Annotated in this window: 393 protein-coding genes, 6 tRNA genes, 10 pseudogenes and 1 riboswitch (2 of these 410 running past the window's edge); of the genes and pseudogenes, 213 read left to right on the top strand and 196 right to left on the bottom strand. The window is 59.0% G+C overall.

Annotated elements, in window-relative coordinates; genetic code table 11:
- The 6 genes from LOY68_RS26090 to LOY68_RS26065 all read right to left on the bottom strand — a co-directional run.
- Positions 1-2,185, bottom strand: partial view of a S8 family peptidase gene (locus tag LOY68_RS26090; protein ID WP_265040766.1) — the 5' portion only. It extends 365 nt beyond the left edge of the window; the window shows 2,185 of its 2,550 coding nt (coding positions 1-2,185); its start codon is at positions 2,183-2,185; its stop codon lies beyond the left edge, outside the window.
- Entirely contained in the window at positions 2,109-3,197 is a 1,089-nt protein-coding gene (locus LOY68_RS26085) for an AAA family ATPase (protein ID WP_265040764.1), read from the bottom strand. The genes LOY68_RS26090 and LOY68_RS26085 overlap by 77 nt, the downstream gene beginning before the upstream one ends.
- Before the next feature lies 1 nt (position 3,198).
- Entirely contained in the window at positions 3,199-3,459 is a 261-nt protein-coding gene (locus LOY68_RS26080; protein WP_265040763.1) for a carboxypeptidase-like regulatory domain-containing protein, read from the bottom strand.
- Positions 3,460-3,472: 13 nt separating this feature from the next.
- On the bottom strand, positions 3,473-4,345 hold the full coding sequence (locus LOY68_RS26075) for a trypsin-like serine peptidase (RefSeq protein ID WP_265040762.1): 873 nt from the start codon (positions 4,343-4,345) through the stop codon (positions 3,473-3,475).
- A 343-nt stretch (positions 4,346-4,688) separates the two neighbouring features.
- Entirely contained in the window at positions 4,689-5,018 is a 330-nt protein-coding gene (locus LOY68_RS26070; protein WP_265040761.1) for a hypothetical protein, read from the bottom strand.
- 164 nt (positions 5,019-5,182) lie between these two features.
- Positions 5,183-5,267: transfer RNA gene (locus LOY68_RS26065), tRNA-Leu, on the bottom strand.
- Between the two features lie 107 nt (positions 5,268-5,374).
- Here LOY68_RS26065 and queA point away from each other — a divergent pair.
- The 6 genes from queA to LOY68_RS26035 all read left to right on the top strand — a co-directional run bounded on the left by queA (position 5,375) and on the right by LOY68_RS26035 (position 11,468).
- Positions 5,375-6,439, top strand: coding sequence for a tRNA preQ1(34) S-adenosylmethionine ribosyltransferase-isomerase QueA (queA, locus tag LOY68_RS26060; protein ID WP_054045401.1), 1,065 nt, complete (start codon positions 5,375-5,377; stop codon positions 6,437-6,439).
- Positions 6,440-6,444: 5 nt separating this feature from the next.
- On the top strand, positions 6,445-7,560 hold the full coding sequence (gene tgt, locus LOY68_RS26055) for a tRNA guanosine(34) transglycosylase Tgt (RefSeq protein WP_161807656.1): 1,116 nt from the start codon (positions 6,445-6,447) through the stop codon (positions 7,558-7,560).
- A 43-nt stretch (positions 7,561-7,603) separates the two neighbouring features.
- A complete protein-coding gene (yajC, locus tag LOY68_RS26050) occupies positions 7,604-7,942 on the top strand; it encodes a preprotein translocase subunit YajC (protein ID WP_003185175.1) in 339 nt (112 codons plus the stop codon).
- A gap of 63 nt (positions 7,943-8,005) precedes the next feature.
- Positions 8,006-9,874 (top strand): protein translocase subunit SecD, encoded by a 1,869-nt coding sequence (gene secD, locus LOY68_RS26045; protein WP_054045397.1) that lies wholly within the window; start codon positions 8,006-8,008, stop codon positions 9,872-9,874.
- 9 nt (positions 9,875-9,883) lie between these two features.
- Positions 9,884-10,798, top strand: a complete 915-nt coding sequence (gene secF / locus LOY68_RS26040; RefSeq protein ID WP_265040759.1) for a protein translocase subunit SecF — start codon at positions 9,884-9,886, stop codon at positions 10,796-10,798.
- 121 nt (positions 10,799-10,919) lie between these two features.
- A complete protein-coding gene (locus LOY68_RS26035; protein WP_265040758.1) occupies positions 10,920-11,468 on the top strand; it encodes a glycine zipper 2TM domain-containing protein in 549 nt (182 codons plus the stop codon).
- A gap of 252 nt (positions 11,469-11,720) precedes the next feature.
- On the opposite strand, the gene suhB is transcribed toward LOY68_RS26035, so the two are convergent.
- Positions 11,721-12,536, bottom strand: coding sequence for an inositol-phosphate phosphatase (gene suhB / locus LOY68_RS26030; protein WP_033061458.1), 816 nt, complete (start codon positions 12,534-12,536; stop codon positions 11,721-11,723).
- Between the two features lie 146 nt (positions 12,537-12,682).
- On the opposite strand from suhB, the gene trmJ reads away from it, so the two are divergent.
- From trmJ to LOY68_RS25925, 21 genes are all read left to right on the top strand, one after another.
- On the top strand, positions 12,683-13,453 hold the full coding sequence (gene trmJ, locus LOY68_RS26025; protein WP_054613614.1) for a tRNA (cytosine(32)/uridine(32)-2'-O)-methyltransferase TrmJ: 771 nt from the start codon (positions 12,683-12,685) through the stop codon (positions 13,451-13,453).
- 2 nt (positions 13,454-13,455) lie between these two features.
- On the top strand, positions 13,456-14,232 hold the full coding sequence (gene cysE / locus LOY68_RS26020) for a serine O-acetyltransferase (RefSeq protein WP_007903579.1): 777 nt from the start codon (positions 13,456-13,458) through the stop codon (positions 14,230-14,232).
- Positions 14,233-14,471: 239 nt separating this feature from the next.
- Positions 14,472-14,963, top strand: a complete 492-nt coding sequence (gene iscR, locus LOY68_RS26015) for a Fe-S cluster assembly transcriptional regulator IscR (protein WP_054045389.1) — start codon at positions 14,472-14,474, stop codon at positions 14,961-14,963.
- 50 nt (positions 14,964-15,013) lie between these two features.
- Positions 15,014-16,228: an IscS subfamily cysteine desulfurase gene (locus LOY68_RS26010; protein WP_054045387.1), complete on the top strand. Its 1,215-nt coding sequence runs from the start codon at positions 15,014-15,016 to the stop codon at positions 16,226-16,228.
- Between the two features lie 84 nt (positions 16,229-16,312).
- The gene (gene iscU / locus LOY68_RS26005) at positions 16,313-16,699 is read left to right on the top strand and encodes a Fe-S cluster assembly scaffold IscU (RefSeq protein WP_003443374.1); all 387 of its coding nucleotides are present in this window, start codon (positions 16,313-16,315) and stop codon (positions 16,697-16,699) included.
- Positions 16,700-16,733: 34 nt separating this feature from the next.
- Complete coding sequence (gene iscA / locus LOY68_RS26000; protein ID WP_054045385.1) at positions 16,734-17,057, top strand: iron-sulfur cluster assembly protein IscA; 324 nt, start codon at positions 16,734-16,736, stop codon at positions 17,055-17,057.
- 8 nt (positions 17,058-17,065) lie between these two features.
- Positions 17,066-17,587, top strand: coding sequence for a co-chaperone HscB (gene hscB / locus LOY68_RS25995; RefSeq protein ID WP_054045383.1), 522 nt, complete (start codon positions 17,066-17,068; stop codon positions 17,585-17,587).
- Between the two features lie 51 nt (positions 17,588-17,638).
- On the top strand, positions 17,639-19,504 hold the full coding sequence (gene hscA, locus LOY68_RS25990) for a Fe-S protein assembly chaperone HscA (RefSeq protein ID WP_265040742.1): 1,866 nt from the start codon (positions 17,639-17,641) through the stop codon (positions 19,502-19,504).
- Positions 19,504-19,845 carry an ISC system 2Fe-2S type ferredoxin gene (gene fdx / locus LOY68_RS25985; RefSeq protein ID WP_054045379.1) on the top strand — a complete coding sequence of 114 codons (342 nt, stop codon included), beginning with the start codon at positions 19,504-19,506 and terminating at the stop codon, positions 19,843-19,845. Before hscA ends, fdx begins: the two co-directional genes overlap by 1 nt.
- 16 nt (positions 19,846-19,861) lie before the next feature.
- Positions 19,862-20,062: a Fe-S cluster assembly protein IscX gene (iscX, locus tag LOY68_RS25980; RefSeq protein ID WP_059403384.1), complete on the top strand. Its 201-nt coding sequence runs from the start codon at positions 19,862-19,864 to the stop codon at positions 20,060-20,062.
- A 196-nt stretch (positions 20,063-20,258) separates the two neighbouring features.
- Positions 20,259-20,684, top strand: coding sequence for a nucleoside-diphosphate kinase (gene ndk, locus LOY68_RS25975; protein WP_007916882.1), 426 nt, complete (start codon positions 20,259-20,261; stop codon positions 20,682-20,684).
- A gap of 28 nt (positions 20,685-20,712) precedes the next feature.
- On the top strand, positions 20,713-21,855 hold the full coding sequence (rlmN, locus tag LOY68_RS25970) for a 23S rRNA (adenine(2503)-C(2))-methyltransferase RlmN (protein ID WP_054045377.1): 1,143 nt from the start codon (positions 20,713-20,715) through the stop codon (positions 21,853-21,855).
- Between the two features lie 17 nt (positions 21,856-21,872).
- Complete coding sequence (gene pilW / locus LOY68_RS25965; RefSeq protein WP_054045376.1) at positions 21,873-22,631, top strand: type IV pilus biogenesis/stability protein PilW; 759 nt, start codon at positions 21,873-21,875, stop codon at positions 22,629-22,631.
- Positions 22,631-23,656 carry a helix-turn-helix domain-containing protein gene (locus LOY68_RS25960; protein ID WP_265040729.1) on the top strand — a complete coding sequence of 342 codons (1,026 nt, stop codon included), beginning with the start codon at positions 22,631-22,633 and terminating at the stop codon, positions 23,654-23,656. The genes pilW and LOY68_RS25960 overlap by 1 nt, the downstream gene beginning before the upstream one ends.
- Before the next feature lie 3 nt (positions 23,657-23,659).
- On the top strand, positions 23,660-24,769 hold the full coding sequence (ispG, locus tag LOY68_RS25955; protein ID WP_054045372.1) for a flavodoxin-dependent (E)-4-hydroxy-3-methylbut-2-enyl-diphosphate synthase: 1,110 nt from the start codon (positions 23,660-23,662) through the stop codon (positions 24,767-24,769).
- Positions 24,770-24,792: 23 nt separating this feature from the next.
- Positions 24,793-26,082, top strand: coding sequence for a histidine--tRNA ligase (hisS, locus tag LOY68_RS25950; RefSeq protein WP_163912252.1), 1,290 nt, complete (start codon positions 24,793-24,795; stop codon positions 26,080-26,082).
- Positions 26,083-26,122: 40 nt separating this feature from the next.
- Positions 26,123-26,764, top strand: coding sequence for a tetratricopeptide repeat protein (locus LOY68_RS25945; protein WP_163912255.1), 642 nt, complete (start codon positions 26,123-26,125; stop codon positions 26,762-26,764).
- A complete protein-coding gene (bamB, locus tag LOY68_RS25940; RefSeq protein ID WP_054045367.1) occupies positions 26,757-27,908 on the top strand; it encodes an outer membrane protein assembly factor BamB in 1,152 nt (383 codons plus the stop codon). Before LOY68_RS25945 ends, bamB begins: the two co-directional genes overlap by 8 nt.
- A gap of 232 nt (positions 27,909-28,140) precedes the next feature.
- The gene (der, locus tag LOY68_RS25935; protein ID WP_054045364.1) at positions 28,141-29,610 is read left to right on the top strand and encodes a ribosome biogenesis GTPase Der; all 1,470 of its coding nucleotides are present in this window, start codon (positions 28,141-28,143) and stop codon (positions 29,608-29,610) included.
- A 231-nt stretch (positions 29,611-29,841) separates the two neighbouring features.
- Positions 29,842-30,990, top strand: a complete 1,149-nt coding sequence (locus LOY68_RS25930) for a pyridoxal phosphate-dependent aminotransferase (protein ID WP_265040724.1) — start codon at positions 29,842-29,844, stop codon at positions 30,988-30,990.
- Entirely contained in the window at positions 30,978-31,769 is a 792-nt protein-coding gene (locus LOY68_RS25925; RefSeq protein ID WP_265040723.1) for an amidohydrolase, read from the top strand. Before LOY68_RS25930 ends, LOY68_RS25925 begins: the two co-directional genes overlap by 13 nt.
- A 153-nt stretch (positions 31,770-31,922) precedes the next feature.
- Here the strand turns inward: LOY68_RS25925 and leuA are convergent, their stop codons facing one another.
- The 4 genes from leuA to LOY68_RS25905 all read right to left on the bottom strand — a co-directional run bounded on the left by leuA (position 31,923) and on the right by LOY68_RS25905 (position 37,305).
- Positions 31,923-33,605, bottom strand: a complete 1,683-nt coding sequence (gene leuA / locus LOY68_RS25920) for a 2-isopropylmalate synthase (protein ID WP_054045357.1) — start codon at positions 33,603-33,605, stop codon at positions 31,923-31,925.
- 480 nt (positions 33,606-34,085) lie between these two features.
- Positions 34,086-34,907 (bottom strand): peptidoglycan DD-metalloendopeptidase family protein, encoded by an 822-nt coding sequence (locus LOY68_RS25915; RefSeq protein ID WP_054613622.1) that lies wholly within the window; start codon positions 34,905-34,907, stop codon positions 34,086-34,088.
- A 3-nt stretch (positions 34,908-34,910) separates the two neighbouring features.
- A complete protein-coding gene (gene xseA / locus LOY68_RS25910; RefSeq protein ID WP_054613623.1) occupies positions 34,911-36,290 on the bottom strand; it encodes an exodeoxyribonuclease VII large subunit in 1,380 nt (459 codons plus the stop codon).
- A 118-nt stretch (positions 36,291-36,408) separates the two neighbouring features.
- Entirely contained in the window at positions 36,409-37,305 is an 897-nt protein-coding gene (locus tag LOY68_RS25905) for a LysR family transcriptional regulator (protein WP_265040720.1), read from the bottom strand.
- 101 nt (positions 37,306-37,406) lie between these two features.
- Here LOY68_RS25905 and LOY68_RS25900 point away from each other — a divergent pair, with 101 nt between their 5' ends.
- From LOY68_RS25900 to guaA, 4 genes are all read left to right on the top strand, one after another.
- A complete protein-coding gene (locus LOY68_RS25900; protein WP_163912268.1) occupies positions 37,407-38,174 on the top strand; it encodes a sulfite exporter TauE/SafE family protein in 768 nt (255 codons plus the stop codon).
- Positions 38,175-38,360: 186 nt separating this feature from the next.
- Positions 38,361-38,909 carry a hypothetical protein gene (locus LOY68_RS25895; protein WP_054613626.1) on the top strand — a complete coding sequence of 183 codons (549 nt, stop codon included), beginning with the start codon at positions 38,361-38,363 and terminating at the stop codon, positions 38,907-38,909.
- A 221-nt stretch (positions 38,910-39,130) separates the two neighbouring features.
- Positions 39,131-40,600 carry an IMP dehydrogenase gene (gene guaB / locus LOY68_RS25890; RefSeq protein WP_054045343.1) on the top strand — a complete coding sequence of 490 codons (1,470 nt, stop codon included), beginning with the start codon at positions 39,131-39,133 and terminating at the stop codon, positions 40,598-40,600.
- Positions 40,601-40,683: 83 nt separating this feature from the next.
- Positions 40,684-42,261: a glutamine-hydrolyzing GMP synthase gene (gene guaA / locus LOY68_RS25885; RefSeq protein WP_027922773.1), complete on the top strand. Its 1,578-nt coding sequence runs from the start codon at positions 40,684-40,686 to the stop codon at positions 42,259-42,261.
- Positions 42,262-42,335: 74 nt separating this feature from the next.
- Here guaA and LOY68_RS25880 read toward each other — a convergent pair whose 3' ends face one another.
- Positions 42,336-46,616, bottom strand: a complete 4,281-nt coding sequence (locus tag LOY68_RS25880) for a membrane-targeted effector domain-containing toxin (RefSeq protein ID WP_265040718.1) — start codon at positions 46,614-46,616, stop codon at positions 42,336-42,338.
- A 133-nt stretch (positions 46,617-46,749) separates the two neighbouring features.
- Positions 46,750-47,454, bottom strand: coding sequence for a trehalose operon repressor (gene treR / locus LOY68_RS25875; protein WP_163912275.1), 705 nt, complete (start codon positions 47,452-47,454; stop codon positions 46,750-46,752).
- A gap of 237 nt (positions 47,455-47,691) precedes the next feature.
- Between treR and treP the strand changes: the two genes are divergently transcribed.
- The 7 genes from treP (at position 47,692) to tadA (ending at position 57,279) form a co-directional block, all read left to right on the top strand.
- A complete protein-coding gene (gene treP, locus LOY68_RS25870) occupies positions 47,692-49,134 on the top strand; it encodes a PTS system trehalose-specific EIIBC component (protein WP_163912278.1) in 1,443 nt (480 codons plus the stop codon).
- A gap of 119 nt (positions 49,135-49,253) precedes the next feature.
- Positions 49,254-50,903, top strand: coding sequence for an alpha,alpha-phosphotrehalase (gene treC, locus LOY68_RS25865; RefSeq protein WP_265040716.1), 1,650 nt, complete (start codon positions 49,254-49,256; stop codon positions 50,901-50,903).
- Between the two features lie 95 nt (positions 50,904-50,998).
- The gene (locus tag LOY68_RS25860) at positions 50,999-52,222 is read left to right on the top strand and encodes a maltoporin (protein WP_265040714.1); all 1,224 of its coding nucleotides are present in this window, start codon (positions 50,999-51,001) and stop codon (positions 52,220-52,222) included.
- A gap of 150 nt (positions 52,223-52,372) precedes the next feature.
- Positions 52,373-54,901 carry a phosphoenolpyruvate--protein phosphotransferase gene (ptsP, locus tag LOY68_RS25855; protein ID WP_265040712.1) on the top strand — a complete coding sequence of 843 codons (2,529 nt, stop codon included), beginning with the start codon at positions 52,373-52,375 and terminating at the stop codon, positions 54,899-54,901.
- 2 nt (positions 54,902-54,903) lie between these two features.
- Positions 54,904-55,194 (top strand): PTS transporter subunit EIIB, encoded by a 291-nt coding sequence (locus LOY68_RS25850; protein WP_265040711.1) that lies wholly within the window; start codon positions 54,904-54,906, stop codon positions 55,192-55,194.
- Between the two features lie 211 nt (positions 55,195-55,405).
- Entirely contained in the window at positions 55,406-56,782 is a 1,377-nt protein-coding gene (locus LOY68_RS25845) for a multicopper oxidase family protein (protein WP_163912293.1), read from the top strand.
- Positions 56,782-57,279 (top strand): tRNA adenosine(34) deaminase TadA, encoded by a 498-nt coding sequence (gene tadA, locus LOY68_RS25840; RefSeq protein ID WP_163912296.1) that lies wholly within the window; start codon positions 56,782-56,784, stop codon positions 57,277-57,279. The genes LOY68_RS25845 and tadA overlap by 1 nt, the downstream gene beginning before the upstream one ends.
- Before the next feature lie 137 nt (positions 57,280-57,416).
- Here the strand turns inward: tadA and cmoB are convergent, their stop codons facing one another.
- The 11 genes from cmoB to LOY68_RS25785 all read right to left on the bottom strand — a co-directional run bounded on the left by cmoB (position 57,417) and on the right by LOY68_RS25785 (position 72,232).
- Positions 57,417-58,373 carry a tRNA 5-methoxyuridine(34)/uridine 5-oxyacetic acid(34) synthase CmoB gene (cmoB, locus tag LOY68_RS25835; protein WP_054045324.1) on the bottom strand — a complete coding sequence of 319 codons (957 nt, stop codon included), beginning with the start codon at positions 58,371-58,373 and terminating at the stop codon, positions 57,417-57,419.
- Positions 58,370-59,149, bottom strand: coding sequence for a carboxy-S-adenosyl-L-methionine synthase CmoA (gene cmoA, locus LOY68_RS25830; RefSeq protein ID WP_204280833.1), 780 nt, complete (start codon positions 59,147-59,149; stop codon positions 58,370-58,372). Before cmoA ends, cmoB begins: the two co-directional genes overlap by 4 nt.
- Positions 59,150-59,279: 130 nt before the next feature.
- Positions 59,280-59,921 carry a lysoplasmalogenase gene (locus tag LOY68_RS25825; protein WP_265040709.1) on the bottom strand — a complete coding sequence of 214 codons (642 nt, stop codon included), beginning with the start codon at positions 59,919-59,921 and terminating at the stop codon, positions 59,280-59,282.
- Between the two features lie 2 nt (positions 59,922-59,923).
- A complete protein-coding gene (locus LOY68_RS25820) occupies positions 59,924-60,316 on the bottom strand; it encodes a protease inhibitor I42 family protein (RefSeq protein ID WP_265040707.1) in 393 nt (130 codons plus the stop codon).
- A gap of 221 nt (positions 60,317-60,537) precedes the next feature.
- Positions 60,538-62,955, bottom strand: coding sequence for an endopeptidase La (gene lon, locus LOY68_RS25815; protein ID WP_163912308.1), 2,418 nt, complete (start codon positions 62,953-62,955; stop codon positions 60,538-60,540).
- A 137-nt stretch (positions 62,956-63,092) separates the two neighbouring features.
- Positions 63,093-64,094, bottom strand: coding sequence for a diphosphomevalonate decarboxylase (mvaD, locus tag LOY68_RS25810; protein ID WP_265040706.1), 1,002 nt, complete (start codon positions 64,092-64,094; stop codon positions 63,093-63,095).
- Complete coding sequence (locus LOY68_RS25805; protein WP_265040705.1) at positions 64,091-65,158, bottom strand: mevalonate kinase; 1,068 nt, start codon at positions 65,156-65,158, stop codon at positions 64,091-64,093. Before LOY68_RS25805 ends, mvaD begins: the two co-directional genes overlap by 4 nt.
- 3 nt (positions 65,159-65,161) lie before the next feature.
- Entirely contained in the window at positions 65,162-66,388 is a 1,227-nt protein-coding gene (locus tag LOY68_RS25800) for a hydroxymethylglutaryl-CoA reductase (protein ID WP_265040703.1), read from the bottom strand.
- A gap of 323 nt (positions 66,389-66,711) precedes the next feature.
- Positions 66,712-69,123: a glucose/quinate/shikimate family membrane-bound PQQ-dependent dehydrogenase gene (locus LOY68_RS25795; protein WP_054045315.1), complete on the bottom strand. Its 2,412-nt coding sequence runs from the start codon at positions 69,121-69,123 to the stop codon at positions 66,712-66,714.
- 207 nt (positions 69,124-69,330) lie between these two features.
- Positions 69,331-70,713: a carbohydrate porin gene (locus LOY68_RS25790; RefSeq protein ID WP_265040702.1), complete on the bottom strand. Its 1,383-nt coding sequence runs from the start codon at positions 70,711-70,713 to the stop codon at positions 69,331-69,333.
- Between the two features lie 319 nt (positions 70,714-71,032).
- The gene (locus LOY68_RS25785) at positions 71,033-72,232 is read right to left on the bottom strand and encodes a benzoate/H(+) symporter BenE family transporter (protein WP_163912317.1); all 1,200 of its coding nucleotides are present in this window, start codon (positions 72,230-72,232) and stop codon (positions 71,033-71,035) included.
- Between the two features lie 310 nt (positions 72,233-72,542).
- On the opposite strand from LOY68_RS25785, the gene LOY68_RS25780 reads away from it, so the two are divergent.
- From LOY68_RS25780 to LOY68_RS25770, 3 genes are all read left to right on the top strand, one after another.
- Entirely contained in the window at positions 72,543-73,931 is a 1,389-nt protein-coding gene (locus tag LOY68_RS25780; protein ID WP_163912320.1) for a PLP-dependent aminotransferase family protein, read from the top strand.
- Between the two features lie 165 nt (positions 73,932-74,096).
- On the top strand, positions 74,097-74,327 hold the full coding sequence (locus tag LOY68_RS25775; RefSeq protein ID WP_007944895.1) for a VF530 family DNA-binding protein: 231 nt from the start codon (positions 74,097-74,099) through the stop codon (positions 74,325-74,327).
- A 2-nt stretch (positions 74,328-74,329) separates the two neighbouring features.
- A complete protein-coding gene (locus LOY68_RS25770) occupies positions 74,330-74,974 on the top strand; it encodes a Pr6Pr family membrane protein (protein ID WP_265040696.1) in 645 nt (214 codons plus the stop codon).
- A 121-nt stretch (positions 74,975-75,095) separates the two neighbouring features.
- On the opposite strand, the gene LOY68_RS25765 is transcribed toward LOY68_RS25770, so the two are convergent.
- Both LOY68_RS25765 and LOY68_RS25760 read right to left on the bottom strand, forming a co-directional pair.
- A complete protein-coding gene (locus LOY68_RS25765; protein WP_265040695.1) occupies positions 75,096-75,881 on the bottom strand; it encodes a siderophore-interacting protein in 786 nt (261 codons plus the stop codon).
- Entirely contained in the window at positions 75,878-76,450 is a 573-nt protein-coding gene (locus LOY68_RS25760; RefSeq protein WP_163912329.1) for a PadR family transcriptional regulator, read from the bottom strand. The genes LOY68_RS25765 and LOY68_RS25760 overlap by 4 nt, the downstream gene beginning before the upstream one ends.
- A gap of 511 nt (positions 76,451-76,961) precedes the next feature.
- Here LOY68_RS25760 and LOY68_RS25755 point away from each other — a divergent pair.
- From LOY68_RS25755 to LOY68_RS25735, 5 genes are all read left to right on the top strand, one after another.
- Positions 76,962-77,447 (top strand): CS1 type fimbrial major subunit, encoded by a 486-nt coding sequence (locus LOY68_RS25755; protein ID WP_163912332.1) that lies wholly within the window; start codon positions 76,962-76,964, stop codon positions 77,445-77,447.
- Between the two features lie 84 nt (positions 77,448-77,531).
- Positions 77,532-80,054: a CS1-pili formation C-terminal domain-containing protein gene (locus tag LOY68_RS25750; protein WP_265040693.1), complete on the top strand. Its 2,523-nt coding sequence runs from the start codon at positions 77,532-77,534 to the stop codon at positions 80,052-80,054.
- 5 nt (positions 80,055-80,059) lie between these two features.
- Positions 80,060-81,277 (top strand): hypothetical protein, encoded by a 1,218-nt coding sequence (locus LOY68_RS25745; RefSeq protein ID WP_265040691.1) that lies wholly within the window; start codon positions 80,060-80,062, stop codon positions 81,275-81,277.
- 36 nt (positions 81,278-81,313) lie between these two features.
- Positions 81,314-82,057 carry a molecular chaperone gene (locus LOY68_RS25740; RefSeq protein WP_265040689.1) on the top strand — a complete coding sequence of 248 codons (744 nt, stop codon included), beginning with the start codon at positions 81,314-81,316 and terminating at the stop codon, positions 82,055-82,057.
- 34 nt (positions 82,058-82,091) lie between these two features.
- Positions 82,092-82,592: a CS1 type fimbrial major subunit gene (locus LOY68_RS25735; protein WP_163912342.1), complete on the top strand. Its 501-nt coding sequence runs from the start codon at positions 82,092-82,094 to the stop codon at positions 82,590-82,592.
- A gap of 133 nt (positions 82,593-82,725) precedes the next feature.
- On the opposite strand, the gene LOY68_RS25730 is transcribed toward LOY68_RS25735, so the two are convergent.
- Together LOY68_RS25730 and LOY68_RS25725 are read right to left on the bottom strand one after the other, a co-directional pair.
- Positions 82,726-87,390, bottom strand: a complete 4,665-nt coding sequence (locus tag LOY68_RS25730; protein ID WP_265040688.1) for an NEL-type E3 ubiquitin ligase domain-containing protein — start codon at positions 87,388-87,390, stop codon at positions 82,726-82,728.
- Positions 87,391-87,586: 196 nt separating this feature from the next.
- Entirely contained in the window at positions 87,587-90,697 is a 3,111-nt protein-coding gene (locus LOY68_RS25725; protein ID WP_265045833.1) for a transglycosylase domain-containing protein, read from the bottom strand.
- A 642-nt stretch (positions 90,698-91,339) separates the two neighbouring features.
- Here LOY68_RS25725 and LOY68_RS25720 point away from each other — a divergent pair.
- On the top strand, positions 91,340-92,761 hold the full coding sequence (locus LOY68_RS25720; protein ID WP_054045290.1) for an amino acid permease: 1,422 nt from the start codon (positions 91,340-91,342) through the stop codon (positions 92,759-92,761).
- 72 nt (positions 92,762-92,833) lie between these two features.
- Here LOY68_RS25720 and LOY68_RS25715 read toward each other — a convergent pair whose 3' ends face one another.
- Positions 92,834-93,958, bottom strand: coding sequence for an OpgC family protein (locus LOY68_RS25715; protein ID WP_265040686.1), 1,125 nt, complete (start codon positions 93,956-93,958; stop codon positions 92,834-92,836).
- A gap of 222 nt (positions 93,959-94,180) precedes the next feature.
- On the opposite strand from LOY68_RS25715, the gene LOY68_RS25710 reads away from it, so the two are divergent.
- Together LOY68_RS25710 and LOY68_RS25705 are read left to right on the top strand one after the other, a co-directional pair.
- Complete coding sequence (locus LOY68_RS25710) at positions 94,181-95,686, top strand: glucosyltransferase domain-containing protein (RefSeq protein ID WP_413787164.1); 1,506 nt, start codon at positions 94,181-94,183, stop codon at positions 95,684-95,686.
- Positions 95,687-95,793: 107 nt separating this feature from the next.
- Complete coding sequence (locus tag LOY68_RS25705; protein WP_163912350.1) at positions 95,794-96,168, top strand: GtrA family protein; 375 nt, start codon at positions 95,794-95,796, stop codon at positions 96,166-96,168.
- 53 nt (positions 96,169-96,221) lie between these two features.
- Here LOY68_RS25705 and LOY68_RS25700 read toward each other — a convergent pair whose 3' ends face one another.
- Both LOY68_RS25700 and LOY68_RS25695 read right to left on the bottom strand, forming a co-directional pair.
- A complete protein-coding gene (locus LOY68_RS25700; RefSeq protein WP_054613647.1) occupies positions 96,222-97,841 on the bottom strand; it encodes an FMN-binding glutamate synthase family protein in 1,620 nt (539 codons plus the stop codon).
- A gap of 152 nt (positions 97,842-97,993) precedes the next feature.
- Positions 97,994-98,794 carry a helix-turn-helix transcriptional regulator gene (locus tag LOY68_RS25695; protein WP_054045282.1) on the bottom strand — a complete coding sequence of 267 codons (801 nt, stop codon included), beginning with the start codon at positions 98,792-98,794 and terminating at the stop codon, positions 97,994-97,996.
- 127 nt (positions 98,795-98,921) lie between these two features.
- Here LOY68_RS25695 and LOY68_RS25690 point away from each other — a divergent pair, with 127 nt between their 5' ends.
- Both LOY68_RS25690 and LOY68_RS25685 read left to right on the top strand, forming a co-directional pair.
- On the top strand, positions 98,922-99,743 hold the full coding sequence (locus LOY68_RS25690) for a carbon-nitrogen hydrolase family protein (protein ID WP_265040684.1): 822 nt from the start codon (positions 98,922-98,924) through the stop codon (positions 99,741-99,743).
- Positions 99,744-99,933: 190 nt separating this feature from the next.
- Positions 99,934-101,259, top strand: a complete 1,326-nt coding sequence (locus tag LOY68_RS25685; RefSeq protein ID WP_265040683.1) for an APC family permease — start codon at positions 99,934-99,936, stop codon at positions 101,257-101,259.
- 142 nt (positions 101,260-101,401) lie between these two features.
- Here LOY68_RS25685 and LOY68_RS25680 read toward each other — a convergent pair whose 3' ends face one another.
- Genes LOY68_RS25680 through LOY68_RS25660 form a run of 5 tightly spaced genes read right to left on the bottom strand, consistent with a single transcriptional unit; the run spans position 101,402 to position 109,794 of the window.
- The gene (locus LOY68_RS25680; protein WP_265040682.1) at positions 101,402-102,808 is read right to left on the bottom strand and encodes an ATP-binding protein; all 1,407 of its coding nucleotides are present in this window, start codon (positions 102,806-102,808) and stop codon (positions 101,402-101,404) included.
- Entirely contained in the window at positions 102,805-104,616 is a 1,812-nt protein-coding gene (locus tag LOY68_RS25675; protein WP_265040680.1) for a DAHL domain-containing protein, read from the bottom strand. Before LOY68_RS25675 ends, LOY68_RS25680 begins: the two co-directional genes overlap by 4 nt.
- The gene (locus LOY68_RS25670; protein WP_265040679.1) at positions 104,613-105,572 is read right to left on the bottom strand and encodes a cytochrome-c peroxidase; all 960 of its coding nucleotides are present in this window, start codon (positions 105,570-105,572) and stop codon (positions 104,613-104,615) included. The genes LOY68_RS25675 and LOY68_RS25670 overlap by 4 nt, the downstream gene beginning before the upstream one ends.
- A 44-nt stretch (positions 105,573-105,616) precedes the next feature.
- Complete coding sequence (locus LOY68_RS25665) at positions 105,617-107,491, bottom strand: putative bifunctional diguanylate cyclase/phosphodiesterase (RefSeq protein ID WP_265040677.1); 1,875 nt, start codon at positions 107,489-107,491, stop codon at positions 105,617-105,619.
- Entirely contained in the window at positions 107,488-109,794 is a 2,307-nt protein-coding gene (locus LOY68_RS25660) for an EAL domain-containing protein (RefSeq protein WP_163912366.1), read from the bottom strand. Before LOY68_RS25660 ends, LOY68_RS25665 begins: the two co-directional genes overlap by 4 nt.
- A 258-nt stretch (positions 109,795-110,052) precedes the next feature.
- Between LOY68_RS25660 and LOY68_RS25655 the strand changes: the two genes are divergently transcribed.
- The 4 genes from LOY68_RS25655 (at position 110,053) to LOY68_RS25640 (ending at position 113,176) form a co-directional block, all read left to right on the top strand.
- Complete coding sequence (locus LOY68_RS25655; protein ID WP_265040675.1) at positions 110,053-111,414, top strand: HD domain-containing phosphohydrolase; 1,362 nt, start codon at positions 110,053-110,055, stop codon at positions 111,412-111,414.
- Positions 111,415-111,589: 175 nt separating this feature from the next.
- Positions 111,590-112,012: an NUDIX hydrolase gene (locus LOY68_RS25650; RefSeq protein WP_265040673.1), complete on the top strand. Its 423-nt coding sequence runs from the start codon at positions 111,590-111,592 to the stop codon at positions 112,010-112,012.
- 25 nt (positions 112,013-112,037) lie between these two features.
- On the top strand, positions 112,038-112,676 hold the full coding sequence (locus LOY68_RS25645) for a LysE family translocator (protein ID WP_054045262.1): 639 nt from the start codon (positions 112,038-112,040) through the stop codon (positions 112,674-112,676).
- 2 nt (positions 112,677-112,678) lie between these two features.
- On the top strand, positions 112,679-113,176 hold the full coding sequence (locus LOY68_RS25640) for a GNAT family N-acetyltransferase (protein ID WP_265040672.1): 498 nt from the start codon (positions 112,679-112,681) through the stop codon (positions 113,174-113,176).
- 104 nt (positions 113,177-113,280) lie between these two features.
- On the opposite strand, the gene metR is transcribed toward LOY68_RS25640, so the two are convergent.
- Positions 113,281-114,198, bottom strand: coding sequence for a transcriptional regulator MetR (gene metR / locus LOY68_RS25635; protein ID WP_265040671.1), 918 nt, complete (start codon positions 114,196-114,198; stop codon positions 113,281-113,283).
- Positions 114,199-114,317: 119 nt separating this feature from the next.
- Between metR and metE the strand changes: the two genes are divergently transcribed.
- Positions 114,318-116,630 carry a 5-methyltetrahydropteroyltriglutamate--homocysteine S-methyltransferase gene (gene metE, locus LOY68_RS25630; RefSeq protein WP_265040669.1) on the top strand — a complete coding sequence of 771 codons (2,313 nt, stop codon included), beginning with the start codon at positions 114,318-114,320 and terminating at the stop codon, positions 116,628-116,630.
- 117 nt (positions 116,631-116,747) lie between these two features.
- Here metE and LOY68_RS25625 read toward each other — a convergent pair whose 3' ends face one another.
- Positions 116,748-119,435: a hypothetical protein gene (locus tag LOY68_RS25625; protein ID WP_265040668.1), complete on the bottom strand. Its 2,688-nt coding sequence runs from the start codon at positions 119,433-119,435 to the stop codon at positions 116,748-116,750.
- A gap of 247 nt (positions 119,436-119,682) precedes the next feature.
- Between LOY68_RS25625 and LOY68_RS25620 the strand changes: the two genes are divergently transcribed.
- Positions 119,683-120,702 (top strand): alpha/beta fold hydrolase, encoded by a 1,020-nt coding sequence (locus LOY68_RS25620; RefSeq protein ID WP_265040667.1) that lies wholly within the window; start codon positions 119,683-119,685, stop codon positions 120,700-120,702.
- Positions 120,703-120,797: 95 nt separating this feature from the next.
- Here LOY68_RS25620 and LOY68_RS25615 read toward each other — a convergent pair whose 3' ends face one another.
- Positions 120,798-124,079 carry a hypothetical protein gene (locus LOY68_RS25615; protein WP_265040665.1) on the bottom strand — a complete coding sequence of 1,094 codons (3,282 nt, stop codon included), beginning with the start codon at positions 124,077-124,079 and terminating at the stop codon, positions 120,798-120,800.
- 422 nt (positions 124,080-124,501) lie between these two features.
- On the opposite strand from LOY68_RS25615, the gene LOY68_RS25610 reads away from it, so the two are divergent.
- The gene (locus LOY68_RS25610; RefSeq protein ID WP_265040663.1) at positions 124,502-125,170 is read left to right on the top strand and encodes a DsbA family oxidoreductase; all 669 of its coding nucleotides are present in this window, start codon (positions 124,502-124,504) and stop codon (positions 125,168-125,170) included.
- A gap of 129 nt (positions 125,171-125,299) precedes the next feature.
- Here the strand turns inward: LOY68_RS25610 and LOY68_RS25605 are convergent, their stop codons facing one another.
- The 5 genes from LOY68_RS25605 to LOY68_RS25585 all read right to left on the bottom strand — a co-directional run bounded on the left by LOY68_RS25605 (position 125,300) and on the right by LOY68_RS25585 (position 131,524).
- Entirely contained in the window at positions 125,300-126,688 is a 1,389-nt protein-coding gene (locus LOY68_RS25605) for a sigma-54-dependent transcriptional regulator (protein ID WP_265040661.1), read from the bottom strand.
- Positions 126,678-128,450, bottom strand: a complete 1,773-nt coding sequence (locus LOY68_RS25600) for a sensor histidine kinase (protein ID WP_265040659.1) — start codon at positions 128,448-128,450, stop codon at positions 126,678-126,680. Before LOY68_RS25600 ends, LOY68_RS25605 begins: the two co-directional genes overlap by 11 nt.
- Before the next feature lie 113 nt (positions 128,451-128,563).
- On the bottom strand, positions 128,564-129,442 hold the full coding sequence (locus LOY68_RS25595) for an alpha/beta hydrolase (protein WP_163912390.1): 879 nt from the start codon (positions 129,440-129,442) through the stop codon (positions 128,564-128,566).
- Positions 129,439-130,833 carry an aspartate aminotransferase family protein gene (locus LOY68_RS25590; protein ID WP_265040657.1) on the bottom strand — a complete coding sequence of 465 codons (1,395 nt, stop codon included), beginning with the start codon at positions 130,831-130,833 and terminating at the stop codon, positions 129,439-129,441. The genes LOY68_RS25595 and LOY68_RS25590 overlap by 4 nt, the downstream gene beginning before the upstream one ends.
- A complete protein-coding gene (locus LOY68_RS25585; RefSeq protein WP_054045242.1) occupies positions 130,826-131,524 on the bottom strand; it encodes an MtnX-like HAD-IB family phosphatase in 699 nt (232 codons plus the stop codon). Before LOY68_RS25585 ends, LOY68_RS25590 begins: the two co-directional genes overlap by 8 nt.
- Before the next feature lie 219 nt (positions 131,525-131,743).
- On the opposite strand from LOY68_RS25585, the gene LOY68_RS25580 reads away from it, so the two are divergent.
- Positions 131,744-132,496 carry a MipA/OmpV family protein gene (locus tag LOY68_RS25580; RefSeq protein WP_265040656.1) on the top strand — a complete coding sequence of 251 codons (753 nt, stop codon included), beginning with the start codon at positions 131,744-131,746 and terminating at the stop codon, positions 132,494-132,496.
- 114 nt (positions 132,497-132,610) lie between these two features.
- On the opposite strand, the gene LOY68_RS25575 is transcribed toward LOY68_RS25580, so the two are convergent.
- The 13 genes from LOY68_RS25575 to LOY68_RS25515 all read right to left on the bottom strand — a co-directional run bounded on the left by LOY68_RS25575 (position 132,611) and on the right by LOY68_RS25515 (position 146,234).
- Entirely contained in the window at positions 132,611-133,012 is a 402-nt protein-coding gene (locus tag LOY68_RS25575; protein WP_265040655.1) for an EamA family transporter, read from the bottom strand.
- Entirely contained in the window at positions 133,005-133,379 is a 375-nt protein-coding gene (locus LOY68_RS25570) for a transporter (protein ID WP_265040654.1), read from the bottom strand. Before LOY68_RS25570 ends, LOY68_RS25575 begins: the two co-directional genes overlap by 8 nt.
- A 249-nt stretch (positions 133,380-133,628) precedes the next feature.
- Positions 133,629-133,958, bottom strand: a complete 330-nt coding sequence (locus tag LOY68_RS25565) for a GlpM family protein (RefSeq protein WP_265045831.1) — start codon at positions 133,956-133,958, stop codon at positions 133,629-133,631.
- 8 nt (positions 133,959-133,966) lie between these two features.
- On the bottom strand, positions 133,967-135,295 hold the full coding sequence (locus LOY68_RS25560) for a sigma-54-dependent transcriptional regulator (RefSeq protein WP_054045232.1): 1,329 nt from the start codon (positions 135,293-135,295) through the stop codon (positions 133,967-133,969).
- Positions 135,292-137,193: a sensor histidine kinase gene (locus LOY68_RS25555; RefSeq protein ID WP_265040651.1), complete on the bottom strand. Its 1,902-nt coding sequence runs from the start codon at positions 137,191-137,193 to the stop codon at positions 135,292-135,294. The genes LOY68_RS25560 and LOY68_RS25555 overlap by 4 nt, the downstream gene beginning before the upstream one ends.
- 143 nt (positions 137,194-137,336) lie before the next feature.
- Positions 137,337-138,071, bottom strand: a complete 735-nt coding sequence (locus LOY68_RS25550; protein WP_054045228.1) for an amino acid ABC transporter ATP-binding protein — start codon at positions 138,069-138,071, stop codon at positions 137,337-137,339.
- A complete protein-coding gene (locus tag LOY68_RS25545; protein WP_265040650.1) occupies positions 138,068-138,739 on the bottom strand; it encodes an amino acid ABC transporter permease in 672 nt (223 codons plus the stop codon). Before LOY68_RS25545 ends, LOY68_RS25550 begins: the two co-directional genes overlap by 4 nt.
- Positions 138,739-139,485 carry an amino acid ABC transporter permease gene (locus LOY68_RS25540; RefSeq protein WP_265040648.1) on the bottom strand — a complete coding sequence of 249 codons (747 nt, stop codon included), beginning with the start codon at positions 139,483-139,485 and terminating at the stop codon, positions 138,739-138,741. The genes LOY68_RS25545 and LOY68_RS25540 overlap by 1 nt, the downstream gene beginning before the upstream one ends.
- Positions 139,486-139,678: 193 nt before the next feature.
- Entirely contained in the window at positions 139,679-140,593 is a 915-nt protein-coding gene (locus LOY68_RS25535; RefSeq protein WP_265040646.1) for a glutamate/aspartate ABC transporter substrate-binding protein, read from the bottom strand.
- 430 nt (positions 140,594-141,023) lie between these two features.
- A complete protein-coding gene (gene glpD / locus LOY68_RS25530) occupies positions 141,024-142,562 on the bottom strand; it encodes a glycerol-3-phosphate dehydrogenase (RefSeq protein WP_054613664.1) in 1,539 nt (512 codons plus the stop codon).
- A gap of 245 nt (positions 142,563-142,807) precedes the next feature.
- Entirely contained in the window at positions 142,808-143,563 is a 756-nt protein-coding gene (locus LOY68_RS25525; protein WP_007916700.1) for a DeoR/GlpR family transcriptional regulator, read from the bottom strand.
- Positions 143,564-143,803: 240 nt separating this feature from the next.
- Positions 143,804-145,309 carry a glycerol kinase GlpK gene (gene glpK, locus LOY68_RS25520; RefSeq protein ID WP_054045219.1) on the bottom strand — a complete coding sequence of 502 codons (1,506 nt, stop codon included), beginning with the start codon at positions 145,307-145,309 and terminating at the stop codon, positions 143,804-143,806.
- A 73-nt stretch (positions 145,310-145,382) separates the two neighbouring features.
- Positions 145,383-146,234, bottom strand: a complete 852-nt coding sequence (locus LOY68_RS25515) for an MIP/aquaporin family protein (protein ID WP_054045218.1) — start codon at positions 146,232-146,234, stop codon at positions 145,383-145,385.
- A 370-nt stretch (positions 146,235-146,604) separates the two neighbouring features.
- On the opposite strand from LOY68_RS25515, the gene ybaK reads away from it, so the two are divergent.
- Entirely contained in the window at positions 146,605-147,075 is a 471-nt protein-coding gene (gene ybaK / locus LOY68_RS25510; protein WP_054045216.1) for a Cys-tRNA(Pro) deacylase, read from the top strand.
- A 105-nt stretch (positions 147,076-147,180) separates the two neighbouring features.
- On the top strand, positions 147,181-147,963 hold the full coding sequence (locus LOY68_RS25505; RefSeq protein WP_265040639.1) for a PhzF family phenazine biosynthesis protein: 783 nt from the start codon (positions 147,181-147,183) through the stop codon (positions 147,961-147,963).
- 108 nt (positions 147,964-148,071) lie between these two features.
- Here the strand turns inward: LOY68_RS25505 and LOY68_RS25500 are convergent, their stop codons facing one another.
- Both LOY68_RS25500 and argF read right to left on the bottom strand, forming a co-directional pair.
- Positions 148,072-149,181 carry an ABC transporter ATP-binding protein gene (locus LOY68_RS25500; RefSeq protein WP_265040638.1) on the bottom strand — a complete coding sequence of 370 codons (1,110 nt, stop codon included), beginning with the start codon at positions 149,179-149,181 and terminating at the stop codon, positions 148,072-148,074.
- Positions 149,178-150,098, bottom strand: coding sequence for an ornithine carbamoyltransferase (argF, locus tag LOY68_RS25495; protein ID WP_265040636.1), 921 nt, complete (start codon positions 150,096-150,098; stop codon positions 149,178-149,180). The genes LOY68_RS25500 and argF overlap by 4 nt, the downstream gene beginning before the upstream one ends.
- 406 nt (positions 150,099-150,504) lie before the next feature.
- On the opposite strand from argF, the gene LOY68_RS25490 reads away from it, so the two are divergent.
- From LOY68_RS25490 to grxD, 3 genes are all read left to right on the top strand, one after another.
- Complete coding sequence (locus tag LOY68_RS25490; RefSeq protein WP_054045204.1) at positions 150,505-150,795, top strand: hypothetical protein; 291 nt, start codon at positions 150,505-150,507, stop codon at positions 150,793-150,795.
- Between the two features lie 134 nt (positions 150,796-150,929).
- Entirely contained in the window at positions 150,930-153,035 is a 2,106-nt protein-coding gene (locus LOY68_RS25485) for a molybdopterin oxidoreductase family protein (RefSeq protein ID WP_265040634.1), read from the top strand.
- Positions 153,036-153,132: 97 nt separating this feature from the next.
- Positions 153,133-153,474: a Grx4 family monothiol glutaredoxin gene (gene grxD / locus LOY68_RS25480; RefSeq protein ID WP_054045200.1), complete on the top strand. Its 342-nt coding sequence runs from the start codon at positions 153,133-153,135 to the stop codon at positions 153,472-153,474.
- Between the two features lie 201 nt (positions 153,475-153,675).
- Here the strand turns inward: grxD and bfr are convergent, their stop codons facing one another.
- A complete protein-coding gene (gene bfr / locus LOY68_RS25475) occupies positions 153,676-154,149 on the bottom strand; it encodes a bacterioferritin (protein WP_150709830.1) in 474 nt (157 codons plus the stop codon).
- A 198-nt stretch (positions 154,150-154,347) separates the two neighbouring features.
- Positions 154,348-154,566, bottom strand: a complete 219-nt coding sequence (locus LOY68_RS25470; protein ID WP_008057530.1) for a bacterioferritin-associated ferredoxin — start codon at positions 154,564-154,566, stop codon at positions 154,348-154,350.
- A 313-nt stretch (positions 154,567-154,879) separates the two neighbouring features.
- Here LOY68_RS25470 and LOY68_RS25465 point away from each other — a divergent pair, with 313 nt between their 5' ends.
- Positions 154,880-155,482: a peroxiredoxin gene (locus LOY68_RS25465; protein WP_054045198.1), complete on the top strand. Its 603-nt coding sequence runs from the start codon at positions 154,880-154,882 to the stop codon at positions 155,480-155,482.
- A gap of 75 nt (positions 155,483-155,557) precedes the next feature.
- Here the strand turns inward: LOY68_RS25465 and rnt are convergent, their stop codons facing one another.
- Positions 155,558-156,235 carry a ribonuclease T gene (gene rnt / locus LOY68_RS25460; protein WP_054045196.1) on the bottom strand — a complete coding sequence of 226 codons (678 nt, stop codon included), beginning with the start codon at positions 156,233-156,235 and terminating at the stop codon, positions 155,558-155,560.
- Positions 156,232-157,278, bottom strand: coding sequence for a dihydroorotase (gene pyrC / locus LOY68_RS25455; protein WP_054045193.1), 1,047 nt, complete (start codon positions 157,276-157,278; stop codon positions 156,232-156,234). The genes rnt and pyrC overlap by 4 nt, the downstream gene beginning before the upstream one ends.
- 157 nt (positions 157,279-157,435) lie before the next feature.
- Here pyrC and LOY68_RS25450 point away from each other — a divergent pair, with 157 nt between their 5' ends.
- Both LOY68_RS25450 and LOY68_RS25445 read left to right on the top strand, forming a co-directional pair.
- Positions 157,436-158,344 carry a flagellar protein MotY gene (locus tag LOY68_RS25450; RefSeq protein ID WP_054045192.1) on the top strand — a complete coding sequence of 303 codons (909 nt, stop codon included), beginning with the start codon at positions 157,436-157,438 and terminating at the stop codon, positions 158,342-158,344.
- A gap of 128 nt (positions 158,345-158,472) precedes the next feature.
- The gene (locus tag LOY68_RS25445) at positions 158,473-159,690 is read left to right on the top strand and encodes an argininosuccinate synthase (protein WP_007898502.1); all 1,218 of its coding nucleotides are present in this window, start codon (positions 158,473-158,475) and stop codon (positions 159,688-159,690) included.
- Positions 159,691-159,775: 85 nt separating this feature from the next.
- On the opposite strand, the gene LOY68_RS25440 is transcribed toward LOY68_RS25445, so the two are convergent.
- Complete coding sequence (locus LOY68_RS25440; protein ID WP_265040623.1) at positions 159,776-160,435, bottom strand: hypothetical protein; 660 nt, start codon at positions 160,433-160,435, stop codon at positions 159,776-159,778.
- 559 nt (positions 160,436-160,994) lie between these two features.
- Between LOY68_RS25440 and LOY68_RS25435 the strand changes: the two genes are divergently transcribed.
- Positions 160,995-161,621 (top strand): response regulator transcription factor, encoded by a 627-nt coding sequence (locus tag LOY68_RS25435; RefSeq protein ID WP_054045186.1) that lies wholly within the window; start codon positions 160,995-160,997, stop codon positions 161,619-161,621.
- Between the two features lie 43 nt (positions 161,622-161,664).
- On the opposite strand, the gene LOY68_RS25430 is transcribed toward LOY68_RS25435, so the two are convergent.
- The 8 genes and pseudogenes from LOY68_RS25430 to metG all read right to left on the bottom strand — a co-directional run bounded on the left by LOY68_RS25430 (position 161,665) and on the right by metG (position 168,801).
- Positions 161,665-161,844 (bottom strand): PA3496 family putative envelope integrity protein, encoded by a 180-nt coding sequence (locus tag LOY68_RS25430; RefSeq protein ID WP_007898493.1) that lies wholly within the window; start codon positions 161,842-161,844, stop codon positions 161,665-161,667.
- A 106-nt stretch (positions 161,845-161,950) separates the two neighbouring features.
- Positions 161,951-162,589 carry an endonuclease III gene (gene nth, locus LOY68_RS25425; protein WP_054613670.1) on the bottom strand — a complete coding sequence of 213 codons (639 nt, stop codon included), beginning with the start codon at positions 162,587-162,589 and terminating at the stop codon, positions 161,951-161,953.
- 25 nt (positions 162,590-162,614) lie between these two features.
- Positions 162,615-163,187 (bottom strand): Rnf-Nqr domain containing protein, encoded by a 573-nt coding sequence (locus LOY68_RS25420; RefSeq protein ID WP_265040613.1) that lies wholly within the window; start codon positions 163,185-163,187, stop codon positions 162,615-162,617.
- The gene (locus tag LOY68_RS25415) at positions 163,180-163,791 is read right to left on the bottom strand and encodes an RnfABCDGE type electron transport complex subunit G (protein ID WP_265040611.1); all 612 of its coding nucleotides are present in this window, start codon (positions 163,789-163,791) and stop codon (positions 163,180-163,182) included. The genes LOY68_RS25420 and LOY68_RS25415 overlap by 8 nt, the downstream gene beginning before the upstream one ends.
- Positions 163,788-164,779, bottom strand: a pseudogene (locus LOY68_RS25410) (RnfABCDGE type electron transport complex subunit D). The gene LOY68_RS25415 and the pseudogene LOY68_RS25410 overlap by 4 nt, the downstream one beginning before the upstream one ends.
- Positions 164,766-165,977, bottom strand: a complete 1,212-nt coding sequence (rsxB, locus tag LOY68_RS25405) for an electron transport complex subunit RsxB (RefSeq protein WP_265040609.1) — start codon at positions 165,975-165,977, stop codon at positions 164,766-164,768. Before rsxB ends, LOY68_RS25410 begins: the two are co-directional and overlap by 14 nt.
- Positions 165,974-166,543 (bottom strand): Rnf-Nqr domain containing protein, encoded by a 570-nt coding sequence (locus LOY68_RS25400; RefSeq protein ID WP_265040608.1) that lies wholly within the window; start codon positions 166,541-166,543, stop codon positions 165,974-165,976. The genes rsxB and LOY68_RS25400 overlap by 4 nt, the downstream gene beginning before the upstream one ends.
- A gap of 206 nt (positions 166,544-166,749) precedes the next feature.
- The gene (metG, locus tag LOY68_RS25395) at positions 166,750-168,801 is read right to left on the bottom strand and encodes a methionine--tRNA ligase (RefSeq protein WP_163912425.1); all 2,052 of its coding nucleotides are present in this window, start codon (positions 168,799-168,801) and stop codon (positions 166,750-166,752) included.
- A 331-nt stretch (positions 168,802-169,132) separates the two neighbouring features.
- On the opposite strand from metG, the gene apbC reads away from it, so the two are divergent.
- Complete coding sequence (gene apbC / locus LOY68_RS25390; RefSeq protein WP_265040606.1) at positions 169,133-170,227, top strand: iron-sulfur cluster carrier protein ApbC; 1,095 nt, start codon at positions 169,133-169,135, stop codon at positions 170,225-170,227.
- Between the two features lie 117 nt (positions 170,228-170,344).
- Here apbC and LOY68_RS25385 read toward each other — a convergent pair whose 3' ends face one another.
- Complete coding sequence (locus LOY68_RS25385; protein ID WP_054045171.1) at positions 170,345-171,103, bottom strand: SDR family oxidoreductase; 759 nt, start codon at positions 171,101-171,103, stop codon at positions 170,345-170,347.
- 166 nt (positions 171,104-171,269) lie between these two features.
- Here LOY68_RS25385 and LOY68_RS25380 point away from each other — a divergent pair, with 166 nt between their 5' ends.
- The 4 genes from LOY68_RS25380 to groL all read left to right on the top strand — a co-directional run bounded on the left by LOY68_RS25380 (position 171,270) and on the right by groL (position 174,782).
- A complete protein-coding gene (locus tag LOY68_RS25380; RefSeq protein WP_163912431.1) occupies positions 171,270-172,001 on the top strand; it encodes a HugZ family protein in 732 nt (243 codons plus the stop codon).
- A gap of 66 nt (positions 172,002-172,067) precedes the next feature.
- On the top strand, positions 172,068-172,547 hold the full coding sequence (locus tag LOY68_RS25375; protein ID WP_054045168.1) for an FxsA family protein: 480 nt from the start codon (positions 172,068-172,070) through the stop codon (positions 172,545-172,547).
- 247 nt (positions 172,548-172,794) lie between these two features.
- Positions 172,795-173,088: a co-chaperone GroES gene (locus tag LOY68_RS25370; protein ID WP_054045166.1), complete on the top strand. Its 294-nt coding sequence runs from the start codon at positions 172,795-172,797 to the stop codon at positions 173,086-173,088.
- 50 nt (positions 173,089-173,138) lie between these two features.
- A complete protein-coding gene (gene groL / locus LOY68_RS25365; protein ID WP_133838179.1) occupies positions 173,139-174,782 on the top strand; it encodes a chaperonin GroEL in 1,644 nt (547 codons plus the stop codon).
- A gap of 164 nt (positions 174,783-174,946) precedes the next feature.
- Here groL and LOY68_RS25360 read toward each other — a convergent pair whose 3' ends face one another.
- On the bottom strand, positions 174,947-175,690 hold the full coding sequence (locus tag LOY68_RS25360; RefSeq protein WP_265040601.1) for a phosphatase PAP2 family protein: 744 nt from the start codon (positions 175,688-175,690) through the stop codon (positions 174,947-174,949).
- Between the two features lie 359 nt (positions 175,691-176,049).
- Here LOY68_RS25360 and colR point away from each other — a divergent pair, with 359 nt between their 5' ends.
- The 5 genes from colR (at position 176,050) to LOY68_RS25335 (ending at position 179,809) form a co-directional block, all read left to right on the top strand.
- The gene (colR, locus tag LOY68_RS25355) at positions 176,050-176,733 is read left to right on the top strand and encodes a two-component system response regulator ColR (protein WP_054045155.1); all 684 of its coding nucleotides are present in this window, start codon (positions 176,050-176,052) and stop codon (positions 176,731-176,733) included.
- Complete coding sequence (locus LOY68_RS25350) at positions 176,723-178,003, top strand: sensor histidine kinase (RefSeq protein ID WP_265040599.1); 1,281 nt, start codon at positions 176,723-176,725, stop codon at positions 178,001-178,003. Before colR ends, LOY68_RS25350 begins: the two co-directional genes overlap by 11 nt.
- A gap of 189 nt (positions 178,004-178,192) precedes the next feature.
- Entirely contained in the window at positions 178,193-178,861 is a 669-nt protein-coding gene (locus LOY68_RS25345) for a class I SAM-dependent methyltransferase (protein WP_163914817.1), read from the top strand.
- Positions 178,862-178,865: 4 nt separating this feature from the next.
- Positions 178,866-179,579, top strand: a complete 714-nt coding sequence (locus LOY68_RS25340) for a lipopolysaccharide kinase InaA family protein (protein ID WP_054613682.1) — start codon at positions 178,866-178,868, stop codon at positions 179,577-179,579.
- Positions 179,580-179,581: 2 nt separating this feature from the next.
- Positions 179,582-179,809 (top strand): hypothetical protein, encoded by a 228-nt coding sequence (locus LOY68_RS25335; RefSeq protein ID WP_265040598.1) that lies wholly within the window; start codon positions 179,582-179,584, stop codon positions 179,807-179,809.
- Between the two features lie 139 nt (positions 179,810-179,948).
- Here the strand turns inward: LOY68_RS25335 and LOY68_RS25330 are convergent, their stop codons facing one another.
- The 7 genes from LOY68_RS25330 to LOY68_RS25300 form a co-directional block, all read right to left on the bottom strand.
- Positions 179,949-182,975: a multidrug efflux RND transporter permease subunit gene (locus tag LOY68_RS25330; RefSeq protein ID WP_163912440.1), complete on the bottom strand. Its 3,027-nt coding sequence runs from the start codon at positions 182,973-182,975 to the stop codon at positions 179,949-179,951.
- A 13-nt stretch (positions 182,976-182,988) separates the two neighbouring features.
- A complete protein-coding gene (locus LOY68_RS25325; RefSeq protein WP_265040595.1) occupies positions 182,989-184,137 on the bottom strand; it encodes an efflux RND transporter periplasmic adaptor subunit in 1,149 nt (382 codons plus the stop codon).
- Between the two features lie 215 nt (positions 184,138-184,352).
- Positions 184,353-185,450 carry a DUF1513 domain-containing protein gene (locus tag LOY68_RS25320; RefSeq protein ID WP_265040594.1) on the bottom strand — a complete coding sequence of 366 codons (1,098 nt, stop codon included), beginning with the start codon at positions 185,448-185,450 and terminating at the stop codon, positions 184,353-184,355.
- A 14-nt stretch (positions 185,451-185,464) separates the two neighbouring features.
- Positions 185,465-186,529, bottom strand: coding sequence for an imelysin family protein (locus tag LOY68_RS25315; protein WP_054045144.1), 1,065 nt, complete (start codon positions 186,527-186,529; stop codon positions 185,465-185,467).
- Between the two features lie 26 nt (positions 186,530-186,555).
- Positions 186,556-187,983, bottom strand: a complete 1,428-nt coding sequence (locus LOY68_RS25310; protein ID WP_265040592.1) for a di-heme oxidoredictase family protein — start codon at positions 187,981-187,983, stop codon at positions 186,556-186,558.
- Between the two features lie 428 nt (positions 187,984-188,411).
- Positions 188,412-189,764, bottom strand: a complete 1,353-nt coding sequence (locus LOY68_RS25305) for an imelysin family protein (protein ID WP_163912449.1) — start codon at positions 189,762-189,764, stop codon at positions 188,412-188,414.
- Between the two features lie 206 nt (positions 189,765-189,970).
- Positions 189,971-192,022: a putative bifunctional diguanylate cyclase/phosphodiesterase gene (locus LOY68_RS25300; protein WP_054045139.1), complete on the bottom strand. Its 2,052-nt coding sequence runs from the start codon at positions 192,020-192,022 to the stop codon at positions 189,971-189,973.
- 1,420 nt (positions 192,023-193,442) lie between these two features.
- On the opposite strand from LOY68_RS25300, the gene LOY68_RS25295 reads away from it, so the two are divergent.
- Complete coding sequence (locus tag LOY68_RS25295; RefSeq protein ID WP_163912451.1) at positions 193,443-193,691, top strand: DUF6124 family protein; 249 nt, start codon at positions 193,443-193,445, stop codon at positions 193,689-193,691.
- A gap of 201 nt (positions 193,692-193,892) precedes the next feature.
- Here LOY68_RS25295 and LOY68_RS25290 read toward each other — a convergent pair whose 3' ends face one another.
- The 3 genes from LOY68_RS25290 to LOY68_RS25280 form a co-directional block, all read right to left on the bottom strand.
- Positions 193,893-194,489 carry a superoxide dismutase gene (locus tag LOY68_RS25290; protein WP_008034365.1) on the bottom strand — a complete coding sequence of 199 codons (597 nt, stop codon included), beginning with the start codon at positions 194,487-194,489 and terminating at the stop codon, positions 193,893-193,895.
- 177 nt (positions 194,490-194,666) lie between these two features.
- Positions 194,667-195,269, bottom strand: a complete 603-nt coding sequence (locus LOY68_RS25285) for a LysE/ArgO family amino acid transporter (RefSeq protein ID WP_163912453.1) — start codon at positions 195,267-195,269, stop codon at positions 194,667-194,669.
- Positions 195,270-195,275: 6 nt separating this feature from the next.
- Complete coding sequence (locus LOY68_RS25280; protein ID WP_265040587.1) at positions 195,276-195,677, bottom strand: ACT domain-containing protein; 402 nt, start codon at positions 195,675-195,677, stop codon at positions 195,276-195,278.
- 96 nt (positions 195,678-195,773) lie between these two features.
- Here LOY68_RS25280 and LOY68_RS25275 point away from each other — a divergent pair, with 96 nt between their 5' ends.
- The 4 genes from LOY68_RS25275 to LOY68_RS25260 all read left to right on the top strand — a co-directional run bounded on the left by LOY68_RS25275 (position 195,774) and on the right by LOY68_RS25260 (position 199,740).
- A complete protein-coding gene (locus LOY68_RS25275; RefSeq protein ID WP_265040586.1) occupies positions 195,774-196,667 on the top strand; it encodes a LysR family transcriptional regulator ArgP in 894 nt (297 codons plus the stop codon).
- A 54-nt stretch (positions 196,668-196,721) separates the two neighbouring features.
- A complete protein-coding gene (locus LOY68_RS25270) occupies positions 196,722-197,714 on the top strand; it encodes an NAD-dependent epimerase/dehydratase family protein (protein ID WP_054045126.1) in 993 nt (330 codons plus the stop codon).
- A 119-nt stretch (positions 197,715-197,833) separates the two neighbouring features.
- Positions 197,834-198,670: an ATPase gene (locus tag LOY68_RS25265; RefSeq protein ID WP_265040584.1), complete on the top strand. Its 837-nt coding sequence runs from the start codon at positions 197,834-197,836 to the stop codon at positions 198,668-198,670.
- Between the two features lie 221 nt (positions 198,671-198,891).
- Entirely contained in the window at positions 198,892-199,740 is an 849-nt protein-coding gene (locus LOY68_RS25260) for a cache domain-containing protein (protein ID WP_265040582.1), read from the top strand.
- An 85-nt stretch (positions 199,741-199,825) separates the two neighbouring features.
- Here LOY68_RS25260 and LOY68_RS25255 read toward each other — a convergent pair whose 3' ends face one another.
- The gene (locus LOY68_RS25255; RefSeq protein ID WP_163912465.1) at positions 199,826-201,343 is read right to left on the bottom strand and encodes an MDR family MFS transporter; all 1,518 of its coding nucleotides are present in this window, start codon (positions 201,341-201,343) and stop codon (positions 199,826-199,828) included.
- 80 nt (positions 201,344-201,423) lie between these two features.
- On the bottom strand, positions 201,424-202,608 hold the full coding sequence (gene pobA, locus LOY68_RS25250; protein ID WP_413787208.1) for a 4-hydroxybenzoate 3-monooxygenase: 1,185 nt from the start codon (positions 202,606-202,608) through the stop codon (positions 201,424-201,426).
- 188 nt (positions 202,609-202,796) lie between these two features.
- Between pobA and LOY68_RS25245 the strand changes: the two genes are divergently transcribed.
- The gene (locus LOY68_RS25245) at positions 202,797-203,693 is read left to right on the top strand and encodes a helix-turn-helix domain-containing protein (RefSeq protein ID WP_054045115.1); all 897 of its coding nucleotides are present in this window, start codon (positions 202,797-202,799) and stop codon (positions 203,691-203,693) included.
- 9 nt (positions 203,694-203,702) lie between these two features.
- Here LOY68_RS25245 and LOY68_RS25240 read toward each other — a convergent pair whose 3' ends face one another.
- Both LOY68_RS25240 and LOY68_RS25235 read right to left on the bottom strand, forming a co-directional pair.
- Positions 203,703-203,879: a hypothetical protein gene (locus LOY68_RS25240; RefSeq protein WP_166656028.1), complete on the bottom strand. Its 177-nt coding sequence runs from the start codon at positions 203,877-203,879 to the stop codon at positions 203,703-203,705.
- Between the two features lie 212 nt (positions 203,880-204,091).
- A complete protein-coding gene (locus LOY68_RS25235) occupies positions 204,092-204,997 on the bottom strand; it encodes a LysR family transcriptional regulator (RefSeq protein ID WP_163912469.1) in 906 nt (301 codons plus the stop codon).
- A gap of 256 nt (positions 204,998-205,253) precedes the next feature.
- On the opposite strand from LOY68_RS25235, the gene LOY68_RS25230 reads away from it, so the two are divergent.
- A complete protein-coding gene (locus LOY68_RS25230; protein WP_265040577.1) occupies positions 205,254-206,135 on the top strand; it encodes an MBL fold metallo-hydrolase in 882 nt (293 codons plus the stop codon).
- A 179-nt stretch (positions 206,136-206,314) separates the two neighbouring features.
- Entirely contained in the window at positions 206,315-206,929 is a 615-nt protein-coding gene (locus LOY68_RS25225) for an NAD(P)-dependent oxidoreductase (protein ID WP_265040575.1), read from the top strand.
- Positions 206,930-207,047: 118 nt separating this feature from the next.
- Here LOY68_RS25225 and LOY68_RS25220 read toward each other — a convergent pair whose 3' ends face one another.
- Positions 207,048-207,929, bottom strand: a complete 882-nt coding sequence (locus LOY68_RS25220; protein WP_054045108.1) for a LysR substrate-binding domain-containing protein — start codon at positions 207,927-207,929, stop codon at positions 207,048-207,050.
- 159 nt (positions 207,930-208,088) lie between these two features.
- On the opposite strand from LOY68_RS25220, the gene LOY68_RS25215 reads away from it, so the two are divergent.
- From LOY68_RS25215 to LOY68_RS25190, 6 genes are all read left to right on the top strand, one after another.
- Positions 208,089-209,726: a 5-guanidino-2-oxopentanoate decarboxylase gene (locus LOY68_RS25215; RefSeq protein ID WP_265040574.1), complete on the top strand. Its 1,638-nt coding sequence runs from the start codon at positions 208,089-208,091 to the stop codon at positions 209,724-209,726.
- Positions 209,723-211,171 carry an aldehyde dehydrogenase family protein gene (locus LOY68_RS25210; protein WP_265040573.1) on the top strand — a complete coding sequence of 483 codons (1,449 nt, stop codon included), beginning with the start codon at positions 209,723-209,725 and terminating at the stop codon, positions 211,169-211,171. Before LOY68_RS25215 ends, LOY68_RS25210 begins: the two co-directional genes overlap by 4 nt.
- A gap of 295 nt (positions 211,172-211,466) precedes the next feature.
- Entirely contained in the window at positions 211,467-212,570 is a 1,104-nt protein-coding gene (locus tag LOY68_RS25205; protein WP_163912481.1) for an ABC transporter substrate-binding protein, read from the top strand.
- Positions 212,571-212,758: 188 nt separating this feature from the next.
- Positions 212,759-213,670, top strand: a complete 912-nt coding sequence (locus tag LOY68_RS25200; RefSeq protein WP_163912483.1) for an ABC transporter permease — start codon at positions 212,759-212,761, stop codon at positions 213,668-213,670.
- Positions 213,667-214,515 (top strand): ABC transporter permease, encoded by an 849-nt coding sequence (locus tag LOY68_RS25195; protein WP_054045098.1) that lies wholly within the window; start codon positions 213,667-213,669, stop codon positions 214,513-214,515. Before LOY68_RS25200 ends, LOY68_RS25195 begins: the two co-directional genes overlap by 4 nt.
- Positions 214,516-214,530: 15 nt before the next feature.
- Entirely contained in the window at positions 214,531-215,586 is a 1,056-nt protein-coding gene (locus LOY68_RS25190) for an ABC transporter ATP-binding protein (protein WP_054045096.1), read from the top strand.
- Between the two features lie 136 nt (positions 215,587-215,722).
- Here LOY68_RS25190 and LOY68_RS25185 read toward each other — a convergent pair whose 3' ends face one another.
- On the bottom strand, positions 215,723-216,652 hold the full coding sequence (locus tag LOY68_RS25185) for an AraC family transcriptional regulator (protein ID WP_054045094.1): 930 nt from the start codon (positions 216,650-216,652) through the stop codon (positions 215,723-215,725).
- A 336-nt stretch (positions 216,653-216,988) separates the two neighbouring features.
- On the opposite strand from LOY68_RS25185, the gene LOY68_RS25180 reads away from it, so the two are divergent.
- Together LOY68_RS25180 and LOY68_RS25175 are read left to right on the top strand one after the other, a co-directional pair.
- Complete coding sequence (locus LOY68_RS25180) at positions 216,989-217,342, top strand: putative quinol monooxygenase (RefSeq protein WP_054045091.1); 354 nt, start codon at positions 216,989-216,991, stop codon at positions 217,340-217,342.
- A gap of 41 nt (positions 217,343-217,383) precedes the next feature.
- Positions 217,384-217,614 (top strand): hypothetical protein, encoded by a 231-nt coding sequence (locus LOY68_RS25175; RefSeq protein WP_163912488.1) that lies wholly within the window; start codon positions 217,384-217,386, stop codon positions 217,612-217,614.
- Here the strand turns inward: LOY68_RS25175 and LOY68_RS25170 are convergent, their stop codons facing one another.
- The 10 genes from LOY68_RS25170 to LOY68_RS25125 form a co-directional block, all read right to left on the bottom strand.
- Complete coding sequence (locus LOY68_RS25170; RefSeq protein WP_265040570.1) at positions 217,615-218,244, bottom strand: flavin reductase family protein; 630 nt, start codon at positions 218,242-218,244, stop codon at positions 217,615-217,617.
- 254 nt (positions 218,245-218,498) lie between these two features.
- Positions 218,499-218,732: a hypothetical protein gene (locus LOY68_RS25165; RefSeq protein WP_265040569.1), complete on the bottom strand. Its 234-nt coding sequence runs from the start codon at positions 218,730-218,732 to the stop codon at positions 218,499-218,501.
- Between the two features lie 440 nt (positions 218,733-219,172).
- On the bottom strand, positions 219,173-220,495 hold the full coding sequence (locus LOY68_RS25160) for an MFS transporter (protein WP_123508574.1): 1,323 nt from the start codon (positions 220,493-220,495) through the stop codon (positions 219,173-219,175).
- A 255-nt stretch (positions 220,496-220,750) separates the two neighbouring features.
- The gene (locus LOY68_RS25155; RefSeq protein WP_265040567.1) at positions 220,751-222,082 is read right to left on the bottom strand and encodes a sigma-54-dependent transcriptional regulator; all 1,332 of its coding nucleotides are present in this window, start codon (positions 222,080-222,082) and stop codon (positions 220,751-220,753) included.
- Positions 222,076-223,842, bottom strand: coding sequence for a sensor histidine kinase (locus LOY68_RS25150; RefSeq protein ID WP_265040565.1), 1,767 nt, complete (start codon positions 223,840-223,842; stop codon positions 222,076-222,078). Before LOY68_RS25150 ends, LOY68_RS25155 begins: the two co-directional genes overlap by 7 nt.
- A gap of 75 nt (positions 223,843-223,917) precedes the next feature.
- Positions 223,918-226,782, bottom strand: a complete 2,865-nt coding sequence (locus tag LOY68_RS25145; RefSeq protein ID WP_265040564.1) for an RHS repeat-associated core domain-containing protein — start codon at positions 226,780-226,782, stop codon at positions 223,918-223,920.
- Positions 226,779-231,416, bottom strand: a complete 4,638-nt coding sequence (locus tag LOY68_RS25140; RefSeq protein ID WP_265040563.1) for a SpvB/TcaC N-terminal domain-containing protein — start codon at positions 231,414-231,416, stop codon at positions 226,779-226,781. Before LOY68_RS25140 ends, LOY68_RS25145 begins: the two co-directional genes overlap by 4 nt.
- Positions 231,413-236,263, bottom strand: a complete 4,851-nt coding sequence (locus tag LOY68_RS25135; RefSeq protein ID WP_320110082.1) for a neuraminidase-like domain-containing protein — start codon at positions 236,261-236,263, stop codon at positions 231,413-231,415. Before LOY68_RS25135 ends, LOY68_RS25140 begins: the two co-directional genes overlap by 4 nt.
- 13 nt (positions 236,264-236,276) lie before the next feature.
- Positions 236,277-239,855: a Tc toxin subunit A gene (locus LOY68_RS25130; protein ID WP_265040560.1), complete on the bottom strand. Its 3,579-nt coding sequence runs from the start codon at positions 239,853-239,855 to the stop codon at positions 236,277-236,279.
- Between the two features lie 229 nt (positions 239,856-240,084).
- Positions 240,085-241,608, bottom strand: coding sequence for a fumarate hydratase (locus tag LOY68_RS25125; RefSeq protein WP_054045073.1), 1,524 nt, complete (start codon positions 241,606-241,608; stop codon positions 240,085-240,087).
- A gap of 454 nt (positions 241,609-242,062) precedes the next feature.
- Between LOY68_RS25125 and LOY68_RS25120 the strand changes: the two genes are divergently transcribed.
- The 3 genes from LOY68_RS25120 to LOY68_RS25110 are packed head-to-tail and all read left to right on the top strand — an operon-like array spanning position 242,063 to position 244,878.
- A complete protein-coding gene (locus tag LOY68_RS25120; RefSeq protein ID WP_054613705.1) occupies positions 242,063-243,169 on the top strand; it encodes a sensor domain-containing diguanylate cyclase in 1,107 nt (368 codons plus the stop codon).
- A complete protein-coding gene (locus LOY68_RS25115; protein ID WP_265040558.1) occupies positions 243,162-244,097 on the top strand; it encodes an iron-sulfur-binding ferredoxin reductase in 936 nt (311 codons plus the stop codon). The genes LOY68_RS25120 and LOY68_RS25115 overlap by 8 nt, the downstream gene beginning before the upstream one ends.
- A gap of 31 nt (positions 244,098-244,128) precedes the next feature.
- Positions 244,129-244,878: an enoyl-CoA hydratase-related protein gene (locus LOY68_RS25110; protein WP_265040556.1), complete on the top strand. Its 750-nt coding sequence runs from the start codon at positions 244,129-244,131 to the stop codon at positions 244,876-244,878.
- Positions 244,879-245,048: 170 nt separating this feature from the next.
- On the opposite strand, the gene pyk is transcribed toward LOY68_RS25110, so the two are convergent.
- On the bottom strand, positions 245,049-246,500 hold the full coding sequence (gene pyk / locus LOY68_RS25105; RefSeq protein WP_054045066.1) for a pyruvate kinase: 1,452 nt from the start codon (positions 246,498-246,500) through the stop codon (positions 245,049-245,051).
- Between the two features lie 157 nt (positions 246,501-246,657).
- Here pyk and LOY68_RS25100 point away from each other — a divergent pair, with 157 nt between their 5' ends.
- Positions 246,658-247,044, top strand: coding sequence for a tetratricopeptide repeat protein (locus tag LOY68_RS25100; protein ID WP_265040554.1), 387 nt, complete (start codon positions 246,658-246,660; stop codon positions 247,042-247,044).
- A gap of 248 nt (positions 247,045-247,292) precedes the next feature.
- Positions 247,293-247,652, top strand: coding sequence for a PilZ domain-containing protein (locus LOY68_RS25095; protein ID WP_163912508.1), 360 nt, complete (start codon positions 247,293-247,295; stop codon positions 247,650-247,652).
- A 114-nt stretch (positions 247,653-247,766) separates the two neighbouring features.
- Here LOY68_RS25095 and LOY68_RS25090 read toward each other — a convergent pair whose 3' ends face one another.
- Complete coding sequence (locus LOY68_RS25090; RefSeq protein ID WP_163912510.1) at positions 247,767-248,132, bottom strand: DUF6124 family protein; 366 nt, start codon at positions 248,130-248,132, stop codon at positions 247,767-247,769.
- 493 nt (positions 248,133-248,625) lie between these two features.
- Between LOY68_RS25090 and LOY68_RS25085 the strand changes: the two genes are divergently transcribed.
- Together LOY68_RS25085 and LOY68_RS25080 are read left to right on the top strand one after the other, a co-directional pair.
- Positions 248,626-249,762, top strand: coding sequence for a hypothetical protein (locus LOY68_RS25085; protein WP_265040553.1), 1,137 nt, complete (start codon positions 248,626-248,628; stop codon positions 249,760-249,762).
- A gap of 75 nt (positions 249,763-249,837) precedes the next feature.
- Positions 249,838-253,584 carry a hypothetical protein gene (locus LOY68_RS25080; protein ID WP_265040551.1) on the top strand — a complete coding sequence of 1,249 codons (3,747 nt, stop codon included), beginning with the start codon at positions 249,838-249,840 and terminating at the stop codon, positions 253,582-253,584.
- A 52-nt stretch (positions 253,585-253,636) separates the two neighbouring features.
- On the opposite strand, the gene LOY68_RS25075 is transcribed toward LOY68_RS25080, so the two are convergent.
- From LOY68_RS25075 to LOY68_RS25050, 6 genes are all read right to left on the bottom strand, one after another.
- Entirely contained in the window at positions 253,637-254,968 is a 1,332-nt protein-coding gene (locus LOY68_RS25075) for a DUF58 domain-containing protein (RefSeq protein WP_265040549.1), read from the bottom strand.
- 139 nt (positions 254,969-255,107) lie between these two features.
- Positions 255,108-256,106 carry an AAA family ATPase gene (locus LOY68_RS25070; RefSeq protein ID WP_163912516.1) on the bottom strand — a complete coding sequence of 333 codons (999 nt, stop codon included), beginning with the start codon at positions 256,104-256,106 and terminating at the stop codon, positions 255,108-255,110.
- The gene (locus LOY68_RS25065; RefSeq protein WP_265040547.1) at positions 256,103-257,266 is read right to left on the bottom strand and encodes a DUF4350 domain-containing protein; all 1,164 of its coding nucleotides are present in this window, start codon (positions 257,264-257,266) and stop codon (positions 256,103-256,105) included. The genes LOY68_RS25070 and LOY68_RS25065 overlap by 4 nt, the downstream gene beginning before the upstream one ends.
- Positions 257,263-258,810 carry a DUF4129 domain-containing protein gene (locus LOY68_RS25060; protein WP_265040545.1) on the bottom strand — a complete coding sequence of 516 codons (1,548 nt, stop codon included), beginning with the start codon at positions 258,808-258,810 and terminating at the stop codon, positions 257,263-257,265. Before LOY68_RS25060 ends, LOY68_RS25065 begins: the two co-directional genes overlap by 4 nt.
- On the bottom strand, positions 258,797-259,774 hold the full coding sequence (locus LOY68_RS25055; RefSeq protein ID WP_265040543.1) for a stage II sporulation protein M: 978 nt from the start codon (positions 259,772-259,774) through the stop codon (positions 258,797-258,799). Before LOY68_RS25055 ends, LOY68_RS25060 begins: the two co-directional genes overlap by 14 nt.
- On the bottom strand, positions 259,771-260,496 hold the full coding sequence (locus LOY68_RS25050) for an RDD family protein (RefSeq protein ID WP_265040541.1): 726 nt from the start codon (positions 260,494-260,496) through the stop codon (positions 259,771-259,773). The genes LOY68_RS25055 and LOY68_RS25050 overlap by 4 nt, the downstream gene beginning before the upstream one ends.
- A 186-nt stretch (positions 260,497-260,682) precedes the next feature.
- On the opposite strand from LOY68_RS25050, the gene sbcB reads away from it, so the two are divergent.
- The gene (gene sbcB / locus LOY68_RS25045; protein WP_265040539.1) at positions 260,683-262,113 is read left to right on the top strand and encodes an exodeoxyribonuclease I; all 1,431 of its coding nucleotides are present in this window, start codon (positions 260,683-260,685) and stop codon (positions 262,111-262,113) included.
- Positions 262,114-262,210: 97 nt separating this feature from the next.
- Here the strand turns inward: sbcB and mvaT are convergent, their stop codons facing one another.
- Entirely contained in the window at positions 262,211-262,588 is a 378-nt protein-coding gene (mvaT, locus tag LOY68_RS25040) for a histone-like nucleoid-structuring protein MvaT (RefSeq protein ID WP_007933316.1), read from the bottom strand.
- A 340-nt stretch (positions 262,589-262,928) separates the two neighbouring features.
- Here mvaT and purU point away from each other — a divergent pair, with 340 nt between their 5' ends.
- Together purU and LOY68_RS25030 are read left to right on the top strand one after the other, a co-directional pair.
- Positions 262,929-263,777: a formyltetrahydrofolate deformylase gene (gene purU / locus LOY68_RS25035; RefSeq protein ID WP_054045042.1), complete on the top strand. Its 849-nt coding sequence runs from the start codon at positions 262,929-262,931 to the stop codon at positions 263,775-263,777.
- A gap of 82 nt (positions 263,778-263,859) precedes the next feature.
- Positions 263,860-264,036: a hypothetical protein gene (locus LOY68_RS25030; protein ID WP_265040532.1), complete on the top strand. Its 177-nt coding sequence runs from the start codon at positions 263,860-263,862 to the stop codon at positions 264,034-264,036.
- A 130-nt stretch (positions 264,037-264,166) separates the two neighbouring features.
- Here LOY68_RS25030 and LOY68_RS25025 read toward each other — a convergent pair whose 3' ends face one another.
- From LOY68_RS25025 to LOY68_RS32410, 5 genes and pseudogenes are all read right to left on the bottom strand, one after another.
- Positions 264,167-265,162, bottom strand: coding sequence for a lysylphosphatidylglycerol synthase transmembrane domain-containing protein (locus LOY68_RS25025; RefSeq protein ID WP_265040531.1), 996 nt, complete (start codon positions 265,160-265,162; stop codon positions 264,167-264,169).
- Complete coding sequence (locus LOY68_RS25020; protein WP_265040530.1) at positions 265,159-265,908, bottom strand: polysaccharide deacetylase family protein; 750 nt, start codon at positions 265,906-265,908, stop codon at positions 265,159-265,161. Before LOY68_RS25020 ends, LOY68_RS25025 begins: the two co-directional genes overlap by 4 nt.
- Positions 265,909-265,926: 18 nt before the next feature.
- Positions 265,927-267,048, bottom strand: coding sequence for a glycosyltransferase family 4 protein (locus LOY68_RS25015; RefSeq protein WP_265040529.1), 1,122 nt, complete (start codon positions 267,046-267,048; stop codon positions 265,927-265,929).
- A 192-nt stretch (positions 267,049-267,240) separates the two neighbouring features.
- Complete coding sequence (locus tag LOY68_RS32415; protein WP_375538741.1) at positions 267,241-268,005, bottom strand: methyl-accepting chemotaxis protein; 765 nt, start codon at positions 268,003-268,005, stop codon at positions 267,241-267,243.
- Positions 268,006-268,098: 93 nt separating this feature from the next.
- Positions 268,099-269,130 (bottom strand): annotated as a pseudogene (locus LOY68_RS32410) (cache domain-containing protein); the annotation flags it as partial.
- 188 nt (positions 269,131-269,318) lie between these two features.
- Here LOY68_RS32410 and LOY68_RS25005 point away from each other — a divergent pair.
- On the top strand, positions 269,319-270,806 hold the full coding sequence (locus tag LOY68_RS25005) for a DUF853 domain-containing protein (RefSeq protein WP_265040527.1): 1,488 nt from the start codon (positions 269,319-269,321) through the stop codon (positions 270,804-270,806).
- Positions 270,807-270,925: 119 nt separating this feature from the next.
- Here the strand turns inward: LOY68_RS25005 and LOY68_RS25000 are convergent, their stop codons facing one another.
- Positions 270,926-271,381, bottom strand: coding sequence for a DUF721 domain-containing protein (locus tag LOY68_RS25000; protein ID WP_054613720.1), 456 nt, complete (start codon positions 271,379-271,381; stop codon positions 270,926-270,928).
- Between the two features lie 307 nt (positions 271,382-271,688).
- Here LOY68_RS25000 and secA point away from each other — a divergent pair, with 307 nt between their 5' ends.
- From secA to LOY68_RS24980, 4 genes are all read left to right on the top strand, one after another.
- Positions 271,689-274,424 (top strand): preprotein translocase subunit SecA, encoded by a 2,736-nt coding sequence (gene secA / locus LOY68_RS24995; RefSeq protein ID WP_265040526.1) that lies wholly within the window; start codon positions 271,689-271,691, stop codon positions 274,422-274,424.
- Between the two features lie 123 nt (positions 274,425-274,547).
- Positions 274,548-275,765 (top strand): bifunctional glutamate N-acetyltransferase/amino-acid acetyltransferase ArgJ, encoded by a 1,218-nt coding sequence (gene argJ / locus LOY68_RS24990; protein ID WP_054613721.1) that lies wholly within the window; start codon positions 274,548-274,550, stop codon positions 275,763-275,765.
- A 138-nt stretch (positions 275,766-275,903) separates the two neighbouring features.
- Positions 275,904-276,536 (top strand): glutathione S-transferase family protein, encoded by a 633-nt coding sequence (locus LOY68_RS24985; RefSeq protein ID WP_163912545.1) that lies wholly within the window; start codon positions 275,904-275,906, stop codon positions 276,534-276,536.
- A complete protein-coding gene (locus tag LOY68_RS24980) occupies positions 276,533-277,477 on the top strand; it encodes a Nudix family hydrolase (protein ID WP_265040525.1) in 945 nt (314 codons plus the stop codon). The genes LOY68_RS24985 and LOY68_RS24980 overlap by 4 nt, the downstream gene beginning before the upstream one ends.
- A 109-nt stretch (positions 277,478-277,586) precedes the next feature.
- Here the strand turns inward: LOY68_RS24980 and LOY68_RS24975 are convergent, their stop codons facing one another.
- From LOY68_RS24975 to LOY68_RS24965, 3 genes are read right to left on the bottom strand one after another with little or no spacing between them, the layout of a single operon-like run.
- On the bottom strand, positions 277,587-278,168 hold the full coding sequence (locus LOY68_RS24975) for a cob(I)yrinic acid a,c-diamide adenosyltransferase (RefSeq protein WP_265040524.1): 582 nt from the start codon (positions 278,166-278,168) through the stop codon (positions 277,587-277,589).
- A gap of 2 nt (positions 278,169-278,170) precedes the next feature.
- Positions 278,171-280,207 (bottom strand): HAMP domain-containing sensor histidine kinase, encoded by a 2,037-nt coding sequence (locus LOY68_RS24970; protein WP_054045019.1) that lies wholly within the window; start codon positions 280,205-280,207, stop codon positions 278,171-278,173.
- 45 nt (positions 280,208-280,252) lie between these two features.
- Positions 280,253-281,170: a putative 2-dehydropantoate 2-reductase gene (locus LOY68_RS24965; RefSeq protein ID WP_054045017.1), complete on the bottom strand. Its 918-nt coding sequence runs from the start codon at positions 281,168-281,170 to the stop codon at positions 280,253-280,255.
- 140 nt (positions 281,171-281,310) lie between these two features.
- Between LOY68_RS24965 and LOY68_RS24960 the strand changes: the two genes are divergently transcribed.
- Together LOY68_RS24960 and LOY68_RS24950 are read left to right on the top strand one after the other, a co-directional pair.
- A complete protein-coding gene (locus LOY68_RS24960) occupies positions 281,311-281,796 on the top strand; it encodes a YajQ family cyclic di-GMP-binding protein (RefSeq protein ID WP_054045015.1) in 486 nt (161 codons plus the stop codon).
- Positions 281,797-281,984: 188 nt separating this feature from the next.
- On the top strand, positions 281,985-282,827 hold the full coding sequence (locus LOY68_RS24950) for a mechanosensitive ion channel family protein (protein WP_054045013.1): 843 nt from the start codon (positions 281,985-281,987) through the stop codon (positions 282,825-282,827).
- Between the two features lie 139 nt (positions 282,828-282,966).
- Here the strand turns inward: LOY68_RS24950 and LOY68_RS24945 are convergent, their stop codons facing one another.
- Positions 282,967-284,313, bottom strand: coding sequence for an OprD family porin (locus tag LOY68_RS24945; protein WP_163912555.1), 1,347 nt, complete (start codon positions 284,311-284,313; stop codon positions 282,967-282,969).
- Between the two features lie 915 nt (positions 284,314-285,228).
- Here LOY68_RS24945 and LOY68_RS24940 point away from each other — a divergent pair.
- Together LOY68_RS24940 and LOY68_RS24935 are read left to right on the top strand one after the other, a co-directional pair.
- Complete coding sequence (locus LOY68_RS24940) at positions 285,229-285,654, top strand: HIT domain-containing protein (RefSeq protein ID WP_054045765.1); 426 nt, start codon at positions 285,229-285,231, stop codon at positions 285,652-285,654.
- Between the two features lie 3 nt (positions 285,655-285,657).
- Positions 285,658-285,864: a SlyX family protein gene (locus tag LOY68_RS24935; RefSeq protein ID WP_054045009.1), complete on the top strand. Its 207-nt coding sequence runs from the start codon at positions 285,658-285,660 to the stop codon at positions 285,862-285,864.
- Positions 285,865-285,945: 81 nt separating this feature from the next.
- Here the strand turns inward: LOY68_RS24935 and LOY68_RS32140 are convergent, their stop codons facing one another.
- Positions 285,946-286,548: a cold-shock protein gene (locus LOY68_RS32140; RefSeq protein ID WP_054045007.1), complete on the bottom strand. Its 603-nt coding sequence runs from the start codon at positions 286,546-286,548 to the stop codon at positions 285,946-285,948.
- Positions 286,549-286,859: 311 nt separating this feature from the next.
- Between LOY68_RS32140 and LOY68_RS24925 the strand changes: the two genes are divergently transcribed.
- The 19 genes from LOY68_RS24925 (at position 286,860) to nadA (ending at position 302,008) form a co-directional block, all read left to right on the top strand.
- Complete coding sequence (locus tag LOY68_RS24925) at positions 286,860-287,330, top strand: Dps family protein (RefSeq protein ID WP_054045005.1); 471 nt, start codon at positions 286,860-286,862, stop codon at positions 287,328-287,330.
- Positions 287,331-287,597: 267 nt separating this feature from the next.
- Positions 287,598-287,912 carry a ribbon-helix-helix domain-containing protein gene (locus LOY68_RS24920; protein ID WP_163912559.1) on the top strand — a complete coding sequence of 105 codons (315 nt, stop codon included), beginning with the start codon at positions 287,598-287,600 and terminating at the stop codon, positions 287,910-287,912.
- 151 nt (positions 287,913-288,063) lie between these two features.
- On the top strand, positions 288,064-288,285 hold the full coding sequence (locus LOY68_RS24915; RefSeq protein ID WP_010457489.1) for an FmdB family zinc ribbon protein: 222 nt from the start codon (positions 288,064-288,066) through the stop codon (positions 288,283-288,285).
- Between the two features lie 94 nt (positions 288,286-288,379).
- The gene (gene aspS, locus LOY68_RS24910) at positions 288,380-290,155 is read left to right on the top strand and encodes an aspartate--tRNA ligase (RefSeq protein ID WP_265040523.1); all 1,776 of its coding nucleotides are present in this window, start codon (positions 288,380-288,382) and stop codon (positions 290,153-290,155) included.
- Between the two features lie 119 nt (positions 290,156-290,274).
- Entirely contained in the window at positions 290,275-291,021 is a 747-nt protein-coding gene (locus LOY68_RS24905; RefSeq protein ID WP_008072427.1) for a YebC/PmpR family DNA-binding transcriptional regulator, read from the top strand.
- Between the two features lie 149 nt (positions 291,022-291,170).
- Positions 291,171-291,695: a crossover junction endodeoxyribonuclease RuvC gene (gene ruvC / locus LOY68_RS24900; RefSeq protein ID WP_054044997.1), complete on the top strand. Its 525-nt coding sequence runs from the start codon at positions 291,171-291,173 to the stop codon at positions 291,693-291,695.
- A 114-nt stretch (positions 291,696-291,809) separates the two neighbouring features.
- Positions 291,810-292,427 (top strand): Holliday junction branch migration protein RuvA, encoded by a 618-nt coding sequence (ruvA, locus tag LOY68_RS24895; protein WP_163912561.1) that lies wholly within the window; start codon positions 291,810-291,812, stop codon positions 292,425-292,427.
- The gene (gene ruvB, locus LOY68_RS24890; protein WP_054044994.1) at positions 292,428-293,489 is read left to right on the top strand and encodes a Holliday junction branch migration DNA helicase RuvB; all 1,062 of its coding nucleotides are present in this window, start codon (positions 292,428-292,430) and stop codon (positions 293,487-293,489) included.
- 138 nt (positions 293,490-293,627) lie between these two features.
- The gene (gene ybgC, locus LOY68_RS24885) at positions 293,628-294,095 is read left to right on the top strand and encodes a tol-pal system-associated acyl-CoA thioesterase (RefSeq protein ID WP_265040522.1); all 468 of its coding nucleotides are present in this window, start codon (positions 293,628-293,630) and stop codon (positions 294,093-294,095) included.
- Positions 294,085-294,780 (top strand): protein TolQ, encoded by a 696-nt coding sequence (gene tolQ / locus LOY68_RS24880; protein WP_054044990.1) that lies wholly within the window; start codon positions 294,085-294,087, stop codon positions 294,778-294,780. The genes ybgC and tolQ overlap by 11 nt, the downstream gene beginning before the upstream one ends.
- Before the next feature lie 23 nt (positions 294,781-294,803).
- On the top strand, positions 294,804-295,256 hold the full coding sequence (gene tolR / locus LOY68_RS24875) for a protein TolR (protein ID WP_163914819.1): 453 nt from the start codon (positions 294,804-294,806) through the stop codon (positions 295,254-295,256).
- Complete coding sequence (gene tolA, locus LOY68_RS24870) at positions 295,256-296,335, top strand: cell envelope integrity protein TolA (RefSeq protein ID WP_163912563.1); 1,080 nt, start codon at positions 295,256-295,258, stop codon at positions 296,333-296,335. The genes tolR and tolA overlap by 1 nt, the downstream gene beginning before the upstream one ends.
- A gap of 47 nt (positions 296,336-296,382) precedes the next feature.
- Positions 296,383-297,633, top strand: coding sequence for a Tol-Pal system beta propeller repeat protein TolB (tolB, locus tag LOY68_RS24865; protein WP_054044985.1), 1,251 nt, complete (start codon positions 296,383-296,385; stop codon positions 297,631-297,633).
- 52 nt (positions 297,634-297,685) lie between these two features.
- Complete coding sequence (gene pal / locus LOY68_RS24860) at positions 297,686-298,183, top strand: peptidoglycan-associated lipoprotein Pal (protein WP_003178634.1); 498 nt, start codon at positions 297,686-297,688, stop codon at positions 298,181-298,183.
- A gap of 6 nt (positions 298,184-298,189) precedes the next feature.
- Positions 298,190-299,032: a tol-pal system protein YbgF gene (ybgF, locus tag LOY68_RS24855; RefSeq protein WP_163912564.1), complete on the top strand. Its 843-nt coding sequence runs from the start codon at positions 298,190-298,192 to the stop codon at positions 299,030-299,032.
- 166 nt (positions 299,033-299,198) lie between these two features.
- Positions 299,199-299,846, top strand: coding sequence for a 7-carboxy-7-deazaguanine synthase QueE (queE, locus tag LOY68_RS24850; RefSeq protein WP_265040521.1), 648 nt, complete (start codon positions 299,199-299,201; stop codon positions 299,844-299,846).
- Position 299,847: 1 nt separating this feature from the next.
- A complete protein-coding gene (queC, locus tag LOY68_RS24845) occupies positions 299,848-300,540 on the top strand; it encodes a 7-cyano-7-deazaguanine synthase QueC (protein ID WP_054044981.1) in 693 nt (230 codons plus the stop codon).
- A 63-nt stretch (positions 300,541-300,603) separates the two neighbouring features.
- Positions 300,604-300,679 (top strand) — tRNA-Lys (locus LOY68_RS24840).
- 270 nt (positions 300,680-300,949) lie between these two features.
- On the top strand, positions 300,950-302,008 hold the full coding sequence (nadA, locus tag LOY68_RS24835; protein WP_054044979.1) for a quinolinate synthase NadA: 1,059 nt from the start codon (positions 300,950-300,952) through the stop codon (positions 302,006-302,008).
- 111 nt (positions 302,009-302,119) lie between these two features.
- Here the strand turns inward: nadA and LOY68_RS24830 are convergent, their stop codons facing one another.
- The 12 genes from LOY68_RS24830 to arcD all read right to left on the bottom strand — a co-directional run bounded on the left by LOY68_RS24830 (position 302,120) and on the right by arcD (position 316,694).
- Positions 302,120-302,608, bottom strand: coding sequence for an RDD family protein (locus tag LOY68_RS24830; protein WP_265040520.1), 489 nt, complete (start codon positions 302,606-302,608; stop codon positions 302,120-302,122).
- A 94-nt stretch (positions 302,609-302,702) separates the two neighbouring features.
- Complete coding sequence (locus tag LOY68_RS24825) at positions 302,703-302,915, bottom strand: cold-shock protein (RefSeq protein WP_003175786.1); 213 nt, start codon at positions 302,913-302,915, stop codon at positions 302,703-302,705.
- Positions 302,916-303,307: 392 nt separating this feature from the next.
- On the bottom strand, positions 303,308-304,432 hold the full coding sequence (gcvT, locus tag LOY68_RS24820; RefSeq protein WP_265040519.1) for a glycine cleavage system aminomethyltransferase GcvT: 1,125 nt from the start codon (positions 304,430-304,432) through the stop codon (positions 303,308-303,310).
- 33 nt (positions 304,433-304,465) lie between these two features.
- Positions 304,466-305,842: an L-serine ammonia-lyase gene (locus LOY68_RS24815; RefSeq protein WP_265040518.1), complete on the bottom strand. Its 1,377-nt coding sequence runs from the start codon at positions 305,840-305,842 to the stop codon at positions 304,466-304,468.
- A 191-nt stretch (positions 305,843-306,033) separates the two neighbouring features.
- The gene (gene gcvP / locus LOY68_RS24810) at positions 306,034-308,901 is read right to left on the bottom strand and encodes an aminomethyl-transferring glycine dehydrogenase (RefSeq protein WP_265040517.1); all 2,868 of its coding nucleotides are present in this window, start codon (positions 308,899-308,901) and stop codon (positions 306,034-306,036) included.
- Between the two features lie 11 nt (positions 308,902-308,912).
- Positions 308,913-309,296 (bottom strand): glycine cleavage system protein GcvH, encoded by a 384-nt coding sequence (gene gcvH, locus LOY68_RS24805; protein WP_008027813.1) that lies wholly within the window; start codon positions 309,294-309,296, stop codon positions 308,913-308,915.
- A 432-nt stretch (positions 309,297-309,728) separates the two neighbouring features.
- Positions 309,729-311,237 (bottom strand): sigma-54-dependent transcriptional regulator, encoded by a 1,509-nt coding sequence (locus LOY68_RS24800; protein ID WP_163912575.1) that lies wholly within the window; start codon positions 311,235-311,237, stop codon positions 309,729-309,731.
- Between the two features lie 201 nt (positions 311,238-311,438).
- Positions 311,439-311,801, bottom strand: coding sequence for a DUF5064 family protein (locus tag LOY68_RS24795; protein ID WP_054613732.1), 363 nt, complete (start codon positions 311,799-311,801; stop codon positions 311,439-311,441).
- Positions 311,802-311,813: 12 nt separating this feature from the next.
- Complete coding sequence (gene arcC / locus LOY68_RS24790; protein ID WP_054044966.1) at positions 311,814-312,743, bottom strand: carbamate kinase; 930 nt, start codon at positions 312,741-312,743, stop codon at positions 311,814-311,816.
- A 161-nt stretch (positions 312,744-312,904) separates the two neighbouring features.
- Complete coding sequence (locus tag LOY68_RS24785) at positions 312,905-313,915, bottom strand: ornithine carbamoyltransferase (RefSeq protein WP_265040516.1); 1,011 nt, start codon at positions 313,913-313,915, stop codon at positions 312,905-312,907.
- A 69-nt stretch (positions 313,916-313,984) separates the two neighbouring features.
- The gene (gene arcA / locus LOY68_RS24780) at positions 313,985-315,241 is read right to left on the bottom strand and encodes an arginine deiminase (protein ID WP_054613735.1); all 1,257 of its coding nucleotides are present in this window, start codon (positions 315,239-315,241) and stop codon (positions 313,985-313,987) included.
- Between the two features lie 25 nt (positions 315,242-315,266).
- On the bottom strand, positions 315,267-316,694 hold the full coding sequence (gene arcD / locus LOY68_RS24775) for an arginine-ornithine antiporter (protein WP_265040515.1): 1,428 nt from the start codon (positions 316,692-316,694) through the stop codon (positions 315,267-315,269).
- 406 nt (positions 316,695-317,100) lie between these two features.
- Here arcD and LOY68_RS24770 point away from each other — a divergent pair, with 406 nt between their 5' ends.
- Positions 317,101-317,964, top strand: coding sequence for a DNA-3-methyladenine glycosylase family protein (locus LOY68_RS24770; protein WP_265040514.1), 864 nt, complete (start codon positions 317,101-317,103; stop codon positions 317,962-317,964).
- Positions 317,965-318,094: 130 nt separating this feature from the next.
- Here LOY68_RS24770 and LOY68_RS24765 read toward each other — a convergent pair whose 3' ends face one another.
- From LOY68_RS24765 to gap, 10 genes and pseudogenes are all read right to left on the bottom strand, one after another.
- Positions 318,095-319,426: a CoA transferase gene (locus LOY68_RS24765; protein ID WP_265040513.1), complete on the bottom strand. Its 1,332-nt coding sequence runs from the start codon at positions 319,424-319,426 to the stop codon at positions 318,095-318,097.
- A 156-nt stretch (positions 319,427-319,582) separates the two neighbouring features.
- Positions 319,583-320,107: pseudogene (locus tag LOY68_RS32405) on the bottom strand (methyl-accepting chemotaxis protein); the annotation flags it as partial.
- 381 nt (positions 320,108-320,488) lie between these two features.
- Positions 320,489-321,448 (bottom strand): annotated as a pseudogene (locus LOY68_RS32400) (chemotaxis protein); the annotation flags it as partial.
- A gap of 505 nt (positions 321,449-321,953) precedes the next feature.
- Positions 321,954-322,355, bottom strand: coding sequence for a YbaN family protein (locus tag LOY68_RS24755; RefSeq protein ID WP_054044951.1), 402 nt, complete (start codon positions 322,353-322,355; stop codon positions 321,954-321,956).
- A gap of 123 nt (positions 322,356-322,478) precedes the next feature.
- The gene (locus LOY68_RS24750; RefSeq protein ID WP_265040511.1) at positions 322,479-323,081 is read right to left on the bottom strand and encodes a biliverdin-producing heme oxygenase; all 603 of its coding nucleotides are present in this window, start codon (positions 323,079-323,081) and stop codon (positions 322,479-322,481) included.
- Between the two features lie 116 nt (positions 323,082-323,197).
- On the bottom strand, positions 323,198-325,762 hold the full coding sequence (locus LOY68_RS24745; RefSeq protein ID WP_265040510.1) for a TonB-dependent receptor: 2,565 nt from the start codon (positions 325,760-325,762) through the stop codon (positions 323,198-323,200).
- Positions 325,763-325,884: 122 nt separating this feature from the next.
- Positions 325,885-326,835, bottom strand: coding sequence for a FecR family protein (locus LOY68_RS24740; RefSeq protein WP_054613742.1), 951 nt, complete (start codon positions 326,833-326,835; stop codon positions 325,885-325,887).
- Between the two features lie 124 nt (positions 326,836-326,959).
- Positions 326,960-327,478 (bottom strand): RNA polymerase sigma factor, encoded by a 519-nt coding sequence (locus LOY68_RS24735; RefSeq protein ID WP_054044943.1) that lies wholly within the window; start codon positions 327,476-327,478, stop codon positions 326,960-326,962.
- Between the two features lie 89 nt (positions 327,479-327,567).
- Complete coding sequence (locus tag LOY68_RS24730) at positions 327,568-328,032, bottom strand: methylglyoxal synthase (RefSeq protein WP_163912590.1); 465 nt, start codon at positions 328,030-328,032, stop codon at positions 327,568-327,570.
- A 361-nt stretch (positions 328,033-328,393) separates the two neighbouring features.
- A complete protein-coding gene (gene gap / locus LOY68_RS24725) occupies positions 328,394-329,395 on the bottom strand; it encodes a type I glyceraldehyde-3-phosphate dehydrogenase (protein ID WP_265040509.1) in 1,002 nt (333 codons plus the stop codon).
- Positions 329,396-329,615: 220 nt separating this feature from the next.
- Here gap and edd point away from each other — a divergent pair, with 220 nt between their 5' ends.
- The 11 genes from edd (at position 329,616) to LOY68_RS24670 (ending at position 343,185) form a co-directional block, all read left to right on the top strand.
- On the top strand, positions 329,616-331,442 hold the full coding sequence (edd, locus tag LOY68_RS24720) for a phosphogluconate dehydratase (protein WP_265040508.1): 1,827 nt from the start codon (positions 329,616-329,618) through the stop codon (positions 331,440-331,442).
- Complete coding sequence (locus tag LOY68_RS24715; RefSeq protein WP_265040507.1) at positions 331,439-332,389, top strand: glucokinase; 951 nt, start codon at positions 331,439-331,441, stop codon at positions 332,387-332,389. The genes edd and LOY68_RS24715 overlap by 4 nt, the downstream gene beginning before the upstream one ends.
- Before the next feature lie 178 nt (positions 332,390-332,567).
- Positions 332,568-333,299, top strand: coding sequence for a response regulator (locus tag LOY68_RS24710; protein WP_008155851.1), 732 nt, complete (start codon positions 332,568-332,570; stop codon positions 333,297-333,299).
- Positions 333,289-334,758 (top strand): ATP-binding protein, encoded by a 1,470-nt coding sequence (locus LOY68_RS24705; protein WP_265040506.1) that lies wholly within the window; start codon positions 333,289-333,291, stop codon positions 334,756-334,758. The genes LOY68_RS24710 and LOY68_RS24705 overlap by 11 nt, the downstream gene beginning before the upstream one ends.
- A gap of 190 nt (positions 334,759-334,948) precedes the next feature.
- The gene (locus LOY68_RS24700) at positions 334,949-336,208 is read left to right on the top strand and encodes an AGE family epimerase/isomerase (protein WP_265040505.1); all 1,260 of its coding nucleotides are present in this window, start codon (positions 334,949-334,951) and stop codon (positions 336,206-336,208) included.
- 117 nt (positions 336,209-336,325) lie between these two features.
- Positions 336,326-337,627 (top strand): ABC transporter substrate-binding protein, encoded by a 1,302-nt coding sequence (locus LOY68_RS24695; RefSeq protein ID WP_163912600.1) that lies wholly within the window; start codon positions 336,326-336,328, stop codon positions 337,625-337,627.
- 156 nt (positions 337,628-337,783) lie between these two features.
- Positions 337,784-338,692, top strand: coding sequence for a carbohydrate ABC transporter permease (locus tag LOY68_RS24690; RefSeq protein WP_046056150.1), 909 nt, complete (start codon positions 337,784-337,786; stop codon positions 338,690-338,692).
- Entirely contained in the window at positions 338,685-339,530 is an 846-nt protein-coding gene (locus LOY68_RS24685; RefSeq protein WP_054613749.1) for a carbohydrate ABC transporter permease, read from the top strand. The genes LOY68_RS24690 and LOY68_RS24685 overlap by 8 nt, the downstream gene beginning before the upstream one ends.
- Positions 339,531-339,532: 2 nt before the next feature.
- The gene (locus tag LOY68_RS24680; protein ID WP_265040504.1) at positions 339,533-340,693 is read left to right on the top strand and encodes an ABC transporter ATP-binding protein; all 1,161 of its coding nucleotides are present in this window, start codon (positions 339,533-339,535) and stop codon (positions 340,691-340,693) included.
- Positions 340,694-340,865: 172 nt separating this feature from the next.
- A complete protein-coding gene (locus LOY68_RS24675; protein WP_265040503.1) occupies positions 340,866-342,215 on the top strand; it encodes a carbohydrate porin in 1,350 nt (449 codons plus the stop codon).
- Between the two features lie 115 nt (positions 342,216-342,330).
- Complete coding sequence (locus LOY68_RS24670) at positions 342,331-343,185, top strand: D-hexose-6-phosphate mutarotase (RefSeq protein ID WP_163912606.1); 855 nt, start codon at positions 342,331-342,333, stop codon at positions 343,183-343,185.
- A 113-nt stretch (positions 343,186-343,298) separates the two neighbouring features.
- On the opposite strand, the gene LOY68_RS24665 is transcribed toward LOY68_RS24670, so the two are convergent.
- On the bottom strand, positions 343,299-344,159 hold the full coding sequence (locus LOY68_RS24665; protein WP_177331417.1) for a MurR/RpiR family transcriptional regulator: 861 nt from the start codon (positions 344,157-344,159) through the stop codon (positions 343,299-343,301).
- 226 nt (positions 344,160-344,385) lie between these two features.
- Here LOY68_RS24665 and zwf point away from each other — a divergent pair, with 226 nt between their 5' ends.
- From zwf to LOY68_RS24645, 4 genes are all read left to right on the top strand, one after another.
- On the top strand, positions 344,386-345,855 hold the full coding sequence (gene zwf, locus LOY68_RS24660; protein WP_163912608.1) for a glucose-6-phosphate dehydrogenase: 1,470 nt from the start codon (positions 344,386-344,388) through the stop codon (positions 345,853-345,855).
- Positions 345,842-346,555, top strand: coding sequence for a 6-phosphogluconolactonase (gene pgl, locus LOY68_RS24655; protein ID WP_054613754.1), 714 nt, complete (start codon positions 345,842-345,844; stop codon positions 346,553-346,555). Before zwf ends, pgl begins: the two co-directional genes overlap by 14 nt.
- 17 nt (positions 346,556-346,572) lie before the next feature.
- Positions 346,573-347,238, top strand: coding sequence for a bifunctional 4-hydroxy-2-oxoglutarate aldolase/2-dehydro-3-deoxy-phosphogluconate aldolase (locus tag LOY68_RS24650; protein WP_054044913.1), 666 nt, complete (start codon positions 346,573-346,575; stop codon positions 347,236-347,238).
- A gap of 295 nt (positions 347,239-347,533) precedes the next feature.
- A complete protein-coding gene (locus LOY68_RS24645) occupies positions 347,534-348,256 on the top strand; it encodes an intradiol ring-cleavage dioxygenase (protein WP_163912612.1) in 723 nt (240 codons plus the stop codon).
- 9 nt (positions 348,257-348,265) lie between these two features.
- On the opposite strand, the gene LOY68_RS24640 is transcribed toward LOY68_RS24645, so the two are convergent.
- Both LOY68_RS24640 and LOY68_RS24635 read right to left on the bottom strand, forming a co-directional pair.
- On the bottom strand, positions 348,266-349,447 hold the full coding sequence (locus LOY68_RS24640) for an aminotransferase class V-fold PLP-dependent enzyme (RefSeq protein ID WP_265040500.1): 1,182 nt from the start codon (positions 349,445-349,447) through the stop codon (positions 348,266-348,268).
- A 16-nt stretch (positions 349,448-349,463) separates the two neighbouring features.
- Complete coding sequence (locus LOY68_RS24635; protein WP_007949456.1) at positions 349,464-349,700, bottom strand: DUF3820 family protein; 237 nt, start codon at positions 349,698-349,700, stop codon at positions 349,464-349,466.
- Between the two features lie 203 nt (positions 349,701-349,903).
- On the opposite strand from LOY68_RS24635, the gene LOY68_RS24630 reads away from it, so the two are divergent.
- Positions 349,904-350,371, top strand: coding sequence for a ferritin-like domain-containing protein (locus LOY68_RS24630; protein ID WP_265040498.1), 468 nt, complete (start codon positions 349,904-349,906; stop codon positions 350,369-350,371).
- Between the two features lie 143 nt (positions 350,372-350,514).
- Here LOY68_RS24630 and LOY68_RS24625 read toward each other — a convergent pair whose 3' ends face one another.
- Together LOY68_RS24625 and LOY68_RS24620 are read right to left on the bottom strand one after the other, a co-directional pair.
- Positions 350,515-350,985, bottom strand: coding sequence for a MaoC family dehydratase (locus tag LOY68_RS24625; protein WP_054044906.1), 471 nt, complete (start codon positions 350,983-350,985; stop codon positions 350,515-350,517).
- 54 nt (positions 350,986-351,039) lie between these two features.
- Positions 351,040-351,984, bottom strand: coding sequence for an alpha/beta hydrolase (locus LOY68_RS24620; protein ID WP_054044904.1), 945 nt, complete (start codon positions 351,982-351,984; stop codon positions 351,040-351,042).
- Between the two features lie 226 nt (positions 351,985-352,210).
- Here LOY68_RS24620 and fadD2 point away from each other — a divergent pair, with 226 nt between their 5' ends.
- On the top strand, positions 352,211-353,899 hold the full coding sequence (gene fadD2, locus LOY68_RS24615) for a long-chain-fatty-acid--CoA ligase FadD2 (RefSeq protein ID WP_265040496.1): 1,689 nt from the start codon (positions 352,211-352,213) through the stop codon (positions 353,897-353,899).
- 360 nt (positions 353,900-354,259) lie between these two features.
- The gene (gene fadD1 / locus LOY68_RS24610) at positions 354,260-355,951 is read left to right on the top strand and encodes a long-chain-fatty-acid--CoA ligase FadD1 (RefSeq protein WP_163912617.1); all 1,692 of its coding nucleotides are present in this window, start codon (positions 354,260-354,262) and stop codon (positions 355,949-355,951) included.
- 147 nt (positions 355,952-356,098) lie between these two features.
- On the opposite strand, the gene LOY68_RS24605 is transcribed toward fadD1, so the two are convergent.
- On the bottom strand, positions 356,099-356,476 hold the full coding sequence (locus tag LOY68_RS24605) for a hypothetical protein (protein WP_046032015.1): 378 nt from the start codon (positions 356,474-356,476) through the stop codon (positions 356,099-356,101).
- Between the two features lie 200 nt (positions 356,477-356,676).
- Here LOY68_RS24605 and LOY68_RS24600 point away from each other — a divergent pair, with 200 nt between their 5' ends.
- From LOY68_RS24600 to def, 3 genes are all read left to right on the top strand, one after another.
- Complete coding sequence (locus tag LOY68_RS24600) at positions 356,677-356,868, top strand: CsbD family protein (protein ID WP_054044898.1); 192 nt, start codon at positions 356,677-356,679, stop codon at positions 356,866-356,868.
- Positions 356,869-357,043: 175 nt separating this feature from the next.
- Entirely contained in the window at positions 357,044-357,994 is a 951-nt protein-coding gene (locus tag LOY68_RS24595; protein ID WP_163912619.1) for a YihY/virulence factor BrkB family protein, read from the top strand.
- 2 nt (positions 357,995-357,996) lie between these two features.
- Complete coding sequence (gene def / locus LOY68_RS24590) at positions 357,997-358,536, top strand: peptide deformylase (protein ID WP_265040492.1); 540 nt, start codon at positions 357,997-357,999, stop codon at positions 358,534-358,536.
- 92 nt (positions 358,537-358,628) lie between these two features.
- Here the strand turns inward: def and LOY68_RS24585 are convergent, their stop codons facing one another.
- Complete coding sequence (locus LOY68_RS24585; RefSeq protein ID WP_265040490.1) at positions 358,629-359,450, bottom strand: class I SAM-dependent methyltransferase; 822 nt, start codon at positions 359,448-359,450, stop codon at positions 358,629-358,631.
- 60 nt (positions 359,451-359,510) lie between these two features.
- Complete coding sequence (locus tag LOY68_RS24580; protein WP_265040489.1) at positions 359,511-359,948, bottom strand: GNAT family N-acetyltransferase; 438 nt, start codon at positions 359,946-359,948, stop codon at positions 359,511-359,513.
- 409 nt (positions 359,949-360,357) lie between these two features.
- Between LOY68_RS24580 and LOY68_RS24575 the strand changes: the two genes are divergently transcribed.
- The 6 genes and pseudogenes from LOY68_RS24575 (at position 360,358) to LOY68_RS32390 (ending at position 365,960) form a co-directional block, all read left to right on the top strand.
- The gene (locus LOY68_RS24575) at positions 360,358-361,299 is read left to right on the top strand and encodes a fatty acid desaturase (RefSeq protein WP_265040488.1); all 942 of its coding nucleotides are present in this window, start codon (positions 360,358-360,360) and stop codon (positions 361,297-361,299) included.
- A gap of 135 nt (positions 361,300-361,434) precedes the next feature.
- Positions 361,435-362,226: a phosphate/phosphite/phosphonate ABC transporter substrate-binding protein gene (locus tag LOY68_RS24570; RefSeq protein WP_265040486.1), complete on the top strand. Its 792-nt coding sequence runs from the start codon at positions 361,435-361,437 to the stop codon at positions 362,224-362,226.
- A 220-nt stretch (positions 362,227-362,446) separates the two neighbouring features.
- Positions 362,447-362,989 (top strand): sigma-70 family RNA polymerase sigma factor, encoded by a 543-nt coding sequence (locus LOY68_RS24565; protein ID WP_265040484.1) that lies wholly within the window; start codon positions 362,447-362,449, stop codon positions 362,987-362,989.
- Positions 362,986-363,999 carry an ABC transporter substrate-binding protein gene (locus LOY68_RS24560; protein WP_265040482.1) on the top strand — a complete coding sequence of 338 codons (1,014 nt, stop codon included), beginning with the start codon at positions 362,986-362,988 and terminating at the stop codon, positions 363,997-363,999. The genes LOY68_RS24565 and LOY68_RS24560 overlap by 4 nt, the downstream gene beginning before the upstream one ends.
- Positions 364,000-364,640: 641 nt before the next feature.
- Positions 364,641-365,417, top strand: a pseudogene (locus tag LOY68_RS32395) (PAS domain-containing protein); the annotation flags it as partial.
- 84 nt (positions 365,418-365,501) lie between these two features.
- Positions 365,502-365,960 (top strand): methyl-accepting chemotaxis protein, encoded by a 459-nt coding sequence (locus LOY68_RS32390; protein WP_401327027.1) that lies wholly within the window; start codon positions 365,502-365,504, stop codon positions 365,958-365,960.
- Positions 365,961-366,134: 174 nt separating this feature from the next.
- Here the strand turns inward: LOY68_RS32390 and LOY68_RS24545 are convergent, their stop codons facing one another.
- The 5 genes from LOY68_RS24545 to LOY68_RS24525 form a co-directional block, all read right to left on the bottom strand.
- Entirely contained in the window at positions 366,135-366,686 is a 552-nt protein-coding gene (locus LOY68_RS24545) for a hypothetical protein (protein WP_265040480.1), read from the bottom strand.
- Positions 366,687-366,823: 137 nt separating this feature from the next.
- On the bottom strand, positions 366,824-368,248 hold the full coding sequence (locus LOY68_RS24540; RefSeq protein WP_265040478.1) for an MFS transporter: 1,425 nt from the start codon (positions 368,246-368,248) through the stop codon (positions 366,824-366,826).
- A 125-nt stretch (positions 368,249-368,373) separates the two neighbouring features.
- Positions 368,374-369,114, bottom strand: coding sequence for an NAD-dependent epimerase/dehydratase family protein (locus tag LOY68_RS24535; RefSeq protein WP_265040477.1), 741 nt, complete (start codon positions 369,112-369,114; stop codon positions 368,374-368,376).
- 239 nt (positions 369,115-369,353) lie between these two features.
- Positions 369,354-369,986, bottom strand: a complete 633-nt coding sequence (locus tag LOY68_RS24530) for a glutathione S-transferase family protein (protein ID WP_265040475.1) — start codon at positions 369,984-369,986, stop codon at positions 369,354-369,356.
- A gap of 42 nt (positions 369,987-370,028) precedes the next feature.
- Entirely contained in the window at positions 370,029-370,463 is a 435-nt protein-coding gene (locus LOY68_RS24525; protein ID WP_265040473.1) for a PACE efflux transporter, read from the bottom strand.
- 120 nt (positions 370,464-370,583) lie between these two features.
- Here LOY68_RS24525 and LOY68_RS24520 point away from each other — a divergent pair, with 120 nt between their 5' ends.
- On the top strand, positions 370,584-371,459 hold the full coding sequence (locus LOY68_RS24520; RefSeq protein WP_265040472.1) for a LysR family transcriptional regulator: 876 nt from the start codon (positions 370,584-370,586) through the stop codon (positions 371,457-371,459).
- A 502-nt stretch (positions 371,460-371,961) separates the two neighbouring features.
- A complete protein-coding gene (locus tag LOY68_RS24515) occupies positions 371,962-372,210 on the top strand; it encodes a DUF6124 family protein (protein ID WP_054613768.1) in 249 nt (82 codons plus the stop codon).
- A gap of 121 nt (positions 372,211-372,331) precedes the next feature.
- On the opposite strand, the gene LOY68_RS24510 is transcribed toward LOY68_RS24515, so the two are convergent.
- The gene (locus tag LOY68_RS24510) at positions 372,332-373,363 is read right to left on the bottom strand and encodes a LacI family DNA-binding transcriptional regulator (protein ID WP_265040470.1); all 1,032 of its coding nucleotides are present in this window, start codon (positions 373,361-373,363) and stop codon (positions 372,332-372,334) included.
- Positions 373,364-373,579: 216 nt separating this feature from the next.
- On the opposite strand from LOY68_RS24510, the gene LOY68_RS24505 reads away from it, so the two are divergent.
- Both LOY68_RS24505 and LOY68_RS24500 read left to right on the top strand, forming a co-directional pair.
- On the top strand, positions 373,580-374,113 hold the full coding sequence (locus LOY68_RS24505) for a gluconokinase (protein ID WP_054044864.1): 534 nt from the start codon (positions 373,580-373,582) through the stop codon (positions 374,111-374,113).
- 82 nt (positions 374,114-374,195) lie between these two features.
- Positions 374,196-375,548, top strand: coding sequence for a GntP family permease (locus tag LOY68_RS24500; protein ID WP_163912652.1), 1,353 nt, complete (start codon positions 374,196-374,198; stop codon positions 375,546-375,548).
- A gap of 296 nt (positions 375,549-375,844) precedes the next feature.
- Here LOY68_RS24500 and alaC read toward each other — a convergent pair whose 3' ends face one another.
- Positions 375,845-377,062 (bottom strand): alanine transaminase, encoded by a 1,218-nt coding sequence (alaC, locus tag LOY68_RS24495; RefSeq protein WP_265040468.1) that lies wholly within the window; start codon positions 377,060-377,062, stop codon positions 375,845-375,847.
- 139 nt (positions 377,063-377,201) lie between these two features.
- Here alaC and LOY68_RS24490 point away from each other — a divergent pair, with 139 nt between their 5' ends.
- A complete protein-coding gene (locus tag LOY68_RS24490) occupies positions 377,202-377,864 on the top strand; it encodes a LysE family translocator (RefSeq protein ID WP_265040467.1) in 663 nt (220 codons plus the stop codon).
- 68 nt (positions 377,865-377,932) lie between these two features.
- Positions 377,933-378,418, top strand: a complete 486-nt coding sequence (locus LOY68_RS24485; protein WP_054044854.1) for a GyrI-like domain-containing protein — start codon at positions 377,933-377,935, stop codon at positions 378,416-378,418.
- 344 nt (positions 378,419-378,762) lie between these two features.
- Here the strand turns inward: LOY68_RS24485 and LOY68_RS24480 are convergent, their stop codons facing one another.
- A complete protein-coding gene (locus LOY68_RS24480; RefSeq protein ID WP_265040466.1) occupies positions 378,763-379,989 on the bottom strand; it encodes a hypothetical protein in 1,227 nt (408 codons plus the stop codon).
- A 271-nt stretch (positions 379,990-380,260) separates the two neighbouring features.
- Here LOY68_RS24480 and LOY68_RS24475 point away from each other — a divergent pair, with 271 nt between their 5' ends.
- Entirely contained in the window at positions 380,261-380,758 is a 498-nt protein-coding gene (locus LOY68_RS24475; protein ID WP_265040464.1) for a GNAT family N-acetyltransferase, read from the top strand.
- A gap of 284 nt (positions 380,759-381,042) precedes the next feature.
- Here LOY68_RS24475 and LOY68_RS24470 read toward each other — a convergent pair whose 3' ends face one another.
- On the bottom strand, positions 381,043-381,648 hold the full coding sequence (locus LOY68_RS24470; RefSeq protein ID WP_265040462.1) for a pyridoxamine 5'-phosphate oxidase family protein: 606 nt from the start codon (positions 381,646-381,648) through the stop codon (positions 381,043-381,045).
- 24 nt (positions 381,649-381,672) lie between these two features.
- Complete coding sequence (locus LOY68_RS24465) at positions 381,673-382,158, bottom strand: GNAT family N-acetyltransferase (RefSeq protein WP_265040461.1); 486 nt, start codon at positions 382,156-382,158, stop codon at positions 381,673-381,675.
- Between the two features lie 141 nt (positions 382,159-382,299).
- Here LOY68_RS24465 and LOY68_RS24460 point away from each other — a divergent pair, with 141 nt between their 5' ends.
- The 4 genes from LOY68_RS24460 (at position 382,300) to LOY68_RS24445 (ending at position 384,918) form a co-directional block, all read left to right on the top strand.
- Complete coding sequence (locus tag LOY68_RS24460) at positions 382,300-382,725, top strand: YybH family protein (protein WP_265040459.1); 426 nt, start codon at positions 382,300-382,302, stop codon at positions 382,723-382,725.
- A 94-nt stretch (positions 382,726-382,819) separates the two neighbouring features.
- A complete protein-coding gene (locus tag LOY68_RS24455; protein WP_054044847.1) occupies positions 382,820-383,164 on the top strand; it encodes a YciI family protein in 345 nt (114 codons plus the stop codon).
- A 27-nt stretch (positions 383,165-383,191) separates the two neighbouring features.
- The gene (locus LOY68_RS24450; protein ID WP_163912667.1) at positions 383,192-383,683 is read left to right on the top strand and encodes an SRPBCC family protein; all 492 of its coding nucleotides are present in this window, start codon (positions 383,192-383,194) and stop codon (positions 383,681-383,683) included.
- Entirely contained in the window at positions 383,683-384,918 is a 1,236-nt protein-coding gene (locus LOY68_RS24445; protein ID WP_265040457.1) for an RNA polymerase sigma factor, read from the top strand. Before LOY68_RS24450 ends, LOY68_RS24445 begins: the two co-directional genes overlap by 1 nt.
- 409 nt (positions 384,919-385,327) lie before the next feature.
- Here LOY68_RS24445 and LOY68_RS24440 read toward each other — a convergent pair whose 3' ends face one another.
- Entirely contained in the window at positions 385,328-386,182 is an 855-nt protein-coding gene (locus tag LOY68_RS24440) for a LysR family transcriptional regulator (RefSeq protein ID WP_265040455.1), read from the bottom strand.
- 89 nt (positions 386,183-386,271) lie between these two features.
- Here LOY68_RS24440 and LOY68_RS24435 point away from each other — a divergent pair, with 89 nt between their 5' ends.
- On the top strand, positions 386,272-386,706 hold the full coding sequence (locus LOY68_RS24435; protein ID WP_265040454.1) for a multidrug/biocide efflux PACE transporter: 435 nt from the start codon (positions 386,272-386,274) through the stop codon (positions 386,704-386,706).
- A gap of 117 nt (positions 386,707-386,823) precedes the next feature.
- Here LOY68_RS24435 and LOY68_RS24425 read toward each other — a convergent pair whose 3' ends face one another.
- On the bottom strand, positions 386,824-387,735 hold the full coding sequence (locus LOY68_RS24425; protein WP_265040453.1) for a LysR family transcriptional regulator: 912 nt from the start codon (positions 387,733-387,735) through the stop codon (positions 386,824-386,826).
- A 113-nt stretch (positions 387,736-387,848) separates the two neighbouring features.
- Here LOY68_RS24425 and LOY68_RS24420 point away from each other — a divergent pair, with 113 nt between their 5' ends.
- Positions 387,849-388,700 carry an NmrA family NAD(P)-binding protein gene (locus LOY68_RS24420; protein ID WP_265040451.1) on the top strand — a complete coding sequence of 284 codons (852 nt, stop codon included), beginning with the start codon at positions 387,849-387,851 and terminating at the stop codon, positions 388,698-388,700.
- Between the two features lie 120 nt (positions 388,701-388,820).
- Here LOY68_RS24420 and LOY68_RS24415 read toward each other — a convergent pair whose 3' ends face one another.
- Positions 388,821-389,579 carry an SDR family NAD(P)-dependent oxidoreductase gene (locus tag LOY68_RS24415; RefSeq protein WP_265040449.1) on the bottom strand — a complete coding sequence of 253 codons (759 nt, stop codon included), beginning with the start codon at positions 389,577-389,579 and terminating at the stop codon, positions 388,821-388,823.
- Positions 389,580-389,697: 118 nt separating this feature from the next.
- On the opposite strand from LOY68_RS24415, the gene LOY68_RS24410 reads away from it, so the two are divergent.
- Positions 389,698-390,594: a LysR family transcriptional regulator gene (locus LOY68_RS24410; protein ID WP_265040448.1), complete on the top strand. Its 897-nt coding sequence runs from the start codon at positions 389,698-389,700 to the stop codon at positions 390,592-390,594.
- 376 nt (positions 390,595-390,970) lie between these two features.
- On the opposite strand, the gene LOY68_RS24405 is transcribed toward LOY68_RS24410, so the two are convergent.
- The 4 genes from LOY68_RS24405 to LOY68_RS24390 form a co-directional block, all read right to left on the bottom strand.
- Positions 390,971-391,693, bottom strand: a complete 723-nt coding sequence (locus LOY68_RS24405; protein ID WP_054044827.1) for a TylF/MycF/NovP-related O-methyltransferase — start codon at positions 391,691-391,693, stop codon at positions 390,971-390,973.
- The gene (locus LOY68_RS24400) at positions 391,690-392,556 is read right to left on the bottom strand and encodes a 2OG-Fe(II) oxygenase family protein (protein ID WP_265040445.1); all 867 of its coding nucleotides are present in this window, start codon (positions 392,554-392,556) and stop codon (positions 391,690-391,692) included. The genes LOY68_RS24405 and LOY68_RS24400 overlap by 4 nt, the downstream gene beginning before the upstream one ends.
- 283 nt (positions 392,557-392,839) lie before the next feature.
- Entirely contained in the window at positions 392,840-394,453 is a 1,614-nt protein-coding gene (locus LOY68_RS24395; protein WP_163912686.1) for an inorganic phosphate transporter, read from the bottom strand.
- Between the two features lie 230 nt (positions 394,454-394,683).
- Positions 394,684-395,706: a transporter gene (locus LOY68_RS24390; protein ID WP_054044822.1), complete on the bottom strand. Its 1,023-nt coding sequence runs from the start codon at positions 395,704-395,706 to the stop codon at positions 394,684-394,686.
- 322 nt (positions 395,707-396,028) lie between these two features.
- On the opposite strand from LOY68_RS24390, the pseudogene LOY68_RS32385 reads away from it, so the two are divergent.
- From LOY68_RS32385 to LOY68_RS24380, 3 genes and pseudogenes are all read left to right on the top strand, one after another.
- Positions 396,029-396,835, top strand: a pseudogene (locus LOY68_RS32385) (hypothetical protein); the annotation flags it as partial.
- 54 nt (positions 396,836-396,889) lie between these two features.
- Positions 396,890-397,768 (top strand): methyl-accepting chemotaxis protein, encoded by an 879-nt coding sequence (locus LOY68_RS32380; protein WP_413787207.1) that lies wholly within the window; start codon positions 396,890-396,892, stop codon positions 397,766-397,768.
- Positions 397,769-397,879: 111 nt separating this feature from the next.
- On the top strand, positions 397,880-398,320 hold the full coding sequence (locus LOY68_RS24380; RefSeq protein WP_265040441.1) for a hypothetical protein: 441 nt from the start codon (positions 397,880-397,882) through the stop codon (positions 398,318-398,320).
- 247 nt (positions 398,321-398,567) lie between these two features.
- Here the strand turns inward: LOY68_RS24380 and LOY68_RS24375 are convergent, their stop codons facing one another.
- Together LOY68_RS24375 and LOY68_RS24370 are read right to left on the bottom strand one after the other, a co-directional pair.
- The gene (locus LOY68_RS24375; RefSeq protein WP_265040440.1) at positions 398,568-398,873 is read right to left on the bottom strand and encodes a PepSY domain-containing protein; all 306 of its coding nucleotides are present in this window, start codon (positions 398,871-398,873) and stop codon (positions 398,568-398,570) included.
- Between the two features lie 218 nt (positions 398,874-399,091).
- The gene (locus LOY68_RS24370; RefSeq protein ID WP_265040438.1) at positions 399,092-400,219 is read right to left on the bottom strand and encodes a glycerophosphodiester phosphodiesterase; all 1,128 of its coding nucleotides are present in this window, start codon (positions 400,217-400,219) and stop codon (positions 399,092-399,094) included.
- A gap of 235 nt (positions 400,220-400,454) precedes the next feature.
- Between LOY68_RS24370 and LOY68_RS24365 the strand changes: the two genes are divergently transcribed.
- Positions 400,455-400,781, top strand: a complete 327-nt coding sequence (locus LOY68_RS24365) for a DUF2025 family protein (protein WP_265040437.1) — start codon at positions 400,455-400,457, stop codon at positions 400,779-400,781.
- 125 nt (positions 400,782-400,906) lie between these two features.
- Here the strand turns inward: LOY68_RS24365 and LOY68_RS24360 are convergent, their stop codons facing one another.
- A complete protein-coding gene (locus LOY68_RS24360; protein ID WP_265040435.1) occupies positions 400,907-401,230 on the bottom strand; it encodes an antibiotic biosynthesis monooxygenase family protein in 324 nt (107 codons plus the stop codon).
- Positions 401,227-401,934: a CTP synthase gene (locus LOY68_RS24355; RefSeq protein ID WP_265040433.1), complete on the bottom strand. Its 708-nt coding sequence runs from the start codon at positions 401,932-401,934 to the stop codon at positions 401,227-401,229. The genes LOY68_RS24360 and LOY68_RS24355 overlap by 4 nt, the downstream gene beginning before the upstream one ends.
- A gap of 15 nt (positions 401,935-401,949) precedes the next feature.
- Between LOY68_RS24355 and LOY68_RS24350 the strand changes: the two genes are divergently transcribed.
- Positions 401,950-402,891 carry a LysR family transcriptional regulator gene (locus LOY68_RS24350; RefSeq protein WP_265040431.1) on the top strand — a complete coding sequence of 314 codons (942 nt, stop codon included), beginning with the start codon at positions 401,950-401,952 and terminating at the stop codon, positions 402,889-402,891.
- On the opposite strand, the gene LOY68_RS24345 is transcribed toward LOY68_RS24350, so the two are convergent.
- The 5 genes and pseudogenes from LOY68_RS24345 to LOY68_RS24330 all read right to left on the bottom strand — a co-directional run bounded on the left by LOY68_RS24345 (position 402,888) and on the right by LOY68_RS24330 (position 407,011).
- Positions 402,888-403,436, bottom strand: coding sequence for a DUF1003 domain-containing protein (locus LOY68_RS24345; RefSeq protein WP_265040430.1), 549 nt, complete (start codon positions 403,434-403,436; stop codon positions 402,888-402,890). The genes LOY68_RS24350 and LOY68_RS24345 overlap by 4 nt on opposite strands.
- Positions 403,437-403,653: 217 nt before the next feature.
- Positions 403,654-404,091, bottom strand: a pseudogene (locus LOY68_RS32375) (methyl-accepting chemotaxis protein); the annotation flags it as partial.
- A gap of 114 nt (positions 404,092-404,205) precedes the next feature.
- Positions 404,206-404,883: pseudogene (locus tag LOY68_RS32370) on the bottom strand (PAS domain-containing protein); the annotation flags it as partial.
- 283 nt (positions 404,884-405,166) lie between these two features.
- A complete protein-coding gene (locus LOY68_RS24335; protein ID WP_265045829.1) occupies positions 405,167-406,243 on the bottom strand; it encodes a diguanylate cyclase in 1,077 nt (358 codons plus the stop codon).
- 159 nt (positions 406,244-406,402) lie between these two features.
- Complete coding sequence (locus tag LOY68_RS24330) at positions 406,403-407,011, bottom strand: TetR/AcrR family transcriptional regulator (RefSeq protein WP_265040428.1); 609 nt, start codon at positions 407,009-407,011, stop codon at positions 406,403-406,405.
- Positions 407,012-407,227: 216 nt separating this feature from the next.
- Between LOY68_RS24330 and LOY68_RS24325 the strand changes: the two genes are divergently transcribed.
- Positions 407,228-408,304, top strand: a complete 1,077-nt coding sequence (locus tag LOY68_RS24325; protein WP_265040426.1) for an MBL fold metallo-hydrolase — start codon at positions 407,228-407,230, stop codon at positions 408,302-408,304.
- Positions 408,305-408,416: 112 nt separating this feature from the next.
- The gene (locus LOY68_RS24320; RefSeq protein ID WP_265040424.1) at positions 408,417-409,952 is read left to right on the top strand and encodes an amidase family protein; all 1,536 of its coding nucleotides are present in this window, start codon (positions 408,417-408,419) and stop codon (positions 409,950-409,952) included.
- Between the two features lie 65 nt (positions 409,953-410,017).
- On the opposite strand, the gene LOY68_RS24315 is transcribed toward LOY68_RS24320, so the two are convergent.
- Both LOY68_RS24315 and LOY68_RS24310 read right to left on the bottom strand, forming a co-directional pair.
- Positions 410,018-410,335: a helix-turn-helix domain-containing protein gene (locus tag LOY68_RS24315; protein ID WP_054613790.1), complete on the bottom strand. Its 318-nt coding sequence runs from the start codon at positions 410,333-410,335 to the stop codon at positions 410,018-410,020.
- Positions 410,336-410,428: 93 nt separating this feature from the next.
- Positions 410,429-411,196, bottom strand: coding sequence for an AraC family transcriptional regulator (locus LOY68_RS24310; RefSeq protein ID WP_265040423.1), 768 nt, complete (start codon positions 411,194-411,196; stop codon positions 410,429-410,431).
- A 111-nt stretch (positions 411,197-411,307) separates the two neighbouring features.
- Between LOY68_RS24310 and LOY68_RS24305 the strand changes: the two genes are divergently transcribed.
- From LOY68_RS24305 to LOY68_RS24280, 6 genes and pseudogenes are all read left to right on the top strand, one after another.
- Positions 411,308-412,117 carry a sulfite exporter TauE/SafE family protein gene (locus tag LOY68_RS24305; protein WP_265040421.1) on the top strand — a complete coding sequence of 270 codons (810 nt, stop codon included), beginning with the start codon at positions 411,308-411,310 and terminating at the stop codon, positions 412,115-412,117.
- A gap of 26 nt (positions 412,118-412,143) precedes the next feature.
- Positions 412,144-412,824, top strand: coding sequence for a DUF6933 domain-containing protein (locus LOY68_RS24300; protein WP_163912714.1), 681 nt, complete (start codon positions 412,144-412,146; stop codon positions 412,822-412,824).
- A gap of 94 nt (positions 412,825-412,918) precedes the next feature.
- Positions 412,919-414,076 (top strand): hypothetical protein, encoded by a 1,158-nt coding sequence (locus tag LOY68_RS24295; protein WP_265040419.1) that lies wholly within the window; start codon positions 412,919-412,921, stop codon positions 414,074-414,076.
- Positions 414,077-414,112: 36 nt separating this feature from the next.
- The gene (locus tag LOY68_RS24290) at positions 414,113-415,285 is read left to right on the top strand and encodes a hypothetical protein (protein ID WP_265040417.1); all 1,173 of its coding nucleotides are present in this window, start codon (positions 414,113-414,115) and stop codon (positions 415,283-415,285) included.
- A 34-nt stretch (positions 415,286-415,319) separates the two neighbouring features.
- A complete protein-coding gene (locus tag LOY68_RS24285; RefSeq protein ID WP_265040415.1) occupies positions 415,320-416,426 on the top strand; it encodes a hypothetical protein in 1,107 nt (368 codons plus the stop codon).
- 44 nt (positions 416,427-416,470) lie between these two features.
- A pseudogene (locus LOY68_RS24280) lies at positions 416,471-417,654 on the top strand (hypothetical protein).
- Between the two features lie 3 nt (positions 417,655-417,657).
- On the opposite strand, the gene LOY68_RS24275 reads toward LOY68_RS24280, so the two are convergent.
- From LOY68_RS24275 to LOY68_RS24245, 7 genes and pseudogenes are all read right to left on the bottom strand, one after another.
- Positions 417,658-418,641, bottom strand: coding sequence for a hypothetical protein (locus LOY68_RS24275; RefSeq protein ID WP_265040414.1), 984 nt, complete (start codon positions 418,639-418,641; stop codon positions 417,658-417,660).
- A 55-nt stretch (positions 418,642-418,696) separates the two neighbouring features.
- Positions 418,697-419,035 (bottom strand): hypothetical protein, encoded by a 339-nt coding sequence (locus tag LOY68_RS24270; RefSeq protein ID WP_239512062.1) that lies wholly within the window; start codon positions 419,033-419,035, stop codon positions 418,697-418,699.
- A 95-nt stretch (positions 419,036-419,130) separates the two neighbouring features.
- Positions 419,131-419,826, bottom strand: a complete 696-nt coding sequence (locus LOY68_RS24265) for an HNH endonuclease (RefSeq protein ID WP_265040412.1) — start codon at positions 419,824-419,826, stop codon at positions 419,131-419,133.
- A 120-nt stretch (positions 419,827-419,946) separates the two neighbouring features.
- Complete coding sequence (locus LOY68_RS24260) at positions 419,947-420,480, bottom strand: Bro-N domain-containing protein (protein ID WP_054613800.1); 534 nt, start codon at positions 420,478-420,480, stop codon at positions 419,947-419,949.
- A gap of 379 nt (positions 420,481-420,859) precedes the next feature.
- Positions 420,860-422,110 carry a ribonucleotide-diphosphate reductase subunit beta gene (locus LOY68_RS24255; RefSeq protein ID WP_054044782.1) on the bottom strand — a complete coding sequence of 417 codons (1,251 nt, stop codon included), beginning with the start codon at positions 422,108-422,110 and terminating at the stop codon, positions 420,860-420,862.
- Positions 422,111-422,620: 510 nt separating this feature from the next.
- Positions 422,621-422,815: pseudogene (locus tag LOY68_RS24250) on the bottom strand (hypothetical protein); the annotation flags it as partial.
- A 26-nt stretch (positions 422,816-422,841) separates the two neighbouring features.
- Positions 422,842-423,105, bottom strand: coding sequence for a DUF2790 domain-containing protein (locus LOY68_RS24245; protein WP_163912730.1), 264 nt, complete (start codon positions 423,103-423,105; stop codon positions 422,842-422,844).
- A gap of 416 nt (positions 423,106-423,521) precedes the next feature.
- Here LOY68_RS24245 and acs point away from each other — a divergent pair, with 416 nt between their 5' ends.
- The 7 genes from acs to argR all read left to right on the top strand — a co-directional run bounded on the left by acs (position 423,522) and on the right by argR (position 431,493).
- Positions 423,522-425,477 (top strand): acetate--CoA ligase, encoded by a 1,956-nt coding sequence (gene acs, locus LOY68_RS24240; protein ID WP_163912732.1) that lies wholly within the window; start codon positions 423,522-423,524, stop codon positions 425,475-425,477.
- A 642-nt stretch (positions 425,478-426,119) separates the two neighbouring features.
- Positions 426,120-426,893, top strand: coding sequence for an ABC transporter substrate-binding protein (locus LOY68_RS24235; protein WP_054044774.1), 774 nt, complete (start codon positions 426,120-426,122; stop codon positions 426,891-426,893).
- A gap of 91 nt (positions 426,894-426,984) precedes the next feature.
- Positions 426,985-427,674: an ABC transporter permease gene (locus tag LOY68_RS24230; protein WP_054044772.1), complete on the top strand. Its 690-nt coding sequence runs from the start codon at positions 426,985-426,987 to the stop codon at positions 427,672-427,674.
- Complete coding sequence (locus tag LOY68_RS24225; protein ID WP_054044770.1) at positions 427,671-428,369, top strand: ABC transporter permease; 699 nt, start codon at positions 427,671-427,673, stop codon at positions 428,367-428,369. The genes LOY68_RS24230 and LOY68_RS24225 overlap by 4 nt, the downstream gene beginning before the upstream one ends.
- A gap of 1 nt (position 428,370) precedes the next feature.
- The gene (locus tag LOY68_RS24220) at positions 428,371-429,483 is read left to right on the top strand and encodes a M14 family metallopeptidase (RefSeq protein WP_265040407.1); all 1,113 of its coding nucleotides are present in this window, start codon (positions 428,371-428,373) and stop codon (positions 429,481-429,483) included.
- 27 nt (positions 429,484-429,510) lie between these two features.
- Positions 429,511-430,275, top strand: a complete 765-nt coding sequence (locus tag LOY68_RS24215) for an ABC transporter ATP-binding protein (RefSeq protein ID WP_054044765.1) — start codon at positions 429,511-429,513, stop codon at positions 430,273-430,275.
- Between the two features lie 237 nt (positions 430,276-430,512).
- On the top strand, positions 430,513-431,493 hold the full coding sequence (gene argR, locus LOY68_RS24210; RefSeq protein ID WP_054044763.1) for a transcriptional regulator ArgR: 981 nt from the start codon (positions 430,513-430,515) through the stop codon (positions 431,491-431,493).
- Positions 431,494-431,515: 22 nt separating this feature from the next.
- Here argR and LOY68_RS24205 read toward each other — a convergent pair whose 3' ends face one another.
- Entirely contained in the window at positions 431,516-436,549 is a 5,034-nt protein-coding gene (locus tag LOY68_RS24205; RefSeq protein WP_265040404.1) for a dermonecrotic toxin domain-containing protein, read from the bottom strand.
- A 307-nt stretch (positions 436,550-436,856) separates the two neighbouring features.
- Here LOY68_RS24205 and LOY68_RS24200 point away from each other — a divergent pair, with 307 nt between their 5' ends.
- The 7 genes from LOY68_RS24200 to astE all read left to right on the top strand — a co-directional run bounded on the left by LOY68_RS24200 (position 436,857) and on the right by astE (position 444,713).
- Complete coding sequence (locus LOY68_RS24200) at positions 436,857-438,077, top strand: aspartate aminotransferase family protein (RefSeq protein WP_163912738.1); 1,221 nt, start codon at positions 436,857-436,859, stop codon at positions 438,075-438,077.
- Between the two features lie 223 nt (positions 438,078-438,300).
- On the top strand, positions 438,301-439,320 hold the full coding sequence (aruF, locus tag LOY68_RS24195; protein WP_054044757.1) for an arginine/ornithine succinyltransferase subunit alpha: 1,020 nt from the start codon (positions 438,301-438,303) through the stop codon (positions 439,318-439,320).
- 53 nt (positions 439,321-439,373) lie between these two features.
- Positions 439,374-440,399, top strand: a complete 1,026-nt coding sequence (astA, locus tag LOY68_RS24190; protein WP_054044755.1) for an arginine N-succinyltransferase — start codon at positions 439,374-439,376, stop codon at positions 440,397-440,399.
- Positions 440,396-441,865, top strand: coding sequence for a succinylglutamate-semialdehyde dehydrogenase (astD, locus tag LOY68_RS24185; RefSeq protein ID WP_265045828.1), 1,470 nt, complete (start codon positions 440,396-440,398; stop codon positions 441,863-441,865). The genes astA and astD overlap by 4 nt, the downstream gene beginning before the upstream one ends.
- A 139-nt stretch (positions 441,866-442,004) precedes the next feature.
- Complete coding sequence (gene astB / locus LOY68_RS24180; RefSeq protein WP_163912742.1) at positions 442,005-443,351, top strand: N-succinylarginine dihydrolase; 1,347 nt, start codon at positions 442,005-442,007, stop codon at positions 443,349-443,351.
- Positions 443,352-443,402: 51 nt separating this feature from the next.
- Complete coding sequence (locus tag LOY68_RS24175; protein WP_010457234.1) at positions 443,403-443,690, top strand: hypothetical protein; 288 nt, start codon at positions 443,403-443,405, stop codon at positions 443,688-443,690.
- 12 nt (positions 443,691-443,702) lie between these two features.
- A complete protein-coding gene (astE, locus tag LOY68_RS24170; protein WP_163912744.1) occupies positions 443,703-444,713 on the top strand; it encodes a succinylglutamate desuccinylase in 1,011 nt (336 codons plus the stop codon).
- 157 nt (positions 444,714-444,870) lie between these two features.
- Here astE and LOY68_RS24165 read toward each other — a convergent pair whose 3' ends face one another.
- Positions 444,871-445,380, bottom strand: a complete 510-nt coding sequence (locus LOY68_RS24165) for a 6,7-dimethyl-8-ribityllumazine synthase (protein ID WP_054044746.1) — start codon at positions 445,378-445,380, stop codon at positions 444,871-444,873.
- A gap of 102 nt (positions 445,381-445,482) precedes the next feature.
- A riboswitch (FMN riboswitch) is annotated at positions 445,483-445,653 on the bottom strand.
- A gap of 197 nt (positions 445,654-445,850) precedes the next feature.
- On the opposite strand from LOY68_RS24165, the gene ltaE reads away from it, so the two are divergent.
- The 7 genes from ltaE to LOY68_RS24130 all read left to right on the top strand — a co-directional run bounded on the left by ltaE (position 445,851) and on the right by LOY68_RS24130 (position 451,813).
- The gene (gene ltaE / locus LOY68_RS24160) at positions 445,851-446,855 is read left to right on the top strand and encodes a low-specificity L-threonine aldolase (RefSeq protein WP_265040399.1); all 1,005 of its coding nucleotides are present in this window, start codon (positions 445,851-445,853) and stop codon (positions 446,853-446,855) included.
- A 146-nt stretch (positions 446,856-447,001) separates the two neighbouring features.
- The gene (gene alaS, locus LOY68_RS24155; protein WP_054044742.1) at positions 447,002-449,620 is read left to right on the top strand and encodes an alanine--tRNA ligase; all 2,619 of its coding nucleotides are present in this window, start codon (positions 447,002-447,004) and stop codon (positions 449,618-449,620) included.
- A gap of 90 nt (positions 449,621-449,710) precedes the next feature.
- Positions 449,711-450,952, top strand: a complete 1,242-nt coding sequence (locus tag LOY68_RS24150; protein WP_054044740.1) for an aspartate kinase — start codon at positions 449,711-449,713, stop codon at positions 450,950-450,952.
- Positions 450,953-451,138: 186 nt separating this feature from the next.
- Positions 451,139-451,327 (top strand): carbon storage regulator CsrA, encoded by a 189-nt coding sequence (gene csrA, locus LOY68_RS24145; protein ID WP_003178872.1) that lies wholly within the window; start codon positions 451,139-451,141, stop codon positions 451,325-451,327.
- Between the two features lie 62 nt (positions 451,328-451,389).
- Positions 451,390-451,480, top strand: a tRNA-Ser gene (locus LOY68_RS24140).
- A 107-nt stretch (positions 451,481-451,587) separates the two neighbouring features.
- Positions 451,588-451,664: transfer RNA gene (locus LOY68_RS24135), tRNA-Arg, on the top strand.
- 72 nt (positions 451,665-451,736) lie between these two features.
- Positions 451,737-451,813, top strand: a tRNA-Arg gene (locus tag LOY68_RS24130).
- Positions 451,814-451,832: 19 nt separating this feature from the next.
- Here LOY68_RS24130 and LOY68_RS24125 read toward each other — a convergent pair.
- Entirely contained in the window at positions 451,833-452,351 is a 519-nt protein-coding gene (locus tag LOY68_RS24125; protein ID WP_265040395.1) for a cell envelope protein SmpA, read from the bottom strand.
- Positions 452,352-452,671: 320 nt separating this feature from the next.
- Here LOY68_RS24125 and mgtE point away from each other — a divergent pair, with 320 nt between their 5' ends.
- Positions 452,672-454,114, top strand: coding sequence for a magnesium transporter (mgtE, locus tag LOY68_RS24120; RefSeq protein WP_054044736.1), 1,443 nt, complete (start codon positions 452,672-452,674; stop codon positions 454,112-454,114).
- A 101-nt stretch (positions 454,115-454,215) separates the two neighbouring features.
- Here mgtE and LOY68_RS24115 read toward each other — a convergent pair whose 3' ends face one another.
- Positions 454,216-454,542 carry an Arc family DNA-binding protein gene (locus tag LOY68_RS24115; RefSeq protein ID WP_003178899.1) on the bottom strand — a complete coding sequence of 109 codons (327 nt, stop codon included), beginning with the start codon at positions 454,540-454,542 and terminating at the stop codon, positions 454,216-454,218.
- A gap of 386 nt (positions 454,543-454,928) precedes the next feature.
- Here LOY68_RS24115 and phnN point away from each other — a divergent pair, with 386 nt between their 5' ends.
- A complete protein-coding gene (gene phnN / locus LOY68_RS24110) occupies positions 454,929-455,501 on the top strand; it encodes a phosphonate metabolism protein/1,5-bisphosphokinase (PRPP-forming) PhnN (protein ID WP_265040390.1) in 573 nt (190 codons plus the stop codon).
- Here the strand turns inward: phnN and LOY68_RS24105 are convergent.
- The gene (locus LOY68_RS24105) at positions 455,476-455,655 is read right to left on the bottom strand and encodes a PA3371 family protein (RefSeq protein WP_163912756.1); all 180 of its coding nucleotides are present in this window, start codon (positions 455,653-455,655) and stop codon (positions 455,476-455,478) included. The genes phnN and LOY68_RS24105 overlap by 26 nt on opposite strands.
- A gap of 22 nt (positions 455,656-455,677) precedes the next feature.
- Positions 455,678-455,911 carry a hypothetical protein gene (locus LOY68_RS24100; RefSeq protein WP_265040389.1) on the bottom strand — a complete coding sequence of 78 codons (234 nt, stop codon included), beginning with the start codon at positions 455,909-455,911 and terminating at the stop codon, positions 455,678-455,680.
- 290 nt (positions 455,912-456,201) lie between these two features.
- Here LOY68_RS24100 and LOY68_RS24095 point away from each other — a divergent pair.
- Positions 456,202-456,278: transfer RNA gene (locus tag LOY68_RS24095), tRNA-Arg, on the top strand.
- 164 nt (positions 456,279-456,442) lie between these two features.
- On the opposite strand, the gene LOY68_RS24090 is transcribed toward LOY68_RS24095, so the two are convergent.
- Both LOY68_RS24090 and LOY68_RS24085 read right to left on the bottom strand, forming a co-directional pair.
- A complete protein-coding gene (locus LOY68_RS24090; RefSeq protein ID WP_265040388.1) occupies positions 456,443-457,108 on the bottom strand; it encodes a DUF6680 family protein in 666 nt (221 codons plus the stop codon).
- A 130-nt stretch (positions 457,109-457,238) separates the two neighbouring features.
- Entirely contained in the window at positions 457,239-457,859 is a 621-nt protein-coding gene (locus tag LOY68_RS24085) for a recombinase family protein (protein WP_265040387.1), read from the bottom strand.
- 197 nt (positions 457,860-458,056) lie between these two features.
- Here LOY68_RS24085 and LOY68_RS24080 point away from each other — a divergent pair, with 197 nt between their 5' ends.
- The gene (locus LOY68_RS24080; protein WP_265040386.1) at positions 458,057-458,443 is read left to right on the top strand and encodes a hypothetical protein; all 387 of its coding nucleotides are present in this window, start codon (positions 458,057-458,059) and stop codon (positions 458,441-458,443) included.
- Positions 458,431-459,612, top strand: a complete 1,182-nt coding sequence (locus LOY68_RS24075; RefSeq protein ID WP_265040385.1) for a hypothetical protein — start codon at positions 458,431-458,433, stop codon at positions 459,610-459,612. Before LOY68_RS24080 ends, LOY68_RS24075 begins: the two co-directional genes overlap by 13 nt.
- A gap of 268 nt (positions 459,613-459,880) precedes the next feature.
- On the opposite strand, the gene LOY68_RS24070 is transcribed toward LOY68_RS24075, so the two are convergent.
- The 3 genes in view from LOY68_RS24070 to LOY68_RS24060 are tightly spaced (at most 40 nt apart) and all read right to left on the bottom strand, a layout consistent with a single transcriptional unit that may run on beyond the window.
- Positions 459,881-460,234, bottom strand: a complete 354-nt coding sequence (locus LOY68_RS24070; protein WP_265040384.1) for a hypothetical protein — start codon at positions 460,232-460,234, stop codon at positions 459,881-459,883.
- Positions 460,235-460,274: 40 nt separating this feature from the next.
- Positions 460,275-460,883: a tail assembly protein gene (locus tag LOY68_RS24065; RefSeq protein WP_265040383.1), complete on the bottom strand. Its 609-nt coding sequence runs from the start codon at positions 460,881-460,883 to the stop codon at positions 460,275-460,277.
- Positions 460,880-461,373 carry the 3' portion of a tail assembly protein gene (locus LOY68_RS24060; protein ID WP_265040382.1) on the bottom strand. Its footprint extends 127 nt past the window's final position, so 494 of the gene's 621 nt are visible here — the last part of the coding sequence; its start codon lies off the right edge, out of view; it ends in the stop codon at positions 460,880-460,882. The genes LOY68_RS24065 and LOY68_RS24060 overlap by 4 nt, the downstream gene beginning before the upstream one ends.

Genomic DNA, 461,373 nt, shown 5'->3' with positions numbered 1-461,373 from the left:
ACCAAGATAAAGTTATGGTCAGTCGCCTTACATCTTTTCGGCTTGATATAGAGGTGGGTATTGGGAAGCTAAATACCTGCGCATCTTCTTTTTGAAGGGCCCCAGTGCCCAGCATAGTTACGCGACGCTCTGTGCATCCTAGGACTTTGTCAAAATCAACAGCGCCATAACCTAAGAATCGAGTGATGTTTGAACGGCGATTCTTCCAGTGGTGAGAGCTTTGTGGTTCTAAAGTTGACTCTAGAAATTCACCAGCCACTCCCCAGTCCGCTGTGTGAGTCAGCAGTCCTTTGATTAATGAAGGCATATGAGTCTTGAGCGCTGAAAATTGGACGGTGGACAATTGAGATTCTAAACTGTCATAAATTCTAATCGCGGCTCTAGTGGCTAGTGCTGCAGAGTTACTGGTTCCAATTATTTTTGTAGTTGCACTCTGAGAAGCAGAGCCTGCAACCTGCTGTCCAAAGTATTTTCCTGCTGTACCTGGATATAATGATAAACCCGCGGTAGATGCCGAGTAGGAGAGAAGTGCGCGCCCTCCACAGTGGAGAATGTCAGGTTTTACCGAACTTTTGTAACCCAAACCTAAACCTGATATCAGACTAGGAAATGGACTGATTTTGTATGGGTCTATGAGGTAGGCGTTAGGGATATGCTTGCTTCCATCGGAGTGACTAGCACCAATGGTCAACGAGTTTATAGATTCTGCAGGTGAGTAAATACTTCTAGTTGCGATTTTTTGTTCTATTGCTTTGGTGAAGGCTATATGTTTTTCGTCATCGGTAAAAGAATTTATTTGTGCCGGTTTGGAAATCGCATCTAAAGTGATCGGTGTTGAAATGTTTCCAGTGCTTATTATGAAAAGTAGGTTGTATTTCCAAGCTAGAAAATCAATAAGGCGGGCCCAGGCGCTCATTTGCCCAGAGAATGGGCGATTGATATCTCCTAACGAAATATTAATAATAAATACGTTGCCGCCCAATTCGGAAGGGAGCTCTTTGATTCTCTTTACAGCTTGATAAATGATATCTAGGAGTAATCGGTTCTTTGGTGTGGTTTCAGTAGGGTTTTCTATTGATGCTGAAAGCAAAAATTGTACATATAACTTTCTGTTAATGGTTTCTTCTTCTAGGGCCAGGTCTCCATGTAGAATTAGAGACGCCATAGCAGTGCCATGACTCCTTGTGTTGACAGGTGAATTTGATTCTAGATTTTCTGAATCATCAATTATCAACCTGTCTTTTAGGAGATTATGGTTTTGAATTACTACGCCATCAAATAAAGCCGCAATAGGTGGTCTCGTGCTTTGTGCTCGCGACTCAATACTAGAAGTATCATCTTGCTCAGAGTCTTGGTTTGGCAAGCTCATGGCTTGCGGTCTAATAAAAGCGATCTCATCTAGGTTTAAAATCGGATTGCTTAAATCAAGAAGTTTTTTTGCGTTGTCATAGCTGATTGAAATTAGCAACGCGTGATAACGAATTTCAGGAATTATTGTGCTATCAAGTATAGTGGCCGAAAGAGAGGTTAAAGCTTGGACTAGATTCTTTTTGGTTGAAATATCCTTGATATTGTTATTGTGGAAAACGGCTTCGAGCTCTAGATGAACCTCGCTGGAAGATTTTTCATCTAGTGCGGAAATAAAATTTATTGCTTCGTTTGTAAGTCTATCTTTTGCACCCCATGGTCTTATATCTTTTAATTGGCTGAATAATTCTTTCCACTCCTTCTGGCCTGGAGGGAGTTCTTTGTTTTTGGAGTAAATGTCCCAAAGTCTTAGTAATTGATTAAGTGCTTGCTGGCTTGGAATGGTGAGATAAAGCCTACCATCAAGTTTTTTCTCCGGCTTTGCTCTGTCTCTAAAGTCCCCGTCTCCTTCGAAAGAAAAGTCGCTTTCGTCAATCCATGTTAGGCCTAGCTTTTCTATTGCTCGTTTAAAATCTTGTTTAGGCTGCGCGAGTTCAAATACGATTGCCTTATTCGGGTACACCCCGTCACTGCTATCAGTTACTTTGACAGTGACGTCTTTAGATAAATTAAGGTTCCGTATCTGTTCGAATTTCGGGCCTAGCCTTGCAGACTGCCTATCAGGAGATGGAGTTACAATGCTAAAAAATTTCGGACTGCCTTTCACTCTTGACCGTTTTGTTGGTGGGTTTAGAACGATCAGAGGTAGTTTTTCCATGATTGCTAGTGTCGTCCTTGTTGTTTTTAGTAGGTGAAAATTGGTTTAATAGTTTTGAAATTATATCTTTTGTTTTCGAGTTGCCAGTGCTTAGAATTAATTTCCTTTTTACATCAAGAAAGAAATTTTCGATTGTGGAGTAGCTATTTCCGATCAGTTTTTTAGCTAGCTCAGAGTGGTTGTGGTCTAACGGTTCGCCAAGATTTTTTTCAAACGAATTAATATATAATTGAATTTGTTTTAACGTGGGTGGGTTTAATTCGATTTTAATTTGGAATCTTCTCCACGCAGCACGATCAATCAGTTCAGGGTGGTTTGTAGCCGCAATAACTATATTGTACGATGGCAGATCATCAATTTGCAGGAGGAGAGAGCTGACGACGCGCTTAATTTCTCCGGTTTCATGAGTGTCTCCTCTCTCTTTGCCAATGGCGTCGAACTCATCAAAGAAAACTACGCAAGGTCTTGTTTTAAGGAAGTCAAATACCTGTTTTAATCTTAGCGCTGTTTCACCTAGATAGCTTCCGATTACGGATTCGTATTTAACAACGTATAGAGGTAGCCCCATACTATATGCAATCGCTTCCGCTAAGCTAGTTTTCCCGTTTCCAGGTGGACCAACAAGAAGAAGTCTATTTCTAGGCTCTACTGCAAAAGACCTCAAAAGGTCTGCGCGTAAATGCTCGTCAATTAACTCATTGCATAGCTCTAATGACGGCTCGTCTAGAAAAATTTGCGAGAGACTTCGTTTGGGTTTTATTTCAATAAAAAGCTCTTCGGAATTAATTTTGTTGGAAGAGTTTAATTCAATATTGTTAGGGTTGTGCGATTCAGGGGCAGCTTGCTTCGTCCATCGTTCACTTCGAAGAGCATCACTAAGCTTCTGTGCATATATATGATGTTGTCTTGAGTGTTCCTCGGTAATTATGGCTTCGATGGTGCGGCGGACAAGCTGCTTGTCATTATCTAAGCTAGCTTGTGCAAGTTTGATGACTAAGTCGCTTCTTGCCATTTTAGTTGTGCACGCAAATTGTGGGTGAGGACTTGTTATGGTTGTATTTTGATATTTTTTTTGTACCAGTTTTTCCGGTTTTGGTGGATGCGATAATGCTAAAGTCTCCGGGGGGGAGAATTAGTTTAAATAATCCATTTTTACCTGTGATACTTGCAATATCAATGGTCGGATAAGTGCTAGCCTCCACTGAAACAAATGCACCTGTTACAGGGTTTCCGAATTCATCAATGACGTAACCTTCTATAAATTTGCTTTTCATTGGTTGCACCTCATTAAATAGTGCGCCATTCAGCGATCTGCTTGGCTAAGGAGTTAGTTATTCTCACTCCTGAGTTCGCGCTGATAGCGTAGCCGGCGCCATTTGAGTGGATTCCAATAACCACTGGTTTGTCATCCTCATTGTAGAACCACACAGGGGAACCGCTCTGGCCGCCTTCTGTGTCTATATCGTAATATAGCTTGTATTTTGTGGTGTTGCTGATTCTGTTGGCGTGATGCATTTGTTCTTCGCCATACACACTTCCAGGGTAACCTGAAATATTGATTAGCTGACTTTCTAAATCTGAATTTGGATATGCTCCAAAAGCAAAGAAACCTATGTCTGCCCCTATATCGCTTTCTAGAATTATTGCGCCAATATCGTTATTTTCATCGCCCGAATCTACCCATTCTTTTACCGAATGCAGTTTGTTCGATTTGAAACTTCCGAAAGGTTCGTTAGAGCCGTCGCGACCAGGAATAATGGTGATTTCATCTGCCCAGCCACCATCATAGGACTCATTGTAGACGCAGTGTCCAGCTGTGATGATTAGTCTTGGTCCTGCAATCCATCCTGTTCCAACATATTCCGAGCCATCTTTGCAGCTGATTTTCAAGGAGCAGATTAAACGCCAAGGGGTGAATGTTGTATCAAGAACTCTAGATCTACGATCTTGACCAGAGATAAGTAAGCTTTGCCCATATGCAGTTTTTTGAACGAGTGGAGAGGTTGCCTTTCCTCTAACAATTAATTTGTCAGATGAGCAACTTTTCTCGTTTGCTTCAACCGGAGTTTCAAAGCCCGCAAAGGTTTCCGCTCGCTGGATGGATGCGATTTCCAGCTTTGGAGATCGGTTATTTACATCTCTGTCGAAATTCGTTTTCATTATTTCTCCATTGTCTTGAGTTATTGATTATTGTGTTTTAATAGGTTTATTCTATTTCTGCGCGGTAATCATCTGCTCGCTAAGGTCATCGTCGCCTACTTTTGGCGGTTTAGTCAGTACCTTTTTCTTCTCGCCGCCATAACCTTAGCTTTGAGGTTTGGGATGTCGTCGCTTTATTCCGAGGATAGGGCATTGCCTTGGCAAAACGAGAGCAGATCATATGCCAGCTAAATTTTTGCCGGCAGCAACAAAGGAGGGCTGATTTATTTTTTGGCAGGCAAGGCAAGGCAACCAGTAATCGGTCGTCGCACGAAAGTTGCTGGGGTTGGACGCGGCACCCTCCCTACTGAATGTCTTTCAGATAATCTTTGAGTGCAATGACCGGCGCTTCAAGCTGCTCCATCGTGCGCGCGGCGTTGAAATCAGCGAACAACTTATTCAGCTCGCGTCCGAGTGGAGTCTCAACCCCACCCAAAGCCTCCAACGCCAACCCAACACAATGCCCCACCCGAAACTGAATCCCCTCAACATCACCCCGCCGTACCAGCAACCCAAAAACCTCCCGCTCATAATCACTCATGATCGGATCATCCCGCAGAATCGGACTTTCCCCCTCCCGCTCATAAGCCAGCTTGAGGGCGAACAGGGCAACGGTTTCCAGGTGCAATTCCATTGTGTGAATCCTTGATTCGTTGGCTGTGCGGGCTTGGGTTGTGGCGCCTTAAAGGCAAGATCAAAAGATCGCAGCCTTCGGCAGCTCCTACGGGGTGGTGGGGTGTCAGGCACTTTATCGTGGGCGAAAAAAAAGGCCTTGCTAAGCAAGACCTTTCTTAATTTTGGTGCCCCGAGGGAGACTCGAACTCCCACTCCTTTCGAAAACGGATTTTGAATCCGCCGCGTCTACCAATTCCGCCATCAGGGCTCAATGGCGGCGAAGTATAGAGATGAGATTACCGTCGGTCAATCAGGTACATAGAGAATTTTCACTATTTCGGCTAGACTTCCGGCCCCTGCTAGACGAACCCCATCATGCGCGTTGCTGACTTTACTTTCGAACTCCCTGATTCGCTGATTGCTCGCCACCCTTTGGCCGAGCGTCGCAACAGTCGCCTGTTGACCCTGGATGGGGTCAGCGGCGCCCTGGCGCACCGTCAATTCACTGATTTGCTCGAGCATTTGCGCCCGGGCGATTTGATGGTGTTCAACAATACCCGGGTGATTCCGGCGCGGCTGTTTGGCCAGAAGGCTTCCGGCGGCAAGCTGGAAATTCTGGTGGAGCGGGTGCTCGACAGTCATCGCGTGTTGGCGCATGTGCGTTCCAGCAAATCGCCGAAGCCCGGTTCGAAGATCCTGATCGACGGCGGCGGCGAGGCAGAAATGCTGGCGCGGCACGACACGTTGTTCGAGTTGGGTTTCACCGAAGAGGTGTTGCCGCTGCTCGATCGCGTCGGGCACATGCCGCTGCCTCCTTATATAGATCGCCCGGATGAAGGCTCGGACCGCGAGCGTTATCAGACCGTGTACGCCGAGCGCCTGGGCGCGGTGGCGGCGCCGACGGCGGGGTTGCATTTCGATCAGCCGCTGATGGAGGCGATTGCCGCCAAGGGCGTCGAGACCGCTTTCGTGACCTTGCACGTCGGTGCGGGCACGTTCCAGCCGGTGCGCGTCGAGAAGATCGAAGACCACCACATGCACACCGAATGGCTGGAAGTCGGCCAGGACGTGGTGGATGCGGTGGCCGCGTGCCGTGCGCGCGGCGGTCGGGTGGTGGCGGTGGGGACCACCAGCGTGCGTTCCCTCGAAAGCGCCGCCCGCGATGGCGTGCTCAAGCCGTTCAGTGGCGACACGGACATCTTTATCTACCCGGGTCGGCCGTTTCATGTGGTCGATGCCCTGGTCACCAACTTCCATTTGCCCGAATCCACGCTGTTGATGCTGGTTTCGGCGTTCGCCGGTTATCCCGAAGCCATGGCTGCCTACAAAGCAGCGGTGGAGCATGGTTACCGCTTTTTCAGCTACGGTGATGCGATGTTTATCACCCGTAATCCTGCGCCGACTGCCCCTAAAGAATCGGGCCCTGAGGAAACTGTATGAGTCGTATGTCGTTTGAACTGCTGGCCACTGACGGCAAGGCGCGTCGCGGTCGTTTGACCTTCCCGCGTGGTACCGTCGAGACCCCGGCCTTCATGCCGGTGGGCACGTACGGTACGGTCAAGGGCATGTTGCCGCGGGATATCACCGCCACCGGCGCGGAAATCATTCTGGGTAACACCTTCCACTTGTGGCTGCGTCCTGGCACCGAAGTGATCAAGAAGCACGGCGACCTGCACGATTTCATGCAGTGGAAAGGCCCGATTCTTACAGACTCCGGCGGCTTTCAGGTGTTCAGCCTGGGCGCGATGCGCAAGATCAAGGAGGAGGGCGTGACCTTCGCTTCCCCGGTCGATGGCGCCAAAGTGTTCATGGGCCCGGAAGAGTCGATGCAGGTCCAGCGTGACCTGGGCTCCGACATCGTGATGATTTTCGACGAATGCACCCCGTACCCGGCCGACGAAGACGTCGCTCGCGTGTCCATGGAGCTGTCGTTGCGTTGGGCCCAGCGTTCGAAAAACGCCCATGGCGATAACACGGCGGCGCTGTTCGGCATCGTTCAGGGCGGCATGCACCAGGACCTGCGCATGCGCTCCCTCGAAGGCCTCGACAAGATCGGCTTCGATGGCCTGGCCATTGGCGGTCTGTCGGTGGGCGAGCCCAAGCACGAGATGATCAAGGTGCTGGATTATCTGCCAGGCCTGATGCCGGCTGACAAACCTCGTTACCTTATGGGCGTTGGCAAACCGGAAGATCTGGTTGAGGGTGTGCGCCGCGGTGTGGACATGTTCGATTGCGTGATGCCAACCCGTAATGCCCGCAATGGGCATCTGTTCATTGATACAGGCGTGCTGAAGATCCGTAACGCGTTCCATCGCCATGATGATTCGCCGCTGGATCCGACCTGCGATTGCTACACCTGCCAGAACTTCTCCCGTGCTTATCTGCACCATCTGGACAAGTGCGGCGAAATGCTGGGTAGCATGTTGAATACCATCCACAATTTGCGCCATTACCAGGTGCTTATGGCTGGTTTGCGCGAGGCTATTCAACAGGGTACATTGGCCGCCTTTGTCGATGCCTTCTACGCCAAACGCGGGCTACCTGTTCCGCCTTTGGACTGAGTTTTCTGACCCCAAGATTCAACATTTGCAACTGGAGTGCTAAATGAGCTTTTTTATCTCTAATGCCATGGCCGACGCTGCTGCACCGGCAGCTGCAGGCCCAATGGGCGGCGGTTTTGAGTGGATTTTCCTGGTCGGTTTCCTGGTCATCTTCTACCTGATGATCTGGCGTCCACAGGCCAAGCGCGCCAAAGAACAGAAGAACCTGCTCGGCAGCCTGCAAAAAGGCGACGAAGTTGTGACCACCGGTGGTATCGCCGGCAAGATCACTAAAGTGGCAGACGATTTCGTGGTTCTGGAAGTTTCCGACACCGTGGAAATGAAGTTCCAGAAAGGCGCCATCGCCGCCACGCTGCCAAAAGGCACGCTAAAAGCGATCTAAGTTTCAACTTCTACTCAATCGACGGGGCGCGCAAGGCGCCCCGCGTCATAAGCGGGCGGCGTGATGCTGAACAAATACCCTCTGTGGAAATACATTCTGATCCTGGCGGTGCTGGCGGTCGGTCTGATTTATTCCGCTCCCAATCTTTACCCTGATGACCCGGCCATTCAGGTCAGCGGTGCAAGTACTGCACTGTTGGTCAATCAGGCTGATCTGGATCGTGTGAGCACTGCGCTCAAGGAATCCGGGATCAACGTCAAGGCAGCCACGCTGTCGGCCAACGGCAAGGGCGGCCTGATTCGCCTGACCAAGGCTGAAGACCAATTGCCTGCCAAGGATGTTGTGCGCAAGGCATTGGGTGATGACTACGTCGTTGCACTGAACCTGGCACAAACCACCCCGCAATGGCTGCGCAGCCTCGGCGCGCACCCGATGAAGCTGGGTCTGGACTTGTCCGGTGGTGTGCACTTCCTGCTGGAAGTGGACATGGACAAAGCCCTCGACGCACGCCTGAAAGTCTACGAAGGCGACGTCAAGAGCCTGTTGCGTAAAGAAAAACTGCGCTATCGCAGCCTGCCGCAACTCAATGGCGCCATTCAGCTGGGCTTCACTGATGAAGCAACCCGCGAACAAGCCCGCGCGCTGGTCCGCAAGAACTTCAACGATTTCGACATTGTTCCGGCCGACCTGAATGGTCAACCGGTGCTGCGTCTGGCGATGACCCCAGCCAAGCTGGCGGAAATCCGTGAATACTCCATCAAGCAGAACTTGACCACGGTACGTAACCGCGTCAACGAACTGGGTGTTGCTGAGCCGATCGTCCAGCGTCAGGGCGCCAACCGCATCGTGGTTGAGTTGCCGGGCGTGCAGGACACCGCAGAAGCCAAGCGTATCCTCGGCAAGACGGCCAACCTTGAGTTCCGTTTGGCTGCAGAGCCAGGCGCTTCGAAAGCCACTTCCGAAAGCTTCGAGTTCCGTGAAGGCAAGCGTCCGCCAGCACAGATCGAGCGTGGCCTGATCATCACCGGTGACCAGGTAACTGACGCCAAGGCTGGCTTCGGCGAGCACGGCACGCCAGAAGTGAACATCCGTCTGGATGGCCACGGTGGCGAGCTGATGAGTCGTGCGACTCGCAGCAACGTTGGTCGCAGCATGGCGGTAATCTTCATCGAGCAACGTCCGGTTACCACTTACACCAAGCAAGTGGTTGATGGCGTCGAGAAAGACGTAGCCGTTCAAACGTTTAAAGAGGAGAAGAAGATCATCAGCCTGGCGACCATCCAGTCGCCGCTGGGTGCTCAGTTCCGCATCACTGGCCTGAACGGTCAGGGCGAGTCGTCCGAACTGGCGCTGTTGCTGCGTGCCGGTGGTCTGGCCGCACCGATGTACTTCGCTGAAGAGCGCACCATTGGCCCGAGCCTGGGTGCCGACAACATCACCAAAGGTATCGATGCATCGCTGTGGGGCATGCTGTTTGTCTCGCTGTTCATCATCGCCATCTACCGCTTCTTCGGCATCATCGCCACTGTCGCTCTGGCCGTGAACATGGTGTTGCTGCTGGCCTTGATGTCGCTGCTGGGTGCAACGCTGACCCTGCCGGGTATCGCCGGTATCGTATTGACCATGGGTATGGCGGTCGACGCCAACGTTCTGATCTTCTCGCGGATTCGTGAAGAGATTGCGGCGGGCATGACCGTACAACGGGCAATCAACGAAGGCTTCGGCCGGGCATTCACCGCGATTCTCGACGCCAACCTGACAACATTGCTGGTCGGCGGGATTCTCTTTGCGATGGGCACCGGCCCGGTCAAAGGCTTCGCAGTGACCATGTCCCTCGGGATCTTTACCTCGATGTTCACGGCCATCATGGTGACCCGCGCGATGGTCAACCTGATCTTCGGCGGTCGGGACTTCAAGAAGTTGTGGATTTAAGGGGCTGCCATGTTACGTACAATCAACTTCATGGGCGTTCGCAACTTCGCGTTCGGCGTCACATTGTTCCTTACCGCACTGGCGTTGTTCAGCTGCTGGCACAAGGGCATGAACTGGGGCCTGGACTTCACCGGCGGTACGCTCATCGAGCTGACCTACGAGCGTCCGGCCGATGTATCCAAGGTGCGTACCCAACTCACTGAGTCGGGTTACCACGAAGCCATCGTGCAGAGCTTCGGTGCAACTACCGACCTGCTGGTGCGTATGCCTGGCGAAGACCCGCAACTGGGTCACCAGGTCGCTGAAGCACTGCTGAAGGTCGGCGGCGATAACCCGGCGACGGTCAAGCGCGTCGAGTTCGTCGGCCCGCAGGTCGGTGAAGAACTGCGCGACCAGGGCGGCCTCGGCATGCTGATGGCGCTGGGCGGCATCCTGATCTACCTGGCTTTCCGCTTTCAGTGGAAGTTCGCGGTCGGCGCCATTGTTTCGCTGATCCACGACGTGATCGTGACCATCGGTATCCTGTCGTTCTTCCAGATCACTTTCGATCTGACGGTGCTGGCGGCGGTATTGGCGATCATCGGTTACTCGCTCAACGACACCATCGTGGTATTCGACCGGGTTCGTGAGAACTTCCGTGTACTGCGCAAGGCGACCTTGATCGAGAACATCAACATCTCGACCACGCAAACCCTGCTGCGGACCATGGCGACGTCGATCTCCACCTTGCTGGCGATCGCGGCACTGCTGTTCTTCGGCGGCGACAACCTGTTCGGCTTCTCCATCGCCCTGTTTATCGGTGTTCTGGCGGGTACCTACTCGTCGATCTACATCGCGAACGTGGTGCTGATCTGGCTGAACCTGAGCAGCGAGGATCTGATTCCTCCTGCGGCGGCCGAGAAGGAAATCGACGACCGTCCATAACGGCCATCGTTTTTCCAGCTGTCTGCCAAAAAAGGCGCGAGTTGAACTCGCGCCTTTTTTTATGCTCCAAGGCTGGGAGAAGCGCGGACAACGATCCGCATGTGATGGTCAGGAGGTTCATGTGAACAAGTCGTTGCTGGTTGGTGCGGTACTGGGTGCTGTCGGTGTGACTGCCGGGGGCGCTGTTGCCACCTACAGCCTGGTTAAAAGCGGCCCTGAGTATGCGCAAGTATTGGCCGTTGAACCGGTTAAGACACAGATCAAGACTCCACGTGAAGTATGCAAGGATGTTGCAGTAACCCGTCAGGCGCCGGTCAAGGATCAACACCAGATCCTCGGTACGGTCCTGGGTGCGGTAGGCGGTGGTTTGCTCGGCAACCAGATCGGCGGCGGTAATGGCAAGAAGCTTGCTACCGTGGCGGGTGCTGTTGGCGGTGGCTACGCGGGGAACAAGGTCCAGGAAGGTATGCAGAATCGCGATACCTACACCACGACCCAGACTCGCTGTAACACCGTGAATGACATCAGCGACAAGGTTGTCGGCTACGACGTCCGTTACTCGCTGGATGGTAAGGAAGGCAAAGTGCTGATGGACCGCGATCCGGGCAACCAGATTCCGGTAGACAAGGAAGGTAAATTGATCCTGTCGCAGAATGAGCCGGCTCAGTAATGAGCTGATTGCCAGGCACAAAAAGAAGCACCCGAAAGGGTGCTTTTTTATGCCCTCAATTCCTCCATCCACCAAAAATCCCCTGTGGGAGCGGGCTTGCTCGCGAAAGCGGTGTATCAGTCGATATCTATGTTGAATGTAAGGCTGCATTCGCGAGCAAGCCCGCTCCCACATGGGTTTGGTGGTGTTTTGAGGGCAAATCCCGGTCATAAAAAAAGCACCCCGAAGGGTGCTTTTTTTGTGGGCGTTCGCTTAGCGTTTCAGCGAAGCCGGCAGGTGCGGCTGGATGGCCGTCAGGACTGCTTTGAAGCATTTGGTGTTACCGGCAACGACGTGGCCTTTTTCAAGGAAGTCGTGACCGCCGGTGAAGTCGCTCACCAAGCCGCCGGCTTCCTGGATCAGCAGGGCGCCTGCAGCCATGTCCCACTCGGACAGGCCCGACTCCCAGAACGCGTCGAAACGGCCGGCAGCCACGTAGGCCAGGTCCAGGCTTGCCGAACCTGCGCGACGGATGCCGGCGGTCTGGCCAACCAGGGCGCGGAACATGCCCAGGTAGTTGTCGAGGTTGTCCATTTGGTCGTCACGGAACGGGAAGCCGGTACCCAGCAGGGCGCCGTCCAGGCTGGTGCGACCGCTGACGCGCAGACGACGGCCGTTCAGTTGAGCGCCGCGACCACGGCTGGCGGTGAATTCTTCCTGGCGAACCGGGTCCAGAACAACAGCGTGTTCCAGGCGACCGCGGTATTTGCAGGCGATGCTGACAGCGAAGTGTGGAATGCCGCGCAGGAAGTTGGTGGTGCCGTCCAGTGGGTCGATGATCCACAGGTAGTCTTCGCCTTCGCCGCTGCCCGGGTGCATGCCGGTTTCTTCACCGAGAATGCCGTGGGTAGGGTAGGCCTTGCGCAGCGCGTCGATGATTTTCTGTTCGGCGGCGCGATCCACCTCGGATACGTAATCCTTGGCGTCTTTTTCGTCGACCTTGATGGTATCCAGGCGCTCGATGGAGCGGAAGATCAATTCACTGGCGCTGCGGGCGGCGCGCAGCGCGATATTCAGCATGGGCTGCATGGATGTGTCACCTAAGGTTGTTAAAGAAAGCCGGGCATTCTATCAGAACTTTTCTACAGGTGAAGGTCGGTGTTCGCTTTCATAGCTTAACGGTAGCGTGAGCTGTAAGATTCGGCTCCCCAATTCTGTGTTCGAGATCGCCTCCCGTGCTGCATAACATTCGTGTCGTCCTGGTCAATACCAGCCATCCCGGCAACATCGGCGGGGCTGCGCGTGCCATGAAGAACATGGGCCTGTCGCGGCTGGTGCTGGTCGAACCGCGGTTGTTCCCGCATCACGAGGCCGATGCCCGTGCCTCTGGTGCCGGGGACATCCTTGAAAACGCGCAAGTCGTCGCCACTTTGGAAGATGCCTTGGTCGGCTGCAATCTGGTCCTCGGCACCAGTGCCCGTGACCGTCGTATCCCTTGGCCGCTGCTCGATCCCCGCGAATGCGGTACGAAAGTCGTCGAGGAAGCCGCTCAAGGTGCAGAAATCGCCTTGGTCTTTGGTCGTGAAGATTCCGGCCTGACCAATGAAGAGCTGCAGCGATGTCATTATCACGTGCACATCCCATCAGACCCTGAGTTCAGCTCGCTGAACCTTGGGGCAGCGGTGCAGGTGTTGAGTTATGAAGTGCGCATGTCCTGGCTCGCGGCCCAAGGCCAGCCGAGCAAGGTCGAGAAGGATGAAGTGGCGTCCACCAAGAGCGGTGAACTGGCGACCATGGATGAGCTTGAGCGATTCTATGAACACCTGGAACAAACCCTGGTGGCCATCGAATTCCTCGACCCGGAAAAGCCAAGGCACTTGATGGCGCGCCTGCGTCGGTTGTACGGACGAAGCTCGGTCAGCCGGGCGGAAATGAATATATTGCGTGGCATCCTCACGGAAACCCAGAAAGCGGCCCGTGGCGAGCTTCTTAAGCGGAAGGATTAAAAATGTTCGAGCGTTTGCGTGAAGATATCCAGAGTGTTTTCCACCGTGATCCGGCTGCGCGTAACGCTTTTGAAGTCCTGACCTGCTACCCCGGCATGCACGCGATCTGGATCCATCGCCTGTCGTCGGCCCTGTGGGGCATGGGCTGGAAGTGGCTGGCGCGGTTGGTGTCGAACTTCGGCCGTTGGTTGACCGGGATCGAGATTCACCCGGGCGCCAAAGTCGGTCGTCGCTTCTTTATTGACCACGGCATGGGCATTGTCATCGGCGAAACTGCTGAAATCGGCAATGACGTCACCCTTTATCAAGGCGTGACCCTGGGCGGCACCAGTTGGAACAAGGGCAAGCGTCACCCGACCCTGGAAGACGGCGTTGTGGTGGGGGCGGGCGCCAAGGTGCTCGGTCCGTTCACAGTCGGCGCCGGGGCCAAGGTTGGTTCCAATGCGGTGGTGACCAAGGCTGTTCCGCCGGGTGCGACGGTGGTCGGGATTCCAGGGCGGATCATCGTCAAGTCCGATGAAGAGCAGGACGCCAAGCGCAAGGCCATGGCTGAGAAGATCGGTTTCGACGCCTACGGCGTTGGCGAAGACATGCCGGACCCGGTGGCGCGTGCCATCAATCAGTTGCTCGATCATTTGCAGGCGGTTGATGGCCGTCTGGAGGGGATGTGCGGGGCGCTGAAGGATCTGGGCAGCAATTACTGTGCGAAAGATCTGCCTGAGCTGCGCGAAGAAGACTTCGCCTGCGTGAAAGACAAAGACCAGAGTCAGGCCAGCTAAACCGTTTCAAATGCTTCGCGGGCAAGCCTCGCTCCTACGGGGTGGCGTAATCCATGTAGGAGCGAGGCTTGCCTGCGAAGAACGATAACGCGCATTTGCTGGTGGTACGCAGCTAGCATTTGCTATGATGCGCGCGCTCTTTTGCGGGTAAACCTGACTAAAGTACTAGGTCTTATAGTTGACTTAAATACTCGGGAATAGCATACTCGCCCCCATTCCGAACTCCGTGGTAATTGTCCATGAGACTGACTACAAAAGGCCGATACGCCGTGACCGCCATGCTTGACCTGGCGTTGCATGCGCAGCACGGGCCGGTGTCCCTGGCCGATATCTCCGAGCGCCAAGGCATCTCCCTGTCCTACCTCGAACAGCTTTTCGCCAAATTGCGTCGTAGCAATCTGGTTTCCAGCGTTCGCGGCCCGGGCGGCGGTTACCAACTGTCCCGCGACATGCAGGGCATCCAGGTCGCCCAAGTGATCGATGCGGTAAACGAATCGGTCGATGCAACCAAATGCCAGGGCCAGGGCGATTGCCATCAAGGTGACACCTGTCTGACCCACCACTTGTGGTGCGATCTGAGCCTGCAGATTCACGAATTTTTGAGTGGTATCAGCTTGGCTGACCTTGTGACTCGCCGTGAGGTGCAAGAAGTAGCCCAGCGTCAGGACCAGCGCCGTTGCAATGGCAAGGCGCCACGCCTGGACAAGATTGAAGCGTCCGCCGTCGAATGACAGCCAAAGAGCTAGCGGCACGCCAGCCAGCCTGATTTAGGAGATAGTCCATGAAATTGCCGATTTACCTTGATTACTCTGCGACCACCCCGGTTGATCCGCGTGTCGCGCAAAAGATGAGTGAATGCCTGCTGGTCGACGGAAACTTCGGTAACCCGGCGTCCCGTTCCCACGTGTTCGGCTGGAAAGCTGAAGAGTCCGTCGAAAACGCTCGTCGTCAGGTCGCAGACCTGGTCAACGCCGACCCGCGTGAAATCGTCTGGACCTCCGGTGCCACCGAATCCGACAACCTGGCAATCAAGGGTGCGGCGCATTTCTATGCGACCAAGGGCAAACACCTGATCACCACCAAGATTGAGCACAAGGCTGTCCTCGACACCATGCGCCAACTGGAGCGTGAAGGCTTCGAAGTGACTTACATCGAGCCGCGCACCGATGGTCTGGTGACGCCTGAGATGGTTGAAGCTGCCCTGCGTGACGACACCATCCTGGTTTCGATCATGCACGTGAACAACGAAATCGGCACCGTCAACGACATCGCGGCCATCGGCGAACTGACCCGTTCCAAGGGCATTCTGTTCCACGTTGACGCGGCTCAGTCCACCGGCAAGGTCGACATCGACCTGTCGAAGCTGAAAGTCGACATGATGTCGTTCTCTGCCCACAAGACCTACGGTCCTAAAGGCATCGGCGCACTGTACGTCAGCCGCAAGCCGCGTGTTCGCATCGAAGCGACCATGCACGGCGGCGGTCACGAACGTGGCATGCGTTCCGGCACCCTGGCGACCCACCAGATCGTCGGCATGGGTGAAGCCTTCCGCGTAGCCAAGGAAGACATGGCTGCCGAGAACGTGCGCATCAAAGCCTTGAGCGACCGCTTCTTCAAACAGGTCGAAGGCCTGGAAGAGCTGTACATCAACGGCAGCATGACCGCTCGCGTACCGCACAACCTGAACCTGAGCTTCAACTATGTTGAAGGCGAGTCGCTGATCATGGCCCTTAAAGACCTGGCGGTTTCGTCCGGTTCGGCCTGCACCTCGGCTTCCCTTGAGCCTTCGTACGTACTGCGCGCCCTGGGCCGCAACGACGAACTGGCACACAGCTCGATTCGCTTCACCTTCGGCCGTTTCACTACCGAAGAAGAAATCGACTACGCCGCGCAGAAAGTCTGCGAGGCCGTTACCAAGCTGCGCACTCTGTCGCCGCTGTGGGACATGTACAAAGACGGTGTCGACATTTCGAAAATCGAGTGGGCGGCACACTGATTTCAAGTCGCCGCAAATCGGCCCTGTAAACCGCGGTTTGCGGGGCTTCAAGAGCGACTCTCTGATGAGTGAGGATTAAGAATCATGGCTTACAGCGAAAAGGTCATCGACCACTACGAGAACCCGCGCAACGTCGGCAAGATGGACGCGGAAGATCCGGATGTCGGCACTGGCATGGTCGGCGCCCCGGCGTGCGGCGACGTGATGCGTCTGCAGATCAAGGTTAACGAGCAAGGCATCATCGAAGACGCCAAGTTCAAGACCTATGGTTGCGGTTCGGCTATCGCCTCCAGCTCCCTGGCGACCGAGTGGATGAAAGGCAAGACTCTGGATGAAGCAGAGACCATCAAGAACACTCAGCTGGCCGAAGAACTGGCCTTGCCGCCAGTGAAAATTCACTGCTCCGTACTCGCTGAAGACGCTATCAAAGCGGCCGTTCGCGATTACAAGCAGAAGAAAGGCTTGATCTGACTTTCAAGATTTGGCGACGAGTAAGGAGTCACCGATGGCTATCAGCATGACAGAAGCGGCAGCTCAACACGTGCGACGCTCCCTCAACGGGCGCGGCAAAGGTGAAGGGATTCGTCTGGGTGTTCGCACCACAGGCTGTTCCGGCCTTGCCTACGTGCTGGAGTTCGTCGACGAGGTGGTTGCAGAGGATCAGGTGTTCGAAAGTCACGGCGAGAAAGTGATTATCGACCCGAAAAGCCTGTCTTACCTGGACGGCACCGAGCTCGATTTCGTCAAGGAGGGGTTGAACGAAGGCTTCAAGTTCAACAATCCCAACGTACGCGGTGAATGTGGCTGCGGCGAAAGCTTCAACATCTGAGGCTGCGCGTGGGTACTCCTTGTCATTTCGCTTTATTTGAACTGCAGCCGAGCTTCCGTCTGGATCTCGAGCAGTTGGCCACGCGCTATCGTGAGTTGGCGCGCGGTGTTCATCCAGACCGCTTTGCCGACGCTCCCGAGCGCGAGCAGCGGCTGGCGCTCGAGCAATCCGCGAACCTCAACGAGGCTTACCAGACGCTCAAAAACCCCCCGAAACGCGCGCGTTATTTGCTCGCCATGGGTGGTCGCGAGTTGCCACTGGAAGTCACGGTGCATGATCCGGAGTTTCTTCTGCAGCAGATGCAATGGCGCGAAGAGCTCGAAGACCTGCAAGACAGCGCCGACCTGGCCGGCATTGCCGTGTTCAAGCGTCGCTTGAAAGTTGCGCAGGATGAACTGAACGAAAGCTTCGCAGCCTGTTGGGATGATGCTGCGCAACGTGAGCAGGCCGAACGCCTGATGCGGCGCATGCAGTTCCTCGACAAGCTCACCTACGAAGTGCGCCAGTTAGAAGAGCGCCTCGACGATTAACCCAGTGCCGCTCCGGTCGCACGCCTGATATACAGATAAGTCCTGATTACGATGGCCCTACTGCAGATCGCCGAACCCGGCCAAAGTCCTCAACCGCACCAGCGTCGTCTGGCTGTGGGGATTGACTTGGGCACTACCAATTCGCTGGTCGCTGCATTGCGCAGTGGTCTTTCCGAGCCTCTGGCTGACGACAACGGCCAGGTCATCCTGCCGTCTGCCGTGCGCTATCACGCCGATCGCGTGGAAGTGGGCGAGTCCGCCAAGCTTTCAGCCGCTACCGATCCCTTGAACACCGTGCTGTCGGTCAAGCGCTTGATGGGTCGTGGTCTGTCCGACGTCAAGCAATTGGGCGATCAACTGCCATACCGCTTTGTCGGTGGCGAGTCGCACATGCCGTTCATCGACACCGTGCAAGGCCCGAAAAGCCCGGTTGAAGTCTCCGCCGAAATCCTCAAGGTGCTGCGTCAGCGTGCCGAAGCGACGTTGGGTGGTGAATTGGTCGGCGCGGTGATCACCGTTCCCGCCTATTTCGACGATGCTCAGCGTCAAGCCACCAAGGACGCGGCCAAACTGGCCGGCCTGAACGTGCTGCGTCTGCTCAATGAGCCGACCGCCGCTGCGGTGGCTTACGGTCTGGATCAGCACGCTGAAGGCCTGGTCGCGATTTATGACCTGGGCGGCGGTACTTTCGATATTTCGATTCTGCGCCTGACTGGCGGTGTGTTTGAGGTGTTGGCTACCGGTGGCGACAGCGCCCTGGGCGGCGATGACTTCGATCACGCGATCGCTGGCTGGATCATCGAGAGCGCCGGTTTGTCCGCCGACCTCGATCCGGGTGCGCAACGCAATCTGCTGCAAACCGCGTGTGCGGCCAAAGAAGCGCTGACCACTGTGGCGAGCGTTGAAGTCGCTTACGGTGACTGGAAAGCCCAACTGACCCGCGAAGCCTTCGATGCGCTGATCGAGCCGATGGTCGCCCGCAGCTTGAAAGCCTGCCGTCGCGCCGTGCGTGATTCCGGCGTGGAGCTGGAAGAAGTGCACGCCGTGGTCATGGTCGGTGGTTCGACGCGTGTTCCTCGGGTTCGCGATGCGGTTGCCGAAGCCTTCGGTCGCCAACCGCTGACCGAAATCGATCCGGATCAAGTGGTAGCCATCGGTGCTGCGATCCAGGCCGATACCTTGGCTGGCAACAAGCGCGATGGCGGCGAATTGCTGCTGCTCGACGTGATTCCGTTGTCCCTGGGGCTGGAAACCATGGGCGGCCTGATGGAGAAGGTGATTCCGCGTAACACCACCATCCCCGTCGCCCGCGCCCAGGATTTCACCACGTATAAAGACGGCCAGTCGGCCATGGCGATTCACGTCTTGCAGGGTGAGCGCGAGCTGATCAGCGACTGCCGCTCCCTGGCCCGTTTCGAACTGCGCGGCATTCCGGCAATGGTGGCCGGTGCGGCGAAGATTCGCGTGACCTTCCAGGTCGATGCCGACGGTCTGCTCAGCGTCGCGGCCCGCGAACTGGGTTCAGGCGTGGAAGCCAGCATTCAGGTCAAGCCGTCCTACGGCCTGACCGACGGCGAAATCGCCAAGATGCTCAAAGATTCGTTCCAGCACGCCAACGACGACAAGGTCGCCCGTGTGTTGCGTGAGCAACAAGTCGATGCCCAGCGCCTGATCGAAGCGGTGCAGGGCGCCCTCGAAGTCGATGGCGAGCGCCTGCTCGACGCCGAAGAGCGCATGGTCATCGAGATGCAAGTGCAGGAACTGACCGAATTGATGAAAGGCACCGATGGTTATGCCATCGAGCAGCAGACCAAGCGTCTGTCGCAAGTGACCGATGCCTTTGCTGCCCGCCGCCTGGACTCGACGGTGAAAGCCGCGCTGGCGGGGCGCAACCTGAATGAAATCGAGGATAACTGATGCCGCAGGTCATTTTTCTGCCACACGATAAGTTTTGCCCGGAAGGCATGGTTGTCGAGGCTGAGCCGGGGACTTCCATCCTCGAGCTCGCCCATGAGCACCATATCGAGATGGAAAGCGCCTGTGGCGGCGTCTGTGCGTGCACCACGTGTCATTGCATCATTCGTGAAGGCTTTGACTCGCTGGAAGAAGCGGACGAACTGGAAGAAGATTTTCTTGATCGGGCCTGGGGTCTGGAAGCGCAATCGCGTCTAGCCTGTCAGGCACTCGTCGGAAATGAAGACCTGACCGTCGAGATTCCGAAATACTCGCTCAACCATGCAGCTGAAGCGCCGCACTGATTCAAGGAAGTGTTTTATGAGTCTGAAATGGGTTGATGTGCTGGAAATCGCGATCCAACTGGCTGAATCCAAGCCAGAAGTGGACCCGCGCTACGTGAACTTCGTCGATCTGCACAAATGGGTGCTGGCATTGCCGGAGTTCAGTGATGATCCGACCCGCGGTGGCGAGAAGGTGCTTGAAGCCATTCAGGCCGCCTGGATCGAAGAAGCAGAGTAGGAGCTGACGAGCGAAGCGAGGCTGCGATCTTTTCCCGATGCCACTTGAATCTCAAGCGCAAAATCAGGATCAAAGGATCGCAGCCTTCGGCAGCTCCTACAGAGGCCGCGACCTTACTCAGTTAGGCAATACCAAAGAACCCGCGTATAATTCGCGGGTTTAATTTTTCACAAATTACCGTTTCTGGAGTTACACCATGGCTGTTCAACGTACTTTCTCCATCATCAAGCCTGACGCTGTTGCAAAAAACGTTATCGGCGAGATCACCACTCGTTTCGAAAAAGCTGGCCTGCGCGTTGTAGCTTCGAAACTGAAGCAACTGTCCAAAGCCGAAGCTGAAGGCTTCTACGCTGAGCACAGCGCTCGCGGTTTCTTCGGCGACCTGGTTGCTTTCATGATCTCCGGCCCGGTTGTTGTTCAGGTTCTGGAAGGCGAAAACGCTATCGCTCTGAACCGTGAACTGATGGGCGCTACCAACCCTAAAGAAGCTGCTGCCGGCACCATCCGCGCTGACTTCGCTGATTCCATCGACGCCAACGCTGTACACGGTTCGGACTCCGAAGCCGCTGCTGCTCGCGAAATCTCGTACTTCTTCGCAGCTACTGAAGTAACCACTCGCTAAGCATTGGCTTATGAGTGAAGGTGAATCCATGACTACATCGACTGTAAAAACTAACCTGCTGGGTCTGACTCAGCTGGAAATGGAAAAATTCTTCGACTCAATCGGGGAGAAGCGTTTCCGTGCCGGTCAGGTAATGAAATGGATTCACCACCTAGGCGTCGATGATTTCGACGCCATGACGAACGTCAGCAAAGCCTTGCGCGACAAGCTCAAGGTGATTGCTGAAGTTCGCGGTCCTGAAGTGGTCAGCGAGGACATTTCCACCGACGGCACCCGTAAGTGGGTGGTGCGCGTGGCGTCCGGCAGCTGCGTCGAGACCGTCTACATTCCCCAGGGCAAACGCGGCACTCTGTGCGTTTCGTCCCAGGCAGGCTGTGCCCTGGATTGCAGTTTCTGCTCCACCGGCAAGCAAGGTTTCAATAGCAACCTCACCGCCGCCGAAGTCATCGGCCAGGTGTGGATTGCCAATAAATCGTTCGGCAGCATCCCGGCGACCGCCGACCGTGCCATCACCAACGTGGTGATGATGGGCATGGGTGAGCCGCTGCTGAACTTCGACAACGTCGTGGCCGCCATGCATCTGATGATGGATGACCTGGGCTACGGGATCTCCAAGCGCCGCGTAACCCTGTCCACTTCGGGCGTGGTGCCGATGATCGATGAGCTGTCCAAGCACATCGACGTGTCCCTGGCGTTGTCGCTGCACGCACCAAATGACGCATTGCGTAACCAATTGGTGCCGATCAACAAGAAGTATCCGCTTAAGATGCTGCTCGAGTCGTGCCAGCGCTACATGTCGTCCCTGGGCGAAAAGCGCGTGCTGACCATCGAGTACACCTTGCTCAAGGACATCAACGACAAGGTTGAACACGCGGTCGAGATGATCGAGTTGCTCAAGAACATCCCGTGCAAGATCAACCTGATCCCGTTCAACCCGTTCCCGCATTCCGGGTATGAGCGTCCGAGCAACAACGCGATTCGTCGTTTCCAGGATCAGCTTCACCATGCCGGCTTCAATGTCACTGTACGTACCACCCGTGGTGAAGACATCGATGCCGCGTGTGGCCAATTGGTAGGGCAGGTGCTGGATCGCACCCGTCGCAGCGAACGTTATATCGCCGTGCGCGAGTTGAGCGCCGAGAACGATATGGCGCAGAACGCCGCGAAATAAATTAAGAGAGGATCTCTATGTCCCTGCGCTTTGCGCTGCTTGTGCTGTTGGCCAGTCTTTGTGCTGGTTGTGTCCTGTCGGGCGATTTCAACCCGATGAAGACCAGCAAGGGCCGCGATGAAGCGCGTGTTGCCTACGTGCAATTGGGGCTGGGGTACTTGCAGCAAGGGATGACCGAGCGGGCGAAAGTGCCGTTGAAAAAGGCGCTGGACCTGGATGATTCCGACCCTGACGCCAACGCGGCGCTGGGGCTGGTATTCCAGGCCGAGATGGAGCCGGAGCTGGCCGACCAGCATTTTCGCAAGGCGCTGTCCTCCCGTCCCGGCGATGCTCGCATCCTGAACAACTACGGCAGTTTTCTGTACGAAGAGAAACGTTACAAGGAAGCCTACGAACGCTTTGAGCAGGCCGCCGCCGATACCCTGTATCCTGAGCGTTCGCGGGTGTTCGAGAACCTCGGCATGACCGCCTCGAAGCTTGGCCAGCGTGATCTGGCCCAGCAGCAACTGGAAAAATCCCTGCGTTTGAACCGCCAACAACCGCGTGCATTGCTGGAAATGGCTGAGTTGTCTTACGAAGACAGGCATTATGTGCCCGCGCGTGACTATTACGACCGTTTTAGCCTGCTCACCGAACAAAATGCACGTAGTCTATTGCTCGGCGTTCGGCTGGCGAAAGTGTTTGAAGATCGCGACAAGGCCGCCAGTTTTGGCCTGCAATTAAAACGACTCTATCCCGGTACGCCGGAATATCAGCAATACCTGTCGGAGCAATGATGAAAGCGGCGCATCCCGAAGTTGTAGCAGCGAATCGCGTTAACCCCGGTGACACTTTGCGCCAGGCCCGCGAAAGCAATGGCTGGTCGCTGGCCGAAGTGGCCCTCAAGCTCAACCTCACCGTCAATTCTTTGGGCAATCTGGAAGCCGGCGCGTTCGACAAGCTGCCAGGGCACACCTTTGCTCGCGGTTATATTCGCGCGTACGCCAAATTGCTCGGCATGGACCAGACCGTTCTGGTCCAGCAATTCGACCAGTCCACCGGCACCGACTCCCAGGGCAGCAACGTGCATAGCCTGGGTCGTATCGAAGAGCCGGTTCGGGTTTCCCACACTATTTTGCGCATTGTCAGCCTGTTGTTGCTGATGGCGGTGATTGGCGGCGGTTTTGTCTGGTGGCAGGATCAAACCTCACTGCGCACCAAGGACCTGGCCACTTTGGCCCCGGAACACGTTGAAGTCGAAGGTGCCGACGGCACTACCCAGATCCATCCGCTGGACGAGCCGGAAGACCAGGCTGTCGCGGAAGGTCAGACTGAAGCGGGGACCGCCCTCCCGTTGACACAATCCGAGACATCGACTGAAGCACCGGCCGAAGCCGAAGCCACCGCGCCTGCTCCAGCACCTGTAGCCCCGGCTCCAACGCCTGCGGCACCAGTTCACAACGCCGCACCTGTGGTCGCCGCGCCAGCCGCACCTGCACCGGCCGTTCCGGCTCCGACTGCGACTACGACTACTCCGGTTGCCCCGAGCGCTACGGCTCCAGCCGCCGCTCCAGTGGCCGGCCAAGGCTCGGTGCAACTGCTGTTTACCGCTGATTGCTGGACGCAAGTGACCGATGGCAGCGGTAAAGTGCTGTTGAGCGGTCTCAAGCGCAAAGGCGAAAACGTTTCCGTTAGCGGCAAGCCACCGTTTGCCGTGCGTCTGGGCTTCGCCCGTGGTGCGCAGGTCAGCTACAACGGTCAGGTGGTTGATGTCGCTCCGTTCACCAGTGGCGAGACTGCTCGCCTGAAGTTGGGTCAATAAGTCATGCACGGCGAATCTCCAATCAAACGTCGCGAATCCCGCAAGATCTGGGTCGGTAACGTGCCTGTTGGCGGCGATGCGCCTATCGCTGTGCAGAGCATGACCAACAGCGACACCAATGACGTGGCCGCCACCGTGGCCCAGATCAATCGCCTGGAAGCTGCTGGCGTCGATATCGTGCGCATCTCGGTGCCGGACATGGACGCCGCCGAGGCTTTCGGCAAGATCAAGCAACTGGTCAAGGTGCCCTTGGTTGCCGACATCCACTTCGACTACAAGATCGCGTTGCGTGTAGCCGAGCTGGGCGTTGACTGCCTGCGCATCAACCCGGGCAACATCGGTCGTGAAGATCGCGTGCGTGCGGTAGTGGATGCCGCCCGTGACCGCGGGATCCCGATCCGTATCGGCGTGAACGCCGGTTCCCTGGAAAAAGACCTGCAAAAGAAATACGGCGAGCCGACCCCGGCTGCACTGGTCGAGTCGGCTTTGCGTCACGTCGAGCACCTGGAACGCCTGAATTTCAAGGACTTCAAGGTCAGCGTGAAGGCTTCCGACGTGTTTATGGCCGTCGCCGCCTACCGCTTGCTGGCCAAGGAAATCGTCCAGCCGCTGCACCTGGGTATCACCGAAGCGGGTGGTTTGCGTTCAGGCACGGTGAAATCCGCCGTGGGCCTCGGTATGCTGCTCGCCGAAGGGATTGGCGATACTATTCGCATCTCGTTGGCGGCTGACCCGGTCGAGGAAGTGAAAGTCGGCTACGACATTCTCAAATCCCTGCACTTGCGTTCCCGTGGCATCAACTTCATCGCCTGCCCGAGCTGCTCGCGGCAGAACTTCGATGTGGTCAAGACCATGAACGAGCTGGAAGGGCGCCTTGAAGATCTGCTGGTGCCGCTGGATGTCGCGGTCATCGGTTGCGTGGTCAACGGGCCGGGCGAAGCCAAGGAAGCCCATATCGGCTTGACCGGCGGTACGCCAAACCTGATTTACATCGACGGCAAGCCGTCGCAGAAACTGACGAATGAAAATCTGGTGGATGAGCTTGAACGCTTGATTCGCCAGAAAGCGGCCGAAAAGGTCGAAGCCGACGCAGCGGTTATCGCGCGCGGCTGATCGAACGAATTTAAGGATTGATAGTGAGCAAGTCTCTGCAAGCCATACGTGGCATGAACGACATCCTGCCCGAGCAGACGCCCCTGTGGCGTCATTTCGAGGGCACCGTCTCGCGTTTGCTGGATAACTACGGTTACAAGCAGATCCGCATGCCGATCGTCGAGTTCACCGAGCTGTTCAAGCGCTCCATCGGTGAAGTGACCGACATCGTCGAAAAAGAGATGTACACCTTCGACGATCGCAACGGCGACTCCCTGACCCTGCGCCCTGAAGGCACGGCGGCCTGCGTGCGTGCGGTGCTCGAGCACGGCATCACCGGCGGCGGCCAGGTGCAGAAACTCTGGTACATCGGCCCGATGTTCCGTCACGAGCGTCCACAGAAAGGTCGTTATCGCCAGTTCCACCAGATCGGCGTGGAAGTGTTCAACCTCGACGGTCCGGATATCGACGCCGAGCTGATCGTGCTGACCTGGCGCCTGTGGGGCGAGCTGGGCATCCGTGATGCGGTCAAGCTTGAGCTCAACAGCCTGGGCACCAGCGAGTCTCGTGGCCGTTATCGCGAAGCCCTGGTCGAGTTCCTCTCGGCACACCTGGACAAGCTCGACGAAGACAGCCAGCGTCGTCTGAAGACTAACCCTTTGCGGGTTCTGGATACCAAGAACGCCGAGACTCAAGCGGTATTGGTCAACGCGCCGAAAATGGCCGATTACCTCGACGAAGAATCCCGAGTGCACTTCGAGGGCCTCAAGGCTCGCCTCGACGCTGCCGGCATTCCTTATGTGATCAACCCGAAGCTGGTTCGCGGGCTGGATTACTACAGCAAGACCGTTTTCGAATGGGTCACCGACAAGTTGGGCGCCCAGGGCACCGTGTGTGCCGGTGGTCGTTACGACGGTCTGGTGGAGCAGATGGGCGGCAAGCCGACCTCGGGCGTTGGTTTCGCCATGGGTATCGAGCGTCTGGTGCTGCTGCTGGAAACCCTGGAGCAGATCCCGCAAGAGATCTCCCGTCAGGTCGACGTCTACCTCTGCGCCTTCGGTGAAGCTGCCGAGCTGGCCGGTCTGACCCTGAGTGAACGTGTGCGTGACCAGTTGCCCAACCTGCGCCTGCAAGTCAATGCCGGCGCCGGCAGTTTCAAAAGTCAGTTCAAGAAAGCCGACAAGAGCGGTGCGTTGTATGCGCTGATCCTCGGTGACGACGAGATGGCCCAGCAAGTGGTAGGTTTCAAACCCCTGCGTGGCCAGGGCGAACAACAAAGCATTGCCTGGGATGCGCTCGCTGCACACCTGGCCACCTGCGTCGTGCAGGGTTGAAGCTGTCAAACAGCCGATTTAGCGATTAAGGAGTATTGGGGTGTCGAGTACCGAAGACGAACAACTGGCGGATTTGAAGGACTGGTGGACACGTAACGGCAAGCCCCTGGTCACTGGCGGCCTGTTGGCGCTGGTCATCGTGTTCGGCTGGCAGGCCTTTCACAAGTATCAGAGCAATCAGTCGCAAGGCGCCTCGATTCTCTATCAGCAACTGCTGGAAACCACGCTGACGCCTGACGGCAAGCCAGACGCAGCCCGGGTTTCGGACCTGGCCGGCAAGCTCAACAGCGAGTTCGGCGGTTCTGCTTACGCGCAATACGGCAGCCTGTTCGTGGCGAAAGTCGCGGTCGACAGCGGCAAGCTGGACGACGCAGCCACCGAGCTGAAAGCCATCGCCGACAAACCGGCCAACCCGGCGCTGGGCGAAATCGCCCGTCAGCGTCTGGCGCAGGTCCTGGCGGCGCAGAACAAGGTCGAAGAAGCCCTGAAACTGCTTGAAGGCGATGCCGACAAGTCGTTCCTGGCCACTCGCGAAGAACTCAAGGGCGACCTGCTGGTGCAGTTGGGTCGTACTGACGAAGCGAACACGGCGTATCAAAAAGCCAAGGCAGCACTGTCGGATGAAGCGGCAGTCGGCGGCCTCCAAATCAAGCTGGACGACCTGGCCAAAGGGGATGCGTGACGTGATCCGTTGGAAACATGCAGCATTGCTGGCTCTGGCCATTTTGGCCGCGGGTTGCAGCAGCAACAGCAAAAAAGAATTGCCGCCGGCCGAGCTGGTCGATTTCAAAGAAGAAGTCGTCCTGCAGAAGCAATGGAGTCGTTCGATCGGTGACGGTCAGGGCGAAACCTACAACATGCTGGTACCGGCGATCGATGGCAGCACCATCTTTGCGGCCGACGTCACTGGCGTGATCGTGGCGATGGACCGCAACAATGGCGACGTCAAATGGAAGAAAGATCTTGAACTGCCTGTCTCCGGCGCCGTTGGCGTAGGTTACGGTCTGGTCACGATCGGTACGCTCAAGGGCGAAATCGTTGCCCTGGACGCCACCAACGGTGAAGAGAAATGGCGCGCTCGCGTGTCCAGCGAAGTCCTCGCACCGCCAGCCAACAACGGCGACGTTGTGGTGGTTCAGACCCAGGACGATCGTCTGATCGGCCTGGACGCTGCGACCGGTACCCAGCGCTGGTTGTATGACAGCACTCCGGCCGTCCTGACCCTGCGTGGCACCAGTGCGCCAGTCGTCACCAACCGCCTTGCGGTGGCTGGCCTGTCGACCGGTAAAGTGGTCGCTCTCGATATTTCCAACGGCGTGCCGGTGTGGGAACAACGGGTTGCGATTCCACAGGGTCGTTCGGAACTGGAACGCGTGGTCGATATCGACGGCGGTCTGCTGTTGTCCGGCGAAACCCTGTACGTCGCCAGCTACCAGGGTCGCGTCGCGGCACTGGACCTGCAAAGCGGTCGTCAGCTCTGGCAGCGTGATGCTTCCAGCTATGCCGGTGTCGCCCAGGGTTTTGGTAGCGTCTACGTGAGCCTGTCTTCGGGCACCGTTGAAGGCGTCGACGAGCGTTCCACCACAGCCTTGTGGAGCAACGATTCGCTGGCTCGCCGTCAACTGTCGGCTCCGGAAGTGTTCTCCAGCTACGTTGCAGTCGGCGACATGGAAGGCTACCTGCACCTGCTGAGCCAGGTGGACGGTCGCTTCGTCGGCCGCGAACGCATCGACAGCGATGGCCTGCGTGCCCGTCCGCTGGTGGTGGGTGACACGATTTATGTTTATGGCAACAGCGGCAAACTGGAAGCCCTGACCATTAAGTAAGAACTATGCTTGGGTTGATCCCAAGCGGCTTCACCTGTGGGAATGAATGTGGGAGCGAGCCTGCTCGCGAAGGCCGTCAACGATTACGTTTGCGGCCTGGATGAACGCGGTGTCCAAGCGTTTTTCGCGAGCAGGCTCGCTCCCACAACAAGCCCGCAGTGATTGCCCCGAGCACCAGCCGCTGCCTCGCAGCGGCTTTTGTATTTTCTGAAATAACGAAGTGGAGAGCCGCATGGTTCCCGTAATCGCCCTGGTGGGCCGACCGAACGTCGGCAAGTCCACCTTGTTCAACCGCCTGACCAGGACTCGCGACGCCATCGTCGGCGACTTGTCCGGTCTGACCCGTGATCGCCAATACGGTGAGGCCAAGTGGCAAGGGCGTTCCTACATTCTGGTCGACACCGGCGGTATCTCCGGTGACGAGCACGGTATGGACGAAAAAATGGCCGAGCAGTCGCTGCTGGCCATTGAAGAAGCCGATGTCGTTCTGTTCCTGGTAGATGCCAAGGCCGGTTTCACCGCCGCCGACCAGATGATCGCCGAGCATTTGCGCAAACGTAACAAGCGTTCCTACGTGGTTGCCAACAAGGTCGACAACATCGACCCTGAAATGGCCCGCGCCGAGTTCGCCCCGTTGGGCATGGGCCACGCGATTCCGATCGCCGGCGCCCACGGTCGTGGCATCACCCAGATGCTCGAAATCGCTCTGAGCACCTTCCCGAAAGACGAAGAAGAGCCAGAAGAAGGCGATGAAGAGATCGTTGCCGAAGGCGAGGAAGCCAAGCGCATTCCTGGCCCAAGCGAAAAAGACGGGATCAAGATCGCGATCATCGGTCGCCCGAACGTCGGCAAGTCGACCCTGGTCAACCGCATGCTCGGTGAAGACCGGGTCATCGTGTACGACGAACCTGGCACCACTCGCGACAGTATCTACATCCCGTTCGAGCGTAACGACGAGAAGTACACGCTGATCGACACCGCTGGTGTGCGCAAGCGCGGCAAGATCCACGAAGAAGTTGAAAAATTCTCCGTGGTCAAAACCCTGCAAGCGATCAAAGACGCCAACGTGGTGATCTTCGTGATGGACGCCCGTGAAGGCGTTGTGGACCACGACCTCAACCTGCTGGGCTTTGCCCTGGAAGCGGGTCGTGCACTGGTTATCGCGATCAACAAGTGGGACGGCATGACGCCGAGCGAGCGCGACTTCGTAAAAGTCGAGCTGCAACGCCGGCTGTTCTTCGTCGACTTCGCCGACATCCACTTCATCTCGGCCCTGCACGGCACTGGCGTGGGTAACCTCTACGCTTCCGTACAGAACTCGTTCAAGTCCGCGGTCACCCGCTGGCCGACCAACCGCCTCACCCAGATCCTGGAAGATGCGGTCGGCGAGCACGCGCCACCGATGGTCAACAACCGCCGGATCAAGCTGCGTTATGCCCACTTGGGTGGCGCGAACCCGCCGATCATCGTGATTCACGGTAACCAGATCGAGAAGGTGCCGAAGTCTTATGTGCGGTATCTGGAAAACACTTACCGTCGTGTCTTGAAGCTGGTCGGTACGCCGATCCGCATCGAGTTCAAGGGCGGCGAGAACCCGTACGAAGGCAAAAAGACCACGCTCACCGACCGTCAGGTCAACAAGAAGCGCCGCATGATGTCGCACCACAAGAAAGCCGACAAAAAGCGCCGCGATAAGAAATAGAAGTAGTTTTTGATCGTTCCCACGCTCCTGCGTGGGAATGCATCCCGTGACGCTCTGCGTCACATTCGCGGTGGACGCAGAGCGTCCATGGCGGCATTCCCACGCAGAGCGTGGGAACGATCAATATAGAGAGGGCGCCAGCAGGCGCCCTTTTTTTATGGGCGCCGTTTGGGCTATCCTCGGGCTCTCCCGCGCCGCCGTTAGAGCCGGGTGTAGAGCAGGGAACCACCGATGATCACCAGTAAGCTGCCGAATGTCGGCATCACTATCTTCACTCAGATGTCTCAGCTCGCGGCGCAAACCGGGGCGATCAACCTGTCCCAGGGGTTTCCCGATTTCGATGCCCCGAAGGCGCTGTGCGATGCCGTCGGCCGGCACATTGCCAGTGGCCATAACCAGTACTCGCCAATGACCGGCCTGCCGGCGTTGCGTCAGCAGATTGTGGCGAAGATCGCGCGCAGCTACGGCGTCAACGTGGATGCCGATCAAGAAGTGACCGTCACCCCCGGCGCCACTCAGGCGATCTTCTGTGCGATTCAGGCGGTTATCCACAGCGGCGACGAAGTGATCGTCTTCGACCCGTGCTACGACAGTTACGAGCCGTCGGTGGAACTGGCCGGTGGCCGCTGCGTGCATGTGCAACTCGGGCTGGATGATTTCTCCATCGACTTCCAGAAGCTGTCCGAGGCAATCACGCCGCGCACGCGGATGATCGTGCTGAATTCGCCGCACAACCCAAGCGGCGCACTGATCAGCCGTGCGGAACTGGATCAACTGGCGGATCTGATTCGTGATCGCGACATCTACATCGTCAGCGACGAAGTCTACGAACACTTGGTGTTCGATGGCGTCCCCCACGTCAGCGTACTGAATCACGAAGAACTGTATCAGCGTGCCTTCGTGGTCAGCTCCTTCGGCAAGACTTATCACGTCACCGGTTGGAAAACCGGCTACGTCGTCGCTTCGCCGGCCCTCACCGCGGAATTGCGCAAGGTTCACCAGTACGTCAGTTTTTGCGGCGTGACCCCGCTGCAATTTGCCTTGGCCGACTTCATGGCCGAGCACCCGGAACATGTCGAAGAGCTGCCGGGTTTCTACCAGGCCAAGCGCGATCTGTTCTGCGATCTGCTGGCGCCGTCGCGCTTCAGCTTGACCCGTGTCACGGGCACCTATTTCCAATTGGTCGATTATTCGCAGATCCGCCCGGACCTCAACGACGTCGAGATGGCGCTGTGGATGACCCGCGAACACGGCGTGGCGAGCATCCCGATCTCGGTGTTCTACCAGAACCCGCCCGAAGGCCAGCGCCTGGTGCGCTTGTGCTTCGCCAAACGCGAGGAGACCCTGCGTGAAGCAGCGGCAAAACTATGCGTGATCTGAGTACGCTGCCCAACCTGAACATCGCGCTGATCCAGACCACCCTGGCCTGGCATGACCGCCAGGCCAACCTGGAGCATTTCGAGCAGTTGCTGGAACAGGCGCGCGGCGCGGATCTGATTATCCTGCCGGAGATGTTCACCACGGGCTTCTCCATGCAATCCGAAACCCTGGCTGAGTCGGAAAACGGCCCCACCAGTAAGTGGCTGCGGGTCCAGGCGGCGAAGCTGGATGCGGTGATCACCGGCAGTGTGATCGTCCAGGCCGCCGACGGCAGCCACCGCAATCGCCTGCTCTGGGCGCGGCCGGACGGCGAGGTGCTGCATTACGACAAGCGCCACCTGTTCCGCATGGCCGGCGAGCACAACCACTACACCCCCGGCGAACGCCAGGTGCAGTTCGAGCTCAAGGGCTGGCGTATCCGGCCGCTGATTTGCTACGACCTGCGTTTCCCGGTCTGGAGCCGTGATGCCCAGGACACTGATCTGCTGCTGTACACCGCCAATTGGCCGGGTGCACGGCGTCAGCACTGGAACCGCTTGCTGCCGGCGCGGGCGATTGAAAACCTGTGCTATGTGGCGGCGGTGAACCGGATCGGTACTGACGGTAAAGGCTTTGCGTATACCGGTGATAGCCAGGTGTTGGATTTCCAGGGTGAGACCTTGCTCAGCGCAGGCGAGGCGGATGGGGTGTTTCAGGTGGTGCTGGACGCGGCGGAACTGGCGGCTTATCGCACACGGTTTCCGGCGAATCTGGATGCCGATACCTTCGAGTTCACCTGACACCCAAAAAGATCGCAGCCTTCGGCAGCTCCTACAGGGGATCGCATTCCAATGTAGGAGCTGCCGAAGGCTGCGATCTTTTGATCTTCAGGCGGCACAAACAAAAAGACCCCAAGGTTCGCACCTTGGGGCCTTTTGCATTTCAGCGAACGCTTACGCCGCTTCTTTCGCTTCCGGCTGGCTCAGCGAGCGGTTCAGCGCGCTGAACAGGGCCTTGAAGCTCGCCGTGGTGATGTTTTCATCGATGCCCACGCCGTGCACCGCACGCTGGCCTTCAACCCGCAGTTCGATGTAGGCCGCAGCCTTGGCATTGGTGCCCGCGCCGATGGCGTGTTCGTTGTAGTCCATGATTTCCACCGGAATCGGCAGACCGGCCACCAGTGCTTCCAGGGCACCGTTGCCCTTGCCGCGCCAGTGCAGGTTGGTTTCGCCCTGGCCTTTGCCGGAGACTTCCACTTCCACCGAACTGTTGCCGTTTTCTTCCTGCAAGCGATGGCTGACCAGCGCGTAAGGCGTGTTGGCCTGCAAGTACTCGCTGTGCAGCAGCGCGTGGATTTGCTGGGCAGTCATCTCCAGGCCGAGGCGATCGGTTTCACGCTGCACGACTTGGCTGAATTCGATCTGCATGCGACGCGGCAAGCTGATGCCGTATTCCTGTTCCAGCAGGTAAGCGATGCCGCCTTTGCCCGACTGGCTGTTGACGCGGATCACCGCCTCGTAGCTGCGGCCAATATCGGCCGGGTCGATCGGCAAGTACGGCACTTCCCACAGGGTGTCCGGTTTCTGCTGGGCGAAGCCCTTGCGGATCGCGTCCTGGTGGGAGCCGGAGAACGCGGTGTGAACCAGGTCGCCGACGTACGGGTGACGCGGGTGCACCTGGATCTGGTTGCACTCTTCGACGACTTTGCGCACGCCGTCGATGTCGGAGAAGTCCAGCTCAGGGTGAATGCCCTGGGTGTAGAGGTTCAACGCCACAGTCACCAGATCGACGTTACCGGTGCGCTCGCCGTTGCCAAACAGGCAGCCTTCGACACGGTCGGCGCCGGCCATCAGGCCCAATTCGGTGGCGGCAACACCAGTGCCACGGTCGTTGTGGGTGTGCAGGCTGATGATCACGCTGTCACGACGGTTGATGTGACGGCCGAACCATTCGATCTGGTCGGCATAGATGTTCGGGGTCGCGCATTCGACGGTGGCTGGCAGGTTGAGGATCACCTTGTGCTCAGGCGTCGGGTTCCAGACTTCGATCACCGCATCGCAGACTTCTTTGGCGAACTCGAGTTCGGTGGCGCTGAAGGTTTCCGGCGAGTATTCGAAGGTCCACTCGGTGTCCGGCTGCTGGGCTGCGTATTTGACGAACAGCTTGGCGGCGTTCACGGCGATGGCCTTGATCCCGTCCTTGTCCTGGTTGAAGACAATGCGACGGAAAGAAGGGGAGGTCGCGTTGTACAAGTGAACGATGGCTTTTTTCGCGCCGCGCAGGGATTCGAAAGTGCGCTCGATCAAGTCTTCACGGCCCTGGGTCAGCACCTGAATGGTGGTGTCGTCCGGGATGTGGCCGTCTTCGATCAAGGTGCGTACGAAGTCGAAGTCAGTTTGCGAAGCGGCCGGGAACGACGCTTCGATTTCTTTCACACCGACCTGTACCAGGGTTTTCCAGAAACGCAGCTTTTTCACCGCGTCCATCGGCTCGATCAGCGACTGGTTGCCGTCACGCAAGTCCGAGCTGCACCAGATCGGCGCGGCGGTGATGGTCTTCGACGGCCAGGTACGGTCCGGAATGTCGATAGTCGGGAACGCGCGGTATTTCGAAGACGGGTCTTTGAGCATGCTCATCGGGAAATCCTTATTGTGTGGGCCGAAAAGAGGCGGCCTGCCGGTGGATCAAAAGTTGTGGGGGAAACGTGTCAGGCGAGGCACCGCAATTCAGCCCGGCAGTCGTGCGCTGACGAGGCACAGGCTGCGGTGCTGGCGAAGCTGGATGAGGGTGTGAGAGGTTTTCATGGCTTTAACCCTAACCGCCGGGGTTGAGGATGGCAAGCAGTCGAAAAAAATTGAGAGGAATACTCGAAAAGGCAAGATTGGCGAGATTTTATTGCTGCGATGTGGGGTGATCGTTTGGATGTTTGCGTGGGGTTTGATCGATGCGCAATTGATAATTTTGAGTCAGTGGGGTTTTTAGGTGTATTTGATGCCGCCTTCGCGAGCAAGCCCGCTCCCACATTTTTGGCCGGGGTGAACACAGAATGTGCGTACACCAAAATCCCATGTGGGAGCGGGCTTGCTCGCGAAGAGGCCATCAGCCCCGACAACTATCTAAGGCTGAAACGCCCCAATAAAAATCGCCGGATCCACCCGCGCATCATTCAGGCTGATATTCCAGTGCATATGCGGCCCAGTCGCACGGCCAGTCGAGCCCACTTTGCCGACCACACCACCCCGCGCCAATTGCTGCCCAACCTTCACGTCAATCTTCGACATGTGGCAGAACATGCTGATAAAGCCCTGGCCATGGTCGACAAACACCGTGTTGCCGTTGAAGAAGTAGTTACCGATCAAAATCACCTTGCCCGCCGCCGGTGTCTTGATCGGCGTGCCCGCCGGCACCGCGAAGTCCAGGCCAGCGTGAGGATTGCGTTCTTCACCGTTAAAGAACCGACGTACACCGAACTTGCTCGACAGTGGCCCGTTGACCGGTTTATCCAGCAGCAGGTTGCTCGGGGTGCCGGGGCTGAAGCTGCGGTAAGCCTGGATCTGTTCGGCCAGTTCGCCTTCGATGCGCTTGAGGTTTTCCGGGTTCGGATTGACCTGCTGGGTGTTCTTCAACGTGATGTGCTGTTCCGGATATTTCTTGTTGCCCACCGTGAAGTTCAGATTGCGGCCGCCGCTGCTGACTTGCTGGGTGCCCGGTTTGACGGTGAGCGGCACGCCGACAATCGCCAGCCAATTGCTTTGCTCCTTGACCACCAGCACCGGTTTGCCCTGATACGTGGCTTTCGGCGCCTGGGCTGCGGCGCCCAGATCAACCACGGCCACGCCGCCCGGCACCGGTTTGTTCAGCAGACGGGTGATGTAACTGTCGGCGTGGGCGTTGAAGGTCAGGCACAGCAACAGCAGTGGAGCGAGGAAACGCGGCATGGGTCAATCCAGTAGAGAAAGGGTGACAGGCGTCAGGTGATTGTCTTCGACGCGCACTTGCAACTCGCCCTCGCCGAGCCGGGCATTCAGGCGTTGGCCGGGATGAGTCTGGGCGGCATTGCGAATCGCATTGCCGCGCTCGTCCAGCAGAATGCTGTAGCCACGGGCAAGGGTCGCCAACGGACTGACCACTTGCAGCGTCTGCACTTGGCTTTGCAGCTGCAAGCGACGGCTTTTAAGGCTTTCGCGCATTGCTCGGGGCAGGCGTTCGGCGAAACTGTCGAGTCGCTGGCGCAACATCGCCAGTTGCCGACCCGGATGTTGCCCGGCGAGGCGGGTTTCCAGGCGAATCAGGCGTTCACGGCGAGTATTGAGGCTGCGTTCGAAGGCGCGGCGCATGCGCATGTCCAGATCGTCCAGACGTTGCGCTTGTTGGCGCAGGCGTTCACCGGGATGCCGCAGGCGCCGGGACATGCCTTCCAGGCGCAGGCGATCACGCATCAAGCGGTCGCGGATGCGCATCACCAGTCGGCGATGCAGACTTTCGACCCGGCGCACCAGGTCGCTGGAGTCCGGTGCCAGCAATTCAGCGGCGGCAGAAGGCGTCGGCGCACGAACGTCGGCCACGAAGTCACTGATCGAGACGTCGGTTTCATGCCCGACAGCGCTGACAATCGGCGTCACGCAAGCATCCACGGCACGGGCCACGGCTTCTTCGTTGAAGCACCAGAGGTCCTCCAGCGAGCCGCCGCCACGGGCCAGGATCAACGCATCGAAGCCACGGGCGTCCGCCAGTTTCAATGCACGGACAATCTGCGCGGTGGCTTCGCGACCTTGTACGGCGGTGGGGATCAGCGTCAGTTGCACCTGCGGCGCGCGGCGGCGGAACACACTGATGATGTCGCGGATCACGGCGCCGGTCGGCGAACTGATAATGCCGATGCGTTGTGGATGCGCCGGCAGCGGCACTTTGCGTTCGGCACTGAACAGGCCTTCGGCGCTGAGTTTTTCTTTCAGCGCATCGAAGGCGAGGCGCAGGGCACCGTCGCCAGCCGGTTCCACAGTGTCGAGGATCAACTGATAGTCGCCACGGCCCTCGAACAGCGAGACCTTGCCGCGCACCTTGACCGCCAGGCCATCCTTCAGCGCCTGACGCACCCGCGCGGCGTTCTGCCGGAACAGCGCGCAACGGACTTGGGCGCCGCTGTCCTTGAGTGTGAAATACACATGGCCGGACGCCGGGCGAGCGAGGTTGGAGATTTCGCCTTCGACCCAGATATTGCTGAACACGTCTTCCAGCAACACCCGCGCGCGGCCGTTGAGCTGGCTGACAGTCAGGACTTCACGGTCCAGGCCGAGTCTTGCAAAGGGATCTTTAATCATGGGGCGCATGATAAAGGCATTCCTCAAGGGATTGCACGATCCCCCGTAGGAGCTGCCGAAGGCTGCGATCTTTTGATTTGGTTTTTTAAGATCAAAAGATCGCAGCCTTCGGCAGCTCCTACATGGGTTGGGTGAAGTGTTGAGTGAAGTGTTGGACCAGCGCCGTCGGATTCTGCCGATAGGCCAGGGCGACGGTGCTGTGGCAGTCCGGATCGGCCAGCGGCAGGAAATGGATATCCGGCGGGGCGATGTCCTGCATCGACTCCGGCAGCAAGGCAATGCCGAACCCGGCCTGGATCAGTTGCAATTGCGTGGTTTTACGCGACACCACCCGCGCCGCTTTCGGGAAAAACCCCTGGCGCATGCACAGCTCGGCTGACAGATAACTCAGCCCGCCGCGTTGCGGATGAGGAATGGAGATAAACGCTTCATCCTTCAATTGCGCCAGATCGATGCCTTGCCCCGAGTTATCCACAGCCAGTCGATGATTCGGCGGAACGGCCAGCAGCAAGCGTTCGCTATATAAAGGAATAATCTGCACTCCTTCACGCTGACGCAGCACCGGCAAGCGCAACAGGCCGACATCCAGACGACCTTCCGCCAACTCCTCCAACTGCGCTTCCGAGGACAGTTTGACGATGTCCATGGACACACCGGCATGTTGATCCAGATAAGCGCTGATGCCTCGTAACAACCGGCCACTCATCGGCACCGTGCTGGAATGGCTCAGGCGCAACGTGCCGAGTTGGCCAGTGCCGACCTGAGTGGCCATCTCGCTGGCCTTGGTCAGTTCGTGCAACAGGTTTCTGGCTCGGGGCAAAAAGGCTTCGCCAGCGGCGGTGAGTCGCGGTTGGCGCGCGGTACGTTCGAACAACGGCGTTTGCAGGCGGGTTTCCATGTCCTTGATCTGCCGGCTCAGGGCCGACTGTGCGATAAACAGGCGTTCGGCCGCAGCGCTGAAACTGCCGCACTCGGCGATTTCCACGAAGTAACGTAATTGACGGGTTGAAAGCACGAGGCATGCCTTTTCGAGATGGGTGGGCGGCCTGGAAGATATTAGTCGCAACCCTCGGCGCTGGCTAAAGTCATCTCAGGTATTCAAGGAAAACCCTGCAAATGAATGTGCTTGAGTTGTTGAGCCAATGGCCGTTCGGTGCGACGGATTGGCTGGTGATCGGGTTGGGCATCGCCCTGGCCTACATCGTGTTTGGCATCGCCGGGTTTGGCACCGCGCTGGTGGCGGGGCCGATCCTGATCCTGTTTATGCCGCTGTCGAAGATCGTGCCGCTTTTAGTACTGCTGGATTTCGTTGCGGCCTTCGGCAATCTGCTGCCATCGCGGCGGGATGTGGCCAAACCCGAACTGTTGCGACTGCTGCCGTGCATGGCGGTGGGTTGCACGTTGGGAGTGATCTTCCTGCTGAATCTCAAATCCGACTTGTTGCTGCTGTTGATGGGGCTGTTTATCAGCGCCTATGCGGTTTACAGCCTGTGGGTCAAAACCCGTCCGACGCAACTGTCCGCCGCGTGGGCGCTGCCGATGGGCACGGTGGGCGGGATGTTTGGCGCGTTGTTTGGCAGTGGCGGCTTTTTATATGCGATCTATTTGAACAGTCGCCTGCCCAAGGAGGCGGCCCGGGCGACGCAAAGTGCGCTGATCAGTTGCAGCACCGTGGTGCGTTTGAGCCTGTTTGCCGTCGCGGGTGTGTATGCCGAGCTACCCTTGTTGGTATTGGCCGTGTGTTTGTTGCCGGCCATGGCGCTCGGGTTATGGATTGGCCGGCGGTTGACCATGAGATTGTCCCGGGAGGCGTTCGTACGGCTGGTGACGTGGTTGGTGCTGGCCAGCGGGATTGCCTTGATCGGGCGGTATTTGAGTACTTGACCTGCGTGTGTCAGGGATTAAGCTGCCGGCCGTCCTGACGCCTTCGCGGGCAAGCCTCGCTCCTACAAGTTGGGTGTCGTTCGATAAATTTGCGACGACACAAACCCTGTAGGAGCGAGGCTTGCCCGCGAAGGCGTAACCCGGCACGCCGCAGAATTCCCCATTTGACGCAGTAGGCTTGGCACCATGAATTCCCAAAGCATCATCGTCCCGAAAATCTCCACGCTGCCCGTACACGAACCCCGGGCCCGGGCGGTCGTGCGTTGGCTGGTGCGCAAGAACATCATCAAGGAAGAGCTGACCACCTGCGGCCGCACCGGCAACCGCATGGCTCACGCCCTTGCCGACGGCGCTCGCGCTGTGGTCCTGCACCCGCAAGCGCTGCCGTTTGGTGAAGCGGTGAATGGCCTGGAGATCATCACCAAGCGCTGCATCTACACCCCGGCCAAGGGCTTTCTGGGCGAGGCGGGCTGTGCCGAATGCCGCAAGGAAGTCGGCGAAGCGCTGTTCGAAAGCCTGGAAGAGTGGATGCCGGGGCGCACCGACAACTTCACCTGCCCGGAATGCGGGCATGAAGATGACATCAACGGGTTTCTGTTTTTGCAGGAATGCGGCTTTTCGAACCTGGGCTTCATTTTCAACAACTGGGGCGAGGCGGGGTTCAAGCAGAGCTTTATCGATGAGTTTGCCGATTGGCTGGATCAGCCCGTCAGTTGGGTAAAAGTCGAGCTCTGAATTCCTGTAGGAGCTGCCGAAGGCTGCGATCTTTTGATCTTGATTTTTGGCATTGCTGAAATGGCTGAAGATCAAAAGATCGCAGCCTTCGGCAGCTCCTACGCAGAGGCTCAATCTCCGTATATCAGTAATGCCAATAATAGACAGAGTTTTACATTGAACCCGAGGGGGTGTCTGACTATAATGGCGCGCTTCCATTTTCCCGCTCGGGAGCCCCCGCGATGCTGCGTATCAGCCAAGAAGCTCTGACATTCGACGACATTCTCCTAGTGCCCGGTTATTCCGAGGTGCTTCCTAACGAAGTCAGTCTCAAGACCCGCCTAACCCGTGGCATCGAGCTGAATATTCCTCTGGTTTCTGCCGCCATGGACACCGTCACTGAAGCCCGTCTGGCAATCGCCATGGCTCAGGAAGGTGGCATCGGCATCATCCACAAGAACATGACCATCGAGCAGCAAGCTGCCGAAGTGCGCAAGGTCAAGCGTTACGAAGCCGGCGTGGTCAAGGACCCGATCACCATCGAGGCTGACGCCACGGTTCGTGAACTGTTCGAACTGACCCGCATGCACAACATCTCCGGCGTTCCGGTACTGCACGATGGCGACCTGGTCGGCATCGTCACTTCCCGCGACGTACGTTTCGAAAATCGTCTGGACGCCACCGTCCGTGAAGTGATGACGCCTAAAGAGCGTCTGGTCACGGTCAAGGAAGGCGCCGACAAGAACGACGTTCGCGAGTTGCTGCACAAAAACCGCATCGAACGCGTACTGATCGTCGACGACAAATTTGCCCTCAAAGGCATGATGACCGTCAACGACATCGAAAAAGCCAAGGCTTACCCGCTGGCCAGCAAGGACGATCAAGGTCGTCTGCGTGTTGGCGCTGCAGTCGGCACTGGTAAAGACACCGGCGACCGCGTTGCAGCCCTGGTCAATGCCGGCGTGGACGTAGTGGTGGTCGACACCGCACACGGTCACTCCAAAGGCGTGATCGACCGCGTTCGCTGGGTCAAACAGAATTTCCCTGACGTGCAGGTCATCGGCGGCAACATCGCCACCGGCGCTGCCGCCAAGGCCCTGGTTGAAGCAGGCGCCGACGCAGTCAAGGTCGGTATCGGCCCTGGCTCGATCTGCACCACCCGTATCGTCGCCGGTGTCGGCGTCCCGCAAATCAGCGCCATTGCCAACGTCGCCGCTGCCCTTGAAGGCTCTGGCGTGCCGTTGATCGCCGACGGCGGCATCCGTTTCTCCGGTGACCTGTCCAAGGCCATCGTAGCTGGTGCTTCCTGCGTGATGATGGGCTCGATGTTCGCCGGTACTGAAGAAGCGCCAGGCGAGATCGAACTGTTCCAGGGTCGTTCGTACAAGGCTTACCGCGGCATGGGTTCGCTGGGCGCCATGTCCCAGGCTCAAGGCTCCTCCGATCGTTACTTCCAGGATTCCTCGGCAGGCGCCGAGAAGCTCGTACCGGAAGGCATCGAAGGGCGTGTTCCTTACAAAGGCACCCTGAGCGCCATCATCCATCAACTGATGGGCGGCCTGCGTTCCTCGATGGGCTACACCGGCAGTGCCGACATCGAAGAAATGCGCACCAAGCCTGAGTTCGTGCGGATCACCGGCGCTGGCATGGCCGAGTCCCACGTGCACGACGTACAAATCACCAAAGAAGCGCCAAACTACCGCGTAGGTTGAGGCTTCCAGCAAAAAGTTAAGTAACCGGGGCTGTTTTATTCAGCCCCGAGTTGTTTCTGAATTCCATAGACGAGACTGACTCCATGGCCCTCGACATTCACGCCCACCGTATCCTGATCCTCGATTTCGGTTCCCAGTACACCCAGCTGATTGCCCGCCGCGTGCGTGAAATCGGCGTGTACTGCGAACTGCATCCGTTCGACATGGATGACGAAGCGATTCGCGAATTCGCTCCAAAAGGCGTCATTCTTGCTGGCGGCCCAGAGTCCGTGCACGTAGCCGACAGCCCTCGCTGCCCGCAAGCAGTGTTCGATCTGGGCGTACCGGTTTTCGGTATCTGCTACGGCATGCAAACCATGGCTGAACAGCTGGGTGGCAAGGTCGAAGGTTCCGAGCTGCGCGAATTCGGTTATGCCCGCGTAGACGTGGTCGGCAAGAGCCGCCTGCTCGACGGCATCGAAGATCACATCGACGCCGATGGCCTGTTCGGCCTCGACGTATGGATGAGCCACGGTGACAAAGTCACCAAGATGCCGCAGGACTTCCACATCCTGGCCAGCACCCCGAGCTGCCCGATTGCCGGCATGTTCAACGACGCTCGCGGCTACTACGGCGTGCAGTTCCACCCGGAAGTGACCCACACCAAGCAGGGCGGTCGCATCCTTTCGCGTTTCATCCTCGACATCTGCGGCTGCGAAGCCCTGTGGACGCCTTCGAAAATTGCCGAAGACGCCATCGCCAACATTCGCGCCCAGGTCGGCACCGACAACGTACTGCTCGGCCTGTCCGGCGGTGTGGACTCCTCGGTAGTTGCCGCGCTGCTGCACAAAGCCATTGGCGACCAGTTGACCTGTGTCTTCGTCGACAACGGCCTGCTGCGTCTGCACGAAGGCGAGCAAGTGATGGCCATGTTCGCCGAGAACATGGGCGTCAAAGTAATCCGCGCCAACGCTGAAGATCAGTTCCTGAACAACCTGGCCGGCGAGTCCGACCCAGAGAAGAAACGCAAGATCATCGGTCGCACCTTCATCGACGTCTTCGATGCCCAGTCCAACAAACTGGACAACATCAAGTACCTCGCTCAGGGCACTATCTACCCGGACGTGATCGAGTCGGCTGGCGCCAAAAGCGGCAAGGCCCACGTGATCAAGTCGCACCACAACGTGGGTGGCTTGCCGGAAGAGATGAACCTGAAGCTGGTCGAGCCGCTGCGTGAGCTGTTCAAGGACGAAGTCCGCCGTCTGGGCCTGGAACTCGGCCTGCCGTACGACATGGTCTACCGTCACCCGTTCCCGGGCCCGGGCCTGGGCGTGCGCATCCTTGGTGAAGTGAAGAAGGAATACGCCGACCTGCTGCGTCGCGCCGACCACATCTTCATCGAAGAACTGCGCAAGGCCGACTGGTACCACAAAGTCAGCCAAGCGTTCGTGGTGTTCCAACCGGTGAAATCGGTTGGCGTCGTTGGTGATGGCCGTCGTTACGCTTGGGTCGTGGCCCTGCGTGCCGTAGAAACCATCGACTTCATGACCGCGCGTTGGGCTCACCTGCCTTACGAACTGCTGGAAACCGTCAGCGGCCGCATCATCAATGAAATCGAAGGCATCTCCCGCGTTACGTATGACGTATCGAGCAAGCCGCCTGCGACCATCGAGTGGGAATAATCCCCCACGCTGACCGCTGCTGAATAAACAAAACCCCGGCCTGGTGCCGGGGTTTTGCGTTTTCGGCTCAGGGGTTATCCGGGGATACGACCCACGCCGCGCAAGCCATGGTTGCTCAGGGCTGCGAACAGGTCGAACAGGTTCGCGTAAGGGATTTGACTGATCGTCGGCCAATTAGGGCGACTGATGGAATAACGCCCATCCGCCAGCCGTTCTATCGGGGTCGAGACGATGCCATCGGTTCGGCTGCGATGCCAAAGTGTGTTGGTTTCACCGGAACGCTCAATGCAGAAAAAACCGGGGTTGTACAACAGCCGTTCCCTTTGCGCGGCCGTTCTGACCAGCATGGGCGTTTCCATGGGCAGGTACATGTCGACGTAAAGGGTATCGAATTGGCCACGGAACATTGGCTCCGCGGCTGCGATGCGATGTACTTCGACCCCAGGGTCCAATCGTACCTCCACCCCTTCACCCGGCCCCGTTTCCTCGATTCTCAAGCCGATACCGCCGTTACGCTCACTGAGCCCGGCGACGTTTCTGAATGTGTTGGTATTTTCAGGTGCGGTGAGCGCAAGCCATTTTCCCGGGCGAGACACCTGGTCAGCCTGAATGATCTGAGTCGCGAAGTAGTTGCTCAAGCGTTGTTCCTCGACACTTGGAAACCGGGGCGTCGAGAGGGTATAGCTGGCCGCGCAATCAATCGCCTGAATACGGATGCCATTCTGTTTGGCGCGCATCACCACCTCAAGATAGGTGAACGGCGTTTCCTGGTCTGCACTGATGATCTTCAGGTAGCTTTCCAGGTCGTGGGGCATGGCGCCTGCTCTGGACGCGAAATAGAAATCCAGATCAGCCTGGTTGAAATCGCTCAGCAGACGCGGCATGTACAGGGCTTCGACACCCTCGCGAGCGAACTGGGGCATGTTCTCGATCAGAAAGCGATTGCTGGCAATGCGTTCGGGGCTTTCGCCGATAACCAATCCTTTGGCTTCACTGAAAACCTTTGTGATGAAGTCGATCGCCGTCGCGTTTTGAGTGGGCACTTGTGGGCGTTCTGGCGAGCGTTTCAATTGCAAATCATCCGGGAGATGTTGCGAATCAATGCGCAGCTTGCCTCGCAGTTCGGTCAATTTGCTGGTGTTGATGGTGGTGTCCGGGTCGCTTTCACCCGCAAGGGCTTGTCCGCGTTGCTCCTCGGTCTTGAGCACCCAGTTTTTCATTTCGGGCCTGCGGCTCGGCGAGATTTCGTAAGGGAAGCCAAGCTCCGGCTGAATTTTATTGGGCGTCTGGGGCGGACGAATGGAAGGTCCTGGTTTTGCAGGGGCGGGCGCGGCCAATTCGGTGCTGTCCTCGGCCGGTATCCTGACCAGGCGCATGCCTCGGGCGATGAGTGCGTCGCGTAAACCTTCCAGTGTTCTGAAGTGGCGCCCGTTTACCGTTCCCCAGTTGGCGTTGTCGACCCGATAGCCACCGTTTTCCTTGTAGATGGGGGTTCGCATCAGTACGCCGTTACGGTTGCGGTTCACCAATACCGGTACTTGTTCGTTCAGCAGGGTGAACATGCCATTTTCGGTCAGGAAGGTGTCCGCCCTGCGCATGCTGCTGACGACCGAAGGCGTGTCCATTTGCAAACGCAGATCGCTCCGGAGCGCCAATGCCGTGCCCTCATGCTCAATCGTCTTGCCGGGATCCGCTTCAATGCCACGCGCTTTTCCCGCGGGCACTTCTTCGATGCGCATCCCGACAGCACCTTCCAGTTCGCTGAGCCCGGCGACACCGTCCAGGCTGCTGGCGTTGCTCTCCCTTACCAGCGCCACCCATTGGTGGGCACCTCGTGCGGCTTGATCGGCATCGATCACCGTACGTGCGAAGTAATTTTTCATCTGTACATCAAAGTGATCTTTGATCACCGATGGGCCTGCCTCTCGATAACTGGCGAAGCAATCAATGGCCTGGATCCGAATATGATTTTTCTGAGCGGTCTTCGCCAACTCCAGAAAGGTGAACTGGCCGCTGGGGTCTTCCCTTTCTACTTGATCAATTTCGTTGAGATAGTGCTCAAGGCTTTCCGACATATTGCCAGTCCGGGTGAACGTATTCAGATCGGCCTGTTGAAAGTCAGTGAGCACCTGTTGCAGGTACAAGGTCCGGACTTTCAATTTGCTCAGCAGCGGCATGTTTTCGATCAGGAACTGTTTGCTCGCCATACTGCCCCGGCCTTCGCCGATCACCAGGCCTCGTGCGTCCTTGAGCAATCCCTTGAGGATCTCCTTGGGCGTCGCCAGGGTGCTGAACGTCGGGATTTTCGGACGTGCAGGCAACTGAATATCGGCAAAGAATGTGCTCGCGTCGGCTTGCAACTGGCGGTAGCGGCTAAATGCTTCGAGGCTGTTATCGATATTGTCGAACGTCGATGAGCCATTGCCTGCCGTTCTGATTCCGGGCCTCAGGTTTTCAGGCATGTCGTAGGGCGTGGGCGGGGTCTCGACCTGCGGCAGCGGTTCGGGCGTCTGGCCCCAGAGTTTCAAGCCGAAAATCTTCCCGCCCACGCCACCTTTCAGGCCCAGCGGCTTCACGGGTTCCCATTGCAAGTATTCGTCAAGACGCACGGGAATGTTGCGATAGAACGACCACGGGTTGGCCGGGTCGATGATGACCCAGCACTTCATCTGCCCGACATAACGGACCTGGTAGTAATACTTCTGGGTGCCGACCTGCATGAAGATGTACTTCTTGCCGGAGAGGGTTTCGATAATACCTTGGGCCGCCCCGATGCCCTCCTGTGTGGGTTCGGTGATCTCGTCCCTGAACGAGGTGAGATAGTCTTCCTGGTCCATCGATGGAAAGCGTTCGGGGACCAGTTCTTCGAGAGGCGACGCGGCGATCGGCTCAAGTGGCGCTTTGCTGATCTTTCCTTCGGAGGCCAGCAGGTCGTCGGCTTCGGCGATTTCCGGCACGCCGCCACCTTTGAGGAACATCGCGTTGAACAGGGTATCGATGGCCGCGAAAATCGCACCGGTGACCCCGGCCTTGCGCTCCGTAGAGGTTTTGCCGTTCACCGCTTGATCGATGTTCAGGCCGACATTCGCCAGGCCTGCGCCGACGACGGCCAATGCCACCGGCCAGCCCACTGCCGCCAAAGGCCCGAACATGCGGCCAAAGGCATTCAGGTAACCCATCCAGAGTTTTTTTCGCAGCTCGCCGTTGGAGGTCATCATGAACGTGGCGTCACTGAGCATGCGCGCGTGGGTGGCATCACGCAGGTACGTGAATGGGTCTTGTTCGATGAACGCCCCCTGATCCGCGAGCAACTGATGATCGTTGTGTTTCCAGGCGTTGAACAACAGGTCCAGCACGCTGTTGAGGCCGACGTTCTCGATCTTCGGCTCCCTGAACAAATGAGCCAGCAGGTCGATGGCCGGGAAGGGCGCCAAAACCCACTCGGTTGTTTTATCGTACTGCGCCGTGTCTTCCATGATGTCGTGATCGGCCGCCTGGAAGTGCGACAGGAACCGCTGGCGGCCTGAAGGACTTTCGATGGCCGACAGAATCCACCAGTGCAGATCTTCGACGCTGTCGAACACGTGAAACCCCCACAGTTCGCCGGGCACATAAACGATCTGCCGATTATCACCATCGACGATGCAGAGGATGTCGGTGGATACGAAGCTGCCGACACACAGTCGGCGGATTCGCAGGTTTTTCGAGGGCTGGAATTCTGCTTCAAGCATGTGCTGGGTGGCAGGCCAATTGACCGTGCCCGCGCAGGCCTTGATGACTATGCGCAAATGGTCGGCGGTCAAGCGTCCGGCTTCATAATCTTCAGTGGCTTTGGCCAGGAAGGTGCACTTGGCCAGGGTGCGAAAGGTCTGTCTTTGGGTGTTCCAGAACGTCTCGACCTTGGCTTTGTATTGGTCGATGAAGTTGTAGGCCCAGAACGCCTTGAGCACTTCGCTGCCGAACAACCGGACCTCGTTGGTCTCGTTGTAGGTCCCGACTTCCGGACCTGCGGTGTAGAACCCGCAGTCGTTGTCGAGCATGTCGGCATTGTCCTGGTCATGCACGGAGAAGCGCTGGATCACCAGTTGCGTCAGGGTCATCGAGTCGTGGGGGTGTTCGATGTGTTCCCAGCCGGTGAAGGTCTTGTCGTTGCTCTGGGAGCCGTGGAAGCGATGCCAGTAAACCTGATCCGGCTCCAGCGTGAGAATGCCGTGGTCAGTAAGGATGCGTTTGGCGAAGGTCGTCGCCATGTCGTACAGGTCGGGGCAGGCCTCGACCAAGGCCGGGACCAAGGCTTTGAGCGCTTGTGCATCGGCGGCATTGGGTAAGTCTGAAGGGGTTTCGTTTACGGTCATTTCGTACGTCTTGGATAGAAGGTTGATCCTCACTATCCCAAGGCGACGACAACAAATATGTCAGGCCCGCACGCCGCTTGTTGCAGGTTTTGGCCACCCTGAAGCACGGAACGGAGCCATGCCCTTGTGCGAATCAGCGCCGCGCCACGTCGGAGAAGTAGAACTTATCCAGCGTATGCCGCGATTCGGTGTATTCGAACTGGCGGCCATCCTGCAGGAACGTCTGGTTACTCACCACGATCACGTGGCTTTGGCCGTCGAGGTCCAGCAGCAGTTGATCGTCCTTGCTGCGTGGCACCGCTTCGATGGTGCGCTGGGCGTAGGCGATTTGCAGTTGCAGGGTTTGTTCGATGAAGGCGTAGATCGATTGCTCGGCGATGTCGCGGGACAGGCCGGGAATCACATCGCTGACGAAATGGTTGATGTCGAGGATCACCCGTTTGCCGTCGATGCGCCGCACCCGTTTGATCCGCGTGATCAGGCTGCCGGCTTCGGCCTGGATGTGTTCCAGCAGCGCGCCTTCAAGCGGTATCTGATCGAACTCGACCACTTCGGTGCTGACGTCGTTGCCCAGCCGTGGATAGGTTTCCTGGAAACTGACGATGCCGCCGAGCTGGAATTCGATCGGGTTGGTCGACAGCACGAAGGTGCCTTTACCGTGGACTTTCTGGGCGAAGCCGCGCTCTTGCAACTGCTCGATGGCCTTGCGCACGGTGCCGCGACTGGCCTGGTAGCTGTCCATCAACTCGGTTTCAGAAGGCAAGCGGGCGCCGCGTTCCAGACGTTCGGTGGTGATGCTGGCAAGCAGATCGGTGTAGATCTGGTTGTATTTACTCATGGGGATAGCTCTATGCCGCGCTGTACTCAAGGTTTCGAACCTTAAGGGCAGGGTAGGGCTTTGTCCATGCAGCAATGGGTTTCTTCGATTTTGCAGGTAGGAAATGTCGCCGCCGGTCGGCGCCGAGACAAACAAAATCAAACTCGTCTGTACGAGTTGTTGCTTTAACTCGTACAGACGAGTACTTTTCGTTTCGGCGTGCTGCCAATAACAAAAAACTACAGCGGAAGAACAAGCATGAGCCACGACTACCCGAATATCGCCAGCGAGCTGCTTGTCAGCCTCGGAGGCAGAGACAACCTTGAGCAGGCCGCGCACTGCGTCACACGTTTGCGCCTGGCCCTCAAGGACCCAAGCCTGGTCAACAGCGCCACGCTGAACCAGATCGATCTGGTCAAAGGCTCATTCTTTACCGGCGGGCTGTTCCAGGTGGTCATCGGCCCCGGCGAAGTGGAAAAGGTCTACGCCGAACTGCGTCGGCAAACCGGTCTGGCGGCGGCGACCATCGCCGACGTTAAACAAAAGAGCGCGGACAAGATCAACGCCATGCAACGGCTGGTGCGGGTGTTCTCCGATGTGTTCATGCCGATCCTGCCGGCGCTGGTGGTTGCCGGCCTGCTGATGGGCGTCAACAACCTGATCGGCGCCAAGGGCATGTTCATCGAGGGCCAGACCCTGCTGGACGCGTATCCGGGCCTGGATGGCATCTGGAGCCTGATCAACCTGATGGCCAACACCGCGTTCGTGTTCCTGCCTGCCTTGGTGGGCTGGTCAGCGGCCAAGCGGTTTGGTGGCAGCGAAATCCTCGGCATCGTGCTCGGCCTGATGCTGGTGCACCCGGACCTGCTCAACGCCTGGAACTATGGCAAAGCGGTGGCCGGGCTCGACGGCCAGAGCCTGCCGTATTTCGATATTTTTGGCTGGTTCAAGATCGAGAAGGTGGGCTATCAGGGGCAGATCCTGCCGATCCTGCTGGCGGCCTACGTGATGAGTGTCATCGAAAAATGGCTGCGGGCGCGGGTGCCGAATGCCGTGCAATTGCTGGTGGTGCCGATCACCACCATCGTCGTGACCGGCGTGCTGGCGCTGGCGGTGATCGGTCCGGTGACCCGGCATCTGGGGATTCTGATCACCGAAGGCGTGGTCACCTTGTTCGATCTGGCGCCAATGGTCGGCGGGGCGATTTTCGGCATGCTCTACGCACCGCTGGTGATCACCGGCATGCACCACATGTTCCTCGCCGTGGACCTGCAACTGATCTCCACTCAGGGCGGCACTTTTATCTGGCCGATGATCGTCATGTCCAACCTCGCCCAAGGCAGTGCAGCGCTGGCGGTGTTCTACATGACCCGCAACGCGCGGGACAAAAGCATGGCCTCGACCTCGGCGATTTCCGCGTACTTCGGCATCACCGAGCCGGCGATGTTCGGCGTCAACCTGCGCTACAAATTCCCGTTCTATTCGGCGCTGATCGGCTCGGCGCTGGGCTGCATCTTCCTGTCACTGAACAAGGTCCAGGCCTCGGCGATTGGCGTCGGTGGTCTGCCCGGTTTTATCTCGGTCATCCCGCAGTTCATCCCGATGTTTGTGATCGGAATGATCATCGCCATGGTCGTGCCTTTTGTTTTGACCTGTGGGTTGAGCATGAAGATTGTTCGGCCGGGATTTCGGGTCGCCTGATAGATCGCCTTCGCGAGCAGGCTCGCTCCCACATTGGAACGCGTACCCCTGTAGGAGCGAGGCTTGCCCGCGAAGAGGCCATTACGGTCACCGCATTAATTTATTGAAGGAACCCAGCCATGCAAGACTGGCAACGCTCGGTGATCTACCAGATCTACCCGAAAAGCTTCCACAGCCACGCCGGCAACCCCACGGGTGATTTGCTCGGTGTCGTGGCCAAGCTCGATTACCTGCACTGGCTGGGCGTCGATTGCCTGTGGATCACGCCGTTCCTGCGTTCGCCGCAACGCGATAACGGGTATGACATCAGCGATTACTACGCCATCGACCCGAGCTACGGGACCATGGCCGACTGCGAATTGCTGATTGCCGAGGCCGGCAAGCGCGGGATCAAGTTGATGCTCGACATCGTGGTCAACCACACCTCCATCGAGCACACCTGGTTCCAGCAGGCTCGCAGCAGCCTCGACAACCCGTACCGCGATTTCTACATCTGGCGCGACCAGCCGAACAACTGGGAATCCAAGTTCGGCGGTTCGGCCTGGGAGTACGAAGCCCAGACCGGCCAGTACTTCCTGCATCTGTTCGACCACACCCAGGCCGACCTGAATTGGGATAACCCGCAGGTGCGCGCCGAAGTCTTCAAAATGATGCGCTTCTGGCGCGACAAAGGCGTCGGTGGTTTCCGTCTGGACGTGATCAACCTGATCTCCAAACCGGCGGATTTCCCCGAGGACAACAGCGACGGTCGGCGCTTCTACACCGACGGCCCGAATGTCCACGACTACTTGCAGCAAATGCACCGCGAAGTGTTTGAAGGCCATGACCTGATCAACGTCGGCGAGATGTCTTCCACCAGTCTCGAACATTGCATTCGCTACTCGCGGCCGGAGTCGAAAGAACTGTCGATGACCTTTAACTTTCATCACTTGAAAGTGGATTACCCGAACCTGCAAAAGTGGATTCGCGCCGACTTCGACTTCCTGCAACTCAAGCGCATCCTCTCCGACTGGCAGACCGGCATGCAGTCCGGCGGTGGCTGGAATGCGTTGTTCTGGTGTAACCACGATCAGCCGCGAGTGGTGTCGCGTTTTGGTCACGACGGTGAGCATCGCGTGGTGTCGGCGAAGATGCTCGGCACGGCGCTGCACTTCCTCCAGGGCACGCCGTTTGTTTACCAGGGCGAAGAACTGGGGATGACCAATCCGGGCTTCGGTCATATCGACCAATACCGCGATGTCGAGACGCTGAACATCCATCGCCTCAAGCGCGACGCCGGTGTCAGCGATACCGACAACATGGCGGCAATCATGCAGAAGTCCCGGGACAACGGCCGCACGCCGATGCACTGGAATGCCGAGCCGAACGCCGGTTTCAGTGTGGCCGAACCGTGGATCAGCGTGCCGGCCAACGCCGCGCAGATCAACGTCGCCAGCCAGCTCGACGACCCGGATTCGGTGCTGCATCACTATCGCCGGTTGATCGCGTTGCGCCGCGACGAAGCCTTGGTGTCCGACGGAGTGTACCGGCAAATTCTGCCGGAACATCCGCAAATATGGGCATACACAAGGGAAGGCCAGGGTGAACGATTGCTGGTGCTGAACAACTTCTACGGCACAGCCTGCGAAGTTGAATTGCCGGTTGAGGTGATCAGCGAAGCGATGTCGCAACGCTTGGTGATCAGCAACTACCCGGACTGTCCGCCGCGTAATCGGCAGGTGTTTCTGCGGCCCTTTGAGTCGTTCGTGCTGCACCTGACCAACTACTAAAAAAACAACGTTTTCAAAAACACGCAGAACGCTGCGCGGGGGAGTTTTGCGCGCCGTTTTTGCTGCAACACACAATAAAAATAATGAGGTAGCTCTTGAAAACAACAATAAATCGCAGCCTTGTCGCAGCGGGCGTGTGCCTGGCTTTGCCGCTTTCGACCCAGGCGCTGGAGTTCGGCGGTTACTTGCGCAGCGGCGTCGGGACTTCGGTCAACAGTGGCAAACAACAGTGTTTTCAGTTGCCGGGGGCGCAGACCAAATACCGTTTGGGCAACGAATGCGAACAGTACGCCGAACTGGAATTGCGCCAGGATTTGCACACCCTGGACGACGGCTCGGTGTTGAGCGTCGACGGCATGGCTTCGTTGTATAACCAATACGACAAGGACCTGACCTTCAACGGTGACAACGGCTCGGTGCGGATGCCGCAGATGTATGCGCAGTGGTCGAATATGCCGAGCCTGAATGGCGGTTCGTTGTGGGCCGGTCGGCGTTACTACAAGCGGAACGACATCCACATTTCCGACTTCTACTATTGGAACCAGAGCGCCACCGGCGGCGGTATCGAAGACGTGTTGATCGGTGATCTGAAATACAGCTACGCCTACTCGCGCAAGGACAACCTGTACCAGAAGGACTACATCAACCGGCACGACTTCAACGTCGCCGGGTTCGACACCAACCCTGGCGGTGAACTGGAACTGGGCCTGAGCTACATCGATAAACCCGACAGCCGCGATGCGCACCGTGGCTGGGCCGTTACCGCCCAGCATGTGCAGAAGGGTTTTCTCGGCGGCAAGAACAAACTGGCCTTCCAGTACGGCGAAGGCCCCGGCACCGGGTTGGGGTATACCGGTAACGTGAAGCTCGACGACAGCAACAAAAGTTATCGAGTGGTGGAGTTCTTTGACTGGCAGGTAACACCGCGTTTTGGCGGGCAGATCGAGGCGGTCTATCAGAAAGACATTCGCCCGGACGGTGCCGACCAGAACTGGATGTCCATCGGCGTGCGTCCGGCTTATGCGATCACCGAGCAGTTCAAACTGGTGACCGAACTGGGCCACGATCAGGTGGACGCGCCGGGCGGGACGCGCAAGTTGAGCAAGTTCACCTTCGCCCCGACCTGGTCGCCCAAGGGCCCGGAATTCTGGGCGCGCCCCGAGGTGCGTCTGTATTACACCTATGCAAGCTGGAACGAGGCGGCCAAACGGGCGGCCAATGAACTGGCGGCGGGCTCGGCGTTGTCCGACACCGGCGCCTTCGGCACGGCGCGCCACGGTGCGAATGTCGGATTGCAGGTCGAGTACTGGTGGAAATAAACGCATAACTTTGTAAGAGCTGCCGAAGGCTGCGATCTTTTGATCTTTCGCTTTTGACTCAAGCGAGTCCAAAAGAAAAGATCGCAGCCTTCGGCAGCTCCTACAGGTATCGCAAGCGTCTTTCAAAAGAACAAAACAGCAGGTGACGTCATGGCCACATCCCAACAATTGCAGCTGCATGCGCCACTGTCCGGCGTATTGATGCCTTTGGACCTTGTCCCCGACCCGGTGTTTTCCACTCGGGTGATCGGCGATGGCCTGTGCATCGATCCGACTTCGAGCACCTTGTGCGCGCCGCTGGCCGGGGTGGTCAGCAATGTGCAGGCCAGTGGGCATGCGATCAGCATCACCGGGGAAAATGGCGTGCAAGTGTTGCTGCACATCGGCCTAGACACGGTAAATCTGACGGGCAAGGGCTTCACCCGGTTGGTGGAGGAGGGCGAGCAAGTTAACGTCGGCCAGTCGCTGATCGAGTTTGATGCCGATTTTGTCGCGCTGAACGCCCGCAGCCTGCTGACGTTGATGCTGGTGGTCAGCGGTGAGCCGTTCACCTGGCTGGTGCCTGAATCTAGCGTGGTGGACAGCGGCCAGCCGTTGTTGGATGTGAACACTACAGGGCAAGCGGCGGATGACGTGAGCGCGGAGGAAGGCGAGGCGCTGTTCTCCAAACCGGTGACCCTGGCCAACCCGAACGGCTTGCATGCGCGCCCGGCCGCCGTGTTTGCCCAGGCCGCCAAAAGATTTTCAGCGAGTATTTTCCTGCATAAAAAGCAGGACAGCGTGAACGCGAAATCCTTGGTGGCGATCATGACGTTGCAGACCGCTCACGGTGACGTGGTGCAAGTCAGCGCGGCGGGCCCGGATGCTGAAGAGGCGATCAAGACCCTGGCTGAGTTGTTGGCGTCGGGCTGCGGTGAAGCGGTGACGCCGCCGGTTGAGGTGAACGAGATCGAGGCTTCATCGCTGAAGGTGCTGCGCGGGGTGTGCGCATCGGCTGGGTCGGCGTTTGGCCAAGTGGTGCAGATCACCGAACAGAAACTGGAGGTCGTTGAACTCGGCACCACACCGCAGGCTGAGCGCGATCATCTGGCCCGGGGCTTGGCCAAGGCCTTGGCGGCGTTGCAACAGTTGCGCGACAACGCCGTTGGCGACGCGCAGGCGGACATCTTCAAGGCGCATCAGGAACTGCTCGAAGATCCGAGTTTGCTGGACGTGGCTCAGGTGCTGATCAACGAAGGCAAAAGCGCGGCGTTCGCCTGGCGCGCGGCCACCGAGTCGACGGCCATTCTGTTCAAAAGCATGGGCAATACCTTGTTGGCCGAGCGCGCGGCAGACTTGGCGGATGTCGGTCAGCGGGTGCTTAAGCAGATTCAGGGTGTGCAGGATCATGCAATCGATTTGCCCGAAGGCGCGATCCTGATCGCCGAACAATTGACACCGTCCCAGACCGCCGGGCTCGATACCCGCAAAGTGCTGGGGTTTGCCACGGTCGGTGGTGGCGCCACCAGCCACGTCGCGATCCTGGCACGGGCCGCTGGCCTGCCGGCGATCTGCGGCTTGCCGATTCAAGTGTTGGCGCTGGCCGATGGCACCCAAGTTCTGCTCGATGCCGACAAGGGCGAATTGCAGCTTGATCCGGATCTGGCGGCCATCGAACAACTGCAAGCCAATCGTCAGCAACAACAGAAACGCCATCAACATGAACTGGCCCACGCCACGCTCGCCGCGTGCACCCGCGACGGTCATCACATTGAGGTCACGGCCAACGTCGCATCGTTGGCTGAAACCGAGCAGGCGATGAGCCTGGGCGGCGAGGGCGTCGGGCTGCTGCGTTCGGAGTTTCTTTATCTGGATCGCAACCACGCGCCGAGCCATGACGAGCAAGCGTCCACCTACAGCGCCATTGCCCGCGCCCTGGGGCCGACGCGCAATCTGGTGGTGCGAACCCTGGATGTCGGCGGCGACAAACCGTTGGCCTACGTGCCGATGGACAGCGAAACCAACCCGTTCCTCGGCATGCGCGGGATTCGCTTGTGCCTGGAGCGTCCGCAATTGTTGCGCGATCAGTTCAAGGCGATCCTCAGCAGCGCCGGTCTCGCTCGTTTGCACATCATGTTGCCGATGGTCGCGCAGCTCTCGGAATTGCGTGTGGCCCGGCAACTGCTTGAGGAAGAGGCGCTGGCGCTGGGCCTTACGGAACTGCCGAAACTGGGGATCATGATCGAAATACCGGCCGCCGCGTTGATGGCGGATCTGTTTGCGCCCGAGGTGGATTTTTTCTCCATCGGCACCAACGATTTGACCCAATACACCCTGGCCATGGACCGCGATCATCCGCGCCTGGCCAGTCAGGCCGACAGTTTTCACCCGTCGGTGCTGCGCTTGATCGCCAGCACCGTCAAAGCGGCGCATGCCCACGGCAAATGGGTTGGCGTGTGCGGTGCGCTGGCCTCGGAAACCCTGGCGACGCCGTTGTTGCTGGGGTTGGGGGTGGATGAGTTGTCGGTGAGCGTGCCGCTGATTCCTGCGGTCAAAGCGGCGGTGCGGGAAGTGGATCTGGCGGATTGCCAGGCCATTGCCCAGCAAGTGCTGGGGCTGGAAAGCGCCGAGCAGGTGCGCGAGGCGTTGCGCCTGTATCACGAGGCGACGGTCGATACTTCACTGGTTCTGGAGAACTGAACATGTTCGAGAAAATGCAGCGGGCGTTCTGGAAAGCGTTGACCCCGGATCTGGTGGTGGATGAACCCAAGCAGGTTGTCCAACCGGTTGCAGGTTTGGCCGGGGATATCGTGGCCGCGTTGGGCGGGGTGGATAACCTCAAGTCGCAGAAGCCTGTGGCGTTGACGCGGGTGCGGGTGGAGTTGCGGGATGTGGGGCAGATGGATCGGCAGGCGTTGAATCGGGCGGGTGTGCCGAGCGTCATGCTGCTGGATGACGGGGTGGTGCATTTGATCACTGGCCTTCAGCCTTAACTGGACCCGAAAAGATCGCAGCCTTCGGCAGCTCCTACGGGATGTACGCCTTTCAAATGTAGGAGCTGCCGAAGGCTGCGATCTTTTCAGGAACATCACTCGGACTGCGTCCATCCGCCGCCCCGCCCTTACTGTTTCTCAACCGCAGGTGTATCGTATTCGCCTTTTGCGGGCCTCAGGCCTGTCGCTGATACGTGAGGTAGTTGAGTTCATGTCCTTTACCCGTCGACAAATACTCGGTGGTCTGGCCGGTCTTGTGGTGGTTGGCGTGGGGGCCGGTGGCGCGTCGCGTTACTGGCTGGGCAAGATGGCCGACGCGGATGCGGGCCACGACTACGAACTGATCGCCGCACCGCTGGACGTCGAACTGGTCGCCGGGCACAAGACCGAAGCCTGGGCGTTCGGCCCGTCGGCGCCGGGCACCGAGTTGCGGGTGCGGCAGGGTGAATGGCTGCGGGTGCGCTTTATCAACCACCTGCCGGTCGCGACCACCATCCACTGGCACGGCATCCGCTTGCCGCTGGAAATGGACGGCGTACCCTACGTCTCGCAGCTTCCCGTGTTGCCGGGCGAATACTTCGACTACAAATTCCGCGTGCCGGACGCCGGCAGCTACTGGTATCACCCGCACGTGAACAGCAGTGAAGAACTTGGCCGTGGCCTGGTCGGCCCGCTGATTATCGAAGAACGCGAGCCCACCGGTTTCAAGTACGAAAAAACCCTCAGCCTGAAGAGCTGGCACGTCGATGAAGAAGGCGCGTTCGTTGCCTTCAGCATTCCGCGTGAAGCGGCCCGTGGCGGCACGGCGGGGCGGTTGTCGACCATCAACGGCGTGCCGCAAGCGGTGATCGAATTGCCCGCCGGGCAGATTACCCGCGTGCGTTTACTTAACCTCGACAACACCCTGACCTACCGCCTCAACATTCCCGGCGTCGAAGCGCAGATTTACGCGCTGGACGGCAACCCCATCGAACCGCGCCCGCTGGGCAAGGAATACTGGCTCGGCCCGGGCATGCGCATCTGCCTGGCGATCAAGGCACCGCCGGCCGGTGAAGAGCTATCCTTGCGCAACGGCCCGGTGCGGGTGGGCACGTTGCGTTCGGTGGCCAACAGCGACGCGCCGACCGAGTGGCCGCCCGCGCTGCCCGCTAACCCGGTGTCTGAGCCGGACTTGGCCAATGCCGAGAAACTCAACTTCAATTTCGAGTGGGTGGGTTCAGTGTCGGTCAACGTCGACAACGGCAAGCCACCGAGCCTGTGGCAGATCAACGGCAAGGCCTGGGACATCACCGACAAGACCTGCGCCGACCGCCCGATTGCCAAGCTTGAGAAGGGCAAGAGCTACATTTTCGAATTGAAGAACATGACTCAGTATCAACACCCGATTCACCTGCACGGCATGAGCTTCAAGGTGATTGCCTCGAACCGGCACAAGGTCATCCCGTACTTCACCGACACCTATTTGTTGGGCAAGAACGAGCGCGCGCAAGTGGCGCTGGTGGCGGATAACCCGGGAATCTGGATGTTCCACTGCCATGTGATCGATCACATGGAAACCGGCCTGATGGCCGCTATCGAGGTGGCGTGATGCGTCAGATTCGTCCCGCCGCGATTATCGACCGTAGCCGCGACCGCGATTTCATGCGCGAAGCCCTGGCCCTCGCCGCTCAAGGCGCAGCCCTCGGCGAAGTGCCGGTGGGCGCGGTGCTGGTGCAGGACGGGGAAATCATCGGTCGCGGCTTCAACTGCCCGATCAGCGGCAGCGACCCCAGCGCCCACGCCGAAATGGTCGCGATCCGCGCCGCCGCCCTGGCCGCCAGCAACTATCGCCTGCCCGGCAGCACCCTCTACGTGACCCTGGAGCCGTGCAGCATGTGCGCCGGCCTGATCGTGCATTCGCGCATCGCGCGGGTGGTGTACGGCGCGCTGGAGCCCAAGGCCGGGATTGTGCAGAGCCAAGGGGAGTTTTTTACCCAGGGCTTTCTCAACCATCGAGTGTTGTTTGAAGGCGGGGTGTTGGCCGAAGAGTGTGGCGCGGTGCTGAGTGAATTCTTCAAGGCCCGAAGAGCCAAGCCAGCCGAGTAAACACCGATCAAAAATGTGGGAGCGGGCTTGCTCGCGAATGCGGATTAACATTCAACAGAGATGTTGACTGATCCACCGCTTTCGCGAGCAAGCCCGCTCCCACATTTGGATCTCCATCAGGTAGAGAGATCGTGTATTTACTTGCGAGCGACGATCACCGCACGCATCGGCGCCGGCAGCCCTTCAATCGTTTTGCTGTGATCTTCCGGATCGAGGAAGTCGCTCAACGACTGATACTTCATCCACTCCGTCCCGCGCTGTTCCTCGACGGTGGTCACGCTCACATCCACACAGCGAACATCGGTGAAACCGGCGCGGCGCAACCACAGTTCCAGCGCCGGCACCGACGGCAGGAACCACACGTTGCGCATCTGCGCATAACGGTCTTCCGGCACTAGCACTTGCTGCTGATCACCTTCGATCACCAGCGTCTCCAGCACCAGTTCGCCGCCCTTGACCAGGCAATCCTTCAGCGCCAGCAAATGCTCGATCGGCGAGCGGCGGTGATAAAACACGCCCATGGAAAACACGGTGTCGAAGCCTTCCATGTTCGGCGGCAGGTCTTCGAACGGGAACGGCAGGTGCCAGGCGTTCGGTTCGGACAGGTAACGCTGCACCGCCTGGAACTGGCAGAAGAACAGCCAGTTCGGATCGACGCCAATCACACTGTCGGCCCCGGCGCCGAGCATGCGCCACATGTAATAACCGTTGCCGCAACCGACATCGAGGATGCGTTTGCCCTTCAGGTCCAGATGCGGCGCCACCCGCGACCATTTCCAGTCCGAGCGCCATTCGGTATCGACGTGCACGCCGAACAAATCGAACGGCCCTTTGCGCCACGGCGACAGGCCCATCAGCGCGGTGCGCATCTGCGCACGGGTTGCATCGTCGCAATCGGTGTCCAGCGTCAGGCCGTTGAGCAAATCAACTTCGCTCGGCTGGATCTTCGGCAAGGCGTCCAGCGCACTTTGCCAGCGCTCCAGATCGCCATGACCTTTCTCCATTTTCTTGTCGAGTTGCGCTTGCAAGGTGTTGGCCCATTCGGCCAGCGGGGTACCAGCCAGACGGCGGGCGAGGGGGGACAGATCAATCATGGCAAGGCAATCAACGAGGCAAAGTTAAGACACTGGAACCACGGCACGACTTTCGAGAACCCGGCGGCCAACAGGCGCTCGCGGTGTTCTTCGAGGCTGTCGGGCTTCATGACATTTTCGATGGCGCTGCGCTTCTGGGCGATTTCCAGTTCGCTGTAGCCGTTGGCGCGTTTGAACGCGACGTGCAGGTCGGTGAGCAACGCGTGTTCTTCCAGATCGTTGAAGCGCAGCTTCTCCGACAGGATCAACGCACCGCCCGGCAACAACGATTGGTGGATACGTGCGAGCAACGCAGTACGCTGCTCCGGGGCGATGAATTGCAGGGTGAAATTCAGCGCCACCACCGAGGCGGGCTGGAATTCGAGGGCAAGGATGTCGCCTTCAATCACTTCCACCGGCAGCAACTCCTGGAACATCGAGTCCTGACCGTTGAGGTATTCGCGGCAACGCTCGACCATCGCCGCCGAGTTATCCACAGCGATAACCCGGCAACCGTCGGTGCGCACGTGACGGCGCAGGGCCTGGGTCACGGCGCCGAGGGACGAGCCGAGGTCATAGAGCACGCTGTTGGGCTGGGCGAACTGCGCAGCGAGCACGCCGAGGTTTTCGACGATGGTCGGATAACCTGGCACCGAGCGCTTGATCATGTCCGGGAACACCCGCACCACGTCCTCGTTAAAGGCGAAGTCAGGCACCTGGGCCAAAGGCTGGGCGAAAAGGCGATCGGGTTCTTTGCTCACGGCGGTTCCAGCGGCATAGGTGGAAAAGGCCGGCATTTTAGCCAAATTGACGGGGGGATGCGCGGGTTGTCTGATAAACCGTAAATCAAAAGATCGCAGCCTTCGGCAGCTCCTACTTTGGAATGCGATCTCCTGTAGGAGCTGCCGAAGGCTGCGATCTTTTCTCTTAAGCTAAATGCGGTTCAGGGCCGAACGCCGACGCCGTAATCCCCCATTGCCCCACCCAGTAACTCAGGATAATCACATAAGGCGCCGCCTCAAACGGCATCACAAACCGGCTGATCCCGATCACGCTGTCAGAAAACACAAACGCCACCGCACCCGCCGCCGCCAGCAGCGCGGAGCGCTGGGGCACATCGCTGCCCAGTCTGGCCAATGCGCGCCAGAGCATCGCGCTGATCGCCACGCCGTACACAATCACCGGCGCCAGCAACGGCCCTAGCCCGTGGGAAATCAGAATCCCCAACAGCACCGCGCCAACCCCGACGGCCAAGACCAACGGCAACAACGCCAACCGCCGGCAATCGCTCAAATACGCTTTCAGATACGCCAGATGCGCGACCAAAAAAGCCCCCAGCCCAAACACAAACAAATCCCCCGGCCACGCCAACAACACATCGCCGACCAAGGAGAAAATCAGACCCAGGCTGATCCAGCGCCGATATTCAGTGGGCGGCGCGTCGTGTAGCCAGCCGAGCAGGGCCAATACGGGCAGTGGTTTGACCAACAGGCAAAGCAGCGCAGCGTGAACGCTTAGCCCGTAAAGAAAGGTCACCGCGCCCATCAGCGCCAGGATCAGCCAGCCCACGATCAGTTAACCGAGATTGCGCAATCGAAGGTTTTCACCGCCGGGACTTCCGGCGCCCATGGTTGCGAGTAAGTCAGGCGCAAACGGCCAGTACCGGTAGCAAACGACTGGAAACGCCAGGTCGAAATCCCGGCGCTGCCCACGAGCCCGGCATCTTCCGGGTTGCTGTAGACCTCGGGGCTGAGGGCGCGCAACACGCCACCGGCGGAATCCTGGATCGCCCAGCGATAACCCGTGGTCGGGTTGCTTGGCAGGATCAGGATCAGGTTTTGCCCGTTGTTGAGCCTGGCCGGGCATTCGCTTTGTTTTTCCACAGTCACGTTCTGTTTCGGCGGCGTGGCGCAAGCGGCCAGCAAGGAGAGGGCGATGGGGATAAATAGGCGAGTGGGGGACATAAGGTCAGTGGCTCCGGCATTCACGACGAACGGCGAGCATAACTGAAGATGAGACAAAGTGTGACAGCACTGGGAATTGGCGTGGTCAGTGCTGACGCCTTCGCGGGCAAGCCTCGCTCCTACAGGGGGTTGTGTGTCGGTCGCGAAAAATATGAACGACACACAACTCTGTAGGAGCGAGGCTTGCCCGCGAAGGCGATAGTCCAGGCACTACATGACTATCAGAACAAGATCTTCGCCACATCCGCAAAACGCTTGGCGAAGTGCACGGTTATCCCTTCTTTCAGGTACTCCGGCAATTCCTCAAAGCTGCCACGGTTAGGCTCCGGCAGGATCAATTCAAAGATCTTCTGCCGCCGCGCCGCGATCACTTTCTCGCGCACCCCGCCAATCGGCAGGACATGCCCGGTCAGCGTCAGTTCGCCGGTCATGGCGATGCCTTTTTTCGGCGCCTGGTTGCGGGCCAGGGACAGCAGGGCACTGGCCATGGTTACACCAGCGCTCGGGCCGTCTTTCGGGGTGGCGCCTTCCGGCACATGGAGGTGGACGAAGGCTTCGTCGAAGAACTTCGGATCACCGCCAAATGACTTCAGGTTGGAACTGACGTAGCTGTAGGCGATTTCCGCCGACTCTTTCATCACGTCGCCCAATTGCCCGGTGAGTTTGAAACCCCGGTTGAGCGTGTGAATCCGCGTCGCTTCGATCGGCAGGGTCGCGCCGCCCATGCTGGTCCACGCCAACCCGGTGATCACGCCGGTGCCGGACAGCACTTGCTCGTTACGGAACACCGGATGCCCGAGTGAGGCTTCGAGGTCTTTCGGGCCGATCTTGATCACTGCTTTCGGCTCGTCGATCAGCTTGACCACGGCTTTGCGCACCAGTTTGCCCAGTTCTTTTTCCAAGTGGCGCACCCCGGCTTCACGGGCATATCCGTCGATCAATGCTTTCAACGCGCTGTCGCTGATGCTCAGGCTGCCTTTGGACACGCCGGCCTTTTCCAGCTGTTTCGGCCACAGGTGACGCTTGGCGATGGCGATTTTTTCTTCGGTGATGTAACCCGACAGGCGAATCACTTCCATCCGGTCGAGCAACGGGCCGGGGATCGAGTCCAGGGTGTTGGCAGTGCAGACGAACAGCACTTTCGACAAGTCCAGACGCAAGTCCAGATAGTGGTCGAGGAATTCGACGTTCTGTTCCGGGTCGAGGGTTTCCAGCAGCGCCGAGGCCGGGTCGCCCTGGTAGCTCTGGCCCATTTTGTCGATCTCGTCGAGCATGATCACCGGGTTCATCACTTCGACGTCTTTCAACGCCTGGACGAGTTTGCCCGGTTGCGCGCCGATGTACGTACGGCGATGGCCCTTGATCTCGGCTTCGTCGCGCATGCCACCGAGGCTGAAACGGTAGAACGGCCGACCCAGGGATTCAGCGATGGATTTGCCGACGCTGGTCTTGCCCACGCCCGGCGGACCCACCAGCAGCACAATAGAGCCGCTGATCTCGCCCTTATAGGCACCGACCGCGAGGAATTCGAGGATGCGGTCCTTGATGTCATCGAGGCCGGCGTGGTGTTTGTCCAGCACCTTGCGCGCGTGCTTGAGGTCGAGTTTGTCCTCGCCATACACGCCCCACGGCACCGAAGTCGCCCAGTCGAGGTAGTTGCGGGTGACCGCGTACTCCGGCGAACCGGTCTCGAGGATCGACAGCTTGTTCATTTCCTCTTCGACGCGTTTCTGCGCCTGGGGCGGCAGCACTTTGCCTTCCAGGCGTTGCTCAAACTGCTCGATGTCGGCGCTGCGATCATCCTTGGTCAGCCCCAGTTCCTGCTGGATGACCTTGAGCTGTTCCTTGAGGAAGAACTCGCGCTGATGCTCGCCGATCTTGCGGTTCACTTCGGCGGAGATTTCTTTCTGCAGGCGCGCGACTTCGACTTCCTTGCGCAGCATCGGCAAGACTTTTTCCATGCGCTTGAGCATCGGCACGCAGTCGAGCACTTCTTGCAGCTCGCCACCGGTGGCGGAGGTCAGCGCAGCGGCGAAGTCGGTCAGCGGCGACGGATCGTTGGGGCTGAAGCGGTTGAGGTAATTCTTCAACTCTTCGCTGTACAGCGGGTTCAGCGGCAACAGTTCTTTGATCGCATTGATCAGCGCCATGCCGTAGGCCTTGACCTCGTCGGTCGGCTCGGTCGGCTGGTGCGGGTACTCGACTTCCACCAAGTACGGCGGGCGATGGTGCTTGAGCCAGGTCTTGATCCGCACGCGGGTCAGACCCTGGGCGACGAACTGCAACTTGCCGTTTTCACGACTGGCGTGGTGCACCTTGACCAGGGTGCCGTACTCCGGCAACGCACCCGTATCGAAATGGCGCGGATCTTCCTGGGGCGTGTCCATGTAGAACAGAGCCAGGGAGTGATGATCGGATTTGCTCACCAGGTCCAGTGTTTCCGCCCACGGTTCCTCATTGACGATCACCGGCAGCACTTGGGCCGGGAAGAACGGGCGATTGTGGATCGGGATGATGTAAACCTTGTCCGGCAGGTTCTGGCCAGGCAGGGCGAGGCCTTTACCGGTGGAATGGTGTTCGATGTGGTCTGTTTCGGCGTAATCGCTCGGGTCTTCAGGAAATTCTTGCTGGTCGCTCATGGGGCACCTGCGCAATGGGGTATGGGTCTTAGATGGGGCAGGTGGGGGGTGGTTTCAATGGGCAGCGATATTTCAGGGTGTGTGTTCAGGGTTTTGACAGATTTAATCGATTGGAGGATGACCCATATGCCGATCGCTCAAAACAAATGACGCGCCAGCCGTCGGGGCCCATCTCCCGCTTGATCAAAAATCCATCGCTCTATGCCCGGCATCATACTCAACGCTGCAAACGCTGCAGTCTTGTGTTGTGCGGTGCACAGCACATGTACGTTGGGTCCGGCGTCCACCGTTGCACATACTTCCAGGCCTTGATCACGCAGTTGTCGTACCCGTTCCAGAATCCGCAAGGTTGCCGGTTGCCAGTAAAAAACCGGCGGCTGCGAGGTCATTGCAATTATGTGCAGTTCCACCGCTTCACGTTCCACTGCGACGGCCAGTGCGTTGAAGTCCCGGCGCTCGATCGCTTGGCGGACAGTCGCCAGTCGTTCCGGCAATAGACTGAGGCGAGTCGAGTAAAAGGGGCTGGTGGCGGCGAGAAAATGACCTTCACGGGAACTGACACTTTTAGGCGTGGCGTCGACGATGGCGATCAAGTCATGCAATGGCCAATGCTGCGCCGGGGCGAGCTGTTGCGCAGGCCCGTCAAGCTGATGGGCATCGCCAGGCCACTGAACGAAGCCACCCAATACCGAGCGCGCCGCCGAGCCTGAGCCGGACAGGCGCGCCAGCCCACTTAGCTCTGGGCTGTTCAGTGAGTGCCCACAATGCAACGCGAAGGCCACCGCCAGTGCGCTGAACCCGGACGCTGAAGAGGCTATGCCTGCGCCGGTCGGAAAGTTGTTCGTCGTGGCGATGCACAACGGTGTCCAGTCATCAAAACGCTCACGCAAGGAATGCAGATGACGTTCTATACCGATTCGCAGGGAGTTTTGCGCCGCAATCAATGGGCCGCTGGTTCTTTTCCATAGAATTTCATCGGCAGTGCCCGTTGTCAGGCGCGACAACGTGCAGAAGCTGCGGCACTGACTCAGGGTCATGGACAGTGAGAGGTTATTGGGGAGCGTCTGCCGTGCATCGCTCATGCCCCAGTACTTGATGAGCGCAATATTACTGGGCGAGGAGACACTGATCCGGTTCATTGTTCGTTTACCTCCAGGCCGGCCACCGCCAATGGCGCATTGATTCTGCGATAGCGCGCCAGCGCCGGCAGCGCCGGTGCACCCACCACTAGCAGGGCCCCGGCCTGATCTCCTGAGAGTGCCCCGGCCCCGCAAATTTTCGCTGCCCCGCCGGCTGCTTCAACGGCACGAATCACTTGCACGATGGCCTCGGGTACCACCCCCAGACACTCCAGAGCGGCCTCGTAATTGCGCAACACACACTTGAGCGTTTCAGGCGCCGGCTCACGGGACTGCAACAGCGTGCGAAAGCGTTCGGCGCTGTTTTGCATGCTGGCCAACAGTGGGTTGTCCCGGCCTTCGAGCCGATGGCGGGTGGCGGCGATGACATGCCCGGTACTCTCGCGCGCGGCGCCGGTGTGATAGATCTCAGCGCCGCGCAACTGCGCATGTGCGGTGCTCGAGGGCCACAACAATAGTTTGGACCGGTTACTCGCTTCGGGGCGTCGTTCAACCATGCCACCCATCAATGAGGTGTTGTGATCGATCCCGGATGGAAATCCGTGCTGGTAACGTTCAATGCACATGGCCAGCGAGTGCAGTGGATGGTGTTGTGGCGTCAGATTGAAGAAGCGCTGCAGCGCCGCCGACAGGCTGACCGCCAGCGCGGCTGAACTGCCGAACCCCGCGTCCAGTGGAATGCTCGATTGCACCCGCAACGTAAACCCGCGCAGGTCCTCAGGCGCCACGTTGCAGAGGATTTCGCCCACCGCACATTTGGCCAGATGATCGATGTCGCCCCCCCTGACGCCACTAAAGTCCTGAGCATTGGGATTGTCGCGTAAACACGCCCAACGCCGACGCACCTCCTGAACGTAATCGAGCACGACAGCGGTACTGTAATGCCGGTGGAGGTGCAGATCGGGCAGCTGCATCTCGATCTGGTCATCGTCGCGCGCCCATACCCGAACGGTGCAATATAACCCCAGGGCGGTAGCAAACACCGGACACCCGTGCAGCGCCGCGTACTCGCCGATCAGGATGATCTTGCCGGGCGCGCGTGCTTGCACAGCCTTCGGAGCCATGGCTCAACGCCCCCATTGCACATGGGCTTTTACCAAGTGATGAGCAGCCTGCGCTGCCATGATCGACAACTCACCTGCCAGCACCAGCGCCCCAAGTATTTCCGCTAGGCGCAAGGTGTCGACGCCAGGCTTTTTCGCGCCGGGAACGATGCCCATCAACGCCAGTGCTTCACGTTGCGTGCACAAACCGGTGCCGCCACCGACCGTGCCCAGCGGTGTGTCGGGCAGCAGGACAGAGGCGTAGAGGGCGCCATGCTCGCGGGCTTCGAGGCAGGTAATGCCAGTCGCACTTTCCGCCACTTGGGCGACATCCTGGCCTGTGGCAATAAACACAGCCGCAAGAATATTGGCGTGATGGGCATTGCTGCCCATCGCCCCCCCCATTGCCGAGCCCAGCAGGTTTTTGCGGTACTGAACTTCACACAACGAAGCTGCATCGGTTTTCAGGATGTCGTGCAGGATGTCGGCGCTCAGATGGGCTTCGGCATAAATACGTTTGCCGCGACCGTTGAGGACGTTAACCATCGCCGGTTTTTTATCGGAGCAGTAATTGCCCGAAATACTGATGCAGGTGAGGCCTGTGGCGGGGCTGATTAACTCGGTTATGGCGCGGTCGCAGGCGATGCTCGCCATGTTCATGCCCATGGCATCGCCACTGTGGAAACGAAAGCGCAAGTAGATGGTGGAGCCGACCACGGCTGGCACGATGTCCTGCAAAACAAGGTGGCGGCTATCCTGTTCGCAGAGCTGTTTGATTTCTGAGTAGTTGTTTCGGACCCATGCCAGAAACGACTGGGATTCGACGATGCCGCTGGAGCGAAACACTGGTGCGCGGGTGATGCCCACATCGTCGACCCGCACCACCGCGCCCCCGGCGGCGCGTAACGCGGCGCACCCGCGAGACACACTGGCGATCAACGCACCTTCGGTGGTGGCCAGTGGCGCGTATACCGGTTCTTGGGCGGTAATCGCCTGGCCGTTGACCAACAGCGGGCCGGCAATGCCGAGCGGTATCTGGATGGCCCCGATGAAGTTCTCGCATTTGGCCGGTTGGGCGTCAAATGTGAAGTTACCGATGGTCGTGAGGGGAGTCCCAGTGATCCGTTGCAACGCTTCTCGCCGGATGAGTGACGCTTCTTTGCGCGATAGGTTTTCTGGCAACTGATGCAGGCGAATTTCACCCTTCGCCAGAGCGTCGATCAAGTTAGTTGCAAATTGAGTGTGGGACATGAGCCACCCGGGGGATCGAAGCGCGCGAAAGTTGGTACGCGTCCAACGAATCATCCGCAGCCGTGGGCCGTGCCGCTACTGTCATTGTTGACAGTTTTTTATATCGAAAGGCGATTGAGCAGCATTGACTGAATCAGTCGAGTGGGCAAACTTCGATAAATGTGCGCGGGCTTGCTCGCGAAAGCGTCGTTTCAGCCAGCCTCAATGTTGAATGTTAAACCGTTATCGCGAGCAAGCTTTGCTCCTACAGGCGATTACCCTGCGCGCACAAAAAAAGGCGACCCCCTCGCAGGAGTCGCCTTTCGTTTAACCGCCGCTAAAACTTACTCGGACAGTTTGTACGCCATCACATAGTCACCTTGCTTGGTGCCCAGCGAGCCGTGGCCGCCGGCAACGACGAGCACGTATTGCTTGCCGTCCTTGCCGGTGTAGGTCATCGGCGTGGTTTGGGCGCCGGCTGGCAGGCGGCCTTCCCACAGTTGCTTGCCGTTTTTCACGTCATAGGCACGCAGGTACTGGTCGAGGGTGCCGCTCAGGAAGGCAACGCCACCAGCGGTGGTGAAAGTGCCGCCCAGGCTAGGTACGCCCATGCTCAGCGGGATTGGAACCGGCGAGCTGTCGCGCACGGTGCCGTTTTTGTGTTTCCAGATAACTTTGCTGGTGGTCAGGTCGACTGCGGTCACATAACCCCAGGCCGGTGCCTGGCACGGCAGGCCCATCGGCGACAGCAGCGGTTCCAGGATCACGCCGTATGGCGCGCCTTTGTTTGGCTGCACGCCTTCGGTTTCGCTTTTACGCGGGCCTTGGGCAGCAATTTCGGCGGCCGGGATCAGTTTCGATTTGAACGCCATGTAGTCCGGGTTCATGAAAGCGATCTGGCGTACCGGGTCAACCGAGATACCGCCCCAGTCGAACACACCGAAGTTGCCTGGATAAACGATCGAACCTTGCAACGATGGCGGGGTGAACGGGCCTTCGTAGCGCATGGACTTGAAGTCGATCCGGCAGATCAGTTGGTCGAACGGGGTGACGCCCCACATGTCGCGTTCTTTCAACGGCGGCGGCATGAGGTTGAGGTCGGATTTCGGTTGGGTTGGCGAAGTGTGATCACCGGCGACAGCACCTTGCGGGACTGGCACTTCGTTGATCGGCACAATCGCTTTGCCGGTGCTGCGATCCAGTACGTAGATGCTGCCTTGCTTGGTGGACGCGAGGACCGCTGGCTTCACGCCGTCAGCAGTTTTCAGGTCCATCAGGGTTGGCTGGCCACCGACGTCCATGTCCCACAGGTCATGGTGAGTGAACTGGAAGTGCCACTTCACGTGCCCGGTGTTGATGTCCAGGGCGGTCAGGCCGGCCGCATGCAGTTCCGACTCAGGGGTACGCGCGCCACCGAACTGGTCCGGGGTCTGGTTGCCCATCGGCAGGTAAAGCATGCCGAGTTTTTCGTCGACCGCGAACATGGACCACATGTTCGGCGAGTTGCGGGTGTAGGTCTTGCCTTCAGCAATCGGCGTGGTGTCGTCCGGGTTGCCGCTGTCCCAGTTCCACACCAGTTTGCCGGTGTGCACGTCGAACGCGCGGATTACGCCGCTTGGTTCGTCGGTGGAAACGTTGTCAGTCACGTGGCCGCCAATCACAACCAGGTCTTTAGTGACCGCTGGAGGCGAGGTGGAGTAGTAACCGCCGGCCGCGAAGCCGCCGATGTTGGCGCTGAGGTCGATCTGGCCTTTGTTGCCGAAGTCTTCGCACATCTTGCCGGTGTCGGCGTTCAGGGCGATCAGACGGGTGTCGGCGGTCGGCAGGAAGATCCGGCGCGGGCAGGCATTGCTGGCGGCAGCCGGGCTGGCGCTGCCGGTCGGGCTCTGCTCGGACGCGTACACGGCGTCATCGTGATACGACACGCCACGGCAGGTCATGTGCGCCCAACCCTTGAAGTTCGCCGCGTTTTGCGTGGAGAGCTTCGGATCGAAACGCCAGATTTCCTTGCCGGTGTCCGGGTCCAGCGCGATCACCTGGCTGTGCGGCGTGCACACGTAGAGCATGCCGTTGACTTTCAGCGGGGTGTTTTCAGCGGTGGTTTCGCCCGGATCGTTAGGACCAGGGATATCGCCAGTGCGGAAAGTCCAGGCCGGAACCAGCTTGTGCGCGTTCTCCGGGGTGATCTGCGCCAGTGGCGAGTAACGATCACCGTGGGCGCTGCGGCCGTAGGAATTCCAGTCACCGTCCGGCATGGCCGGGGCAGTGTTGGTCATGCCTGGCACGCTGTCGCGGTCCAGTTGACCTTTGGTTTCACCCGGGCTGGTGAACTGGCTGGCCAGTGCAGCGGCGCCAGCGAGTACAACCGCGACGCTCAGTGCGCCAGTACCCATCGGCGCCGGGCCGGTGCGCAACAGTGGACGGCGGAACCACGGCAGCAACATGACGATGCCCAGCGCAAACAGCATCGCCAGACGCGGCACCAGTTGCCACCAGTCGAGACCGACTTCCCACAACGCCCAAACGGTACTGGCGAACAACACCAGTGCGTACAGGCCCAGTGCGGCGCGGCGAGCGGCGATCAACAGCACGCCGGTCAGCGCCAGGCCGATACCGGCCAGCAGGTAATACAGCGAGCCGCCGAGCATGCTCAGCTTGATACCGCCGGCCAGCATGGCCAGGCCCATTAGCAGAAGCAGGATACCGAGCAGGCTCGGTAGCAGACGGCTTCGACTCAAAGCACCATCAGTGCTCATAGTGTGGTTCTCCGTGACGTTTTAAGTAGTCCCGCGCAAGTTCACTGTAGATGACGATCTGGCGTGGGCATGGTTCAGTTATAAAAGTGAAACTGTCCCTGTAGGAGCGAGGCTTGCCCGCGAAGGCGGTGTGTCAGCCAACATCAGTGTTGAATGTGACGGCCTCTTCGCGGGCAAGCCTCGCTCCTACAAGGAGTATGTGGTTGGTTAGAAAGACGAGGTGATCTTGATCCCGCCGATCAGCGCGTCATCGACCTTGTCCACGCCACCGGGGTGGCGGATGTATTGCAGGTTCGGGCGCACGGTCAGCCAGTTGGTCACGTGCACGCCGTAATAGAGTTCGGCGCTGTATTCGGTGTCTTGCGGCGGCAGGAACGACGGGTCGTCATAGTCGTAGACGGCGCGGGCCTGATTGGTCGCCTCGGCGTTCTTGCGGTAGGCCGGGTTGACGTGGACACGGGCCAGGGCAAAGCCGATATCGTCCTTGGCGCGAGCGTCGAACAGGCCTTTGTAGACCACGCCGGCCTGGACGTAGTTGTCGATGGCGTTGGTCTTCTTATCGTGCATCGTGCCGTTGGCGAACACGCTCAAACCACGCGAGTTGTCGCTGGCGCGGCTGGTGATCTGCTGCTGCACACCGAGCCACACGCCGTGCTTGCTCGACGCACTGCGATAGGCCTCGCCACTCTGGGCGGCGGGCTGGCCGTTGCTGTCCTTGTAGGCGTCAGTGGCCTTGGCATTGCTGTAGTAATAACCGGCGCGGTACTCGCCCGGCAGGCCATTCAGTTTCGGCGTCCACACCAGCTCAATCGGCAGGATCGCGCCCTGGGTGCCGCTGCCGCTAAGCTTGAAGCCATTGCCGCGATCGAGGTTCGACGGGTTCTGCTCATAAGCGCCAACCTGCGCGTACAGCTCCGGCGTCAGGTGATATTTGACCCGCATCGCCCATTGGCTGACCGGCCAGTTGTACCAGATGCCGCCGACCCAGTTGCCGACTTGCGAGCCGCAGAACGCCAGGTTCTGGAAGTCGCACGGGAAGCTGTTGAAGTCTTCACCTTCGCCAAAGCGGCCGACCTTGATGTCGAGCTTCTGGTCGAAGAATTTCTGCTGATACCACATCTGCGTCAGGCGCCAGGTCTGGCCACGGCCCCAGACTTCCTGGGCCGAGGTGAAGCCGCCAACCCGTGGATCGTTGATCCGGTCGTTGCTGATGTTGTTGCCGTTGCGTTCGGTAATGGTCAGCTGAAACTCGGCGTCGTCCCAGCCAAGGATCTTCTGCAAATCCAGATGCGTGCCAAGGGCGAATTGATCGCTGTAGCGCGCGGTGCGGTCGTGGTCATAGCCGCCGTGCAGGTTGCTGCCCATTTCGCCGGTGTAATCGACTTTGAAGTCGTAACCTTTTTCCGCCAGTTCAGTGCGCGTGCCGTTCCAGTCGCCGAGCATCCACTTCGAATCGCTATCGAAAGCCGGGGCCGCGTGAACGCAAGTGGCAAGGCCGAAGGCGCTGAGGCCGCCGATCAGGTTCAAGGCTTTTCGGTGGGACACAGGGGTGGAGACAGCGCTGTCTCGCGGAGTTGGAAAGTCGAGCATAAAGTAGAAATTCTTGATCTTTTTCTGGGGTGAACTGAACGCAACGAGGTGGAACGGGCAGTGAAGCGTTTCAGCTGAAGGGCGGCAGGATAATGATCTGTTACAAAGAGAGAAAGCGCTTTTACTGACATGCAGCGTTTCGGATTTGGTAACAGTCGTCTGCGACCCGTTGCCACAGGGGATTCACCGGAAAAAAAATGTGGACCTTGTGGGAGCGGGCTTGCTCGCGAAGGCGGCGTGTCAGGCAACCTCAATGTCGACTGACTTATCGTCTTCGCGAGCAAGCCCGCTCCCACAGGGGGGGGGGGCTGAATATCGGTCAGTTGCCCTCGACGACGCCGGCGACTTTGCGCTCCCGAGTCCAAGTCAACACAAAGTGCGCCACCAGGCCAAAGATCAGCCCCCAGAACGCCGCAGCCAACCCGAGGAAACTCATGCCCGAAGCCGTCACCAGGAAGGTGATCAGCGCGGCTTCCCGTTGTTTCTCATCGGCCATGGCGCCAGTCAGTCCGGCGCTGATTGCACCGAACAGGGCCAGGCCGGCGAGGGAGGCAATCAGCTCTTTGGGCAGGGCGGAAAACACCGAAGCCAGGGTCGCGCCAAAAGTGCCCATCAGAATGTAGAACACCCCGCAGGCGATCCCGGCGATGTAGCGTTTGTCGCGATCCTCGTGGGCTTCGCGGCCGGTGCAGATCGCTGCGGTAATCGCCGCCAGGTTGAAGCCGTGGGAGCCGAACGGCGCCATCAGGATCGAGCCAATCGCGGTGACCGAAATGATCGAGCGCGCCGGGGTGTTGTAGCCAGAAGTGCGCAACACCGCCATGCCGGGCACGTACTGGCCGGTCAGGGTTACCAGGGCCAGCGGCAGGCCAATGTTGATGATCGCGTGCCAGCTCCACTCGGGGGCGATGAAGACCGGGTGAGCCACCGCGATGGTGATCGAACCGCTGTTGAGTTCACCGAAGAAAGCAGCCACGGCGCAACCGACAATCAGCACCGATAAAATCGCGTAGCGCGGCGAAAGGCGTTTGCAGATCAGGTACGCCGCGATCATCGACAGCACCAGCGCCGGTTGCAGCCTGATCGATGTGAACAGCTCGGCGCCGAAGCGGAACAGAATCCCCGCGAGCATCGCGGCGGCGATGGCTTTGGGCAGACGACTCATCAGTTTGTCGAACGCGCCGGACAACCCGACGATGGCGATGATCACCGACGCCACCACATAGGCGCCTATGGCCTGGGGCAGGGTGACGCTTGGCAGCATCGACACCAGCAACGCCGCACCCGGGGTCGACCACGCAGTAATCACTGGAACCCGCAATCGCCAGCTCAGAAACAGCCCGGTAATGCCGCTGCCGATGGAAATTGCCCAGATCCACGAAGACACCACGTCGTTGGGCAGGTGCGCTTCCTTGGCTGCCTGAAATACGATGATCAACGGGCCGGCATAGGAAATGATCACGGCGATAAAACCTGCAATCACCGCTGACAGGGATAGATCTTTTCTGAGTGTGTCCATGTTGTCTCGACTTGGCGCGGCACAGGCGCGCAGTGATCAGGAGAGGATTGAGTCGATTGATTCGATTCGTGGTGAGTGTATTTGAATGGATTGAGTTGATTCAATATCGAAGATGTGTGTACAGATGAATTAACGCGTATCTGCGTTTATCTTATTGATTTTTAAGTTTTATTATTTTTGTTTTAGTTGTTGGTTGTTTTTTGATCGTAGCAATAGACTCAATTTGACAAATCAGGCAGCCTGCAAAGGGTCAGGCATCGATGTGATATGCTCCGATTTTTCTCATTTCTACGATGGGCAGCAATCATTCATGTGGGTTCCCCAGCTAAGCGAGTTCAGTCAGCCGATGTATTTGTTGATTGCCGATGCGTTGGCGCGCGACATCAACAACGGCGTGTTGAACCAGGGCGATCGCCTGCCGACCCTGAGGGAGTTGGCCACCACGCTGAACGTCACGCCGGGCACCATCAGCCGCGCTTATAGCGAGGCCCATCGGCGCGGGTTGGTGCAGGGGGAGGTGGGGCGCGGCACTTATGTGCAAGGCCCGCCGCTGCTCGAATTGCCGACAAGTCCGGGGCCGACGGCGCTGAACCTGGGGCAGTCTGAACTGCTCGATCTTTCGATCATCAAGCCCTACAGCGAAACCCTGGAATACTGGCTGCGCGATGCGCTGATCGGCATGGCCAAGAGCACTGATTTTGCGCGTGCGCTGGATTACGCGCCGGACGGTGGTCACCCGGCGCACCGCGAGGCGGGCGCGCAGTTTTTGCGGCAGTGGTTGCCCGATGCGCAATGGCAACAAGTGGTGATTACCGCGGGTGCCCAGCATGGCTTGATGGTGGCGATGAGTGCCCTGACCAACGCCGGCGACCTGGTGCTCTGCGAGGAGCTTTGTTACCCCGGCATCATTTCCCTGGCCCATGGGCTGGAGCGGCGCCTGGGTGGCGTGGCGATGGACGATGAAGGAATCATTCCCGAAGCGTTGCGCGAACTCTGCCTGCGGGAGAAACCGGCGATGCTGGTGTGTGTGGCGACCTGCCAGAACCCGACGGCGGCGATCATGTCGCAAAAACGCCGGGCGCAAATCGCGGCACTGGCCGAAGAGTTCGACTTCATCATTCTCGACGATGACATTTACGGCTTTCTTGCCACCGATCCGTCGATCAAACCACTGTCGGCATTTGCACCGGAGCGTTCGGTTTACCTGACCAGTCTGTCGAAGTCGATCATGCCGGCGCTGCGCATCGGTTACCTGTACAGCCCGCCCAAACTGCTGTCGCGCCTGACCTCGATGGTGCGCAGCAGCGTCTGGATGCCGTCGCCGCTGACCGCGCAACTGGCCAGCAATGTGATCACCGAAGGCCTGGACAAAAAACTCATCCGCATCCAGCGCGATGAAGCGGCTGCGCGGCAAGCCATTGCCCGGGAAATCTTTGCCGGTTTCGAACTCAAGACCCAGCCGCACTCCTATCACGTGTGGCTGACGCTGCCTGAGCCGTGGACCAGCGACGAATTCACCCTGCTCGCTCGGGCCAACGGGGTGCTGGTACTCAGTGGCACCCAGTTCCAGGCTGAGCGCAGTGGCTCGACCCGTTGCGTACGGTTGGTGTTGATGTCGCCCACCAGCCACGACGAACTGCGCTTTGCGTTGACCAAACTGGCCAGCCTGATCGACACCGATCCGCGACGGTTTTACTGAGTCGCCCCGATCGAATGTGTACACAAAACTGTAGGAGCTGCCGAAGGCTGCGATCTTTTCTGGTTCACCTACAGTTAACAGACCAGCGCATACAGTCCTTCCACCAATCGAAACCCTCGGCTAAGGTGCGCGCCTTCTCATTCTTTCTTCGCGCAAAGGCCCGGCATGACCGAACAGAACAACAACCCGCTGCACGGCGTGACTCTGGAACAGATCCTCAACGCCCTGGTTGAACACTACGAGTGGTCGGGGCTGGCCGAGCGTATCGACATCCGCTGCTTCAAGAGTGACCCGAGCATCAAGTCGAGCCTGACATTCCTGCGCAAAACCCCGTGGGCGCGGGAGAAGGTCGAACGCCTGTACGTGAAGTTGATGCGCACCAAGCGCCCGGTCTGAACATGCTGATCTCCACCGTCGCGAGGCGCCGCTGTATTGCCGTGGCGGCGGTGCTGGGCTGGGCAGGTTTGACTGTTCAGATGTACCTGATTCTCGGCACCCGCTGGGAAATCGGTGCCAGCCTGCTGGGCGGGCTGATGAGTTTCTTCAGCTTCTTCACCGTACTGACCAACACCTTGGTGGCCGTAGTGCTGACCTGCGAACTGACGGCGCGGGAGTCGGCGGCGAAACGCTGGTTTCTGCAACCGGCGGTCAGCAGTGGGATTGCCGTGAGCATCGCCGTGGTCGCACTCGCCTACAGCCTGTTGTTGCGCCATCTGTGGCACCCCGAAGGCTGGCAGTTGCTCGCCGATGAATTGCTGCACGACATCCTGCCGCTGCTGTTTCTGGTTTATTGGTGGTGCTGCGTGCCCAAGGGGACGTTGCGCGTGCGGCACATCGCCTTGTGGGTGATTTATCCACTGGTGTATTTCGCCTATGCGCTGCTGCGCGGGCATTTGTTGGGGGCTTATCCGTATCCATTCATTGATGTGAGCACGCTGGGTTATCCACAGGTGTTTCTCAATGCCGGGGGGATATTGGTGGGGTTTGTCGCGATTGCTTTGGTGATTGTGGGATTGGATCGGTGGCGAAAGCCGATTTTTTAAACGCCCAAAATCAATGTGGGAGCGGGCTTGCTCGCGAAGGCGGTGTGTCAGTCACATCAATGCTGGATGACACACCGCTTTCGCGAGCAAGCCCGCTCCCACAGGGGATTTTCGTTGAAGCTTATTCCTCGTCAGAGTCACCCAGCCGCCAGTACCCCACCGCTTTAACGAACTGGTCATCCAGCCCATGCTCATCGAGCAGCACCCGGCGGATCTGCCGTGACACTTTGCTCTCGGTCGCGATCCACGCATACAGATCGCCGCTCGGCACTTGCAGTTGCTTCACGGCGTTCAACAGGTTGTTCTTGCCGCCGTCGCGCAGCACCCAGATTACATTCACCTGTGCGGCGCTTTCCAGGCGCTGCTGTTCGGCGCCGTTCTCGACTTCGATGATCACCAGCGCGCGGCGATTGGCCGCCAGGCCTTCCAGGCGTCGGGCGATGGCCGGCAGGGCGGTTTCGTCGCCGATCAGCAGGTAGCTGTCGAAGATGTCCGGCACGATCATCGAGCCCCGTGGGCCGCCGATGTGCAGGAACTGCCCCGGCTTGGCCTGCTCGGCCCAGGTCGAGGCAGGGCCGTCGCCGTGCAGGACGAAATCGATGTCCAGCTCCAGCGTATCCAGGTCATAACGGCGCGGCGTGTAGTCGCGCATTTCCGGCATCGACTGATCGGTTTTACCGGCGCCGAGCACCAGGGTTTCCAGCGCCGCCGTTTGCGCCGCGTTCTGCGGGAACAGCAGTTTGACGTGATCGTCGGTGCCGAGGCTGACAAAGCCTGCCAACTCTGGCCCACCGAGGGTAATCCGGCGCATGCGCGGGGTCAGGTCGACCACTCGCAACACCTCCAGCCGACGGCGTTTGATTTCGTGCATGACGCGATGAATGGTCTGGGTTTCGACTGCAGTCATTCGGCTGTCTCCTGGGCGGCTTGAACGGCGGGGCCGTCGACGATGGCTTTGGCGGTGTTGTTGAGCAGGGCGGCGACGCGCAGGATTTCTTCCGCGCTCCAGCGCCCGTGATGCAATTGCAGGGCATGACGCAGGTTGTGCACCGCTTCGTGGATTTCAGCCGGGCGATCATGCCCGCGCAGCGAGCGTTTGCTGACATCGATGCGCATCCGCACGCCTTCCAGGGCAATCGCCTGTTCACTCAGGGACAGACGTCCGGCATCGGTCACGCTGTAGCGTTTTTTCCCGCCCTCGGCATCGCCGGTGATCATTTCGCTTTCTTCGAGAAAGGTCAGTGTCGGGTAGATCACACCGGGGCTGGGGCTGTAGGCGCCGTCGAACATGCCTTCGATCTGGCGGATCAGGTCGTAGCCGTGGCACGGCTGTTCGGCGATCAACGCCAGCAGCAGCAGTTTCAAGTCGCCGGGTGCAAATACCCGTGGACCACGGCCGCCGCGCTCGCGGCCAGGGCGTTTCTCGAAGCCGTCGCGGCCGTCACCGTGTTCGCGGTGGGAATGATGGTCTCTCATTTTTTGCCTTCTTTCGTCGTGTTTAGATACAACTTAAGATATATCTTTAGGCGAAGGCAAGGCGTTTTTCCTAGGACGTTTCTCTCGACCGACGAGTGGTCGAGTCCACGTAGGGGGGCGGTTCATCACATCGGGACCGGTATTGATTGTGGGAACCGAAGTAACTTTAAAGTTAAAGTTATAGCTCTATTAGTTGCCGAGCCTATAGGCTGTATACCTCTTCGCCCTGCAAATTAAAGTTGAAAAGGCTGTATGGTTTTTTCGATAAAACTGTATGTAGTCCAGTGCTGACAGTTGCCCGTCAATAATTCGCAATTTTGTTCTTTTTTCTGTCTTGTCATAGAGGCGTTTAACTACGCGATCATCGGAAGTTACTTGCTTACTTTCCAGAGATATTGGCCGATCATTTGCCGGCATTGAAAGTTCAAGCGACATCGCCGCGACGTGTTTCGCCACGGCGTCGTTTGAACTTTCAATCAACCCTTTATATTGAAAAGACAGGTACTGACCGATGTTCAAGAAACTGACTATTGCTGCTCCCCTGGCGATTCTGGCGCTGACTTCCTCCGTCGTATTCGCCGCCGGTGAAGCCAAGCACACCATCAATCTCGTGGCTCACGTTCCTACCAATGGCTTCTATGTGGTGCCTGTCGATCCAGACCTGATCAACAAGGACCAGCGTATGGACTTTCAGCCGGGTACCGGGCAAATGGCCGAGGTCAATGGCTTCTTTGATATGCGCAACAACAATGGTTCGGTACATGCCAGCGTCGTCTCGGCGCCACGCCTGCTCTCCGGTGCCAGTAGCATCAACTTGAAAGTTGAAATCAATGGCCGGGAACTGACCACGACACCGCAAATGGTTGTAGGTGAAACCGAGTCCAACGTGAACTACCGCGCGCCGCTGCGTATTAGCGCTACCGGCACCACGTTCGCACCGGGCGACTACACCGGTGAAGTGGCCATGATCTTTGATGCCGTGCCACCGGTTATCTAACTTGCGCCGTTAGCTTCAACCGACGGACCAGCAACTTTGTTGGCCCGTCGGACTTCCATTTGTTTGCAATCAGAGTACGTGTTCATGTTCCCGATGACTCCCATCGCGGCTGCGCTTGCGCTGTTGTTTTGTGCCAGCGCGGCGGCGGCTCCGGTATCCAACGGTTCGACACCGCGAAGTCTGCTGGCCCAGGCCAAAGGTCTGCCGGCGGAATTCGAGGAGCATTTTTTTGATGTGCCGTTGGCGGTTCGCGTGGAACTCGATCAACAGCCATTGGGGGAGGCGATGATCGTGCTGTCCCGCGATGACCGCATCACCCTGCTCGAATTTACCGACACCAGCGACAGCCGCTTCAGCGCCGCCGAGCGCGACACCTGGGCCGGTTACCTCAAGCCCGGTATGGCGCTGGGCAACTGCACGGGGAAATGCCCGGAACAGATGCTGGCCGTGCACTACAACCTGGCAAACTCGCTGGTGTCGATCGTCACCGAAAATGCCGAGCGCGATACCGAGGTCAAGCGCTACTACGACCAGCCCGAAGGTGGCAGCAGCGGCCTGATGGTGCGCAATCAACTCAACCTCAACGGTGGCCAGGGTCAGGACCTCGGCGGGCGCTATGGCCTGGAAGCCAGTGGCAGCCTGGGCAGTTGGAGCCAGACCTTCAACATGCAACTGGCCCGTCTCGGCGGACCGGATGACCAGCTCTACCACGCGGTGCACGAGCTCTACACTCAACGCGAATTGCAGGGCCGCTTTTTTCGCCTGGGTTATTTCACCCCCAATTCCGAAGGGCTGACTCGCCAACCGCGCACGTTTGGCACCAGCCCCGACACGGCCGTCGGCGTCATGCTCGGCAGTTCCGATAGCCTGGCGATCAACACGCCGACGCCCAGCGTTTATCCGATCTACGTCACGGCCAACCGCCAGGCCTCGGTGGAAATCCTGCGCGACGGTTTGCTGATCAATACCCAATCGGTGCCCGCCGGGTTGCAGACCCTCGATACCCGGCCATTGCCCGGTGGTATCTATGAAGTCGAAGTGCGGCTGATCGAAGACGGCCAGATCACCAGCACCACCCAGGAGCTGGTCTACAAACCCAACAACTGGCGCAACCTCGACGAACGCTGGCGCTACAACCTGTTTGCCGGGCAGGAACAGAAACTGCTCAGCAACTGGGACCAACAGGCCAGCGGCAGCGCAACCGCCGGGGCGTCGCTCAACTACCTGATGCATCCTCGGGTGATCCTCGGGCTGTCGGCGCGGCAGATTCGTGAAAAGCTGCAATACGGCACGTCCATCGACTGGACCCTGGCCAATCACATCAGCCTGTATGCCAACGTCTACCAGACTCAGGACCACGGCACCGGCCTCGATCTGCAAAGCCTTTACAACTACGGCTCCGGCAGTGTGGTCATCAGCCACAACCGCAGCTGGCTGGACACCACCAACACCTACGACACCCTGCCCGACGGCACGCGGGTGCGGCAGCGCAATGTGTTTGTCGGCGAGACCAGCAATTCCTCCCTGGCGCTCAATCATCGCCTCAACAGCAAAAACTCAGTGAATGCCCGGGTGTCCCACAGCGAGGGCAACACCGAAGGTTTGGGCGTGGATTTGGGCTGGACCCAGCGCACTGTGCTGTTCGGCAGCGATGCCAACTGGCGGCTGGCGCTGTTCGACCGGCCCGGCAGTTTCAGCAGCGGCGATGAGCGCAATCGCGGGGTCGACCTGAGCCTCAATCTGGCGTTGGGCGCACCGGGCCAGCAGTTCACCGGCAGCATCGGTTCGCGGACGGCGCGAGAGGGTGGTCGAGACAACAACGCCTCCCTCGGTTGGCGCAAAGACTTCAAGGATCACGTGCTGCAAAACGTGTCGGTCACTGCGCTCAGCGACACCTATGGCCTCGGTCTTTCGAGCCTGGCCAGTTTCCGCACCGCGGCGCTCAGTGGCGACGGCTTTGTCCAGCGCTCCTCCTACAACGACAACTTCACCGGCGGCCTGAACGTCGACAGCACGCTCGTCATCGGCGGCCAGCAGATGGTCTTGACCAGTGAACATCAGGTGCGCGGCTCTGGGCTGATCGTCGATGTGGAATCTGATATCGACGGTATCGCGCTGCGCGCCGACGACTTCAGCGGCGGCAGCGCAGCGCTGAAACCGGGGCGCAATTTCATCCCGATTACCGCGTACCAGAACAGCTCGGTGAGCTTCGATTTCGAAGGCAATAACGTGCCCGCCGCCAGCATCGAACCGCCGCGTACCCGCTATCACCTGAACAAGGGCGGCGTGGAGTATCGCAAGGTGCGGGTGATGAAAACCCTGACCGTCCTCGGTCGGCTGGTCGACCCCCAAGGACGGCCGCTCAAGGGCCATCACGTGATCAACCACGCCAGTCGCGGGGTCACCGAAGTCGACGGTTTCTTCTCCATGGAAATGAATGCCGGTGCGCCGACGCTGGAAGTGCGCCAGGGCAATCAGTTGCTCTGCCAGTTTCGCCTCGACGCCAGCCGTCATCGCAGCGAAAACAACGTGTTGATGATCGGTGACCTGCGGTGCACGCCGGACACGCTGGCCGACGTCAGCTCCACTGATCAGAAGGCAGGTTGAACCCTATGAAAATATCCACGGGTTGGTTGGGGCTGGTGATGGCGCTGATGGTGCCGAGCGCCGAGGCGATTAATCAGGAGATCCGCGCGCTCTTCACGCCGGACCCGGCTCAGCCGCAAAGAAACGTATTTATCAACAAGACGCCGGACAGCGGGTATTGCTCCAGCTACCCGAGCGAATGCAAGCAAAACAACATGTTCAGCATCCGGATACCGGTGCGTTTCGGGCCCAGTCCGGCGATTGCGCCGGGCACTGGCGTTTCGGTCAAGGTGCCGGCCAATTGGCGACAACTGACGGTGACGAACAGGGAAACCGGCGAATCGGAAACCGTCGAAGTGCGTATCACCGGCATCGGTTCGCAATACACGCTGAGCAACAGGGCCGTCGACCTGGCGGGCGGGGCGGACGCGCGGGAAGGGCATCAAAGGCTCTGGGGTGGGCAAACGTGGGTGTATGCGCCGCCGCCTTGCCTGTACAGCGGTGTGGGGGTGTACAGCGATAGCTATTATCGGTTTTTCTGGAAAACCCCGGTGGAAGCGGCCTGTACCAAAGTGGCGGCGTACCGGATTCCTTTCATGACCTTCGACACCCTGGATTTTGCCTACGAGTTGCGAACACCCAACCCGCTGGGAATGTCGAGCGGGCTGTACACCGGGTCCATGAATTATTTCCTCGGCCCCGGCCAGGATTTCGACCTCGGCGGGTTGAACCCCGATGACGGCAACCTGACCCTGGACTTCGTCCTCGATGTGCAGCACACCCTGAAAGTGACCCTCCCGCCCGGCGGCAATAAAGTCGAAATGGTGCCCGAGGGCGGCTGGCAAAGCTGGATCAACGAGGGTCGCAAACCCAACCGGTTGTTCCGCGACCAGACCTTCCATATCTCGGCGTCATCGCGATTCAAGATGATGTTGATCTGCCCCAGCATCGTGGGCAGCAATTGCGTCATCAACGATCTGGCCGCGCGCAAGTACGGCATGGTGGAACTGAAGGTGACGCTTCCCAACGGGCTGACCGATCAACACGGGCGACCGGTCAACCGGTTCCCGCTGACGATTGGCAGCGCGGGAGCCTTGCACCTCATGCCGAGCTTCTATGTGGATAACGGCAAGGGAATCCTGCACTTCGAAATCGGGCAGTTCTGGACCCATGCCATGCTCGAGTCCGGTCAGGCAGGCAATTACATCGGCACCATGACGGTGATCTGGGATTCGGAAGTCTGACGGTAAAAATACCGCCATTATTTGAGGTTGAAGACAATGAAACGTCTGTTGTTGATGTGGGCTGGCAGCTTGTTTTGCCTGACGGTTCAGGCTGGGCCGCAGATTAATGTGGGCACCGTGTACGACTACCTGGACGGCGATAAAAGTACGTACCTCAAACGGGTATTCAACAGTGGCGACAGCACTGCGTTCGTCAAGATCAACGTGCTGGAAATCCTCTATGGCACCGACGGTACGATTAGCGAAGTACCGATCGAGAACGCGGCGGACGGCGCCTCCCGCCAAGGCATCATGGCCAGCCCGGCGCGGCTGATCGTGCCTGCCAAAGGCATGCAGGGTACGCGCTTGCTGTTCATGGGCGAGCGCGAAAAGGAGCGCTACTTCCGCGTACGTTTCGTGCCTGTCGTGCCGGAAAAGGAAGATGAATTCGTGATCTCCAGCGAAGAGCGCGAAGACTATAAAAAGAGCCTGTCCGCCGGCGTCAACGTGATGACCGGGTTTGGCACGATCTTCTTTGTCCGGCCGAAAAATGCCCGGTTCGACACGGTCGTCAGTGACAGCGCCGAGCGTTATGAACTGCGCAATAACGGCAACACCGTGGTGGTGGTCGATGAGTTCAAGAGTTGCTCGGTCACCGACGAAAACGATTGTCGGCCGACCACCAAGCATCATGTGATGGCCGGCAAAGCGTTCAGCTTCGACAAGGAAAAGGGCCGTGAGCACCGCTTCATCGTGATCGAAGGCGACAACAAGAAAGTGCTGACAATAGCCAGTCGATAGTGGCGGCTTCCAATTGACGCTGTGGGTAACAAACATGATCAAGCAATGCACGGTGGCCGCACTGCTGACGGCAACGGCGCTGACGAGTCTTTCGGCACTGGCCGCCCGCGAGGAACACACTTTCGAAGTGACTGTGACGGTGCCGACCCGGTCTTTCTACATCGTGCCGGTGGACACGGGTTGGATTCATCGCGAGCAGATCCTGCCATGGATTGTTGCGACCTCCCGGCTCGGCAGCCTGCGTAAATATTTCGATGTGCGGCACGACAACAGCGCCATTGAAGCGCGTCTGGAAGAGCCGGCGTACCTGTCCAATGGCCGCCCGGCGGACGACATCGCCTTGCGCGTGCGCTTCAATGGTGTGGAACTGAGCCATGCCATCGAGCCCAGGCTGGTGGTGACCGCCGCCGATGCCGCAGTGGGTTCGCGGGTGCTGCTGGAGATAGAACCGCAGCAGCCGGCCGGAGGTTACCGGGCCGGGGATTACTACGGGAATGTGCTGTTGCTGTTCAATGCGCGGGCGCCGGGTGCGTGAAGGACTGACGAAAAGGTACATATCCTGTGGGAGCGAGCCTGCTCGCGAAGAGGGCGTTGCAGTCAATATCCATGTTGACTGTACCGCCGCTTTCGCGAGCAGGCTCGCTCCCACAATGGGTATTTGATCAAGCCTAGAGTGCTGCGCGCTCCAGCGCCTCACGGGTTTTTTGCCGGGCCAGTGCCTGTTGTTTGTAGCCCAGGTCGCTGTAGAAAACGTTGTAGATCTGCTCGGTCATGGCTTCCCCGGTGAACACCTGTTGTTCGGGGATGGACAATTGTCGCGCCAGGACCTGTATCCGTTCCCGCAGTCGAGTCCTGTGGTTTTCGGGCAATGCCTCGGCCTTGGCCCACTCCGATTGCGCCTCGCGCAGGGTTTCAAGCAGATTCGAGAGCCGTTCATAGCGCTGCGCATTGTCGTGGAACTCGTCGGGCCAGGTCTGGCGCAGGTACTGGTCCCAGAACGGTTGCTCCAGCATGGCATTGACCAGTCCGTCGCCGTCTTCCATGGACAACACCGTCTCGAACGCCTGATCGATGGCAGCGTCGCTGACGCCGGCGATCGGCCGGTACAGCATACTTTCCGATTGCCAAGGCAACGCCAGGCGATCCGCCAGCGCGGTTTCATACGCCAGGTACACCTCGACTTCATCCGGGTTGCCGCTACGCCCGACAATATCGGCCCGGGCGATGTCATCGACACGATCCAGACGCGCGGCGCCTTTGGCCAGGGTCACCAGGGCCTTTTCCAGTGGCGCGCGGTAAGTCGAGTAAGAGTACGCCCGCGAGGCGAGGACCTTGATCCCCATGTTGTTGAACAGCTGCGCCCCGGCGTCGGCACAGTTGGTCGGCGCCGTGGCCATGGTGAACAGTTCCTCGCGCAGGCGAGTGTCCAGGTCGATAGCATCGATCATGTTCCAGACCCGAGTGGACAACTGTTTGCGCCATTCACCGCCAGCCCGGTAGTCAGAAGACCGGGTGAGGTTGTCGATCACGCTGAAAAAGCCTTCGGCGTTGGGCTCGGTGATCAACTTGTCCCACGCTTCCGCTCTGTAGCTACCCAATCCAGGCGCGCTACCCCACAAGTCCGAATCGTCAGCGAGGGGCCATTTTTGTCGCGCGCGTTCGGCGGCGGGGGCAAACACAATCCGCCGAGGCAAGCCCACTGACTGCCGGTATTCGCTGATCTCGAATTGGGCGTTTTGCGGCAGATCCGGCGCAGAGACTCGGGTACGCGCGATGATCATGGCGCTGTCCGAACCGGGGATCACCTTGGGAACACGGGTAATCGGGTTGTCTTGCAGGTCCAGGAAAAAGCCGCGCGGACGAGGTTTGCTAAATACCCCTTGCGGCCAGGTGTCGAGCCCGGTATTGCTCAGATTCAGCACGGTCAGGCGCGGCATGCGTTCGACATTCGGCGAGAGGCCCAGCGGGTTGTTGTCGAGGCGCAGGGTTTCCAATCGCGTCAGGTTGCGCAGTTGCTCCACGGACTCGGGCGTCAATTGGAGGCGGTTGTCGGTCAGGCGCAGGGTTTCCAGCAGATGCATCTTGCCCACGCCCTCGGGCAGACGCCGCAATTCGCAGCGCCTGGCGCTGAGATGGCGCACGTTGCGCAAGTCTTTCAACAAACCGCCGGGGCCTTCCGAAAATTGGGTGTTATCCAGCGCCAGGGTGGTGACCTGATCGAAGTATTTTTTCAGATCAGGCAGCTCCTTCCACCAGCGTTCAAGCTTGTGGTGGTGAAACTCAGATGACAGATCCAGTGTATAACCCCCTTCCAGGCTGCTGCTCTCATCAAACACCTGCGCGCGTCGTTCGAAACATTGCAACAGTCGTTCAGCGATGTATTTGAGGGTGCCTCGGTATATCACCGGTTCGTCGGGCAAGGTCGGGAATTTTTGTTCCAGCCACCACTGGACCGTACTGCGCAACAACGTCAATTCGTCTTCAAGTGATTCCATTACCCCGAACGGGTCGGGCCTGGCGTTCAGCGAACGGACGAAGGCGTCTACTTCCCGTTCCCTCATGGCCGGATACAGATCTGTAACGCGGTCGTACAGCGCCGCGCCATCGGTGGACAGCTTGGGCCCGCGCAGCAGCAACAGGGTTTGCGGCTCGGCCACCGGCCGGATTGACGGCTCCAGCAGCAGGGCCCGGCGTTCGGAAGGTGGCTCGGTCTTGGCGACCAGCCATTCGCGGAACCACGCGCCCTGGCCTGGACGGAAGCCCAGTTGTCGGCGCTGTTGATTGGGCAGTACACGCAGGACCGACTCATACCAGTCAGCCGTTCCATGCAGCGGATGATTATCGGAATCGCGTACTTCGTAACGCCCCTGTCTGTTACGCAACAGGTAGCGGACGAACGAGGCGTCTTCGGGCCCGACAGCGCAGCGCAACTCTCCGTCGAACGAGCCATCACGCACCTCGATGCGCAGGTCTTTGTAGGTGTCGGTATTCAAACGCAACACGTTCAGGGTCAGGCGTTCGGTATCAATGCTCAGCCGATCAGCCTTGAAGAAGCCTTCGACGGCGCGTGTCGTGCGGATTTCAAAAACACATTCGCGGGCCTGGGCTTCCAGGTTCAGGGGAATACGCTGTTGTCCGGACAGAGCATCCAGCTCGTTTTGCCTGGCTCCGGCCACCAGGGCTTCAGCGATATCGGCGGTCAGGGTCGGGTATGCGTGCTGCAACTGCCGGGCATTTGGGTCATTGCTGCCGGGGGCTGCGGTGTCGTCGGCGGCTTTGAAACGCCGCAGGGTTTCGTCCAGCAGTAATGGTGGTGGCGTACTCTCGGCATGCACGCGGCGCAACGCGCCTTCGTCGACACCGCTGATGAGCAGGATGCTTTGCAATTGCTCTCTGGTGAAACCATCGGTGCTGTGGCCGAGGCGCTTCATTAGCGTTACGGCGTCCCAAGTGCGCGGATTCTCGCCCTCATGCAGCCAGGCACCGCGACCGTTGTGAGTCAGTTTCGGCGCGTAGGCATCCGGTCGTTCAGGGTGCAGGACACGGTGTTCGCTGGTGTCGGGATCCTTTTTCACGACGTAGAGCCGATCGTCCATCGGCAGAATAGTCTGGTCGTCGAGGCGATGCAGGCCCAAGGCATCCGGGCTGGAATCTTCGTCAAGCGCGAGTTTTTTTTGCTCGTAAGGGGTGAGGTCGGGGTTCCACAGGCGGGTTTCACCGTTGGCCAGTTGAACCGGTTTCGTGCTCTCGATAAACGGCGAAAGCTTGAGGCGAAACTCATTGCCGATCGCACCGCCCGCCGCAAACACCGCCAACTGCACGATGTCCGTCACCACCGAGATCACATGTTCGGCGGCTTCGGCCCAAAGACCTTCCGCCAGGTCCACTACGCCTTCCACGACATCGTTGGTCAGTTGGTAGGCGGTGTAGGCAAGCATCAGTTCGCCCAGGCCCGGCACGAATGGCGTTGCCACCATCAGCACGACGTTGAAAATATCCGAGACGATTTTCTTGAAGTTATCCCACCAGGCCCAGCGTGCGCGGCTGTCGGTATCGGCGGTGGAAACGGCGATTTCCCGGCCGTCGTTGAGGATCTTGTTGAGCGCTTGTTGATACAGGTGTTCCGACAGCGGACGGCTGATGGGCGCGACGGAAAATTGCAGGTTGGGTTTTCCCAGCGGCGTATCGCGCCAAGTCGGGCGCGGATCCAGCGGATGTTTTTCCTGCCATTTGACGCGGGTGAGGCGTTGCCCCAAATCGGCGAAAAAATGCCCGCGCTGTTGCTGGTCGACGAACTGGCTGAAGAACTGCCGGTAGCTCAAGCCGCTGGAGGGCAGCACCTTGTCGCCGCGCAACTGACGCGTCAGCTCTTGCATGAAATCGGTGATCGACTCGTATTCTTTCAGCGGGTGCTCGGGGTCATGGGGGATATAGACAATCACCCTGTCGGTGCCGCGACTTTGCTGTTCGATCGGGGCAAACACCACGATGCCGGTCAGCGTCGTGTCCATCATCGCCAGGTCAAACGCCTGCATGACTTTGCCGTTCAGGGTCAGGCCCCGTTGCCCCTCGAACAGGCGCAGCACCACGCTGTGGGCATTGCGGCTGATGTCGTTTTTCGCCAGGGCCAGATGGGCGGTGGCGTGGAGCGCAGCTTTCTGGTTGGTGGTGACCTTGTACTGCAGAACGGTCGCAGCCACGGGGTTGGCCGGCAGCAGGATACTGTGGAGATGACGTTGGTAACGGGCGCCGATATCCAGCTCCCGGCACAGGGTCTGGAACTGGCGGATGCTCATCGTTCGCTTGATCGGCAGAATGTCGAAGTGACCGCGATGATCGGGCCGGGTAATGAAATCGGACTCGGCTTCGAAGATTTCGGAACGGGCGAAGTTATGCACCGCCGCGTCCAGCAATGACACCGTACGTGTGGTCACGGCAGCCGAGGTATCAATCACGTACCAGGGCGTGCCCTTGGGGATGTACAGCCGCAGGTAAGTACCCGCCACATCAAGGTCGAGGCGGTACTTTTCTTTCAGTGCGGCGTTGAGCAGCGGGACGGCGAATGTGCGGACGTCCTGAAGACTGTCGAGCAGCTTGTCTACATCGTTTTGCGCGTTCCAGGCGTCAGTGTTTGCGTTTTTCATCTGCTGGTCGGCAGTCATGTACCAACGCTCCCGCTGGAGGCTGGCACTGCCGAGCGCTTGTACCCGGGCCGAAGACGCTGCGGTAAACGTGGTGTCGATACTGTCCCGGATCAGGTCGTAATACCGGCCCTTGTTGTCCGGCAGGTCATCGGGATGGAGCAGGGTTATGACTGACTGTAACTGAGACATGGTGACTGTTCTTAGTGTGAACTTGGAACGCCTCAGGCTATCCACTGCCATCAATAAAAAAAGTCGAAACGATCGCGCCCGAAGTGCCGTTCGGGCGGGTTAACCATTGAAAATTGGAATGCCGAAAATACTTATGTACCGCCACCGTAACTAATGGCGTTTCCTGCGTAGGACATCACGACGGCGATGGTCGGCATCATCGCTGCACGACCACCGGTGCCTGGCATTCGGTGTTGCGACCCGGCTGCAAATAAGGTGTCAGGATCGGCGCCATGCCCTTGAGCACCTGTACCGGCAACGCTGAAGTGAATTTGAATGTTTCGGCAGTACGGCCAGGTACGAACGCGGTCAAGGTGCCGAAGTGGTGATCGCCGATGTAGAACACAAAAGTCGCGGTGCGGTTGATCGATTTCGAACTGAGGATCCGCCCACCGGCGCCAATGGCTTCGATGCGGTTGTCCCCGGTGCCGGTCTTGCCACCCATCGCCAGTGGTATGCCGTCCGGTGTCTTGAAACTGCCGGACACGCGTTTGGCCGTACCGGCGTCCACCACATGCGACAAGGCTTCGCGCATGGCGGCGGCGACTTCGGAAGGCATCACCCGTTTGCCGACGTTCGGGTCGTTGATCACTTGAGTTTCATACGGCGTGTTGGCGGCGAAGTGCAGGCTGTCGATGCGCAGCGTTGGCATGCGCACGCCGTCGTTGAGGATGGTGCCGATCAGCTCGGCCAAGGCCGCCGGCCGGTCGCCGGAACTGCCGATGGCGGTGGCCAGCGAGGGCACCAGGTGATCGAACGGGTAGCCGACTTTCTGCCAGCGCTGGTGAATATCGAGGAAGGCTTCGATCTCCAGCATGGTGCGAATGCGACTGTCGCGGGCGCCCTTGTGTTTGCTCTTGAACAGCCAGCTGTAGACCTCCTGGCGCTCAAACTGGCTGGCTTTGACGATCTCGCTCCACTTGGCATCCGGGTGGTGCAGCAGGTAGCCGATCAACCACAGGTCCAGCGGGTGGACCTTGGCGATAAAGCCCTGGTCGGGCAGGTCATAGGAGCCAGGGCCATAGCTCAGGTAGAGGCGTTCCAGGCGTTCGTCGGTGAGTTTTTCGTTGAGCTTGGCGCCTTTGAGGTGCGCGCGCACGAAGGTGTTGAACGCGGCCTGTTCGGCGTCCGGGTAGAGATAACGGTGCACGGCGGCCATGCGAATCGGGGTCGGACGCATGCTGTCGAGGAACGTATCGAGTCGCGCGTCGGTGTCCTTGTTTTTGTACTTCTTCCAGAATTTGAGCAGGAACGAGGTGCCTTCCTTGTCGGCGAACGACGCGAGGTATTCCTGACGCCGTGGGTCGCGATCGTCCTTGAGCAGCTCGGCACTGTTGTTGGGGCCGGAATAGGTGGTGTAGCGCACGATGTCGCGCATCAGGCGAATGAACGGCAGGTTGATCGACTCACGGATCGAATCGCGCAGGGTCGGCAGGCGGCCGTTGTCTTCGTTGCGAAAGTTGTGGAACGTGTGCAGCCCGCCACCGGTGAAAAACGCTTCGCCGGGGCTGGCCGAGTATTTGCGATCAAGCGCGGCGCCGAGCATTTTCGACAGGTCGCGGTCGCTGTTCTGGATCAGGTAATCGACGACCCAGCGGCTCAGGCGATCCTGATCGGGGACCTCGGTTTTTTTCAGCTCGGCCACGGTCTTGTCGGCGTACTTGTCGTGCAGCTCGGAAATGATCTGCAAGTACGTGGTCAGCACGCGCATCTTGGCGGTGGAGCCCAGTTCCAGTTTGCTGCCTTCGTTGATGTCGAAGGGCTGGTCGGTGCTGTCGGTCTGAACCCGCACGCGAGAACCATCCGGGGTCAGTTCAAACAGGGTGAAGCTGTAGCGCACCGCCGTGGTACTGGTGGGGGTGAGCAGGCGTTCGCCGATCAGGCCGATCTGCCCGGCAAACACCGGGTCGGCCAGGTGCTTGAGGTACTCGGTGGCCTGCGCCTGCAAGTCACTTTGCAAGGTGCTGGTGGCCGACAGGTCGAGGCGGTCGAGGTCGTACAGCGGCCGGTTGAGCATCGACGCCAAGCGGCTGCGCGCAGTGCTGATGCCTTTATTGGTTTCAATCGGCTGGATGGTCGGCTGGGTCTGCCAGTCGCGGTAGGTGACTTTGCTGGCCAGCGCGGCGGCGGCGAACTGCGCATCAATGACATTGTTCTGGGCGAGCAGGCGGATGTGGCTGTCGGTGAGATCTGCCAGTTCGTCATGGCCTTTGGTCAGGTAGTGAGAAGGGCGGCGCTGGGCGATCATCAATGACAGCATTTCACGCAAGGCCAGACCTTTTGCGGCCATGGTTTTTGGATCCGTGGCGGTGCTGGCCAGGGTTTCATTGGCCTTGTTGAAATCGGCGCCGTACCAGACGCGCAAGCCTTCGGCCATGCCATGCACTTCACCATGACCGGGAACGGCCGACAGCGGCACGCTATTGAGGTAGTCGCGCACCACATTTTGCCGCGCCTGCAAGGTCTGCGGCCCGCTCTGATAGGCGCGCACGCTGGCTGAAATCATCTGGCGGATTTTCTCCGCACCCGAGACGGTCAAGCCATCGGGGGAGTGGCGGTATTTCTCAAGCTGCGTCGCCAAAGTGCTGCCGCCCGCCGACTGCCCTGGCAAGTGCATCATCTTCGCCACCTGGGACCACGCGGCCATGCCAAACCGCGGCCAGTCCACGGCCGGATTGGCCAAGGGTTGCCTGGGGTCGAGCAGGAAACGGTTTTCGATGAACAGCAGACTGTTGACCACCACCGGCGGGATCGAATCGAAGCTGGAATACAGCTGTTGCGGGTAATTGAACTGGTACAGCGGTGCTGCGCGGCAATCGGTGATCGACAGTCCGGCCTGGATTTTCTCCGCATAGGGCACGAAAAAGCCCCGGTCGCTGTACTTCATCAGCGCCGGGGAAAAGCGGGTTTGTGAGGAGATGACGTAATTGCGCTTGAGCAACCGCGCAAGAAAATCCCCCATGGAGCTGTAGCCCAAACGCAAATCGAACGGCCCCGCACCCGGGTAGCGAATCGCGTCGCTGGGACCGGGTTGAACCTCATAACTCAAGGACGCGGCAAATTTGCTGACTTCCCTGGCTTGAAATTTAGAGGTGCGCATTTCCTTGGCGGCGGCCAGTCCCAGCACGACCAGGATAATCAGCAGCAACAACCAGAATGCCTTCCAGCCGTGTTTGGCACGACGGGGTTTTTCAGGTAAAGGCGCATCATCCACACGTTCAGTCGGAACCACGGTTTTACTCGAATCGGATTGCCATAACGCGCCCATAGTCGACTGATCCATTCACGCAGATTGATCGGACTTGTCTGAAGCTTAGACGGTGGTTAGCGATGATGAAAAAATTGTGAATAGAGAAATTTCGAAATCGTATGAGTGGTTGTGTCCCGGACTTGCGATGCCCATCAGTCACCTCAATCCCTGTGGGAGCGGCGGTGCGACGATTCGACTTGCTCGCGAATGCTGTCTGACATTCAACAGGTGCATCGACTGGCAGTCCTCCTTCGCGAGCAAGCCCGCTCCCACAGGGGCAGGTTCAGCCATCATGTCAGTCTGTAACGGCTGAAATAGACACTTGGAGGCGGTAAACCAAAGTTGCCTCCAGGCATGACGACGCACCATTACCGTGCAATACTCCCCGCCGTTGCAGCAGCGAATAATCTTGCAAAACCCAGGTAATGCCCCTCCGTAAACCGGGCTTTTGGCGAGAGTTGTGCCTGAATGTTGTGGTTTATAGAGTGAAAAGCCCTGTCCGAAGCTTTTTATACTGCACGCCCCGCTGATCTTGCAGGTTTTGTCCTACAAGACAGGTTTGCCCACAAGGCAGGCCCGGTATTGGGAAGCGCTGGCTTACCGGTCCGCGCTTCGTTTACTCGGTGGTCACATCCAATAACAAGACGAGGTTGTACCCCTATGCCAGCAGGCAATCATCTGCCCCAAGGCGAGACCGCTCAGGGCGGCCCGCTTAAACGCGAACTGGGCGAACGGCATATTCGCTTGATGGCACTCGGTGCCTGTATCGGCGTCGGCCTGTTCCTCGGGTCGGCCAAGGCCATTGAAATGGCCGGCCCCGCGATCATGCTGTCCTACATCATCGGCGGTCTGGCGATCCTGGTGATCATGCGCGCGCTCGGCGAGATGGCCGTGCACAACCCGGTCGCCGGTTCCTTCAGCCGTTACGCCCAGGATTATCTCGGTCCGTTGGCCGGTTTCCTGACCGGTTGGAACTACTGGTTCCTGTGGTTGGTGACCTGCGTTGCGGAAATCACTGCGGTGGCGGTGTACATGGGCGTCTGGTTCCCTGACGTGCCGCGCTGGATCTGGGCACTGTCGGCGTTGATCAGCATGGGCACCATCAACCTGATTGCGGTGAAAGCCTTCGGTGAGTTCGAGTTCTGGTTCGCCCTGATCAAGATCGTCACGATCATTGCGATGGTGATCGGCGGTATCGGCGTGATCGCGTTCGGCTTCGGCAACGACGGCGTGGCCTTGGGGATTTCCAACCTGTGGGCCCACGGCGGCTTCATGCCCAACGGCGTGCAAGGCGTGTTGATGTCCCTGCAAATGGTGATGTTTGCTTACCTCGGCGTCGAGATGATCGGCCTGACCGCCGGTGAAGCGAAGAACCCGCAGAAGACCATTCCCAATGCGATCGGCTCGGTGTTTTGGCGGATCCTGCTGTTCTACGTCGGCGCGTTGTTCGTGATCCTGTCGATCTACCCGTGGAACGAAATCGGCACCCAAGGCAGCCCGTTCGTGATGACCTTCGAACGTCTGGGGATCAAGACTGCCGCCGGCATCATCAACTTCGTGGTGATCACTGCGGCGCTGTCGTCCTGCAACGGCGGTATCTTCAGCACCGGTCGCATGCTTTACAGCCTGGCGCAGAACGGCCAGGCCCCGGCCGGTTTCGCCACGACCTCGAGCAACGGCGTGCCGCGTCGCGCACTGCTGCTGTCGATCTTCGTGCTGTTGCTGGGTGTGCTGCTCAACTACATGGTCCCGGAAAAAGTCTTCGTCTGGGTGACGGCGATTGCCACCTTCGGCGCGATCTGGACCTGGGTGATGATCCTGTTGGCCCAGCTCAAATTCCGCAAAGGTTTGAGCGCCAGCGAACGGGCCGGCCTGAAATACAAGATGTGGCTGTACCCGGTCAGTTCCTATCTGGCGCTGGCATTTCTGGTGCTGGTGGTCGGCCTGATGGCCTACTTCCCGGACACCCGCGTGGCGCTGTATGTCGGCCCGGCGTTCCTGGTGTTGCTGACGGTGTTGTTCTATGTGTTCAAGTTGCAACCGACCAACGCGACCCAAGGCGCGGTGCGTTCGGCTTCGTAAGGTGTAACGCTTGAAATGCAAAAGCCCCGGTCGTGATGATCGGGGCTTTTTCGTTTTGAAGATCTTTTGACGTTAAGCGGGCACCGTCGAAACGGGCCGGTTCAAGCGCTTGTTGAAATCCAGCCAAACCCCCAGCAACGCCATCAACCCGGCGCCCACCAGCGCGGTGAAGATCTGCATGGCAAACGCATCGTCGGTCATGGCATTGACCATGTCCGCTAACGGCGCCAACAGCACGCCCAGGCAAAAGACTTCCAACGAATAACGCCCCATGCGACAGCTTTGCTGCGCCAGCCAGTTTTGCGTCCAGCCACTGTCGGGCAATAACTTGGCGGTGACGTAGGCCAGCGCCAGGAAATGCAGCAGGCGCACCGGCGACAGGTCGGTCTTGCTGATCGGGTACAGCAGGTTACTCAGCCACGCCGGCATCAGCGCGTCGTGTATTTCCGGCCAGCGCCAGGAGATCGTAATCACCCCGGCGAGCACCGCGTACACCAGCGCACTGACGAACAACGGTTGGCGCATCAGCGCTCGAGTGTCGGGCAGTCGCGGCCGCTGCCCGTGAATCGCGGTAGCGCCACCGAGCACGAACAGCAGTTGCCAGACCACCGGGTTGAAGTACCACACGCCATCCTTGATGGCCGCCAGATTCCAGCCAAACCACGGCGCCAGCAGGTACACGGTCAACGACACGGCCACCACCGCCCACGGCGCGCGCACCAGCATCGGCAACACCAACGGCAAACCGGCCAGCAGCACGATGTACAGCGGCAGCGGGTCCATGAGGTTGGGTTTGAAGCGCAACAGCAGCTCATCCGTCAGCGCTTGCTGGGGATTGGTGATGAAGTGGTGCATGCCCATTTCTTCCACCAGGTCGCGGGTTTCCACGTGACTGTTGGCGAAGAACACGATGCCCATCAGCATCGCCAGCAAAAAGATGTGCACCACGTAGAGCACCCAGGCGCGGCGCAGGATTTTCACGCAGGCGATCAGGTAACCGTCGCGCTTGAGGATCTTGCCGTAGGCCAGGACCGCCGCGTACCCGGCAAGAAACACGAAAATTTCCGCCGCATCACTGAAGCCGAAATTACGCGGAGTGATTTGCCCGAGTGGGTTGTGCGGCACGTGATCCCAGAAAATGAAGATCAGGGCCAGGCCGCGAAAAAAGTCGATGCGGTGATCGCGTTCAGACGTCATGGCTGAGGGCTCTTGAACGGGTGTTGAGTAAGGAGCGTCAGGCGGCGCAAAAGTGCCACGCATCGGCGGCGCGCAGGGTGGCGCGATTGGCCGGTAATTGCAAAGGCCGGGTATTACGGGATATTGCCCGGCATCGCCGTCTGTCGCAAAGCCAGTGATTTAGAGCCAGCGGCGGGTTCAATACGCTATGGGCTTAATGCAGTAACCCCAAGGGGCTCCGACATGCGCATGGGCGATTGGCTCGACAGAGAACTCGGCAGTCGGCGGGTCTGGCTGTGTTTTCTGTTGGCGACCTTTGCCTACGTCCTGCCGCTGATTCTCGCGGACTACTCCTACATCGATGACAACTGGCGTTCACTGGCCGCTGGCATGGGTTGGGCCGGGGAAGGGCGTTTATTCACCCAGCTGTTCTACAACTGGCTGACCTTCACCGATGCTGCGCCGAACATCTTCCCGCTGCCTTTGCTGCTGGCCACACTGGCAATGGCCTGGGCCTTGACCCGCCTGACCTTCCACTACTTTATCGAACCGACATTCACCCATTGTCTGGTGGTGCTCGCGTTCTGGTACAACCCGTTCTTCCTGCAAAACCTGTCGTATCAATATGACGGGCCGGCCATGACCTTGAGTCTGGTGGCGGTGATCTTCGCGATCACCTTTCGCAGTGTTTCGCGGGTGCAACAACTGGTGGTCCCCGCGTTGCTGATTGCCCTGGGCCTGGGGTTGTATCAGGTCAGCATCAACGTGTTTATCGGGCTGTGTTGCATGGAGCTGTTGCGCTGCGCGAATGACCGTCTGCCCTGGCCCGAAGGGTGCCGGATGATCGGCTGGAAAGTCGCGCAAACGGGGCTGGCCGGGTTGATCTACGCCGCCACGGCGTACGCCTACATGAACCCGAATCGCACCCTGTTATTGAATGGGCAGGCGAGCCCGCTGCAGCAAGTCGAAATCAATGCAGGCCGGGTGCTGGAGAAGGTCACGCTGCTGTTTCACGGTGGCTTCGGTTGGGTGTTTGGCACGTTATTGCTGTGTGCGATTGCCGGCAGTGTGTTGGTGGGGCGACGCATCATTGAACGCAGGGATGACGGGCGGAAGAATGTGCTAATCGGACTTCTGTGTTTACTGACCTTACCGATCTCGGTGCTGCTGGTTCCCGGTGCCGCGCTGTTCTTCCGCGACTTCAATGAAGGCGCCCGAACCTTGATGGGTTTTTCGGTAGTGCTGGTGCTGCTGTTCTACCTGAGCCACCTGGCGCTGGCGGCCGTGCATCGACGATTGCCGCTGCTGTTGCTGATCCCGCTGCTGGCCATGCTCTCGCTGTCCTACGCCTACGGCCGGGTGTTGATGCTGCAAAAAACCTTCGCCAACACCGCGCTGAATGCCCTGAGCTACGACATCGCTTCGCGCCCGGCACTGCGCGATGCCAAGCGCATTTATATGTCGGTGACTTACTCCGATCACTGGCTGGTCGGGGCTGCCGGTTCATTCAAACACTTGCCGGTGCTGCGCTATTTGCTGAACACCGATTACTACATGCTGGCCGAGAATCTGCCAAAAGCCGGCATCACCAACGTGGTGGCCGAGCGCGAGCGGCGCAATGCAACCCGGGTCGGGTATCAGGGATTTGTGCCGTTGGTGGACAGTCAGTACTACCGCATTTATCTGCTGGGCGATTACGGTTTTATCGTCATGAAAGAGCCGAAGCAGATCACTGAATTGCAGTGGTGACCGTTCATCCAGAACAGCGGCAACCTGTAATTTCTGACAGTAGACGCCGCCGGGTGGTGCTTTTAGTTTGAGAAGCACCTCAAGCGGTAATGCGGGACAGAGCCGGCATGAAAGCCTTATGGAAAGGTTTCTCCAGTTACTCGGCGGTCGGGTTGGCCAACGCGATTATTCATTGGCAGATATTTTTCGTCCTCACCGCCGCCGCGGAACTCAGTCAGGCCACCAGCAACTTTGCGGCGTTTTGCGTGGCCGCGTCGTTTTCCTTCTATGTGAATGCGCTTTACACCTTTGATGCCGAAGTCTCAGTAGCCGGGTATCTGCTGTTCATCGCTGTCATGGGCATCCTGAGCTACGGCATTGGGCGCATAGGCGATACGTGGTTGCTTCATGGCCTGCTGACGGTGACAACGTTTTCATTGTTGAGCCTGGTGTGCGGGTTTTTCTTTTCGAAGTTTGTGCTGTTTCGTGAGCGCCAGGCATGAGTCGGTTGCAGCCAATCGGCGGGTGTTCCGTGCAACTGGCGCTCAAACATTCGTTATGCCGCCGCTATCTCACCTGGCTCAAAACTATCCGCCCGCGCCATCTGCCACATCCGCGAGTAAAACTCGCCATTCACTTCACCGGTCAACAATTCTCCCGGCTTCAAGAACACATGCAACTGCGAGAACAACTTGATCTCGGTCGCTGACATGCGCCGCACCAGGTGCTTGGCCGACAACTGCGAAGGATGATCCAGGCCTGCAGCAGCGAGCATTTCAGCCAGGGCCTTCAATGTATTGCGATGGAAGTTGAACACGCGCTGGGCTTTATCCGGCACTACCAGCGCCCGCTGGCGCAAGACGTCCTGGGTCGCAACGCCGGTCGGGCATTTGTTGGTGTGGCAGCTTTGCGACTGGATGCAGCCGATCGCGAACATGAAGCCGCGCGCCGAGTTGGCCCAGTCGGCGCCGATGGCCAGGACGCTGGCGATGTCGAAGGCGCTGACGATTTTGCCGCTGGCGCCGAGTTTGATCTTGTCGCGCAGGTTCAGGCCCACCAGGGTGTTGTGCACGAACAGCAAACCTTCGCGCATCGGCACGCCGATGTGGTCGGTGAATTCAACGGGCGCGGCGCCGGTCCCGCCTTCCTTGCCGTCGACGACGATGAAGTCCGGGAGGATGCCGGTTTCCAACATGGCCTTGGCGATGCCCATGAATTCCCATGGGTGACCGAGGCAGAATTTGAAGCCCACCGGTTTGCCGCCGGACAGTTCGCGCAGTTGCTGGATGAACTGCATCAGTTCGATCGGTGTGGAAAACGCGCTGTGGCGTGACGGCGAGATGCAGTCTTCGCCCATCATGATGCCGCGGGTTTCGGCGATTTCCTTGGTGACCTTGTGCTTGGGCAAAATCCCGCCGTGGCCCGGTTTGGCGCCCTGGCTCATCTTGATTTCGATCATCCGTACTTGCGGCGTCTGCGCCTGGGCGGCGAAGCGTTCCGGGTCGAAGCGGCCGTCGGCAGTGCGGCAGCCGAAGTAGCCGCTGCCGAGTTCCCAGGTCAGGTCGCCGCCGTTTTCCCGGTGATAGGCGCTGATGCTGCCTTCGCCGGTGTCGTGGGCAAAATTGCCAAGCTTGGCGCCCTGGTTCAATGCGCGAATCGCGTTGGCGCTGAGGGAGCCGAAGCTCATGGCCGAGATGTTGAACACCGATGCCGAGTACGGCTGAGTGCACTGCGGGCCGCCGACCATGACGCGAAAACCGCTCGGGTCGCTCAACGGCGCCGGACGCATGGAGTGGCCGATGAATTCGAAGCCCGACTGATACACATCGATCAGCGTGCCGAACGGTTTGTCGGCGCTTTCATTCTTGGCGCGCGAATACACCAGCGAACGTTGGGCCCTGGAGAAGGGCAGGGCGTCGCTGTCGGATTCGAGCAGGTACTGGCGAATTTCCGGGCGAATGCCTTCCACCAGATAACGAATGTTGCCGAGGATCGGGTAGTTGCGCCGCACGGCATGAGGGCTTTGCAGCAGATCGAATATGCCGATCAGGCTGAGAATGCCGGTGACGGCGGTAATCGGCCAGAGCCAGTCGTGTTGCAGGAAGGGCAGGCTGGCGAGGGTGAATATCACGCAAGCGGCAAAGAAGGCGTAGCGGCTCAAGAGTGACAGGCTCATACGGTTTCCTTGGGTTCGGACTCGGTTATGTGCAACACGCTATCCCCTGTAGGAGCGAAGCTTGCTCGCGAAAGCGGTGTGTCGGCCAACATCCATGTTGAATGTAATGGCCTCTTCGCGAGCAAGCTTCGCTCCTACAGGATCGTGTTGCGTCAGGCATTTTGTGCCTGGAGAAAAATTGAAAACAGCTCCTGCTGGGACTTGATCCCGAGTTTGCTGTACATGTGTTTCTTATGGACTTTCACGGTTTCTACGGAGATTTCCAGCTTACGGGCGATTTCTTTACTGGAGCAACCGCTGAGCATCAAGCGTCCGACATCCAGTTCCCGGGCGGTCAATTGCGCGCCTTTGAGTTGCTGCACCGACGCTTCCAGCTGGACCCGCCAATCAGGCTGCGGTGGCGCGGGGGCCAGGGCCACCACTTCGTTGATTTCATACGGCAGGCGCTGGCGCAACAGGCCCAGGACCCACGGCTGGATCAGCGACAGCAAGGCGATCTGCTGACCGCTGAAACGCTGCTTGCTGCCCAGCGACAGGCACAGCGTGCGGTCGCCTTCGAGCTGGCAATTGAACTGGATTTCATCGGCCACCACATTCAGACGAAAGTAGCGCTGGTAATACTCGGTCAGCTCGAAGTGCTCAGGCGCGACTTCCGAGAGGCGATAGAGCCCGGTGCGCGATTGTTCGCGGCAGGCGATGTAGAACGGATCGAGCAGGTACAGACCGCGCAGGTAATCCTGGAACAACTGGTCGGGGCTGCCATCCTCGCCGGGGCATTCGGCGAACACCTGCGGGTGCTGGTCGGCGCTGAACAGCAGCACCACCCAGCTATCGAAATCCACGTATTGATCGAGCAACCGCACGAGCTGCGTCCAGAAATTCGGCTTGTCGAGGGCGTCGATCAGTTGCCCCACCGAACGGTGCCAGGCGATGTCATCCAGCGAGAGTGTCATGCGTCTACCCCTATCGGGTTACCCCGGCCGCGTAATTCCCTGGCCGGTTGCTTGCTGCGCATACTGGCGCACAGACACCGACCGGGCAATCTTTCTGCAACCCCGGCGCACATAACAAGGAATACCCATGAAGGTCGAACTCGCCCAATTGGCGGGCCGTGACAACGACACGGCTTACAACCTCGAACGCGCCCTGGCCGCGATTGCCGCCAGCGCCGCCGATACACAACTGATCATGTTCCCGGAAGGCCACTTGATGGGCTTCCCGTCGGAAGACTCCGTGGCCCAGGTCGCCGAGCCGCTGGATGGCCCGGCTGTCAGCGCGGTGATTGACGCCGCCCGGGCCCGCAATATCGCCGTGGTGGTCGGCATGGCCGAGAACGACAACGGTCGTTTCTACAACACCACGCTGCTGATTACTCCTGAAGGCATTGCCCTGCGCTATCGCAAGACGCATTTGTGGGCGTCGGATCGCGGGGTCTACGAGCCCGGCGACCGTTATGCCACGTGTTTGTGGAACGGTGTGCGGGTCGGCCTGTTGATCTGCTACGACATCGAATTCCCCGAAACCGCTCGCGCCTTGGCGCAACTGGGTGCCGAAGTGCTGATCGTCACCAACGGCAACATGGACCCGTACGGCCCGACCCACCGCACCGCCATCATGGCCCGCGCCCAGGAAAACCAGGCGTTCGCGCTGATGGTCAATCGGGTGGAAGCGGGTGATGGCGGGTTGTTGTTTGCCGGTGGCAGTGCGCTGGTGGATCCGCTGGGTACCTTGCTATTTGAGGCCGGGCGCGAGGAGGGGCAGTTCGCGGTTGAGCTGGACCTGAATCAGCTGGCGGCGGCGCGGCAGGATTATCGCTACCTGGATGATCAGCGGCTGAAGTTGCCGGGGGAGATTGTTGAACATGCTTCCGGGTTGCGGGAACTGCTGATTCCCAAGCGCTGAAGATCAAAAGATCGCAGCCTTCGGCAGCTCCTACGCCGAACGCGATTTTCCTGTAGGAGCTGCCGAAGGCTGCGATCTTTTCGGCGCTCCACGATTCACCGGACAAACACCGAAAAACAACAACGCAACACCCGTAATTTGCGCCGAACTCGGCTCTGCCATAAATCTAATAAATTCGGAGTAGTCGCTCATGGCTCGTTTACAACGCACCCTGTCATTGGGTTCGGTGGTGCTGTTCGGCATCGCCTACATGACGCCGATCATTGTGCTCGGCACCTTTGGCATCCTCGCTCAATCCACCGCCGGCATGGTCCCGGCCGCTTACCTGGCGGCGCTGGTGGCGATGTTCTTCACCGCCATGAGCTACGGGCGCATGGCCGCCGCGTTCCCGGTCGCCGGTTCGGCCTACAGCTATGTGCGCAAAGCCATCAGCCCGAAACTCGGGTTCATCGCCGGTTGGGCAGTGCTGCTCGACTACCTGTTCCTGCCGATGGCGATCTGGCTGATCGGCGCGGCCTACCTCAACTCCGCGTTCCCGGCGGTGCCGCAGTGGATCTGGGTGCTGGCGTTCATCGGCATCACCAGCGCGATCAACATCGTCGGCCTGAAACTGGCCAACGGCATCAACGCGTTGCTGATGATCGTGCAGTTCCTGGTGCTGATCGCCTTCGTCGCGCTGTGCATCCATTACATCGGTGGCGACGCAAGCACGCCGCTGTGGACGGTCAAACCGTTCTTTAACGGCGACATGCAAATGCCGCTGATCATGAGCGGCGCGGCCATCGCCTGTTACTCGTTCCTCGGCTTCGACGCGGTCAGCACCCTGACCGAAGAAACCCGCGACCCGCGCCGCACCATTCCTCGGGCGATCATGCTGATCACCCTGATCGGCGGTTTGATTTTCGTCGGTGTGTCGTACTTCGTGCAGATCGCGCATCCGTCGTTCCAGTTCGACAACGTCGACTCGGCGGCCTACGAAATTGCGCGCAACATCGGCGGTGATCTATTTGTGTCGATCTTCCTCATCGGTCTGATCGTCGGCCAGTTCGCTTCGGGTCTGTCGGCCCAGGCCAGCGGTTCGCGTTTGCTGTTCGCCATGGGCCGCGACGGCGTGTTGCCGAAGTCGTTCTTCGGCACCTTGCATGAGCGTTTCGGCACGCCGGTCAACAGCATCCTGCTGTGCGCAGTGGTGGCCTTGCTGGCGCTGAAGCTCGACGTGACCACCTCGACCTCGTTCATCAACTTCGGCGCCTTCCTGGCCTTCAGCCTGGTGAACCTGTCGGTGATCTTTCATTACTGGATCGCTGGCGAGAAAAAAGGCCCGCGTGAACTGGTGCTGTTCCTGGTGTGTCCGTTCATTGGCCTGGCCGCGGATCTGTGGCTGATGGTCAGCCTCGATCACCTGGCGATTTACCTGGGCCTGAGCTGGCTGGCGATTGGCGTGGTGTACCTGGCGGTGCTGACCGGCGGATTCCGCCGCCAGCCGCCGGAGATGGATTTCCAGGAAGCCACCTAACTCAAGCCTTCCACATAACCCTGTGGGAGCGGGCTTGCTCGCGAATGCGGTGTGTCAGTCACTAATAATGTCGACTGACACACCGCTTTCGCGAGCAAGCCCGCTCCCACATTTGATTTGTATTGCCACAATCAATCGGTGTTCAGGCGGAGAGTTTGGTCTGATGCACCGGCAACTCAACCCTGAACGTAGTACCCGTGCCGACGACGCTGCGCACCGAAATATCGCCGTGATGTTTTTTCACGATCCCGTACGACAGTGACAACCCCAACCCCGTGCCCTGGCCAATCGGTTTGGTGGTGAAGAACGGGTCGAAGATTTTCTGCAACGTCTGCGGCTCAATGCCCGAGCCCGTGTCCGCCACCTCGATCCACACCGTCTCGCCCTCAAGTCCGGTGCTCAATGTGATGGTGCCGCGCTCCGTGCCGATGGCCTGGGAGGCGTTGACGATCAGGTTCATGATCACCTGGTTGATTTGCGAGGGCAGGCATTCGATTTCCGGCAGCACCTGATATTGCTTCACCACATCGGCCTTGTACTTGAGTTCGTTGGCGACGATGTTCAGGGTCGATTCGATGCCCTGCTGCAGGTTGGCCCACTGCCATTCCTGGTTGGAATCCACCCGGGAGAAGTCTTTCAAGTCCTTGACGATCTGCCCGACGCGGCTGATGCCGTCCTTGGATTCCTTGATCAGCAGCGGAATGTCTTCGCGCAGGAATTCCAGCTCGACCCGCTCGCGCAGCACATTCAGCCGCTCGATCACCTCGGGTGAGGTAATCGACTCTTCGGCCCCCCGATAGGCGTCGAGCATTTCCTGCAACTGCTTGAAGTAGCCGTCCAGGCAACCGAGGTTGGAGGAAATGAAGCCGATGGGGTTGTTGATTTCATGGGCGACACCCGCCGCGAGTTGCCCCAGCGACGCGAGTTTTTCCGATTGCACCAGTTGCGATTCAAGCTGTTTGCGCTCGTCGATTTCCCGTTGCAACTCGACGCTGGCTTCCTTGAACTGCCGGGTCCGGCGTTCGACCATTTGCCCCAGATGATCCACCTGCACGCTGGCCCGTTCGGTCATGTCCCATTTGGTCAGCAGGGTATTGGCCATCTGCTGGACTTCGATGTTGTCGAACGGTTTTTTCAGGATCAGCAACCGGTCATGGGCCTGCAAACGGTCCAGCAGTTCATCCCACGAATAATCGGAGTAAGCGGTGCACACCACCACTTGCAGGCGCGGGTCTTCCTGCCACAGGTGTTCGATGGTCTGCGCGCCGTCCCAACCGTCGGGCATGCGCATGTCGACGAAGGCCATGGCGTAGGGGCGCTGTTCTTTCATGGCGAATTTGAGTTTACCCAGGCCTTCCTGACCGCCGAACGCCGAGTCCAGTTCGAACAGCGCGCTGGCGGATTTCGTTTCGGCGCCGAACAGCGCGGCTTCCATTTCGTCCAGTTCCACGTGTTGCGGCGGTGCCGGGGTGAGGATCTTGCGGAAATCCACGTGAATGGAGGGTGTGTCATCGATCAACAAAATGCGTCGATTCGAAGGGTTGCTCATGCGTCACCTGCTACGGTTTTCAGGGGGATCTGCAACGTGAATAGTGCACCTTTGCCCGGGCCGTCGCTGTGGGCGGTGAGGTGGCCGTTCATCTCGATGGCCGCCAGGGCGCAGCTGTGCAGGCCGAAACCGTGGCCTTCCTTGCGGGTGGTAAAACCGTGGGCAAAGATTCGCGTCATGTTTTCCGCGGGGATGCCTTCACCGTCATCCTTGACGCTGACTTGCAGAATGCTGTCGTCGACGATTTTCACCCCGAGAGTCATCTGGCGTGGACGGTCGCTGAGATCGGACATGGCGTATTTGGCGTTGCTGATCAGGTTGATCAGGATCAGCAGCAAGCGGTGCTTGTCGCCCATGACCCGAGGTACTTCGGTGTACTCCTTGACCACCGTGACATGGTGCCGGGTCAGGGCGCCGGAGTTCATGCGCAGGGCGTCTTCCAGCAGTTCGCTGATCTGCACCGGTTCCATCAGGCTGTTGGCGCCCGCGTAGGATTGCTGGGTCGCGACGATGTCCTTGATGTGGTCCACGCTTTTGGTCAGTTGCGCCAGTTCGTCGGTCATGCCTTGTTGTTCGAGGGCAATGGCTTCCACCAGTTGATTGAGGTAGCCGGGCAGCAATTTGCCTTTGGGGTCGTCGCTCAGAAAGCTGCCCAGGTCCGTCGGATGTTCGTTGATCAACTGCATTGCCTTGCCCAGCCCCAGGGCTTTGCTGCCGCGCAGTTTGCGGGTCACCAGGTCGGCGGAGATGTTCACGCTGTTGAGCACGTTGCCGACGTTGTGCAACACGTTGGTGGCGATTTCGGCCATGCCGGCCTGGCGTGCCGTGTCGAGCAGTTCGCTCTGGGTGTCCTTGAGTTCCCGGGTGCGCTCTTCGACCCGCAGCTCCAGGTCATCATTGGCCGTTTGCAGCGCTTTGTTGACGCGACTGATCTCGGTGAAGCTGCGCATCAGCCGGATCGCCAGGTACACCAGCACCAGGACCAGCAGCACGGAAAACACCAGCATGTAGAAGTGGTAGCGCTGATAAATCGCGTCGGACTGCTGCTGATCCTGGTTCAGCAGGCTGGTGATGTCGTCCAGGCGCTGGGCCACCGGGATGGCTTCAATGTTTTCCAGCAGGCGATTGACGATCGGTTGCTCGCGCAGGATCAGCGCAATGTGGTTGCTCAGGATATCGATGGGACTGTGGAACGCCTCCGGCAACCGGGTTTTATTGACCCCCATTTTGTTCAGGCCCACCAGGATGTCGGCGGCCTTGTCATCCGAAGTGACCTGGGCGAATTCCAGGGCGCTGAGCAGCAAGTCGTAGGTGTCGGTGGCGATGTTCTGCAGTTGTTGCTTGTCGCCACCTTCCACTTCGGTCAGGGGTTGCTGGATGTCGTCCTCGGCGGTGGGCAAGAACGCCAGCGAGTTGCGCAGCACCGCGTTGTGGGACTTGAACTGTTCCACCAGGCGGGTCTTTTCCTGGATAGCGGCCAGGTACGCGTCATGACTGGTGTTCCAGGCGGGCGAGTCGTTGCGGCCGTGGTTCGATTCCATGCTGTCGAACCGCTGCCACAGCTCGGTCATTTCGGTGAGGGGCGAGACCAGCGGATCGTAGTTGTGGCTGATCGCGACCCGGGCCTTGAGAATCTCGGTTTCCCACTGCGCGTTGAGTTGTTTCATCCGCGCGATCACGTCCCGTGACTCGGTGTAGGTCGCGGTCTGGTCGGAGCTGGATTTGAGGTACAGGAACAGCAGGGTCGAGGCCAGGGCGAGGGCCACCAGGCTGAGCAGCGCCAGGCTGCGACGGCGGGACATTTTCATAAGGGCTTGCCCTCCCATTCACCGGTCAGGGTCTTGAGAAACAAGATGATCAGGTGCTGGTCATCGTCCGAGGGCACCCGGCCAAGCTGAAACTTGAACATCACGTCCACGGCCTCTTCGAGGGTTTTCGCCGAGGCGTCGTGGAAGTACGGCGCGGTCACGGCGACGTTACGCAGGCTCGGGACCTTGAACACGTTGCGGTCTTCTTCATCCTTGGTCACCAGGTAGCGTCCCAGGTCGGTTTCGGTGGGGTTGCCCCGGACCTTGAAGTAATCCCCCATGACCCCGAATTTCTGGAACATGTTGCCGCCGATGTTCACCCCTTGATGGCAGGTGATGCAGCCGTAGTCCTTGAAGCGTTGATAACCGTACTTTTCATCAAGGGTGAGAATGTCGGTATTGCCCAGCAGGTACTGATCGAAGCGCGAGTTGCCGCTGATCAGCGTGCGTTCGTAGCTGGCCAGGGCATTTTGCACATTGTTCATGCTGACGCCGTCCGCGTAGGCCTTGGCGAATGCGGCTTTATAGGTCGCGTCGGCGCTCAGCGTCTGCACCACGTGTTCCCAGTTGCTGCCCATTTCGCTGGGGCTCTGCACCACATCGTGGACCTGGGTTTCCAGGGTGTCGGCCCGGCCATTCCAGAACTGCCGGAAGTTCAACGAGGCGTTGAACACGCTGGGGGTGTTGATGGCCACCGGTTGGCCGTTGAAGCCGATGGAGAACGGTTTGTTGTCGGCGCCGCCGCTTGCCAGTCGATGGCAATCGGCGCACGACAGGCTGTTGTTGACCGACAAACGTGGCTCATTGAATAACTGGCGACCCAGTTCAACCCGCAGAGGATTCTGCTGCGGCACGGCGGGTAACGGTTTGAGCGGTTCGTCCAGCGGTGCGCCAACGGCGCTCAGGCAGATCGCCAACGCAAACACCGCAAGGGCAAAGGCAGGTTTAGGCGACATCGGGTGATTCCTTGGCAGTTGGCCTGCGTGTCGTTGCGTACTGCTCATGCCTGGGCTGAAGGCAGGGGTTTTACCGACATCAGATAATGTGCAAACGCATCCGGCGCTACGGCTTTGCTGAAGTAATAACCCTGGCCTTCCTCGCAGTGGTGGGCCTTGAGGAAATCCAGTTGTTCCAGGGTTTCGATGCCTTCAGCGATGACGGTGAGCTTGAGGCTCTTGCCCAGGCTGATAATCGCGCTGACCAACGCAGCGTCGCTGCTGTCCCGGCTCAAGCCGCGAATGAATGACTGGTCGATTTTCAGCACATCGATGGGAAACCGGCGCAGGTAGCTCAGGCTGGAATAACCCGTGCCGAAGTCATCGATCGCCAGGCGCACGCCCAAGGCCTTGATCCGGTTCAGGGCGGTCACGGTGGCATCGACGTTCTGCATCAATACGCCTTCGGTGATCTCCAGTTCCAGCAGCGTCGGTTCCATGCCGGTCTGCTTGAGAATCAACTCGATGCTCTCGACAAAGTCGCGCTGGCGAAAGTCGATGGCCGAGACGTTGACCGAGATGCAGATATTCGGCAGCCCGGCGGTTTTCCAGATGCACGCCTGACGGCAGGCCTGCGCCATCACCCATTTGGTCAACGGCACAATCAAGCCGCTGTCTTCGGCGACCGCTATGAAATCTGATGGATAGACCCAGCCTTGACCGGGTTTTTTCCAGCGGATCAACGCCTCCGCGCCGACCACCTGGCCATTGCTCAAGTCCAGTTTCGGTTGGTAGTGCAGGACAAATTCGTTGCGCTCCAGGGCCAGGCGAATGCCCGACTCAATGCTCTGCTGCTCCCGGGCGCGCTGGTTCATTTCATCGATGAAAAAGCTGAAATCGTTGGGGCCGTTTTCCTTGACGTTGCGCATCGCGGTTTCGGCTTTCTTGATCAGCACGATGGCGTCGAGGCCGTCCTCGGGGTAGATGCTGATGCCCAGGCTGGCGGTTACGCTCAGGTCGTGGCCGGCAATGTGTTGCGGGGCGCGAATGGCATTCAAGAGTTTTTCGGCGATGCCCTTGGTCTGCTGAGGGTGGCGGATATCGGCGAGGATCACCACGAATTCGTCGGAGCCATAACGAAACACCGAGTCGGATTCGCGCACCGTGGCCACTAGGCTTTGCCCGACGCGTTTGAGCATTTCATCGCCGGCCGGATGTCCCAGCGCATTGTTGATGCGCTTGAAGCGGTCCAGCCCGAGAAACATCACCGCCAGTTGTTTGTCGTGGCGCCGGGACAGGGCCAGCGACTGGTTCAGGCGATCGCCGAGCAAGGTGCTGTTGGGCAACTCGGTGAGAATGTCGTATTGCAGCAAGTGCGAGACCTTGAGCAGCTCATGCACCCGGGCCTCGATGGTCTGCTCCAGGCTCAGCACTTTCATCGCCGCGTCCTGCGCCATCTGCCATTTCCAGGTCAGGGCGCTGGCCATCTGGCGGATTTCCAGGCTGTCGAAGGGCTTTTTCAGCACCAGCAGCTGGTCGCCGAATTCGAGCCGTTCGGCCATCGCTTCCCAGCTGTAATCCGAATACGCGGTGCACAGGGCGATTTGCAGGCTGGGATCGGCCTTCCACAACTCTTCAATGGTTTCCAGCCCGTCCCAGCCCGGCGGCATGCGCATGTCGGTGAACGCCAGGGCATACGGGCGACCTTCGGCCCGGGCACGCTTGACCAGTTCCAGGGCTTCGCGGCCCTGATACGCCGAGTCGAGCTCAAAGGTCAGCCGGTCCGGTTGCTGGGTGCCGAACAACGCTTCTTCGGTGCCTGCCAGGGACTGTTCCGCTTCCGCGTCGGGGTCGAGGATTTTGCGAAAGTCCAGATGGATCGACGGCGTGTCGTCAATGATCAGGATGCGCCGGTTGGTCCGCACGAAGGGGGTCTTCATCCGTTTTCCTCCGTGGAACGCGGCGGGTTACCCAGGCTTGGGTCATTTTCGCCTGCCGGGGGCACGATGCTCCCGGCTTTCAGCAGTTCGGCGGCTTGTTGGCTGCTCACCGCTTTGCTGAAGAAATACCCTTGGGCATTCATCGGCGAACCCGTGGCCATCAACGAACTGCGTTGCTCCTGGGTTTCGACACCTTCGGCAATGATTCCGATCCCTACGTCACGCGCGAAATTAATAATGGCGCGCAAGGTGTTAGCGCTCGCCGGATCCTGGGCGGCGGTGTCGATGAAGGCCTGGGCGAGTTTCAGGTGATTGACCTGATAGGTCTTGAGGTAATCGAACGAAGAATATTCAGTGCCGAAATCATCGATGGCGATTTTCACCCCCAGCTCCCGCAGGCGCGGCAGCACATCGTTGTGGGTCCATTTGGTCTGTGCCAGGGTCGCCTCGGTGACGTCGAAACGCAGATCCCAGGGGCACAATTCCCAGCGCGCGGTGGTGCGCAGCACGTCATAGATCAGTTCGGGGCCGCTCTTGAGCTGGGCCAGTGACAGCTTGATCGCAATCACCGGCGGCGCCATGCCTTCGTCGCGCCACTGGCGCATCTGCCGACAGGCCTGGTCCAGCACCCAATGGCCAAGGGCGACGATGGTCCCGGTTTTTTCCGCCGCCGGCAGGAACGCCGGGCCTTCAAGCACGCCACGGGTAGGGTGGTTCCAGGTGACCTGCGCTTCCATACCGAGGATCTTGCCGGTGCTCAGGTCCACTTCCGGCCAGTAATGCAGTTCGAGTTCTTCATGTTCGATGGCGGACTTCAGGTCGCTGGCGATGGTCATGCGCTCGACCACTTCCTGATTGATCTCCTCGGAATGGAAGTGGTACTGGTTGCGGCCCTGCTCCTTGGAGCGATACAGCGCCATGTCAGCCTGGGTCAGCAGACTGTCGGCGCTGAGGATGTCCGGGGTGCAACTGCTGATGCCGATACTCACCGAGGCCCGTACATCGTTGCCGCCCAGAGAGTAGGGCAGCACCAGCGAATCGCGAACCTTGGCTGCCAGTGCCGCAGATTGGGTCGGATCGCTGACATCCAGCTGCAAAATGGCAAACTCATCGCCACCGAGGCGCGCGACCACGTCGTTTTCACGTACGCAGGCCTTGATCCGCCGGGCGACTTCTTGCAGCAACTGATCGCCCACCGGGTGACCGAGGGTGTCGTTGATGCGTTTGAAGTGATCCAGGTCCAGGTAAAAAATCGCGAACGCGTTGGCGCCACGCCGATTGGCTGCGAACGCCTGGTGCAGGCGTTCGATCAGGGTCGCGCGGTTGGCCAGCCCGGTCAGCCCGTCGGTGCGGGCCAGCAGGGCGATTTTTTCTTCAGCCAGCTTGCGTTCAGTGATGTCGAGGATGATGCCTTCGACTTCCAGCAACCGGCCCTCGGCGTCTCGCACCGGGATGTAGCGGTTTTCGACCCAACGCCAGGCGCCATCGCCGGTGCGCATGCGGAACTCGATGGACGCGCCCTCGGCATGCCGGTCCAGCACGCGTTCCATGGCGTCGTCGACTTTGGACAGATCGTCCGGGTGAATCAGCTCTTTGGACCAATTGGCCGACGCCACCAGTTTGGCTGCGGTGTGCCCGTATTTGGTGATGTTGTGGGAGATGTACATCAGCGGGAACGACGGTTCGCCGCGCAGGCGATACAGAATCGTCGGGCTGTTCTGCACGATGATGTTGGCGTCGGACAGTTCCCGGGTGCGCTCTTCCACCGCTTGTTCCAGCAGGGACATCTTCAGTGCCGCGTCTTCGGTCATCTGCCATTTGGCGGTGAGCGCGCTGGCCATCTGGCGAATTTCGATGGCATCGAAGGGTTTTTTCAGGATCAGCAGGCGATCACCCAGCTCCAGGCGTTCGTCGATGTCTTCCCACGAATAGTCGGAATAAGCCGTGCACAGCGCGACTTGCAGCTTGGGATCGACCTGCCACAGCCGTTCAATGGTTTCCAGGCCGTCCCAGCCCGGCGGCATGCGCATGTCGATGAAGGCCATGGCGTAAGGCATGTCGTTGGCCAGCGCCGTTTCGACCTTGTTCAGGGCTTCAAGGCCCTGATAAGCCGATTCGAGGGTAAAGCTTTGCAACGTAATAGCTGCCGTCGATCCGAAAAGGGCTCGTTCGGTGCTGTCCAGATCGTCATCCTCGATAGTCTGAGGGCTGAGGATCTTCGCAAAATCCTGATGGATCGAGGCAGTATCGTCGACGATGAGGATGCGCCGGTTCGTCCGTGCAAGCAGCGCATTCATAGGCATGCGCCCGGGGCGACAGCGATTCGAAACGGTCTGTTCATAGGGGCATCCTTTCCCTGATCACCTGGCCGAACGGTCACAGAATGTGGATCCGAGTCACCTGAGCATAGCCCCCTTGTCTGGAGTTCGCTCGGGTGTATGGAATGAATCAGTTGCCGGCAATGTCTGAAAATCATCTAGCCTGTAGATCAGGCTCCGGCAAGAGTGGACGTTTGTCGTCGCCTGCCACAACGTTGGACACGTTTCACTCGAGGTGACGCCATGGAAGAGCAACTCCCTACGACTTTGACCGATAAACCCAAGGTGTTGCTGGTCGACGACGAGGAATCAATCCTCAGCAGCCTGCGTCGTCTGTTGCGCGGCCAGCCCTACGACGTACTGTTGGCCACCAGCGGTGCCCAAGCCCTGGAAATCATGGCGCAACAGCCCATCGATCTGGTGATGAGCGACGCGCGCATGCCCAATATGGATGGCGCCACGCTGCTGGCGCACATCCATCAGTTGTACCCGACGACCACGCGCATCCTGCTGACCGGTTACGCAGACCTGCCGACGATCATCAAGGCGATCAACGACGGGCAGATTCACCGTTACATCAGCAAACCCTGGAATGACGAAGAACTGCAGCTGACCTTGCGCCAGGCCCTGGAGCATCATCATTCCGAGCTTGAACGCCGGCGCCTGGTGCAATTGACCCGCCAGCAGAATGACCAGTTGAAAACCCTCAATTCGACCCTGGAAAAACACGTCGCGGCGCGCACTTCCGAGTTGCAACAGACCGCCGACATGCTCGACCTGGCGTATGAAGAGCTCAAACACAGTTATGTCACCGGCACCGAGGTTTTCTCGTTGCTGGCCAACCTGCGCCTGCCACCGGCCAAGCAGACCAACCGCCAGATCATCGAGCTGGTGCGGGTGTACTGCAAACTCCACGGCCTGGACGAAGGCACCAGCCGTGACCTGACCATGGCTGCTGCGCTGTACAACATCGGCAAGTTGAGCTGGACCGACAGCATGATGATCACGCCGTCGGACATGCTCCATCACATCGACCGCGACCGTTATCGCGAGTATCCGAAGCAGAGCGAGTCGCTGCTGATGACCCTCGACCCGATGAAGGATGCCGCACGCTTGATCCTGCATCACCAGGAACGCTGGGACGGCAGCGGTTTCCCGGACCGGCTCAAGGGCGAGGCGATTCCGTTTGGTTCGCGCTTGCTGAAACTGGCGGTGGATTTCATCGAATTGCAGCGCGGGCTGATCCTCGAACGGCAGATGAACAGCGACGAAGCGCTGGTGTACATCCGCAACTACGCCGGGCGGCTCTACGATCCCGAGCTGGTCGAGGATTTCATTCAGGTGTGCGCCGCGTACCTCAGTGACGTGACCCTGGCCGACCCGTCGGTCAAAGTGCTGACCACCCGTGACCTGGCGCCGGGCATGATCCTGGCGCGCAACCTCAATGCCGACAACGGCATGCTGCTGCTCAATGCCGGCAAGGTGTTGAACGCGCCGTTGGTGGACAAGCTGATTGCGTTTGAAACCATGGAAGGGGCGAAATACAGCATCTTTGTGAAAGTCCCCGAGGAAGTGGAAGCCTTGCTGGAACGCGCAACCTCCTAGCCGCTACTGCGAACACTTGTAGGAGCGAGGCTTGCCCGCGAAGGCGATTTCAAAGACGCCTTCGCGGGCAAGCCTCGCTCCTACAGGCGAAGGCGATTTCAAAGACGCCTTCGCCGGCAAGCCTGGCTCCTACAGGTTATTCTTATGGCCTTTTGACTAAGGCCTACTTCGATCCATGCCCACTTCCCCCCGCATCATCCACATCGCCGCCGCCCTGTTGATCGGCCCCGACGGCCGCACTCTGCTGGTCCGCAAACGCGGCACCGAAGCGTTCATGCAACCGGGCGGCAAGATCGAAGCCCATGAGCAACCGGTCCATGCCTTGGCCCGCGAGCTGGAAGAAGAACTGGGCCTGGTCATCGACCCGACGCAAACCACGTTTCTGGGCCAATTCTCGGCACCGGCCGCCAACGAACCGGGTTATGTCGTCCAGGCCGAACTGTTTCTGCTGAACATCGACGCAAACGTCACTCCGGCGGCCGAGATCGAAGAAGTGCGCTGGATCGACCCGGCCACTGACGGCCATCTCACGCTGGCGCCATTGACACGGGACGTGATCCTGCCGTTTTATCGAGCCTCGCTGACCTCGATCGCCTGATCAACACCGGACCCAGGACTGCCCCATGATCCCGCTTCAAGACTTGCTGATCTTCGCCGCCGCCGCGTTGCTGATGGTACTGACGCCGGGGCCGAACATGATTTACCTGATCTCCCGTTCGATCTGCCAGGGGCGCAAGGCCGGGGTGACGTCGTTGCTCGGCGTGGTGGCGGGGTTCTTCGTGCACCTGTTCGCCGCCGCCGCTGGTTTGACTGCGGTGTTCCTGGCGGTGCCGATGGCGTATGAAGTGTTGAAATGGGCCGGCGCGCTGTACCTGGTGTGGCTGGCCTGGCAGGCAGTCAAACCCGGCGCGCGCTCACCGTTCGAAGCCCAGCAATTGCCGCCGGACTCGTCGCGCAAATTGATCACCATGGGCTTTCTCACCAGTGCCTTGAACCCGAAGATCGCGGTGTTCTACCTGTCGGTGTTTCCGCAGTTCATCAGCCCGGAACATGGCTCGGTGTTTACCCAGAGCATCATCCTCGGCCTGACCCAGATCAGCGTGAGTTTCTGCGTCAACCTGCTGATTGCGCTGTTCGCCGCCGGCATTGCGTCGTGGTTCGTCAGCAACCCGACCTGGCTGGCCGTGCAGCGTTATTTCATGGGTTTCGTGCTGTCGGCCTTGGCGGTGCGGCTGATGCTTGAACAGCGCAAGGCGGCGTGACCATGTGGATCGAACGCCTGGATGCCAGCCATGCCCTGGACTATCGGGAACTGATGCTCGAAGCCTACGACCGGCATCCGCAAGCCTTCACCTCCAGCGTGCGCGAACGTGCCGCGATGCCGCTGGGCTGGTGGGAATCGCGATTGACCAGCAAGCTCGATGTGGTGTTCGGCGGGTTCGTGGAAGGCAAGTTGTCGGGCATCGTCGGCCTGGCCTTCGAACCCCGGGAAAAGGCTCGGCACAAGGCGACACTGTTTGGCATGTACGTGTCTGGCCAGGTTCGTCAGTGCGGGCTCGGTTTTGAATTGGTCCAGGCTGCGCTGATGGAAGCGCAAAATCGCCCAGGCCTGAAACTGATTCAGCTGACCGTTACGGCTGGCAATGACGCCGCGTTCAAGCTGTACCAGCGTTGCGGTTTCATCCAGTTCGGCCTGGAGCCGCTGGCCGTGCGGGTCGGCGAGGACTACTTCGACAAAATCCACATGTGGCGCGAGATCTAAAGATCGCAGCCTCGTTTCACTCGACAACTCCTACAGGTGTACGCAAAACACTGTAGGAACTGTCGAGTGAAACGAGGCTGCGATCTTTTGATTTCCGCTTTAAGTCAGCGAACTGCGCTAACCCCGTCGAGGGTGGAGAACGACGTGTCCTTCGCCGTCAGCAAGAAATCGCGCATGTACGGCGCATCCAGCATGTCCGCACGAATCCCCGCGTACAGCGTCGCAAACAAGCCTTTCTCGCCCAGCCGCTTGGCCTTCACATAACCCCGTGAGCTGTATTCATGCAGCGCCCAATGCGGCATGCCGCACACGCCGCGTCCGCTGGCCACCAGTTGCATCATCATCACCGTCAGTTCCGAAGTGCGGACCTGGGCCGGTTCGACGTCGGCGGGTTCGAGGAAACGCGTGAAGATGTCCAGTCGATCGCGCTCCACCGGGTAGGTGATCAAGGTTTCCGTGAGCAAGTCTTCCGGCACGATGTACGCCTTGCTCGCCAACCGGTGCTGATTGGCCACCGCGAGCATCGCTTCGTAGGTGAACAACGGCACGTAGGTGATCCCGGCCAGTTCCTGCGGATCGGATGTCACCACCAAGTCCAGATCGCCACGGGCCAGGGCCGGCAGCGGGGCGAAGGAGAAGCCCGAGGCCAGGTCGAGTTCGACTTCCGGCCAGGCGTCGCGGAACTGGTCGATGGTCGGCATCAGCCACTGAAAGCAACTGTGACACTCGATCGCCATGTGCAAACGCCCGGCAGTGCCGCCGGCTAGCCGCGCGATATCGCGTTCGGCGCCACGCAGCAGTGGCAGGGTGGCGTCGGCCAGTTGCAGCAGGCGCAGACCGGCACTGGTGAAACGCACCGGTTTGGTCTTGCGCACGAACAACGGCATGCCCATGCGCTCCTCCAGTTCCTTGAATTGGTGGGACAGGGCCGACTGCGTCAGGTGCAGGCGGTCGGCCGCATCCACCAGGCTGTCGGCTTCGCGCAAGGCATGCAGGGTCTTCAGGTGACGGATTTCAAGCACCGGGGGCTCCATGAGGAAAACTTGTGATCAACACGAAAAGGTTGAGTTTGTCTCATGTTGGGTTGGCTGTCGACAATAGGCCCACGTTTTTACAACATCTTTAAAGGGAGAAATTCACCATGGCTCTGGCCCACACACTTGGTTTCCCGCGCATCGGCGCTGACCGCGAACTGAAAAAAGCCCTCGAATCCTACTGGAAGGGCGATCTCGATCAGGACGCTTTGAAAGCCGTTGGCCGCCAACTGCGCGCCACCCATTGGCAATTGCAGAAAGACGCCGGCATCGATTTGCTGCCGGTCGGCGACTTCGCCTGGTACGACCAGGTGCTCAGCCATTCCCTGGCTTTCGGTGTAGTGCCCGAGCGTTTCAACAGCACCCTCGATGCCAGCGGCCAGCCGACCCTCGACACCCTGTTCGCCATGGCCCGTGGCGCCACAGCCGCTTGCTGCGGTGGTGAACACAGCCAGTTGCAATACGCCCAGGAATTGACCAAGTGGTTCGACACCAACTACCACTACCTGGTCCCGGAATTCAGCGCTGATCAGCAATTCAAACTGAGCTGGGAACAGCTGTTCGACGAAGTCGCCGAAGCCAAGGCCCTGGGCCACAACGTCAAACCAGTGATCATCGGCCCGCTAACTTATCTGTGGCTGGGCAAAGCCAAAGGCAACGACTTCGACAAACTCGAACTGCTGGAACGCCTGCTGCCGGTCTACAACGAAATCCTCGGTCGCCTCGCCGAACAAGGTGTGGAATGGGTGCAGATCGACGAACCGATCCTGACCCTCGACCTGCCGCAAGCCTGGAAAAGTGCATTCGAACGCGCTTACCACATCCTTCAATACTCGCCGCTGAAAAAACTCGTCGCGACCTACTTCAGCGGCCTGGAAGACAACCTCGGCCTGGCCGTCAGCCTGCCGGTGCAAGGCCTGCACATTGATGCCGTGCGCGCGCCGGATCAACTCGGCCAGGTGCTGGATCGCCTGCCGACCTACAAGATTCTCTCGGTCGGCCTGGTCAACGGCCGCAACGTCTGGCGCTGCGAACTGGAACAAGTGCTGGCGCAACTGCAACCGGCGCAAGAGCGTTTTGGCGACAACTTGTGGGTCAGCAGTTCCTGCTCGTTGCTGCACAGCCCGGTGGATCTGGAGCGCGAAGACAAGCTCGACCCGGAACTGAAATCCTGGCTGGCCTTCGCCGTGCAGAAGTGCGGTGAAATCGCCGTACTGCGCGATGCCCTCAACGACCCGCAAGCGCCCAAGGTGCAAGCCGCACTGGCCGAAAGCCGCGCGATCCAGGCCAGCCGTGCGCAATCGCCGCGCATTCATAAAGCTGAAGTCCAGGCCCGTATCGCCGCCATTGACGCCAAGGACAGCCAACGTCATTCGCCGTTCGCCAAACGCATCGAACAACAGCGTGCACGCCTGAAACTGCCGACGTTCCCGACCACCACCATCGGTTCGTTCCCGCAGACCGGTTCGATCCGTCTGGCCCGTCAGGCGTTCAAGCAAGGCAAGCTGTCGGCCAACGATTACACCGACGCCATGCACAGCGAAATCCGCCACGCGGTGCAAGTCCAGGAGCGTCTGGGCCTGGATGTGCTGGTGCACGGTGAAGCCGAGCGCAACGACATGGTCGAGTATTTCGCCGAGCAACTGGACGGCTACCTGTTCACCCGTTTCGGCTGGGTGCAGAGCTACGGTTCGCGCTGCGTGAAACCGGCGATCATTTACGGCGACCTGAGCCGCCCGAACGCCATGACTGTCGACTGGATCACCTACGCGCAAAGCCTGACCGACAAGGTCATGAAAGGCATGCTCACCGGTCCCGTGACCATGCTGATGTGGTCGTTCCCACGCGAAGACGTGTCGCGCAAAATCCAGGCGCAACAATTGGCATTGGCCCTGCGTGACGAAGTGGTCGATTTGGAAAACGCCGGGATCAAAATCGTGCAGATCGACGAAGCCGCGTTCCGCGAAGGCTTGCCGTTGCGCCGGGCGCAATGGCAGGAATACCTCGACTGGGCGGTGGAAGCCTTCCGCTTGAGCGCCTCCGGTGTGCGCGACGAAACCCAGATCCACACCCACATGTGCTACAGCGAATTCAACGACGTGATCAAATCCATCGCGGCCATGGACGCCGACGTGATCACCATCGAAACCTCGCGCTCGGACATGGAATTGCTCGAAGCTTTCGAAGCCTTCGACTACCCGAACGACATCGGCCCGGGCGTGTATGACATCCACTCGCCACGGGTGCCGGACACCGCCGAAATGGTCAAGTTGATGAGCAAGGCTGTGAAGCGCATTCCGGCGGAACGCTTGTGGGTGAATCCGGATTGCGGCTTGAAGACCCGTGCGTGGCCGGAGACGGAGGCGGCGCTGGTAAACATGGTGGCGGCGGCGCGGCAGTTGCGTAGTCAGCTCGCCTAAGTACGGATGTAATGAAAAGCCCGCTGAATCGGTGACGGTCAGCGGGCTTTGTTTTGGTCGATGGTTTACACAGGCTCCTTATGGAACTTTGTCCGGCATTTTTAACGAAATACCGGGTCACCCCCAGATCCGCGCCATATTCTGGGCTGATGACATCGGAGCGAGTGGCGCCCGATCCAGCGTCATCCATGGGATAAAAAAAACATTCCCGCGACCACCCTCCATGCCACTTTCGAGGTACAGCGTGCCCTCGGGTGTGGGTGGTACAAAATGCAGGCTGAGTACTTCGAGGACCTGATTGTTCAAATGCACAAAGTCGGATGCGGCGCCGGTGCTGGAGCGCAGGCGAAGGGACGGCTGAAGGTTGCCGGTTGCCGACTGGAGCACGGCGACCTGAAGTCGATAAGTAGCGCCGGGTTGGAGGTTATTGAATGATCTGGAGAGTATGTCCGCCGGGGCTGCGCCGGTTACAGTCTCGGTCTTGAGTACGCAATAGCGTTCGCCCGGCGCCTGGTAAAACGAGAACACATTCTTGAAATCCGGATCGTGCGGGACCCAGCCTTGATAGTCCGGGTAATCGAAAACCACTCGTTCCTCCGACAGTCCTGGCTGGACCGTGAACACGTACGGTAGCGAGTGTTGCGTGCTGTCGATTGACCGCACCGTAATGACATGGCGCGCTACCGCAAAGGTTCGCGCCGGCACGACCCAGTCGCCATTGGCATCGACCGTGAACCGTCCGAGATTGCGCACCCCCTCATAGACAACCACCGGTCGCCCCGCAGTCGCCCGGCCGCGAATAACCAGGGAGTTATGGTAGTAAGTGACGCCAGTGTGGGGGATCACCTGATCCCTGGTGGTGACGGCGCTGATGATCGGTATCTGCGTCGGCGGAGCTTGCGGGTCGAGTACGGCGCTGGGGGCGAGCAGCATGTGGGCGGCTTGACCGAGGGCTGCTCTTGATGCCGGCACATGACGACGCACACCGGTGTGATCGGATTCGAAAACCACGTGCGCCGAACAGGGTGCCATCGTGTCCGGGCCATTTTTGATCTGGTCCTGCACGGTGTAGAAAAGCGTCAGTCGCGGGCCGTTTGCAGCCTGTCGAAACTGTTGCGCCGTCAATGTCCGCACGATGCATTGCGGTTCGTTCGCCACGCACCGTGGAAGCTCATCGGGCGACACCGTGAAACGCATGGTCAGGTTGCCCATAGTCAGTGCGATGACGTCGTGAGGCCGGCAATAGGGATAGCAAAAGCGCACCTCGACGTTCAGCGCAACACGTTCGGCATCCAGACCATTATCGATAACGTCCTGTGGCAGTTTCAGTTGCAATTCCGAGTGCCCGGGATTGCAATCGAGGTCCTTGTTGCCGGGGCGGATGGCGTTGTACAGGATCCTCAATGGCGGCGAGGAGGTTACGGCGTCATGGCTGACCCGGCTGATCGTGGCTTGCAGCACGTTGATCCTGTCGGGCATTAGCTCAAGCTTGGGAATCTTCATCTCATGCCGACACTTCACCGTACCGGACTGGATGATAAACGTGTCGACGATGCGCCCGTTGAGCAGGAGATCGACCACATCCAAAGCCACGGCCCCTGTCACCGGGTTGATAATGACCCGGGAGCCGTTGAGGTCACTGTCATCGTAAATCCGTAGCGAGACACCGCAGTCGGCGCCTTCCACCGATTCAGTCGCTCCCAAAATGGTCGGTTGGGCGATCTGCAACACACTGTCTTCGGGAACGGCTGCTGGTGGATGCGGCGGCTCACTGCTCCTGTGCGTGTGACCGACAATCAGAATTTCCGTGGCCGGTAATGTCTGCGCAGAGCCATGGGCGTCGGTACGGGTGAAAAACAGCCGGGCGCTGCCACCAGCCAATTCCTGCATGACCGCGTTGGGAATCTTGAAGTCCGGCCTCAATGGGATTTCCAGAGTTTGTTCCAGGCTCAACACCTTCGACTTGCCCGTGCGGTCCAGGCCTCGCCAGACCAGTTTCAGCATGTCACCGGGGGCAAAACCTTGGGTGTCGAGGCTGACCTTGGCCGAGCGGCTGCCCAATCGGCTCAAGTACAACGTGTGCTGCTGATCGGTGCCTTCTACCGTCGCAAGTACCGGTTCGTCGGTGCCAGACTGGATCGTCAGTACACGGCCGGGTGAGTGATCCAGCGCGCAATTTTTCAGTTCGTCGCACACCGTGTAATACAGAACGACCGCACCATCGCCATTGCTGGCGACCTTGTCCCTGGACAGCGAAAACGTCAGCGGCTGTCCGACCTCGTCGGCCTTTACCGTATGCAGCAAGGCCCAGTTGCCGAACATCAGCGTGACCTTGTCGTTCGGGCACATGCCCTCATAGGCGGGCACGATGACGGTTTCATCCTGCTGAGCGTTGAGCGTGGTGGCGCCAATGTATGGCGCTGCCAGCGGGTGATCGATACCGCCGGGCAAACGGGTCTTGACTCGAACGTTCAGCGGGGCGGATCGCTCAAGGTTCACCCGGTACGTCAGGGTGAAAACTCCTTCCGGAATCAGCGCCGCCGGGATGTATGGGGTGATGGGCTGGCCGGCGTAATCCTTCTTCACCGGCAGGACCAGGACCAGCCGCGTGTCGAGGTACACCAACACACTGTCGCCGGGTTCGATGCCGTTGGAATCAATGGCGATTGGCAAGCCTCGCTCCATGAGGATGGCCTGATTGACGCCCAACTCCGCACGCCCGACGGAGGTCATCGCGCCGGGTATTTCCAGCGCTGGGCGGGTGGCCAGTTCCTGTCTGGCCTCGGGGCAATTGGTTGTGATCATCAACGCAACCTCTGTGTGTGCCCGGGGGGCCGATTGAATACACAACAGGGGAGGCTGCCTACTGTCAGAAATAACAGGTTGACGGGGTCTTCCGATGAGCGGCGGCAGGGTCTTGCCTGGTGACTGCCGTACGCCCGACACGACCACTCGGCAATCTTCATTAAACTGTCACGCAACTGTGGCAGCGCGCTTGAACAAACTTCATCAGACTCGCGCTCTACTGGGGTTCTGCGTTTCGGTGTTTTTCATGCGTGTATTTTTATTAGTGGCAGCGCTGTTGTTCAGCCTGCCGTCCTTTGCGACTTCGCGTTGCGACGTCAATGTGGCGACCGAACATGTCGATCTGGACCAGGTGAGCCTGGCGTACCAGAGCATCGGCCGTGCATCCGATCCGGCATTGTTGCTGGTGATGGGCCTGGGCGGGCAACTGATCCACTGGCCCGACGAAGTCGTGGTTGCCTTGTGTCAGCAGGGTTTTCGGGTGATTCGCTATGACAACCGCGATGTCGGGCTGTCGACCTGGCGCCAGACGCCGGCCAACGCCAACCTGACCTTCGAAGTGTTGCGCTACAAACTCGGTTTGCCGGTGGCAGCGCCGTACACCTTGACCGACATGTCCGAGGACGCGTTAGGGTTGATGGATGCGTTGCACATCGAGCAATTCCACGTGCTGGGCGCAAGCATGGGCGGGATGATCGCCCAGCACATGGCAGCGATGGCGCCGCAGCGGATTGAGAGCCTGACGTTGATCATGACCAGCTCCGGGGCCGAAGGCTTGCCGGCGCCGAGTGCGGCGCTGGTGCAATTGTTGTCGCGTCGCGGCGCGCCGAACCGCGAAGTGGCGCTGGAGCAACAGGCGGATTTGCTCGCGGCCCTGAGCAGCCCGAGCGTGAGCGATGATCGGCAAGTGCTGCTGCAACAGGCCGCAGCTTCGTATGACCGGGCGTTCAATCCCGAAGGCGTGAAGCGCCAGATCATGGCGATCCTCGCCGAGCCGAGCCGCGTGGCGTTGCTCAACCAATTGCGCGTGCCGACGCTGGTGGTGCACGGCACGGCAGACCCATTGCTGCCGGTGATGCACGGCGTCCACCTCGCGGCGCATATTCGCGGCAGTCAGTTGAAACTGATCCCGGGCATGGCCCATCGTTTCCAGGAAGCGTTCAAGGCGCCGTTGCTCGCGGCGGTGTTGCCGTACTTGCAGTCCCACCGCGAAGACACCTCGCATTGGGCGCAGATTGAGCCGGTGGCCGCCCCCAACCTTCTATAACCCCCAATTCCCCGTAGGAGCGAAGTTTGCTCGCGAAGAACGATAACGCGCTCTCCAGACATGACCACGTCCGCTGACCGGATGGCGGTCTGCGTTCAGTTGAGCCGCTGGAATTGAATCCACGGGATGACATAGTCATTTCCCGTGCCGGTGGCCAGAACATTGGAGATCATCAGTCTGTCGTTGGGGCTGCTCGGGATAAAATTCAGCGTGTAATGTCGCGGGTCGGCATGGCTGATGGTCAGGTTTGCGCTTGTGGCGCCATTGGTTCTCAAGGCCACTATCGGTACGGCGGCCAGTTGAGGGTAGCGTGCGAAGTTGACGGTTAAGGCGTACGTCCTACCGGGCGTTAAATTGTTGAAGTCCTTGTACAGCACGACACCCGCCGAGTTATTGGTGTTGGTGTTGTTGAACAACACGTATTGGTTGAACGGAGGGTAGAAGATGAAAAACAGGTCATTGGGCCCAACCGCCGGCCCTGTCTGCCAGCCGTTGTAGACCGGATTGTAGAAGTTTGTAATTTCGAGCACGAGCCCTTCCAGCACCGTGAACGCCCGTGGCTCTGAGACCAGGTCGCTGCCATCGGTGGTTCGTGCCGTGAGGGTATGGGTGGTCACGTTGAATGTTCGTTCCAGAACGGTCCAGATCCCGCTGGCATTGACCGGGAACCGGCCGAGGGAGTTGCTGAGGTTATCAATGACCTCCACCTCTGTTCCCGCTTCGGCCGTGCCACTGATGGCCAGCGTGCGGTAATACGTCGATCCCCGATCGACAACCGTTGCTCCGCCGGCCGTGACGCTGGTGATTTCAGGTTGTTCACTCGCGTTATTGACGATGAGCGTCAACTCCCGGGATGGCAACTGCCGAGTACCCCGGATAAACATGTAACTCACGATCACGACCCGGCCTCTGTTGGCCTTGATAAAGGCTGTGCTCAAAGGGAAGCTGGCCAGACCGTTGTCATCCAGGTCCACCGGAGTGAACGCTGGGGAGCCGGCCCCGGGAGCGCCCCGAACAATCAATTGGACTTGATCACCTGGGCGGAACCCCGGAATTTCGACCCGTCCTATGGCGCCTTGCGGGTTGTCTTTGGGCTCAAGCACACCGCCGGGTGCGAGGATCACCACGGGCGGTGGCAAGTCCGGTATTCCGGAGCCAATGACCCGCGTGTTGGCAATTACCGAGTTGGCAATGAATACGCCGTTTCTGGATTGCACATAGCTGCCGGTCACCCTCCGTCCGGAGATGACCAGGTTATTGGGCACCAGGAGCGGCAGCGGCACGGGCCTGTTGAACTGGCCGGTAAGGGTGCCTGACACCAGGAAGTCAGGGCTGGGAGGGCTGCTGTATCTGGCGTCGATCGTGTCGCCAACCGCAAACTGCGAGGTGGCGGCCCTGACCAGCATGATCAGGTCGTCGCTGCCCATCTGTTCCAGGTCGATAGAGTTTGAATCCGCGTCGTTCGGGTTGTCGAAAAACTCCGGAGCCGGGCGCCGCACGCCAGCGAGATCGACATCGATAAAGATAGGTGGCGAGTACGGGTCAGACGGGTCTGCGCCGTTAGTGATCTGGTCATGTACGGTGTAACTGAATACAAATTCCGGACTGTCGCCGGCATCCTTGAAGTTTTGCGCAATCAATGTGCGCTCAATGCACAGGGGCGTGCTTTCACCGAACTCTGGAGCCTCGCTCGGCGAAACCGTAAAACGCAGGGTCGAGTTTCCCAGTCGCAGCTCGATGATGTCGTAAGCCCGGCAGTAGGGGTAACAAAAACTCACCTCGACGTCCTGCAATGCCCGGGCGGCGTCCAGGCCATTGTCGATGATGTCTTGCGGCAATTTCAGTTGCAGTTCCGAGTGGCCCGGCCCGGTGTCGAGGTCTTTGTTTCCGGGGCGGATTTCGTTGTACAGGATACTCAGTGGTGGCTCGGAAAAATCGGCATTTCCGCCGACCCTGCTGACGATGGCCACAAGAAAGTTGACGGCATACGGGTTGAGCTGATGATTGGGGATTTTCATTAGGTGCCGGGCATTTTCTTCGCCCTCTGCAACGATAAGGGTGTCGATAATGTTGTCGTTGAGAATGAGGTCGATGACATCGAGCGCGGCTCCGTCGATCAGTGGGTCGATGACCACCTGGGCCCCATTCGGGTCCTGGTCATCGTATATTCTGATCGAAACCCCGCAATGCGCCCCGACCACAGGCACGGTGCTTCCCTGGATAATCGGCACATCGATCCTCAAGACACCGCTTTCGGGTTCGCTGAGTGTGCTGCCGCTGCTGCCGCTGCTGCCGGATTCCGGCTCACTGACCCTGCGGGTATTCCCCACAATGAGTATTTCCCGCGAAGGTAATGGCTGTATGTCGCCATTGCCGTCCGTCCGGGTAAAGAAAAGCCGTGCGCTGCCGCCGGCCAGGGTCTGGATATCGGCGTTGGCAATCTTGAAACTCAGCGCCGATTGAATCTTGAGGGTTTGCGTTTCGGTGAGCACATGGGCCTCACCTGTACGGTCCAGCCCTAACCAGTGAAGCGTCAGCGTGTCGCCTGAACCGAAGTCTTGCGTATCGAGATGGATATCGAGCGTCTGGCTCCCCAGTTGGCTCAGGTAGAGAATGCTCTGTTCGTCAACGCCCGCCACCCTCGGGGGCGCAGGCTCATCGGCGTCGCTCTGGATCATGACCGAGAGGCCCGCTGAGTGAGCCGTGGCGCTGTTGCCGAATTGATCAACAATCCTGTAGTACAGAACGATTTCGCCATGACCGTTCTCGGCAAACATACCCTTCAGCAGAGTAAAGGTCAGTGGCTTTGTTACTTCATTGGCTTTCACGGTATGCGGGATGGCGGACCGGCCGAATACCAGCGTCACAACATCGCCACTGCTCATGTTTTGGTAGGGGGCAACCGTGACCGTTTCATCCTGCAGGCCGCTCAGGAGGGTGGCGCTGAGTTGTGGTGCCGCCAGCAAGGAATGCCCCGGCGCATTCAGGTCTGGATCGATGCCGCCGGGCAAACGGGTTTTGACCATCACCTTCAGCGGCACTGACCATTCAAGATTCACCCGGTAAGTCACGGTGATCAACCCTTCGGGAATCAGCCTGGCCGGGATGTACTGGATGATCGGTTCGCGTGCGTAATCCACCTTGACCGGCAGCACCAGTACCAGGCGGTCGTCGATATACACCAAAACACTGTCGCCGGGTTTGACCGAGTCGGAATCTATGTTGACCTGTAATCCAGGTGCTTTAACCATGGCCTGATTGACGCCCTGGGTCGCGCTATCGGCAAAGAACAGCGCTCCCGGAATATCAATCGCCGGGCGTTGACGTTGTTTCGGGATATGGACCGCGTGTTCTTGGCGACGAGAGTCAGCGTTCATGATCCGGGCTCCGGTGGCAATGCGCATTAATGGCAGTGGAAGCAGAGCTAATTGAATGCTTCGGGGAAGAGGGTTGGCTACTGTCAGAAATAACAGGTGGGGCGTGATTTGCGATGAATGGTCAGCGGTTTCCGATGCTCAAGACTCCCGGCTCAGGCCGATCCATGCCGTGTCAAAACCATTGGCAACACCCCAAGTCCCCCTGTGTGAGCGGGCTTGCTCGCGAAGGCGGCGTGTCAGCGGCATCAATCTCGACTGACACACCCATTCCTGTAGGAGCTGCCGAAGGCTGCGATCTTTTGATCCTGATGTTCAGCGGTGCTAAAAGATCAGGATCAAGATCAAAAGATCGCAGCCTTCGGCAGCTCCTACAGGTGTATTGTTCGAGCTTTACGGCGCGACATTAGCCTGCGAGGTATGCGATGAGTAACTCCCTGAAAATCGATTTTGTCAGCGACGTGTCCTGCCCCTGGTGCGTCGTGGGTCTGTATGGTTTGACCAAGGCGTTGGACCTGCTGGGTGACGAGGTCCAGGCCGAGATCCGTTTCCAGCCGTTCGAGCTGAACCCGAACATGGGCCCGGACGGCCAGAACATCACTGAACACATCACCGAAAAGTACGGTTCCACCCCGGAGCAATCGCAGAAAAACCGCGAGATGATCCGCGCCCGTGGCGCCGAGGTCGGGTTTGCCTTTCGCACCGACGGCAACAGCCGCATCTACAACACCTTCGACGCCCACCGCTTGCTCTACTGGGCCGGGCTGGAAGGGTTGCAGTTCAATTTGAAAGAGGCGCTGTTCAAGGCGTATTTCACTGATGGCGGCAACCCGTCGGACCCCGCGCAACTGGCACAGATCGCTGAAAGTGTTGGGCTGGATCGGCAACGGGCCGAGGCGATTCTGGCGTCGGATGAATACGCCAAGGAAGTTCATGAAGAAGAACAATTGTGGCTGTCGCGCGGCGTGAGTTCGGTGCCGACGGTGGTGTTCAACGGGCAATACGCGGTGACGGGCGGGCAGCCGGTTGAAACCTTTGTCGGGGCGATCCGGCAGATCATGAGCGAGGCGAAGGGCGGGACGGTGAATAACTGACACCCCACCCCGTAGGAGCTGCCGAAGGCTGCGATCTTTTGATCTTGATCTTTTTGACGCCGCTAAAAGCAAGATCAAAAGATCGCAGCCTTCGGCAGCTCCTACAGTGGATGCCGTGTGAGGCAATGATCAGCGGACGATCTTGTCCACATGAATCCCCAATTTCTTCAGCCGATACCAGAAGCTGCGCTCGGATATCCCGATCAGTTGCGCCGCCGCTGCCTGCACGCCATTGCTCTGTTGCAGCGCTGCAAGAATGTAGGCTTTTTCAACCTCAGCCAGCGCCGCTTCCAAGTCCGCCGGCACGCCGTTGTGTTCAACCAGCACACCGCCGTCGGCGGGCCGTGAGGCGAACAGATACGCCGGCAAGTCATCCTCTTCAATCACCGACCCGCTGGCCACAATCGTCGCGCGTTCCACGCAGTTCTGCAGTTCGCGAATATTCCCCGGCCACGAATAATTCGCCATCGCCTGCAACGCCTCCGCGCTAAAACCGCTGAACCGTTTACCGGCCGCAGCACCCAGCGTATTAGCGAAATGCCGGGCCAATGGCGCGATGTCTTCGACCCGTTCGCGCAGGGGCGGCAGCGGGATCGGAAATACGTTGAGGCGGTAATACAAATCTTCGCGAAACTCTTTTTTGGCCACCGCATCCAGCAGGTTTTTGTTAGTGGCCGCGATCACCCGCACATCAACCTTGCGCTCACGCGGATCACCCACCGGCTCGATCACCCGCTCCTGCAACGCGCGCAAGATCTTCGCCTGCAACGCCAGCGGCATTTCACCGATCTCGTCGAGAAACAGCGTGCCTTTGTCAGCCTGCTGAAAGCGTCCAATTCGGTCCGCCACCGCTCCGGTAAACGCACCTTTGCGATGGCCGAACATTTCGCTTTCCAGCAAGCCTTCGGGGATCGCCGCACAGTTGACCGCCACGAACGGCTTGTCGGCGCGGTTGCCGTGTTTGTGGATGGCGCGGGCGACCATTTCCTTGCCGGTGCCGCTTTCGCCGGTCAGCAGAATCGTCGCATTGCTTTCGCGCACCGAGTCGATCGCTTGCAGCACCCTGCGGAAACTCGGGCTATCGCCCACCAGGCTGTCGATCTGCTGGTGTTCGTCGAGTTCGGCGCGCATGCGCTGGTTGTCTTTGAGGATGTCGCGAAATTGCAGGGCCTTGCTGACGGTGATGTCCAGCTCGTCGATATCGAACGGCTTGGCGATGTAGTCGAACGCACCGTTGCGCATCGACTGCACGGCGTTTTTTACCGTGCTGTAGGCGGTCATCACGATCACCGGCAACTGCGGGAAACGGCTTTTGATTTCCGCGAGCAATTGCGGGCCGTCCATGCCGGGCATGCGCCAGTCGCTGATCACCAGGTCAATGTCCTCGCACTCCAGCACTTTGAGTGCGTGCAAGCCGTTGCCGGCGGTGAACACCGTGATGCCGTTCTGACTCAGGGCCGATGCCAGCAGGTCGCAGAGCTTGGGCTCGTCGTCGACCACCAGTACGTTATGTGTCATCGCTCGCCTCGTCGAAGTCGTCACCATGGGTCGGAATGTACAGGCTGAAAGTTGCACCGGCATCTTTTTCACTGGTGCACTCGATGTGCCCGTCATGGTTTTCCATGATCGAAAATACCTTGGCCAGACCGAGGCCGGTGCCTGACGCCTTGGTGGTCACGAACGGGGTAAAGATCCGTTCCAGCATGTCGGGCTCGATGCCCTGGCCGGTGTCCGCCACGCTGATGATGGTGTGGGCGGCGTCGCGGTGGATGCCGAGTGTCAGGTGGCCGCCGTCGGGCATGGCGTCGATGGCGTTGACGATCAGGTTCAGTCCGGCCTGCTTGAGCTGGCGCGCATCGGCGTACAGGGTCGCGCCCGGCGCCTGATCGTCGATGTGCACCTCAATGTTGTGGCTGGCCAGTTCCGGCGCGCAAAACCCGACCAGCTCATCCACCAGCGGTCGCGCCGCTTGGGTCGAGCGCAGCGGCGCGCTGGGTTTGGCGAAGTCGAGGAAATCGGTGATCAGGTCATTGATCCGGCTGACTTCGCTGACCACGTATTCCAGATGCCGCTTATCGGTCTCGGGCAAATCCGCACGACGGTGCAGCAGTTGCGTCGCGGTCTTGATGATGCCCAGCGGGTTGCGGATTTCATGCGCCAGGCCCATCGCAACTTCACCCAGCGCATGCAAACGGTCGCGGCGGCGCAGTTGCGATTCCAGGTGTTGCAACTCGCCGAGGCGTTCGCTCATGTGGTTGAAGGTGCTGCTCAGTTCGGCCAGTTCATCGCCGCCGGTGACCGCCAAGCGCTGGCGATAATCCCCGGCGATCACCGCTTGCACGCCGTTGGACAAACCGCGCAACGGTTGGGTCAGGCGTTGCGAAACCAGCCAGCCGACACCCAGGGATGCTGCCGAACTGAGCAGGAAAATCAGGATGAACAGGTTGCTCTGGTTCACCAGCCCCACCAGGCTGGTGTGGCGTAGCAAGCCGCTGAAGATCACGCCTTGCAGCTCGCCGTTTTCATTGAGGATCGGCCGATAGATGCCGCTGTAGCGACTGGTGAATTGTTCGGTCGGCTGCTTGGTGGTGCGCAGGATCTGTTCGATTTTTTCCGGCACCGCCGCCGGGTGATCTTCGAAGCGCTGACTGGAGAAAATCTCGGAAAAGTCATTGCCCTTGGCCAGGTACAACCGCAAGTCCAACGAGTGCACATCGGAGACGCTGGTCAGAAAGCTGTTGTCGAGGTAGGTGGCGATCACCAGTTTGTAATCGACGCCATCCTGTTCGGTCTCGAAGGTCGAGACCACCGTACCGGTCGGCACGCCGCCGATTTGCAAGGTCTGCATCACCGCTTTGGGCGCGGTGCTGATCTGCCGCACGATGTCATCGGCGGCGGTGCTGAACACCACTTTGTGATCGCTGTTGCGCACCAGCGCGACAACATCGATGCCCATGGAATCGGCGATGTCAGTGGTCAATCGGTCGTGACGCAGCGACAACTTATCCACCGGAGGGCGGACGTATCGCAGGAACAACTGCGCGGCCCGGGCGTTGTCCCGCAGGATCTCGCTGATCTCGTCCTCGACGATCTTGGTCGATTCCTGCAGCCAGATGCGCACGTTGCTGTCGAAAATCTGCGACAGGGTGGTGGCCGCCAGTTCCGCGGCGATCATGGTCGGGATCACGCTGACCAGCCAGAAGGCCAGGACCAGTTTGCGTTGCAGGCTCCAGCCGGAGAGGGCGAAGGGTCGGGCGTTGGCAGGTCGGTGTTTGGTCATCGGGTTTCGCTTGTCGAAAGCCATGGCGGGATAAGTCGTAAGGCCGAGTTCAATACAGTAGCCGACATTGCCCCGCCAGTGGCGACCCGTCTGCAACCGGGTTCGCCATGGGCTCAGGCCAGTTGCCGATATTCCTGGCGCAGAGGTCGCGGGGTGGAGCGCTGTTGAATGAAACGCTGCTGGATAAAGTCCACGCTCAGCTCAATCACCCGGCGGTATTGCAGGTCGACGGTGATCATGTGATAGCAGTCGTCCAGCAACACCTTGACCACCGGCCCGCCGAGTTTGCGTTCGACGTAATCGGCGTTCCAGCGGCTGGTGATGTCGTCCTCGATGGAGTGCAGCACCAGCGCTTGGGTGGTGATCGACGGCATGCATTTTTTCACCACGGCATTGAGTCGGTGCAGTTCGCGAACCGTGACGCCTTCCATAGTCAGCAGACCGGCTGCGCTGCTTTCGCCTTCCTTCATCTGGCGTTCGACGATGGCGCGCAGGCGTTCGTTCTTGATGCCGTAGGGCGGTTTTTCTTCGAAGCTGCAAAGGTGCACGCCGAACGGGATGCGCATCAGCAACGGCGTGAGGAACGCCAGTTTGTTGATGCTCCAGCCGTCGTAGCGCAGGGTGGTCGAATACAGCAGCAAGCCTTCGATTTGCCCCGGGTGCTCGGCCGCCAGGTACATCGACAACACCGCGCCCATGGACAAGCCGCCGACGAACACATGCTCGTGTTTGCGCCGCACACCGACGAAGGTGTTGCGCGCGCTTTCGTACCAGTCGCGCCAGCCAGTGGCTTGCAGGTCGGCGTTGCCGCCGCAGTGCCCGGCCAGGGTCGGCACGTAGACCGTGTGCCCGGCTTTCGCCAGGCCCATGGCCACCCGACGGAGTTCGGTCGGGGTGCCGGTGAGGCCGTGGATCAACAACACCGCGACCTCGCCCGAGCCGAGAACGAAACCGGCGCTGCCTTCGCCCATATCGATCTCGTCATGCATCATCTTTTCATCGCCCGGTGCAAGAGACGGTCGAGGAGGGCGAGACCCAGGTCGATTTCCGGGTAGCTGATTTCCAGCGACGGGGCCAGGGTGATCACGTTCTTGTAGTAACCGCCCACGTCGAGGATCAGGCCCAGGCGTTTGCCGTCGATTTCGATGTCGCCCTTCATGCCTTCGTCGACCATGAAATCCAGGGTCGCCTTGTCCGGCGTGAAGCCGTCCGGCCCACAGATTTCGCAGCGCAGGGCCAGGCCCAGGCCATCGACGTCACCGATGATCGCGTAGCGTTTCTGCAGGTCTTTCAAGCCTTCGAGGAAGTATTTGCCCTTGGCCATGACCATTGCGCCGTAATCGACTTCGCTGGTCATCTTGAACATTTCCAGGCCAACCGCAGTGCCCAGCGGGTTGGACGCGAAGGTCGAGTGAGTCGAACCCGGCGGGAAGATTTTCGGGTTGATCAGTTCTTCCTTGGCCCAGATGCCGCCCAGCGGGTTGAGGCCGTTGGTCAGCGCCTTGCCGAAGACGATCACGTCCGGTTTGACGTCGAAGTGTTCGATCGACCACAGCTTGCCGGTGCGCCAGAAGCCCATCTGGATTTCATCGACCACCATCAAGATGCCGTGCTGATCCAGCACATGCTTGAGTTCGCTGTAGAAGTTCATCGGCGGGATCACGTAGCCGCCGGTGCCCTGGATCGGCTCGACGTAGAAGGCTGCGTATTCGCTCTGGCCGACCTTCGGGTCCCAGACACCGTTGTATTCAGTCTCGAACAGGCGGGCGAATTGCTGCACGCAATGGCTGCCGTACTCTTCCTTGGTCATGCCTTTCGGGCCACGGAAGTGGTACGGGAACGGGATGAAATTGGCACGCTCGCCGAAGTGGCCGTAGCGACGGCGATAGCGATAACTGGAGGTGATCGACGACGCGCCGAGGGTGCGACCGTGGTAACCGCCTTCAAAGGCGAACATCAGGCTTTTGCCGTTGGTGGCGTTGCGCACGACTTTCAGCGAGTCCTCGATGGACTGTGAACCGCCGACGTTGAAGTGCACGCGACCATCAAGGCCAAATTTTTTCTTGGCATCGACCGCGATCATTTCCGACAGCTCGATCTTGCCTTTGTGCAGGTACTGGCTGGCGATCTGCGGCAGGGTGTCGATCTGCTGTTTCAGTGCGTTGTTCAGGCGCGGGTTGGCGTAACCGAAGTTCACCGCCGAGTACCACATTTGCAGGTCGAGGTAGGCCTGGTCTTCGGTGTCCCACACGTACGAGCCTTCGCAGCGGCTGAAGATGCGCGGCGGGTCGATGTAGTGGACGGTGTCGCCGTAGGAGCAGTACTTGGCTTCTTTATCCAGAAGGATCTGGTCTTCGGCGGTAGCGATTCGAATATCAGACATGATGGAAGAGTTCCTGTGTTTCGACGTTGAAAGAGGTGGCGTTGGCGCTGCTGGCAACAGGCAGCAGGGCCAGCAGGGCTGGAAGTTCGGCGAAGCTGTCGAAGCGCGCGTAGGCGATGCCATTGCGCTCGCAGTGCTCGGCCAGGCGATCCTTGGCGAACACGAAATCGGCGGTGGACGCCACGCACATGTCCGACTGACCGTCACCGATCACCAGCACCCGTTTGCTCTTGGGCGTGGACTTGCATTTGCAGTTGCCGGACGCGGCGCGGCAGGCGTCGCTGGAGTACGGGAAGTCGATGCGCCAGCTCTCATGGCCGAGTTGGCGCAAGCGGTTGGCGAGGATCGGCAGCAGGGTCACGTAGTTGCGCGCAAGAATCCGCGCGATGCCTTGCTCGATGCCGTCGCTGACCACTTCCAGAGTGGCGCCGAGGCCGATCACGTGGTCGACGAAGTCGGGGAAGTCCGGGTCGATTTCGATCGTGTCGAAAAACGCGAGCAGTTCGTTCGGCGTGGCCTTGACCAGCGAGAGCTGGCGGCTAAGGCATTCACGGGAACCGATGTCGCCTTGCAGCCACTCGTTTTCGATCGCTTCCCAGCTCGGGTCGGCGAAGCGCTGGAGGATGCTGTCGATCACGTCGGTGCGGGTGATGGTCCCGTCGAAATCACACACGATATGCCAATCATTCATCTGCATTACCTATTGGGGCAGGGCGCGCTGTTTGCGCTTGCAGAAGGGGTAGAGCAGGGACTGTGCCAATCGGGTTTGGCCCCGTATTTACGGGGTTTTGGCGAGTGTGCGCGTTGGCGAAGCTACAATTTTTGTAGGTTGCTACAAACAACATGAGTGCTTGCGCAGGGAGGGCGAAAAGAGGATTGATGCGCGCATATCTTGTTAAGGAAGGGCCTCATGTCGAGGATTACGCTTGCTCTGTTTACGGCGCTGACGTGCTTGTCAGCCAACGTCCTGGCCGATGGCATTACCGGTGAGGCCGGTGCGGGGCTGAGTTATCAGCCTCATGACCCGACCGGCAGTCGCCATGAAGTCCGGCCGGTGCCGTATTTCGATCTGGACTGGGGCGATGTCAGCCTCAGCACCGACGACGGGCTGACCTGGAGCGCGTTGAAAACCAACGGTTTCAGTGCCGGGCCGTTCCTCAATTATTTGCCGGGGCGCACCGCCAACGGCAGTTTGCAGGGCCTGCACGATGTGCCGGACATGGGCGTGGTCGGTGGGTTCGTGCAATACGCGCCGGCTGATTTCTGGCGGGTGTTTGCGACCGTGGGCGAAGCGGTTGGCGGGCCTCAGGGTGTGGTCGGGAGGGTGGGTGGAGAAATTGGTTATCCACTGGGCGGCGGGGTGATTGGCAGCAGCAACCTGACCGCACACTTTGCCGATGCGCAGCAGAATCAGGCGTTTTATGGGGTGAGTGGTTCAGAGTCGCAGGCTTCGGGCATTGCCCGCTACAACGCTGGTGGCGGTTTGCAGAACGTGGCGTTGACTCAGAGCTTCGAATTTCCGCTGGCAACCCATTGGTCGCTGTTGACCAGTGCGAGCTGGATTCACCTGACGGGCGCGGCGGCGGACAGCAGCATCGTCAAACAGGTCGGGCAGCAGGATCAGGGGGAAGTGCAGGCGGCGGTGGCTTACAAGTTTGACTAGGACATCTCATTGGCCGGGCTGACGTCTTCGCGAGCAAGCCCGCTCCCACAGGAGGTCGCGTTCCAATGTGGGAGCGGGCTTGCTCGCGAAGGCGCCCTTGAGTGCAACAGAGATTCAGGTTTGTTCGCCTTCAGCCAACAACGCAATCCCGCCAATAATCACCGCCACGCCCACCCAGTGCAGCAAGCTGATCTGTTCACCCAGCCCCAGCCACGACCCCAGCAGCACCCCGACAAATACCAGTGAACTCAGGGGAAATGCCAGGGACAAACTGCTGCGGCGCAAGATCAGCATCCACACAAAGAACGCGCCGATGCCGCAGCCCACCGCAAACAAAACCCCGGGGTCGACGATCACTGCTTGCAGCCAATGCAGGGTAAAAGTCATCTGGCCCAACTGATCGCCACCGACCTTGGTCGCAATCTGCCCGGCACTTTCCAGCGTAATCAACAGCGCCCAGAGCACCACCGTGCCGAGTCGCCCGTGCAGCCAACCCATCGATTCGGCGTTACGCATGGCCAGCACACGCGAGCATCACGCCCACCGTAATCACCAGCGTTGCGAGCCAGCGCCGGCGGCTGACGGTTTCGCCGAGCACCACTTTGCCCGCCAGCACCACGCCGCAATAGGCCAGGGCCCCGGCCGGGAATATCAGGCTCAACGGCGCCCGGGACAAGGCTTCAAGCCAGACGAAAAATTCCAGCGCGTACGCACCGATCCCGCACCACAGCAGCGGCGCGTTGAACACCTGACCCCAGAACGCGTTCAGCCGAAAGCCACCTTCGAGTTCCGGCAAACGGTCCAGGCCGAGTTTGAAACAGAGCTGGCCGATCACATCCAGCACGATGGAAAACGCCACCAGCACAATGACGGTGAAGGTCATGGGCGTGGTGCCTTTTTGAGAATATTCACGGTCAGGATCTACCCCTTGGTGGGCGCTTTCAGACACCGCGCTCATCAGGTATGAGCACCGGCCGAGAGGGCTTTGAGGGTAAATGCAAGGGGCGGGCCAGCCGCTGTCAACGCAGTTCCCTTGTGGGAGCGGGCTTGCTCGCGAAAGCGCTGTGTCAGCCAACATGGATGTTGAATGTGCTGGCCTCTTCGCGAGCAAGCCCGCTCCCACAGGGGATGGTCAGGCGTGAAGGCGCACCCAGACGCTGACGAGCACGGTCGCGGCCATCAACCAGGCCACCGCCGCCACGGCCAGCGAAGCTTCCAGGCGCATGCGGTCGACCATCACGTACAGCGTGGCCAGGTACACGAAGTACGGAATGATCGACCACATGCCAAACACGATGGTGGTCTTCAAATCGTCCAGCGAGCGACCCTTGCCGACGATGTAGTGTGCGATCAGCGCGAAGGTCGGGAACAGCGGCACCAGGCCTGCGATGTAATAGTTCTTGGTCTTGGCCAGCGCGGCGAGGATCAGTACGACTGCCGCGCCGAGGGCTGCTTTGAGGATCAGGTCCATCAGTGGCTCAGCCCGTACTTTTTGACTTTGTCGAACAGCGTAGTCTTGGCCATTCCCAATTCCAGGCTGGCCTGGGTCAGGTTGCCGCCACTGCGCTGCAAGGCGTCGTTGAGCAAATTGCGTTCGAACGCTTCCACCGCTTCGGCGAACGCCAGGCCTTGATTGCTGCCGCTGGCGCCAGACTTTTTGAAGGCCGGCAAACCAAGAGCGAAACGCTCGGCGACGTTGCGCAATTCCCGCACGTTGCCCGGCCAGTCGTGGCTCATCAGGTTGGACAGGGTCTGGTTGTCCAGCTCCGGCACCGCACGGTCGAAGCGCAGGGACGACTGCTGCAGGAAGTGTTCGAACAGTTGGAGGATGTCTTCGCGACGTTCGCGCAGCGGCGGCAGTTCCAGGGTCACCACGTTGAGGCGGTAATACAGGTCACTGCGGAACTCGCCCTTTTTACTCGACTCGTCCAGGTCGGACTTGGTCGCCGCAATCACCCGACAATCCACCGCCACGCTCTGGTTCGAACCGAGGCGTTCGAGGGTGCGTTCCTGCAACACCCGCAGCAGTTTGATCTGCAACGGCAGGGGCATGCTTTCCACTTCATCGAGGAACAGCGTGCCGCCGTCGGCGTGTTCGATCTTGCCGATCCGCCGCTTGCCGGCGCCGGTAAAGGCGTTGGCTTCGTGGCCGAAAATTTCGCTTTCGAACAGGTTTTCCGGGAGCCCGCCGCAGTTCAGCGCGACGAACTGTTTGGTATGGCGGCGACTGAAGTCATGCAGGCAACGAGCGACCAGTTCCTTGCCGGTGCCGGTCTCGCCTTCGATCAACACGTTGGCCGAGGTGTCGGCGACGTTGGCGATCAGTTCACGCAGGTTCTGCATCGCTGGAGAACGACCGATGATCCGGCCTTCCAGGGAATCCCGTTCCGCCAATTGGCGACGCAACGACGAGACTTCGCGAGCCAGGCTGCGTTGTTCAAGGGCGCGGCGGGCCACGTCCACCAGGCGTTCCGGGGAGAAGGGTTTCTCCATGAAATCGTAGGCGCCTTTCTGCATCGCGCCGACCGCCATGGAGATATCGCCATGACCGGTGATCAGCACCACCGGCAGGCTGCGGTCGCGGGCCTTGAGCCGGGTCAGCAGTTCGAGGCCATCGATGCCCGGCAGGCGGATGTCGCTGATGACGATCCCGGCAAAGTTGTCGCCGACCCGCTCCAGGGCTTCTTCGGCGCTGCCGACACCGACGCAGGGAATGTCTTCCAGGGTCAGCGCCTGTTGGCAGCCGAGCAGCACATGGGGGTCGTCTTCGACGATCAGTACGCTAAGGTCGTTGTTCATATTGGCTCGGCGGGAGTGGGGCTTACCAACGGTAAACTGAGGACGAAGGTGGTACCACCGCTGGCCGGGTGTTCGACACCCAAGTGACCGCCGGTGGCCGCGGCCAGGCTGGCGGAGAGGGTCAGGCCGAGGCCCAGGCCCTGTTCGCCGGGTTTGGTGGTGAAGAACGGTTCGAACAGATGCTTGCGCGCTTCGGCGTCGATACCGTGGCCGTTGTCGCGAACCCGCAGGCGATATTTACCGTCAAACTCTTCGCCTTCCAGCCACAGCTCGGGTAGCGGTTGCGACTGCATGGCGTCGAGGGCGTTGCCGATCAGGTTGACCAGGATCTGCTCCAGCCGCGTCTGGTCTATCTGCACCTGCACGTCTCTAAAGTCGCGGTGCAGGTCCAGATGTACGCTTTCCATTCGACTGCCCAGCAGTTGCAACGCAGCGTCCACGGCTTTGCCGAGACTGGCCTGACCCTTGTCGTCGCCGCGCCGGGCGAAGGAGCGCAGGCTGGCGGTGATGCGGCCCATGCGGTCGATCAGTTCGTTGATGGTTTTCAGGTTGGTGCTGGCGACGTCCAGTTGACCGCGCTCCAGGAAGCGCACGGTGTTGCCGGACAAGGTCCGCAGTGCGGCCAGTGGCTGGTTCAATTCATGCGCGATGCTGGTCGACATCTGTCCGATGGCCGCCAGTTTGCCAGCCTGGACCAGTTCATCCTGGGCCCGGCGCAACGTCTCTTCGGCCTGGCGCCGTTCACGGATCTGACCCTTGAGCCGCTCGTTGCTGGCACGCAGGTCGGTGGTGCGTTCGGTAATCCGACGCTCCAGTTGATTGTTGGCTTCCTGCAAGGCTTCCCGGGCCGCGAGGCGGGTGGCGATGACCTTGCGCCGCTCGTTCCAGGCGATCAGCAGGAACGCCACCAGGGCGAACGCCACCGCCACCAGAATCCCCTGATTGATCGCTTCCCGGCGCAAATCCGCGAGGGGCGTGAGCAGGGTGAAATTCCACGGGGTGTCGCTCAAGGGGCGGGTCTGCGCCAGATAGGTGATGTCTCGCTCGTCGGACGCCAGTTCGCTGTTGGCGGGGAAGGTCAGTTTCTCCACGCCTTCGGCCAGGGTTTCCCGGGCCAGCGGTTGCAATTCGTTCAGCGGAAACCAGTAGTACTGCAGACTGCGGGCGAGTTTTTCCTTGGTCTCGTCGCTCAACGGCACCACGGATTTGAGCCGGCGCGCGGGATCGCTGGAGAGAATGATGATGCCGTTTTCGTCGCTGACGAAAGCTTCGAGGCGCGCACGCTGCCAACGTTCTTCCATGGCTTCGAGGCGAACCTTGACCACTGCGACGCCGATGATCTTGCCGTGTTCTTCCAGGCCGTGGGCCAGGTAATAGCCGGGTTCGCCGTTGGTGCTGCCGATGCCATAGAAACGGCCCGGCTGACCGCGCACGGCGTTCTGGAAATAGGCGCGGAAGGACAGGTCTTCACCGAGGTAACTGTCGACATCGCGCCAGTTGCTGGTGGCCAGCACGCGCCCGGTGGTGTCCATGACGTAGATGGCCCGACTGCGGCTGCGCCGGTTCAGGCCTTCAAGGTAATCGTTGACCGTTTGCCGGGTTTCCGGGGTCGGGTCGTCCAGCAGTTTTGAAACACTGGATTCGAGTTCCAGCAGGCTGGGCAGGTAGGTGTACTTGCTGATCTCGCTCTCGACGGCGCGGGCGTGCAGTTCCAGCTGGCGCTGGCCGTTCTCGCTGAGGCTGCGGATCCCGTAGTGCTCACTGACCCAGAAGCCGATGTAACCCAACCCGATCATCAGGGCGATGACCAGCGGCGGCAGGAACAGATGGCGAATCAGACGGGGTTTCACGGCGAGTGATGGCGGCGCTGCGCGATAGAGAGTGGGGTCGCATTTCATCACAGATGCCTTGGGTCAACCACAACTACAAGCCCAGGGGATCCCGTGTAGGAGCTGCCGCAGGCTGCGATCTTTTGCCTTTAAAGATCAGGATCAAAAGATCGCAGCCTGCGGCAGCTCCTACAGGGGCGGCCGTGTAGCTTTTAGTGCTGCAAAATCTTGTTAAGGAAATGCTGCGTACGCTCGGCGCGGTGGCTGATGTCGCCGAAGAACTCCTCTTTCTTGCAGTCCTCGATGATCTTGCCCTGGTCCATGAAGATCACGCGGTCGGCCACTTTGCGGGCGAAGCCCATTTCGTGGGTCACGCACATCATGGTCATGCCTTCGTGGGCCAGTTGCACCATCACGTCGAGCACTTCGTTGACCATTTCCGGATCGAGCGCCGAGGTCGGCTCGTCGAACAGCATGACGATCGGGTCCATCGCCAGCGCACGGGCAATCGCCACACGCTGTTGCTGGCCACCGGAGAGTTGGCCGGGGTGCTTGTGCGCGTGGGCCGACAAGCCGACGCGTTCGAGCAGTTGCAGGCCTTTCTTGGTGGCTTCTTCCTTGCTGCGGCCCAACACCTTGATCTGCGCGATGGTCAGGTTTTCGGTGATGGACAGGTGCGGGAACAGCTCGAAATGCTGGAACACCATGCCGACGCGCGAACGCAGTTTCGGCAGGTCGGTTTTCGGGTCGGCGATGGACGTGCCATCGACTACCACGTCGCCTTTCTGGAACGGTTCCAGTGCGTTGACGCATTTGATCAGGGTCGATTTGCCCGAGCCGGACGGCCCGCAGACCACGATCACTTCGCCTTTTTTGACCTCGGTGCTGCAATCAGTCAGCACCTGGAAGTCGCCATACCACTTGTTGATGTTCTTGATAGAGATCATACGGCAAACCTTTTTTGCAGACGCTTGACCAGCAGCGAGGCGGCAAAGCTGATTGTGAAGTACGTAAGCCCTGCGAAGATCAGGAACTCGTTGGAGCGACCGATGATGTCGCCACTGGCACGCGAAGCATTGAGGAAGTCCACCAGACCGACCGCGTACACCAGCGAGGTGTCCTGGAACAGGATGATGCTCTGTTGCAGCAGCAGCGGGGTCATCTTGCGAAACGCTTGCGGCAGGATGATCAAGCGCATCATCTGGCCGTACGTCATGCCCAAGGCTTGGGCAGCGCCCATCTGGCCCTTGGAAATCGACTGCACGCCAGCCCGGACGATTTCGCAGAAGTACGCCGCTTCGAACATCATGAACGCCACGATGCACGAGGCGAACGCGCCGATCGGCGTGTCTTCGCCAGTGATCCAGCGCAGTACGAACGGCACCGCCAGGTAGAACCAGGTGATCACCAGCAGCAACGGGATCGAACGGAAATAGTTGACGTAGGCGCCGGCAACGTTCGACATCAGTTTGTTGTGGGACAGGCGCATCAGCGCCAGGATCGTGCCGAGGATGATCCCGCCGACCACGCCCAGGGCCATCAGCTGCAGGGTCATGATCATGCCGTTCCACAGGCCCGGCAGGGACGGAACGATGCCCGAGAAGTCGAATTCCATCATTTACCCCCTAGGGAGATCAGGCCCGGTACGGCGACTTTCTTCTCGACCAGACGCATCAGCAACATCAGGCTCATGTTCAGGGTGAAGTAGATCAGCGTGGCCAGGGTGAAGGCTTCGAACAGGTTGGCGGAGAACTCGGCGGTCTGCTTGGTCTGCGCGAGCAGTTCCATCAGGCCGATCAGCGAGGCCACGGACGAGTTCTTGAACACGTTCAAAAATTCCGAGGTAAGCGGCGGAATAATGATGCGGTAAGCCTGGGGCAACAGCACATTCCAGTAGATCTGCGGCAGCTTGAAACCCATGGCACGCGCGGCGGATTCCTGGCCGCGTGGCAACGCCTGGATGCCGGTGCGCACCTGTTCGCAAACACGAGCCGCGGTAAACAGGCCCAGGCACACGACGACGCTGAGGTAGGCCGAGGTGGTCGGGTTCAGGTCCTGCTTGTACCAGTCTTGCAGGTTCTGCGGCAGCAGGTCGGGCACCAGGAAGTACCAGATGAACAGCTGAACCAGCAGCGGCACGTTACGGAAGAGTTCGACGTAGCAAGTCGCGATGCCCGATACGACACGGTTCGGCACGGTACGCATGACACCCAGGATCGAGCCCAGCGTCAGCGCGATAATCCAGGCCACGACGGCGATGGCGATGGTCCAGCCCAAACCGGAGATGAACCAGTCGAGATAAGTCTCGCTGCCCACGCCGGTGGACTTGAAGAACACGCCCCAGTCCCAGTTGTAATTCATTAGGGTCTCCCCTCGGATCGATCAATGTACAAGTGCCCGCCTGGGGAAGCTCCGTTCCCGCCTGAACTTGAAGCTCAGGCACACACGATCGGCTCGACAGCCACCGGTTCGAGTGTTTCCAAAAAATGCCAGCAGGGAGTGACAAACCCCTGAAAGGGCAGTGGCCCTCTCAGGAGATAAGGTTAGTCAGGAATCAGGACTTCTTGTCGTCAGCCGCTTTATCGGTCGGATTGGCGATCAGGGCCTTGAGCTCGTCGCTCATCGGGAAGTTCAAGTTCAGGCCTTTAGGCGGGATTGGCGCCATGAACCATTTGTCGTAGATCTTGTTGATTTCGCCCGAAGCGTAGGTGGCCTTGATGGCGTCATCCACAGCCTTCTTGAACGGCTCGTCGCCCTTGCGGACCATGCAGCCGTAGATTTCGTAGGACTGTGGAGTACCGGTAACGGCCCAGTCATCGGCTTTCTTGGCTTTGGCTGCTTCACCGGCCAACAAGGCGTCGTCCATCATGAACGCAACAGCGCGGCCCGATTCCAGCATCTGGAAGGACTCGCCGTGGTCTTTGGCGGAGATGACGTTCATGCCCATCTGCTTGTCGGCGTTCATCGACTTGAGGATGCGCTCGGACGTGGTGCCCGCGGTGGTCACGACGTTCTTGCCTTTCAGGTCGTCGAAGTCTTTGTACGCGGAGCCTTTCTTGGACAGCAGGCGCGTACCGATTTCGAAGATGCCGACGGAGAAGTCAACTTGCTGCTGACGTTCTACGTTGTTGGTGGTGGAGCCGCACTCGACGTCCACGGTGCCGTTCTGCACCAGCGGGATACGGGTTTGCGAGGTGACCAGGTTGTATTTGACCTGCAGGTTCGGCAAGTCGAGGTCTTTCTTGATGGCTTCGACGATTTTCAGCTGGATATCGTGGGAGTAGCCCATCGGCTTGCCGGAAGCGTCCGCGATATAGGAAAACGGAATGGAAGCGTCACGATGCCCGAGGGTGATCACACCGGACTCTTTGATCTTCTTCAGTGTGCCGGTGAGTTCGGCAGCGAAAACTGGAGTGCTAATCAGAGCGGCAGCAATGGCTGCGCCCAGGATATGGGGAACGATGCGCATCAAATTTTCCTCGACATTGTTTTTTTTATGGAGCCAGCGTCGGCCCTTTTGTGCTTCGAATGCGTGGTGACACCTGAAGGGTGGGCACGACAATACATTCGTCCAAGAGTGTAGAGCATGACTCGTGCCAGGCCAGGCGATAAGGATCAAAGTGTTGATTTATAAAGGGATTAAATATTTATGGCGGGATTTCTAGCCGGGAATAATCCGGTTAACCGAATTGACCGACAGGTCGCGTTCGGAAAACCGAATGAAGTCTTTCGGTATCCCCTGTAGGAGCGAGGCTTGCCCGCGAAGAGGGAGTGTCAGCCAACATTAATGCAGCAGACACACCGCTTTCGCGGGCAAGCCTCGCTCCTACAGATAACCGGTACATGAAAAAGCCCCTGAATCTCTCGATTCAGGGGCTTGTGTCTAACCGGTTTGCCGATCAGGCCGCTTCGATCTTGCTGCGGTTCTGCTCGACCTTGCTCAGGTAGTCCGCCAGTTTCTGTTGCTCGTCCGGGGTGGTGAACAACCCGAGCTTGCTGCGGCGCCACAGAATGTCGTGGGCGGTGGTCGCCCATTCTTCGCTGCACAGGTAATCGACTTCGCGGGTGTAGAGACCGCCGCCGATGTGTTCACCCAGGTCGTTGAGGTTCTGCACGCCTTCGAGCATGCGCCAGGTGCGGCTGCCGTAGGTGGTGGCCCAGCGGCGGGCGATCTCGGTCGGCACCCAGTCGAAGGTGTCGCGGATCTTCGCGCACAAGGCTTGCGGCGTGGTCATGTCTTCGCCGCCGGGCAGGGTGGCCGTCGCGGTCCAGCTTGGCTTGATCTGCGTGAAGTACGGTGCCAGTTGCGCCAGCGCCGACTCGGCCAGTTTGCGGTAGGTGGTCAGCTTGCCGCCAAACACCGACAGCAATGGCGCTTCTTCACCGCTGCCAGACAATGCCAGGGTGTAGTCGCGGGTCACGGCGGACGGGTTGTCGGATTCGTCATTGCACAGCGGGCGCACGCCGGAATAGCTGTGCAGGATGTCGTCGCGGCTGACTTGCTTCTTGAAGTGAGCGTTGACCACTTTAAGCAGGTAATCGGTTTCGCCTTCGGTGATCGCTACTTTCGCCGGATCGCCAGTGTATTCACGATCCGTGGTGCCGATCAGGGTGAAGTGGTTCAGGTACGGAATAGTGAAGACGATGCGCTGATCTTCGTTTTGCAGAATGTGCGCGTGTTCGCCTTCGTACAGTTTCGGCACGATCAGGTGGCTGCCCTGGATCAGGCGGATGCCGTACGGCGAATCCATCTTCAGGTCGTCTCGGATGAACTTGGCGACCCACGGGCCGGCGGCGTTTACCAGTGCCTTGGCGCGGATCGAAAACAGGCTGCCGTCGGCACGTTCCAGGTTGAGGTGCCACAGGCCTTTGGCGCGACGGGCGCTGATGCAACGGGTCTGGGTGTGAACGTGGGCGCCTTTCTCGCGAGCGGCCATGGCGTTCAGGACCACGAGGCGAGCATCGTCGACCCAGCAATCGGAGTATTCGAAACCTTTGGTTATTTCGCTTTTCAACGGGCTGTTCGGGCCGAACTTCAGGCTTTTCGAACCTTCCAGTTTTTCCCGCTTGCCCAGGTGGTCATAAAGGAACAGGCCGGCGCGGATCATCCACGCTGGACGCAGGTGCGGGCGGTGTGGCAACACGAAGCGCATCTGTTTGACGATGTGCGGGGCCTTTGCCAGCAGCACTTCGCGTTCGGCCAGGGCTTCGCGCACCAGGCGGAATTCATAATGTTCGAGGTAGCGCAGGCCGCCGTGGATCAGCTTGCTGCTGGCCGAAGAGGTGTGGCTGGCCAGATCGTCTTTTTCACAAAGGAACACCGAAAGACCGCGACCGGCGGCATCCGCTGCAATCCCCACACCATTGATCCCACCACCGATGACGGCGATATCGTAGACCTCGGCGAGAGGGGGCGTAGGCAAGGTAGAAGTGGGCATCGGCTGGCCTCGGGCTTTTATGATTTTCGATATTGGAATTCGAACATTAATGTTCATTTGCGAAAATGGTAGCCCATAAAGCCGCGCACAGCCAGTCAACTTCGATTGAAAATACTGATCGAAGGGCGGTTAAAGGAAAATTTACGAACATTAAAAGCAAAAGATCGCAGCCTTCGGCAGCTCCTACAGGGCGAAGTGAACCTGTAGGAGCTGCCGAAGGCTGCGATCTTTTGAGGCTGAAAGCCTTAGACGACTTCCAACCGAATCTTGTGCTGGCTCAACAACTGCGCCAGCGCCGGAACCGGCTGCTGATCGGTCACTAAACAATCAATCAGGCTGATCGGTCCCAGGCGAATCATGGCGTTGCGCCCGAATTTGCTGGAGTCCGCCGCCAATATCACCTGCCGGGCGTTAGCGATGATCGCCTGGGACACCCGCACTTCCTGATAATCGAAGTCGAGCAGGCTGCCGTCTTCATCGATACCGCTGATGCCAACCAAGGCAAAATCCACCTTGAACTGGTTGATGAAGTCGACACTCGCCTGACCGACCACACCGCCGTCACGCCGCACGTTGCCGCCCGTCAGCAGGACATCGAAGTCGTCCTTGGCGCTGAGCATCGAGGCTACGTGCAGGTTGTTGGTGATGATTTTCAGGTGATTGTGGTTGAGCAGTGCCCGGGCAATCGATTCGGTGGTGGTGCCGATGTTGATGAACAGCGAGGCGTGATCGGGAATCTGCGCCGCAATGGCTTCGCCGATACGCTGTTTTTCATCGCGCATCTGGTCGGCACGCATGGCGTAGGCGGTGTTCTCGACACTGGAATCGTAGGCCGCGCCGCCGTGGTAGCGACGCAACAAATTGGCTTCCGCGAGCTGATTGATATCGCGGCGGATGGTTTGCGGTGTAACGACGAACAGCGTGGCCATTTCCTCGATGCTGACATAGCCGCGTTCGCGGACCAGTTCGAGGATTTGCTGCTGACGGGGAGGCAGATTCATGGGGCTTCCTTTGGGCTGCCGTGCAAAATTTGCCCATGATGACGCAGGAATCCGCTCCCTACCAGTTTCCAAACAACGTGAAAACTACTGCGCTCGGAAATCCTGCGTTAAAAACAGGCTCGGACTGCTCATTTACAAACCCGTAAACTCCGCGTCCTCGCCTGTTTTTGCCTTGTCTTTCCTTCGCTCGCTACGTTTTCACGCTGTTTGGACGAACCCTATTAGAGTCCTGTGCTTGGCTTATTCAGCCCCTTCGTGCGGCTCCCAATCGCGGGTGCGGCTAACCGCTTTTTTCCAGCCGGCGTAGAGTTTTTCCTTCGCCGATTCTTCCAGCGCTGGTTCGAACTCGCGCTCGATCACTGCCTTGCCACGCAACTCGTCCAGGCTGCCCCAGAAGCCGCACGCCAGGCCAGCCAGGTAGGCGGCGCCGAGTGCCGTGGTTTCGCGCATTTGCGGACGCTCAACCTGGGTGCCGAGGATGTCGGCCTGGAATTGCATCAGGAAGTTGTTCGCCACTGCACCGCCGTCCACACGCAGGGACTTGAGGCGTTCGCCGGAGTCCTGTTGCATGGCGTCGAGCACGTCACGGGTTTGATAGGCGATCGATTCCAGCGCGGCACGGATGATGTGATCCACGCGCACGCCACGGGTCAGGCCGAACAGAGCGCCACGGGCATACGGGTCCCAGTAAGGTGCGCCCAGACCGGTGAAGGCCGGCACCAGGTACACGCCGTTGCTGTCCTTGACCTTGCTGGCGAAGTATTCGGTGTCGGTGGCGTCGGCGATGATCTTCAGCTCGTCACGCAACCATTGCACGGTCGAACCGCCGTTGAACACCGCGCCTTCCAGCGCGTAGGCCACTTCGCCTTTCGGGCCGCAAGCGATAGTGGTCAGCATGCCGTGCTTGGACTTCACGGCTTTGTCGCCGGTGTTCATCAGCAGGAAGCAGCCGGTGCCGTAGGTGTTTTTCGCCTGGCCTGGCTCGACGCACATCTGGCCGAACAACGCCGCTTGCTGGTCACCCGCGATACCGCCGATGGCGATACCGCTTTTGGTGTGTCCGTAGATTTCCGACGACGATTTAACTTCTGGCAACATCTCGCGGGGGATGTCGAGGATCTCCAGCATCTTCGCGTCCCACTCCAGCGAGTGGATGTTGAAGAGCATGGTGCGCGAGGCGTTGGTGTAGTCGGTGACGTGGACTTTGCCGCCGGTAAATTTCCAGATCAGCCAGCTGTCGACGGTGCCGAACAGCAGTTCGCCGTTGCGTGCACGTTCGCGGCTGCCTTCGACGTTGTCGAGGATCCACTTGAGCTTGGTGCCGGAAAAGTACGGGTCAGTCACAAGGCCCGTGGTGTCGCTGATGTATTGCTCGTGGCCATCGCGCTTGAGCTGCTGGCAGATCTCGGTGCTGCGGCGGCACTGCCAGACGATCGCGTTGTAGATCGGGCGGCCGGTGGTCTTGTCCCAGACCACGGTGGTTTCACGCTGGTTGGTGATGCCGATGGCGGCAACCTGGTCGTGATGCAGGCCGGCTTGTGCCAGGGCCTCGACCATCACGGCGCTTTGGGTCGCGAAGATTTCCATCGGGTCATGTTCGACCCAACCGGCTTGCGGGTAATGTTGCACGAACTCGCGCTGTGCAGTGCAGACCACGTTCGCGTCACGGTCGAAGATGATCGCGCGGGAGCTGGTCGTACCCTGATCGAGGGCAATGATGTAGTTCTTATTCTGAATATCGGTCATGTCGATTGCCTTGGACGAAATAAGGTGTGAGGTCAGGCGCGGGATCAAAGGGCAGGATCACGCGCCAACGGTATCAAGAAGTTCTTGGTTTGCCGTCAATGGCCGGTGTTGCGTCCTTTGTAGCAGGTTCGGTGCCTGGCAGATGACGGGCAATCAGCCCGCGATATGCAGCAGCGCCGAGGCAGGCACCGACAATCGGTGCAAAAATCGGAATCAGGAAGTACGGGATATCGCGCCCGCCGGTGAAGGAAATTTCACCCCAGCCAGTAAAGAAAGTCATCAGCTTAGGACCGAAATCACGCGCCGGGTTCATCGCGAAACCGGTCAGCGGACCCATCGAGCTGCCAATCACCGCAATCAGCAGGCCGATCAGCAGTGGCGCCAGCGGACCCTTTGGCAGGCCGTTGTTGTCGTCGGTCAGGGACATGATCACGCCCATCAGGATGGCGGTGATGATCACTTCGACCAGGAACGCCTGGGCGGTGGACAGGGCCGGGTGCGGGAAGGTGGAGAACACCGACGCCAGCTCAAGGCTTGCCTGGGTGCCACGAACCATGTGGTGAGTTTGTTCGTAATCGAAGAAAAGATTGCTGTAGAGCGTGTAAACCAACAACGCTCCGCAGAACGCGCCAGCGACCTGGGCCAGGATGTAGAAGGGCAGTTTGCGTTTTTCGAAATCGGCGAAAATGCTTAAGGCGATACTGACGGCAGGATTGAGGTGAGCCCCGGAAACACCGGCGGTCAAGTAGATCGCCATGCTCACGCCAACACCCCAGATGATACTGATTTCCCAAAGCCCGAAGCTGGCACCCGCGACCTTGAGGGCGGCAACACACCCCGTCCCGAAAAAGATCAACAGCGCAGTGCCCAGGAATTCGGCCATGCATTGGCTCGAGAGTGGCGGTTGTTTCAAAGCAGTTGTCATCGAAAACCTCTTTTTTGTTGTTGTCTGGCGCCTTGTCATCTTGGCCAAGGCGCGATTTTCACCGAGTCAGGATCCCCATCCTGATTTTGGTCTACTGCCGCGTACTACTTCCGGATCATTCCTACAGTATTCGCAAACGAAAAAATATAGACAAGAAACGCCGCTGTCAAAGGTCGAAAGTGAACCGTCAGTCATATTTAAACTATTCGTCTTGTGAATGATCGTGTTGATGGCGTTTTGAATTGCGCGTGAACCCGTGTGGCAGGGCTTCGCCAAGCCTTTGAAATAGCACCGCAATAGAGCCTTTTGTTGATCAATGGCCTAGAATCCGAGGCAGTATTTTTCTGCTGCCGCCAAGCCTGGAGCTGCCATGACCCCCGCATTGGATTTGTTGAAAAAAGTTCGCGCCGAACATCGTGTGCACAGTTACGAACATGATCCGAAGGCGGCGTCCTATGGTCTGGAGGCAGCGGAAAAACTGGGGTTGGACCCGGCGCAGGTGTTCAAGACATTGCTGGCGGCCAGTGAGAAAGGTGAATTGCTGGTGGCGGTGGTGCCGGTCGTCGGAAGTCTCGACTTAAAACACCTGGCCCATGCGGCGGGCGTGAAAAAAGTCGAAATGGCCGACCCGGCGGCGGCACAGCGAGCGACGGGTTATCTGCTGGGAGGCATCAGCCCGTTGGGGCAGAAGAAACGTCTGCGTACGTTTATCGATAGCTCGGCACAGCCCTTCGCCAGCATTTTTGTCAGTGCGGGGCGGCGTGGTCTGGAGGTGGAGTTGGCGCCCGCGGTATTGGCTGAGCACACCCAAGCCACGTTCGCCGATATCGGTCGCGTCTGACGAACATTGTCTATCCGGGGTGTATGGTGAAAATTGGACTTCACTGTCACTGGTGCCGAATAAGTCGCGGCTTCATGCTCGACGGTCGGACTTAGGGAGAGGGTTATGCAGCTTGAATTTCATCAGGTCGATGCGTTCAGTGATCGACCGTTCAGTGGCAATCCGGCGATGGTGTATCGGCTTGATGCCTGGCTCGCCGATGAGTTGATGCAAAAGATCGCCGCCGAGCACAACCTCGCCGAAACCGCTTTCGTGGTGCGCGAAGGACAGGCCTGGCATATCCGCTGGTTTACCCCGACGACCGAAGTGCCGCTGTGCGGGCATGCGACCTTGGCCAGCGCGTTCGTGCTGTTCGAAATGTATAAGGAGCCGGTCGAGCGCCTGGATTTCATCTGCAAATCCGGCCCGTTGAGCGTCAGTCGTGAAGGTGGGCGGTTGTGGTTGGACTTCCCGGCGATCGTGCCGTCGGAGGTCGGCGTGACCCTGGATATCGAGCGTGCGCTGGGTGTGGAAGCAGTCGATGTGTTGGGTTCGAATGAGCTGCTGGTGGTGCTGGAATCCGAGCAGGCGGTGCTTGATTGCAAACCTGATATGGCAGCATTGGCGAAACTGCCGTGGCCGGGCGCAATCGTCACGGCCAAGGGTGACAAACATGATTTTGTATCCCGGTACTTCGCGCCGGCGATTGGCATCAATGAAGATCCGGTGACCGGGTCGACCCATTGCAGCTTGATTCCGTACTGGTCGAAACGGTTGGGCAAAACGATGCTGACGGCCTACCAGTGCTCGGCCCGAGGCGGGGAGCTGTTCTGTCGGTTGGAAGGGGAGCGGGTCAAGATTGGGGGGAATGCGACGTTGGTGGCGAGTGGCAGGTTATTGCTCGGATGACGTCTTTGTAGGAGCGAGGCTTGCCCGCGAAGGCGTCTGACCAGCCGATAATGACGTCGACTGACACGGTGCCTTCGCGGGCAAGCCTCGCTCCTACAGGTTTTGGTGTTAGTTGGCGGTGCTGTAGCGGCGGACTCCGGATTCAATTGTCGGAATCTGCGCCGCCGTGCTGCCGGAGGCCTGGAACAACACCAGATGCTCCGCTACCACCCGAATCCCCACCTGCGCACCGACCTGATGGTCGGCATGGCTCGGGAAGATCGATTCCAGCTGCGCACCCGTTGGCATCTGCAAGCGATACAGCGTCGAAGCACCCAGGAACGTCTTGCCGACGATCCGGGCCTTCAAAGCACTGTCCGGTGCGTAAACGATGTCATCCGGGCGCAGCAATACGTCCACCGCGCCGCCAATTGGCCACGTGTAGGCCCGATTGCCACGTAGCTCGCCCAACTCGGTCTGCACCGATTCCGGCGTGTTTAACTGGCCGCGAATGAAATAGCCCTGGCCAATAAAACTGGCCACAAACGGTGTCAGCGGTTCGTGATACAGGTTGTAGGGCGTGTCCCACTGTTCCAGGCGACCTTCCTTGAAAACCCCTACGTGATCGCTGACGGCAAAGGCTTCTTCCTGGTCGTGGGTCACCAGAATCGCACTGGTGCCACGGGCCTTGAGAATGTCTCGCACTTCATGGCTGAGCTTGCGCCGTAGTTCGCCATCGAGGTTGGAAAACGGTTCGTCAAGCAGCAACAGTTGCGGTTCCGGCGCCAAGGCGCGGGCCAGGGCGACACGTTGCTGCTGACCGCCGGACAACTCGTGCGGGAAGCGCTTACCAAGGTTTTTCAGGTTGACCAGTTCCAGCAACTCTTCGGTGACGCGGTCCTTTTGCGGATGCTTACGGATGCCGAAGGCGATGTTCTCGGCCACGCTCAAGTGCGGAAACAGGGCGTAGTCCTGAAAGACCATGCCGATCCGGCGTTTCTCCGGCGCGAGGGTGAAACCGGCGCTGGAAATGGTCTCGCCGGCCAACTGGATTTCACCTTCGTGCACCGGTTCGAAACCGGCAATAGCGCGCAAGGTGGTGGTCTTGCCGCAGCCCGAAGAGCCCAGCAGGCAGCCGATGTCGCCGGCATTCAAATGCAGGTTGAGGTTCTGCACGACTCGCTGGTCTTGATAGCCGCAGGCAAGGTTGCGCAGGTTGAGCAGTAATGGCTGGCTCATGCGTGGTGGTACGCCGGCATGACGAGAAACTCGAGCAGGGCCTTTTGCGCATGCAGACGGTTTTCCGCTTGATCCCAGGCCACGGAGCGCGGGTCGTCCAGCAGGTCGAGGCTGATTTCCTCGCCACGGTGGGCCGGCAGGCAATGCATGAACAGCACGTCCGGCGCTGCTTGGTCGAGCAGGGCGCGATTGACCTGGAACGGCGCGAACAACTTCAGGCGCTTGGCGGTTTCTTCTTCCTGGCCCATGGAGGTCCAGACGTCGGTGCTGACCAGGTGAGCGCCACCTACGGCATCCTGAGGATCGCGGACGATGGTCACACGATCGCCGGCCTTGGCCAGGAATTCAGGGTTTGGTTCGTAGCCTTCCGGGCACGCGATGCGCAACTGGAAGTCGAACTGGATCGCCGCTTCTATATAGCTGTTGCACATGTTGTTACCGTCACCGATCCAGGCCACGGTCTTGCCCTGGATCGAGCCGCGGTGTTCGAGGAAGGTTTGCATGTCGGCCAACAACTGGCACGGGTGCAGGTCATCGGACAGGCCGTTGATCAGCGGGACGCGCGAATTGGCGGCGAATTCGGTCAGTGTGTTGTGAGAAAACGTGCGAATCATCACGGCATCGAGCATGCTCGACATGACAATGGCGGCGTCGCCGATCGGCTCGCCACGACCCAACTGTGTATCGCGCGGCGACAGGAAGATCGCCTGGCCGCCGAGCTGGATCATGCCGGCTTCGAACGAGATGCGGGTGCGGGTCGAGGACTTCTCGAAAATCATCCCCAGGACGCGGTTTTTCAAAGGCTCGAACAGTACGCCGCGGTTACGCAGGTCCTTGAGCTCAACGCCTCGACGGATCACGCTGACCAGCTCTTCGGGCGTGCAATCCATCAGGGAGAGAAAGTGCCTTGCGCTCATCATTGACTACCTTTTTGCAACAGACCGCAGATACTCAAAGCCTTGTTTAACTGAAAAACGGGCGAGACCTGCGGCGTAAGCCGCACGGGGCGACGAAATAGGGGAAGGCGCGATCTTATAATTAAATGTCGCGTCTTACCAATAGGGCTACGGTTTTTAGGGAAATTCAGAGGGGCTACGGTGTGACCGCAGTAGCGCTTTTGAAGCCGGTTTCCTTATTGCAGCCTGTCATTTGTACACCGGGCTCGCCGGGCATTGCAATCAAACGGGGCGGGGACGACATAGTGATAGTCGGTTTCTGGACTGTGATTCGCGGCGCGGACTGACAGTGTGTCTGGTCTGAAACATTTGCTAATGCAAAGTGCTGGGTTATAACTACCTCACGACGATGCAGGAAGCCTCCGGAATGGAATCGAAAGAACAGCAGTTAATGGAATTACTCGGCCTCACGGCCCGCTCCCTGACCCATCTCACCGCGTCCATGACCTCGATGTCCTTCGAGTTGATGCGCAGCGACGACGAAGTGACCAAGGCTGCCGGTCGACGCATGATCGACCGCATGGCCACTATCAGTGCCGGGCTTGATGAGCACTGGCGGTTGATCGGCGAACTCACTGGCGTGCATGTCGCCCACGAGCAGATCGAAACCATTCAGGAGATCCAGCTGCAGGCGCCGCCCCGGTTGCCGCCGAACTGAATCCGCACCGCCATCGGCTGGCCTGATGGCCGCCGATTCACAAGACGAACGTCGCTGGCGCAGCGACGGTTCGCGCGCCATAGTTTTGTTCCCGTGGCAGACATTGCCCGCCCAGAACAAGTCAGAGACTGGCCATGACCAAGACTCTCCATCACCGTGCCTGCCACCTGTGCGAGGCCATTTGCGGCCTGACCATCGAAACCACCGAGGCCGAAGGCCGGGTGCAGATCACTTCGATCAAAGGTGATCCGCAGGATACGTTTAGTCGCGGGCATATCTGCCCCAAGGCGGTGGCCCTGCAAGACATCCAGAACGATCCGGATCGTCTGCATCAGCCGATGCAGCGCGTGGGCAGCGAATGGCAACCCATCGCGTGGGAAGACGCCTTCAATCTTGTAGCCGAACGCCTGGCAGGGATTCAGGAGCGTCACGGGCAGAATGCGGTGGCGGTCTATCAAGGCAACCCCAGCGTGCACAATTATGGGTTGATGACCCACAGCAATTACTTTCTCGGTCTGCTGAAAACCCGCAACCGGTTTTCCGCGACCTCGGTCGATCAGTTGCCCCATCACCTGACCAGCCATTTGATGTACGGCCACGGCTTGCTGTTGCCGATCCCGGACATTGATCACACTGATTTCATGCTGATCCTCGGCGGTAATCCGCTCGCGTCCAACGGCAGCATCATGACCGTGCCGGATGTCGAGAAACGCCTGAAAGCGATTCAGGCCCGTGGCGGCAAAGTGGTGGTGGTTGATCCGCGTCGCAGTGAAACCGCAGCGATTGCCGATCAGCATCTGTTCGTGCGTCCCGGCGGCGATGCGGCGCTGCTGTTCGGGCTGCTCAATACCTTGTTCGCTGAAGGCCTGACTCGCGACAGTCATCTGCCGGTGGACGGTCTGGATGAGGTGCGTGAAGCAGTCGCGGGTTTCACGGCTGAGGTGATGAGCCCGTTGTGTGCGGTGCCCGCCGAACAGATCCGTCAGCTGGCCCGGGACTTTGCGGCGGCGCCGACATCGGTGTGCTACGGGCGCATGGGCGTTTCGACCCAGGCCTTCGGCACGTTGTGTCATTGGGTCGTGCAGTTGATCAACCTGGTCACCGGTAACCTCGACCGCGTGGGCGGTGCGCTGTGCACTGAGCCGGCGGTGGATCTGGTGGCGTCCACCTCGGGCGGGCATTTCAATCGGTGGCAGAGCCGGGTGTCCGGGCGGCCGGAATACAGCGGCGAACTTCCGGTGTCGGCGCTGGCCGAAGAAATGCTCACCGGCGGGGAAGGGCAGGTGCGGGCGCTGATCACCGTGGCCGGCAATCCGGTGTTGTCCACGCCCAATGGCCGGCAACTCGAGCAAGCGCTGGACGGGCTGGAGTTCATGGTTAGCGTCGACCTGTACATCAACGAAACCACCCGTTACGCCGACCTGATCCTGCCATCCACCTCAGCCCTGGAAAACGATCACTACGACACCACGTTCAACATGTTTGCCGTGCGCAATGTCTCGCGCTTTAACCGGGCGATCCTGGCCAAGCCGGAAGGCGCGCTGCACGACTGGGAAATTTTCGTCGGCCTGGCCCAGGCGTTTGCGGCGAAGACCGGCAAGGAGCTCAAACCGACCATCGCTCCGGCACAGATGATCGACCGTGGCTTGCGCATGGGGCTGTATGGCGATGCATCCGAGCACAAACTGTCGCTGGCGACTCTGTTCGATCATCCTCATGGTGTTGATCTGGGTGCACTCAAATCCAACCTGGCGCCACGCCTCAAGACGCCGAACCAGCGTGTCCAGGCTGCGCCGTCGGAGATCCTCGCAGACCTGGCGCGTTTTGCCGCGTTGCAGGCTCCGGCCCCTGATGAGTTGCTGATGATTGGTCGCCGGCATGTGCGCAGTAACAACTCGTGGATGCACAACTATCACCGTCTGGTGAAGGGTAAACCACGGCATCAGTTGTTGATGCACCCGGACGATCTGGCCAGCCGCGGGCTCAAGGACGGGCAAAGGGTGCGGGTCAGTTCCCGGGTCGGCGTGATCGAAGTTGAAGTGCTTGGCAGCCTGGATATGATGAAAGGCGTGGTCAGTCTTCCGCACGGTTGGGGCCATGCGCGACCGGGTGTACAGATGACGATCGCCAGCAGCCAGCCGGGGTCCAGCGCCAATGACCTGACGGACGAATGTCAGCTCGACGAGTTGTCGGGGAATGCGGCGTTGAACGGCGTGCCGGTGACCGTGGCGGCGGCTTGATCGAGTCTGTCGGGGAGACCGAGCATGGCGCTCGGGTTTCCGTTACAATGCGCCACCGTGCCGACCCTTGAGTCGGAAAGTTCAGCCGAGGTGCTCCATGGATATCATCGAAACGATTAAAGAGCAGATTGCTAACAACACCATTCTGCTTTACATGAAAGGCTCGCCGAATGCCCCACAGTGTGGCTTCTCCGCGAAAGCTGCGCAGTCCGTTATGGCTTGTGGTGAGAAGTTCGCGTACGTGGACATCCTGCAGAACCCGGAAATTCGCGCCAACCTGCCAAAATACGCCAACTGGCCAACCTTCCCGCAACTGTGGGTTGGTGGTGAGCTGGTCGGCGGTAGCGACATCATGACCGAAATGGCTGCTGACGGTTCGTTGCAGGCCACGATCAAAGCGGCTGTTGAAAAAGCAGCTGCCGCCAAGACCGAAGCCTAAGTCGATTGGCTCCTCCTGTAGGAGCTGTCGAGTGCAACGAGGCTGCGATCTTTTGATCTTCAGCAACTAAAAAGCCCCGCCTCTCGAAAGAAGGCGGGGCTTTTTATTGCGCTATGTAAGTTGTCGAGATGTCGTCGCTGCTATCGCCAGGATCGCAGCCTCGTTGCACTCGACAGCTCCTACACAGCTCCTACACGGCTCTTACTCTTCGCCCATCTGCGATTGCAGGTAGTTCTCAAGACCGATTTTATCGATCAGGCCCAGTTGGGTTTCCAGCCAGTCGATATGTTCTTCTTCGGATTCAAGGATGTCTTCAAGCAGCTCACGGCTGCCGAAGTCGCCGACAGTTTCGCAATGCGCGATCGCGACCTTGAGGTCCGCGTGGCCGGTGCGTTCGATACGCAGGTCGCACTCAAGCATTTCCTGGGTGTGTTCGCCGATCTGCAGCTTGCCCAGGTCCTGGACATTCGGCAGGCCTTCTAGGAACAGGATGCGCTTGATCAGCTTGTCCGCGTGTTTCATCTCGTCGATGGATTCGTGGTATTCGTGCTTGCCGAGCTTGTTCAGACCCCAATCTTCGTACATGCGTGCATGCAGAAAGTATTGATTGATCGCGACCAGCTCATTGGCAAGGATCTTGTTGAGATGCTGGATGACTGTAATGTCGCCTTTCATGATGGGGTCCTGCCCTGTATTAACTGACTATAAGGCAGAGTTTGAGCCGCGTAATTAAGAGTGTCAAACCTAAGTTATTGAAAGTTATATGAAAATTAATCGGAATAAGAATGTTTGTGTTCCGCGTCTAGCGCCTAAGCGATTGATTTTCGGGCATAAAAAAACCGGACATTAGTCCGGTTCTTTGAAATACGGTAATTATGCGGCAGTAAATTCAACAGGAAATGGAATCGCGGCCTGGGCGGTTTGCAGCTTGGTCAGGGTTTCGCGCACCACTTCCTTGGCAAGGCAGGCGCATTTACCGCATTGGCTAGCTACGCCGGTGGCCTGACGGACTTCTTTATAGCTGCAGCAACCTTCATAGATTGCATCGCGGATTTGACCGTCGGTGACGCCAGTGCAGAGGCAGACATACATAAGTGAGAACCGTCGCTGGTTGTGACTCAATTGCGATGGATCTTAATGTTAACGAGAATGATTGTCAAAGTGCTTTCTGAAAGCTTCGCGTTATAAACGGCCATGGCTGACGAACGGTTTGCGACATGGCATTGCGACAGTAACCGTAACAGTCGGAAATTAACGCGCCGCTGAAAATCCGTTAAGGACAGCTCAAAAACGCCGTGTATGATGGTCGGTCCTTGCGAAGGGGATCGTGTCACAGGGCTGTCGCCTGAGGGTGGCAGGCTGATGCGAATCCAGTTCTTCACGTTAATAGACCAGGAGATATTCAATGAGCGTACTCGTAGGCAAACAAGCTCCAGACTTCACCGTACCTGCCGTACTCGGCAACGGCGAGATCGTAGACAGCTTCACCCTGTCGTCGGCCATCAAAGGCAAATACGGCCTGGTGTTCTTCTACCCACTGGACTTCACCTTCGTTTGCCCGTCCGAGCTGATCGCTCTGGACAACCGCATGGCTGACTTCAAGGCGCGCAACGTTGAAGTGGTTGCCGTGTCGATCGACTCGCATTTCACCCACAACGCGTGGCGCAACACCCCAGTGAACAATGGCGGTATTGGCCAGGTTCGCTACACCATGGCTGCTGACATCAAGCAGGAAATCATGAAAGCCTACGACGTTCAGTCCGCTGACGGCGTTGCTTTCCGTGGTGCATTCCTGATCGACGACAAAGGCGTTGTCCGCTCGCAGATCATCAACGACCTGCCACTGGGCCGTAACATGGAAGAGCTGATCCGTCTGGTCGACGCACTGCAATTCCACGAAGAGCACGGTGAAGTTTGCCCTGCCAACTGGAAAAAAGGCGACAAAGGCATGACCGCTTCCACCGAAGGTGTTGCGGCTTACCTGACCGAGCACGCTGCGGCGCTGTAAGCCCAAGCGTCAGGCATAAAAAAACCGGCCGCGAGGCCGGTTTTTTTGTGGGCGGGATAAAACCCTGCGACCGGATCAGTCGTTGAAGTCTTCCCAGCCGCCCATTTGTTTCCAGCGATTGACGATGCCGCAGAACAGCTCGGCGGTCTTCTCGGTGTCGTAGCGAGCCGAGTGAGCCTCGCGACCGTCAAAGTCAATATCGGCTGCCTGGCAGGCCTTGGCCAATACGGTTTGACCGTAGGCCAGACCGGCGAGGGTTGCAGTGTCGAAACTGGAGAACGGATGAAACGGGTTGCGTTTCATGTCCAGGCGCGCGACAGCGGCGTTAAGGAAGCCCAGGTCGAAGCTGCTGTTGTGCCCGACCAGGATCGCCCGTTTGCAACCGTTGGCTTTCAGGGCCTTGCGGATGCCGCGGAAGATATCGGTCAGGGCGGTTTCTTCACTCACGGCCATGCGCAGCGGGTGATCGAGCTTGATCCCGGTGAATTCCAGGGCGGCCGCTTCGATGTTCGCGCCTTCAAACGGTTCTACGCGAAAGAAGTAGGTGTGATCGGGGTAAACGAACCCTTTTTCATCCATGGCGATGGTGGTCGCGGCAATCTCCAGCAGGGCGTCGGTGGCCGAGTTGAAACCACCGGTTTCTACGTCGACGACAACCGGCAGGTAGCCACGGAATCTGGCAGCCATTGGATGACGAGGACCGCCTCCACCGCCTTGACCGTCCTGTTCGTCGTCGAAATGGTCTTCACTCACGCGTGTTCCTCCAGCAGGCGCCAGCGCAGTTTTTCACCGGCGCGCAGCGGGATTACGGTCAGCTCGCCAAATGGCAGGCTGGTTGGGGCGGTCCACTCTTCGCGGACCAGAGTAATGCGATCGGTGTTCACCGGCAGGCCATAGAAGCGCGGGCCGTTGAGACTGGCGAAGGCTTCGAGCTTGTCCAGCGCATTGCGCTGTTCGAAGGCCTCGGCGTACATCTCGATCGCAGCATAAGCGGTATAGCAACCGGCACAGCCGCAAGCGGCTTCTTTGGCATGCTGGGCATGCGGCGCCGAGTCGGTGCCGAGGAAGAACTTCTCGCTGCCGCTGGTGGCGGCGTCGAGCAGGGCTTCCTGGTGCGTGTTGCGCTTGAGAATCGGCAGGCAGTAAAAGTGCGGCCGAATCCCGCCGACCAGCATGTGGTTGCGGTTGTACAGCAGGTGATGAGCAGTGATGGTCGCGCCGACGTTGGCCGGAGCCGCGTTGACGAACTGCACGGCATCGGCGGTGGTGATGTGTTCGAACACCACTTTGAGCGTCGGGAAACGCTCGACCACACGGCGCATGTGCTCATCAATGAAGATTTTTTCGCGGTCGAACACGTCGACATCGCCACGGGTAACTTCACCGTGGATCAACAACGGCATCCCGACTTCGGCCATGGCCTCGATCGCCGGGAAAATCTTGTCGATGCTGGTGACGCCAGAATCCGAGTTGGTGGTGGCGCCGGCCGGGTACAGCTTGGCGGCGTGAACGAAACCGCTGGCCTTGGCCTCACGAATTTCTTCGGGCTGGGTGCGGTCGGTCAGGTACAGCACCATCAGCGGTTCGAAACGACTGCCGGCCGGGCGTGCAGCGAGAATCCGCTGGCGATAGCCGTCGGCTTCAGCGGCGTTGCGCACCGGAGGTACCAGGTTGGGCATGATGATGGCGCGACCAAAGGTGCGCGCGACATCCGCAACGGTATTGGACAAAACAGCACCATCGCGAAGATGAATATGCCAGTCGTCGGGACGCAGCAGGGTCAGGCGGTCGGACATGAGGGGATTCCAGGCGGGTCAAACTGAGGGGAATGCTACCGGAAAAGACTCTCTCAGGCACTCGCTATCAAGTTTTGCAGCAAGCTTCCGATATCCAATAGGTATGCCGTAAACGTATGTGTCGGTCTTTTTGTTGTAGAAGCCAGTGGAGCCTCCCGTGCGCCAGCGTTATTTAGCCTTGCTCAGTGTGTTTGCCAGCCTTCCCGCGATGGCGCTCACTTTCCAGACCCGTCTGGAGAGCATTGAGTGGACGGTCGAAGGGGATAAATTCGAATGCCGACTGGCCCAGCCGATTACCGATTTCGGTTCCGGCGAGTTTGTGCGTCGCGCGGGTGAGCAGGCGATTTTTCGTCTCAAAGCCTACAACTCGGTGATCGGCGGTGGCTCCGCGACCTTGCTGGCGGCGGCTGCGCCATGGCAACCGGGACGTGGCGACATCAATCTGGGGTCGGTGAACATCGGCAGCGGCAACGTGTTGTTCAACAGTTCGCAAGTGCAGGCCGGGCGCCTGATCAGTGGCTTGATGGACGGTCGCAGCCCGGTGATCCGGCGTGCGTCCGGCGATGGCCGGGTGTCTGAAGTTCGCCTGCTGCCGGTCAAGTTCAGCAAGGCTTTCAATGATTATCAGGGCTGTGTGGCCAAGCTGTTGCCGCAGAATTTCGAGCAGGTGAAGCAATCCGAAGTCGGTTTCCCCGGCGAAGGTGTCGATCTGGATCCGCAGGCCAAGGCCAAGCTGCAGGTCATGCTGGAGTTCATGAAAGCCGATCCGACGGTTAATCACATCGAACTCGACGGTCACTCCGACAACAGCGGCAATCGCCTGACCAACCGCGAACTGTCACGCCGCCGCGCATTGGCAGTGATGGACTTCTTCAAGGCCAATGGCATCCAGGAATCGCAGATCACCATGCGTTTCCACGGCGAACGCTACCCACTGGCGCCGAACACCAATGCGACCAACCGCGCCAAGAATCGCAGGGTTGCGGTGCGTCTTGAGCGGGTTGCTCCGACCGAGAAACCGACGGCTCCGGCCACTGCTTCCGCAGGCGCTGCGGCTACATCCTGACTCGGCGGTCATCGTCGCGCTCTCGTAAGAATCTGTCGCTTCGTCGTCATAAGCTGTCGCGGTACTGTAAATTATTCCGTATGAGCGGTAGACTTCACGGCTTTCCGTAAACCCCGTGGAGTGATGGCATGGCGGACGTAAACAAGGTCGTTCTGGCGTATTCCGGCGGCCTGGACACTTCGGTGATCCTCAAGTGGCTGCAGGATACTTATAACTGTGAAGTAGTGACCTTCACCGCTGACCTGGGTCAGGGCGAAGAGGTCGAACCGGCCCGCGCCAAGGCTCAGGCCATGGGCGTAAAAGAAATCTACATCGACGATCTGCGCGAAGAGTTCGTGCGTGATTTCGTGTTCCCGATGTTCCGCGCCAACACCGTTTACGAAGGCGAGTACCTGCTGGGTACTTCCATCGCTCGTCCGTTGATTGCCAAACGCCTGATCGAAATCGCGAACGAAACCGGCGCTGACGCCATTTCCCACGGCGCGACCGGCAAGGGCAACGACCAGGTGCGTTTCGAACTGGGCGCCTACGCACTCAAGCCAGGCGTGAAAGTGATCGCCCCTTGGCGCGAGTGGGACCTGCTCTCCCGTGAAAAGCTGATGGATTACGCTGAAAAGCACAACATCCCGATCGAGCGCCACGGCAAGAAAAAATCCCCGTACTCGATGGATGCCAACCTGCTGCACATCTCCTATGAAGGCGGCGTGCTGGAAGACACCTGGACCGAGCACGAAGAAGACATGTGGAAATGGACCGTCTCCCCGGAGAAGGCTCCAGACAAGGCTCAGTACCTCGAACTGACCTACCGCAACGGCGACATCGTCGCGCTGGACGGCGTCGAAATGACTCCGGCCACCGTGCTGGCGACCCTGAACCGTATCGGTGGCGAACACGGTATCGGCCGTCTCGACATCGTCGAGAACCGTTACGTGGGCATGAAGTCCCGTGGCTGCTACGAAACCCCTGGCGGCACCATCATGCTGCGCGCTCACCGTGCGATCGAATCGATCACCCTGGACCGCGAAGTGGCTCACCTCAAAGACGAGCTGATGCCGAAATACGCCAGCCTGATCTACACCGGTTACTGGTGGAGCCCTGAGCGTCTGATGCTGCAACAGATGATCGACGCTTCCCAGGCTCACGTGAACGGTGTGGTTCGCCTGAAGCTGTACAAAGGCAACGTGATCGTCACCGGCCGCAAGTCCGACGAATCGTTGTTCGACGCCAACATCGCGACCTTCGAAGAAGACGGCGGCGCCTACAACCAGGCCGATGCGGCGGGCTTCATCAAGCTCAACGCCTTGCGCATGCGTATTGCTGCCAACAAGGGTCGCAAGCTGTTCTGAGACCTTTGCCCTAGCAAATGAAGCTGTGGCCCTGTCATTGACAGGGCCACAACTCTTTACGATCCATTCAGCAATACATTCCTGATCACTCATCAAACGTCTGATCCAGCACCGTCACGCCCTGTGAGCTCAAGTTGTAGACAATGCAAAAGGTTTCGCGTGTGCCTTTCCTTTTCAGCTTTGAATGCTTGAGTGCGCCTTCCTTCAGTAACTTCTCTGACTCGCGGCAAGCAAGAAACACGATCACCTTAATGGGGTGACTTTGTAGTTTGCGGATCTTCTCCATCAAGGTGGTGTAGCCCGCCTGAGTATCCATCCCGCGAGTATCGACGATGCTCAACCCTTTCAATCGCCCCGGCAGATAGACGCTGTGCTGCTCCCGGATGCCTATGTGCAGATGGATCGGGGGCGGTGGGCCTTGCGCACTCCAGAACCAGTGACGAAATCTCTTCACCCTTGATGAAAAGCCGGGGGTGGCCGGGCGCTCGGCGTTATCAATGGCTTTTATAAAGGACTTGTCTTTATCAAAGTCAGAGGGAGCGTAAAGCGATCGATAGTTGAAGTTGAGCGTGAGGAAAAAAAGAAAGAGTAAGTAAAATGGAAAGCTGATTAAAAACCAGACGTAGATTTTCCGTTCGTCATTATCGAGAAATGGCAGTGATACAGCGGCGGAGGTTTCCGAAAGTGCAGCAAATATCGCAATAATGGTCATCGGATTCGAAATCCTTCTTTTGAGTCTTTTCATGTTCTTCACTCATGGAATAATGGCTTTTTCTCGTGTGGATAAAGTAACTGGTAGTCGTCGGTTTTACATGGATGGTTGTTATTGAGGGTGGTTCGTTCAGCATAATAAGAATGACTATATAGAGTAAATGTGGTTCTCGTTGTTGTTATATGTTGGGTGTTCTTGTTTCAAAAGTTTATGTCATGAGTTACACGAGGTCTTCTGCCGATAAATAGGTATTTAACAGCTTGTGTTCTGGTATGGGTTTTGAGGGTGACAATATCCGTTACCTTTCAGCATTGGCCTGTAGGCAAAGAGTGCAGGAGGTGTTGTGGTGGTGTCGGTTCTGCGTGGTGTTGGTTGTAAGCCGATACAAAAAAATGCACCTGACGTCAGGCGTTCTTAAGATTTCATAGTTTCGACCTCATTACATTCAAGGTTTTTTTGTAGGAATCATCCTTGATGCTTGTAGGGAATGTCTCTCGGTGTGGGTGCTCGGGGGGTACGCCATGCCACGGGTGAAACGACTAGGCTATTGTGCGGGCTCTAAAAATTCGAACAGCGAAAATTGGACTTGCCCATGAATAAAGTGCTGATCGTGGATGATCACCCTGTCATTCGTCTTGCGGTGCGTTTGCTAATGGAACGTCATGGCTACGAAGTCATCGCAGAAACAGACAATGGTGTGGATGCATTGCAACTGGCCCGCGAACATATGCCGGATATTGTCATCCTGGATATTGGTATACCGAAACTGGACGGGCTGGAAGTCATCGCGCGTCTGACATCGGTAGCGCTGCCGTTGAAAGTGTTAGTGCTGACCTCACAGGCACCTGGACATTTTTCAATGCGTTGCATGCAATCGGGGGCCGCCGGTTATGTTTGCAAACAACAGGACCTGACTGAACTGCTGAGCGCCATCAAGGCGGTATTGTCGGGCTACAGTTATTTCCCTAATCAAGCCTTGCATACCGTTCGCTCCAGTCTTGGCAATGCCAGTGAAGCCGATATGGTGGATCGTTTGTCGGGGCGGGAAATGATGGTGTTGCAACAGCTGGCCCGTGGAAAGACAAACAAGGAAATTGCCGATGGAATGTTCCTCAGCAACAAGACGGTCAGTACTTACAAAACCCGTTTGTTGTTGAAGCTCAATGCTCGCTCGCTGGTGGACTTGATCGAACTGGCCCAGCGCAATGGCCTGGTATGACGACACTCAGTAAAAAGCCTCCGTTTCGGGAGGCTTTCAGGTGTCATAGATCAAAATCGTAATCGGCCAATTGCTTCTGCAGTCGGCGCTCCTCCAGCAGATTGTCGATGGTGCGGCGCTTGCTCAGGTTGGTTTTTGCCACTTCAACCACCGGTTCAGCGTCATCGGCTTCAACAGGGGTGAAGTCGTCTTCTACGTCCAATTGCTCTTTGCCAGTGCTCATTTTGTTACTCCAGGCTAAGACTGCCTTTGGCGCTCCTTATATCGACATTCTCCCGGCGGGTAAAAAAGATTTTTTCAATCGGTGAATCAATAATTCTAATAGCGCCTCAATCGTCGGATGTCTTTTGCTTGTATTCGCACAAGTCCTCGATCCGGCAACTGCCGCAGCGGGGCTTACGGGCCAGGCAAACGTAGCGCCCGTGGAGGATCAGCCAGTGATGCGAATCGAGCAGAAATTCCTTGGGCACGAATTTCATCAGCTTGTTTTCCACCTCGACCACATTCTTGCCGGGAGCAATCCCGGTACGGTTGCTGACCCGGAAGATATGGGTGTCCACGGCCATGGTCAGCTGACGGAATGCCGTATTGAGCACCACGTTGGCGGTCTTGCGGCCGACGCCGGGCAAGGCCTCCAGCTCCTCGCGGGTCTGAGGCACTTCGCCGCCGTGTTTTTCCACCAGCAGGCGACAGGTCTCGATCACGTTCTTGGCCTTACTGTTGAACAGGCCAATAGTCTTGATGTACTCCGTCAGCCCTTCGACCCCCAAGGCATAAATGGCAGCGGGGGTGTTGGCCACCGGATACAGCTTCGCCGTGGCCTTGTTGACGCCGACATCGGTGGACTGCGCTGAAAGAATCACCGCGATGAGCAATTCAAATGCAGAGGAATAGGCCAGTTCGGTCTTCGGTTCCGGGTTGTCTTCGTGCAACCTGCGAAAGATTTCGTAACGTTTTGCGGCATTCATGGGTGATGCGTTTCCTCGAAAGCGGTCAGTTTGAGGGGCGAAGCCAAGCTTGTTTTGCAGCGATCAGCAGCCCCAGCAGAATAAATCCGCCGGGGACCAGTGTGGCCAGGCGCAAGCCACCGTCGGCGGTCAGCACCCAGCCGGGCCAATCCAGCCCGCCGACCAGCCAGGACAGATGCGCGCCAACAGTGCCGTTGCCGACGAGTTCACGCAGCAACCCCATGCCCATCATCAGCGCGCCGAACAGGCCACACAGGCGCAAGCGATCGCGCCAAGGGCTCTGGAAAAATTCATTGCTGTCCAACACGACGCATTGCAAGGCAATCAGTCCGGCATACAGCCCCAGGTTTTGCTGCCATTGCAGCGACCAGGCTTGCCCGGCGAGCTCGGCGCAACTGGTCAGCGCGGCCGCCAGCAAAACCCCGGCCGGCACGCGTGCCCACGGAACGAGTCGGGGGCGTACGGGCCCCATTCCCGCCCCATATGCAGCAATCACCACCACGAACATCAGCCACAGGCCCAGGGCGGTCATCAGGGAACTAGTGACGCCGATCAGCGGCGCCAGCATCAGCGAGTTCTGCACAGAGGCTTTATTCACGGACGCCACTCCCGATCAGTTGTTGCCGGTGTTCATCAAAGTAGCGCAACGCATCATGAATGGCGTTGATCACCGCTCGCGAGGTGGTGGTCGCCCCGGCCATTTGATCGAATTGTCCCTGATCCTTTTTCAGCGCCCAGCCATTGTCAGCGGGGTCGGTGCGCGACTTGCCGGTGAAAAGGTGCAGCCAAGCGTTCGGCCAGTCGGCGAGACGACCGCCCAGGCCTGGCGTTTCCGACTGCTTGAGGGTTTTGACGCCGAGCAGTTTGCCGTTGGCGTCGATGGCAATCAGCAACTCGATGCTGCTGGTGTAGCCCACAGTCTGGCTGCGCAGCAACACGGCGTTGGGTTGGCCAGCCTTGGTTGCCAGGTAACCCGTCAGCAATGTGCTGTTGCTCAGCGAGGTATTGTCGAGGACCAGTGGCTTTTGCAGCGGCTGATTGTCGTAACTCTCGGGCGGCAACATATCCAGCAGCGTGCGACTGTCGATCAGCCGTTGTTCGGCGGCAATGCGCTCGGCACTGGTGTGTTGAACAAGGTAGGTCGCGCCGATTCCCAGGCCGGCCAACAACACCAATGTCACAACGCTGGTCGCCCGGTTCATGGTGCGCTTCGCTCCTGGCGGCCGGCGACAAACCGCTCCAGCGCCGGTACACAGAGGTTCATCAGCAACACGGCAAACGCCACGCCGTCCGGGTAACCGCCCCAGGTTCGAATCAGGTAAGTCAGCAGTCCCACACCTGCGCCGAACATCAGCCGGGCACCAGGGCTTTTGGCGCCGGACACCGGCTCCGTGACGATAAAGAAAGCACCGAGCATGCTCGCGCCAGTCAGCAGGTGAAACAACGGCGAACCATGGGAATCCGAGCCCGAGCCGTTCCAGCACAGCAGGCTGATGATGAACAGACTGGCGAGCATGCCCACCGGCGCATGCCAACTGAATACCCGTTGCTGCAGCAGGAAGGCGCCGCCGGCAAGGAACGCCAAGTTGACCCATTCCACCCCGCGTCCGCCGAAATGGCCGAACGCCGAATTGCCGGCGAACAACTCATCCATGGTCAGGCTTTTGTTGATGCGCAGGCTGTCCAGCGCCGTGGCCTGGACCCAGGCATCCGGCGTCTGGCTGAAACTGAAGCCGAAGATCTGTTGCAGACCACCGAGCAGGTCCATGCCATGCGATGACGGCCAATGCGTCATCGGCTGGGGAAAGCTCACCAGCACCAGGGCGAAACCAAGCATGGCCGGGTTGAACGGGTTTTTGCCGACGCCGCCATACAGGTGTTTCCCGAACAGCATGGCTGCGGCTGCCGCACTGACCGTCAGCCACCACGGGCAATAGGGCGGTAACGCCAACGCCAGCAACGTCGCGGTGACCAACGCACTGCCGTCGCTCAAGGTCGGCTGGATGGCACGTTGGCGTAGCTTCAGCACAACGGCTTCCACCGCCAGCGCCGTAATCGCGGTCAGAATCAGATTGATCAATACGCCCCAGCCGTACAGCCAAAACAACGCCAGCGCCCCGGCACGGTGGCCAGTAATACCAGCTTCATGGCCTGCTGAAGGCGTTCGTCTACCGATTCAAGGGGCGACATAAGCCTCCACCAGACGTTCGGCTTCCAGCAGTCGGGCGCGGGCCTTGTTCATCAACTCGGCAGGCGTATCGGATTGTCGCTCCAGTTTGCTGACGTCGGCGCGGGCGTAGGCCAATTCGGTTTTCAACTGACGAAGTTGGTTATTGATCGGGCGTTTTTCGATGCGCTGCAAATCTGGCAACGGTTGATCGCTGACGGCTTCTGCATCGTGCAACGCTTGTTCGGCGTCTTTCAGCGCCTGCTCCAGTGCCTCGATCTGCTGTGCCGGGGCTTCGTTGGTTTGCGCTTTTTTCAAGTCGGCGCGGCGCATGGCCAACTGGATTTTTGCCCGTTTCAGCTCTGCATCTTTTGCCGGGGCGACCGGTGCCGGAGCTGGCGGTGCGCTGCTTTCCAATTGCGCCAGTGCTTGTTCGGCCGCTTCGAATTGCTGTTGCAGCACGATCAATTGCGACTGTTGCTCGAAGGTCGGTGGATGCCCGAACGCCTTCAGTGATTTGTTCAATTGCGCGCGACTCATCGCCACGTCGATCTTGGCTTTTTTCAGCGCCGCGTCAGCGGTCGCGGCTTTCTGCGCACGGACTCGCTCAAGGGCGGCTTGCACCGGATTGAGCGTTACTTCGCTGGGTTGCGCGGCACGTTGGGCGCGGGCCTGGCGTTCGGCGACTTTCTGTTGTTCTTCACGTTGTAGTCGGGCGTTGCGCTGTTCGAACCGACGCCGTGTCCGATTACGCTTGGTGGCCCGGGCCCGTTGTTCTTCTAGGCTGAACGCCAGGCCACCGACAATCGGCAGCACCGTGGCCAGCGGCAACGGGTGCATTTCGATGCAGTCCACCGGGCACGGCGCCACGCACAGGTCGCAACCGGTGCATTCATCGACGATCACGGTGTGCATCAGTTTCGCCGCGCCAACGATCGCGTCCACCGGGCAAGCCTGGATGCACTTGGTGCAGCCAATGCATTCGGCTTCGCGAATGTAGGCGATCTGCGCCGGTGCCGAACCGCGACTGATGTCCAGTTCCAGCACCGGCACTTTCAACAGTTCGGCGAGGGCGGCGATGGTTTCACTGCCGCCCGGCGGGCACTTGTTGATCGACTCGCCGCTGGCAATACCTTCGGCGTAGGGCTTGCATCCGGGATGGCCGCACTTGCCGCATTGGGTCTGGGGCAGGAGGGCGTCGATGCGTTGAATCAGACTCATGTTTTGATCAGTCCACTGAATCCGAGAAAGGCCACTGCAATCAGTCCGGCGCCGATCAACTGGATCGGCAAGCCACGAAAGGGCAGGGGAACATCGTTGTCACGTGTGCGCTGGTGCAAATCACTGAACAGGCTCAATACCAGCCAGAAACCCAGCCCCGCGCCAAGGCTCAGGGCAGTGGCGTGGAAAAATCCCTGGTCGTCCCGGGCGTTGAGCAAGGTCAGCCCGAGCACGCCGGCATTGCCCAGCAGCAACGGCCAGAGGCCTTCGAACGAAAGTTTTGGCAGTAATCGCGACAGCAGCTTCAGAAGCGGGGCGATCAGCAAAACGCTCAACGGCAGGAACACGAACAGGCGCAGGCTCGTCAGTTCCAGTGGCACCAGTAGCCAATGATAGAGCGCATAACCGAGCATACCGACGATCAGCATCAGGCTCGCCGTGGCAATGCCCAGTGCGTGGACCTGCCTTTGCTCCGAACCCAACAGCGGATCGACGCCCAGCGGCCACTGCAACACGAGGTTGTTGATCAGGGCGGCGCTGATAAGCGTAAGGAGCAGTTCGGTCATGATTGTCCGTATCTTGCGGGCTGCTGAATATCTCCGTAGGAGCTGCCGCAGGCTGCGATCTTTTGATCTTAAAAAAGCAAGATCAAAAGATCGCAGCCTGCGGCAGCTCCTACACGGTGAGGCAAGGGCTGAGAGTAATTATGGGCCAGACATGAAAATCCCACAGTCACGCCAGGCACGACTGTGGGATTTGTTCAGCAAAGTACTTACTTGATGCGCTGACCCGGCTTGGCGCCGCTGTCGGGGCTCAGCAAGTAGATTTCTTCACCGCCAGGACCGGCCGCCATCACCATGCCTTCGGAAATCCCGAACTTCATTTTGCGCGGCTTGAGGTTGGCGATCATCATCGTCAGGCGACCTTCGAGCTTGGATGGATCGGGGTAAGCGCTCTTGATCCCGGAAAGCACGTTGCGTTGCTCGTCACCGATGTCCAGGGTCAGGCGCAACAGCTTGTCGGCGCCTTCCACGGCTTCGGCCTTGAGGATCAGCGCAACCCGCAGGTCGACGGCGGCAAACGCGTCGAATTCGATTTCCGGCGACAGCGGTTCCTTGACCAGTTCACCGTTGCCGGCGGGTGCCGTTTCACCAGTGTCGGTAGCGCTGGCGGTCAGGTCTTCTTTCGAGGCGTCGGTCATGGCTTGGACTTTTACCGGGTCGATGCGGGTCATCAACGGTTTGAACTCGTTCAACTGATGATTGCTCAGCAGTGTGGCGTGGTCGTTCCAGGTCAGCGGCGCGACATTCAGGAACGCCTCGGCGTCGGCAGCCAGCAACGGCAGTACCGGTTTGAGGAAGATCACCAGTTGGCGGAACAGGTTGATGCCCAGGGCGCAGATGGCCTGGACTTCGTCGTGCTTGCCTTCCTGTTTGTTGAGCGACCATGGAGCCTTGTCGGCGATCCAGGCGTTGGCGCGGTCGGCCAGGCCCATGATTTCGCGCATGGCGCGAGCGAAGTCACGCGCCTCGTAGGCGTCGGCGATGCTTGGCGCGGCGGCCAGGAACGCGTCGGTCAATTCCGGCGCGGCGTTACCCGCCACCAGCACACCGGCGTTGCCTTTCTGGATGAAACCGGCGCAACGGCTGGCGATGTTGACGACTTTGCCCACCAGGTCGGAGTTGACCTTCTGCACGAAGTCTTCAAGGTTCAGGTCGAGGTCGTCGACGCCACGGCCCAGCTTGGCCGCGTAGTAGTAACGCAGGTATTCCGGCGACAGATGATCCAGGTAGGTCCGGGCCTTGACGAAGGTGCCCCGGGACTTGGACATTTTCTGACCGTTGACGGTCAGGTAGCCGTGCACGTTGATGCCGGTCGGCTTGCGGAAACCCGCGCCTTCGAGCATCGCCGGCCAGAACAGCGCGTGGAAGTTGACGATGTCCTTGCCGATGAAGTGGTACAGCTCGGCGGTCGAATCCTTGGCCCAGAATGCGTCGAAATCCAGGTCCGGACGACGGGCGCACAGGTTCTTGAAGCTGGCCATGTAGCCGATCGGCGCGTCCAGCCACACGTAGAAATACTTGCCTGGCTCGCCTGGAATCTCGAAACCGAAGTACGGCGCATCGCGGGAGATGTCCCACTGTTGCAGGCCGGCGTCCAGCCACTCGGCGATCTTGTTCGCCACGGCGTCTTGCAGGGTGCCGCTGCGGGTCCAGGCCTGAAGCATTTCCTGAAAGTCCGGCAGTTTGAAGAAGAAGTGCTGGGAATCCTTGAGCACCGGGGTGGCGCCAGAGATTGCCGACTTCGGATCCTTCAGGTCAGTCGGTGCGTAAGTCGCACCGCATTTTTCGCAGTTGTCGCCGTACTGGTCTTCAGTGCCGCATTTCGGGCAGGTGCCCTTGATGAAGCGGTCGGCCAGGAACATTTTCTTTTCCGGGTCGAAGTACTGCGTGATCGAGCGCTGGGCAATGTGCCCGGCGTCGCGCAGCTTCAGGTAGATCTGGCTCGACAGCTCACGGTTTTCTTCGGCGTGAGTGGAGTGGAAATTGTCGAAGTCCACCAGGAAGTCGGCAAAGTCGGCGCTGTGTTCAGCCTGGACGTTGGCGATCAGTTGTTCCGGGGTGATGCCTTCCTTTTCCGCGCGCAGCATGATGGCCGAGCCGTGAGCGTCGTCGGCGCAGACATAAATGCATTGATTGCCGCGGTGCTTCTGGAAGCGCACCCACATGTCGGTCTGGATGTATTCCAGCATGTGGCCAAGATGGATCGAACCATTGGCATAGGGCAGGGCGCTGGTGACGAGGATCTTGCGTGGCTCGGACATGGGGCTCGGCTACTTGATGAAACGGAGGTCGGCCACTATAAAGCGCTGGCGCATATTTTTCACCCCCGGCACAGGCCATCACGGTCCCTTGTAGCAGCTGGCGAAGCCTGCGTTCGGCTGCGAAGCAGTCGTAAAATTGGACACGGAGGTGTTTCAGGCAGTACGCGGTGTCCGGTTTGGCGACTGCTGCGCAGCCGAACGCAGGCTTCGCCAGCTGCTACAGAATGTGTGTGGTCATGGGATAATTGTCACATCCTGAAAGCATGCCGTCCGGCCTGTAGAACAGGTACGATACCCGCCTGATTTTCCAGTCTTGTTATCGGAGTTGCCCATGAGCGCCGTCAATCGCGCAGCGGTGGAAGCCGTCCTTCGCCAATACACCGACCCTTATCTGAACCAGGACCCGGTCAGCGCCGGGTGCGTGCGCAACATCGACATCCAGGGCGATCGCGTCAGCGTCCAGCTGGAACTCGGTTACGCCGCCGGCCTGTTCAAAAGTGGCTGGGCTCAGATGTTGGAAATGGCCATCCAGAACCTGAACGGCGTGAGCAGTGCTCGTGTCGACATCACCAGCGTGATCGCCGCGCACAAAGCCCAGGCACAGATTCCGGGCCTGGCCAACGTCAAGAACGTTGTCGCCGTGGCTTCGGGCAAGGGTGGCGTGGGCAAGTCCACCACCGCCGCCAACCTGGCGCTGGCGCTGGCCCGTGAAGGCGCGAAGGTCGGGATTCTCGACGCAGACATCTACGGTCCGAGCCAAGGCATCATGTTTGGCATTCCAGAAGGCACCCGACCGAAGGTCAAGGATCAGAAGTGGTTCGTGCCGATTGAGTCCCATGGCGTCGAAGTGATGTCCATGGCGTTCCTGACCGACGACAACACGCCGATGGTCTGGCGCGGCCCGATGGTCTCCGGTGCGCTGTTGCAATTGGTGACACAAACCGCGTGGGGCGATCTCGATTACCTGGTCATCGACATGCCGCCAGGCACCGGCGACATCCAGCTGACCCTGGCCCAGAAAGTCCCGGTAGCGGGTGCAGTGATTGTCACCACCCCGCAGGACCTGGCCTTGCTCGACGCACGCAAAGGCGTGGAAATGTTCCGCAAGGTCAACATTCCGGTGCTGGGCGTAGTGGAAAACATGGCCGTGCACATCTGCTCCAACTGCGGACATGCCGAGCATCTGTTCGGTGAGGGCGGCGGGGTGAAACTGGCCACTCAGTATGGCGTTGAACTGCTGGCGTCGTTGCCGCTGGCGATGGCCATCCGCGAACAGGCCGATGGCGGCAAGCCAACGGTAATCGCCGAGCCGGACAGCCCGATTGCGCTGGTTTACCAGGAACTGGCCCGCCATGTCGGCGCGCGGATTGTGTTGCAGGAAGCGGCAACCCCGGCGATGCCGAATATCACCGTCAGCGACGATTGATCTGAGTTGACTGTTAAAAGATCGCAGCCTCGTTTCACTCGACAGCTCCTACAGGGGAATGCAAAAACCCTGTAGGAGCTGTCGAGTGAAACAAGGCTGCGATCTCTTGATCTTTCCTTAAATCCGCAACCCGCCATCCATCTCCAGAATCCGGCCGGTGTAATAGTCGTTCTCGAAAATGTACGCCGCCGAATGGGCGATCTCATCCGGCTTGCCCATGCGCTTGAGCGGAATCCCGGCGGTCATTTTCTCCAGTGCTTCCGGCTTCATGCCCAGCGTCATCTCGGTTTCGATAAAGCCCGGCGCGATGCCCGCGACACGAATACCGTAGCGCGCCAGTTCCTTGGCCCAGGTCACAGTCGCCGCTGCCACGCCGGCCTTGGCCGCCGAGTAGTTGGTCTGACCGACGTTGCCGGCGCGCGAGATCGACGAGATATTGATGATCGCGCCGCTGTTTTTCAGCTCGACCATTTTCGCCGCGACTTCACGGGTGCACAGGAATACGCCAGTCAGGTTGACGTCGATCACCGCCTGCCACTGGGCCAGGCTCATCTTGGTCATCTCGCCGTCTTTAACCTTCAGCAACAGCCCGTCGCGCAAGATCCCGGCATTGTTGATCAAACCATGGATCGCGCCGAAATCTTCGGCGACCTGGGCGACCATGTGCGTCACCTGCTCTTCATTGGCGACGTTGCACAGGTAGGCGCGGGCTTCGACGCCCTTGGCCTTGCACGCGGCAACGGTGTCATCGAGCTTTTCCTGGTTCAGATCGACCAGCGCCAGTTTCGCGCCCTTGCCGGCGAAATACTCGGCCATCGAACGGCCTAAACCCTGGCAACCGCCAGTGATAATGATTACTTTGTCAGTGAGTTGCATTCGCATGCCCCAATAGCAGGTCGCAGTGGTGATCCTTGTAGAGAGCCTCTCGATCTGCACCTGATGTGGCCTGGTTGCACATGAGAACTGCCCCGATGGCGTACTGGATACTTATCCCCAGGCGCCTGTCCGTTTTTTCGACGGATTCTATATAAGGAGTCATAAATTGAGCGTTGAAGCGGCCAAGAATGCCCGAGAATTGCTTCTCAAGGAATACCGCGGAGTGCTTTCGACGCACTCCAAGGCCATGCCCGGTTTCCCTTTCGGTTCGGTGGTTCCGTACTGCCTGGACGAGCAGGGCCGGCCGCTGATCCTGATCAGCCGCATTGCCCAGCACACCCACAATCTGCAAAAAGATCCTAAGTGCTCACTGTTCGTGGGCGAGCGCGGGGCCGAAGACGTACAAGCCGTCGGTCGCCTGACCTATCTGGCTGAAGCTGAAAAGATTGAAGACGCCGCCGCTGTCGATGCGGCCGCCGAGCGTTACTACCGCTACTTCCCGGATTCGCAGAACTACCACAAGGCGCATGATTTCGATTTCTGGGTGCTCAAGCCCGTGCGTCACCGCTACATCGGTGGCTTCGGCGCGATTCACTGGGTCGATCAACTGACCCTGGCCAACCCGTTTGCCGGCAAAGCCGAAGTGAGCATGGTCGAGCACATGAATGCCGACCACACCAAAGCCATCGCCCACTACGTAGAACTGGCTGGTCTGCCAAAAACCGAACCGGCGCAACTGGCCGGTATCGACACTGAAGGCATGCACCTGCGCATTGGCCAGGCGCTGTACTGGCTACCGTTTCAAGCCCCATGTAATACGCCGACACAAGTGCGCGAAGCCTTGGTTTTCCTGGCTCACGCCGAGCATTGGCCAAAAAATGAAGTGGCCGACGCTTGAATTCACGATATGGCGACGTCATCTAAGGAACACTGGCAAGGCATTCTTGCGTTGAGGAACCATTTGATGCGCCCTTTTTTATTGCTCTTTGTACTGTTTCCGGTGTTGGAGCTGTTCGTATTCGTCAAGGTCAGCGGGGCCATCGGGTTTTTCCCGGCCCTGCTGCTGATCATTCTCGGCTCGATGCTCGGCGTGTTCGTGCTGCGCATCGCCGGTCTGGCTACTGCACTGCGGGCCCGTGAAAGCCTGAACCGCGGCGAGCTGCCGGCCCAGACCATGCTCGAAGGCTTGATGCTGGCACTGGCGGGCGGTCTGTTGATTCTGCCGGGCTTCGTCACTGACGTGCTGGGCCTGATCATGCTGATGCCGATCTCTCGCCGTCTGCTGGCGAACAAGATGCGCCAGCGCGCCGAAGAACAGGCGATCCGTCAGCGTGCATTCGCCGACGACCTGCAATCGCGCGGCGGTCCTGCCCCACGCCAGCAACCGTTGGGCCGCGAGCCCAACGTGATCGAAGGCGAGTTCGAACACCACGATCCCAAGTAAAGCGTTTCAGCTGCACGGCACCTTCGGGTGCCGTGTTCGTTTGCGGGCAGCAACATGAAAAAATTTGCTTGCTCGCCCTTGTAATAAGCTTATGCGCCCTTATGTAACGGTCACCGCAAGGTTTCTGGCGATCATGCCAGACAGACTTCCGCGGTTCGCTTGACGAACCGCACCCGGCACCGCCGGATTTGTTAAACCCGCCGGGAATACACCGGCCGATGAAAACCACAATTAGGAGAGATCGACAATGAAGCTTCGTCCTCTGCATGACCGCGTCGTCATCCGTCGCAGCGAAGAAGAAAAGAAAACCGCTGGCGGTATCGTCCTGCCAGGTTCGGCTGCTGAAAAAGCCAACAGCGGCGAGATCCTCGCTGTCGGTACCGGCCGTGTGCTGGAAAACGGTGAAGTGCGTGCACTGGCCGTAAAAGTGGGTGACAAGGTTGTGTTCGGCCCGTACTCCGGCAGCAACACTGTGAAAGTTGACGGCGAAGACCTGCTGGTAATGGCTGAGAACGAGATTCTCGCTGTTATCGAAGGCTGACTTCCCCGCTCATTTTCCCGCTACTACAAAGTATTTAAGGAATATCGATCATGGCTGCTAAAGAAGTTAAATTCGGCGACTCCGCCCGCAAGAAAATGCTCGCCGGTGTAAACGTCCTGGCTGACGCAGTAAAAGCGACCCTGGGCCCTAAAGGCCGTAACGTGATCATCGAGAAGAGCTTCGGCGCTCCGACCATCACCAAGGACGGCGTTTCCGTAGCCAAAGAAATCGAACTGAAAGACCGTTTCGAAAACATGGGCGCGCAGCTGGTCAAAGACGTTGCCTCCCGTGCCAACGATGACGCAGGCGACGGCACCACCACCGCTACCGTTCTGGCTCAATCGATCGTCAACGAAGGCCTGAAAGCCGTCGCTGCCGGCATGAACCCGATGGACCTGAAGCGCGGCATCGACAAAGCGACCATCGCTATCGTCAAAGAGCTGAAAGCCCTGTCCAAGCCTTGCGCTGACACCAAGGCAATCGCTCAGGTCGGCACCATCTCGGCCAACTCCGACAACTCCATCGGCGACATCATTGCCGAAGCCATGGAAAAAGTCGGTAAAGAAGGCGTGATCACCGTTGAAGAAGGCTCGGGCCTGGAAAACGAACTGTCGGTTGTTGAAGGCATGCAGTTCGACCGTGGCTACCTGTCCCCGTACTTCGTCAACAAGCCAGAGACCATGACTGCCGAGCTCGACGGTCCGCTGATCCTGCTGGTCGACAAAAAGATCTCGAACATCCGCGAAATGTTGCCAGTACTGGAAGCCGTTGCCAAAGCCGGCCGTCCACTGCTGATCGTGGCCGAAGACGTTGAAGGCGAAGCCCTGGCGACTCTGGTTGTGAACAACATGCGTGGCATCGTTAAAGTCGCAGCCGTCAAGGCTCCAGGCTTCGGCGACCGTCGCAAGGCCATGCTGCAGGACATCGCCGTCCTGACTGGCGGTACCGTTATCTCCGAAGAGATCGGTCTGAGCCTGGAAAGCACTACCCTGGAACACCTGGGTAATGCCAAGCGCGTGATCCTGTCCAAAGAAAACACCACCGTGATCGACGGCGCCGGCGTTGAAGCTGATATCCAGGCTCGCGTTCTGCAAATCCGTCAGCAAGTGGCCGACACTTCGTCCGACTACGACCGTGAAAAACTGCAAGAGCGTCTGGCCAAGCTGTCCGGCGGCGTTGCAGTGATCAAGGTTGGCGCTGGTTCCGAAGTTGAAATGAAAGAGAAGAAAGCCCGCGTTGAAGACGCCCTGCACGCTACCCGTGCAGCCGTTGAAGAAGGCGTGGTACCTGGCGGCGGCGTGGCACTGGTTCGCGCTCTGCAGGCTATCTCCGAACTGAAAGGCGACAACGCCGATCAAGACGTTGGTATCCAGTTGCTGCGTCGCGCTGTTGAAGCGCCACTGCGCCAGATCGTTGCCAACTCCGGCGACGAGCCAAGCGTAGTTGTCGACAAGGTCAAGCAGGGTTCGGGTAACTACGGTTACAACGCTGCTACCGGCGAATACGGCGACATGATCGAAATGGGTATCCTGGACCCGGCTAAAGTGACTCGTTCGGCTCTGCAGGCAGCGGCTTCCATCGCCAGCCTGATGATCACGACCGAAGCCATGATCGCCGAGATCAAGGAAGAAGGCTCGGCTGGCGGCGGTATGCCAGACATGGGCGGTATGGGTGGCATGGGCGGCATGATGTAAGCCAGCCTTACCCCTGTATTGAAAAACCCCGCCTGCGAAAGCAGGCGGGGTTTTTTATTGCCTTCTATAAAGGACAAAGTCAAAAGATCGCAGCCTTCGGCAGCTCCTACATAAGGGCGGCGTACACCCTGTAGGAGCTGCCGAAGGCTGCGATCTTTTGATCTTCAGGCGTTGACCGGTTCTGCCTTGCCAACCCGCTCAGCCTTGGATGCCGGTCGATACAGGATGTAGTAATACGACCCCAGGCAAATCAGCCAGCAGAAAATCGCCGTCCACACGTTGTGCGAGAAAAAGTGCGCGCCCTGCATCATCCGGCTGATCGAGAACACCGTGCCCAGGACCGCCGCGAAGATAAACGCCTTGCGCGCCAGCCGAGGGCGGCGATCACGCAGCACAAAAAACAGCGCAAACAACGTGAAACCCGTCGCCGCATGCCCACCCGGCCAGCAACGACCAGGTTTATCGGTGTGTGGCCGTGGGCTCAGCAGTTCGCTGTAGGTTTCGTGGCCGCCGAACTGTTCCAGGCTCCACGGGCATTGCACCGCCGTCACCACTTTCACCGGGGTAACAAAAGAAGTCGCCAGGCCGAGGGACAGCACCAGGCAACCCAGCTCCCGTTTGAACGGCTTGAGTTTCTCGACGAAAAACGAACAGATAAACCCGATTACCGCAAACACCGAGAACGCGATGACCACTTGCTTGGCCTTGTCGTGCAGGATGTTTTCCAGGAAGTAACTGTGCCGGCCGATGAAGTCACCGGCTGCCGGGTCATAAAAATGCCTGGCCAGGTCCATGTCCAGGTCGGTCAGTTCGAGCAGCACCAGAACGATCGCCGCAATGGCGGGAACCCCAAGGCACACCCAGAAATTGAGTGGCCGGGAGGCAGGGCGAACAGCAGTTGATGACATGGTGGATCCTGAGCATGGGAAAAAGCCCCGGGGCATCAGCCCGGAGCCATTCGGTTAACGTACGCTGACCTGGGGCGAGCCCTCCTTGGGCGCTTTCCAGCCAAGCAGCGATTGCTTGAAGCCATAACTGACGGATTGGTAATAGATGATGGCGCGAGTTGTATTGAAGAAGTCCATTGGCTTCGGGATTTTCGCCGCGACACTGTCGTCAGGTTGTGAACCGATAGTGAAAAACTTGTTAATACGGTCAATTGGTTGAACGAATGGATGGATGCGGTCTTCGGGCCTAGCCGTGCGCTCAGCTTGGCCGTAAGCTGCGCGAGCCGAAGATGGCCGTTACTGTGTACGGAGGAGTGCCCATGCGAATTTTATTGGTTGAAGACAACCGCGATATCCTCGCCAATCTGGCCGATTACCTGGGGCTCAAGGGCTATACCGTGGATTGCGCGCAGGACGGCTTGTCGGGATTGCACCTGGCGGCCACCGAGCATTACGACCTGATCGTGCTCGACATCATGCTGCCCGGCATCGATGGTTACACCCTGTGCAAACGCCTGCGTGAAGACGCCCGCCGTGACACGCCGGTGATCATGCTGACGGCGCGGGATCAACTGGATGACCGGTTGCAGGGCTTCAAGTCCGGCGCTGATGATTACCTGATCAAGCCGTTCGCCTTGTCCGAACTGGCCGCGCGCATCGAAGCGGTGATGCGTCGTGCCCAGGGCGGCGGTCGGCGTGCGCTGCAGGTCGGCGACTTGAGTTACGACCTCGATACCCTGGAAGTGACCCGCGAAGGCCGTTTGCTCAAGCTCAACCCGGTCGGTCTGAAACTGCTGGCGGTGCTGATGCAGAAAAGCCCCCACGTGCTGCGCCGCGAAATCCTCGAAGAGGCCTTGTGGGGCGATGATTGTCCGGACAGCGACAGCCTGCGCAGCCACGTTCACCAACTGCGCCAGGTGATCGACAAGCCTTTTGCCAAGCCCTTGCTGCAAACCGTGCACGGCGTGGGTTATCGCTTGGCCGAGGGCCGAGATGGAGTTTAAGCAGAGCCTCGCTCAACGGATCATCATCGCCTTTGCGTTGATGAGCGCACTGGTGGCAGGGGCCTTCGCCATGGGTATCGTGGCGACCGTGCACTTGGTGGAAGAGAAGCTGATCTCGGCAGGCCTGGGCGGTGACTTGCAACGCCTGCTGCTGATGGACAGCGTCACGGACTGGAGCCATCGCCCGGAACCGGATCAGCTGTTTTATTTCAGCGGCGGGCCCGGGGACTTCGAACTGCCCAAGGATCTGCGTCATCTGGATTCCGGTTTCCACGAAGTGTTTCGGGAAAACCTGTCGTACCACGCGATGGTCGAAATCGTCGATGGCCGGCGCTATGTGCTGTTGCAGGATCAGAGCGATTTCGAAGAGCGTGAACGCGTGCTGTTTGCCGTGGTGCTGGTGGGCTTCGTGCTGAGCCTGGCACTGGCGGTATTTCTCGGCTGGATCCTGGCGCGCAAAGTCATGGCGCCCGTGGTGCGACTGGCCCGTCAGGTGCGGCATCGCGATCAGTTATTGGGTTTGGCGCCGCCATTGGCGCCGGATTATGCCGCTGACGAAGTGGGCGAACTGGCGGTGGCCTTCGACGCCACCCTTGGCCGTTTGCGCCAGGCGTTGACCCGTGAACGCCTGTTCACCAGTGACGTCAGCCACGAATTGCGCACGCCGCTGATGGTGCTGGCCAGCTCCTGCGAGTTGCTGCTGGAAAACCCTGGTATCGATCAGCGCGGTCGGGCTCAGGTCGAGCGTATCGCCCGGGCCTGTGAGGAAATGCGCGAACTGGTACAAACCTTCCTGATGCTCGCCCGCGCCCAGCGTGAAGACGCCAGCATGTCGCCACAGCAGACCATCAGCCAGGTTGCCGACGGGCTGCTGTGTCTTTGGCGCGAGCCAATCGAGTACAAGGGCCTGGCCCTGAACTTCGAGCCGGGCATTCCATCGAACAACCGCTACAACGCGACGCTGCTGCATGCGGTGATGGGCAACTTGCTGCGCAATGCGCTGCACTACACTGAAATCGGCTTCATTCGCCTGACGCTGACCGACACCGGGTTTATGGTCGAGGACACCGGTGTCGGCATCCCCGAGGAAAAACGCGAGGCGATGTTCGAGCCTTTCGTGCGGGGTAACGAGAAGCGCGGCGAAGGTCTGGGGCTGGGTCTGTCGCTGGTACAGCGGATCTGCGAGAACCAGGGCTGGACCGTCAGCCTCACCACCATGGAGCCCAATGGCTGCTGCTTTGAGGTGGAATTGGGTAAGCCGCGGGTCTGACCAAGTAAAAAGATCGCAGCCTTCGATTCCTGCGATCTTTTAGTGGTGGCCCTGCGCTATCATCTGATCCCTGTAAAACGTTGAAATACTTCACTGTTTTACTCAACGAAGTTTTCACAAAGTCATGACCTGACGCTGACACGGCGCTACCTAACGTAGGTGTCATCAGCAATTCAGGAGACTTTGATGATGGCAGGCCCGATCAAACTGGATTTTTCCGAGAAGTACGACGATCAACATGCGCAAAAATATTTGCGCAAGCATCAGGATGGTCTCGGCCGTCGATTGTCCCATTGGCGTGACGAACAGCTGGCCCGCAAGGCTCTGACCTTGGCGGGTGACCCTGGGCTGGTCCTCGATTTGCCATGCGGCGCGGGGCGTTTCTGGCCGTTACTGGCGCAAAAGCACAACCGTGTGATCATCGGAGCCGACAACTCCGAGTCGATGCTGAAGATCGCCACCCAGGCCCAACCCGCCGAAGTGGTGAAACGGGTACAACCCTTGCACACTTCTGCATTCGACATTGCTTTACCTGATAACGCCGTCGACAGCATTTTCTGCATGCGTTTGCTCCATCACATCGGTGAAGCCGAGCATCGACTGGCTATTTTGCGTGAGTTCGAGCGGGTCACCCGTGACAGCGTGATCATTTCGCTGTGGGTGGACGGCAACTTCAAGGCCTGGAAACGCAAGCGCGCCGAGAAAAAGCGCGGGCAGGAAGGTTACCAAAATCGATTTGTGTTACCGGCTGTTACGGTTGAAAAGGAATTCGAACAAGCGGGTTTCCGCATTCAGGAACAACTGGACTTCATACCGCTCTATGCCATGTGGCGGGTTTACGTATTACGCAAGAGGTAACAGGATGGCAGTGCAATATGCAGCAGAAACGGAAGTCGCTCCCCAGGACCGCTTCGACTATTTCTGGAATCAGCGCGGTGAATGGGTAGAAGAACCCAACGTTCGTCGCGGTGGTGAAAGTGGTGTGCAGCGCGTCAGGAGCACCGACGGACAGCTGCTGTATGCAAAGCGTCAGACCGGGCATATCTATCGCAGCTGGCTGCACCCCTTCGGCCGGCCGACGGTGTTGCGCGAGCGTGATGCGCTGATCGGTTTGACGGCGCTGGGTGTGCGGGTACCGGAAATGGTGTTCTGCGGCGCCCAACGCGATCCTGTACACAAATGGCGTGCGTTGCTGGTCACCAAGTCCCTGGACGGTTTCGAAGAAATCGAACACTGGTACGCGGGCGGCGGTCGCGAGCGTCACGGCGAAGCGGTTCACGAGCGCGTCCTCAAGGAACTGGCCGAGAATCTGGCCCGCATGCACAAGGGCCGCTGGCAGCACAGCTGCATCTACATCAAGCACGTTTTCGTGCGGGTCGCCGGCGAAGGCGAGGCCGCCACGGTTGAAGTGGCATTGATCGATCTGGAGAAATGCCGCCAGCGTTTGACTGCCCAGCGCGCCGCCGCCCATGACATGAAGCAATTGCGTCGCCACTCGTCGTTCAGCGATACAGACTGGAAGAATCTGGTCTATTTTTATGAGACGGCGTTTGGCAGCGCTATCAAGGGTTTATAGCGATGAAACTCGAAATTGCACGAGGTGTGTTTCTACTAGGAGCCTTGGCAGTTGCTTCATTGGCGGTGGCGGCTTGGGAGCAGCCCCGCACGCAAGTCCTCAGTGCAGTGAACGGTGACGCTCGCTGCCCGTTGCCACGGGTTGCCAAAGCAACCGTGGCGACACAACCTGATCATGACTTGTTGCTGTTCATGTTCGGACTATCACAAGGATTGAGGCCGCAAAGTTGAACAGATTGAAGCCAAAATAAAAGGCCTCGCAGATGCGGGGTCTTTTTTTTGCCCTTCAAAAGATCGCAGCCTTCGGCAGCTCCTACAGGGTGAGCACAATCCCAATGTAGGAGCTGCCGAAGGCTGCGATCTTTTGACTTTAAGGTTTATCGGGCTTGGCCAGTAGCGTGTAGATGCACGGCAACACGAACAAGGTAAACAACGTCCCGATCGACATCCCCGTGGCGATCACCGTGCCGATGTCGAACCGGCTGACGGCACCCGCGCCCGTCGCCAGAATCAGCGGCACCATGCCAAACACCATGGCCGCAGTGGTCATCAATACCGGCCGCAAGCGGATGGCCGCCGCTTCTTCCACGGCTTCCCGGGGCGTCAAACCCTTTTCCTTGCGCAGTTTGTTGGCGAACTCGACGATCAGGATCCCGTGTTTGCTGATCAGCCCGATCAGCGTCACCAGCCCGACCTGGGTGTAGATGTTCATGCTCGACCAACCGAGGAACAGCGGGATCAACGCGCCACAGATCGATAGCGGCACGGTGACCAGGATCACCAGCGGGTCGCGGAAGCTTTCGAATTGCGCCGCCAGCACCAGGAAAATGATCGCCAGCGCCAGGGCAAACGTCACCCACAACGCACTGCCTTCCTGGACGAATTGTCGCGACGTGCCACCGTAGTCAAACGCAAAACCCGCCGGGGCTTCTTCCTGAGCGATCTGGCGTACGACTTCAATGGCCTCGCCCATGCTCACCAGCGGGAACCCGGTCACGGCCGCCGCGTTGAGTTGCTGGAACTGGTTCAACTGCCGTGGTCGCGCCCGGTCGGTGACGGTGATCAGGGTCGACAGGGGCAGCAGTTCACCCGCGGTGTTCTTGACGTAGTAGTTGTTCAGCCAGTCGGGGTTATCCCGGTAAGCCCGCTCGACCTGGGCGATGACCTTATAGCTGCGCCCTTCAATGGTGAACCGGTTGATCTCCGCCTCACCCAGCAGCGTCGCCAGCGTGCCGCCGAGGTCCTGCATCGACACACCCATCTGCGCCGCTTTGGCGCGGTCGATATCCACCACGACTTCCGGTTTGTCGAACGCCAGGTCGATGTCGACGAAGGCAAACTTGCCGGACTCCAGTGCGCGCTTTTTCACCCGGTCCGCGACGTCCAGCAGCGACGCGTAATCGTTGGCGGTGTTGATGATGAACTGGAACGGCAGGCCTTCACCGGTGCCCGGCAAGGACGGCAGGTTGAAGCCGAAGATCTGCAAACCGGGAATGTTCCCCAGCCTGGCCTGGACCTCGGGCAGGATCTGCATTTGCGTGCGGCTGCGCTCGTTCCACGGTTTGAGCAGGAAACCGCCGATACCCGATTGCACGCCGTTGAAACCGTTGATCTGGAACGAGGAGTAGTACTCGGGAAACTCTTTGAAGATCTGGATGAACTCGTCGGTGTAGGCGTTCAGGTAATCGAGGTTGGTCGGCTGCGGCGCGTTGGCCATCATGAAAATGATGCCCTGGTCTTCGTCCGGCGCCAGTTCCGACTTGGCGAACTTGAGAAACACCGGGATCAGGCACAGCACGATCACCGCGAACACCAGCACCACCGGCCGGGTATTGAGCGTGCCGTGGAGCATGCTCTGGTAGCGGCGCTTGAGGCTTTCGAAGATCAGGTCCAGGCGATGGGCGAGGCCGCTGGGGTTTTGGTCGTGGCGCAGCAAAAAGGCGCACATCATCGGCGACAGGGTCAGGGCGACGATGCCTGAGATCACCACCGCCCCGGCCAGTGTCAGGGCAAACTCCTTGAACAACGCCCCCGTAAGCCCGGTGAGGAAACCAATCGGCGCATACACCGCCGCCAGGGTGATGGTCATGGACACCACCGGCATGGCGATTTCCCGGGCGCCTTCAAGGGCCGCGTCAAGCGGTGTCTTGCCTTCCTCGATGTGCCGGTGAATGTTTTCCACCACCACGATCGCATCGTCCACCACCAGCCCGATGGCCAGCACCATCGCCAGCAGGGTCAGCAGGTTGATCGAATAGCCCATCATCTGCATGAAGAACATCACGCCGATCATCGACAGCGGGATGGTCACCACCGGGATCACCACCGAGCGCAGGGCTCCGAGGAACAGGAACACCACGACAATCACGATCAGCACCGCTTCGAACAAGGTCTTGATCACCTCGTTGATCGAGGCCTGGATAAACAGCGTGGCGTCGTAGGCGATTTCGCTTTTCAGGTTGGGCGGCAACTGGGCGTCCAGCTCCGGCATGATCTTGCGCACTTCCTTGATCACGTCCAGCGGGTTGGCGCCGGGTGTTGCCTTGATGCCGATGTACACCGATGGCGTGCCACCGAAGGAACTGATGGCGTTGTAGTTTTCGGCGCCCATCTCGACTCGCGCCACATCGCTGAGCAATACGCGGCTGTCACCCGAGACCTTGAGCGGAATCGCGGCGAAGGCTTCGGCGGATTTGAGTTCGGTGTTGGCGTTGATGCTGGTGACCACGTACTCGCCTTTCACTTCGCCGGCAGCGGAGAGGAAGTTGTACTGGCGCACTGCGTTAGTCACGTCGCTGGCACTCAGGCCGAAGCCGGCGAGTTTCACCGGGTCGAGCCACAGGCGCATGGCGAACACCTGGTTGCCGAGAATCTCGGCTTCGGCCATGCCGGGCAACGTCGCCAGTTTTGGCTGGATGACCCGGGACAGGTAGTCGGTGATCTGCGGGTTGTTCAGCTCCTTGCTGAAGTAACTGATGTACATCAGCGCCGAGGCGTCGGCGGCCTCCTTGCTCAGCACCGGGTCTTCGGCGTCCTGGGGCAGCTTGTTCTTCACCTCGTTGGCCTTGGCCAGCAGCTCGGTGAACAAACGGTCGCTGTTAGAGCCGATGCGCGCGTAGATCGAAATCACCGAGAAGTTCTGGCGACTGACCGAGGTCATGTAGTCGATGCCCTCGGCGCTGGCCAGACTCTGCTGCATCGGTTGGGTGATATAGCCTTGGATCGTTTCGGCGTTGGCCCCGGGGTAGGCGGTGGTCACCGTGATCAGGGCGTTTTCCATTTGCGGGTATTGGCGCAGCGGCAGCTTGCTCCAGGCCTGGAAGCCCAGCAGCACAATCAACAGGCTGACCACGGTGGCGAGCACCGGGCGGCGGATGAACGGATCGGTAAAAGCCATGAGGATTCCTTGATCAGTCAGTACGTGGCTGACTGTTCTTATCGGTCAGGGTCTTGTCGTCGCTGATGGCAATGTGTGCGCCGTTGTCCAGTTTGATCTGGCCGGCCGTGACCACTTGCTCGCCGCTCTGCACGCCTTTGTTGATCATCACCAGGCCATCACGGCGTTCGCCGGTTTCGATGAACCGACGTTCGGCGATCAGGACCGGTTGGCCCTTGTCGTCTTTTTCGACACTGCCGTCCTCGGCTTTCTTCTGCCCGACCACGTACAGCGAGTTGCCGTAGAGGGTGTAGGTAATCGCGCTTTCCGGTACGACGATATGCTGTTGCGGGTTCGGCAGCATGACTTGCAGGCTGGCGAACATCCCCGGCAGCAACTTGCCATCCGGGTTGGCCAGCGTGGCGCGGATCAGGATGTTGCGGGTGCTGTTCTCGACCTTCGGGTTGATCGCGCTGATGGTGCCGGGGAAGTTCTGCGTCGGGTACGCCGAGACGATGACCTGCACGGGTTGGCCGAGAGCGATCTTGGGCACCGATTGCTCGGGCAGGAAGAAGTCGACATAGAGGCTGCTGAGGTCTTGCAGGGTCGCGATCATGGTGCCGCTGGCGAGGTAGTCGCCGACGTCCACCTGACGAATGCCGATGGTGCCGCTGAAGGGGGCGAGGATGCGTTTCTTGGCCAGGGACGCCTTGAGCTGGTTGACCGTCGCCTTGTTCTTTTGCAGTTGCGCAGAGAGCCGGTCGTACTCGCCTTTGGAGATCGCCCGGCTGTCGACCAATTGACTGCCGCGACCGAAATCCAGCTGCGCCAGACCGAGGTCAGCCTGGGCGGTTTCGAGCAGGGCGCTTTCGACGGCGCTGTCCAGTTGCAGCAGCGGTTGCCCGGCCTTGACCTTCTGCCCCGACTCGAACATCAGGTCTTTGACCGTGCCCGAAATCTCCAGGCTCAGGTTCACCCCTTGCAGCGCCTTGAGCGTGCCCACGGTGGGCAAGCGCATTTGCCACGGCTGTTCGGAAGCCGTGGCCACGGCGACGCTGATGGGCGGTTTCGGCTTGGAAAAACCCTGGATCATCGTGTAAATCGAAAAGGCCTTGTAACCGCCCAGGGCCAGCACGATCAGCAACACAACACCCAACATGATCAGCATGCGGCGACGCAGCATATTTCCACTTCCTTGGAGAAAATCAGGCGAGACAGGCGGGAACATTACTCCGAGTGGGAAGGGGAATCCAACTGTAGCAGCTGGCGTAGCCTGCGTTCGGCGGCGAAGCCGTCGTAAATCCATTCACCGCGGTTTGCCTGACACATCGCGTTGTCGGACATCACGACGGCTTCGCCGCCGAACGCAGGCTTCGCCAGCTGCTACACAAGACCTGTTCAGATGAGGTGCAGGTGGTTATCCCAAAGCCCGGCCGGCAGCTCCAGTGGTTTTGCAACCAGATCTGTCTGGCGGCAATCGTAGTACCGGCAACGCCCTTGGCCCGAGGTCACGACAAATCCGTCCGCCACCGCTCCGACCCCGGCGCAATCCGGCAACGGCGCATCCAGGCGCACTTCGCCGCTGTCCAGGTCCCAGATGAAAAAGCGATTACCGCGTGGCGCCGTCAACGCGACCAGCCGCAGCTCGCTGTGCACCGCGACGCTGGCGGTGTAATGCCCCATGGCCTGCAACTGATGCTCCGGCACCGGAAACGCCACGAACGGCTGGCCCGGACGCTTGATCGCCAGCAACTCCGACGACTCATGGGACGGTCCCATGAACTGCTGGCTGGCGAGGATGGTGCCGTCGCTGGCAACCCCCAGATGACGCACGCTGTTCATCTGTTGAGCGAGGGTTTCCTTGCTCAACAAGGTGCCGTCGCGCTGCATCAGCACCAGGCTCGGCTCCATCGCGTTAAGGTTCATCTCGACCCGGCTTTCGGCCTCGGTGCGAATCCCGCCGTTGGCCACCACCAGGGTTTCGCCGTCGGGCATCCACGACACCTGATGCGGGCCGACGCCGTGTGTAGGAATCTCGCCGCTGTGGATAAGTCGCTCTCCTTCGAACTTATACACACCCAGCAAGCCGCGACCCGGATCGCTGGTGTCGTTTTCGGTGGCGTACAAGAACTCGCCATCCTTGTGAATCACCGCGTGCCCATAGAAATGCCGGTTCGGATGCGACGTCAAGGTTTGCAGCAGCGTGCCGTCGCGCAGGTCGATCAGGTAACTTTCGGTGCCCGGACGCCGCGCGACAAACAGCGCAATCGCCAGCGTCGGGTGATTGATGATGTCGTGGCAACGCTGGCCGACCTGGGTGGCGAACACCCGGGTGCCGTCCAGCCGATAACCGACGGCGTAATGCTTGCCGTCGGTATCGTCCCGCGCCGACAGCAGCAGCGGGCTCTTGTCCTTTTGCTTGAACAGCGTCCAGCCGCCCAGTGTCACTGCTCCCAGCAGCAAACTACCTAAAGTCAGAGCCTGACGTCGCAGCATGGCACTCGCCCTCATCAGTCACCGTCGTTGGCGTTGAAGCCCAGTTGGATGCCCAGCGCCTTGGCCAGTTCGCCTTCGTGCAGGCGATGGACGACGTTGAGGCTGTCGTAGATATCGTTGAGTTGCTGGCGACCGGCATCGTCGTTGAGCATTTCGGTCAGCGAGCGCTGGTTGCTGGCAAACAGTTTGAGCGAGGCGGCGTAGGCAGCGTCGATCTTGTCGGCCAATGGTTTCTGCTCGCTCGGCAACAGACCGCGCAGGCCTTTGTTGTCGACCCCGACCCAGACGGTTTTCGCCGCGGCCAGGCTGGCTTCCAGACCTTGCAGCGACGACTGGCTGCGCCACGCATCAGCCTGGAACGGCTGTGGAATGCCCTTGGTCTGGCGACCCATCGGCGTGCCGAGTTTTTTCTTCAGGGTGTCCAGCGCCGTAACCTGAACCCGCAGCAGATCGGCGATCGCTTCGTGGGAATCGGCGTAGCGCTGGTTCGGGAATTTGCTCATCTGCGCGAGCATGCCGTCGTTGGTGTTCCAGCGCGACAGGATCTCTTCAGCCAGTTGCTTCTGACGTTCGCCAATGGCGGTCAGCAGCGGGCAGTACTTGGCTTTCTGCGTGGCATCGGCCATGTCGATCTTGCTGTCGAACAGAATGTATTCGTAGGCCGACAAGCCCTGAACCACCACGCTCGATTTGGCCAGCGCTGCGGCATCAATCTGCGGCTGGGCGGTGACCAGTTGCTCGACTTGACGGCCGACGAGGTTTTTCTTGTCCGGCCAGAACTGCACCTGCCACGCACGGTTGCCCTCGGCCAGCGGCCCGATCAGCAACGGTTGCAGCTCGGCCCAGGCTTTCTGCGCGTGCAGGAAGTCGGCGCGTGCGGTGTCCAGGTCTTCTTTGCCCTGGCAATAGGCGAGGGCGCTGACGGCCAGTTGGCGGTCGGCTTCGACCCAGCGGCTGTAGGTCGGCAGGATCACTTGCTTGGCGATGGCCGCGGAGGTGACCGCTTGCGGATCCTGCGGCGAACAGGCGCCGAGGGCGAGCGCTGCAAGGCTGGTGAACAACAATTTGGGACGGAACATGTCGGGCTCCCGATTCTTTTAAGTGCTTAGAGAGAATTCAAAAACGCCAGCAACGCACTGCGCTGCTCGGCATTGAAAGACAAAACCTGTTGCTGCGCCGCGCTCGCTTCGCCGCCATGCCAAAGCACGGCTTCAAGCAGGTTGCGGGCGCGACCATCGTGCAAAAACTGGGTGTGGCCACTGACCGCTTGCGTCAGGCCGATGCCCCACAACGGCGGGGTGCGCCAGTCGCGGCCACTGGCCTGGAATTCGCTGCGGTTATCCGCCAGGCCATCGCCCATGTCATGCAGCAGCAGATCGCTGTAGGGGCGAATCACTTGATTGGCCAGTTCAGGCTCGGCGGCATTGGCGGCGGTGGTGTATTTCGGCGTGTGACAGGACTGGCAACCGGCCTGGAAAAACAGATTCTTGCCCGCCAGCACTTGCGGCGTACCGACATCGCGGCGGGCCGGGACGGCGAGGTTACGGCTGTAAAACAGCACCAGTCGCAGAATGTTGTCGCTGACTTCCGGCTCGCCGTTCGGGCCATTGCCGTTGGGTGCTTGCTTGCAGGCGGTTTGCGCGTCGGTGCAGTCATCGAAGGGCCGCAGGCTGGTGGTCAGGCCCATGTCACCCGAAAACGCGTGAACATTCTGTTGATTGAGGTTGGGCTGCCCGGCCTTCCAGCCGAAGCGACCGAGGACGGTTTTTTGCTGGGCGTCATCCCAGACCTTATTCGGGCGTCCGGCGATGCCGTTTTTGTCTTTGGCCTGGGCCTCGGCATTGGCCAGGATCGCTTCGTCGGGGATCGCTTCGAGCAGGCCGAGGCCGATCATCGGCGGTGCAACCCGTGCCGAGAAACGGGTGTCGGGGTGCATCGGGCCGTAGCCCAGTTGCGTGATCTGCAAGGTCGGTTTGCGCAACTCGACTTCGGTGCCGTCCTTGAAGCGAATCGGCACCGGCGTGTAGTCGACCCGTACCTTGCCTTCCGGCGCGACGCCGGGCACCGACATGTCCTGAAGCTGGCCGCCGTAGGCCGGCTCGGGGACCACGCCCAGGTGCTCGATGACCTTGGCGTAGGCCGGTGAATCGGGAATCGACAGGCGCACCAGCATCGACACCGCATTCGCGGCGTCAGGCGTCGGCGGGTGACCGCGACCGTCCTTGATGTGGCAGTTCTGGCAGGCATTGGTGTTGAACAACGGGCCGAGGCCATCCCGGGCGGTGGTGGTCGACGGGGCGATCACCCAGGGGCTGCGGAAAAAGCTGTTGCCGACGCTGAAATCCACCCGACGTGAAGGCGGCAGATTGGCCGAGGGCAGGGAAAACGCGTTCTGATCGGTCTTGCGCACCGTCGCGCTGCCACCGGACCGCGCTTCACCGGGCTCGGCCTGGGTAAAACGCGGGGCGTCATCGCAGGCACTCAGGCCCAGGGCCATGAACAGGGTGCACCAACGAAGAGGCAACGACGGCATCAGGCTTCCTGGAAGACGAGCAAAACAAGGGCGCAAAGTCTAACAGGGCGGGGGAAATTGAATAAGAGGAATTATCGTTTGGTTGATGTGGGACAGGTTTTTACTTGTAACCGCGCTCACCTGTAGGAGCGAAGCTTGCTCGCGAAAGCGGTGGGTCAGCTAGCAACAATATTGGATGCGAGGCCTCCTTCGCGGGCAAGCCTCGCTCCTACAGGTTCACCGCAATCCAATGTGGCACACGATTTTGGGGGCGCCATTAATCCCCTGTAGGAGCGAAGCTTGCTCGCGAAGGCGGTGGGTCAGTCAGCAACAATGTTGAATGTGAGGCCGTCTTCGCGGGCAAGCCTTGCTCCTACAGGGATTGTGTTCAGGCGGGTATGAAAAAGGCGACCCGAAGGCCGCCTTTTTTGTCACTCAGCCAGCGTTGATCAGAATTCGTGATCAGCGTTGTCCGGGTTCAGGTCGCTGATGCCCAGTTTGCCAGCGGCTTGTTCGATCGAGCCGGTCTGCTTGACCAGGGACGCGATGGCGTCACGTACGATCTGGTTGCCCGCGGTGTTGCCGGCGGCGATCAGTTGGTCGTAGTGCTCACCCTTGTTGGCGTGATCGACCATGACCTGGATCTTGGCTTCGGTCGCGGCCAGATCAGCTTTCAGGGCGGTGTCGGCAGCCGGGTCGGCCTTGGCCACCAGGGACGACAGGCTCGCGCCGGTCATTTTGGTGCCGTCGACGCGGGTGTATTCGCCCAGGTACACGTTACGCACGCCTTTGGCATCGTAGAAGTGCGAGTTGTGGGTGTTGTCGCTGAAGCAATCCTGTTCGTCTTCCGGGGAGTTGGCTTCCAGGGAAACCTTCATGCGCTCGCCCGCCAGTTCGCCCAGGGACAGGCTGCCCATGCCGAACAGCATTTTGCGCAGGCCGGTTTCGGCAGGCTCGGCTTCCAGGGTGGCGCGGTAGTTGTCGGCCACGTTCGGCTTCCAGTTACCGACCATTTCTTCCAGGTCGCTGACCAGCAGTTGGGTCACGGACTTCAGGTAGGCACGGCGACGATCGTTGTGGCCGCCCGTTGCGCCTTTGCCTTCCAGGTAGTCGGAAGCAGGACGGTTGCCGGCGCCTGGGCCGGTGCCGTTCAGGTCCTGGCCCCACAGCAGGAATTCGATGGCGTGGTAGCCGGTAGCGACGTTGGCTTCAGCACCGCCCAGCTCGTTCAGGCTGGCAAGTTTTTCCGGGGTGATTTCTTTGACATCGACCTTGTCTTCGCCGACCTGGACTTCGGTGTTGGCGATGATGTTTGCGGTGGCACCCGGGTTACCCAGTGCGTGTTCGTAGGATTTGTCGACGTAGTCGATCAGGCCTTCGTCCAGTGGCCAGGCGTTCACCTGACCTTCCCAGTCGTCGATGATGGTGTTGCCGAAGCGGAACACTTCGCTCTGCAGGTAAGGAACGCGAGCAGCGACCCAGGCAGCCTTGGCGGCTTTCAGGGTGTCGGCGTTCGGCTTGGCGAGGAAGGCGTCGACGGCGGTTTGCAGGGTTTTCGCGGTAGATTCGGCATCGCTGTAAACGGCGAAGACCATGTCGGCGTAATGCGCGACCACGGCTTTGGCGGCGGCTTCGTCGACTTTACCGGCGGCGGCTGGCGCAGCAACCGGGGCCGCAGCGGTGGTGCTGGCGGCCGGCGCAGGCGTTGGCGCAGCAGCGGTCTTGTCTTTGCCTTCACCGCAACCGGCGAGGGAAATAGCGATGGCCAACAGACTGGCGGTAGCCAGAGGCATACGAATCATGGCGAACATCCTGCTTCGATAGGGGGTGGAATGGCGCCGGGGGCGCGCAAAACTGCCACATAATGCAAATCTTTCGCATTATGTGTAAAGGGTTGTGCTTGGAAATATTTCGTATTTAGCGAGTTGGGGTGTTGTGGATCAAAAGATCGCAGCCTCGTTTCACTCGACAGCTCCTACAGAGTGAAACGAGGCTGCGATCTTTGATTTTACAAAATGGCTGCGTTACTGCGCTGGGCCTGCTTTAGATAAGCGCTCAACTCCCGCGCCGGCAGCGGTTTGCTGTAGTGGTAACCCTGACCTTCGTGGCAGCCTTCGGAAATGATGTAGGCCTCTTGCTCGGCGGTTTCCACGCCTTCGGCAATCACCTGCATGCCCAGGCTCTTGCCCAGTTGAATGATCGCGCGAACGATGGTCGCATCGTCGTCGTCATCCAGCAGGTCCTGGACGAAGCTCTTGTCGATCTTGATCTTGTCCAGGGGCAGACTTTTCAGGTAACTCAGCGACGAATAACCGGTGCCGAAGTCGTCGATGGCGATCAGCGCGCCGGAACGACGCAGGCTCAGCAAATGCTGGGCGGCGGTGCTGATGTCTTCCATCAGGCCGGTTTCGGTGACTTCCAGCTCCAGGCTGCGCGGCGGCAGGCGATAGATTTGCAGCAGGTTGTTGACCACCCGTGGCAGCTCGGCGTGGTGCAACTGCACGGTCGATAGGTTCACCGCCATGCGCAGGTCGGCAAAACCCTGGTCATGCCAGTCGCGCAATTGCTTGCAGGCCTGATCCAGTACCCACTCGCCGATGGCAATGATGGTGCCGTTCTGCTCGGCCAGCGGGATGAACAGGTCCGGCGGCACCAACCCGTGTTCGGGGTGTTGCCAGCGAATCAACGCCTCGACGCCCACCACCCGGTGATCGCGGTAGCTGATCTGCGGTTGGTAGACGAGGTAGAACTGGTCGCGGATCAGGGCATCGCGCAGGTCTTTTTCCAGTTCGCGGCGACGACGCATCTCGCTGTCGACGCTGGCGATATAGAACTGATAACGGTTGCGCGAGCGAGTCTTGGCCAGGGTCATGGTCTGCTCGGCTTTTTGTAGCAACTTCTCGGTGCTGTCACCGTCCTCGGGGAACAGGGTGATGCCGATGGTCGCGCGCAGGCGGATTTCCTGATGATCGAGGGCAAACGCCGCTTCCAGGTCATCGAGAATGCTTTGGGCCAGTTCAGCCGCTTCGTAGGGTTGTTCGATGTCGGCCTGGACCAGCGCGAACTGGTCGCCACCGAGGCGGGCGAGGGCGCCGAGGCGACCACTATGGGCCCGCAGGCGATCGGCCAGGGCCAGCAGCAATTGGTCGCCGGTCTGGTAGCTGAATTGTTCGTTGATGCCCTTGAAGTCGTCGAGGCCGACGACCAGCACCGCGACCCGGCGCTGCAATTTGCCGGCGTCCACCAGGATCTTGTCCAGTTGCTGCTGCAATTGCTGGCGGTTCGGCAGGCCAGTGAGGAAATCGTACTGGGCCATGCGCAGCAGGCTGTTTTCCGCTTCGTGGCGCAGATGCGTGTTGCGCTCGATGGACTCGAGCAACTGGTTGGCGGTGTTGATCCAGATCCCCAGCTCGTTCTTCTCGTGGCCCTTGAGCTGCGGAATCTTGTGTTCGCTGGGGCGGTCGGGGTTGATCTCGGTCAGGTGCTCGATGATCCGCGACAGCGGCTTGGTCAGCAGCCAGTGGTAAACCAGGTACAGCACCAGGCCCATGGCGAGGGCGCGCAGTACCCCGGAAATGAAGATGATCACCGAGCTGACGATGAAACCCTGGCCGTAAGTGGCGGTGTCGAGGGTGATGCTCAGGTCGCCGTAGTACTCGCTGTAGGGCCCGCGACCCACCAGTTGGGTGGTGAAGGTGCGTTCCTGTCCGAGGATCAGGTCGGTCAGCCAGCGGCTGTTGGAATGCTGCAGCTCGCGGGATTTCTGCGCGAGCATGGCTTCATTGGGGTGGCCAATGGAGGCCTGGCGCACGGCATCGTCCTGGAACAGGCCTTCGATCACCTGCATGCCCATCTCCCGGTCCAGGCTGTAGACGGCCTGGGTCGAGGGGTCACGAAACATGTCGAGGATGCGCTGGGCATCACCGGCCACGGCCTGGCGTGTTTTATAGGCATCGAAAACGATCTGCGCGCAGCTCAAGACCACGCCGACGATCAATGCCGACAGGAGCACGACCCGGAGCAACTTCACCGACAAGCTGTTCTTGAGTTCCAGCTTCAAAGGGTTATTCCTTGTTCCGTGCGGGTAGCATCAAGTTGCCATGAGTATTGGCAATCCCGTGATGGCAGTCAAAGGGACAATTCAGCTCAGGGGATTTTGCCTGTAGCTTGGCCAATATGCTGGGATTTTGAGTGTTTGTCCTATTTGTACTGTGTCGGTAGTTTTGGCCTTCAACTTGAGGAGGTTCGGGAGTATTTTTCCTTTGGGTTGATGTTAGTCCGCTGTGGCTTGGGGGCAAGGCGCTCCTGTCTGGTTTCATTGTAGGAAATTGCGATTGGTCGCTTGGGGCTTGGCGGCCTCTGGGCCGACCAGGTTTTGGGTGGTTGGGGTGTATATCCGTTGCTGCGGTTGTGGCGGCTGGCGGTTTCGCCCTTACGGCGAGTCCCTTTTGGCAAACGCCCCAAAAGGAACCAAAAGGTCTCGCCCCTGGCGTCCGGCCCCTCGCTTAGGCTCGGCGTGCCTTCGTTCCGGCATTCATCTGGGCGCATCGCCTACGGTCGGCTTCGCTTCGACCTCCTCTCGATGTGTTCGACTTCGTCGAACGGCGCTGCGCGCCTGCCCCCCAGATGAACACCTCCACTCAGCCTCCCGAAAGGGGCGGGTGGAGCAAGATCAATGGCAGGCGAGCTAACGCTCGGCCTTGAGTGGTGAGGAGCGGTGCGGTGCATGCCGTTCTGCTTTTGCTTCTGTAGGAGCGAGGCTTGCCCGCGAAGGCGTCCTGACAGACGACCAATCCCATCCCGGATGTACTTGGATCAATTTGTAGGAGCAAGGCTTGCCTGCGAAAGCGTCCTGCCAGACGACCAATCTCTCCCGAATGTCCCCGGTCAAACTGTAGGAGCGAGGCTTGCCCGCGAAGGCGGCCTGTCAGCGGATCAATCTCTCCCGGCTGTACTCGGTCAAAACTGTGGGAGCTGGCTTGCCTGCGAAGGCGTCCTGACAGACGACCCATTTCTTCCGGCTGTACTCGGTCAATTTGTAGGAGCAAGGCTTGCCCGCGAAGGCGGCCTGTCAGCGGATCAATCTCTCCGGCTGTACTCGGTCAAAATTGTGGGAGCGAGCCTGCTCGCGAAGGCGTCCGCACAGGCAACGAATAAGTCTGTTTAAACATGGCTGAAAAAACCGGACCTTTCCCACGAGGTTTTCAGGTTGCCCGTAGGAAGCGGGATGAATAACCTTTTGGGTGTCGCTGAAAACTCAGCGATCGGGCGTGAGAACCCGGCAACTTATGGTCATACAGCACCCGTACACGCATAATTGCCGCCAGCTTATCCTGTCGTAAATGCGTTATGGCGGCTGTGTGCGGGCAGACTTCGGTCTGGTCCGGGTGTCCATAACCGGTTTCTCACCCCGCACATAGCTGCCACCTCTCCACCGCGTGAGAACGGTAAGTGGTGGCCCTTAACGCGTGAGAATTTTTATGGATAAATTAATCCCAGACCCACCCTACAAACCCGACTCCATGTTCAATGTCTCCCTGGACAAGAACATCGAATCCCTCTTGGCTCACGCCTGTGAGTCGTTAGCCTCGGCGAATGTCATGGCCAATGATTTCGCCTCCTTCCTTAGCGGTTCCCAGCGCAGCACGGCGCTGGGTATTGCGCAGGTGGTCATGCTGGCGCAGCTGGCAGTCAACCGGGCGTTGGATATTGTCGATCCGCAGGATTAGGTGTTCCCCCTGTGGGAGCGAGCTTGCTCGCGATGGCGGCCTCACATTCAACATCTCTGCAACTGACAAACCGCTATCGCGAGCAAGCTCGCTCCCACAGGTACAGCGGTGTCGTTGATTGCGACGGCGATCTGACAGGAGAAACTTTTCCAACGCCCATAAAAAAACCCGACCTAAGCCGGGTTTTTTTGGACATCGATCTTAAGCGGTGAAGGTTTTGCCTTCGAACTGCTCAGCCACGAATTTCCAGTTGACCAGGTTCCAGAACGCTTCGACATACTTCGGACGAACGTTGCGGTAGTCGATGTAGTAAGCGTGTTCCCAGACGTCGCAGGTCAGCAGCGGGGTGTCGCCGTTGGTCAGCGGGTTGCCGGCGCCGATGGTGCTGGCCAGGGCCAGGGAACCGTCAGCCTTTTTCACCAGCCAGCCCCAGCCGGAACCGAAGGTGCCGATCGAGGTTTTGCTGAATTCTTCTTTGAACTTGTCGAACGAACCGAACGAAGCGTTGATGGCTTCAGCCAGCGCGCCGGTAGGTTGACCGCCGGCGTTTGGCGCCAGGCAGTTCCAGTAGAAGGTGTGGTTCCAGACCTGAGCGGCGTTGTTGAAGATACCGCCCGAAGAAGATTTGACGATCTCTTCCAGGGTCTTGCCTTCGAACTCGGTGCCTGGCACCAGGTTGTTCAGGTTCACGACGTAGGTGTTGTGGTGCTTGTCGTGGTGATATTCCAGTGTTTCCTTGGAAATGTGCGGCTGCAGGGCATCGTGTGCGTAGGGCAGCGGCGGCAATTCGAAAGCCATGATGATTCTCCTAATCAGGTCAGTTGCGGTGAGCGCAAGGCCGATCACGGGCGGCCAGACAAGCGCCGGGGAGTTTGTACTCTTTGCGGCGCATCGAACCGGATCATAGCACCGGGGGTGCGGCATAACCACGCAACAACTGTGTGGAATAGAGGTTCCAGAGCCTTTTGGAATAAATCACGCACTGGTGATCAGTTGGGCTGCTACGGTGAACATCATCACGGCCACCAACAGGTCGAGGATCCGCCAGGTGCTGGGCCGTGCGAGCCACGGGGCCAGCCACGCGGCGCCCAGTGCCAGGGTGAAAAACCATAATAATGAAGCACTCGCCGCGCCGACCACATAGGCGCCCGGTTCGGTCTGTTGTGCACCGAGGGAGCCGATCAGCAACACCGTATCCAGATAAACATGCGGGTTCAGCAGCGTTACCGCCAAGGCACTGAGCAGCACCGCCCGCAGCGAACGCACGGTCTGGTTTTCGCCCTGTTCAAGGCTTTGTTTCGAGCAGGCCCGACGCAGCGCCTGGCTGCCGTACCAAATCAGGAATACCGCGCCACCCCAACGCGCCACCGCCAGCAGCGTCGGGTTATGCGCCAGCACTGTCGCCAGACCGAACACGCCGGCGGCCACCAGCAACGCATCGCAAACGACGCACAGCGCCGCCACCGGCAGGTGATGTTCGCGGCGCAGACTTTGCGCCAGCACAAATGCGTTCTGGGTGCCGATCGCCATGATCAGCCCCGCCGCGACCAACAGGCCGTTTACATAGCTTTGCCACATAGATTTCTACTCCGCGTTGGCTGCCAGGTCCCGCAGCACTTGCATGGCGCGTTCGGCATCGGCCTGACCGACGAACAAATGGTCGTGGTAGTAGCCGGCAATCACGTTGCAGCTGATCCCGGCTTTTCCGAGCGCCGAGGCGAACGCGGCGGTCAGGCCCACGGCTTCGAGGGCGGAGTGCACGTTCAAGGTGATCCACGCGGCGACGTAGTCGAAGCTGAAACCGGCCTGTTCGGCGTGGGATTTTTCCAGAATGACCGTCAGGCCTTCCTGCTCGCGAAAGCTGCCGATGATCTCAAGCTCTGTAGGCAACTTGCCGTCGGGCAGGGTGCAAAACACGAATTCGCCGGCGTTGAGTTGCGGGCTCATGCTGCGCAGCAGGGTCGCCAATGAAGTTTCGCCAGCCATGTCGGTATTCCTTGTTCAAGAGTTCTTGCTGGCCATTCTCCGGCGCGAAGCTGTATAAGAAAAACCAATAGTGCTGATCGCTCATTAGGAAAACTGATGTTCGACTATAAATTGCTTTCTGCCTTGGCCGCCGTGGTCGAGCAGGCCGGATTCGAACGTGCCGCCCAGGTGCTGGGTTTGTCGCAATCGGCGATCTCCCAGCGCATCAAGTTGCTGGAGGCGCGGATTGGCCAACCGGTGTTGGTGCGGGCGACGCCGCCAGCGCCGACTGAAATCGGTCGGCGTTTGCTCAACCATGTGCAGCAGGTGCGCCTGCTTGAGCGGGATTTGCTGACCCTGGTGCCGGCGCTGGATGAAGAAGGCCTGCCGGAACGCCTGCGCATTGCCCTCAACGCCGACAGCCTCGCCACTTGGTGGGCCGATGCGGTGGGGGATTTTTGCGCCGAGCAGCATTTGCTGATGGACTTGGTCGTGGAGGACCAGACCGTGGGCCTCAAACGCATGCGCGCCGGGGAAGTGGCGGCGTGTCTGTGTGCCAGCGAACGCCCGGTGGCCGGTGCCCGCAGCGTGTTGTTGGGCGCCATGCGTTACCGGGCGCTGGCCAGCCCTGCATTCATTGCCCGGCATTTTCCCCAAGGCGTGCGTGCCGAATTATTGCCACGCACCCCGGCGCTGGTGTTTGGCCCGGACGATTTCCTGCAGCATCGCTACCTCGCGTCCTTGGGCGTTGACGGCGGTTTCGAGCACCATTTGTGCCCATCGTCCGAAGGCTTTATCCGCCTCACGGAAGCGGGGCTCGGTTGGGGACTGGTGCCGGAGTTGCAGGTGCGCGAGCAACTGCAACGTGGTGTTTTGGTGGAGCTTTTGCCAGATAAGCCAATCGATGTGCCGCTGTACTGGCATCATTGGCGCAATGGCGGTCAGCTTTTGGGTTTACTCACTGACCAATTGGTACGTTCGTCGAAGCAATGGCTGGTGCCGTTGGACTGACGGGCAGCGTCAAGACTCACGCATTACGCAAAACGAAAGACATCGGAGCTCTAAATGAAAATTCTGGTCACCGGCGCAAGCGGCTTCATTGGCGGGCGCTTTGCGCGTTTCGCCTTGGAGCAGGGCCTGGACGTACGGGTCAACGGTCGCCGGGCCGAAAGTGTCGAGCACCTGGTGCGCCGAGGCGCCGAATTCATCCAGGGTGACTTGAGCGACCCGGAACTGGTGCGCGGCCTGTGCTCGGACGTCGACGCGGTGGTGCATTGCGCCGGGGCGGTCGGGTTGTGGGGGCGTTATCAGGACTTTCACCTGGGCAACGTCCAGGTCACCGAAAACGTGGTCGAGGCCTGTTTAAAGCAGCGGGTCCGGCGTCTGGTGCATTTGTCGTCGCCGTCGATCTACTTCGATGGTCGCGACCATCTGGGCCTGACCGAAGAGCAGGTGCCCAAGCGCTTCAAGCATCACTACGCGGCGACCAAGTACCTCGCCGAGCAAAAGGTCTTCGGCGCCCAGGAATTCGGCCTCGAAACAATTGCCCTGCGTCCGCGTTTCGTCACTGGCGCCGGCGATATGAGCATCTTCCCGCGCCTGTTGAAGATGCAGCGCAAGGGACGTCTGGCGATTGTCGGCAACGGCCTGAACAAGGTCGATTTCACCAGCATGCAAAACCTCAACGAAGCGTTGCTCAGCAGTTTGCTGGCCAGCGGTTCGGCGCTGGGCAAGGCCTACAACATCAGCAACGGCGCGCCGGTGCCGTTGTGGGATGTGGTCAATTACGTGATGCGCAAAATGGACGTCCCACAGGTCACGCGCTACCGTTCCTACGGCTTGGCCTACAGCGTTGCGGCGCTCAATGAAGGTGTGTGCAAACTCTGGCCGGGGCGTCCCGAGCCGACGCTGTCGCGCCTGGGCATGCAAGTGATGAACAAAAATTTCACGTTGGACATCAGCCGCGCCCGGCATTATCTGGACTACGATCCGAAAGTCAGTCTGTGGACCGCCCTTGATGAGTTCTGCGGCTGGTGGAAGGCGCAGGACATTCGTTAAGTAGCGCCGGACCTGTCCCGACACTGAACCGAGTGCAGGGTTGAGGGTCAACCCATGCGGCTGTGGGGGGTATACTTCGCCGCATCAAGCCATTACCGAGTTTCACAAAGGTTGCCTCAATGTCCATGCGTAACGATGCCAACGACGACTTCGATGATGTACCGAGCCTGCGTGCCGACCCCCTCGATGACGACGATTTCCCGCCGACCGTTCGCACCACCGTGCATTCGCGGCCAGCACCCGTGGTTAAAGTCAAAAGCGCCAGCACCGGCCCGTTGTGGGCATTGGTCGGCGCCTTGTTCTTCGCGTTCGCGGGCCTGGCCTGGTGGAGCTTCCAGCAGATTTCGCTGATGGAGCAGCAACTGGTGGCGACCCAGGAAAGTTTCGCGCGGATCAGCGAGGAAGCGGCGGGGCGCTTGCAGGACATTTCCGGCAAGGTTGTCGCCAGTCAGTCCAACGTCAACAGCGACAGCGAAGCGTTGAAACTGCAGATCAAGCAACTGGAAAGCAAACTTCAGGATCAGAGCCAGGCCCAGCTGGGCGTGGTCGGTCAGACCAGCGAGCTGGACAAGCGCCTGGCACAGATGACCGCGCAAACCACCGCACAAACCGCTGCCAACACGCAGTTGCAGACTCAGGTCAAAACCCTGAGCGATGAACTGACGGCCCTGAAAAGCGCGCCGGCTGACACCAGCAAAGTCGACGCCGAGCTGAAAACCCTCAACGCTGATATCGCTGCGCTGAAGAAACAGGGCAATCCGACAGCGGCGATTGATCGCCTGGAACAGGAAATCGTTGTGCTCAAAAGCGAGCAGGACAACCGCCCGGCCGCCCCGCCAAGCGGCGCCAACACCGCCGAGTTCGACGCCTTCCGCGCCCAGACCACGCGCAACCTCAACACCCTGCAAGCGCAGATCCAGAACCTGCAACAACAGATCAACGCCCGGGCGAAATAGCCCGGCATACCTTGTGTAGCAGCTGGCGAAGCCTGCGTTCGGCGGCGAAGCCGTCGTAAATCCATACAACGCGGTTTGCGTGACACACCGCGTCGTCTGATCTCACGACGGCTTCGCCGCCGAACACAGGCTTCGCCAGCTGCTACGAGGTTCCTGAATACCCATACATATCCCCAACCCGTCTACGCTCTTGAAACATCAACAAGAACGAGGGATGCGCTATGGGGTTTGTGCACAAGGTGGCCTGGCTGGTGGGGATGCTGTTGCTGAGCCTGGGCCAGGTTTCGGCGGCCACGGCGCCGAAGGATGACAGTCAGGCCGCCCGGGCCTTGCTGGAGAAAGCCCTGGCGTACTACCACGACAACGGCGACAAGGCCTTCGCGGCGTTCAGCCGTCAGGGCGAGTTCGTCGACAAGGACCGTTACGTATTCGTGGTCGACACCAAAGGCGTAATGCTCGCCAGCGGTGGGCCGTCCTCGGCGTTGATCGGGCGGGATGTGTCCGAGATGCTGCCGCCGGATATGCAGAAAGCCTTCAAGAACGCCTTGAAAGTGCCGGAAGGCAACGGCATCCAACAGGCCGAATACCGCTGGCAGAACTGGGCCGACGGCAAGGTCGAACGCAAGCACGTGTTCTATCAGCGCATCGGCCAGCGGATTCTGGCGGTCGGTTACTACGTGCCCCGCGCCTCGGCGGAGCAGGCAATGGCTTTGCTGAATAAAGCGGCCATTGATTTGGGCAAGGACGAGAAGGGCACACTGACGGCGATCAATTCCCTCAAGGGCGGGTACTTGCAGGACGATTTATATGTGTTCGTCGTGGACCTGGATAACCAGCGCTATGTCGCCCATGGCACTAATCTGCGACTGATCAATACCGACTTCAGCAAGGTCAACGACCCGGAAGGCAAACCGGTGGGCGAGCCGATTTTGGCGTTGATCGCCAAGCAGGATCAGGGTGAGTACGCCTATCGCTGGAAGAATCCGGTGACCGGGAAGGTTGAGGACAAGCATGCTTACCTGAAGAAGGTTGGGCATTTCCTGGTGGCTGTCGGGTATTACAGCCCTTGAAGATCAAAAGATCGCAGCCTTCGGCAGCTCCTACATGGGAACGCGTACACCCTGTAGGAGCTGCCGAAGGCTGCGATCTTTGCTTTTAGCGGGCCTTATCCTCGCGCCCGCGCAACACCTTGTTCGGCATCGCAATCGCCGCCGCCAACCCCAGCAACGACACCGCCGCGCTGACCATCAGCAAATGCCGGAACGTCAGCAGCAGTTCCGCACGCAAGGCATTCTGCGCATCCCCCGGCGCGGCGTTCAAACCATCCAGCAACACATTCCCCGAATGCCCCTCGCCAATCAGTGTCGAGCCGCTCAGGTGGGCGAAGCTCGAATCCTGCAACAGCGCGAGCAACAGCGCCGACATCAATGCCACCCCCACCGCGCCGCCCAGCGAGCGGAACAGGTTGGTGGTGCTGGTGGCGACGCCGATGTCCCGTTGTTCCACCGAATTCTGCGTCCCCACCAATGAGGTCGGGAACTGCATGCCGCTGGCGATCCCGCTGAGCAACATAAACAGGCTGCTGAGCACAAACGCCTGGGGCGCACTGAAGGCCATGCCGAGAATCGAGAGCGGCATCAACAACGCGCCGGTCAGGATCATCGGCTTGTAGCGCCCGGTCACCGAGGTACGGCGGCCGGCGAAATAAGCGCCGATCGGCAACCCAATCGCCAGTGGCAACAGGTGCAACGCGGCGCTGTCGGCCCCGGCGCCGGTGACGCTCTGGAAGCGCAACGGCATCAGCACGATCAGGGAAATCGCCTGGAAACTGGTGAAGAAAATCGTGCACCAGCAAAAGATCGCGTTGCGGTTGGCGAACAGATGCATCGGCAGCAACGGCTCCCGCGCTCGCCGCTCATGCCAGACGAACACCGCCAACACCAGCACCGCGCAAGCGAGCAACCCGAGCACTTCGGCGCTGCGCCACGAATGGCCTTGGCCAACTTGGGTGATGCCGAGCAACAACGCGGTCAAGCCGATGATCATCAGCACTGTGCCGAGGTAATCGATGATTGGTTTGCGCTGTGGTACCGGCAGCCCGACCAATGTGCGATTGGCCACCAACCACGCGCCCAGACCCAACGGCAGGTTGATCAAAAACACCCAGCGCCACGACAGGTACTCGGTCATGTAACCGCCGAGCACCGGCCCGGCGACGCTGGCCACCGCGTACATGCTGCTGAAGTAGCCCTGATAACGACCGCGCTCCCGGGGCGGGACGATGTCGCCGATGATCGCCTGGCTAACCGAAATCATCCCGCCAGCGCCGATGCCCTGAATGATCCGCGCCAGCACCAGTTGCTCCATGCTCTGGGCCATGCCGCAAAAGAACGAAGCGATGGTGAACAGCCCCATGCCGAACAGCATCAACTTGCGCCGACCGTACAGGTCGCCGAGCTTGCCGTAGATCGGCACTGCCACGGTCATCGCCACCATGTAGCCGGAAATCACCCAGGCCAGCAGGCTGACATCCTTGAACTGCGCGGAAATCGCCGGCATCGACACGGCGACGATGGTTTGGTCCAGCGCACCGAGAAAGATCGCCAGCATCAGGGCGATCAGCACGCTGCGAATGGCCGGTTTGGGCGTGTCAGGCTGGTTCAGATTGGTCACGGTAAAACCTGCGGGCAGTGATTGTCCCGCACGAGGCAAGGCGAGCGGGATAGTGCTCGCCAGTGTAAGTCGGTAGCAGGCTATTCGATAGCCTCGTATGGAAGTCCGACGTAATTTTCTGCAATGGTTTTTCGGCCGGCTTCGGAGTTGACGAAGTAGTCCAGCTCCGAGGCGCTGATGCGCTGGGTGAAGGCATCGTGCTCGTCGAAGCGGTGCAGCATCGACGTCATCCACCAGGAAAAACGCTCGGCTTTCCAGACTCGGCGCAGGCAGATGTCGGAGTATTTTTCCAACAAGTCCACGCGCCCGTCGTGGTAAGCCTTCAGCAGAATATTGAACAGTGTGCTGACGTCGCTGGCGGCCAGGTTCAAGCCTTTGGCGCCGGTGGGCGGGACGATGTGCGCGGCATCGCCGACCAGGAACATGCGTCCGTATTGCATCGGTTCCACCACAAAGCTGCGCAGCGGCGCGATGCTTTTTTCAATGGACGGCCCGGTGACCAGTTTGTCCGCCAAGGCCTGGGGCAGGCGGGATTTGAGTTCATTCCAGAAACGCTGATCGGACCAATCCTCGACCTGCTCCTCGGCCGGCACCTGCAGGTAATAGCGGGTGCGGGTCGCGGAACGCATGCTGCACAGGGCAAAGCCCCGTTCGTGGCGGGCGTAGACCAGTTCTTCATGGACCGGCGGTGTGTCGGCCAGAATCCCCAGCCAACCGAACGGATACACCCGTTCGAACACCTTCAGGCTCTCGGCGGGAATCGACTGGCGCGCCACGCCATGGAAACCGTCGCACCCGGCGATGTAGTCGCAATCGAGGCGATAGGTCTCGCCGTCCTTGTCGAAGGTGACAAAGGTTTCATCGGTTTTCATGCCGTGGGGAACGACGTTGCTCGCTTGATAAATTGTCTGCGCGCCAGCGTCCCGACGGGCGGCCATCAGGTCGCGGGTGACTTCGGTCTGGCCGTAGATCATCACGGTTTTGCCGCCGGTCAGGGCCTGCAGATCGATGTGCACCTGACGACCATCGAGGGCCAGGTCGAAGCCGCCATGCACCAACCCTTCGGCGTCCATGCGCTGACCCACGCCAGCCTGGCGCAGCAGCTCTACCATGCCTTGTTCGAGGACGCCGGCGCGGATTCGGCCGAGCACATAATCGGGTGTCTGGCGTTCGAGAATCACGGTGTCGATGCCGGCGTTGTGCAGCAATTGGCCGAGCAATAAACCGGACGGACCGGCGCCAATGATGGCGATTTGGGTTTTCAGCATTTTCATTGTTTTTATGACTCGCAAGCTTCACGCGACCAGGGCCGGTGAATAATTTTTATGGATCGAGTGCTTGCATTTTTCCCTCGCGAGTCTGTCAATTGAAGGTGAAAACTGAGCCGATACCTGTACATTCTGCCAATCGGTGCGATTATCGCCCCGTCTACCTCGAGGCCTGGATTGAAGTGATGAACAAGCCTGACCTGCCTTCGATTCCGGTGTTCAAGCTCTACGGTGAAAGCCTGGACTGGCCGACCCCCGACTTGTTGCACTGTGAAACCATTTCCAAACGCAGCCGCGAACATCAATGGGAAATCAAACCCCACCGCCACGCTGATCTGTGCCAATTACTCTTCGTCTTCAAAGGTCAGGCAGAGCTTGAAATCGAAGGGAAACGCACACAACTGACCGAGCCGGCAATGCTGATCCTGCCGCCGCTGTCGGTGCACGGTTATCGTTTTTCCGAGGACGTCGAAGGATTTGTCGTAACCCTCGCCGCGCCGTTGGTGGCGCACTTGCAGTCACAACTGGGTAACTCGGTGAATGCCCTGGCGCAGGCCGAAAGCTATCCGGCGGGCAAGGACAGCGAGTACCTGAACAGCCTGTTTGCCGCGCTGCAAAGCGAATACACCGGCCATCAACCGGCCCGGGAAATGCTCATGCATTCCCTGGTCAGCGTGATCATGGTCTGGGTCAGCCGTCAGGTGCTCCAGCGCCGCAGCGCCACTCAGCGTCCGCAGCGGGCGCGGGAATACCTCAACGGCTTTATTCAACTGGTGGAAGAGACCTACCGCCAGCACGTCAAGGTCGAGGACCTGGCCCATCGGCTGGGGATTTCCGTGTCCCACCTCAACGGCACGTGCCGAGAGCTGGCGGGGCAACCGGCGTTGCAGATCATGCACGAGCGGCAGTTGCTGGAAGCCAAGCGCCTGCTGACCTATACCAGCATGACCATTTATGAAATGTCCGACGTGTTGGGGTTTTCCGATCCGACCAACTTCACGCGTCTGTTTCGACGCCGGGTGGGGATCTCGCCCAAGGCCTTCCGCGACCGCTTGAAGGCCGATCAGGACAACGAGGCCTGACGGGCTGCGTTAGCGCAGGGCGTTGAGGGTCGCGTTGTGGGGAATGCAGCGCTCGTAGTTGCAGCTCGCAAACTCACGGGGCAGGTTTCGCAACTGCTCGACCCGCCAGGCTGCAGTGCCATACAGCGCCAGCGTCGCCGCGCAGGTGATGAAAATGGCGAGGTATCTTCTTGTTCTGATGTTCATGGCGTTGACCTCTGAACGAATACCCTTGGGTACTTACATTCAGCATAGGTCAGAGGTGGTGAGTTGTGTAGGAGCTGCCGAAGGCTGCGATCTTTTGATCTTGATCTTCTCTGCACCACTGAAGATCAAAATCAAGGTCAAAAGATCGCAGCCTTCGGCAGCTCCTACATTGGCTCGGCGTACACCCTGTAGAAGCCTGCGATCTTTTGATCTTAAAGTCCGATATCCCACACCGGTTCTTCGGGGAATCTGAGCACCAGGAAGTCGAGCATGCTGCGCATTGTCGCCGGCATGTGTTTGCGGGAGGCGTAGACCGCGTACATGTTCATCTGCCGGGGTTCGGCGTGGGGCAGCAGGCGTATCAGTTCGCCGCTGTGGATGTGCACGCCGGCCTGGTAGCTGGGCAGCATCGCCACGCCGGCGCCGGCCATGGTCGCGCGCAGCAGGGTGCTGGCCTCGTTGGCGCTGATGTTGCCCTGCACCGGCACCGACACTTGCTCGCCGTCCTGCTCGAAATGCCAGAGGCTTTTGCCGAAGTAGGAGTGGGTCAGGCAGTTGTGCTGGCTCAAGTCCTCGACCCGTTGCGGCGTCGGGTGTTCTTCCAGGTAAGCCGGTGAAGCGCAGATCACCGAGCGGCACACCGTCAATCGGCGGGCAATCAGGTTCGGGTCGAGGTCGTTGCTGGTGCGGATCGCCAGATCGATGCGCTCGTCCACCAAGTTCACCGTGCGGTCGATCATCTGCATATCGATGCTGACGCCGGGGTAGCGCTTGACGTAATCGGCCATGGCGTCCGCCAGTTGTGCCTGGCCGAACGAGGTGCTGACGCTGATGCGCAGCAGGCCACGGGGCGCTTCGTCCGGTTCGCTGATGGCGGCTTGCATGTCGGTGGACAGGTCGAGCATCTGCCGACAACGCGGCAGGATTTCGCTGCCCGCCGCCGTAAGGCTCAATTTGCGCGTGGTGCGGTGCATCAGCCGGGCGCCGACCCAATCTTCCAGTTCCGCCAGATAGCGCGACACCACGGGCCGTGACAGGTCCAGGTGATCAGCCGCCGCCGACTGGCTGCCCAGGTCCACCACCGCGACAAACACTTGCATTGCTTGAAGCCGATCCATGATTTGCCCACTTTTAGAAACAAACTATGTTCCAGCATCGCATTTTTTGTACCGAGTTTGGCAACTAAGCTCTGTGACCTGTAGGAACTCGTAGGACCTTGTAGGAGCTGTGTAGGAGCTGTCGAGTGAAACGAGGCTGCGATCTTTCCACATTCACTTGAGTCTCAAGCGAAAGATCAAAAGATCGCAGCCTCGTTTCTCTCGACAGCTCCTACGAAGCCAACGGCCGCCCTGGCCATCGATAACGGAGCAATAGATGATCGGTTTCACCGCACTCAAGCGCATTCTCCTGGCAACCGCCACCCTCGGTTTCGCGGCCCACGCCGCAGCGGCCTCGACCCTGACGCTGGATGTCTACAACCCGGGCGACAAGGCGATCTTCCCGGTGACCTCGGTGCTGGTCAGCGGCGAGAAAGACGCGATCCTGGTGGACGCGCAGTTCGGCAAATCCCAGGCCGAGCAAGTGGTGCAGAAGATCCGCGCCAGCGGCAAGCAACTGACCACCATCTACATCAGCCACGGCGACCCGGATTACTACTTCGGCCTCGACACCCTGACCGCTGCATTCCCGAACGCCAAAGTGCTGGCCTCGCAGCCGACCGTGGACCACATCAAGCAAACAGTCGACGGCAAACTGGCGTTCTGGGGCCCGAAAATGGGCGCTGACGTGCCGGCCAAAACCATCGTGCCGAGCGTGCTCAAGGGCGACAGCCTGATGCTCGAAGGGCAGAAATTGCAGGTGATCGGTCTGGACGGGAAGCAACCGGATCGCAGCTTCGTGTGGATTCCGTCGATCAAGGCAGTGGTCGGTGGTGTGGTTGTCGCGGAGAACATCCATGTGTGGATGGCTGACACCCAAACCGCGCAGTCCCACGCCGATTGGCTGACGACGCTGCATGCGATCGAAACCCTGAAACCGACAACCATCGTGCCGGGTCACTACCTGGGTGAGAGCGCTCGGTCCCTGGCGGCTGTGCAGTTCACTGCTGACTACATCAAGGCCTTCGACGAAGAAACGGCCAAGGCCAAGGATTCTGCTGCACTGATTGCGGCAATGAAAAAACGTTACCCGACCCTGGGCGAAGAAAGCTCGCTGGAGCTGAGCGCCAAAGTCGCGAAGGGCGAGATGAAGTGGTAACCCACAGCTTCATGGAACGCACTTGATCCCGTAGGAGCTGCCGCAGGCTGCGATCTTTTGATCCTGATCTTTCCAAGCAACATCAAGATCAAAAGATCGCAGCCTGCGGCAGCTCCTACAGGACCGTGTTCGTGAGCAAGTTAATCGAAACTGACACACCTACCCAACTGGAGAACGTCATGAGCAAAATCGCAATCATCGGTGCCACCGGTCGTGCCGGTAGCCAACTGTTGGAAGAAGCCCTGCGTCGCGGTCACAGCGTTACCGCCATCGCTCGCGACACCTCGAAAATCGGCCAGCGTGCCGGTGTGGTCAGCAAGAGTGTCGATGCCCTGGATGCCGAAGCGCTGCAATCTGCGGTCGCCGGGCATGACGTGGTGATCAGCGCTGCACACTTCTCGACCCTGCCAGCCAGCGCCGTGATCGGGCCGGTGAAGAAGGCCGGGGTTAAGCGTCTGTTGGTGGTGGGTGGTGCCGGTTCGTTGCTGCTACCGAATGGCGGTCGCGTGATCGACAGTGAAGGCTTCCCGGAGGAGTACAAGGCAGAGGCCAGTGCTGGCGCGTTGTTCCTGGAAAACCTGCGCAAAGAGCAGGAACTGGACTGGACGTTTGTATCGCCGTCGGCTGAGTTTGTTGAGGGTGAACGCACCGGTAAATTCCGCATCGGCAAAGATGATTTGCTGGTGAGTGCGCAAGGGCGCAGCTGGATCACCTTCGCCGATTATGCGATTGCGCTGCTGGATGAAGTAGAAGCGCCGAAGCATTCGCGGCAGCGGTTTGCGGTCGGCTACTAAGTCAAGCACACAACCCTTGTAGGAGCTGCCGAAGGCTGCGATCTTTTGATTTTGATGTTGCTTGTAAAAGATCAAAGTCAAAAGATCGCAGCCTTCGGCAGCTCCTACGGGGCTTCGTTCAGCGGGCTTGAGCCTGCTCCACCAACCACCCCAACAATTCCTGCAACTTCGGTGAAGGTGCCGGCTTCTGAGGCAATACCAGGTAATACCCCAACCCGGTTTTTACCTTCAATTCAAACGGCATGACCAGCCGCCCGGCGCTCAAGTCATCGCCGATCAACGACCAATCGCCAATCGCCACCCCCGTCCCCTGGGACGCCATCGACATCGCCAGATCCAGCGTTTCGAAGTGCTGACCCTTGCTGACATTGTTCAAGTGCACATCGGCGCTGGCCAGCCATGCCTTCCAGTCCCGTTCATCGCGGGTCGGGTGCAGCAGCATGTGTTGTTCCAGATCTTCCGGCGCCTGCAACGGCACCGGTCCTTCGAGATACGGCTTGGAACACACCGGCGTCAGTTGCTCATCGAACAGCCGATGGGACGCCAGTGACGTCTCCGGTGGCACGCCATAGATCACCGCTGCATCGAACTGCTCGCGATGAAAATCCACGCCATGGCGCACCGTCGTCGTCAGTTCAACCGGCACGTCCGGGCGTTCCTTTTGCCATTGCATCAGGCGCGGCAACAACCAGCGCATGACGCAGGTCGGGGCCTTGAGTTGCAGGGTTTCGCGCTTGGCGCCGATCTGCTCCACCGCCTCGCCGATCAGGCCGAAAATCTGCTGCACCCGTGGCAGCCACTCACGTCCTTCAGCGGTTAAATCGAGGCCGCGAGCCTGGCGGATAAACAACTCATAACCCAGATGATCTTCCAGCCCGGCGATCTGCCGGCTCACCGCGCCTTGGGTGATGTGCAACTGCTCGGCGGCCCGGGTGAAGTTGCAGCACTGTGCCGTGATCAGAAAAGTGTGCAGGGCGGGCAGGGGAGGCAGTCGTTTCATGAGGACCCAAGGTATGACGTGAGGACATGGCTAGTATGACTTTTTATCCATTGTTGCGGCTACGTGTCGCCCGTTCCAATGAGGCCATCCCTGGGCTTGCCTTCGCATCATAAACACTGCGCAGGCCCGGCGTCTCAAACGAACAAGAAGGGCAAAGACATGGCGACGTGCGGCGAAGTATTGGTCAAGTTACTCGAAGGCTACGGGGTCGAGCAGGTGTTCGGCATTCCCGGGGTGCATACCGTTGAGCTGTATCGCGGGCTGGCCCGTTCGAGTATCAACCACGTCACCCCGCGTCACGAACAGGGCGCCGGTTTCATGGCCGACGGCTATGCGCGCACCAGCGGCAAACCGGGCGTGTGCTTCATCATCACCGGGCCTGGCATGACCAACATCACCACCGCGATGGGCCAGGCCTATGCCGATTCGATCCCGATGCTGGTGATCTCCAGCGTGCAGACCCGCAACCAGTTGGGCGGCGGTCGCGGCAAGCTGCATGAGTTGCCGAACCAAAGTGCATTGGTCGGCGGCGTGGCCGCGTTCTCCCACACCCTGATGTCGGCGTCGGAATTGCCGGGCGTGTTGGCCCGTGCGTTCGCGCTGTTCCAGGCCGGGCGTCCGCGCCCGGTGCACATCGAAATCCCGTTGGACGTGCTGGTCGAAGAGGCCGATGACCTGCTCGCCAGCGTCCCGGTCAACATCGACCGCGCCGGTGCTGCGCCGAGCGCCGTGTCGCGCATGACCGAATTGCTGGCCGGCGCCAAACGCCCGCTGATCCTCGCCGGTGGCGGCGCCATCGATGCCGCCGCCGAGCTGACGGAGCTGGCTGAATTGCTCGACGCGCCGGTCGCGCTGACCATCAACGCCAAAGGCATGCTGGAATCCAACCATCCGCTGCTGATCGGTTCGACCCAAAGCCTGGTCGCCACCCGCGCCCTGGTGGCTGAGGCCGACGTGGTGCTGGCCATCGGCACCGAACTGGCCGAGACCGATTACGACGTAACCTTCGCTGGCGGTTTCGAAATCCCCGGCAAACTGCTGCGCGTCGACATCGACCCGGACCAGACCGTGCGCAATTACCCGCCGCACGTGGCGCTGGTGTCCGACTCGCGCAATGCCGCCCAAGCCTTGCTCAGCGCCTTGTCCCACAAATCCCTGGCCGAGCGCCGCAACGATTGGGGCCAGGTGCGTGCCGCGCGTTTGCGTGAAGAACTCGCCGCGTCCTGGGATGCGCCGACTTTGGCCCAGACCCGTTTCCTCGAAACCGTTCTGCACGAACTGCCGGACGCGGTGTTCGTCGGCGATTCGACCCAACCGGTGTACACCGGCAACCTGACCTTCAACCCCGAGCGTCCGCGCCGCTGGTTCAACTCGTCCACCGGTTACGGCACCTTGGGTTACGCCTTGCCGGCAGCGATTGGCGCCTGGCTCGGCGGCAGCGTCGAGGGCGGTTCGCGTCCTCCTGTTGTGTGCCTGATCGGCGACGGCGGCCTGCAATTCACCCTGCCGGAACTGGCCAGCGCCGTCGAAGCGCGCACACCGGTAATCGTGCTGCTGTGGAATAACCAGGGCTACGAAGAGATCAAGAAATACATGGTCAACCGCGCCATCGAGCCGGTCGGCGTGGACATCTACACCCCGGACTTCATCGGTGTGGCCAAGGCTTTGGGCTGTGCGGCAGAAGCGGTCAACGGTGTCGAGCAACTGCGCAGTGCCCTGCGTGCCGCCACGGATCGTCAAGGCCCGACCCTGATTGAAATCGATCAGACCCAGTGGATGAAGGCGGTGTCGAAATGAGTTTCCCCACCACTCTGGACGGCCTGTACATCGACGGCCATTGGTCCGCCGGCCAAGAACACTTGCGCGTGATCAACCCGGCCACCGAAGCCCTGTTGACCACTGTGAATGGCGGCGATGAAAAAGCTGTCGATCAAGCGGTTCGCGCGGCGACTAATGCGTTCAGCGATTGGTCGAAAACCACCGGCACCGAGCGCGGTGCGATCCTGCGCCGCATCGCTGCTGGCGTGGCGGCGGGTCGCGAACAACTGATGCATTTGCAGTCGAGCAACAACGGCAAGCCACTGTTCGAAGCAGCCATCGACGTCGATGACGTGATCGCCACGTTCGAGTACTACGCCGGTCTGGCCGAAGGTCTGGATGCCAAGCAGGACAGCAGCGTCGAATTGCCAACCGACGACTTCAGCGCACGCCTGCGCCGTGAGCCGTGTGGCGTCGTCGGCCTGATCGTGCCGTGGAATTTCCCGATGGTCACCACCGCCTGGAAACTCGCTCCGGCCCTGGCTGCCGGCTGCTGCGTGGTGCTCAAACCGTCGGAAGTCACGCCGCTGCCGGAGCTGGAACTAGCGGCAATCATTGCCGAGGCCGGTTTGCCCAAAGGCGTGTTCAACCTGGTGTGCGGCACCGGTTTGGCGGTTGGTGCGCCGCTGTCGGCTGACCCGCGTATCGCCAAGATTTCCTTCACCGGCAGCAATGCGGTGGGCGTCCAAGTGATGCAGCGCGCCGCTGAAAGCGTGAAAGGCGTAAGCCTGGAACTGGGCGGCAAATCCTCGCTGCTGGTGCTCAAGGACGCTGATATCGAACTGGCCGTTGAAGTCGCCTGTGGCGGCGGTTTCTTCAACGCCGGGCAGATGTGTTCCGCCACCAGCCGCGTGCTGGTCGCCGATGAACTGGCGGATGATTTCCTGATTCGTTTGCAGGCCCGTGCCGAAGCGATTCGCGTCGCCGACCCGTTCGACCCGAACGTGGAAATGGGCGCGCTGGTCAATCAGGCGCAATACCAGCGCGTGCTGGGGCACATCGATCGTGGTTTGAGCATCGGCGCCAAGCTGATTTGCGGCGGCAATCGTCCCGCCGATCTGCCACGCGGATATTTTTTGCAGCCGACAATCTTCACCGAAGTGCCCCTCGACAGTGCGCTGTGGTGTGAAGAGATTTTCGGGCCAGTGATTTGCGTGCGCAGTTTTGCCTCCGAAGCCGAGGCGATTGCCCTGGCCAACGACAGCCAGTTCGGCCTGGTGGCCAGCGTGGTCAGCGGTGACGCCGAAGCCGCGGATCGGGTCGCCAATGCCCTGCAAGCGGGCCTTGTGTGGATCAACGCGCCGCAAGTGATCTTCCCGCAGACCGCGTGGGGTGGTTACAAGCAGAGCAGCATCGGCCGCGAATTGGGGCCGTGGGGCTTGCAGGCTTTCCAGGAAATCAAACACGTGATTCGCGCCGTCTGACGCCTTTCACTGTAGGAGCGAGCCTGCTCGCGAAGGACGCCAACGATGACGCAAGGCGCCTGAATAAACGCGGCGCCCGTGCGCCTTTCGCGAGCAGGCTCGCTCCTACATGAGGCATGCACTGGTGTCATGGCTTCGATGAGTTTTTATCGATAGTCAGCTGTTTTACACGACCTCAGGATGAACTCACTGGTTCTGCCAAGCCCCCGAAAATACGAGGGATAGCGCTGATCCGGCCGCGCGGATGCAACAGTTTCGACCTGCCTTATACCTACAAAAACAAAGGGAGTCCGTAATGGGCGAGCATGATCTGAACAGACGTCAATTCATCAAAACCGTGGGTGTGGCCTCGGTGGCAGCGGCGGCCATGAGCTTGCCCTTCGTCAAGGCCAACGCCAGCGACACACGCTTCCAGGGCAAGACCCTGCGTTTGCTGACCTGGTCCGATGACACCGGGCTGGCGGCACTGCGCAACATCGCGGCGACTTTCGAAGCCAAGTACGGCTGCAAGGTCATCGCTGACCGCACCGGCAGCACCTCGGAAATGGTCGCCAAACTCAAGGCCGGCGGTGATCGTCCGCAGTACGACATCATCACGTTGGCCGGCGTCGGCGCCGAAGGTTTGGCCGCCGCCGACTTGCTGGAAAAACCCGACCTCAACCGCATCCCCAACCTGGTAGACGTGCCGGAGAAATACCGCACGGGTGCTAACGGTCATGGCATCGGTTATCTGTTGTGGTGCAACAGCCTGGTCTACAGCACTCGTACCCAGACCGAAGCGCCAACCAGCTACGCCGCGTTGTGGGATGCCGAACTGGCGCCGAACATCTTCCTGCCGCCGCCGAACTGGACCGAAGCGATGGACCTGATCATCATCGCCGCCAAACTGGCCGGGGGTGACGAACACAACATCGAGCCGGGCTTCAAGAAACTCGCGGAGCTGAAGGATCGCGTCGTCACGTTGGGCGAAAACCCGAACCAGATTGCCGAGCTGTTCCGCACCGGTTCCCTGGACATGGGCGGCCTCTACGCCCCGGCGTTTTTCCCGAAACAGATCCGCGACCCGAACTACGGCCTCGGCGCCACGTTCGGCATGAAGGAAGGCTTCTACACCGACCTGATGCTCTCGGTAATGCCGAAGAATCGCCCGGGCGACACCGACCTGGCCTACGCCTTCATCAACCACTCCCTGGACCCGCTGGTGCAAGGGAAGATGGCCGAAGACATCTACAACGGACCGGTCAACGCCAAGGCAATCATCTCCGCCGAAGCGCGCAAGAGCCCGTTCATCCTTACGCCAGAGCAGATTGCCGACAAGGCGATCATGCACGACAACGCCTTCCTGGCCAGCGTGCATGACCAATGGATTCGTCGCTACACGGAAATCTTTTCTTCCTGATCTGCGCAAGGTCTGAAGCGGCACCGAATCCCCCTGTAGGAGCTGCCGAAGGCTGCGATCTTTTGATCTTGATATGGCTTGGAAAAGACCAGGATCAAAAGATCGCAGCCTTCGGCAGCTCCTACAGGGATCGGGTTAGCACTTCGGCATCGCTGCGCAATTGATCTTCCATTGACGAGACCCTTGCTATGGAACACCAACCCCATCTGACTCACCCGGTCGCCACCGCGCCAGCGCCTTCGCGCCGGGGTGTGTCGCCGACTACCCGCGCCTGGCTTTTCCTGTCGCCGTCGATGCTGTTTCTCGGCGTGCTGATTGCCGCGAGCCTGCTGGTGCTGCGCATGAGCGTCGGCACCAAGGGCGCGGAGTGGACCGGGTTCAGCCTGGCCAGTTACGCGCAGTTGCTGGAACCCTACTACCTCAAATCCCTGATGCTGACCCTGCGCCTGGCGTTGTTCAGCGCAGTGATCGCGGTACTGTTGGCGATCCCGGTGGCCTACACCATGTCGCGGCTGACCTCGCCGTTCGTGCGACGGATTTTCCTCGCGGCGGTGTTGCTGCCGTTGCTGGTCAACTTGCTGCTGCAAAGCTACGGCTGGCTGGTGATTCTCGGCCCGGCCGGGATGCTCAATCAGGCGTTGTTGGGCCTGGGCCTGATCAAGCGACCGATCATGCTTTTGTACAACCAGAACGGCGTGCTGATGGGCCTGGTGCAAACCGCGTTCCCATTGGCCGTGTTGCCGATTGCCAGCGCCATGCGCGGCGTCGCTCGCACTTATGAAGAAGCCGCCGCGACCCTCGGCGCCAGTCGCTTCCAGGTGTTCCGTCAGGTGGTGTTGCCGATGAGTTTGCCGGGGATCATCACCGGCGCGACGTTGGTGTTCGCCTACAACGCCAGCAGCTTCGTGGTGCCGTTGCTGCTCGGTGGCCGTCGCGTGCCGATGCTGGCGGTGATGGTGCATGACCAGATCGCCCCGCTGATGAACTGGCCCGCCGCGTCCGCTGCCGGTGTGGTGCTGATTGTCACGACGCTGGCGATCATGACCTTGTCCGAATACATCACGGGCCGTCGTCGGCGCATGCTGGAGGCTTCGCAATGAGTACATTGACCAAGAAACGTTATGGCCTGCTGCCGGGCGAAACCGGCAAGTTCGCCGGCATCCTGTCGGGCTTCATCCTGCTGTTGGCGGTGTTGCCGATCCTGACGATGATCGTGATGTCGTTCAGCGGCGCCTCGAACCTCGACTTCCCGCCCAGCAGCTATAGCCTGCAATGGTATCGCGCGGCCTGGCACACCTTTGTCTCGCCGGACGCCAGCGATGTGCTGAGCCTCGGCAAAGCCATGACCACCAGCCTGATGGTCGCGTGCCTGACCATGGTCTTCGCCACGATCATCGCAGTGCCGGCGGCTTATGCCCTGACCCGTTGCGAGTTTCGTGGCAAAGCCGTGGCCCTGCAATTGATGTCGCTGCCACTGGTGTTCCCGATGGTGGTGTTGGGCCTGGCGTTGCTGCTGGTGTTCGACAGCCTGCCGTTCCAGATCACCACCTCGCGGCTGGTGATTGCCCACGTGATCCTGGCTTTACCATTCGTGGTGAAAAACTGCACGGCGGCGATGTTGTCGATTGGCAGCGAAGTCGAAGAGGCCGCGCAAATGCTCGGCGCCTCACCGACCCGGGCGATTGTCGATGTGGTGGTGCCGCTGATGAAATCGGGGATCCTGGCGGGGATGCTGCTGGCGTTCATCGTCTCGTTCAACGAATTCACCGTGACCTACTTCCTCTACACCATCGACGTCATGACCGTGCCGATCTGGATGTACAGCCGCACCGTGTCATCCCTCGACCCAACCGTTTTCTCGTTTGCCGTGCTGATCGTGCTGATCGACTTCGTCCTGATTTGGGCGCTCGAAAAGTTAGTCGGTGAAGGTGGCGTTTCGTTCTGATTCTTGAGGTGCAACATGACTGGTCTGATTCTGGAAAACGTCGAGAAACATTACGGCTCGGCCTGCGCGGTAAAGGATGTAAACCTGCATTTGCCCGAAGGCAAACTGGTGTGTTTTCTCGGTCCGTCGGGTTGCGGCAAAACCACCTTGCTGCGGATGATCGCCGGGCTCGAAACCCTGTCCGGCGGCGAGATTCGCCTGGACGGTGAGGACATCGGCCACACCCCGGCGCACTTGCGCAACTTCGGCATGGTGTTCCAGTCACTGGCGCTGTTCCCGCACATGACGGTGGGGGAGAACATCGCTTACCCGCTGAAACTGCGCGGTGTGAGCAAGGCTGATCAGCAGGCGCGGGTAGTAGAATTGCTGGAACTGATTCAGCTGAAGGAAATGATTGATCGCCCGGTGGCAAAACTCTCCGGTGGCCAGCGCCAGCGCGTGGCGATTGCCCGGGCGATCGCCTCGCGGCCGAAAATCCTTCTGCTCGATGAGCCGCTGTCGGCGCTGGATGCGAAGTTGCGCGAATCGATGCAGGTGGAAATTCGTCAACTGCAACAACGGCTGAACATCACCACGATCATGGTGACCCACGATCAGCGTGAAGCCATGACCATGGCGGATATCGTCGTCGTGTTGGGTGAGCACAAGGTGCAGCAAGTGGGCACGCCGATTGAAATCTACCGGCACCCGGCCAATGAATTTGTCGCGGACTTTATCGGCTCCGGCAACATCTTCCCGGCCACCGCGCTGGGCAATGGCAAGGTTGGATTGCCGGGTGGCGATGCGCTGGAAGTGCCGATCTGCAGCAGCATTGTGGTCGGGGAGAAGATCAAGATGCTGATTCGCCCTGAGGACCTGCAACTGTCGCATCCACAGGCCACGGCGGGGAATCGCTTGCTGGGCAAGGTGACGTTTGTGCGGGACATCGGCGCGACGATCGAGACGACGGTGGAGTGTTCCGGGGTGTCGTTTACCGCGTTGAGCACGCCGTGTCAGGGGTTTGGGTTGAGTATTGGCAATCCGGTTTCGGTGACTTTGCCGGCGGAGGCTTGCCGCGTACTCAGCGCCTGACCTTTAGCACTGGGTTGTCTTTGCTGGCCTCTTCGCGAGCAAGCCCGCTCCCACATTGAATCTGTGGCGTTCACAAATCCAATGTGGGAGCGGGCTTGCTCGCGAAGGCGTCAGTCGCCACACCAAATAATCCGGATCAAACCGTCAACCGCAACCGCGCCAAATCCCGCAACGGCGGCGCGCCGAACAACCGGCTGTACTCCCGGCTGAATTGCGACGGACTTTCATACCCCACCCGATACCCCGCCGCCGACGCTTCCAGCCCTTCGGCCAGCATCAACCGCCGCGCCTCCTGCAAGCGCAGTTGCTTCTGATACTGCAACGGACTCATCGCCGTCATCGCCTTGAAGCGGTGATGCAGGGTCGACACGCTGAGGTTCACTTCCTTCGCCAGATCATCGATGCGCAGGGGCTGTTCATAGTGGCCGTTGAGCCATTTGATCGCCTGGCTGATGCGATGGCTCTGGCTGTTGGCGATGGCGATTTCATACAGGCGATGGCCCTGCTGGCTGCGCAACAGGCGATACAGGATCTCGCGGCGAATCAACGGCGCGAGCATGGCGATGTCTTTCGGTGTGTCGAGCAAACGCGCCAGGCGCAGCACCGCGTCGAGCATCGCCGCGTCCAGCCGTTCCACGTACAAGCCGCGCCCGGTGGGGCGGGTCGGTACGCCCATGGGGCCGGCGTCGGCGATCAGCGCGGTGATTTCCGCCGGGTCGATGTCCAGACGCACGGCGAGGATCGGCTCTTCGGAGGTGATCGTCACCACGCGTCCGCTCACCGGCATCGACACCGAAACCACCAGGTAATTAAGTGGGTCGTAAGTGAAAACCTCGTCGACCAGCCGAACTTCCTTGCGTCCCTGGGCCATGATGCACAGCGCCGGTTGCGCCAGCCCCGGAGAAAACTGGTGGGTCTGGCTGTAGCGCGACATGAACAGTGAGCCGACGGCAGTCGCATAATTGCCATCCTCCGTCGTGTTGCGGCGGATGATCGCGGCCAGTTCCTCGCGCTGTTTCTCCATGTCGGCGTCCAGCGGGGCTTCAAAGTGATCGAACGACGACATGCAGGGACTCCTCGTTGAGGCGTTGTTGATGGGGCAGAGCTTAAGTTTGTGCAATCGACAGCGGTAGACACATCCTGCCTGATGCTTGCCTGATTCTGCACTGGGTTGTATCGAGGCGTTGCCCTGGCAGTGCCGACGGGCTGAAACTTGCTTGAAACCGCTGTGTCATCGGTGGGACATGTCTGGGGCGGCGTTTCAGGCCGGTTTAGCCATCCTCGCAGGATTGTGCAACAAGCTGGCAGGAATCGACTAACGGCTTACCCTTCGCGCCGCCTAACCTTGGATCCTGTCGCAGCCCGTCCCTGGCTGCCACGCAACTCCTTGGGAGGGTTGAACATGTCTACGCAAATTCCCGTCAGCCATATGGCCTTTGTGCGTGCTCGCGCCGGGCGTTCGGCGGAACTCGGTGCACGCCTGAGCGCGTTGATCGAGCCATCGCGCTCAGCCAGCGGTTGCCTGAGCTTTGCCCTGCAACACTCGCAATGTGATCCCGACCTGTGGCTGGTGTCCGGCTTCTGGACCCATCAACAGGCCATGACCGCATATTTCAGCACCCCCGCCATGCAGGTTTTCGCCGATCTGGTGCAGGACCTGGTGGTCAACAGCCTGGATTTCCATACCTTCAAGGATGTTTCTGCGGCCCAGGCCCTTGGTCAGACCAAAGCACAGGTGCACAAACTGGTCGGTTGAGGGTTTAATGGCTGCATTCTCAATTAGCCAGGATGCGCGACATGGCACGCAAAGCCTTTGAAACATTTGAAGCCGTATCTGCCGTAGTACCCCGTGAAGGCGGCTATAACGCCGCAATCGCCACCAAGGCCATCGGTGGCACCGGGGCACCACGTTTTAATAAAGTGCTTGAAGAGCAAACCTTCACGACTGCTCGCGATGCCGATGAAGCGGCGGCGTTGGCGTTGACTAAGCTCAAAGGCGTCAGCGAAGACGGCGATTTGATCTGGTAGTTATTTTTTCGCCCCTGGGCGGTACATCTTGAACAATGCCTCTGGCCCCAGCTGAAAGTAATCCGCCGGCCCGCCGCCGCGCAGAATCGGTTCTGCCGCGGCGGTGTTGTACACCCCATCCTTCAACAGCCACTTGGCGATATGCACGGCGACCACTTCGCCGAGAATCAGCCAGCTTGGCACCACATCCCCATCCGCGCGCTGCAACTGAATGATCTGCGTGACCTTGCATTCGAAGGACACCGGGCTTTCGGCGACCCGTGGCACCTGAATGATGGTCGAGGCGACTGGCGTCAACCCGGCCAGTTCGAATTCGTTGGTTTCGGGTGAAACCATGGCGCAGCTCTGGTTCATCTGCTCGGCCAGTGGCCGGGTGGCGAGGTTCCAGGCGAATTCACCGGTCTGCTCTATGTTGTTCAGGCTGTCTTTGCGTCCGACGCTGGAAAACCCAATGATCGGCGGAATGTAGTTGAACGCATTGAAAAAGCTGTAGGGCGCCAGGTTCAGGTGGCCGTTGGCATCTTGCGAAGAAATCCAGCCGATGGGGCGCGGGCCGACGATGGCGTTGAACGGGTCATGGGGCAAGCCGTGGCCGTTGGCGGGTTCGTAGTAGTGGATGTCGTCGGGCATGTTCGGGATTCCTGGGGCGGTGTTCGGGATGCGGCCATAGTGCTGGGATGAACGGTTTATTTCCAGTCGAACAGAGATCCCTGTGGGAGCGGGCTTGCTCGCGAAGAGGCCCTGTCAGTCAGCATTGATGTTGCCTGACACACCGCATTCGCGAGCAAGCCCGCTCCCACAGGTTGTGTGGTGGTTTTGGCAATTTGCTTACCCCAAAAACGACTAAGCCCGGCCGAAGCCGGGCTGTTCAATTCCTCCAGGTGTTAACCGATAGCACCCGCGGTGCCGGTTTTATCAAAGCCGTCAGCGGCGATCGCGCCAGCGGTGCCGATGTGATCGAAACCATCCGAGGCGACAGCAGACGAGTGGGTTTGCTCGATGGCAGCAGTGGCGCCAGAGATGAAGTCCGCCGTGCCGGTTTTGTCGGAACCATCGGCCGCGTAGGTGTTGGCCGCCAGTACGGTCAGGGCCAGGGCGAGGAACAGTTTGGTTTTCATGATAATAACTCCAGCTTCGTTAAAGTTGATTTAAAACTCCAGATTCAGGCTAAAAGGTATCGATTAAGTCGATGTTAAGGCCGCTAGATGTTCGCGCTTTCAGGGCTTGAGCGGGCGTATCGCAGTTAATCGATCAGACAGGGACAGGATGTGTTTCGAGCATTAACCGATGATTAATCCCGGATAACAGTTTTTTCATATCCCCAGGCCTTGGTGGTTTTGGGGGGCTGCAATGGATATACGTGGGGCATTGGGGGATGGATGCGTGGGGGCGAAAGATTTTTGCTGGAGGGAGCTTGGCTTTAGATCGAGGTGTGGCCTTCGCGGGCAAGCCTCGCTCCTACAAGTTTATGTCGTTCACACATTTTGTGAGCGACTCAACCCTGTAGGAGCGAGGCTTGCCCGCGAAGAGGCCAGTACAGCCAATACAAACCTTGCTGTCAGTCCGTCTCGATCCGCGAATGCTTGCGGGTGTCTTTCATGGTCACGTACACCAGCAACGACACGGCGATGCACGCGGTGACATACCAGTAGTAACCGGTTTCCATGCCGATGCTCTTGAACCACAGCGCGATGTATTCAGCGGTGCCGCCGAAGATCGACACGGTCAGCGCATACGGCAGGCCGACGCCCAGGGCACGGATCTCGGTCGGGAACAGTTCGGCTTTGACTACGGCGTTGATCGAGGTGTAGCCGCTGACAATGATCAGCGCCGCCATGATCAGGAAGAACGCGCCCCACCAGGTCTGGATCGTGTGCAGGGTGGTCAGGATCGGCACGGTGAACAGCGTACCCAGCACGCCGAAGGCGATCAGGATCGGCCGGCGACCGACCTTATCCGACAAGCCGCCGATGATCGGTTGCAGGCACATGAACAGGAACAGCGTGGCCGCCGAAATGCTGGTGGAGTCGGTGATGCTCATGCCGACGGTGTTCACCAGGTATTTCTGCATGTAGGTGGTGTAGGTGTAGAACGCCAGGGTGCCGCCCATGGTCAGGCCGACCACGGTCATCAGCTCTTTGGGATGGCGCATCAGCGTGCGCATGGCGCTTTCTTTCTTCTCTTTCTTGACCTTGTTGAACGACTCGGTCTCTTCCATGCCACGACGCAGGTAGAGCGCGACAACCGCACACAACGCACCGATGGCGAACGGGATGCGCCAGCCCCAGGCGTACAGCTGTTCGGTGGTCAGGGTCTGTTGCAGCACGATCAGCACGGCCAAGGCGATGAGCTGGCCGGAGATCAAAGTGACGTACTGGAAGCTGGAGTAGAAGCCGCGACGCTCCTTGGTTGCCATCTCGCTGAGGTAGGTTGCCGAGGTGCCGTATTCGCCACCGACCGACAGGCCTTGCAGCAAGCGGGCGAACACCAGCAGGATCGGCGCGCCGATGCCGATGGTTTCATAGTTGGGGCTCAGGGCGATCAGCAGCGAGCCGAAGCACATCAGGTACACCGAGGCCATCAACGCACGTTTGCGACCGGCACGGTCGGCGTAGAGGCCCATCAGCCAGCCACCGATCGGACGCATCAGGAAGCCCACGGCGAAGATCGCGGCGGTGTTCATCAGTTGCGCGGTGGAGGAGCCAGCAGGGAAAAACGATTTGGCGAAGTACAGGGAGAACGCGGCGTAGACGTACCAGTCGTACCACTCGACCATGTTGCCGACCGAGCCGCTGAAGATCGATTTGATCCGGCTGGCGGTGGTTCTTTCTTTGGCAGGCGCGACGGCCGACCCGAGAGGCAGGGCGTTGGAGTTATCCATTGAAGGATCCTTCGTTTAATTGTTTTTGTGGAGCGCGAGTTAACGCAGCCTGCAGGGGCTATAGCAGGAGGTGTGCCAAGGGGAGGAGGGCCGGTTTAGAGGGGGTGGCGGATTTTAATGAGCGGAAATCCGCTTATTGCCGGTCAGAAGAGAGCGGATAACCGCCGAAAAGATCGCAGCCTTCGGCAGCTCCTACAGGTGTACGCCAACCCAATGTAGGAGCTGCCGAAGGCTGCGATCTTTTGATCTTTACGGTCATTCGCCGATAAACATCTCCCGAGTCAGCCCATGCCGCTGCAGCTTTTCATTAAAGGTGCGCCGCGGCAGTTGCAGCTCTTCAAGCACCGCTTTCACATCGCCCTTATGCCGGTTCAACGCTGCGCGCAAGCAATGGGCTTCAAACGCTTCCTGCTGCGCCGCCAGCGACTGGCCAGGATCAATCGCCGCCGGTTCCGGCTCACCCAACCCCAACACCTGACGCTCGGCCACGTTCGCCAGTTCTCGCACATTGCCCGGCCAGTCGTGGCTCAGCAGATGGCTCAGTTGCGGGCCGCTCAACGGCGGGAAGGTCCGGCCCAGGCGTTCGGCGGCGTTCTGCGCAAAGGTTTCGAACAACAACGGAATGTCTTCCCGGCGCTCGCGCAACGGCGGCAGGCGCAATTCGGCGACGTTCAAGCGATAGGCCAAATCCTCGCGAAAGCGTCCGGCCCGGGCTTCGTCGAGCAAGTCGGGTTTGGTCGCAGCAATGATCCGCAAGTCCACGCGAATGCTCTGGTTCGACCCCAGCCGTTCCAGCTTCTGCTCCTGCAACACCCGCAACAACTTCACTTGCTGGGCCAGGGGCATGCTTTCGATTTCATCGAGAAACAGCGTGCCGCCGTCGGCGTACTCAAGCTTGCCGATGCGCTTGCCCGAGGCCCCGGTGAACGCGCCGCTTTCATGCCCGAACAATTCGGCCTCAAACAATTGCTCGGGGATCGCCGCACAGTTCAGCGCCACGAACGGCTTGTCCGCACGCGGGCCGAAGTCATGCAGGCAGCGAGCGACCAACTCCTTGCCGCTGCCGGTTTCGCCACGGATCAACACGTTGACCGGCAACGTCGCCAAATCCAGCACCTGCCGACGCAGTGTCTGCAAGCCACGGGACACGCCGAGCAGGGTGGCGTCGAGTTTGGCGCGGTTGTCGGCTTGCACATGCAGCGCCCGGTTTTCCAGGACCAATCGACGCTTTTCCAACGCCCGGCGCAAACTGCCGAGCAGGGTTTCCGGGCTGAAGGGTTTTTCCAGAAAGTCGTAGGCGCCGTCGCGCATGGCTTCGACGGCCATCGGCACATCGCCGTGGCCGGTGAGCAGAATCACCGGCAAGTCGGCGTCCCGGCGCTGCACTTCGGCCAACAGTTCCAGGCCGGTCATGCCGGGCATGCGCACGTCGCTGAGGATCACTCCGGGGAAATGCGCCGGCAGTTGCGCCAGGCATTCATCGGCGCGACTGAACAACTGCACGTCGAAACCCGACAGGCTCAGCCACTGTTCGACGGCGCTGCGGATGCTGCTTTCGTCGTCGACCACGATCACCGAATTCAGCATGAGACAGGCTCCTCCAGATCAATCGGCAAGGTCAGGGTAAACACCGCGCCATTGTCGTGGTTGTCGGCCGACAGGCGTCCGCCGGATTCGTGGGCGATGGCAAACGATACCGCCAGCCCAAGGCCCAGGCCATCGCCCACCGGTTTGGTGGTGAAGAACGGATCGAACACGTTCGGCAAGTGTTCTTCGGCAATCCCGCCGCCGTTGTCGGAAACGCTCAGGCGCCACAATTGCTCATCGGCTTCGAGGCGGATTTCCAGGCGTTTGCAGGGTTTATCGTGCACTGCGTCGAGGGCGTTGCGCAGCAGGTTGATCAGCACTTGCTCCAGGCGAATCGCATCGCCACGCACCCACGCCGGGCGCGTCAGATGCAGCACGGTGCTGACGTTTTCATCCCGCAGGCGTGCGTCGAGCAACTGCAAGGATTGATCGACCACCGCCGCCAGATCCAGCCGTTCGCGCAGGCCGCTGGGGCTTTTGCGGGCGAAGGTTTTCAGGTGACCGGTCAGCGCCGCCATGCGCGTGAGCATGTCGTCCACCGGTTTCAGTGCTTTGTAGGCGTCATCGATGCGGCCGTGATCGAGCAGCAGCCTAAGCGTTGCAAGCTGCATGCGCTGGGCAGTCAGCGGCTGGTTGATTTCATGCGCCAGCGCCGCCGACATTTGCCCGAGTGCCGCGAGTTTGGCCGATTGCACCAGACCGTCCTGGGCAGTGCGCAGGTCACGGGTGCGTTCTTCGACCAATTGTTCGAGTTCTTCACGGCTGCGCTGGCGCATTTTCGCCAGGCGCCAGCGTTGGTTGAGGAACAGCAACAGAAACACCAGCGCCAGCCACGATCCGGCGGCGGCGAGGCCGGCATTGCGGCTGTCTTCGAAGGCGATTTGTGGACGGCGCAACAGGTGCAAGGTCCAGCCTTCGGCGGGCAGCGGCAGGGATTCCCACAGGTAATCCGCGGTGCCGTCGGGGCCATCGACCCGGGCCAGATCGCTGTTGTCGTCGAAACGGCGCACCGATTGGTACTTCAGCGGCGTCAGCGGTTGCTTGTCGTATTGGCGGGTGGCTTTGAGCTCGGCGTGATCGCTATCGCTCAGGGGCTTCAACTGCCGATAACGCCAGCCCGGCTGATTGGCGATGAAGATAATCCCGCGTGCATCGCTGACCAGCAGGGTGTCGCTGCCCTGGCTCCACTCGCGCTCAAGCTCGGGGAATTCGAGTTTCACCACCATGGCGCCGAGGAACTCGCCGTTGTCCCGGGTCACCGCGCTGGACAGGAAATAACCGGGAATCCCACTGGTGACCCCGACCGCATAAAAACGCCCGGTGCCCTGAGTGCGGGTCTGGCTGAAGTAGGGGCGGAAGCCGTAATTGTGCCCCACGTAACTGCTGGGCAAACGCCAGTTGCTGGCGGCCACGGCCAGGCCGGTGTGGTCGAGCAATTCCAGGGTCGAGGACTGCGCGGCGCCGTTGATCTTTTCCAGTTTGCGGTTCAGCAGGTCCTGCTGTTCAGGACTCACCGCGCCATCGAGGGCCGAACGCAATTCCGGGTCCAGCGCCAGCACGGCGGGCAGGGCGCGATAGCGGTCGATCAGGGTGTGCAGGGAATTGGCGTAAAGCGCCAGTTGCTGGTTGGCGCGGGCCGCGTCGTCTTCCAGGGCCTGGCGTTCGGTGTGACGCATCGCCAGCCCGGCCGCAAGGGCTGCGCCGGCAAGGATCAACAGGGTATACAACGACAAGCGCAGGGTACGGGAAGTCGGCAGCATGCTGGCGCAAACAGGTCAGAATTCGGGCGGGCACCATAGCATGGTGGGCCCGCCGGGGGAGACTGTCATAGCTCTCTAACGGTGAGTGATTCTCCTGCGGGCTACTGGTGCTTGTTCAGGTGGGGGTGGGGTAGTCCATTCAGAGTGCGAGACCGTCACGTCGGGATCGGTTTCATCTTGCGAATACCCGTAGAGAGGTCCTAGCGCTCGCGTGTCCTCAAGCATTCCCACTGACCTTGACGAGATCGAACTCAAACCCTCCATTCGGAGTATCCCCTGGATCAGTGTGTCCTGCTCATGCGCTGATACTGTGCCGGCAGGTCGCATTTTCAGGTCGAGGATTACTTTGTTCAAGTTAGTCATCATATCTGCCGCCTCGGCTTTTTTCTCTGCTTTTGCCTTCGTGTCTCTGAGTTCGTCAACATAGCTGTTGATGAGCATGCTCAATGGCCCAAGTGATGCTCCCGCCGCAATTGCGGCAATGGAGTACCTGTTATGTATTTGATGGATTTCTTGGGTGCGTTGGTATATGCCGTTTGAGTCTGTTGGCATGCCAGGAATATGCATGTAAGGCGTCGCGGCGGGGTTAGGATGAAGTTCGTTTGTAAGGAGCGGGCCTAAAATCGCTCCAATCAACGTTGCCATTGCCGATGTGGCTGGACTCGCGCCCCCGGTAGGGAATGCGATTAACCCGATACGGGAATCAACTATTGGCAAGAGGATGTTCTTCATTCCTGGCTTGAAGCTTTTCCAACTGACTTCGGTATTCGCCCAGTCGCTACGCCAGACCTCCCAGCTGTCAGGCATTGGCGGGGGAAACCTGTGGTCTCTGCGGAACTGGGGGGACTCGATGACTGAGAATGTTGTTTCCTCTCTGCGAAATGAGCTTGCTGATGCTGATGCTGATGCTGGTGTTGTAGGTGATGGCGGTGGAACTCCGATATTTATGGCGGTTTCTGTCGGCATTCCCCCGGTGTCATCCACAAACCCTATCGGGTTATTGCGCACCATCCGATAAAAATTCAACCCGTCCACCGCCCCCAACGGGTCCGGATTTATCCACCGTCCCAACCATGGCGCCAGATACCGCAATCCGTAATACACCAACCCGCTGTCATCCTGTTCCTTGCCCGAATAACGAATGGTTTTATAGTCGGCCTCCACCTTCGAACGCGCCGCCCACCATGCGGTACCACCATAGGGGTAATAGCCCTCGTGGCTGATCACGGCAGCGGTTTTATCCAGTTCCAGGCTGCACGAACCCAAGTGATCGTCGAGGCTGTAGCGGGTTTGATCCGCTTCGATGTCGGCAGGTTTTCCGGTCACCCAGTGCAGGCAGCGGACACTGCCGCGCCCCAGCGCCACGCTGATGACTTGCAGTTCTTCGCTGGCATCCAGCGTGCGGATTTCCAGGCCCGACAGGTAACGTACTTGCCGCTGGTGGGACACGGCTCTGGCCTGGGCCGAACTGACCTTGCGCACCCGTGCACCGCCACTGTCATAGCGGTAGTACTCACCATCACTGGCCGTGTCGGCGCGGTTGACGGTCGTCAGTTTTTGCAACTGGTTGCGCCCGTCCCACACCATCGGTTGTGCGCCGGGTACCAGGGTTTGCAAGTTGCCATTGGCGTCGAACTGGCGCTCGAATTCCGGTGCCGGGCCGTCGGTTTCTCCGGGCAAGGCGCGGTTACTGCCCTGGGCCACGCGCATCGTGCGGGTGTAATTGTTGCCTTCGCGGCGATGGCGCAACTCGGTGAAATTGCCGCCCGCGTCGTACTCGTATTCCTCGGTGTAGTTGAGCAGCAGGCTGGGGTCGATGGGGCTGATCAGGTCCGGCAGGCCGGGGCGGATGCTCGCCCCGACGGCTTCCTGGCCGGTGGCGCTGATCAGTTGGTAAAGGCTGTCGTAGGTGTAGGTGTTTTCCGGCACGACCCGTTGATTGGCGAAAAAACGCACCGCTTGCGTGTGATCCTGCAACCGGGAAATATTGCCCACCGGGTCGTATTCGTAACTCAGGTCTTGCAGTACGCCTTTGCCGGGGGCCGCAGCGCTCAGGCGCGTCAACCGACCGGTGCTGGCTTCGAACGTCGCCGTGGTCACCACACCATTGCCGGCGGTCTGGCTGAGCAGCTGGCCTTCGGCGTTGTACTGCGTGGCGGTCAGCAGTGGCTGGGACGGCTTGCCCTTGAGGGTCAACGCAATGCCCTTGAGCTGACCGGCGCAATCAACGAACCGACGTTGTTGGTGCTCACCGGCATCCGTCTGGACAATCCATTCGCCCACGGGGCTGTAGCGCTGAAGGGTGGTGTAGCGTTTGTCGGGTTCGAGCAGGGTATCGCGTGCGGCGATGTCCAGCGGCCAGTCGGCAGCTTGCTCATCGGGCAGGAAGCGCCGGGTCTGGCTGATGACTTCACCGGTCAAGGCCTGTTGATTGAACAGCAACGTGCCGGCCGGGTCGTCATGGCGCAGCAATTGACCACACTGGTTACGCGCCGCGAACTCGGCGGTATTATTGGCGTAGCTCAAGCGTTCAACGGTACGTGCCGGTTCCCCGGACAGCGATTCGTACCGTGCGACCGGACGCAGTTGCGCGTCGTACTCACTGCGCTGGTGACTGCCGCGACCGTCCCAGTTTTCCAGCGCCTGTTGCGCCTCACCGGGTAAACCCAGGCGCCATCCGGCGTCCACACTGTCACTGCTCAAGGCCGCCCCTGACAGGCTGTAGATCGTCAGCAGGTTGGCCCGCGCGGCCGGCGTTTGCTGCAGCCGAGGATCGCGAGTGGCCACCAGGCGCCCGGCCGCGTCGTAGGTCTGAGTATTCATGCGCGGCTGCGCACCGCCGCCGACATTGCTTCGGCAATAAGCCACGAGCCTCACCGCCAGCCCACGACTGTCAGTGACCGTCAGCGTCGGAGTGCGTCGATCAATGGTTGTGTTCATTGCGCCTCCTGCTGCGACGCCAGCATCTCGGCCATGGCTTGTTCATAGGTGTCATTTTCATCGAAGGCGATGGTGTACCAAGTGCGATACCACACTTCCCGGCGCAGGGGCTTTTTCGCCAGCAGGGTGCGGGTTGGCCGGCCGGGCGGGTCATAAAACTGCTGGTCGCAATAGCCGAACTTGAACATTGCCCGGTCGTTGATGCGGCGGTATGAATTGCAAAAGTACGGCCGGCAGATCAATACCGTCTCGCCCTTGTTGTTGTACATGACCGGCTCACTGACTCGCCAGCGCTGCTCGGCATGCTCTTCTTTCGGGGTGCCGTCGGGATTGAGCTGCAACTCGCCGTGCTCCCCGGCCACCCAGGCTTTCCCCGGCTCGACCAATTGCTTGGCTTGCAGGGATCGGCCGAATCCGTCCCAACAGGCGATGGCGATCCGGATTTGCAGGTCCGGGTCGCCGGGGTAGCGATCCGCCTGCAACGTGGCGACATGCACCGGTTCGCGATGGGCTTCATCGACATACTTTTTCAGCAGTTGCTCGTCCGCTGATGGTGTTTCCAGGTCTTTGAGGTGCCACCGGGCGCGGGTACACAGGTGACCGCCGGGCAGCACATAACCGTTGTCGCGCGCCCAGGCCAGCCAGGGCGCGCCGGGGGGCGTCGTCTGTGAAACCCGGCCCATCCAGCTGAAAGGCGCGCTGAAGGTGGCCGTGGCGTAGTCGCCGATGGCCGCATTGGGGCCGGCGATCGCGGCGTCAGGGCTGCGGTCAGCGGGCGGCCGGTAACCGGTCAGCGCCTTGAAACCGACTTTTTCGCCCAGCTCCGTTCCGTGAAAACTGGTGACCAAGACTTCGCCAAAGGCGTTGTAGCGACCTTCCTGAATGTTCTGGTTGGGGTCTTCGATGGCCGCCGGCAGGAACGAACGATAGTCGGTGTTCAGGGTGCGGGTGATGCAGCCGTCCGGCAATTTCACCGCCGTGGGCAGGCACCAGTAAGGTTCGTCGTAAGTGACCTCGGTGATGCCGTGACTTCGGGTCTGGCGCAATGCCTTGACGTTATAGAAGCCTGCCAGCGTGTGGTAGGTGGGGAACCCTTTGCGCAGCGACCACAGGTAGTTTTTCGCGTCCGTGGGGTCGGCCGGTTCGACGGGTTCAGCGTCCGGCAGGAACCTGTCCATGATGTGGTAACTCACCTCGGGGGATTCGAGTTTTTCCTTCAGATTGAACGGCATGTTGCCCTCGGCGTTCTTGAGCTTGTCATAGGCGCTCAGGGCGGTGGTGTCCAGTTCGGCGGCTTCCAGGTAGTCGGGGAGCGCTTCGAAGACGATGGCATTCTTCTCGGGGGCCGGGTCCAACAGCTCGCCGTTGGCGGGATTCTGATAACGCTGCACGGCCAGTGCGGTCAGCACTGCTTTCTCCGCCCATGGGCCCTTGTCATCGCTTCGTTCAAGGAAGTGTTCGTAGTTGATGTCCTGGGGCTTGAGTTCAGCTTTTTCCAGGACCAGCGCATTACTGCGTTGACGATAAGGCAAGCCCAGACGCCATTCTTGCGGCGCTTCGAGATCATAGACCTGCGCTTTGGCCTGGTTCAGGTACCACTTCTGCTGGGCCGGATCGTGGGCGTCCGCCCACCACGTGTTTTCATGGCATTCATCACGGTCGTCCCCGGCTTCGCAGACTATGAACGGCGGGTCACCGACACCGGGCTCGCGGCGTCTGGCATAGTGAACGGTGAACCCATGGGTCAGCACGCCATAGTTGTTCCACTCCAAGTTGAGGGTGTGCTGGCACAGCGGGTCGTCGGGGACTTGCGGTTCGTACTGGTAGGCGATGCTTTCCAGGGCCAGCGGTTGCAGGACCGCATAGGGCTGGTGGTTGCCCTTGGGCTTGAGTTCTCGCACCAGGAGGCGGTTTTCCTGCACCGAGTAAGGCACGGCAGTCTCCGGGTCGTCATCGGCGGCAAACACCTCCGTGCGCAACACCGAGCCACTGAGGGCGCGGGCCATCTCCCGGGCCAGATCCTCGTCGGGAACCACCGCACGACCCACCCCGTCATTGAGGTGGTATTCGTGCAGCAAGGTAGTGCCCAACGGTATGGCTACAGGGTCACGGTTGTAATAACCCTCGTCACGCATGTCCACGGCTTTGCCGGTGTGGAACCAGGTTTTGCTGAGGACCGGCGCCGTGAACCCAAGGCTGGCGCGCTCGATGGCCGTTGCTTCGGTGTCAGTGCGCAATAGCAGGCCAAAGCCACGGAACTCGCGCTCGACGCCATCGTAGAAGCCCTGGCGGTAGCGGTAACCTTCGGTCAGGCGAGTGCCGGTGATTTCATCGAGGCTGGTCTTTTGCCTGACCAGGTGCAGGGTGAGCGGAAGGCTGGACACCGGGGCTTTGCCGGCCGCGAGCAACTCGACTTTTTCGTCCAGCCATTCCTGGGCCGAACTGCGATAGGTCACCCCGCTGACGGCGCCCATGTTGTTGCTGCTGGCGTTCAACAGATAAGGCTTGGCCTGCACAAAATCGTAGCGCCAGTGGCGCGGCGACATGTGTGGCACGGTCAGGATCAGGCTGGAGCAACCCAGCCCTTGCAAGTCGGCGGTGCTCACCTGGCAGAGCCGGTCATAGCGCACCCCCTGGGGCCACGGCAAGTCTTGCGACTCGGCGGCATAGCCGTTGCCGGCGCGATTCATGAAGACCCGCAGACGGTCGGACTCCAGATAGATCAGGTCCGTGGCGCCGGACCCATCGAGATCCGCCATCAGGACTTGCGAGGCGTTGAACGTGGCGTAGTCGAAAGGCAGGGCACACAGCACAAAACCTTTGCCGAATCGTCCGCGTCCCAGGTTCGGCCAGCATTTGACTTCGTTGTGACGGATGCGGATCAAGTGCTGCTGACCACTGCCCAGCACGTCGCTGAAGGCCACCAGTTCGGTTTTGCTGTTGCTCAATAACGGCAGCGCATCGTCATCGTGGGGCACATTCTCGCCAGCGGTAAATCCGCTTTCGCGAAGGTTGGCGTACAACCGCACGCTACGCGGGCCGATCAGCGCCAGGTCGCTCAGGCCGTCACCCACCTGGTTGGCCAATTGCGCCGAAGGGTGGAAAAACTCGTTGGGAAACGCGCTGTACGGCACGAAGTTGGACCAACTGCGATCCGGGTTCAGCGTGAAGAACCCACTGAGCCCGGGCTGGGCGAGCACCCAATCGAGCTTGCCGTCGCCGGTCAGGTCGCTGAGGGACTGGCGCAAGGGCATGCGGCTGTCCGCCACGGGAATGTGCGGCAATAGGTGCCAGTCGCCATAGCGCACATGATCAGCGCCGTTTTCGCCCCGCTCGGGTTCGCGGTAGTACCAGGCCTTGTCACTGCGAAACAGCACGCCGGGCATGCCTTCGCCGTACAGGTCGGTCAATTGATACTGCTGGCCATCGTTGAGACCGGGCATGTCCGGGAATTCGCTATACCCCGGATGGCCGGGATCCAGCTCGAACGGGTTGTAGGCAAATTCCACGGGGGGACGGTGTTCGACCTGGCCCTGATTGTCGCAGGCCTGAATGTGCGCTGCCGTCAGGTGGTTGAAACCCAACGGGCTTTGGCGGTGTTCCAGCAACAGGCGCTGGACCAGCACCGGGTTGGGCCCCAACTCGGCGGGGAAGTGGTGGAACATCAGCACTTGTTTGCACAGGCGCCGGGTGCCCAGTTCGAAACCGTAGGCGTAGTTCCAGAACGGGTCCGAGCGTACCGTCCAGTCGTCTTCCCCGCCATAAGTTGGCGTTTGTGTCAGGTCGGTGCTGCGCTCGCCGTAGTCGAACAGCAAATGGAAGAAGAAGTGCTCGGGTGTCCAGCCTGTGGCGCTCCAGGCATAGAGATTCGCCTCGGGCCTCTGGTTGCCGTAAAGCACCCGCGACAGGTAGCGCTGGGCGCGGTAATCACGAAATTGCGGCGCGGCGGGCGCGTCGGTTTCCGCGATGTATTCGTACACGATGTGTTCGCCGCGAAGGTTGAGGCTTTCATCGATCATCCACACACCGACGCGGGTCTTGTCGTTTGGATCAGCCCGGCGCGCGTTCGGTGATTTACCGTACAGGTGCAAGCTGCCGTCGGCGCCGTGGATCAACCAGAAACCGGCCGGGTTGTAGGTCGGGTCTTGCGGGTTCTGCGGCTGCTCGACCAGGGTCCAGTGCTCGATCAAATCAAAGGCGCCTTCGACCCGCGGCCAGTAACGCACCACACGATGCCGGGCGATATCGACGGTTCTGTACCTGGCAACCTCTCTGGAGATGATCTGGCCATCGTCACTTTTTTCGGGCATCCACACATCACCGCCGGGGCCTACGATCTGGTCGCTGCCGTCATAGGTCGGCACGCCCTTGCTGGTACGCAGGGTGATGGCATTGGTGGTCAGTTTCCAGCCGATGCCAAAGGGACTGTTGCCCACGTCGCTGTTGTAGCTCAAGCCCAGCGGCGGGACCCATCCACGGTTGGGGGCCTTGCTGATTGGCAGGGCCAAACCTTCCGATAAGGAACCCGTGAACCCGACGCCGGCCGAGCCCTTGCCGATGCTCTGAATGGCGCCACCACCCTTGGGCAGGGAGGGGGCGGCGATGTCGAGGGTGCCGGAGGCTTGCTCGTTCATAGCGACCCTCCGTCCACCGCGGTGTACGACACATGCAAGATGATGTCCGTGGCGGATTCAATGATGTGCGCCTGGTTGTTGTGATTGGGAAACCGCAACTGCCACTTCGACACGGCGCCGGTGTACTCGAACGGCAGGTAACGGTCATCCTGGAAGTTGAGGGTGAACATGCCTGAATCATCGACACCGGTGGACAGGGCGATCTGCTGGCTGGACCGCAAATTGTCCTTGGGCGCCTGACCGAGGGTGGGCGTCATTTCTACCCGGCTATAGGTCTGGCTGAGGATCGCCCGGATGTCCTCATAGGGGCCGACGGTCACCGGCAGGGTCAAACTGATGCTCTTGATGCGACGCCGGTAGTGTCCGGGGTAATCGTCATCGAACATTTTTTGCGTCAGTTCGAACTCGCAGGTGCCCTTGTCCTTCAGGTCCTTTTGAATACCTGCCCAGTCCTTGTTGAGGTTCTGACTCGGGTCCTTGCCTTTGATTTGGCTGAGCGAAACGGTTTTGCGGATCTCCAGTCCGCGCACGTCCTGCAACAGGTGGTCGGCCTGCAATTTGAGCAACCCTTGCTTGAGCGATTCTCCGGCACCCAACCCTCGATAGGTGGCATTCCAGGTGCCGCCGGTAAACGCCGGTGGCCGATGGTAATCCGCCTCTTCGTAACGCCAGCACGCTTCGGCGGCCTGGCACAACGACAGGGCAGAGGAATACGCGTTGAAGTAGAACGTCGCGAACTGACCGTTGAGCCAGTCGTAGGTCTGGGCCTTAGTGAAGCGCTCGCTGCTGGTGAGAAATTCGTAGGTTTTCCGGGCCTGGTTCAGCGAGGTCTGGGCCATGGTGACCTGCAGCAGCGTGGCCTTGTGTTGCTCGGTATAAATATCGAGCTGCGCGTTGATTTGCGCCAGTTCCAGTTCGGCTTGATTGCGCGCCTGTTCCCATTCCTGGTGACGACGCCGGAAGCTTTCCACTTGAAACAACGCCTGGCTCGCCAGAAACGACATTTCCGCTGCGGTGAAGTTGGCCGTGCTCGCGGCTTCAGCCGGTGCCTCGAGACGTTGGCCGCCCGCCATGAACGAAGCCCCGGCGCCACCCGGCCCTGCGAAAACCCCGGCACCGTAGGTGTTAGGCGCTATTTTGGCGACCTCGCCACTGGCTTTTATCGAGCCTGCGCTGGCGGTCAGGATGCGGCCTGCCATTGGCAGCGCAACGGCAATCCCCTCTACGGCACTCATGTATTCATCGGCCCGCTCGGCGTAGTAATTGAACCGTTCCGTCACCACTTTCCGGCTGGCCATCAGCGCCGCCCGACTCTTCTCATCCACTTGCAACGCCTGACGCTGCACGTTGAGCGCATCTTGCGCCAGGGACCAGGCGTGCTGCTGTTGCAACTCCAGGTACTGCGCCTGTTCCTTGCGTTCCGTCAGTGATAGCAGTGTGTTGCCAAACTGAATTACCTGTTCGACTGCAGTGAGGGCGTGGGCGCAGATCACGCTGAAACGGTATGGCGGAATGTCAGGGTTCAGGAATTGGTTCTGGCTGGCGCCGGACAAACCCTGGCCATAAGCCGCCAGCAGGGCGCGTGGGTCCAGCGGGTTGGCGAATAACGGCAGGTGTAACGGTTTGCCGGCGGGGTCGAGATTGTGCCGCAGGTTATACAAGCGGCCTTCGGCATGGTCCCAGCGCATGATCAATTCAGGGTTGAAGGGCAGGCGCAGGTGGGGGTTGTCGACCGTCGGCAGTGTCGGGTCTTCGGAGTAAGGCCGCAGGCACAGCAAAGGCACTGCCTCGGGATGAGGGCCAGCGAAATCCGGCAGGGGGTTGTCGATCAGTTGCTGGCGCTGTTCCAGCAAGCGCACTTCAAACTCACGCAGCCCGGTATTGGTCGCTGTACTGAGGGCTTGCAGGGTAATCGGGTCCCAGGAATCAACCTGCCGCACATCCGGGCGCGGCCCCAGGTAATCCAGCACTTGCACGTAATGCAGCTTGGCCTCGGTCAGACTGTCGGGCGTCAGTTGCAGGTAGGCATGGTCGGCCCGGTTGAGCTTGATATCCAGCAAGAGTAAGTACAACGCTTTGCGGATATGCACGGGATGGCTCAGGCCTATCTGGTGTGGATCGTTTGGCCACAGGGTGGCATGGCTCATTTCCGGCGTTTCGTTAGTGGCGTGCTCGGGCGCAATGGGTACTGCATTCCAATACGGCGGATGGCCACTGTCGCCTCTCTGCCGCATCGGATCGAAGAGGTAAGCCAACCAACGCTCTGCCTCGTCATACTGCTGTTCCTGATTCAAGCGATAAGCCACCAGCCATGGCATGTAGAGGAACAGCTCCAGGAAGTACAGGTAATAAGCACCCTTGAAGTCCATGGGCTCATACGGCAGATCCGGGTCCATGGGGGGTTCGGCCAAATGCTGGGTTTCCCAAGTGAGCAGCTCATCCATCCCTGCTTCGGCGCGTTGAATCAAGTTGCGCGCGAATGTGGTGTTCATGCGGATGGGCGCACGTTTAACCTGTGGAGAAGGCTTGTCGCTAAATTGAATAGATGAACCGTAGAAATCGATAAACTCGGCGTTCCCCAAGGTCGGACTTTCCATATGATCGATCCACGGTGCTACCTGAGGCTTTAGGGTTGTACTGGCTTGCCAGCCCACCGAGAGCATTTTTAGAGCGCTGCCCTGGTAAACGTACTGCGGGTTTATGAGGCCCTCACGTTTGTAAACCGCGACGCCATGGATCAGGGGAATTGAGTTATGGCCCGCAGGCCAGTCAGCCAGCCATCCCTCCGGAAGCTTGGTTTCCTGATTGATCGGAATTTGCACAGAAAGCGTATCCCAAGTCTCTACGCTACTGCTGAGCGCTGAGACATGGAGCAGGCGCATGTCCGTAAAGGATTCGGGGGGGAACTTCGTCCCCGTTACAGAGAGGGGATACAAGATGACTTGACGGAATTCATGAGGGCCGTCGCCGGTGATTTCCATTGCACTTATGGCCAGGTTTTTATTGCCGCCAATAAGGGAAACAAGTTTCCCTCTGACAGTCATGCCGCCGAACAACATCAGGTTCAATGCATCTCGGTGAATACTTTTGCTCACCAGGTTTTCAGTCGCTCCTCGGGCAATTTGAGGTAGTTTGAATTTGTGGTCTTCGCCCCAATTGACGATCATTTTCTTCATCGGGCTCGGGTCGAGCTCAAACTTGTAATCATTAGCCTTGGTGTTGAAAAAATCAGTGCCAGTCGCCTTGAGGGTTGAACCTTCGAGCAAATCTATCCATGTGCCCTGTTGGTACGCATTAATTACCAGGGTCAGTTCAAATAGAACGGTTGCGCCATCCTTTACCTTGATCTGGAAGGTGGTTCTATCTTCGAAGCGGGCATTTATCTGCGTACGAATGTTGATGACTGATTTGCTGCGGTCGTAATTCACTTGGTCCACTGAATTATCGATGCGGACCTGTGTGCCCTGATAGTTCCAGACCTCTGGGGTCGTAATAGGTGTCGATGGGGTCGGATTGCCAAACTCAGGCGTGCTGGTTGGCAGCCAATACTGAAACCGTCCTTTACCCGCGGATTTATCAGTAAACAGATGGCCGACCAACCGAACCCGGTCTTCATCGATATCAGCCAGATTCGCTTCCTTCGCCGGTCCGGGGTCTTCAACGTAACCTGCCGCCGGAAACAGAGGCGCCATGTTGAAGTTTTTGTCCATGCGCAGGGTTCTTAAAAAGCTATAGCTATCGCGTGTGCCGTTGTTGGCACCGCCGTGGTGGTGATTGGCATAGATCGCCAGAAACAATGACTCCGGTGTGGTCGAGTGATCGTAGACCGCGATAGTGTCGGTGCCCTGTGCGAGCAGGTGCGAGTCCATCTCGTATAGTTCTTTGCGGGTGCTGTAGTGCTCGATGTAAACCTGCGGTGTGCTCCAGGTGTCGTCGTATTTTTTATAGGAGCCATACAGCCGGAACTTAGGGTTGTTCTGGATATCGGGTACGGGCCCCGTGCTACCGTCGGGGGGCGTGAAAGATGGCATCGCGTCGGCATCGTTAGTGGTCACTTCAGCCCAGAACACAAACAACCGTTTGTTGAACCACACCGGTCGAATCGTGTGTTCGATGGCTATGTTGGAGATCGGCACATTAGCTTTTTTCCAGTCTGTCCAGGCGTCAGGTAGTGGCTGATCGTACTTGGGGCCGTTGTTGGCGGGGTCGATGGCTGGACGCCGGGACATGTCCAGTGTTCGCCAGTAATAGGCATTCTCCGCCGGCGATTTGCCAACAAAGTAGTAAGTGCTGTTGGCAAAATCTTCACCATCGATGTAACCGTTCACACACCTCAGGTTGGCGATTTCTTCGAAGCGTGCCAGATAGGCCAGCACGGCGCTTTGCACAGTGCCGGGCTGGATCTGGTTCTGATTGATATCGTTTTCGAACTGCTCGAAGTGGTCGGTCTTGGTCAGGCGTAATGTCGGGTCCATGTAGATCGATGGGAAGTAATGCAATTGCTGCACGGCCGCCCACAGCGGGTACTGGTTCATTTCCAGGCGCCAATGTTCCAGTTGCTCATCGGAGAGGTCATAAACCGTTTGCCCCGGCTCCATGCCCAGCAAAATGCCGTGGATGTACTGCTGCATGCTGGCAATGGCGCACGCGACAGGGCTGGTCGGCACGTCCTGACTGACCAACACATCCAGCAGCAGGTACTCGTAGACATCATTGGCGGTTTCGATCCGGTGGCTGAGTTGCAGGTCGATCAACGTTGGGTCCTGGGGCACGACCTCGTGCAGGTACATCGCCAACAGGGCGTCACGCCGGGATTCATTGAGTTGTTTTTCGATGGAAGTGGACATGATCGCTCCTCGTTTATACAGGCGCTGATTCGGAAGACCGGCTCGCTGCCACGACAGATTCCCCGGCTGTTTTCCAGTTGGCGAAGGTGCTGGTCGTATTTAGCTCAGTGACCTGCAACAGGCTATTGGCGGACAGTCCGCTGGCCAGGCAAGCGGCCTGACAGCGCCGCACCCAATCCACCTGCGCCAGGGTCGTGGCGCGGTTGTCCGGTAATGTCGCTGTCAGCGAAGCCACTTGTTGTTCATCCCAATCCAGCACTTGAGCGAGCGCGGCATTGGCGCTGTCGCTGGCGATCAGGCGCAGCGCTTTGTTCTTCAACTGCGCAGCGGCGGGGTTGGCGAGGTTGAAGTAACCCAACAGGTTTTCTTCGGGCTGGCTCTGGCTTCGGTGCCAGTGACTGAAACGCTCCAGCAGGTAGAAACCGGCAAGAACGGGCGATGGGGGCACGTAATCGTCAGCACTCAGCCACGCAGGGTTGAGCAGGAACAGCGTCAGCGCCGTGTTATTGATACGCAGTGTCTGCACAGCCTCGGCGTAACGGGCCACCTTTTGGTAAAGCGTGATCAGGGCTGGCGAAGGTGAATCGGCGACCTTGAGGGCTTCACTCAGGAAGGCGTAAACCGATGTACCGGCCCATGCGAGCACCGCCGCCACCCGTTCCTTTTGCAGTTTGACGGTGTCGTGAAGCAAACCACTGATGAGCAACGCTTGACGATCCTGTGCGCTCAGCATCAGGCCCTGGAGTGTTTCCACCACGTGTTGCTTGAGGCCGGACTCCTGCAATTTCAAACGCCCGACGACGACTGTCAGCCGACTCTCAAAGGCCGATGTCGCGTCGCTGGTTTCGTCCAGTGACAAGGGTAATACCAGGCCTGCTGCATCAATCAGCGGTTGCTTGGGGGCCGCTCCTTTTTCGTCCAGCAACACCTTGAACCAATCGATGACGGCCTGATCATCGTCCTTGGCTGGCAGGCCAAGCGCACTGAGTTGTTGCGCGGTCACGACACTGGCAGCGCTTTCCTTCATCAAGCGAAGCAGTCGCTCAAGCACAAGCGGCGGCATCGGTGATTTGTCGACGGTCACCCCGAGCAAGCGCTGCAATTGCCCGACGGTCAACTCACTGTCCTTGAGCCACGCCACGGCCCAATCCATTTGCATCAACACGTCAAGGAGGTCAGGTGCATCGTCCGTCGTGTCGCCGTGGGCCGTCAGTTTGCCGGTGCACAGGTGCTGCTGATACGTCTCGCCGCCCAGCAGGCCGGCCAGATCCAGGGTGTCGCTGACGGACAATCCGAACATCCGGGCGATCCGTGCCTGGCGGTAAATCGATGACACGGTGGTCAAGTCACGAGACAACGCACCCAGGTGTTTGAGGGTTTGGCGTGCCAGCAACAATAGCGAATCCTCGCTGGGTTGCAGCCCCAGGCCGGCGCACAGTTGCAACAGGGTGCGTTGTGCCGCGGGGTTGGGGTTGTCCACCGTGAAGGCGGTTTGATCGAGGATCAACGGTGTGTCGAACAACTGCACCTGGTTGAACACTTGATCGAACAACGGCAGGCGCTTGCCCGTGGCATAGGGGCTCAGGTAGTACAGGAATGCCGCGAACTCTTCAGCGCCGAGGGTGTATTGGCGGTTGAGGTATTGATACACACCAAGGGTACGCAAGGTGTTGAGGTTCAACTCCATGCCGAGATTGGCTTCACCTTCGGCGCGGATGGCGGCGGTGATCAACGTGTCCAGTTCGGCGAACGGAATGTTCGTCCAGCGTTGCAAGCGGACCATTCGTTGCAGACGGTCGAAGCGGTCCGGCGAGGTCTTGGTGATGTGCCAGACATCCAGTTCACCGGACTTGTAGGGTTCCAGGGTCATGGAGTTGTCGAACTGGTCTTTTTGAATCGACGCTACGGTGGGTACATCGAGGCTGTCGTAGTTCCCCGAGCCATTGCCGTTGACGTAGCAGGCACCGTAGTGGGAAGAGTGCGGGAAGGGCAGGACCTTTTTGCTATCAATGGTGATGCCTTCCCTGTGCGGGTTGGTGCTGGGCACATTGGCCGACAGGCGCGGAAATTGGCTGCGCTGGGACAGCAGCGTTTCCACCTGTAGCGCATTCAGGCCGGTGTACTGCATGAACGTCGTGACCTCGGCCAGGGCCATTTTTTCAGGGGAGGTTACCGAGCGACCGTAATGCTGCTGAAAGAAGGTTTGCTGCTCAGGTGTGAAGGTGTAGTGCTCGTCCAGCGTGAGCGTATAGCTGAGTTTGGAAAGGCCTAAGGGGATGACGTTGTCCGCATCCAGATTGGTCGCGACAAGCAAGTAGAAACGGGTGCTGTAGCCTTCGGTCGTGGGTAAAGGCTGGTTACTATTATGCGCTGTGTAATACCCACCAGCAGCAGACAGGTTGGCACCAGTAGCAGCATGCAGGCTATTCAGTGTCCAGTAAGAGTCTGATGTAAGAGTAGTGCTGATGAAATTCAGTTTTACCGCGATGTCCGCGGCATCGATATTATTAAATTTCAATATGACGTTGTTCGAGCCCACTGTACCTGACCCGAGATTAACGGCGGATGGGGTCACTTCAGCGACGGAGGGTTGCGTCGGAATAACATAAGCCGCCCGAAAGGCTTTGTCTGCACGCACTGTTGTAGTGCTAATACTTTTCCAGCGTATCTCGCTAATCTCATTTGTGTTCAGGTAGAACGTCGTAAACAACGCCGGCTCGATTAGCAGTTGTTGCTGCTGCGGACTCAACCCCGACAACAGACGCTGTGCCTGTGCACTGTTCTCCGAAACCTTGCCATAGCGATTGTCCGGGCTTTGAAACAACGGCAATAACCGGCTGATGCGGTAGTTCAACTCCCCCAGCCCTGGCTTGGGCGGCGCCAGGCCCAGCAGGCATTGCTGGTGATAAAAGTTGTACGGAAACTCGAACGGATAACGCCGCTCAGCCATGACTTCGTAGAGCGGTTTCGTTTTGTCCGCCGGGAGGGTGTCCAGATAAGCGCGAACGCTTTTGGTCAGGACCTCGATCACGATATCCAGCATCGGTCTGGGCGTGAACGTGCTCTGTTCGTCGATCACCAGGTTCTTGAGGTCGGGACGACGTTTTTCCAATAACGCCCGGGTATCCGTCGCCGCGCTCTCCGGATTCGTCAGCTGTTCGATTTCCCCGATGAAGTTGTACAACCGGCTGGCATACGCCACCGGCGAATCAATGGCGGCAATCGCGCCCACCGAACAGAAGTCATCCCAGTTTTCCTTGAACAGGTTCTGATAGGTAGCCCCAAGGCTGACCAGCGAGCGCACGCCGGTTCGATTATAGGTGCCCATTAGTCCTGACGACGTCTGGTACTCCCGATACAAGCGCCCGATTTGCACGGCATAAGACAGGGCGTTGTCATAGGCCAGTCGGCCATCAGCGTCGCTCAAGGCCTCGAGTTGACGGGCGAACACCGCTTTGGGCAAACGGATGATGTCGAAGAGCGACGTCAAACCCATCTGCTGCATGGCAGTCTTGAACGTCACGCGACCCTTTTTGGCGGTAGCGTTGATGTCGATAAGCGAAGCCAGTGAAGGCTGAGTGTGCTCGTCCATTTAAAGAGGACTCCTGCCTGGGGAGAGGGCGAAAGGGGTTTGCCCGGCAGGATTAAACTAGCGATTAAATAAGCTGACGTAACCTGTCAGATATGACAGGTCAGTGGGTTTTTTTAGATTTAAAGTGCTGCCGAAAACGGGCGTTTATGACCGTTTGCAATAACGCTTGAAATAAAAAAGGCGACCCGAACATCGGGTCGCCTTTTGTTATTGCCGGTTAGCGAAGCGTTTACTGCACTTCTACCGCCAGGCTTTCACTGATCTTTTGCTGCCAGATGGCAGGACCGGTGATGTGTACCGACTCGCCCTTGCTATCAACCGCAACGGTCACCGGCATGTCTTTCACGTCGAACTCGTAGATGGCTTCCATCCCCAGTTCGGCGAATGCCACGACGCGGGATTTCTTGATCGCTTGCGCCACCAGGTAAGCCGCGCCGCCGACAGCCATCAGGTACACGGCTTTGTGGTCTTTGATCGCTTCGATTGCGGTCGGGCCGCGCTCGGATTTGCCGATCATGCCCAGCAGGCCGGTTTGTTCGAGGATCTGACGGGTGAACTTGTCCATCCGCGTCGCGGTGGTCGGACCAGCAGGGCCAACCACTTCTTCGCGCACCGGATCAACCGGGCCGACGTAGTAGATGAAGCGACCTTTCAGGTCCACCGGCAGGGTTTCACCTTTGTTCAGCATCTCGACCATGCGTTTGTGCGCAGCGTCGCGACCGGTGAGCATCTTGCCGTTGAGCAGGACGGTTTCGCCCGGCTTCCAGCTCTGCACGTCTTCCGGGGTCAGGGTGTCGAGGTTGACGCGACGGGCCGACGGGCCGGCTTCCCAGACGATTTCCGGGTAGGCGTCCAGCGGTGGCGCTTCCAGCGAGGCCGGGCCGGAACCGTCGAGCACGAAGTGCGCGTGACGGGTGGCGGCGCAGTTAGGGATCATGCACACCGGCAACGACGCGGCGTGGGTCGGGTAATCCATGATCTTCACGTCGAGCACGGTGGTCAGGCCACCCAGGCCCTGGGCGCCGATGCCCAGTTGGTTGACCTTCTCGAACAGCTCCAGGCGCATCTCTTCGATACGGTTGGACGGGCCGCGCTTTTTCAGCTCGTGGATGTCGATGGATTCCATCAACACTTCCTTGGCCATCACCGCGGCTTTCTCGGCGGTGCCGCCGATGCCGATGCCGAGCATGCCCGGTGGGCACCAGCCGGCACCCATGGTCGGAACGGTTTTCAAAACCCAGTCGACGATCGAGTCGGACGGGTTGAGCATGGCCATTTTCGACTTGTTCTCGGAACCGCCGCCCTTCGCCGCCACGTCCACTTCCACGGTGTTACCCGGAACGATGGAGTAGTGGATAACGGCCGGGGTGTTGTCCTTGGTGTTTTTACGAGCGCCCGCCGGGTCGGCGAGGATCGAGGCACGCAGGACGTTTTCCGGCAGGTTGTAAGCCTGGCGCACGCCTTGGTTGATCATGTCGTCCAGGCTCATGGTGGCGCCATCCCAACGCACGTCCATGCCCACACGGACAAACACGGTAACGATGCCGGTGTCCTGGCAGATCGGGCGGTGGCCGGTGGCGCACATGCGCGAGTTGATCAGGATCTGCGCCATCGAGTCACGGGCCGCTGGCGATTCTTCGCGCAGGTAGGCTTCGTGCATCGCCTGGATGAAATCCACGGGGTGGTAATAAGAAATGAACTGCAGGGCGTCGGCAACGCTCTGAATCAGGTCGTCTTGCTTGATCACGGTCATGAGTCGCGCTCCTCTAAAAGACGGGAACATTCAATAAGGTGCTTGCAGCTTGGGTGCATCGGTCGGTTGCAAGCACCTTTACAAGGCACGCCGGGGCTGCTGGCGCGACGCTAAAAAGGCGCGGCAGTATAACGCGCCTCGGTTCCGGGCACACCCGCCGACAGTCAATCGTTGGTCGTATACGGTACGCACGGTTCCCTGTAGGAGCTGTCGAGTGAAACGAGGCTGCGATCTTTTGATCTTAAAAAATCAAATCAAATCAAAATCAAAAGATCGCAGCCTCGTTGCTCTCGACAGCTCCTACGCAGGTTCTATGGGGGGATTTTGTCAGCGTTCTGACGCCATTTTTCCGCTCCAAAATTGAATGGTCATTTATCGGTCGCGCCACTAAAGTGGCAATCGGCCTGTAGAGTAGGATTCTCTTTCAGCCTCTTTTCCTTCGGTGAGTCATCGATTGACCCATAACGCCATCCAGCGCCTGTTGCTCAAACGTTTTGCCCTCGCGGCCGGCACCTATGCCCTGGCATTGCTGCTGCTGTGGCTGGCGTTTTTCACCGGTCACTACGATGTGCCCCTGGCCGGCGTTGCCGTCGGCAGTGCGTTGGTGGTCATCAGTCAGGCGGCGCTGTTTGCGGTGTTCTACAGCGGTTGCAACCTGCGTTTTGCCGACCCTAGCCTGACCGAAGTGCAGGTATTGTTGGGCCTCGGTTGGCAAACGTGGCTGATTGCGCATTTGGACGAGGCCCGTGGCGCGTTTCTGGTCTTCTACATATTGATTCTGCTGTTCGGCCTGTTCCATCTGTCACGCCGTGCCTTTGTGCGGTGTGCGTTGCTGGTGTTCTTCAGTTTCAGCGCCATCACGCTGTGGGAGGGCTACCACTTCCAGTTGTCCGACCCGGCCCTGTCGTTGTTACAGGTGTGTGTGCTGTTTATCGTGCTGGTGTGGCTGGTGCTCTACGCCCGTTACGTCCAGGCCTCGCGCCAACTGATGCGCCAGCGGCGGTTTGCCTTGCAGGCGCATCAGGACACCTTGCGCGGGATGATGCGCCAGCTCGAAGACCTGGTCGCCACCGACGAACTCACCGGGCTGTTCAACCGCCGCCATTTCCTGCGCCTGGCCTCGCGCGAGCTCAACGCCATGGAACCTGGTGTGGTGCACGGCCTGGCGCTGATCGACCTCGATCACTTCAAACGCATCAACGATGTGCACGGGCATGCCGCCGGCGATCAGGTGTTGCAAGCCTTCGCCGGAGTGGCCACGGCCTGCCTGCGCGAGGGCGATGTGTTGGCCCGTTACGGCGGCGAAGAATTCGTGGTGTTGCTGCCTTACTGTGACGCCGAACGCCTGACGTCCTGTTGCGAGCGGCTGCGGATTGCCTTTACCGATGTCGAGTTGTTCGGCCTGGACGTGAGCAACCTCAGCCTGTCCGCCGGCATGACTTTGCTGGAACTCGGCGACGACCTCGACGACGCCTTGCAACGGGCCGACCAAGCGCTGTACCGCGCCAAGCGCGACGGGCGCAATCGTTGCGCGGCGGCTTGGGAGAACGTCGATGCCTGAGTTGCGGGTCGGCGAACGCCAATGGTCCGTGGCGGCGGGCAGCAACCTGCTGGATGCCTTGAATCAGAACGGCGTGGCGGTGCCTTACAGTTGCCGCGCCGGCAGTTGCCATGCGTGCCTGGTGCAATGCGTTCAAGGCTTGCCCAACGATAGTCGCCCCGATGCCTTGAGCGCTGAACAGCGTCAGCAAGGCTGGCGTCTGGCCTGTCAGTGTTCGGTGGTCGAGGACTTGCAGGTGCATACCTTCGATCCGCAACGGGACGGAAGCCCGGCCGAGGTCGCCGCTGTCGACTGGCTCAGCGCCAACGTATTGCGGCTGCGCCTGACCACCCAACGTCCGTTGCGCTACGGCGCCGGTCAGCATCTGGTTTTATGGGCCGGCAATGTGGCGCGGCCGTATTCGCTGGCCAGCCTGCCGGACGAAGACCGCTTCCTGGAGTTTCACCTCGATTGCCGCCAGCCCGGCGAGTTCAGCGACGCAGCGCGCCAGTTGCAAATCGGCGATGCAATCCGCCTCGGCGAACTGCGCGGCGGTGCGCTGCATTACGACGCCGACTGGCACACCCGACCGCTGTGGCTGATGGCGGCCGGCACCGGTCTGGGCCCGTTGTTCGGTATCTTGCGCGAAGCCTTGCGCCAGGATCACCAGGGCGTTATCCGCGTCATTCACCTGGCCCATGACGCCAGCGAGCATTACCTGGCCAAACCCCTGCAAGCCATGGCCGTGGGCCGGGAAAACCTCACGGTCGAACTCTGGACTCCGGCCGAGTTGCCGCAGGCGTTGGCGCAACTGCGGCTTGTCTCCCGGCAAACCCTGGCCTTACTCTGCGGTGCCCCCGACAGTGTCGACGCCTTTGCCAGGCGCCTGTACCTGGCGGGGCTGCCGCGCAATCAACTGCTGGCCGACGTCTTCCTGCCGCGTGGTTGAGCGCTGATCGTTTAACCACGCGAGAGTGCCCATGACCGAAGCCATCCAACTTGAACGCGAGCGCGGTCTGCTGACGTTGCGCCTCAATCGCCCGGACAAGAAAAACGCCCTGACCCGCGCGATGTACAGCCGCTTGGCCGAAGCGCTGAAACAGGCGGACAGCGACCCGGAAATCAATGCCGTGCTGATCACTGGCAGCAGCGAATGCTTCACCGCCGGCAACGACATCGCCGACTTCATCCAGCAACCACCGAGCAGCCTCGACAGCCCGGTGTTTCACTTCATGCTCAACCTGCTCGAATTCAGCAAACCGGTGATCGCGGCCGTGGCCGGCGCGGCGGTGGGCATTGGCACAACGTTGTTGCTGCATTGCGATCTGGTCTACGTCAGCCGCGATGCACGGTTGCGCATGCCATTCGTCAACCTCGGGTTATGCCCGGAGTTTGGCTCCAGCCTGATCCTGCCGCGATTGCTCGGCCAAGCCAAAGCCGCGGAATTGCTGTTACTCGGCGAAGGGTTCACGGGGGAACAAGCAGCGGCGTGGGGGATTGCCACCGAAGCGTTGGGCAGTGGCGAAGCGGCACTGGCCAAGGCGCGGGAGATGGCGTTGAAGTTTGAAGCGTTGCCGACCGAAGCGGTGCGCATCAGCAAGCAATTGATGAAAGCCCCGGATCGGGCATTGATCCGCAAGGTGATCGAGGAGGAGGGCGCGCTGTTCACCCAACGGCTGCGCTCGCCGGAAGCGATGGCGGCGTTGTCGGGGTTTATCAACCGGCATTGATTGTGCGGTGAGCCAGAAAAGATCGCAGCCTTCGGCAGCTCCTACAAAGGCAATGCTGTGCCCAACGCGATCCGTGTAGGAGCTGCCGAAGGCTGCGATCTTTTGATCTTGAAAATACAAAAGCCCCGCCATTCACATGGCGGGGCTTTTGACTTTCAGCAACCGGTCACTCAGACCATCGGATCGCCAACGTGCAGGATTTTCATCCCGTTGGTGCCGCCGATGGTGTGGTAGCTGTCGCCCTTGGTCAGGATGACCCAGTCGCCTTGCTCGACTACGCCGCGCTTGAGCAACTCGTCCACTGCGGCCTGGCTGACTTGCTCAGGCGGCAGCGATGCCGGGTCGAACGGTACGGTGTAGACGCCACGGAACATGGCCGCGCGGGCCTGGGTTTCGCGGTGCGGGGAGAACGCATAGATCGGCACCGAGGAACGGATGCGCGACATGATCAGCGGCGTGTAGCCACTTTCGGTCAAGGCGATGATCGCCTTCACGCCCGGGAAGTGGTTGGCGGTGTACATGGCCGCGAGGGCGATGGACTGGTCGCAGCTTTCGAAGACCTTGCCGATGCGGTGGCTGGAGGTCTTGCTGGTCGGGTGCTTTTCAGCGCCGACGCAGATACGCGCCATCGCTTGCACGGCTTCCAACGGGTACAGGCCGGCAGCACTTTCGGCCGAGAGCATCACGGCGTCGGTGTAGTCGAGCACGGCGTTGGCCACGTCGGACACTTCGGCGCGGGTCGGCATCGGGTTCTGGATCATCGACTCCATCATCTGGGTCGCGACGATCACAGCCTTGTTGTGGCGGCGTGCGTGCAGAATGATTTTCTTCTGGATGCCCACCAGCTCGGCATCGCCGATTTCCACGCCCAGGTCACCACGGGCAACCATCACCGCGTCGGAGGCCTTGATCAGCGCATCGAGGGTGTCGTCGTCGGCCACGGCTTCGGCGCGTTCGATCTTCGCCACCAGCCAGGCAGTACCGCCGGCCTCGTCGCGCAGTTGACGGGCGTATTCCATGTCGGCGGCGTCACGCGGGAAGGACACGGCGAGGTAGTCGACTTCCATCTCGGCGGCGAGCTTGATGTCGGCTTTGTCTTTTTCAGTCAGGGCTGGAGCGGTCAGGCCACCGCCGCGACGGTTGATGCCTTTGTGGTCCGACAGCGGACCGCCGATCAGCACGGTGCAATTCAGTTCGGTGGCGGTGGCGGTATCGACGCGCATCACCACGCGGCCGTCGTCGAGCAGCAGCTCGTCGCCTACGCCGCAGTCCTTGACCAGGTCCGGGTAGTCGATGCCGACCACTTGCTGGTTGCCTTCGGTCAGCGGATGGCTGGTGGAGAAGGTGAACTGATCACCGATCTTCAGCTCGATCTTCTTGCCGGCGAATTTGGCGATACGGATTTTCGGGCCTTGCAGGTCGCCCAGCAGGGCAACGAAGCGGCCGTGCTTGGCGGCGAGGTCACGCACCAGCTTCGCGCGAGCCTTGTGCTCGTCGGGGGTGCCGTGGGAGAAGTTCAGGCGGGCGACGTCCAGGCCAGCCAGAATCAGCTGTTCGAGAACTTCCGGCGAGTTACTGGCCGGGCCAAGGGTAGCGACGATTTTGGTGCGACGGACGGACATGCATAGACTCCTGAGTTCAAGCGCTGAGTGAGGCTACTATGCTCTCTGGTTGTAGTCATTGTTCATGTGCACTACTTATTCGTTTCTTTCTTTAAACGAACATTCCTGAAGATTTCCGCCAACGGGTCGATACAGAGCTCAAGACAGGAGAACCCCCATGCGATTCGTGCTCATTGCCGTCCTTGCCCTTGGTGCCCTCAGTGTCACGGGCTGCACCCGTTGGTCGATGAACCATCATTTGAATAACGCCTACAGCGCCTATGACCGAGGCAATTGCGAGCAGGTGATGCTCGAACTGTCCAAGGTCGATCGCGCCAGCCGTGCCCGGCCTTATGTGCGACCGGAAGTGTCGATGATGCGCGGCCAGTGCCTGGAACGGCAGAAGCTGTTTATCGACGCGGCCCAGACCTACCAGTACATCATCGCGTCGTACCCGCAAAGTGAATACGCCTACCGTGCCCGTGCGCGGCTGGAGACTTTGGAGTCGCTGGGCCACTATCCGACTCGTAGCGCAGCAGCGGTGGTGCGGCCGACTCGCTTCTGATGATAGATCTCATACAAAGTCTGCCTGGCTGTATAGGTTCAGCTATAGTCGAATAAATCGGTGTTGGAGCCTTGCTCCAGACCGACGCAACACCTGCGACTGGCAGCGGTAGAAGTGGCAGCGATTTGCATGGACTGTCACACCGGAAGCGGGGAGAGCGTGCCCATCCTGCCTGTATGAAAGAGCAGAAGGCCCGTTCCGAAGCATTAGTGCGGCTCTGCTTAAGAGCCTTGCGTAGCGAATTCAGCATGTTTACCGACCGCCGGATTGAGCGGCATCAACTGCCGTATTTTCTGAAAGTGTTCAACAGCGTCACCGACAAACCCATTGGTTTTCTGGGCAATGTTTCAGAAGACGGGATGATGCTCATCAGCCAGTTGCCGATGATGATTGGCGCTGACTTCGACTTGCGCCTGAAAATTCCCGCCGGTGATGGCTGCATGCAGGTCATCGACTTGCGGGCTCGTTGTTTGTGGTGCCATGAAGACGCGACCCCTCACCACTATGACGCCGGGTTCAGCCTGCAACGGGCACCGCCGGAGTATGGGCAACTGGTGAGTGCGTTAAGGCAGTACTTCAGTTTTCAGCCGTTGCCAGCTTCGGCCTGAACAGCAAAAGATCGCAGCCTGCGGCAGCTCCTACAGGATCGGTGTTTTCCACCCTATTGTGGTGAACACGGTCTGTGTAGGAGCTGCCGAAGGCTGTGATCTTTTGATCTTGCTTTAAGTCACGCTCACCGCCGGCTCACTCGCAAGCGTCTTCTCCACCAGCAACAACCCCATCTCACTCAGCTGATAAATCGCCATCGCCAGGTGCCGTGGCTTGTCTTCCAGGCTTTCGGCCAGGTCGAGCAGCAGGATGTTGACCGAAGAAAAGGTTTCGTAGGTCTGGATGGTAATGGCCTGGGGATTGGCTTTTGGGGAGACGGTGAACATCTGCATGGCTCGATCCTTTGGCGCGTACAAGTGGTGAGAATTGGGTTTGAGGTAGTGGTCGAGGGCGCGGTCGGCAGCCTCGCGGAATTTCTTTGCATCGAGGGTGGCCGAAAACGAGTCCGTTTTCGGCGGATTGGGTGTGGCTTTGAACATCGTCAACATTCCTGAAAAAGGAGCTGCCAACTGACTCGCGACTAAACGAATTAGGGTGGCGGCTGTACACAGGTTAGTCGACCGGGAGGAATGTGAAAAAACCGGCGCGCCCGAGGGCGCCCTGTGCACAGCCACCATAACGTTCAGGATGGGGGATAGGAACATCCCGACCGTCTGGAGCAAGTGCACTTTCACATCACCTCCCGGGCGACTAAACCCGATCGCTGCCAATCAGCGACACGGATCAAGTTACGGGGCAGGCCAAAAGTGCACAAGCCGGCCGATTCTGGCGGACTTGTAGGCAATGGCGCAAGACTTCGTAGGCCTCAAAAAGCGTAGGAAAAGTCCGTAGGACCGATCGTCGGAACTGTCAGTTATTACAGGTAGGCAAGGCGAGATGAGTGGCCTTAACTGTGGGCCTAAGCCACCCAGTAAATAAATCAATTACCCCTGTGGCGGGGAATTTGGTGCTTATAGTTCACAGGTGATAATTATGGAAAATGAAACCGATACCGGCACTGAGGACAGTCGCGAGGTTTTGGAGGATGTTTCTTCAACCAATACCCTCGCTACTGCTGAATACGAGCGGGCCATTTTGTCGGGCACTGTGTATTCGAGAATACTCACGTTCGATGACCCGCATTATTTTTCGGCTTCATTAAAAGTTGAGTATTGGTGGGCGGGGGACGGTACGGTTCTCTATGGGTACGCAAGGCAATACAGGGCGGCGAATAACGGAAGAAGTGGCGGTGACATTACATTCGCTGTGCGGGGTACGTCAGGGCAGAGCTGGGAGAGGTTATTAACTGATAGTGCGGTGCAGGACGGCAAATGGCATGACATAGATGGCGGGGGATCGGTAGGTTCGCCGCTGCGCTTGGGGGAACTCTATTTCAAGTTCATATTTGATGTAGACAATGGTCCCGACCCTTGGCAAAGCATCTTAGTCCGGATAGTCAATCCACCCGCTATCACTCCGATAGCCGAGCCACTCGAATGGCGTCAAGCCCTGACAATCACAGGCGTGGCGACGGGCACGGTCACACTGACGATGCAGAGCGAAGTCGGTGAGGCCATCGCCGGTGTATTCAGTGCCAGCGGCGCGACGCGCATCTTCACACCGACGGCCGGCTGGACGCCACCAGGTCAGCAGAAGTTCAAGGTGGTGCAGTTGGTCAATGGGATAGCTTCACCCCCTAGCGCGTTGGTCACGCTGAAAGTGAGACCGATGAGGCCAGTCATCACCCCGATTACTCAGCCAATAGAAGGGCGTCAAACGCTGACGATAAGGGCAGTGGAGCAAGGCCCTGTCACCTTGACGATGCTTACGGGGGCCGGCGGGACGGTGCTCGGCGACTTTACGGGAACGGGTGCCACTCGCACCTTCACACCGGCCGCAGCCTGGGCTCCACCGGGCGAGCAGACGTTCAAAGTGGTGCAAACGGTGGGCGGGGTGCCCTCGGATTCCAGCGAACTTGTCACGCTGAAAGTGAAACCACCCAAGCCAACCATCACCCCGATTTCTCAGTCCATCGAAGGGCGTCATGCGCTGACCATCACAGGCGTAGCCGCGGGCACCGTCACCTTGACGATGCTGACAGACGCAGGCGGGACAGTAGCCGGCACCTAGACGGGAAATGGAACGTCGCGCACTTTCACACCGAGCGCGGTCTGGACGCCACCGGGAGAGAAGAGGGTCAAGGTCGTGCAAACGGTTGGCGGTGTACCTTCGGACCCCGGCGATGTGGTGACGTTGAAAGTAAAGCCGCCCAAACCAGCCATCATTCCGGTTACCCAGCCGGTAGAGGGACGTCATGCACTGACGATTACCGGGGCGCAGATGGGGGTCGCCAACTTGACGATGTTGACAGGCGCGGGGGTAAGAATAGATGGGACCTTTAGCTTGGCATCGGGTGGCAATTACACCTTTACGCCCACTGAGGCTTGGCCTCCGGGCGAGCAGACGGTCAAGGTCGTGCAAACGACTGACGGAGTGTCTTCGGACCCCAGTGATTTGGTGACGTTGAGAGTAAAACCGTCCAAACCCGTCATCACCCCGGTTCCTCAGCCCATCGAAGGGCGCCAAGTGCTGACGATCACAGGCCTAGCCGCGGGCACCGTCACTTTGACCATGCAGACGGGGGCCGGTGGGACGGTGCTCGGCGACTTTACGGGAACGGGTGCCACTCGCACCTTCACACCGGCCGCAGCCTGGACGCCACCGGGCGAGCAGACGGTCAAGGTCGTGCAAACGGTGGGCGGCGTGTCGTCGGACCCCAGCGATCTGGTGACGTTGAAAGTAAAACCGTCCAAACCCGCCATCACCCCGGTTCCTCAGCCCATCGAAGGGCGCCAAGTGCTGACGATCACAGGCGTAGCCGCGGGCACCGTCACTTTGACCATGCAGACGGGGGCCGGTGGGACGGTGCTCGGCGACTTTACGGGAACGGGTGCCACTCGCACCTTCACACCGGCCGCAGCCTGGACGCCACCGGGCGAGCAGACGGTCAAGGTCGTGCAAACGGTGGGCGGCGTGTCGTCGGACCCCAGCGATCTGGTGACGTTGAAAGTAAAACCGTCCAAACCCGTCATCACCCCGATTCCTCAGCCCATCGAAGGGCGCCAAGTGCTGACGATCACAGGCGTAGCCGCGGGCACCGTCACTTTGACGATGCTGACAGATGCCGGTGGGACGGTGCTCGGCGACTTTACGGGAACGGGTGCCACTCGCACCTTCACACCGGCCGCAGCCTGGACGCCACCGGGCGAGCAGACGGTCAAGGTCGTGCAAACGGTGGGCGGCGTGTCGTCGGACCCCAGCGATCTGGTGACGTTGAAAGTAAAACCGTCCAAACCCGTCATCACCCCGATTCCTCAGCCCATCGAAGGGCGCCAAGTGCTGACGATCACAGGCGTAGCCGCGGGCACCGTCACTTTGACGATGCTGACAGATGCCGGTGGGACGGTGCTCGGCGACTTTACGGGAACGGGTGCCACTCGCACCTTCACACCGGCCGCAGCCTGGACACCACCGGGCGAGCAGACGGTCAAGGTCGTGCAAACGGTCGGCGGCGTGTCGTCGGACCCCAGCGATCTGGTGACGTTGAAAGTAAAACCGTCCAAACCCGCCATCACCCCGGTTCCTCAGCCCATCGAAGGGCGCCAAGTGCTGACGATCACAGGTGTAGCCGCGGGCACCGTCACTTTGACCATGCAGACGGGGGCCGGCGGGACGGTGCTCGGCGACTTTACGGGAACGGGTGCCACTCGCATCTTCACACCGGCCGCAGCCTGGACACCACCGGGCGAGCAGACGGTGAAGGTCGTGCAAACGGTCGGCGGCGTGCCCTCCGACCCCAGCGATGTGGTGACGTTGAAAGTAAGGCCGCCCAAGCCTGGAATTGAGCCGCCGGGTGCCCCGATAGAGGCGAGTCAGCCGCTCACGGTGATGGGCATTTATTCGGACGCTGTCACGCTGAAGATGCTCGATGATGACAACAATGAGGTGACGGGTAGTTTTACCGGGAGTGGGGCGCAGCGCGACTTTACCCCCGATCCATCCTGGGCGGAGGGGGAGCATCAGGTCAAGGTTGTACAGACCCTTCAAAACATAACCTCTGCCCCGAGCGATCTGTGCTCCTTCAGTGTCGAAGTGAGTCTGAAGCCGCCCTTTTTCGAGGTTCCCGTGGCGGGTTCGAACAGCTCATCCAGCCCGCAGATCAGCGGCGCAAGCGAACCTTTTGCCGATGTAACGGTGCGTCATGTGGGTAGCCAGGAGCAGCTGTTTCACGGCCCGGCCGACGCTGATGGGTACTGGGCATTCGTGGTCAAGGCACACCTGTCGCTTGGGCCGAACTCACTCCAGGCGATGCAGACGCTCCGAGGCCAGTCATCCGTTTGGGGCGAGGAACATCCCTTCACTGTTATCAGAACCCCGGTCTCGGTGCCAACCATCGTGCGGCCACAAAGGGACAGCACCGTCAATCCCGTGCTCTGGTTTTCGGGAAGTGGGGTTGTGAACGCGCAGGTAAATATCAGGGTGAAACAGGACGGGGTGGAGAAGGGGTCCGACAGAGTGCCCGTCAACGGGAGCAGGAACTGGACGTCTCGCCCCTCATTCCGTTTGCCGCCGGGCATCACTTACACCCTGGAAGTCCAGCAACAATATGGGGCAGAGGAATCAGGGTGGACGGTGCCGGCAGTGCCTTTCAAGGTCAGTGCATCTACTTTCGAGTTCGCGGAGGCAGGCCCTGTGATCGGGCAGCCGGTGGTGAGTAACGAGGAAGGTGTATGGCTGCGGGTGCGGGCAGTGTCTGCGGATACCGGGTTGGGTGTCGGTGGACTTGAAGTGCGCTGGTATCTGGATGAACAGGACGTTCTGGCAACCACCCTCACGGAAGCGGACGGCTGGACCCGCTATCGTTATCGTCCGGCTACTGCGGGTGAACATACCGTCTGGGCGGATATGAGCGCCGAGAATGCCGGCGTGGCGGTGGTGCAACCCTTCATGCTGACGGCGGTTGAGAACGATGTGTGGGCGCGGGAGTTTGATCTGCTCATTGATGGCAAACGGCTGGATCTGAGAGAAGATATTGTTGTTTCGTATGGCTCAATGCTGCTCATCTACGTTCTAACAAAACCCGGCAGCCCTCTCATCGGTACGACCACCGTTACTCTGCAGACCTTACCTGGTACCGAAAATTCTGACTTTACGGCCAGGCCGCCCTTGGGAACGCTTGTTCCTGTGGATCACGCCGGTATGGTTTGGTGGATTGAGCCAGACACGGAGTTCAGCGGTTTTTATGGATTGAAGCTCAGCAGTCCCAAGCTGCCTGACAGGCAGTTGCCGATACGCGTCATCTCCAAGGACCTCGCCAATGAAGTGGAGGTTTTTTTCGATGGCGTTGTCACGGGGTTCGGGAAGGGGGCGGCTTATCTATGTCATGGCGCGAAGCATACCCTTACGTTAAAAGCCAAGCTTGGTAGCCCGATGTTGAACAGAAATATAAGCATGACCTGGCAGGGGGACTCGGGCTACGGACTGGGTATTGTTACTACACCGAGCGTTGAAGCTCCTCGATTCCTTGGGGAGCAAGGCCTTACGTGGGAGTTTAATTGCGTCAACAGCACACGAGATGGCAGTTTTTCCTTGCGACTGGTTTTCAACGCGCTCGTCTCCTCGGACTACAACCTGTCGTTGGGAGATTACAAAGTCAAAGTTATCGACCGCGATGGTCCTCGAGAAATTGGCGGTGCCGGTGGGCGTTGGAGGACGGGGATTTGCGTGGCCTCTGAATTCACGGGCAATGTCGTGAGCGTGCCGGTGACGGTGCACATTACTGGCAAGGAACCGTATACCGCCTCAACTGACAGCAATGGTTGGTGTTACGTCTATCACGCAGAAGACGAGTCTGCCGGGTTCACGCTACATAATCGGTATCCCGCCGGGTGAGTCACAGCGGTGAAAGCGTTCTTGCCCATCCGAAGGGCGCTTTCACCCGACACTAAAACATCCCGGCCTTTTTCCACTCCAGGTAGCGAGTCACCAGTGCAGGACCTAATTCGTCGGTGGTGGCATCGACCACGGGAACCCCTTGAGTCTTCAGGCGCTCATGCAGTTCGGCCCGTGCATTCAAGTAATCCACCGTGCCGCAATACATCAACGCCTCGGGCAAGGTCTGCACCGGCGCTTGGCGCAGTTCGTCGAGGGTGTCTTCGCGCAGGCTGGCTACCATCACCCGGTGCTGTTGACCCAGGCCTTGCACGGCGTTGAGCAGTTCATCGTCATCTTCATCGCGCAGGTTGGTGACCAGCACCACCAGCGACCGGCGCTTCTGCCGGGCGAGCAACTGGCTGACGGCGGCCTGATAGTCGGCGGGGCGCTGGGTGTTGTCGAGGTCGTAAACACCGTTGAGCAAGACCTTGAGCTGGCCTGGGCCTTTGACCGGGGCGAGGTAGCGCGGTTGATCACAGGCAAAAGTACTCAGGCCCACTGCATCGCCCTGGCGCAAGGCGACGTAACTGAGCAGCAGGCAGGCATTCAGCGCATGGTCGAAATGGCTGAGTTCGCCATCCTGGCTGCGCATCCGTCGGCCGCAATCGAGCATGAAAATGATCTGCTGGTCGCGTTCGTCCTGGTACTCCCGGGCAATCGGCGTGCGCTGGCGGGCGGTGGCTTTCCAGTCGATCTGGCGCAGGCTGTCGCCTTCGCGGAATTCGCGCAACTGATGAAACTCCAGCCCCAGGCCACGGCGCTGGCGTTGGCGCACGCCGAGCTGGCTCAGCCAGTTGTCCACCGCTAGCAACTGGCCGCCATAGAGGCGGGCGAAGTCCGGGTAGACGCGGGTGGTGTCGGTCGCGGTCAGCGAGCGTTTGTCGGACCACAGGCCCAGTGGGCTCGGCAGGTTGATTTCGCAATGCTCGAAGGCGAAGTGCCCACGGCGCAGGGGCCGCAGGCGATAGCGGAGCAGGCTGCGTTGGCCGGGTTGCAGTTCGACGGCTTGTGGCAGGTGTTCGACGCTCAGGCCGTCGGGGGCGTGATCGAAGATGTTCACGTTCAGCGGCTGGGCAAAATCATGCTCAAGCTCTAACTGCACTTCGCCCCAGCGACCAAGCGCCAGACTGCCGGGCATTAACCGTTTGAGGCGCGGCGAAGGCAGGCGCTTGAGACGGATGGCGTCGTAGACCGCCAGTACCAGCAGCGCCAGCAACAACGCCCAACTGATAGATTGCAGGTTTTTCGGCATCGTAATGTCGAGCGCCCGCAATGTTCCCAGTGCGATGCCAAGGGCGAGCAGCACTGTGAGCCAGATCAGCAGCAGGCGTGAGGGTTTCATTATTTGGCACCGCGCTGTCTGTTTAAAAGATCGCAGCCTGCGGCAGCTCCTACACCGATTGAGTAAAGGCGCAACACCTGTAGGAGCTGCCGAAGGCTGCGATCTTTTCTTCCCAACGCGCGAATATTGATCAAGACATTCACACCCTCGGCGCCATGACTTGGTCCAGCATCTGGCCGAGCACCTGATCGACGTCCAGCCCTTCGATGTCCAGCTCCGGCGCAATCCGTACGCGATGGCGCAACACCGCCAGCGCACAGCCCTTGATGTCATCCGGAATCACGAACTCGCCACCGCGCAATAACGCTCGCGCCCGGGCGCAACGCACCAGCGCAATCGAGGCCCGTGGCCCGGCGCCGAGGGTCAGGCCGGGCCAGGTGCGCGTGGCGCGGGCCAGGCGGATGGCGTAGTCGAGCACCTGTTCGTCGAGGGGCAAGTCACTGGCGATCCGTTGCAACGCCATCACGTCCTTGGCTTGCAGCACGGTGCGCAGCGGTTGCACATCAAGCATGTCGGCGCGGGTCGAGCGGGTGACCTGGCGCACCATGTCCAGCTCCTGCTCGGCGTCGGGGTAGTCCATACGCACCTTTAGCATGAAGCGATCCAGCTCGGCTTCCGGCAGGGGGTAAGTGCCTTCCTGTTCGATCGGGTTTTGCGTGGCGAGCACCATGAACGGTTGCGCGATCGGCAGCGCCCGGCCTTCGAGGGTGACCTGGCGTTCCTGCATCGCTTCAAGTAGCGCGGCTTGAGTTTTCGCCGGTGCGCGGTTGATCTCGTCGGCCAGCAACAGGTTGGTGAACAGCGGACCTTTGCGCAGTTTGAACTGCTCGGTCTGCAGGTCGTACACCGCATGCCCGGTGACGTCGCTGGGCATCAGGTCCGGGGTGAACTGGATGCGCGCGAACTCGCCCCCGAAGCAGCGCGCCAGTGCCCGCACCAGCAAGGTCTTGCCCAATCCCGGCACGCCTTCGAGCAACACATGACCGCCGGCAATCAGCGCGGTGAGCACGTTATCGATCACGATGTCCTGGCCGATCACGGCTTTCTGCAATTCGCTGCGCACCGCCTGGGCCAATTGACTGGCGCGCTGGCGTTGCTGGGCGGCGTGGTTAGGTGTGCCGGGCTCGATGTCACTCATAAGGCATTCCTCAAGGTTTGCAGGTGGGCGACCTGACGGCTGAACTCAGCGCTGGACAGCCGCTGTTTCGGGCGCGGGCTCAGGGCCTGGCTGATGGCGCGGGTGGGTTGCCGGGTCAGGCGCGCGAGCACCAGCCATTGTTCGGCAACCGCCAAGTGTTCGAAACCGGGATGACGGCGGCGGGCACGGCGCAAGATGTCTTGCTGCAAACCGTGCAACAGGCTGTCCTGCCCATGGTGGCGCAGCATGAAATCGGCGCTGGCGCGCAGGTGTTCCTGAAGTTGGCGACGGGCTCGCGGGGCCGGTTGCAGCAACGGGCCATGGCGCACGCCGACGTGCCAGCAAGCGAGGCCGATCAGCGCGGCGAGGGCGACCAGCGCCTGGGGGAAATACCGCAGCAGCAAGGTCAGCAGCGAATCGTGATCGGTGTTGTAAAGCAGCGTCACGCTGGTGTCGGCGTTCAAGTACCAGAGCAACCAGGCATTATCGTATTGCTCGATGGCCGGGGTTTTCCACAGGTCGGCGTCGGTGACCACGGTGATCGAACCGAGCCCGTGGTTCAGTTGCATCATGTGCGTGGCCTTGCCACTGTTGGCCCAGGCCTGTGCGAGGTTCTTCGGGTCTTCGAGATGGAACGCGGTGTCGAAACTGACGTAGGCCGGCGCGTCTTCGTCTTCCAGGTAGAGCTTGGTCAGGTTCGGATAAGGATCGGGTTCTGGGTCGGGGGGGAGGTCCTTGAGGTCTTTGCTCAGGGATTGATGCAACTGCACCCGGTCGAGCAACAGGTCATTGCTCTGGGCGGTTTTCTCATCCCACAACGACTCGGCGACGAATACCAGGCGCCCGCCGGCGCGGGTCCAGTTCAGGACCTGATCGATCTGGCGCGGGGTCATGTTCGAGCGGTCGCCGAACAGCAACAGGCTGTGCTGGCGCGGATCGATACCGGGCAGCACGTCGAGGCTGTTCGCGTGCGTGACCGCGACTCCCTGTTTGCGCAGAAATTGCTCCGCCGCCAGATAGGGATTGGCCCGGGCTTCGGGGGAGGGGCCGTGATCGACGATCTCCTGATAAGGCGTGGCCTTGAGGTACAGATAAAAGCACAACGCGCCGAACAGCACCGCGAACACCGCGCCGAGGACCTGCCACCCACGCCGGTTCAACGGGCGGCTCCCGGATTGAACAGCGTACGCCAGCCGTCACAGAGTTCCTGTTGCAACTGTGCTGGCGGCAGGCGATGCCCGTAGGCCAGGTTCTGCCAGTGGCGGGTCAGGGTTTGACTGAAGGCCAGCAACGCCGGTTGCTGCAGTTGCCCGATGCGTTCCAGCACCTGGCCTTCGGTGTCGGCGTCTTTCAAGGGCAGATTGAAGTCATGCAGCAAACGACTCAGCAGCGCCCGATATAGCAGGCCGAGGGCTTCGCGAGGGTTGGTCTGCCAGAGCGCTTCGGCACTGGCGGCGACATCGGCGGGCAGGGTTTCGTGATGCACGTCCAGCCCGAACAATTGCTTCGGCGCCGGGCGTTCCATCTTGTGGCGCCGGGTTGGTCGGCGGCTGACAAACGCTTGCAACCAGTCACGGTAGCGCCAGATCAATAATCCGATGGCCGCGATCACGGCGCCCCACAGCAACACTTCGATCAGCGTCGCCAAGGCACCGAAGCGAGGGTTATCCAGCAGCCGCAGCAGCGCCTTCAACCATTCGGGCGTGGTGCCATCGTCCGCTTTGGCCTGAGTGGCGGGTTTGTCTTCGCCAAAACGATAACGGGTGACGGATTCCTTGTTCTTGAACGGCGGCTGCTCAAGGATCGCCTTGATGCTGTCCCGGGACGCCTGACTGGTCAGGGGCTGGTCCAGCAGGCGTGGCGTGTCCGGCGAAATCACCGGCTCGGCGGCCCACACGCTTTGCGTCGTTGGCATCATCACCAGCACCGCCAGTAACAAGGCGACCGCCGCGCTGCCCAGACGCTGGCGCATCCGGCGGAATACCAGTTCGATGTCCCAGGCTTCCAGCACTGTGCGCCGGTTCAGGTAGAGGCTGAAGCCGCAGGCCACGTAGATCGGTTCCCACACCACCAGCACCAACGCGTAGAAGGCGTTGGTCAGGTGTTCCAGCCAGCGCCAATCGTGAGTAGTGGCGGCGATGAGGGTCTGCCAATCCCAGTCGAGTTCGATCTGTTGCGGCAGCAGCAGGTAGAACAGCACCATCATGCCGATCCACAAGGCGCTTTCCAGATGCACGCCGATGATCGTCAGCCACTGCGCGGCGCCAGCGTTGCGTTGCAGCAGCACGCGCAAGCGCTGTTGGCGGGCCGCGCCATCCAGGCCTTCGAGTTGCACCACCGGCATCAGGAAACTGCGGCTCAGGCTAAGGCGGCGCCAGGTCAGGCTGGCCAACAGTTGCGGCTTGAGCAGTCGTGGCCATTCGCGCAGCGCTTGTTTGAGCGTTGGCGTTTCACCGAACAGGGTTTTCGACAGGATGTACAACGGCAGCCGTTCGAACGCCGGTTTGAGCCACCAGAAAATGAACACCGCCAGGGACGGCGAATCCCACAGCAGCAGGCTGAGCAGGATGAATACCGGCAAGGTCACGATGGCCCAACTGGTCATCAACAGCCGACGATGCCGTTGCGTCAGCAGCACGCCCAGGTCCATGGCTTCCCAGCTATTGCGTGGGCGAATCACTACCGTGGCGTCACTCAGGCGCATGGCGAGTCCGTCCGGCCAACAGCAGATACAGCGCCATCAGAATCCAGAGCCCGGCACCGACCAGGTATTTGGTCAGCGGTGTCGGCGCGGTCATGGACGACCAGTAGGCTTCGATAAACGCCGCAATCAGCAGAAACAGCATCACCCCGCAAATCAGCAGCACGCTTTTGCGCGCGGCGAAGCGCAACGCTTCGGCCCGGGACAGGCGCCCCGGTGCAATCAAGGCCCAGCCCAATTGCAAACCGGCGGCGCCGGACAAGGCGATCGCGCTCAACTCGAAAGCCCCGTGGCCAATCACGAATGACCAGAAGGTTTGGCCGTAGCCGATGTGAGTCAGGTGCCCAGCCACTGCGCCGATGGTCAAGCCGTTGAAGAACAGGAAAAACGCGCTGCCCAGGCCAAACAGCAAACCGCTGGCGAAGGTCTGAAAGGCAATACCGATGTTGTGCATGATGTAGTAGCCGAACATCACCCAGTCTTCGCTGGCCGCCCGTTCGGCCGAACGCCCAAGGTGCCCGGCGACCGGGTCGTACATGCTTTGCATTTCGCTGACCTGATCGGCCGGGATCAGGTTGTAGATCAGGTCCGGGAACAAATACACCAGCAAACCCATGCCGACCAGACTGCCAAAAAACATCAGCCCGGCGGCGAGCACGAAGGGCCACTGTTGGCGCACCAGGCGCGGGAAGTCGGCCAGGATAAACGCCAACGCATTGGCCCCCAGTCGGCTGCGATGCCGATAAAACTGTTGATGCCCGCGCAGCACCTGATGCTGCAACGAATCCACCAGGAAACTGCTGTAACCGCGCTCCCGGGCCAAGGCCAAATGGTGACAGAGGCGGCGATAGTCTTTCGGGAAACTGGCGATGCGTGAGGCGTCCTTGCCCCGTTCCAGACGGTCGAGGACGAGGGCGAATTGCTCCCATTCGGCCTTGTGGCGACTCTCGAAAAGGCTTTGCTTCATGTGGGGCCCAACAAGCCGCGCGCGATGCCATTGAGTTCGGCCACGGCTCGCGGTGGCGGAACCTGCAACGGTTGGGCGAGGATGCTCGCCAGTTCATTCACTCGTGCCGTGGAGAGCTCGCCCTGGCGTTCGGCAAAACCGAGGACGGCGCGCTGTTCGGTGAGGGTCAGGGCAAAAGTCGGGCGCCGGGGTTGGGCGTCGGGCAGGTCGGGGCGGGTGAGCGATTTTTCGCTGTAGATCACCAGCGTACCGGCGGCAATGTCGCCCAGGCGTTTGAAGGTGGGATGTTGCAGGCAACTGATGGCGCCTAGGAAGTAGCCGAACGGCAGCAGGTCGACAAAACGCAGCAGGTTGCGCAGCAGCGAGGCCGACCAGCCAACCGGCGTGCCGTCGTCCTGCACCACCCGCAGGCCCATCCACTGCTTGCCGGGCGAGCGGCCCTGGTTGAACACTTCGAACAGCACCATGTACCACCAACTGATCCCGAACAGCAGGATCGAGCCCAGCCCGGCACCGAGCTTGCCGAGAAACGCCAGGACGAAAAACAACAGGCCAAGGATCAGCCCGCGCAAACCAAGGTCGATGCTGAACGCCAGCGCACGGACCATCAACCCGGCCGGACGCAGCGGCAAGTCGATACCTTCGGGCGTTTCGACTTGATACCGCGTGTCCAGAGGCGGAGACAGCGTCGCTTTCCTTGGCAGTGCTGTGGTCTCGAGCATGGGCAACCTGAGTGATGTGGCCGGATCGGGATTCAATGTCTGTCCGATGCTAGCAGCCTCTCGGGTGAAAACGACATAACTATGTATTGCACGATGCAAGGCCGCAAATGATTGAATGACAAGATGACTGGCCGCAGCGACTGGTCTGCGCCTAGACTTCGCCGGTCTTCAGTTCAGGAATAGCCCGTGACCTCCATCTTCTGGTACGACTATGAAACCACTGGCATCAACCCCCGTTGCGACCGCCCGCTGCAAGTCGCCGGGATTCGCACCGACTTCGACCTCAATGAAATAGACGAGCCGGTCAATCTGTATTGCCAGCCCAGTGACGACATCCTGCCGCATCCGGCAGCGTGCGCGATCACCGGTATCACGCCGAGTCGTCTGGCCGAACAAGGCTTGAGCGAAGCCGATTTCATGACCCGGGTGCATGCCCAACTAGCGGCCCCCGGCACCTGTGGCGCCGGATACAACACGTTGCGTTTTGACGATGAGATGACCCGTTACAGCCTGTATCGAAACTTTTTCGATCCGTATGCCCGCGAGTGGCAGGGCGGCAACAGTCGCTGGGACCTGATCGATGTGGTGCGCGCCGCCTATGCCTTGCGCCCTGATGGCCTGGCCTGGCCCACGGACGAAGAAGGGCGGGTGACGTTGAAGCTGGATCGCCTGACGGTCGCCAATAACATCGATCACGGCAATGCCCACGAAGCCTTGTCAGACGTACGCGCGACGATTGCCCTGGCCCGTCTGGTCCGGGAAAAGCAGCCGAAGCTATATGACTGGCTGTTCCAGTTGCGCAGTAAGCAAAAGGTGATGGATCAGGTTCGGCTGTTGCAACCGATGGTGCACATCTCCGGGCGATTCTCGGCGGCGCGCAGTTTTGTCGGCGTGGTGTTGCCCCTGGCGTGGCACCCGCGAAACAAGAACGCACTGATCGTCTGTGATCTGCACCTGGACCCCCAGGGCTTGCTCGACCTGGATGCCGAGACGTTGCGTCAGCGCTTGTATACCCGCCGTGATGATCTGGCGGAAGGCGAGCTGCCGGTGCCGCTCAAACTCATTCATATCAATAAGTGCCCGGTGGTGGCGCCGCTGTCGGTACTTCGCCCTGAAGATCAGCAACGGCTAGGGCTGGATATGGTGCTATATCAGGCGCGGGCACTGCGGCTAAGTGACGCACAACAAGTTTGGCGAGATAAAGTCATGGCGATTTATGCCAGCGAAGATTTCGCCGCGAGCCAGGACCCGGAGCAACAGTTATACGATGGATTTATCGGTGATCGGGACCGGCGTCTATGTGAGCAAGTCCGGGCCTCTGACCCTGTGCAATTAGCGCAACAACAATGGCCGTTCGATGATGAACGTCTACCGGAATTATTGTTTCGATATCGCGCACGCAACTTCCCCGATACGTTGAATTTCGAAGAGCAAGAACGCTGGCGAATGTTTTGTCAGCAACGTTTGTCTGCTCCTGAGTGGGGGGCGCCTAATACCCTCGAATCTTTTGCACAGGCGACGGCTCAATTGACGATAAGTGCTACACCGTTTCAGCAACAGGTTCTCAATGAATGGCAGAATTATGTCCAGGCATTACGCAAACGTTTGAGTCTTTGAATTCGAATGAAGTCGCCTGAATGCCAGGCATAAAAAAACGCCAGCATCAGCTGGCGTTCTTTTTTGTCACAGAACCGGTCTGCGACAGGCGTGCGGCTTAGCCCAGCAGGGTAGCCCAGCCTTCAACCACATCACCGCCCCACTTGGCTTTCCACTCTTTCAGAGTTTTGTGGTTGCCACCTTTGGTTTCGATGACTTCGCCGTTGTGCGGGTTTTTGTATTGTTTAACTTTGCGAGCGCGCTTGGTGCCGGTAGTTTTTACTGCGCCGCCACGTGGTGCTTTGGTCTTGGACTCTGGATCCAACAGCGCGATGATGTCACGCAGGGATTTGGAGTATTCACCCATCAGGGTGCGCAGTTTGCCTTCGAATTCCAGCTCGGTTTGCAGTTTGTCGTCTTGGGACAGATTCTTCAAACGGGCTTGCAGCTCTTTGATAGCTTCTTCGGTGGCGCGGTATTCGTTGATCAAGGACATTGAGGACTACCTTATGTAGGTCGCGGGATGGCAGGGACAGTGCCGCAATAATAGTCAGGCTGTTTCATCAAGTAAACATTTAACCGGAGTTTATTTAATTTAGTTGCGGTGAGTCCGTCACAAATTTGATGTGTTGTTAAATACTGTCAGGGGAATCAACACAGATATTCACAATTGATCTCTTGAAGATGGGCAGCAAGAACACCATCGCGCGTGCTGGCGGCGCTGCCAAAAAACTGCGGTGCTGCACGGCGTGTAGATCAAGGCGTCATCAATACTGCAGTTTTGCTGCGCAGTCGCTAGAATGGCGGCCTTTGCGAAGTTCTGGAGTTTGACCCTCATGCGCACTTTTCGGCTGGTGATTGCTTGCCCGGACCGCGTCGGCATCGTTGCTAAAGTCAGTAACTTTCTGGCGTCACATAACGGCTGGATCACTGAAGCGAGCCATCACTCGGATAATCTCAGTGGCTGGTTCTTCATGCGTCACGAAATTCGTGCCGATTCGCTGCCTTTCGGCCTCGAAGCCTTTCGCGAAGCGTTCGCGCCGATTGCCGAAGAGTTCTCGATGAACTGGCGTATTACCGATACCGCGCAGAAAAAACGCGTGGTGTTGATGGCCAGCCGTGAATCCCATTGCCTGGCGGACTTGTTGCACCGCTGGCACAGCGATGAACTGGACTGCGAAATTTCCTGCGTGATTTCCAACCATGATGACTTGCGCAGCATGGTCGAGTGGCACGGCATTCCTTACTACCACGTACCGGTCAATCCGCAGGACAAAGAGCCTGCCTTTGCTGAAGTTTCGCGGCTGGTTAAACAGCACGATGCCGAAGTGGTAGTACTTGCCCGTTACATGCAGATTCTGCCGCCGGAGTTGTGCAGCGAATATGCCCACAAGGTCATTAACATTCACCACAGCTTCCTGCCGTCGTTCGTAGGGGCCAAGCCGTACCACCAGGCTTCCCTGCGTGGCGTGAAGTTGATTGGCGCCACGTGCCACTACGTCACCGAAGAACTGGACGCCGGTCCGATCATCGAGCAAGACGTGGTACGCGTCAGCCACAGCGACAGCATCGAAGACATGGTGCGCTTCGGCCGCGATGTCGAGAAGATGGTGCTGGCCCGTGGTTTGCGTTATCACCTGGAAGACCGGGTGCTGGTGCACGGCAATAAAACTGTCGTGTTCTAACCACCGCGCAGTTGAAATTCGAAGGGCCTGAGCGTTCAATCGCTTCAGGCCCTTCGCCGTTTCTGCACTGAGGACTTTGACCATGGCCGATCCACTGGACAAAGCCACTTCCAAGGCACCCGCCACATTAGGCGAGGGTTGTTTGAGTCGTTACGACCCGGACGACATGAGCCCGGAGGACGGCACGGAGTTTCCAGGTGCTGCCGAGTTGTGGGAAGAGTTGAAGCCTGAGTCCGACGACGAAGGGGTTAAACCCTGAAAAGAGCTTCTACAGGAAAACGCATTCCACCTGTAGGAGCGAGGCTTGCCCGCGAAAGCGTCCTGCCTGCCAACATCAATATTGAATGTCCCGCCGTCTTCGCGGGCAAGCCTCGCTCCTACATTGGGCTTCAGGCTTGCTTGAACTTCATCAACTTCTTGAGCAGCGGCCGCCCCAGCATTATTAAAAACACCGGCCCGCCGACCACCAGATAAAAGTAATACGTCACGGCCCGCCAGATCAGAATCGCCGCCGCTGCGGTGGATTTCCCTACCATCGGTGCCAACAGCGCCGCCGACGTCAATTCCGCCGCCCCGGCACCGCCCGGCAACAGGCTGAACTGTCCCGCACTCAGCGAAAGCATCTGGATCAGAAAACTCCAGGCCCACTGCAAATCCGCCCCGAGCCCGCGCAACGCCAAATACAACACGCTGTAGCGCAGAACCCAATGCACGCAGGTCAAGGCAAATACTTTGATCAACGTCTGATAAGGCAGCTTCAACGTGTCAGTGAACGCCGCCAGGAAGTGCAGGAGTTTTCGCGCCCAGCGCAGGCGTGTGGTGGCTTTGACATTCAGACGCGCCAGCAGCCGGCCGCTCAGGCGAATCAACAAACGGTGATAACGCGCCACGACCACGCAACTGACCAACCCGCCGAACATCGAGACTGCGCTGACCGTCAGCAGCCATTCCATGCGCTGGCTGAGGTGCTGGAACAGCGCGTAAATCAGAATCCCGCTCAGGGCGCAGAGGAAAAACAGCAGATCGCTCAACTGATCCATGGCAAACACCGCGCTGCCCCTGGCCGGGCGCACGCCGTTGCGGGCCAGCAGGGCCATGATGGTCAGCGGCCCGCCACTGCCGCCGGGGGTGGCGCAGTAGGCAAATTCGGCGGCCATTACCACGCCGAGGCTTTTAACGCGGCTGACCTTGTCGCGCTGATCGCCCAGCAACAGGCGCAAGCGCATGGTGTTGACCACCCAGCACAGCAAGATCATGCCGAACATGATCAGCAAACCGCTCACCGGAAAGCTTTGCAGGCGCGACCAGGTTTCGTTGCCGCCCAGCACCAACGGGATCATTACCGCCGCGAGCAGGGCGAGGAACAGCAGAATCCCGCGACTCATGCGGCGCGGCCGATTCGGTCTTGGTGCAGCATCAGCCAGTTGGCCTTGGTCATTGGCACACGGCCCTCGTCGAGTAAGCGTTTAAGGGTTTGTAGCCAGTAATCGCGGGAAAATCCATGGCGCATGTCCACCGGGTGCAAACCCAGGCGAATCACCGGCGCTTGCTGCCAGCGCTGTTCGCGTTGATCGCTGAGCAGTTTCGACAGCCCGCGGCGCCACGCACTGCGTGCACTCCAGACCAGCCCCGGAGCATCAATCGGGCTGAAGTCCGGCAAACGATACAGGTGTTGCGGATCGCTGGTGTAACTCAATGGCAACTGACGCAACGCCTGGCGCGTGCCTTCGCTCATCAGCCAGGCCGGGGCGACGAAGCCCTGCAAGGGCCAACGGTAACGCTGAAACACCTCGATACCGGCGCGCAGGCGGGCGAGGGCTGCAGCTTGGGACAGGCTATAGAACTCGCCTTCGTGGGTGTAGATGCGCCGCATGAACCAGTCTTTAGGCGTGGTGGCCGGAGGACTGTCGTCACAATGAAAGTAACCGTGCAGCGCCAGTTCATCGCCCCGGTCGACACGACCGCTCAACATCCGCCGAAAACCTGGATGTGCCTCCAGATCGTTGTGCTTGTGAAAGTCAGGCACCACCAGCCAGGTTATCGGCACTGCGCCCAGGGCATCGACGGCTTCGACAAAAGGTTGGTAATCGGCCCAGGTCTGCGGCGCCACATCGTGCAGCACCAACAGCAACGCTGGCGGGGGGTGGAGTCAGCCATTGGCGATCAGCGGCCATTGAGTGCCGAGCACGGCGTGATAATGGCCGAGCAGGCTGTTGACCACCGCGTCCCAGGCGTAATGCCGTTCGACATGCTGCCGGGCCTGTTCGCCGAGCGTGACGCTGCCGCGGCTGAACAACTCGCGAACGGCGTTGGCCATGGCCAGTGGATTGTTCGGTGTGCAGAGCAGGCCGCATTGCTCGGTGACAATTTCCTGAAAAGCCCCGGCTGCCACCGCCACCACCGGAATGCCGCTGGCCATGGCTTCGAGGATCACCAGGCCGAAGGTCTCCTGGTCGCCCGCATGCAGCAGCGCATCGGCGCTGGCCATCAACCGTGCGACTTGCGGCGCCGGGCAGAACTCATCCACCACCGTGACGTTGTCCGGCACCTGCGCCGGCATCGAGGAACCCACCAGCAACAAATGATAGCGAGGCCCCAGGCGTCGCATGCAGTCGAGCAGCACCGGCAGGTTTTTCTCCTTGGAACCACGGCCAGCGAAGATCAGCAGCCGGGTGTCTTCAGCAATCCCTAGTTCGGCCCGCAGACCGGGGTCGCGGGCAGTGGGGTTGAAGGTTTGCAAATCGACACCCAGAGGCTGCACGAACACATTGCGCACGCCGAGGCCGATCAGCTTATTCGCCATGACCTGGCTCGGCGCGAGCACCCGGTCGAAGTTGCCATAGAGCTTGCTGACGTAGGCCTCGACATTATTGGTCACCCAATTGCCCATGCGATTGCTGACGAGCAGCGGCAAGTCCGAGTGATAAAAACCGATCACCGGCACATCCAGTTGCCGCCGCGCATCCAGCGCCGCCCACGCGGTGAGGTACGGGTCGCCGACTTCGATCAGGTCGGGTTGCAGATCCTGCAAGACATTGCGCCATGGCGCCAAACGGAGAGGAAAACGATAACCCTTGCCGAAGGGCAGGGCGGGGGCGGGAACCTGATACACACCGTCTTGTTCGCTGAAGTGTTTACCCGGTATCAGCAGGCTGTGACGAATGCCTGGTTTTACCCCGAGGCGACGGTGCTTGGCATCCAGATAAGTGCGCACGCCACCGCTCGCAGGGGCGTAGAACATGGTTATGTCCGCGATATGCACGATGAACATCCCTCCGGTCCGGTCCTCTCCCTAGGTTGACCTTTATGAAGGATAGATGTTCGTTTGGGGTTTTGCGGTGGGGTGTCAGCGAGGTGTTTCGGGGTTTTGCAGACCGCCTTCGCGGGCAAGCCTCGCTCCTACAGGGTTGTGTGATCCCTTGTAGGAGCGAGGCTTGCCCGCGAAGAGGCCCTCAAATACAACCTAAATACGGAAACTGCCCACCAACTGCTTCAACCGCGCCGCCTGCTGCTCCAGGTCCGAGCACGCGCGCAATGTCGATTGCAGGTTTTCCACGCCTTCCTGGTTCAGCGTGTTGATCTCGGTGATGTCGACGTTGATCGATTCCACCACCGCCGTCTGTTCCTCGGTTGCGGTCGCCACCGACTGGTTCATCCCGTCGATCTCACCGATGCGCAAGGTCACGCTGTTCAGGCGTTCGCCGGCCAGGTTGGCGATTTCCACGCTGTCCTGGCTGTGGCGCTGGCTTTCGCTCATGGTGCTGACGGATTCCCGGGCGCCAACTTGCAGCTCCTCGATCATGGTCTGCACCTGTTGCGCCGATTCCTGGGTGCGGTGCGCCAGGTTGCGCACCTCGTCGGCCACCACCGCGAAACCACGCCCGGCCTCACCAGCGCGCGCCGCTTCAATCGCGGCGTTGAGCGCCAGCAGGTTGGTTTGCTGGGAGATGCTGGTGATCACTTCGAGAATCTGCCCGATGTTCACGGTTTTGCTGTTCAGCGACTCGATATTGGTGCTCGACGCGCTGAGCATGCTCGACAGCTGATTCATCGCCTTGATGCTGCGATCCACCACTTGCTGGCCATCTTCGGCCAGGCTGCGGGCATCGCTGGCCTGGTTCGACGCTTGCGCGGCGTTGCGCGCAATTTCCTGGGCGGCGGCGCCGAGCTGGTTGATCGCTGCAGCCACGCTGTTGGTGCGTGAAGCCTGCTGGTCGGAATTGAACATCGACGAGTTCGAGGCCGCGACCACACGCAGGGCCACTTCGTTGACCTGGCCGGTGGCCGAGGACACTTCGCGTATCGACGTATGAATCCGCTCCACGAAACGGTTGAAAGCGGTGCCAAGGACGCCGAATTCATCCTGGTTCTGGATGGTCAGGCGTTTGGTCAGGTCACCTTCACCGTCAGCGATGTCTTCCATCGCGCGGGTCATGACATGCAGCGGCTGGATCAGGATGCGGATCAGCATGCCGAGCAGGGCGATGATGATGGCCACGGCAATCACCGTCGCAATCACCGCCGAGGTGCGGAACTCGCTGAGCATGGCGAAGGCTTTGTCCTTGTCCACGGACAGGCCGATGTACCAATTGACCGACGGCAGGCCTTTGATCGCGGTGAAGGTCACGATGCGGGTTTTGCCGTCGACTTCGACTTCACTGTAATCACTGCTGATGCGCGGGGTATTTTTCGGATAGGCCTCGCTGAGGGATTTCATCACCAGGGCTTTATCCGGGTGCACCAGGATCTTGCCGTCGGCGCTGACCAGGAAGGCATAACCCATGCCGTCGAAATCCCGGGCGCTGAGGGTGTCGATCAAGGTTTGCAGGCTCAGGTCGCCGCCCACTACACCGACGCTTTGTCCGGCCTTTTTCGAGGCGGTGGCGATGGAAATGATGGTCTGGCCGGTGGCCGCGTCGATATACGGTTCGGTCAGGGTCGCCGTGCTGCTGCTTTCGGCGCCTTTGTACCAAGGACGAACCCGTGGGTCGAAGCCATCAGGCATCTTCACATCCGGGCGGATGCTGAAGTGGCCGGTGGCGTCGCCGAGGTAGGACGCCATGAACGTCGACGTCAGGGCTTTCTGCTCTAGCAGGCTGGCGACGGTGGACTGTTCAGGGTTGATGGCGATGTTTTGCGCAAGGTTGTCGATCAGCAGGATGCGACCGGTCAGCCAGGTTTGAATGTTGCTGGCGGTGACCTCGCCCATTTCGTTGAGGTAGTTGTCCAGGTCTTCGCGAATCGCATTGCGTTGCAGATAGTCGTTGTACAGCGTGAACGAGGCAAAGGCAGCAATAACGATCAGGGCGGCGGCAAGCAGTATCTTATGGCTGAAGCGCAGATTTTTATTCATGGCTTGGGGTGTCCGCTAAGGTCTTATATGTCCAAGGCGTGCTTTTATAAAGACGCGCAAAATGGACAGTGTTGAAATCAAGCTGATATTCCGTCTCTCCTTAAGGGACTACCGAGGCTCTTTTCAGTCGTGTTTCTCACTTCTTTTTATCGGCCGTGAAGGATCAAAGATTAACCATGGGTGACAAAATGCCTGACTCATCGCAACTCGTTATCGGTGCCGACCAAGCGGGGCAGCCGATCGCCCAGGCCATGCGCCTGGCGAACCGTCACGGTCTGGTCGCGGGCGCCACCGGCACCGGCAAGACTGTCACGTTGCAGCGCCTGGCCGAAGCTTTCAGCGACGCCGGCGTGGCGGTGTTTGCCGCTGACATCAAGGGTGACCTGTGTGGCCTGGGCGCCGCCGGCAACCCGCAAGGCAAGGTCGCCGAGCGGATCGCCGGGATGCCGTGGCTGAACTACAAACCCCAGGCGTATCCGGTGACCTTGTGGGACATTCACGGTGAGTCCGGTCATCCATTGCGCACCACCCTGAGTGAAATGGGCCCGCTGCTGATCGGCGCCCTGTTGGAGTTGAGCGACAGCCAGCAATCGGCGCTGTACGCCGCGTTCAAGGTCGCGGACCGCGAAGGCCTGTTGCTGCTGGACCTCAAGGATTTGAAAGCGCTGCTCAATCACCTGCGCGACAACCCGCAATTGCTGGGCGACGACGCAGCATTGATGACCACCGGCTCCAGTCAGGCGCTGCTGCGGCGTCTGGCGATCCTGGAGCAACAAGGCGCTGAAGCCTTGTTCGGCGAACCGGCGCTGCAACTCGAAGACATCCTGCAACCGACCGCCGATGGCCGCGGGCGCATTCACTTGCTCGATGCCAGCCGTCTGGTGCACGAAGCACCAAAGGTCTACGCGACGTTCCTGCTGTGGCTGCTGGCAGAGTTGTTCGAGCAACTGCCGGAGCGTGGCGATGCGGACAAACCGCTGCTGGCGCTGTTTTTCGACGAAGCGCACTTGTTGTTCGCTGACACGCCCAAGGCGTTGCAAGAGCGTCTGGAGCAAGTGGTGCGGTTGATTCGCTCCAAAGGTGTCGGCGTGTATTTCGTCACCCAGTCTCCAGGTGACTTGCCGGACGACGTGTTGGCCCAGCTCGGCCTGCGGGTCCAGCATGGCTTGCGGGCATTTACCGCCAAGGAACAGAAATCCCTGCGCGCGGTGGCTGACGGCTTCCGGCCGAACCCGGCGTTTGATGCCTTGTCGGTGTTGACCGAACTGGGAATCGGCGAGGCGCTGGTCGGCACCTTGCAGGACAAGGGCACGCCGGAAATGGTCCAGCGGGTGTTGGTCGCACCGCCGCAATCGCGGATCGGGCCGTTGACCGAAACCGAACGCACGCTGCTGATCGCCGGGTCGCCGTTCAAGGGGCGTTATGACAAGCCGGTTGATCGTGAGTCCGCGTATGAAGTGTTGATGGGGCGCAAGGGCCTGGCGCCGGAGGCTGACGCGGCACCGGGTAAACCGGCCGCTGAAGAGCCAAGCTTCACCGACAAGGCCGGGGAGTTCCTCGGCACGGCGGCGGGGCAGGCACTGAAATCGGCGATGCGACAGGCGGCCAATCAATTGGGCCGACAGTTGGTACGCGGGTTGATGGGTTCTTTATTAGGCGGAAGTAAACGCCGATAACCAGCGGACACAGATCAAATGTGGGAGCGGGCTTGCTCGCGAAAGCGGTGTGTCATTCAAAAATAATGTCGACTGACACTCCGTATTCGCGAGCAAGCCCGCTCCCACAGGGGATTCGGTCAGTCCTTGGGTTTGGCGTGCGCCGCTAGACGCTCCAGCGCCGCGCGCAAATTCGGATCACTGATCCCGTCGGCTGTCGCCTGAATGGTCGCACCCGCATCGCTGGACAGACTGATGGTATGCCCCGCTGCGCCTTGCTGGACGGTCGGTGGTTGCACCTTGAACAGAATCCGGGTCAGGCTGGCAAACTCATCGAACAACTGCAATTGTCGTTGCAGGCGCTTCTGCTGGTAACGCAGGCGTGTCGCCCAATGCCCATCGGTGACAATCAGCAACAAACTGCCTTCGCGCCACGAAGCCACATGACAGTGCTCACGCGCGGCAGGCTGCAATTGGCTTTCCACCAGGCGTTGTAAATGACCCAGGCGTTGAGCCTGGCCGAAAATGGCTTTCAGCGGTTTGGCTTCGCGAAGCAGAACAGCGGGTGCTCTGGCCGTGAGAGGGCGAAATGCCATGATCAGACACCTGAAGTAACAGAGCCGCCATGGTAGCAGAAAGCACCCGATGCGCCTGACCCATTGCTTTGCGAGCGCTTTACCCATTAAATCAACAAGTAACTTCTACCGTGAATGGGTTGAAGTTCAGCAAAAAGCCCTTATTTTAAGTGAGCCCCGTAACAGCGCAGTGCATGCATCGTGGAATAACGCCACTTTCCTCACCATCGTTTCCGGGTAGAATGCTCGTTCGCATGCGGCCATGAGGGCTGCACGGGCGACTCACGGGGCCGCCCTCCATCCCTTTAGTGTGGAAGATCCTGCCGATATGTTTGCGCCTTTGTTAAAGAAACTTTTTGGAAGCAAGAACGAGCGTGAAGTCAAACGCATGCTCAAGACGGTGCAACTCGTCAATGCCTTCGAAGAGCAAATGGTGGCCCTTTCGGACGATCAATTGCGTGCCAAGACTGATGAGTTCAAGGCCCGCATCGCCAAAGGGGAAACCCTCGACAAGCTGTTGCCAGAAGCCTTTGCGGTCGCCCGCGAAGCCGGCAAGCGCGTCATGGGTATGCGTCACTTCGATGTCCAGCTGATCGGCGGCATGACCTTGCATGAAGGCATGATCGCGGAAATGCGTACCGGTGAAGGCAAGACCCTGGTGGCAACACTGGGCGTTTACCTGAACGCGCTGTCCGGCAAAGGCGTGCACGTTGTTACCGTGAACGACTACCTGGCCCGTCGTGACGCCAACTGGATGCGTCCGCTCTACGAATTCCTCGGCATGACGGTCGGCGTGGTTACCCCATTCCAGCCGCCGGAAGAAAAACGCCTGGCTTACGCCGCCGATATCACCTACGGCACCAACAACGAATTCGGTTTCGACTACCTGCGCGACAACATGGCGTTCAGCATGGAAGAAAAATTCCAGCGCGAACTCAATTTTGCCGTGATCGACGAAGTCGACTCCATCCTCATCGACGAAGCCCGTACCCCGCTGATCATTTCCGGTCAGGCTGAAGACAGCTCCAAGATGTATGTCGAGATCAACAAACTGATCCCGCAGCTGGAACTGCACGTCGAAGAAGTCGAAGGCGAAGTCACCAAGGCTGGCCACTACACCGTCGACGAGAAGACCCGTCAGGTCGAACTCAACGAAGCCGGTCACCAGTACGTTGAAGAAATGCTGACCCGTATCGGCCTGCTGGCTGAAGGCGAAAGCCTGTACTCGGCGCATAACCTGGGCCTGCTGACCCACGTTTATGCCGGTCTGCGTGCGCACAAGCTGTTCCATCGCAACATCGAATACATCGTGCAGGACGGTCAGGTTGTATTGGTCGACGAACACACCGGTCGTACCATGCCGGGTCGTCGTCTGTCCGAAGGCCTGCACCAGGCCATCGAAGCCAAGGAAAACCTGAGCATCCAGGCCGAAAGCCAGACCCTGGCTTCGACCACGTTCCAGAACTACTTCCGTCTGTACAACAAGCTGTCCGGCATGACCGGTACTGCTGACACCGAAGCGTTCGAATTCCACCAGATCTACGGTCTGTCGGTGATGGTTATCCCGCCGAACAAGCCGCTGGCGCGTAAAGACTACAACGACCTGGTGTTCCTCACCGCTGACGAGAAATACGCCGCGATCGTGGCCGACATCAAGGAATGCATGACCCAGGGCCGTCCGGTGCTGGTGGGTACTGCAACGATTGAAACGTCGGAACACATGTCCAGCCTGCTCGTGAAAGAAGGCATCGAACACAAGGTTCTGAACGCCAAGTTCCACGAAAAAGAAGCCGAGATCATTGCCCAGGCCGGTCGCCCAGGCGCACTGACCATCGCCACCAACATGGCCGGTCGTGGTACCGACATCCTGTTGGGCGGTAACTGGGAAGTGGAAGTGGCTTCGCTGGAAGACCCGACACCTGAGCAAATTGCCCAGATCAAGGCCGACTGGCAGAAACGCCACCAGCAAGTGCTGGAGTCCGGCGGCTTGCAGGTAATTGCTTCCGAGCGTCACGAATCGCGTCGTATCGACAACCAGTTGCGTGGTCGTGCCGGTCGTCAGGGTGACGCCGGTTCCAGCCGTTTCTACCTGTCGCTGGAAGACAGCCTGATGCGCATCTTCGCCTCTGACCGGGTGAAGAACTTCATGAAAGCCCTGGGCATGCAGTCCGGTGAAGCGATCGAGCACCGCATGGTGACCAACGCCATCGAGAAGGCCCAGCGCAAGGTTGAAGGCCGCAACTTCGACATTCGCAAGCAATTGCTCGAGTTCGATGACGTCAACAACGAACAGCGTAAAGTGATCTATCACATGCGTAACACGTTGCTGGCCGCCGACAACATTGGCGAAACCATTGCTGACTTCCGTCAGGACGTGCTCAACGCTACCGTCAGCGCGCACATTCCACCGCAATCGTTGCCTGAGCAGTGGGACGTTGCCGGTCTGGAGGCCGCGTTGCAGAGCGACTTCGGTGTAGCGCTGCCGATCCAGAAATGGCTCGACGAAGACGATCACCTGTATGAAGAAACCCTGCGCGAGAAGCTCATGACCGAGCTGCTGGCGGCGTACAACGAGAAAGAAGAGCAGGCGAGCGCCGAAGCGCTGCGCACCTTCGAGAAGCAAATCGTTCTGCGTGTACTCGACGACCTGTGGAAAGACCACCTGTCGACCATGGATCACCTGCGTCACGGCATCCACTTGCGTGGTTATGCGCAGAAGAACCCGAAGCAAGAGTACAAGCGCGAGTCGTACACGCTGTTCTCCGAGCTGCTGGATTCGATCAAGCGCGATTCGATCCGTGTGCTGTCCCACGTTCAGGTTCGCCGCGAAGATCCGATCGAAGAAGAACAACGCCTGCGTCAGGAAGCCGAAGCACTGGCCGCCCGCATGCAGTTCCAGCACGACGAAGCGCCGGGTCTCGAGCAACCGGAACTGCTGGGTGAAGAGGTCGATGTCGCCCTTGCCACCGCACCGGTACGCAACGATCAGAAGCTGGGCCGTAACGAACTGTGCTACTGCGGTTCGGGCAAGAAATTCAAGCATTGCCACGGGCAGATCCAGTAAAACCCGTTTCAATCGCTGAAATACCCGCGCCGCGACCGGCATCAGCCGTCGCGGCGTTTTGCCATTTAAACCCACCGTTCTTCCTGAAAACGGTGCAGACATCATTTATTAAGGAGCGCATTCATGGCTGTTGGTCTTGGTCCTTTGCCAACGTTGCACCCGGTTGCCGGTTTTGAACTCGGTATCGCTTCGGCCGGCATCAAGCGCCCAGGGCGCAAGGATGTCGTGGTCATGCGCTGTGCCGAAGGCTCCACCGTCGCGGGTGTGTTCACTCTGAACGCGTTTTGCGCCGCGCCCGTGATCCTGGCCAAGCAACGCGTGCAAGGTCCGGTGCGTTACTTGCTGACCAACACCGGCAATGCCAACGCCGGCACCGGCGCACCTGGCCTGGCCGCTGCGGAGCGCACCTGCGCGAAACTGGCTGAATTGACCGGCGTCGATGCCAGTCTGGTGCTGCCGTACTCCACCGGTGTGATCGGCGAGCCGTTGCCGGTCGAGAAAATCGAAGGCGCGTTGCAAGCCGCTCTTGATGATCTGTCGGTGAACAACTGGGAAGCTGCCGCCACCGGCATCATGACCACCGACACGTTGCCTAAAGGCGCCAGCCGCCAGTTCGAACATGACGGCGTGACCATCACCGTCACTGGCATCAGCAAAGGCGCGGGCATGATTCGTCCGAACATGGCGACCATGCTCGGTTACATCGCAACCGATGCCAAAGTCTCCCGTGAAGTCCTGCAAAACCTGCTGCTGGATGGCGCCAACAAGTCGTTCAACCGCATCACCATCGACGGCGACACCTCGACCAACGACTGCTGCATGCTGATCGCCACCGGTCAGGCTGCACTGCCGGAAATCACTTCCGCCAGCGGTGAATTGTTCGCCAAGTTGAAGCAAGCGGTGTTCGAAGTCTGCATGGACGTGGCCCAGGCCATCGTGCGTGACGGCGAAGGTGCGACCAAGTTCGTCACCGTCGAAGTCAACGGTGGCGGCAACCACCAGGAATGCCTGGACGTCGGCTACACCGTGGCCCACTCGCCGCTGATCAAGACCGCGCTGTTCGCTTCCGACCCGAACTGGGGCCGCATCCTCGCCGCCGTCGGCCGTGCCGGCGTGCCGGATCTGGACGTGAGCAAGATCGACGTGTTCCTCGGCGAAGTGTGCATCGCCAGCCACGGCGCCCGCGCCTCGACGTACACCGAAGCCCAGGGCTCGGCGGTAATGCAGCAGGAAGAAATCACCATCCGTATCGAGCTGGGTCGCGGTGATTGCAGCGAAACCATCTGGACCACCGACCTGTCCCACGAATACGTGAAGATCAACGCTGAGTACCGCACTTAAGACCGAGTCGCCTTATTCGCGAGCAGGCTCGCTCCCACAGGGGGAATGCATTCCAATGTGGGAGCGAGCCTGCTCGCGAAAAGGGTCTACCAGACGCTAGAGATTCTGGCCTGCACCCCTCATCAAAAGGTCCCGAACATGAGCCTCCACCTGATCATCGGCGACAAGCTACTTTCCTCCTGGTCCCTGCGCAGTGCCCTGGCCCTCGAACTGACTGGCGCTCCCTACACCGAAGAACTGATCAAACTCGGCCAGCCAGACACCCGTGAGCGCGTGCTCAAGCATTCGCCGACCGGCAAAGTCCCGCTGCTGAAGTCCGAACACGGTGTCATCGCCGATTCCCTGGCGATTGCCGAGTACCTGGCCGAGCAATTCCCCGACGCCGGCCTCTGGCCCAAAGATACCGCCGCCCGCGCCCAGGCCCGTTCGGCCTGCGCGCAGATGCACAGCGGTTTCTTTGCCCTGCGCAGCAACATGTCATTCGACCTGAGTCGCGACGAAGCGCTGCCATCGATCCCGCCAGAGGTTCAGGCGGAAATCGAGCGCATGCTGGCGTTGTGGGCTGAATGCCGCGCCACTGCGACCGAAACCGGCCCATTCCTGTTTGGCAGCGCCAGCCTGGCGGATGCGTATTTCGCGCCGATAGCCGTGCGTCTGCGCACCTACCGGGTGAAGTTGCCGGCGGTGGCCGAGGCCTACGTCGAAACCATCTACCAATGGCCAGCGTTCAAGGCCTGGCAGAAGGCTGGACTGGAGGAGGTAGGACAGTGAAACGAGTACACGTCGCCGCCGCTGTTATCCGTGACAGCGCTGGCAAGATTCTTATCGCGCGCCGTGCCGACACCCAGCACCAGGGCGGTTTGTGGGAGTTTCCCGGTGGCAAGGTCGAGGCGGACGAGTCCGTTGAAACCGCCCTGGCCCGTGAACTTCAGGAAGAGTTGGGCATTGTCGTCGAAGCGGCGCGACCGCTGATCAAGGTTCAGCACGACTACCCGGACAAACAAGTGTTGCTGGATGTCTGGGAAGTCTCCGCATTCAGCGGCGAACCCCACGGCGCCGAAGGCCAGCCGCTGGAGTGGGTCGCACCGCGTGACCTGCTGAACTACGAGTTCCCGGCGGCCAACCAGCCGATCGTTGCTGCTGCACGGCTGCCGGCGGAGTACCTGATTACCCCGGAAGACATGGAAACCCCGGCCTTGCTGCGCGGTATCCAGAAAGCGATTGCCGGCGGCATCAAGTTGATCGTGCTGCGGGCGCCTAACGGCTACGACCCTAAATACCGCGACCTGGCGGTGGATGCGGCGGGGCTGTGTGCCGGCAAGGCGCAGTTGATGATCAAGGGGCCGTTCGAGTGGCTGGGCGACTTCCCGTCCGCCGGTTGGCACATCACCGCCGCGCAGTTGCGCAAGTACGCAGCGGCCGGTCGACCGTTGCCGGCGTCGCGCTGGTTGGCGGCGTCCTGTCATAACGCGGAAGAACTGGCGTTGGCCGAGCAGATGGGCGTGGACTTCGTGACCCTGTCGCCGGTGCAACTGACCCAGACTCACCCTGATGGCCAGCCGTTGGGTTGGGAGCAGGCTGAAAACCTGATCGCAGGTTTCAGCAAGCCGGTGTTCCTGTTGGGTGGCGTTGGCCCGGCGGAGCGGCAGAAGGCTTGGGACATCGGGGCGCAGGGTGTGGCGGGGATTCGGGCGTTTTGGCCTGAGGACTGATTCTGCGTTGATGCTGCTGGCCTCTTCGCGGGCAAGCCTCGCTCCTACAGGGGAACGCATTCCAATGTGGGAGCGGGCTTGCTCGCGAAGGCGTCCTTACATGCGCCGACTAAACCTCAGGTTTGGCCGCCGGCTGCCAAAGAATCTCGGCAATCCCCTGGCGCTTGGCAATCAACCGCGCTACCACAAACAGCAAATCCGACAACCGATTGATATACGCCAGGCCAACCCCGGCCAGCGGCTCAATCGCATTCAAATGCTGACACCGCCGTTCCGCACTGCGCGCCAGGCTACGGCAGACGTGAGCCTGGGCAATCAACGCCGAACCGCCCGGCAAGATGAAATTCTCCAGCGGCCCCAGTTCTTCATTCCACAGATCAATCGCCGCTTCCAGCCGTTCGATTTCTGCGGCATTCAACGCCTGATACACCGGCATCGCCAGTTCACCGCCCAGGTCAAACAACCGATGCTGACACGGCGCCAACACCTCAATCACTTCGTTCAAACCCGGATAAACAGCGCTTTGCGCTTCCAGCCCGGCCAACAGCACACCCACCTGACTGTTCAGCGTATCGACCTCGCCAATCGCCTCGATCCGCGGGTGATCCTTGGGCACGCGACGGCCATCGCCCAGGCCGGTTTCGCCTTTGTCGCCGGTGCGGGTGTAAATCTTCGACAGGCGAAAGCCCATGGTTACCTCGATAACTGATTGAGTTCTTGGGAGACGAGCGGGGTGCCCGCCAACGGCAGGCGCAAGGTGAAGCAGGTGCCCTGGCCGAGGGTCGATTGCACTTCCATCTGACCCTTGTGGTTGTTGGTGATAATGAAATACGAAACGGACAGCCCGAGGCCGGTGCCCTGGCCTATTTCCTTGGTGGTGAAGAACGGCTCGAAGGTGCGTTTGCGCACGTTCTCGCTCATGCCGATACCGTTGTCCTCGACCTGGATTTCCGCCCACGGTGGGTTGAGTTTGGTGCGCAGGATGATCCGCCCCGGTTCACGGTCGTCTTCGCGCTGATGAATCGCCTGGGCCGCATTTTTCAACAGATTGAGCAGCACCTGCTCCAATTCGTTGGCCGTGCCCGGCACCGGGCCCAGCGCCGGGTCGAACTGACGAATGATCGCCTGGCCCTTGAAGTCGAAACCGATCGCCAGGTCAAAGTCGTTACCGGCGATTTCCACCGCTTGATCGATCAACGCCGGCAGGTCGCACGGCGCCATCTGGCGGGTGCTGCGTCGGCTGAAACTGAGCATGTGCGTGACGATCTTCGCCGCCCGTGCCCCGGCCTGCTGGATGCCATCGAGCAATTGCGGCACTTCCCGCGCTTTCAGGTACTGGTTGACCGTTTCCAGTTCGACGCCAACGTGTTCGGCTTGCTCGAGGTTTTTCGGCAGGTCTGGCGACAGCCGACGGCGAATGTTTTGCACGTTGTGCAGGATCGCCCCCAGCGGGTTGTTGATTTCGTGGGCCATGCCGGCAGCGAGGCCGCCGACCGAAAGCATTTTTTCCGACTGCACCATCATTTCTTCCAGGGACAGGCGCTGGGTGATGTCGTCGATCCGGATCACCACGCCACGCCCGGCGCCGCCCATCAACGGGTAGAAGGTCAGGGCGTAGTGTTTGGCTTCATCGTCCTTGACCCAAGTCACCCGCTCGATCTTGGCCACGGTGTGCTGCTCGACGGTTTGCTTGAGTTGCGGCAGAAACGGTTTGAGCGGTTCGAACGCGAGGAAGATCGGCTGGTTCAGCGCTTCGTCCAGGCGCGTGCCGGACAGGGCGCTGGCCTCCTGATTCCACTGGGTGACGTAGAGCTGTTCGTCGAGGGCGATCAGCGCAGAAGGCATGGAGTCGATGATGCTGTTGAGGTAATTCTGGAAACCGGTGAGTTTCTTCTCGATCTTGCTCCGCACCTGGACTTCCAGTTCCAGCTTGCGGTTGGTATGACGGGTTTCTTCCGCCAGACCCTGGGCCTGATCATAAGCAGCCTGGGAGTCGTCCCGGGCGCGCTTGAGTTGCTGCTCCCGGGCTTCAATACGCGAAAGCATGGTGTTGAACGCCTCGGCGAGGCTGCCGATTTCATCGTGGTTGCCGCGAGAGGCGCGCAACGCGTAGTTCTCCTCCCGGGTGACCTGACGGGACAGTTCTTCGAGCTGATGGATCGGCCGGGTGATCAGGCGTTTGATCTGCCGGGCGATTACCAGCCACAGCAACACGCTGAAGATCAGGATGCCCAGGCTCGCGGTCAGGGTGCCGGTGTAGAACGCCACCGGCAGTTCGCTGCTCGCCACCAGCAGCAAATGGCCCGGTTCGGTGCCGGGGCGGGGCAGGGTGATGATTTGATTGCTGCGAAACTCCGTGGCTTGCCACGCTTCGATATGCCGGTAGCGCTCCGGCAGCTTGAGTTTTTCGCCGTGCTGCAACTGCGCCAGACGCACGCCGTCGCCGTCATACAGCGCCGCTGCGCGCAATGGCGAGTAGCTGTTGAGTTCATTGAGCAGGCGCTCGGCGCTTTGCGGCGACTTCAATGCCTCGGACACCAGGCTCGGGTTCGACACCAGCCGGCCAATGGTTTGCAGGGCCTGGGGGGCCATGCTTTCCTGGGAAATGTAGTACGCGGCGCTGATAAAGGTCAGGTTGGCGACCAGCAGGACGGTGATCAACAGCACCAGCAGGGCGGCCAGCAGTTTCTGGCCGACAGGTAGGTTTTCGAGGCGCTGGCGCAGTGGCATCAGGTTTATCGCTGCAAAGGAACAAGTGGCCAGCGTAGCCGCTGCTCAGTCGCTGGGCAATCCAAGGCTGTGCAGATGCGCGGTTAACCGGGCCTCAAGCTGATTGAGATGCGGCAGATTCAACTGGTGCCGCGCCGCGACTCTGCAGACATGGCCCAATAGATAGCTGATTTCGGTGCGGCGCTGATTGGCCACATCCTGATACATCGACGAGTAATTGGCGGCGGTGGCCTGAATCACCCGCTCGACTTCCTGTTGCAGATGTTCGGCGGCGGCCGGTTGCCCGCAACGCTCCAGCAGTTCGGTCAGCTCGGCGCAGAGGGTGGCCACTTCGCAATGATGCTGCTGCAAACCGCCATTACGGCAATCGTGCAGCACGGTCAGCGGATTAATCGCACAGTTGAGCGCGAGTTTTCGCCACAGGCGGGTGAGGATGTCCGTAGTCCATTCGTGGGGAATTCCGGCAGCCGTCAGGTCCTCCAGCCAGATCGGCGCCACCGGATGGCCGGCATCCCCCAGCCAGGTGTAACCGTGGCCAGCAAATACCACGCGCCAGTCGCCATCGCGAAACGCGCCTTCAGTGCTCGACGCGCTGATACAGCGGGCCTGGGGCACTTGCGCGGCGACCGCATCCTGGCTGCCGAGGCCGTTCTGCAACAGAATCAGTTCGGCACCGGGGGCAAGGCGCGGCGCCAGGCGGGCCACGGCTTGCACGGCGTCGTAGGCTTTGCAGGCCACCAGCAGGCGATTGATCGGCTCATCGCTGTCGGACGTTTCGCCGGGGATCTCATAGAGTTTTGCTTCGCCGTGTTCCACCAGCGTCAGGCCACCGGCCGCCCGATACGCCTGCAAGCGTTGCTCGTCGCGCACAATCAACCGAACCGGAACGCCGGCCCGCGCCAGGCGGGTAGCCCACAAGGTGCCAAGGCTTCCGGCGCCCAGGACATGCCAGGTCATGGACATCAGCTTTTTGCTCGGATTAAGGCAGGCATGTGAGGCTCGCAGTATCGGTTGAGAAAGACCCGTTATAATGAGCCCGATTTTAACCGCAAGCCAAGCGCGCTCCATCGTGATCGAGCGCGCCTTTTTATTGGAGAAACTACATGCCGTCGTTCGACGTGGTATCCGAACTGGACAAACACGAAGTCACCAACGCGGTCGAGAACGCCGTCAAGGAACTCGATCGTCGTTATGACCTGAAAGGCAAGGGCACCTTCGAGTTCAAGGAAAAGGACCTGACCGTCAACCTGACCGCTGAAGCCGACTTCCAGCTCGAAGCGATGATCGAGATCCTCAAGCTCTCCCTGGTCAAGCGCAAGATCGACGTGCAGTGCCTTGAAGTCAAGGACGCCTACGCTTCGGGCAAGCTGATGAAGCAGGAAGCCGTCCTCAAGGAAGGCATCGACAAAGAGCTGGCGAAGAAAATCGTCGCTCACGTCAAGGACGCCAAGCTCAAGGTCCAGGCCTCCATCCAGGGCGAGCAAGTGCGCATCACCGGCAAGAAGCGCGACGATTTGCAGGAAGCCATCGCGGCCCTGCGCGCCAAGACGTTCGACATGCCGCTGCAGTTCAACAACTTCCGCGACTAAACATGTAACGCGGGCCCTGTGGGAGCGGGCTTGCTCGCGAAAGCGGTGTGTCATTCAGCAATGATTTCGACTGACACGCCCTCTTCGCGAGCAAGCCCGCTCCCACACTGCATTGTGCTTAACCTCGGCAGGCCCTTTATGCCGCTTATTGTTCGCGTGCCGGATGGCCGGGAATCAGGAGAAAGTAGATGGATTTGAATACTGAAGTGGACAATCTGGTCAAGGCGTCTCAAGCCTGGATCCCGATGATCATGGAGTATGGCAGTCGTGTCCTGCTGGCAGTGATCACCCTGGCCATCGGCTGGTGGCTGATCAACAAGGTCACGCAAAAGCTCGGTGGCTTGCTGGCTCTGCGTAACGCCGACCTGGCGCTGCAAGGTTTTATCAGCAGCCTGGCCAACATCATTCTCAAGGTTTTGCTGATTGTCAGCGTGGCCTCGATGATTGGTGTGGAAACCACCTCGTTCGTCGCAGCCATCGGTGCGGCAGGCCTGGCCATTGGCCTGGCGTTGCAGGGCAGCCTGGCGAATTTCGCCGGCGGCGTGCTGATTCTGTTGTTCCGTCCGTTTCGCATTGGTGACTGGATCGAAGCCCAGGGCGTTGCCGGTACAGTCGACAGCATTCAGATTTTCCACACTGTGCTGCGCACTGGCGACAACAAGACCATCATTGTCCCGAACGGCAACCTGTCGAACGGCATTATCACCAACACTAACCGTCAGCCAACCCGCAAAGTCGTGTTTGATGTAGGCGTGGACTACGAAGCGGACTTGCAAAAGGCCCGTGAAGTGTTGCTGGAACTGGCCAAAGATGAACGCATCCTGGCGGAACCTGCACCACAAGCCGTTATTTCGACCCTGGGCGACAGTTCGATTACTGTGTCCCTGCGAGTGTGGGTCAAGACGGCGGATTACTGGGATGTGATGTTCATGTTCAATGAACAATCCCGAGATCGTTTGAAAACCGCAGGTATTGATATTCCGTTCCCGCAACGAGTTATTCGTGTGGTTCAGGAAGCACCGGTGAATTGAAGTGAGTGCGACTAATGCCTGACTTAACAGTCAGGCTAATTGAGTAGCAAGCTATCAATTAAGCGTGAGCCGCAGTCAATAAAAAAGGCCCATCCGAAGATGGGCCTTTTTTTGATTACCGCAAACTAACTTTCGGCAATTACAGAACCGACAGCGGGTAGTCGACGATGAAACGGAACTCTTTCACGTCGCCTTCACCTTCGTCAGCGTTAGCGAAGTGCCATGCTTGACGAATACGGAAGGAAAGGTCTTTTGCCGGGCCAGACTGAACAACGTACTTGGCCTCGAAGTTGGTTTCGTTGTGCTTGCCGTCAGCACCGTACAGGCCAGTGTAAGCGCTGCCTGCTGGAGTGTTGGTGCCGTCGATGTCCCAACCTTTCACGTAACGGGTCATGAAGCTCAGACCAGGAACGCCGTACTCAGCCATTTTCAGATCGTAACGGATCTGGGCCGACTTCTCGCCAGGGGCGTTGAAGTCAGAGTACTGGATGGAGTTGGCGAGGAAGATCGAGTCGCCGCCACGGTTGTTCTTGCCGATACCGATGTAGTCGAACGGGGTATCGCCATTCACTTTCTGGAAGGCCAGGGTGATGGTGTGTGCTTTCAGGAAGGTGAGAGCAGTTGCCAGCGAGAACGCGGTGTTGCTGATGTCACCGGCTTTCGCGTCACCGGTGTCGGTGGTGCGATAGATGTTGAAGTCAGTGTTCAGCGAGGTGTCACCACTGATTGGAGTGGTGAGGTTCACGTTCGCGTAGTACTGGTTCCAGATATCTTCCAGCTTGGCGCCATACAACGATGCGGTCAGGTTTTCAGTGATGCCGTATTTGCCACCGAAGTAGTCGATGGTGTTGGCTTCAACGCCTGCGTAGGTTGCGAACAGGCCGCCGTCACGGGAGTTCTTGTCTTGGCTGGTACCCGAGTAGAAGTGACCGGCTTCGAGGTCAAGATCTTTGACTTCGCTGCTCTGCAGTTGGAAACCGCTGGCAGTTTGCGGAAGGATACGGGAACCACCGACTGCGAACACAGGAGCGGTGCTCGGCTGCATGTCGCCGACTTTCAACTCGGTTTTGGAGATGCGGAATTTAATCGCTGCGCCGGCTTTACCCTGGCTGTCGTTGACGTCGCGGCCGCCGTTAGCATTAACGGTGTCGCTACGGCTCATGTTACCCGAGCCGGAAGTGCCATCGCCGCCATCCAGTTTGATGGCCAGGTAACCGAATGCATCAACACCAACGCCTACAGTACCTTGGGTGTAGCCGGAGCTGAAGTTGCCCCAAATGCCCTGGGTCCAGTCTTTGACGTCGCGGCTGCCATCCTTGTTGTCACGGTTGAAGTAGTAGTTGCGAACCAGCAAGTTCAACGAGCTGTCTTCAACAAAACCTTTGGCTTCAGCCTGGTCACTAACAAAAGGTGCGGCCGTAGCCATTTGAGTACTGGCTGCTGCTGCAACTGCCAGTGCGATTGTGCTCCACTTCATCACGCGCATCGTGATTTGCTCCTTTGGTTTTAGAAGAGTACTGCCGTCCCACCTGTTTTATTATCTGGGCGGCTCTTTCTTTTTGTGTCGGCGCAAACTTATATCACGCCGACAATGTTGGCGATACTTGCGTATCTAACCTTTCAGCTTCTTTACGACCCTGTCGCAAATGGCTTGGTAGATGTCGCAAATTCACTGCCCCGACGCAAGCGGATTGACAACTTTAGCGTTGTTTTCCAAACCTGGAGCACCGGTAAAAAGAGTCCCTGGTGAAACGTTTGAATCTCCATCGGGCAACCCTGCCGCTGTTTTTATTTGCCTTCCAGCTTCCACTTCCAGCGGACGCTTCGTAGGCGATATAGGTGTGAATGCAACAAGCGTGCTCAAATCAGAATTCTGTGTCTGTTTTTTTCTGAAGGCCCGCTTGCAGCTGTAAAAACCTCATAAAACCGGGGGTTTCAAGCGCGTTTTGTTTGCACTTGACGCCATCCATTGCATGGTGTTGCGCCATCATGACAATCGCGCGACCACAAAAAACGTTACCGGTTCACCCCAAAAGTGAGTAATCGGCGGATCCCCGACGCTCTCAGCGTAGACGCGATGTGCGGTTTTGGTGCAAAAAATTTTAATCGCTGTACTGAATTCATACAGCGCGGCGATCGGTAGCCTGCGAACAAATGAGTATTCATGGGTCACTTCGGCGTTTTTTGTCACCGCATCGGTTCTGTAATGGTGCGCTCCGCTGAAAAATGTCTCATGTCGGGGCGTGCGTCCCGCTCGGCAAAATTTATTGGGTGGATGGCGGCCAAGGTTCGTCGTGAAGCCTGGGGCATTCGCAGGTATGCTGCCGTCCTGTCGCTTGGCACGCAGCCTCTATTGAGGGGCGCTAAGCTGAAAATGATGAAACCGGCGGGAGTGCGCTCAGTGTTCGCTTTAGATCCACGACTTCAACAAGACACCTTACCGATCGGGGACTTCCCCCTCTGCCGGTTGCTCTTGTCCAACGATTCGAACTATCCCTGGTTCATCCTGGTGCCGCGCCGCGAAGATATCAGCGAGTTGTTTCAGTTAGATGTCGCCGATCAGCAGCAGCTGTGGCAGGAAACCACCGCCCTGGCGGAAATGCTCAAGGACTCGTTCGACGCCGACAAATTGAACGTCGCGGCTTTGGGTAATGTTGTCAGCCAGCTGCATATGCATGTGATTGTGCGCAAACGCGAGGACGCCGCCTGGCCAGCCCCGGTTTGGGGCAAACATCCGGCCAAGCCCTACAGTGCCGAGCAGGTCGCGGTGATTCGCGAACGGCTGCGCCTGGTTTTGACCGATCACTTCACGTTTCTGGAGGGCTGAGCCATGAGCCTGGAAGAGCGCGTCAACGATCTGGAAAGCCAACTGGCGTTCCAGGACGACACCATTCAGTCATTGAACGATATCCTGGTGACGCAACAGCGCGTGGTCGAGCGCCTGCAACTGCAAATGGCCGCGCTGCTGCGCCGCCAGGAAGAGATGGCCGGGCAGTTCGAGTCCTCCGAGGAAGAGGCCCCGCCGCCGCACTACTGACTCAAAGGTGTACCGGCTAAACGCCGGGCAATAAAAAACCGCGAACAGCCAGGCTGCTCGCGGTTTTTTTATCGCTCGGGATCAGCGACGGGGTAGTGCGGCAATCACATCTTCGGCTTGCAGGCCTTTGTCACGATTCATGACGGAGAACTCCACACGCTGGCCTTCGACCAGGACGCGGTGACCTTCGCCACGAATGGCCCGGAAGTGCACGAAAATATCGTCGCCGGAATCCCGGGAGATAAAGCCGAAGCCTTTGGAGGTGTTGAACCACTTGACGGTGCCGGTATCGCGGTTGCTCATGTCATAGCTTGGCGAGGCGGCGGCCGGTGAAGATTTGTAGAAACTGATGGCCAGGTGCAGAAGGACTGCGACCACGGCAGTCAGCAGGCTGAACAGAACGGAAGGTTGGCCGGCGATAAAAGGCATCTTCGCGATCAGTGTCAGGGTTTGCAGGACAACAGCCAGGACCAGCAGGGCGCTGACCAGGTTTTGCAGTTGGTGACGAGGACCTTTGTTCCAGTAGGGGATAACCGGAGCGAGGGTCAGGTTGAGCAGGCCGAAAAAGGCCAGGTAAAGCGCGTCGGGTTGTTGCAGGTAAGGAACAGCTTCGGGTTGCAAGCTAGGGAAGAAGGACAGCAGCAAGGCTGCTGCGCCCATTAGCAGGTGGACGATTTTCAACATTTTGATTGACTCACGTTAAGACGGATCACAAGGAAGAGCTGATTGAGCACGGTCCGCTTCAAAACAATAAGAGGCGGTGGACACGTACCCGCTACCAGCCTATGCGCTGCGCCCCGGAGAAATAGGGGCATAGCGACACACTGCCTATTTAACAGCAAAGCCTGCGCCTACTCAAATCAGGCGGTCGGGCGGTGTCCCCGGGGGCGATTTGTCGCAGGTCGGCTGGCCATCCAGGTCAGCAGGGTGCGGATTGCCTTGCTACAGTGGTCCTGCACTTGTCGGATGAATTTCATCACCTTTAGGGGGTAAGCATGGCAATCGATATCGGTATCAGTGAAGAGGATCGCAAGTCCATCGTCGACGGGCTGTCGCGTCTGTTGTCGGACACTTATGTGCTGTATTTGAAAACCCATAACTTCCACTGGAACGTCACGGGCCCCATGTTTCGGACCCTGCACTTGATGTTCGAGGAGCAATACAACGAGTTGGCCCTGGCGGTCGATTCGATTGCCGAGCGAATTCGCGCCTTGGGTTTTCCGGCGCCCGGCGCCTATTCGGTGTATGCCCGTCTTTCTTCTATTAAGGAAGAGGAGGGCGTGCCCAGTGCCGAAGACATGATCAAGCAGCTGGTCGACGGGCAGGAAGCGGTGACCCGGACGGCGCGCGGGATCTTCCCGTTGCTGGACAAGGTCAGCGACGAGCCGACGGCGGATCTGCTGACCCAGCGCATGCAGGTTCATGAAAAAACCGCGTGGATGTTGCGCTCGCTGCTGGATCAGTAACTGTCCCGGTGTGCGAATGACGCCGGGGGCGTTGTTCGCACGCAGCTCCTTCTTGCAGAAAAACGCCCTTTCAGCTGAAGAAAATACCCCAGGTTTCGTAGGAAACAGTCCGGCGTAGGACCGTGTCCATGATCCTCACTCTGTTGTTGGCTTATCCTACGTTGATGGTCATAAAGTCATCTGGATATAACTTTGCGCCTGCGTTTTTATAGGGGAACAGGAGGTAGCTCCTATAGAAAGCAGAGATGACAAAGGAGTGTCAGCGCTATGGTTTATGGAGAAAGTCGGGATGAGAGGAGCTTCGGGGCGCAACAGGCGATCAAGATTGATCCGTTCGTCAGTGAATTCGATATGGGACTGGCCAGGCCTTCGGCCCGATCGGTGCGCCTGAACGGTTTCGCGACCTGCCTGCGGCTTGAGCAGGTCTATTGGGAAATCCTCGGTAAAATGGCCACGCTTAATGGCTGCTCGGTCAGTGCGCTGTTGTCCCACGTGGATCGCGAAGTACAGTTGCGCCACGGCGGGGTGAAGAATTTCACCGGGCTGGTGCGTGTCGTCTGCGTCGTGCACAGCCTGAAGTAACACTGGGCTCACCTGTTTCGGCCTGTAACGGGTGGTATGTCAGTCTGTGCAGTCTTACGGCTGCACAGGCTGCATTTAATGGATATAATCCCGCTCTTTGCCGCAAAACCCTGTGTAAGCGGTAGCAATCCTGATCGCCGAGACAACCCCCATGCCGATGTACGACTATCAATGTGCTTCCTGTGGTCATCAGTTGGAAGCCATTCAAAAGATCAGCGCAGCACCGCTGGTCGACTGCCCTGCGTGCCAGGCGCCAGAGCTCAAGAAGATGCTGTCCATGCCGGGCTTCCGCCTCAGCGGCACCGGCTGGTATGAAACCGACTTCAAGACCGGTTCCAAGAAGAATCTGGCCGGCGGCGACAAAGCTGACTAAGGTCTGGAACCTGAGTTGAACGACACGTGCGAGCTCTTGCCTCTGTGCAAGGTCTCCAACCGAATTTCGAATTACGAGAAGTGAAACCACTACCATGATGCGCAGCCATTATTGCGGCCAACTGAACGAAGCCCTGGAAGGCCAGGAAATTACCCTTTGCGGATGGGTTCACCGTCGCCGTGACCACGGTGGGGTGATTTTCCTCGATATCCGTGATCGTGATGGTCTGGCCCAAGTGGTATTCGATCCGGACCGCGCCGAGAGCTTCGCCGCCGCCGATCGCGTGCGCAGCGAATACGTCGTGAAGATCACCGGCAAGGTGCGCCTGCGCCCGGCCGGTGCCACCAACGCCAACATGGCGTCGGGCATGATCGAAGTGCTGGGTTACGAACTTGAAGTGCTGAACGAGTCGGAAACCCCGCCGTTCCCGCTCAACGAGTTCTCCGACGTTGGCGAAGAAACCCGCCTGCGCTATCGCTTCCTCGACCTGCGTCGCCCGGAAATGCTCGAGAAGCTGCGTCTGCGTTCGCGCATGACCACCAGCATTCGTCGCTTCCTGGACGAGAACGGCTTCCTCGACGTCGAAACGCCGATCCTGACCCGTGCAACTCCGGAAGGCGCGCGTGACTACCTGGTGCCGAGCCGTACTCACGCCGGTTCCTTCTTCGCCTTGCCGCAATCGCCACAGCTGTTCAAGCAACTGCTGATGGTCGCCGGCTTCGACCGTTACTACCAGATCGCCAAGTGCTTCCGCGACGAAGACCTGCGCGCCGACCGCCAGCCGGAATTCACCCAGATCGACATCGAGACCAGCTTCCTCGATGAAAAAGAGATCATGGCCATCACCGAAAAAATGATCCGCAACCTGTTCAAGGAAGTGCTGGATCTGGAATTCGGCGACTTCCCGCACATGACCTTCGAAGAGGCCATGCGTCGTTACGGTTCCGACAAGCCTGACCTGCGTAACCCGCTGGAATTGGTAGACGTTGCCGACCAACTGAAAGAAGTCGACTTCAAGGTGTTCAGCGGCCCGGCCAACGACCCGAAATGCCGCATTGCCGCTCTGCGCGTTCCAGGCGGGGCAAGCATGCCGCGCAAGCAGATCGACGACTACACCAAGTTCGTCGGCATCTACGGTGCCAAAGGCCTGGCGTACATCAAGGTCAACGAGCGCGCCAAAGGCGTCGAAGGCCTGCAGTCGCCTATCGTCAAGAACATCCCTGAAGCCAACCTCAATGTGATCCTCGATCGCGTTGGCGCGGTTGACGGCGACATCGTGTTCTTCGGTGCCGACAAAGCCAAGATCGTCAGCGAAGCCCTGGGCGCGCTGCGGATCAAGGTCGGCAACGACCTGGACCTGCTGACCTGCAAGTGGGCACCGATGTGGGTTGTCGACTTCCCGATGTTCGAAGAGAACGACGACGGCAGCTTCACCGCCTTGCACCACCCGTTCACCGCGCCGAAGTGCACCCCGGAAGAGCTGGCAGCCAACCCGGCAATCGCTCTGTCCCGTGCCTACGACATGGTCCTGAACGGCACCGAGCTGGGTGGCGGTTCGATCCGTATCCACCGCAAGGAAATGCAGCAGACCGTGTTCCGCCTGCTGGGTATCAATGAAGCGGAACAGGAAGAGAAATTCGGCTTCCTGCTCGACGCCCTGAAATACGGCGCGCCGCCACACGGTGGCCTGGCCTTCGGTCTGGACCGTCTGGTAATGCTGATGACCGGCGCCCAGTCGATCCGTGAAGTGATTGCGTTCCCGAAAACCCAGAGCGCGGCTGACGTCATGACTCAGGCACCGGGCGCTGTAGATGCCAAGGCATTGCGCGAATTGCACATTCGTCTGCGCGAAACGCCAAAGGCTGAGTAAGGCTGACCCTGAAGGCGCATCCTTATGGGATGCGCCTTTTTTACAGGTCGAGATTTTTTGTTGCTGGCTGGCGCTCAACGCGTAGCGGGCAATGTTTCAAAGAGAATTCGGAGCGAGATATGGCGGGTCATTCCAAGTGGGCGAACATCAAGCACCGCAAAGAACGTCAGGATGCCAAGAAGGGCAAGATTTTCACCAAGTGGATTCGTGAGCTGACCGTTGCGGCCCGTCAGGGCGGCGGTGATCCGGGTTCCAATCCGCGTCTGCGCCTGGCCCTGGACAAGGCCCTTGGTGCGAACATGAGTCGCGACATCATTGATCGCGCGGTAGCCCGCGGTGCCGGTGCAGCCGACACCGACGACATGGTTGAACTGACTTACGAAGGCTACGGCCCGGGCGGCGTGGCGGTGATGGTCGAGTGCATGACCGACAACCGTAATCGTACCGCAGCGGCTGTTCGCCACGCGTTCAGCAAGTGCGGCGGCAACCTGGGCACTGATGGTTCGGTGGCCTACCTGTTCGAACGCAAGGGGCAGATTTCCTTCGCGCCGGGCGTCGATGAAGACGCGCTGATGGAAGCGGCCATGGAAGCCGACGCCGATGACGTGGTCACCCACGAAGACGGTTCGATTGACGTGTTCACCTCGTTCGCCGGGTTCTACTCGGTGCGTAACGCCTTGGAAGCCGCCGGTTTCAAAGGTGATGACGCAGAAATCGTGATGCTGCCGACCACCAGTGCCGAACTGGACCTGGAAGGCGCGGAGAAGGTGCTCAAGCTGATCGACATGCTTGAAGACCTGGATGACGTGCAGAACGTCTACTCCAACGCAGACATTCCGGAGTCGGTTGCCGCGCAACTGGGTTGAGGCATTTATATAAGGTCGCAGCCTTCTCCCGCCCTACACTGTAGGAGCTGCCGAAGGCTGCGATCTTTTGATTTTAAGAGCCAAAAGATCGCAGCCTTCGGCAGCTCCTACAGTTACCCTCAGTTTTCGCACCATATTCCGCAGGCGTTATGACTTTAATCCTTGGTATCGACCCCGGTTCGCGCATCACCGGTTATGGCGTGGTACGCGATACCGGGCGCGGCTGCGTCTACGTGGCCTCGGGCTGTATTCGCACTGGCTCCGGCGAGTTGCACGAACGTCTGCAAATCGTCTATCGCGGCGTGCGGGAAGTCATCCAGACCTACGGCCCGACGACCATGGGCATCGAAAAGGTCTTCATGGCCCGCAATGCCGACTCCGCGCTGAAACTCGGCCAGGCCCGTGGTGCAGCCATCGTTGCCGGCGCCGAAGAAAGCCTGGAAATTGCTGAATACACCGCGACCCAGGTCAAACAAGCCGTGACCGGTACCGGCGCGGCTAATAAAGAGCAGGTGCAAATGATGGTCATGCACATGCTCAAATTGACCAGCAAACCGCAAATCGATGCCTCGGACGCCCTGGCCATTGCAATTTGTCATGCGCACACCCGTTCCAGCCTGCTGCCTCATGGTCTGGGGACAGCACGCAGTCGTGGCGGGCGCCTGCGTCTCTGATAGCATCAGCAATCATTTTTAAGGGATGAGGGTTTTGCGCCTGGGTTGTCGGCGCAAACCCCTTGCTCTGTCAGTCGCTGGCCTCGGGCTGGCCAACGCTCAAGGATTCGAAACGTGATTGGACGCTTGCGCGGCACCCTGGCTGAGAAACAGCCGCCGCACCTGATTCTGGATGTAAACGGCCTGGGGTATGAGCTGGAAGTGCCCATGACCACGCTGTATCGCTTGCCGTCGGTCGGTGAACCGCTGACCTTGCACACCCATTTAGTCGTACGCGAAGACGCGCAGTTACTCTATGGCTTCTATGGCAAGCGTGAGCGAGACTTTTTTCGCGAGTTGATCCGTCTCAATGGTGTAGGACCGAAATTGGCCCTGGCCTTGATGTCGAGCCTGGAAGTCGATGAACTGGTGCGTTGCGTGCAATCCCAGGACACCTCGGCACTGACCAAAGTGCCGGGCGTGGGCAAGAAGACCGCCGAGCGTTTGCTGGTGGAGCTCAAGGACCGCTTCAAGGCTTGGGAAACCGTGCCGGCGATGTTCGCCCTGGTGCCTAACCAACCGGGTGGCCCGGATACGCCAGCCCCGACGGTTACCGCCGAGAGTGATGCGATCAGCGCGCTGGTCTCCCTGGGCTACAAGCCGCAGGAAGCCAGCAAGGCGATTACCTCGATCAAGGAGAAAGGCTTGAGCAGTGAAGACCTGATTCGCCGTGCCCTGAAGGGAATGATTTAAGTGATTGAAGCTGATCGTCTGATTGCCGCCACGCCTGGCCCTCGCGACCGCGAGGAAGTCCAGGACCGGGCGATTCGTCCCCTCAGCCTGGCCGAGTACATCGGCCAGCCGACCGTCCGCGAGCAAATGGAGTTGTTCATCCAGGCCGCTCGTGGTCGCAGCGAATCCCTGGACCACACGCTGATCTTCGGTCCGCCGGGCCTGGGTAAAACCACGCTGGCCAATATCATCGCCCAGGAAATGGGCGTGTCGATCAAAAGCACCTCGGGCCCGGTTCTTGAACGTCCGGGTGATCTGGCGGCGCTGCTGACTAACCTTGAGCCCCACGACGTGCTGTTCATCGACGAAATCCATCGGCTGTCGCCGATCGTCGAGGAAGTGCTGTACCCGGCCATGGAAGATTTTCAGCTCGACATCATGATCGGCGAAGGGCCGGCCGCGCGTTCGATCAAGCTCGATCTACCGCCGTTCACCCTGGTCGGCGCGACCACTCGCGCCGGCATGCTGACCAACCCGTTGCGCGACCGTTTCGGGATTGTCCAGCGCCTAGAGTTCTACAGCACCGCTGACCTGGCGACGATTGTCAGCCGTTCGGCGAGCATTCTCGGCTTGCCGCTGGACCCGGAGGGCGCCTTTGAAATCGCCCGCCGTGCGCGTGGCACTCCGCGAATCGCCAACCGTTTGCTGCGCCGGGTGCGGGATTTCGCCGAAGTGCGCGCCAAGGGCCACATCACCAAACCGATCGCCGACCTGGCCCTGAACCTGCTGGATGTCGACGAGCGTGGCTTCGATCACCAGGATCGGCGTCTGCTGTTGACCATGATCGAGAAGTTCGACGGCGGCCCGGTTGGCGTAGACAGCCTCGCGGCGGCCATCAGTGAAGAGCGCCACACCATTGAAGACGTGCTGGAACCGTACCTGATCCAGCAAGGCTATATCATGCGAACCCCGCGGGGGCGGGTAGTGACCCGGCACGCGTATCTGCATTTCGGTTTAAACATTCCGTCACGATTGGGTGAGATGCCCGTGGTAGACGAATTTCTCGATGCAGTAGACGATTAATTAACGTTTGCGGGCTGATCGATTGGGGGTTTGTGTGGTCCTAGTGGCTCACATGACGAATCTTTCACTAGAAAGCCGCAGAACAATGAAAAACAGTTGCCTCGCCGGATTGGCAACCTGAGGAGTAAGCACTAGAGTATGCGCGCGCAAAACGGGCTTGAGCCTTTCGCACATCGTTGTCGCGTTTATTACGAGGACACCGATGCGGGCGGCATCGTGTATTACGTTAATTACCTCAAGTTTATGGAACGGGCTCGAACCGAGCGGCTCCGGGAACTGGGCTTTGCCCAATCCCAGCTGGCAGGGGAGGACCTGTTGTTCGTCGTGCATTCCAGCGAAGCGCGTTACCACGCGCCGGCGCGACTGGACGACGAACTCCTGGTAAGCGCTAAAGTAATCGAATTGAACCGTGTCAGCCTGCGCTTTAAACAGCAAGTCAGGCGGGCTACGGATAATGCGCTGCTCTGTGAAGGGCAGTTTCTGGTGGCCTGTGTGCGCACTAACAGTTTGAAACCCCGGGCCATTCCCGAAGCTCTACGTGCGGCCTTTGCCGACGTGAGCGGCGCGGGTACACACTCAAAGCAGGAGATAAAGCGTGGAAGCTAACGTCGTCGACCATTCCTCCATGTGGAGCCTGGTCAGCAATGCCAGCGTCGTGGTGCAGTTGGTAATGCTGATTCTGGTAGCCGCATCGGTGACCTCATGGATCATGATCTTTCAGCGCAGCAATTTGCTGCGCGCCGGTCGACGTGCCCTGGAGAGCTTTGAAGAGCGCTTCTGGTCGGGTATCGACCTGTCCAAACTCTACCGTCAGGCCGGCAGCAACCCTGACCCGGATTCGGGCGTCGAGCAGATCTTCCGTGCCGGTTTCAAGGAATTCTCCCGTCTGCGTCAGCAGCCAGGCGTTGACCCGGAAGCGGTCATGGAAGGCGTGGCCCGTGCCATGCGCGTCGCCATTTCCCGCGAAGAAGAAAAGCTCGAGCAGAGCTTGCCGTTCCTCGCCACCGTTGGTTCCGTCAGCCCGTACATCGGTCTGTTCGGTACGGTCTGGGGCATCATGAACTCCTTCCGTGGCCTGGCAACTGCCCAGCAAGCGACCCTGGCCACCGTGGCCCCGGGCATCGCCGAAGCACTGGTGGCTACTGCCATCGGCCTGTTCGCAGCCATCCCGGCCGTTATCGCTTACAACCGTTTTGCTGCTCGCAGCGAAACCCTGCTGAGCCGTTACTACACCTTCGCCGACGAATTCCAGGCGATCCTGCACCGCAAAGTGCACACCAGCGAAGAATAAGCAGGTAATTTCCAATGGCTTTAATCGCTCGAGCTCGCAAAAAGCGCAAGCCGGTCGCCGAGATGAACGTAGTGCCTTACATCGACGTGATGCTGGTACTGCTGGTCATCTTCATGGTGACCGCGCCGATGCTCAATCAGGGCGTGAAGGTTGATCTGCCCAAGGTTTCCAGCGAAGCCTTGCCGCAGGACAACAACACCCAGGTCCTGACCATTTCGATCAAGTCTGACAAGACCTACTACTGGAACCTTGGCAGCGAAGTCGACACCGAGAAGCAGCAGGACAAGGCCATGACCTTGCCGCAGATGACCAGCGCCGTGACCAAAATCATCAGCGCCGGCAACGATAACGGCAAGCGCACCCAGGTCTTCATCCGTGGCGACAAGACCGTCGACTACGGTTCGGTCATGGGCGCCATGGGCGGGTTGCAGAAGGCCGGAGTCGGTAATGTTGGCTTGATTACCGAGGCGCCCTGATGCAGCAACAACGAGAGCCAACAGCCTCGGAAAGCTACTTCTGGCCTAGTGTCTGGGCGATTGGCTTGCACGTGCTGGTTTTCGGCATGCTGTTCGTCAGTTTCGCCATGACGCCTGAGTTGCCGCCGGCCAAGCCGATTGTCCAGGCGACCCTGTACCAGCTGAAATCGAAAAGTCGGGCGACCACCCAGACCAATCAGAAGATTGCGGGTGAAGCGGTGAAGTCTGCCGCGCGTCAAACCGAAGTCGAACAGATGGAACAGAAGAAGGTCGAGCAGGAAGCGGTGAAGGCTGCGGAACAAAAGAAAGAAGAAGCGGCTCAAAAAGCCGAGGAAGCCAAGAAGGCCGACGAGTCCAAGAAGTCTGAGGAAGCGAAAAAGGCTGATGAAGCCAAGAAAGCCGACGAAGCCAAGAAGACCGCCGAAGCCAAAAAGGCCGAAGAGAAACAATTGGCTGATATAGCCAAGAAGAAATCTGAAGAAGAAGCCAAGAAAGCTGCTGAAGAAGAGGCCAAGAAAGCGGCCGCTGAAGAAGCGAAGAAAAAGATCGTCGAAGACGCGAAGAAGAAAGCCGCGGACGACGCCAAGAAAAAAGCTGAAGCTGAAGAGGCGAAGAAGAAAGTCGCCGACGAAGCGAAGAAGAAAGCTGCTGCCGATGCTGCGAAGAAGAAATCGCAGGATGCGGCACGTAAATCTACCGAAGACAAAAAGGCCCAGGCCTTGGCAGATTTGCTTTCCGACACGCCACAGCGTCAGCAGGCGTTGGCCGATGAGCAGGGTGACGAAGTCGCCGGCAGTTTCGATGACCTGATTCGTGCTCGTGCAGCGGAAGGCTGGGCTCGTCCACCTTCGGCACGCAAAGGCATGACGGTCGTGTTGCAAATCGGCATGTTGCCGGACGGTACGGTGACTTCGGTCAGCGTTGCCAAGTCCAGTGGCGATGGTCCGTTCGACTCGTCTGCTGTGGCTGCGGTCAAGAATATTGGACGTTTGACAGAAATGCAGGGAATGAAGCCGAGCGATTTCGCTCCGTATCGTTCATTCAAGATGACATTCACACCTGAGGATCTAGCCTTGTGAGAAACCTTCTTCGAGGAATGCTTGTCGTTATCTGCTGCCTGGCAGGGATGGCGGTAGCAGATGAAAAAAACATTCTGGTCACCAGCGGCAGTGATCGGGCCACCCCGATTGCGGTAGTACCGTTCGGCTTCCAGGGCGGCACCGTCCTCCCGGACGACATGGCCGAAATTATTGGTAACGATTTGCGCAACTCGGGCTACTACTCGCCGATTCCAAAGCAGCAAATGATCAGCCAGCCGAGCCAGGCCAGCGAAATCATTTTCCGTGACTGGAAGGCGATCAGCGCCCAGTACATCATGGTCGGCAGCATTGTTCCGGCGGGCGGTCGCCTGCAGGTCCAGTACGCTTTGTTCAACGTCGCCACCGAGCAGCAAGTGCTGACCGGCAGCGTGTCGGGCAGCGTCGATCAACTGCGCGACATGGCGCACTACATCGCTGACCAGTCGTTCGAAAAACTCACCGGTATTAAAGGTGCGTTCTCGACACGTCTGCTGTACGTGACAGCCGAGCGTTTCTCCGAGAAGAACACGCGCTACACGCTGCAACGTTCGGACTATGACGGTGCCCGCGCCGTGACTCTGCTGCAATCGCGCGAGCCGATCCTGTCGCCGCGTTTCGCACCGGATGGCAAGCGCATCGCCTATGTTTCGTTCGAACAGAAGCGTCCGCGCATCTTCATGCAGAACATCGACACCGGTCGCCGTGAGCAGATCACCAACTTCGAAGGCCTGAATGGCGCGCCAGCCTGGTCGCCGGATGGCAATCGCCTGGCATTCGTACTGTCGAAAGACGGCAACCCGGACATCTATGTGATGAACCTGGGTTCACGTCAGATCTCGCGTGTCACCAACGGTCCTGGCATCAACACCGAACCGTTCTGGGGTAAAGATGGTTCGACCATCTACTTCACCTCCGACCGTGGCGGCAAGCCACAAATCTACAAGACCAGCGTCGGTGGTGGCGGTGCGGAACGCGTGACTTTCATCGGTAACTACAACGCAAACCCGAAACTTTCGGCCGATGAAAAGACCCTGGTGATGATTCACCGCCAGGATGGCTTCACTAATTTCAAGGTGGCGGCCCAGGATTTGCAGCGCGGAAGCGTAAAAATCCTCACTGATAGCACTCTGGACGAGTCGCCTACTGTTGCGCCCAACGGCACCATGGTAATCTACGCCACCCGCCAGCAGGGCCGGGGAGTCTTGATGCTCGTGTCCATTAATGGACGCGTAAGGCTCCCGCTTCCTACCGCACAAGGCGAAGTCAGAGAACCTTCCTGGTCCCCTTACCTGAACTGACGCGGCGCTACACGTTTTACTTAACACACTGGGGTTCATTAGGAGTTTCACGATGGAAATGCTGAAGTTTGGTAAATTTGCTGCGCTGGCTCTGGCCATGGCTGTAGCTGTAGGTTGCTCGTCCAAAGGCGGCGACAATGCCGGTGAAGGCGCTGTTGATCCAAACGCTGGTTACGGCGCTAACACTGGTGCAGTTGACGGCTCCCTGAGCGAAGAAGCTGCTCTGCGCGCAATCACCACTTTCTACTTCGAATACGATAGCTCGGACCTGAAGCCAGAAGCCATGCGCGCTCTGGATGTTCACGCTAAAGACCTGAAAGCAAACGGCGCTCGCGTTGTTCTGGAAGGCAACACCGACGAACGTGGTACTCGTGAGTACAACATGGCACTGGGCGAGCGTCGTGCGAAAGCCGTTCAGCGCTACCTGGTACTGCAAGGTGTTTCCCCAGCTCAGCTGGAACTGGTTTCCTACGGCGAAGAGCGTCCAGTTGCTACCGGCAACGACGAGCAGTCCTGGGCTCAAAACCGTCGCGTCGAACTGCGTAAGTAATTCGTCATGCGAACGTGCCGTCGTGCTGTAACTGTTCTGGCTCTCAGTCTCGCACCGCTTGCGGTGTGGGCTGCGGTTCCTGTGGTCGATAACAATTCCGGAAACACTAGCGGGACCAGTTATCCGCCTGCGGGTTACGGTACGAACGGCGCCTATGCCGGGGGAGGGGTTTCGGCCCCTGTCTCGGCACAGGGCGAGCTGTTCAACCAACTGCAATCCATGCAGGAGCAGATCTCACGCCAACAAGGTGTGATCGAAGTTCTGCAAAATGATGTAGCGCGCATGAAGCAGGAAAGCCTGGAGCGATACCAGGATCTTGATCGGCGCATAGGAACCGGCGTTGCACCAGCCGCCACTCCTGATAATTCTTCCACCGGTGGCACGTTGAATGCCCCCGGCGCAGCAGCCGCTGCAGGCGCAGGTGCAGGAGCGGTCGCCGCTCAAGCCCCGGCCGCCAGCAGTGAACCGGGTGATCCGGCGAAGGAAAAACTGTATTACGACGCAGCCTTCGACCTGATCAAAGCCAAGGATTTCGACAAGGCCAGCCAGGCTTTCGCCGCTTTCCTGCGCAAATACCCGAACAGCCAATACGCGGGCAATGCCCAGTACTGGTTGGGCGAAGTCAACTTGGCCAAAGGCGATCTGCAAGGTGCAGGTCAGGCGTTTGCCAAGGTTTCGCAGCTGTACCCCAAGCACGCCAAAGTGCCTGATTCGCTGTACAAGCTGGCTGATGTAGAGCGCCGCCTGGGTCATACCGACAAGGTCAAAGGCATTCTGCAGCAGGTTGTGGCCCAATATCCGGGTACTTCCGCCGCTCAGCTGGCTCAACGCGATTTGCAGCGCATGTAAGCCTGCTTGACCCGATATAGAAGAAACCCGCGCTTGTCGCGGGTTTTTTCGTTAGAATTCACGCCCTTTTTCTGAAACACGCTTTTGGGATTCGCGCGTTGGCGGGGTTCCTTGAAGAGCCTGACGGAGGCGGACAGCCTGTTTAGCTGTTACGCCCGTGGCGACTATGCAAGACACATTGAGAATCACCGAAGTTTTCTACTCGTTACAGGGTGAAACGCGGACTGCCGGGCTGCCCACTGTTTTTGTGCGCCTGACCGGTTGTCCATTGCGTTGCCAATACTGTGACAGCGCTTACGCGTTCACTGGCGGTACCATCCGCCCCCTCGACGATATCCTCGAGCAAGTGGCCGGTTTTCGTCCGCGCTACGTCTGTGTCACCGGCGGCGAGCCGTTGGCGCAACCGAATGCCATCCCATTGCTCAGGCAGTTGTGCGACGCCGGTTACGAAGTGTCACTGGAAACCAGTGGTGCTCTCGACATCTCGGCGGTAGATTCCCGGGTCAGTCGCGTCGTCGACCTGAAAACCCCAGGATCGAAAGAAGCGCATCGCAACCGCTACGAGAACATCGAACTGCTGACGCCCAACGACCAGGTGAAGTTTGTCATCTGCTCGCGGGAAGACTACGACTGGGCTGTGTCCAAGCTGATCCAGTACGGTCTTGATCGACGTGCCGGCGAAGTCCTGTTCTCGCCAAGTCACCATGACCTGAATGCACGGGACCTGGCTGACTGGGTGGTGGCGGACAATCTGCCAGTGCGTCTGCAATTGCAGCTGCATAAATATCTTTGGAATGACGAGCCGGGGCGCTGATATGACCGAACAACTCAACACTACCGAAAAACGTGCGGTGATCCTGCTGTCCGGCGGCCTGGACTCGGCAACCGTCGTGGCCATGGCCCGCGCTGAAGGCTACGCCTGCTACACCATGAGCTTCGACTACGGTCAGCGTTCCCATGCTGAATTGCACGCCGCCGCGCGCGTCGCTCGCGACCTGGGTGTGGTCGAGCACAAGGTGATCGGCCTGAACCTGAACGGTATGGGCGGCTCGGCACTGACCGACACCAGCATCGATATTCCGGAAGAGGCGGGTGAAGGTATTCCGGTGACTTACGTGCCGGCGCGCAACACGGTGTTTCTGTCCCTGGCACTGGGTTGGGCCGAAGTGCTCGGCGCCCGCGACATCTTTATCGGTGTGAACGCGGTGGACTACTCCGGTTACCCGGACTGCCGTCCCGAGTTCATCGAGTCCTTCGAGCGCATGGCCAATCTGGCGACCAAGGCTGGTGTGGAAGGCAACGGTTTCCGTATCCAGGCGCCGCTGCAAAACCTGAGCAAGGCGCAGATCGTCGAGGCGGGAGTGAAGCTGGGCGTTGATTACGGGCTGACCGTTTCCTGCTATCAGGCCGACGATAAAGGCTACGCGTGCGGCAAGTGCGATAGCTGCCGCCTGCGTGCAGAAGGCTTCGCAGCCGCCGGAATCAGTGACCCAACACCTTATTTTTGATTTATTTCAAATTAGGTGTTGAATAGTCCTTAAAAATCAGTATTATACGCGCCACCACACAGCGGGTCGTTAGCTCAGTTGGTAGAGCAGTTGGCTTTTAACCAATTGGTCGTAGGTTCGAATCCCACACGACCCACCATTTTTGTAGCAGTTTTAAAAGTCTGGAAGGCCCACGCAAGTGAGGATTTCCGGATTTTTTTTTGCCCGCGATTTGTGTTCGGCTCAACGCGGGGCTGCACCGCGTGACGCAGGTCAGAATCATCTTTTGCATCCACGGGATATTCTGTAGCCTTGCCCGGCTCCAACGTAGTGCCTGATGAATACTAACGCTCCCGGCGGTACCCTCAAGGGGTCCGGAGCCGGGTGTATACTCGACTTTCGCGCGAAAGCGCCCGCAGGTCTTGCGATCATGACGCAAATTTCTGAACGTCTTCTGGTTCAAGCTCACCTCGATGCCAAGCAGCCCAAGCCGCTGACCACCGAGGAAGAGGCTTATTACCGCGCTGCCATTGCCGCCGAGCTCAAGGCTCAGGACGCGGTGCTGGTTGCTCACTTCTATTGCGATCCGGTGATTCAGGCCCTGGCCGAAGAAACCGGCGGCTGCGTCTCCGATTCGCTGGAAATGGCCCGCTTCGGCAATGCTCATCCGGCCAAGACCGTAGTGGTCGCTGGCGTGAAGTTCATGGGCGAGACCGCGAAGATTCTCAACCCGGAAAAACGCGTGCTGATGCCGACCCTGGAAGCGACCTGCTCCCTGGACCTGGGTTGCCCGGTGGACGAGTTCTCGGCGTTCTGCGATCAGCACCCGGAGCGCACGGTGGTGGTGTACGCCAACACCTCGGCAGCGGTCAAAGCCCGGGCCGACTGGGTAGTGACTTCAAGCTGCGCGCTGGAGATTGTCGAAAGCCTGATGGATAACGGCGAGACGATCATCTGGGGCCCGGACAAACACTTGGGCACCTACATCCAGCGCAAGACCGGCGCGGACATGCTGCTGTGGGACGGTGCCTGCATCGTTCACGAAGAGTTCAAGTCCAAGCAGCTCGAAGACATGAAAGCGCTGTACCCGGATGCGGCCATTCTGGTGCACCCAGAGTCGCCGACTGCGGTGATCGAACTGGCGGATGCGGTCGGTTCCACCAGTCAGTTGATCGCCGCGGCGCAAAGCCTGCCGAACAAGACGCTGATCGTCGCCACCGATCGCGGCATCTTCTACAAGATGCAGCAGTTGTGCCCGGACAAGGTCTTCATCGAAGCCCCAACGGCCGGTAACGGTGCCGCGTGCCGCAGTTGCGCGCATTGCCCGTGGATGGCGATGAATACCCTTGAGCGGACGCTGAAGAGCTTGAAGGAAGGGACGAACGAGATCTTTGTTGATCCGGCGTTGATTCCGCAGGCGATTCGGCCGTTGAAGCGGATGCTGGATTTCACCCAGGCGGCGCGGATGAAGTTGGCGGGTAACGCTTAAGAGCGGGATCAAAAGGCAAGATCAAAAGATCGCAGCCTTCGGCAGCTCCTACACAGGTGTACACAAAACCCTGTAGGAGCTGCCGAAGGCTGCGATCTTTTTTTGTAGGCGCTACTTCTGTTTCTTTGGAATACGAACGAGCTGCGTATTCGAATACATGTCATGCCAGCTGCGCTTCTGCTTATCGAACAGCGGCCAGAGAAACCCCAGCCCGATGCACAACCACGACCCGATCGACACCACAAAGCGCAACAACGCCTGCCACAGGCTGATGGACGACCCATCGGCATTCTGCACGCGGATACCCCACACCTGCATGCCCAGGGTCTGACCGGACCAAGTCCAGAACTTGGCGAAGAAACCGAACAGCACAAACAACAGCACCGTCGACAGCAAGGGATCACCGTCCAGGGCGCCGGCTTCAGTCAGGGTGCGCATCTTGTCTTCGCCAATGATCGCCATCTGGATCATCTTGTAGATGCCGCTGGTAACGATCAGCAGGGCGGTACACAACAGGAAGTCATAGAACATCGCTGCCAGGCGACGACCCAGGTGGGCGGCAGGGAAGTCGCCCTGGGGTTTGAGCAGGTGTTTCGACATGGCAGCCTCTGGCGGAAAAAGAAGCCATTTTACGGATTTACGCGCACAAAAAAGCCCCTGATGTCAGCATCAGGGGCTTTTTCGTTACAGAAGGTTAGGCTTCTGCTTGTACTTCGTCAGCCTGCATGCCTTTCTGGCCTTGCACAGCGACGAAAGTCACTTTCTGGCCTTCTTTCAGGCTCTTGAAGCCGTTGCCCTGGATGGCGCGGAAATGCACGAACAGATCCGGACCGCTTTCAGGAGTGATAAAACCAAAACCTTTCTCGTCGTTAAACCACTTGACGGTACCGCTCTGACGTTGGGACATTTCTTATTCCTTTGACGCAAAAAATTAATGACAGTCTCCTTCTCATGAAAGAGTACTGGGGCTGGTTGCAGGAGAGTAAGAAGACGTCGAACGGGATGTAGCTAACTTGTAGGCTACTGCCCAGGTCACGATTCCAAGCGACCCATGCAAACACAGTGAACAAACTCTACGCCAACTAGCCAATAAAAAACAAGCCCCTGTGAGGGGCCCGGTTTTGCTCAGGTTGGTGGCTGTTAGTCGGTCACTAGTGCGGGCTTATTCGATGGCGGTGTTCAAATGTTTTCGATCGTTATAAGCCAAGTTCATTATCGAACGGTTGCACTGTTTTATGGCGGTTGCGTTACAGATTAGTGCACTGTTAACGCAACCGCGTTACTTATAGAAACAGTCAATCAACCGCGATAGTAGCGTTGTGGAACAAATGGCATTTTGCTTACAAGCAAAGGCACCTTTTTCCCACGAACAATCGCCCAAACGGGTGTGTCGAGAGCGATGTAAGCATTGTCGACGTAACCCATGGCCAGAGGACCGCCCAAGGTCGGACCGAAGCCACCGCTGCACACGCTGCCGATAATCTCGCCGGCTTCGTTGACGATCTCTGCGCCTTCACGCACCGGCGTGCGCTCTTGCGGCAGCAGGCCAACGCGCTTGCGGCTGACCCCACCTTGTTGTTGGGCAAACACGCTTTCCGCACCCGGGAAGCCGCCGGCCCGCGCACCATCGGTACGACGTGGCTTGGAGATGGCCCACAGCAAGCTCGCTTCAATCGGCGTTGTCTCGGCGTTCATGTCGTGGCCGTAGAGGCACAGGCCGGCTTCCAGGCGCAGGGAGTCACGGGCGCCGAGGCCGATGGCGGCCACTTCCGGCTCGGCCAGCAGCGCACGAGCCAGAGCTTCAGCGTTGGCGGCCGGTACGGAGATTTCGAAACCGTCTTCGCCGGTGTAGCCCGAACGGCTGACAAAACAATCAACGCCCAATAGCTTCACGCGGGCGAATTGCATGAAGGTCATTTTCGACACTTCAGGCGCCAGGCGTGCGAGCACGGTCACGGCGGCCGGGCCTTGCAGTGCCAGCAACGCGCGTTCTTCGAACAGCGGCTCGATGGTGCACTGCTCGCCGATGTGCTTGCGCAAGTGCGCCAGGTCCTGATCCTTGCAGGCGGCGTTGACCACCAGGAACAGTTCGTCGTTACCCAGGTTGGCGACCATCAGGTCGTCAAGGATGCCGCCGGTCTCGTTGGTGAACATCGCGTAACGCTGCATGCCCACCGGCAAGTCGATGATGTCCACCGGCACCAAAGTTTCCAGGGCCTTGGCGGCATTCGCGCCGGTCAGGCGGATCTGGCCCATGTGCGAGACATCGAACAGCCCGGCCTGATCACGGGTGTGCTGGTGTTCTTTCATCACGCCCAACGGATATTGCACCGGCATGTCATAGCCGGCGAACGGCACCATGCGTGCGCCGAGTTCGATGTGCAGCGCGTGCAGTGGAGTTTTCAGCAATTGTTCGGTGGACATATTCAGCTCCTGAAAATAATGCGGATGCGTGCATCAGCACTCGATAATGTTGACCGCCAAACCGCCACGGGCGGTTTCCTTGTATTTGCTTTTCATGTCGGCGCCGGTCTGGCGCATGGTGCGGATGACCTTGTCGAGGGAGACGAAATGCTGACCGTCGCCGCGCAGGGCCATGCGCACCGCATTGATGGCTTTCACCGAGCCCATGGCGTTGCGCTCGATGCACGGCACTTGCACCAGGCCGCCAATCGGGTCGCAGGTCAGGCCGAGGTTGTGTTCCATACCGATTTCAGCGGCGTTTTCCACTTGCTGCACGCTGCCACCGAGGACTTCGCACAAAGCGCCGGCCGCCATTGAGCAGGCGACGCCGACTTCACCCTGACAGCCGACTTCAGCGCCGGAGATCGAGGCGTTTTCTTTATAGAGAATGCCGATGGCTGCCGCAGTCAGCAGAAAGCGCACGACCCCGTCCTCGCTGGCACCGGGAATGAAGCGCATGTAGTAATGCAACACCGCCGGGACGATCCCCGCTGCACCGTTTGTGGGCGCAGTGACGACGCGTCCGCCATTGGCGTTTTCTTCATTGACCGCCAACGCGTAGAGATTGACCCAGTCCAGCACCGACAGCGGATCGCGCAGCGCCGATTCCGGGTTCTTGCACAATTGCCGATGCAGCGCGGCGGCACGGCGCTTGACCTTCAAACCACCGGGCAAGATGCCTTCGTTGCGGCAACCGGCGGCGACGCAGTCCTGCATTACTTGCCAGATATTCAGCAGACCGGCGCGGGTTTCCGCTTCCGGGCGCCAGGCGCTTTCGTTGGTCAGCATCACCTGGCTGATCGACAAGCCATAGGTGGTGCAGTGGGTGAGCAGGTCCTTGGCGCTTTTGAACGGGAAGGTCAGGGGCGTTGCGTCCTCGACAATGCGGTCGGCGCCGGCCGCATCTTCATCGACGACAAAACCGCCGCCGACCGAGTAATACTCGCGGCTGCGGATCTGAATGCCAGCAGCATCGAAGGCGCGAAAGATCATGCCGTTGGGGTGATAGGCCAACGGTTTGCGGATCATCGCCAGGTGTTCTTTTTCGTTGAACGCAATGCTGTGTTCACCGAGCAGGTTCAGGCGACCGTTGCCGCGAATGTCCTGCAGGCGGGTGGCGACGGTTTCGGTGTTCACGGTGTCCGGGTGTTCGCCTTCCAGGCCGAGCAACACAGCCTTGTCACTGCCGTGGCCCTTGCCGGTGGCGCCGAGCGAGCCGTAGAGCTCGACTTTGACGCTGGCGGTGGCGGACAGCAGCCCTTCACGGCGCAGACCTTCGGCGAAACGCGCAGCAGCACGCATCGGGCCGACGGTGTGGGAACTGGAGGGACCGATACCAATCTTGAACAGGTCGAACACGCTTAACGACATGAGTTGTTCTCCGGTTTCTTGTTATAGGAATTCGCGGAATCTGGGACTTTGCACGGTCCCCTGTGGGAGCGGGCTTGCTCGCGAATGCGGTAGGTCAGGCAACATTGAGGTGACTGATCCACCGCATTCGCGAGCAAGCCCGCTCCCACAAGGGGTAATGCGGTGGGGCGGATTAACCGCCCCACACAGTTTTAAGCGTAGCTTTCGATCGACGGGCAGGCGCACACCAGGTTGCGATCGCCAAACACGTTGTCGACGCGACCGACCGGTGGCCAGTATTTGCCTTCGATCAGCGATGCAACCGGGTACACCGCTTGCTCACGGCTATACGGGTGCGTCCACTCGCCAACGATTTCCGCTGCAGTGTGCGGAGCGTTTTTCAGCGGGTTGTCGTCCTTGTCCAGGGTGCCGTTTTCCACCGCGCGGATTTCTTCGCGGATGCGGATCATGGCGTCGCAGAAGCGGTCCAGTTCTTCCTTGGATTCGCTTTCGGTCGGCTCGATCATCAGCGTGCCGGCGACCGGGAAGGACATGGTCGGGGCGTGGAAACCGAAGTCGATCAGGCGTTTGGCGACGTCATCAACGCTGATGCCGCTGCTGTCTTTTAGCGGACGCAGGTCGAGGATGCATTCGTGCGCGACCAGGCCGTTGCTGCCGGTGTAGAGCACTGGGTAATGCTCTTCGAGGCGACGGGAAATGTAGTTGGCATTCAGGATCGCCAGTTGCGAAGCACGCTTCAAACCGGCGCCGCCCATCATGCGGATGTACATCCAGGTGATCGGCAAAATGCTTGCGCTGCCGAACGGTGCCGCGCAGACCGCGCCTTCCTTGCGTTCCATGGTGCCGTGACCCGGCAGGAACGGGGTCAGGTGCGACTTCACGCCAATCGGGCCAACGCCTGGGCCGCCACCGCCGTGCGGAATGCAGAAGGTTTTGTGCAGGTTCAAGTGCGACACGTCGCCGCCGAACTTGCCCGGCGCACAGAGGCCGACCATCGCGTTCATGTTGGCGCCGTCGATGTACACCTGGCCGCCGTGGTCGTGAATGATGCCGCAGATTTCGCGGATGCCTTCTTCGAACACGCCGTGGGTCGACGGGTAAGTGATCATCAGCGCGGCGAGGTGTTCGCGGTGCTCGATGGCTTTGGCGCGCAGGTCTTCGATATCAACGTTGCCACGCGCATCGCAGGCGGTCACGACCACACGCATGCCAGCCATGTTGGCCGTCGCCGGGTTGGTGCCGTGAGCGGACGATGGGATCAGGCAGATGTCGCGACGGTCTTCGCCACGGCTCTGGTGATAGGCGCGGATCGCCAGCAGGCCAGCGTATTCACCTTGGGAACCGGCGTTCGGTTGCAGCGAGATTGCGTCGTAACCGGTCGCGGCGCAGAGCATCGCTTCCAGTTCGTCGGTCAGTTGCTGGTAACCGGCGCTTTGCTCGGCCGGGGCGAACGGGTGCAGCGCACCGAATTCAGCCCAGGTCACCGGGATCATTTCGCTGGCGGCGTTGAGCTTCATGGTGCACGAACCCAGCGGGATCATGGTGCGATCCAGCGCCAGGTCCTTGTCGGCGAGCTTGCGCAGGTAGCGCATCAGCTCGGTTTCCGAGTGGTAACGGTTGAACACTGGGTGGCTGAGGATCGGCGATTGACGCACCAGCGCGGCTGGAATAGTCGCTTGAACCGAAGCGGCGAGGGTGGCGAAATCTGGCAGCGCTTTGCCGTCAGCCAGCAGGGTCCACAGGGTTTCCACGTCAGCTTGCGAAGTGGTTTCGTCGAGGGACAGGCCCAGACGTTCGGCATCGACGACGCGCAAGTTGATCTGCTGGGTGCGAGCCTTGTCGTGCAATGCGGCAGTGTTAGCGCCGGTCTTGATCGTCAGCGTGTCGAAGAAATTTGCTTGCTCGACATTCAGACCGATCGCTTTCAGGCCTTGGGCCAGAATCGCGGTCAGGTGATGCACGCGGTTGGCGATCTGCGTCAGGCCTTTCGGGCCGTGGTACACGGCGTACATGCTGGCGATGTTGGCCAGCAGTACTTGCGCGGTGCAGATGTTCGACGTGGCTTTCTCGCGGCGGATATGTTGCTCGCGGGTTTGCATCGCCAGGCGCAGGGCCGGCTTGCCGAAACGGTCCACGGAAACGCCGACCAGACGGCCCGGCATGTCACGCTTGAACGCATCTTTCGTCGAGAAATAAGCCGCGTGCGGACCACCGAAGCCCAGCGGCACGCCGAAGCGTTGCGCGCTGCCGATGGCCACGTCGGCGCCGAACTCGCCCGGCGGGGTGAGCACGGTCAGGGCCAGCAGGTCAGCCGCGACGGCGACCAGTGCGTTGGCGGCGTGAAAGCGTTCGGTCAGTTCGCGGTAATCAAACACGTCACCGTTGCTTGCCGGGTATTGCAGCAGCGCGCCGAAGAACGGCGTCACGTCGGTCAGTTCGAGTTCGTCGCCAACCACCACGTCGATGCCCAGCGGCTCGGCACGGGTGCGCAGTACGTCGAGGGTTTGCGGGTGGCAATGCACGGAAGCGAAGAACGCGTGGCTACCCTTGTTCTTGCTCAGGCGTTTGCAGAAAGTCATGGCTTCGGCAGCGGCGGTAGCTTCGTCGAGCAGCGAGGCGTTGGCGATCGGCAGGCCGGTCAGGTCGCTGATCAAAGTCTGGAAGTTCAACAGCGCTTCGAGACGACCCTGGGAAATTTCTGGCTGGTATGGCGTGTAAGCCGTGTACCAGGCCGGATTTTCCAGCAGGTTGCGCAGGATCGGCGACGGCGTGTGGGTGCCGTAGTAGCCCTGGCCGATGAAGGTCTTGAACAGCTGGTTTTTGCCGGCGATGGATTTGATCAGGGCCAGGGCATCGGCTTCGCTCAGGCCATCTTCGAGGCCGAGCACGCTGGTGCCTTTGATGCTTTCAGGAATGACGCTGGCGCTCAGGGCTTCCAGCGAGTCGAAACCGAGGCTGTTGAGCATCGCTTGCTCGTCGCCGGAACGCGGGCCGATGTGGCGGGCGATGAATTCGTTGGCGGTGGTCACATCTACAGAAACAGAAGGTACTTGGGTCATGTCAGCGCTCCTCAGGCTTCGGCGTTGGCTTTGATCAGACGGTCGTAAGCGTCCTGATCCAGCAGTTTGGCGACAGCAGAGGCGTCGGTTGGCTGGAAGCGGAAGAACCAGCCTTCGCCCAGCGGATCTTCGTTGACCAGTTCAGGGCTGCTGTCGAGCGCCGGGTTGACTTCCAGCACTTCACCGTCGAGTGGCATGTACACGCCGCTGGCGGCTTTTACCGATTCCACGGTGGCGGCTTCAGCGCCTTTGTCGTAGGACTGCAGCTCAGGCAGTTGTACGAAAACCACGTCGCCCAAGGCGTTCTGCGCGAAAGCGGTGATGCCGACTGTAACGCTGCCGTCAGCTTCGGTGCGCAGCCATTCGTGATCTTCAGTAAAACGCAACTCGCTCATGGAAACTCCTAAGGGGGCCAGAATCGTCTGGTGGACGCGATTAAATGCTTGGGCTAAAGCCCTTCTTTATAGGTGGCTACTAAGCAAGATCGCGGCCAAAGTTATTAAAGCCTTATAAATCAATGGCTTGTTTGTTTGTGAGGCGTGAGCGAATTGAATAGCTGTAGCGAAATCGCTACAGCCTGGTGCGAAGAAAAAAGCGTAATGGGATCAAAGCCTTGCACAGCGGTGATCAGGAGAGGGTGTAGCGATATCGTTCCGCTGTAGCGCTTTCAGTACAGATGAAGGTCGCTTTTAAACAGGTTTTCAGGCTGTATACAGAACCTGTGGGAGCGGGCTTGCTCGCGAAGACGGTGGGTCAGTCAAATCGATGCCAACTGACCCACCGCCTTCGCGAGCAAGCCCGCTCCCACATTTTTGACCGAGTCAGGCTCAGGGTTTGTTTGGGATGCCGTATTTGCGCAATCGATGCGCAATGGCGGTGTGCGAAGTCTGCAATCGACTGGCCAGTTGCCGGGTCGAGGGGTAGCTGACGTAGAGTTTTTCCAGCAAGGTCTTCTCGAACTCTTCCATCGCCTGTTCGAGGCTATCCACTTCGCTGTCACTCTGGCGCGCCACCGAGGTGCCGGCGATGTCGAGATCACCAATATCCACCAGGCTGCTTTCGCAAATCGCCGCCGCGCGGAAGATTACGTTTTGCAGTTGCCGCACATTACCCGGCCAACGGTTGCCCAGCAGTGCCGGGTAAGTGCCCGGCGCCAGGCGACAGACCGGGCGCTGGATCTGCGCGCAGGCCTGCTGCATGAAGTAGCGGGCCAGCAGCAAAATATCCTGGCCGCGTTCACGCAGCGGCGGGACTTCGACGTTGAGCACGTTGAGGCGATAGAACAGGTCTTCGCGGAAGGTGCCTTCGCTGACCATTTTTTCCAGGTCGCGGTGGGTCGCGCTGAGGATGCGCACGTTGACCTTGACCTCACGATCACCGCCCACCCGACGGAAGCTGCCGTCGTTCAAAAAGCGCAGTAATTTCGCCTGCAAGTACGGTGACATCTCACCGATTTCATCGAGAAATACCGTGCCCTGGTTCGCCAGTTCCATCAGCCCCGGTTTGCCGCCCCGTTGCGCGCCGGTAAAAGCGCCGGGCGCATAGCCGAACAGTTCGCTTTCGGCGAGGTTCTCCGGCAATGCCGCGCAGTTCAACGCCAGGAACGGTGCACTGTGCCGCGCGCTGATGGCGTGGCAGGCGCGGGCCACCAGTTCTTTGCCAGTGCCGGTTTCGCCCTGGATCAGCAGCGGCGCATCAAGGGCGGCGACCCGTTGGGCGCGAGCCTTCAATGTACGAATTGCCGGGGATTCACCGAGCAAGGCGTCGAATCCTTCGGCGTGGTCGTGATGCAGGGCGGAAAGACGTTCGCCGATGCGGTTCGGCTGATACAGGGTCAGCAGAGCGCCGGCATCGGTGATCGGCGTGGCGTCCAGCAGCAAGGTCTGGCCGTTGACGGTGATTTCCCGCAGCGGCAGGCGGAAGCCGTTTTCCAGCAAAGTATCGAGCAGTGCCGGATCGGCAAACAGCTCGGCGATGCTTTCCCCGGCGGGTTCGCGACCGTACAGGGCAATCAGGGCGGGGTTGGCCAGCAGCACTTTGCCGGCGCTGTCGAGGGCCAGGACCGGGTCGGTCATGGCCGCGAGTAACGCATCCAACTGCAAGTGCCGGCGCTGGCCGGGCAAGATGTCGACCACCGTCATCGCCTGCACGCCGCGCACGCTAAGCAAGGCGTCGCGCAGTTCTTCGAGCACTTCCGGGCTCAGGGTCGGGGCGTCGATGTAGACGTTCGGCGGAACCATTTCCACCGCATCCAGATTGAGATTGCGCCCACCGAGCAAGGCCAGGACTTCCTGGGTAATGCCGACGCGGTCGATGAAGCTGACGTGGATACGCATGGGGCGGTTTTTGGTTCTGGAGTGCGGAGGGTGGCAAGTATGCCTTGCAGCGGAGTAATGGTGAAATCCTGCACAGGACTTCGGGTCTGAAACGATCTCCTGTGGGAGCGGGCTTGCTCGCGAAGGCGGTGTGTCCGTCACTGATAATGTCGACTGATAAACCGCTTTCGCGAGCAAGCCCGCTCCCACAGGGATGGTGGGTTATTCCAGATGTTCAGGCTTCACCGGATCACCCGATTTCATGTCCAACTGCACCCGCACATCTTCAAACATCGCATCGTAATGCTTGTGCACCGAGCCAATGCTGCTGTGGGTCTTGGGCACGCCGTATTTCTCGGCAATGTGCGTCACGTTGCTGGCGAAGTTGTAGGCCTGGTCCTTGGGCAGGAAGAACTGCTCGTTCATGTCCTTGCCCTGGATGCTGCCATGCAACGTGAACTGCATGCCTTTGCCTCCTTCGGGATCCTGGGTGACTTCATAGTCCAGGCACAGGTTGTAGCTGACATCGTCGTCGTTCAGCGCGTGGCGCTCGAAGTGCAAGTGACCCGGTTCAAACGTCGCCATTGGCGTCTCTCCTTATAAATAAGTAATGCCAGGTGTCGCCGTGCTGATGCGCGTGCCGGCCTTGCCCTGGACGATGGCTTCGATGTCCGAGAGTGAACCGATGACCGCGACTTTGCCAGTCTTGCGGGCGAACTCACACGCAGCCTGGACCTTCGGCCCCATGGAACCGGCAGCGAAGCCGAGTTTTTCCATGGCGTCGGGGTGGGCCTGGGCGATGGCTTTCTGGGTTGGTTTGCCGAAGTCGATGAATGCGGCGTTGACGTCAGTGGCGATCACCAGCAGATCGCTTTCCAGTTGTTCGGCCAGCAGCGCCGAGCACAGGTCTTTGTCGATTACCGCTTCCACGCCTTCGAGTTTGCCGCTGGCGCCATACATCGTCGGGATCCCGCCACCGCCAGCGCAGATCACGATACTGCCCTTGTCCAGCAGCCACTTGATCGGGCGAATTTCGAAGATGCGTTTCGGCCGTGGGCTGGCGACCACGCGACGGTATTTGTCGCCGTCCGGGGCAATCGCCCAGCCTTTTTCGGCGGCGAGTTTTTCTGCTTCAGCTTTCGAATACACCGGGCCGATGGGTTTGCTCGGGTGCTGGAATGCCGGGTCATTCGCATCGACTTCGACTTGCGTCAGCAGCGTGGCGAACGGCACTTCGAAGTCCAGCAGGTTGCCCAATTCCTGTTCGATGATGTAGCCGATCATGCCTTCGGTTTCGGCACCGAGCACGTCCAGCGGGTAGGGCGACACCGAGGTGTAGGCCGCCGCTTGCAGCGACAGCAGGCCGACTTGCGGGCCATTGCCGTGGGCGATGACCAGTTGGTTGCCGGGGTAGATCCGGGCGATCTGTTCGGTGGCGACGCGGATGTTGGCGCGTTGATTGTCCGCGGTCATGGGTTCACCACGACGGAGCAGGGCGTTACCGCCCAGGGCGACGACGATACGCATAGTGCAGTCCTTCTACAGAGAGCTGGCAAACGACTCGGTCTACTGTGGGAGCGGGCTTGCTCGCGAAAGCGGTGTATCAGTCGCCATCAATGTTGCCTGACACACCGCATTCGCGAGCAAGCCCGCTCCCACATTGACTGTGTTTTGTCAGTGGGAGTCTTTTAGATATCCGCCAACGCCGACACCAGGATCGCCTTGATGGTGTGCATGCGGTTTTCCGCTTGCTCGAAGGCGATGTTGGCGGGCGATTCGAAGACTTCTTCGGTCACTTCAACGCCATTCGCCAGGTGCGGATAGCGCGCGGCGATGTCTTTGCCGACCTTGGTTTCGCTGTTATGGAACGCCGGCAGGCAGTGCATGAACTTTACGCGCGGGTTGCCCGAGGCTTTCATCATCGCGGTGTTGACCTGGTACGGCAGCAATTGCTCGATGCGTTCGTCCCACGCCTCAACCGGTTCACCCATCGACACCCAGATGTCGGTGTGGATGAAGTCCACGCCCTTGACCGCTTGTTTCGGGTCTTCGGTGATGGTGATGCGCGCGCCACTTTCTTCAGCGAAGGCTTGGCACTGGTCGATAAAATCCTGATGCGGCCACAGGGCTTTCGGCGCGCCGATGCGCACGTCCATGCCGAGTTTGGCGCCGATCATCAGCAGCGAGTTGCCCATGTTGTAGCGCGCGTCACCGAGGTAGGCGTAGCTGATTTCATGCAGCGGTTTGTCGCTGTGCTCACGCATGGTCAGCACGTCGGCAATCATTTGGGTCGGGTGGAATTCAGCGGTCAGGCCGTTGAACACCGGCACGCCGGCAAACTTGGCCAGCTCTTCGACGATTTCCTGTTCGAAGCCACGGTACTCGATGGCGTCGAACATCCGGCCCAAGACGCGGGCGGTGTCCTTCATGCTTTCCTTGTGACCGATCTGCGACGACACCGGGTCGATGTAGGTGACGTGGGCGCCCTGGTCGTGCGCCGCGACTTCGAACGCGCAACGGGTGCGGGTCGAGGTTTTTTCGAAGATCAGCGCGATGTTTTTGCCTTGCAGGTGCGCACGCTCGGTACCGGTGTACTTGGCGCGCTTGAGGTCACGGGACAGGTCGATCAGGTAGTTGAGCTCGCGGGTGGTGTGGTGCATCAAGCTCAGCAGGCTGCGGTTACGCATGTTAAAAGCCATTTTGGATCTCCTTGGGTTTCGGTTATCCGCCGGCTCCGCGCTTTATAAGCGCGGAGCACGGCTCATGAATTAATAGTCGATAGGGTCGCGAATGATCGGGCAGGTCATGCAGTGGCCGCCGCCGCGACCGCGACCGAGTTCGCCGGCACTGATGGTGATGACTTCCACGCCAGCCTTGCGCAGCAACGTGTTGGTGTAGGTGTTGCGGTCGTAGCCGATCACCACGCCCGGTTCCAGGGCCACCACGTTGTTGCCGTCGTCCCACTGCTCGCGCTCGGCGGCGAAGCTGTTGCCGCCGGTTTCCACCACGCGCAATGCTTTGAGATTGAGGGCGGCGGCCACGGTGTCGAGGAAGTTGGTTTCTTCGCGGCGGATATCGATGCCGCCCGGTTTGCTCTCGTCAGGGCGCAGGGTGAAGGCAACGATCTGGCTGACCACTTCCGGGAAAATCGTCACCAGGTCGCGGTCGCAGAAGCTGAACACGGTGTCCAGGTGCATCGCCGCGCGGGACTTCGGCAGGCCGGCGACAATCACTCGTTCAACCGCTTTGTGCTTGAACAGGTTCAGCGCCAATTGGCCGATGGCCTGGCGGGACGAGCGTTCGCCCATGCCGATCAACACCACACCGTTGCCGATCGGCATCACGTCGCCGCCTTCGAGCGTCGCGTTACCGTGTTCCTGATCCGGGTCGCCGTACCAGACCTGGAAGTCGGCGTTGGTGAACTCCGGATGGAATTTGTAGATGGCGCTGGCCAGCAAGGTTTCCTGGCGACGCGCTGGCCAATGCATCGGGTTCAGGGTCACGCCACCGTAGATCCAGCAAGTAGTGTCGCGAGTGAACTGGGTGTTGGGCAGCGGCGGCAGAATGAAACTGGAGTGGCCGAGGAAATCGCGGAACATCTCGATGGTCTTGCCGCCGAAACTGTTCGGCAGGTCATCGGCCGATACGCCGCCAATCAGGTACTCGGCGATTTTGCGCGGCTCCAGGCTGCGCAGCCATGAACCGACTTCGTTGACCAGACCCAGGCCCACGGTGTTGGCGGTGATCTTGCGGTCCAGAATCCAGTCCAGGGCTTCGGGAATCGCGACGATGTCAGTCAGCAGGTTATGCATTTCCAGCACATCGACGTTGCGTTCGCGCATCTTGGTGACGAAATCGAAATGGTCACGCTTGGCCTGGGCGACCCACAGCACGTCATCGAACAGCAGTTCGTCGCAGTTGTTCGGGGTCAGCCGCTGATGGGCCAGGCCTGGGGAGCAAACCATCACTTTGCGCAGTTTGCCGGCTTCGGAATGTACGCCGTACTTCACTTTTTCCGTGGTCATTCAGTGATCCTCCAGATTGAAACGGTTACAGAGTCAGGAAACCGGCATACAGCCCGTAAGCTGCCGCCAGGGCGCCGACGACGACGGCGGCGAAAATCAGTTTCTCGACATTGGTGAAAACCGGTTTGCCCACTTCGATCTTGGCCTTGGCGAACAGGATCGCGCCGGGGGCGTAGAGCAGGGCGGACAGCAGCAGGTATTTGATGCCGCCGGCATACAGCAGCCAGACCGCATAAATCACCGCGATGCCGCCGATGATCAGGTCTTTCTTGCGTTCGGCCAGGGCGTTTTCATAGGTTTCGCCACGCACCGCCAGCAGCAGCGCGTAGGCTGCCGACCACAGGTACGGCACCAGAATCATCGAGGTGGCGAGGTAGATCAGCGACAGGTACGTGCTGGCGGAAAACAGCGTGATGATCAGGAACACCTGCACCATCGCGTTGGTCAGCCACAAGGCATTGACCGGCACGTGGTTGGCGTTTTCCTTGCGCAGGAACGCCGGCATGGTGTGGTCCTTGGCGGCGGCGAACATGATCTCCGCACACAGCAGCACCCACGACAGCAACGCACCGAGCAACGAGATGATCAGGCCGATGCTGATCAGCACCGCGCCCCAGTGACCGACCACATGTTCCAACACCGCCGCCATCGACGGGTTCTGCAACTTTGCGAGTTCCGGTTGGGTCATGATCCCGAGGGACAACACATTCACCAGCACCAGGAACAGCAGCACGGTGATGAAACCGATCACCGTGGCTTTACCCACATCGCTGCGTTTTTCTGCCCGGGCCGAGAAGATGCTCGCGCCTTCGATGCCGATAAACACCCAGACGGTGACCAGCATCATGTTGCGCACCTGGCTCATCACGCTACCCAGCGTGGTGTTGTTTTTGCCCCAGATGTCGGCGGTGAAGATGTCCAGTTTGAAGGCGAATACGGCGATCAACACAAACAGCAGCAATGGCACGACCTTGGCGACGGTAGTCACCAGGTTGATGAACGCCGCTTCCTTGATCCCGCGCAGCACCAGGAAGTGCACGGCCCAGAGCAGCACCGAGGCGCCGATCACTGCGGCAACAGTGTTGCCTTCGCCGAAAATCGGAAAGAAGTAACCGAGGGTGCTGAACAGCAGCACGAAGTAACCGACGTTACCCAGCCAGGCACTGATCCAGTAACCCCAGGCCGATGAGAAACCCATGTAGTCGCCGAAACCGGCCTTGGCGTAGGCATAAACTCCGCCGTCCAGATCCGGTTTGCGGTTGGCCAGGGTCTGAAAGACAAAGGCGAGGGTCAGCATGCCGACCGCCGTGATCGCCCAACCGATCAACACGGCGCCGACGTCCGCACTGGCGGCCATGTTCTGCGGCAAAGAGAAGATCCCGCCACCAATCATTGAGCCAACGACCAATGCAACGAGCGCACCGAGTTTCAGTTTTGCGGGGGATTCAGACATTGCATGACTCCAGTGCAGGAGAAGAGAGGCAACAGATTAAATCTGTTAACTGTTCAATCAGCTGACATAGATCAGTGCATGGGCACATTCCATTGTTAATGAAAGACTTATGAACTTTTACCGTTCATAACTGTATTGCTGGAAAAGCCCGGTCCAGAGGCCTCCGGCAGATAAGGCGGGATAATGCGTAGCGCATGGAGCTTTTTAAACTAGTTCGTTTCTGCGTTTTCGCAAACATTGATGTCTGTTTTCAGTACAGAATTGATTTATCAGGACTGAAATAAAAAAAGGTTATACGCGGATTGCCATAGATTGATCGGCTATAAATAAAAGGCGCTAGTCGGTGTTAATTATTAAACGTTATTACGCTTTATCTATTTAGTTAACGGTTAGAGGGGCTGTCGCGATGAGGTTGCTGCTGGCGTATCGGCCGCCTTATGACTGGGCGGCAATGCTGGTTTTTTTGTCGGCGCGAGCGATTGCCGGGATGGAGACGGTGGTCGATGGCGTGTATTCGCGCAGCATCGGTTTACACGGTGTGCACGGTACGTTGTCGATCAAACCCACGGGGATTGATGCGCTGGAGCTGACGCTGGATTTTCCGGACCCGGCCGCCGTGCCCGAGATCGTGGCGCGGGTGCGGCGGATGTTTGATCTGGATGCCGACTTGCCGGCGATCCAGCAGCATTTGGCGGCAGATCCACTGATGGCGCAGTTGATCACCGAGCGTCCCGGATTGCGCGTGCCGGGGGCGTGGGATGGGCTGGAACTGGCGATTCGCGCGGTGTTGGGGCAGCAGATTACGGTGAGTGCGGCGATTAAGCTGGCGGGGAAATTGGTGGAGCAGTATGGCGAGCCGTTGCGTTCGGCGCTGCCGGGGCTGACACATGTGTTTCCTGGCGCGACGGTGTTGGCGGTGGCGGATCTGGCGGCATTGGGCATGCCGAAAAGCCGTGGGCGGACGTTGTCGGGCGTGGCGCAGGCGCTGCTGGAGGATCCGTTGTTGTTTGAACCGGGTCGGGACGGTGGCGTGGCGCGGTTGTTGGCGTTGCACGGGATTGGTGACTGGACGGCGCAGTACATTGCGTTGCGGCAGTTGCGGGAAAGGGATGCGTTTCCTTCGGGGGATGTGGGATTGATTAATGCGTTGGCGGCGCTTGAGGGGGAGCCGGTGACGGCGCGGGATTTGTTGTTGCGGGCTGAGGTGTGGCGGCCGTTTCGGGGATATGCGGCGCAGCTTTTGTGGACATCGTTGAGTCGGGCTGATTGAGCTGATCTGGGACTTGTATCGGATGTTCTGGCCTCATCGCGAGCAAGCTCGCTCCCACAGTTGACCGAGTTCACTTGGAGGAACGCGGTCCCCTGTGGGAGCGAGCTTGCTCGCGATGACTATCTAACAGTCACCACCACTGCGCGCGATGGGAACCCAGTTCCGAGGCCGGCAGTGTCCATTGCAACGGCGTCCCGGTGATCTTCAGCGGAACATGCAACCGATGCGCCGGCCCCCAAGGTGTCTGTTCAACCAGCAGCCCTTGATCGCTGTCATCTTCCGCCCGCAACGCCTCATCTATCCCGGTGCCATGCTCGATCAACAACTTCGCCGTCCGCGCTAACGACAACCGTGCCGATCCTCCACTGCCTAACAACGTGATCGCCGCTGCCGCCATCAAATACCCGGTCGCGTGATCCAGCGCCTGCACCGGCAACGGTGTTGGCTTGTCGGCCTTCTTCCATTGCTGGCCGGCCTCGGCGATCCCGCTGCTCATCTGCACCAGGCTGTCGAAACCCCGACGGTTCTGCCACGGGCCGCTCCAGCCGTAGGCGTTGAGGCAGACATCAATCAAACCGGGTGCCAATGCCTGGCGTTCAGTCACGCCGTAACCCAAGCGTTCCAGCGCATCGGCGCGGTAGCCGTGGAGCAGAATGTCGGCGTCCTTGAGCAGGCTTTCGAACACCGCGCGATCAGCCTTGTCGTGCAAATCCAGGCGCGCACAGCGTTTGCCGAGGGTGACTTCCGGCACGACACCGGGCTCGTTCCAGGTCGGCGGGTCGATGCGCAAGACGTCGGCGCCGAGGCCGGCGAGGAAGCGGCTGGCGGTAGGGCCGGCGAGTACACGGGTCAAGTCCAGTACCTTGATCCCGGCCAGCGGTCGCGCGACGGAGCCTTGCCACGCTTTGGTGGTTTGACTGGCATTGGCGGCGAATTGAATCAACGGCTCGGCGTTCACCGCGATGCCTTGAGGATGAGCCTGCCACTGCGCCCAGGTGCGCATTTCGGCGGCACAACCACCGGCCTCGACCACGGCCAGTTCCAGATCGGTCTTGGCCCATTTCGCCACCTGACTCGCCATCGCGGCGCGGTCGGCACAGGCGCCGAGCACGCTTTCAGCGGCAGCGCGGTGATGCGGGGCGTTGGTGTGCAGGCGGATCCAGCCGTCCTTCGTCGCATAGTCACCGGCGACCGGGTCCCACAGCGGCGGCACGCTCCAGCCCACCGGGCGAATCGAGGTGGCGAACCAGAACGAGGCCAAACGGCGATCCACTTCAAGGCTGGGCAAGCGACCGGTTTGCCGCTGCAGCAATTCGCTCACGGCCTGACCGGCAGCGCCGATGCTCGCGCAGGCGAGGTCGGTGACGGCGAACGCCGAGGGCAGGGCGCCGCCCGACGTGAAGGGGATTGGGGTGTGCGGCAAGCCGAGTGCGGCTTGAATGGACGTGAGTAAATCAGTCATCGAAGGCCCTCCGGAACGAGGGTTCGATCATAGATCAAAATAGACGAGCAACAGGATGAAACCTGTGGGAGCGAGCTTGCTCGCGATAGCGGTGCATCAGTCGACATCCATGGTGAATGTCAGTCCGTCATCGCGAGCAAGCTCGCTCCCACAGGGTTAAACGCGGAACTGATCCATCAATTTCATCTGGTGCGTGGCCAGTGCATTCAGCTGGCTGCTGATCTGCGCTGATTCGGTCGCCTGCCCAGTCAGGGTTTCGGTGACGGTGCGGATCGCCGAGACATTGCGGTTGACCTCTTCGGCCACGGCGCTTTGCTGTTCGGCGGCGCTGGCGATTTGCAGGTTCATGTCGCTGATCACCGTGACCGCGTCGCTGATCTTGCCCAGGGCCTGGACCGCTTGCTGGATTTGCCCGGCGTTGCTGTGAGCCTGGGTCTGGCTCGAATGCATGGTGGCGACCACGCCGCGAGTGCCGGTCTGGATGCGTTCGATCACGACGCGGATTTCTTCCACCGAGTCCTGGGTGCGTTTGGCCAGGTTGCGCACTTCATCGGCCACCACCGCAAAGCCGCGACCGCTTTCCCCGGCACGCGCCGCTTCAATCGCCGCGTTGAGTGCCAGCAGGTTGGTCTGTTCGGCAATGCTGCGGATCACTTCCAGCACCGAACCGATCTGCTCGCTGTTGACCGCCAGGGCTTCGACTTCGGTCACGGCTTTGCTGACTTCGTCGGCCAGCAAGTTAATGTCCCGGGTGCTGCGCTCGATGATCTGCATGCCGTCGCGGGCTGACTGGTCAGCACCTTTGGCTGCGTTGGCGGCGTTCGATGCGCTGTTGGCGACGTCATGCGCGGTGGCGCTCATTTCGTTGGACGCGGTGGCGACCTGGTCGATTTCGCGGAACTGTACCTGCATGCCTTCGCTGGTCTGGCGGGCGATTTCCGAAGACTGGTCGGCGGTGCCACGGGCATCGGTGATGCTTTGCTTGATCTGCGCGATAGTCGGTTGCAGCTTGTCGAGGAAACGGTTGAACCAGCTCACCAGTTCGCCGAGTTCGTCTTTCTTGCTGTAGTGCAAGCGCTGGGTCAGGTCGCCGTCGCCGCTGGCAATCGCCTTGAGCATTTCGGCGACGCTGTTGATCGGCCGGGTCACGCCGGAAGCGGTGAGCCAGATAAGTAACAGGCCAACCAGACCGGCCGCGATCGCCACCATCAGTGCCTTGATCGTGCCACTTTGTTGCGCGTCATCGACGACCGCTTGCAGCTTCACCGAGTCGGCCAGTAGCACTTGTTTCGGCAGGTCGATCACCACGCCCCAGGCTTTGGAATCGGGGATCGGGCTGACCGGGAACACCGCGCGGATCAGGTCGCCCTGTTCGATAATCTTCGGCGAGCCATTGCCGAGCAATTGCAGGACTTCCTTGCCGTCTGCGCCGAGGGTCTCGCCGATGTTTTTACCGACCTTGCCGGCGTCGGCGCTGTAACCGGCGAGCACGCCGCTGCCGGAGACGATCAGCATATGCCCGGCGTTGTTGAACAAATCACGCTGGGAGTCCACCGTCGCCGCTTGCAACGCGTCGAGGGCAATGTCCACGCCGACCACGCCGATGGCCTTGCCGTCCACCAGCAGCGGAACGGAAATGGTGGTCATCAGCACTTCCTTGCCGCCCACGGTATCGGAATACGGGTCGAGCAAGCAGGAGCGTTTGTTGTCGCGAGGGCAGGTGTACCAACTGTTGTAAGGCGTACCGCTGAGGCTCAAGGTGGTTTTGGTCATGTCGTCTTCGACCATGATCGTGTTCAGCCCGACCCCGCCCGCGCGGCTCCAGTAACTGGCGAAACGTCCGGATTCGTTGGATTGGCGGGCCGCATCATTGGCGAACTCGCTGTCCTTGCCGTCGAGGCCGTTGGGTTCGAACGCCAGCCAGATTCCCAGCACTTTGCTGTTGCGCTCGAAAGCGGTTTTCAGGCTCTGGTTCAACTCTTCACGCAAGGCGCCGGCCTCAAGCGAGCGCTTGGCCGCCATGTTGCGCATGTCCTTGATCTGATCGGCCAGGGCCGTCACCACCAGCAGGCTTTCACCGAAGGTCTTCTGCACCCGCACGGCTTGCTCGGCGGCTTTGGCTTGCAGCAGGTTTTGCACACTGGCGGTGAGCATTTTGCTGCTGGAGGCGTTGACCAGTTCGTCGTTCTGGTTGGTCTGGTAGATGTTCATGCCAACGATCAGCGCGATGACGCCGAGCAGGCACAGACCGGACAACAGCACGATTTTCAGGCGGATGGACAGGGAGTCGAACATAGGGCGAACTCGCAAATGGATGAGGTGTTGGCCAAGAGACGGGAGTGCTCCCGCTCGCCAAGTCCATTCAGCGCCATTTAATGCACATCGGCGCGGGCAGAGCTTGCATGAGGGGCAAGCGGACGAACGGTATCAGGTGATCGTTTGCGCAGGAGAATCCCCTGAAACGCGCTGGAATTCAGGAGATTTGCGATGTTGAAGTTGCTTGGTAGCCCAGCGGGATTTGGGTGGGTCAGGAAGGTTGCGGTGCGGATTCAGGTCGCGACCAGATCCACAGATTGCCCAGGCTCATGCCGGCAATCGCCAGGTAAATCGGCCAGCCGTGATCGAGCATCACCAGCATCAAACCGGCGCACAGCAACATGCTGACGGTGGCGCTGACCTTGGCCCGGCGCGCGATGATTTTGCCGTTGCGCCAGTTGCACAGGATCGGCCCGAACAACCGATGGTTTTCCAGCCAGGCACTCAGGCGCGGCGAACTCTTGGTCGCGGCCCAGGCAGCGAGAAGGATGAACTCGGTGGTCGGCAGGCCCGGCACGACAATCGCAATCAAGCCGATGCCCAGGCTGACATAGGCCAGCAGGCCGAAGAGGATTCGGGCGAGTTTGGAGGAGGCGAGGTGTTTGCGGGTCATATGGTCGACAGTTATACCCTGTGGGAGCGGGCTTGCTCGCGAATGCGTCGGATCAGTCGACAACAATGTTGCCTGACACACCGCTTTCGCGAGCAAGCCCGCTCCCACAGGGATTGTGTGGTGTCAGGCGAGCTCTGGGGCGTAGGCCTGTTCCAGCAGCACGGTGAAGCGGTTGAACGCATCGACCGCAGCTTGCTCGATTTCGGCCTCTTCCTGAGCGCTGAACTCCAGCGAATCGAGGGTTCTGACGAAACTCTTCCAGCCTTCAGCGCGACCACCGGCCGGTTCACCGAGGTGACGGGCACCCAAGGTTTCGCTCAAGCCCAGGCCCACGGCACGTTTGATTAAAAACGCAGCACCCAACTTCGAGCCTTCGGAAACAAACAAAAAGCCCAAGGCTGCGGCTTTGGTTGGGTTCTGCACGGCGCCAGCCACCGGTGCCGGAACCTCGGTGTCCAGATCCGCCAGGTCAGCCTTGGCCGCGTCGGCCCGGCAGCGCGCCGGCAGGTCCGGGACGATAGCGGTCAGTTCGGCGTCGTTGTACAGCGCTACCAACTCCGACTGGAACAAATACTGCGCGACCACGAAACGGGCGAAGTTGGCCTGGGTTTCAAACGGCGCGTGGGCTTTGACCAGCGCATCCAGCTTGGTGTGTGGCTCGTTGGTGATCTGGTTCAAACGTTGCGAACGCAGGGCGGCGCGTTGAGCAGTGTCCGTGGAGGTCATGGGAAATCCTTGTGAAAAAAGAGGCGCTTGGTAACGAGACGAACAAGAAGACGCCCGAGCGTAAAAAAAACTCACTGCAACGCATTAACAAATGTGTCGCAGTGAGTCATTCAGGATCAGATGTCCCAGACCAGATTGACCGCGAAGTTGCGACCCGGCTGGGTCAGGCGATCAAGGTTGGCCGGTTGGGTCACCGAGGCTTCGCCGACGCTGTCGTAACCGCGTACGTCATCCCACTGCCAGTATTTCTTGTCGGTCAGGTTGTACAGGCCGGCGTTGATGGTCACGTCGTCGGTGACCTTGTAGAAACCGGCCAGGTCGAGCACGCCATAACCCGGGGTCTTGAACTGGGTGCTGGTGCCGTCCGGGGTCTTGAAGCTGGTGCTGTCGACGCGGTCCTTGCGCTTGACCAAAGTCCAGCTCAACAGCGCGCCGTAGTTATCCTGGTCGTAACCGAGGCCGAACACGCCGGTCAGCGGGTTGATGCTGTTCAGCGGCTGGCCAGTGTCATCGTTACGGCCATACAGGTACGACATCGAGCTTTGGGTGTAGAGGCCGGTTGGTGCGCCGAAGGTGTCGAGGTTCAGGCGACCTTTCAGCTCCACGCCCTTGATGGTGGCGTGCTTGATGTTGTTACTCTGGAACGTGGTCTCGGTGTAACCCGGCGTGATCGCATTCTCGTCGATGAAGTCGCGATACTTGTTGTAGAACACCGCCACATCGAAGGTGCCCGCCTCGAACTGGCCGCGCAGGCCGGTTTCATAGCTCTTGCTCTTTTCCGGTTCCAGGTCAGGGTTCGGCGCTACCTGATAACCGCCGGCGAGGTTTTCGAAGCGACCGTACAAGGCCTTGGCGGTCGGCGTGCGGAAGCCTTCGGCGTACTGGCCGTACCAGGTGTAGTTATCGTTGAAGCTGTAAGTGGTGCCGAACTTCGGCGACAGACGATGCCAGGTCTTGGTCTTGTCGCTGACCACGCCGTTGCCGCTCTGGTCGGCGGTGGCCAGGAACTCATCGGTGATGTGCGGCTTGAGCTGGGTGTAGTCGTAGCGCGCACCCGGCAGGAAGGTCCAGTTGCCCCAACTGATCTGATCTTGAGCGAACAGGCTGTAGCTGTTGATGGTCGGGTCCGGGAAGTCGCTGGCCGGTGTCAGGGTATCGGCGGCGCTTGGCGCACCAATGACGCGGCAGGCGCCGGCCACGGTCAGGCAGGTGCCGGTGCCGGTACGCAGGCCGGTGACTTTGTCCTGCTTGATGGTGGTGCCGTAGGTGACGGTGTGATCGGTGTCAGCAACCGCGAAGGACTTGTCGGCCTGGGCATCGAACACCCATTGGCGATCCTTGTAGTTGGTGTTGCGTTCGCGCAGCACGGTACGCGACGGCGCGTATATTTCTTCGGTGCTCTGATCGGTCTTGGCGATCTGATAGTTCAGTGACCACTTGATATGGTCGGCCAACGCCGTGTCCAGGCCGAAGCTGTGCTCCAGACCAAAACGTTCGCGGCTCACGGTGTCGTTGCCGGTGCGCGACTTGTAGAAACCGAAACCGCGTCCGGCGTTGAACGGGCCACCGACGGCGCTCAGTTGATTGGTGTCGCGGTCGTCTTTGTATTTCTCGTAGGTCAGGCCCAGGCGTGCGTCGTCGGCGTAGTTCCAGCCGAGTTTGGCCAGCACGTTGGTGGTGCGCACGTCTTCAGGGTTGGCCTCGGTGCGGTTGAGGCCGGTGCCACCGGTCTCGCCGTAGGATTCGGTTTCGTGGCCATTGCGTTGGCTCAAGTGCAGCAAGCCGTCGAAATCGCCGGTGCGGCCAGCGACGGTGCCGGACGTCAACCAGCTATCGTCGGCCGAGCTGTAGCCAGTTTTCAGGCGCGCGCCGACGTCTTTGCCGGGCTTGATGATGTCGTCCGGGTCGAGGGTGTAGTAGCTGACGGCGCCGCCGATTGCATTGCTGCCGTACAGAACCGAGGCCGGGCCGCGAAGGATTTCGACGCGTTTGACGATTTCCGGGTCGACGTAATTACGGTTGGTCTGGGCATAAGGGCCGTTGAAGAAACTGTCCGGCACTTGCACGCCGTCGACTTGAGTCAGCACGCGGTCGCCGTCGATACCACGGATGTTGTAACCGGTCAGCCCGGCGCGCTGGCCGGCACCGCCTACCGAGACACCTGGCTCGTAGCGCACCAGATCCTTGATGTTGTTGACGTTGTTACGGTCCAGCTCTTCGCGGGTCTGCACGGTGACGGTGGCCGGCACGCTGTCGATGCTCTGTTCCTGGCGAGTGGCGCTGATCGTCACTTGTTGCAGATTGAGCGCGCCGCTGCTGCTGCGTTTTTCCAGCACGATGTTGTTATTGCCCAGTTTGCGATAGCCGAGGTTGGTCCCCACCAACAGGCGATCCAGGGCTTTTTCAGGTGGCAGCGAACCACGCACACCCGGCGAGGCGACGCCTTCTGCCAGTTCGGCGGGCAAGCCTACCTGCCAGCCGGTCACGGCGGTAAAGGCATTGAGGGCCGAGACCAGCGACTGCTGCGGGATGGCGAACGAATAATCGCCCATGTTGCGGCTTGGCTGCTCGGCGGCAGTGGCGGCCATCAGCGGCGTGGCACCGGCCATCAGGATGGCGGCGGTCAGCAGCGACAACACGCGGGAAGGTGAAGAGGACTGGCGGGTATGGCGAGAGGACATCGATAGCGCTCCGTGTCGCACGAATCTTTATAGGTGCAGATTGGCATGGTTAGATGCGAATCAATTGCATTGGCTATAACGAGACGAACGAGCTTCAGCTATCGAGTAAAAATAATTCTCATTTAGTTCAAGATCACCAGCGCGGGGAATTCTTGAAGCCGTGCAGAGGTGATGTGGGCGAGGGAGCGGACCACGTCCAGCGGCTGGTCGAGGCGGTAATTGCCGGTGACGGCGACGTCGGCCAACTGCTCGTTGTTGTTGATGATCCAGCCCGGATAGTAGCGACGCAGCTCCGCCAGCACTTGGCTCAGCGGGCAATTCTCGAACACCAGTCGGCCCTGGACCCAGGCCAGGTCGGTGGCGGCATCGAGCTTGGCCGGGCGGTCGAAACCGTTGGGGCCGATGCGGATGCTTTCGCCGGCCGAGAGCCGCACTCGCGCATCGTCACGGGTCGCACGCAAATCCACGTCGCCACGCTGTACCCGAACCTGCGCCACGCCGTCGAGGTAACGCACGGCAAACGCGGTGTCGTGCACGCTGGCCTTGACCGGCCCGGCGTCGATTTCCAGCGCCTGGCCACGGTTGGCCGGCACCTCGAAAAACGCCTCGCCCTGATACAACCGGGCCACGCGCTGTTGATCGTTGATGGTGCTGGAAAATGCCGAGTTGGTATTGAGCAGGACTTTCGAGCCGTCTTCCAGTTGCAGACGCTGGCGCTCACCGACCACGGTCAGGTGATCGGCCTGCAGGCGCATCGGCAGATTACTGAAACTGAACAAACCGAGGATCAACACCGCCGCCGTGGCCAAGGGTTTCCAGTGCGGACGCAGGCGCGACAGCACGCTGACTTTCGCCGGTTGAGCGGCGAGGCTTTGCGCACACTGCGTGACCAGCGGACCGTCCCAGATCGCCTGGGCCTTGGCGAAGGCTTCAGCGTGCAGGGGATCGGCAGCGAGCCAGTCGTGAAACTGTCGGGTCTGTTCTTCGCTCGGACTGCCAAGCACGATCAGCCAGTCCAAAGCCTGGTCCATCGCGCTGGCGGGGTCTCCAGCGGAGCGGTGGGTGTCCGTCACGGTGTTTCCTCGGCTGTGTCTGTGCACGGCTGTTTTTTGAGTGAAGCTTGAAAGTGGGGCAAGGGTAGCAAAGCCCGACGGCCTGCGCAGTCGATCACGGCAGGTAGCGAATAAACCTGCAGACTCAGTCGCCGTTCAAGCGTTCCGCGACGCCGATGCAGATCGCCATGATCAATTTCAATTCCTTTTGTACCGTGCTCAACGACACGCCGAGCTTCTCGGAAATCTCCAGATAACTGTGCCCGTGCAGGCGACTGAGGATAAAGATCTGCTGCTGGCGCTGGCTGAGTTCACTGAGGCTCACGTTCAAACGCTCCAGCAATTGTTCGGCATGGGCGGCGTCCTCGGCGCTGCTGGCGGGGGCGGCGATGCTTTCGACCACCTCCAGCGGGACGTCATCGAGCATGGTGCGCGACTGGATTCGCCGCGCACGCAAATGGTCCAGCGCCAGGTTGCGAGCGGTCTGGAACACGAAGGGTTCGAGGTGATCGATGGCTCGTTCACTGAGCGCCCGGGTCACGCGCAGGTAGGTTTCCTGCAGCAGATCTTCGGCGGTGCTGTGATTGTTGACCATCCGCTCCAACGTGCGCAGCAAGGAAACCCGCTGGGCGATGAAGACGTGATTGAAGCGCGATTGACTCACGGGAGGACCTGATCCATTTCGAGCGAATGATAATGCTTATCATCCACTCGAATGGTCAAGTGCTGATTTGTGAAGCTGATTGCGAAGCGCTAGGCGCGACCCAGCAGATAAGTCGCGTAATCCGGAATCCGGTGCTCGTGGGCCTGATCCATCATCGGGCTGCTGAGCAAGTAATCGGCGCTGCATTCATTGCAGGCCACCGGAATGTTCCAGACCGCCGCGACCCGCAGCAACGCCTTGATATCCGGGTCGTGGGGCTGCGGTTCGAACGGGTCCCAGAAGAACACCAGCATGTCGACCCGCTGCTCGGCGATGCGCGCCCCGAGTTGCTGGTCGCCGCCCAACGGGCCACTGATCATGCTTTCCACCGGCAGGTCGAGGCGTTGTTGCAACAACAACCCCGTGGTGCCGGTGGCGACCAGTTCATGCTGCGCCAACTTGTCTTTCTGGCGCTCGGCCCAGTCCAGCAAAAACACTTTGCAATGGTCATGCGCGACCAGGGCGATACGCTTGCGCGCCGCCAAGGTCTTTTGCGTGAAGCTGATACCGATCATCGATGACTGCTCTCGGGGAGGGCTTGCACATATCGCGTAGGAGCTGCCGAAGGCTGCGATCTTTTGATCTTGATCTTTCCGGGATCGCTGAAAAACAAGATCAAAAGATCGCAGCCTTCGGCAGCTCCTACAGGTTCGCGTCAACAGGTAATGGAGCGTCGTGTTCCATTACAGGTTCGTGTCAACAGGCAATGGAGCGTCGTGTTCCATTACAGGTTTGCGTCAACAGGTAATGGAGCGTCATGTTCCATTACAGGTTTGCGTCAACAGGTAATGGAGCGTTGTGCCCCCATTACAGGTCTGCGTCACAAATAATGAGCGTCGCGGCCCATTATGGGTTCGCGTCAAACCATGACGTCGCTTATTCGGCGTTGCAGAGCGCCAGGCAGTTATCGAGCATGCGGTTGGAGAAGCCCCATTCGTTGTCGTACCAGGCCAGGACCTTGAGCAGCTTGCCGCTGGACTTGGTGTGGTTGGCGTCGAAGATCGACGACAGCGGGTTGTGGTTGAAGTCACTGGAGACCAGCGGCAGGGTGTTGTAGCCGAGGATTTTCGAGTGCTGGGAGGCTTCTTTCAGCAGCGCATTCACTTCGTCGGCTGACGCTTCGCGCTTGAGCTGTACGGTCAGGTCCACCAGCGACACGTTAATCACCGGGACACGCACCGCCATGCCGGTCAGTTTGCCCGCCAGTTCCGGCAGTACCAAGCCGACCGCTTCAGCGGCGCCGGTCTTGCTCGGGATCATGTTCTGGGTGGCCGAACGGGCGCGGTACGGGTCGGTGTGGTAGACGTCGGTCAGGTTCTGGTCGTTGGTGTAGGCGTGGATCGTGGTCATCAGACCGCTTTCGATCCCCAGCTCGCGGTGCAGCACCTGGGCCACCGGGGCCAGGCAGTTGGTGGTGCACGAGGCGTTGGAAATAATCTGGTGCGACTGGCGCAGGATGTCGTGGTTCACACCATAAACCACAGTCGCGTCGGCGCCTTTGGCCGGGGCCGAGATGATGACTTTGCGGGCGCCGGCCGTAATATGCGCGGCGGCTTTGGCACGGTCGGTGAACAGACCGGTGCATTCGAATACCACGTCAATCTTCTCGGCAGCCCATGGCAGTTCGGCCGGGTTGCGGATGGCGCTGACCGAAATACGGTCACCATTGACGGTCAGGCTTTCGTTATCGTGCTGGACATCGGCGTCGAATGTGCCGTGAACGGTGTCGTACTTCAGCAGATGAGCGTTGATCGAGCTGTCGCCCAAGTCATTGATGGCAACGATCTGCAAATCCTGGCGGTAGCCTTGGGTATACAGTGCGCGAAGGACATTGCGGCCAATACGGCCAAAACCATTGATTGCGATTCGAAGAGTCATTTAACTGGGCCGCCGTCGATTTGTTGTTGGAATTACAAGATTATTCGCATAAAAATAGAAAACAAGCCTTTTTAATGGCAATATTTTGTTCAATCTACAACGAGTGACCTGAATCAACTGGTCCGATCGATCAAGAAAGCCGCCCGTCACCCCATCGACAACGGCACTTGATCAGCATAGACAATCAGGTCGCCACATCCGTTAGCCTGGAGTTCTACACATGCATCCCCGCGTCCTTGAGGTCACCGAACGGCTTATCGCCCGTAGCCGAGCTACTCGTGAGGCTTACCTTGCGCTGATTCGCGGCGCTGCCAGCGACGGTCCGATGCGCGGCAAGCTGCAATGCGCCAACTTCGCCCACGGCGTGGCGGGTTGCGGCACCGAAGACAAGAACAGTCTGCGGATGATGAACTCCGCGAACATCGCAATTGTTTCTTCGTATAACGACATGCTCTCGGCGCATCAGCCGTACGAAGTCTTTCCTGAACAGATCAAAAAAGCCCTGCGCGAAATCGGCTCGGTCGGCCAGTTCGCTGGCGGCACCCCGGCGATGTGCGATGGCGTGACCCAGGGCGAGCCCGGCATGGAACTGAGCCTGCCGAGCCGCGAAGTGATCGCGCTGTCCACTGCCGTGGCGCTGTCCCACAACATGTTCGATGGCGCGCTGATGCTCGGCATCTGCGACAAAATCGTGCCGGGCCTGATGATGGGCGCGCTGCGTTTCGGTCATCTGCCGATGATCTTCGTACCGGGCGGACCCATGGTCTCCGGCATTTCCAACAAGCAGAAAGCCGATGTGCGCCAGCGCTATGCCGAAGGCAAAGCCTCGCGCGAGGAGTTGCTGGAATCGGAAATGAATTCCTACCACAGCCCCGGTACCTGTACTTTTTACGGCACCGCCAACACCAACCAGCTGCTGATGGAAGTCATGGGCCTGCACTTGCCGGGCTCTTCTTTCGTCAACCCGAACACGCCGTTGCGCGATGCCCTGACCCGCGAAGCGGCGCATCAAGTCACGCGCCTGACCAAGCAAAATGGCAACTTCATGCCGATCGGTGAAATCGTCGATGAGCGTTCGCTGGTCAACTCCATCGTGGCGCTGAACGCGACTGGCGGCTCGACCAACCACACCCTGCACATGCCGGCCATCGCGATGGCTGCCGGTATTCAATTGACCTGGCAAGACATGGCCGACCTCTCCGAAGTCGTGCCGACCCTGAGCCACGTCTACCCGAACGGCAAAGCCGACATCAACCACTTCCAGGCGGCGGGCGGCATGTCGTTCCTGATCCGCGAACTGCTGGAAGCGGGCTTGCTGCATGAAAACGTCAACACCGTGCTCGGCCATGGCCTGAGCCGCTACACCCAAGAACCGTTCCTCGATAACGGCGAACTGGTCTGGCGCGAAGGCGTGACCGACAGCCTCGACGAAACCATCCTGCGCCCGGTCTCGCGCGCGTTCTCGTCAGAAGGCGGCTTGCGCGTGATGGAAGGCAACCTCGGTCGTGGCGTCATGAAGGTTTCCGCTGTCGCTCTGGAAAACCAGATCGTCGAAGCGCCGGCCATGGTGTTCCAGGATCAGCAGGACCTGGCCGATGCGTTCAAGGCCGGTTTGCTGGAGAAGGATTTTGTCGCGGTGATGCGCTTCCAGGGCCCGCGTTCCAACGGCATGCCGGAACTGCACAAGATGACGCCGTTCCTCGGCGTGTTGCAGGATCGCGGCTTCAAAGTGGCACTGGTGACTGACGGACGGATGTCCGGCGCTTCCGGGAAAATCCCGGCGGCGATTCACGTCAGCCCCGAAGCTTACGTCGGCGGCGCTCTTGCGCGAGTGCAAGAGGGCGATATCATCCGCGTCGATGGCGTCAAAGGCACCCTGGAGATTAAGGTGGACGCCGAAGAATTCGCAGCGCGCACGCCGGCCAAGGGTTTGTTGGGTAACAACATCGGCAGCGGGCGCGAACTGTTTGGTTTCATGCGCATGGCCTTCAGCTCCGCAGAGCAGGGCGCCAGCGCCTTTACTTCTGCCCTGGAGACGCTTAATTGAAACTGGCTTTGGTCGGTGACATCGGTGGGACCAACGCACGTTTCGCGTTGTGGAAAAACCAGCAACTGGAGTCGATCCAGGTATTGCCGACGGCAGAACACACCTGCCCGGAGGAGGCCATTGGTGTCTACCTGACCGGGTTGGGGCTCAAGCCGGGCGACATTGGTTCGGTGTGCCTGTCGGTCGCCGGCCCGGTGAGCGGCGATGAATTCAAGTTCACCAACAATCACTGGCGCCTGAGCCGCAAGGCGTTCTGCCAGACCTTGCAGGTGGACCGACTGCTGCTGGTCAACGACTTCTCGGCCATGGCCCTGGGCATGACCCGTTTGCAGCCGGGCGAATTCCGCGTGGTCTGCGAAGGCACGCCGGAACCGTTGCGCCCGGCGGTGGTGATCGGTCCCGGCACCGGTTTGGGTGTCGGCACATTGCTTGATCTGGGCGAGGGCCGTTATGCGGCGTTGCCGGGGGAGGGCGGTCACGTCGATTTGCCGTTGAGCAGCCCACGGGAAACCCAGTTGTGGCAACACATCTTCAACGAGATCGGGCATGTCAGCGCCGAGACTGCGTTGAGCGGTAGTGGCTTGCCGCGAGTCTATCGGGCGATTTGTGCGGTGGACGGGCATGAACCGGTGCTCGAGACCCCGGAAGCGATTACTGCGGCTGGTCTGGCGGGGGATCCGATTGCCTTGGAAGTGCTGGAGCAGTTCTGCTGCTGGCTCGGCCGCGTGGCCGGAAATAACGTGCTGACCACGGGTGGGCGCGGCGGGGTGTTTATCGTGGGCGGGGTGATTCCACGGTTTGCCGATTTCTTCGTTGAAAGCGGTTTCGCCCGGTGCTTCGCCGACAAGGGTTGCATGAGCGATTATTTCAAAGGCATCCCGGTGTGGCTGGTGACGGCGCCGTATTCCGGGCTGGTTGGCGCAGGCGTGGCGCTCGACCAGGCCTGAAACGCAATCCAACCTGTGGGAGCGGGCTTGCTCGCGAAGGCGTCGTGTCAGTGATATCAATGGCGCCTGACACACCGCTTTCGCGAGCAAGCCCGCTCCCACATGGGTTTTGCGGTGTTTGTTGGTTCCACGCTTAAGGCATAATCCGCCCAATTCAAACAACAAGGATGCCGCCCCTGTGAGCTCAGTCAACAAGTCGATTTTGTTGGTCGATGACGATCAAGAGATACGCGAGTTGCTGGACACCTACCTGACCCGCGCAGGTTTTCAGGTGCGCACGACGCCGGACGGCGCAGGCTTTCGCCAGGCGATGAACGAAGCGCCGAGCGATCTGGTGATCCTCGATGTGATGCTGCCGGACGAAGACGGCTTCAGCCTTTGCCGCTGGATTCGCCAACACCCGCGTCAGGCCCAGGTGCCGATCATCATGCTCACCGCCAGCTCCGACGAGGCCGACCGCGTGATTGGCCTGGAACTGGGCGCCGACGATTACCTCGGCAAACCTTTCAGCCCTCGCGAATTGCAGGCCCGCATCAAGGCATTGTTGCGCCGTGCCCAGTTCGGTCAGGAACGCTCCGGCAGTGAAGTGCTGGCCTTCGATGACTGGCGCCTGGACATGGTCAGCCATCGGCTGTTCCACATCGACGGCGAAGAAGTGATTCTCTCCGGTGCCGATTTCGCCCTGCTGAAACTGTTCCTCGATCACCCCCAAGAAATCCTCGACCGCGACACCATCGGCAACGCCACCCGTGGCCGCGATCTGATGCCGCTGGATCGCATTGTCGACATGGCCGTCAGCCGTTTGCGCCAGCGCCTGCGCGACACCGAAAAACCTCCTCGACTGATTCGTACCGTGCGCGGCAGTGGTTATCAATTGGCCGCCAACGTGGTTGCCAGCAATGGCCACTGAGTGGTTGCGCCGGCTCGCCGCCAAGGTGCCGGTGCCGCGTTCGCTTCTCGGGCGAATGCTGTTGCTGACGCTGTTGGTGGTGATGTTCGCCCAGGCGTTATCCAGCGTGATCTGGGTCTCGCAACTGCGCGCCACGCAACTCGAAGGCCTGGTCACCAGCGCCCGCAGCCTGGCGCATTCGATGACCGCCAGCGTCAGTTATTTCCGCTCGTTGCCGGTGGCGTTCCGGCCATTGGTGCTCGATCAGTTGCGCAGCATGGGCGGCACCCGATTTGTGGTGACCCTCAATGACAAACCGTTAGGCATGGAAGTGCTGCCGATCACCCCGCGCAAAGCGGCGGTGCTCAAAGCGGTGGACGAAGTGCTGCGCGAGTCCCTGGGTCACGACACCGATATCTCGGTGACCTTCGTCAGCCCCGAAGACCTGCGGATTTTCAACAGCGGCTTGAAACTCGATGAATTGCCGCGCTCCTGGGCGCATTACGCGTTGACCCTGGAGCCGGTAAACCCGCCGGTGCTGGTCACGCAAATCCAGATGGCGCCGGGGGAATGGCTGTACATCGCGTCCTTGTTGCCCGAGCCGTACACCAGTCTTGAAGAGCAAGGCCTGCCGGCCCAGCAGGTGTGGTTTATCGTGCTCACCAGCGGTTTCCTGCTGCTGTTCATCGGCTTGCTGGTGCACTGGCAAAGCCGTCCACTCAAGCGTCTGGCCCGGGCGGCGCGGGACATGTCCCTCGGTGCTGAAGTCGAGCCGGTGCCCGAGGGCGGCGGCAGTGAAGTGGTCGAAGTGGGTCGCGCCTTCAATGCGATGCGCGAACGCATCAGCCGTTACCTGACCGAACGCAGCCAGTTGTTCAGCGCCATCTCCCACGACTTGCGCACGCCGATCACCCGTTTGCGCCTGCGCGTCGAATTGCTTGAAGACGAAAAACTGCAAGCCAAGTTCGGCCGTGATCTGGATGAACTGGAGCTGCTGGTCAAAGGCGCGCTGCAATGCGTGAAAGACACCGACATCCACGAAAACATCGAGCCGGTGGACCTCAACCATGTGCTCGATTGTCTGGTGGAGCCTTACCTGGCGCCCAATGGTAATGGTCGCGTTACCCAGCAGGGTCGGGCGTTTGCTGTGTATCCGGGCAAACCCCTGGCGCTCAAGCGCTGCATCGGCAACCTGATCGACAACGCCTTGAAGTACGGACAGAACGCCCATCTGCACATCGATGACGACCAGAGCGCGTTCATCCTGCACGTGGACGATGAAGGCCCGGGCGTGCCGGAGCAGCGGATGGAGCAAGTGTTCGAACCGCACTTCCGCCTGGCCGGGCAGCAGCAGGGTTATGGGTTGGGGTTGGGCATCGCGCGCAACATTGCCCATAGCCATGGCGGTGAAGTGAGTCTGCAGAATTTGCGTGAGGGTGGGTTGCGGGTGACGTTGCAGCTTCCTCGGTCGCTCGATTGAAAAGATCAAAAGATCGCAGCCTTCGGCAGCTCCTACACTGATCTCTGTAGGAGCTGCCGAAGGCTGCGATCTTTTGATCCTGTTTTTGCTTTGTCACAACCCTGTGACAAACCCCGCCCCCTTCGTTACCTGCCGCACCGCACCCGTTGTTTAGACTGCCCCCCAGTCATAACAACAAAAAAGGTACCCCATGGACACCTTCCAACCGGCCTTCAGCAGTTGGCTGAACGCGCCTGCCCACCAGCAATGGCTCGCCGCCGAAGGCCTGCGCCTGCTGGCGTTCGCCAAGGCTTCGAAGCTTCCAGAAGGCTTCGGCAATCTCGATGAAAAGGGCCGCCTCCCGGCCAACTCCCATGCCGAAACCATGAACACCGCGCGCATGACCCACAGCTTCGCCATGGCTCACATCCAAGGCCTGCCGGGGTTTGCAGAGTTGGTGGATCACGGTATCCAGGCCCTCAGCGGTCCGCTCAAGGATGCCGAGCACGCTGGCTGGTTCGCCGTCGCCCAGCATCGCGATGACAACACTGACAAAGCCGCCTACCTGCACGCGTTCGTCGCCCTCGCCGCGAGTTCCGCAGTGGCCGCGCAGCGCCCCGGCGCACAGGCCTTGCTCGACGAAGCGATCCGCGTCATTGACACGCATTTCTGGAGCGAGGAGGAGGGCGCCATGCGCGAATCCTTCAATCGCGACTGGAGCGAGGAAGAGGCCTATCGCGGCGCCAACAGCAACATGCACGCCACCGAAGCTTTTCTCGCGCTGGCGGATGTCACCGGCGACAACCGCTGGCTGGTCCGCGCGCAACGCATCGTCGAGCGGGTGATTCACGGTCACGCCGCCGCCAACGAATATCTGGTGGTCGAGCATTTCGATCGCGACTGGCAGCCACTGCGCGAATACAACCACGACAATCCCGCCGACGGTTTCCGTCCCTATGGCACCACCCCAGGTCACGGTTTCGAATGGGCGCGGCTGTTGCTGCACCTCGAAGCCGCGCGGGTGCAGGCTGGCATGCTCACGCCGGGCTGGCTGGCAACCGATGCGCAAAAACTCTTCGACAACAATTGCCGTCACGGCTGGAATATCGATGGCGCACCGGGAATTGTCTACACGCTGGACTGGGACAACCGCGCCGTGGTTCGCCATCGCCTGCACTGGACTCATTGCGAAGCCAGCGCCGCCGCCAGTGCGCTGCTGAAACGCACCGGCGATGAACAATACGAGACCTGGTACCGACTGTTCTGGGAATTCTGTGACAGTCATTTCATCGACCGCTGCGATGGCAGTTGGCACCATGAACTCGATCCGCAAAACCGCCCGAGCGCCGATATCTGGGGCGGCAAACCGGACCTGTATCACGCCTGGCAGGCGGTTTTGATTCCGCGTCTGCCGTTGGCGCCGAGCATGGCGACTGCCTTGGGGCAGTTGTCCCAGAGCGCTCCTGTGTAACCATGTGGTGACATTCAAGCGTCCCTTCGTTACCTGCGAAGGGATAACTCCTGTTTAAAATCCCATGCAGCGCAAGCACCAGACTTGCATGCATAACAACAAGAAAGGTAATTCTAGATGAATGCGATTTCTCGCCTCGCTACTGTCATTTCTCTTGCCTCATTGCTTCCTATCTCTGCATTCCCTGTCAGTGCACTTGCCGCCGATTCCAAAGGTTCGGTAGAAGTCGTTCACTGGTGGACGTCCGGTGGCGAAAAAGCTGCTGTTGATGTGCTCAAAGCCCAAGTCGAAAAAGACGGTTTCACCTGGAAGGACGGCGCAGTGGCCGGTGGTGGCGGTGCGACCGCCATGACCGTACTGAAAAGCCGCGCCGTTGCCGGTAACCCGCCAGGGGTCGCGCAGATCAAAGGTCCGGACATCCAGGAATGGGCGTCTACCGGTCTGCTCGACACCGACGTCTTGAAAGAAGCCGCCAAGTCCGAGAAATGGGACAGCCTGCTCGACAAGAAAGTCTCCGATACCGTGAAGTACGAAGGTGATTACGTGGCCGTGCCGGTGAACATTCACCGCGTCAACTGGCTGTGGATCAACCCGGAAGTCTTCAAGAAAGCCGGGATCGAAAAAGCCCCGACTACCCTGCAGGAATTCTACGCAGCCGGCGACAAGCTGAAGGCAGCGGGCTTCATCGCCCTTGCCCACGGCGGCCAGCCTTGGCAGGACAGCACCGTGTTCGAAGCAGTGGTGCTTTCGGTCATGGGCGTCGACGGTTACAAGAAAGCCCTGGTCGACCTGGACAACGCTGCACTGACCGGTCCTGAGATGGTCAAGGCGCTGACCGAGCTGAAGAAAGTCGCGACCTACATGGACGCCGACGGCAAAGGCCAGGACTGGAACCTGGAAGCGGCCAAAGTCATCAACGGCAAGGCCGGCATGCAGATCATGGGTGACTGGGCCAAGAGTGAATGGACCGCAGCCAAGAAAGTCGCCGGCAAGGACTACGAGTGCGTAGCGTTCCCGGGCACCGACAAGGCCTTCACCTACAACATCGACTCCCTGGCGGTGTTCAAGCAGAAAGACAAAGGCACGGCTGCTGCTCAGCAGGACATTGCCAAGGTCGTTCTGGGTGAGAACTTCCAGAAAGTCTTCAGCATCAACAAAGGTTCGATCCCGGTTCGAATCGACATGCTGAACGACATGGGCAAGTACGGTTTCGACTCCTGCGCCCAGACCGCGGCCAAGGACTTCCTGACGGACGCCAAGTCCGGCGGCTTGCAGCCGAGCATGGCGCACAACATGGCGACCACGCTGGCGGTACAAGGCGCGTTCTTTGATGTGGTGACCAACTTCATCAACGATCCGAAAGCCGACCCGGCCACTGCGGCCAAACAACTCGGCACAGCGATCAAAGCGGCCAAGTAACTGTTAAAGCCGCAGCTCCCCCTGTGGGAGCGGGCTTGCTCGCGAAAGCGGAGTGTCAGGCAACACTTTATGAACTGACACGACGCCTTCGCGAGCAAGCCCGCTCCCACAAGGGGAATGCGCTTGTAATCCTTTTTCTACGTACGGGATCTTCCCATGAGTTCTGTTGCTGTGTTCAGCAAGGCCTCGCCGTTCGATGCACTGCAGCGCTGGCTCCCCAAACTGGTGCTGGCGCCCAGCATGTTCATCGTCCTGGTGGGCTTCTATGGCTATATCCTGTGGACGTTCGTCCTGTCGTTCACCACATCGACTTTCCTGCCAACCTACAAGTGGGCGGGCCTGGCGCAATACGAGCGGCTGTTCGACAACGACCGTTGGTGGGTAGCGAGCAAGAACCTGGCGGTGTTCGGCGGCATGTTCATCGGCATCACCCTGGTGATCGGTGTGCTGCTGGCGGTGTTCCTCGACCAGCGCATTCGTCGCGAAGGCTTCATCCGCACCATTTACCTGTACCCGATGGCGCTCTCGATGATCGTTACCGGTACCGCGTGGAAATGGCTGCTCAACCCGGGCATGGGCCTGGACAAATTGTTGCGGGACTGGGGCTGGGAAGGCTTTCGCCTGGACTGGCTGATTGACCCGGATCGCGTGGTGTATTGCCTGGTGATCGCCGCTGTCTGGCAAGCCTCGGGCTTTATCATGGCGATGTTCCTCGCCGGCCTGCGTGGCGTTGATCAATCGATCATCCGTGCCGCCCAGATCGACGGCGCGAGCATGCCGCGCATCTACCTCAAAGTGGTGTTGCCGAGCCTGCGTCCGGTGTTCTTCAGCGCCGTGATGATCCTCGCTCACATCGCGATCAAGAGTTTCGACCTGGTCGCGGCAATGACGGCCGGTGGCCCGGGTTATTCCTCCGACCTGCCTGCGATGTTCATGTATTCCTTCACCTTCAGTCGCGGCCAGATGGGCATGGGCTCGGCCAGTGCGATTCTGATGCTCGGTGCGATTCTCGCAATCATCGTGCCTTACCTGTACTCCGAGCTGAGGACCAAGCGTCATGACTAGTTTCGCTGCCAAACCGGCCATCAGCCTGAGTCGCATCGCCATCTACGGCGTGCTGATCCTCGCTGTATTCCTGTACCTGATTCCGCTGGTGGTCATGCTGTTGACCAGCTTCAAGACCCCGGAAGACATCAACTCCGGCAACCTGCTGAGCTGGCCGACCGTGGTCAGCGGCATTGGCTGGGTCAAGGCCTGGGGCACGGTTGACGGGTACTTCTGGAACTCGATCAAGATCACCGTTCCGGCGGTACTGATCTCCACCGCCATCGGTGCGTTGAACGGCTACGTGCTGTCGATGTGGCGCTTCCGTGGCTCGCAACTGTTCTTCGGTCTGCTGCTGTTCGGTTGCTTCCTGCCGTTCCAGACCGTCCTGCTGCCAGCCTCGTTCACCCTCGGCAAAATGGGCCTGGCCAGCACCACCACCGGCCTGGTGTTCGTCCACGTGGTCTACGGCCTGGCGTTCACCACGCTGTTCTTCCGTAACTACTACGTCAGCGTTCCCGATGCGCTGGTGAAAGCCGCGCGGCTCGATGGCGCGGGTTTCTTCACCATCTTCCGGCTGATCATCCTGCCGATGTCCACCCCGATCATCATGGTCTGCCTGATCTGGCAGTTCACTCAAATCTGGAACGACTTCCTGTTCGGTGTGGTGTTCTCCAGCGGTGATTCGCAACCGATAACCGTGGCGCTGAACAACTTGGTCAACACCAGTACCGGGGCCAAGGAATACAACGTTGATATGGCGGCGGCGATGATCGCCGGGCTGCCGACCCTGCTGGTCTATGTGGTCGCAGGCAAGTATTTCGTGCGCGGGCTGACGGCCGGCGCAGTCAAGGGGTAATCATGGCTACGCTCGAACTTCGCAATGTAAACAAGACTTATGGTCCCGGCCTGCCGGACACCCTGAAGAACATCGAACTGTCGATCAAGGACGGTGAGTTCCTGATCCTGGTCGGCCCTTCGGGTTGCGGTAAATCGACCTTGATGAACTGCATCGCCGGCCTGGAAACCATCACCGGCGGCGCGATCATGATCGGTGACCAGGACGTCAGCGGCATGAGCCCGAAAGACCGTGACATCGCCATGGTGTTCCAGTCCTACGCGCTGTACCCGACCATGAGCGTGCGCGAGAACATCGCCTTCGGCTTGAAGATCCGCAAAATGCCCGCCGCCGACATCGAAGCGGAAGTGGCGCGGGTGGCCAAGCTGCTGCAGATCGAACATTTGCTCAATCGCAAACCCGGCCAACTCTCCGGTGGTCAGCAACAGCGTGTGGCCATGGGCCGTGCCCTGGCGCGGCGGCCGAAGATTTACCTGTTCGACGAACCGCTGTCCAACCTCGACGCCAAACTGCGCGTCGAGATGCGCACCGAAATGAAACTGATGCACCAGCGCCTGAAAACCACCACGGTCTACGTGACCCACGACCAGATCGAAGCGATGACTCTGGGCGACAAGGTGGCGGTGATGAAGGACGGGATCATTCAGCAGTTCGGCACGCCGAAAGACATCTACAACAACCCGGCCAACCTGTTCGTGGCGAGCTTCATCGGTTCGCCACCAATGAACTTCATCCCGCTGCGTTTGCAGCGCAAGGACGGTCGTCTGGTGGCGCTGCTCGACAGCGGCCAGGCCCGTTGCGAATTGCCGATGGGCATGCAGGACGCCGGCCTGGAAGATCGCGAAGTGATCCTCGGCCTGCGCCCGGAACAGATCGTGCTGGCGAACGGCGAGCCGAACGGTTTGCCGACCATCCGCGCCGAAGTTCAGGTCACCGAGCCGACTGGTCCCGACACCCTGGTGTTCGTCAACCTGAATGACACCAAGGTCTGCTGCCGTCTGGCGCCGGACGTTGCGCCGGGCGTGGGTGAAACCCTGACCCTGCAATTCGATCCGTCGAAAGTGTTGTTGTTCGATGCCAAGACCGGGGAACGCCTGGGGGTTGCGGGTGTGCCGAAGACCGAAGCATCGGTCGGCAACATCGCGCAATTCAAAGGCCGGTAAAGATCAAAACTGTAGGAGCCAGGCTTGCCGGCGAAAGCGATTTCAAGAACGCCTTCGCCGGCAAGCCTGGCTCCTACAAGGGGATACGCGGTGAGCGGCCTGTCGCTCATCGCAATCGATGTAAACCGCGTTAGATAAAAACAGTTAATAACAATAAAACGAGGATGTAGGGATGAAGAAGAAGAACAACGCTCAGCTTATCTGCCAATTGTCAGCTGTTGCGGCGGCGATGACCCTGGTCGGTAGCGTTCACGCGGCTGACGCGTTCAGCGCCGATTCCCAGTGGATGACCGGTGATTGGGGCGGCGAGCGGACCAAGCTGATCGAGCAGGGTATCGACATCAAGATGGACTATGTCGGTGAAGTTGGCGGCAACCTTCACGGTGGCTACAACGACGACAAGACTGCACGTTACGCCGACCAGTTCGGCCTGGGCGTGGCATTGGACCTGCAAAAACTGCTGGGCTGGGATAACACCCAGGCCAAGGTCCAGTTCACCAATCGTAACGGTCAGAACATTTCCAATGACCGCGTCGGCGATCCGCGTGCAGGCACCTTGAGTTCTTCGCAAGAAGTCTACGGTCGTGGCCACATGGTTCGTTTGACCCAGTTGTGGATCAAGCACCAGTTCCTCGACGGCAAACTGGACGTCAAGGCCGGTTACTTCGGCGAAGGCGAAGACTTCAACACCTTCCCGTGCGAATTCCAGAACCTGGCGTTCTGCGGTTCACAAGCGGGTAACTGGGCCACCGGTATCTGGTACAACTGGCCAGTCAGCCAGGCCGCTGTCCGCGTGAAGTACAACATCTCGCCTGAGTTCTATGCGCAGATCGGCGCGTACAACCAGAACCCGTCGCAACTGGAACATGGTAACGGCTTCAAGCTCAGCGGCAGCGGCACGGCGGGCACCGTCATTCCGGTCGAACTGGTCTGGCTGCCTAACCCGAACAACCTGCCGGGCGAATACCGTGTCGGTTACTACAAAAGCACGGCCAATGCTGATGACGTTCTTAAAGACGACAACGGCAATGATGCGGCCACCAGCGGTAACGCCTACCGTAGCCACGACAGCAAACACGGCTATTGGTTTGTGGCACAGCAACAACTCACCACTCACAACGGTGACGCGTCCCGCGGTCTGAACGTTGCCGCCAACGCCACGTTCCACGACAAGGACACCAACTTCGTCGACAACTACCAGTCGCTGATGTTTGTGTACAAAGGCCCGTTCGATGCACGTCCAAAAGATGACATCGGTATTGGTGCCGCCCGTATCCATGTCAACGATGACGTGAAGAAAAACTCTGAGCTGATCAACGCTTCCAATGGTGTCAGCGACTACGAAGATCCACTGTTCGCGCCACTGCGCAGCACCGAGTACAACTACGAAATCAACTACGGCATCCACGTTACCAACTGGCTGACCGTGCGTCCTAACCTGCAATACATCACTCACCCGGGCGGTGTTGATGAAGTCGACAACGCTCTGGTCGCTGGTCTGAAAATTCAGTCGGTGTTCTAACGCTGTTGCGATAAGCTCCTCTCTATGTGCGCATATTTGCGGATGGCCAAGGCTATCCGCTTTTTTTTGGGGGCGGCGCACCCCGGGTAACAGATGATTTTCAGGACCGTGGCACATGCATGAGCATCCGCTACAACGCTTCTTCAAATCCTTGCGCGAACGTCCGGTGTTTGCGTGGGAGCGCTATCAGATGCGCGACGTGCTGGTGATCGATCATCCGCTGTGCCAGGCGGTGTTCAGCCGTCAGGGCGCGCAGTTGTTGCACTTTCAGCCTACAGGGCAAAAACCCTGGTTGTGGTGCGCGGCGAAGTGGCCGCACGTGGGGGCGATTCGTGGCGGGGTGCCGGTGTGCTGGCCGTGGTTTGGCCGTCATCCGAGCGAAAATGCCTGGCCGTCCCATGGCTGGGCGCGGTTGCTCGACTGGAAGTTGCTCGACAGCAGCACTGAGGACGATGGCGTGCGCTTGCACTGGCAACTTCAGCTGTGTGACTGGACGGTTGACCTGCACGCACACCTGGGTGAACGCATGGATTTGCGCCTGAGTACCGAGCATCAAGACAGCCTGCCATGCCAATTGAGCCAGGCGTTGCATGCCTATTGGCGTATTGGTGACGTGAGTGAGATAGCGCTGTCTGGGCTCGACGGAGCGCAGGGTTACGATCAGTTGAGTCGCCAGGTGTGTCAGCAGGAAGGTGAGTTGCGGGTCGATGGCGGCTGTCAGCGGGTGTTCCAGCATGACGGCGAATTGCAGCTCAAGGATCACGCCTGGCAGCGGGAATTGTGCATCGACACCGGCGATGATGCGGACACGGTGGTCTGGCACCCGGGTTCACGACCGTTGCTGGGGGTGAGCTGGAACGAGGTGTTGGAGTTTGTCTGCGTGGAAGCGGCCAGCGGCGGCACCGACAGCCTGAGCCTGGCGCCGGGGGAGCGGGCGCATTTGAGTTTGCAGGCGCGGGTTGGGGCTTAACGCAAGATCAAAAGATCGCAGCCTCGTTTCACTCGACAGCTCCTACATGGGATCGCGTAATCCTGTAGGAGCTGTCGAGTGAAACGAGGCTGCGATCTTTTACGCAACGCGACCTAATTAAACTCGTCACCCACCGGATACCGGCTCGCATTCAAGCTCTCTTTGATCTTGCGCAGGTGCGGCTGGAAATCCACCCCGCGGCGCAAGGTCATGCCCGTTGCCAACACGTCGAGCACCGTCAACTGAATAATCCGCGAGGTCATCGGCATATAGATGTCAGTGTCTTCCGGCAACGGAATGTTCAGGCTCAAGGTACTGGCCTTGGCCAATGGCGAACCCTCGGCGGTCAAGCCCAGCACCGAAGCACCGTTCTCCCGGGCGATGCGCGCCACTTCCACCAGTTCACGGGTGCGGCCGGTGTAGGAAATGATCACGAACAACTCGCCGGTATGCGCCACCGAAGCAATCATGCGTTGCATCAGCACATCGGCGTGGGCGGTGACAGCAAGGTTGAAGCGGAAGAACTTGTGCTGCGCATCCAGCGCCACCGGGGCCGAAGCGCCGAGGCCGAAGAAGTGAATCTGCCGCGCCTGGATCAACAGGTCGACGGCGCGGCTGATCAGGTTCGGGTCCAGCGCCTGGCACGCGCTGTCCAGCGAGGCGATGGCGCTGCCGAAGATCTTCTGGGTGTAGGCTTCAGGATTGTCATCGGCCTCGACCGCACGGCTGACATACGCCGCACCACTGGCCAGGCTCTGGGCCAGTTGCAGTTTGAGTTCCGGGTAGCCGCTGACGCCGAATGAACGGCAGAAACGGTTGACCGTCGGCTCGCTGACCTTGGAGGCCTGGGCGAGGGCGGCGATGCTGAACCGGGTGGCCTGCTGTGGATTGAGCAGGATCACTTCGGCGACTTTGCGTTCGGCCTTGTTCAGGTCTTCAAGGCGATTCTGGATTTGTTCCAGTAAATTTCGCACGCGGTCCATAGATGTTCCTTAAGTCAGCAGCGCAAACAAGCAGTCTGCTATGCAAAAAGGGCCTTTGATGCGGCCCGTAACGGTGGCCTATCCTACTGATGGCTCCGACCGACCACCACTCGGAATCTGTATTTTGCGAAAATGTTGTGGTTATTACTACATTTTCCCTTGAGTGATGCCTTGAAAAAAGGTATTTGTAGCTTAACTTGATAAAAGAACAAACATCATGCCTTCGATTACGGTTGAACCGTGCACCTTTGCCTTGTTCGGCGCCCTTGGCGACCTGGCCTTGCGCAAACTGTTTCCTGCCCTCTATCAACTGGACGGCGCCGGCTTGTTGCACGAGGACACGCGCATTATCGCGCTGGCCCGTGAACCCGGCAGCGAGCAGCAACACCTGGCGTTCATCGCCTCGGAGCTGCGCCGCTACGTCGATGCCAAAGAGCTGGACGAAGCTGTAGTCGAACGCTTCCTCGCTCGTTTGAGCTACCTGCACGTCGACTTCCTCAAATCTGAAGACTACGTCGCCCTGGCCGAACAGGCTGGCAGCGCGCAGCGTGTGATTGCCTACTTCGCCACGCCGGCAGCCGTTTACGGCGCGATCTGCGAGAACCTGTCGAAGGTTGGCCTGAGCGAAAACACCCGCGTGGTGCTGGAAAAACCCATCGGTTCGGACCTGGAATCCTCGCGTACGGTCAACGACGCCGTGGCGGCGTTCTTCCCGGAGAACCGCACCTACCGCATCGACCACTACCTGGGCAAAGAAACCGTCCAGAACCTGATCGCCCTGCGGTTCGCCAACAGCCTGTTCGAAACCCAGTGGAACCAGAATTACATTTCCCACGTGGAAATCACCGTGGCCGAGAAGGTCGGGATCGAAGGCCGCTGGGGTTACTTCGACAAGGCCGGCCAGCTGCGGGACATGATCCAGAATCACCTGCTGCAACTGCTCTGCCTGATTGCCATGGACCCGCCGGCCGACCTGTCCGCCGACAGCATCCGTGACGAGAAAGTCAAAGTGCTCAAGGCCCTGGCGCCGATCAGCCCGGAAGGCCTGACCACTCAGGTCGTTCGCGGCCAGTACATCGCCGGTTACAGCGAAGGCAAACCGGTGCCGGGTTATCTGGAAGAACCGAATTCCAACACCCAGAGCGACACCGAAACCTTCGTCGCGCTGCGTGCCGATATCCGCAACTGGCGTTGGGCCGGCGTGCCGTTTTACCTGCGCACCGGCAAGCGCATGCCGCAGAAGTTGTCGCAGATCGTCATCCACTTCAAGGAGCCGTCGCACTACATCTTCGCCCCCGAGCAGCGCCTGCAAATCAGCAACAAGCTGATTATCCGCCTGCAACCGGACGAAGGCATCTCCTTGCGCGTGATGACCAAAGAACAAGGCCTGGACAAGGGCATGCAGCTGCGCAGCGGTCCGTTGCAGCTGAATTTTTCCGACACCTGGCGTAGCGCGCGGATTCCCGATGCCTACGAACGGTTGTTGCTGGAAGTAATGCGGGGCAATCAGAACCTGTTTGTCCGTAAAGATGAAATCGAAGCCGCGTGGAAGTGGTGTGACCAGTTGATCGCCGGGTGGAAAAAATCCGGTGATGCGCCCAAGCCGTACGCGGCCGGGTCCTGGGGACCGATGAGCTCCATTGCACTGATCACGCGGGACGGGAGGTCGTGGTATGGCGATATCTGATTTGAAACTGCCTCAGGGCGTCAGCGCCCATGAGTTCAAGAGCCCGGTGCTGTTGGCCGAAGGCCTGGCGCTGAATGTGGCCAAGCAACTGAGCGAGGCTATCGACGCACGCGGTACGGCGACCCTGGTGGTTTCCGGTGGCCGCAGCCCGGTGGCGTTCTTCCAGCACCTGGCCAAGCAGACGCTGGACTGGTCCAAAGTCGTCGTGACCCTGGCCGACGAGCGCTGGGTGCCGGTGGAGCACGCCGACAGCAATGCCGGTTTGCTCAAGCGCTATCTGCTGCAAGGCCCGGCGGCCAAGGCCAAGTTTTTGAGCCTTTACAGCGCCACCGCCAACCTTGAGCTGGCGGCCGAGCAGGCTGATCGCTTGCTGGCAGAGTTGCCGGCGATCGACGTGCTGATTCTGGGCATGGGCGACGACGGGCACACCGCCTCGCTGTTCCCCAACAGCCCGAACCTGGCCGACGCTTTGAAAGTCGATGGCACACGCCGTTGCTACCCGATGCTGGCGCCGACCGTGCCGCATCAGCGCCTGACCATGAGCCGCGCGCTGCTGGCTTCGGCCACGAACACCGTTCTATCGATTTCCGGTCAGTCCAAACTGACCACCTTGAGTGCCGCATTGGCCGGTGACGATGTCGCCGCCATGCCGATTCGCGCGTTTCTGCAACCTACGTTAGAGATTTACTGGTGCCCATGAGCCAAGGATCAGCCGCTATGACAAACACATCCCCGACCGTTTCCATGGCGGACAAAGTTGCCCTGATCGACAGCCTCTGCGCCAAGGCGCGGATTTTGCCGGTGATCACCATCGCTCGCGAACAGGACGTCCTGCCACTGGCCGACGCCTTGGCCGCCGGTGGCCTGACAGCCCTGGAAGTGACCCTGCGTTCGCAGTTCGGCCTCAAAGCCATCCAGATCCTGCGCGAGCAGCGTCCGGAATTGGTAACCGGTGCCGGCACTGTGCTCGATCGCAGCATGCTCGCCGCCGCTGAAAGGGCCGGTTCGCAATTCATCGTCACCCCGGGCATTACTCGTGACCTGCTCGAAGCCAGCGTCGACAGCCCGATCCCGCTGTTGCCCGGCATCAGCAACGCCTCCGGCATCATGGAAGGTTATGGCCTGGGCTATCGCCGCTTCAAGCTGTTCCCGGCGGAAGTCAGCGGCGGCGTCGCGGCTATCAAGGCACTTGGCGGTCCATTCGGCGAAGTTAAATTCTGCCCGACTGGCGGCGTCAGCCCGGCCAATATCAAGAGCTACATGGCGTTGAAAAACGTGATGTGCGTGGGCGGTAGCTGGATGCTTGATCCGGAGTGGATCAAGAACGGCGACTGGGCCCGCATTCAGGAATGCACCGCCGAGGCGTTGGCGCTGCTGGACTGATGCAGTTGGATTGATAGTTTTACCTGACACTTCGTTGTGTGTTCTACGGCTTTACGGTGCGCTTGGTCGGTGCACCGTTTTTTTTTGCCTCAAAAAAATTCCCGCGCAACACATGCCCCTGTAGGAGCAAGGCTTGCCCGCGAAGGCGTCATCACACCCACCACAAAGGTTGAATGTCAGACCGCTTTCGCGAGCAAGCTTTGCTCCTACAGAAAACATTCCCCGATACATAGTTACCGCATCCCGCCCGGCATCTCTCTCTATCCTAGAAGCATCTTATGGAAGAGAGAACCTCATGAATTACACCTCTGCTACTCCTCGCGAAACCGTCTACCTGCTCTCACCGGAGCAGATTGCCGGTCCCTATTTTCGCAATCCGAAACTCATCAGAAGAAACATCAGCGAAGGCCAGGACGGCATTCCCTTGGTGATGCGCCTGGCGATTGTCGATTCCATGACCGGCGAGCCGGTGAACGGCGCGCTGGTGGATATCTGGCATTGCAACGCCCGGGGTTCGTACTCGGGCTGGAGCCGGATCAATCCGGACCTTGAAGTCGATGCCGGTCACATAGGCGCGATTGCGCGTACCGATGACGACACTTACCTGCGCGGCGGGCAATTCAGTGACAACAAGGGCATGGTGCGGTTTACCACGATCTATCCAGGCTTCTATGCCGGGCGTGCATTGCACATCCACGTGGCGGTGCGCATCACCGGCGGCAACAATTATCTGGAAGAGCGGCATGTCGCCTGGGTCGGTCAGCTGTACTTTCCCGAAGTAGCCACCAGGTCGGTGCTGAGCGCAAAGGAGTACAAGGGCCGGAGCGTGTCGCCGCTGAGCAACGAACAGGATCATTTCTATGAAAACATGGGCGGTGATGCATCGACCCTGGCCGTTCACAGCATCGGTCGAGACACCACGGAGGACGGCTTCTTCGCGCATACGACCATCGGCATCGACACCTTTGCGGTGTCGACCCAGATCAGGCCCGAGGACTTCGACAAGTACACGGTGTGAGCGCGCTTATCAGCGCAGCTCGGTCAGTGCCTGGGCCAGCAGGTCCATGTCGGCGGCGGTGGTGGTCAGCCCCGGTGTAATGCGGATGCACGGCCCGAACGCCGCACCGCTGCGGGCCACGGTGAACAGGTTGTAGTCGCTGAGCAACCGCTCGACCATCACTTGCTGATCAGCGTGGCGGGTAAAGCGCATCGAGGTGATGCCGCAATACAGCCGGGGATCATCCGGGGTCATGACTTCGATACCCGGCAAGTCGCGCACGGCGCTGACCCAGCGGTTACGCAGGTAATCGAGGCGTGCGCCCTTGGCGGCGGAACCGCCCATGGCCTGATGCTCCTCGAACACCAGTGGCAGGGTCATCAGCGCTGGAATGTTCGGCGTGCTGTAGGGCGTGCGGGATCGAATGTCATTGATCGGGAAATGCATCTCGCCCATGTCCGGGTCGATATCGGCCAGGCGTTGCGGCGCGATGTAAATGAACCCCAGAGTCAGTGGCGCGCCGATCCATTTGTGCAGGTTGTACCCGGCAAAGGCGATGCCGAGCGCGTCCAGATTGAAATCGATCTGACCCAGGGCATGGGCGCCATCGAGGATCACATCGACCCCATGTTCCTTGGCGAGCGCGGCAATTGCCTGCACCGGCATCACCAGGCCGGAGCGGTGGGTGACGTGGGTCAGGGCCATCAGCTTGAGGCGTGGATAACGCACGAAGGCTTCGCGGTAGCTGGCCAGCAAACTGTCGAAAGTGGCAGGGTGCTGGTGATCTATTTCGATCACTTCCACGCCGCGATGGCGAGCCAGCCAACGCATGGCGCCCTTGACCGTGTCGTATTCCAGATCGCACAGCAGCACCTGATCGCCGGGCTGCAAGCGGTTGTAGTTGCGGATCAGCGATTGCAGGCCGTCCGAGGCGTTGCGGGTGAGGGCGACGGAGTGCGCGCGCACGCCAATCATCTCGGCGAGTTGCGCTCGAATATCCAGGCTTTCGATCTGTTCGAAGCGTTGGCGCACATGTACTGAGTTGCTGCGGTTGATCAACTCAATATTGCGCTGGTATTCCTCGACCACCGTGCGCGACATGCGCCCGAAGTAACCGTTCTCCAGATTGATGGGGCCAGGTTCGACAGAGTAACGATCGGCAAAGGTCTGCCAGAAAGCTTCATCACGGGCGCGGCGGGTGTTCTCGGGCATGGGCTACTCAGTCAGTTCAGTGGCGGGGCGCAGGCTTGCCATGTTTGGCGCGTAGCGGTTCGAGCAGTTCGGATAAACCGTTGTGGTCGATTTCCTGCATCAGTGCAAGCAGGCCGCCGAGTTCACCGTGGGGGAAACCTTCGCGGGCGAACCAGTTCAGGTACTGGCCGGGGAGGTCGGCGATGATGCGTCCCTTGTATTTGCCAAAGGGCATTTCGCGAGTAATCAGCAGTTCGAGCTTTTCAGGATTCATCAATATGTCGTCTTGATTCAAACAGCCTCGAAAATACAGGCATTCTGCATGCAGGCCAAATGACAGATCATGCAAATAAAGCGGATACAGATATTAGCGATAAAACTAAGTTGTTGAAAAATAAGGAATAAATTCTAAATTCAAAGCTGGCATGCAGGCTGCAATAGTTATTGCATCTCTCATCAACCCGCGAGGAATTGAAAATGACCGACGTGAATAAAGAAGCCATCTCTGTACTCAACGACCTGATCGAAACCAGCAAAGATGGTCAGGAAGGGTTCAAGACTTGCGCTGAAGACATCAAGCATCCAGAACTGAAAACGCTGTTCATTACTCGTTCCGCCGATTGCGCCACCGCCGCTGCTGAACTGCAGTCTGCTGTACGTTCGCTGGGCGGCGATCCGGAAACATCCACCAGCGTCAGCGGTGACCTGCACCGTCGCTGGGTTGACGTGAAAGCGATGTTCACCGGCAAAGATGAAGAAGCCGTACTGAACGAAGCCGAACGCGGTGAAGACCACGCGCTGAAAGCCTACAAGGAAGCGCTGGAAAAAATCACCAAGCACAACCTGGTGGGTATTCGTGATCTGGTTGAGCGTCAGTACCACGGCGTGCAACGCAACCACGATCAGGTAAAAGCCCTGCGTAACCAGGCGCGTGCTCGCTCTTAAGCAGTCGTCGCTGTAACAAAAAACGCCAGCTAATCTGGCGTTTTTTTTGTAGATCAAAAGATCGCAGCCTTCGGCAGCTCCTACGGGTGTACACAAAACCCTGTAGGAGCTGCCGAAGGCTGCGATCTTTTAGCGGTATTGGATCAGCCGATGCTAATGGCCGGCAACACAGGCAAGGTCACGGTCTGCTGCTTACGCGGCGCCAGGATCTCCGCCTCGCCATCCACCACCAACTCATCGCGCTGGTTGAACACACGAGTGGCGATGCGCACACGAAACTTCGGCAGTTTCTCGAGAATTTCCAGACGCACAGTCAAGGTGTCGCCGATTTTCACCGGTTTCTGGAAGCTCATCTGCTGACCGATATAAATGGTGCCCGGCCCAGGCAACTCACAGGCCACCGCAGCACTGATCAGCGCGCCGCTGAACATGCCGTGGGCGATACGCTCCTTGAACATGGTGCCAGCGGCGAATTCTGCGTCCAGGTGCACCGGGTTGTGGTCGCCGGACATCGCGGCGAACAGCTGAATATCACGCTCTTCTACGGTCTTGCTGTAGCTGGCGGTCTGACCGACTTCAAGGGCTTCGTAAGGGGTGTTGGTAACCTGGGTCATCTGTCTCAATTCCTGTGACGAATTAAAAAATCCACAAAAAAACTATTCGAAAAACTACTCGGTCCTGGCCGGGCGGCGGTGGCTGAGCGCCTGGGCGATCCAGTTCAATACGTCGGCGATCACTTCATCGCGGTTGCTCTCGTTGAACAGTTCGTGACGTGCCTGCGGGTAAATATTCAATTGCAGGTTCTGGCTGCCGGCCGTGCGCAATGCATGGGCCAGATCTTTGAGACGCTTGCCTTCACTCACCGGATCACATTCACCGCCCATCACCAGCAAGGGCAGGCCCGGATCGACCTGGGCGAGATTGGACGCTTTGCTGATTTGCTGCAAGCCGCCGAGCAAGTCGATCCACAGTTGATTGGTGCAGCGAAAGCCGCAAAGCGGGTCGTTGGCGTACAAATCGACTTGCGCCGGGTCGCGGCTCAGCCAGTCGAATTTGGTACGCGCCGGTTTGAATTTTTTGTTGAACGAGCCGAACGACAGGAACTCGATCAGCGCGCTGCGCCCCTTCGGTCCCTGGCGCAGGCGTTCGAGCCGGGCGATTTGCCGCGCGGCGCGATAAAGCGCCACGGGCTGGAAGTTCGAGCCGCTGAGAATCGCCCCGTGCAGGCTGGCGCTGTGGTGCAGCAGATAGGCCTGGGCGATGTAACTGCCCATGCTGTGGCCCAACAATATGATCGGCATGCCGGGGTGTTGCTGGCCGATGTACTGGTTAAGGCTGGCGAGATCGCCGACGACCTTGCACCAGCCATCGTCATCGGCAAAATGCCCGAGCGTGCCGTTATCGGCAGTTTTGCCATGTCCACGCAAATCCGGTGCGTACACGCCGTAGCCTTGTTCGCAGAGTTTTTCCGCGAGTCGGGCGTAACGACCGCTGTGCTCGGCCATGCCATGCGCCAGCAAAATCACGGCTTTCAACGGCGGGGCCGGCAGCCATTGGTTGACGAAGAGGCGGCTGTGATCACTCGCGGTCAGCCAGAAAGTGTCGTGGATCATGGCGATTCCTTTGCACGATGTGGTTGCATTGTATAGCGCATCCCACGCTTGCCGTCTGATCAGCCCACGCCACCCTAGGAAGATTCACACGATCTATGACGGTGTTGGCCGTATTTGCCTGATTCGCCATAACTGCTAGTGTCCGTGAAGCTCCGCTTTTTGCTTTTTGTTTCTCAGGAATGACAGAAAAGCGGCCAAGGTGATTCAGGTAAAGAGGACAAGAACAATGCAACCTGATTTCTGGAATGATAAACGCCCGGCCGGCGTGCCCCTGGACATCGATCTTGGGGCCTATAAGTCGGTGATCGAGGTGTTCGAGCGTTCCTGCAAGAAATTCGCGGATCGCCCGGCCTTCAGCAACATGGGCGTGACCCTGACCTACGCCGAGCTCGAGCGCTACAGCGCCGCATTCGCCGGTTACCTGCAAGCCCACACCGACCTCGCGCCGGGGGATCGCATCGCGGTGCAGATGCCCAACGTCCTGCATTACCCGATTGCCGTGTTTGGCGCATTGCGCGCCGGGCTGATCGTGGTCAACACCAACCCGCTGTACACCCCGCGGGAGATGCGTCATCAGTTCAAGGATTCCGGTGCCCGGGCGCTGGTGTACCTGAATATGTTCGGGGCCAAGGTCCAGGAAGTGCTGGCCGACACCGACATCCAGTACCTGATCGAAGCGAAGATGGGCGATCTGATGCCCGCCGCCAAGGGCTGGCTGGTCAATACGATGGTGAGCAAGGTCAAGAAGATGGTCCCGGACTATGCCTTGCCCCAGGCCATTTCCTTCAAGAGCACGCTGCGCCTCGGTCGGGGCCTGGGCATCAAGCCGCTGAAAGTCGGCCTCGACGACATCGCGGTGCTGCAATACACCGGCGGCACCACCGGCCTGGCCAAGGGCGCAATGCTGACTCACGGCAACCTGGTGGCGAACATGCAACAGGCGCGCGCCTGTCTGGGCCAGTTCGGCAATGACGGTCAGCCGCTGCTGCGCGAAGGCCAGGAAGTGATGGTCGCGCCGCTGCCGCTTTACCATATCTATGCCTTCACAGCGAACTGCATGTGCATGATGGTGACCGGCAACCACAACGTGCTGATCACCAATCCGCGCGACATCAAGGGCTTTATCAAGGAGCTGAAGAACTGGCGGTTCTCGGCGTTGCTGGGGCTCAACACGCTGTTCGTCGCGCTGATGGATCACCCGGACTTCAAGACCCTGGATTTCTCCAGCCTCAAGCTCACCAACTCCGGCGGCACCGCGCTGGTCAAGGCCACCGCCGAGCGCTGGGAACAACTCACCGGTTGCCGCATCACCGAAGGCTACGGCCTGACCGAAACCTCGCCGGTGGCCTGCACCAACCCGTATGGCGACAAATCGCGGATCGGCACGGTCGGCCTGCCGGTGCCGGGCACCACGCTGAAAGTCATCAATGACGAAGGCATCGAGCAGCCATTGGGCGAGCGCGGCGAGTTGTGCATCAAGGGCCCGCAGATCATGAAGGGCTACTGGAACAAACCCGAGGCCACCGCCGAAGTGCTGGATGCCGAGGGTTGGTTCAAGTCGGGTGACATCGGGGTCATTGATCCGGATGGTTTCGTGCGCATCGTCGATCGCAAGAAAGACATGATCATCGTCTCGGGCTTCAACGTGTACCCGAACGAAATCGAAGACGTGGTGATGGCCCACCCGAAAGTCGCCAACTGCGCGGTGATCGGCGTGCCGGATGAGCGTTCGGGGGAGGCGGTGAAGTTGTTTGTGGTGGCCCGGGAATCCGGGGTCAGCCTTGAAGAGTTGAAGGCTTACTGCAAGGAAAACTTCACCGCGTACAAAGTGCCCAAGCACATTGTGTTGCGCGAGTCGTTGCCGATGACGCCGGTGGGCAAGATTCTGCGGCGGGAGTTGCGCGATATCGCGTAACACCCGGTAGATTGAAGGGCTGCCAAAAGATCGCAGCCTTCGGCAGCTCCTACAGGGGATTGCGTTCTCTGTAGGAGCTGCCGAAGGCTGCGATCTTTTGCTTTTAAGGCCCATTTCACGAGGCTTTCAGGGTTGTATAGAATTTTTGCTCTAAAATGACCGCTTGCTGTTCTTGAGTCATCAAAGTGACTGTAGAGGCTGCTTTTGGCTCTAGTCGGCCCTTGGCAAAGCTGCTACTCTCGGCGCGCTTTTGTGACTTCTCGGCCTATCTAAAAGCCAGACTCACCAATAAAAAACACACACCAATAATAATCGCATCAAATGCGGTGATGAATTCGCGTTGCTGAGGAGTGGGCTTCCATGATCGAAGACTTTTGGAAGGATAAGTACCCTGCCGGGATTGCTGCCGACATCAATCCAGACGAGTATCCGAATATTCAGGCAGTGTTGAAGCAGTCCTGCCAACGCTTCGCTAACAAACCGGCATTCAGCAACCTGGGCAAGACAATCACCTACGGTGAACTGTACGAATTGTCCGGTGCCTTTGCCGCTTACCTGCAGCAGCATACCGACTTGCAGCCCGGTGATCGAATCGCCGTGCAGTTGCCCAACGTGTTGCAGTACCCGGTGGCCGTTTTCGGTGCGATCCGCGCCGGGCTGATCGTGGTCAACACTAACCCGCTGTACACCGCGCGGGAGATGGAACACCAATTCAACGATTCCGGTGCCAAAGCCCTGGTTTGCCTCGCCAACATGGCGCATCTGGCCCAGACCGTCGTGCCGAAAACCGGCGTCAAGCACGTGATCGTCACCGAAGTGGCCGACCTGCTGCCACCGCTCAAGCGCCTGCTGATCAACAGCGTCATCAAGTACGTGAAGAAGATGGTCCCGGCGTATCACTTGCCCAAGGCCGTCAAGTTCAACGACGTGCTGAGCAAGGGCCATGGCCAGCCAGTGGCTGAAGCCAACCCGGACAGCGGCGATGTTGCGGTGCTGCAATACACCGGCGGCACCACCGGCGTGGCCAAGGGCGCGATGCTGACCCACCGCAACCTGGTGGCGAACATGCTGCAGTGCAAGGCGCTGATGGGTTCCAACCTCAATGAAGGTTGCGAGATCCTGATCACGCCGCTGCCGCTGTATCACATCTATGCCTTCACCTTTCATTGCATGGCGATGATGCTGATCGGCAACCACAACATCCTGATCAGCAACCCGCGCGACCTCACGGCGATGGTCAAGGAACTGTCGAAGTGGAAGTTCAGCGGTTTCGTTGGTTTGAACACGTTGTTCGTGGCGCTGTGCAATAACGAAGCGTTCCGCAAGCTGGACTTCTCGGCGCTGAAAGTCACCCTGTCCGGCGGCATGGCCCTGCAACTGGCCGCGGCCGAGCGCTGGAAAGCGGTCACTGGTTGCGGCATCTGCGAAGGTTACGGCATGACCGAAACCAGCCCGGTGGCCACGGTCAACCCGATCCAGCACATCCAGATCGGCACCATCGGGATTCCGGTGCCTTCAACCCTGTGCAAAGTCATCGACGATGCCGGCGTTGAACAGCCGCTGGGCGAAATCGGTGAGTTGTGCGTGAAAGGCCCGCAAGTCATGAAGGGCTACTGGCAGCGCCAGGACGCCACCGATGAAATGCTCGACAGCGAAGGCTGGTTGAAGACCGGCGATATCGCGCTGATCCAGCCGGACGGCTACATGCGCATTGTCGATCGCAAGAAAGACATGATCCTGGTCTCCGGTTTCAACGTGTACCCGAATGAGCTCGAAGACGTGCTGGCGACCCTGCCGGGCGTGCTGCAATGCGCAGCCATCGGCGTGCCGGACGAGAAGTCGGGCGAGGCGATCAAGATCTTCATCGTCGTCAAGCCGGGCGTGACCCTGACCAAGGAACAGGTGATGGAGCACATGCGCGCCAACGTCACCGGTTACAAGGTCCCGCGCTCCGTGGAATTCCGCGATGCGCTGCCGACCACCAACGTCGGTAAGATCCTGCGCCGCGAATTGCGTGACGAAGAGCTGAAGAAGCTGGGCGTGAAGAAGTAAGCCCCGCTTGAAACACAAAAGCCCCGCAGATGCGGGGCTTTTTGTTGAGGCTTGGAAAGCAGGATCAAAAGATCGCAGCCTTCGGCAGCTCCTACAGGGTGTACACCCTCCAATGTAGGAGCTGCCGAAGGCTGCGATCTTTTGCTGTTACAAACGGAACGGCGCGAAGTTGACGTTGGTACCCGCCGGGCGCATGTCCTGCAGGTACGAGTCCTTGTCGGCGCTCAGTTCCAGGCTCAGGGCCGCTTTGCGCTTGCCTTCGTTGCGCACCACCAGGCCTTCGAGTTTTTCCCGCAGGAACACCGTCGGTACTTTCAGGTGCAGCAGTTCGTCGGTGTCCGGCGTGTGCATCAACAGGTGCACCCACTCGTACTGACCAACGGCCAGGCGTGCCACCGGGATGTCGAACCACCAGATGTTGCGGTTGCGGTTCAATTCGGTGAAATGGCAGTTGTTGACGCCAAGCACAGCACCGCCGAGTTCCTGGTTTCTGCGGGCAATGGCCTGCTTTTTATCGAGTTTCATAACATTCCTACGGGATTGGATCTTCAGCGCCATGGCCTGAATACGTTGCGCATTCTCGGGGGTTGGACGGCAAACATAAAGCCCAACCTTTAATCGGCGATGAAATGTCGCAGTGAAAATAAATGAAACTCCGTGCAAACGCTGCCGGTCAATCTTTCTGTAACGACTTTCCCCGTTGAATTGTTCACAGGAGAAACACCATGAGCAGCACTGGCGATAAAGTTAAAGGCATGGCAAACGAAGCGGTCGGCAACGTCAAGCAAGGCGTCGGCAAGGCCACTGACAACACCAAACTGGAAGTAGAAGGCAAAGTGCAGGAAAAGAAAGGCGAAGCCCAGCAAGCCGTTGGCAAAGCCAAGGACGCGGTCAAGAAAGCGGTCGATAAGTCCTGACGTGTCCGCCCCTTCAGGCACACTGAAACGGCCATCCGCGGATGGCCGTTTTTGTGTCAGCCGCCTCGGTTAAACAACGAAATTGTTTCAAGGTCGCCAAGTAGGCTACTTTGATGTAGAAAACGGCCCCTGAGTCGCCACGACTTCAACCCTTTTGCGGCGAAAGGAGACGCTAATGATTTTCCCGAACATGAAAGGTCTGCCCATCCATCGCGTGATGGTGCGCACGGTCACCGAGTTCATCGATGACGAGATGTCGACCTATGCCTCGGCGTTGGCCTATCAAATGCTGTTCTCGCTGTTCCCCTTCATTCTGTTCCTGATTGCCCTGATCGGTTTCCTGCACCTGCCGGACTTCTTCTCCTGGCTGCGCCTGCAATCGGAACTGGTATTGCCGCCCCAGGCCCTGGAGCAAGTGAACCCGGTGATCGATCAGTTGCAGCAATCCAAGGGTGGTTTGCTCTCGATCGGTATCGTCATCGCCTTGTACACCGCTTCTGCGGGCGTGCGGCTGATGATGAGCGCGATGAACGCCGCCTACGATGTGGTCGAAGGCCGCCCGGTGTGGAAGCGTTTTCCGCTGTCGATTTTCTACACCATCGGCATCGCCGGGATGCTGCTGGCCGCTGCCGCGCTGATGGTGCTCGGGCCGCAGGTGATGGGCTGGATTGCCGCGCAGGTTGGCCTCGAAGACTTCATCGTCACGGTCTGGACCATCGCGCGCTGGCCGGTGATCGTGATTCTGATGATGGTCGCGGTGGCATTGATCTATTACGTCATGCCCGACGTGCGCCAGGAGTTTCGCTTCATCACGCCGGGCTCGGTGCTGGCGGTGGTGGTGTGGATCATCGCCTCGTTGGGTTTTGCGTTTTACGTCAAGACCTTCGCCAACTACAACGCCATGTATGGCAGTATCGGCGCGATCATCGTGCTGTTGCTGTACTTCTACATTTCCGCCGCAGTGCTGTTGCTCGGCGCGGAGATGAATGCGGTGATCGAGCACATGTCGACCGAAGGCAAGGACCCTGGCGAAAAGGTCCCCGGCGAGCACGACCACGAAACCAAACAACACGTATCGGGACTGGGACGGGATCACTCGCTCAAGCCGAACACTGACGAAGCCTGAACATGATCCGTGAAATCCTGAAAATGGGCGACGAGCGCCTGCTGCGTATCGCGCCGCCCGTGCCTGCTGAAATGTTCGACAGCCCTGAATTGTGGCAACTGATCGACGACATGTTCCAGACCATGGAAAGCGTCGGCGGCGTTGGCCTGGCCGCGCCGCAAATTGGCGTGGACCTGCAACTGGTGATCTTCGGCTTCGAGCACAGCGAACGTTATCCCGACGCCGAAGCGGTGCCGCAGACGATCCTGATCAACCCGTTGATCACGCCACTGAGCCCGACCCTGGAAGAAGGTTTCGAAGGTTGCCTGTCGGTGCCGGGGTTGCGCGGTGCGGTGGATCGCTACCAGCACATTCGTTATGAAGGTTTTGATCCCAAGGGCCAGCCGATTACGCGGATCGCCTCGGGGTTCCATGCGCGGGTGGTGCAACACGAATGCGATCACCTGATCGGCCGGTTATACCCGTCGCGGATCACCGACTTCACCAAGTTCGGGTTTACCGAAGTGATGTTCCCGGATCTGGATCCTGCTGCGGACGATTAACCCGCTAAAAGATCGCAGCCTTCGGCAGCTCCTACAGGGTTTTGAGTACACCTGTAGGAGCTGCCGAAGGCTGCGATCTTTTGATCTTGCTGTTATTTCGCAGGTTTGACGAACCGCAACGTCATCCGGTCCGACTCGCCAATCGCCACATACTTGGCTTTATCCTTCTCCCCCAACGTCAACGCCGGCGGCAAGGTCCAGACGCCTTCAGGGTAATCCTTGGTGTCCTTCGGATTGGCATTGATCTCGCTTTTCTCCTCAAGCTTGAACCCTGCATCCGTCGCCAGTTTCACCACGTACGCGGTGGTCAGGTAACCGCTGTGCTTGATCTCGTCCAGCGATGATCCGTCCTTGGCCCGGTGATCCACCACGCCGAGCACGCCGCCCGGTTTCAATACCTTGAAGAACGACTCGAACATCAGCGGCGCCGTTTCCGCCAGTACCCAGTTGTGCACGTTGCGGAAGGTCAGCACCGTGTCCGCCGAACCGGGTTTACCCAGTACCGGTGCCTTGGGATCGAACTCGACCACTTGGGCCTTGGCGTATTGCGCCGGAGTGGCAGCGAATTTGGCCTTGAGGGTTTCTTCATTCTTGCGTGCGTAATCGCTGACCGTCGGTGCCTGCACGGCGGCAATGTAAGTACCGTGATCCTTGAGCAACGGCGCCAGCAGTTCGCTGTACCAACCACTGCCGGGAGTGATTTCGATGACGGTCTGATTCGGTCGCAAGCCGAAGAATTGCAGGCTCTGTTGCGGATGCCGGTAGACGTCGCGCACTACGTTCTGCGGCGCGCGCCAGGTGCCTTTGAGCACCTCGGCGTATTGCGCGGCGGAAACGGGCTGGGTGTCGGCCGCATGGGTCAAGGCAGGGGCGAGCAGGGCGGAAAGGGTCAAGGCGAGTAGGGCAGGTTTCATGGAGCGTCCTGGCGAAGTCGAAGTCGACCCCGAGGCTAGCACGCAGCCATTGGCGGCCGATCACTCATTATCGTTGGTCGACCTCACCAACGGTTCTAAGCCCATCGCAATCATCGGTTTGCTGCGCGCATAACGGGTCAGGCGCTCGACCATGGCGTAGGGCATTTGCGGGTCGAAGGTAAAGCCGCGGCGCTCGTAAAAACCGCGCAAATCCGGGTGACAGTACAGCCAGACCGGGCTGTCGAGGCCTTTGACAGCTTCGGCGATCAACGCCGCGGCGAGGCCTTGTTCACGGCACGCGGGATCGACAAACAACCCGGTCAACCAAAACCCGCCCGCGACCGGTCGCAAACACAATGCCGCAACAATTTCCCCGCGCCGGGCCACCCACAATTGTGCATCGCGTACCGCTTTCATCGGCGATTGGTGAGCGCGGTAAAACTTGTTCATCAACGGCCACAGCGGCTCGTCGAGTAAAGCGTATTGGGTGTCTGGCATGGGCTTAAGCTGTCGATGGGTCAGGCGGGCGATTATAAAAGAACGCGGACGTCGCGATAGGTGTATACCTGACTTCACATCCCGTATGAGTGGAGTACGTATCATGGCCAAAGGCATGGATTCAAAAAAAGCGGCAAAGAAAAAACCGGCAAAAACCGCCGATGAAAAGCGCGCGGACAAGAAGGCCAAGAAGGTGGATGTGTTCGGGCACTAATAGCCAAGTCACCCTGCACTCCCTGTAGGAGCTGCCGAAGGCTGCGATCTTTTGATTTTGATTTAAAAAAACCAACGTCAAAAGATCGCAGCCTTCGGCAGCTCCTACAGGGGCAGTGTTGAATCAAGAAAATAATCTGCAAGATTTCCCCGCGTCGTTGCACAGAGAGGGACAAGTCCCGTTCTGAGCAAAGCCATGTCCCATTACTTCGACGCCGCCCATCGCGCAGAAATCGAAACCCTGCGCCAACGCCTGACCGCTCGTACCGAGTGGCCGACCTGGTTGTTGCTGATTGGTGTGTACGTCGCCTGGTTCAGCATTGTCCTGGCCAGTGAGCGCCTGGGCCTTGGCTTGAGCACGCTGTTGCTGATTCCATTGGTGGTGCTCTGGTTGTCGGTGCAGCACGAATTGCTCCACGGCCATCCCACGCGCTGGCTGGCGCTGAACAGACTCCTCGGTTACGCCCCGTTTGCGGTGTGGTTTCCCTACACCCTCTATCGCAACAGCCATTTGCTGCATCACCACGACGAAGACCTGACCGTTCCCGGTCGCGACCCGGAAAGCCGTTACCTCACCGCCAAACACTGGCAGCGCAGCTCCGTGTTCAAACAGGCCCTGCATCGGCTGAACAAAACCGTGCTCGGGCGTGTGATGGTTGGCGCGCCGATGGCGTTGCAGGCCCTGGCCCGCAAGGAACTGCGACGCCTGCGCGCAGGCGAGCGCCAGGCCTGGCTGATGTGGCTGACCCACGGCACGCTCACCGTGTTGATGCTGACCTTCATCGCCCGCTACAGCGCGCTGCCGGTCTGGCATTACCTGCTGCTGATCAGTGTGCCGGCGCTGTCGATTGCAATGATTCGCTCCTACTATGAACACCGCCCCAACGCCCAACCCGAGCAACGCACCGTGCTCAATGAAGCCTCGTGGCCGTGGAGCTGGCTGTTTCTGAACAACAACCTGCACCTGGTGCATCACGATTTGCCGAGCTTGCCCTGGTATGACTTGCCCAAGGCTTATCGCGCACGGCGTGAGCAATGGCTGACGCGCAGTGGCGGGTTTTTGGTGCAGGGTTATGGAGAGTTGTGGCGCCGGCATGGGGTGAGGGCGATCGACAGCCCGCAGCATCCATTTCATTGATCAAAGGTGACCTCCTTGTGGGAGCGAGCTTGCTCGCGATGAGGCCAGCACATCCAACATTGATGGCGCCTGTCCCGCCGCTATCGCGAGCAAGCTCGCTCCCACAGGGGTTCTTTGTTGCATGGGAATAACGAGATGACACAACACATCGTCGAGCTACTGATGTACACCGCCCCCGAGCCCATCCGCCAGGCCAACGAACGCTGGTTGACCCGGATTCTCGAGCGCCTGGACACCACCCGCCAAACCGCCGAAGGTCTGTCGTTGCCGGACTTATGGCTATCCCCGGACCTGCTGCTGACCCAAACCTGCGGCTACCCGCTGATGACCTTGTTGCGCGGTCAGGTCCGGGTGGTCGGTCGTCCGCGTTACGAATTACCTGACAGCAACGGCGGCAACCATTGCAGCCTGCTGCTCAGCCGCGCCGACGATCCGCGCCGCAGCTTGCTGGCGTTTTACAACAGTCGCGGGGTGATCAATGACGAAGGTTCCAACAGCGGCATGAACCTGCTGCGCCATCGTCTGGCGCCGTTGCACCGCGACGGTCAGTTCTTCGCCAGTGTCGGCATCAGCGGCGCCCACCGCGAAAGTCTGCGTTGGTTGCGCGAAGACCTCGCCGACCTGGCCGCCATCGACAGCGTGACCTTCGCCTACCTGGCGCGACATGCCGAAAAAGAAGTGGCCGGCCTACGCGTGGTTGCCCGCAGTGCGTTCAGCCCGACCTTGCCTTACATCACCGTCGCGAGCGCCAGCGATGAGCAGATCGAACAGCTTCGGCAGGTGATGAACCAGACGTTGGAGGAATTGCCCGAAGTCGCCGAAGTGCTCGGTTTACAGGAGGTATTACCTGCAACGGAAAGTGACTACCAGATCGTGCTCGATTACCAACAGGAAGCCGAGGCATTGGGCTACGGGCGGTTACGTTAGGTAATGAAGATAGCTCCTACAGGGACTACGCCCATCCCTCGTCGAACACCAATCCCCCGTAGGAGCTGCCGAAGGCTGCGATCTTTTGATCTTGCTTCTTTAAATTCCATAATCGAATATAAAAATACCTTTTAAGTATTATTAAAGAATAAGGATCCCCGGCTAGAATCGCGCCACCGGATCACCGGACATTCAGCGACCCCTAACCCCAGGAGCCCCTATGTCCGGCGCCGACCTTTCCCATCGCAACCACGTGGGCGGATTGTTCCGCGCACATTACCCGTGGTTATGCGCACGGTTGCGCGGGCAACTGGGCGCCAGTGCCGACGTCGAAGACATCGCTTCTGAAACCTTTACGCAACTGCTCGAATCCCCAGGGCTGACGCCGATCCGCGAGCCTCGCGCTCTGCTGACCACCATCGCCCAGCGCCTGATCTACCAACTCTGGCGCCGTCGCGATCTCGAGCGCCAGCATCTGGAGCAACTGCAAAACGCCGATGCCGATCAAGCGCAATCACCCGAACAACTGTTGCAACTGACCCAGGCCCTGCATCGCCTCGAGCGCAGCCTCGAACGCTTGCCGGGCAAGGTCCGGGCGACGTTCCTGTTGTCGCGCATCGACGGCCTGACCTACCCGCAAATCGCCGCCGAACTGGGCATTTCCCAGCGTTCGGTCAGCGTCTACATGACGCGCACCCAAGCCTTGTGCACCCAGCACAGCGCCAATCAACCCTTAAACCGAACGACCCAGAGGTCCGCATGAGATCGATCAAAACCCTGCTCGGCAGTTCGCTGCTGGCCCTGAGCCTCGTGGCTACCCACGCGCCCGCCGCCGAAAAAACCGCACCGATCCACTTTGGCGACATCACTTGGGAAAGCGGCAGTTTTATCACTGAAGTGCTGCGCCTGATCGTCGAGAAAGGCTACGGCTACCCGACCGACACCTTGCCGGGCAGCACCGTCAGCCTCGAAGCGGCGCTGGCCAAAAACGATATCCAGGTGATCGGCGAAGAATGGGCCGGGCGCAGTCCAGCGTGGGTCAAGGCGTCGAACGAGGGCAAAGTGTTCGGCCTCGGTGATACGGTCAAAGGCGCCACCGAAGGCTGGTGGGTGCCGGAATACGTGATCAAGGGCGACGCGGAGCGCGGGATCAAACCGTTGGCACCGGAGCTGAAATCCGTTGCGGACCTGCCGCGCTACAAGGACGTATTCCGCGACCCGGAAGACCCGAGCCGTGGGCGCTTCCTCAACAGTCCTACCGGCTGGACCTCGGAAATCGTCAACAGCCAGAAACTCAAGGCCTATGACCTGACCGCCGACTACGTCAACTTCCGCACCGGCTCCGGCGCCGCGCTGGATGCCGAGGTCGCATCGTCGATCCGCCGTGGCAAACCGGTGCTGTTCTACTACTGGTCGCCGACGCCGTTGCTGGGTCGTTTCAAACTGGTGAAACTCGACGAGCCGGCCTTCGATGCCGAAGCCTGGAAAACCCTGGCTGATGCCAACAACCCGCACCCGAAAGGCACTCGCTCGATGCCGGCGAAACTGGCAATTGGCGTGTCCGCACCGTTCAAGGCGCAGTACCCGGATTTGGTGGCGTTCTTTGAAAAAGTCGATCTGCCGATTGATCTGCTGAACCAGACGCTGGCGCAGATGAGCGAAAAACGTCAGCAACCGCGTCAGGTCGCCGAAGCGTTTTTGCGTGATCAACCGCAGGTGTGGAAGGGCTGGGTGCCGGGGGAAGTGGCGAGCAAGGTGAGTGGGAGTTTGTAGGTTTTTTCTGATGTTTTTGTAGTGCCTGATCCATTGCTTTCGCGGGCAAGCCTCGCTCCTACAGGGGTTAGCGTTCCTCACATCGACGCCAAACCTGTAGGAGCGAGGCTTGCCCGCGAATGGCCTCCCGCCACACACCCATTCCACTGCCATCACCGCTTTCTTGCCTGGCCAATAACCCCTCGCGCCTCAAATCCCACCCCCAGTTACCCCAGTCCAGCTTTTGTCCTGAAAGCCCTGAATACTGGCCGACTAATGGCCTTGCACCCTCTATGTCGCTGTCTATGCTCACTCTTAGTTAGCAATGTCGGTCGCCATATCAAGGATTGGCGACCGTCGAGCACAGCCGAAAAAGCCTCAAGAGTGCGCAGCCCAAGGCACCGACACTGAACAACAAGGAGCGGTCCCGTAAATGGAGTTACTTACCCAATCGTTAGGGTTGTTGGCCCGACCGGGCTATCAAGAGAAGGATGTCTTGATAAGAGCGTTGCTGCATGGACACTCCGATTGAACATCATTTATCACCTGACAAATCCTTCCCTTGGAGGGATGCGTGTGCCTGTTCCGTGGAACGTAGTGGTGGATCTTGAAAGACCAAGAACTTTCATCAATCAAAAGAACGCGCTGAAGGTGATAGAACCATGTTTAACCTACATCACAAGGCTGACCTGTTGCAGATCGAGCGATCCAATTGCGCATTGACCGAGGCCAATGCCAAGTTGGCGGCGGTCAGTCGCTCGATGGCGATGATCGAATTCAGCCCTGAGGGCATCGTGCTCGATGCCAACGATAACTTCTGCGCCACCATGGGCTACAGCGCCGAGGAAGTGCGCGGTAAACACCACCGGATCTTTTGCGAGGAAGCGTTCTATCGGAGCGAGGATTACGCCAAGTTGTGGCGTGAGCTGGCCAGAGGTGAACCGATCAGTGGCACGTTCCTGCGGTTGAACAAGGCCGGTCGGGAGATTTGGCTTGAAGCCAGTTACATGCCGGTATTCGGGCCTGATCGGCAGGTTAGAAGTGTGATGAAAGTGGCCGCGGACATCACGGACCGAATCAATAAAGAACACGAAAACGAAAGCATGCTCGCGGCCATCGGGCGCTCCATGGCGGTGATCGAATTCACCCCCGAAGGGCGCGTGATTGCAGCCAACGAAAACTTCCTGAAAACCATGCATTACTCGCTCAACGAAGTGGTTGGTCAGCACCACAGCCTGTTCTGTCATCGGGCCGAATCCGAGTCAGCGCATTACAAGGCGTTCTGGGCTTCACTCAATCGCGGCGAATATCACTCGCACCGTTTCGAGCGCAGAGACAAACACGGTCATACAGTCTTTCTGGAGGCGTCCTACAACCCGTTGTTCGACAGCAAGGGCCGCTTGTACAAAGTGGTCAAGTTCGCCAGCGACATCACCAATCAGGTCACCACCCTGCAAACCGCTGCGGAATCGGCCCACAGCACTTCGGTACAAAACGACGCCTGTGCGCAGAAAGGTTCCCAGGTGGTTCAGCAAACGGTGCAGATCATCCAGGACATTTCCCGCGACCTCAACGAAGCCGCCGAGAGCATCGATGCGGTGAGCAAACAGTCCGACATCATCGGCACCATCGTCCAGACCATTCGCGGGATTGCCGACCAGACCAACTTGCTGGCGCTCAACGCCGCCATCGAAGCCGCGCGGGCCGGAGAGCATGGGCGCGGGTTTGCGGTGGTCGCCGATGAAGTCCGAAGCCTCGCGGCACGTACCAGTCAGGCCACGCTGGAGATTGTCGAAGTGGTGCGCAAGAACCACGACTTGTCGTTGAGCGCGGTGTCGAGCATGCAATCAAGCCTGAGCCGCACCGGTTTAGGCGTGGAACTGGCGAACGAGGCGGGGGAGGTGATCCTGGAGATTCAACAAGGATCGCGGCACGTGGTGGATGCGATCAGCCAGTTCAACTCGACGTTGCAATTGAACTGATCCCAAGAACACCACAAACCCACTGTGGGAGCGGGCTTGCTCGCGAATGCGGAGTGTCAGTCAACAGAGATGTTGAATGTACGCCGCTACCTGTAGGAGCCAGGCTTGCCGGCGAAAGCGTTCTCAAGGACGCCTTCGCCGGCAAGCCTGGCTCCTACAAATAGGGTGTTGGCCTTAGAGCGAAGCCAGGAACTTGTCGACCACCTGAGGCCCATCAGCCTTCTCGGTACTGCCGTTTTCCTTGTCAGCCTGGGCCAGTTTCATCTTGTCCTGGATGCGCTCGGCGATCTCTTTGCCAATCGCCAGTTGTTGCGCCGGCGGCATGGCTTGCAGCTGATCTTCGGTGATGCCCATTTCTTTCAGGATACTGTCGCGCAGTCGCTGTTCCGGCGATTTGCTCATGTAGTCCTTGAAGTCGGCCAGGGCCGAACTGTCGGTGGACTTGGTCTTGTTATCGTCCGGGGTGGTCGCTTGCAAACCCACGCGGGTTTTCGCGAACGCTTCGTCAACATTGTCGCTGATGGTGCTCGCCGCGCTGACTTGCTGGGTGGCGTTGTTCAGGCCGGACGACTGCACATTGGTGCTGTCCTGCTTGATTTGCGCGACGGTGTTTTGCGCGTTCTGGATCAAACCACTGTACAGCGCACTGGCGGCGGCCGTGGTCGGGTCCATGTCCGTGCGCTGGGTCTTTTGAACGATGGAAGCTTGATGGGCACTGACCAACATGATGGATAAACCTGTAGGTAATTGCTGTTGAGTCTGTAAGAGCAATTAGCGTGCCGCCGCTGAAAGCCCCTGTTTATGGGGCGATTCAGCAGTGGCAGCGGTCAGATTTTGCCGTTGGGCGGCAGACGGCAACCGCTTCAACGGTGAGCGATGTTCTCCAGCGCCAGATTGCGGGTTCTCGGACCGAAGTAACCGATGGTGATCATCACGATCAACATGCTGCTGACGATGAACGCCAACACCCCCGGTGTGCCGAAGTGTTCGAGAAAGATCCCGATCAGCAAGCTGCTGAACACCGTCGACAAACGACTGAACGAATAACAGAAACCCACGGCCCGGGCGCGGATGTTGGTGGGGAACAGTTCGCTTTGGTAGGAGTGGTAGGCGAAGCTCAGCCAGGCGTTGCAGAAGGTGATCATCACCCCGCAGACGATCAGCCCGACTGCGCTGGTCTGCAGCGCGAACAGTGTGCCGAAGGTCATGGCGCCGAGGGCGGAACCGACGATTTGCCATTTGTTCTCGAAACGGTTGGCGAACTTCACGAACAACAGTGGCCCGAGCGGGTAGGCCAGGGTGATGATGAAGGCGTACATCAAACTGTGCGTGACGCTTACGCCTTGGCCGGACAGCAGCGCCGGCAACCAGTTGCCGAAACCGAAAAAGCCGATGGCCTGGAATACGTGGAACACGATCAGCATCAAGGCGCGGCGGCGATAGGGTGGCTGCCAGATATCAGCGAAGCGACCCGTGCCCTGAATATCCACCGCCGCCAGTTCCGGCTCATCCAGCGGTTTGCCCTGATCCTTCACGCATCGAGCTTCGATGCTATCGAGAATCCGGCTGGCCTCATCAAAGCGACCATGTTGCGCCAACCAGCGCGGCGACTCCGGCAGCCGTGAACGCAGCCACCAGATAAACAGCGCAAACACCGCGCTGGCCAACACCACCCAACGCCAACCCGAGACCCCGAACGGCGCTTGCGGCACCAGCCACCACGACATCAACGCCACCGCCGGCACTGACAAAAACTGCACGAAAAACGCAAAGGCAAACGCTGAACTGCGCATACGTTTGGGCACCAGTTCCGAGAGGTACGCGTCGATGGTCACCAGCTCGATTCCCAGGCCAATACCCACCAGAAAGCGCATGCAGATAATCCCCAGCGCTGAACTTTGCACGCCCATGGCTACGGTCGCGACGGTGTACCAGATCAGCGCAAAGGTGAAGATCGCCCGCCGGCCAAAGCGGTCTGCCAAGGGGCTAAGCAGGCTTGCGCCGAGGAACAATCCGAGAAACGTCGCCGAGGCAAACGCGGCCTGATCGGAGAAGCCGAACACGCCTTGGCTACCGGTAGCGAAGATGCCGTCGCGGATCAGGCCGGGGCTGATGTAGGCGGTCTGAAATAGATCGTAGAGCTCGAAAAAACCGCCGATGGATAGCAACGCCACCAGTTTCCAGATCGTGGAAACGGCAGGCAGTCGGTCGATGCGAGCGGAAATCTGAGCGGCACGAACAGGGTCGATACCGTCTGATTGAACAGCGGCGAGGGTGTGAGCAGACATGGGCTGATCCGATTCTTGTTGAACGGGAAGCTTAGCCTGCTATCGGAAATAAATTGTTGCGAATCTTTGCGGCTTTTCGCCTGGATACGCCGGGTTATCGCAATAACGCCTGACCTTTTAAGGGTTTATGGCGCGATTGGGATATCAAACTCCCGAAACGCGTCATCCACCGGCAAATAACCCAGCACCCGCGTGGTTTCGCTGAGATCGAGGCGCTTGAAGCGGTTGTTGGAAATACCGTGGGCGATCAGGTGCTGCACGCCTTCGACTTCCACCGAACGCTGTAGCAATTGCACCGCATCGCGGGGGCTGAGCCAGGCGCTCAGGTCCCGGGCGTTGGTCAGCTCATGACGGTCCGGGAACTCGAAGGCGCCGATACGGATGGCGATGGTCGAGAGCCCACGCTTGGCGGCATAAAACCCACACAACGCCTCGCCATAACATTTGCTCACGCCATACAGATTGGCCGGCATTACTTGCATGCCTGGGGTGATCTGTCGGTCCACCGGATAACCTTCAATGGTTTGCGCGCTGCTGGCGAACACCAGGCGTTTGCAACCGGCTGCCACGGCGGCTTCAAGCAGGTAAGTGGTGGCCAGGATGTTGTTGGGCAGCAGTTCGTCGAAGGTTGCCGTGGCGTGGGGGATGCCGGCGAGGTGGACGATGACGTCGATGCCGTTCAGTACTTCGGCGATGGCCTTGGGATCGGCCATGTCCAGGCGCACGAAACGGTGCGGCGCCTCGACTGTGAAGTCTGGCTCGACGCGGTCAGTCAGCACGAAGGTGTAGCGATCCTTCGATGCTTCGAAAAAGGTTTTCCCGATTCTGCCGCAGGCGCCGGTCAGCAGTACGTTGAGTCCGTTCATGAATCTCTCTTTCTATGGAAATAGGGGGCTAATGCCAGTCCGTTAAGCCGTAAAGCGATCTGTAGCAGCTGGCGAAGCCTGCGTTCGGCTGCGCAGCAGTCGTAAAAACTGAGTGCACGGTCTTAATGAGAAACCGCGTCGGCTGATTCACGTCTGCTTCGCAGCCGAACGCAGGCTTCGCCAGCTGCTACAAAGAGTGTGGTTCGCTGACGGATCGGCATTAAGGGCGTGTGTCGGGGTTAAGGCAAGCCGTTGCAGCCGTGTTTCAGAAAACCCGGACGCTGTGCCAGCCGCTGAAAATATTCATCAACGGCAGGGAAGTCCGGCCGCTCCATCGGCGTCATCAGCCAGCGATTGACCGACAGACCGATCACGATGTCCGCGAGGCTGAACCGTGGCCCGGCAACATAAGCCTTGGTCGCCGCGAGCTGATGCTCGAGGATGCTCATCTTGTGGTTCCAGTCATTGATGCCGACGCTAATCTGATGCGGGTCCTGAAACTCGGGGTCCTTGCGCACCAGCGCGGTAAACGCATAACTCCAAGACCGATTGAGCTCGGTGGCCTGCCAATCCATCCACTGCTCCACCCGCGCGCGGGCGGCCGGTTCAGTGGGCAGCAACTCGTGGTTGTGATGCTTGCCGGCCAGGTAACGGCAAATCGTATTGGATTCCCACAACACCCCGGCGTCATCGATGATCACCGGCACCTGGGCGTTAGGATTGAGACGGGTGAACTCGGGGCTGTGGGTCGAGGCAAAACCGCTGCCCCAGTCCTCACGTTCGTAGGAAACGCCCAGCTCTTCGCAGGTCCACAGGACTTTTCTGACGTTGATGGACGAAGCCTTACCGAGAATCTTCAGTGCATGTTCCATGGAGCTACTCCTTTAGCGAATCGACGCCTCGGGAATCTAACATCAAGAAGCAGGATCCGGCAGGGCCGACGCTGGCAAACCAAACGTGCGATCAAACAGCCAGTTGAAGGCGAAGGTGTAGCACGGGATGAACAGGATCAGCGCCAGATCCAGCAGGAAGGCTTGCACCAGGCTGATGTTCATCCACCAGGCGATCAACGGGATGAGAAACACTATCAAGGTTAGTTGAAAACCCACGGCATGGGCGATGCGCCGCATAACCGTGCGGGTGCGTGAGGGCTGGCGACTTTCCCAGCGTTCGAACAGCGAGGTGTAGATGAAATTCCAGGTCACGGCGATGGTGGTAATGATCACCGCCAATGGCCCGGTGCTGCCCGGCGATGTACCGGACAGCAGCGCCAGGCCCAGGGCCGAGAAGGTCATGCCGATCACTTCGTAGAGCGACACGTAGACCAGTTTGCGTTTAACGCCTTGCATGGGTTTTTGCCTCTTTCTTGCGAACTTGAGCCAGCAGCACTGGCGAAGGCGGCGAAAGATAGCTTCAATAGGGCTGACAGAAAAAGTCAGTAGCTTTCAGTTTTATTGATAGGACGGCGGATGAGTTTCAACAGCGACAGCATCGAATTGTTTCTTGCGGTGATCGAGCGCGGCTCGTTTTCCGCTGCGGCCCGGGCGCTGGGCAAAGTGCCGTCGGCGGTGAGCATGGGCATCGGCAATCTGGAGGCTGAGCTCGGTTATTCGCTGTTCGACCGCAGCCATCGCGAACCGGTGCCGACCGCCATGGCCAGTGCGCTGGTGCCCCACGCGCGGCTGATTTTTGAACAGCTCAAGCAGTTGCAGGTGCATGCGGTCGAGTTGTCATTGGGGCTGGAGAGCAAGCTGTCGATCGGCGTGGTGGCGGACATCGACAAGCGTCGGGTGATGGCCGCGCTCAAGGTGATTGCCGAGCGTCATCCGCTGCTGGACATCGAAGTGCTGACCGCACCTCAAGATGATGTGCTGGCGATGTTGCACAGCGGTCGCGTCAGCGTGTGCCTGGCGTTCGCCGGGTTGAGCATGAACGTGCTGGAACGGTTCCAGTTCGTCGGCACCGAACGGATGATCGCCACGCTGGCGGCGGACAATCCGCTGTTTCAGGGGCAGGATTTGTTTCTGGAAGATTTGGTGCATGTGCGCCAGATCATCGTCGCCAGCCGCGACTTGCCGATCAGCGAAACCCGGCCATTGGTGGCCGAGTCTTACTGGCGCACCGACACCTTGGCGGCGGCACTGGAAATGGTCGAGGCCGGGCTGGGCTGGGGCAATTTTCCGTTGTCGGTGGTGCAGCCGCTGCTCGACGCTGGGCGGCTCAAGCGCCTGAGGTTCAGGAATATCGAAAATGGCTTGGTGCTGCCGGTGCATGCGGTGTGGCTCAAGAGCCAGCCGTTGCAGAAGGGCGCGTTGGCCTTCGTAGGGCTTATGTCCGGCGCATGATCGTTCCCACTCTCTGCGTGGGAACGATCAAAGCCTCATGTCCGGCACATAACCCCTGTAGGAGCTGCCGAAGGCTGCGATCTTTTGACTTTTATTTTTTAACAGCAAGATCAAAAGATCGCAGCCTTCGGCAGCTCCTACGGGGGATTTGAGTGCTGCGTAGGAAATGGCTGTAGGAAAGCAGTTTCGGCAGGTTTCCAAAGGCTACAGCTTCTTGCTCCATTGCCTACAACTACGCCAGAATCCGCCGGCTTGTGCGTTGGGTGCCCGGATTTTATTGTTCCCGTGTCGCTGCCAATTCAGCGATCGGGTCTAGCAGCCTGGGTACTTTAGACGCACGCGTTCACCGTTCGTGGTCCGTTCACGTTATGGCGGCTGTGCGTGGGAAGGTCTTCGGATCTACCGGGTTCTAGAGTCCTGGTCTGCTAGCCCACGCACGGCTGTCACCTTATTTTCGCCTAGCAGCGAATCGTGGCAGCTCCATCACTCTAGGAGCATCACCATGTTCAAACCAACCCCCAATCCGCCGCGCAAGATCAGCCCAATGTTCAACGTCTCGGCGGACATCAACAACGAAACCCTGTTGGCCCACGCCTGCGAATCCCTGGCTTCAGCCACTGTCATGATCAACGACTTCGCGACCCTCCTGGAAAGCCCTCATCGCAACACCGCGCTGGGCATTGCGCAGATCATCCTGTCGGCGGAAATGGCGGTGAATCGAGCGTTGGATAACCTTGATCCACAAGACTGACACCCTCCCCGTAGGAGCTGCCGAAGGCTGCGATCTTTTGACTTTGATTTTTTAACAACAAGATCAAAAGATCGCAGTCTTCGGCAGCTCCTACGGGGGGCGCGGTCCAGATTTGAGAGCGTCAGGTGCTCTCGCGAATCTTCAACTCAAACCCCATGTCCTGCACCGGTTTGGCCACCGAGTTACCCGCCATCAACGTCAGCATCTGCTCCGCCGCGCGCCGGCCGATAGCCTCGCGCGGGGTGCTGATGCTGCTCAGGCGCGGCACCATGTGGGCCGAGGCGGGCAGGTCGTTGAAGCCGAGGACCGCGATTTGCTCGGGGATCTTGATTCCGCAACGCATGGCTTCCAGCAGTGCGCCTTGGGCCAGGTCGTCGTTACCAAAGAAGATCGCGTCCACATCGGGATGGCTGGCCAGCAGTTGCAGGAACAGTTCGCCGCCCAAACCGACAGAAGACGCGCGCGGCGTCAGCACTTCCAGATCCGGGTCGTACAAGCCGGCCTTTTGCAGGGCCTTGCGGAAGCCTTCGCCACGCAACAACGTGCGTTGATCCAGTTGCGCGCCGATGTAGGCCAGACGCTTGCGACCCCGCGACACTAAATGCTCGGCGGCGGTTTCACCGGCAGCCAATTGCGAGAATCCGACGCAGTTAACCCCGGCCGCGCTGTCCAGTTCCATCATGTACACGCAGGGAATGTTGCTCGCCTCGATCATCCGCCGCGAACTTTCAGTGCGATCAAAACCGGTCAGCAACAAGCCGCGCGGTTGATAGGCCATGTAGTTGCGCAGCAGGTTTTCTTCTTCATCGCGCGAGTAGTGGAAGTTGCCGATCAGCACTTCAAAGCCCTTGGGCCGCAGCACCTGATGAATGGCTTCCAGGGTGTCAATGAACAGCAGGTTGGACAGCGACGGCACCAACACAACCACCGAATGGCTCTGGGCCGAGGCCAGGGCGCGGGCGGCGGGGTTGACCACGTAATTCAGCTCAAGCGCGGCTTTCTGGACTTTTTCCACCAGTTCGGTGGCCACGCTGCTGACCCCGCGCAAGGCTCGGGAAGCGGTGATCGGACTGACGCCAGCCAGGCGTGCAACTTCATTGAGGGTAGGGCGGCCAGTGGTGCGTGGATTTTTATCGTTTTTAGGGGTGGTCATCGGGGCGGCTTGCCAAACAAAATTCAAGGCACTAAGGTAGCGCTGTCTCGATGCAGCTGCAAATGCGTGAGCGGGGTTTGCCTGATCCTCGTTCTTTGGCGTCGCGAACGAACATGCTGCAACCCACAAAAATGACAAAAAGGCGTCGGCAACTTCTGCTTTTGATCTGGTGTCATAACTGGCAAAGGTAGCGCTGTCTGCGCGCTGAGGTGTTTCATGAATCATCCCATCACCGCCCTGGTCATCATGGGCGTTGCCGGTTGTGGCAAGACTTGCGTCAGCGAAGCCTTGTGCCAGCTCAGCGGCGCGACTGCCATTGAAGGCGACACTTTTCACCCAGCCGCCAATATCGAAAAGATGAGCGCGGGTATCCCCCTGAACGACGACGACCGTGCCGGCTGGCTCGACAGCCTGTGCGACGAATTGCGCCGCGTTGACGCCAAGGGCGAGCGCCCGGTGTTGACCTGTTCGGCCCTCAAACACAGTTACCGCGAAGTACTGCGCAGCGCCTTGCCGGGCCTGGGCTTCGTGTTCCTTGAATTGACCCCTGAAGTCGCCGCCGAGCGTGTTTCGCACCGCCCGGGCCACTTCATGCCGTCGACCTTGATCGACAGTCAGTTCGCCACCCTTGAATCCCCCGTTGGCGAGCCGCTGACCCTGGCGCTGGACGCTTCGAACCACAGCGTCGAGCAACTGGCCAAGCAGGCGCATGTCTGGTGGCTGGAACACGGCTTGAAACTCGCGGTATGAGTTTTCTTCGAAGAGATAGCGCTGTCCTTATGGTTTTCGAATTACCCGCTTTAATAACAACAACAATCAGGAGACACCCCTAATGTTTGGCATGTCCCACGAGTCGTTCCTGCTGCTAGATGCAGTGGTTACCGTGATCGGACTCATCGTCTTGATCACCAAGTTCAAATTCCATCCGTTCATTGCCCTGATCATCGCCGCTGGCTTCCTCGGCCTGACCTCTGGCATGCCGGTGGGCACCATTCTCAAAGCGTTCCAGGACGGCTTCGGTGGTGTACTCGGGTTTGTCGGGATCATCCTCGCGCTGGGCACCATGCTCGGCAAAATGATGGCCGAGTCGGGCGGGGCGGATCAGATTGCCCAGACCCTGATTCGCGCGTTCGGCAAAGAGCGCGTGCAGTGGGCCATGATGTTCGCGGCGTTCCTGGTCGGGATTCCGCTGTTCTTCGAAATCGGCTTCGTGCTGCTGATTCCGCTGGTGTTCATCGTTGCCCGGCGTACCGGTGTGTCGATCATCAAGATCGGTATCCCGCTGCTGGCCGGTCTGTCGGCGGTACACGGCCTGGTGCCACCGCACCCGGGCCCGCTGCTGGCGATTGGCGTGTTCGGTGCCGACATCGGTAAAACCATTCTGTACGGCCTGATCGTCGCACTGCCGACCGCCATCATTGCCGGTCCGATTTTCGGTACGTTCATTGCCAAGTACATTCCGGGCCATGCCAACCAGGAACTGGTGGATCAACTGGCGCGCGAGCCGCAGGCCACCACGTTGCCGAGCTTCAGCATCACGCTGATCACCGTGTTGCTGCCGGTGTTCCTGATGTTGCTCAAGACGTTTGCCGACGTAGCGCTGCCGGACGGGCACTTCTTCCGCAGCTGGATGGACCTGATCGGCCACCCGATCTCGGCGCTGCTGCTGGCGTTGCTGCTGTCGCTGTACACCTTTGGCCATCGTCAGGGCATCGGTTCGAAACAGATCCTGAAACTGCTGGATGCGAGCCTTGCGCCGACCGCCGCGATCATTCTGATCATCGGTGCCGGTGGTGGCTTCAAGCAGATGCTGGTAACCAGCGGTGTGGGTGACGTGATCGGCCACATGGCGGTGAACGCACAAATCTCGCCGATCCTGCTGGCCTGGCTGGTGGCTGCGGTGATTCGCGTGGCTACCGGTTCTGCGACCGTGGCAACCATTACTGGCGCGGGCATTGTGGTGCCGGTGGTGGGGATGATTCCGGGTGTGAACCGTGAACTGCTGGTGCTGGCCACCGGTGCTGGTTCGCTGGTGCTGTCCCACGTCAACGACGCCGGTTTCTGGCTGGTGAAGCAGTACTTCAACATGACCGTGGCCGAGACGTTCAAAACCTGGACCGCGATGGAAACCATCCTGTCCGTGGTAGCGCTGGGCTTTATCCTGCTGTTGTCGCTGTTCGTCTGACACGATCGCCGAACACAAAAAAACCGCAGCGATGCGGTTTTTTTGTGGGTGAATAAAATTACCTGTAACCCCTGTAACCCCTGCAATCCCTGTATTCCCTGTATTCCCCGTTTTCCCCGTTTTCCCCGTTTTCCCTGTAGGAGCTGTCGAGTGAAACGAGGCTGCGATCTTTTGACCTTGATCTAAAAACAAGATCAAAAGATCGCAGCCTCGTTTCACTCGACAGCTCCTACAGTCCTACAGTTCCTACGGTGTCAGGTATCAGGTGTCAGGTGTCAGGCATCAGTTAGAACGTATCAGGCGCTGGTTTTGATGACCAACCCATCCGCCCGAAACATCCCGCGAATCCCGCGTACTGCCTGACGAATCCGGTCCTGGTTTTCGATCAGTGCGAAGCGTACATGATCATCTCCGTATTCCCCGAATCCTACGCCTGGCGAGACGCAAACCTTCGCTTCAGCGAGCATTTTCTTGGCGAACTCCAGCGAGCCCAAGTGCGCATACGCCTCGGGAATCTTTGCCCAGACGTACATCGAGGCTTTCGGGTTTTCGACCATCCAGCCCAGTTCATGCAGGCCTTTGACCAGTACGTTGCGACGCTGCCGATACTGCTCGGCGATGTCTTTGACGCATTGCTGATCGCCTTCCAGCGCCGCAATCGCCGCCACCTGTAACGGCGTGAACGTGCCGTAGTCGTGATAACTCTTGATCCGCGCCAGGGCGTTGACCAGCTCGGCGTTACCGACCATGAACCCGATGCGCCAGCCGGCCATGTTGTAGCTCTTGGACAGGGTGAAAAACTCCACCGCAATGTCCTTGGCGCCGGGCACTTGCATGATTGACGGGGCTTTCCAGCCGTCGTAGACGATGTCGGCGTAGGCGAGGTCGTGCACCACCAAAACGTCGTACTGCTTGGCGAGGGCGATCACGCGCTCGAAGAAATCCAGCTCCACGCACTGGGCGGTCGGGTTCGACGGGAAGCCGAGGATCATCATCTTCGGTTTCGGGATCGAGCCGCGAATCGCGCTCTCCAGTTCGGCGAAGAAGTCCACGCCCGGGATCAGCGGCACCGAACGCACCTGGGCGCCGGCAATCACGGCACCGTAGATGTGAATCGGGTAGCTCGGGTTCGGCACCAGCACGGTGTCGCCCTGGTCGAGGGTGGCCAGCATCAAATGCGCCAGGCCTTCCTTGGAACCGATGGTGACAATGGCTTCGGTTTCCGGGTCGATGTCGACCGCGTAGCGATCCTTGTACCAGTTGGAAATCGCCCGGCGCAGACGTGGGATGCCTTTGGACGTCGAATAACCGTGGGTGTCTTCGCGCTGGGCGACGGTCACCAGTTTTTCGACGATGTGCGGCGGGGTCGGGCCATCAGGGTTGCCCATGCTGAAGTCGATGATGTCTTCGCCACGACGACGGGCGGCCATCTTCAGCTCGGCAGTGATGTTGAATACGTAAGGGGGGAGTCGATCTATGCGCGCAAAGCGGCGCGGCGAACCTGGGTTAGCCATTGGTGCCTCGGATAACGTGAGCGCCCGGAACCGTCCGAGCGACGCTGGCCACTGCGGTGGCCTGTGGCGGAATGTAAGGGCTGTTGTGGCAAACTGTCCAGCGTCTGTGCAAACAAAAATTTCCGAAGGAAACGGGTTGATGGAATTTAGCAGTGGCTTCTTGCTGAGCCTTTCGCTGTGCCTGGATATCGGCGTGGCCAACATCGCGATGATCACTTTGGCGATGCAGCGCGGCTATTTTCAAGGCTTTGCGCTGGGGTTGGGGACGTGTGTCGGTGACCTGATCTACGCCGTGCTGGCGCTGGCCGGAATGACGGTTTTGCTGCAATACGAAACCGTGCGCTGGGTGCTGTGGATTGGTGGTTCGGCGTTGTTGCTGTACTTCGCGGCGAAGATGATCTACTCGGCGATCCACCATGAAGCGGTGCTGGCTGAGGGCGCGGAGGTGGGAAACAACTCCCATCGGCGTGAGTTTTTTCGCGGCATCTTCCTCGCCATGTCCTCGCCCAGCGCGATTCTCTGGTTCGCCGCGGTGGGCGGCACACTGATTGCCCGTTCCGGCGGCGGTGGCGCACTCAGCTCGGCATTGTTTCTCGGCGGATTTCTCTGTGCCGGGGTGCTGTGGTGCGTCACATTGTGCTTCGCAGCGAGTCACGGCGGCAAGTTGCTGGGCGACAAGCTGCTGCGCTACTCCTACATGGCATCGGCGGCGATCTTCTGCTACTTTGCGGTCTACGTGATCCTATCTGGCTATAACGAGTTTATCGGCAAGGCTGCCGTCGGGCAGGTTCCCGGGCTCTGACTGGGAGAATCGGGCAAGGCTTCTATACTCCCAGCCGAACCCACCTTTTTTGTACCAGGAGTTGAGTCATGGATGAGCAAACACGCGTCAAACCGGCCGAGCCACGCTTCGAGAGCGGGCACTTCCTGCTCATTGCCGGGCTTGGCGGTCGATTTACCCAGGAAACCTCCAAAAAAATCCCCGAGCTCTGGGAAAAGTTCATCCCCGAGATTGGCAAGATTCCTGGTCAAAAAAGCGAAGTGACCTACGGCATCTGCTGCAATCCCGACGGCATGGGTGGCTTCGAATACATCGCCGGCGTCGAAATCAGCAAACTCGACGACCTGCCGGACAAATACCGTTGGGTCGAGGTGCAGCCCCAGCATTACGCGGTGTTCGAGCACAAAGGCTCGCTGGACACCCTGCCCGAGACCTTTCAATACATCTGGAAAACCTGGCTGCCGCAGTCCGGTCGTCAGGCGGCGGATGCCCCGGAGTTCGAACGCTACAGCGAGGATTTCAACCCGAAGCTCAACACCGGCGTACTGGAAATCTGGTTGCCGCTCAAGGATTGAAAACCGCGAGAGGCGGACCCCACGTCCGCCTCTCGATGGGTTATTTACCCTGCTTCAACCGTCGCGCCCGCAACAGGTCGATGGACAACGTAATGAATCCAAACGCGCTGATGCCCAACAGCATAAGAAGGCCGATCTGAACGCTGCTCATGGTGTTTCCCCCTATGGATGATCAGAGACAGGGACCACCAATAATCCGATTCACCGAGCAATGACAGCGCCTATACGCAGGCTTTACGGCGTCGGCGGTGATCGATATGAACACCTTATATGTCCGCAGCGACGGGTATGTTTTCTATCATACAATCTTCGGATAGCGCTGAAGCTGCTTGGCGTTTCGCTAGTTACTCACCATGAAGTCTTATCAAGAATACCGTTGCGCCAAGATAGCCCGATATGACTATTTTTTTGTCGGGTTGTAGTTCCAGAGCTCTCACAGATGGAACAAGTCCATCAGGGCGACCTTGTATGTCGCGATAGGCCAGCGCCACCCCGTCGTTACCAAAAACCGGATCAGGTGTTCCATCAACCCGATATCGCATTGCATAAATCAACAAGCTCCTGTCAGGTACAATGGCAGTTGCTGTAAGCGGTTTTCCGTCGGGCTGGAGAATGACCGTCTCATAAGTTCCTAGTCCAATGCTGATGACCGGTCTTCCGTTATTAAAGGAAGGGTCTATTTTGCCCTCGGGCATTACGCGAGTTATAAAAGCATTTTGACTGGGGCCTTGGTCTTGGTTGGCAGGATCACCGACGGCCACAATGTGGTTGTCCCTCATAGCAATGGCTAATACGGCCGGGCTGGTTCCTTCAATTTCAAACTCCACATAGCCTTGAACACCGAATGTTTTATCCTCTGAACCATCGATGGCGTTATGTCGGCTCAAAAATGCTTTTCGCTCATTTGTTTGTCCTGCTACAACGATGTTTCCGCTGGTCTGGACCCCGAGGGCATTAATTCGATGGGGTGATGTGACAACGCCGCTGTTGCCAAAACTGTCAATGAGATGACCGCTGCTATTGAGGCATATGATCTTGCTTTCATTTCCTTCGCTGGGAAATGCAACAACGATACGATCACCATGCACCACCAACCCTTGGTCTCGATACTGGGGTTGAATGAAATTGTCATCCAGATAGGCGGGTTTGATAACTTGGTCAAGTAGCCTGACACCCCCGTCGCCAAACGATGTGTCCAGTTGGCCATCGTGAGCAAGAAAGCGTGCGACGAGTGCTTTTTTTGACTGGCCTTCGGTGCGACTGCCCAGCATCAGTAACTTGTTCTTGTCCTGGACAAGGAAGCAACACACTTCAAAGTTCTGAACATCGATTGTTGGGCGTTTGATTCCATAGGTGTTGTTGAAGAACCCCGTGTTGCTGTATTTGAAGATGACGGCTTCCGAGAGGGTCGCCGGATTTAAGTAACGTCCCAGAGTAATGAAATTTCCATCTTCTTCAAGGTGCTTTTGATAAGTCGGGCGGGTGTAAATGATGGGTTCAATAACAACGCCGTCTTCATATTCTCCGAAGCTGTTATCAGGTGCACCTGCTTTGTTTGTTGAGCTGTTCATGGGGGCTTCCTTTCTGCTGTTTATATAGTCAAGCGTCTGGATTTTGAGTTGTCAGCCGCAGGGCACTTGGCGAATAACGATTGAATACCTCTTTATATGCACTGCCTACTGTCAGGCTTGACAGTTGACCGTTGGCTTTTTATAGGGGTTGAGTTTGTTATTTTCGCTAGATACACGCCGTGAAGTAACAGGCGCTTGCATGAGTTGCCCTAAAGCGTTCTCATGGGAGATCTATCTTCATCCCATTTGCCGCAGGTCACACAGCCGAACCATGAACTCGTCGAACCCCGTCATCCGCCACGTCATCTCCACCGACCTGGACCGCTGCTTCGCCATCGAAACCGAAGCCTACGAAGGCGACGAAGCCGCCACCCGGGAAAAAATCGCCACCCGCATCGCCACCTGGCCCGACGGATTCATCGTGGCGGAAGTCGATGGCGTTGTAGCCGGTTTCATCAACTCCGGTGCGGCGTTCGAGGTGGAAATGTCAGACGAAGCGTTCAAGGAACTGATCGGCCACGACCCGGCCGGACCGCATGTGGTGATCATGTCAGTGGTGGTGCACCCGGATTATCAGGGGCAGGGTTTGGCAAAGCGCTTGATGGGGGAATTCATTGAGCGGATGCGCGGCTTGGGCAAGGCCAGCATTCATCTGATGTGCAAGGAACGGCATATCCCGCTGTATGCGGGGTTCGGGTTTGCCTACATCAAGCCATCGGCGTCGGACCATGGCGGGATGGCGTGGCATGAGATGGTGTTGGCGTTGTGATTGAGTCATACGAAGAGTGTAAGCGGCGAGATGAGGCCGCCGCGCTGGTCAAACTTCTTTCATTTTCGTTGCGGGATAAGGAACAAGGAAAGCTGATCTCTGGAGATATATTGCTGGCAAAACTCGCGCAGCGGCGTCAATTACTGCAAGACGATAAGGACGCCGGAAGCCTCTAGGCTTGAGTTCGCAAGCACTGCGTATAAAGAAATAACAGTTCGAATGCTGCTCTAACAGCTTGCTACATCTCCAAAGGGTTGCCTGAAGGCAACCCTTTTTATATGCGTTCAGTAAAGGCTATCGCGCACCCGCGCCGGCGCTTCCCGATCATACGTCTCGGCATCAAACTGCCCATCATTCAACCGCTTGTGAAACGCCCCTGCCGTCGGCAGGGCAGAACGGTCGAGGTAGCGTTCGGGATTCCACAGCTCCGAACGCACAATCGCCTTGGAACAGTGGAAATACGCCGCTTCCACCGTTACCAGCATCACCGTGCGCGCCGGTTTGCCGTTGACTGCGAAACTTTCCAGCAACGCAGGTTCGGCGCTGATCTGCGCGGTGCCGTTGACTCGCAATGTTTCGCCAATCCCCGGAATGATGAACAGCAGCGACACTCGGGAGTCGAGCACCACATTGTGCAGGGTGTCGATGCGGTTGTTGCCCGGACGATCCGGGATCGCCAGGGTGCGCTCGTCAAGGATCCGCACAAAACCCGGCGCATCGCCCCGGGGTGAGCCGTCCATGCCATCCGGGCCCACCGAGCTGATTATTATCAGTGGCGAGGTGCGGACCATCGCCTGATAGTCCTCGTTCAAAAACGGGATCTGCTTGCGCACGGCACGGTCGTGGGGTTGGCCGTAGATTGCTTCTAGTGCTTCGATTGAATTCACCATCGTTTTTCCCTCAACGAATCAGAATCAGAAAACCAGTCCCATCCGCCGTTCATACCCAATCCGCCCCTTATACGCCTCGCCGCTATCCACAAATCCAAACCTGGCATACAGCGCAATCGCCGCTTCATTGTCAGCATCCACCGACAACTCAATCCCCTTTATTTCCGGGAACGCCAGACGCGCCGCCTCGGGCAGTGCTTGCAGGCAGGCCTTGCCATAGCCTTTGCCCTGGGCGCGTTGATCGACTTGCAAGGCGTGCAACGTGGCACTGTGTTCATTGGCCCAGGCCGGGAGTGCCGGTGGGCGTTTGAGCAGCAGGAAGGCGACGGGAATTTCTTCGACCAGCAAGGCAAAGCCTTTGACGCCGGGACCGGGTTTGGACAGCAAGGAGTGCAACGCTCCGTGGATGTCGCCGGAGAATTTGATTTGTTCTTTGTGTACTTCGATGGCCTCGACCTGCTGGCGCTGTAGCGCGTTCAGGTTTTCGTAAGGCACAAGTAGAGCTGTCACTGGAGTGTCCTTTTTCCACTGCAAACGGGCTTCGGATTCTAGCGAGTTTGCGTGGTTGGATTATTTTTATTTGTGTTGTCGATTCAACGTTACGCCGAACGACTAGAGGTGTCTTCACCACAAAAACCATGGAGAACCCGCATGAACTCGCAAACCCAAATCCATAACCTGATCGAAAACTATCGCCAGGCCGTCATCGCCAAAGACGTGGAAAAAGTCATGGCCCTGTACGCCGACGACATCGTCTCCTTCGACGCGGTCAAAGCCCTGCAATTCAAAGGCAAGGCTGCCTACCGCGCGCATTGGCAGGCATGCATGGAGATGTGCCCTGGCCCGCACATTTTCGAGTTCCACGAGATCGATATCGCACCGTCGCAGGAGATCGCCTTTGCCCATTGGCTGGCCCAGTGCGGCGGCACCAATGAGAAGGGCGAAACCCAGTCCTGCTGGATGCGCGTGACCCAGTGCTATCGGCAAGAAGCGGGGCTTTGGCAGATTGTGCATGAACACTGGTCGGCGCCGTTCGACATGACCAGCGGTGCCGCGCTGTTCGAGCTGAAACCCTGATCGTCGGGGCTTACTCGTCGGAGCTTACTCGTCGGAAAAAGCGCCAAAGCATCAAACAGCAGCCATAGTTGATCAGCCGATCACGGAGAGTCCCATGAAGTACCTATGCCTGGTTTACAGCAACGAACAGGCGTTGCACTCACTGCCCGACAGCCCCGAAGACGCCGAGTGCATGGCCTATGCCGAGTCAATCCAGGGCAGTGGCCGGATGATCGCCGCCGAGGCGCTGGAGTCGGTGCAGACCGCCACCACGGTGCGGATGCGCAACGGCAAGTTGTCGATCACCGACGGCCCGTTCGCCGAAACCAAGGAGCAGTTGGCCGGCTTCTACCTGATCGATGCCAAGGACCTTAACGAAGCTATCCAGGTCGCCGGCGACATCCCGGCGGCCCGGGTCGGCTGTGTCGAGGTGCGTCCCGTTCGCCAGTTGAATCCCTGAACAATCAAAAATAAACAGGAGATCTGCATGAGCCCGCAACCCTTTAAAAAACAGCCTGCCGAATTCGAGTTGTCGATCAGCCGTTTGATCGATGCGCCACGGCGCAAAATCTTCCGCGCCTGGACCGAGCCAGCTTTGCTCGCCCAGTGGTGGGGGCCGCATGGCATGACCACGCCGGAGTGCGAAATGGACCTGTGGGTCGGCGGCCAGTTTCGCACCCTGATGCGCGCGCCCGACGGCACGGAATACCCGACCATGGGCGTGTTCCTGGAGATCGTCGCGCCAGAACGGCTGGTGTTCACCGACGCGTTTATTCCTGGCTGGATTCCGTCGGGCAAACCGTTCATGAGTGCCGAAGTAACCCTCGAAGACCGGGACGGCAAAACCCTCTACACCGCCCGCGCCATGCACTGGAGCGAGGAGGATCGGCAAGCCCACGAGGCCATGGGGTTTCACGACGGTTGGGGGCAGAGCCTGGATCGGTTGGTGACGCTGGTGACCGAAGGCATGCCGGACTGATGTCCGCCGAGTCGGTCAAGGCGCGGGTCGAACAGGTCTACCGCGAAGACTCGCGGCGAATCCTTGCGACGCTGATCCGTTTGCTCGGTGATTTCGATCTCGCCGAAGAGGCCTTGCACGAGGCGTTCTTCGTCGCGGTCGAGCGCTGGCAGCGTGACGGCGTGCCGGACAATCCGCGCACCTGGCTGGTCTCCACCGGGCGTTTCAAGGCGATTGATGTGTTGCGGCGGCGTGCGCGTTTCAAGGCGTCGCGACCGTTGCTGATCGCGCAACTTGAAGAACTGGAGCAGGCCGACTGGAGTGGCGAAGACGTGGAAGACGATCGCTTGCGGCTGATCTTCACCTGCTGTCACCCGGCCCTCGCGGCGGACGCCCAAGTACCGCTGACCCTGCGCGAAGTCTGCGACCTGACCACGGAAGAAATTGCTCGGGCCTTCCTCTCGGCGCCGGCCACGATCGCCCAGCGCATCGTGCGCGCCAAAGCGAAGATTCGTGACGCGAAAATCCCTTACCAAGTGCCGTCGCTGGCTGAGTTGCCCGAGCGTCTCGACAGCGTATTGCGGGTGATTTACCTGGTGTTCAACGAAGGTTACTCGGCCTCTGTCGGCGCCGAACTGACCCGGGAAGAACTGACCCGCGAAGCGATTCGTCTCGGGCGGTTGTTGGTGGAGTTGTTGCCCGAGCCCGAAGTGATGGGGTTGCTGGCGTTGATGCTGTTGCACGAATCGCGACGCCCGGCCCGGACCTCGGACACTGGCGAGTTGATCCTGCTGGATGAACAGGATCGGTCGCTGTGGGACGGCGGGATGATTGCCGAAGGTTGTGCGCTGGTGGAGCGCGCGCTGACCTTGCGGCGCTTCGGGCCTTACTGCCTGCAAGCGGCGATCGCGGCGGTGCATGCCGAAGCGCCGACGGCGGGGGAGACCGATTGGCCGCAGATTGTGGGTCTGTACGACTTGCTGCTGCGGGCCGTGCCGTCGCCGGTGATCGAACTGAATCGCGCGGTGGCGTTGGCCATGCGTGATGGGCCGTTGGCGGGGTTGACGGTGGTTGAAGATATTTTGGCGCGAGGGGAATTGCTGGATTACCACCTGGCGCATTCGGCGCGGGCGCAGTTTTGTCGGCAGTTGGGAAGGGTGGCCGAGGCGCGGTCGGCGTATGAACGGGCGCTTGAGTTGACGCAGCAAGAGCCGGAGCGGCGGTTTATCGAGGGGCGGCTCAGGGAGCTGGAATGATGTGCTGGGGCTGCCGGCCTCTTCGCGAGCAAGCCTCGCTCCTACAGTATCGGGTCGATCACACCATTGTGATTCGACCCGAACCTGTAGGAGCGAGGCTTGCCCGCGAAGAGGCCAGCAGCATCAACAAAAAAACCGGGCCTGCTGCCGAGTCGCCGTCAACACAATCTCCCGCACACACGTTCTGCGGCTGCTGATACGCGTGGCTCTGCCGGCGTTGTGCTAGGGATAGAGGCGGCATAAATCCCCCCGTAGCAGCTGTCGAGCACCGCGAGGCAGCGTCCGGCGGCGAAGCCGTCGTAAACCCTAAATATGCGGTCTACCTGACACACCGCGTCGCCTGATTTCACGACGGCTTCGCCGCCGAACGCTGCCTCGCGGTGCTCGACAGCTGCTACGGGGGGCGCCGCTATTCCAACATTTTGCTCAACAACCAACTCCCCGCTGGCCCCGGCGGATGCAGCCGCGACCACAGCGCATCGACAAACAGCGGTTTCGGCCAGCCGCGCACGTCCAGTTCTACCAGCACCCCCGCGCCAAACCGGCCCACCAGCCAGCGCGGCAGCGGTGCCCAGCCGAATCCGCCCTGGGCCATTTCCAGCAGCATCAGGTAGCTCGGCGCCGACCAGACCCGGCCCTTCGCCCGACTTTCATACGGATTGACGATGGTTGCCAAACGCAATTCCCGATGCTGCTGCAGCACGTCCTGATCGATCCCGCTCTGTGTCGCTAACGGGTGCGATTGAGAGACGAACAGGGCGATTTCCGTGTGCTCGTCAACCGTCGAACTGACCAGGTCCGGCGGATAGCTGTCCTGCATTTCGGCGAAGGCGACATTTGCCCGACCGCGTTGCACCAGCGCCACCAGGTCATCGCATTCGGCGATCAGGCATTCGAGTTCCAGGTCTGGGTAGCGCTGTTCAAACGCGCTGAGGGCCGCTTCGAAACGGTCAGACTGATAGGTGTCGGAAATCGCCACCGTCAGCTTCGCCTCGACCCCTTGGGACAATTGGCTGGCGGTCATTTCCAGGCGACTGGTGGCGGCGAGGATGTCCTCGGCCCGTTGCAGCATCACGTGCCCGGCCGGGGTCAGCGTGGGCTTGCGGCTGCTGCGGTCGAACAGGGTCAGGTTGAGGTCGATTTCCAGGCTCGCCACGGCGGCACTGATGGTCGACTGACTGCGCTCGAGTTTGCGCGCCGCCGCGGAAAACGAGCCTTGGGTCGCCGCCTGGACAAACGCCAGCAACACTTCGTGAGAGGCCATGAACTATCGCCTTGATCGATGGTTATTGATTATGAAGTATCGGTGTGCTGACAGATCATGGCAACCACACTCACTCAGGGAGTCTGGCCATGAACGCCAACAAATCCATCACTGAACGTATTTTCCAGGCCATTGGTTTCGAACTGCTGGCCGTACTGATCTGTACCCCGCTGCTGGCCTGGGTCATGGACAAACCGATGCTGGAAATGGGCGTCGCCACCATCGCCATCGCCGCGTTGGCCCTGGCCTGGAACGTGGTGTTCAACGGATTTTTCGACCGCTTGCTCAAGCGCTTCGACATCGTGCGCAGCGCCTGGGTGCGGGTGGTGCACGCGCTGTTGTTCGAAGGCGGTTTGATCGTGATGGGCGTGCCGCTGATTGCCTGGTGGCTGAGCATCAGCCTGTGGCAGGCATTCCTGCTGGACATCGGCGTGCTGCTGTTTTTCCTGCCGTACACCTACGTTTACCACTGGGGGTATGACGTGGTGCGGGAGCGGATGTTGATGAGCCGGGCACTGCGCTGAGTCCAGCCACAGTCCCTGTGGGAGCGGGCTTGCTCGCGAAGGCGTCGCGTCAGTCACCATCCACATTGACTGACACACCGCTTTCGCGAGCAAGCCCGCTCCCACAGGGGACCTCAATCAGCCTCCACACAACTCACTCACAAACTCCAAAAACGCCCGCACCTTCGCCGCCGGCAAATGCCGCGACGGGTACAACGCATACAACGGAAATCGCTCGTCCGGCCAGTCCGGAAACAACTCCACCAGCCGTCCTGCTGCCAGCGCCGGGGCAATCCCCAAATCCAAAACCTGGGCAATCGCCTCGCCACTTTCGCAAACGCTGTGCAACGTACCGACATCATTAACCAGCAACCGGCAATGCGGCTGCACATGCAGCACCGCGCGCCCCGGTCGATGAAACTCCCAGCCAAACGGCCGCGCCGTCTGCGGGTCGCGAAACTGCACGCACACATGCCGCTCATCTTCCATGTCCAGCGGCGCCAACGGTCGGCCGTGACGCTTCAGATACGCCGGCGAAGCGAGGGTCAAAACCCGCACGTCCAACAACTTGCGTGCCACCAGCGACGAAGACTGCGGATGGCCGAAACGCACCGCCAGATCGAAGCCGTCCGCCACCATGTCACCCAGTTGATCGCGGGTTTGCAGTTCCAGGTACAACTCCGGATAACGCGCCATGAACTGCCCGAGCTTCGGCCCCAGAATCAGTCGTGAGAAATACGGGTCCATGTTGACCCGCAACCGGCCGCGCACTTGCGTAGCGCTGGTCGAAGCCGAGTTGGCGGCTTCTTCCAGACTCGCCAGCAGCGGCGCGATTTCGCCATGGAAGCGCCGACCTTCATCGGTGAGCGTGACCGTGCGGGTGGTGCGATCGAACAGGCGGATGCCCAGGCGTTTCTCCAGTCGAGCGATGGCCCGGCTGACCCCCGATGGTGTCAGTTCCAGTACCTCGGCGGCCCGGACAAAACTGCCGCCATCGACCACCGCGCTGAACACTCCCATGCCACTGGCGAGGCTGGCATCAAAGCTCATTGGTGACTCCCGATCATTTATGCAATGACATTCATGCTATCGGAGAATCTCAACGCTCGGCTCACTATTCTGCCCATCGCGACAACCGTCGCCATCCAGCAGGAGAACAGCTGATGTACGCAGTCATGGGGACTACCGGGAAAGTCGGCGGCGCGGTCGCCCGCACATTGCTGGCCGCCGGGCACAAGGTCCGCGCGGTGGTGCGCAGTGCCGATAAAGGTGCGGTGTGGGCGCAACAGGGGTGTGAACTGACGGTGGCCGATGTCGATGATCGCGACGCCATGGCCAAGGCGTTCACCGGTGTGACGGGAGTGTTTGTGATGATGCCGTCGAATTTCGACCCGTCGCCGGGCTTCCCGGAAACCCGGCAAGTGGTGGAGAACATTCGCTCGGCGCTGGAAGCCGCTCAGCCAGGCAAAGTGGTTGGGCTGTCGACCATTGGCGCCCAGGCCTCGCAACCGAACCTGCTCAATCAATTGCGTTTGCTGGAGTTGGCGTTGGCGACGCTGGCGCTGCCGGTCACGCTGCTGCGCCCCGCCTGGTTCATGGAAAACGCGTTGTGGGATGTCGAGCATGCGGTCGGTTCGGGCAGGATCCCAAGCTTCCTGCAACCTCTGGATAAACCGGTGCCGATGATTGCCACTGCGGATGTCGGTCGCGTTGCCGCAGAGCTGTTACTTGAGGAATGGAGCGGTCAGCGCATCATCGAACTGGAAGGCCCGCAACGGATTACACCGCTGCAACTGGGCGCCGGTTTCAGCGAACTGCTGGGCAAACCGGTGCGCATGCAGGTTGTGCCTCGTGAGACGTGGCAGGGATTGTTTGAAAGTCAGGGGATGAAATATCCGCTGCCACGGATGCAAATGATCGATGGCTTCAACGAGGGCTGGATCGAGTTTGAAGGCGAACCGCGCAAGGGCCGGGTCGAGTTGTTGACCGTTCTCAAGCAGCTGCTGACGAATTAGATCTGTAGGAGCAAGGCTTGCCCGCGAAGGCGGTGTGTCAGTCAACCATTTCGTTGAATGTAAAACCGCCTTCGCGGGCAAGCCTCGCTCCTACAAAAGTCTGCTCAATCTTGGTGTGGGTTACAAAAACATCCCGCCCGACGCTTCAATACGCTGGCCGTTGATCCACTGGCCACCCGGCGACAGCAGCAGCGCAATCGCGGCGCCAATGTCATCCGGCTGACCGGCGCGACCCAGTGCCGTGTTGCTCGCCACCATCTGATTCACCGCCGCGATATCCCGCACCGCACCACCGCCGAAATCAGTCTCGATGGCGCCCGGCGCGAGGACGTTCACCGCAATCCCGCGTTCGCCAAGTTCCTTGGCCTGGTAGCGCGTCAGCACTTCCATCGCGCCTTTCATCGCCGCATAAGCGCCGTAACCCGGCAGGCTGAAACGCGCCAGACCGCTGGACACATTGACGATGCGCCCGCCGTCATTCATCAGCGGCAGCAATTGCTGAGTCAGGAAAAACGGCCCTTTCAAATGGATATTCATCAGCAAATCGAACTGCGCCACGGTGGTGTCGACGAAGTTCGCGTGCACACCGACCCCGGCGTTGTTGATCAGGAAGTCGAAGTGCTGTTGATCAAACTGGTTTTTCAGCACGTTCGCGACTTCGCCGCTGAACGCGGCAAAGCTTTCACTTTGGCCAACGTCGAGTTGCAGCATGGCGGCGCGGCCACCCAGGCTTTCGATTTCGGCGACCAGTGCCTGGGCTTCATCGGCGCGGCTGTTGTAGGTGCCGATGATATCGATGCCTTGGGCGACCAGGTGCAGTGCGGCGCTTTTACCCAAGCCGCGGCTGGCGCCAGTGATCAATGCGATTTTACGGGTCATGGGATTTCCTCAAGCAGTGTGTGAGCGATGTGAGGAAGTTTATTTATCCGGCTCATGGTGATAAACAGGGGTAAATCGGAATCACTGGTCGGTTCAGTCGAACAATAGAAGGTCGCCCATGAACAAGCTGGAACTGCTGCGCACCTTTGTTCGCGTCAGCGAAATGTCGAGTTTTACCCTCGCCGGTGAAAGCTTGGGCTTGCCTCGGTCCACCGTGTCCGAACATGTCCAGGCCCTGGAAACATTGCTCGGCACGCGTCTGCTGCAACGCACTACGCGCAAGGTTCAGGCGACTCAGGACGGGCTGGTGTTGTACGAGCGCAGCAAGGATTTGCTGTCGCACATGGATGAAATCGAAGGGCTGTTCAGGCAAGACGAAGCGTCACTGGCAGGGCGAATTCGCATCGACATGCCGAGCATCATGGCCCGACGTTTCGTCATGCCGCGCCTGCCGGAATTCATGGACAAGCATCCGCACCTGGAACTGGAAATCAGCAGCACCGACCGCCGGGTTGATTTGCTCAGTGAGGGGTTTGATTGCGTGGTGCGGGTCGGGGCGCAGCCGGATCAGTCAGTGGTGGCGCGGCGGGTGTGCGACATTGCCGTGGTCAACTGCGCCAGTCCGGCGTACCTGAAACGCTACGGCGTGCCGCAGAATCTCGAAGATTTGGCACAGCATCGGCTGGTGCATTACGTCAACGTGCTGGGGGCGCGTTCAGAAGGTTTTGAGTACGAGGAGGAGGGCAAGCTGCACCGCGTGGCGATGGCTGGCAGCATTACGGTCAACAATTCCGATGGCTATGAATCGGCGTGCCTGGGCGGTTTCGGCCTGGTCCAGGCGCCATTGATGGGCATGCAGCCGTACTTGCTCAGCGGTGAACTGGTGGCGGTGCTGCCGCAACTGCGCGCGCCATCGATGGAGGTCTCCATGCTGTACGCACGGCAACGGCATCTGCCCTTGCGAGTGCGGGCGTTCATGGATTGGGTGGAACACGTTATCCGCAGTACCCATTGACCCGTAGGAGCAAAGCTTGCTCGCGAAGGCAGTGTGTCAGGCAACAGTTGCGTTGACTGTGAAACCGTCTTCGCGGGCAAGCCTCGCTCCTACAAAGGCATCGCTGTGGAGCGCAGATTTGGCGTTCACCGAAAATCCCGTAGGAGCAAAGCTTGCTCGCGAAAGCGGTGTATCAGCCAACCGTTGCGTTGACTGTGAAACCGTCTTCGCGGGCAAGCCTTGCTCCTACAAAGGGATCGCTGTGGGGTACAGATTTGGTGTTCACCGAAAACCAATGTGGGAGCGGGCTTGCTCGCGAAGGCGGCGGGTCAGTCAGCATTGAAGTTGACTGACACGGCCTCTTCGCGAGCAAGCCCGCTCCCACAAGGGTTAGACGTTAGACGTGGAAGTAGCCCACGCACGAATCGAACGGCAGGCGCTTGAGTTCGATTTTGTTCAGGTCCAGCACTTCGCGCAGGGCTTTGGTTTCGCCCGGGAAGTTGCGGTAGGCGACTTCGTCCAGCACCACGACCGCGCCTTTTGGCATGTACGGCAGGAAGGTTTCCAGCGCGACTTTGGTCGATTCGTACAGGTCGGTGTCGAGGATCAGCATCGCCACCACCAGGTCAGGACGGGTCTTCACCCACTCCGGCACGGTCTTGACGATGTCGCCTTTCACCAGCTCGCAACGCGGGATGCGGTTGACCGGGCGCAGCAGGTCGTTGGCGTCGATCATGTCCTGGATCAGCGACTGGTCGGTGTCGGAGAACATGGTCTCGTTGACGTCCGCCGGGTCTTCTTTCTTGTCGATGCTCTGGAAGCCTTCGAAGGTGTCGAAGCCAACGATCGAGCGGTTGATCGCATACGGTTCCAGGATCATCGACAAGTGCATGTAAAGCATCAGCGAGTTGCCCTTGTACACGCCGCACTCGATGATCGCGCCCGGTACTTCAGCAACTTTCTTGAACAGTTCCATGCGCGACAGCGCAGCGGTCACGCCGATGCGGTTAGCGAAGACGAACGGCGCGTCGGCCACGTACTCGGCATCGACCCGTTTCAGAACGTTGGCACGGGTTTCGTTGTACTGGGCCTCGGCGGGCGTGATGCGACGCTTGGTCATTGCTGGATTCCTTGGAAATTCGAAAAGTCGTGGGCGTGGAAATAGTCTTTGAAACCGGCGCCGACGTCAGGGCAGGCGCTGTCGACGTTGATCGCGCCGCGCTGGTGCTTGAGGTCGTCGAGGTGCATCAGGCGGAAGTCCACGCTGAAGCGGGTCTGTTGCGTGTGGTTCGGCACAGTACCGTGCAGGTGCGAACCGGAGAAGATCAGCATGTCACCGGTGTTGCCAGCCACGCGCACTTCGGAGGCGGTGTTGATCGCTTCCAGCGGCACCGGGTGCACGCGGGCTTCCTCTTTGAGGTTTTCCTTGGCTTTGTGCCGCTGGTTGCTGATCCAGTCGTTGAGGCTCCATTCGCTGGACGTGTTCTTCACCGGCACGTCGAAGTAGCCGCCGTTGATCATCATGGTCTGGTCGGGGCTGATGGTGTGCACCGGCATCCAGGTGTTGATCTGGCAATCGACGCTGCCGTACCAGGTATCGCGATGGGGTTTGTAGGCGTAGCTGACGCCCGCGTGCAGGTACTCGTAGTTGGGCACTACGCGAATCCGCGGCACGTCGAAAATGTATTCGCGCGGGTCGACACCGATTTCATCGATGAACGCCAGGATCAATTCCTTGGCGCGCAGGCTGTTGGTGAACTGGCCCTTGAGGCGGGTCACCAGCACCACGAATTCTTCCACCGGCATCAAGGTGTGCAGGGCCTGGTGGTTGGTCTCGCCGTTGAAGGCGGCAGTGATGCTTTCCTGGGCAAACGCGCACAGCTCTTTGGCGGCACGCAGCTCAGTGTTCAAGAAGATGTCACCGGCGTAGATGGCTTCTTTGAAGTCAGCTTTTTTCTGAAGCTGATTGATGTACAGGTTCACGGTTCTCACTCCTGAATGCATCGAGTCTCTAAGGAATCGGCACCACGTTAGCAAACTGAAGTGCGATCCATCGCCTCGCAGGTCAATAAAGATGAAATTGGCAGAAATGGCGACGAAATGCGTTGTCCGGGCAAAAAAATCCCGGCTTCGGGATGAACCGGGCCGGGATATATTCGGCCTCTGTAGGAGCTGCCGAAGGCTGCGATCTTTTGACTTTGCCTTTTTACAAAACAAGATCAAAAGATCGCAGCCTGCGGCAGCTCCTACACTGGTCCGGGGTGGGTCAGAACAGTTTGGTGAACAACCAGTACAAGCTGCCCGACAACAGGATCGCCGCCGGCAAGGTCAGGACCCAAGCCATCAGCAGGTTGCGGATGGTCTTCATCTGCAAGCCGCCGCCATTGGCGACCATCGACCCAGCCACGCCCGAGGACAACACGTGGGTGGTCGACACGGGCAAGCCGAACATGTCAGCGGCGCCGATGGTCAGCATGGCCACGGTTTCGGCCGACGCGCCTTGGGCATACGTCAGGTGAGTCTTGCCGATTTTTTCACCGACGGTCACCACGATGCGCTTCCAGCCGACCATGGTGCCGAGCCCCAGCGCGATGGCCACGGCGATCTTCACCCACAGCGGAATGAAGCGCGTGGAGTTGTCGATCTGCTGCTTGAACAGTTGCAGCTTGCCGCTGGTGTCGGCGTCGAAGTTACCGACCTTGTTCTTGTCCATCAAACGGATGGTTTCGCTGGTCAGGTACATGTCGTTCCGCACGTTGCCCACGGCCTCGGCCGGGACTTTCGACAACGAACCGTAACCCTTGACCTCGGCGCCAATGCTGCCGGTCAGGGCGGCGAGGGCGGGGACCAGTTGTGGCGTGGCTTCCTTGCTGCGCACATAGTCGGAAAGGATCGGCCGCGGATCCGCCGGAGCCGGCAGCGGCGACGCTTTCACCAGGGCTTGCTGGGTGACTTCGGCCACGGCAGCGAACTGCAACGCCTGATCGGCCGGCATGGTGCGGTTCAGCGCATACGCCATCGGCAAGGTGCCGACCAGGATCAACATGATCAGGCCCATACCTTTCTGGCCGTCGTTGGAGCCGTGGGCGAAGGACACGCCGGTGCAGGTCAGGATCAACAGGCCACGAATCCACCACGGTGGCGGCGCATCGCCTTCCGGTGCCTTGTACAACGCGCGATTCTTGACGAAGGCGCGCAAGGCCAGCAACAACAACGCGGCACAACCAAAACCTACCAGCGGCGACAGCAGCAACGCATAACCGATCTTGGTCGCCTGCGCCCAATCCACGCCGCTGGTGCCATCGCGGCCGTGCATCAAGGCGTTCGCCACACCGACGCCGATGATCGAACCGATCAAGGTGTGCGACGACGAGGCCGGCAAGCCCAGCCACCAGGTACCGAGGTTCCACAGGATCGCGGCGATCAACAGGGCGAAGATCATGGCGAAACCGGCGGAGGAGCCGACTTGCAGAATCAGCTCCACCGGCAGCAACGCGATGATGCCGAACGCCACCGCGCCGCTGGAAAGCAACACGCCGAGGAAGTTGAAGAACCCGGACCAGGCCACCGCAAAGTTCGGCGGCAGCGAGTTGGTGTAAATCACCGTGGCCACGGCGTTGGCGGTGTCGTGGAAACCGTTGACGAATTCAAAGCCGAGGGCGATCAACAGCGCTACGCCGAGCAGCAGAAACGGGGTCCAGGTGGTGACCACCGTGCCGAGTTCGTTCATGTCGTGCATCAGGCTGTAAGCGGTGAACAACAAGCCGCTGGCCAACACCCCGAAGAAAATCACCAGGGTAAACAGGCCGGGTTTTTTGTTTAGCTGCGGTCTGGCGCTGCTGGCGGGCGCCTGGGCAGTCGTATAGGAAGGAGTAGCCATGCCGGACAATCCTGAGGAGGGAAGGAGTGTTGCCCATGATCGTTTCAAAATGTGACAGAGAGACTGCGGTGGGTCAGTGTTTAAGTATTTTGTGGAACCACCCGTCCCGATGATGATCGTTCCCACGCAGAGCGTGGGAACGATCAGATCAAAAGATCGCAGCCTTCGGCAGCTCCTACATGGGAATGCGTACGCCTGTAGGAGCTGCCGAAGGCTGCGATCTTTTGATCTTAATAATCCTGGCGCTTACGAAACGCCCAACGCCCCGCCAGCACGGTAAACGTCGCCACCAGCGCCACCAGAATCCAGAACCCTTCCGGATCGCCCGCCAGCGGTATCCCACCCACGTTCATCCCGAAAAAACCGGCAATGATGTTGATCGGCAACGCCAGCACCGTGACCACGGTCAAGGTAAACAGCGTGCGGTTGCTCTGCTCGTTGAGGTTGGCGGCGATCTCTTCCTGCAACAGCTTGATCCGCTCACCGAGGGCCGTGAGGTCGTTGATGATCAGCGCAAACTCCTCGGTGGATTTGCGCAGTTCCTTGACGTCCTCCTTCTGCAACCATTGCGGCGGCCGGTTGAGCAGGCGCAGCAACGAGCCCGGCTCCAGCGCCAACAACCGTTGCAAGCGCACCAGCACCCGGCGATTGGCGCCCAGTTCGGCGCGGTTGGTCGACAGTCGCGAGGAGAGCAATTCATCTTCGATCTGATCGACACTCTGGCTGGTCTTGCGCACGATCTGCGTCAGCACTTCGCCCTGATCGCGCAGCAGGTGCACCAGCAACTCCAGCGGCGAACGAAAGCATTCACCGGCCTTCACCGACGAACGCAATTTGTCCACCGAGTGCAGCGGTTGCAGGCGCGCGCTGATGATCAACTTGCTGCGGGCGCACACCCACAACGTCGACACATCCGACGAGACCATGCTGCTGAGGTTGAACACCACATCGTTGACCACCGCCAGCAACGCCGAATCGACGTGCTCGATACGCGTCGAACGCGAACCTTCGTGCAACGCCTCGAAAAATTCCTCGGGCAATTCCAGATGGCTTTTCATCCAGCGCTCGCACGCGGCGTGGGCCAGATTCAGGTGCAGCCAGAGGAATTCATCGCTGTCCTCCGATTGCTGCAAACAGCGCAGCGCCTCGGCCGAATCAATCTCCCGACCACGTTCACCGGGACGAAAACGGAAGCCGTAAAGCAGGCCGAACAAGTCAGTGTCGCGATGGGTGTGATCGATGGCGTGGTTCATGAGGTCTCGCTGAGAGGGGCGTCCGGCCGTAGCGCCTGTAGCAGCTGTAGCAGCTGTCGAGCAGCGCGAGGCTGCGTTCGGCGGCGAAGCCGTCGTCAGATTTGAGCACGCGGTTTACCTGAAACACCGCGATGCATGATTTCACGACGGCTTCGCCGCCGAACGCAGCCTCGCGTTGCTCGACAGCTGCTACGGCAGGTACGGCGATTGCTACCGGGCATCATCGCAAGGTGTCTTGACGGTTTTGTGACAGTTGCGTGGCGACGCAAACGTGTGCGTTACCGATGGTCGGGATCGACTCAAGAACCGCTCTGGCACGCCGATGACGCAGGTGTTAGGTTGCTCGGCCCCGGCCACGAACCGGGACCGCAGACAGGGAAGTTTGGACGTCTTTCACGCCCAATCAGGCGTGCCTATTTCCTGTCGTGAGTATCATCCGATGCTGCAAAAATCCCTGAGAGCCCAAATTCTCGCGTTGTTGAGCGGCAGCCTGTTGGCGATGCTGCTGATCGCTTTGGCCTGCTTTCATTTCCTGTCCGGTGGCGTGCAAAACTACGCCAACCTGATCGACGGCCCGCTGCACACTTCGCAATTGATCGATGAAGCCAACCTGCAATTCAAGGTGCAGGTTCAGGAATGGAAAAATGTATTGCTGCGCGGCAAGCAGCCAGCAGACCTGGATAAATACTGGAAGCAATTCGAAGACCGCCAGCGCGACGTGCAAGGCATCCTCGGTGAACTGGCCAGCCAAAAAGGCCTGGATGGTCAGCTCAAGACCCGCATCGAACGCCTGCGTGACGAACACCGTCAGTTGGGCGGCGCTTACCAGAAAGGTCGCGATGCCTACGTCGCCGCCGATGCCGATCCAACTGCGGGCGACACCGCGGTCAAAGGCGTGGACCGCGCCACCAGCGATCAGATGAGCGAACTGGTCGGCGAACTGCGCAAGCAGGGTTCCGAACAGTCCGCGCTAATCAGCGCCAGTGCCGAGCGCACGGTGATGTTGGGGATTATCGTGATGCTCGCTTCCGGTCTGTTGATCGGCTTGTTGAGCCTGTGGCTGATCAACCGCAACCTGGTGGACCCGATCCGCAAACTGATCGACTACGTGGCACAACTGAGCCAGGGCAAATTTTCCGAGCGCGTCGCCAGCACCCGTCAAGATGAGCTGGGCAAACTGGCCATGGCCGCCAACACCTTGCGCGATTTTCTCGCCGAAACTTTCACCCGCTTGCAGCGCAGCGCCAAGGATCTGGACAGCGCCAGCGGCGAGTTGAACGCTATCGCCGGCCTGATGGCCAGTGGCACCAACGAGCAGTTCAGCCGCACCGATCAGGTGGCCACGGCAATGAACGAAATGTCCGCCACCGCCCAAGAAGTGGCGCGTCATGCCGCCGACGCGGCACGTGCCGCCGATGATGCTGATCAGTCGGCCCAGCAAGGCGAGAAGGTCATGCAGGGCACCATTCACACCATCACCCAGATGCGCGGCGAAATCACCAATACCGCCACCGTCATCCGTCGTCTGGAAACCGACAGCGGCCGCATCGGCAAGGTGCTGGAAGTGATTCGCGGCATCGCCGAGCAGACCAATTTGCTGGCGCTCAATGCGGCGATCGAAGCGGCCCGTGCCGGTGAAGCGGGGCGCGGTTTTGCCGTGGTGGCCGACGAAGTACGCAGCCTGGCCCAGCGCACGGCGGCATCGATCATCGAGATCAACCAGATCATCCAGACCGTGCAAACCGGTGCGGTGGACGCGGCTCAAGCCATCGAAAGCGGTCAGTCGCGCAGCGAAGAAAGCGTCGCGCAAGTGACCGAGGCCGGCGCCATGCTGGAGCGTATTACCCATGCCGTGGAAGCCATTCGTGACATGAACCGCCAGATTGCCACCGCCGCCGAAGAACAGACCTCGGTGGCCGAAGACATCTCACGCAACCTGACCGAGATCACCACGATTGCCAGCACCAACCTGGACAACGTGCAGCGCACCGAAGCGGCGAGCCACAACCTGCATGGCTTGTCGGGGCAGTTGAATGAAGTGACGGCGCGCCTCAGCGCATAACGGAAAAGGCTTTGTATCGGTTCGCTTACCGAGCCGGTACACAGTCGATCTCAAGTGCGGCCAACCGATGTCGATGATGGACTTAACCTGAACCCACATAGGATGAGTCCCATGGTCAGCATCACCTCTGTCACGATCAATCAAACCCTGTCGACGCCGACGAGCAAAACCTCGATCAGCGACGGCACCGAAGACACCACCTCCGCCACTGCCAGCACCACAGATTCCAGCGATACCACCAAGGCATCTGGCGGTGCTGCGCCCGCTGGCGGCGGTAGCAGTTCAAGCAGCAGTTCTGAATCCGACACGGTGAAAGAGTTGCGCAAGCAGATCGCCGAGCTGCAAAAGCAATTGCAGGAGGAACAGCAGCAACTGCAAGCGGCCCAGGCCAAGCAGGAAAGCGCTGATGCGAAAGCTGCCTCTGTCGCGGCGGTTCAGTCGCAGATCTCGACCACGTCCGGCTCGTTGCAGACCGCCACGGCGGCGTTGTTGCAGGCGTTGCAGGATGAGGGGGGCAGCACGGCCGGGTCGGTGGTGAGTACGACGGCTTGAAAATCTGAGGACATAAAAAAACGCACGATCCGAAAATCGTGCGTTCTTTGAATCATCGCAAAACCCTGTGGGAGCGGGCAAGCCCGCTCCCACAGGGGATTGCGGTGATTATGTATCAAACCTGTAGGAGCAAAGCTTGCTCGCGAAAGCGGTGGGTCAGCTTGCATCGATGTCGGATGTGCCGCCGTCTTCGCGAGCAAGCTTTGCTCCTACAGGGATTGCGGTGTCCTACAGGGGATTGCGGGGATCAGGTGTCTTGCTTGTTGCTCAGGACTTTGCCGGTGGCGGCATCGAAATCCACGTCCCATTCAACGCCTTGAGCGTCGCGCAGTTCGACTTCGTATTCGTAGCCGTTGAAGTGGTTGTCCAGATCGGTGTCGGTGATGGTCGCACCCGGATGCAGTTTCAGGGCAGCCTGGTTCAATTCTTCCAGAGGCTTGATCTTGCCGCTTTTGACCAGCTCAGGGATCTGGTCGACGCGTACATCGGCCTGGGCGATGCCAGCCGAGAGGGTCAGGGCAGCGGCGGTGAACAGGGCAGTCAGGGTTTTCATAAGCTTCTTTCCTTGGGTGATCTGTTTAAGTGGGCTCAGGTTATCCAGCGCAACTTAATTCACCCTTAAATTCAGCGGTGATCGCTAAAAGCATTCGCGAGCAAGCCCGCTCCCACACTGGATCGCTTGTGTACACAGATTCTGTGAACAACTGCAATCCAATGTGGGAGCGAGCCTGCTCGCGAAGAAGTCGACGCGGTGCCGCTATCGGCTACAGATCAGTAACCGTTGTTCTGCAGCAATTGCGCAACAGTCCCCGCCGCCGGACGTTTGTAGAACTTCAGCAGTTCGCTGGCGCGGTTGGTGAAGATGCCGTCGACGCCGGCGTCCATCATTTTCTGGTAATCCACGGCATCATCGATGGTGTAGACGTGCACCAGCATGCCCTGATCGTGGGTGTACTGGTTCATCCATGGCTTGACCAGGTCCGAGTAGCTTTGATCGCCGCCCTTGGTCAGCGCCGCCGAGGGACCGGTGCCGATTGCGCCCTGGGACTTGGCGTACTCGACCCATTGCTGGAATTCGGCTTTGTCTTTCGGCTCTTGCTTGGCGTAGTAAGTGGCTTTGTCCTTGTCGCCGGATTCGGCGAAGGTCACTTTGGATTTCGGCTCGATGCTGCCTTCGCCGACCCACAACAACAGGATCTTCGGCACCTTCGGCATTTCTTTTTGCAGCAGTTCGAGGCTGCTCTTCTCGAACGTTTGCAGCACGACTTTGCCTTTGCCCTGGCCGACCGCCAGTTCGCTCTTCGCCAGTTTCGAACCGGCCGGGCTCAGCCAGCCGCGATCCTGGAGTTTCTCCTTCAGGTCATGTTCGATGCCGGGGAATTGCTTCGGTTCTTTGGTTTCGATGTACAGGCCAGGCTTGTGCAGCGGATTGCTTTCGGCGATGTCGATGATTTCGTCGAGGGTCAGAATCTTCAAGCCAACGTAGGACGGACGCGCGCGATCCGGGTAAGCGGCGTTGAACCAGCTACCGGCATCGAGGGTTTTCAGCTCGCCAATCGTGAACTGGTTGGCCGGGGCGTCTTTACGATCAGGGAACTTGGTGGCGACGTCGGTGGTGCGCTGCAGATTGTTGTCGTGCAGGGCGAACAGCACGCCGTCCTTGCTGCGCTGCAAGTCCATTTCCAAGTAGTCGGCACCCAGATCGCGGGCCAGTTTGTAGGAGGCGGCGGTGGATTCCGGGGCATCAAACGACGCGCCTCGATGGGCAATGACCGCTGGATGCGGGATGCCTAACGTGGTCGCCAGTGCGGTGGGGCTGGGCTGGCCGGCGGCCTGTGCCTGGCCGAGGCCGAGCAGCAGACTCAGCAGCAAGGCGCTCTTGGTGAAGGTAACAGGCATGGTCGAGGTCCTTTCGCAGAGGTTTTCAAAGACGTACCTTTTAACAACTGAACGCTGCGAGCGCTATCGCGAGACCGACATAAACGTGTTTAAAGCGATTTTTTTCAGCGCTTTTGTGCGGTTCTTTGCAGTACTCTTGGCTCCGGCAGTTTCCCCGGCAGAGGGAGATCCCTTCGAAACCTTGCGTGTAAACCATCGATCACCGGTCCCTTTGCGACCTTTTGTGAGGTTTATCATGCGCATCACTTCCCAGCTCATCTGCCAGGCCGCCGACCAACTCAAAGGCTTCGTCGGCCTCAATCGCAAGACCGGTCACTACATCGTGCGTTTCAGCGAAGATTCGTTCGGCATGGACGTGGCCGATGACGGCATTATTCCCACCAGTGAATTCGTCTGGTCACCGGGGCCTGATAAGGCGATGACGCTCAAGCGTGAGTTGATCCAGTTATTGCTGGATCAGAATATTGATGACCGGATCAATGTGACCGAGCCGTTGCGGGTGTATATGAATCGGCGGGAAGTGCCGGAGATTTCGGCGGTTCGGAGTTTGGTTCAGGGTTGAGATTTGTGGTGGCTGTTCTGGCCTCTTCGCGAGCAAGCCCGCTCCCACATTGGATCTGTGGCATTCACAAATCCCCTGTGGGAGCGAGCCTGCTCGCGAAAGCGGTCTCAAAAACACCACATCATTTACCGCTTGAACTCATACGCCCGCTCAACCCGACACACCCGCGTATGGCACTGCGCATACCACGTCGCCCGCCCACGCTCACGAATCGCACTGTGCTCAGGATGATGCTTCCACGCCAGAATCGCCGCTTCACTGACCCAATACGACACGGTAATCCCCAACCCATTCTCGCCCCGGGCCGACTCCACACCGAGGAAACCCGGTTGCTCGCGCGCCAGTTCCAACATGCGCCCGGCCGCCTCGGCGTAACCCTGATCACCGTCGGTGCGCAGGGAGGTGAAGATCACCGCGTAGTAGTGAGGTGACGGCGTGTTGGCCATCATGATTTTTGCCTCGCGCAGGCTTCGACCAATGCGCGAACCAGCGGCGGCAACACGCCCTTGAGCGCGGCACGCTCCGGTTGGAATAGTGTGGCGACGAAGAACGGATGACCTTTGAGTTCCACTGCGCGCAAATCGCCATTCGAATCGTGACCGACGGCGTTGAGTTGCTGGCTCAGCAGGGCCTGCTCGAATTCGGGATTCACCCCGTAGCGGCAGCGATAACCTTCGTGAATCTCGGACTTTTCATACGCCTTGGCGAGCAACGAGCCTTCAACCAGATGAATGCTGTCGACGGCTTCCACTAGCGAACAGGTCAGCGGCGTGAGCAATGCCCGTGCCGCATCGGGAGAAGTCTCGCCATGCTCGGCATCGGCCCAGCCCAGAACGTTGCGGGCATATTCCAGCACCGCGTGTTGAAAACCGCCGCAGGTGCCGAGGAAAGGTCGCTGTTGCTCGCGGGCAAAACGGATCGCCTGTAAAGCGCCGTCGGTGTTGCGATACGGGCTGGCGGGCACGCACCAGAATCCGTCGAAGGTGTTGAATCGGGTAGCAGCGTTGATCTGGTCAGTGGCCAGCCATTGGAATTGCACGTCCAGGCCCGAGTGCTCGGCGGCCATGCCGAGGGCGATGGGGATGGCTTGGTGAGCGGTGACTTGTGGGTCGTAGTCACCGATCAGGGCGATGCGCAGAACAGTGGTTTGCATGAATGTTCCCTGTGCTTGTTGATTCCTGGTGCTCACTATAGATTGGCGTTCACGCACTCAATATTGGCGTTAACCCAATTGATCAATGCACCAACGCACTATCGGCTGGACTACCCGGACCTTGCGCTGATCCTGGCCTTGGTCCGTGGCGGCTCTCTGGCCCGGGCTTCTCAGCTGTTGAAAGTCGATGTGTCGACGGTGTTTCGGGCGGTGCGCCGACTGGAAGCCGCGCTGGGCCAGCAATTGTTCGAAAAGAGCCGTGCCGGTTACTTGCCGACAACCTTGGCGCAATCCCTGGCCGAACAGGCTGAGCGCGCCGAACAGGCGCTGGACGCGGCGCGTATCGGCGTGGAGCAGGGCGGTGAAGTCATCAGCGGCACGGTGCGCCTGACCTGCACCGATTCGGTCCTGCAAGGGTTGCTGCTGCCGGCGCTGGCGCAGTTCATGCCGTCGTATCCGGCGCTGACCATCGAACTCAGCACTTCCAACGACTTCGCCAACCTCAGCCGTCGGGATGCCGACATTGCCCTGCGCCTGACCCGCACACCGCCCGAGCATTTGGTCGGGCGGTGCCTGGCGCAGGTTGCGTATCGAGTCTGCGGCAGTGCGGCTTATCTGAAAAACGTTGATGCCACGGATCTGGCGTCGCTGACCTGGATCGCCCCGGACGACTTCCTGCCCGATCATCCGACCATTGCATGGCGTCGCCAACAATGGCCCGGTGTGGTGCCGGGTTATCGCTGCAACAGCATGTTGTCGGTGACGGAATTGGTGCGGGCGGGACTCGGTGTCGCGGCGTTGCCCGACTTTCTGATCGGCGATGGTTTGCAGGCGTTGACCGGGCCGCTGCAAGGTTGCGACACGGCCCTTTGGTTGCTGACCCGCCCAGACTGTCGCGCCTTGCGCTCGGTAGTGACGCTGTTCGATGAGTTGGGCCAGGCGCTGCGCTTGCCTTAATTCGGCGTCTTGGTTTCGTCCTTGCGCACAAATTGTTGATGCATTTCCGAAGTCAGGTTTTCAATGCGCTCGGTCAGCGCCTTGGTCATTTCGGTGAGGCGAGTGTTCTGTTCCAGCAGTTCCAGCAACTGCGCAGTGTTATGCGCGGCCTGAGCCTGGCGCTCACTGTTGGCGACGGCCAAGGCTTCACGGTGTTGCGCATCGGCGTCGGACTGGGCCTTGTCCCGCGCGGCCTGGCGGGTCTGGGCCAGCAGGATCAACGGCGCGGCGTAGGCCGATTGCAGGCTGAACGCCAGGTTGAGCAGGATGAACGGGTAGAGGTCGAAGTGCGCCACGCCGAACAGGTTCAGGCAGACCCACAACACCACGATCAGGGTTTGCGCGCCGAGAAACGTCGGCGTGCCGAAGAACCGCGCAAACGCCTCGGCGCGCAGCGCGAACTTGTCGTTGCCGAAGGTCGGCGCGAGGTGAGCGTGCGGGCGGTGGAAGCGCAGGTGATCGACTGGGGCGGCGGCAGGTTTGGTGTCGGACTTGGTTGAATTCATGGTGCGCTCGGCGAGGATTTGGGACTTGGCGTCACTATAGTCCTGCGCGGGCGTTCGTTAGCTGAATCGATGTTGAATGAGAGTCCGCCTTCGCGAGCAAGCTTCGCTCCTACAGAGGATCTGTGAACAACACAAATCCCCTGTAGGAGCGAAGCTTGCTCGCGAATGAGGCGACACGGTCATTTGCCTGGAAAAAAAACCAATCCCCCTCTCAACCTCAACCCGGCGCCCGCTCATTAGCAAACATGCTCACCGCCTGCACCGCATTACTCGCCCCATCACGAATCTGCAGAATCACCGTCCCTGCCTGATTCGCCAGCTCAACCCCCTCAGCCGCCCGATCCCGCGTACCGCCCATGCTCTTGATCGCCTGCCGGGTTTCACTCTGGATCAAACCAATCATGGTCGAAATCTCCGCCGTGGAACCACTGGTCCGCGCCGCCAGTTGCCGAACCTCATCCGCCACCACCGCAAAACCGCGCCCTTGTTCACCCGCCCGGGCCGCTTCGATGGCCGCGTTGAGCGCCAGCAGGTTGGTCTGGTCAGCAATCGCCCTAATCGTATTGACGATGGCGGTGATCTGCTCGGAGCGCTCGCCGAGTTGGGCGATCAAGGTCGAAGACTCTTCGATATTGGCCGCGATTTCACGCATCTCGCTGGCCGCCTGCTGGATCACCTGCGTGCCTTGTTCCGCGACTTTTCGTGTCTCTACCGAAATGTGATAAGCCTCGGTGGCGCTGCGGGCATCCTGGGCATGTTGTTCGACCCTGGCGGTGACGTCCGAGGCGAATTTCACCACTTTGCACAAACGACCACCGGCGTCATACACCGGGTTGTAGTTGGCTTCAAGCCAGACCGTTTGCCCGCGTTTATCGACGCGCTCGAACTGGCCATTAAACAACTCGCCCTGATTGAGCCGGCGCCAGAAGTCCTGATACGCGCCGCTGTTCGCCAGTTCCGGGGTGCAGAAGATTCGATGATGTTTGCCCTTGAGCTCGGCCAGGCTGTAACCCATGCGGCTCAGGAAATTCTGATTGGCCGTGATGATGCTGCCGTCCAGATTGAACTCGATCACCGCCATGGCGCGGTCGACGGCCTGCAACTTGGCGTTGCATTCGCTTTCATGTTGCACCCGGGCCGTCACGTCCATGGCGTACTTCACCACTGACACCACCTGGCCCGAGGCATCCTTGACCGGGTTGTAACTGGCCTCCAGCCAGATCGACTGCCCCTTGCTGTTGATCCGCTCGAAAGTGCCCGACTCGAACTGGCCGCTTTTCAGGCGCGACCACAGTTGGGCGTACTGGCTGCTGCGAGCGAATTCCGCGGTGCAGAACTGGCGATGATGTTTGCCCAGCACTTGATCGCGTTCATAGCCCAGGGTCTTTAGAAAGTTGTCATTGGCGCGCAACACGACGCCATCAAGATCGAACTCGATCACCGCCATGGAGCGATCAATCGCGTCCAAAAGGCCGGTTTGACTGGCAACAGTGTGCTGGAGTGCTTCAAGGGCGGATTTGTGGCGATTGAATAGCATGGTGGCAGCGCTCAACAAGAAGGGGGGAACAACCAAGGAGTCATCCCTATTCCTGCGCCTGCAGGCCGAAGACCAAGGCTATCTTCGGCGTTGTCTGCTCAATGTCAGCGGTCCCTGGCTGACAGCTCGATACTTATACAAAACTTCATAAACTTGTACAAGAAGTCGATTTTATGACTGCTTGTACAAGTTTTCAGGCGGACATACGCTTGGTTGAGCCGCCGCTTGAAGAGCCCGACGCCACGCTGATCTTGTTGCGCCCGGTGTTTTTTGCAGTGTAGAGGGCTTTATCGGCGTCGTTGAGCCAGGCAATCGCATCGGTAAACACGGTTTGGTAGGTGGCCAGTCCAATGCTCAGCTTGATGCGCAGCTCGGGCACATGCGGGTGGCGATACTCATTGAGCACTTCGCGCAAGCGTTCCATGACTTCCCAGGCTTGATGCAACGACAGGTTGGGCAGGATCACGCAAAATTCGTCGCCACCATAACGGCCGGCCAGATCAAGTTCACTCAGGTTGCGCCGGAGTTCAAAGCTCATTTGACGCAGCACCGTATCGCCGACGATATGCCCGTAGGTGTCGTTGATTGCCTTGAAGTGGTCGATGTCGATCAACGCAATCACCGACGCCACGTGGTTTTGCCGGCACTGCTGGAACTTGACGTGCAACAGGTCCTTCCACGCGCCGTGGTTGAGCAGGCCGGTCAAACTGTCGGTACGGCTCAAGGCGCTCAGGGCGCGTTTGTGCTCGGAGAGTTTGAACGCCAGTCGATAACACACCATCCCCACCGCCAACGGGTAAATGGTCAGCGACGGTATGCAGGCCCAGACCTGGATCGGCGTGGCCGTCGGCGTAAACGCCGGGCCGAATACCAGCCAGGCAATGCCGACGCCGACTATTTGCGCCAGGGCGCCCTGCAGAAACAACCTCGGGCCACCCGCCGCGACATTGTTCATCGTCATCATGGAAAGAATGGTGACGGTCACGATCGGGTTGAACTGAACGGCCGCAGCCCAGAAACCGCCGCACAGCGAATCGCCGATGATATTGCGACGTTCAGCCTGATAGGGATAGGGCGAGCGGGAAGCCACCTGATAGGCGAAATGCGGCCAGACGAATCCATTGAGCAGCATCAGGATCCAGACCCAGCCCGGCATGTTCAGCGGATACAGCGCAGCGGTCACACAGATACAGCCAATGCCCAGTCCGACGGTTCTGGGCATGTAGATGCGTCGGGCAAACGAAAGGCCCTTGCCGCGTTGGTTTTCCATAATTCCCTGCGCCAGTTTCATTCTGAAACACTTTGCCGTGTTTTATTCAGAGCTACCGTTCATCGGTAATGCGGCAGACATTGTCATTTATTCCAACAGGAATAATCAGTGTCCTTGGGAGCCATATTACGAGGGGCGAGGGCGTGGCAGAGACTCGATCTAGAGCTGATAGCAGGCCAAAAACATGTCCAGTGCCGACTCGACGACCGTGCTTTGTACATCCGGGGAAAGACCGGTCTGGCCCATGGAAATCTGCGGCCAGAATGCGAAGGACTTGAGCAGCCCCTGGACCTGCTGCGCGGCAAAATCCGGGGCGACCGGTTTCAGTCGGCCGTCGGCCTGGGCCGCGCGTATCCACAGGGTCAGGCCTTCTTCACGTTCACCCATGCGGGTGATCATGTTCTGCGCGCGTTCGGGGGAATGGATGGTGGCGGCAATCGCCACCCGCGCCAGATCGAGAAAGTTGTTGTCGCCCATCATCTGCACTTTCGCGAGCAGGATCTGACGCAGCTGATCGCGCAGTGGCAGGTCAGGGCGGTAGGACGCTTCCTGTTCGCCCGTCACCCGCGCCCACAATTGATTAAGGATTTCAGCGAACAACTCTTCCTTGCTCGGGAAGTGGTTGTACACCGTGCGCTTCGACACCTCAGCAGTGGCGGCGATCTTGTCCATGCTGGTGATCTCGAAACCGTTGGCACGGAATTCGGTAATCGCCGCCTGGATGATGGCTTCGCGTTTTCGGTCGGTGAGGCGCTGTGGAGCTGTCATAAGTACGCTTCGGCAGGAAAAAGTGGAGAGTTACACTCGGCAGTTTACTTGTGATCGCGTTTGATGCAACCTAGAAACTACACTGTGCAGTGTAATGTTCAGTTAATCCTGCCCAGTGAAGAATAGAATCTCCGGCTGATGCGTGCGTGCTTTGGCCATTTATCGTCCCACCGTAGAAAACTGCGAATTGCGCGGTTTTTCTGGAGTCATTCCTTCATGGCCAATTCAAATTCCTCAGTGGAAATCGCCATCCGACCTGAAGCTTCCCGTCAGGTAGAAGGGCATTTCCGAAACCACCAGCCGGTCCAGCGCGAAGGTTTTCGCAAAATGCTGCGCATCATGTGGAACATGATCTTCCACAAACCGCGCAGCACTCGGCCGAGCGCAGCGATCCCGGTACAAACCCTGACCCAGGCTGCGCTGATCGCCGCACCCAACCACAGCGTCTACCGCCTTGGTCATTCCACCGTCCTGCTCAAACTGCGGGACAAGTTCTGGATCACCGACCCGGTCTTCGCCGAGCGCGCCTCGCCCGTGCAATGGGCCGGACCCAAGCGTTTCCACCAGCCGCCGATCAGCCTGGAAGAATTGCCGTCGATTGAAGCGGTGATCCTGTCCCACGATCACTACGATCACCTCGATCATCAGGCCGTGCTCAAACTGGCGGAAAAGACCAAATACTTCCTCACCCCGTTGGGCGTCGGCGACACCTTGATCAAGTGGGGCATCGATGCCAACAAAGTCCGTCAACTGGACTGGTGGCAGGGCACCGAAGTCGATGGCATCCAGTTCATCGCCACACCGTCGCAGCATTTTTCCGGCCGCGGCCTGTTCGATAGCAACAGCACGCTGTGGGCCTCGTGGGTGATGATCGAAGGCAACACCCGCATCTTCTTCAGCGGCGACACCGGCTACTTCGACGGCTTCAAACGCATCGGCGAACAATACGGCCCGTTCGACCTGACCCTGATGGAAACCGGCGCCTACAACGTCGAATGGCCACACGTGCACATGCAACCCGAACAAACCCTGCAAGCCCACATCGACCTCAAGGGCCGCTGGCTGCTCCCGATCCACAACGGCACCTTCGACCTGTCCATGCACGCCTGGTACGAACCCTTCGATCGCATCCTCGCCTTGGCCTGGGAGCGGAATGTCTCGATCAGTACGCCGCAGATGGGTGAGGCGTTCAACGTGATGTACCCGCAGCGTGGTCGCACTTGGTGGTTGGAAATGGAAAATACGACGAAGGAAAAAGGACTTACTGCTTGTAGCGGCTACAAACCTGGATGAGTTTTCCTACGTTCCTGAAGCCTTGTTACTGACAGTCAATTCTTACGACGTCTCGGTAGGCTGGTCACGAGCGAAATGACTCGCTCGTGATTGGTCGTATAAGGACGTATAGATGAACAGTATTTACAAGGGCAGCATGACTGGCCTTGCGCAAGCTTTCCTGCTTGCGGTCGCGGCTTCCGCTTATGGGAACAACGCTATTGCAGCCTCCGCCACGGGCAATGCGCTCGAATACGCGAGCGTCAGCGAACTCTCGGCACAGATGGAACGCAACGAACTGACCTCCGTCGCGCTGGTGAAGCACTTGCAAACGCGCATCGAGACACTGGACAAGCAAGGGCCGGCGATCAGCGCGATCATGGAGCTTAATCCTGAGGCCATCGAGATTGCGACGGCGCTGGACAAGGAACGTGAGGAAGGCAACGTTCGCGGTCCGCTGCACGGGATTCCGGTTCTGCTTAAAGACAACGTCGATACCGCAGACCGCATGCAAACGAGCGCGGGTTCACTGGCTATGGTCGGCCAGCCGGCAGCCAATGACGCATTCATCGTCAAACAGCTTCGTGATGCCGGCGCAGTGATTCTTGGCAAAACCAACATGAGCGAATGGGCCTACGTTCGGGAAACGGGTTTGCCTCATGGCTGGAGTGGTCGAGGCGGCCAAGGGAAAAATCCTCACGTACTGGGCGCCGAAATCTGTGGCTCCAGTTCCGGGTCGGCCGCAGGCGTAGCCGCCGGGTTCGCTCCACTGGCCATTGGCACCGAAACCAATGGCTCGATCACTTGCCCCGCGTCTGCCAATGGCGTGGTCGGTGTCAAGCCGACGCTTGGGTTGTTCAGTCGCTCCGGGATCATTCCGATCACACGCCTGCAAGACACCGCTGGCGCCATGACACGCACCGTTCGTGACGCTGCGCTGATGTTCAACGCCCTGCAGGGTATCGATGCTGCGGATTCCGCAACCAGCGATGCGCCAGTGGGTGTTGATTACACGGCAATGCTCTCTACGGATGCCTTGCAGGGTAAACGGATTGGATATGCCACCGAGTACGTCGGCCCAGGTGGTCCAGCGCTTCGTCCAGGCATCGAATTCCTTACGGCAATGGCGACATTGGAAGAACAGGGCGCCACCTTGGTGCCGCTCACCGTCGAACTGCCGGATATCGGTGATTACTTCAGTGTGCTCATGGCGGGCATGAAGCATGAGTTGCCCGAGTACCTGGCCAATCGCAGCGGATTGTCCATTCAAACTCTTCAAGAGCTGATTGATTTCAATGAACTCAATCCAGGCTCCGAAGGTTACGGCCAACAGTTGCTCAAGGACATCAATGAACTGGACATGAGCCGGGAGCGGGCAGCCGAATTGTTCGCCGTACTCAATGCAGGCTTCCAGCAGGCTATCGATGAGCAACTCACCGCGCACAATCTGGACGCCATGGTTGCCGAAGCCGACGGGTTTGCCCAATTCAGTGTGGCGGTGGCAGGCTACCCGGCCATCACGCTCCCTTCGGGCATCAATGGCGATGACCTGCCAACGTCGCTGTTCTTTTACGGCACGCGCTGGAGTGAACCTAAACTGCTGGCAATGGCTTACAGCTATGAGCAAGCGTCGTTAGAGTTGCAGCACCCGACGTTTAAACAGCAATAAGTCTTGTATCCGGACATTGAATATACGGTGTCACTGGTCCGGTACATGCCCTTTAACGCTCCGGGTTACTCAACCATCGCATAATCCGCCCGCGCCACCGGGTTCGGCGTCGACCCTTTCACATTCATCCCTCGACCCGGTGCGAACCCGGGGAAGAACACCAGCCCCTCCGATTCAAACCGATACGCCAGCGCCAGCCGCGTGACGTCCAGCACATCGCGCTCGGCCTCGAAACGCTCGATGGCGTCCACGGAAACCCCGGATTCCCGAGACAACTCTTCTACGCTCCAACCCAGCATCGCTCGGGCCTGGGCGCTGTGGGCCGGGGTGAATTGGAAGAGGGCGATACGTTCCAGGGTGATTTTCATCGCAAGAGAGGCCATGGTGTTCTCCGGGCTCGAGAGTGCTGATTTAAAATGTACTGTGTTTTTGTACAGTTGTTTTGATCCCGGATCAAACGCATTTTTTGATTTCTGCTATTTCGCCGCAGTCATCCAGACGGACGGTGCCTGCCCCAGCACCCGGCGAAACATCGTCGAGAACGCTGCCGGGCTGTCATAACCGAAATCCAGGGCAATCCGCGTCACCGGCGTTCCCACCGCCAGCCGCGCAAGGGCCAACACCACGCAAGCTTGTTGTCGCCATTGGCTGAAACTCAGGCCGGTCTGTTGGCGGAACAGGCGATTAAAGGTGCGCAGGCTAATGTGCAACTGATCGGCCCAGTGCTGCGGCGCCTGATGGATGTTGGGTTGCTGCAGAAACGTCTGACACAACCCGAGCAATCGTCCTTCGACCGGCAGCGGAATGTGCAACGGCAGATGAGCACTGCGGGCCAACTCGTGCAGCAACAAACTGATCAGCGCACCATCGCGCCCGGCCTCGTCGTAGGTAAGCGGAGCCTCCACAGCCTCCATCAGCAAATGCCGCATCAACGGCGAGACACTGATCACCTGGCAGCGACTCCCCAGATCCACTACCGTCGGCTCGATGTACAAACTCCGTGTACTCACCCCGAGCATCAACACCTCATGGGCCACCCCCGCCGGAATCCAGACTGCCCGCTGCGGCGGCACCACCCAATTGCCGTCGTGGGTGCTGACCTGCATCACCCCCGTCGCGCCGTATAGGAGTTGTGCCCGTCGATGTGTATGACGGGGCAACACATGGCCGTGGGAATAATCCGTACCGATAGCGACCACCGGGCGTGGCGTGTCGTCCAGCAGATTGATCGAAATATTGCGCATTAAGCGGCACTCGTGATTGGCGTAAGCACGAACATTATTGGCTGACTTGCTGAAGCAGGCCAAGCCGCATCGCCCTATCGTCGACAACTCTCCAACGACGGACGATGCGCGATGTTCTATCTCTTATTGACACTCTTCGGCTGCATGACCGGCGTCACGGCCGTGCTGTTCGGGTTCGGCGGCGGCTTCGTCGTGGTGCCGTTGCTCTATCGAATGCTCATGGTCAGCCACGGCGCCGATGATCCCATTGGCCAATCGGCGATGCACATTGCCGTGGCGACGTCGACCTGCGTGATGATCGTCAACGCCGTGATCGCCACCCGAAAGCATCACCGGGCGGGTAATCTCATTCGCGATTACCTCTGGCCGTTAGGTGGGTTCATCGGAGGGGGGGCGATCATCGGCGCCGTCGCCGCGACGTGTGCCGATGGTGAACTGATTCGGTATGCGTTTATCGCCTACCTGGGCATTACGATTCTGGACTGCTTGTTCAGACGCGGTTTTCTCACACAGCCTGATAACCAAATCCCACGGCGGTTGGGGAGGGCGGACGTCTTTGGTGTAGGAATCGGCGCCATCGCAACGTTTCTCGGTGTGGGTGGCAGCGTCATGACTGTGCCGTTGCTCAGACGATGCGGCTTGAGCATGTCGCAAGCAACGTCCATGGCCAATCCATTGAGCTTGCCCGTAGCCCTGGCCGGGACGCTGACTTACATGGCGATGGCCGGGTTCGCCAAGTTTGATTTGGGGGCTTGGTTTATTGGGTATGTGGATGTGTTGTCGTTTGCGATATTGGCGGTGGGGTCGATCATCGGTATGAGGCTGGCTACGCCGTGGATCGGGCGGATACCGGATCGTATTCATGCGTGGGTCTATATCGGTTTGCTGCTTCTAGTGATGCTTGGTATATGGGTTAAATAAGTACACCTAAGTATTGAGAGCCATTAATGTTGATCTTCAACTGCACCGAAGCGGCCAGCCAGTTTTTCAGCCGCGTCCAAAAAGGCAAGGCAGTTACGCCAGTGGATTTCAACCCACCATCATCTACTCCCGAAGAAGATGAGCTGGGTGATTTGGTAGAACAATGGTTGGTCCACGCCATCACGGTTCAACGTAAACATGTGCTGATCGTCATGCACATAGAAACTCGCTATTGCATGATTATCGCGGGCGCGAAAAAGGCTGACGTTGCCGGATTTATCCAGCGCTTCTCCGAGCGCTGGATCTACGGTCTGATGCGTCACGCAACCCAGAACGATCTCTTTCCATGGATCGACGGTGAACTCATGCAACAGCGTTACGAGCTGGCCTGCAGCGAACACGTTTTCTATAAGCGCAGACATCGCAGTGCGCAAAAGCACATCGACGAAATCTCTTGGATCTTCCAGGATTACGCCGCCGAGTGGGGCGAGCTACCGTCGGACGAATACGTCGCTGGCCGTTTCGATGCGCAGATGAATAAATTCCTGCGACTTAATAAAGTCCATAAAGACTATCGTGCGCCAGATGAAGAAATGATCGCTCATTGGTTACGTGCTTACTCCGGCCAGGATGAGCAAGGTGTTCAGGCTGCGTGTGATCGACTTAAAGAAGTGAGGCGCCAGGCCCTGGAGCTGGAACGCAACTGATCGAGAATCATCGTGTCGATTGTTCAACAGCTATTCGCCATAATCCGCGTCCATTACCAGCGAGCACACGCTCGCCTCGTTCAAGGATGATTTGATGTTCAAAGGATTGTTTCGTCTGACTGGCGTTGTCGTACTCCTGTGTTCAACGTTTTCGTCCTCGCTGTGGGCTCAAAACAGCGCTCAGGTGTTCACCGGGACCTTGGGCAAAACGCCGATTGTGCTGGAGATGTACCCCGACACGGGGACCGGTCGTTACTTCTACCAGAAGTACCGCAAGGATCTGGTGCTTAACGGTAAAAAGGAAGGCGCAGCCCTTGTTCTTAATGAGGGTGAAGAGCCTGACGGTGATGACCAGCCGCACCCGACAATTCGCTTGCAGCCCACGCCTGCTGGCTGGTCCGGTGAATGGATCAGCCCTGAAGGGAAAGTGCTGAAGATCGAGTTGGCGCCAGCCAAACTCCCACCGCTACCGGCCAATACTTTGCCCTATCTAGCGCGGCTCCATGATCAGGAACCTTATGAATACCTGCGCCTTCAAGGTCTGAAGCTCAAACAAGGTAAGACAGAGACCTTTAGTAGCTACTCGTTGCAATGGTGGAGTGAGCCGCAAACAAAGTTGGCGATATTTGAAGTCGTTTCCGGCTACACCCCTGAAGCGCGCGATCGCATTAATCAGCGGTTGATGGAACGTTTGTGGCGGGAAGTGGTGGGGTACTACGGGTGTCTCGCTGGCGGCAGCAATACGTCCCTTATCCAAACAGTCAAACCGCTGATGATCACCCCATCGGTTATCAGTGTGAACGTCGAAACCGAGGGTCGCTGTGGCGGCCAGCACCCGGATTACAGCGAGTCTCCCATCAACCTGGATGCCAAAACCGGTAAACCCCTGACATTGGAAGACGTGCTCTGGGTCGGGCAGGGCAAACCACTGCATTACGAAGAGCTGAATGACGACCAGACCCAGGAGGCACAAGCGGCCTATTCCGAGTACCGCACCAATGAACTTGGACCTTGGCTAGTTGAGCAGTTGCATAAGCTTCATCCCGATCAGATACCTGGCAGCGATGAGAACTGCGCTTACGGCGAAGTCATCCGGTGGCAGCTTCCTACTTGGTATTTCACGGAAAAGGGAATCAGGTTAGAGCCTTACTTCTCTCATGCGGAAGCGCCGTGTGGGCATGTGGAATGGAGTGTTTTGCCTTATAGCCTCGTTAAGCAACATCCTGGTGGTGTAGCGCTGCAATTGCCTTGAGGTTGTGTGCTCTTTCAAATATTTAAGGATGCTTTGATGTTCAATGGATTGGGTCGTGTATTTGGCGTTGTCGTCTTGGTGTGTTCAACGTTTTCGACCGCGCTGTGGGCAGAGAACGGCAAATTCGTTTACACCGGTACTTTGGGTAAAACGCCGATTGTACTGGAGGTGAACCGCAACACGGGTGACGGCCGCTACTTCTACCAGAAGTACCGTCAGGATCTGGTGCTCAGCGGCACAAAGGAAGGCGAGGAGTTGGTTCTCAATGAGGGTGAAGAACCTTACGGTGAGGATACGCCGCGTCCGACGATACGCCTGTTGCCCAAATCTGATGGTTGGTCGGGAGAATGGATTAGCCCTCAGGGAAAGGTTTTGAAGATCGAGTTGGAGCAAGCAAAGCTCCCACCGGTTACCGCCGATACCTTGCCCTATCTCGTCAGGCTTCATGATCGAGCTCCGTATGAATACCTGCGTCTGCAAGGTATGAAACTCAAACCAGGCAAGACCGAAACCTTCATGGGTTACGCCTTGCAATGGTGGAGCGAACCACAGACAAAAGTGCAGCTGTTTGAAGTGGTATCCGGCTACAGCACCGAACAACGACAGCGCATCAATGAGCAGTTGATGGGGCGATTGTGGCAAGAAGTGCTGGGCTATTACGGTTGTTTGGGTAATGGCACGAACGCCTACTACGACCAGACGAGCCAGCCATTGTGGATGGCGCCTTCTGTGATGAGTGTCGGTATTTCAAAAGAGTACTTCTGCGGCGGAGCTTACCCGGATCAGGTCAATGATTCGCTGAACCTCGATACCAAAACTGGCACACCTCTTACGCTGGACGATGTTCTGTGGGTAGGGCAGGGCAAGCCACTGCATTTCGAGGATATGTATGACTACGACGAGCCTTCCTCGTCGTCATTCGACGCTTATTCCGAGTATCGCGAAAAAGAGCTGGCGCCGTGGCTAGTGGCTCAACTGGTTAAGCTCTACCCCAATGAAATGACAGTTACCCCTGAGGGTGAGAATGACTGCGGATACGATGGGGCTGATCGTTGGCAATTCCCTTCCTGGTCCTTCGCCAAAAATGGGATCAAATTGGGGCCGTCCTTTCCTCACGTCGCTGCCGTTTGCGGGAATGTTAGCTGGAGCGTTCTGCCCTACAACCTCGTCAAACAACACCCCGGCGGCATAGCGCTGCAATTGCCTTAAGACGGTATGCGATCATTTATCCAAGGATTAGCTGATGTTCAAAGGATTGAGTCGTTTGACTGGCGTTGTCATGCCGGCCTGCCTGGTGATTTCTACTGCGGCGCGGGCAGAGGTGGGCAAGCAGATTTACAGCGGAACACTAGGCTCTTCGCCCATTGTGTTGGAGCTGAACACCGACGATCCCAATGAGGTGAGTGGCCGCTATTTCTATCAAAAATTCCGTAAAGACTTGCTGCTCAGCGGCGCCAAGGACGGCACTGAACTGAACCTCCATGAGAGCCGCGACCTCAACAATCACGGTGCACCGCTTCCCAGTATCCATCTGCGGCCCACACCTCACGGCTGGTCCGGGGAGTGGACCAGCCCCGAAGGTAAAGTCCTGAAGATAGCGCTGGAGCAAGCCAAACTCCCGCCAATTCCGTCCGACACCTTGCCCTACCTCGCCACACTTCATGACACGGCGCCTTACGACTTCCTGCGCCTGCAAGGCATGAAACTCAAACAAGGCAAAACCGAAGTGTTCATGGGCTACACGCTGCAATGGTGGAGCGAGCCGCAATCAAAAATGCAGTTGTTTGAAGTGGTTTCGGGTTACCCCGCGGAACAACGTCGGCGCATCAATCAACAATTGATGGGGCGCTTGTGGCAGCAAGTCGCCAATTTTCACGAGTGCCTCACTGGGTACGGCATGACCAACTACAGCCAAAAGGCAGATCCACTGTGGATATCGCCCTCGGTGCTAAGTGTGAACATCAATGCCGAGACCAATTGCGGTGGTAACTATTCAGATGAGAACGACATGCCGTTCAATCTCGATGCCAAAACCGGCAAGGCCTTGGCACTGGAAGATGTGCTAAGAATCGGTCAGGGCGAGCCGCAAGCATTGGCGCCGTGGCTAGTGGCGCAACTAAGTGCGCTCTATCCCGATGAGGTCACCACAACGACTGATCGTAATGACAGCTGCGCCTATGACGAAGAACAGCCGTGGCGTTCACCGTCCTGGTACTTCACCGACCAAGGCATCAAGTTGCTGCCGTACTTTCCTCACAACGAAACCATGTGTCGAAGCGTGGAATGGAGCGTCCTGCCGTACAACCTGATCAAACAACACCCTGGCGGCGTAACACTGCTATTACCTTGAACTGCACACCGCCATTTCCCGCTCTCTTATCCAAGGAAGATTTGATGTTTAAAGGTCTGTCGCGGCTCGTATCCTGCGCCGCTTTGTTTCTTACGCTGGTCTCAACCGCCCATGCCGAATTCGGCGGGCAGGTGTTCACCGGCACTCTGGGCAAGATGCCGATTGTCGTGGAACTGAATACCCGCGACGCGAGCGAAGTATCCGGCCGCTACTTCTACGAAAAATTCCATCGGGATCTGGAGCTGAGCGGGACGTTGCAGGACAACACCCTCACGCTCAACGAGGGCAAAAATCGCTACGGCGAGGACACGCCCCTGCCAACCCTGAAGCTGAAACAAACCGCAAACGGCTGGCAGGGCGAATGGAAAAGCCCCAAGGGTAAAACCCTTCCAGTGCAGTTGACCGAGGCCAAACTCCCAGCCCCAGCGGCGGACGCCTTGCCCTTCATCGCCGCGCTACCGAAAAGCGATCCTTACGAATATCTGCGCCTGCAAGGGTTGAAGCTCAAGCCTGGCAAGAAAGAAACGTTCATGGGTTACGGTCTGCAATGGTGGAGCGAACCCGAGTCCAAAGCGTCGAATCCGGCTACGCCAAAGCCGATCTGGATCGCGTCAATCAACAACTACTGGGGCGACTCTGGAGCGAGGCCATCGACTATTACGGCTGCCAGTTGAGAGGCGGGGAGAATGCCGAGTTCGAACAAGGCGCCACCCCCACGTTCTTGTCGCCTGATGTGGTCAGCGTGAGCATTTCCATCGGCTACGACTGCGGGGGGGCTCATCCTGATTTCGGCGATTCACCGCTTAATTTCGACGTTCATACCGGTCACAGTCTATCGCTGGAAGATGTGCTGTGGATCGGCGAAGGTAAGCCCCCGCTGCACGCCAATCGCAACGGTGCAGGTGACACGCAATTAGATGCGGCGGAGATCAGAGCGAGGAGCACCTATCAACGGGAGGTAATGGTCCCCTGGCTGGTCAAGCAGTTCACCGCGCTATACCCGGACGAAATGAAAAAACCTGCCGAGGGTGATGAAGACAATTGCGATTACACCGACGAAAGTGTCTGGGGTTACTCAAATTGGCATTTCACCGCGAAGGGTTTGTACTTGGGGGCCTACTTCGCTCGTTACCAACGGGGATGCGACTCGCCGGACTGGTCGGTGCTGCCATACTCGCTGATCAATCAGCACCCTGGAGCGGTAAAAATGGAACTGCCCAAGGGTTAATCCCTACTCCAACCCCAGCGCTTCCCGAACAATAAAGTGATCCAGGTTCTCAATATTCGCACTGAAAACCCCGAACGTCTGTTCGGGGTTTTTCTTGCTTGGCACCTGCTTCAACTCCGGCGTCACGCCATAGAAGAAACAGAACAACTCCTTCCCGCTCTCGATAGCGTGCTTGATCTCTTCCAGGAACGCCTTGCGCTTGCGGTAGTTGTCGATCAGCTTCTTGCTCAAGTAAACATTCACCGAGTACGGCTTCTTCTTCGCCTCGTCCGCCTGCTTGAACCAGACCTTCTGTTCGAAATCGATGCGAAAGCTCTGGGTGTAATCCTTGATTTCCTTGATCTTGCCCCAGTAAATCAGCCCCTTGTTGTCCTGCAAATATTCGATCTTCTTGAAGAACGACCCATAAGGCGCCGTGTGCTCGCCAATCTTCAGCGGCATGCGCTTGAGCAACTCCTTGTCCTCGAAGTTCGACACAAAACACTCCACCGGATGGGCGAAGACACTGGTCTTGTCCGGCGCTGTTTCGCGGCTTGGGTGTTCTGTGTTGCTCGCCGCAGTGGTTGGCTTCGGATCGTCCCGCACCACATCCGCCGCCACCGCCGGGCTCGACGGCTTGCGCACATACTCACGCCGAGTCAGTAACAATTCCGACGGGAAATGCTCCTCGCGACTGTCATCCGTTTCCGCACCGTCGGCCTCAAGCCCCGACGTCGGCGTCTTCAGGCTGACATAAGGACAATCCGCCACATGCCGCGTGCTGGGCGTGTTCTTGAAGTGCGGGGTGCGAACGTAATTCACATTCTTGGCATTGAACGTCGTCAACACATTCGCCGCATCGAACGCCGCTCTGCATGCGTCATTGGGACACTGGAAGTGTTCCTTGGCTGAATCGAACTCCATCGTCTCGTCAAAATTCAAATCCCGCACGTCATAGATCGACAGCTTATCGTCGAGGCTGAGGCAGTAGGCGAGGTCGAATTTCATGATGGGCTCGGGTCCTTGAGTAGGGGAGGGTATTAATAGCGGGAGGCGGGGTGGGTTACCAGTAATGGATCTCGCCACCCAACATCAAGAGCACTGCCATGATTCCTAGGCTTCCAAAACAAAACGGCAGAATGGTAAGTACCAACTGAATCACGATCGCAATTTTAAAACCGCCGGACACGCCATAACGCTTCCAATATAGGGCGTGTAGCACCATCGTTAGTGCGTTCGCCACCCAAACCGCGCCAATCGCCATGATTTCGTTTTTTTGAGCAATACGCAGGGCCATAAGGAGCAGGCCAAAAAAGACGATGAGACAAGAGGCGATCAGGAGTCGGGATTGTCCCGGATTGGTCGAGTCAACGGTTGGTCTTTGCATGCGGTGTTCGTCCATGAGTGTGTTCGAGAGTGCTATCGAGCCACAGTAAATTTTGTCCATAAAATCTGGATGATGAGAGACCAGTGAAGTACTGCTGGAGCAGTTCGCGATTACTCACGCTCCAGCCGCTTCACCCTCGTATAAAGCTCCAAGGTAAAGGCTTCCCTGTCGTTCGAATGATGACAACGTCGATGGCAATTCGGGCAAAGTGCGACGGCATTGCTCGTCCGATCCGAACCTTTCTGCGCCAAATGTTTAACGTGATGGACTTCAAGAAACGGCGACCCGTCTTTCTCAAACGGTGCAGGCTGACCGCAGCCCTCACAGATACCTTTAGCTTCCTGCCGAACCCAGGCTCTGACTTCCGGGTCGCGAATGTAAGCAACTCTGCTGGAAACAGCTTGCTTGGGTTTCAAGATCCCTTTTGGTGTGTTCTCAAACGGCTTCTGCTCAAGAGCAATCGCGCGACGCTCAAGAGTGTCTTCGTCGGCAGACGGTTCAAAGTCGTCAGAGGCAAGTGCTTCGCGAATGCCCCGTTCGACATTGGCGCCTACATTCGTCGCAGGTTTGTATCCCTCAATCCAACTACGCCCCATCCGTTGCAAGACGGTGGATATGTTGCGCATCCGGAACTCAACAGAACCTTCGGTGCGATCTCCCAATGCGCCCTGACGAAGCAAGCGATTCTCTAGCGCTTTATTGAATTTTTGCCCTTTCTGCTCAAGAGCAAGCATCGTCAGATAGGCACCGACTGACGCCTTTATCTCCGCCTCGCTCCAATCTTCGTTCTTCTTTCCAATGTCCATACAATCGCCGAGGGTTGAAAACCCTCGGACGATACTGAGTGGCCATTACGACTGTCTACGAAAATTCCTACAGAAAAGACCGACGCTTCGCTCAATCGGTCCTACAAAGACGCCACCGCACTAACCCACAGATTGCTTCGAAGACTGAAAAGCCTCCACGACCCTCCGCCACCAAGGCTTAACCACCGGCATCCGTCGCCGCGTGCGATTGAGCAGCAGATAAGGCATGTCCCGCAGTCGAATCCAACCTTCATCCTGCCAATGCAACAGACTCAACGACATCTCCGGCCAATCCAACAAACTCAGCATTGGCCGATCAGAGTTCTTCGACTGCCCCGCATCACGCAAGGCTGGCACCACTTGATGCGTCAGCCATTCACGCAATAACCGATTCCCGGGCGCGTAGTGATAGACCAGCAATGCATACACGCCAGACTCGCTGAGCATCAACCGCTTCTCTGGTTGGCCGTGGTAGTCGATAAGCAATGTATGCCGCTGATCCTCGTCCAGTTTGCTGACGACACGATCATTCAGATGAAATCCCATTAAGCGTCCCAGATCGCGGGCACAGAACCATGGCTGGTTTTCTAGGAGGAGGGCGTGAAGATTAAGGTTTTGGCGGATGAAGACTGTGGGGATGAAAGGATCAAGCATGACCGATCTCCGAAAATGCAGGAGCGCGGAATGGTTTTTGAGTGGGCATATCCTTTACCTCTACGAATGAAATTGGACAGAGCCAAAACCCGACGTAGAGGATGTAAGAAATCCCAACAGCAGACTCTTTCACACAAGGTCGCGCAATTGTCTCTGAGACAACGCGTGGGTCTGTGTAAGTAAGTCAGCTTCTACGTTGGGCGTTTCTTAGGCACCTGGATTGAGCTTAGAGGTGCATTGACTTGGCATCAATCGGGAAAGGGCTGGAAGTGCTGTAGGAGTTGTAGCGAAGTGATGTAGGGACGAAAAAGGGTTTCTTCTAAGCAATAAAAAGCCCCGACTAGATCGGGGCTTTCAGGTTTTCGATTAGCCTCAGGAATCAGTCCCAGCTAAGCGCACCACCGGTTTGGTACTCGATCACGCGAGTCTCAAAGAAATTCTTCTCTTTCTTCAAGTCCATAATCTCGCTCATCCAAGGGAACGGATTCGTAGTCCCTGGATACTCTTCCTTCAGACCAATCTGCGACAGACGACGGTTAGCGATAAATTTGAGGTAGTCCTCCATCATCGCCGCATTCATCCCCAACACCCCACGAGGCATGGTATCCCGTGCGTATTCGATCTCCAGCTGAGTCCCCTGCAGAATCATCTGCGAAGCCTCTTCCTTCATCTCAGCATCCCACAAGTGCGGGTTTTCGATTTTGATCTGGTTGATCACGTCGATGCCGAAGTTCAGGTGCATGGATTCGTCGCGCAGGATGTATTGGAACTGCTCGGCGACGCCGGTCATTTTGTTGCGACGGCCCATGGAGAGGATTTGGGTGAAGCCGCAGTAGAAGAAGATGCCTTCCAGGACGCAGTAGTAGGCGATCAGGTTGCGCAGCAATTCTTTGTCGGTTTCGACGGTGCCGGTTTCGAACTTCGGATCGGAAATCGAACGGGTGTACTTCAGGCCCCAGGTGGCTTTTTTCGCGACCGATGGGATCTCGTGGTACATGTTGAAGATCTCGCCTTCATCCATGGCCAGCGATTCGATGCAGTACTGGTAGGCGTGGGTGTGGATCGCTTCTTCGAAAGCCTGGCGCAGGATGTACTGGCGGCATTCCGGGTTGGTGATCAGGCGGTACACGGCCAGGACGAGGTTGTTGGCAACCAGGGAGTCGGCGGTGGAGAAGAAGCCGAGGTTGCGCATGACGATGCGGCGCTCGTCGTCGGTCAGGCCTTCCGGGTCTTTCCAGAGGGCGATGTCGGCGGTCATGTTGACTTCTTGCGGCATCCAGTGGTTTGCGCAACCGTCCAGGTACTTCTGCCAGGCCCAGTCGTACTTGAAAGGTACGAGTTGGTTGAGGTCGGCGCGGCAGTTGATCATGCGCTTTTCATCGACAGCGACACGGGCGGAGGCGCCTTCGAGTTCGGCCAGGCCTTCGGCAACGTCGAGGTTGTCCAAGGCAGCCTTGGCACGAGCGATTGCAGCGGAGTCAGTGGCGGTCACGGCACGCGCTTCTTGGGCGGCAACACCGCCGGCGGTGTCGAGGCGGTCCATGTTGGCTTCAGTCGCGTGGCCGGCGTTTGCGCCTTTTACTGCCACTTCGCCCGTGTCTTCTTTGTCGAATTCGTCCCAGCTCAGCATGACGTGTCGTCTCCTGCGTGAGGGCCAGATTGCCCATGTGATGGTTTGTCACACGGTCGTACTGGCCGCGTTGGATCTAAGGAAAATGTAATTGCAGCTACCGCAGGCAAAAACAGAAATTTTTTACGGTGTCGAGCCGCCGATGGGCGCAGAGGAATGAATCGCTTCTGCGTGGGGCTTCAGACTGGCTGCTTATCCCTGTAAGGGAATATTGCAGGCCCGTTTAACGCCGCATTATAGGGAAAAAAACAGGGCTGTGGTGCGACGAAATGGCACTGAGAACGGACGGCGAGGGCGGTTTTTTGATCGGAGCGAGGGTTTACAGGGCTTTGGCTGGGTATCGCAGTCGCAGTTTTTTTTTCATAATTTTTGGTGGACTGGATTTTTGTTCAAAAAATAGCCAGAAAAACGGGTTTTTCACTATATGTAGTGTTTCAAGAGGCTTTTCGATGGCCCCAGACACAACTAAGCCCGACCGGAGTCGGGCCCTAATGTCGCGTTCAGCGATCAGCTGAGGCGGGCAGCCCCGACGTGATCGGCACCATCGGCGGCGACCTTGGCGGCGCCAACGTGATCAGCACCGGCAGAAGCGACAGGCGCACCGCTGGTAAAAGCCGCCGAGCCGGTGCGGTCGTAGCCATCAGCAGCGAAAGCGCTACCGGCCAGTACGGAAAGGGTCAGGGCGATAATCAGTTTGGTTTTCATATGAATGACTCCAGGTGCGTGGGGGATTAACCGTTAGTGCAGCCATTACCCATGACGCTATAACGCAGGATGTGGCGTTGACCTTTGGAGTCGTCGTATTCCATTTTCATCGGAACCACTTCGCACACATTCGGGACTTCGCTCATGGACACGATGTTGGCGATGTCCAGATGGGTGGAGTACGTGTATTCCTCTACTGCGGGTTGTTGCTGCGCGACATCAGTCGGAACCTCGTCTGCCATGGCGGTTGCGCACAGACTGCTGAGGGCCAGAACTAATAAAGCTTTCATTTCAAATTTACCTTTCTAAAGTCGTGAGGGATCACGCAATCCTTTTGAGATTGCGTGTGGAACTTCAGTACTTGGTTGTTTGATTAACTGCCTTCGTGGGGGCTGCTACTTGGTTAATCAGGTTTGCCTTGTTGGCGAGGCTGATTTTAGGCGTGGGGGTTACATTCATATACCCATGGTTTTGATAAACACCTTTCGCGGATTTGGTAACAATCCTTGGGGAGATCAAAAGATCGCAGGCTTCGCCAGCTCCTACGGGGGGCGGAGGTGCCCGAATTACAAGGGTTTGAGCAACCAGCGGGGGGATCCAAGACGTTTTGTAGGGGCTTGTTACTACCATCGTCGAATGGTTCTATAGGCCCGGCCCGGCTACAACAGGGTCATACAAAAACAACTATTCCACCGAGGTAAGAAAGATGAGTGCGGCTTCTCTGTATCCCGTTCGTCCCGAGGTAGCAGCCAATACGCTGACTGACGAGGCCACCTATAAGGCCATGTACCAGCAGTCGGTCGTCAACCCGGATGGCTTCTGGCGCGAACAAGCCAGGCGCCTCGACTGGATCAAGCCTTTCACCACGGTGAAACAGACGTCCTTCGACGATCACCATGTCGACATCAAGTGGTTCGCCGACGGCACGCTGAACGTTTCCTACAACTGCCTCGACCGTCATCTGGCCGAGCGCGGCGATCAAATCGCGATTATCTGGGAAGGGGATGACCCTGCCGAGAGTCGCAACATCACCTACCGCGAGCTGCACGAACAAGTCTGCAAGTTCGCCAACGCCTTGCGCGGCCAGGATGTACACCGCGGCGACGTGGTGACTATCTATATGCCGATGATCCCCGAAGCCGTGGTCGCCATGTTGGCTTGCACCCGGATCGGCGCGATTCACTCGGTAGTGTTCGGCGGGTTCTCGCCGGAAGCCCTGGCCGGTCGCATCATCGACTGCCGTTCCAAAGTGGTGATCACCGCTGACGAAGGCATTCGTGCTGGCAAGAAAATCCCGCTCAAGTCCAACGTCGACGACGCGCTGACCAACCCAGAAACCAGCAGCATCCAGAAAGTCATCGTGTGCAAACGCACCGGTGGCGACATCAAGTGGAACCAGCATCGCGACATCTGGTACGAAGACCTGATGAAAGTGGCGGGCAGTGTGTGCGCGCCGAAAGAGATGGGCGCTGAAGAAGCACTGTTCATCCTTTATACCTCCGGTTCGACCGGTAAGCCGAAGGGTGTACAGCACACCACCGCCGGCTACCTGTTGTACGCGGCGATGACTCACGAGCGCGTGTTCGATTACCGTCCGGGCGAAGTCTACTGGTGCACCGCCGACGTTGGTTGGGTCACCGGCCACAGTTACATCGTCTACGGCCCGCTGGCCAATGGCGCGACCACGCTGCTGTTCGAAGGTGTGCCGAACTACCCGGACATCACCCGGGTGGCGAAAATCGTCGACAAGCATAAGGTCAACATCCTCTACACCGCACCAACGGCGATCCGCGCGATGATGGCGTCGGGCAAGGCCGCCGTTGAAGGCGCTGATGGCAGCAGCCTGCGCCTGCTCGGTTCGGTGGGTGAACCGATCAATCCGGAAGCGTGGGATTGGTACTACAAGAACGTCGGCCAGTCCCGTTGCCCGATCGTCGATACCTGGTGGCAGACCGAAACGGGCGGCAACATGATGAGCCCGCTACCGGGTGCGCACGCGCTCAAGCCGGGTTCTGCTGCACGTCCGTTCTTCGGCGTGGTGCCAGCGTTGGTGGATAACCTGGGTAACATCATCGAAGGCGTTGCCGAGGGCAACCTGGTGATTCTCGATTCGTGGCCAGGCCAGGCGCGCACGCTGTATGGCGACCATGACCGCTTCGTCGATACCTACTTCAAGACGTTCCGTGGCATGTACTTCACCGGTGACGGTGCGCGTCGTGACGAAGACGGTTACTACTGGATCACCGGTCGCGTGGATGACGTGCTCAACGTGTCCGGCCACCGCATGGGCACCGCCGAGATCGAAAGCGCGATGGTTGCCCACCCGAAAGTCGCGGAAGCGGCGGTGGTCGGTGTGCCGCACGACATCAAGGGGCAGGGCATTTATGTCTACGTCACCCTGATCGGTGGCGAAGAGCCGAGCGAGCAATTGCGCCTGGAGCTGAAAAACTGGGTGCGTAAAGAGATCGGCCCGATTGCTTCTCCGGATGTTATCCAGTGGGCGCCGGGGCTGCCGAAAACCCGTTCGGGCAAGATCATGCGCCGGATTCTGCGCAAGATTGCTACCGCCGAATACGACGGGTTGGGGGATATCTCCACCCTGGCGGATCCGGGTGTGGTGCAGCATTTGATTGATACGCACAAGACGATGAACGTCGCTTAAGCAGCGTTCGATATCATTGAAACCCTGCCAGGTGTTGCGCCTGGTGGGGGTTTTTATTGTTGAAAATCAAAAGATCGCAGCCTTCGGCAGCTCCTACAGTAGAAGGCGTCCGGCGTAGGAGCTGCCGAAGGCTGCGATCTTTTGATCTTGATCTTCAACCAATAATTATCGGCATCCCCCGCAGGCGATTTCCCACTGTTACCCGACTTCGCGAAAGTAACTGAATGTGTAACCTCACGCCCAGCGACGGGGCATTGGGAAACGCAAAGCCCCGTTTCAGGGCCTCTGAACCGCCCATGAAAAATAAGACACCACGCTATGCTTGCCGGATTAGAAGGGTTTGCCAATAATAGGCCCGCAATTTGCAGCATAGATCGGTTCACAATCTTTTGCTCTTGCATGAAATTGCAAGGCTGTCAACGTGCCCAAGCGGCTTTCTCAGTGCATCTGTAATTTGTTGTCGCATTGAAGAAATATCGGCTTCGGGCCTGTCGTTAGAATGCCGATCACTCGCTCGTCGTTGCTCGCGTTGAAAATAACGCGGGTTTCCCAGGACGCAGCATCGCTTTGCGGTTTAACCCATTCGCATATTGGGCTTGTGCTCACTCTGCCGTTTTCGCCCTTTACCGATGGAGTCCCAAGATGAAGAAACTTGTGCTGCTTGGCGCCCTGGCACTGTCCGTGCTGTCCCTGCCGACGTTCGCTGATGAAAAGCCTCTTAAGATCGGTATCGAAGCGGCCTACCCTCCGTTTGCCTCCAAGGCACCGGACGGCAGCATCGTTGGTTTCGACTACGACATCGGCAACGCTCTGTGCGAGCAGATGCAGGTCAAGTGCGTCTGGGTCGAGCAAGAGTTCGACGGTCTGATCCCTGCACTCAAAGTGCGCAAGATCGACGCGATCCTGTCGTCCATGTCGATCACTGAAGATCGCAAGAAGTCCGTGGACTTCACCAACAAGTACTACAACACCCCGGCTCGCCTGGTCATGAAGGCCGGCACTCAGGTCAGCGAAGGTTTGACCGAGCTCAAGGGCAAGAACATCGGCGTGCAACGTGGTTCGATCCACGAGCGTTTCGCCCGCGAAGTCCTGGCCCCGCTGGGTGCCGAGATCAAGCCTTACGGTTCGCAGAACGAAATCTACCTCGACGTGGCCGCTGGCCGCCTCGACGGCACCGTGGCAGACGCTACGCTGCTGGATGACGGTTTCCTGAAAACCGACGCCGGCAAAGGTTTCGCCTTCGTTGGCCCGGCCTTCACCGACGTCAAATACTTCGGCGACGGCGTAGGTATCGCGGTTCGTAAAGGCGATGCACTGAAAGACAAGATCAACGGTGCGATCACCGCCATTCGCGAGAACGGCAAATACAAGCAAATCCAGGACAAGTACTTCGCCTTCGATATCTACGGCAAGTAACACGTTCCAGCGACAAGTCCGAAATGGCGCAAGCAACAGGATCTCTGAGGTTTGCGCCATTTTTTCATCCCAACTTTCGAGGACCTGAATCATGTTGAAAGGCTACGGGGCTGTCATCCTCGATGGCGCATGGCTGACGCTTCAGCTCGCCTTGTCGTCCATGGTCTTGGCCATCGTTCTGGGTCTGATCGGCGTTTCGCTGCGTCTGTCCCCGATCCGCTGGCTGGCCTGGCTGGGCGACCTGTATTCCACGGTGATCCGCGGCATTCCCGACCTGGTACTGATCCTGCTGATTTTCTATGGTGGCCAAGACCTGCTCAACCGCGTCGCACCGATGCTCGGCTTTAACGACTACATCGACTTGAATCCATTGGCTGCCGGTATTGGCACCCTCGGTTTCATCTTTGGTGCGTACCTGTCGGAAACCTTCCGTGGCGCCTTCATGGCAATCCCGAAAGGTCAGGCAGAAGCCGGCATGGCCTACGGCATGAGCAGTTTTCAGGTGTTCTTCCGGGTGTTGGTGCCGCAGATGATTCGTCTGGCGATTCCGGGTTTCACCAACAACTGGCTGGTGTTGACCAAGGCTACCGCGCTGATTTCGGTGGTGGGTCTGCAAGACATGATGTTCAAGGCCAAGCAGGCGGCAGATGCCACCCGCGAGCCTTTCACCTTCTTCCTCGCAGTGGCGGCGATGTACCTGGTGATCACCAGTGTCTCGTTGCTGGCACTGCGTCACCTTGAGAAGCGCTACTCGGTAGGCGTAAGGGCGGCTGATCTATGATCTTCGACTACAACGTCATTTGGGAGTCCCTGCCGCTGTACTTCGGCGGCCTGGTGACCACCCTCAAATTGCTCGCGCTGTCGCTGTTTTTTGGTCTGCTGGCGGCCCTGCCGCTGGGGCTGATGCGCGTTTCCAAGAACGCTGTCGTCAACATGACGGCCTGGCTGTTCACCTACGTCATTCGCGGCACGCCGATGCTGGTGCAACTGTTTTTGATCTACTACGGTTTGGCGCAATTCGAAGCGGTGCGTGAAAGCTTCCTGTGGCCATGGCTGTCCAGCGCGACGTTCTGTGCGTGCCTGGCCTTTGCGATCAACACCAGCGCCTACACCGCCGAAATCATCGCCGGTAGCCTGCGCGCTACGCCTAACGGCGAGATCGAAGCGGCCAAGGCCATGGGCATGTCGCGCTACAAAATGTACAAGCGCATCCTGTTGCCGTCGGCCCTGCGCCGGGCGCTGCCGCAGTACAGCAACGAAGTGATCATGATGCTGCAGACCACCAGTCTGGCGTCCATCGTGACCCTGATCGACATCACCGGTGCCGCGCGCACGGTCAACGCCCAGTTCTACCTGCCGTTCGAAGCCTACATCACCGCTGGCGTGTTCTACCTGTGCCTGACCTTCATCCTGGTCAAGCTGTTCAAACTGGCCGAGCGCCGCTGGCTGGGCTATATGGCCCCGCGGAAGCACTGATATGGAACGCATCGATCACGTATTGCCGTGGAGCCATCTGGGCAGCGAACGCCAGATTTCGGTGTTCCGCTTCGGGACCGGCGAGCGCAAGGCCTACATCCAGGCCAGCCTGCACGCCGATGAACTGCCGGGCATGCGCACCGCCTGGGAGCTGAAAAAGCGTTTAGGTGAGCTCGAAGCCCAAGGCTTGCTCAACGGCGTGATTGAACTGGTGCCGGTGGCCAATCCGATGGGCCTCGGCCAACTGCTGCAAGGCAATCATCAAGGGCGTTTCGAGGCAGGCAGCGGCAAGAACTTCAACCGGGATTTCGTCGAGCTCAGCGCGCCAGTGGCCGCCGAGCTGGAAGGGCGCCTGGGGGATGATCCCCACGCCAATATCCGCTTGATCCGTCAGGCCATGAGCGATCATCTGGCGGCATTGCCAGCGGCGAGCAGCCAGTTGCAAGGCATGCAGCGTATCTTGCTCAGCCATGCCTGTACCGCCGACGTCGTGCTGGATTTGCATTGCGACGCCGAAGCCGCGCTGCACATGTACGCCTTGCCGCAACACTGGCCGCAATGGCGTTCGCTGGCCGCGCACCTGAATGTGAAAGTGGGTTTGCTGGCGGAAGATTCCGGCGGCAGTTCTTTTGATGAAGCCTGCTCGCTGCCGTGGTTGCGTTTGTCGCGCCACTTCCCGGACGCGCAGGTTCCATTGGCGTGCCTGGCGACCACCATTGAATTGGGTGGTCAGGCTGACACCGACCGCCCGCAAGCTGAATTCCAGGCCGAAGGCATTCTGGCGTTCCTCGCCGAGCAAGGCCTGATCAGCGGCGAGTGGCCGAAACCGGCACACGAAGCCTGTGAAGGCATGCCGTTCGAAGGCACCGAGTTGTTGTTCGCGCCGCACCCTGGTGTGGTGAGTTTCCTGCGTAAACCCGGTGAGTGGATTGAAGCCGGCGATGAGATTTTCGAAGTGATCGATCCGTTGGCGGATCGGGTCAGCACGGTGTGTGCTGGTACGTCCGGGGTGCTGTTTGCCATTGAACGGCTACGTTATGCCCAACCCGGTTTCTGGCTGGCCAAGGTGGCGGGGCGCGAAGCGCTGCGTCACGGGCGCTTGCTCAACGACTGACTGACTGTTTTTGTGAGAACCGACCGCATGTACAAACTTGAAGTCCAAGACCTGCATAAACGCTATGGCAGTCACGAAGTGCTCAAGGGCGTGTCCCTGAAAGCGGCGGCTGGCGATGTGATCAGCATCATCGGCTCCAGTGGCTCCGGCAAAAGTACCTTCCTGCGCTGCATCAACCTGCTCGAGCAGCCGCACGCGGGCAAGATCCTGCTCAACAACGAAGAGCTGAAACTGGTTTCGAACAAGGACGGCGCGCTGAAGGCTGCTGACCCGAAACAGTTGCAGCGCATGCGTTCGCGCCTGTCGATGGTGTTCCAGCATTTCAACCTGTGGTCGCACATGACCGCGCTGGAAAACATCATGGAAGCGCCGGTCCACGTGCTCGGCATGTCCAAGGCCGAGGCTCGTGAAAAGGCTGAGCACTACCTGAACAAGGTCGGCGTAGCGCATCGTAAAGACGCTTACCCGGGCCACATGTCCGGCGGCGAACAACAGCGCGTGGCGATTGCCCGTGCGCTGGCGATGGAGCCTGAGGTGATGCTGTTCGACGAACCGACTTCGGCCCTCGATCCGGAACTGGTGGGCGACGTGCTGAAAGTCATGCAGGCCCTGGCGCTGGAAGGCCGGACCATGGTGGTGGTGACCCACGAAATGGGCTTCGCCCGTGAAGTGTCGAACCAACTGGTGTTCCTGCATAAAGGCATCGTCGAAGAAAGCGGCAACCCGCGTGAGGTGCTGGTCAATCCACAGTCCGAACGCTTGCAACAATTCCTCTCGGGCAGCCTGAAGTAAACCGAACTCCCGCTGCGCACCGTGTAGGAGCTGTCGAGTGAAACGAGGCTGCGATCTTTTGATCTTGATTGTTTCAAATCAAAAGATCGCAGCCTCGTTTCACTCGACAGCTCCTACAGGGGAGGCAACAAGCCGGATCCCACATTCAGATTTCGGTTGGCTTTTGAGATTTACGTTCATTTACGGGCTAGCATTGGCCCATGCCTTCATCACTGTTTGAGTTTCGGATTGCCCACCATGACTGCCCATCGAATTGGTTTCCTGATTTGGCCCAGCACTAAAGCTCTGACGCTTGCGCTGGCTGAGGAGGCCTTGCGTGTTGCCCAGCGTGTGCATCCGGACGTTGTCTACGAACTGTCGTTCTTGCAGGCCGAACCGCCGACCGAAGGCGCCTGGCAATTGCCCGGTGAACCGTGGGCCGGCAAGCTCGAAAACTTCCAGAAGTTGTTTCTGCTCGCCGACGAGCCGCCGACCGCGCTCGCGCCAGCCCTCAGCAGTTCGCTGAAACAACTGGTGCGTGCCGGTTGCGTGATCGGTGGCTTATCCGCCGGGGTTTACCCATTGGCGCAGCTCGGTTTGCTCGACGGTTATCGTGCGGCCGTGCATTGGCGCTGGCAGGACGATTTTGCCGAGCGCTTCCCGAAAGTCATCGCCACCAGTCACCTGTTCGACTGGGATCGTGATCGCCTGACCGCGTGCGGTGGCCTGTCGGTACTCGACTTGCTGCTGGCGGTATTGGCTCGCGACCACGGCGCCGAACTGGCCGGTGCGGTATCGGAAGAACTGGTGGTTGAACGCATCCGTGAGGGCGGCGAACGCCAGCGTATTCCACTGCAAAACCGCCTTGGCTCCAGCCATCCGAAGCTCACCCAAGCGGTGTTGCTGATGGAAGCCAACATCGAAGAACCCCTGACAACCGACGAAATCGCCCAGCACGTGTGCGTATCCCGTCGGCAGTTGGAGCGAATCTTCAAGCAATACCTCAACCGCGTGCCGAGCCAGTACTACCTGGAATTGCGCCTGAACAAGGCCCGGCAGATGTTGATGCAAACCAGCAAGTCGATCATCCAGATCGGCCTGTCCTGTGGCTTTTCTTCGGGGCCGCACTTCTCCAGCGCCTACCGCAACTTCTTCGGCGCCACGCCGCGGGAAGATCGCAACCAGCGGCGTAGCAGCAGTCCATTCGAGTTATCGTCAGTGCCTTCAGAGCGCGGTTGATCTGTCGCTCAACGCCCTCGTTTCATTGTTCAGTCTCTGAATTGTCTGAGTTCGAAACCTCCATCTCGGCGGTTTCAATGATTTGTTCAACGCCAAAATCGGTGCTGTTCTGTTTGAAGTAGGCGTGCAGCAACTGCAAGCTTCTTTCGGAAAACGGATTGCCCCGCAGGTTGATGCTTTCGCCGGTTTCCATCGGAAGTTCGAGGAGATCGCTGGGCAGTTCTCTTATGGCGTTATTGCTCAGGTTGGCGGTATCCAGCGATTTCAACTTCAGCAAACCCGGTGGCAGCTCGGTGATGTGCGTGTCATTGAGAACCAGCGTGGACAGGTCCGGCATCTGACTGATATCGGGTGTGCGCATCAATGGGTTGTTGCTCAGGTCGAGGAAGTCCATACGTTCCATACTAGCCAGTCCAGCAACCGTATTCTCCGTGAGGCTGATGCGGCAGTTGGAGAGTACCAGCGCGGTCAGTTCGCCCATGTTGAATACCGACTGCGGAATATTACCCAGACGGTATTCACGAATGGTCAGGCCCTTGAGCTTGGGAAAACACCTCAGGAATCCATCGCTGACCGACGTCTGCCCGGCGTAGCTGTGCAGGTACAGGTGGGATATGTGACTGAAGTCAGCGCTCAGTGTGGGTAGCTCACCACTGATCACCAGTGACAGGCTGAGTTCATAGGAGGGCTCGGGACCTGGGTTGAAGTCATCCTGCATGGTTTCCCGACGCCAGGCTCGTTCAACAGTATTTTTGAATTCATCCCGGGCGTAGTGCTCCACCATCAGTTGTCGTGGGCTGAAAGGTGCACCGCTGGCGGGATGCAGCGCAGGAAGGTTGCCGCTCCATGCCGCCAGACTGTCGCACAAGGTGGTGTACTCGGTTTCCAGACGAGTGAGTTCGGTTCGGCCAGTCTCCAGTGTGCCGGGGAGATTCTGTACAAAATCGCTGGCCTGTTCGCGTTCCATAAAGGGATAGAGCGCGGCCACCCGCTCGATATCGGCCTGGTCGGCCTGCACGCCCAGATTTTCCCGAACTTTCTGAAAGTAGCTTTTCACCCGGTTTCTGCTGTCGACGGACAGCGGGTTGCTGGAAAAATCGAAACCCTCGGTCTTGCGTGCAGGCAACTGGAACAGTTGCGCGGGCAGTTCGGTGAACTGGTTCTCGGAGAAAATCGCTGTCTCCAGGCTGGGCAGGTCGAGCAGACCGGGGGGAAGGCTGGAAATGCCGGTATCCCCTAGGTCGATGTAATCCAGTTCAGTCATGGCCTCGACACTGAACACTCGCCCCAAGGGGTTTTTGTAAAGTTCCAGCGTACGCATCTTGCTCAAGGACGCCAGCACTGCCTGGGCATCGGCGGTCAATGTGATCGCGCAATTGCTGAGGATTAACTGATTGAGGTTCGACAATGATGGGAGGGCGTCAGGCAGGGTGGCCAACGGAATGTTGCGCACTTCCAGGCGACGCAGGCCGGTGAAGCGGCGCAGAAACGCATGGGTGCCGCGTATCGTCTCGCTGCCTTCCAGGGTCAGATAAGCAATGTGGCTGAAGTCCGCCGCAAACGTCGGTAGGTCGCCCATGATCGGGCGCGTGAACCGGAACATGTAGCCGCGATTGCCGGCATCCATGTCGCCATCGTTGAGCGCGGTCTGGCGCCGCCAACAGCGTTGCAATTCGTCCGCGAGCAGTCGGTGGTTGCGGCGCGCGGTGGTCAGTTGACGGGGGCTGAGCAGGGCGCCGGTTTCAGGGTGATGGAGTGGCGTGGCCTCGAGCCAGGTGCGTAGATCCTGGCTCAGCCGTTCAAATTCGTTGTACAGGCGCGAGATTTCTACCCGCGCTCCCGAGGGATGCCGCTGCAGTTCACGGATAAAGATCTCGACCTCGCCCGCGTTGAAGGACGGATAAAGCGCCTGAACGTACTCTTGCAGTGACGTTGCGCCGGGATGGATACGTGGATAGCCATCGGTGCCGCCGGGCAGTCGCATGACGTTAGGATCGTAGTTGGGCTTGAGCAGCGGTTGCTGTGACAGGATGTCTTGCAGTTCCGCGTGGCTCAGTGCGTTTTCGGTGATGACCTGTTTGAGCTGCGGGCCTTGTCCGGTTTGCAGGTTCAACCCTTTGCGCTCGCTATCGGGCAGTGCCCGCAACAGGCTGTTATAGAAATCCTCGGCGCCGGACAGTTGCTGGCCGAACTCGTCAAACGCTTGGTAGTCGCCGTCTTCGAGTTGCACCAGCACCTTGCGCTGGGGCGCGTCGGGCCGGCCGATGCTGTCGATGGTTTCGCCGTTAAATGAATATCGGTTGACCTCAATCCGCACTTCCCCCGACCAGCCCGGCAGACGGGGTATGGAATGCAGTGCCAGCCGCTCGGCATCCGGGTTGTTGCGGGCACCCAACTCCAGGCTTTCGCGAGCGCGCACGGCACGCACCTGCTGTTGCGCCCAGCGTGCCAGTTCCTTGAGCCGAGGGGCGAGCGTGCCTTGTTCCAGTTGTTGCCATTCGATACCGCTGGCCGAGTTCAGCAGTTCCTCGGCAAGAAGGCCGGGCAGGCCAGGGACCGCATCCATCAGGCGCTGGGCCAGCGGGTCCACGGCGGGAGCCTGAGCGCGGTAACGGGCGTCGAACAACGAGTGACGTTGTGACTGTGCAATCTCTGCAATTCTGGTCCTCAAGTTTCTGGCCCGTATCGCAGGGGCCAGCGTCGGCGCACCGAAGGTTTCTTCGAACAACGCCTTGATTTCGTCTTCCGTGAGGCATTTCAGTGTGGCCTCGAGTGCATCGCCGTTACTGGCTCGAATGTCATACGTACGCGGTTGGACTTGGGCGTATTGCCACAACACCTCACCGTTGCCGTCAATCAATCGAAGTCCTTTGTTCGCCGGCCATGGGAAGTTTTCGGTCAGCAGTTGTAGCTGGGTTATCGGGTCGGCAGTCGCATAAGTCTCGGGGTCTTCGCTGCCGATCCGCTCGATAAAGGTCTGTATATCCTTGTCGATCCTGAAGCGTACAAGAGTGTCAGCCAGCAGCGGCGGCAAGGTTTCATGATCGACATGCATCCGCCTTACGCTATTTTCGTGATGGCCGCTGATCTTGAGCACTTGCTCGCGTTCCGCCTCGGACAGCGAATCGGCTGCATGACCCAGACGTTGAAGAAGATTGCGGCCGTCCCACTTCAGCGGCTGTTCAAGTTCGGTGTGCCAGGCGCCGTTGTGGTTGTGCTGCAGCAATGGTTTGTAGGCGTCGCCTCGGGTCGGGTGTTCGATGTGGAATCGTCCCTGAGTAGAACCCTGCGTGACCTCATAGTGCGTGCTGTCCAGCTGCAGGATTTTCTTTCCGGCATGGGTATGCAGACCGAGCGCATCGGGCCTGCTGCTGGCCGGCAAAGTGACGTTCTGTTCATAAGGTTTGAAATCACCGTTCCAGTAGCGGGTTTTACCGGAGACTGATTTCACGGGGAGAAAGCGGTCAATGAAGTCCACGCACTCCTTGGGCATGACGTTGCGAAACTCCCCCGCCACAATGCTGCCGCCGGCCGCGAAGGCGCCCAGTTGGACGATGGATTCAATGAACGCCAGGGTGTGCTCGAGGGCTTGTTGGGTCAGGTCTTGCGACCATTCCACGATGGATTCGAAAGCCTCGTCCAGCAGTTGATACACCATATAAGCCATCATCATTTCGCCCAGGACCGGCACAAACGGCAGGACTACGAAGGCGGCAACCTGCAACAGTGTCGACGCGATGCTGGTGAAGGAATCCCATAGCTCCCATCGCGCCTTGCGGTCGGCGCTCGCGGTGGACACGGCCAGCGTGCGCGCATCGTTAAGAATCTTGTCGAGCTTGCGCTGATAAAGGTGTTGCCACAGATCACCGGGGATCGGCGTGGCGGAAAATTGCAGGTTTGCATGTTTGGTCGGTGATTCACGCCAGGAGGGCAGCGGATCGCCGGGCGCGCGCGGATGCCAGGTGATTTGCGTCAGGCGGCTGTTCAGGTTGGCGAAGAAGTAGCCGCGATCAGCGTGATCGACGAAGCGGCTAAAGAACTGCTGATAATCATGCGAGCGCAATTTTTCACTGAGCTCGGCCATGAAGTGTCCGCTGGACGGGTATTCCTTGATCGGGTGTTGCGGGTCGTCGGGTATGTAGACGATGACTCTCTCGGTGCCTCGGTACTGCTCCAGGTCCGGGGCGAACAAGACGATGCCGGTCAGGCGCGCAGACATCATCGTCAGGTCGTGGCAAAGCAGGGTTTTGCCATTGAGCATCATGCCTTGCACAGCGCTCGCCATCCCGAGCATGGCGCGATAGGCGTCGTCCTTGAGCGTGTCTTTGTGCAGCAGCGCCAGTTCCAGGGCCATGCGTAATGCGGCTTTATGGCTTTCCAGGATCGACGGGCGGAGAACGGCGGCGGCCATCGGGTTACTTACGCCGAGGTTGTCTTCGAGCCAGGCCTGATAGTTACCGCCGATATCCAGTTCGCGACACAGCGCGGCGAAAGCGGCAATCGTCAGGGTGTCCCTGAGGTGATTCAAGGTTTCGAATTGCCCGGAGGACGACGGCTGGGTGATGAAGGTTGAGTCGGATTCGTAGGCGCCGGCGCTGGTTTCCGACACTTCGAAGTTGTGCAAGGCAGCGTCGAGCAACGACACGGTCCAGATCCTGGCCGCACCGGACCTGATCGGGAACCAGGGAATCGAGTCTGGAATATAGAGGCGCAAAAACGTGGCGTTCACGTCCAGGTCCAGGCCGAAGCGTCGTTGGAGGGAGCTGCGCAGCAAGGGCTCGCCAAAGGTCCGGGCGTCTTGCAGGTGTTCGAGGCGTTCGTCCACGCGGTTCTGGGCGATCCAGTAGGCGGCATTCAGCCGTTTCAGCACGATGTGCTGGCCGTTTGAGGCGGCGCGAAACTCTTCCGGCAAGTGGGGGGCGGTTTTGCCCAGTGCGATTCGCCTTTTGGCGGAAGCCTTGAGCAGCCACTGCGGCAGATTATTGGCCAGATGATCGAAATGACTGTCCGGGTGGTTTAGCCACGCCGGTGTCGGCGACGGGTTGGAATGATCCACGGCTTTCGTCCTTGAGTGGGTCGGCGCTCAAGGAAACCCGTTTTGCCAAACGCATGTGCGGTACATAGTCACCGCACATTCGCCAACGGCTTGAAATCTAATGTCGCCCGCGCTGCCGCTAATCCCGTGCATCGGTTTAAACTGCGCCTTTGCGACGGTATATGTCGCATTGCCGTAAACCCGGCTGAAACCGGGGTTTGCGCTATAAGAAGTTGTCGCTTGGCGGCAAGGCCGGGCTGAAAACTGTCCTTACAATCCCCTCATCGCTCGCCAGTTTCAGGCGAGCGTTCCTCTTCAGGAGACTCCGATGTCCGTTGAGCACGCTGCGGTAGAACGCGCCGATTTCGACCAGGTAATGGTTCCCAACTACGCGCCTGCCGCTTTCATCCCTGTGCGTGGTGCCGGTTCCCGCGTTTGGGACCAGTCTGGCCGCGAGCTGATCGACTTCGCCGGCGGGATTGCCGTTAACGTATTGGGCCACGCGCACCCGGCGCTGGTCGGTGCCTTGACCGAACAGGCGAACAAGCTGTGGCACGTGTCCAACGTGTTCACCAATGAGCCAGCCCTGCGCCTGGCACATAAGCTGATCGACGCCACGTTTGCCGAGCGCGTGTTCTTCTGCAACTCCGGCGCCGAAGCCAACGAGGCCGCTTTCAAGCTGGCCCGTCGCGTCGCCTTCGATCGTTTCGGTACCGAGAAGTACGAAATCATCGCCGCGCTGAACAGCTTCCACGGCCGTACCCTGTTCACCGTTAACGTCGGTGGCCAGTCGAAGTACTCCGACGGCTTCGGTCCTAAAATCACCGGCATCACCCACGTGCCTTACAACGATCTGGCGGCGCTGAAAGCGGCTATTTCCGACAAGACCTGCGCCGTGGTGCTGGAGCCGATCCAGGGCGAGGGCGGCGTGATGCCGGCCGAGTTGGCCTACCTGCAAGGCGCCCGCGAATTGTGCACCGAGCACAACGCGCTGTTGGTGTTCGACGAAGTGCAAACCGGCATGGGCCGCAGCGGCAAGCTGTTCGCCTACCAGCATTACGGCGTGACCCCGGACATCCTGACCAGCGCCAAGAGCCTGGGCGGCGGTTTCCCGATCGCGGCGATGCTGACCACTGAAGACCTGGCCAAACACCTGGTCGTCGGCACCCACGGCACCACCTACGGCGGTAACCCGCTGGCGTGTGCCGTTGCGGAAGCTGTCATCGACGTGATCAACACCCCGGAAGTGCTGAGCGGCGTTAACGCCAAGCACGACAAGTTCAAGGCGCGCCTGGAGCAGATCGGCGAGAAGTACGGCCTGTTTACTCAGGTTCGTGGCCTGGGCCTGTTGATCGGTTGCGTGCTGAACGATGCCTGGAAAGGCAAGGCCAAGGACATCTTCAACGCCGCCGAGCGTGAAGGCCTGATGATCCTGCAAGCCGGCCCGGACGTGATTCGTTTCGCCCCGAGCCTGGTGGTTGAAGACGCAGACATCGATGCTGGCCTGGACCGTTTCGAACGCGCTGCAGCGAAACTGGCTCAAGCCTGATAGACCCATCGACGCCTGACATTTCAGGCGTCGATCCAAATTTTTATGCCGGACCGGATCAAATGTGGGAGCGGGCTTGCTCGCGAAAGCGGTGGGTCAGACACCAGCAATGTCGACTGATACACCGCTTTCGCGAGCAAGCCCGCTCCCACATTAGTCCGAGTCGTTTCAGGACTGGTCCGGCTATTTTCCTATAAGAGTTTTACGAGAAAGGAGTGACACCATGCTGGTGATGCGCCCCGCGCAAATGGCTGATCTGGGCGAGGTACAGCGTCTGGCTGCGGACAGCCCGATTGGTGTCACTTCCTTGCCGGATGACGTTGAACGCCTGAGCGACAAGATCGCCGCGAGCGAAGCGTCGTTTTCCGCTGAAGTCAGCTTCAACGGTGAAGAGAGCTATTTCTTCGTCCTCGAAGACAGTGCCACCGGCAAACTGGTGGGCTGCTCGGCGATCGTCGCGTCGGCCGGTTATTCCGAGCCGTTCTACAGTTTCCGTAATGAAACCTTCGTGCACGCCTCCCGCGAGCTGAAGATTCATAACAAGATCCACGTGCTCTCCCAGTGCCACGACCTGACCGGCAACAGCTTGCTGACCAGTTTCTACGTGAAGCCTGAGTTGGTGGGTTCGCCGTGGGCGGAACTCAACTCCCGTGGCCGCCTGCTGTTTGTGGCCAGCCACCCGGAGCGCTTTGCCGATTCCGTGGTGACCGAGATCGTCGGCTACAGCGATGAAAATGGCGACTCGCCGTTCTGGGACGCGATCGGTCGCAACTTCTTCGACCTCAACTACGCCGCTGCCGAGCGTCTGTGCGGCCTGAAGAGCCGGACCTTCCTCGCCGAACTGATGCCGCATTACCCGATCTACGTGCCGTTGCTGCCGGACACCGCTCAAGAAGCGATGGGCCAAGTGCACCCACGGGCGCAGATCACCTTCGACATCCTGATGCGCGAAGGCTTCGAGACCGATCACTACATCGACATTTTCGACGGCGGCCCGACCTTGCACGCCCGTGTCTCGGGGATCCGTTCGATCGCCCAGAGCCGTGTAGTCCCGGTGAAAATCGGTGAGCCGGTCAAAGGCGCCGGTCGTCAGTACCTGGTGGCCAACGCCCAGTTGCAGGATTACCGCGCGGTATTGCTCGAGCTCGATTACGCGCCGGGCAAACCCGTGACCCTGGATCTAGAAGCGGCCGAAGCCTTGGGCGTCGGTGAAGGTGCCAGCGTGCGCCTGGTCGCGGTTTAAAGCCTTTCAGAGTGTTTCGCGGGTGGCGCAAGCGGCCCGTTTGAGGAGATAGCATGATCGTTCGTCCCGTACGCAGCAGCGATTTACCCGCTCTGATCGACCTGGCCCGCAGCACTGGCACCGGCCTGACTACCTTGCCGGCCAACGAAGAACGTCTGGCCCATCGGGTCGGCTGGGCCGAGAAAACCTTTCGCGGCGAAGCCGGGCGGGGCGATGCGGACTACCTGTTCGTGCTCGAAGACGACAACGGCCGGGTGGTGGGGATTTCCGCCATCGCTGGCGCGGTCGGCCTGCGTGAGCCCTGGTACAACTTCCGGGTCGGCCTGACGGTCAGCGCCTCGCAAGAACTGAACATCTATCGCGAAATTCCGACGCTGTTCCTGGCCAACGACCTGACCGGCAACTCCGAGCTGTGCTCGCTGTTCCTGCACGCCGATTTCCGCAATGGCCTCAATGGCCGGCTGCTGGCCAAGGCGCGGATGTTGTTCATCGCCGAATTCCCGGAGCTGTTCGGTAACAAGATCATTGCCGAGATGCGCGGTGTGTCCGACGACGCCGGGCGTTCGCCGTTCTGGGAAAGCCTGGGCCGGCACTTCTTCAAGATGGAATTCAGCCAGGCGGATTACCTGACCGGCGTCGGCAACAAGGCGTTTATCGCCGAACTGATGCCGAAGTTTCCGCTGTACACCTGCTTCCTGTCGCCAGACGCGCGCAACGTCATCGGCCAGGTTCACCCGGACACCGAGCCGGCCCTGTCGATGCTCAAGAGCGAAGGTTTCAGCTATCAGGGCTACGTCGATATTTTCGACGCCGGCCCGTCGGTGGAATGTGAAACCGGCAAGATCCGCGCGGTCCGCGACAGCCAGGCGCTGGTGCTGGCCATCGGCACGCCGGGGGATGACGCCACGCCTTTCCTGATTCACAACCGCAAGCGCGAAGACTGCCGTGTCACTGCCGCGCCAGCTCGCTTCGCCGCCGGCACGTTGGTGGTTGATCAGTTGACCGCCAAACGCCTTCATCTCAACGCCGGCGATCAAGTGCGCGCCGTTCCGTTGTCCGCTGCTCGGGAGTCGAAATAATGAATTCGCTATACATCGCAGGTGAATGGCTGGCCGGCCAGGGTGAAGCCTTTCAATCGCTGAACCCGGTGACCCAACAAGTACTGTGGACCGGCGAAGGCGCCACCACCGCTCAGGTTGAATCCGCCGTGCAAGCCGCGCGTCAGGCGTTCCCGGGCTGGGCCCGTCGCACCCTCGACGAGCGCATCAGCGTATTGGAAGCCTTTGCCGCCGCCCTGAAAAACCACGCTGACGAACTGGCTCGCTGCATCGGTGAAGAAACCGGTAAACCCCTGTGGGAATCGGCGACTGAAGTCACCAGCATGATCAACAAAATCGCGATCTCGGTGCAGAGCTACCGTGAACGTACTGGCGAGAAGAGCGGCCCGTTGGGCGACGCCACTGCCGTGCTGCGCCACAAGCCACACGGTGTGGTCGCGGTGTTCGGTCCTTACAACTTCCCGGGTCACTTGCCGAACGGTCACATCGTCCCGGCGCTGCTGGCCGGTAACAGCGTGCTGTTCAAGCCCAGCGAACTGACGCCGAAAGTCGCCGAGCTGACGGTCAAGTGCTGGATCGAAGCCGGGCTGCCAGCGGGTGTGTTGAACCTGCTGCAAGGCGCTCGCGAAACCGGTATCGCCCTGGCGGCGAACCCTGGGATCGACGGTTTGTTCTTCACCGGTTCGAGCCGCACCGGTAATCACCTGCATCAACAATTTGCCGGGCGTCCGGACAAAATCCTCGCGCTGGAAATGGGCGGCAACAATCCATTGGTGGTCGACGAAGTCGCCGATCTGGATGCCGCGGTTTACACCATCATTCAGTCGGCATTCATTTCCGCCGGTCAGCGTTGCACCTGTGCCCGCCGCTTGCTGGTGCCGCAAGGCGCTTGGGGCGACACGTTGCTGGAGCGTCTGGTGGCGGTCAGCTCGACAATTGACGTCGGTGCGTTCGACCAGACGCCGGCACCGTTCATGGGCTCGGTGATTTCCCTCGGCGCTGCGAAAGCGTTGATGGATGCCCAGGAACATCTGTTGGCCACTGGCGCAGTAGCGCTGCTGGAAATGACTCAGCCTCAGGCTCAGGCCGCGTTGCTGACCCCGGGCATTCTGGACGTTACCGCCGTTGCCGACCGTCCTGACGAAGAGCTGTTCGGTCCGTTGCTGCAAGTGATCCGCTACGCTGATTTTGAAGCGGCGATTGCTGAAGCCAACGACACCGACTATGGCCTGGCGGCCGGTTTGCTCTCTGATTCCGAAGCGCGTTACCAGCAGTTCTGGCTGGAAAGCCGCGCCGGTATCGTCAACTGGAACAAACAGCTGACCGGCGCTGCGAGCAGCGCGCCATTCGGCGGCGTCGGCGCCTCGGGCAACCACCGCGCCAGCGCCTACTACGCCGCAGATTACTGCGCGTACCCGGTGGCTTCGCTGGAAACCCCGAGCCTGGTGTTGCCTGCGACCCTGACGCCTGGCGTGCGGATGGCGTAACGGCCATTCGCGAGCAGGCTCGCTCCCACAGGGTTGCGCAAAACCTGTAGGAGCGAGGCTTGCCCGCGAAAGCCGCGCCTCGGTCTTATTGAATTGTTACCTGATGCCTATAACAACAGATTCTCGTGGAGCCTCGCTGATGAAATCCTATGAAGTCAATTTTGACGGTCTAGTGGGGCCGACCCATAACTACGGCGGCCTTTCCTACGGCAACGTCGCGTCCCAGAGCAACAGCCAGCAGTCTTCGAACCCGAAGGAAGCGGCGTTGCAGGGCCTGGCAAAAATGAAGGCCCTGATGGAAATGGGCTTTCAACAAGGCGTGCTCGCACCGCAAGAACGCCCGGATGTCGCCGCTTTGCGCCGCTTGGGTTTCAGCGGCACCGACGCTCAGGTCATTGAGCAGGCGGCTAAAGATGCGATGCCGCTGCTGGTCGCCAGTTGCTCGGCATCGAGCATGTGGGTGGCGAACGCCGCCACTGTCAGCCCGAGCGCCGACACCGCCGATGGTCGCGTGCATTTCACCGCCGCCAACCTGAACTGCAAATATCACCGCAGCATCGAGCACCCGACCACCAGCCGCGTGCTCGGCGCCATGTTCGCCGACCAGAAACACTTCGCGCACCACGCCGCATTGCCGGCCGTGGCGCAGTTCGGTGACGAAGGCGCGGCCAACCACACCCGTTTCTGCCGTGAATATGGCGAGGCTGGTGTCGAGTTCTTCGTGTTCGGTCGCAGCGCGTTCGATAACCGTTACCCGGCACCGCAGAAATACCCGGCACGCCAGACCCTCGAAGCCTCCCAGGCTGTTGCGCGTTTGCACGGCTTGAGTGATGACGGTGTGGTTTATGCCCAGCAGAATCCTTCGGTGATCGATCAGGGCGTGTTCCATAACGACGTGATCGCCGTGGGCAACGGCGAGGTTTTGTTCTATCACGAGGATGCGTTCCTCGACACCGAACAGATGCTGGCCGAGCTTTCCGGAAAACTCGCAAAAGTCGGTGGGAAATTTCAGTCTGTCTGTGTGCCGCGTTCGGCGGTCAGCGTAGAGGACGCGGTTCGTTCCTACTTGTTCAATAGCCAGCTGCTGTCGCGTCCTGACGGCTCCATGCTCTTGATCGTGCCGGAAGAATGCCGTGGCAACGAGCGCGTCTGGCAATACCTGCAAGGTTTGACCAGCTCTGGCGGGCTGATCCGCGAAGTGAAAGTCTTCGATCTGAAGCAGAGCATGCAGAACGGCGGTGGCCCGGCTTGCCTGAGACTTCGCGTGGCGCTCAACGAAACCGAACTGGCGGCGGTCAATCCAGGGGTTATCATGACGGCACCGTTGTACGGCACGCTGACCGAATGGGTCGACAAGCACTACCGCGACCGCATGACCGAAAACGATCTCGCGGACCCGCAATTGCTGCTTGAATGCCGGACGGCACTGGATGAACTGACGCAAATCCTTAAACTGGGCGCGGTTTATCCATTCCAGATCAATTAAAGGCTGGCGCTTCGAGCGCCGCTTTTATCTCCAGACGAGAGCGTAATAGACATGAGCGATACCCTGCAGCTGATCCTTGAAGACACCGACGGCACGCAACTGGAAACCTCCTGCACCCGCGTCGCGGTCCTGTGGCAAGGCAAAGAGCTGTGGATCCAGCAAGACGGCCGCGGCCAATTGCTGATCGGCGTGGACGTCGAAGAAGGCGATGCTGAATACGCAAACCTGCTGCTGCGCCCATTGGCGACTAATCTGGTAAGTCTGCAACTGGAAATGGAACCGGCCGAAGTCGGTGACGAAGACCACGTGCACGGCCCGGATTGCGCACACGACCACTAAGGAAACCGCTCTATGCTCGCCCTCGGCAAACTGCTTGAACTGACCCTCGCCGGCCGCGAACCGGCGGAGAAGACTCAACTGACTGTCGAAGGCGTGCGGATGCGCTGGTTGAGCGAAGGTGCGCTGGAAGTCCGGCCACCTGAAGCTCGCGACAATGGCCTGGACTTGCTGCTGTCAGCGGGGATCCACGGCAACGAAACAGCGCCGATCGAGTTGCTCGATCGCCTGTTACATGACATCGCTCGCGGCGACCTCAAGCCGCGCGCCCGTATTCTGTTCCTGTTCGGTAACCCCGAGGCGATCCGTCGCGGCGAGCGTTTCATCGAGCAGGATGTCAATCGGCTGTTCAACGGCCGTCACGAGCAAAGCAGCGGTTCCGAAGCCCTGCGTGCTTGTGAACTGGAACGACTGGCGGCGAGTTTCTTCAGCCTGCCGGACCGCGACCGTCTGCACTACGACCTGCACACCGCGATTCGTGGCTCGAAAATCGAGCAGTTCGCGCTGTACCCGTGGAAAGAAGACCGCCTGCATTCACGCCGGGAACTGGCTCGTCTGCGCGCCGCCGGCATGGAAGCGGTGCTGCTGCAGAACAAGCCGTCCATCGTGTTCAGCTCCTACACCTACGACAAGCTCGGTGCCGAGTCCTTTACTCTCGAATTGGGCAAGGCCCGGCCATTCGGACAGAACTCCGGGGTCAACGTCGATCTGCTGGAAACCCGCCTCAAACAGATCATCGAAGGTAACGAACCGCCCTTGGCCGAAGCGTCGCTGGACGGTTTGCAGTTGTTCAGCGTGGCACGGGAAATCATCAAGCACAGCGATAGCTTCCGCTTGAACCTGCCAGCGGACATCGAGAACTTTTCGGAGTTGGAAGTGGGTTACGTGCTGGCCGAAGACATCGCCCAGACCCGCTGGATCATCGAAGAGAAGGGCGCCCGGATCATTTTCCCGAACCCCAAGGTCAAGAACGGCCTGCGCGCCGGCATCCTGATCGTGCCGACCACAGACGAAAACCTGGCCTGAGCACAACGCAAAACCAATGTGGGAGCGGGCTTGCTCGCAAAAGCGGTAGATCAGTCAACAAAGTAGTCGACTGACAGTCCGCCTTCGCGAGCAAGCCCGCTCCCACATTTGATTTGGGTGAATTCAAAGATCCCACCCAAACCACAGGATTGTCGTTTTAGACCGCTACCGCGCGTGGCTCATTGCGACGCAGCGCTCGCGTCTTGTGCAGCGTATCCGCACAGGTCTTCGCCGCTTCCTGGCCCTTGTGCACGAAATGCTCGAAGAAGAACTTCTGATGTTCTTCACCGGCATGGAAGTGATGCGGGGTCAGGACCACCGAGAACACCGGCACTTCAGTTTCCAGCTGCACCTGCATCAGGCCGCTGATCACCGATTGGGCGACGAATTCGTGACGGTAGATCCCGCCGTCCACCACCAGACCTGCGGCAACGATGCCGGCATAACGACCGGACTTGGCCAGCAGCTTGGCGTGCAACGGGATTTCAAAGGCGCCGCCGACTTCGAAGAAATCGATATCCGATTCCTGATAGCCCTGGGCAATCATTTCGGCGAGGAAGCCTTTACGGCTCTGGTCGACGATTTCCTTGTGCCAGCAGGCCTGGATGAACGCGACGCGCTCGCCCTGATGGTTTTTGCTTTTGCTGTCGATTGCGGTGGGTTGCATGTTCTGGTTCCTGTTTGTGTGAAAAACAGGGCTTATGAATCGAATGGGATTTAAGGGTACGCGCGCTCGCAAAAATGCGTGCAAACGGCCCTTTGGCGCCAATCCCGTTCTCTCTTCATCCGGACTATGACCGTCGGCCCCGGGATCACACCGGGTCTGCTGACCTTGCCGCCAGTCACCGCCGAAGCCGTACTGTCACCAAGCGCTCGCGGGCTATGCGCATTGCGCGCAATTACCGCCGGTGGGGAGTTGCACCCCGCCCTGAGAACGTTTTGCCGCCAGATTGTTTGGCGGCGAAGCGTTTTTACCACATATTTCTCGCCTGCGCATTGCTGCTTTCTGATGATTGATATCGGGTTTTTCGAAGCAGCAATGCGCCTTTTCCTCGCCTAAGGGTTGATTATTCGCCGGCGTGCCCGCAGTAATTCCACTTGGAAAATGATTTCCCCCTGATTACCGAGGCCAGATTTATGAGCGTTATCGATCTTCGCAGCGACACCGTCACCCAACCGACCGCAGGGATGCTCGACGCGATGGCCAACGCGGCCACGGGTGACGACGTTTACGGTGAAGATCCGACGGTCAATCGTCTGGAAGCGGAACTGGCAAAACGGCTGGGTTTTGCCGCCGCGCTGTTCGTGCCGACGGGCACCATGAGCAACCTGTTGGGTTTGATGGCGCATTGCGAGCGTGGCGACGAATACATCGTCGGTCAGCAGGCTCACACCTATAAGTACGAAGGTGGCGGTGCGGCCGTACTCGGCTCGATCCAGCCGCAACCGCTGGAAGTGCAAGCCGATGGCTCGCTGGACCTGGCCCACGTGGCTGCCTCGATCAAGCCCGACGACTTCCATTTCGCGCGCACTCGCTTGCTTGCGCTGGAAAACACCATGCAGGGCAAGGTCCTGCCATTGGAGTACCTGGCCAAGGCGCGCAGTTTCACCCGCGAACACGGTCTGGTCCTGCACCTGGATGGCGCGCGTCTCTACAACGCCGCGGTCAAACTGGGTGTCGATGCCCGGGAAATCACTCAGCACTTCGATTCTGTTTCGGTCTGCCTGTCCAAAGGCCTGGGTGCGCCGATTGGTTCGGTGCTTTGCGGCACGACCGAGTTGATCGCGAAGGCGCGTCGCCTGCGTAAAATGGTCGGCGGCGGCATGCGTCAGGCCGGGATTCTGGCGGCGGCAGGGTTGTATGCTCTGGACAACAACGTTCAGCGACTGGCCGACGATCACGCCAATGCGCAATTTCTGGCTGATGGCCTGCGTAAGGCCGGTTACGACGTCGAACCGGTGCAGACCAACATGGTTTACGTGCAGATGGGCGACAAGGCCGAAGCGATCAAGGCGTTCGCGGGCGAGCGCGGCATCAAGCTGAGCGCCGCCGGCCGTCTGCGGATGGTCACGCACATGGACGTCAGCCGTGCACAAATCGAGCAGGTCATCGCGACATTCGTCGAGTTTTCGCGCAACTGACAGCGTTAGCCGTCCAATTGACCGTTTCTATCGTATAAACACGCTGTACCCCGCGCGCAGGGCCGATATAATGCGGCCCTTTGCCGTCGCTTCGTCTGTTGACGTTTCGCACAGGCCTTTGGCCGCAGCCTCCGTGGAAGAACCTAATGAAAAGCGCAGAAATCCGTGAAGCCTTCCTTCGCTTCTTCGAAGAGCAAGGCCACACCCGTGTAGCCTCCAGCTCTTTGATTCCGGGCAACGACCCAACCCTGCTGTTCACTAACGCGGGGATGAACCAGTTCAAGGACTGCTTCCTGGGCCAGGAAAAACGTGCGTACACCCGTGCGACCAGCAGCCAGAAATGCGTGCGCGCCGGTGGCAAGAACAGTGACCTGGAAAACGTCGGTTATACCGCTCGTCACCACACGTTTTTTGAAATGCTGGGTAACTTCAGCTTCGGTGATTATTTCAAGCACGACGCGATCACCTACGCCTGGACCTTCCTGACCGGTGTCCTGAAACTGCCCAAGGAAAAACTCTGGGTAACCGTCTATGCCACGGACGACGAGGCTTATGACATCTGGACCCAGCAGATCGGTGTACCGGCCGAGCGCATGATTCGCATCGGCGACAACAAGGGCGCGCCGTACGCGTCCGACAACTTCTGGACCATGGGCGATACCGGCCCGTGCGGTCCCTGCACCGAGATTTTCTACGATCACGGCGAGCACATCTGGGGCGGCCCACCGGGTTCGCCGGAAGAAGATGGCGACCGTTACATCGAGATCTGGAACAACGTGTTCATGCAGTTCAACCGCACCGCCGACGGCGTGTTGCATCCGCTGCCAGCGCCATCGGTAGACACCGGCATGGGCCTGGAGCGGATCAGTGCGGTGATGCAGCACGTTCATTCCAACTATGAAATCGACCTGTTCAAGAACTTGCTGAGCGCTTCGGCCCAGGCGATTGGTTGCAGCAATGACGACCAGTCTTCGCTCAAGGTGGTTTCCGACCACATCCGTTCGTGCGGTTTCCTGATCGCCGACGGCGTGCTGCCGTCCAACGAAGGTCGCGGCTATGTACTGCGCCGGATCATTCGTCGCGCGTGCCGTCACGGTAACAAGCTCGGTGCCACTGGCAGCTTCTTCTACAAGATCGTTGCTGCGCTGGTGGCCGAGATGGGCGAAGCCTTCCCGGAACTCAAGCAGCAACAAGCCAACATCGAGCGCGTGCTCAAGGCTGAAGAAGAGCAGTTCTCCAAGACCCTGGAGCACGGCCTGAAGATTCTCGAGCAGGATCTGCTGGAACTCAAAGGCACCGTGGTGCCGGGCGACGTGGTGTTCAAGCTGTATGACACCTACGGTTTCCCGATGGACCTGACGGCTGACATCGCTCGTGAACGCAACCTGACGGTCGACGAAGTCGGCTTCGAACGCGAGATGGAAGCCCAGCGCGTACGTGCGCGTTCGGCCAGTTCGTTCGGCCTGGACTACAACACGCTGGTCAAGGTTGACGTGGCGACTGAGTTCACCGGCTATAAAGCCACCAGCGGTTCGGCGAAGATTGTCGCTATCTATAAAGATGGCCAGTCGGTCGACGTATTAAGTGAAGGCGAAGAGGGCGTGATCGTCCTCAATCAGACGCCTTTCTACGCTGAGTCCGGCGGCCAGATCGGCGATTGCGGTTATCTGCAACTCGGCAGCAGCCGTTTCGATGTGCGTGATACCACCAAGACTGGCGGTGCTTTCCTGCACCACGGTGTAGCGGTGTTGGGCAGCCTGACCATCGGCGCGCCGGTAGAAACCCACGTTGATGCCGAAGTGCGTCACGCCACTTCGCTGAACCACTCGGCGACGCACTTGCTGCACGCCGCATTGCGTCAGGTGCTGGGCGAACACGTTCAGCAGAAAGGTTCGTTGGTCGACAGTCAGCGTCTGCGCTTTGACTTCAGCCACTTCGAAGCGATCAAGCCTGAGCAGTTGAAGGCTCTGGAAGACATCGTCAACGCTGAGATCCGCAAGAACTCCGCGGTGGAAACCGAAGAAACCGACATCGAAACCGCCAAGCAAAAAGGCGCCATGGCGCTGTTTGGCGAGAAGTACGGCGACAACGTGCGCGTGCTGAGCATGGGCGGCGACTTCTCCGTCGAACTGTGCGGTGGCATCCACGCCAACCGTACCGGCGACATCGGCCTGCTGAAAATCATCAGCGAAGGCGGTGTGGCTTCCGGCGTGCGTCGTATCGAAGCGGTCACCGGCGCCGCGGCGCTGGCATACTTGAACGCTGCGGAAGAACAACTCAAGGAAGCGGCTAACCTGGTCAAGGGCAGCCGCGACAACCTGATCGACAAGCTGTCGGCTGTGCTGGAGCGCAACCGTCTGCTGGAGAAGCAACTCGAGCAGTTGCAAGCCAAGGCAGCCAGCGCGGCGGGCGACGATCTGTCGGCCTCTGCGCTGGATGTCAAAGGCGTGAAAGTGCTGGCCGTGCGTCTGGACGGTCAGGACGGCAAGGCGCTGCTGGCGCTGGTCGATCAATTGAAGAACAAACTCGGCCGCGCAGTGATCCTGCTCGGCAGTGTCCATGAGGAAAAGGTCGTTCTGGTTGCAGGCGTAACCAAGGACCTGACTGGCCAACTCAAAGCCGGTGATTTGATGAAGCAAGCCGCTGCGGCAGTGGGCGGGAAGGGCGGTGGTCGTCCGGACATGGCGCAGGGCGGTGGTGTAGACGCCGGTGCGCTGGACGCGGCATTGGCCCTGACCGTTCCATTTGTAGAGCAGGGTTTATAAGGCGGTTTGCCGAACCCGTGGTCTAGTGACGGGTTCGGCAACTGTTTGAGTGATTATTGGGCGCCCTTCATGGGCAGAGGCGGCTTTGAAATGGCTTTGATCGTACAGAAATTTGGAGGCACCTCGGTCGGCACTGTCGAGAGAATCGAGCAGGTCGCCGACAAGGTTAAGAAATTCCGCGATGCCGGCGATGACCTGGTGGTTGTGCTGTCTGCAATGAGCGGCGAGACCAACCGTCTGATCGATCTGGCCAAGCAAATCAGTGGCGACGGTCAACCGGTTCCGCGTGAGCTGGATGTGATTGTTTCCACTGGTGAGCAGGTGACGATTGCCCTGTTGGCCATGGCGCTGATCAAGCGCGGCGTGCCAGCGGTGTCCTACACCGGTAACCAGGTGCGGATTCTGACGGACAGCGCGCACAATAAAGCGCGTATCTTGCAGATTGACGACCAGAAGATTCGTGGTGATCTGAAGGCGGGTCGTGTGGTGGTTGTCGCCGGTTTCCAGGGCGTCGACGAGCACGGCAACATCACCACCCTCGGTCGTGGCGGTTCCGACACCACCGGCGTGGCACTGGCAGCAGCCTTGAAAGCTGATGAATGCCAGATCTACACCGATGTGGATGGCGTCTATACCACCGACCCACGCGTGGTGTCCGTGGCCCAGCGCCTGGACAAGATTACCTTTGAAGAGATGCTGGAAATGGCCAGCCTCGGTTCCAAGGTATTGCAGATCCGAGCGGTGGAATTCGCTGGCAAGTACAACGTTCCGCTGCGCGTACTGCACAGCTTCAAGGAGGGTCCGGGCACCCTCATTACTATTGATGAAGAGGAAACCATGGAACAGCCGATCATTTCCGGCATCGCTTTCAACCGCGATGAAGCCAAGCTGACCATCCGTGGCGTGCCAGACACCCCGGGTGTTGCGTTCAAGATTCTTGGGCCAATCAGTGGCGCGAACATTGAAGTCGACATGATCGTGCAGAACGTTGCGCACGATAACACCACCGACTTCACCTTCACCGTACACCGCAATGACTTCCAGGCCGCACAAACCGTGCTGGAAAACACCGCTCGCGAGATCGGTGCCCGTGAAGTCGTGGGTGACATCAAGATCGCCAAGGTCTCGATCGTCGGCGTCGGCATGCGTTCTCACGCCGGTGTGGCCAGCCGCATGTTCGAATCCCTGGCCAAGGAAAGCATCAACATCCAGATGATCTCGACCTCGGAAATCAAAGTCTCCGTCGTGATCGAAGAGAAGTATCTGGAACTGGCTGTGCGCGCTCTGCACACGGCTTTCGAACTGGACGCGCCTGCCCGTCAGGGCGAGTGACGTTTACCGAAGGGCGCGGTCTGACCGCGCCCTTCGTCTTTTTTGAATAGCGCGACCCAGGAACTGTTCTTTTGCTCGCGCTGGTCAATACTCAGGCATGTAGGGCTGCGATCGTAACGGTTGTAGGTCGAGTGCCTTTTTTTTGCAGACTGTTGTCCCTGAACTGTAATGCGTGAGGAGAAAGGTATGCTGATTCTGACTCGTCGGTGCGCAGAAAGCCTGATTATTGGTGATGGCGAAATCACCGTGACCGTGCTCGGCGTCAAAGGAAATCAAGTGCGTATTGGCGTTAACGCGCCTAAAGAGGTTGCTGTTCACCGTGAGGAAATCTACTTGCGGATCAAGAAAGAGAAGGACGACGAACCAAGCCATTAATTTTTATCGTTTTTTATGTTTGCAAACGGGGAAAAGGTTGGTTAAGATACGCCCCGTGTTGCGGAGAGCTGGCCGAGTGGCCGAAGGCGCTCCCCTGCTAAGGGAGTACACCTCAAAAGGGTGTCGGGGGTTCGAATCCCCCGTTCTCCGCCATTATTTGCGTAGTACGTTGTAATCTGGCTTCTTCGGTAAGTTGTTGAAATTACTAGAAAAAGTGTTTGACATAGAGATTAGACGGCCTATAATGCGCGGCAACAAATGCACTCGTAGCTCAGCTGGATAGAGTACTCGGCTACGAACCGAGCGGTCACAGGTTCGAATCCTGTCGAGTGCACCATTTAAGAGTTGTTTGCAGTAATGCGAGCGACTTTGCTTCAGCCAGTTGTGGTCTGGTTTAAAAACACAAAATGCACTCGTAGCTCAGCTGGATAGAGTACTCGGCTACGAACCGAGCGGTCACAGGTTCGAATCCTGTCGAGTGCACCAAACACCAAAAAGCCCGCGTTTAACGCGGGCTTTTTGCCGTCTGGGATTTGGCTTTTCCTTTGATACATCCTCTCTCATCAAAATCAACGTGAGCACTTCGGCCTCGCTTGAGGTCATACCGGTAGCTCGTGAGTGAATTGCGAATACTGATCTTGTCCGGCTTGCCAAGCGAGCTCTCAACATCCTGCTGACTCATCCCGGCCACGACGCGCTGATTGATGATCGCTTCGCGACGTTGTTTGGCGTCGATCTCGTTTCCACATTTATCCTCGGATTGGCCGACAACGGTCAATTCCCCTCGTCGCGCGTGCGTAGCTGGGGTTTTCTGGGGCGTGGCTTCGGGCATGAGCGCAACGATGGTGCCTGGCATGAATGGGCGCACATCCTGAAGTGAAAGGCTCTCTCCGGCCCTGCAGCTCATCGTCGTGAAGGTAATGCGCCCATCGGCGCCCTCACATCGGTGAATGGTTGCGGCAAGGGCTGTTGGCGGCAGGTAGAGCAGGGTGGTGAGTAAAAGAAGGTGTGTGTTCGATAGCATTCGGCGTCCTCCATGACGTTCCATCTGAAGGGTAGTCGCTACATATTCAGGCTGCGGTGTGTTTTCTTTTCAGGATGAGTCGTCGCAGTTTGATGGATAAGGGCAGCGCTCAGGTTTGTCTTGCAAGCGCTTGTTTCAGCCACGATTTTTTAACGTTTTAAAGCGTCAGGCGGTGTATCATTGCGCCCGTCAGCCCCGCCGGGGCTTATGGAAAACCTCCATGGACTTACCCAGTAGTTACTCAGTACCCCGTTTTTCCAATCATGAATTGACTGATTGATCCTTCCGGCGTGCCCCGCTGCTGGGAGTGGAGTTCGCCTATGTCCGAAGTTGAAGTAAAGAAAACGCAGGAAAGCTTGCAGGACCGCCTCGCTCAAGTCGTTGAGCTGTTGCAGCGTCAGCGTGTGGTCGAAGACCTGACGCATCGCCAGGAAGGTCCGCACCACGACCGGGTCGAGAACCTGGTTCACCGGCAAAATCTCGTCGAGCTGCAACGCAAGCTCGATGATCTGCACTCCGCCGACGTTGCCTACATCCTTGAAGCCTTGCCGCTGGACGACCGTCTGACGCTCTGGCAATTGGTCAAGGCTGATCGTGACGGCGACATCCTTCTCGAAGTATCCGATTCGGTTCGTGAAACGCTGATCGCCGACATGGACGATCACGAGCTCCTGGCTGCGGCCAAGGACATGGACGCCGACGAACTCGCTGACCTGGCCTCCGAGCTGCCGCGAGACGTTGTCCATGAGTTGATGGAAACCCTTGATGGTCAACAGCGTGAGCGCGTTCGCTCTGCGTTGTCCTACGACGAGGAGCAAGTCGGTGCGCTGATGGACTTCGAGATGGTGACTATCCGTGAGGATGTCAGTCTTGAAGTGGTTCTGCGCTATCTGCGTCGCCTTAAAGAGTTGCCGGGGCATACGGACAAATTGTTCGTGGTTGATTACGACGGCGTGCTCAAGGGCGTGTTGCCGATCAAGCGGTTGCTGGTCAACGATCCGGATAAACAAGTTGCTGATGTCATGGCCAGTGATCCGGTGAGTTTCCACCCGGACGAAGATGCCTATGACGCTGCTCAGGCGTTTGAGCGTTACGACTTGATCTCTGCGCCTGTGGTCGACAAGAACGGCAAGCTGATCGGCCGTCTGACGATCGATGAAATGGTCGACCTGATTCGTGAAGAGAGCGAGAACGAAGTTCTCAACATGGCGGGTCTGCGCGAAGAAGAAGACATTTTTGCGTCAGTCTGGAAATCCTTGCGTAACCGCTGGTCCTGGCTGGCGGTCAACCTGGTGACTGCGTTTGTAGCCTCCCGGGTGATTGGCCTGTTTGAAGGCTCCATCGAGAAGCTGGTGGCGCTCGCGGCATTGATGCCGATCGTGGCGGGCATTGGCGGTAACTCGGGTAACCAGACGATCACCATGATCGTTCGGGCCATGGCGCTGGACCAGGTCAGTACCGGCAATACGTCGCGCCTGATGCGCAAAGAGCTCGCGGTGGGTTTGATCAATGGCTTGGTGTGGGGCGGTGTGATTGGTGTCGTCGCCTATCTGCTGTATGGCAGTTGGTCACTGGGTGTGGTGATGACGGCGGCGATGACGCTGAATCTGTTGCTTGCGGCATTGGCCGGGGTATTGATCCCCATGACCCTTGCACGTATGGGGCGCGACCCGGCAATGGGGGCCAGTGTGATGATCACGGCCATGACTGACAGTGGCGGGTTCTTCATCTTCCTTGGGTTGGCGACAATCTTCCTGCTCTGAGTCGTATTACAAGACCCGCCAGATTGGCGGGTTTTTTTATGCCTCAAATTCAAGGCAAAAAAAAGCCAGCGATTATGCTGGCTTGAATTTTTTGGGGTAAATCAGGACGCGTCTGCGGCCATTTCAGCGTCATGGGCAATCAGCGAAACAAGGGCATTTTGCTGACGGTGGGAGAGTTGGCGGAAGCGTTGCAGCAGTTCACGTTCGTGCAACGACAGCTCCGGGCTGTCCAGGCGCATGCTCAGCTCTTCGCCCAGTGCACCTTCCTGAATAAGACTCTGCTCAAGGCGCGCAATGATCTCGGAGTTCATGCTGCGATGATGATTGCGAGCCACCTCGGCAATGCGTTCACGCATTCCGTCTGGCAGACGTACGACGAACTTGTCAGCCGTACGGCTGGAATAAATTGCCTGTTTCAATGGGCGCATATATTTAACCGGTTAGTTCAGGGGAGCGGTTCTCGGGATTGGCCGCAGGATGTCTGATAGGACAAGCACTCTGGCCAAATGTTCAACCTGAATTGATAGAGGCTCGCATCATGCCTCAAATTTGCCAGTTCATTGGCGTCAATTCTGTGACAAATATTGAACTGGATAAAGGCGTTATGCCAGCACCAATTATCAGAAATGCGGACTGGTTTGAAAAGTTTGCCCTGGTCCGCATCACTGGCCGCGTCCTCTTGCCCGGCAGGTGATGTCCAGAGACGCCTGAAGGTGCATGCTATGCGGATTCGATTATCATTCCTTACCTTGTATAGGATAGTGGCAAATGGCCGATTTGCTAGAGGCGAACCACAGTGCGGGATGATTTCGGGATGGATGGCAGATTGATTTATCTGATGGGTGCTTCCGGGTCGGGCAAAGACAGCCTCATTCAGGCAGCTCGAGAACCTTTGCAAGCGCTGGGGTGCGAAGTCGTGCGGCGTGTGATCACGCGTTCGGCGGAGTCTGTGGGCGAAGATGCCGTGGGAGTTTCCCAGGCGGAGTTCGAACGGCGCAGGGAGGAGGGGGGCTTTTCGCTTTCATGGCGTGCGAATGGGCTGGCTTATGGTATCCCCGTCGAAATTGATCAATGGCTTCGAGATGGTCGACATGTGCTGGTAAATGGATCTCGAGGTCATCTGCCCGTCGCACTGAAGCATTATCCCGGGTTGCTACCGGTATTGTTGACGGTCAAGGATGAAGTGTTGCGTGAGCGGTTGTTGCGGCGGGGGCGCGAGAACCTGGAAGAGATCGACGCCAGAATCCAGCGCAACCGGCTATTTGTAGCGGACGACTCGATTGGCGATACGCATATCCATCGACTCGATAATTCCGGCGAATTGGCCGTCACGGTTAACAATCTCTTGAATCTGCTGAAGCTCAGCGTAAAACCGGATCAAATTTGATCCGTCGACCGGCGATCAGCGCCAACACGAACAGCGAAGCGAACACGCCGCAAGCAATCAACGGCACTGTAAGTGTTACTTCCTGAGCCAAACAAAGATGAAGAATGCCGCTCAACAAGGCCAGGATAAAAAATCCGGCGGCTGATTTGGACATGCGTTGCTCCTGGTAGAGGGATTCAAAATACCAATCGTTCGGAAGAGGGCGCCTGTAACAGAGTGCTCTCTTGGCTCACTTCCTGATTCACCCAAGCCTGCTGATCACTCATGACCGCCAATTGAGGTGCTTTCTGCAGCTGGAGGTAATGGGGCATGCGCTTGGCCACCACTTCGGAGTCCTTCTCGGGAATGAATTGAAAGCCAAGCAACAATGCCAGGGCGATCGCATTCGAGAGTAAAAGGGCGCCGTTCATGGGGTTATCCTCCATTGTTCTTGGAGAACAGCTAAAGCAGTCCGCATGCCAAGAGTCTAAAGCCTATTAAGTCCTTTAAAAACAATGAATTAGCATTAAATCTCTGAGGGCCGACAGTGCAATTTGCAATGATGGCGTTTTGAGGTGATGCAATTTGCACGGTTATTAATGCCGTGGAAGCGGTAGGCGTTTGCCTACACTTAAAAAGCCTAAGGACGACATGACAAAAGCAGGCCTGCCCGTTAACATGCTCGCCGTCATCGTGCCGCAGTCCTCGCGGGCGATCTTGTGTCTCAGTAGCTCAATTGGATAGAGCATCCCCCTCCTAAGGGGAAGGTTGGCAGTTCGAACCTGCCCTGGGACACCATATAAATCAAGCCTTTCAAGCCATTCTCCTGACAGCTCAATTTCTCGGTGACAGCAGGGTGGCAGCAGCAGGTAAAAAAGAGCCCCGTTCAGAGTCAGTCTGGCGGGGCTTTTTTTGTTTTCGACGCTTGATCGATCTCTGAAGGTCGAACCGCCGGCAGAAGTTCAGGCCGGCGGCTTCTCAGGAGTATCCGCCGAGCTTTCAGGCTCTATTCGAATTTTAAGGTGACCTTGCCCAGATAGAACCTCAGAGAGGCCTTCTTGTAACTTCAGCTGGGAATTTGTCATTTCCTCACTAAAAGGAAAGCCAGTCACATTCATGCTGATTGGTTGCCGCCCTGATAGAACTTCTATCGCGTGGTGCCTCAGCTTTTGTTGGTCGAGCTCAAGATCAGTATGGCCCTTTGGAATGTAGGCCCCGTTGCGTAGGAGTACTCGGTCATAGCGAAGATTTAGATCCGTGGCCATCGCACTCAACATTAAAATCAAAAGCTCTTGCTGCTTCTCGGCCCACCTTTCTACATTGCCCTCATTTACCGTCAATGTGAGGTGTTCCAGGTAGTCACGCCAGGTATCCAAAACGTCAGTTTCTGTGGCCTTTCTGCGGTTCGAACGGCCCCCATTAAACGCTAGATCTATCATGTTCAAGGCGCGAACATGATCGGGGGATAGCCTTGCGGCTCGAGTTGCCATCAATGTACTAAATATCCAGGCTTTTTGGTTTCTGGACTCATTCACGCGCTCAAGATACTTCTGCGCTTGAACCGCTAGGATCGGCCCAAGCAGTGTGGCAATGATCGTACCGATTCCGAAAACCCAATTAGCTTCCATTCTTTAGTCCGCAAGGTTGGAAATTTGGCTCGGCAGCACGCGCCGAGTGCCGCTTTGAGAATATGCGTACTTTCCATCGCACGCCAAGGCAAATCCACGAACACTCAGCTATGAACTTCCAATTACTTTTTTAAGCCAAGGCAATGTGATCCCTGATCCTCAGAACGGTAGTGGTCGAGCAACTGGCGTGTCGAGCAGTTGCGCGGATTCCAAGGCCAGCGCCGAGTAGTTCGGTCACGCGCTTGTGTAGATCAGCGTCAATCGGCCGGCCTTGATACTTTCCAGCAGCTTTGGCTTTCTCGATGCCCTGGGCCTGACGTTCGCGGCGCTGCTCGTAATCCTTGCGCGCGATCGCGGCCATCATTTCCACCAGCATTGAGTTGATCGCCCCCAGCATCCGGCCGGTGAACTCGTCACCTTTGGTGTCCTGCATTCCTTGGTGACTGGTCGGCAGATCGAGCGCGACGATGCGCAAGCCCTTGGAGTCGATAGCGGCCTTAAGCTTTTGCCAGTCCTCTACAGGAAGGCGCGAGAGGCGGTCAATCGACTCCACCAACAACACATCACCCTTGCGTGCATCATTGAGCAGACGCAGTAGCTCAGGCCGGTCTGCGGTCGCACCGCTGGCATTCTCCAGGTACACGCTGGCAATAGCCTTGTCGTGATCGGCGGCGAATTGCTCGAGCGATTCGCGGGCGCGGCCAGCGTCCTGCTCTTCGGTCGATGCTCGGAGGTATGCACGGATGAACATGATGGGTGCCTGTATCAGTTAGGGTGTTCTCCTAATACTGTTTCACTTTGGGTGTTACTTATCAAGCGAAAAGGCTGAAAAAGGCGAAATCTGCCCGTATCTGGATAGGCATACCCTAAGAGAGCTTGACATCAAGAAAGGCGCGTAGGAGTCTTCGAGACTATTAGGAACTCGGTATTCGCTCAGGGAGAGGGCTTTTGATCTACACGCCAAATCCGCAGCATCGAAATAAAGCTTTTGCAGGAGTGAAGTCACAATGGACAATCTCTCTTCCTGAAGAAAAAGGGTGTTTTGACCTTGCCGCTTCAGCCGACTGGTTCGGAAATGATTGTTATTGGGGCCTAAATGTCGGTGGTGGCTCTGTACAGCCTATTGGCATAGCGCCGCCGCCCATTGGATGTCCTCTCCATGTAGCTAAATTTGTGGGCGACTCTCATGAAAATTGGCACGGTTATCCGGTTGCGCATTGGATAGCTCCATGGGATAGGCCTACAGAAGTGATTTTGACGAGCTGGAAGGGGTTCGGATTTATCTCGAAAGCGCAGATGGCCAAGATACATAGGGGCAAAAAATGCGCTCTGTGAAACTTAGCATACTCGGAAGCTTTTGGGATTCTCAAATCTATTCAGGCGAGCTTATTCTTTTGGGCGACGGAGGAGAACTCCATAAAGTTGCCTGGGAGGAATTTGTAGATGACATCGCAAACCAGCATCTAGAAATTCAAACAGCAATTAGAGTTGCCTTTTCCGATAGTGACCTGTTCTATAATACTAAGGTTCGTAGGATATTGCGCGATCCCCACGTTGAGCATCCCATAAAGCTACAGCTTTCAAAATTGTCTGAAGTTAATTTGCATTCGGAAAACATGCAATCTCGCGAGTATTGGTCGACGCAGACTAGTCCGTTTGATTTTCTCCCTACCGATACGGAAATTTACTACAATCAATTCTTTGCAGGTGGCAACGAAGGGCTCTATTCTTTTCCTCGAACAGCCTCTACTCGCTCAAGAGAAAGCAGGTTAAATAAACATCACGACGCAAGCATATTTCAAGTTAAAGCATCCGAGCGTTTTAGTGCACTGGCCACAGCGGCCGGAACTGATGGGCTGTTCGATTTTAGTGTTCCACGAAGCAGTTTTGACACACTTGGAAATGCCAGGCAACTCGCCACCCAAGCCTGCAGCGCTTGCGATTGGGCGTTTCAAAGCGTTATGGGATGGACCTCTGAAGATGCTTTCATGGCTAGCTTCAGAGAAGAGAAGGATCCAGGAACTAAGAAGAAAATTCGTGTATTTGATCGAATAATTGATCAGCGAGAAATCTTCGGGTTGAGTGGTGTTGAGCCTGATTTCGTATGGGGTAGCAGAGAGAAGATGTACAAAATATCTGGCGGAGCGATATCTGTCAGTAATTATAATTCATCTTATAAGTCCGAAAAAAAATCTAATTCTAAGTTTGAGTATTTAGGTGGTCAGAGTCTTCCGTTTGATGGTGATGTTGTTTCGACAGGGACTGCTCCATTTGGCACCGTCCTAGAAATGGATGATCGTATTATAGTTTTACGTAGCGATGGTGAGGTTGAAGTGTTTCCTGGGGAGCCAGTCCATTGGCGAGTTTTCCCGCGATCGGAGCACTATAGTAATCAATTGCATATAATTTATGAGGATTATGTGGATATTATTTCATTCACACATGATTATTTTGTCAATCAACAAGAAAAGATTTTTGGTTTTTCAAAGTCTCGGGAAGAGTGATATGAGGTAGGCCGTCATTTGTTTGATCTGCTAATTAAACTTGATCTTCAGAGTGAATAGCCGCGAAGAGAAACGCTCCGCCAACTCGTCGCTTCTATGATGTAACTAGGGCCGGCGGTGCTTAAAGGTTGCGCGGTTGATGCGAGCAACTTCGCTCGCATTAGCTGCGCTCAAAGCTGAGCACATCTCCGATGGTCCAGATTTGGGCCATCGGAATTGCGAAGGTGAAAGCGCCCAATTGGGGGGTATGTGCGACCCTTTCAGATCGTCACAAGCAAGGTCTGATGCTGGCGGCGCGGCGGTCTGAAATCCAGCTCATGCTGCTGCTGGAAAAGAACTGAACCCTTGTTGACTCCTTGCTGCCGATCACGTCTGCCATTTCTCTGTTGTTGGCGCTAACCACTGACTTGCCGCCGCTCGGCCTCGGCTGAAGACTTACGTTGTAATGGGCTCCAGCCAGTGATTCATTTTGCCACGCGTACAGAATGCACTCTGCTACCTGCTGTTCTGGTTTAGAAGTGGTGAAGGACTTCAGCGGCCCCTCTGTCCTCATTTCCTGGGGCGAGGTGGTACATCCGCCCAGTGCCAACACAATCACGCCGACTGCGATAATCCTTTGCATTTTTTTCTCCTGGAAATGGGCGAATGTATCACCGGCTGGGCTACATCTGGTCTTCGGCGTAAATGGCGGCACTAATGATCGCGCCACCGACTCGGCGCTTGCCATAACAGAGCGGCACTGGATTGCCGGAAGCGGTTGTATTTTTCGCTGAGCCGAAGGCGTAGCCGGGGGTGTTTTCGGGCGCTGCGCTGGTACATAGGCCTTTAGCAACTGGGCTTAACATCTGAATCACACCACCAATGGCCATTGATGCTCCTGCCGCCCCAACGGCACCCCATGCGCCGCCAGCAGCAAACCCACCGACTCCTCCGGTTGCAATAGTGGCAACAATTATCAGTGCGACGCCGATGATTGTCTGCATCATGCCGGCGCGCTTACTGCCCTCAATCACGGGCGCAATAATGATGTCGCCATCGCCTTGATAGCCGAGTTCAGCCTCGCTGATATTCTTCTTCCCAAGAAAAACAGCGAACACTAGTCCTCTGGATTTTGCGTTCGATAGGAATCGCTCGAAGCCCGGGATCTGCACGCACAACGCTTTGATTGCCTCGGCAGGCGTGCGCACGGCGAGCGGGTAAGACTTCCCGAATTGACGCAACTGACCGTAAAGTTTTACGGTTCTGAGCGGTGGGTTACGGAAGACACTCATACCCGGTCCTCTGCATAGATCCCTGCACTGATGATCGCGCCGCCCCACCGGCGGTGACCGATGCACAGCGGCACCGGGTTGCCGCTGGCGGTGGTGTTCTTGGCGCTGCCGAAGGCGTAGCCTGGCGTATTCTCCGGTGCCGCACTGTTTTTAAGTCCGCTCGCCTGAGGGCTAAGCATCTGTATAACGCCCCCAATTGCCATAGAGGCGCCTGCCGCTCCCACAGCCCCCCAGGCTCCGCCAGCGGCAAAACCACCAACTCCGCCGGTCGCGATCGTGGCCGCAATGATCAGCACGACACCGATAATCGTTTGCAGGCTCCCCGCGCGCTTGCTGCCGCAGATCACCGGCACAATGCGTATTTCCCTGGCTCCTCCGAGGTCGAGCTCCACCTCTCCGACATTCCTCCGATTCCGGAAAATAGCGAACTCGAAGCCCAGCATTCGCGCGTCAGCCAGATACTTCGCAAAACCCGGGCGGTTCACATCGA

The organism is Pseudomonas sp. B21-053, assembly GCF_026016365.1.
GTDB classification, from domain to species: domain Bacteria; phylum Pseudomonadota; class Gammaproteobacteria; order Pseudomonadales; family Pseudomonadaceae; genus Aquipseudomonas; species Aquipseudomonas nunensis.
This window is presented reverse-complemented; position numbering and strand designations above follow the sequence as displayed.

Coding starts and splice junctions, on each gene's coding strand:
- LOY68_RS26085 (WP_265040764.1), bottom strand. CDS start 3,197: ATGGCAAGAAGCGACTTAGTCATCAAACTTGCACAAGCTAGCTTAGAT.
- LOY68_RS26080 (WP_265040763.1), bottom strand. CDS start 3,459: ATGAAAAGCAAATTTATAGAAGGTTACGTCATTGATGAATTCGGAAAC.
- LOY68_RS26075 (WP_265040762.1), bottom strand. CDS start 4,345: ATGAAAACGAATTTCGACAGAGATGTAAATAACCGATCTCCAAAGCTG.
- LOY68_RS26070 (WP_265040761.1), bottom strand. CDS start 5,018: ATGGAATTGCACCTGGAAACCGTTGCCCTGTTCGCCCTCAAGCTGGCT.
- queA (WP_054045401.1), top strand. CDS start 5,375: ATGCGCGTTGCTGACTTTACTTTCGAACTCCCTGATTCGCTGATTGCT.
- tgt (WP_161807656.1), top strand. CDS start 6,445: ATGTCGTTTGAACTGCTGGCCACTGACGGCAAGGCGCGTCGCGGTCGT.
- yajC (WP_003185175.1), top strand. CDS start 7,604: ATGAGCTTTTTTATCTCTAATGCCATGGCCGACGCTGCTGCACCGGCA.
- secD (WP_054045397.1), top strand. CDS start 8,006: ATGCTGAACAAATACCCTCTGTGGAAATACATTCTGATCCTGGCGGTG.
- secF (WP_265040759.1), top strand. CDS start 9,884: ATGTTACGTACAATCAACTTCATGGGCGTTCGCAACTTCGCGTTCGGC.
- suhB (WP_033061458.1), bottom strand. CDS start 12,536: ATGCAGCCCATGCTGAATATCGCGCTGCGCGCCGCCCGCAGCGCCAGT.
- cysE (WP_007903579.1), top strand. CDS start 13,456: ATGTTCGAGCGTTTGCGTGAAGATATCCAGAGTGTTTTCCACCGTGAT.
- iscR (WP_054045389.1), top strand. CDS start 14,472: ATGAGACTGACTACAAAAGGCCGATACGCCGTGACCGCCATGCTTGAC.
- LOY68_RS26010 (WP_054045387.1), top strand. CDS start 15,014: ATGAAATTGCCGATTTACCTTGATTACTCTGCGACCACCCCGGTTGAT.
- iscU (WP_003443374.1), top strand. CDS start 16,313: ATGGCTTACAGCGAAAAGGTCATCGACCACTACGAGAACCCGCGCAAC.
- iscA (WP_054045385.1), top strand. CDS start 16,734: ATGGCTATCAGCATGACAGAAGCGGCAGCTCAACACGTGCGACGCTCC.
- hscA (WP_265040742.1), top strand. CDS start 17,639: ATGGCCCTACTGCAGATCGCCGAACCCGGCCAAAGTCCTCAACCGCAC.
- fdx (WP_054045379.1), top strand. CDS start 19,504: ATGCCGCAGGTCATTTTTCTGCCACACGATAAGTTTTGCCCGGAAGGC.
- iscX (WP_059403384.1), top strand. CDS start 19,862: ATGAGTCTGAAATGGGTTGATGTGCTGGAAATCGCGATCCAACTGGCT.
- ndk (WP_007916882.1), top strand. CDS start 20,259: ATGGCTGTTCAACGTACTTTCTCCATCATCAAGCCTGACGCTGTTGCA.
- rlmN (WP_054045377.1), top strand. CDS start 20,713: ATGACTACATCGACTGTAAAAACTAACCTGCTGGGTCTGACTCAGCTG.
- pilW (WP_054045376.1), top strand. CDS start 21,873: ATGTCCCTGCGCTTTGCGCTGCTTGTGCTGTTGGCCAGTCTTTGTGCT.
- LOY68_RS25960 (WP_265040729.1), top strand. CDS start 22,631: ATGAAAGCGGCGCATCCCGAAGTTGTAGCAGCGAATCGCGTTAACCCC.
- ispG (WP_054045372.1), top strand. CDS start 23,660: ATGCACGGCGAATCTCCAATCAAACGTCGCGAATCCCGCAAGATCTGG.
- bamB (WP_054045367.1), top strand. CDS start 26,757: ATGCGTGACGTGATCCGTTGGAAACATGCAGCATTGCTGGCTCTGGCC.
- der (WP_054045364.1), top strand. CDS start 28,141: ATGGTTCCCGTAATCGCCCTGGTGGGCCGACCGAACGTCGGCAAGTCC.
- LOY68_RS25930 (WP_265040724.1), top strand. CDS start 29,842: ATGATCACCAGTAAGCTGCCGAATGTCGGCATCACTATCTTCACTCAG.
- LOY68_RS25925 (WP_265040723.1), top strand. CDS start 30,978: ATGCGTGATCTGAGTACGCTGCCCAACCTGAACATCGCGCTGATCCAG.
- leuA (WP_054045357.1), bottom strand. CDS start 33,605: ATGAGCATGCTCAAAGACCCGTCTTCGAAATACCGCGCGTTCCCGACT.
- LOY68_RS25915 (WP_054613622.1), bottom strand. CDS start 34,907: ATGCCGCGTTTCCTCGCTCCACTGCTGTTGCTGTGCCTGACCTTCAAC.
- xseA (WP_054613623.1), bottom strand. CDS start 36,290: ATGATTAAAGATCCCTTTGCAAGACTCGGCCTGGACCGTGAAGTCCTG.
- LOY68_RS25900 (WP_163912268.1), top strand. CDS start 37,407: ATGAATGTGCTTGAGTTGTTGAGCCAATGGCCGTTCGGTGCGACGGAT.
- LOY68_RS25895 (WP_054613626.1), top strand. CDS start 38,361: ATGAATTCCCAAAGCATCATCGTCCCGAAAATCTCCACGCTGCCCGTA.
- guaB (WP_054045343.1), top strand. CDS start 39,131: ATGCTGCGTATCAGCCAAGAAGCTCTGACATTCGACGACATTCTCCTA.
- guaA (WP_027922773.1), top strand. CDS start 40,684: ATGGCCCTCGACATTCACGCCCACCGTATCCTGATCCTCGATTTCGGT.
- LOY68_RS25880 (WP_265040718.1), bottom strand. CDS start 46,616: ATGACCGTAAACGAAACCCCTTCAGACTTACCCAATGCCGCCGATGCA.
- treR (WP_163912275.1), bottom strand. CDS start 47,454: ATGAGTAAATACAACCAGATCTACACCGATCTGCTTGCCAGCATCACC.
- treP (WP_163912278.1), top strand. CDS start 47,692: ATGAGCCACGACTACCCGAATATCGCCAGCGAGCTGCTTGTCAGCCTC.
- treC (WP_265040716.1), top strand. CDS start 49,254: ATGCAAGACTGGCAACGCTCGGTGATCTACCAGATCTACCCGAAAAGC.
- ptsP (WP_265040712.1), top strand. CDS start 52,373: ATGGCCACATCCCAACAATTGCAGCTGCATGCGCCACTGTCCGGCGTA.
- LOY68_RS25850 (WP_265040711.1), top strand. CDS start 54,904: ATGTTCGAGAAAATGCAGCGGGCGTTCTGGAAAGCGTTGACCCCGGAT.
- LOY68_RS25845 (WP_163912293.1), top strand. CDS start 55,406: ATGTCCTTTACCCGTCGACAAATACTCGGTGGTCTGGCCGGTCTTGTG.
- tadA (WP_163912296.1), top strand. CDS start 56,782: ATGCGTCAGATTCGTCCCGCCGCGATTATCGACCGTAGCCGCGACCGC.
- cmoB (WP_054045324.1), bottom strand. CDS start 58,373: ATGATTGATCTGTCCCCCCTCGCCCGCCGTCTGGCTGGTACCCCGCTG.
- cmoA (WP_204280833.1), bottom strand. CDS start 59,149: ATGCCGGCCTTTTCCACCTATGCCGCTGGAACCGCCGTGAGCAAAGAA.
- LOY68_RS25820 (WP_265040707.1), bottom strand. CDS start 60,316: ATGTCCCCCACTCGCCTATTTATCCCCATCGCCCTCTCCTTGCTGGCC.
- lon (WP_163912308.1), bottom strand. CDS start 62,955: ATGAGCGACCAGCAAGAATTTCCTGAAGACCCGAGCGATTACGCCGAA.
- mvaD (WP_265040706.1), bottom strand. CDS start 64,094: ATGAACCGGATCAGTGTCTCCTCGCCCAGTAATATTGCGCTCATCAAG.
- LOY68_RS25805 (WP_265040705.1), bottom strand. CDS start 65,158: ATGGCTCCGAAGGCTGTGCAAGCACGCGCGCCCGGCAAGATCATCCTG.
- LOY68_RS25800 (WP_265040703.1), bottom strand. CDS start 66,388: ATGTCCCACACTCAATTTGCAACTAACTTGATCGACGCTCTGGCGAAG.
- LOY68_RS25795 (WP_054045315.1), bottom strand. CDS start 69,123: ATGAGCACTGATGGTGCTTTGAGTCGAAGCCGTCTGCTACCGAGCCTG.
- LOY68_RS25790 (WP_265040702.1), bottom strand. CDS start 70,713: ATGCTCGACTTTCCAACTCCGCGAGACAGCGCTGTCTCCACCCCTGTG.
- LOY68_RS25785 (WP_163912317.1), bottom strand. CDS start 72,232: ATGGACACACTCAGAAAAGATCTATCCCTGTCAGCGGTGATTGCAGGT.
- LOY68_RS25780 (WP_163912320.1), top strand. CDS start 72,543: ATGTGGGTTCCCCAGCTAAGCGAGTTCAGTCAGCCGATGTATTTGTTG.
- LOY68_RS25775 (WP_007944895.1), top strand. CDS start 74,097: ATGACCGAACAGAACAACAACCCGCTGCACGGCGTGACTCTGGAACAG.
- LOY68_RS25770 (WP_265040696.1), top strand. CDS start 74,330: ATGCTGATCTCCACCGTCGCGAGGCGCCGCTGTATTGCCGTGGCGGCG.
- LOY68_RS25765 (WP_265040695.1), bottom strand. CDS start 75,881: ATGACTGCAGTCGAAACCCAGACCATTCATCGCGTCATGCACGAAATC.
- LOY68_RS25760 (WP_163912329.1), bottom strand. CDS start 76,450: ATGAGAGACCATCATTCCCACCGCGAACACGGTGACGGCCGCGACGGC.
- LOY68_RS25755 (WP_163912332.1), top strand. CDS start 76,962: ATGTTCAAGAAACTGACTATTGCTGCTCCCCTGGCGATTCTGGCGCTG.
- LOY68_RS25750 (WP_265040693.1), top strand. CDS start 77,532: ATGTTCCCGATGACTCCCATCGCGGCTGCGCTTGCGCTGTTGTTTTGT.
- LOY68_RS25745 (WP_265040691.1), top strand. CDS start 80,060: ATGAAAATATCCACGGGTTGGTTGGGGCTGGTGATGGCGCTGATGGTG.
- LOY68_RS25740 (WP_265040689.1), top strand. CDS start 81,314: ATGAAACGTCTGTTGTTGATGTGGGCTGGCAGCTTGTTTTGCCTGACG.
- LOY68_RS25735 (WP_163912342.1), top strand. CDS start 82,092: ATGATCAAGCAATGCACGGTGGCCGCACTGCTGACGGCAACGGCGCTG.
- LOY68_RS25730 (WP_265040688.1), bottom strand. CDS start 87,390: ATGTCTCAGTTACAGTCAGTCATAACCCTGCTCCATCCCGATGACCTG.
- LOY68_RS25725 (WP_265045833.1), bottom strand. CDS start 90,697: ATGGGCGCGTTATGGCAATCCGATTCGAGTAAAACCGTGGTTCCGACT.
- LOY68_RS25720 (WP_054045290.1), top strand. CDS start 91,340: ATGCCAGCAGGCAATCATCTGCCCCAAGGCGAGACCGCTCAGGGCGGC.
- LOY68_RS25715 (WP_265040686.1), bottom strand. CDS start 93,958: ATGACGTCTGAACGCGATCACCGCATCGACTTTTTTCGCGGCCTGGCC.
- LOY68_RS25710 (WP_413787164.1), top strand. CDS start 94,181: ATGCGCATGGGCGATTGGCTCGACAGAGAACTCGGCAGTCGGCGGGTC.
- LOY68_RS25705 (WP_163912350.1), top strand. CDS start 95,794: ATGAAAGCCTTATGGAAAGGTTTCTCCAGTTACTCGGCGGTCGGGTTG.
- LOY68_RS25700 (WP_054613647.1), bottom strand. CDS start 97,841: ATGAGCCTGTCACTCTTGAGCCGCTACGCCTTCTTTGCCGCTTGCGTG.
- LOY68_RS25695 (WP_054045282.1), bottom strand. CDS start 98,794: ATGACACTCTCGCTGGATGACATCGCCTGGCACCGTTCGGTGGGGCAA.
- LOY68_RS25690 (WP_265040684.1), top strand. CDS start 98,922: ATGAAGGTCGAACTCGCCCAATTGGCGGGCCGTGACAACGACACGGCT.
- LOY68_RS25685 (WP_265040683.1), top strand. CDS start 99,934: ATGGCTCGTTTACAACGCACCCTGTCATTGGGTTCGGTGGTGCTGTTC.
- LOY68_RS25680 (WP_265040682.1), bottom strand. CDS start 102,808: ATGAGCAACCCTTCGAATCGACGCATTTTGTTGATCGATGACACACCC.
- LOY68_RS25675 (WP_265040680.1), bottom strand. CDS start 104,616: ATGAAAATGTCCCGCCGTCGCAGCCTGGCGCTGCTCAGCCTGGTGGCC.
- LOY68_RS25670 (WP_265040679.1), bottom strand. CDS start 105,572: ATGTCGCCTAAACCTGCCTTTGCCCTTGCGGTGTTTGCGTTGGCGATC.
- LOY68_RS25665 (WP_265040677.1), bottom strand. CDS start 107,491: ATGAAGACCCCCTTCGTGCGGACCAACCGGCGCATCCTGATCATTGAC.
- LOY68_RS25660 (WP_163912366.1), bottom strand. CDS start 109,794: ATGCCTATGAATGCGCTGCTTGCACGGACGAACCGGCGCATCCTCATC.
- LOY68_RS25655 (WP_265040675.1), top strand. CDS start 110,053: ATGGAAGAGCAACTCCCTACGACTTTGACCGATAAACCCAAGGTGTTG.
- LOY68_RS25650 (WP_265040673.1), top strand. CDS start 111,590: ATGCCCACTTCCCCCCGCATCATCCACATCGCCGCCGCCCTGTTGATC.
- LOY68_RS25645 (WP_054045262.1), top strand. CDS start 112,038: ATGATCCCGCTTCAAGACTTGCTGATCTTCGCCGCCGCCGCGTTGCTG.
- LOY68_RS25640 (WP_265040672.1), top strand. CDS start 112,679: ATGTGGATCGAACGCCTGGATGCCAGCCATGCCCTGGACTATCGGGAA.
- metE (WP_265040669.1), top strand. CDS start 114,318: ATGGCTCTGGCCCACACACTTGGTTTCCCGCGCATCGGCGCTGACCGC.
- LOY68_RS25625 (WP_265040668.1), bottom strand. CDS start 119,435: ATGATCACAACCAATTGCCCCGAGGCCAGACAGGAACTGGCCACCCGC.
- LOY68_RS25620 (WP_265040667.1), top strand. CDS start 119,683: ATGCGTGTATTTTTATTAGTGGCAGCGCTGTTGTTCAGCCTGCCGTCC.
- LOY68_RS25615 (WP_265040665.1), bottom strand. CDS start 124,079: ATGAACGCTGACTCTCGTCGCCAAGAACACGCGGTCCATATCCCGAAA.
- LOY68_RS25610 (WP_265040663.1), top strand. CDS start 124,502: ATGAGTAACTCCCTGAAAATCGATTTTGTCAGCGACGTGTCCTGCCCC.
- LOY68_RS25605 (WP_265040661.1), bottom strand. CDS start 126,688: ATGACACATAACGTACTGGTGGTCGACGACGAGCCCAAGCTCTGCGAC.
- LOY68_RS25600 (WP_265040659.1), bottom strand. CDS start 128,450: ATGACCAAACACCGACCTGCCAACGCCCGACCCTTCGCCCTCTCCGGC.
- LOY68_RS25595 (WP_163912390.1), bottom strand. CDS start 129,442: ATGATGCATGACGAGATCGATATGGGCGAAGGCAGCGCCGGTTTCGTT.
- LOY68_RS25590 (WP_265040657.1), bottom strand. CDS start 130,833: ATGTCTGATATTCGAATCGCTACCGCCGAAGACCAGATCCTTCTGGAT.
- LOY68_RS25585 (WP_054045242.1), bottom strand. CDS start 131,524: ATGAATGATTGGCATATCGTGTGTGATTTCGACGGGACCATCACCCGC.
- LOY68_RS25580 (WP_265040656.1), top strand. CDS start 131,744: ATGTCGAGGATTACGCTTGCTCTGTTTACGGCGCTGACGTGCTTGTCA.
- LOY68_RS25575 (WP_265040655.1), bottom strand. CDS start 133,012: ATGCGTAACGCCGAATCGATGGGTTGGCTGCACGGGCGACTCGGCACG.
- LOY68_RS25570 (WP_265040654.1), bottom strand. CDS start 133,379: ATGACCTTCACCGTCATTGTGCTGGTGGCGTTTTCCATCGTGCTGGAT.
- LOY68_RS25560 (WP_054045232.1), bottom strand. CDS start 135,295: ATGAACAACGACCTTAGCGTACTGATCGTCGAAGACGACCCCCATGTG.
- LOY68_RS25555 (WP_265040651.1), bottom strand. CDS start 137,193: ATGAAATGCGACCCCACTCTCTATCGCGCAGCGCCGCCATCACTCGCC.
- LOY68_RS25550 (WP_054045228.1), bottom strand. CDS start 138,071: ATGATCTCTATCAAGAACATCAACAAGTGGTATGGCGACTTCCAGGTG.
- LOY68_RS25545 (WP_265040650.1), bottom strand. CDS start 138,739: ATGGAATTCGACTTCTCGGGCATCGTTCCGTCCCTGCCGGGCCTGTGG.
- LOY68_RS25540 (WP_265040648.1), bottom strand. CDS start 139,485: ATGAATTACAACTGGGACTGGGGCGTGTTCTTCAAGTCCACCGGCGTG.
- LOY68_RS25535 (WP_265040646.1), bottom strand. CDS start 140,593: ATGCGCATCGTTCCCCATATCCTGGGCGCAGCCATTGCTGCCGCTCTG.
- glpD (WP_054613664.1), bottom strand. CDS start 142,562: ATGCCCACTTCTACCTTGCCTACGCCCCCTCTCGCCGAGGTCTACGAT.
- LOY68_RS25525 (WP_007916700.1), bottom strand. CDS start 143,563: ATGAATCTGCCTCCCCGTCAGCAGCAAATCCTCGAACTGGTCCGCGAA.
- glpK (WP_054045219.1), bottom strand. CDS start 145,309: ATGACCGATATTCAGAATAAGAACTACATCATTGCCCTCGATCAGGGT.
- LOY68_RS25515 (WP_054045218.1), bottom strand. CDS start 146,234: ATGACAACTGCTTTGAAACAACCGCCACTCTCGAGCCAATGCATGGCC.
- ybaK (WP_054045216.1), top strand. CDS start 146,605: ATGACCCCCGCATTGGATTTGTTGAAAAAAGTTCGCGCCGAACATCGT.
- LOY68_RS25505 (WP_265040639.1), top strand. CDS start 147,181: ATGCAGCTTGAATTTCATCAGGTCGATGCGTTCAGTGATCGACCGTTC.
- LOY68_RS25500 (WP_265040638.1), bottom strand. CDS start 149,181: ATGAGCCAGCCATTACTGCTCAACCTGCGCAACCTTGCCTGCGGCTAT.
- argF (WP_265040636.1), bottom strand. CDS start 150,098: ATGAGCGCAAGGCACTTTCTCTCCCTGATGGATTGCACGCCCGAAGAG.
- LOY68_RS25490 (WP_054045204.1), top strand. CDS start 150,505: ATGGAATCGAAAGAACAGCAGTTAATGGAATTACTCGGCCTCACGGCC.
- LOY68_RS25485 (WP_265040634.1), top strand. CDS start 150,930: ATGACCAAGACTCTCCATCACCGTGCCTGCCACCTGTGCGAGGCCATT.
- grxD (WP_054045200.1), top strand. CDS start 153,133: ATGGATATCATCGAAACGATTAAAGAGCAGATTGCTAACAACACCATT.
- bfr (WP_150709830.1), bottom strand. CDS start 154,149: ATGAAAGGCGACATTACAGTCATCCAGCATCTCAACAAGATCCTTGCC.
- LOY68_RS25470 (WP_008057530.1), bottom strand. CDS start 154,566: ATGTATGTCTGCCTCTGCACTGGCGTCACCGACGGTCAAATCCGCGAT.
- LOY68_RS25465 (WP_054045198.1), top strand. CDS start 154,880: ATGAGCGTACTCGTAGGCAAACAAGCTCCAGACTTCACCGTACCTGCC.
- pyrC (WP_054045193.1), bottom strand. CDS start 157,278: ATGTCCGACCGCCTGACCCTGCTGCGTCCCGACGACTGGCATATTCAT.
- LOY68_RS25445 (WP_007898502.1), top strand. CDS start 158,473: ATGGCGGACGTAAACAAGGTCGTTCTGGCGTATTCCGGCGGCCTGGAC.
- LOY68_RS25440 (WP_265040623.1), bottom strand. CDS start 160,435: ATGAAAAGACTCAAAAGAAGGATTTCGAATCCGATGACCATTATTGCG.
- LOY68_RS25435 (WP_054045186.1), top strand. CDS start 160,995: ATGAATAAAGTGCTGATCGTGGATGATCACCCTGTCATTCGTCTTGCG.
- LOY68_RS25430 (WP_007898493.1), bottom strand. CDS start 161,844: ATGAGCACTGGCAAAGAGCAATTGGACGTAGAAGACGACTTCACCCCT.
- nth (WP_054613670.1), bottom strand. CDS start 162,589: ATGAATGCCGCAAAACGTTACGAAATCTTTCGCAGGTTGCACGAAGAC.
- LOY68_RS25415 (WP_265040611.1), bottom strand. CDS start 163,791: ATGAACCGGGCGACCAGCGTTGTGACATTGGTGTTGTTGGCCGGCCTG.
- rsxB (WP_265040609.1), bottom strand. CDS start 165,977: ATGAGTCTGATTCAACGCATCGACGCCCTCCTGCCCCAGACCCAATGC.
- LOY68_RS25400 (WP_265040608.1), bottom strand. CDS start 166,543: ATGACCGAACTGCTCCTTACGCTTATCAGCGCCGCCCTGATCAACAAC.
- metG (WP_163912425.1), bottom strand. CDS start 168,801: ATGTCCGAGCCACGCAAGATCCTCGTCACCAGCGCCCTGCCCTATGCC.
- apbC (WP_265040606.1), top strand. CDS start 169,133: ATGAGCGCCGTCAATCGCGCAGCGGTGGAAGCCGTCCTTCGCCAATAC.
- LOY68_RS25385 (WP_054045171.1), bottom strand. CDS start 171,103: ATGCAACTCACTGACAAAGTAATCATTATCACTGGCGGTTGCCAGGGT.
- LOY68_RS25375 (WP_054045168.1), top strand. CDS start 172,068: ATGCGCCCTTTTTTATTGCTCTTTGTACTGTTTCCGGTGTTGGAGCTG.
- LOY68_RS25370 (WP_054045166.1), top strand. CDS start 172,795: ATGAAGCTTCGTCCTCTGCATGACCGCGTCGTCATCCGTCGCAGCGAA.
- groL (WP_133838179.1), top strand. CDS start 173,139: ATGGCTGCTAAAGAAGTTAAATTCGGCGACTCCGCCCGCAAGAAAATG.
- LOY68_RS25360 (WP_265040601.1), bottom strand. CDS start 175,690: ATGTCATCAACTGCTGTTCGCCCTGCCTCCCGGCCACTCAATTTCTGG.
- colR (WP_054045155.1), top strand. CDS start 176,050: ATGCGAATTTTATTGGTTGAAGACAACCGCGATATCCTCGCCAATCTG.
- LOY68_RS25350 (WP_265040599.1), top strand. CDS start 176,723: ATGGAGTTTAAGCAGAGCCTCGCTCAACGGATCATCATCGCCTTTGCG.
- LOY68_RS25345 (WP_163914817.1), top strand. CDS start 178,193: ATGGCAGGCCCGATCAAACTGGATTTTTCCGAGAAGTACGACGATCAA.
- LOY68_RS25340 (WP_054613682.1), top strand. CDS start 178,866: ATGGCAGTGCAATATGCAGCAGAAACGGAAGTCGCTCCCCAGGACCGC.
- LOY68_RS25335 (WP_265040598.1), top strand. CDS start 179,582: ATGAAACTCGAAATTGCACGAGGTGTGTTTCTACTAGGAGCCTTGGCA.
- LOY68_RS25330 (WP_163912440.1), bottom strand. CDS start 182,975: ATGGCTTTTACCGATCCGTTCATCCGCCGCCCGGTGCTCGCCACCGTG.
- LOY68_RS25325 (WP_265040595.1), bottom strand. CDS start 184,137: ATGCTGCGTCGCCGCATGCTGATCATGTTGGGTGTTGTGTTGCTGATC.
- LOY68_RS25320 (WP_265040594.1), bottom strand. CDS start 185,450: ATGCTGCGACGTCAGGCTCTGACTTTAGGTAGTTTGCTGCTGGGAGCA.
- LOY68_RS25315 (WP_054045144.1), bottom strand. CDS start 186,529: ATGTTCCGTCCCAAATTGTTGTTCACCAGCCTTGCAGCGCTCGCCCTC.
- LOY68_RS25310 (WP_265040592.1), bottom strand. CDS start 187,983: ATGCCGTCGTTGCCTCTTCGTTGGTGCACCCTGTTCATGGCCCTGGGC.
- LOY68_RS25305 (WP_163912449.1), bottom strand. CDS start 189,764: ATGATTCGTATGCCTCTGGCTACCGCCAGTCTGTTGGCCATCGCTATT.
- LOY68_RS25295 (WP_163912451.1), top strand. CDS start 193,443: ATGGATAAATTAATCCCAGACCCACCCTACAAACCCGACTCCATGTTC.
- LOY68_RS25290 (WP_008034365.1), bottom strand. CDS start 194,489: ATGGCTTTCGAATTGCCGCCGCTGCCCTACGCACACGATGCCCTGCAG.
- LOY68_RS25285 (WP_163912453.1), bottom strand. CDS start 195,269: ATGTGGCAAAGCTATGTAAACGGCCTGTTGGTCGCGGCGGGGCTGATC.
- LOY68_RS25280 (WP_265040587.1), bottom strand. CDS start 195,677: ATGGCTGGCGAAACTTCATTGGCGACCCTGCTGCGCAGCATGAGCCCG.
- LOY68_RS25275 (WP_265040586.1), top strand. CDS start 195,774: ATGTTCGACTATAAATTGCTTTCTGCCTTGGCCGCCGTGGTCGAGCAG.
- LOY68_RS25270 (WP_054045126.1), top strand. CDS start 196,722: ATGAAAATTCTGGTCACCGGCGCAAGCGGCTTCATTGGCGGGCGCTTT.
- LOY68_RS25265 (WP_265040584.1), top strand. CDS start 197,834: ATGTCCATGCGTAACGATGCCAACGACGACTTCGATGATGTACCGAGC.
- LOY68_RS25260 (WP_265040582.1), top strand. CDS start 198,892: ATGGGGTTTGTGCACAAGGTGGCCTGGCTGGTGGGGATGCTGTTGCTG.
- LOY68_RS25245 (WP_054045115.1), top strand. CDS start 202,797: ATGAACAAGCCTGACCTGCCTTCGATTCCGGTGTTCAAGCTCTACGGT.
- LOY68_RS25240 (WP_166656028.1), bottom strand. CDS start 203,879: ATGAACATCAGAACAAGAAGATACCTCGCCATTTTCATCACCTGCGCG.
- LOY68_RS25235 (WP_163912469.1), bottom strand. CDS start 204,997: ATGGATCGGCTTCAAGCAATGCAAGTGTTTGTCGCGGTGGTGGACCTG.
- LOY68_RS25230 (WP_265040577.1), top strand. CDS start 205,254: ATGATCGGTTTCACCGCACTCAAGCGCATTCTCCTGGCAACCGCCACC.
- LOY68_RS25225 (WP_265040575.1), top strand. CDS start 206,315: ATGAGCAAAATCGCAATCATCGGTGCCACCGGTCGTGCCGGTAGCCAA.
- LOY68_RS25220 (WP_054045108.1), bottom strand. CDS start 207,929: ATGAAACGACTGCCTCCCCTGCCCGCCCTGCACACTTTTCTGATCACG.
- LOY68_RS25215 (WP_265040574.1), top strand. CDS start 208,089: ATGGCGACGTGCGGCGAAGTATTGGTCAAGTTACTCGAAGGCTACGGG.
- LOY68_RS25210 (WP_265040573.1), top strand. CDS start 209,723: ATGAGTTTCCCCACCACTCTGGACGGCCTGTACATCGACGGCCATTGG.
- LOY68_RS25205 (WP_163912481.1), top strand. CDS start 211,467: ATGGGCGAGCATGATCTGAACAGACGTCAATTCATCAAAACCGTGGGT.
- LOY68_RS25200 (WP_163912483.1), top strand. CDS start 212,759: ATGGAACACCAACCCCATCTGACTCACCCGGTCGCCACCGCGCCAGCG.
- LOY68_RS25195 (WP_054045098.1), top strand. CDS start 213,667: ATGAGTACATTGACCAAGAAACGTTATGGCCTGCTGCCGGGCGAAACC.
- LOY68_RS25190 (WP_054045096.1), top strand. CDS start 214,531: ATGACTGGTCTGATTCTGGAAAACGTCGAGAAACATTACGGCTCGGCC.
- LOY68_RS25185 (WP_054045094.1), bottom strand. CDS start 216,652: ATGTCGTCGTTCGATCACTTTGAAGCCCCGCTGGACGCCGACATGGAG.
- LOY68_RS25180 (WP_054045091.1), top strand. CDS start 216,989: ATGTCTACGCAAATTCCCGTCAGCCATATGGCCTTTGTGCGTGCTCGC.
- LOY68_RS25175 (WP_163912488.1), top strand. CDS start 217,384: ATGGCACGCAAAGCCTTTGAAACATTTGAAGCCGTATCTGCCGTAGTA.
- LOY68_RS25170 (WP_265040570.1), bottom strand. CDS start 218,244: ATGCCCGACGACATCCACTACTACGAACCCGCCAACGGCCACGGCTTG.
- LOY68_RS25165 (WP_265040569.1), bottom strand. CDS start 218,732: ATGAAAACCAAACTGTTCCTCGCCCTGGCCCTGACCGTACTGGCGGCC.
- LOY68_RS25160 (WP_123508574.1), bottom strand. CDS start 220,495: ATGGATAACTCCAACGCCCTGCCTCTCGGGTCGGCCGTCGCGCCTGCC.
- LOY68_RS25155 (WP_265040567.1), bottom strand. CDS start 222,082: ATGCTGAATTCGGTGATCGTGGTCGACGACGAAAGCAGCATCCGCAGC.
- LOY68_RS25150 (WP_265040565.1), bottom strand. CDS start 223,842: ATGCTGCCGACTTCCCGTACCCTGCGCTTGTCGTTGTATACCCTGTTG.
- LOY68_RS25145 (WP_265040564.1), bottom strand. CDS start 226,782: ATGAACACAACCATTGATCGACGCACTCCGACGCTGACGGTCACTGAC.
- LOY68_RS25140 (WP_265040563.1), bottom strand. CDS start 231,416: ATGAACGAGCAAGCCTCCGGCACCCTCGACATCGCCGCCCCCTCCCTG.
- LOY68_RS25135 (WP_320110082.1), bottom strand. CDS start 236,263: ATGTCCACTTCCATCGAAAAACAACTCAATGAATCCCGGCGTGACGCC.
- LOY68_RS25130 (WP_265040560.1), bottom strand. CDS start 239,855: ATGGACGAGCACACTCAGCCTTCACTGGCTTCGCTTATCGACATCAAC.
- LOY68_RS25125 (WP_054045073.1), bottom strand. CDS start 241,608: ATGACCGTGATCAAGCAAGACGACCTGATTCAGAGCGTTGCCGACGCC.
- LOY68_RS25115 (WP_265040558.1), top strand. CDS start 243,162: ATGCCTGAGTTGCGGGTCGGCGAACGCCAATGGTCCGTGGCGGCGGGC.
- LOY68_RS25110 (WP_265040556.1), top strand. CDS start 244,129: ATGACCGAAGCCATCCAACTTGAACGCGAGCGCGGTCTGCTGACGTTG.
- pyk (WP_054045066.1), bottom strand. CDS start 246,500: ATGTCCGTCCGTCGCACCAAAATCGTCGCTACCCTTGGCCCGGCCAGT.
- LOY68_RS25100 (WP_265040554.1), top strand. CDS start 246,658: ATGCGATTCGTGCTCATTGCCGTCCTTGCCCTTGGTGCCCTCAGTGTC.
- LOY68_RS25095 (WP_163912508.1), top strand. CDS start 247,293: ATGTTTACCGACCGCCGGATTGAGCGGCATCAACTGCCGTATTTTCTG.
- LOY68_RS25090 (WP_163912510.1), bottom strand. CDS start 248,132: ATGTTCAAAGCCACACCCAATCCGCCGAAAACGGACTCGTTTTCGGCC.
- LOY68_RS25085 (WP_265040553.1), top strand. CDS start 248,626: ATGGAAAATGAAACCGATACCGGCACTGAGGACAGTCGCGAGGTTTTG.
- LOY68_RS25075 (WP_265040549.1), bottom strand. CDS start 254,968: ATGAAACCCTCACGCCTGCTGCTGATCTGGCTCACAGTGCTGCTCGCC.
- LOY68_RS25070 (WP_163912516.1), bottom strand. CDS start 256,106: ATGAGTGACATCGAGCCCGGCACACCTAACCACGCCGCCCAGCAACGC.
- LOY68_RS25060 (WP_265040545.1), bottom strand. CDS start 258,810: ATGCGCCTGAGTGACGCCACGGTAGTGATTCGCCCACGCAATAGCTGG.
- LOY68_RS25055 (WP_265040543.1), bottom strand. CDS start 259,774: ATGAAGCAAAGCCTTTTCGAGAGTCGCCACAAGGCCGAATGGGAGCAA.
- LOY68_RS25050 (WP_265040541.1), bottom strand. CDS start 260,496: ATGCTCGAGACCACAGCACTGCCAAGGAAAGCGACGCTGTCTCCGCCT.
- mvaT (WP_007933316.1), bottom strand. CDS start 262,588: ATGTCCTTGATCAACGAATACCGCGCCACCGAAGAAGCTATCAAAGAG.
- purU (WP_054045042.1), top strand. CDS start 262,929: ATGCGCACTTTTCGGCTGGTGATTGCTTGCCCGGACCGCGTCGGCATC.
- LOY68_RS25030 (WP_265040532.1), top strand. CDS start 263,860: ATGGCCGATCCACTGGACAAAGCCACTTCCAAGGCACCCGCCACATTA.
- LOY68_RS25025 (WP_265040531.1), bottom strand. CDS start 265,162: ATGAGTCGCGGGATTCTGCTGTTCCTCGCCCTGCTCGCGGCGGTAATG.
- LOY68_RS25015 (WP_265040529.1), bottom strand. CDS start 267,048: ATGTTCATCGTGCATATCGCGGACATAACCATGTTCTACGCCCCTGCG.
- LOY68_RS32415 (WP_375538741.1), bottom strand. CDS start 268,005: ATGTTCAATTCCGACCAGCAGGCTTCACGCACCAACAGCGTGGCTGCA.
- LOY68_RS25005 (WP_265040527.1), top strand. CDS start 269,319: ATGCCTGACTCATCGCAACTCGTTATCGGTGCCGACCAAGCGGGGCAG.
- LOY68_RS25000 (WP_054613720.1), bottom strand. CDS start 271,381: ATGGCATTTCGCCCTCTCACGGCCAGAGCACCCGCTGTTCTGCTTCGC.
- secA (WP_265040526.1), top strand. CDS start 271,689: ATGTTTGCGCCTTTGTTAAAGAAACTTTTTGGAAGCAAGAACGAGCGT.
- argJ (WP_054613721.1), top strand. CDS start 274,548: ATGGCTGTTGGTCTTGGTCCTTTGCCAACGTTGCACCCGGTTGCCGGT.
- LOY68_RS24985 (WP_163912545.1), top strand. CDS start 275,904: ATGAGCCTCCACCTGATCATCGGCGACAAGCTACTTTCCTCCTGGTCC.
- LOY68_RS24975 (WP_265040524.1), bottom strand. CDS start 278,168: ATGGGCTTTCGCCTGTCGAAGATTTACACCCGCACCGGCGACAAAGGC.
- LOY68_RS24970 (WP_054045019.1), bottom strand. CDS start 280,207: ATGCCACTGCGCCAGCGCCTCGAAAACCTACCTGTCGGCCAGAAACTG.
- LOY68_RS24965 (WP_054045017.1), bottom strand. CDS start 281,170: ATGTCCATGACCTGGCATGTCCTGGGCGCCGGAAGCCTTGGCACCTTG.
- LOY68_RS24960 (WP_054045015.1), top strand. CDS start 281,311: ATGCCGTCGTTCGACGTGGTATCCGAACTGGACAAACACGAAGTCACC.
- LOY68_RS24950 (WP_054045013.1), top strand. CDS start 281,985: ATGGATTTGAATACTGAAGTGGACAATCTGGTCAAGGCGTCTCAAGCC.
- LOY68_RS24945 (WP_163912555.1), bottom strand. CDS start 284,313: ATGCGCGTGATGAAGTGGAGCACAATCGCACTGGCAGTTGCAGCAGCA.
- LOY68_RS24935 (WP_054045009.1), top strand. CDS start 285,658: ATGAGCCTGGAAGAGCGCGTCAACGATCTGGAAAGCCAACTGGCGTTC.
- LOY68_RS32140 (WP_054045007.1), bottom strand. CDS start 286,548: ATGTTGAAAATCGTCCACCTGCTAATGGGCGCAGCAGCCTTGCTGCTG.
- LOY68_RS24925 (WP_054045005.1), top strand. CDS start 286,860: ATGGCAATCGATATCGGTATCAGTGAAGAGGATCGCAAGTCCATCGTC.
- LOY68_RS24920 (WP_163912559.1), top strand. CDS start 287,598: ATGGTTTATGGAGAAAGTCGGGATGAGAGGAGCTTCGGGGCGCAACAG.
- LOY68_RS24915 (WP_010457489.1), top strand. CDS start 288,064: ATGCCGATGTACGACTATCAATGTGCTTCCTGTGGTCATCAGTTGGAA.
- aspS (WP_265040523.1), top strand. CDS start 288,380: ATGATGCGCAGCCATTATTGCGGCCAACTGAACGAAGCCCTGGAAGGC.
- LOY68_RS24905 (WP_008072427.1), top strand. CDS start 290,275: ATGGCGGGTCATTCCAAGTGGGCGAACATCAAGCACCGCAAAGAACGT.
- ruvC (WP_054044997.1), top strand. CDS start 291,171: ATGACTTTAATCCTTGGTATCGACCCCGGTTCGCGCATCACCGGTTAT.
- ybgC (WP_265040522.1), top strand. CDS start 293,628: ATGCGCGCGCAAAACGGGCTTGAGCCTTTCGCACATCGTTGTCGCGTT.
- tolA (WP_163912563.1), top strand. CDS start 295,256: ATGCAGCAACAACGAGAGCCAACAGCCTCGGAAAGCTACTTCTGGCCT.
- tolB (WP_054044985.1), top strand. CDS start 296,383: ATGGCGGTAGCAGATGAAAAAAACATTCTGGTCACCAGCGGCAGTGAT.
- pal (WP_003178634.1), top strand. CDS start 297,686: ATGGAAATGCTGAAGTTTGGTAAATTTGCTGCGCTGGCTCTGGCCATG.
- ybgF (WP_163912564.1), top strand. CDS start 298,190: ATGCGAACGTGCCGTCGTGCTGTAACTGTTCTGGCTCTCAGTCTCGCA.
- queE (WP_265040521.1), top strand. CDS start 299,199: ATGCAAGACACATTGAGAATCACCGAAGTTTTCTACTCGTTACAGGGT.
- queC (WP_054044981.1), top strand. CDS start 299,848: ATGACCGAACAACTCAACACTACCGAAAAACGTGCGGTGATCCTGCTG.
- nadA (WP_054044979.1), top strand. CDS start 300,950: ATGACGCAAATTTCTGAACGTCTTCTGGTTCAAGCTCACCTCGATGCC.
- LOY68_RS24830 (WP_265040520.1), bottom strand. CDS start 302,608: ATGTCGAAACACCTGCTCAAACCCCAGGGCGACTTCCCTGCCGCCCAC.
- LOY68_RS24825 (WP_003175786.1), bottom strand. CDS start 302,915: ATGTCCCAACGTCAGAGCGGTACCGTCAAGTGGTTTAACGACGAGAAA.
- gcvT (WP_265040519.1), bottom strand. CDS start 304,432: ATGTCCACCGAACAATTGCTGAAAACTCCACTGCACGCGCTGCACATC.
- LOY68_RS24815 (WP_265040518.1), bottom strand. CDS start 305,842: ATGTCGTTAAGCGTGTTCGACCTGTTCAAGATTGGTATCGGTCCCTCC.
- gcvP (WP_265040517.1), bottom strand. CDS start 308,901: ATGACCCAAGTACCTTCTGTTTCTGTAGATGTGACCACCGCCAACGAA.
- gcvH (WP_008027813.1), bottom strand. CDS start 309,296: ATGAGCGAGTTGCGTTTTACTGAAGATCACGAATGGCTGCGCACCGAA.
- LOY68_RS24800 (WP_163912575.1), bottom strand. CDS start 311,237: ATGCGTATCCACGTCAGCTTCATCGACCGCGTCGGCATTACCCAGGAA.
- LOY68_RS24795 (WP_054613732.1), bottom strand. CDS start 311,801: ATGGCGACGTTTGAACCGGGTCACTTGCACTTCGAGCGCCACGCGCTG.
- arcC (WP_054044966.1), bottom strand. CDS start 312,743: ATGCGTATCGTCGTCGCCCTGGGCGGTAACGCCCTGCTCCGTCGTGGT.
- LOY68_RS24785 (WP_265040516.1), bottom strand. CDS start 313,915: ATGGCTTTTAACATGCGTAACCGCAGCCTGCTGAGCTTGATGCACCAC.
- arcA (WP_054613735.1), bottom strand. CDS start 315,241: ATGACCACGGAAAAAGTGAAGTACGGCGTACATTCCGAAGCCGGCAAA.
- arcD (WP_265040515.1), bottom strand. CDS start 316,694: ATGTCTGAATCCCCCGCAAAACTGAAACTCGGTGCGCTCGTTGCATTG.
- LOY68_RS24770 (WP_265040514.1), top strand. CDS start 317,101: ATGAGGTTGCTGCTGGCGTATCGGCCGCCTTATGACTGGGCGGCAATG.
- LOY68_RS24765 (WP_265040513.1), bottom strand. CDS start 319,426: ATGACTGATTTACTCACGTCCATTCAAGCCGCACTCGGCTTGCCGCAC.
- LOY68_RS24755 (WP_054044951.1), bottom strand. CDS start 322,355: ATGACCCGCAAACACCTCGCCTCCTCCAAACTCGCCCGAATCCTCTTC.
- LOY68_RS24750 (WP_265040511.1), bottom strand. CDS start 323,081: ATGACCTCCACGGACACTGCTCAACGCGCCGCCCTGCGTTCGCAACGT.
- LOY68_RS24745 (WP_265040510.1), bottom strand. CDS start 325,762: ATGTCCTCTCGCCATACCCGCCAGTCCTCTTCACCTTCCCGCGTGTTG.
- LOY68_RS24730 (WP_163912590.1), bottom strand. CDS start 328,032: ATGATCGGTATCAGCTTCACGCAAAAGACCTTGGCGGCGCGCAAGCGT.
- gap (WP_265040509.1), bottom strand. CDS start 329,395: ATGACTCTTCGAATCGCAATCAATGGTTTTGGCCGTATTGGCCGCAAT.
- edd (WP_265040508.1), top strand. CDS start 329,616: ATGCATCCCCGCGTCCTTGAGGTCACCGAACGGCTTATCGCCCGTAGC.
- LOY68_RS24705 (WP_265040506.1), top strand. CDS start 333,289: ATGGCCACTGAGTGGTTGCGCCGGCTCGCCGCCAAGGTGCCGGTGCCG.
- LOY68_RS24700 (WP_265040505.1), top strand. CDS start 334,949: ATGGACACCTTCCAACCGGCCTTCAGCAGTTGGCTGAACGCGCCTGCC.
- LOY68_RS24695 (WP_163912600.1), top strand. CDS start 336,326: ATGAATGCGATTTCTCGCCTCGCTACTGTCATTTCTCTTGCCTCATTG.
- LOY68_RS24690 (WP_046056150.1), top strand. CDS start 337,784: ATGAGTTCTGTTGCTGTGTTCAGCAAGGCCTCGCCGTTCGATGCACTG.
- LOY68_RS24685 (WP_054613749.1), top strand. CDS start 338,685: ATGACTAGTTTCGCTGCCAAACCGGCCATCAGCCTGAGTCGCATCGCC.
- LOY68_RS24680 (WP_265040504.1), top strand. CDS start 339,533: ATGGCTACGCTCGAACTTCGCAATGTAAACAAGACTTATGGTCCCGGC.
- LOY68_RS24675 (WP_265040503.1), top strand. CDS start 340,866: ATGAAGAAGAAGAACAACGCTCAGCTTATCTGCCAATTGTCAGCTGTT.
- LOY68_RS24670 (WP_163912606.1), top strand. CDS start 342,331: ATGCATGAGCATCCGCTACAACGCTTCTTCAAATCCTTGCGCGAACGT.
- zwf (WP_163912608.1), top strand. CDS start 344,386: ATGCCTTCGATTACGGTTGAACCGTGCACCTTTGCCTTGTTCGGCGCC.
- pgl (WP_054613754.1), top strand. CDS start 345,842: ATGGCGATATCTGATTTGAAACTGCCTCAGGGCGTCAGCGCCCATGAG.
- LOY68_RS24650 (WP_054044913.1), top strand. CDS start 346,573: ATGACAAACACATCCCCGACCGTTTCCATGGCGGACAAAGTTGCCCTG.
- LOY68_RS24645 (WP_163912612.1), top strand. CDS start 347,534: ATGAATTACACCTCTGCTACTCCTCGCGAAACCGTCTACCTGCTCTCA.
- LOY68_RS24640 (WP_265040500.1), bottom strand. CDS start 349,447: ATGCCCGAGAACACCCGCCGCGCCCGTGATGAAGCTTTCTGGCAGACC.
- LOY68_RS24635 (WP_007949456.1), bottom strand. CDS start 349,700: ATGAATCCTGAAAAGCTCGAACTGCTGATTACTCGCGAAATGCCCTTT.
- LOY68_RS24630 (WP_265040498.1), top strand. CDS start 349,904: ATGACCGACGTGAATAAAGAAGCCATCTCTGTACTCAACGACCTGATC.
- LOY68_RS24625 (WP_054044906.1), bottom strand. CDS start 350,985: ATGACCCAGGTTACCAACACCCCTTACGAAGCCCTTGAAGTCGGTCAG.
- LOY68_RS24620 (WP_054044904.1), bottom strand. CDS start 351,984: ATGATCCACGACACTTTCTGGCTGACCGCGAGTGATCACAGCCGCCTC.
- fadD2 (WP_265040496.1), top strand. CDS start 352,211: ATGCAACCTGATTTCTGGAATGATAAACGCCCGGCCGGCGTGCCCCTG.
- fadD1 (WP_163912617.1), top strand. CDS start 354,260: ATGATCGAAGACTTTTGGAAGGATAAGTACCCTGCCGGGATTGCTGCC.
- LOY68_RS24605 (WP_046032015.1), bottom strand. CDS start 356,476: ATGAAACTCGATAAAAAGCAGGCCATTGCCCGCAGAAACCAGGAACTC.
- LOY68_RS24600 (WP_054044898.1), top strand. CDS start 356,677: ATGAGCAGCACTGGCGATAAAGTTAAAGGCATGGCAAACGAAGCGGTC.
- LOY68_RS24595 (WP_163912619.1), top strand. CDS start 357,044: ATGATTTTCCCGAACATGAAAGGTCTGCCCATCCATCGCGTGATGGTG.
- def (WP_265040492.1), top strand. CDS start 357,997: ATGATCCGTGAAATCCTGAAAATGGGCGACGAGCGCCTGCTGCGTATC.
- LOY68_RS24585 (WP_265040490.1), bottom strand. CDS start 359,450: ATGAAACCTGCCCTACTCGCCTTGACCCTTTCCGCCCTGCTCGCCCCT.
- LOY68_RS24580 (WP_265040489.1), bottom strand. CDS start 359,948: ATGCCAGACACCCAATACGCTTTACTCGACGAGCCGCTGTGGCCGTTG.
- LOY68_RS24575 (WP_265040488.1), top strand. CDS start 360,358: ATGTCCCATTACTTCGACGCCGCCCATCGCGCAGAAATCGAAACCCTG.
- LOY68_RS24570 (WP_265040486.1), top strand. CDS start 361,435: ATGACACAACACATCGTCGAGCTACTGATGTACACCGCCCCCGAGCCC.
- LOY68_RS24565 (WP_265040484.1), top strand. CDS start 362,447: ATGTCCGGCGCCGACCTTTCCCATCGCAACCACGTGGGCGGATTGTTC.
- LOY68_RS24560 (WP_265040482.1), top strand. CDS start 362,986: ATGAGATCGATCAAAACCCTGCTCGGCAGTTCGCTGCTGGCCCTGAGC.
- LOY68_RS24545 (WP_265040480.1), bottom strand. CDS start 366,686: ATGTTGGTCAGTGCCCATCAAGCTTCCATCGTTCAAAAGACCCAGCGC.
- LOY68_RS24540 (WP_265040478.1), bottom strand. CDS start 368,248: ATGTCTGCTCACACCCTCGCCGCTGTTCAATCAGACGGTATCGACCCT.
- LOY68_RS24535 (WP_265040477.1), bottom strand. CDS start 369,114: ATGAACGGACTCAACGTACTGCTGACCGGCGCCTGCGGCAGAATCGGG.
- LOY68_RS24530 (WP_265040475.1), bottom strand. CDS start 369,986: ATGGAACATGCACTGAAGATTCTCGGTAAGGCTTCGTCCATCAACGTC.
- LOY68_RS24525 (WP_265040473.1), bottom strand. CDS start 370,463: ATGCAAGGCGTTAAACGCAAACTGGTCTACGTGTCGCTCTACGAAGTG.
- LOY68_RS24520 (WP_265040472.1), top strand. CDS start 370,584: ATGAGTTTCAACAGCGACAGCATCGAATTGTTTCTTGCGGTGATCGAG.
- LOY68_RS24515 (WP_054613768.1), top strand. CDS start 371,962: ATGTTCAAACCAACCCCCAATCCGCCGCGCAAGATCAGCCCAATGTTC.
- LOY68_RS24510 (WP_265040470.1), bottom strand. CDS start 373,363: ATGACCACCCCTAAAAACGATAAAAATCCACGCACCACTGGCCGCCCT.
- LOY68_RS24505 (WP_054044864.1), top strand. CDS start 373,580: ATGAATCATCCCATCACCGCCCTGGTCATCATGGGCGTTGCCGGTTGT.
- LOY68_RS24500 (WP_163912652.1), top strand. CDS start 374,196: ATGTTTGGCATGTCCCACGAGTCGTTCCTGCTGCTAGATGCAGTGGTT.
- alaC (WP_265040468.1), bottom strand. CDS start 377,062: ATGGCTAACCCAGGTTCGCCGCGCCGCTTTGCGCGCATAGATCGACTC.
- LOY68_RS24490 (WP_265040467.1), top strand. CDS start 377,202: ATGGAATTTAGCAGTGGCTTCTTGCTGAGCCTTTCGCTGTGCCTGGAT.
- LOY68_RS24485 (WP_054044854.1), top strand. CDS start 377,933: ATGGATGAGCAAACACGCGTCAAACCGGCCGAGCCACGCTTCGAGAGC.
- LOY68_RS24480 (WP_265040466.1), bottom strand. CDS start 379,989: ATGAACAGCTCAACAAACAAAGCAGGTGCACCTGATAACAGCTTCGGA.
- LOY68_RS24475 (WP_265040464.1), top strand. CDS start 380,261: ATGAACTCGTCGAACCCCGTCATCCGCCACGTCATCTCCACCGACCTG.
- LOY68_RS24470 (WP_265040462.1), bottom strand. CDS start 381,648: ATGGTGAATTCAATCGAAGCACTAGAAGCAATCTACGGCCAACCCCAC.
- LOY68_RS24460 (WP_265040459.1), top strand. CDS start 382,300: ATGAACTCGCAAACCCAAATCCATAACCTGATCGAAAACTATCGCCAG.
- LOY68_RS24455 (WP_054044847.1), top strand. CDS start 382,820: ATGAAGTACCTATGCCTGGTTTACAGCAACGAACAGGCGTTGCACTCA.
- LOY68_RS24450 (WP_163912667.1), top strand. CDS start 383,192: ATGAGCCCGCAACCCTTTAAAAAACAGCCTGCCGAATTCGAGTTGTCG.
- LOY68_RS24445 (WP_265040457.1), top strand. CDS start 383,683: ATGTCCGCCGAGTCGGTCAAGGCGCGGGTCGAACAGGTCTACCGCGAA.
- LOY68_RS24440 (WP_265040455.1), bottom strand. CDS start 386,182: ATGGCCTCTCACGAAGTGTTGCTGGCGTTTGTCCAGGCGGCGACCCAA.
- LOY68_RS24435 (WP_265040454.1), top strand. CDS start 386,272: ATGAACGCCAACAAATCCATCACTGAACGTATTTTCCAGGCCATTGGT.
- LOY68_RS24425 (WP_265040453.1), bottom strand. CDS start 387,735: ATGAGCTTTGATGCCAGCCTCGCCAGTGGCATGGGAGTGTTCAGCGCG.
- LOY68_RS24420 (WP_265040451.1), top strand. CDS start 387,849: ATGTACGCAGTCATGGGGACTACCGGGAAAGTCGGCGGCGCGGTCGCC.
- LOY68_RS24415 (WP_265040449.1), bottom strand. CDS start 389,579: ATGACCCGTAAAATCGCATTGATCACTGGCGCCAGCCGCGGCTTGGGT.
- LOY68_RS24410 (WP_265040448.1), top strand. CDS start 389,698: ATGAACAAGCTGGAACTGCTGCGCACCTTTGTTCGCGTCAGCGAAATG.
- LOY68_RS24405 (WP_054044827.1), bottom strand. CDS start 391,693: ATGACCAAGCGTCGCATCACGCCCGCCGAGGCCCAGTACAACGAAACC.
- LOY68_RS24395 (WP_163912686.1), bottom strand. CDS start 394,453: ATGGCTACTCCTTCCTATACGACTGCCCAGGCGCCCGCCAGCAGCGCC.
- LOY68_RS24390 (WP_054044822.1), bottom strand. CDS start 395,706: ATGAACCACGCCATCGATCACACCCATCGCGACACTGACTTGTTCGGC.
- LOY68_RS32380 (WP_413787207.1), top strand. CDS start 396,890: ATGGCCGCCAACACCTTGCGCGATTTTCTCGCCGAAACTTTCACCCGC.
- LOY68_RS24380 (WP_265040441.1), top strand. CDS start 397,880: ATGGTCAGCATCACCTCTGTCACGATCAATCAAACCCTGTCGACGCCG.
- LOY68_RS24375 (WP_265040440.1), bottom strand. CDS start 398,873: ATGAAAACCCTGACTGCCCTGTTCACCGCCGCTGCCCTGACCCTCTCG.
- LOY68_RS24370 (WP_265040438.1), bottom strand. CDS start 400,219: ATGCCTGTTACCTTCACCAAGAGCGCCTTGCTGCTGAGTCTGCTGCTC.
- LOY68_RS24365 (WP_265040437.1), top strand. CDS start 400,455: ATGCGCATCACTTCCCAGCTCATCTGCCAGGCCGCCGACCAACTCAAA.
- LOY68_RS24360 (WP_265040435.1), bottom strand. CDS start 401,230: ATGATGGCCAACACGCCGTCACCTCACTACTACGCGGTGATCTTCACC.
- LOY68_RS24355 (WP_265040433.1), bottom strand. CDS start 401,934: ATGCAAACCACTGTTCTGCGCATCGCCCTGATCGGTGACTACGACCCA.
- LOY68_RS24345 (WP_265040430.1), bottom strand. CDS start 403,436: ATGAATTCAACCAAGTCCGACACCAAACCTGCCGCCGCCCCAGTCGAT.
- LOY68_RS24335 (WP_265045829.1), bottom strand. CDS start 406,243: ATGGAAAACCAACGCGGCAAGGGCCTTTCGTTTGCCCGACGCATCTAC.
- LOY68_RS24330 (WP_265040428.1), bottom strand. CDS start 407,011: ATGACAGCTCCACAGCGCCTCACCGACCGAAAACGCGAAGCCATCATC.
- LOY68_RS24325 (WP_265040426.1), top strand. CDS start 407,228: ATGGCCAATTCAAATTCCTCAGTGGAAATCGCCATCCGACCTGAAGCT.
- LOY68_RS24320 (WP_265040424.1), top strand. CDS start 408,417: ATGAACAGTATTTACAAGGGCAGCATGACTGGCCTTGCGCAAGCTTTC.
- LOY68_RS24315 (WP_054613790.1), bottom strand. CDS start 410,335: ATGGCCTCTCTTGCGATGAAAATCACCCTGGAACGTATCGCCCTCTTC.
- LOY68_RS24310 (WP_265040423.1), bottom strand. CDS start 411,196: ATGCGCAATATTTCGATCAATCTGCTGGACGACACGCCACGCCCGGTG.
- LOY68_RS24305 (WP_265040421.1), top strand. CDS start 411,308: ATGTTCTATCTCTTATTGACACTCTTCGGCTGCATGACCGGCGTCACG.
- LOY68_RS24300 (WP_163912714.1), top strand. CDS start 412,144: ATGTTGATCTTCAACTGCACCGAAGCGGCCAGCCAGTTTTTCAGCCGC.
- LOY68_RS24295 (WP_265040419.1), top strand. CDS start 412,919: ATGTTCAAAGGATTGTTTCGTCTGACTGGCGTTGTCGTACTCCTGTGT.
- LOY68_RS24290 (WP_265040417.1), top strand. CDS start 414,113: ATGTTCAATGGATTGGGTCGTGTATTTGGCGTTGTCGTCTTGGTGTGT.
- LOY68_RS24285 (WP_265040415.1), top strand. CDS start 415,320: ATGTTCAAAGGATTGAGTCGTTTGACTGGCGTTGTCATGCCGGCCTGC.
- LOY68_RS24275 (WP_265040414.1), bottom strand. CDS start 418,641: ATGAAATTCGACCTCGCCTACTGCCTCAGCCTCGACGATAAGCTGTCG.
- LOY68_RS24270 (WP_239512062.1), bottom strand. CDS start 419,035: ATGGACGAACACCGCATGCAAAGACCAACCGTTGACTCGACCAATCCG.
- LOY68_RS24265 (WP_265040412.1), bottom strand. CDS start 419,826: ATGGACATTGGAAAGAAGAACGAAGATTGGAGCGAGGCGGAGATAAAG.
- LOY68_RS24260 (WP_054613800.1), bottom strand. CDS start 420,480: ATGCTTGATCCTTTCATCCCCACAGTCTTCATCCGCCAAAACCTTAAT.
- LOY68_RS24255 (WP_054044782.1), bottom strand. CDS start 422,110: ATGCTGAGCTGGGACGAATTCGACAAAGAAGACACGGGCGAAGTGGCA.
- LOY68_RS24245 (WP_163912730.1), bottom strand. CDS start 423,105: ATGAAAGCTTTATTAGTTCTGGCCCTCAGCAGTCTGTGCGCAACCGCC.
- acs (WP_163912732.1), top strand. CDS start 423,522: ATGAGTGCGGCTTCTCTGTATCCCGTTCGTCCCGAGGTAGCAGCCAAT.
- LOY68_RS24235 (WP_054044774.1), top strand. CDS start 426,120: ATGAAGAAACTTGTGCTGCTTGGCGCCCTGGCACTGTCCGTGCTGTCC.
- LOY68_RS24230 (WP_054044772.1), top strand. CDS start 426,985: ATGTTGAAAGGCTACGGGGCTGTCATCCTCGATGGCGCATGGCTGACG.
- LOY68_RS24225 (WP_054044770.1), top strand. CDS start 427,671: ATGATCTTCGACTACAACGTCATTTGGGAGTCCCTGCCGCTGTACTTC.
- LOY68_RS24220 (WP_265040407.1), top strand. CDS start 428,371: ATGGAACGCATCGATCACGTATTGCCGTGGAGCCATCTGGGCAGCGAA.
- LOY68_RS24215 (WP_054044765.1), top strand. CDS start 429,511: ATGTACAAACTTGAAGTCCAAGACCTGCATAAACGCTATGGCAGTCAC.
- argR (WP_054044763.1), top strand. CDS start 430,513: ATGACTGCCCATCGAATTGGTTTCCTGATTTGGCCCAGCACTAAAGCT.
- LOY68_RS24200 (WP_163912738.1), top strand. CDS start 436,857: ATGTCCGTTGAGCACGCTGCGGTAGAACGCGCCGATTTCGACCAGGTA.
- aruF (WP_054044757.1), top strand. CDS start 438,301: ATGCTGGTGATGCGCCCCGCGCAAATGGCTGATCTGGGCGAGGTACAG.
- astA (WP_054044755.1), top strand. CDS start 439,374: ATGATCGTTCGTCCCGTACGCAGCAGCGATTTACCCGCTCTGATCGAC.
- astB (WP_163912742.1), top strand. CDS start 442,005: ATGAAATCCTATGAAGTCAATTTTGACGGTCTAGTGGGGCCGACCCAT.
- LOY68_RS24175 (WP_010457234.1), top strand. CDS start 443,403: ATGAGCGATACCCTGCAGCTGATCCTTGAAGACACCGACGGCACGCAA.
- astE (WP_163912744.1), top strand. CDS start 443,703: ATGCTCGCCCTCGGCAAACTGCTTGAACTGACCCTCGCCGGCCGCGAA.
- LOY68_RS24165 (WP_054044746.1), bottom strand. CDS start 445,380: ATGCAACCCACCGCAATCGACAGCAAAAGCAAAAACCATCAGGGCGAG.
- ltaE (WP_265040399.1), top strand. CDS start 445,851: ATGAGCGTTATCGATCTTCGCAGCGACACCGTCACCCAACCGACCGCA.
- alaS (WP_054044742.1), top strand. CDS start 447,002: ATGAAAAGCGCAGAAATCCGTGAAGCCTTCCTTCGCTTCTTCGAAGAG.
- LOY68_RS24150 (WP_054044740.1), top strand. CDS start 449,711: ATGGCTTTGATCGTACAGAAATTTGGAGGCACCTCGGTCGGCACTGTC.
- csrA (WP_003178872.1), top strand. CDS start 451,139: ATGCTGATTCTGACTCGTCGGTGCGCAGAAAGCCTGATTATTGGTGAT.
- LOY68_RS24125 (WP_265040395.1), bottom strand. CDS start 452,351: ATGCTATCGAACACACACCTTCTTTTACTCACCACCCTGCTCTACCTG.
- mgtE (WP_054044736.1), top strand. CDS start 452,672: ATGTCCGAAGTTGAAGTAAAGAAAACGCAGGAAAGCTTGCAGGACCGC.
- LOY68_RS24115 (WP_003178899.1), bottom strand. CDS start 454,542: ATGCGCCCATTGAAACAGGCAATTTATTCCAGCCGTACGGCTGACAAG.
- phnN (WP_265040390.1), top strand. CDS start 454,929: ATGGATGGCAGATTGATTTATCTGATGGGTGCTTCCGGGTCGGGCAAA.
- LOY68_RS24105 (WP_163912756.1), bottom strand. CDS start 455,655: ATGTCCAAATCAGCCGCCGGATTTTTTATCCTGGCCTTGTTGAGCGGC.
- LOY68_RS24100 (WP_265040389.1), bottom strand. CDS start 455,911: ATGAACGGCGCCCTTTTACTCTCGAATGCGATCGCCCTGGCATTGTTG.
- LOY68_RS24090 (WP_265040388.1), bottom strand. CDS start 457,108: ATGGAAGCTAATTGGGTTTTCGGAATCGGTACGATCATTGCCACACTG.
- LOY68_RS24085 (WP_265040387.1), bottom strand. CDS start 457,859: ATGTTCATCCGTGCATACCTCCGAGCATCGACCGAAGAGCAGGACGCT.
- LOY68_RS24075 (WP_265040385.1), top strand. CDS start 458,431: ATGCGCTCTGTGAAACTTAGCATACTCGGAAGCTTTTGGGATTCTCAA.
- LOY68_RS24070 (WP_265040384.1), bottom strand. CDS start 460,234: ATGCAAAGGATTATCGCAGTCGGCGTGATTGTGTTGGCACTGGGCGGA.
- LOY68_RS24065 (WP_265040383.1), bottom strand. CDS start 460,883: ATGAGTGTCTTCCGTAACCCACCGCTCAGAACCGTAAAACTTTACGGT.